The sequence below is a fragment of the Methylorubrum thiocyanatum genome (assembly GCA_014138645.1).
GTDB lineage: Bacteria > Pseudomonadota > Alphaproteobacteria > Rhizobiales > Beijerinckiaceae > Methylobacterium > Methylobacterium thiocyanatum.
In genome coordinates this window covers 391,797-808,660 of record JACJIB010000001.1, presented here as the reverse complement: position 1 = coordinate 808,660, position 416,864 = coordinate 391,797, and the positions used below count along the sequence as shown (strand labels likewise).

General features: G+C 69.6%; 393 protein-coding genes, 2 tRNA genes, 1 other RNA gene and 1 pseudogene (1 of these 397 only partly in view). 195 read left to right on the top strand and 202 right to left on the bottom strand.

What is annotated here, in order from left to right; all coding sequences use genetic code 11:
- Nucleotides 1–187: 187 nt before the first annotated feature.
- Nucleotides 188–739 (bottom strand): dTDP-4-dehydrorhamnose 3,5-epimerase, encoded by a 552-nt coding sequence (gene rfbC / locus HNR51_RS03815; RefSeq protein WP_182553999.1) that lies wholly within the window; start codon nucleotides 737–739, stop codon nucleotides 188–190.
- 185 nt (nucleotides 740–924) lie between these two features.
- Nucleotides 925–1,617, bottom strand: coding sequence for an FkbM family methyltransferase (locus HNR51_RS03810; RefSeq protein WP_182553998.1), 693 nt, complete (start codon nucleotides 1,615–1,617; stop codon nucleotides 925–927).
- Nucleotides 1,618–2,522: 905 nt separating this feature from the next.
- Between HNR51_RS03810 and HNR51_RS03805 the strand changes: the two genes are divergently transcribed.
- Nucleotides 2,523–2,966: a DUF2147 domain-containing protein gene (locus HNR51_RS03805; RefSeq protein WP_182553997.1), complete on the top strand. Its 444-nt coding sequence runs from the start codon at nucleotides 2,523–2,525 to the stop codon at nucleotides 2,964–2,966.
- Nucleotides 2,967–2,986: 20 nt separating this feature from the next.
- Here HNR51_RS03805 and HNR51_RS03800 read toward each other — a convergent pair whose 3' ends face one another.
- The 4 genes from HNR51_RS03800 to HNR51_RS03785 form a co-directional block, all read right to left on the bottom strand.
- On the bottom strand, nucleotides 2,987–3,454 hold the full coding sequence (locus tag HNR51_RS03800; protein ID WP_063986964.1) for a hypothetical protein: 468 nt from the start codon (nucleotides 3,452–3,454) through the stop codon (nucleotides 2,987–2,989).
- Between the two features lie 177 nt (nucleotides 3,455–3,631).
- On the bottom strand, nucleotides 3,632–4,024 hold the full coding sequence (locus tag HNR51_RS03795) for a hypothetical protein (protein ID WP_141951438.1): 393 nt from the start codon (nucleotides 4,022–4,024) through the stop codon (nucleotides 3,632–3,634).
- A 113-nt stretch (nucleotides 4,025–4,137) separates the two neighbouring features.
- Nucleotides 4,138–5,955 carry a methylmalonyl-CoA mutase subunit beta gene (locus tag HNR51_RS03790; RefSeq protein ID WP_182553996.1) on the bottom strand — a complete coding sequence of 606 codons (1,818 nt, stop codon included), beginning with the start codon at nucleotides 5,953–5,955 and terminating at the stop codon, nucleotides 4,138–4,140.
- Between the two features lie 148 nt (nucleotides 5,956–6,103).
- On the bottom strand, nucleotides 6,104–6,955 hold the full coding sequence (locus HNR51_RS03785; RefSeq protein ID WP_182553995.1) for an undecaprenyl-diphosphate phosphatase: 852 nt from the start codon (nucleotides 6,953–6,955) through the stop codon (nucleotides 6,104–6,106).
- Here HNR51_RS03785 and HNR51_RS03780 point away from each other — a divergent pair.
- The 4 genes from HNR51_RS03780 (at nucleotide 6,954) to HNR51_RS03765 (ending at nucleotide 9,926) form a co-directional block, all read left to right on the top strand.
- Nucleotides 6,954–7,100 carry a hypothetical protein gene (locus tag HNR51_RS03780; protein WP_158022279.1) on the top strand — a complete coding sequence of 49 codons (147 nt, stop codon included), beginning with the start codon at nucleotides 6,954–6,956 and terminating at the stop codon, nucleotides 7,098–7,100. The genes HNR51_RS03785 and HNR51_RS03780 overlap by 2 nt on opposite strands.
- Nucleotides 7,101–7,182: 82 nt before the next feature.
- Nucleotides 7,183–7,875 carry a glutathione S-transferase family protein gene (locus HNR51_RS03775; protein ID WP_012454237.1) on the top strand — a complete coding sequence of 231 codons (693 nt, stop codon included), beginning with the start codon at nucleotides 7,183–7,185 and terminating at the stop codon, nucleotides 7,873–7,875.
- Nucleotides 7,872–9,050 carry a tRNA epoxyqueuosine(34) reductase QueG gene (gene queG / locus HNR51_RS03770; RefSeq protein ID WP_182554025.1) on the top strand — a complete coding sequence of 393 codons (1,179 nt, stop codon included), beginning with the start codon at nucleotides 7,872–7,874 and terminating at the stop codon, nucleotides 9,048–9,050. Before HNR51_RS03775 ends, queG begins: the two co-directional genes overlap by 4 nt.
- 6 nt (nucleotides 9,051–9,056) lie before the next feature.
- On the top strand, nucleotides 9,057–9,926 hold the full coding sequence (locus HNR51_RS03765) for an SDR family oxidoreductase (protein ID WP_182553994.1): 870 nt from the start codon (nucleotides 9,057–9,059) through the stop codon (nucleotides 9,924–9,926).
- A 12-nt stretch (nucleotides 9,927–9,938) separates the two neighbouring features.
- Here the strand turns inward: HNR51_RS03765 and HNR51_RS03760 are convergent, their stop codons facing one another.
- From HNR51_RS03760 to glnA, 8 genes are all read right to left on the bottom strand, one after another.
- Nucleotides 9,939–11,903, bottom strand: a complete 1,965-nt coding sequence (locus tag HNR51_RS03760) for a methyl-accepting chemotaxis protein (protein ID WP_182553993.1) — start codon at nucleotides 11,901–11,903, stop codon at nucleotides 9,939–9,941.
- A 133-nt stretch (nucleotides 11,904–12,036) separates the two neighbouring features.
- Nucleotides 12,037–12,825, bottom strand: coding sequence for an NUDIX hydrolase (locus HNR51_RS03755; RefSeq protein ID WP_182553992.1), 789 nt, complete (start codon nucleotides 12,823–12,825; stop codon nucleotides 12,037–12,039).
- Nucleotides 12,776–13,267: a DUF983 domain-containing protein gene (locus tag HNR51_RS03750; protein WP_063986965.1), complete on the bottom strand. Its 492-nt coding sequence runs from the start codon at nucleotides 13,265–13,267 to the stop codon at nucleotides 12,776–12,778. Before HNR51_RS03750 ends, HNR51_RS03755 begins: the two co-directional genes overlap by 50 nt.
- Before the next feature lie 24 nt (nucleotides 13,268–13,291).
- Nucleotides 13,292–15,655 (bottom strand): ribonuclease R, encoded by a 2,364-nt coding sequence (gene rnr, locus HNR51_RS03745; protein ID WP_182553991.1) that lies wholly within the window; start codon nucleotides 15,653–15,655, stop codon nucleotides 13,292–13,294.
- A 155-nt stretch (nucleotides 15,656–15,810) separates the two neighbouring features.
- Nucleotides 15,811–16,149, bottom strand: coding sequence for a hypothetical protein (locus HNR51_RS03740; RefSeq protein WP_182553990.1), 339 nt, complete (start codon nucleotides 16,147–16,149; stop codon nucleotides 15,811–15,813).
- Between the two features lie 73 nt (nucleotides 16,150–16,222).
- Entirely contained in the window at nucleotides 16,223–16,801 is a 579-nt protein-coding gene (locus tag HNR51_RS03735) for an NADPH-dependent FMN reductase (RefSeq protein WP_141951430.1), read from the bottom strand.
- A 64-nt stretch (nucleotides 16,802–16,865) separates the two neighbouring features.
- Nucleotides 16,866–18,773, bottom strand: a complete 1,908-nt coding sequence (locus HNR51_RS03730) for a putative bifunctional diguanylate cyclase/phosphodiesterase (protein ID WP_182553989.1) — start codon at nucleotides 18,771–18,773, stop codon at nucleotides 16,866–16,868.
- A gap of 155 nt (nucleotides 18,774–18,928) precedes the next feature.
- Entirely contained in the window at nucleotides 18,929–20,338 is a 1,410-nt protein-coding gene (glnA, locus tag HNR51_RS03725) for a type I glutamate--ammonia ligase (protein WP_012454227.1), read from the bottom strand.
- Nucleotides 20,339–20,925: 587 nt separating this feature from the next.
- Here glnA and HNR51_RS03720 point away from each other — a divergent pair.
- Nucleotides 20,926–21,972 (top strand): glutamine synthetase beta-grasp domain-containing protein, encoded by a 1,047-nt coding sequence (locus HNR51_RS03720; RefSeq protein ID WP_012454226.1) that lies wholly within the window; start codon nucleotides 20,926–20,928, stop codon nucleotides 21,970–21,972.
- A 322-nt stretch (nucleotides 21,973–22,294) separates the two neighbouring features.
- Here HNR51_RS03720 and HNR51_RS03715 read toward each other — a convergent pair whose 3' ends face one another.
- Both HNR51_RS03715 and HNR51_RS03710 read right to left on the bottom strand, forming a co-directional pair.
- Nucleotides 22,295–23,224 carry a glutaminase gene (locus HNR51_RS03715; RefSeq protein ID WP_182553988.1) on the bottom strand — a complete coding sequence of 310 codons (930 nt, stop codon included), beginning with the start codon at nucleotides 23,222–23,224 and terminating at the stop codon, nucleotides 22,295–22,297.
- Between the two features lie 99 nt (nucleotides 23,225–23,323).
- Entirely contained in the window at nucleotides 23,324–23,662 is a 339-nt protein-coding gene (locus HNR51_RS03710) for a P-II family nitrogen regulator (protein WP_009866062.1), read from the bottom strand.
- Here HNR51_RS03710 and HNR51_RS03705 point away from each other — a divergent pair.
- Nucleotides 23,640–23,837, top strand: coding sequence for a hypothetical protein (locus HNR51_RS03705; protein ID WP_182553987.1), 198 nt, complete (start codon nucleotides 23,640–23,642; stop codon nucleotides 23,835–23,837). The two genes, HNR51_RS03710 and HNR51_RS03705, sit on opposite strands and share 23 nt — an antisense overlap.
- Before the next feature lie 9 nt (nucleotides 23,838–23,846).
- On the top strand, nucleotides 23,847–25,370 hold the full coding sequence (locus tag HNR51_RS03700; RefSeq protein ID WP_182553986.1) for an NAD(P)H-hydrate dehydratase: 1,524 nt from the start codon (nucleotides 23,847–23,849) through the stop codon (nucleotides 25,368–25,370).
- On the opposite strand, the gene HNR51_RS03695 is transcribed toward HNR51_RS03700, so the two are convergent.
- The 7 genes from HNR51_RS03695 to gap all read right to left on the bottom strand — a co-directional run bounded on the left by HNR51_RS03695 (nucleotide 25,371) and on the right by gap (nucleotide 32,814).
- Nucleotides 25,371–26,774 (bottom strand): amino acid permease, encoded by a 1,404-nt coding sequence (locus HNR51_RS03695; RefSeq protein ID WP_182553985.1) that lies wholly within the window; start codon nucleotides 26,772–26,774, stop codon nucleotides 25,371–25,373.
- Between the two features lie 138 nt (nucleotides 26,775–26,912).
- Entirely contained in the window at nucleotides 26,913–28,061 is a 1,149-nt protein-coding gene (locus tag HNR51_RS03690; protein ID WP_239681409.1) for a tetratricopeptide repeat protein, read from the bottom strand.
- Nucleotides 28,058–28,726, bottom strand: a complete 669-nt coding sequence (locus HNR51_RS03685) for a thiamine phosphate synthase (RefSeq protein ID WP_182553983.1) — start codon at nucleotides 28,724–28,726, stop codon at nucleotides 28,058–28,060. Before HNR51_RS03685 ends, HNR51_RS03690 begins: the two co-directional genes overlap by 4 nt.
- Nucleotides 28,727–28,732: 6 nt before the next feature.
- The gene (fba, locus tag HNR51_RS03680) at nucleotides 28,733–29,800 is read right to left on the bottom strand and encodes a class II fructose-bisphosphate aldolase (protein WP_012454220.1); all 1,068 of its coding nucleotides are present in this window, start codon (nucleotides 29,798–29,800) and stop codon (nucleotides 28,733–28,735) included.
- A gap of 155 nt (nucleotides 29,801–29,955) precedes the next feature.
- Complete coding sequence (locus HNR51_RS03675) at nucleotides 29,956–31,158, bottom strand: phosphoglycerate kinase (protein ID WP_182553982.1); 1,203 nt, start codon at nucleotides 31,156–31,158, stop codon at nucleotides 29,956–29,958.
- Between the two features lie 19 nt (nucleotides 31,159–31,177).
- The gene (locus HNR51_RS03670; RefSeq protein ID WP_012454218.1) at nucleotides 31,178–31,696 is read right to left on the bottom strand and encodes a hypothetical protein; all 519 of its coding nucleotides are present in this window, start codon (nucleotides 31,694–31,696) and stop codon (nucleotides 31,178–31,180) included.
- A gap of 110 nt (nucleotides 31,697–31,806) precedes the next feature.
- On the bottom strand, nucleotides 31,807–32,814 hold the full coding sequence (gene gap / locus HNR51_RS03665; protein WP_012454217.1) for a type I glyceraldehyde-3-phosphate dehydrogenase: 1,008 nt from the start codon (nucleotides 32,812–32,814) through the stop codon (nucleotides 31,807–31,809).
- Nucleotides 32,815–33,273: 459 nt separating this feature from the next.
- Here gap and HNR51_RS03660 point away from each other — a divergent pair, with 459 nt between their 5' ends.
- The 8 genes from HNR51_RS03660 to HNR51_RS03625 all read left to right on the top strand — a co-directional run bounded on the left by HNR51_RS03660 (nucleotide 33,274) and on the right by HNR51_RS03625 (nucleotide 38,648).
- Nucleotides 33,274–33,594, top strand: a complete 321-nt coding sequence (locus HNR51_RS03660) for a DUF4164 family protein (protein ID WP_182553981.1) — start codon at nucleotides 33,274–33,276, stop codon at nucleotides 33,592–33,594.
- Nucleotides 33,595–33,617: 23 nt separating this feature from the next.
- On the top strand, nucleotides 33,618–33,989 hold the full coding sequence (locus tag HNR51_RS03655; RefSeq protein ID WP_152277058.1) for a cell division protein ZapA: 372 nt from the start codon (nucleotides 33,618–33,620) through the stop codon (nucleotides 33,987–33,989).
- Between the two features lie 116 nt (nucleotides 33,990–34,105).
- A non-coding RNA gene (gene ssrS, locus HNR51_RS03650) (6S RNA) lies at nucleotides 34,106–34,262 on the top strand.
- Nucleotides 34,252–34,842, top strand: coding sequence for a 5-formyltetrahydrofolate cyclo-ligase (locus HNR51_RS03645; protein WP_182553980.1), 591 nt, complete (start codon nucleotides 34,252–34,254; stop codon nucleotides 34,840–34,842). The genes ssrS and HNR51_RS03645 overlap by 11 nt, the downstream gene beginning before the upstream one ends.
- An 11-nt stretch (nucleotides 34,843–34,853) precedes the next feature.
- A complete protein-coding gene (locus HNR51_RS03640; protein ID WP_182553979.1) occupies nucleotides 34,854–35,675 on the top strand; it encodes a TIGR00282 family metallophosphoesterase in 822 nt (273 codons plus the stop codon).
- Nucleotides 35,676–35,808: 133 nt separating this feature from the next.
- Nucleotides 35,809–36,801, top strand: a complete 993-nt coding sequence (locus HNR51_RS03635; RefSeq protein ID WP_012454212.1) for a MotA/TolQ/ExbB proton channel family protein — start codon at nucleotides 35,809–35,811, stop codon at nucleotides 36,799–36,801.
- Between the two features lie 4 nt (nucleotides 36,802–36,805).
- Nucleotides 36,806–37,819 (top strand): peptidoglycan -binding protein, encoded by a 1,014-nt coding sequence (locus tag HNR51_RS03630; protein ID WP_182553978.1) that lies wholly within the window; start codon nucleotides 36,806–36,808, stop codon nucleotides 37,817–37,819.
- Between the two features lie 175 nt (nucleotides 37,820–37,994).
- On the top strand, nucleotides 37,995–38,648 hold the full coding sequence (locus HNR51_RS03625) for a hypothetical protein (RefSeq protein ID WP_182553977.1): 654 nt from the start codon (nucleotides 37,995–37,997) through the stop codon (nucleotides 38,646–38,648).
- A 13-nt stretch (nucleotides 38,649–38,661) separates the two neighbouring features.
- On the opposite strand, the gene HNR51_RS03620 is transcribed toward HNR51_RS03625, so the two are convergent.
- Together HNR51_RS03620 and HNR51_RS03615 are read right to left on the bottom strand one after the other, a co-directional pair.
- The gene (locus tag HNR51_RS03620) at nucleotides 38,662–39,669 is read right to left on the bottom strand and encodes a D-cysteine desulfhydrase family protein (protein WP_182553976.1); all 1,008 of its coding nucleotides are present in this window, start codon (nucleotides 39,667–39,669) and stop codon (nucleotides 38,662–38,664) included.
- Nucleotides 39,670–39,742: 73 nt separating this feature from the next.
- Entirely contained in the window at nucleotides 39,743–41,611 is a 1,869-nt protein-coding gene (locus HNR51_RS03615) for an ABC transporter transmembrane domain-containing protein (protein WP_182554024.1), read from the bottom strand.
- Between the two features lie 299 nt (nucleotides 41,612–41,910).
- Between HNR51_RS03615 and rpmE the strand changes: the two genes are divergently transcribed.
- On the top strand, nucleotides 41,911–42,165 hold the full coding sequence (gene rpmE, locus HNR51_RS03610) for a 50S ribosomal protein L31 (RefSeq protein ID WP_012454207.1): 255 nt from the start codon (nucleotides 41,911–41,913) through the stop codon (nucleotides 42,163–42,165).
- 266 nt (nucleotides 42,166–42,431) lie between these two features.
- On the opposite strand, the gene rcdA is transcribed toward rpmE, so the two are convergent.
- Nucleotides 42,432–42,965 carry a protease adaptor protein RcdA gene (gene rcdA, locus HNR51_RS03605; protein WP_182553975.1) on the bottom strand — a complete coding sequence of 178 codons (534 nt, stop codon included), beginning with the start codon at nucleotides 42,963–42,965 and terminating at the stop codon, nucleotides 42,432–42,434.
- A 645-nt stretch (nucleotides 42,966–43,610) separates the two neighbouring features.
- On the opposite strand from rcdA, the gene rpmH reads away from it, so the two are divergent.
- The 5 genes from rpmH to HNR51_RS03580 all read left to right on the top strand — a co-directional run bounded on the left by rpmH (nucleotide 43,611) and on the right by HNR51_RS03580 (nucleotide 47,394).
- Nucleotides 43,611–43,745 (top strand): 50S ribosomal protein L34, encoded by a 135-nt coding sequence (rpmH, locus tag HNR51_RS03600; protein WP_012253788.1) that lies wholly within the window; start codon nucleotides 43,611–43,613, stop codon nucleotides 43,743–43,745.
- Between the two features lie 72 nt (nucleotides 43,746–43,817).
- Nucleotides 43,818–44,327: a ribonuclease P protein component gene (gene rnpA, locus HNR51_RS03595; RefSeq protein ID WP_012454205.1), complete on the top strand. Its 510-nt coding sequence runs from the start codon at nucleotides 43,818–43,820 to the stop codon at nucleotides 44,325–44,327.
- Nucleotides 44,320–46,164 (top strand): membrane protein insertase YidC, encoded by a 1,845-nt coding sequence (yidC, locus tag HNR51_RS03590; RefSeq protein ID WP_182553974.1) that lies wholly within the window; start codon nucleotides 44,320–44,322, stop codon nucleotides 46,162–46,164. Before rnpA ends, yidC begins: the two co-directional genes overlap by 8 nt.
- 205 nt (nucleotides 46,165–46,369) lie before the next feature.
- Nucleotides 46,370–47,026 (top strand): ribosome biogenesis GTP-binding protein YihA/YsxC, encoded by a 657-nt coding sequence (gene yihA, locus HNR51_RS03585; protein WP_012454203.1) that lies wholly within the window; start codon nucleotides 46,370–46,372, stop codon nucleotides 47,024–47,026.
- Entirely contained in the window at nucleotides 47,023–47,394 is a 372-nt protein-coding gene (locus HNR51_RS03580; protein WP_182553973.1) for a DUF423 domain-containing protein, read from the top strand. Before yihA ends, HNR51_RS03580 begins: the two co-directional genes overlap by 4 nt.
- Before the next feature lie 20 nt (nucleotides 47,395–47,414).
- Here HNR51_RS03580 and HNR51_RS03575 read toward each other — a convergent pair whose 3' ends face one another.
- From HNR51_RS03575 to HNR51_RS03555, 5 genes are all read right to left on the bottom strand, one after another.
- Nucleotides 47,415–48,116 carry an OmpW/AlkL family protein gene (locus tag HNR51_RS03575; protein WP_182553972.1) on the bottom strand — a complete coding sequence of 234 codons (702 nt, stop codon included), beginning with the start codon at nucleotides 48,114–48,116 and terminating at the stop codon, nucleotides 47,415–47,417.
- 301 nt (nucleotides 48,117–48,417) lie between these two features.
- On the bottom strand, nucleotides 48,418–49,857 hold the full coding sequence (locus tag HNR51_RS03570; RefSeq protein ID WP_012454200.1) for a short-chain fatty acid transporter: 1,440 nt from the start codon (nucleotides 49,855–49,857) through the stop codon (nucleotides 48,418–48,420).
- Between the two features lie 140 nt (nucleotides 49,858–49,997).
- The gene (locus HNR51_RS03565; RefSeq protein ID WP_182553971.1) at nucleotides 49,998–50,672 is read right to left on the bottom strand and encodes a metallophosphoesterase family protein; all 675 of its coding nucleotides are present in this window, start codon (nucleotides 50,670–50,672) and stop codon (nucleotides 49,998–50,000) included.
- Between the two features lie 164 nt (nucleotides 50,673–50,836).
- Entirely contained in the window at nucleotides 50,837–53,461 is a 2,625-nt protein-coding gene (gene clpB, locus HNR51_RS03560; protein WP_012454198.1) for an ATP-dependent chaperone ClpB, read from the bottom strand.
- Nucleotides 53,462–53,682: 221 nt separating this feature from the next.
- Nucleotides 53,683–54,477 carry an MOSC domain-containing protein gene (locus tag HNR51_RS03555; protein ID WP_182553970.1) on the bottom strand — a complete coding sequence of 265 codons (795 nt, stop codon included), beginning with the start codon at nucleotides 54,475–54,477 and terminating at the stop codon, nucleotides 53,683–53,685.
- Nucleotides 54,478–54,637: 160 nt separating this feature from the next.
- Between HNR51_RS03555 and HNR51_RS03550 the strand changes: the two genes are divergently transcribed.
- Nucleotides 54,638–55,417, top strand: coding sequence for an MOSC domain-containing protein (locus HNR51_RS03550; RefSeq protein ID WP_182553969.1), 780 nt, complete (start codon nucleotides 54,638–54,640; stop codon nucleotides 55,415–55,417).
- Between the two features lie 7 nt (nucleotides 55,418–55,424).
- Here HNR51_RS03550 and HNR51_RS03545 read toward each other — a convergent pair whose 3' ends face one another.
- On the bottom strand, nucleotides 55,425–55,664 hold the full coding sequence (locus HNR51_RS03545; RefSeq protein ID WP_012454195.1) for a hypothetical protein: 240 nt from the start codon (nucleotides 55,662–55,664) through the stop codon (nucleotides 55,425–55,427).
- 173 nt (nucleotides 55,665–55,837) lie between these two features.
- Nucleotides 55,838–57,214, bottom strand: coding sequence for a Fic family protein (locus HNR51_RS03540; RefSeq protein ID WP_239681408.1), 1,377 nt, complete (start codon nucleotides 57,212–57,214; stop codon nucleotides 55,838–55,840).
- 218 nt (nucleotides 57,215–57,432) lie between these two features.
- On the opposite strand from HNR51_RS03540, the gene argB reads away from it, so the two are divergent.
- The 3 genes from argB (at nucleotide 57,433) to HNR51_RS03525 (ending at nucleotide 59,581) form a co-directional block, all read left to right on the top strand.
- A complete protein-coding gene (argB, locus tag HNR51_RS03535) occupies nucleotides 57,433–58,329 on the top strand; it encodes an acetylglutamate kinase (protein WP_152277043.1) in 897 nt (298 codons plus the stop codon).
- An 89-nt stretch (nucleotides 58,330–58,418) separates the two neighbouring features.
- Complete coding sequence (locus tag HNR51_RS03530; protein ID WP_012454192.1) at nucleotides 58,419–59,150, top strand: pyrimidine 5'-nucleotidase; 732 nt, start codon at nucleotides 58,419–58,421, stop codon at nucleotides 59,148–59,150.
- On the top strand, nucleotides 59,147–59,581 hold the full coding sequence (locus HNR51_RS03525; protein WP_141951405.1) for a metallopeptidase family protein: 435 nt from the start codon (nucleotides 59,147–59,149) through the stop codon (nucleotides 59,579–59,581). Before HNR51_RS03530 ends, HNR51_RS03525 begins: the two co-directional genes overlap by 4 nt.
- A gap of 10 nt (nucleotides 59,582–59,591) precedes the next feature.
- On the opposite strand, the gene HNR51_RS03520 is transcribed toward HNR51_RS03525, so the two are convergent.
- The 5 genes from HNR51_RS03520 to HNR51_RS03500 all read right to left on the bottom strand — a co-directional run bounded on the left by HNR51_RS03520 (nucleotide 59,592) and on the right by HNR51_RS03500 (nucleotide 63,621).
- Nucleotides 59,592–60,824 (bottom strand): peptide ABC transporter permease, encoded by a 1,233-nt coding sequence (locus HNR51_RS03520; protein WP_152277040.1) that lies wholly within the window; start codon nucleotides 60,822–60,824, stop codon nucleotides 59,592–59,594.
- Between the two features lie 129 nt (nucleotides 60,825–60,953).
- A complete protein-coding gene (locus HNR51_RS03515; RefSeq protein ID WP_182553968.1) occupies nucleotides 60,954–61,484 on the bottom strand; it encodes a DUF2937 family protein in 531 nt (176 codons plus the stop codon).
- Nucleotides 61,485–61,644: 160 nt separating this feature from the next.
- Nucleotides 61,645–61,911 carry a hypothetical protein gene (locus HNR51_RS03510; RefSeq protein WP_182553967.1) on the bottom strand — a complete coding sequence of 89 codons (267 nt, stop codon included), beginning with the start codon at nucleotides 61,909–61,911 and terminating at the stop codon, nucleotides 61,645–61,647.
- Nucleotides 61,912–61,921: 10 nt separating this feature from the next.
- On the bottom strand, nucleotides 61,922–62,929 hold the full coding sequence (locus HNR51_RS03505) for a WD40 repeat domain-containing protein (protein WP_012454187.1): 1,008 nt from the start codon (nucleotides 62,927–62,929) through the stop codon (nucleotides 61,922–61,924).
- Between the two features lie 17 nt (nucleotides 62,930–62,946).
- On the bottom strand, nucleotides 62,947–63,621 hold the full coding sequence (locus HNR51_RS03500; RefSeq protein ID WP_041371976.1) for a YoaK family protein: 675 nt from the start codon (nucleotides 63,619–63,621) through the stop codon (nucleotides 62,947–62,949).
- 267 nt (nucleotides 63,622–63,888) lie between these two features.
- Between HNR51_RS03500 and HNR51_RS03495 the strand changes: the two genes are divergently transcribed.
- Nucleotides 63,889–64,308, top strand: coding sequence for a response regulator (locus tag HNR51_RS03495; protein ID WP_012454185.1), 420 nt, complete (start codon nucleotides 63,889–63,891; stop codon nucleotides 64,306–64,308).
- 34 nt (nucleotides 64,309–64,342) lie between these two features.
- The gene (locus HNR51_RS03490; protein ID WP_141951400.1) at nucleotides 64,343–64,702 is read left to right on the top strand and encodes a photosystem reaction center subunit H; all 360 of its coding nucleotides are present in this window, start codon (nucleotides 64,343–64,345) and stop codon (nucleotides 64,700–64,702) included.
- Nucleotides 64,703–64,708: 6 nt separating this feature from the next.
- Here HNR51_RS03490 and bioD read toward each other — a convergent pair whose 3' ends face one another.
- The 10 genes from bioD to ileS form a co-directional block, all read right to left on the bottom strand.
- Nucleotides 64,709–65,386 carry a dethiobiotin synthase gene (gene bioD / locus HNR51_RS03485; RefSeq protein ID WP_182553966.1) on the bottom strand — a complete coding sequence of 226 codons (678 nt, stop codon included), beginning with the start codon at nucleotides 65,384–65,386 and terminating at the stop codon, nucleotides 64,709–64,711.
- A gap of 47 nt (nucleotides 65,387–65,433) precedes the next feature.
- Nucleotides 65,434–66,207, bottom strand: coding sequence for a ferredoxin--NADP reductase (locus tag HNR51_RS03480; RefSeq protein WP_152277035.1), 774 nt, complete (start codon nucleotides 66,205–66,207; stop codon nucleotides 65,434–65,436).
- 170 nt (nucleotides 66,208–66,377) lie between these two features.
- Nucleotides 66,378–67,310 (bottom strand): ring-cleaving dioxygenase, encoded by a 933-nt coding sequence (locus HNR51_RS03475; protein WP_182553965.1) that lies wholly within the window; start codon nucleotides 67,308–67,310, stop codon nucleotides 66,378–66,380.
- Nucleotides 67,311–67,391: 81 nt separating this feature from the next.
- Nucleotides 67,392–67,799 (bottom strand): type II toxin-antitoxin system HicB family antitoxin, encoded by a 408-nt coding sequence (locus HNR51_RS03470; RefSeq protein WP_141951398.1) that lies wholly within the window; start codon nucleotides 67,797–67,799, stop codon nucleotides 67,392–67,394.
- Between the two features lie 37 nt (nucleotides 67,800–67,836).
- Entirely contained in the window at nucleotides 67,837–68,040 is a 204-nt protein-coding gene (locus HNR51_RS03465; RefSeq protein WP_141951397.1) for a type II toxin-antitoxin system HicA family toxin, read from the bottom strand.
- 219 nt (nucleotides 68,041–68,259) lie between these two features.
- Nucleotides 68,260–69,543: a M16 family metallopeptidase gene (locus HNR51_RS03460; protein ID WP_141951396.1), complete on the bottom strand. Its 1,284-nt coding sequence runs from the start codon at nucleotides 69,541–69,543 to the stop codon at nucleotides 68,260–68,262.
- A gap of 70 nt (nucleotides 69,544–69,613) precedes the next feature.
- Nucleotides 69,614–70,996, bottom strand: a complete 1,383-nt coding sequence (locus HNR51_RS03455; protein WP_141951395.1) for a M16 family metallopeptidase — start codon at nucleotides 70,994–70,996, stop codon at nucleotides 69,614–69,616.
- Between the two features lie 147 nt (nucleotides 70,997–71,143).
- Nucleotides 71,144–71,836 (bottom strand): hypothetical protein, encoded by a 693-nt coding sequence (locus tag HNR51_RS03450; RefSeq protein ID WP_141951394.1) that lies wholly within the window; start codon nucleotides 71,834–71,836, stop codon nucleotides 71,144–71,146.
- Between the two features lie 168 nt (nucleotides 71,837–72,004).
- The gene (lspA, locus tag HNR51_RS03445; RefSeq protein WP_012454177.1) at nucleotides 72,005–72,520 is read right to left on the bottom strand and encodes a signal peptidase II; all 516 of its coding nucleotides are present in this window, start codon (nucleotides 72,518–72,520) and stop codon (nucleotides 72,005–72,007) included.
- Nucleotides 72,517–75,498: an isoleucine--tRNA ligase gene (gene ileS / locus HNR51_RS03440; RefSeq protein ID WP_182553964.1), complete on the bottom strand. Its 2,982-nt coding sequence runs from the start codon at nucleotides 75,496–75,498 to the stop codon at nucleotides 72,517–72,519. Before ileS ends, lspA begins: the two co-directional genes overlap by 4 nt.
- A gap of 504 nt (nucleotides 75,499–76,002) precedes the next feature.
- Here ileS and HNR51_RS03435 point away from each other — a divergent pair.
- From HNR51_RS03435 to thrS, 4 genes are all read left to right on the top strand, one after another.
- The gene (locus HNR51_RS03435; protein WP_012454175.1) at nucleotides 76,003–77,391 is read left to right on the top strand and encodes a dicarboxylate/amino acid:cation symporter; all 1,389 of its coding nucleotides are present in this window, start codon (nucleotides 76,003–76,005) and stop codon (nucleotides 77,389–77,391) included.
- Nucleotides 77,351–78,316 carry an ROK family protein gene (locus tag HNR51_RS03430; RefSeq protein ID WP_373325198.1) on the top strand — a complete coding sequence of 322 codons (966 nt, stop codon included), beginning with the start codon at nucleotides 77,351–77,353 and terminating at the stop codon, nucleotides 78,314–78,316. The genes HNR51_RS03435 and HNR51_RS03430 overlap by 41 nt, the downstream gene beginning before the upstream one ends.
- Nucleotides 78,295–79,083, top strand: coding sequence for a hypothetical protein (locus HNR51_RS03425; RefSeq protein WP_182553962.1), 789 nt, complete (start codon nucleotides 78,295–78,297; stop codon nucleotides 79,081–79,083). Before HNR51_RS03430 ends, HNR51_RS03425 begins: the two co-directional genes overlap by 22 nt.
- A 320-nt stretch (nucleotides 79,084–79,403) precedes the next feature.
- A complete protein-coding gene (thrS, locus tag HNR51_RS03420) occupies nucleotides 79,404–81,431 on the top strand; it encodes a threonine--tRNA ligase (protein ID WP_012454172.1) in 2,028 nt (675 codons plus the stop codon).
- Nucleotides 81,432–81,453: 22 nt separating this feature from the next.
- Here thrS and HNR51_RS03415 read toward each other — a convergent pair whose 3' ends face one another.
- Nucleotides 81,454–82,848 carry an aminotransferase-like domain-containing protein gene (locus tag HNR51_RS03415; protein ID WP_182553961.1) on the bottom strand — a complete coding sequence of 465 codons (1,395 nt, stop codon included), beginning with the start codon at nucleotides 82,846–82,848 and terminating at the stop codon, nucleotides 81,454–81,456.
- A 125-nt stretch (nucleotides 82,849–82,973) separates the two neighbouring features.
- Between HNR51_RS03415 and HNR51_RS03410 the strand changes: the two genes are divergently transcribed.
- The gene (locus HNR51_RS03410) at nucleotides 82,974–83,120 is read left to right on the top strand and encodes a hypothetical protein (RefSeq protein WP_182553960.1); all 147 of its coding nucleotides are present in this window, start codon (nucleotides 82,974–82,976) and stop codon (nucleotides 83,118–83,120) included.
- A 161-nt stretch (nucleotides 83,121–83,281) separates the two neighbouring features.
- Here the strand turns inward: HNR51_RS03410 and HNR51_RS03405 are convergent, their stop codons facing one another.
- Both HNR51_RS03405 and HNR51_RS03400 read right to left on the bottom strand, forming a co-directional pair.
- A complete protein-coding gene (locus HNR51_RS03405; RefSeq protein ID WP_182553959.1) occupies nucleotides 83,282–83,674 on the bottom strand; it encodes a hypothetical protein in 393 nt (130 codons plus the stop codon).
- A gap of 17 nt (nucleotides 83,675–83,691) precedes the next feature.
- The gene (locus tag HNR51_RS03400; protein WP_141951387.1) at nucleotides 83,692–84,612 is read right to left on the bottom strand and encodes an RgsD C-terminal domain-containing protein; all 921 of its coding nucleotides are present in this window, start codon (nucleotides 84,610–84,612) and stop codon (nucleotides 83,692–83,694) included.
- 114 nt (nucleotides 84,613–84,726) lie between these two features.
- Between HNR51_RS03400 and HNR51_RS03395 the strand changes: the two genes are divergently transcribed.
- Both HNR51_RS03395 and HNR51_RS03390 read left to right on the top strand, forming a co-directional pair.
- Nucleotides 84,727–85,311 carry a nitroreductase family protein gene (locus HNR51_RS03395; RefSeq protein ID WP_012454167.1) on the top strand — a complete coding sequence of 195 codons (585 nt, stop codon included), beginning with the start codon at nucleotides 84,727–84,729 and terminating at the stop codon, nucleotides 85,309–85,311.
- 10 nt (nucleotides 85,312–85,321) lie between these two features.
- Nucleotides 85,322–85,927 (top strand): flavin reductase family protein, encoded by a 606-nt coding sequence (locus tag HNR51_RS03390; RefSeq protein WP_012454166.1) that lies wholly within the window; start codon nucleotides 85,322–85,324, stop codon nucleotides 85,925–85,927.
- Between the two features lie 77 nt (nucleotides 85,928–86,004).
- Here the strand turns inward: HNR51_RS03390 and HNR51_RS03385 are convergent, their stop codons facing one another.
- The 4 genes from HNR51_RS03385 to HNR51_RS03370 all read right to left on the bottom strand — a co-directional run bounded on the left by HNR51_RS03385 (nucleotide 86,005) and on the right by HNR51_RS03370 (nucleotide 87,893).
- Nucleotides 86,005–86,298, bottom strand: coding sequence for a type II toxin-antitoxin system RelE/ParE family toxin (locus HNR51_RS03385; RefSeq protein WP_182553958.1), 294 nt, complete (start codon nucleotides 86,296–86,298; stop codon nucleotides 86,005–86,007).
- The gene (locus tag HNR51_RS03380) at nucleotides 86,295–86,522 is read right to left on the bottom strand and encodes a hypothetical protein (protein ID WP_141951385.1); all 228 of its coding nucleotides are present in this window, start codon (nucleotides 86,520–86,522) and stop codon (nucleotides 86,295–86,297) included. Before HNR51_RS03380 ends, HNR51_RS03385 begins: the two co-directional genes overlap by 4 nt.
- Before the next feature lie 62 nt (nucleotides 86,523–86,584).
- Nucleotides 86,585–87,196, bottom strand: coding sequence for a glutathione S-transferase family protein (locus tag HNR51_RS03375; protein WP_182553957.1), 612 nt, complete (start codon nucleotides 87,194–87,196; stop codon nucleotides 86,585–86,587).
- Between the two features lie 37 nt (nucleotides 87,197–87,233).
- Nucleotides 87,234–87,893, bottom strand: coding sequence for an aldolase (locus HNR51_RS03370; RefSeq protein WP_182553956.1), 660 nt, complete (start codon nucleotides 87,891–87,893; stop codon nucleotides 87,234–87,236).
- 145 nt (nucleotides 87,894–88,038) lie between these two features.
- On the opposite strand from HNR51_RS03370, the gene HNR51_RS03365 reads away from it, so the two are divergent.
- Both HNR51_RS03365 and HNR51_RS03360 read left to right on the top strand, forming a co-directional pair.
- A complete protein-coding gene (locus HNR51_RS03365) occupies nucleotides 88,039–89,151 on the top strand; it encodes a transglycosylase SLT domain-containing protein (protein WP_182553955.1) in 1,113 nt (370 codons plus the stop codon).
- Nucleotides 89,148–90,809: a DUF2336 domain-containing protein gene (locus tag HNR51_RS03360; protein WP_182553954.1), complete on the top strand. Its 1,662-nt coding sequence runs from the start codon at nucleotides 89,148–89,150 to the stop codon at nucleotides 90,807–90,809. Before HNR51_RS03365 ends, HNR51_RS03360 begins: the two co-directional genes overlap by 4 nt.
- A gap of 127 nt (nucleotides 90,810–90,936) precedes the next feature.
- Here HNR51_RS03360 and HNR51_RS03355 read toward each other — a convergent pair whose 3' ends face one another.
- The 6 genes from HNR51_RS03355 to HNR51_RS03330 form a co-directional block, all read right to left on the bottom strand.
- On the bottom strand, nucleotides 90,937–91,515 hold the full coding sequence (locus HNR51_RS03355) for a cyclase dehydrase (RefSeq protein WP_182553953.1): 579 nt from the start codon (nucleotides 91,513–91,515) through the stop codon (nucleotides 90,937–90,939).
- Between the two features lie 32 nt (nucleotides 91,516–91,547).
- Complete coding sequence (locus tag HNR51_RS03350) at nucleotides 91,548–92,720, bottom strand: zinc-dependent alcohol dehydrogenase (protein ID WP_012454160.1); 1,173 nt, start codon at nucleotides 92,718–92,720, stop codon at nucleotides 91,548–91,550.
- A 170-nt stretch (nucleotides 92,721–92,890) separates the two neighbouring features.
- A complete protein-coding gene (locus HNR51_RS03345; protein ID WP_182553952.1) occupies nucleotides 92,891–94,348 on the bottom strand; it encodes a UdgX family uracil-DNA binding protein in 1,458 nt (485 codons plus the stop codon).
- Nucleotides 94,348–95,559, bottom strand: a complete 1,212-nt coding sequence (locus tag HNR51_RS03340; RefSeq protein ID WP_012454158.1) for a putative DNA modification/repair radical SAM protein — start codon at nucleotides 95,557–95,559, stop codon at nucleotides 94,348–94,350. The genes HNR51_RS03345 and HNR51_RS03340 overlap by 1 nt, the downstream gene beginning before the upstream one ends.
- A gap of 103 nt (nucleotides 95,560–95,662) precedes the next feature.
- Nucleotides 95,663–96,094, bottom strand: a complete 432-nt coding sequence (locus HNR51_RS03335) for an OsmC family protein (RefSeq protein ID WP_141954826.1) — start codon at nucleotides 96,092–96,094, stop codon at nucleotides 95,663–95,665.
- A gap of 85 nt (nucleotides 96,095–96,179) precedes the next feature.
- Nucleotides 96,180–96,782, bottom strand: a complete 603-nt coding sequence (locus tag HNR51_RS03330; RefSeq protein WP_239681405.1) for a RecX family transcriptional regulator — start codon at nucleotides 96,780–96,782, stop codon at nucleotides 96,180–96,182.
- Nucleotides 96,783–96,877: 95 nt separating this feature from the next.
- Here HNR51_RS03330 and HNR51_RS03325 point away from each other — a divergent pair, with 95 nt between their 5' ends.
- The gene (locus HNR51_RS03325; protein WP_182554022.1) at nucleotides 96,878–98,287 is read left to right on the top strand and encodes a TAXI family TRAP transporter solute-binding subunit; all 1,410 of its coding nucleotides are present in this window, start codon (nucleotides 96,878–96,880) and stop codon (nucleotides 98,285–98,287) included.
- A 350-nt stretch (nucleotides 98,288–98,637) separates the two neighbouring features.
- The gene (locus tag HNR51_RS03320) at nucleotides 98,638–99,438 is read left to right on the top strand and encodes a YfdX family protein (RefSeq protein ID WP_182553951.1); all 801 of its coding nucleotides are present in this window, start codon (nucleotides 98,638–98,640) and stop codon (nucleotides 99,436–99,438) included.
- A gap of 180 nt (nucleotides 99,439–99,618) precedes the next feature.
- On the opposite strand, the gene gorA is transcribed toward HNR51_RS03320, so the two are convergent.
- The 5 genes from gorA to HNR51_RS03295 form a co-directional block, all read right to left on the bottom strand.
- Nucleotides 99,619–101,019 carry a glutathione-disulfide reductase gene (gorA, locus tag HNR51_RS03315; protein ID WP_012454153.1) on the bottom strand — a complete coding sequence of 467 codons (1,401 nt, stop codon included), beginning with the start codon at nucleotides 101,017–101,019 and terminating at the stop codon, nucleotides 99,619–99,621.
- Complete coding sequence (locus HNR51_RS03310) at nucleotides 101,016–102,170, bottom strand: O-antigen ligase family protein (RefSeq protein ID WP_210279842.1); 1,155 nt, start codon at nucleotides 102,168–102,170, stop codon at nucleotides 101,016–101,018. The genes gorA and HNR51_RS03310 overlap by 4 nt, the downstream gene beginning before the upstream one ends.
- 71 nt (nucleotides 102,171–102,241) lie before the next feature.
- Nucleotides 102,242–102,838 carry a DUF2059 domain-containing protein gene (locus HNR51_RS03305; protein WP_141951375.1) on the bottom strand — a complete coding sequence of 199 codons (597 nt, stop codon included), beginning with the start codon at nucleotides 102,836–102,838 and terminating at the stop codon, nucleotides 102,242–102,244.
- 42 nt (nucleotides 102,839–102,880) lie between these two features.
- Nucleotides 102,881–103,591: a ribose-5-phosphate isomerase RpiA gene (rpiA, locus tag HNR51_RS03300; protein WP_141951374.1), complete on the bottom strand. Its 711-nt coding sequence runs from the start codon at nucleotides 103,589–103,591 to the stop codon at nucleotides 102,881–102,883.
- Between the two features lie 166 nt (nucleotides 103,592–103,757).
- Complete coding sequence (locus HNR51_RS03295; RefSeq protein ID WP_182553949.1) at nucleotides 103,758–104,264, bottom strand: hypothetical protein; 507 nt, start codon at nucleotides 104,262–104,264, stop codon at nucleotides 103,758–103,760.
- Between the two features lie 196 nt (nucleotides 104,265–104,460).
- Between HNR51_RS03295 and gph the strand changes: the two genes are divergently transcribed.
- Entirely contained in the window at nucleotides 104,461–105,162 is a 702-nt protein-coding gene (gene gph / locus HNR51_RS03290; RefSeq protein ID WP_182553948.1) for a phosphoglycolate phosphatase, read from the top strand.
- Nucleotides 105,163–105,259: 97 nt separating this feature from the next.
- Entirely contained in the window at nucleotides 105,260–105,925 is a 666-nt protein-coding gene (locus tag HNR51_RS03285) for a hypothetical protein (RefSeq protein WP_182553947.1), read from the top strand.
- 250 nt (nucleotides 105,926–106,175) lie between these two features.
- Here the strand turns inward: HNR51_RS03285 and HNR51_RS03280 are convergent, their stop codons facing one another.
- Nucleotides 106,176–107,417, bottom strand: a complete 1,242-nt coding sequence (locus tag HNR51_RS03280) for an argininosuccinate synthase (RefSeq protein ID WP_141951370.1) — start codon at nucleotides 107,415–107,417, stop codon at nucleotides 106,176–106,178.
- Nucleotides 107,418–107,587: 170 nt separating this feature from the next.
- Between HNR51_RS03280 and HNR51_RS03275 the strand changes: the two genes are divergently transcribed.
- Nucleotides 107,588–108,214, top strand: a complete 627-nt coding sequence (locus tag HNR51_RS03275) for a 2-hydroxychromene-2-carboxylate isomerase (RefSeq protein ID WP_182553946.1) — start codon at nucleotides 107,588–107,590, stop codon at nucleotides 108,212–108,214.
- Nucleotides 108,215–108,265: 51 nt separating this feature from the next.
- Here HNR51_RS03275 and HNR51_RS03270 read toward each other — a convergent pair whose 3' ends face one another.
- Nucleotides 108,266–110,260: a putative bifunctional diguanylate cyclase/phosphodiesterase gene (locus HNR51_RS03270; protein ID WP_182553945.1), complete on the bottom strand. Its 1,995-nt coding sequence runs from the start codon at nucleotides 110,258–110,260 to the stop codon at nucleotides 108,266–108,268.
- Nucleotides 110,261–110,567: 307 nt separating this feature from the next.
- Nucleotides 110,568–111,878: an MFS transporter gene (locus tag HNR51_RS03265; RefSeq protein ID WP_182553944.1), complete on the bottom strand. Its 1,311-nt coding sequence runs from the start codon at nucleotides 111,876–111,878 to the stop codon at nucleotides 110,568–110,570.
- A 243-nt stretch (nucleotides 111,879–112,121) separates the two neighbouring features.
- Between HNR51_RS03265 and rlmH the strand changes: the two genes are divergently transcribed.
- The 8 genes from rlmH to HNR51_RS03225 all read left to right on the top strand — a co-directional run bounded on the left by rlmH (nucleotide 112,122) and on the right by HNR51_RS03225 (nucleotide 122,145).
- Nucleotides 112,122–112,619, top strand: coding sequence for a 23S rRNA (pseudouridine(1915)-N(3))-methyltransferase RlmH (rlmH, locus tag HNR51_RS03260; protein ID WP_012454142.1), 498 nt, complete (start codon nucleotides 112,122–112,124; stop codon nucleotides 112,617–112,619).
- Complete coding sequence (locus HNR51_RS03255) at nucleotides 112,616–113,992, top strand: murein hydrolase activator EnvC family protein (protein WP_182553943.1); 1,377 nt, start codon at nucleotides 112,616–112,618, stop codon at nucleotides 113,990–113,992. The genes rlmH and HNR51_RS03255 overlap by 4 nt, the downstream gene beginning before the upstream one ends.
- Entirely contained in the window at nucleotides 113,992–115,314 is a 1,323-nt protein-coding gene (locus HNR51_RS03250; protein ID WP_012454140.1) for a S41 family peptidase, read from the top strand. The genes HNR51_RS03255 and HNR51_RS03250 overlap by 1 nt, the downstream gene beginning before the upstream one ends.
- Before the next feature lie 152 nt (nucleotides 115,315–115,466).
- Nucleotides 115,467–116,666, top strand: coding sequence for a divergent polysaccharide deacetylase family protein (locus tag HNR51_RS03245; protein WP_182553942.1), 1,200 nt, complete (start codon nucleotides 115,467–115,469; stop codon nucleotides 116,664–116,666).
- 308 nt (nucleotides 116,667–116,974) lie between these two features.
- Nucleotides 116,975–118,663, top strand: a complete 1,689-nt coding sequence (locus HNR51_RS03240; protein WP_182553941.1) for a methyl-accepting chemotaxis protein — start codon at nucleotides 116,975–116,977, stop codon at nucleotides 118,661–118,663.
- Nucleotides 118,664–118,816: 153 nt separating this feature from the next.
- Entirely contained in the window at nucleotides 118,817–119,425 is a 609-nt protein-coding gene (locus HNR51_RS03235; protein ID WP_182553940.1) for an RNA pyrophosphohydrolase, read from the top strand.
- Nucleotides 119,426–119,452: 27 nt separating this feature from the next.
- The gene (locus tag HNR51_RS03230; RefSeq protein WP_182553939.1) at nucleotides 119,453–120,103 is read left to right on the top strand and encodes a DUF2939 domain-containing protein; all 651 of its coding nucleotides are present in this window, start codon (nucleotides 119,453–119,455) and stop codon (nucleotides 120,101–120,103) included.
- Between the two features lie 101 nt (nucleotides 120,104–120,204).
- A complete protein-coding gene (locus HNR51_RS03225) occupies nucleotides 120,205–122,145 on the top strand; it encodes a potassium transporter Kup (RefSeq protein WP_182553938.1) in 1,941 nt (646 codons plus the stop codon).
- A 113-nt stretch (nucleotides 122,146–122,258) separates the two neighbouring features.
- On the opposite strand, the gene HNR51_RS03220 is transcribed toward HNR51_RS03225, so the two are convergent.
- Both HNR51_RS03220 and HNR51_RS03215 read right to left on the bottom strand, forming a co-directional pair.
- Nucleotides 122,259–122,564 (bottom strand): hypothetical protein, encoded by a 306-nt coding sequence (locus tag HNR51_RS03220; protein WP_182553937.1) that lies wholly within the window; start codon nucleotides 122,562–122,564, stop codon nucleotides 122,259–122,261.
- A gap of 210 nt (nucleotides 122,565–122,774) precedes the next feature.
- Nucleotides 122,775–123,566: a hypothetical protein gene (locus tag HNR51_RS03215; RefSeq protein ID WP_182553936.1), complete on the bottom strand. Its 792-nt coding sequence runs from the start codon at nucleotides 123,564–123,566 to the stop codon at nucleotides 122,775–122,777.
- A 111-nt stretch (nucleotides 123,567–123,677) separates the two neighbouring features.
- Between HNR51_RS03215 and HNR51_RS03210 the strand changes: the two genes are divergently transcribed.
- Nucleotides 123,678–124,301, top strand: a complete 624-nt coding sequence (locus HNR51_RS03210; RefSeq protein WP_182553935.1) for a Pr6Pr family membrane protein — start codon at nucleotides 123,678–123,680, stop codon at nucleotides 124,299–124,301.
- Between the two features lie 4 nt (nucleotides 124,302–124,305).
- Here the strand turns inward: HNR51_RS03210 and HNR51_RS03205 are convergent, their stop codons facing one another.
- The 7 genes from HNR51_RS03205 to HNR51_RS03175 all read right to left on the bottom strand — a co-directional run bounded on the left by HNR51_RS03205 (nucleotide 124,306) and on the right by HNR51_RS03175 (nucleotide 130,088).
- A complete protein-coding gene (locus HNR51_RS03205) occupies nucleotides 124,306–125,034 on the bottom strand; it encodes a pseudouridine synthase (protein ID WP_012454131.1) in 729 nt (242 codons plus the stop codon).
- 30 nt (nucleotides 125,035–125,064) lie between these two features.
- Nucleotides 125,065–125,991, bottom strand: coding sequence for a class I SAM-dependent methyltransferase (locus HNR51_RS03200; RefSeq protein WP_182553934.1), 927 nt, complete (start codon nucleotides 125,989–125,991; stop codon nucleotides 125,065–125,067).
- A gap of 206 nt (nucleotides 125,992–126,197) precedes the next feature.
- A complete protein-coding gene (gene era / locus HNR51_RS03195) occupies nucleotides 126,198–127,157 on the bottom strand; it encodes a GTPase Era (RefSeq protein WP_012454129.1) in 960 nt (319 codons plus the stop codon).
- A 5-nt stretch (nucleotides 127,158–127,162) separates the two neighbouring features.
- A complete protein-coding gene (gene rnc, locus HNR51_RS03190; protein WP_012454128.1) occupies nucleotides 127,163–127,933 on the bottom strand; it encodes a ribonuclease III in 771 nt (256 codons plus the stop codon).
- Between the two features lie 61 nt (nucleotides 127,934–127,994).
- Nucleotides 127,995–128,801 carry a signal peptidase I gene (gene lepB / locus HNR51_RS03185; RefSeq protein WP_012454127.1) on the bottom strand — a complete coding sequence of 269 codons (807 nt, stop codon included), beginning with the start codon at nucleotides 128,799–128,801 and terminating at the stop codon, nucleotides 127,995–127,997.
- Between the two features lie 130 nt (nucleotides 128,802–128,931).
- On the bottom strand, nucleotides 128,932–129,342 hold the full coding sequence (acpS, locus tag HNR51_RS03180) for a holo-ACP synthase (RefSeq protein WP_182553933.1): 411 nt from the start codon (nucleotides 129,340–129,342) through the stop codon (nucleotides 128,932–128,934).
- The gene (locus tag HNR51_RS03175; protein WP_182553932.1) at nucleotides 129,339–130,088 is read right to left on the bottom strand and encodes a pyridoxine 5'-phosphate synthase; all 750 of its coding nucleotides are present in this window, start codon (nucleotides 130,086–130,088) and stop codon (nucleotides 129,339–129,341) included. The genes acpS and HNR51_RS03175 overlap by 4 nt, the downstream gene beginning before the upstream one ends.
- A gap of 255 nt (nucleotides 130,089–130,343) precedes the next feature.
- Here HNR51_RS03175 and HNR51_RS03170 point away from each other — a divergent pair, with 255 nt between their 5' ends.
- Complete coding sequence (locus tag HNR51_RS03170) at nucleotides 130,344–132,944, top strand: ABC transporter permease (RefSeq protein WP_182553931.1); 2,601 nt, start codon at nucleotides 130,344–130,346, stop codon at nucleotides 132,942–132,944.
- A gap of 218 nt (nucleotides 132,945–133,162) precedes the next feature.
- Nucleotides 133,163–133,930 carry a Bax inhibitor-1/YccA family protein gene (locus tag HNR51_RS03165; protein WP_012454121.1) on the top strand — a complete coding sequence of 256 codons (768 nt, stop codon included), beginning with the start codon at nucleotides 133,163–133,165 and terminating at the stop codon, nucleotides 133,928–133,930.
- A gap of 119 nt (nucleotides 133,931–134,049) precedes the next feature.
- On the opposite strand, the gene yidD is transcribed toward HNR51_RS03165, so the two are convergent.
- Nucleotides 134,050–134,367, bottom strand: coding sequence for a membrane protein insertion efficiency factor YidD (gene yidD, locus HNR51_RS03160; protein ID WP_012454120.1), 318 nt, complete (start codon nucleotides 134,365–134,367; stop codon nucleotides 134,050–134,052).
- Between the two features lie 5 nt (nucleotides 134,368–134,372).
- Nucleotides 134,373–134,834 (bottom strand): iron-sulfur cluster assembly scaffold protein, encoded by a 462-nt coding sequence (locus HNR51_RS03155; RefSeq protein WP_182553930.1) that lies wholly within the window; start codon nucleotides 134,832–134,834, stop codon nucleotides 134,373–134,375.
- Nucleotides 134,835–135,116: 282 nt separating this feature from the next.
- Between HNR51_RS03155 and folE the strand changes: the two genes are divergently transcribed.
- From folE to HNR51_RS03140, 3 genes are read left to right on the top strand one after another with little or no spacing between them, the layout of a single operon-like run.
- Nucleotides 135,117–135,866: a GTP cyclohydrolase I FolE gene (gene folE / locus HNR51_RS03150; protein ID WP_487047360.1), complete on the top strand. Its 750-nt coding sequence runs from the start codon at nucleotides 135,117–135,119 to the stop codon at nucleotides 135,864–135,866.
- Nucleotides 135,867–135,886: 20 nt separating this feature from the next.
- Nucleotides 135,887–136,309: a phosphoribosyl-AMP cyclohydrolase gene (gene hisI / locus HNR51_RS03145; RefSeq protein ID WP_182553929.1), complete on the top strand. Its 423-nt coding sequence runs from the start codon at nucleotides 135,887–135,889 to the stop codon at nucleotides 136,307–136,309.
- On the top strand, nucleotides 136,306–137,364 hold the full coding sequence (locus HNR51_RS03140; RefSeq protein ID WP_182553928.1) for a patatin-like phospholipase family protein: 1,059 nt from the start codon (nucleotides 136,306–136,308) through the stop codon (nucleotides 137,362–137,364). The genes hisI and HNR51_RS03140 overlap by 4 nt, the downstream gene beginning before the upstream one ends.
- 37 nt (nucleotides 137,365–137,401) lie before the next feature.
- On the opposite strand, the gene HNR51_RS03135 is transcribed toward HNR51_RS03140, so the two are convergent.
- The 3 genes from HNR51_RS03135 to HNR51_RS03125 all read right to left on the bottom strand — a co-directional run bounded on the left by HNR51_RS03135 (nucleotide 137,402) and on the right by HNR51_RS03125 (nucleotide 140,128).
- Complete coding sequence (locus tag HNR51_RS03135; RefSeq protein WP_141951349.1) at nucleotides 137,402–137,833, bottom strand: CBS domain-containing protein; 432 nt, start codon at nucleotides 137,831–137,833, stop codon at nucleotides 137,402–137,404.
- Between the two features lie 341 nt (nucleotides 137,834–138,174).
- Nucleotides 138,175–139,059, bottom strand: a complete 885-nt coding sequence (locus HNR51_RS03130; protein WP_141951348.1) for a transporter — start codon at nucleotides 139,057–139,059, stop codon at nucleotides 138,175–138,177.
- A gap of 244 nt (nucleotides 139,060–139,303) precedes the next feature.
- Nucleotides 139,304–140,128: a rhomboid family intramembrane serine protease gene (locus tag HNR51_RS03125; RefSeq protein WP_182553927.1), complete on the bottom strand. Its 825-nt coding sequence runs from the start codon at nucleotides 140,126–140,128 to the stop codon at nucleotides 139,304–139,306.
- A 242-nt stretch (nucleotides 140,129–140,370) separates the two neighbouring features.
- On the opposite strand from HNR51_RS03125, the gene HNR51_RS03120 reads away from it, so the two are divergent.
- The 6 genes from HNR51_RS03120 to HNR51_RS03095 all read left to right on the top strand — a co-directional run bounded on the left by HNR51_RS03120 (nucleotide 140,371) and on the right by HNR51_RS03095 (nucleotide 146,320).
- Entirely contained in the window at nucleotides 140,371–140,991 is a 621-nt protein-coding gene (locus HNR51_RS03120; protein WP_141951346.1) for a PAS domain-containing protein, read from the top strand.
- A gap of 331 nt (nucleotides 140,992–141,322) precedes the next feature.
- Complete coding sequence (locus HNR51_RS03115; RefSeq protein ID WP_012454111.1) at nucleotides 141,323–141,946, top strand: PilZ domain-containing protein; 624 nt, start codon at nucleotides 141,323–141,325, stop codon at nucleotides 141,944–141,946.
- Nucleotides 141,947–142,399: 453 nt separating this feature from the next.
- Complete coding sequence (locus HNR51_RS03110) at nucleotides 142,400–143,053, top strand: transglutaminase-like cysteine peptidase (RefSeq protein WP_012454110.1); 654 nt, start codon at nucleotides 142,400–142,402, stop codon at nucleotides 143,051–143,053.
- A gap of 205 nt (nucleotides 143,054–143,258) precedes the next feature.
- Nucleotides 143,259–143,960: a transglutaminase-like cysteine peptidase gene (locus tag HNR51_RS03105; RefSeq protein ID WP_182553926.1), complete on the top strand. Its 702-nt coding sequence runs from the start codon at nucleotides 143,259–143,261 to the stop codon at nucleotides 143,958–143,960.
- A 127-nt stretch (nucleotides 143,961–144,087) separates the two neighbouring features.
- The gene (locus tag HNR51_RS03100; RefSeq protein ID WP_182553925.1) at nucleotides 144,088–145,200 is read left to right on the top strand and encodes an ATP-binding protein; all 1,113 of its coding nucleotides are present in this window, start codon (nucleotides 144,088–144,090) and stop codon (nucleotides 145,198–145,200) included.
- Between the two features lie 163 nt (nucleotides 145,201–145,363).
- Nucleotides 145,364–146,320 (top strand): Tim44 domain-containing protein, encoded by a 957-nt coding sequence (locus HNR51_RS03095; RefSeq protein ID WP_182553924.1) that lies wholly within the window; start codon nucleotides 145,364–145,366, stop codon nucleotides 146,318–146,320.
- 131 nt (nucleotides 146,321–146,451) lie between these two features.
- Here the strand turns inward: HNR51_RS03095 and HNR51_RS03090 are convergent, their stop codons facing one another.
- The 5 genes from HNR51_RS03090 to HNR51_RS03070 all read right to left on the bottom strand — a co-directional run bounded on the left by HNR51_RS03090 (nucleotide 146,452) and on the right by HNR51_RS03070 (nucleotide 150,140).
- Complete coding sequence (locus HNR51_RS03090) at nucleotides 146,452–146,658, bottom strand: Trm112 family protein (RefSeq protein WP_012454106.1); 207 nt, start codon at nucleotides 146,656–146,658, stop codon at nucleotides 146,452–146,454.
- A gap of 68 nt (nucleotides 146,659–146,726) precedes the next feature.
- Nucleotides 146,727–147,395, bottom strand: coding sequence for an LON peptidase substrate-binding domain-containing protein (locus HNR51_RS03085; RefSeq protein WP_012454105.1), 669 nt, complete (start codon nucleotides 147,393–147,395; stop codon nucleotides 146,727–146,729).
- An 85-nt stretch (nucleotides 147,396–147,480) separates the two neighbouring features.
- Nucleotides 147,481–148,383, bottom strand: a complete 903-nt coding sequence (locus HNR51_RS03080) for a thioredoxin family protein (RefSeq protein WP_012454104.1) — start codon at nucleotides 148,381–148,383, stop codon at nucleotides 147,481–147,483.
- Between the two features lie 130 nt (nucleotides 148,384–148,513).
- Nucleotides 148,514–149,074, bottom strand: a complete 561-nt coding sequence (locus HNR51_RS03075) for a hypothetical protein (protein ID WP_012454103.1) — start codon at nucleotides 149,072–149,074, stop codon at nucleotides 148,514–148,516.
- Nucleotides 149,075–149,147: 73 nt separating this feature from the next.
- The gene (locus HNR51_RS03070; RefSeq protein ID WP_182553923.1) at nucleotides 149,148–150,140 is read right to left on the bottom strand and encodes a glutathione S-transferase family protein; all 993 of its coding nucleotides are present in this window, start codon (nucleotides 150,138–150,140) and stop codon (nucleotides 149,148–149,150) included.
- Between the two features lie 179 nt (nucleotides 150,141–150,319).
- On the opposite strand from HNR51_RS03070, the gene HNR51_RS03065 reads away from it, so the two are divergent.
- Nucleotides 150,320–151,438 carry an NADH:flavin oxidoreductase/NADH oxidase gene (locus HNR51_RS03065; RefSeq protein WP_182553922.1) on the top strand — a complete coding sequence of 373 codons (1,119 nt, stop codon included), beginning with the start codon at nucleotides 150,320–150,322 and terminating at the stop codon, nucleotides 151,436–151,438.
- Nucleotides 151,439–151,520: 82 nt separating this feature from the next.
- Here the strand turns inward: HNR51_RS03065 and HNR51_RS03060 are convergent, their stop codons facing one another.
- Nucleotides 151,521–152,288, bottom strand: coding sequence for a phosphodiester glycosidase family protein (locus tag HNR51_RS03060; RefSeq protein WP_182553921.1), 768 nt, complete (start codon nucleotides 152,286–152,288; stop codon nucleotides 151,521–151,523).
- Nucleotides 152,289–152,530: 242 nt separating this feature from the next.
- Between HNR51_RS03060 and HNR51_RS03055 the strand changes: the two genes are divergently transcribed.
- Nucleotides 152,531–153,076, top strand: coding sequence for a hypothetical protein (locus tag HNR51_RS03055; RefSeq protein WP_012454099.1), 546 nt, complete (start codon nucleotides 152,531–152,533; stop codon nucleotides 153,074–153,076).
- 58 nt (nucleotides 153,077–153,134) lie between these two features.
- Here the strand turns inward: HNR51_RS03055 and HNR51_RS03050 are convergent, their stop codons facing one another.
- Nucleotides 153,135–153,542 carry a DUF4174 domain-containing protein gene (locus HNR51_RS03050; protein WP_182553920.1) on the bottom strand — a complete coding sequence of 136 codons (408 nt, stop codon included), beginning with the start codon at nucleotides 153,540–153,542 and terminating at the stop codon, nucleotides 153,135–153,137.
- Between the two features lie 122 nt (nucleotides 153,543–153,664).
- Between HNR51_RS03050 and curA the strand changes: the two genes are divergently transcribed.
- The 6 genes from curA (at nucleotide 153,665) to panC (ending at nucleotide 159,018) form a co-directional block, all read left to right on the top strand.
- Nucleotides 153,665–154,681, top strand: a complete 1,017-nt coding sequence (gene curA / locus HNR51_RS03045) for an NADPH-dependent curcumin/dihydrocurcumin reductase (RefSeq protein WP_152276984.1) — start codon at nucleotides 153,665–153,667, stop codon at nucleotides 154,679–154,681.
- Nucleotides 154,682–154,884: 203 nt separating this feature from the next.
- On the top strand, nucleotides 154,885–155,436 hold the full coding sequence (gene ssb, locus HNR51_RS03040) for a single-stranded DNA-binding protein (RefSeq protein WP_141951337.1): 552 nt from the start codon (nucleotides 154,885–154,887) through the stop codon (nucleotides 155,434–155,436).
- A 454-nt stretch (nucleotides 155,437–155,890) separates the two neighbouring features.
- Nucleotides 155,891–156,949, top strand: coding sequence for a GSU2403 family nucleotidyltransferase fold protein (locus tag HNR51_RS03035; protein WP_182553919.1), 1,059 nt, complete (start codon nucleotides 155,891–155,893; stop codon nucleotides 156,947–156,949).
- A gap of 107 nt (nucleotides 156,950–157,056) precedes the next feature.
- Nucleotides 157,057–157,662: a helix-turn-helix domain-containing protein gene (locus HNR51_RS03030; RefSeq protein ID WP_012454094.1), complete on the top strand. Its 606-nt coding sequence runs from the start codon at nucleotides 157,057–157,059 to the stop codon at nucleotides 157,660–157,662.
- A gap of 63 nt (nucleotides 157,663–157,725) precedes the next feature.
- Entirely contained in the window at nucleotides 157,726–158,082 is a 357-nt protein-coding gene (locus HNR51_RS03025) for a hypothetical protein (RefSeq protein WP_182553918.1), read from the top strand.
- Nucleotides 158,083–158,160: 78 nt separating this feature from the next.
- Nucleotides 158,161–159,018 (top strand): pantoate--beta-alanine ligase, encoded by an 858-nt coding sequence (panC, locus tag HNR51_RS03020; protein WP_182553917.1) that lies wholly within the window; start codon nucleotides 158,161–158,163, stop codon nucleotides 159,016–159,018.
- 71 nt (nucleotides 159,019–159,089) lie between these two features.
- Here panC and HNR51_RS03015 read toward each other — a convergent pair whose 3' ends face one another.
- The 3 genes from HNR51_RS03015 to HNR51_RS03005 form a co-directional block, all read right to left on the bottom strand.
- Entirely contained in the window at nucleotides 159,090–160,928 is a 1,839-nt protein-coding gene (locus HNR51_RS03015; protein WP_182553916.1) for an NADPH-dependent assimilatory sulfite reductase hemoprotein subunit, read from the bottom strand.
- 193 nt (nucleotides 160,929–161,121) lie between these two features.
- The gene (locus HNR51_RS03010; protein ID WP_182553915.1) at nucleotides 161,122–162,897 is read right to left on the bottom strand and encodes a diflavin oxidoreductase; all 1,776 of its coding nucleotides are present in this window, start codon (nucleotides 162,895–162,897) and stop codon (nucleotides 161,122–161,124) included.
- Between the two features lie 112 nt (nucleotides 162,898–163,009).
- Nucleotides 163,010–163,513, bottom strand: coding sequence for an Lrp/AsnC family transcriptional regulator (locus tag HNR51_RS03005; protein ID WP_133089335.1), 504 nt, complete (start codon nucleotides 163,511–163,513; stop codon nucleotides 163,010–163,012).
- A 253-nt stretch (nucleotides 163,514–163,766) separates the two neighbouring features.
- Here HNR51_RS03005 and HNR51_RS03000 point away from each other — a divergent pair, with 253 nt between their 5' ends.
- The 4 genes from HNR51_RS03000 to HNR51_RS02985 all read left to right on the top strand — a co-directional run bounded on the left by HNR51_RS03000 (nucleotide 163,767) and on the right by HNR51_RS02985 (nucleotide 168,045).
- Nucleotides 163,767–164,576 (top strand): phosphoadenylyl-sulfate reductase, encoded by an 810-nt coding sequence (locus tag HNR51_RS03000; protein ID WP_182553914.1) that lies wholly within the window; start codon nucleotides 163,767–163,769, stop codon nucleotides 164,574–164,576.
- Nucleotides 164,576–165,505: a sulfate adenylyltransferase subunit CysD gene (gene cysD / locus HNR51_RS02995; RefSeq protein ID WP_141951331.1), complete on the top strand. Its 930-nt coding sequence runs from the start codon at nucleotides 164,576–164,578 to the stop codon at nucleotides 165,503–165,505. The genes HNR51_RS03000 and cysD overlap by 1 nt, the downstream gene beginning before the upstream one ends.
- The gene (gene cysN, locus HNR51_RS02990; RefSeq protein WP_182553913.1) at nucleotides 165,505–166,917 is read left to right on the top strand and encodes a sulfate adenylyltransferase subunit CysN; all 1,413 of its coding nucleotides are present in this window, start codon (nucleotides 165,505–165,507) and stop codon (nucleotides 166,915–166,917) included. Before cysD ends, cysN begins: the two co-directional genes overlap by 1 nt.
- A 78-nt stretch (nucleotides 166,918–166,995) precedes the next feature.
- A complete protein-coding gene (locus HNR51_RS02985) occupies nucleotides 166,996–168,045 on the top strand; it encodes an alginate O-acetyltransferase AlgX-related protein (RefSeq protein WP_182553912.1) in 1,050 nt (349 codons plus the stop codon).
- Here HNR51_RS02985 and HNR51_RS02980 read toward each other — a convergent pair.
- Nucleotides 167,960–168,904 (bottom strand): YihY/virulence factor BrkB family protein, encoded by a 945-nt coding sequence (locus HNR51_RS02980; RefSeq protein WP_041371299.1) that lies wholly within the window; start codon nucleotides 168,902–168,904, stop codon nucleotides 167,960–167,962. The genes HNR51_RS02985 and HNR51_RS02980 overlap by 86 nt on opposite strands.
- Nucleotides 168,905–169,011: 107 nt before the next feature.
- Here HNR51_RS02980 and HNR51_RS02975 point away from each other — a divergent pair, with 107 nt between their 5' ends.
- From HNR51_RS02975 to HNR51_RS02965, 3 genes are all read left to right on the top strand, one after another.
- Nucleotides 169,012–169,902 (top strand): DMT family transporter, encoded by an 891-nt coding sequence (locus HNR51_RS02975; RefSeq protein ID WP_012454083.1) that lies wholly within the window; start codon nucleotides 169,012–169,014, stop codon nucleotides 169,900–169,902.
- 171 nt (nucleotides 169,903–170,073) lie between these two features.
- Nucleotides 170,074–171,762 carry an acyl-CoA dehydrogenase family protein gene (locus tag HNR51_RS02970; RefSeq protein WP_182553911.1) on the top strand — a complete coding sequence of 563 codons (1,689 nt, stop codon included), beginning with the start codon at nucleotides 170,074–170,076 and terminating at the stop codon, nucleotides 171,760–171,762.
- Between the two features lie 145 nt (nucleotides 171,763–171,907).
- Nucleotides 171,908–174,319 carry a putative bifunctional diguanylate cyclase/phosphodiesterase gene (locus tag HNR51_RS02965; RefSeq protein ID WP_182553910.1) on the top strand — a complete coding sequence of 804 codons (2,412 nt, stop codon included), beginning with the start codon at nucleotides 171,908–171,910 and terminating at the stop codon, nucleotides 174,317–174,319.
- Nucleotides 174,320–174,335: 16 nt separating this feature from the next.
- Here the strand turns inward: HNR51_RS02965 and HNR51_RS02960 are convergent, their stop codons facing one another.
- A complete protein-coding gene (locus HNR51_RS02960; RefSeq protein ID WP_012454080.1) occupies nucleotides 174,336–174,512 on the bottom strand; it encodes a hypothetical protein in 177 nt (58 codons plus the stop codon).
- An 87-nt stretch (nucleotides 174,513–174,599) separates the two neighbouring features.
- The gene (locus HNR51_RS02955; protein WP_182553909.1) at nucleotides 174,600–175,874 is read right to left on the bottom strand and encodes a glycosyltransferase family 4 protein; all 1,275 of its coding nucleotides are present in this window, start codon (nucleotides 175,872–175,874) and stop codon (nucleotides 174,600–174,602) included.
- A gap of 225 nt (nucleotides 175,875–176,099) precedes the next feature.
- Here HNR51_RS02955 and HNR51_RS02950 point away from each other — a divergent pair, with 225 nt between their 5' ends.
- The 4 genes from HNR51_RS02950 (at nucleotide 176,100) to HNR51_RS02935 (ending at nucleotide 180,672) form a co-directional block, all read left to right on the top strand.
- The gene (locus HNR51_RS02950) at nucleotides 176,100–177,317 is read left to right on the top strand and encodes a glycosyltransferase (RefSeq protein WP_182554021.1); all 1,218 of its coding nucleotides are present in this window, start codon (nucleotides 176,100–176,102) and stop codon (nucleotides 177,315–177,317) included.
- 315 nt (nucleotides 177,318–177,632) lie between these two features.
- A complete protein-coding gene (locus HNR51_RS02945; protein ID WP_012454077.1) occupies nucleotides 177,633–177,986 on the top strand; it encodes a phasin in 354 nt (117 codons plus the stop codon).
- Nucleotides 177,987–178,168: 182 nt separating this feature from the next.
- A complete protein-coding gene (locus HNR51_RS02940) occupies nucleotides 178,169–178,957 on the top strand; it encodes a phasin family protein (RefSeq protein ID WP_182553908.1) in 789 nt (262 codons plus the stop codon).
- A 230-nt stretch (nucleotides 178,958–179,187) separates the two neighbouring features.
- On the top strand, nucleotides 179,188–180,672 hold the full coding sequence (locus HNR51_RS02935) for a DegQ family serine endoprotease (RefSeq protein ID WP_141951324.1): 1,485 nt from the start codon (nucleotides 179,188–179,190) through the stop codon (nucleotides 180,670–180,672).
- 99 nt (nucleotides 180,673–180,771) lie between these two features.
- On the opposite strand, the gene HNR51_RS26915 is transcribed toward HNR51_RS02935, so the two are convergent.
- Nucleotides 180,772–182,163 carry a sensor domain-containing diguanylate cyclase gene (locus HNR51_RS26915; RefSeq protein WP_182553907.1) on the bottom strand — a complete coding sequence of 464 codons (1,392 nt, stop codon included), beginning with the start codon at nucleotides 182,161–182,163 and terminating at the stop codon, nucleotides 180,772–180,774.
- A 346-nt stretch (nucleotides 182,164–182,509) separates the two neighbouring features.
- On the opposite strand from HNR51_RS26915, the gene HNR51_RS02925 reads away from it, so the two are divergent.
- Complete coding sequence (locus tag HNR51_RS02925) at nucleotides 182,510–182,761, top strand: hypothetical protein (RefSeq protein WP_141951322.1); 252 nt, start codon at nucleotides 182,510–182,512, stop codon at nucleotides 182,759–182,761.
- 119 nt (nucleotides 182,762–182,880) lie between these two features.
- On the opposite strand, the gene HNR51_RS02920 is transcribed toward HNR51_RS02925, so the two are convergent.
- Both HNR51_RS02920 and HNR51_RS02915 read right to left on the bottom strand, forming a co-directional pair.
- A complete protein-coding gene (locus HNR51_RS02920; RefSeq protein ID WP_012454072.1) occupies nucleotides 182,881–183,111 on the bottom strand; it encodes a hypothetical protein in 231 nt (76 codons plus the stop codon).
- A 162-nt stretch (nucleotides 183,112–183,273) separates the two neighbouring features.
- Complete coding sequence (locus HNR51_RS02915) at nucleotides 183,274–186,279, bottom strand: glycosyltransferase family 2 protein (RefSeq protein ID WP_239681404.1); 3,006 nt, start codon at nucleotides 186,277–186,279, stop codon at nucleotides 183,274–183,276.
- Between the two features lie 288 nt (nucleotides 186,280–186,567).
- Here HNR51_RS02915 and HNR51_RS02910 point away from each other — a divergent pair, with 288 nt between their 5' ends.
- Together HNR51_RS02910 and HNR51_RS02905 are read left to right on the top strand one after the other, a co-directional pair.
- On the top strand, nucleotides 186,568–187,839 hold the full coding sequence (locus HNR51_RS02910) for a hemolysin family protein (protein WP_239681411.1): 1,272 nt from the start codon (nucleotides 186,568–186,570) through the stop codon (nucleotides 187,837–187,839).
- Nucleotides 187,840–187,847: 8 nt separating this feature from the next.
- Nucleotides 187,848–188,567, top strand: a complete 720-nt coding sequence (locus HNR51_RS02905) for an SIR2 family NAD-dependent protein deacylase (protein WP_182553906.1) — start codon at nucleotides 187,848–187,850, stop codon at nucleotides 188,565–188,567.
- A gap of 7 nt (nucleotides 188,568–188,574) precedes the next feature.
- On the opposite strand, the gene HNR51_RS02900 is transcribed toward HNR51_RS02905, so the two are convergent.
- The 3 genes from HNR51_RS02900 to HNR51_RS02890 form a co-directional block, all read right to left on the bottom strand.
- On the bottom strand, nucleotides 188,575–189,321 hold the full coding sequence (locus tag HNR51_RS02900) for a proteasome-type protease (RefSeq protein WP_182553905.1): 747 nt from the start codon (nucleotides 189,319–189,321) through the stop codon (nucleotides 188,575–188,577).
- Nucleotides 189,322–189,435: 114 nt separating this feature from the next.
- Nucleotides 189,436–190,299 (bottom strand): transglutaminase family protein, encoded by an 864-nt coding sequence (locus HNR51_RS02895; protein ID WP_141951319.1) that lies wholly within the window; start codon nucleotides 190,297–190,299, stop codon nucleotides 189,436–189,438.
- A 564-nt stretch (nucleotides 190,300–190,863) separates the two neighbouring features.
- On the bottom strand, nucleotides 190,864–191,247 hold the full coding sequence (locus HNR51_RS02890; RefSeq protein ID WP_182553904.1) for a hypothetical protein: 384 nt from the start codon (nucleotides 191,245–191,247) through the stop codon (nucleotides 190,864–190,866).
- 96 nt (nucleotides 191,248–191,343) lie between these two features.
- Between HNR51_RS02890 and HNR51_RS02885 the strand changes: the two genes are divergently transcribed.
- The 3 genes from HNR51_RS02885 to HNR51_RS02875 are packed head-to-tail and all read left to right on the top strand — an operon-like array spanning nucleotide 191,344 to nucleotide 192,465.
- A complete protein-coding gene (locus tag HNR51_RS02885) occupies nucleotides 191,344–191,727 on the top strand; it encodes a glycosyl hydrolase (RefSeq protein WP_182553903.1) in 384 nt (127 codons plus the stop codon).
- A 7-nt stretch (nucleotides 191,728–191,734) separates the two neighbouring features.
- Entirely contained in the window at nucleotides 191,735–192,172 is a 438-nt protein-coding gene (locus tag HNR51_RS02880; protein WP_141951317.1) for a hypothetical protein, read from the top strand.
- Between the two features lie 41 nt (nucleotides 192,173–192,213).
- Nucleotides 192,214–192,465, top strand: coding sequence for a hypothetical protein (locus HNR51_RS02875; RefSeq protein WP_012454063.1), 252 nt, complete (start codon nucleotides 192,214–192,216; stop codon nucleotides 192,463–192,465).
- Between the two features lie 208 nt (nucleotides 192,466–192,673).
- On the opposite strand, the gene HNR51_RS02870 is transcribed toward HNR51_RS02875, so the two are convergent.
- From HNR51_RS02870 to map, 5 genes are all read right to left on the bottom strand, one after another.
- The gene (locus HNR51_RS02870) at nucleotides 192,674–194,107 is read right to left on the bottom strand and encodes an MFS transporter (RefSeq protein ID WP_366932628.1); all 1,434 of its coding nucleotides are present in this window, start codon (nucleotides 194,105–194,107) and stop codon (nucleotides 192,674–192,676) included.
- A 681-nt stretch (nucleotides 194,108–194,788) separates the two neighbouring features.
- Nucleotides 194,789–195,733: an alpha-E domain-containing protein gene (locus HNR51_RS02865; protein WP_012454061.1), complete on the bottom strand. Its 945-nt coding sequence runs from the start codon at nucleotides 195,731–195,733 to the stop codon at nucleotides 194,789–194,791.
- A 107-nt stretch (nucleotides 195,734–195,840) separates the two neighbouring features.
- Nucleotides 195,841–197,280, bottom strand: a complete 1,440-nt coding sequence (locus tag HNR51_RS02860; protein WP_141951315.1) for a circularly permuted type 2 ATP-grasp protein — start codon at nucleotides 197,278–197,280, stop codon at nucleotides 195,841–195,843.
- A gap of 257 nt (nucleotides 197,281–197,537) precedes the next feature.
- Nucleotides 197,538–198,278 (bottom strand): RadC family protein, encoded by a 741-nt coding sequence (radC, locus tag HNR51_RS02855; RefSeq protein WP_012454059.1) that lies wholly within the window; start codon nucleotides 198,276–198,278, stop codon nucleotides 197,538–197,540.
- An 11-nt stretch (nucleotides 198,279–198,289) separates the two neighbouring features.
- Entirely contained in the window at nucleotides 198,290–199,129 is an 840-nt protein-coding gene (gene map / locus HNR51_RS02850; protein WP_012454058.1) for a type I methionyl aminopeptidase, read from the bottom strand.
- Nucleotides 199,130–199,257: 128 nt separating this feature from the next.
- Between map and HNR51_RS02845 the strand changes: the two genes are divergently transcribed.
- The 3 genes from HNR51_RS02845 (at nucleotide 199,258) to HNR51_RS02835 (ending at nucleotide 200,836) form a co-directional block, all read left to right on the top strand.
- Nucleotides 199,258–199,512 carry a zinc-finger domain-containing protein gene (locus HNR51_RS02845; protein WP_182553901.1) on the top strand — a complete coding sequence of 85 codons (255 nt, stop codon included), beginning with the start codon at nucleotides 199,258–199,260 and terminating at the stop codon, nucleotides 199,510–199,512.
- Nucleotides 199,513–199,527: 15 nt separating this feature from the next.
- A complete protein-coding gene (locus HNR51_RS02840) occupies nucleotides 199,528–200,715 on the top strand; it encodes an FAD-dependent oxidoreductase (protein WP_182553900.1) in 1,188 nt (395 codons plus the stop codon).
- 34 nt (nucleotides 200,716–200,749) lie between these two features.
- Nucleotides 200,750–200,836, top strand: a tRNA-Leu gene (locus tag HNR51_RS02835).
- A 64-nt stretch (nucleotides 200,837–200,900) separates the two neighbouring features.
- Here HNR51_RS02835 and HNR51_RS02830 read toward each other — a convergent pair.
- The 3 genes from HNR51_RS02830 to HNR51_RS02820 all read right to left on the bottom strand — a co-directional run bounded on the left by HNR51_RS02830 (nucleotide 200,901) and on the right by HNR51_RS02820 (nucleotide 203,804).
- Entirely contained in the window at nucleotides 200,901–201,983 is a 1,083-nt protein-coding gene (locus HNR51_RS02830; RefSeq protein ID WP_182553899.1) for a phosphatase PAP2 family protein, read from the bottom strand.
- 91 nt (nucleotides 201,984–202,074) lie between these two features.
- Nucleotides 202,075–203,328: a GGDEF domain-containing protein gene (locus tag HNR51_RS02825; RefSeq protein WP_012454054.1), complete on the bottom strand. Its 1,254-nt coding sequence runs from the start codon at nucleotides 203,326–203,328 to the stop codon at nucleotides 202,075–202,077.
- Nucleotides 203,329–203,423: 95 nt separating this feature from the next.
- Nucleotides 203,424–203,804 (bottom strand): hypothetical protein, encoded by a 381-nt coding sequence (locus HNR51_RS02820; protein WP_012454053.1) that lies wholly within the window; start codon nucleotides 203,802–203,804, stop codon nucleotides 203,424–203,426.
- 933 nt (nucleotides 203,805–204,737) lie between these two features.
- Between HNR51_RS02820 and HNR51_RS02815 the strand changes: the two genes are divergently transcribed.
- From HNR51_RS02815 to HNR51_RS02705, 23 genes are all read left to right on the top strand, one after another.
- Nucleotides 204,738–205,271, top strand: a complete 534-nt coding sequence (locus HNR51_RS02815) for a thermonuclease family protein (protein ID WP_152276962.1) — start codon at nucleotides 204,738–204,740, stop codon at nucleotides 205,269–205,271.
- Nucleotides 205,272–205,548: 277 nt separating this feature from the next.
- Nucleotides 205,549–205,845 carry a hypothetical protein gene (locus HNR51_RS02810; RefSeq protein WP_012454051.1) on the top strand — a complete coding sequence of 99 codons (297 nt, stop codon included), beginning with the start codon at nucleotides 205,549–205,551 and terminating at the stop codon, nucleotides 205,843–205,845.
- A gap of 402 nt (nucleotides 205,846–206,247) precedes the next feature.
- Entirely contained in the window at nucleotides 206,248–206,616 is a 369-nt protein-coding gene (rplN, locus tag HNR51_RS02805; protein WP_012253654.1) for a 50S ribosomal protein L14, read from the top strand.
- Entirely contained in the window at nucleotides 206,616–206,930 is a 315-nt protein-coding gene (rplX, locus tag HNR51_RS02800; RefSeq protein WP_012454050.1) for a 50S ribosomal protein L24, read from the top strand. Before rplN ends, rplX begins: the two co-directional genes overlap by 1 nt.
- The gene (gene rplE / locus HNR51_RS02795) at nucleotides 206,923–207,489 is read left to right on the top strand and encodes a 50S ribosomal protein L5 (protein WP_012454049.1); all 567 of its coding nucleotides are present in this window, start codon (nucleotides 206,923–206,925) and stop codon (nucleotides 207,487–207,489) included. Before rplX ends, rplE begins: the two co-directional genes overlap by 8 nt.
- A 42-nt stretch (nucleotides 207,490–207,531) precedes the next feature.
- Nucleotides 207,532–207,837 carry a 30S ribosomal protein S14 gene (rpsN, locus tag HNR51_RS02790; protein ID WP_012454048.1) on the top strand — a complete coding sequence of 102 codons (306 nt, stop codon included), beginning with the start codon at nucleotides 207,532–207,534 and terminating at the stop codon, nucleotides 207,835–207,837.
- A gap of 12 nt (nucleotides 207,838–207,849) precedes the next feature.
- Nucleotides 207,850–208,245 (top strand): 30S ribosomal protein S8, encoded by a 396-nt coding sequence (gene rpsH / locus HNR51_RS02785; RefSeq protein ID WP_012454047.1) that lies wholly within the window; start codon nucleotides 207,850–207,852, stop codon nucleotides 208,243–208,245.
- Between the two features lie 16 nt (nucleotides 208,246–208,261).
- Nucleotides 208,262–208,795: a 50S ribosomal protein L6 gene (gene rplF, locus HNR51_RS02780; protein WP_012454046.1), complete on the top strand. Its 534-nt coding sequence runs from the start codon at nucleotides 208,262–208,264 to the stop codon at nucleotides 208,793–208,795.
- A 12-nt stretch (nucleotides 208,796–208,807) separates the two neighbouring features.
- The gene (rplR, locus tag HNR51_RS02775) at nucleotides 208,808–209,170 is read left to right on the top strand and encodes a 50S ribosomal protein L18 (RefSeq protein ID WP_012454045.1); all 363 of its coding nucleotides are present in this window, start codon (nucleotides 208,808–208,810) and stop codon (nucleotides 209,168–209,170) included.
- A 90-nt stretch (nucleotides 209,171–209,260) separates the two neighbouring features.
- Nucleotides 209,261–209,839 carry a 30S ribosomal protein S5 gene (gene rpsE / locus HNR51_RS02770; RefSeq protein ID WP_003597131.1) on the top strand — a complete coding sequence of 193 codons (579 nt, stop codon included), beginning with the start codon at nucleotides 209,261–209,263 and terminating at the stop codon, nucleotides 209,837–209,839.
- A gap of 11 nt (nucleotides 209,840–209,850) precedes the next feature.
- Entirely contained in the window at nucleotides 209,851–210,045 is a 195-nt protein-coding gene (gene rpmD, locus HNR51_RS02765; protein WP_012454044.1) for a 50S ribosomal protein L30, read from the top strand.
- Nucleotides 210,046–210,058: 13 nt separating this feature from the next.
- On the top strand, nucleotides 210,059–210,568 hold the full coding sequence (gene rplO / locus HNR51_RS02760) for a 50S ribosomal protein L15 (RefSeq protein ID WP_012454043.1): 510 nt from the start codon (nucleotides 210,059–210,061) through the stop codon (nucleotides 210,566–210,568).
- Between the two features lie 114 nt (nucleotides 210,569–210,682).
- Nucleotides 210,683–212,026, top strand: coding sequence for a preprotein translocase subunit SecY (gene secY, locus HNR51_RS02755; protein WP_012454042.1), 1,344 nt, complete (start codon nucleotides 210,683–210,685; stop codon nucleotides 212,024–212,026).
- A gap of 142 nt (nucleotides 212,027–212,168) precedes the next feature.
- On the top strand, nucleotides 212,169–212,771 hold the full coding sequence (locus HNR51_RS02750; protein WP_012454041.1) for an adenylate kinase: 603 nt from the start codon (nucleotides 212,169–212,171) through the stop codon (nucleotides 212,769–212,771).
- Nucleotides 212,772–213,120: 349 nt separating this feature from the next.
- Nucleotides 213,121–213,489 (top strand): 30S ribosomal protein S13, encoded by a 369-nt coding sequence (gene rpsM, locus HNR51_RS02745; protein ID WP_012454040.1) that lies wholly within the window; start codon nucleotides 213,121–213,123, stop codon nucleotides 213,487–213,489.
- 169 nt (nucleotides 213,490–213,658) lie between these two features.
- Nucleotides 213,659–214,048 carry a 30S ribosomal protein S11 gene (rpsK, locus tag HNR51_RS02740; protein ID WP_009866710.1) on the top strand — a complete coding sequence of 130 codons (390 nt, stop codon included), beginning with the start codon at nucleotides 213,659–213,661 and terminating at the stop codon, nucleotides 214,046–214,048.
- A 38-nt stretch (nucleotides 214,049–214,086) separates the two neighbouring features.
- A complete protein-coding gene (locus HNR51_RS02735) occupies nucleotides 214,087–214,968 on the top strand; it encodes an MBL fold metallo-hydrolase (protein ID WP_182553898.1) in 882 nt (293 codons plus the stop codon).
- Between the two features lie 78 nt (nucleotides 214,969–215,046).
- Entirely contained in the window at nucleotides 215,047–216,084 is a 1,038-nt protein-coding gene (locus HNR51_RS02730; RefSeq protein WP_182553897.1) for a DNA-directed RNA polymerase subunit alpha, read from the top strand.
- Between the two features lie 242 nt (nucleotides 216,085–216,326).
- Nucleotides 216,327–216,743 carry a 50S ribosomal protein L17 gene (rplQ, locus tag HNR51_RS02725; RefSeq protein WP_012454037.1) on the top strand — a complete coding sequence of 139 codons (417 nt, stop codon included), beginning with the start codon at nucleotides 216,327–216,329 and terminating at the stop codon, nucleotides 216,741–216,743.
- Nucleotides 216,744–217,036: 293 nt separating this feature from the next.
- A complete protein-coding gene (locus HNR51_RS02720; protein WP_141951306.1) occupies nucleotides 217,037–217,501 on the top strand; it encodes a MarR family winged helix-turn-helix transcriptional regulator in 465 nt (154 codons plus the stop codon).
- Between the two features lie 243 nt (nucleotides 217,502–217,744).
- A complete protein-coding gene (locus tag HNR51_RS02715; protein ID WP_012454035.1) occupies nucleotides 217,745–218,203 on the top strand; it encodes an NUDIX hydrolase in 459 nt (152 codons plus the stop codon).
- A gap of 577 nt (nucleotides 218,204–218,780) precedes the next feature.
- Entirely contained in the window at nucleotides 218,781–219,245 is a 465-nt protein-coding gene (locus tag HNR51_RS02710) for a TadE/TadG family type IV pilus assembly protein (RefSeq protein WP_182553896.1), read from the top strand.
- Nucleotides 219,245–220,876 (top strand): TadG family pilus assembly protein, encoded by a 1,632-nt coding sequence (locus tag HNR51_RS02705; protein ID WP_182553895.1) that lies wholly within the window; start codon nucleotides 219,245–219,247, stop codon nucleotides 220,874–220,876. Before HNR51_RS02710 ends, HNR51_RS02705 begins: the two co-directional genes overlap by 1 nt.
- 134 nt (nucleotides 220,877–221,010) lie before the next feature.
- Here the strand turns inward: HNR51_RS02705 and HNR51_RS02700 are convergent, their stop codons facing one another.
- From HNR51_RS02700 to HNR51_RS02615, 18 genes are all read right to left on the bottom strand, one after another.
- Nucleotides 221,011–222,399 (bottom strand): AAA family ATPase, encoded by a 1,389-nt coding sequence (locus tag HNR51_RS02700; RefSeq protein WP_182553894.1) that lies wholly within the window; start codon nucleotides 222,397–222,399, stop codon nucleotides 221,011–221,013.
- A gap of 467 nt (nucleotides 222,400–222,866) precedes the next feature.
- Nucleotides 222,867–223,133 carry a 30S ribosomal protein S17 gene (gene rpsQ / locus HNR51_RS02695; RefSeq protein ID WP_012454031.1) on the bottom strand — a complete coding sequence of 89 codons (267 nt, stop codon included), beginning with the start codon at nucleotides 223,131–223,133 and terminating at the stop codon, nucleotides 222,867–222,869.
- Between the two features lie 11 nt (nucleotides 223,134–223,144).
- Complete coding sequence (rpmC, locus tag HNR51_RS02690) at nucleotides 223,145–223,360, bottom strand: 50S ribosomal protein L29 (RefSeq protein WP_003597107.1); 216 nt, start codon at nucleotides 223,358–223,360, stop codon at nucleotides 223,145–223,147.
- Nucleotides 223,361–223,372: 12 nt separating this feature from the next.
- Nucleotides 223,373–223,786, bottom strand: a complete 414-nt coding sequence (gene rplP / locus HNR51_RS02685; RefSeq protein ID WP_003597105.1) for a 50S ribosomal protein L16 — start codon at nucleotides 223,784–223,786, stop codon at nucleotides 223,373–223,375.
- 33 nt (nucleotides 223,787–223,819) lie between these two features.
- Nucleotides 223,820–224,566, bottom strand: coding sequence for a 30S ribosomal protein S3 (gene rpsC, locus HNR51_RS02680; protein WP_012454030.1), 747 nt, complete (start codon nucleotides 224,564–224,566; stop codon nucleotides 223,820–223,822).
- 10 nt (nucleotides 224,567–224,576) lie between these two features.
- Nucleotides 224,577–224,960 carry a 50S ribosomal protein L22 gene (rplV, locus tag HNR51_RS02675; RefSeq protein ID WP_009865531.1) on the bottom strand — a complete coding sequence of 128 codons (384 nt, stop codon included), beginning with the start codon at nucleotides 224,958–224,960 and terminating at the stop codon, nucleotides 224,577–224,579.
- Between the two features lies 1 nt (nucleotide 224,961).
- The gene (gene rpsS / locus HNR51_RS02670; RefSeq protein WP_003597098.1) at nucleotides 224,962–225,240 is read right to left on the bottom strand and encodes a 30S ribosomal protein S19; all 279 of its coding nucleotides are present in this window, start codon (nucleotides 225,238–225,240) and stop codon (nucleotides 224,962–224,964) included.
- Between the two features lie 5 nt (nucleotides 225,241–225,245).
- Nucleotides 225,246–226,082 (bottom strand): 50S ribosomal protein L2, encoded by an 837-nt coding sequence (rplB, locus tag HNR51_RS02665; protein ID WP_012454029.1) that lies wholly within the window; start codon nucleotides 226,080–226,082, stop codon nucleotides 225,246–225,248.
- A gap of 25 nt (nucleotides 226,083–226,107) precedes the next feature.
- Nucleotides 226,108–226,404: a 50S ribosomal protein L23 gene (locus HNR51_RS02660; protein WP_012454028.1), complete on the bottom strand. Its 297-nt coding sequence runs from the start codon at nucleotides 226,402–226,404 to the stop codon at nucleotides 226,108–226,110.
- Complete coding sequence (rplD, locus tag HNR51_RS02655; RefSeq protein WP_012454027.1) at nucleotides 226,401–227,021, bottom strand: 50S ribosomal protein L4; 621 nt, start codon at nucleotides 227,019–227,021, stop codon at nucleotides 226,401–226,403. Before rplD ends, HNR51_RS02660 begins: the two co-directional genes overlap by 4 nt.
- Nucleotides 227,021–227,761: a 50S ribosomal protein L3 gene (rplC, locus tag HNR51_RS02650; protein ID WP_012454026.1), complete on the bottom strand. Its 741-nt coding sequence runs from the start codon at nucleotides 227,759–227,761 to the stop codon at nucleotides 227,021–227,023. The genes rplD and rplC overlap by 1 nt, the downstream gene beginning before the upstream one ends.
- A 50-nt stretch (nucleotides 227,762–227,811) precedes the next feature.
- Nucleotides 227,812–228,120: a 30S ribosomal protein S10 gene (gene rpsJ / locus HNR51_RS02645; RefSeq protein ID WP_003597088.1), complete on the bottom strand. Its 309-nt coding sequence runs from the start codon at nucleotides 228,118–228,120 to the stop codon at nucleotides 227,812–227,814.
- An 87-nt stretch (nucleotides 228,121–228,207) separates the two neighbouring features.
- The gene (tuf, locus tag HNR51_RS02640) at nucleotides 228,208–229,398 is read right to left on the bottom strand and encodes an elongation factor Tu (protein WP_012454025.1); all 1,191 of its coding nucleotides are present in this window, start codon (nucleotides 229,396–229,398) and stop codon (nucleotides 228,208–228,210) included.
- Between the two features lie 52 nt (nucleotides 229,399–229,450).
- Nucleotides 229,451–231,526, bottom strand: a complete 2,076-nt coding sequence (gene fusA, locus HNR51_RS02635; protein WP_012454024.1) for an elongation factor G — start codon at nucleotides 231,524–231,526, stop codon at nucleotides 229,451–229,453.
- Nucleotides 231,527–231,601: 75 nt separating this feature from the next.
- A complete protein-coding gene (rpsG, locus tag HNR51_RS02630; RefSeq protein WP_012454023.1) occupies nucleotides 231,602–232,072 on the bottom strand; it encodes a 30S ribosomal protein S7 in 471 nt (156 codons plus the stop codon).
- Between the two features lie 124 nt (nucleotides 232,073–232,196).
- Nucleotides 232,197–232,568 carry a 30S ribosomal protein S12 gene (gene rpsL, locus HNR51_RS02625; protein ID WP_004447775.1) on the bottom strand — a complete coding sequence of 124 codons (372 nt, stop codon included), beginning with the start codon at nucleotides 232,566–232,568 and terminating at the stop codon, nucleotides 232,197–232,199.
- A gap of 389 nt (nucleotides 232,569–232,957) precedes the next feature.
- Nucleotides 232,958–236,437 (bottom strand): SbcC/MukB-like Walker B domain-containing protein, encoded by a 3,480-nt coding sequence (locus HNR51_RS02620; RefSeq protein ID WP_182553893.1) that lies wholly within the window; start codon nucleotides 236,435–236,437, stop codon nucleotides 232,958–232,960.
- Nucleotides 236,438–236,985: 548 nt separating this feature from the next.
- The gene (locus tag HNR51_RS02615) at nucleotides 236,986–237,168 is read right to left on the bottom strand and encodes a hypothetical protein (RefSeq protein ID WP_301549687.1); all 183 of its coding nucleotides are present in this window, start codon (nucleotides 237,166–237,168) and stop codon (nucleotides 236,986–236,988) included.
- Between the two features lie 423 nt (nucleotides 237,169–237,591).
- Here HNR51_RS02615 and HNR51_RS02610 point away from each other — a divergent pair, with 423 nt between their 5' ends.
- Nucleotides 237,592–238,545, top strand: a complete 954-nt coding sequence (locus tag HNR51_RS02610; protein WP_182553891.1) for a bifunctional helix-turn-helix transcriptional regulator/GNAT family N-acetyltransferase — start codon at nucleotides 237,592–237,594, stop codon at nucleotides 238,543–238,545.
- A 27-nt stretch (nucleotides 238,546–238,572) separates the two neighbouring features.
- Here the strand turns inward: HNR51_RS02610 and HNR51_RS02605 are convergent, their stop codons facing one another.
- Together HNR51_RS02605 and HNR51_RS02600 are read right to left on the bottom strand one after the other, a co-directional pair.
- Nucleotides 238,573–239,247, bottom strand: a complete 675-nt coding sequence (locus HNR51_RS02605; protein ID WP_182553890.1) for an alpha/beta hydrolase — start codon at nucleotides 239,245–239,247, stop codon at nucleotides 238,573–238,575.
- A 79-nt stretch (nucleotides 239,248–239,326) separates the two neighbouring features.
- Complete coding sequence (locus tag HNR51_RS02600; protein WP_182553889.1) at nucleotides 239,327–240,256, bottom strand: ring-cleaving dioxygenase; 930 nt, start codon at nucleotides 240,254–240,256, stop codon at nucleotides 239,327–239,329.
- 140 nt (nucleotides 240,257–240,396) lie between these two features.
- On the opposite strand from HNR51_RS02600, the gene HNR51_RS02595 reads away from it, so the two are divergent.
- Nucleotides 240,397–241,338, top strand: coding sequence for a LysR family transcriptional regulator (locus tag HNR51_RS02595; RefSeq protein ID WP_012454017.1), 942 nt, complete (start codon nucleotides 240,397–240,399; stop codon nucleotides 241,336–241,338).
- Nucleotides 241,339–241,436: 98 nt separating this feature from the next.
- Here the strand turns inward: HNR51_RS02595 and HNR51_RS02590 are convergent, their stop codons facing one another.
- Entirely contained in the window at nucleotides 241,437–242,072 is a 636-nt protein-coding gene (locus tag HNR51_RS02590; protein ID WP_182553888.1) for a DUF4194 domain-containing protein, read from the bottom strand.
- Between the two features lie 11 nt (nucleotides 242,073–242,083).
- The gene (locus HNR51_RS02585) at nucleotides 242,084–243,511 is read right to left on the bottom strand and encodes a Wadjet anti-phage system protein JetA family protein (protein ID WP_182553887.1); all 1,428 of its coding nucleotides are present in this window, start codon (nucleotides 243,509–243,511) and stop codon (nucleotides 242,084–242,086) included.
- A gap of 143 nt (nucleotides 243,512–243,654) precedes the next feature.
- On the opposite strand from HNR51_RS02585, the gene HNR51_RS02580 reads away from it, so the two are divergent.
- Both HNR51_RS02580 and HNR51_RS02575 read left to right on the top strand, forming a co-directional pair.
- Nucleotides 243,655–244,329, top strand: coding sequence for an HAD family hydrolase (locus HNR51_RS02580; protein ID WP_012454014.1), 675 nt, complete (start codon nucleotides 243,655–243,657; stop codon nucleotides 244,327–244,329).
- A 235-nt stretch (nucleotides 244,330–244,564) separates the two neighbouring features.
- Nucleotides 244,565–244,945, top strand: a complete 381-nt coding sequence (locus HNR51_RS02575; RefSeq protein WP_012454013.1) for a hypothetical protein — start codon at nucleotides 244,565–244,567, stop codon at nucleotides 244,943–244,945.
- Between the two features lie 69 nt (nucleotides 244,946–245,014).
- Here the strand turns inward: HNR51_RS02575 and HNR51_RS02570 are convergent, their stop codons facing one another.
- Nucleotides 245,015–245,905: an HpcH/HpaI aldolase/citrate lyase family protein gene (locus tag HNR51_RS02570; protein ID WP_012454012.1), complete on the bottom strand. Its 891-nt coding sequence runs from the start codon at nucleotides 245,903–245,905 to the stop codon at nucleotides 245,015–245,017.
- 177 nt (nucleotides 245,906–246,082) lie between these two features.
- On the opposite strand from HNR51_RS02570, the gene HNR51_RS02565 reads away from it, so the two are divergent.
- Nucleotides 246,083–246,472, top strand: a complete 390-nt coding sequence (locus HNR51_RS02565) for a tautomerase family protein (protein WP_182553886.1) — start codon at nucleotides 246,083–246,085, stop codon at nucleotides 246,470–246,472.
- Here the strand turns inward: HNR51_RS02565 and HNR51_RS02560 are convergent.
- Nucleotides 246,456–247,358, bottom strand: a complete 903-nt coding sequence (locus tag HNR51_RS02560; protein ID WP_182553885.1) for a LysR substrate-binding domain-containing protein — start codon at nucleotides 247,356–247,358, stop codon at nucleotides 246,456–246,458. The two genes, HNR51_RS02565 and HNR51_RS02560, sit on opposite strands and share 17 nt — an antisense overlap.
- A 108-nt stretch (nucleotides 247,359–247,466) precedes the next feature.
- Here HNR51_RS02560 and HNR51_RS02555 point away from each other — a divergent pair, with 108 nt between their 5' ends.
- The 4 genes from HNR51_RS02555 (at nucleotide 247,467) to HNR51_RS02540 (ending at nucleotide 249,843) form a co-directional block, all read left to right on the top strand.
- The gene (locus tag HNR51_RS02555; RefSeq protein ID WP_182553884.1) at nucleotides 247,467–248,681 is read left to right on the top strand and encodes an MFS transporter; all 1,215 of its coding nucleotides are present in this window, start codon (nucleotides 247,467–247,469) and stop codon (nucleotides 248,679–248,681) included.
- A 142-nt stretch (nucleotides 248,682–248,823) separates the two neighbouring features.
- Nucleotides 248,824–249,189, top strand: coding sequence for a hypothetical protein (locus tag HNR51_RS02550; RefSeq protein WP_152276935.1), 366 nt, complete (start codon nucleotides 248,824–248,826; stop codon nucleotides 249,187–249,189).
- A 144-nt stretch (nucleotides 249,190–249,333) separates the two neighbouring features.
- The gene (locus tag HNR51_RS02545; RefSeq protein WP_141951293.1) at nucleotides 249,334–249,561 is read left to right on the top strand and encodes a hypothetical protein; all 228 of its coding nucleotides are present in this window, start codon (nucleotides 249,334–249,336) and stop codon (nucleotides 249,559–249,561) included.
- On the top strand, nucleotides 249,562–249,843 hold the full coding sequence (locus HNR51_RS02540; RefSeq protein ID WP_012454006.1) for a hypothetical protein: 282 nt from the start codon (nucleotides 249,562–249,564) through the stop codon (nucleotides 249,841–249,843).
- 267 nt (nucleotides 249,844–250,110) lie between these two features.
- Here HNR51_RS02540 and HNR51_RS02535 read toward each other — a convergent pair whose 3' ends face one another.
- From HNR51_RS02535 to oxlT, 4 genes are all read right to left on the bottom strand, one after another.
- The gene (locus HNR51_RS02535; protein WP_182553882.1) at nucleotides 250,111–251,691 is read right to left on the bottom strand and encodes an acyl--CoA ligase; all 1,581 of its coding nucleotides are present in this window, start codon (nucleotides 251,689–251,691) and stop codon (nucleotides 250,111–250,113) included.
- Between the two features lie 2 nt (nucleotides 251,692–251,693).
- Nucleotides 251,694–252,701 (bottom strand): 2-dehydropantoate 2-reductase, encoded by a 1,008-nt coding sequence (locus HNR51_RS02530; RefSeq protein ID WP_141951292.1) that lies wholly within the window; start codon nucleotides 252,699–252,701, stop codon nucleotides 251,694–251,696.
- A gap of 118 nt (nucleotides 252,702–252,819) precedes the next feature.
- Entirely contained in the window at nucleotides 252,820–253,584 is a 765-nt protein-coding gene (locus tag HNR51_RS02525) for a fumarylacetoacetate hydrolase family protein (protein ID WP_182553881.1), read from the bottom strand.
- Nucleotides 253,585–253,595: 11 nt separating this feature from the next.
- Entirely contained in the window at nucleotides 253,596–254,906 is a 1,311-nt protein-coding gene (gene oxlT, locus HNR51_RS02520; RefSeq protein WP_141951290.1) for an oxalate/formate MFS antiporter, read from the bottom strand.
- 304 nt (nucleotides 254,907–255,210) lie between these two features.
- Here oxlT and HNR51_RS02515 point away from each other — a divergent pair, with 304 nt between their 5' ends.
- Entirely contained in the window at nucleotides 255,211–255,414 is a 204-nt protein-coding gene (locus tag HNR51_RS02515) for a CsbD family protein (protein WP_012454001.1), read from the top strand.
- Nucleotides 255,415–255,563: 149 nt separating this feature from the next.
- Entirely contained in the window at nucleotides 255,564–255,947 is a 384-nt protein-coding gene (locus HNR51_RS02510) for a CsbD family protein (RefSeq protein ID WP_182553880.1), read from the top strand.
- Here HNR51_RS02510 and HNR51_RS02505 read toward each other — a convergent pair.
- The gene (locus HNR51_RS02505) at nucleotides 255,931–256,884 is read right to left on the bottom strand and encodes a sensor domain-containing diguanylate cyclase (RefSeq protein WP_239681627.1); all 954 of its coding nucleotides are present in this window, start codon (nucleotides 256,882–256,884) and stop codon (nucleotides 255,931–255,933) included. The two genes, HNR51_RS02510 and HNR51_RS02505, sit on opposite strands and share 17 nt — an antisense overlap.
- A gap of 108 nt (nucleotides 256,885–256,992) precedes the next feature.
- On the opposite strand from HNR51_RS02505, the gene HNR51_RS02500 reads away from it, so the two are divergent.
- Nucleotides 256,993–257,769: a creatininase family protein gene (locus tag HNR51_RS02500; protein ID WP_182553879.1), complete on the top strand. Its 777-nt coding sequence runs from the start codon at nucleotides 256,993–256,995 to the stop codon at nucleotides 257,767–257,769.
- Nucleotides 257,770–257,808: 39 nt separating this feature from the next.
- Here the strand turns inward: HNR51_RS02500 and HNR51_RS02495 are convergent, their stop codons facing one another.
- From HNR51_RS02495 to HNR51_RS02480, 4 genes are all read right to left on the bottom strand, one after another.
- Nucleotides 257,809–259,074 (bottom strand): glycosyltransferase, encoded by a 1,266-nt coding sequence (locus HNR51_RS02495; protein ID WP_182553878.1) that lies wholly within the window; start codon nucleotides 259,072–259,074, stop codon nucleotides 257,809–257,811.
- Nucleotides 259,075–259,133: 59 nt separating this feature from the next.
- Nucleotides 259,134–260,417, bottom strand: coding sequence for a hypothetical protein (locus HNR51_RS02490; protein WP_012453994.1), 1,284 nt, complete (start codon nucleotides 260,415–260,417; stop codon nucleotides 259,134–259,136).
- A gap of 260 nt (nucleotides 260,418–260,677) precedes the next feature.
- Nucleotides 260,678–260,753 (bottom strand) — tRNA-Thr (locus HNR51_RS02485).
- Nucleotides 260,754–261,084: 331 nt separating this feature from the next.
- Nucleotides 261,085–263,151: a putative bifunctional diguanylate cyclase/phosphodiesterase gene (locus tag HNR51_RS02480; protein WP_182553877.1), complete on the bottom strand. Its 2,067-nt coding sequence runs from the start codon at nucleotides 263,149–263,151 to the stop codon at nucleotides 261,085–261,087.
- 520 nt (nucleotides 263,152–263,671) lie between these two features.
- Between HNR51_RS02480 and HNR51_RS02475 the strand changes: the two genes are divergently transcribed.
- On the top strand, nucleotides 263,672–264,004 hold the full coding sequence (locus HNR51_RS02475; protein WP_182553876.1) for a DUF167 domain-containing protein: 333 nt from the start codon (nucleotides 263,672–263,674) through the stop codon (nucleotides 264,002–264,004).
- A gap of 104 nt (nucleotides 264,005–264,108) precedes the next feature.
- Here HNR51_RS02475 and cmk read toward each other — a convergent pair whose 3' ends face one another.
- Both cmk and aroA read right to left on the bottom strand, forming a co-directional pair.
- Entirely contained in the window at nucleotides 264,109–264,777 is a 669-nt protein-coding gene (cmk, locus tag HNR51_RS02470) for a (d)CMP kinase (RefSeq protein WP_182553875.1), read from the bottom strand.
- Entirely contained in the window at nucleotides 264,774–266,135 is a 1,362-nt protein-coding gene (gene aroA / locus HNR51_RS02465; RefSeq protein ID WP_182553874.1) for a 3-phosphoshikimate 1-carboxyvinyltransferase, read from the bottom strand. Before aroA ends, cmk begins: the two co-directional genes overlap by 4 nt.
- Before the next feature lie 365 nt (nucleotides 266,136–266,500).
- Here aroA and HNR51_RS02460 point away from each other — a divergent pair, with 365 nt between their 5' ends.
- Together HNR51_RS02460 and HNR51_RS02455 are read left to right on the top strand one after the other, a co-directional pair.
- Nucleotides 266,501–266,767 carry a hypothetical protein gene (locus HNR51_RS02460; protein WP_182554017.1) on the top strand — a complete coding sequence of 89 codons (267 nt, stop codon included), beginning with the start codon at nucleotides 266,501–266,503 and terminating at the stop codon, nucleotides 266,765–266,767.
- Nucleotides 266,768–266,936: 169 nt separating this feature from the next.
- Nucleotides 266,937–267,311 carry a TIGR02300 family protein gene (locus HNR51_RS02455; protein WP_182553873.1) on the top strand — a complete coding sequence of 125 codons (375 nt, stop codon included), beginning with the start codon at nucleotides 266,937–266,939 and terminating at the stop codon, nucleotides 267,309–267,311.
- 32 nt (nucleotides 267,312–267,343) lie between these two features.
- On the opposite strand, the gene HNR51_RS02450 is transcribed toward HNR51_RS02455, so the two are convergent.
- The 4 genes from HNR51_RS02450 to HNR51_RS02435 form a co-directional block, all read right to left on the bottom strand.
- Nucleotides 267,344–268,063, bottom strand: coding sequence for a ferredoxin reductase (locus HNR51_RS02450; RefSeq protein ID WP_182553872.1), 720 nt, complete (start codon nucleotides 268,061–268,063; stop codon nucleotides 267,344–267,346).
- 13 nt (nucleotides 268,064–268,076) lie between these two features.
- Nucleotides 268,077–268,682 (bottom strand): sulfite oxidase-like oxidoreductase, encoded by a 606-nt coding sequence (locus HNR51_RS02445; RefSeq protein ID WP_182553871.1) that lies wholly within the window; start codon nucleotides 268,680–268,682, stop codon nucleotides 268,077–268,079.
- A gap of 154 nt (nucleotides 268,683–268,836) precedes the next feature.
- Complete coding sequence (locus HNR51_RS02440; protein ID WP_182553870.1) at nucleotides 268,837–269,337, bottom strand: hypothetical protein; 501 nt, start codon at nucleotides 269,335–269,337, stop codon at nucleotides 268,837–268,839.
- A 246-nt stretch (nucleotides 269,338–269,583) separates the two neighbouring features.
- Nucleotides 269,584–270,591, bottom strand: a complete 1,008-nt coding sequence (locus HNR51_RS02435; RefSeq protein WP_182553869.1) for a DUF2336 domain-containing protein — start codon at nucleotides 270,589–270,591, stop codon at nucleotides 269,584–269,586.
- 778 nt (nucleotides 270,592–271,369) lie between these two features.
- On the opposite strand from HNR51_RS02435, the gene HNR51_RS02430 reads away from it, so the two are divergent.
- From HNR51_RS02430 to HNR51_RS02405, 6 genes are all read left to right on the top strand, one after another.
- Nucleotides 271,370–273,577 carry a TonB-dependent siderophore receptor gene (locus HNR51_RS02430; RefSeq protein ID WP_182553868.1) on the top strand — a complete coding sequence of 736 codons (2,208 nt, stop codon included), beginning with the start codon at nucleotides 271,370–271,372 and terminating at the stop codon, nucleotides 273,575–273,577.
- Nucleotides 273,578–273,619: 42 nt separating this feature from the next.
- Nucleotides 273,620–274,855, top strand: a complete 1,236-nt coding sequence (locus HNR51_RS02425) for a PepSY-associated TM helix domain-containing protein (RefSeq protein WP_182553867.1) — start codon at nucleotides 273,620–273,622, stop codon at nucleotides 274,853–274,855.
- A gap of 78 nt (nucleotides 274,856–274,933) precedes the next feature.
- On the top strand, nucleotides 274,934–275,674 hold the full coding sequence (locus HNR51_RS02420; RefSeq protein WP_182553866.1) for a Crp/Fnr family transcriptional regulator: 741 nt from the start codon (nucleotides 274,934–274,936) through the stop codon (nucleotides 275,672–275,674).
- Complete coding sequence (locus HNR51_RS26910) at nucleotides 275,674–276,018, top strand: CobW C-terminal domain-containing protein (RefSeq protein ID WP_182553865.1); 345 nt, start codon at nucleotides 275,674–275,676, stop codon at nucleotides 276,016–276,018. Before HNR51_RS02420 ends, HNR51_RS26910 begins: the two co-directional genes overlap by 1 nt.
- Before the next feature lie 361 nt (nucleotides 276,019–276,379).
- Complete coding sequence (locus HNR51_RS02410; protein WP_239681625.1) at nucleotides 276,380–278,860, top strand: GAF domain-containing protein; 2,481 nt, start codon at nucleotides 276,380–276,382, stop codon at nucleotides 278,858–278,860.
- Nucleotides 278,861–278,865: 5 nt separating this feature from the next.
- A complete protein-coding gene (locus HNR51_RS02405; RefSeq protein ID WP_012453977.1) occupies nucleotides 278,866–279,240 on the top strand; it encodes a response regulator in 375 nt (124 codons plus the stop codon).
- 154 nt (nucleotides 279,241–279,394) lie between these two features.
- Here the strand turns inward: HNR51_RS02405 and HNR51_RS02400 are convergent, their stop codons facing one another.
- Complete coding sequence (locus HNR51_RS02400; protein WP_182553863.1) at nucleotides 279,395–281,236, bottom strand: ATP-binding response regulator; 1,842 nt, start codon at nucleotides 281,234–281,236, stop codon at nucleotides 279,395–279,397.
- 427 nt (nucleotides 281,237–281,663) lie between these two features.
- Between HNR51_RS02400 and HNR51_RS02395 the strand changes: the two genes are divergently transcribed.
- The 9 genes from HNR51_RS02395 (at nucleotide 281,664) to HNR51_RS02355 (ending at nucleotide 290,303) form a co-directional block, all read left to right on the top strand.
- Complete coding sequence (locus tag HNR51_RS02395; protein WP_182553862.1) at nucleotides 281,664–282,407, top strand: response regulator; 744 nt, start codon at nucleotides 281,664–281,666, stop codon at nucleotides 282,405–282,407.
- A 199-nt stretch (nucleotides 282,408–282,606) separates the two neighbouring features.
- The gene (locus HNR51_RS02390; RefSeq protein ID WP_182553861.1) at nucleotides 282,607–282,882 is read left to right on the top strand and encodes a hypothetical protein; all 276 of its coding nucleotides are present in this window, start codon (nucleotides 282,607–282,609) and stop codon (nucleotides 282,880–282,882) included.
- Between the two features lie 11 nt (nucleotides 282,883–282,893).
- Nucleotides 282,894–283,097 (top strand): hypothetical protein, encoded by a 204-nt coding sequence (locus tag HNR51_RS02385; protein ID WP_182553860.1) that lies wholly within the window; start codon nucleotides 282,894–282,896, stop codon nucleotides 283,095–283,097.
- Nucleotides 283,098–283,213: 116 nt separating this feature from the next.
- On the top strand, nucleotides 283,214–285,502 hold the full coding sequence (locus HNR51_RS02380) for a sensor histidine kinase (protein WP_182553859.1): 2,289 nt from the start codon (nucleotides 283,214–283,216) through the stop codon (nucleotides 285,500–285,502).
- Entirely contained in the window at nucleotides 285,499–287,130 is a 1,632-nt protein-coding gene (locus HNR51_RS02375) for an ABC transporter substrate-binding protein (RefSeq protein ID WP_182553858.1), read from the top strand. Before HNR51_RS02380 ends, HNR51_RS02375 begins: the two co-directional genes overlap by 4 nt.
- A 270-nt stretch (nucleotides 287,131–287,400) precedes the next feature.
- Nucleotides 287,401–288,312 (top strand): helix-turn-helix transcriptional regulator, encoded by a 912-nt coding sequence (locus HNR51_RS02370; protein ID WP_273289594.1) that lies wholly within the window; start codon nucleotides 287,401–287,403, stop codon nucleotides 288,310–288,312.
- 300 nt (nucleotides 288,313–288,612) lie between these two features.
- Nucleotides 288,613–289,473 carry a serine O-acetyltransferase gene (gene cysE, locus HNR51_RS02365; protein WP_012453969.1) on the top strand — a complete coding sequence of 287 codons (861 nt, stop codon included), beginning with the start codon at nucleotides 288,613–288,615 and terminating at the stop codon, nucleotides 289,471–289,473.
- A gap of 135 nt (nucleotides 289,474–289,608) precedes the next feature.
- Nucleotides 289,609–289,824, top strand: coding sequence for a DUF3126 family protein (locus HNR51_RS02360; RefSeq protein ID WP_003604163.1), 216 nt, complete (start codon nucleotides 289,609–289,611; stop codon nucleotides 289,822–289,824).
- A 149-nt stretch (nucleotides 289,825–289,973) separates the two neighbouring features.
- Nucleotides 289,974–290,303 (top strand): DUF6949 family protein, encoded by a 330-nt coding sequence (locus tag HNR51_RS02355; RefSeq protein ID WP_012453968.1) that lies wholly within the window; start codon nucleotides 289,974–289,976, stop codon nucleotides 290,301–290,303.
- A gap of 18 nt (nucleotides 290,304–290,321) precedes the next feature.
- Here the strand turns inward: HNR51_RS02355 and HNR51_RS02350 are convergent, their stop codons facing one another.
- Nucleotides 290,322–290,954, bottom strand: a complete 633-nt coding sequence (locus tag HNR51_RS02350) for a S24 family peptidase (RefSeq protein WP_182553857.1) — start codon at nucleotides 290,952–290,954, stop codon at nucleotides 290,322–290,324.
- Between the two features lie 222 nt (nucleotides 290,955–291,176).
- Here HNR51_RS02350 and HNR51_RS02345 point away from each other — a divergent pair, with 222 nt between their 5' ends.
- The 4 genes from HNR51_RS02345 (at nucleotide 291,177) to HNR51_RS02330 (ending at nucleotide 295,560) form a co-directional block, all read left to right on the top strand.
- A complete protein-coding gene (locus HNR51_RS02345; RefSeq protein ID WP_012453966.1) occupies nucleotides 291,177–291,527 on the top strand; it encodes a DUF952 domain-containing protein in 351 nt (116 codons plus the stop codon).
- Entirely contained in the window at nucleotides 291,524–292,600 is a 1,077-nt protein-coding gene (locus tag HNR51_RS02340) for a quinone-dependent dihydroorotate dehydrogenase (protein ID WP_182553856.1), read from the top strand. The genes HNR51_RS02345 and HNR51_RS02340 overlap by 4 nt, the downstream gene beginning before the upstream one ends.
- Nucleotides 292,601–292,942: 342 nt before the next feature.
- Complete coding sequence (locus tag HNR51_RS02335; protein WP_182553855.1) at nucleotides 292,943–295,261, top strand: FdhF/YdeP family oxidoreductase; 2,319 nt, start codon at nucleotides 292,943–292,945, stop codon at nucleotides 295,259–295,261.
- Nucleotides 295,258–295,560: a hypothetical protein gene (locus HNR51_RS02330; protein WP_041371958.1), complete on the top strand. Its 303-nt coding sequence runs from the start codon at nucleotides 295,258–295,260 to the stop codon at nucleotides 295,558–295,560. The genes HNR51_RS02335 and HNR51_RS02330 overlap by 4 nt, the downstream gene beginning before the upstream one ends.
- A gap of 15 nt (nucleotides 295,561–295,575) precedes the next feature.
- Here the strand turns inward: HNR51_RS02330 and HNR51_RS02325 are convergent, their stop codons facing one another.
- The 7 genes from HNR51_RS02325 to tesB all read right to left on the bottom strand — a co-directional run bounded on the left by HNR51_RS02325 (nucleotide 295,576) and on the right by tesB (nucleotide 307,798).
- A complete protein-coding gene (locus tag HNR51_RS02325) occupies nucleotides 295,576–297,543 on the bottom strand; it encodes a PAS domain-containing HWE histidine kinase family protein (protein ID WP_182553854.1) in 1,968 nt (655 codons plus the stop codon).
- 355 nt (nucleotides 297,544–297,898) lie between these two features.
- Nucleotides 297,899–300,043, bottom strand: coding sequence for a TonB-dependent receptor (locus HNR51_RS02320; RefSeq protein ID WP_182553853.1), 2,145 nt, complete (start codon nucleotides 300,041–300,043; stop codon nucleotides 297,899–297,901).
- Between the two features lie 178 nt (nucleotides 300,044–300,221).
- Complete coding sequence (locus tag HNR51_RS02315; RefSeq protein WP_182553852.1) at nucleotides 300,222–302,840, bottom strand: DNA translocase FtsK; 2,619 nt, start codon at nucleotides 302,838–302,840, stop codon at nucleotides 300,222–300,224.
- A gap of 242 nt (nucleotides 302,841–303,082) precedes the next feature.
- Nucleotides 303,083–304,336 (bottom strand): outer membrane beta-barrel protein, encoded by a 1,254-nt coding sequence (locus HNR51_RS02310; RefSeq protein ID WP_182553851.1) that lies wholly within the window; start codon nucleotides 304,334–304,336, stop codon nucleotides 303,083–303,085.
- 354 nt (nucleotides 304,337–304,690) lie between these two features.
- Nucleotides 304,691–306,187: an ammonium transporter gene (locus HNR51_RS02305; protein ID WP_152276901.1), complete on the bottom strand. Its 1,497-nt coding sequence runs from the start codon at nucleotides 306,185–306,187 to the stop codon at nucleotides 304,691–304,693.
- Between the two features lie 132 nt (nucleotides 306,188–306,319).
- Entirely contained in the window at nucleotides 306,320–306,658 is a 339-nt protein-coding gene (locus tag HNR51_RS02300) for a P-II family nitrogen regulator (RefSeq protein WP_012453957.1), read from the bottom strand.
- A 261-nt stretch (nucleotides 306,659–306,919) separates the two neighbouring features.
- A complete protein-coding gene (gene tesB / locus HNR51_RS02295; protein WP_182553850.1) occupies nucleotides 306,920–307,798 on the bottom strand; it encodes an acyl-CoA thioesterase II in 879 nt (292 codons plus the stop codon).
- 195 nt (nucleotides 307,799–307,993) lie between these two features.
- Here tesB and HNR51_RS02290 point away from each other — a divergent pair, with 195 nt between their 5' ends.
- Complete coding sequence (locus tag HNR51_RS02290; protein ID WP_182553849.1) at nucleotides 307,994–309,295, top strand: FAD-dependent monooxygenase; 1,302 nt, start codon at nucleotides 307,994–307,996, stop codon at nucleotides 309,293–309,295.
- 37 nt (nucleotides 309,296–309,332) lie between these two features.
- Here the strand turns inward: HNR51_RS02290 and HNR51_RS02285 are convergent, their stop codons facing one another.
- On the bottom strand, nucleotides 309,333–311,021 hold the full coding sequence (locus tag HNR51_RS02285; protein WP_182553848.1) for a methyl-accepting chemotaxis protein: 1,689 nt from the start codon (nucleotides 311,019–311,021) through the stop codon (nucleotides 309,333–309,335).
- A gap of 412 nt (nucleotides 311,022–311,433) precedes the next feature.
- Here HNR51_RS02285 and frr point away from each other — a divergent pair, with 412 nt between their 5' ends.
- From frr to lpxD, 7 genes are all read left to right on the top strand, one after another.
- Nucleotides 311,434–311,997, top strand: a complete 564-nt coding sequence (gene frr, locus HNR51_RS02280; protein WP_012453953.1) for a ribosome recycling factor — start codon at nucleotides 311,434–311,436, stop codon at nucleotides 311,995–311,997.
- Nucleotides 311,998–312,094: 97 nt separating this feature from the next.
- Nucleotides 312,095–312,874 carry an isoprenyl transferase gene (locus tag HNR51_RS02275; RefSeq protein WP_182553847.1) on the top strand — a complete coding sequence of 260 codons (780 nt, stop codon included), beginning with the start codon at nucleotides 312,095–312,097 and terminating at the stop codon, nucleotides 312,872–312,874.
- The gene (locus HNR51_RS02270; RefSeq protein ID WP_152276896.1) at nucleotides 312,874–313,734 is read left to right on the top strand and encodes a phosphatidate cytidylyltransferase; all 861 of its coding nucleotides are present in this window, start codon (nucleotides 312,874–312,876) and stop codon (nucleotides 313,732–313,734) included. The genes HNR51_RS02275 and HNR51_RS02270 overlap by 1 nt, the downstream gene beginning before the upstream one ends.
- Before the next feature lie 14 nt (nucleotides 313,735–313,748).
- Nucleotides 313,749–314,927, top strand: a complete 1,179-nt coding sequence (gene dxr, locus HNR51_RS02265; RefSeq protein ID WP_141951253.1) for a 1-deoxy-D-xylulose-5-phosphate reductoisomerase — start codon at nucleotides 313,749–313,751, stop codon at nucleotides 314,925–314,927.
- Nucleotides 314,928–315,142: 215 nt separating this feature from the next.
- Nucleotides 315,143–316,303, top strand: a complete 1,161-nt coding sequence (gene rseP / locus HNR51_RS02260) for an RIP metalloprotease RseP (protein ID WP_012453949.1) — start codon at nucleotides 315,143–315,145, stop codon at nucleotides 316,301–316,303.
- A gap of 349 nt (nucleotides 316,304–316,652) precedes the next feature.
- Complete coding sequence (gene bamA / locus HNR51_RS02255) at nucleotides 316,653–319,217, top strand: outer membrane protein assembly factor BamA (RefSeq protein ID WP_182553846.1); 2,565 nt, start codon at nucleotides 316,653–316,655, stop codon at nucleotides 319,215–319,217.
- A gap of 156 nt (nucleotides 319,218–319,373) precedes the next feature.
- A complete protein-coding gene (lpxD, locus tag HNR51_RS02250; RefSeq protein WP_182553845.1) occupies nucleotides 319,374–320,429 on the top strand; it encodes a UDP-3-O-(3-hydroxymyristoyl)glucosamine N-acyltransferase in 1,056 nt (351 codons plus the stop codon).
- A gap of 71 nt (nucleotides 320,430–320,500) precedes the next feature.
- Here the strand turns inward: lpxD and HNR51_RS02245 are convergent, their stop codons facing one another.
- Nucleotides 320,501–321,499, bottom strand: a complete 999-nt coding sequence (locus tag HNR51_RS02245) for a WcbI family polysaccharide biosynthesis putative acetyltransferase (RefSeq protein ID WP_182553844.1) — start codon at nucleotides 321,497–321,499, stop codon at nucleotides 320,501–320,503.
- Nucleotides 321,500–321,509: 10 nt separating this feature from the next.
- On the bottom strand, nucleotides 321,510–322,235 hold the full coding sequence (locus tag HNR51_RS02240; RefSeq protein WP_012453945.1) for a fused DSP-PTPase phosphatase/NAD kinase-like protein: 726 nt from the start codon (nucleotides 322,233–322,235) through the stop codon (nucleotides 321,510–321,512).
- 194 nt (nucleotides 322,236–322,429) lie between these two features.
- Between HNR51_RS02240 and HNR51_RS02235 the strand changes: the two genes are divergently transcribed.
- On the top strand, nucleotides 322,430–322,936 hold the full coding sequence (locus tag HNR51_RS02235; RefSeq protein ID WP_012453944.1) for a GNAT family N-acetyltransferase: 507 nt from the start codon (nucleotides 322,430–322,432) through the stop codon (nucleotides 322,934–322,936).
- A 181-nt stretch (nucleotides 322,937–323,117) separates the two neighbouring features.
- Nucleotides 323,118–323,663, top strand: a complete 546-nt coding sequence (gene ppa / locus HNR51_RS02230; protein WP_012453943.1) for an inorganic diphosphatase — start codon at nucleotides 323,118–323,120, stop codon at nucleotides 323,661–323,663.
- 124 nt (nucleotides 323,664–323,787) lie between these two features.
- On the opposite strand, the gene pyrH is transcribed toward ppa, so the two are convergent.
- The 5 genes from pyrH to HNR51_RS02205 all read right to left on the bottom strand — a co-directional run bounded on the left by pyrH (nucleotide 323,788) and on the right by HNR51_RS02205 (nucleotide 331,068).
- Nucleotides 323,788–324,510, bottom strand: coding sequence for a UMP kinase (pyrH, locus tag HNR51_RS02225; RefSeq protein ID WP_141951248.1), 723 nt, complete (start codon nucleotides 324,508–324,510; stop codon nucleotides 323,788–323,790).
- 126 nt (nucleotides 324,511–324,636) lie between these two features.
- Nucleotides 324,637–325,557, bottom strand: a complete 921-nt coding sequence (gene tsf / locus HNR51_RS02220; RefSeq protein WP_012453941.1) for a translation elongation factor Ts — start codon at nucleotides 325,555–325,557, stop codon at nucleotides 324,637–324,639.
- A 141-nt stretch (nucleotides 325,558–325,698) separates the two neighbouring features.
- Nucleotides 325,699–326,763: a 30S ribosomal protein S2 gene (locus tag HNR51_RS02215; protein WP_182553843.1), complete on the bottom strand. Its 1,065-nt coding sequence runs from the start codon at nucleotides 326,761–326,763 to the stop codon at nucleotides 325,699–325,701.
- Nucleotides 326,764–326,975: 212 nt separating this feature from the next.
- Nucleotides 326,976–328,652: a methyl-accepting chemotaxis protein gene (locus tag HNR51_RS02210; RefSeq protein WP_012453939.1), complete on the bottom strand. Its 1,677-nt coding sequence runs from the start codon at nucleotides 328,650–328,652 to the stop codon at nucleotides 326,976–326,978.
- 433 nt (nucleotides 328,653–329,085) lie between these two features.
- Nucleotides 329,086–331,068, bottom strand: a complete 1,983-nt coding sequence (locus tag HNR51_RS02205; protein ID WP_141951245.1) for an acyl CoA:acetate/3-ketoacid CoA transferase — start codon at nucleotides 331,066–331,068, stop codon at nucleotides 329,086–329,088.
- 443 nt (nucleotides 331,069–331,511) lie between these two features.
- Between HNR51_RS02205 and HNR51_RS02200 the strand changes: the two genes are divergently transcribed.
- Together HNR51_RS02200 and HNR51_RS02195 are read left to right on the top strand one after the other, a co-directional pair.
- Nucleotides 331,512–332,714 carry a pyridoxal phosphate-dependent aminotransferase gene (locus tag HNR51_RS02200; RefSeq protein WP_141951244.1) on the top strand — a complete coding sequence of 401 codons (1,203 nt, stop codon included), beginning with the start codon at nucleotides 331,512–331,514 and terminating at the stop codon, nucleotides 332,712–332,714.
- A 419-nt stretch (nucleotides 332,715–333,133) separates the two neighbouring features.
- A complete protein-coding gene (locus HNR51_RS02195; protein ID WP_012453936.1) occupies nucleotides 333,134–333,433 on the top strand; it encodes a hypothetical protein in 300 nt (99 codons plus the stop codon).
- Nucleotides 333,434–333,556: 123 nt separating this feature from the next.
- Here HNR51_RS02195 and ppx read toward each other — a convergent pair whose 3' ends face one another.
- The 4 genes from ppx to HNR51_RS02175 all read right to left on the bottom strand — a co-directional run bounded on the left by ppx (nucleotide 333,557) and on the right by HNR51_RS02175 (nucleotide 339,682).
- The gene (gene ppx / locus HNR51_RS02190) at nucleotides 333,557–335,110 is read right to left on the bottom strand and encodes an exopolyphosphatase (RefSeq protein WP_182553842.1); all 1,554 of its coding nucleotides are present in this window, start codon (nucleotides 335,108–335,110) and stop codon (nucleotides 333,557–333,559) included.
- A 91-nt stretch (nucleotides 335,111–335,201) separates the two neighbouring features.
- A complete protein-coding gene (locus tag HNR51_RS02185; RefSeq protein ID WP_141951243.1) occupies nucleotides 335,202–337,568 on the bottom strand; it encodes an RNA degradosome polyphosphate kinase in 2,367 nt (788 codons plus the stop codon).
- 192 nt (nucleotides 337,569–337,760) lie between these two features.
- Nucleotides 337,761–338,531, bottom strand: a complete 771-nt coding sequence (locus HNR51_RS02180; protein WP_182553841.1) for a P-loop NTPase family protein — start codon at nucleotides 338,529–338,531, stop codon at nucleotides 337,761–337,763.
- A gap of 38 nt (nucleotides 338,532–338,569) precedes the next feature.
- On the bottom strand, nucleotides 338,570–339,682 hold the full coding sequence (locus HNR51_RS02175; protein WP_182553840.1) for an AI-2E family transporter: 1,113 nt from the start codon (nucleotides 339,680–339,682) through the stop codon (nucleotides 338,570–338,572).
- Between the two features lie 216 nt (nucleotides 339,683–339,898).
- Between HNR51_RS02175 and purM the strand changes: the two genes are divergently transcribed.
- A complete protein-coding gene (gene purM, locus HNR51_RS02170) occupies nucleotides 339,899–340,966 on the top strand; it encodes a phosphoribosylformylglycinamidine cyclo-ligase (protein ID WP_152276886.1) in 1,068 nt (355 codons plus the stop codon).
- Entirely contained in the window at nucleotides 340,963–341,622 is a 660-nt protein-coding gene (gene purN, locus HNR51_RS02165) for a phosphoribosylglycinamide formyltransferase (RefSeq protein ID WP_182553839.1), read from the top strand. The genes purM and purN overlap by 4 nt, the downstream gene beginning before the upstream one ends.
- Nucleotides 341,623–341,628: 6 nt before the next feature.
- On the opposite strand, the gene HNR51_RS02160 is transcribed toward purN, so the two are convergent.
- From HNR51_RS02160 to HNR51_RS02110, 11 genes are all read right to left on the bottom strand, one after another.
- Nucleotides 341,629–343,200, bottom strand: coding sequence for a SpoVR family protein (locus tag HNR51_RS02160; RefSeq protein ID WP_182553838.1), 1,572 nt, complete (start codon nucleotides 343,198–343,200; stop codon nucleotides 341,629–341,631).
- A gap of 55 nt (nucleotides 343,201–343,255) precedes the next feature.
- Complete coding sequence (locus HNR51_RS02155; protein ID WP_012453928.1) at nucleotides 343,256–344,554, bottom strand: YeaH/YhbH family protein; 1,299 nt, start codon at nucleotides 344,552–344,554, stop codon at nucleotides 343,256–343,258.
- Between the two features lie 90 nt (nucleotides 344,555–344,644).
- A complete protein-coding gene (locus HNR51_RS02150; protein WP_012453927.1) occupies nucleotides 344,645–346,597 on the bottom strand; it encodes a PrkA family serine protein kinase in 1,953 nt (650 codons plus the stop codon).
- A gap of 249 nt (nucleotides 346,598–346,846) precedes the next feature.
- A complete protein-coding gene (locus HNR51_RS02145) occupies nucleotides 346,847–347,347 on the bottom strand; it encodes a 4-aminobutyrate aminotransferase (protein WP_152276884.1) in 501 nt (166 codons plus the stop codon).
- Between the two features lie 173 nt (nucleotides 347,348–347,520).
- Complete coding sequence (locus HNR51_RS02140) at nucleotides 347,521–347,940, bottom strand: hypothetical protein (RefSeq protein ID WP_012453925.1); 420 nt, start codon at nucleotides 347,938–347,940, stop codon at nucleotides 347,521–347,523.
- Between the two features lie 169 nt (nucleotides 347,941–348,109).
- On the bottom strand, nucleotides 348,110–348,607 hold the full coding sequence (locus HNR51_RS02135) for a MerR family transcriptional regulator (RefSeq protein WP_152276883.1): 498 nt from the start codon (nucleotides 348,605–348,607) through the stop codon (nucleotides 348,110–348,112).
- A 53-nt stretch (nucleotides 348,608–348,660) separates the two neighbouring features.
- Entirely contained in the window at nucleotides 348,661–348,987 is a 327-nt protein-coding gene (locus tag HNR51_RS02130) for an integration host factor subunit alpha (RefSeq protein WP_141951237.1), read from the bottom strand.
- 209 nt (nucleotides 348,988–349,196) lie between these two features.
- The gene (locus tag HNR51_RS02125) at nucleotides 349,197–350,177 is read right to left on the bottom strand and encodes a beta-ketoacyl-ACP synthase III (RefSeq protein ID WP_141951236.1); all 981 of its coding nucleotides are present in this window, start codon (nucleotides 350,175–350,177) and stop codon (nucleotides 349,197–349,199) included.
- A 46-nt stretch (nucleotides 350,178–350,223) separates the two neighbouring features.
- Nucleotides 350,224–351,294: a phosphate acyltransferase PlsX gene (plsX, locus tag HNR51_RS02120; protein ID WP_182553837.1), complete on the bottom strand. Its 1,071-nt coding sequence runs from the start codon at nucleotides 351,292–351,294 to the stop codon at nucleotides 350,224–350,226.
- Between the two features lie 189 nt (nucleotides 351,295–351,483).
- A complete protein-coding gene (locus tag HNR51_RS02115; protein WP_182553836.1) occupies nucleotides 351,484–352,002 on the bottom strand; it encodes a YceD family protein in 519 nt (172 codons plus the stop codon).
- The gene (locus HNR51_RS02110) at nucleotides 351,999–352,559 is read right to left on the bottom strand and encodes a ubiquinol-cytochrome C chaperone family protein (protein ID WP_182554016.1); all 561 of its coding nucleotides are present in this window, start codon (nucleotides 352,557–352,559) and stop codon (nucleotides 351,999–352,001) included. Before HNR51_RS02110 ends, HNR51_RS02115 begins: the two co-directional genes overlap by 4 nt.
- A gap of 157 nt (nucleotides 352,560–352,716) precedes the next feature.
- Here HNR51_RS02110 and HNR51_RS02105 point away from each other — a divergent pair, with 157 nt between their 5' ends.
- Nucleotides 352,717–353,214 carry an outer membrane protein assembly factor BamE gene (locus HNR51_RS02105; protein ID WP_012453918.1) on the top strand — a complete coding sequence of 166 codons (498 nt, stop codon included), beginning with the start codon at nucleotides 352,717–352,719 and terminating at the stop codon, nucleotides 353,212–353,214.
- On the opposite strand, the gene HNR51_RS02100 is transcribed toward HNR51_RS02105, so the two are convergent.
- The 4 genes from HNR51_RS02100 to HNR51_RS02085 all read right to left on the bottom strand — a co-directional run bounded on the left by HNR51_RS02100 (nucleotide 353,208) and on the right by HNR51_RS02085 (nucleotide 357,480).
- Nucleotides 353,208–353,876, bottom strand: coding sequence for an HAD hydrolase-like protein (locus tag HNR51_RS02100; protein WP_239681619.1), 669 nt, complete (start codon nucleotides 353,874–353,876; stop codon nucleotides 353,208–353,210). The genes HNR51_RS02105 and HNR51_RS02100 overlap by 7 nt on opposite strands.
- Before the next feature lie 200 nt (nucleotides 353,877–354,076).
- Nucleotides 354,077–355,165, bottom strand: coding sequence for an alkene reductase (locus HNR51_RS02095; RefSeq protein WP_012453916.1), 1,089 nt, complete (start codon nucleotides 355,163–355,165; stop codon nucleotides 354,077–354,079).
- Nucleotides 355,166–355,330: 165 nt separating this feature from the next.
- Nucleotides 355,331–355,846, bottom strand: a complete 516-nt coding sequence (locus tag HNR51_RS02090) for a GNAT family N-acetyltransferase (RefSeq protein WP_182553835.1) — start codon at nucleotides 355,844–355,846, stop codon at nucleotides 355,331–355,333.
- A complete protein-coding gene (locus tag HNR51_RS02085) occupies nucleotides 355,843–357,480 on the bottom strand; it encodes a glucan biosynthesis protein G (RefSeq protein WP_182553834.1) in 1,638 nt (545 codons plus the stop codon). Before HNR51_RS02085 ends, HNR51_RS02090 begins: the two co-directional genes overlap by 4 nt.
- Nucleotides 357,481–358,154: 674 nt before the next feature.
- Between HNR51_RS02085 and HNR51_RS02080 the strand changes: the two genes are divergently transcribed.
- Both HNR51_RS02080 and HNR51_RS02075 read left to right on the top strand, forming a co-directional pair.
- Nucleotides 358,155–359,321, top strand: a complete 1,167-nt coding sequence (locus tag HNR51_RS02080) for a type III PLP-dependent enzyme (RefSeq protein WP_182553833.1) — start codon at nucleotides 358,155–358,157, stop codon at nucleotides 359,319–359,321.
- A 194-nt stretch (nucleotides 359,322–359,515) separates the two neighbouring features.
- Nucleotides 359,516–360,073 carry a GNAT family N-acetyltransferase gene (locus HNR51_RS02075; protein WP_182553832.1) on the top strand — a complete coding sequence of 186 codons (558 nt, stop codon included), beginning with the start codon at nucleotides 359,516–359,518 and terminating at the stop codon, nucleotides 360,071–360,073.
- A gap of 140 nt (nucleotides 360,074–360,213) precedes the next feature.
- On the opposite strand, the gene HNR51_RS02070 is transcribed toward HNR51_RS02075, so the two are convergent.
- The gene (locus HNR51_RS02070) at nucleotides 360,214–360,402 is read right to left on the bottom strand and encodes a hypothetical protein (RefSeq protein ID WP_012453911.1); all 189 of its coding nucleotides are present in this window, start codon (nucleotides 360,400–360,402) and stop codon (nucleotides 360,214–360,216) included.
- Nucleotides 360,403–360,679: 277 nt separating this feature from the next.
- Between HNR51_RS02070 and HNR51_RS02065 the strand changes: the two genes are divergently transcribed.
- The 6 genes from HNR51_RS02065 to HNR51_RS02040 all read left to right on the top strand — a co-directional run bounded on the left by HNR51_RS02065 (nucleotide 360,680) and on the right by HNR51_RS02040 (nucleotide 366,725).
- A complete protein-coding gene (locus tag HNR51_RS02065) occupies nucleotides 360,680–362,128 on the top strand; it encodes a homospermidine synthase (protein WP_182553831.1) in 1,449 nt (482 codons plus the stop codon).
- A 98-nt stretch (nucleotides 362,129–362,226) separates the two neighbouring features.
- A complete protein-coding gene (locus tag HNR51_RS02060; protein WP_182553830.1) occupies nucleotides 362,227–362,787 on the top strand; it encodes a Uma2 family endonuclease in 561 nt (186 codons plus the stop codon).
- Between the two features lie 71 nt (nucleotides 362,788–362,858).
- Nucleotides 362,859–363,425 (top strand): Uma2 family endonuclease, encoded by a 567-nt coding sequence (locus tag HNR51_RS02055; protein ID WP_182553829.1) that lies wholly within the window; start codon nucleotides 362,859–362,861, stop codon nucleotides 363,423–363,425.
- Nucleotides 363,426–363,449: 24 nt separating this feature from the next.
- The gene (locus HNR51_RS02050) at nucleotides 363,450–363,791 is read left to right on the top strand and encodes a hypothetical protein (RefSeq protein ID WP_141951228.1); all 342 of its coding nucleotides are present in this window, start codon (nucleotides 363,450–363,452) and stop codon (nucleotides 363,789–363,791) included.
- Between the two features lie 6 nt (nucleotides 363,792–363,797).
- Nucleotides 363,798–364,649: a DUF1206 domain-containing protein gene (locus tag HNR51_RS02045; RefSeq protein ID WP_012453906.1), complete on the top strand. Its 852-nt coding sequence runs from the start codon at nucleotides 363,798–363,800 to the stop codon at nucleotides 364,647–364,649.
- A 102-nt stretch (nucleotides 364,650–364,751) separates the two neighbouring features.
- Nucleotides 364,752–366,725: a polysaccharide biosynthesis protein gene (locus tag HNR51_RS02040; RefSeq protein WP_182553828.1), complete on the top strand. Its 1,974-nt coding sequence runs from the start codon at nucleotides 364,752–364,754 to the stop codon at nucleotides 366,723–366,725.
- A gap of 19 nt (nucleotides 366,726–366,744) precedes the next feature.
- Here HNR51_RS02040 and HNR51_RS02035 read toward each other — a convergent pair whose 3' ends face one another.
- On the bottom strand, nucleotides 366,745–367,152 hold the full coding sequence (locus tag HNR51_RS02035) for a winged helix-turn-helix transcriptional regulator (RefSeq protein WP_012453904.1): 408 nt from the start codon (nucleotides 367,150–367,152) through the stop codon (nucleotides 366,745–366,747).
- Between the two features lie 76 nt (nucleotides 367,153–367,228).
- On the opposite strand from HNR51_RS02035, the gene HNR51_RS02030 reads away from it, so the two are divergent.
- Nucleotides 367,229–367,840, top strand: coding sequence for an FMN-dependent NADH-azoreductase (locus HNR51_RS02030; RefSeq protein WP_182553827.1), 612 nt, complete (start codon nucleotides 367,229–367,231; stop codon nucleotides 367,838–367,840).
- 4 nt (nucleotides 367,841–367,844) lie between these two features.
- On the opposite strand, the gene HNR51_RS02025 is transcribed toward HNR51_RS02030, so the two are convergent.
- The gene (locus HNR51_RS02025; RefSeq protein WP_182553826.1) at nucleotides 367,845–368,768 is read right to left on the bottom strand and encodes an NAD-dependent epimerase/dehydratase family protein; all 924 of its coding nucleotides are present in this window, start codon (nucleotides 368,766–368,768) and stop codon (nucleotides 367,845–367,847) included.
- A 12-nt stretch (nucleotides 368,769–368,780) separates the two neighbouring features.
- Nucleotides 368,781–369,788: an MraY family glycosyltransferase gene (locus tag HNR51_RS02020; protein WP_182553825.1), complete on the bottom strand. Its 1,008-nt coding sequence runs from the start codon at nucleotides 369,786–369,788 to the stop codon at nucleotides 368,781–368,783.
- A 300-nt stretch (nucleotides 369,789–370,088) separates the two neighbouring features.
- Here HNR51_RS02020 and HNR51_RS02015 point away from each other — a divergent pair, with 300 nt between their 5' ends.
- The 3 genes from HNR51_RS02015 to HNR51_RS02005 all read left to right on the top strand — a co-directional run bounded on the left by HNR51_RS02015 (nucleotide 370,089) and on the right by HNR51_RS02005 (nucleotide 374,539).
- Nucleotides 370,089–373,001 (top strand): EAL domain-containing protein, encoded by a 2,913-nt coding sequence (locus HNR51_RS02015; RefSeq protein ID WP_012453900.1) that lies wholly within the window; start codon nucleotides 370,089–370,091, stop codon nucleotides 372,999–373,001.
- A gap of 136 nt (nucleotides 373,002–373,137) precedes the next feature.
- Nucleotides 373,138–373,554, top strand: coding sequence for a hypothetical protein (locus tag HNR51_RS02010; protein WP_182553824.1), 417 nt, complete (start codon nucleotides 373,138–373,140; stop codon nucleotides 373,552–373,554).
- Nucleotides 373,555–373,597: 43 nt separating this feature from the next.
- Nucleotides 373,598–374,539 (top strand): ferredoxin reductase domain-containing protein, encoded by a 942-nt coding sequence (locus tag HNR51_RS02005; RefSeq protein WP_182553823.1) that lies wholly within the window; start codon nucleotides 373,598–373,600, stop codon nucleotides 374,537–374,539.
- A 22-nt stretch (nucleotides 374,540–374,561) separates the two neighbouring features.
- Here the strand turns inward: HNR51_RS02005 and HNR51_RS02000 are convergent, their stop codons facing one another.
- Both HNR51_RS02000 and HNR51_RS01995 read right to left on the bottom strand, forming a co-directional pair.
- Nucleotides 374,562–374,909, bottom strand: coding sequence for a DUF1648 domain-containing protein (locus tag HNR51_RS02000; RefSeq protein ID WP_182553822.1), 348 nt, complete (start codon nucleotides 374,907–374,909; stop codon nucleotides 374,562–374,564).
- Nucleotides 374,910–375,140: 231 nt separating this feature from the next.
- Nucleotides 375,141–377,687, bottom strand: coding sequence for a glycogen/starch/alpha-glucan phosphorylase (locus tag HNR51_RS01995; protein ID WP_182553821.1), 2,547 nt, complete (start codon nucleotides 377,685–377,687; stop codon nucleotides 375,141–375,143).
- Between the two features lie 325 nt (nucleotides 377,688–378,012).
- Here HNR51_RS01995 and HNR51_RS01990 point away from each other — a divergent pair, with 325 nt between their 5' ends.
- The 4 genes from HNR51_RS01990 to HNR51_RS01975 all read left to right on the top strand — a co-directional run bounded on the left by HNR51_RS01990 (nucleotide 378,013) and on the right by HNR51_RS01975 (nucleotide 383,297).
- A complete protein-coding gene (locus tag HNR51_RS01990) occupies nucleotides 378,013–379,653 on the top strand; it encodes an alpha-amylase family glycosyl hydrolase (protein WP_182553820.1) in 1,641 nt (546 codons plus the stop codon).
- Between the two features lie 269 nt (nucleotides 379,654–379,922).
- Nucleotides 379,923–381,455, top strand: coding sequence for a glycogen synthase GlgA (gene glgA, locus HNR51_RS01985; protein WP_012453894.1), 1,533 nt, complete (start codon nucleotides 379,923–379,925; stop codon nucleotides 381,453–381,455).
- Nucleotides 381,456–381,565: 110 nt separating this feature from the next.
- On the top strand, nucleotides 381,566–382,345 hold the full coding sequence (locus HNR51_RS01980; RefSeq protein ID WP_182553819.1) for a Crp/Fnr family transcriptional regulator: 780 nt from the start codon (nucleotides 381,566–381,568) through the stop codon (nucleotides 382,343–382,345).
- 115 nt (nucleotides 382,346–382,460) lie between these two features.
- The gene (locus HNR51_RS01975; protein ID WP_141951217.1) at nucleotides 382,461–383,297 is read left to right on the top strand and encodes an aldo/keto reductase; all 837 of its coding nucleotides are present in this window, start codon (nucleotides 382,461–382,463) and stop codon (nucleotides 383,295–383,297) included.
- Between the two features lie 10 nt (nucleotides 383,298–383,307).
- Here the strand turns inward: HNR51_RS01975 and HNR51_RS01970 are convergent, their stop codons facing one another.
- Entirely contained in the window at nucleotides 383,308–385,449 is a 2,142-nt protein-coding gene (locus HNR51_RS01970) for a sensor histidine kinase (RefSeq protein ID WP_182553818.1), read from the bottom strand.
- A gap of 99 nt (nucleotides 385,450–385,548) precedes the next feature.
- Nucleotides 385,549–385,863: an Rdx family protein gene (locus tag HNR51_RS01965; protein WP_012453890.1), complete on the bottom strand. Its 315-nt coding sequence runs from the start codon at nucleotides 385,861–385,863 to the stop codon at nucleotides 385,549–385,551.
- Nucleotides 385,864–386,311: 448 nt separating this feature from the next.
- Between HNR51_RS01965 and HNR51_RS01960 the strand changes: the two genes are divergently transcribed.
- From HNR51_RS01960 to HNR51_RS01930, 7 genes are all read left to right on the top strand, one after another.
- Nucleotides 386,312–386,947, top strand: coding sequence for a LemA family protein (locus HNR51_RS01960; protein WP_141951215.1), 636 nt, complete (start codon nucleotides 386,312–386,314; stop codon nucleotides 386,945–386,947).
- 39 nt (nucleotides 386,948–386,986) lie between these two features.
- Nucleotides 386,987–387,775: a TPM domain-containing protein gene (locus HNR51_RS01955; protein ID WP_182553817.1), complete on the top strand. Its 789-nt coding sequence runs from the start codon at nucleotides 386,987–386,989 to the stop codon at nucleotides 387,773–387,775.
- A complete protein-coding gene (locus HNR51_RS01950; RefSeq protein ID WP_182553816.1) occupies nucleotides 387,765–388,391 on the top strand; it encodes a TPM domain-containing protein in 627 nt (208 codons plus the stop codon). Before HNR51_RS01955 ends, HNR51_RS01950 begins: the two co-directional genes overlap by 11 nt.
- Before the next feature lie 296 nt (nucleotides 388,392–388,687).
- Nucleotides 388,688–390,745, top strand: coding sequence for a carbon starvation CstA family protein (locus HNR51_RS01945; protein ID WP_141951213.1), 2,058 nt, complete (start codon nucleotides 388,688–388,690; stop codon nucleotides 390,743–390,745).
- 7 nt (nucleotides 390,746–390,752) lie between these two features.
- A complete protein-coding gene (locus tag HNR51_RS01940; RefSeq protein ID WP_012453885.1) occupies nucleotides 390,753–390,986 on the top strand; it encodes a YbdD/YjiX family protein in 234 nt (77 codons plus the stop codon).
- A gap of 641 nt (nucleotides 390,987–391,627) precedes the next feature.
- A complete protein-coding gene (locus HNR51_RS01935; RefSeq protein ID WP_182553815.1) occupies nucleotides 391,628–392,917 on the top strand; it encodes a YjgN family protein in 1,290 nt (429 codons plus the stop codon).
- Nucleotides 392,918–392,924: 7 nt separating this feature from the next.
- The gene (locus HNR51_RS01930; RefSeq protein WP_182553814.1) at nucleotides 392,925–394,046 is read left to right on the top strand and encodes a M48 family metallopeptidase; all 1,122 of its coding nucleotides are present in this window, start codon (nucleotides 392,925–392,927) and stop codon (nucleotides 394,044–394,046) included.
- A gap of 97 nt (nucleotides 394,047–394,143) precedes the next feature.
- Here the strand turns inward: HNR51_RS01930 and HNR51_RS01925 are convergent, their stop codons facing one another.
- Nucleotides 394,144–394,527 (bottom strand): hypothetical protein, encoded by a 384-nt coding sequence (locus HNR51_RS01925; RefSeq protein WP_012453882.1) that lies wholly within the window; start codon nucleotides 394,525–394,527, stop codon nucleotides 394,144–394,146.
- A 182-nt stretch (nucleotides 394,528–394,709) separates the two neighbouring features.
- A complete protein-coding gene (ndk, locus tag HNR51_RS01920) occupies nucleotides 394,710–395,132 on the bottom strand; it encodes a nucleoside-diphosphate kinase (RefSeq protein ID WP_012453881.1) in 423 nt (140 codons plus the stop codon).
- Nucleotides 395,133–395,468: 336 nt separating this feature from the next.
- Here ndk and HNR51_RS01915 point away from each other — a divergent pair, with 336 nt between their 5' ends.
- The 3 genes from HNR51_RS01915 to HNR51_RS01905 all read left to right on the top strand — a co-directional run bounded on the left by HNR51_RS01915 (nucleotide 395,469) and on the right by HNR51_RS01905 (nucleotide 399,769).
- Nucleotides 395,469–396,008, top strand: coding sequence for a DUF2147 domain-containing protein (locus HNR51_RS01915; RefSeq protein WP_182553813.1), 540 nt, complete (start codon nucleotides 395,469–395,471; stop codon nucleotides 396,006–396,008).
- A 397-nt stretch (nucleotides 396,009–396,405) separates the two neighbouring features.
- A complete protein-coding gene (locus tag HNR51_RS01910; RefSeq protein WP_182554014.1) occupies nucleotides 396,406–398,517 on the top strand; it encodes a carbohydrate porin in 2,112 nt (703 codons plus the stop codon).
- A gap of 244 nt (nucleotides 398,518–398,761) precedes the next feature.
- Nucleotides 398,762–399,769, top strand: coding sequence for an Hsp33 family molecular chaperone (locus HNR51_RS01905; RefSeq protein ID WP_152276857.1), 1,008 nt, complete (start codon nucleotides 398,762–398,764; stop codon nucleotides 399,767–399,769).
- Nucleotides 399,770–399,802: 33 nt separating this feature from the next.
- On the opposite strand, the gene ggt is transcribed toward HNR51_RS01905, so the two are convergent.
- The 5 genes and pseudogenes from ggt to HNR51_RS01880 form a co-directional block, all read right to left on the bottom strand.
- The gene (ggt, locus tag HNR51_RS01900; RefSeq protein WP_182553812.1) at nucleotides 399,803–401,512 is read right to left on the bottom strand and encodes a gamma-glutamyltransferase; all 1,710 of its coding nucleotides are present in this window, start codon (nucleotides 401,510–401,512) and stop codon (nucleotides 399,803–399,805) included.
- A gap of 81 nt (nucleotides 401,513–401,593) precedes the next feature.
- Nucleotides 401,594–402,466, bottom strand: coding sequence for a polysaccharide deacetylase family protein (locus tag HNR51_RS01895; RefSeq protein ID WP_182554013.1), 873 nt, complete (start codon nucleotides 402,464–402,466; stop codon nucleotides 401,594–401,596).
- A gap of 62 nt (nucleotides 402,467–402,528) precedes the next feature.
- Nucleotides 402,529–405,012 (bottom strand): branched-chain amino acid ABC transporter ATP-binding protein/permease, encoded by a 2,484-nt coding sequence (locus HNR51_RS01890; RefSeq protein WP_182553811.1) that lies wholly within the window; start codon nucleotides 405,010–405,012, stop codon nucleotides 402,529–402,531.
- A gap of 2 nt (nucleotides 405,013–405,014) precedes the next feature.
- Complete coding sequence (locus tag HNR51_RS01885; RefSeq protein ID WP_141951203.1) at nucleotides 405,015–405,884, bottom strand: branched-chain amino acid ABC transporter permease; 870 nt, start codon at nucleotides 405,882–405,884, stop codon at nucleotides 405,015–405,017.
- A 163-nt stretch (nucleotides 405,885–406,047) separates the two neighbouring features.
- Nucleotides 406,048–407,238 (bottom strand): annotated as a pseudogene (locus HNR51_RS01880) (ABC transporter substrate-binding protein).
- A 226-nt stretch (nucleotides 407,239–407,464) separates the two neighbouring features.
- Between HNR51_RS01880 and HNR51_RS01875 the strand changes: the two are divergent.
- Nucleotides 407,465–407,875 (top strand): nuclear transport factor 2 family protein, encoded by a 411-nt coding sequence (locus HNR51_RS01875; protein WP_182553810.1) that lies wholly within the window; start codon nucleotides 407,465–407,467, stop codon nucleotides 407,873–407,875.
- 66 nt (nucleotides 407,876–407,941) lie between these two features.
- Here the strand turns inward: HNR51_RS01875 and HNR51_RS01870 are convergent, their stop codons facing one another.
- Nucleotides 407,942–408,643, bottom strand: coding sequence for a GntR family transcriptional regulator (locus HNR51_RS01870; RefSeq protein WP_012453871.1), 702 nt, complete (start codon nucleotides 408,641–408,643; stop codon nucleotides 407,942–407,944).
- Between the two features lie 405 nt (nucleotides 408,644–409,048).
- Between HNR51_RS01870 and edd the strand changes: the two genes are divergently transcribed.
- From edd to HNR51_RS01855, 3 genes are all read left to right on the top strand, one after another.
- Complete coding sequence (gene edd, locus HNR51_RS01865; protein ID WP_182553809.1) at nucleotides 409,049–410,878, top strand: phosphogluconate dehydratase; 1,830 nt, start codon at nucleotides 409,049–409,051, stop codon at nucleotides 410,876–410,878.
- Between the two features lie 176 nt (nucleotides 410,879–411,054).
- Entirely contained in the window at nucleotides 411,055–411,675 is a 621-nt protein-coding gene (gene eda / locus HNR51_RS01860) for a bifunctional 4-hydroxy-2-oxoglutarate aldolase/2-dehydro-3-deoxy-phosphogluconate aldolase (RefSeq protein ID WP_182553808.1), read from the top strand.
- 471 nt (nucleotides 411,676–412,146) lie between these two features.
- Nucleotides 412,147–414,258, top strand: a complete 2,112-nt coding sequence (locus HNR51_RS01855) for a TonB-dependent receptor (protein ID WP_182553807.1) — start codon at nucleotides 412,147–412,149, stop codon at nucleotides 414,256–414,258.
- Nucleotides 414,259–414,302: 44 nt separating this feature from the next.
- Here the strand turns inward: HNR51_RS01855 and HNR51_RS01850 are convergent, their stop codons facing one another.
- On the bottom strand, nucleotides 414,303–414,689 hold the full coding sequence (locus HNR51_RS01850; RefSeq protein ID WP_141951197.1) for a DUF2794 domain-containing protein: 387 nt from the start codon (nucleotides 414,687–414,689) through the stop codon (nucleotides 414,303–414,305).
- 494 nt (nucleotides 414,690–415,183) lie between these two features.
- Between HNR51_RS01850 and bluB the strand changes: the two genes are divergently transcribed.
- The 3 genes from bluB to HNR51_RS01835 all read left to right on the top strand — a co-directional run.
- On the top strand, nucleotides 415,184–415,849 hold the full coding sequence (gene bluB / locus HNR51_RS01845) for a 5,6-dimethylbenzimidazole synthase (protein ID WP_182553806.1): 666 nt from the start codon (nucleotides 415,184–415,186) through the stop codon (nucleotides 415,847–415,849).
- Nucleotides 415,850–416,142: 293 nt separating this feature from the next.
- A complete protein-coding gene (locus HNR51_RS01840; RefSeq protein ID WP_182553805.1) occupies nucleotides 416,143–416,658 on the top strand; it encodes a L,D-transpeptidase in 516 nt (171 codons plus the stop codon).
- A 64-nt stretch (nucleotides 416,659–416,722) separates the two neighbouring features.
- Nucleotides 416,723–416,864, top strand: partial view of a response regulator gene (locus HNR51_RS01835; RefSeq protein WP_012453864.1) — the start only. It continues 677 nt past the right edge of the window; only the first 142 of its 819 coding nucleotides appear in the window; it begins with the start codon at nucleotides 416,723–416,725; its stop codon lies beyond the right edge, outside the window.

Genomic DNA, 416,864 nt, shown 5'->3' with positions numbered 1-416,864 from the left:
GAGATCCTGCACCAGATGCAGCACGAGCGCCGAGCCGATGAAGCCGCAGCCGCCCGTCACCAGAATGCGCATCGCTCTCAACTCCGTCGATTCATGTCCGCGAGGCCGATGAGGGGAGCCTCAGTGTCAGTCCGGCCGACCCGGATCGGGTTCGATCCTTCCGGCACCACCACTCCGAAGGCTCGGATCAGAACACCCGCCCGAGATCGGCCAGCAGGGGCGCGCCCTTGTCCTTGCCCGAGAGGATCGCGTCGGCCTCCGCCACCGGCCATTCGATGCCGATGGCCGGATCGTTCCAGCGCAGGTTCCGGTCGTCGGCGGGGCTGTAATAGGCATCGACCTTGTAGGCGACCATGGTGTTCGGCTCCAGGGTGCAGAAGCCATGGGCGAAGCCGGCGGGCACGAACAGCTGCTCGCCGCCGGCTGCATCGAGCCGCACGGCGACGTGCCGACCGTAGGTCGCTGAGTCGGCGCGGATGTCGACGGCGACGTCGAGGATCGCGCCCGCGAGCACCCGGATCAGCTTGGCTTGCGCGTTGGGCGCGACCTGAAAGTGCAGCCCGCGGATCGTGCCGGCGGGCGCGGAGAAGGACTGGTTGTCCTGCACGAACGCGTTGGCGATCCCGTGCTCGGCCAGCACGTCCGCGCGATAGACCTCCGAGAACCAGCCTCGGTCGTCCCCGTGCCGCTTCGGGATCACGCGCTTGACCGCTGAGATCTCGGTTTCGATCACCTGCATCCGCCGCTCCTTCCTTGCCGACTGCAGGCCTGCTTAGTGCATCATGCTGGAAACCGCATCACGCCGTTGCGCCAGGATTCCGACAGCGCATCAATCTCGTCTGAGGGGTGCAACCCTTTCCCAGACAATCTCCTGCGCATCGTCCCAATAACGGGTAAAGGACGATGCGCCAGAAATTGAAACGATTAATTCGGAACCGCAAGAATATTGACGTACTGCGTTACGGCCTGTCGATCGAATGGAACCGTTGCATTATTATGATCGTCGATAAGCAAAATTTTATACCCGCCAAGATGCTTCAACACACCATCGACGGTCTCCGGCAAAACCTCAATCAAGAAAGTTGCCCTTTTCAGCGCAATCAAATCTTGAGCGCCTTCAAGGGCCATCTCTTCGGCACCCTCAACGTCAATTTTTAGAAGGTCAGGCACGAGTCCGCTACTTTTGATATAGTCGTCAATTCTGATCGTAGACGCTCGCTCACGACGCCTGACTTCATAATTCTTACCGGTGCCAACAAAACTCGAGCCAGTACCGATTTGATACTCATCAACGTAAATCATGAACTCAACTTCACCCGCAGCATTAGATACAGCCTGCGTTTCAACTTTGACACGACCGACGAGAGAATTAACAATCAGGTTTTCGAGGATACGAGACGAAGCTCTCGCAGTGGGTTCGAATGCCACAACTTGCTGGATTTGCTGATTTGAGCGGCAAGCGAGAAGCGAGAAAAGCCCAGTATGAGCCCCGATATCAAATACTATATTAGCCTTTTTTGCGCGCATGATCCATTCTCGGACGCTTGCCACTTCATAGCCGTTCTTTCCGTACCAAAAATAATGCGAAGCGACCAAATCATCATTGTTAGAAAACATGTAGAAAGGCGCGCACGCGTCGTTTTTTACTTCAACATATCCAAAGTACGGGTTTTCGAATCGATATTTATAGAAAATGGCGTCGAACGTGTCCGGGAGTCGATCGTGAGTGAGGTCCCGGAATTCGGGGATTAGCGAGATCGCTCTTGCATTTGCATTGGACACAAAGTTTAAAGGCATAACAGGCTCCATATCCTTCGCTACACAAGCCTCACTCGTAATCGTGAGGAACAGGCGATCTTTTGCAGAGCACGCGCAACTTATTATCACGCCCGCCCATCCATTTTGCCGCTCAAACCCTCATCAACATGAGACGAGAATCAAAGCTGAGCAATTAAGCTCGGGCGCATCACACATGCACGAGTTTGCACGACAGCTTTCAAAATGATGATCAGTATTTTTGTAGAAATCATTGCAAATGATACCCCTAGAAGTTCTTAAATGGCACGCGGCGTTTCACGGGAGCATACATCCAACACGGGGCACCGAGAGCACTTTCAGCTGCCGCTTCTCACACATACCTATTTTATCGAAGGGTCATTTAGGCCATCCAGTGCCCCGGCGCAATCAACCGTAGACAGACCGAGAACCTCGATTTTTCCCGCCAATGGTAAAATTCAATCCCACCAAATACACAATGCATGTCACGAATTCAAGAATTATTGCCTGCTCAAGTAGAATAGAGAAAGCGTACTCAAACGAAGGCCATATCGAAGGCATTCTCGCTCCGCCTCTGACGAGTTGACCATCATTCATGACTGAGAGTTTCCGCGACCTGCCTGCTAGCGCTGGTAAGTTCAACGCACGGCACAAATCAACCCCGCTGCCAAGTCTTGCGAAGCTTGAGCCTTCCGCATACCCGTGATGCGAGCTGGCCGACACGGTCGGTGAAGAGAGACAACCGAATGACGATGCCCCGTTCGATCCTGCCACGCCATCTCGCCCGTCACATGGTCGCCGCCGCACTTCTCTCCGCGGCCTCCGGCACGGGCGCTGTTGCGCAGAAGACCGCCGACCTCTCCGGCGTCTGGCAGACCGAGACGGCAGGCTCGACCGTGCGCATCGCCCGCTGCGGCGGCGGCTATTGCGGGACGATCGCGGCGACCGCCGGGTCCGGGGTCGATGCGCAGAACCCCGATCCCGCCCTGCGCTCGCGCAAGCTCGTCGGCGTGCAGATCATGCAGGCCGGCACCCCGAGCGGCGCCGGTTTCGAGGGCAGCCTCTACAACCCGAACGACGGCAAGACCTATGCGGGCAGCCTGACCCCGAAGGGTCCCGATACCGTCGAGGTCGCGGGATGCGTGCTCAGCGTGCTGTGCAAGCGGCAGACGTGGCGCCGGATCCGGTAATCGGATCCGGCCTCGCCCGTTCAGTGATCCGCGCCTTCGAGCGCGGACTCCGCCGGGCCGTCGGCGAGGGCAGCCTTCTCGGCCGGGGGTTCGGCACTGGCCACCGCCTTCGTCTCCAGCAACGGCTGCAGGCGGGCTGCGAGTTGTTTGTCGAGGTGGCGGGCATAGGCGCCCTTGAAGTAGCGGGCGCCCGTGCCGCGGCCGTAGATGCGGTCATGGGCCACCGCCATGCGGTCGACCTCGGGCCGGCACAGGAAGCCGGTGACCCCGGCGGCCTCGTACCAGCGCCCGTCCCGCGCGAGCCGCATCGCCTTGGGGTTGGAGACCACCGTTTCGACGAAGCAGGCCGTCGCCGCCTCTTCGAGCGGCGCCAGCACCGTGTGCTCGGAGCCGGGCACGTGCTGCCGCGCCGGGCGTGCCTCGGCCACGGGATTGAGCAGAACGAAGGCGAGACCGACGAACGGCAGAGCTCTCATCACGGCTGTCATGGGGCGCCTCGAACGCGTGTCGAACGCCGCCAGTGTTCGCCGGAGAAGCCGCCGGATCTAGGGCGAAAGCCGGCTCATTCTGCCGCAGCGCGGAACAAATCGCGGCATTGTCGCGGAACCGACACAGCGCGAAGGGCGTAGTGCGCCCCGCGACACCGCTTCGGGCGGGCAGCTTGGTCAGCCGCGCCGCATCGCGTTCCAGCTTCCGCTGCAGCTGATCGGGCCGTCGCCCAGCGTCGACCAGCGGCCGGCGCCGGTCCCATTCGCGGACAGCCGCCCGTAGACCTGCGCCGCATTGCCGCTGCGGGAGATGGTGCCGCGCACCGTGCCGTTCGCCGCAACGCGGCCGTTGATGTCGACCTCGCCGCCGCCATAGACCGCCTCGCCGTGCTGGATCTGGACTCCGTAGCGGTAGGCGCGGTCGCAGGGACCGTCGAGGGTGACCACTTCGATGCTCCAGCGGCCGTCGTAGCGGTGGGGCACCTGCACCTTGCGCTTGGCCGCCTCCGCTGTCCCGACGCCCACCACGGCGACGGCGAAGGTGGCAGCGGCGAAGATCGGCAGACGCATGGGTGAGTTCCGGCTGAGGGTGATGGGCTCACGCGGCCCGCATCAGCCGGAAGATTGTCCCGCGCCCCGCAGTGTCAAGGTTGCTCACGCCGCCTTGACCGTCCGGGCGGGCGTCAGCCCTGCGCGCGCTCGGCCGCCTCCCGCAGGAGCGCGAGCAGGTCGCAGCCGGCGAACAGGAAGCCGTGAACGCCCGCTTGGCGCAGGGCCTCCGCCTCGGCGGGCTTGCCGGCGAGATAGATCGTGCCGGCGCCGGCCGCCTTCAGAGCCTCGGCCGCAGGCACGGCCTCGGTCTGGTAGACGGCATCGGAGGAACACAGGCAGGCGAGCGAGGCGCCCGACGCCGTGAAGGCTTCGGCCAGGGCGTTCGCGTCCGAGAAGCCGTCATTGCCGATGGCCTCGATGCCGCCCGCAGCGAAGGCGTTGGCCGCGAAGGTCGAGCGGGCGTTGTGGATCGCCACCGGGCCGAGATTGGCCAGGAACACGGTCGGGCGCTTGCCCGTCCGCGCCAGCGCCGCATCGGACGCGTCGCGCAGGACCTCGTAAGGCTCGGCGAGGCGCTGCGACGGCAGGGCCCCCTCCCCCCGTACGGCCGGTCGGGCCGCGACGTCGAGCACCGCCACCGGCTTCTCGGCGAGGAAGGGGAACTCGCTGGCGCCGGTCAGCGGCTCCTTGCGGGTCGCCACGGCTCGGGCCCGTGCCTCGGCCACCGCCGCGATCCGGCCCGCGAAGGCACCGGATTCGAGGCTTTTCGCGATCCCGCCCTCGCGCTCGATCTCCTGGAACGCCGCCCAGGCTTTCTCGGTCAGTTCGGCGGTGAGCGCCTCGAAGCCGCCCGCGCCCGCGGCCGGATCGGAGACCTTGGCGAGGTTCGATTCCTCGATCAGCACGATCTGGCTGTTGCGCACCACGCGCCGGGCGAAGGCATCGGGCAGGCCGAGCGCCTGGGTGTAGGGCAGAGCGGTCACAGAATCCGCCCCGCCGAGCCCCGCCGAGGCGGACGCCATGGCCGTGCGCAGGATGTTCACGAAGGGGTCGCGGCGGGTCATCATCCGCCACGCGGTCTCGGCCAGGACGCGCAGCGGCTTCGGCGCGAGGCCGCAGGCCTGCTCGACCCGGGCCCAGAGCCGCCGGATCGCCCGGAATTTGGCGATGGTGAGGAACTCGTCGGCATCCGCGACGAGGAGAACCGCGATGGCGTCGCGGGCGCGCTCCAGATCATGGCCGCCGGCCTCCAGCGCCCGCAGATAGGCGACCGCCGTGGCGAGCACGGCGGCCAGCTCCTGCACCTCGCTCGCACCCGCCTCGTGGTAGGGCCGGGCATCGGCCAGGGCCACACGCCCGCGATATCCGGCGAAGGCGGTGACGGTCTCGGAGAGACGCGTCTCCCAACCCTGTTCGAGCCGGCCGGTGGCGGCGCGGGTGCCGAGCGGATCGAGGCCGAGATCGAGATCGAGGGTGGACGGGTCGTCGCCGCGGCGCTCGACCAGCTGCTTGAGCAGGGCTGCCGTCTCGAAGCCCGCCGCTCCGGCATCGAGCCGCAGGGCGATCAGCGGCAGCATCACGCCCTCGAGCGCGGCGTCGAGCGCATCGACGGAGGCGGGATCGAGGCCGTATCCGCGGGCGGCGGGGGCGTCGCGATGAACGAGGACCAGCGCGTCGGCGCCGCCTTCGAGATCGGTGAGCGCCTGCGCGGCGGCCTTCTCCGCGTCGGGATGGTCGATGCGCTGCGCCAGGCGCCAGGGGCCGGGAGCCCGCACCGGCTGCACCACCGGCGAAGCCGGCGCGTAGAGCGGCTCGATGCGCAGGCCGTCGGCGGTCTTCGAGACGAGGCGCTTCTCGAAATCGGCCCCCTTCAGCGCGGCTTCCACGGCACTGCGCCAGCGCTCGCGGGTCGCGGGCTCGAACACATCGGCGAGCGGACGATCTTCCATCGTGGGCGAGACCTTAGACGTTCGGCGTTTCCCGACCGCTTCTTGAGAGAGCGGCGACTTGGCCGCAAGCCCTCGCACGGGGCGTGGGTGGGCGACAACCGACTTTAGTCCGGGTTGCCGCCGCCGCCTCGTTCAAAATCCTGAAGGTTCAGCCAAAAATAATCAGTCCAGCAAAGCCCAGCGAGCCGACGATGATGCGCCACCACGCGAACAGCCAGAAGCCGTGGCGGGAGACGTAGTCGAGCACCGTGCGCACCACGATCAGCGCCGAGATGAAGGCGGCGACGAATCCGATGACGATCAGCAGGGCGTCGTTGGAGGACAGATTCTTGTAGTTGTCGAGCAGGTCCTTGGCGAAGGCGCCGGCCATGGTCGGCATGGCGAGGTAGAACGAGAATTCGGTGGCCGAGCGCTTGCTCGCGCCCATCAGCATCGCCCCGACGATGGTGGCGCCGGAGCGCGACACGCCGGGAATCATCGCCACGCATTGGAACAGGCCGATCTTCAGCGCCATCGGCAGGCTGAACTCGAACACGTCGGTCTTGCGCGGATGCTCGGTCGGCCCGTCGCCGGTCCCCTCATTCTGCGCCGCCTTCGGCTCGCCGACCGTGTCGTCGATGACGAGGAGCACGAGGCCGCCGGCCACCAGCGTGGCGCAGACGATCCACGGGTTGAACAGGTAGAACTTGATGTATTTCGAGAACAGACCGCCGATGATCGCCGCGGGCAGGAAGGCAAGGAGCACGGCGAGCACGAAGCGGCGCGCCCGCGGATCGTTCGGCAGCGCGGTGGCGATGCTCCAGAGCTTCCCGAAATAGGCGAAGAGGATCGCCAGGATCGCGCCCAGTTGGATCAGCACCTCGAAGGTGTTGTTGGGCGAGTGGAAACCGATGAAGTGGCCGATGAGGAGCTGATGCCCGGTCGAGGAGACCGGGATGAATTCGGTGGCACCCTCCACCACGGCGAGCACGATTGCCTTCGCGATCAGGACGAGATCCATGAGCCTGCTGTTCCCCACGCCGATGTCCGGCACTGCCGAGGTGCGGCAGACGATGGCGATGCGGCAGCTTTGCGGCGGCAGGGTTGACGGGCGGTTACCGTGTTGCGGTGCGTTTGTTAATGAGGTGGCAACGATGGAGAAATAATCCTGGCGCGCCGCCCCATTTTCGCCGGTGCGGCACGGTCTGCCCCTGGGCTCTGCCTTCTTTCCGCTGAACCACGGCCTCGATGGCGACGCTCTATCACTCCCCGTTCTGCCCGAACTCGCGCTTCATCCGCCTCGTCCTGGCCGAGATGGGGATGGAGCCGACCCTCGTCGAGGAGAGGGCCTGGGAGCGCCGCCGCGACTTCCTCATCGTCAACCCGGCGGGCACCACGCCCGTGCTGGTGGAGCAGACCGGGCTCGCCGTGCCCGGCGCGGGAGTCATTGCGGAGTATCTCGACGAGACCCGGGGCCTCGGGCTCGCCGGGCGACGGCTTCTACCCGACACCACCGTCGCCCGGGTGGAAGTGCGGCGCCTGCTCGACTGGTTCCTCGTCAAGTTCAACAGCGAGGTGACCGAGTATCTCGTCACCGAGAAGATCGATAAGCGCTTCATGTCGTCCGCCGCCGGGGGCGGCCCCCCGGACATGAATGCCATCCGTGCGGCGCGCACCAACGTGCGCTATCACCTCCAATATGTCGGTTACCTGATCGGGCAGCGCCGCTGGCTCGCGGGCAACGACCTGACCTATGCCGACCTCGCGGCGGCGGCCCATCTTTCCTGCGTGGACTATCTCGGCGACGTGCCATGGGACGAGGACGAGATGGCGAAGGACTGGTACGCGCGGGTGAAATCCCGCCCGTCCTTCCGCGCGCTCCTGGCCGACCGGGCGCCGGGGATGCCGCCGGCCGCCCACTACGCGGATCTGGATTTCTGAAGCCCGAGAAGGCCGTCCTCACCGGCCGATCCTTACGCGAGACGGTCGAGGCGCGCGCCCGTCGTCTCGGCTTCGATGCGTTTCGCGTCACCCGGCCCGACGCCGTGCCCGCCTTGCGCGAGCGGTTGCCCGCCTGGCTCGCGGACGGGCATCACGGGACGATGGACTGGATGGAGGAGCGCGCCGAGCAGCGCGCCGCGCCCTCCGCCCTGTGGGCCGAGACCCGCAGCATCGTCATGCTCGGCATGAACGCGGGGCCGCAGCGCGATCCCCTCGATCTCGTGCGGCTGACGGATCGCGGTGCCATCGCCACCTACGCGCAGCGGCGCGACTACCACGACGTCATCAAAGGCAAGCTCAAGGAACTCGGCGGCTTCCTCTCCGCTCGCTCCGGCGAGCCGGTGAAGGTGTTCGTCGACACCGCCCCCGTGATGGAGAAGCCGCTCGCCCAGGCGGCCGGGATCGGCTGGCAGGGCAAGCACACGGTGCTGATCTCGCGCGAGCACGGCAACTGGCTGATGCTCGGCGCGATCTTCGCCCGCGCCGAGCTCGAACCCGACGCGCCGGAGACCGACCATTGCGGCTCCTGCCGCCGCTGCCTCGACATCTGCCCGACGAACGCCTTCCCAGCCCCCTACCGGCTCGATGCGCGCCGTTGCATCGCCTACCTCACCATTGAGCATCACGGCCCGATCCCGGCCGCGTATCGCGAACAGATCGGCAACCGGGTGTTCGGCTGCGACGACTGCCTCGCGGTCTGCCCCTGGAACAAGTTCGCGGGCGCGGCGCGGGAGGCGCGCATGGCCGCCCGCGACGATCTCGCCGCGCCGCCGCTCGCCGAACTCGCCCGCCTCGACGATGCGGGCTTCCGCGCGCGCTTTGCCGGCACGCCGATCAAGCGCACGGGGCGCGACCGCTTCCTGCGCAACGTGCTGATCGCCATCGGCAATTCGGGCGAAGCCGCGCTTGCCGACGAGGCGGTGGCGCGCCTAAGCGAGCCGGATCCGGTGGTGCGGGGGGCCGCCGTCTGGGCCTGCGGACGGCTGCTGCCCCGGGAGCGGCTGCACGATCTGTTCGCCGCCCATGGACGCGGGGAGACGGAGGCGCATGTGAGGGAGGAATGGCGCGCCGCCGCCGGCCTTCCTATGGAAGCGGACGGCCCACGGGAGAGCTGACACCGCATGAACCTGTTCGTCTTCGGCCTCGGCTTCTCCGCCCGGCACTTCGCCGAGCGCGAGCGGGCCCGCTTCCAAGCCGTGCGGGCGACGGTGACAGAGCCCGAGCGGGCCAAAAGCCTTGCCGCCGAGACCGGGTTCGTCCTGCGCGCCTTCGGGCCCGACGCGGACGATCCCCGCATCGCCGGGGAGCTTGCCGAGACCGATGTGCTGCTGATCTCCGCGCCGCCGGGCCGGGACGGCGACACGGTCCTCGCCCATTATCGCGACGCGATCGCGGGGAGCCGGATCCGCTGGATCGGCTATCTCTCGACCATCGGCGTCTACGGCGATCACGGCGGCGCCTGGATCGACGAGACGACGCCCGCGACGCCGAAGAGCGCGCGCTCCCGTGGCCGTCTCGAGGTCGAGAATGCTTGGCTCGCGCTCGGCGCCGAGACCGGCAAGGCGGTGCAGGTGTTTCGTCTGTCGGGGATCTACGGCCCGGGCCGCAATCCGATCGTGAAGCTGCGCGACGGCCGCACCCAGCGCATCGTCAAGCCGGGTCAGGTGTTCAACCGCATCCACGTGGACGACATTGCCACGACGCTCGCTGCCTCGATCGAGCGCCCAAGGGGCGGTGCCGTCTACAACGTCACCGACGACGAGCCGGCCCCGCCGCAGACCGTGACCGAGCACGCCGCGGCGCTCACCGGGTTGCCCCTGCCGCCGGAGATCGACTTCGAGACCGCCGAACTCAGCCCGATGGCCCGCAGCTTCTACGGCGAGAACAAGCGGGTGCGAAACCGCCTGATCCGCGAGGAGTTGGGCGTGCGGCTCACCTACCCGACCTACCGCGAAGGCTTGGCTGCCCTGGTCGCCGACGCCCGCTCGTAGCACCGGCGGCGATCAGAGGAACTGGACGCCGATCCCATCCTCTGTCCGGCGCATGAGACGGCAGCGCCGGGGCGGTTCGCCGTCGACATGGAGGGTGAAGACCTCCGGCAGGCCCGCGGCCTCGACCGCCAGCTTGGCCCCGCCCTCGGAAAGGTTGAGCACCGTGCAGGGCCGTCGTTGCGGCTCTCCGGCCCTCGGACCGCCCTGCGGCACGAAGGCGACAGAGCCGGACATCGCGGTGCGCAGGCGCTCTTCGCCCCGCCGCTCCTCCAGCCCGACATTCCAGGCGTCGAGGCTGTTTGCGAACTCCGCCACGCTCGCGGCCGTGGCCTGCATGTCGGCGTTGACCTGGCCGGTGGTCGCCCGCTGGCGCGTGCTGTCGGCGGTCGTCTGCGCGATGAAGCCCTGCACCGTATCGACCACGGCCGCGGTCGACGTGAGTGCCGCGCCGACGTCCCGCGAGACCGCCTGCATGGCGCCGATCTCGCCGGTGATGCGGGCGGTGGCCGAGCGCGCCTGCTCGGCGAGGCTCTTCACCTCGGTGGCGACGACGGCGAAGCCGCGGCCGGCGGCGCCCGCGCGGGCCGCCTCGATCGTGGCATTGAGGGCGAGCAGGTTGATCTGATCGGCGATCCCCGTGATCGCCTCGACCACACCGGTCATCGCCGCAGCCGCGTCGTCGAGCTTCGCCGACAGCGCCCCGGCGGCGCTCATGCGCGCCTGGATGTCGCCGACAGCCTCGTGCGAGCGGTTCATCTGTTCGGCGATGGCCGTCGAGATGTGGTGCATCTCCTCGGAGGCACGCGCCACCCCCCGCACCCGGTCCAGCGTCTGTTCGGCCATGGCCAGCGCGCTGGTGCGCACCGCCATGCTCTGGCTGATGTCGAAGGCATATTTCACGATCCGGACGGGGCGCCCGCCCGCATCGAGGACCGGGTTGTAGGACGCCTGGATCCAGACCTCCCGGCCACCTTTGCCGATCCGCTGGTAGACGGCGGAGGTGAACTGCCCCGCCCGCAGCGTCGCCCAGAAGGCGGCGTAGGCCGGACTCGCCGCCTGGGCGGGCGTGACGAACATCCGGTGATGCCGGCCCTGCACCTCGGCGAGGCGGTAGCCCATCGCGTCCAGGAAGTTGTCGTTGGCATCGAGGACGGTGCCGTCCATGTCGAACTCGATCACCGCCTGCGAGCGGCGGGCGGCTTCGACCTTGCCCGCCAGGTCGGCCGCGATGCACTTGGCCTCCGTGATGTCGGAGGCATATTTGACGACCTTGAACGGTCGGCCGGACAGATCGAGGATTGGGTTGTAGGTCGCTTGGATCCAGACCTCGCGCCCGTCCTTGGCGATGCGCCGGAACTCGCCGGCCCGGAACTCGCCGCGGGCGAGCGACTCCCAGAAGGCGCGGTACTCTGCGGAGGCCGCATCCTCCGGCCTCACGAACAGGCTGTGATGGCGCCCCTCCACCTCGTGCGGGGCGTAGCCGAGGGCGTCCAGGAAGTTGCCGTTGGCGCTCCGCACCGTCCCGTCGAGATCGAACTGGATCACCGCCTGCGAGCGGCCGATCGCGGCGATCTGCCCGGCCGTCTCGGCGGAGGAGAGCCGCTCGGCGGTGACGTCGAGGGCGAATTTCACGATCTTGCGGACCTGTCCGGCCCGGTCGAGGATCGGGTTGTAACTTGCGCGGATCCAGACCCTGTGCCCGTCCTTGGCGACGCGGCCATACTCTGCCGATCGATAGGTGCCGCGCCGCAGATCCTGCCAGAACGCCTCGTATTCGGCGCCCTGCGCCTCCTGCGGGTCCACGAACAGGCGGTGATGACGCCCTCGCACTTCGGCAAGGGTGTAGCCCATCAGCGCGAGGAAGTTGTCATTGGCGTCGAGCACCGTCCCGTCGACGGCGAAGGTGATAACGGCTTGCGAGCGGTTCAGCGCCTCGAGCATGGACGCCGCATCGGAGCGGCGGAGAGCAGAGAGCATCGGGTATCCTGGCTGCGAGACCCGCCGGAGGATATCCCCCACATTTTAAGAAACTCCTTTTGAATTGCGCACAACTCAGCAACGTATCGCGGCCCGCGACGCCGCGATGAAGGCCACAAGGCCCTGTCCCGCCTTAGATTTCCTCCCGCAGCCCCTTGCCGTGGCGCTCGAAATAGAACGGGATCGGCCGGTAGGGCGGAAAGCCGGCAGCGGCCGCCGCCTCCAGATCGTCGAGGATCACCCGGGTGATGCGCGGCAGGTCGAGCTTTCGCGCAGCGTCGAGATCGACCCAGGCCAGTTCGGTCAGTTCCGAATCCGGCCCGACGATGCCGGGTCGCTCGGCGGCCACCGCCTTGCGGTCGACCACGAAGAAGCGGGTGTCGAAGCGGCGGGGCCGCTTCGGCGGCGTGATCGCCCGCGCCACCAGATGCAGCGCTTCGAGGTCGGGCATCACACCCTCCTCGGCGAAGGCCTGCCACGCGCCCTCCGGCACGGTGTCGGGCGCGCCGTAATCGCGGGTGCCGATGAGAAGGCCGGTCTCCTCGTAGGTCTCGCGGATCGCGGCGAGCGCCAGCGAGCGGCCGAGATGATGCGGCGCACGGGGCAGCTTGGCCCGAAGCGCGTCGTCGGCCCGCTGCGACAGGGCGCCGGCCACCGGCATCTGCCGGTCGGACAGCTCGATGCGGCCGCCGGGAAACACGAACTTGCCGCCCATGAAGGCGAGGCCGGCATGGCGCCGGCCCATCAGCACCTTCAGCCGCTTCCGGGACCGATCGAGGACGATCAGCGTCGCGGCATCGCGCGGACGAAGCAGCGCCGGGCGGGACGGGGCCGCAGGCGGATCAGGCCGATCCGGGTCAGACCGAACCAAGTCAGACCGAACCAAGTCCTGGGGCGTCGCCTGCTCGTCGTCCTGCCTCACCGCCGCGTCTCTCCCCCGTGCCGGTCCCGCCGCGCGCAGGGGGCGCCTTGCCGAAGCCGTGCATGCCGAACGTGTATTGCAGGCCGATCACCGCGCCCTTGACCGGCTGCAGCAGCCCCAGCGCCAGGACGAGCGTGAGCAGCGGCCAAACGGTCAGCGATATCCAGAGCGGCACGTCGTAGCCCATCTCGATCTCGAGCACGAGATAGCCGACGATGTGGCCCACGAGGAAGATCACGAGATAGGGCGGCAGGTCGTCGGCCCGGTGGCCCTCCATCTCCAGGCCGCAGGCCTCGCAGGCCGGACGCACCTTGAGGAAGCGCCCGAACACATGGCCCTCCCCGCAATGCGGGCAGCGGTTGAGGAAGCCGCGAGCCATGGCCGGCATCAGCCGGGTCCGGTCCTGGGGAGAAGGGGCCGGAGGGGAAGCGTAGGTCTCCATGGGCGCCAGTCTAGCCCCTTCCGCTCAGCGGCGCGAGCCGCGATGGCGCCGCGCGGACTCGCCCTCGGACGCCGATCCGTTGCCCGGCCCTTTGCCTGCCCCCTTGCCCGCACCTTTGCCGATGCGCGCCTTGGCCTTCGCTTTCACGCCGGCCTTGAATCCGGTCCGCTTGAGCCCGCCGCCCTTCGCCCCGGAACGGCTGCGCCCCTCCGACAGGATCTCGAAGCGCAGCGCCCCGGCCACCGCCGCCGCCTCGACGAGGCGGACCTCGACCGTATCGCCGAGGCGGTAGGTCTCGCCGCTGCGGTCGCCGACGAGCGCGTGCAGGGCCTCGTCGTGGCGGTAATATTCGTGGCCGATGGTCGAGACCGGCACGAAGCCGTCGGCGCCGGTCTCGTCGAGCTTCACGAACAGCCCAGATCGCGTCACCCCGGAGATCCGCCCCGAGAAGGTGGCGCCGACCCGGTCAGCGAGGTAGCCGGCGATGAGCCGGTCGATGGTCTCGCGCTCCGCCGCCATCGCCCGGCGCTCGGCCGCGGAAATCTGCTCGGACACAGCGTCGAGGGCGCCCGGCGTGGTGTCGCCGGCCAAGCCGTCCTTGCCCAATCCGCAGGCACGCACCAGGGCGCGGTGAACGATCAGGTCCGCGTAGCGGCGGATGGGAGAGGTGAAGTGGGCGTAGCGGCGCAGGTTCAGGCCGAAATGGCCTAAATTCTGTGCAGCATAGATCGCCTGTGCCTGCGAACGCAGCACCACCTCGTTGATGAAGGGAGCGTGCTCGGTCTCGGCCACCTGGGCCAGGATGCGGTTGAACAGGTCGGGTCGCAGCGCCCCGGCCTTGGTCATCTTGACGCCGACCGAGGCCAGCACCTCTCCGAGCGCGCGCATCTTCTCCAGTGCCGGCTCGTCGTGGACCCGGTAGATTAGCGGCGAGCCCGCCTTCTCCAGGGTCTCCGCCGCCGCGACGTTGGCCTGGATCATGAATTCCTCGATCAGCCGATGCGCCTCCAGACGCTCCGGCACGATCACCCGATCGACGCCGCCTTCCGCGTTGAGCAGCACCTTGCGCTCGGGCAGGTCGAGGGCGAGCGGACCGCGGGCGTCGCGGGCCCGCTTCATCGCCTCGTAGGCGGCGTAGAGCGGGCGCAGCGCCGTCTCCAGGACGGGGCCCGACGTCTCGTCCGGCCGACCGTCGATGGCGGCCTGCGCCTGAGCGTAGGCAAGCTTGGCGTGCGAGCGCATCAGGATGCGGTGGAAGCTGTGGCTCCGCTTCACCCCGTCGGCGCCGATGGTCATCCGCACGGCGAGCGCCGGGCGGTCCTCGCCCTCGCGCAGGGAGCAGAGGTCGTTCGAGATGCGCTCGGGCAGCATCGGCACCACCCGGTCCGGGAAGTAGACCGAGTTGCCGCGCAGCAGCGCCTCCCGGTCGAGAGCCGAGTCCGGGCGCACATAGGCCGCCACGTCGGCGATCGCGACGGTGACGATGAAGCCGCCCGCATTGGCCGGATCGGGATCGGGTTGCGCCATCACCGCGTCGTCGTGGTCCTTGGCGTCGGGCGGGTCGATGGTGACCAGCGGCGCCTCACGCCAATCCTCGCGACCGCGCTTGGTCGCGGGCTTGGCCGCATCCGCCTCCGCCAGCACCGCCGGAGGGAAGACGTGGGGGATGTTATGGAGGTGCAGCGCGATCAGGCTCACCGCCTTCTCGGAGCCGAGGGTGCCGAGGCGCTCGGTCACGCGCCCGCGGGGCAGGCCGAAACGGGTCTCACGCTCGACCGCGACGCTGACGAGGTCACCGTCCCGGGCCTCGCCCTCCTCGCCCGCAGGGATCGCGATCTCCTTGCCCTGCGACTTCTTCTCGACGGGAAGCAGGCGTCCGCCGTCGCGGCCGGCGCGGTAGACGCCGATCACGTCCGTGCGGTTCTTGCCGATCACCTTGATGACGCGGCCGGTATAGCGGCCCGGCGCCTCGGGGTCGGGCGCGACGCGGATCAGCGCCCGGTCGCCGAGGCCGGGCGCCGGGCGGTTGCCCTTACGGCCGGCACGCGGCACCTCGACGGCGATCTTCGGCGCCTCGCCCTCGCCGTCCCACTGGGCCGGACGGGCGATCAGGTCGCCGTCGCGATCGCGGGAGACGATGTCGGCGAGGACGACGTCGGGCAGGCTGCCGCTTTTGCGGAAGCCGCCGCGGTCGCGGTCGAGCAGGCCGTCGGCCTCGATCGCCTTCAGGATCGCCTTGAGGCCGATCTTGTCGGCGCCCGAGATGCCGAAGGCTTTGGCGATCTCGCGCTTGCCGACCTTTCCGGGCGTCTCGGCGATGAAGGCGAGGATCTGCTCGCGGGAGGGAAGAGCGGGGGCAACCGCCTTCGGATTGATGCGTCTGGCCAAGGAGTCAGGCTCGCCGCGCCGGCCTGGAGAGGCCCGGCGCGCAGAAATAATGATCGGAGAGACCGCGACGGGTCCCCATGTCCGTCAAAGATGGGCGCTCAAAGGCCCCAGGACAACGTTCCGGCGTCGCCCGTGAACAGGTTCGGCCCCGCGGCTCAGCCGGTCGACGCGGATTTCCGGATCGTTTCGACGGCCGCATCCACATCGAATCCTTCGCTCGTTAGGTCTTCGAGGCTGAAGAGCGCGGCCCGCGGCAGGGTGAGGTTCACCTGCCCCTCCTCCGGCTGAAGCTCGGGCGCCTCCGCCGCGCGGACCGCCAGGGTCCAGGCACCGTCGATCCGCACCGCATCCGCCTGCGGCGGGTCGGCGGCCAGCGCGGCGAGCTTTTCCGCCGCCGCCTGCCGGAAGGCGAGGCTCCGGCCGTCATCGGAGACGAGCGCCGCCTTGATCAGCTCGGCCAGCGCGTCCCTGACCTTGTCCACACTCGCGTTCATGCGCTCATCGTCCTCAGGCTATGCGTATCGAGGAGAGCAAACGGAGTGCCGCGCGCGAGGTTCAGTCGCGAGGTCAGTACGGCGTGCCCCCGGCCCGCTTCGCCTTCAGTGCCTCGGCGTACCACGTCAGCTCGTCGAGAAACTTCCCCGCGGCCCGGCCGAGCCAGTCCTCGGCAGGCTCGCCCGCCTCGCTCAGCGCCTTCTGGATGCGCGGGATCGGCAGGAGCGAGGGGATGCTCGGCGTGCCGAGTTCGGCCAGCATCGCCCGCAACTGCATCGCCGCGCGCACACCGCCATACTGCCCGGCCGAGTAGCAGCAGATGGCGGAGGGCCGCCAGAAATACTCCTCCAGGAAATGGTCGAGGGTGTTCGAGAGGGCGGGCGGGATCGAGTGGTTGTACTCGGCCGAGACCACAACGAAGGCATCCGCTCCGCGAAACAGCGTCGCCAGCCGCTCCAGCGGCTCGGGCGCCTCGCCCTTGGGATATTCCTTGTACATCCGGTCGAGGAGCGGGAGCTTCGACTCGGCGGGATCGACCAGCGGCGCCGTGTGGCCGCGGGCTTCGAGTTGCGCGGTCAGGAAGCGGGCGGCGCGGATGCCGGCGCGATCCGCGCGCACGGAACCGAGGATCACGGGAACGGTGAGGGTCATGGGGCAGGCTCCCTTCGTGCCGGATACTCCGGCAAGATAGGGCGCCGGCGCGACGACGGTCGCGTCAGGAGGCCAGAACCTCGGCGTGTTCGGGCACGACGAGGCCGAAGCCGGAGACGGCCTCCTCCGGCATCGGCTTGCTGAACAGGTAACCCTGCATCGAGCGGCAGCCGGCCGAGCGCAGCAGCAGCATCTGGTCGAAGGTCTCGACCCCTTCGACGACGCAGTGAAGCCCGAGATTGCGGCTCATATCGACGATCGAGCGGATGATGCTGAGCGAGGTCGCGTCGTCGCCGAGCGAGATGACGAAGCTGCGGTCGATCTTCAGCCGATCGAGCGGCAGCCGGTGGACGTAGCTGAAGCTCGAATAGCCGGTGCCGAAATCGTCCAGCGCGATGCCGATGCCCAACTCCTTCAGCGTGGCGAGCGAGCAATGGGCCTCGACGAGATCGCGCATCAAACCGGTCTCCGTCACCTCGAAGACGATGCGGCCCGGGTCGAGGCCGCTCGCGACGACGAGTTCGGCGAGCCGGGCGACGCTCGCGGGCGAGGCGATGTCCTGCGCCGACAGGTTGAAGGAGAGCCGGACATCCTCCGGCCAGGTCCGCAGCGCCGCCAGCGCCTTGCCGAACAAGATCGGGGTCAGGTCACGGATCAGACCGGTCTGCTCGGCCACGAGGATGAATTCGGCCGGCGAGACGCGGCCGATGATCGGGCTGTTCCAGCGCGCCAGCGCCTCGTAGGCCTCGATCCGGTGGTCTATGGTATCAATGATCGGCTGGTAGTGCAGGTCGAACTCCGCCGCGAGGTCGGCCCGGCGCAGGGCCTGCTCGATCATCGCGATGTCGCGCAGCCGCTCCTCGTGTTCCGGCGCGAAAGAGACGGCGGTGCCGCGTTGATGGATCTTGGCGTGGTAGAGCGCGAAATCCGCCCGCTCCAGGAGCATCTCCGGTGACGTGGCGGCATCCGGATAGCGCGCGAAGCCGATCGAAGCGCCGATCTGGGCCGTCCCCTCGCGTAGGGGAAAGGGTCTCGCCAAACCGCCGCAGATGCGTCGCCCGATCTGGGCGAGGTCGGCCCCGCCCTCGACGATGAGGCCGAACTCGTCGCCGCCGAGCCGGCCGATCCAGCCGATCTCCTTAGCCTTCAGGCGATGCGCGACCTCGCGCAGCACGGCATCGCCGGCGCGGTGACCGAAACTGTCGTTGACCGGCTTGAAGCCGTCGAGATCGATCAGTCCGACGTGGAACGGCTCGCCGCTGCGGCGCCGGGCCCTCCGCTCGATCTCGGCGAAGAAGGCGCGGCGGTTGGGCAGGTCGGTCAGGTAATCGGTGAAGGCGAGGCGCCGGTTCTCCTCGCTGAGGCCGACGAACCGGCGGAAATCGCAGTAGGAGAAGTACTGGACGACCACCATTCCGCCGACGAGAAGGACGTAGTTGACCGCCATGACATGCAGGAGCGTGTCGCCGCGAATGATCAGGTAGACGGCCGGCACGAGGGTGATGATGAAGATGCTTACCGCCGCGGACGGGTGCTGAAGCAGGCACTGGACGCTGACGGTCATGATGATCGTCAGCGAGAACACGACGATCATGCTCTCCGGCAAGCCGCCATAAGGGACCAACGAGAAAGCCCAGACCGGGAGGATGATCGACAGGACGATCGCGAGGTGAGTCGTCGCGTTCAGCCGCTTGGCCATGGTGTCGAGGGGGGGCAGCGAGACGAGCGACTTGACCCAGAGGCTGCTTCGCACGATGCAGAGCCCGAGCAGGATCGCCAGCGGCCAGACGATCATCCAGTCCGGCGCCGCTCCGTAATACGTATGGGCGAGCCCGAGCGCGTTGCTGCCGATGGTCGTGTACAGAACCAGCACCTGCCGGTTGAGCACCCGGTAGCGCGCAATCGTGTAGGCTGCACCATCCGGGCGGGCCGAGAATGTATCGATGAGCGAGTGGAACCGGGTCAGGGCCATTTCGGCCTCTCGGAAAAGACGATCACTAACTTATGATACAATCTCTGCGTTAAGGAATTTCACTGCTGCGGATTCGCGGGCGTCGCACGGGCGACGGCGGCCACAAAAAAGGGGCCGGATCGCTCCGGCCCCTCGGTCGCCCGCGGGCGATGCCCTTAGAGCGAGTAGTACTGCACGAACTCGATCGGGTGCGGCGTCATCTCGTAGCGCAGGACTTCGGTCATCTTCAGTTCGATGAACGAGTCGATCTGGTCATCCGAGAACACACCGCCGGCCTTGAGGAAGGCGCGGTCCTTATCGAGGTTCTGCAACGCCTCACGCAGCGAGCCGCAGACGGTCGGGATCTTCTTCAGCTCGCGCGGCGGCAGGTCGTAGAGATCCTTGTCCATGGCCGGACCCGGATCGATCTTGTTGATGATGCCGTCGAGGCCGGCCATCAGCAGCGCCGAGAAGGCCAGGTAGGGGTTGGCCATCGGATCGGGGAAGCGGACCTCGACGCGCTTGGCCTTCGGGTTCGTCGTCCACGGAATCCGGCAGGAGGCCGAACGGTTGCGGGCCGAGTAGGCCAGCAGCACGGGAGCCTCGTAGCCCGGCACCAGACGCTTGTAGGAGTTGGTGGACGGGTTAGTGAAGGCGTTGAGCGCCTTGGCGTGCTTGATGATGCCGCCGATGTACCAGAGGCATTCCTGGCTGAGGTCGGCGTACTTGTCGCCGGCGAACAGCGGCTTGCCGTCCTTCCAGATCGACTGGTGCACGTGCATGCCGGAGCCGTTGTCGCCGTAGACGGGCTTGGGCATGAAGGTGGCGGACTTGCCGTAGCTCTGCGCGACGTTGTGGATGCAGTACTTGTAGATCTGCATGTGGTCGGCAAGCGTGGTGAGCTTGTCGAATTTCATGCCGAGCTCGTGCTGGGCCGAGGCCACCTCGTGGTGGTGCTTCTCGACCTTCACGCCCATCGACTGCATCGCGGCCAGCATCTCGCCGCGCATGTCCTGGGCCGAATCCTGCGGCGGGACGGGGAAGTAGCCGCCCTTGGTCTGGACGCGGTGGCCGAGGTTGCCGCCCTCGTAGTCGGTGAAGCCGTTGGTCGGCAGCTCGGTGGAGTCGAGTTGGAAACCCGTGTGGTAGGGGTCGGCGCCGAACTTCACGTCGTCGAACACGAAGAACTCGGCCTCGGGGCCGACGAAGATGTCGTCGCCGATACCGGTCGAGCGCAGATACGCCTCGGCGAGCTTGGCGGTCGAGCGCGGGTCGCGGGCATAGGGCTCGCCGGTCGAGGGCTCCAGCACGTCGCAGACGATCGACATGGTGGAGGCAGAGAAGAACGGGTCCATGCAGGCGGTCGCCGGGTCCGGCATCAGCAGCATGTCGGATTCGTTGATCGCCTTCCAGCCGGCGATCGACGAGCCGTCGAACATCGTGCCGTCCTGGAAGATCTCGTCGTCGACCAGGGAGACGTCGAAGGTCACGTGCTGCCACTTCCCGCGCGGGTCGGTGAAGCGGAAGTCGACGTACTTCACGTCGTTGTCCTTGATGGCCTTCAGCACATCTGCGGCCGTAGTCATGCTGTGCGTCTCCTCGGCAATGTCTGGAAGCGGGGCGGCGAGCCATCCACCGGGTCCGGGCGCGGGGTGAGCCGATCCGGTCCTGCGGCGCGATGGGCTGATCGGGAAGGCGGCAGGAACGCAAGACGTTTCGAAGGGGCGGCGCGGCGTCCGCGGCTTCGTTCCTGATCCGGGTACCGGCCCCCTCTCGCACCCCCGGCCGGTCGAGCCGGCCGGCGCGGACGATATCGCCCGCGCTCCGCCGTTGCCACCCGTCGGAAGGCAAAAAATCCACGCGAGGGCGGGACGTTCGGGGTGTTTCGTTTCCTTTCGCGGTGCCCCGGCAGTCGCTTTTGCCGCACCGAAAACGGCCGCGGATCCATTGAGGCTGGCACGCGACATGCTTAGGGGCAGACCGTAGCGTCCGCGCGCACAGCGGGCGCTCGGGGGTCGGGCTGGCGCCCTGCCCGCCGATGGAACGGCGTCTCGGATGCGGCGGGGAAACACCCGCCGGACGCTGCGGTTCAACGGCGGGTCAGGCTCTCAAAGGCGCCGGTTCGGAAAAGGTTTCGTCAGGACACGGATCCTCAAGGTACGAGAGACTCGGAATGACCAAGTTTAAGCTCGAGTACATCTGGCTCGACGGCTATACGCCCACTCCGAACCTGCGCGGCAAGACGCAGATCAAGGAGTACGACAGCTTCCCGACCTTCGAGCAGCTCCCGCTCTGGGGCTTCGACGGCAGCTCGACCCAGCAGGCCGAGGGCTCCTCGTCCGACTGCGTGCTGAAGCCCGTGCGCCACTTCCCCGACCCGGCCCGCACCAACGGCGTGCTCGTGCTGTGCGAAGTGATGATGCCGGACGGCAAGACCCCGCACCCGTCGAACAAGCGCGCGACCGTGCTCGACGATGCCGGCGCGTGGTTCGGCTTCGAGCAGGAGTACTTCCTCTACAAGAACGGCCGCCCGCTCGGCTTCCCCGAGACCGGCTACCCCGCCCCGCAGGGCCCGTACTATTGCGGCGTCGGCGCCTCGAATGCCGGCCCCGTCGCGCGCAAGATCGTCGAGGAGCATCTCGACCTCTGCCTCGCCGCCGGCATCAACCACGAGGGCATCAACGCCGAAGTGGCCAAGGGCCAGTGGGAATTCCAGATCTTCGGCAAGGGCTCCAAGAAGGCCGCCGACGAGATGTGGATGGCCCGCTACCTGCTGCAGCGCCTGTGCGAGACCTACGAGATCGACATCGAGTACCACTGCAAGCCGCTCGGCGACACCGACTGGAACGGCTCGGGCATGCACTGCAACTTCTCGACGACGTTCATGCGCGAGACCGGCGGCAAGGAGTATTTCGAGGCCATGATGGCCCAGTTCGAGAAGAACCTCGACGACCACATCGCCGTCTACGGCCCCGACAACCACATGCGCCTGACCGGCAAGCACGAGACGGCGCCGTGGAACAAGTTCTCCTACGGCGTGGCCGATCGCGGCGCCTCGGTGCGCGTGCCGCACTCCTTCGTCAACAACGGCTACAAGGGCTACCTTGAGGACCGCCGTCCGAACTCCATGGGCGACCCCTACCAGATCGCCTCGCAGGTTCTGAAGACGATCTCCGAGGTTCCGCTTCCCGCCGAAGCGGCTCAGAAGGCCGTCGCGTAAGACCTCTCGAGGCCGAATATCGAGGCTTGAGACAAGCCGCTCCCGCCGCAAGGCGGGGGCGGTTTTTTGTCGAGCATCACGATACCGCCTTCTATCCCTCTCCCCGCACGCGGGGAGAGGGCCGCGACGACCCCGTCGTCGGCGCGGCGAGCCCGCAGGGCGATGGTGAGGGGGCGGCTCAGGGAGAGGCACTTTCTGCCAAGCCCCCTCACCTTCGGCTGCCGCCTCGCTTCATGCCCCAGCAGGGGGACATGAAGCCCTCTCCCCGCAAGCGGGGAGAGGGGCGCACAATAGGGAGCGGTGGCTCGGAAGCAGCCGGTGCCTACACCCCGAAGATCGACCAACCGGTCCGTTTCACCAGCATCTCCAGGGCGATACGTCCGAGATGGGAATTGCCGGCGGCATCCAGCCCCGGCGACCAGACGCAGATCGAGGCACGCCCCGGCGCGACGGCCAGAATGCCGCCGCCGACGCCGCTCTTACCCGGCAAGCCGACGCGATAGGCGAAATCGCCCGAGCCGTCATAGTGGCCGCAGGTGAGCATGATGGCGTTGATGCGCCGCGCCCGCTCGGCTGAGATCACCGAGTGCCCCGCGAGCGGATGATGCCCCGAATAGGCCAGGAACAGCCCGGCGGTGGCGAGCTGACGGCAGGTCATCGCGATGGCGCAGTGATGGAAGTAGACGCCGAGCGTGTAATCGACCGGATTCTCGATCACGTCGAAGGAGCGCATGTAGTTGGCCAGCGCCGCATTGCGGAAGCCGGTGCGCTTCTCGGACGCCGCCACCCGGTCGTCGATGGCGATGCTGTCGTCCTGCGCCAGGAACTGCATGAAGCGCAGGATCTCGCCCAATGCCTCCCGCGGCTGGTGGCCCGACAGGATCACGTCGGTGACGGCGATGGCGCCCGCATTGATGAAGGGATTGCGCGGGATGCCGTTCTCCCGCTCCAACTGGACGATCGAGTTGAACGGGCTGCCCGAGGGCTCGCGCCCGACCCGGCGCCAGAGCCGGTCGCCCACCATGCCGAGCGCCAGGGTCAGGGTGAAGACCTTGGAGATGCTCTGGATCGAGAAGGGGATATCAGCGTCGCCCCCGGCCGCGACCCGGCCGTCGCCGTCGATGACGACGAGGCCGAAGGCCTGCGGATCGGCGCGGGCCAGTTCGGGGATGTAGCTCGCCACCGCGCCGCGGTCGGGCCGCGCCCGCATTTCCTCGGCGATGTCTTTGACGATGCGGTCGAGATCGGGCACGGCGTCGCTCGGCTACGGCGCTCTCACGGCAAGCGCGGACGCGGCCGGCCCTTCACGAAGCGGGCCAGGACCCGGCGTCCGCGGCAGGCAGGATCGGGATCAGATCGCGTCGGATCCGGTCTCGCCGGTACGGATGCGGATGGCTTCCTCGATCGTCGAGACGAAGATCTTGCCGTCGCCGATGCGGCCGGTCTGGGCCGACTTGCGGATCGCCTCCACGGCGCCCTCGACCAGGGCGTCCGACAGGACGATCTCGAGCTTCACCTTGGGCAGGAAGTCCACGACATACTCGGCGCCGCGGTAGAGTTCGGTATGGCCCTTCTGCCGGCCGAAACCCTTCGCCTCGATCACGGTGATGCCCTGAAGGCCGACCTCCTGCAGGGCTTCCTTCACCTCGTCGAGCTTGAACGGCTTGATGATCGCCTCGATCTTCTTCATCCGGAAAAGCCCGATCCGTCTGGTCCCTCAGTCAGCCAATTATGTACCATCGCCGCCGCGCGACCGCCACGGCGATTTGGAAGATCGGGCCGGGAAGCTGCGTACGAAGTATGCAAAGAAAGCGGAATATGTAGGCAAATCCGCTAAAAACGATGAATTTTCGGGCATAGGTTGAGCCAGTTGCATGCATGAGCCGGTGAAATCCCCGAAGGCCGCCGAACGGCTGCTCAGCGTTGAGGCGATCCGCCGGGTCGATGCGGCAGCGATCGCGGCCGGCACCCCCGGCCTGACGCTGATGCAGGCGGCGGGCGCCGCAGTGGCCGGTCGCGCCCGAGCCCTGGCGCCGGAGGGCGGACGGGTGCTCGTCCTGTGCGGCCCCGGCAACAATGGCGGCGACGGCTTCGTCGCCGCCCGCCTGCTGGCAGAGGCCGGCTACCGGGTCGATCTGCGCCTGCTCGGCGAGCGCGCCGCGCTGAAAGGCGATGCGGCGCTGGCCGCAGAGGCCTGGACCGGCCCGGTCGGCCCTGCGGAGGCGGAGATCGCGGCCACCGACCTCATCATCGACGCGCTGTTCGGCGCCGGCCTCTGCCGCGACCTCGAGGGCATGGCGCGCGCCCTGGTGCAGGCGGTGAACTGCTCCGGCGTGCCCGTGCTCGCGGTCGATGTGCCGAGCGGCATCGACGGCGACAGCGGCGCGGTGCGGGGCCTCGCGGTCGAGGCGACCGAGACGGTGACCTTTGTGACGCTCAAACCCGGCCATCTGCTCCAGCCCGGCCGCACGCATTGCGGCGTGCTGCACGTCGCCGACATCGGCACCGGCGAGGCCGCCTTCGCCGCCGGCGTCGCCGGGGAGGCGCGCGCGATGGTCCGCAACGCGCCCGGGCTCTGGGCGCTGCCGCAACTCACCGCGGGGAGCCACAAATACACCCGCGGCCACGCGTTGGTCCTGTCTGGCCCGGCCCACCGGACCGGCGCGGCCCGGCTCGCCGCGCGTGGGGCGCTGCGGATTGGGGCGGGCCTCGTCACCGTGGCCTCGCCCGCCGCGGCGCTGGCGGAGAACGCCGCCCATCTCACCGCGATCATGCTGCATCGTTGCGAGAACGCCGACGATCTCGACGACCTGCTCGCCGACGAACGGCTGAACGCGCTGCTCCTCGGCCCCGGCCTCGGCACCGGCCCGGCCACCTGCGACCTCGTCGCGGTGGCCGCGAGCGTCGGCCGGGCCCTGGTGCTCGATGCCGACGCGCTCACGAGCTTCCGCAGCGAGGTGCGCACGCTGGCCCGCCACATCCGCGACGGCGAGGCGCGGGCCGTGCTCACGCCGCATGAGGGCGAGTTCGCGCGGCTGTTCTCCGGCACGGAGGCCGTGGCCGAGGGGCTGAGCAAAGCCGAGCGCACGGCGCGCGCTGCGCAGATCGCCGGGGCGGTCGTGGTGCTCAAGGGGGCTGATACGGTGATCGCCGCCCCCGACGGGCGCGTGGCGATCAACGATCACGGCACGCCGCATCTCGGCACCGCCGGCTCCGGCGACGTGCTCGGGGGCCTTGTCGCCGGGTTGCTGGCGCAGGGTCTGGCGCCGTTCGAGGCAGCTTGCGCCGCGGTCTGGCTGCACGGCGATGCAGGGCTGCGGTTCGGCCCGGGGCTGATCTCGGAGGATCTTCCGGAGCTGATCCCGGCGGTGCTGCGCGACCTCGCCGGACGTGCCTGACTATCCGGCCGCGACCACCGCGTGCTTCCGCCCGTAGAGGGCGTAGAGCACCAGCCCGAACACGTTCCAGACCACGAACCAGAGTTGGGTCGTCGCGGGCAGGCTGAGGAACAGGTAGCCGCAGCCCAGGATCGTGATCGCCCCGATCAGCCAGGGGGCCGGGGCGCGGAAGGCGCGCGGCGCATCGGGCGCGCGCACGCGCATCACCAGCATGCAGGCCGCGACCGCGATGAACGCCGCGAGCGTGCCGGCATTGGCGAGCGCCGCGAGTTCTCCCAGCGGGACGAGCCCGGCGAGCACGGTCACCACAGCCGCGGTGAAGAGCGTGATCCGCACCGGCGTGCCGGCGGAGGACAGCTTCGCCAGGCTCTGCGGCAGCATCCCGTCGCGGGCCATGGTGAAGAAGATGCGGCTCTGCCCGTAGAAGAAGGCGAGGATGACGGTCGGCAGCGCGATGACCGCCGAGGCGGCGAGGTACTGCGCCACCAGCGGCCGGCCGAGTTCGCGCAGGATCAGCGCCAGCGGCTCGGGGCTGTCGGCGAACCGGGTGTAGGACACGGCCCCCACCGCCGCGACGGCGACGGCGACGTAGATCAGGACGCAGGCCGCCATCGACCCGACGATGCCGATGATCAGGTCGCGGCCGGGATTGCGCGTTTCCTCCGCGGCGGTGGCGATGGCATCGAAACCGTAGAAGGCGAAGAAGATGATCGCCGCCGCCGCCATGATGCCGCGCTCGACGCCATCGGCGCCCACGCTCTTGGCGAAACCGTAGGGGTTGAACGGTTCGAGATGAGCGGCGTCGAAGGCCGGCAGGGCGAAGGCCACGAAGACGGCGAGCGCGGCGATCTTCACCAGCACCAGGGCGGCGTTGACCGTGGCGCTCTCCCGCGTGCCGCGCAGGAGCAGCACCGCCACCACGACGATGATCGCGACCGCCGGCAGGTTGACGATGCCGCCGGCATCCGGCCCCTGCATCAGGACTTTCGGAACCCCGAGATAGCTCTGCAGCAACGGCGCCGCGTAGCCGGACCAGCCGACGGCGACCGCACTGACGACGAGGGAGTATTCGAGGATCAGGCTCCAGCCGATGATCCAGGCCAGCCCTTCGCCGAGCACCACGTAGCTGTAGGTGTAGGCGCTGCCCGAAACCGGGATCATCGTCGCCATCTCGGCATAGGCCAGCGCCGCGCAGGCGCAGATCACCCCGGCGATGGCGAAGGACAGGATCACCGCCGGCCCGGCCTTGGCCGCCCCGACGCCGATCAGCGTCAGGATGCCGGTGCCGACGATGGCGCCGACCCCGAGCGCCACGAGGTGCGGCCAGCCGAGCGTGCGGGCCAGCCGCCGCTCTCCGCCGGATTCCGGTTGCAGGGGCTTGCGGCGGAAAAGGCTGGACGTCATTCGCTCTCCTGTCACGCGGTTGTACGGGAGCACCGACAAGCGTGACAGTCACATCCTCGCGCAGCCATCCCGGAGGCGCCAGCCCTTTGAAAGGCTTCGCCGTTTCAAACGCAGCGGGCGCGCGACAACGGTCTTGGGCTATTGCGACAGGTTCGCCCGATCCGCCGCCAGCGCCTCCGCGCGCCGGCGCTCGTCAGGGTTGAGTCCGGCGGTCGCCTGATCGAGCCCGGCATCGGCCCGGCCCTGCGAGGCCGCGGCGAGGTTCCAGGCCGCCGCCTCGACGAGGTTCTTCGACACACCACGGCCGGCGACGTAGAGCTTGGCGATCCGGTTCTGGGCGATGGCGTTGCCGCGCTGGGCCGCGTGCAGGAAGTAGCGGGCGGCGCGGGCCTCGTCCTTGGGCACGCCGTCGCCGTTGAACAGCCGGATCGCGAACTCGACCTCGGCCCCGAGATCGCCGTTGTCGGCGGCGCGGCGGAACCATTGCGCCGCCTGGGTCGTGTCCCTGGGAACCCCCTTGCCCTGGAGGTAGAGCACGCCGAGGGCGTATTGCGCGGCCGGAACCTCGGCCTCGGCCGCCGTCCGGAAATTGGCGACGGCGGCGGCGAGATCCTCCGGCTTGCTGCCGGCGAGCTGGATCAGCGCGAGATTGTAGCTCGCACTGGGCTGCCCCTTGCGCGCCGCTTGTTCGAGCCAGGCGCGGCCCGCCTTCTCGTCCTTGGGCTGCCCGCGCCCGTCCATCGCCATCAGGCCGAGGGAGGCCATGGCGTTGGCGTCGTTCTGCGCGGCGGCGAGCCGGTACCACTCGTGGGCGCGCTTGGGATCCTGCTTGACCCCGAGGCCCTGGTTGTAGAGTTCGCCGAGCAGCGTCATCGCCGCGGCGTCCTTCGGGTTCGCCTCGATGCGCTTGGTCGCCTCGCGGAAGGCGGTGACGTAGCGGCCGCGCTGATAGGCGCCGTAGGCGGCATCCGCGTCGGGGTTGGCGGTCGCCGGTCTCGCCCCCTCGGCGTTCGCCGAGTAGGGCGAGGGCAGCTCGCGCTTCAGATCGAGCGGGTTCGGTTTCGCCGTCGCCGGCGCAGGGGGCTCCTTCGCCGTCGGCTGTTTCGGCGCGGCGCGCAGCCCCCCGACATCAAACGCGAGGATGGCGCAGGCGCTCAGCACCGCAAGGGAGAGATCACGGACTCGGCCAACGCCCCTTCCTTTGAAGGCACACGCCTTCCCCTCCCCCCTTTGCGGGGCGAGGGTTTCGAGGGCCGTCGTCAGATGCCGATTACCGAAAAACGTCATCGCGCCTTGTCGAGCTGCGCCTGCGCGGTCCGCACGCCTTCGGGATCATCGCGCCACAGGACGCTTTCGAGCCCGACGAACTCGGCGCCCGTCCCCGCGAGCGCCGCCACGTCCTCGGCAGCCGTCGCGACCGCGATACAGGGCGTCTCGAAGATCTCGGCCCACCACGTGGCGCGCTCGCGCACCTCCTCGGCGTCGGGGGCGACCCCGTCGGGGAAGAGCCCGCCGAACATCAGGTAATCGACGCCGGTCTCGCCCGCGACCATCGCCGCATCCCGCGAGCCGAGCACGCCGCCCGTCCCGAGGATGCGCCCGTCGCGCAGGCGCCGGCGCAGATCGCGCAGGGTTTCCTCGTCGGCACGGTCGAGATGCACGCCGTCGGCTCCGCCGCGGGCGGCAACGGAGACGACGTCGCCGGTGAAGCCCGGCACGGAGACGAGCACCGCCGCGCCGCGTTCCTGCGCCGACGGTGCCAAACGCTTGACGAGGGTGACGAGGCTGCGCTCGTCGGCGACCGCCAACCGCAGGATCACCGCCGCCACGTCGCCCGCGGCGCAGGCCGCATCGAGCGCCGCAGCGGTCGCCTCGGCCTCGGAGGGCCCGAGGCCGTAGGGTGTGAGGAGGGCGAGGCGGGGCCGCGGCGCCGCCGCGTCAGAAGCGGGCATCGGGGATCAGGCGTCGATCTTCGGGTCGAGGGAGCCGCTGGCGTAGCGCTTGGCCATGTCGGCCACCGAAATAGGGCGGATCTTCGAGCCGTTCCCAGCGGTGCCGAACTCCTCGAAGCGCTGCTTGCAGAGCTTGGTCATCGCCTCCATGGCGGGCTTGAGATACTTGCGCGGGTCGAACTCGGCCGGGCTCTCGGAGAGCACCTTCCGGATCTGGCCGGTCATCGCCATGCGGTTGTCGGTGTCGATGTTGATCTTGCGCACGCCGTGCTTGATGCCGCGCTGGATCTCCTCGACCGGCACACCCCAGGTCGGCTTCATCTGGCCGCCGTACTGGTTGATGATGTCCTGCAGGTCCTGCGGCACCGAGGAGGAGCCGTGCATGACGAGGTGGGTCGTCGGCAGGCGGCGGTGGATCTCCTCGATCACGCCCATCGCCAGCACGTCGCCGTCGGGCTGCCTCGTGAACTTGTAGGCGCCGTGGCTGGTGCCCATGGCGACGGCCAGCGCATCGACCTTGGTCGCGGCCACGAACTTCACCGCCTCGTCCGGGTCGGTCAGGAGCTGATCGTGGGAGAGGACGCCCTCGGCGCCGTGGCCGTCCTCGGCCTCGCCCTGGCCGCTCTCCAGCGAGCCCAGCACGCCGAGTTCGCCCTCGACCGAGACGCCGGCCCAATGGGCCATCTTGGTGACGTTCCGAGTGATCTCGACATTGTAGTTGTAATCGGCCGGGGTCTTGCCGTCGGCTTTCAGCGAGCCGTCCATCATCACCGAGGTGAAGCCGTACTGGATCGCCGTGGCGCAGGTGGCTTCGTTGTTGCCGTGGTCGAGATGCATGCAGACGGGGATGTGCGGGTAGATCTCGACGAGGCCGTCGATGAGCTTGGCCAGCACCACGTCGTTGGCGTAGGCGCGGGCGCCGCGGCTCGCCTGGAGGATCACCGGCGAGTCGGTGGCATCGGCCGCCGCCATGATGGCCAGCCCCTGCTCCATGTTGTTCAGGTTGAACGCGGGCACGCCGTAGCCGTACTCGGCGGCGTGGTCGAGAAGCTGCCGAAGGGTGATGCGTGCCATGGTGCGATCCTCGTACGATGCGGCCTCAGCCGGGCCTGTCCCGTGCTGACGCCCATATAGGTCCTGCCGCGGCGCGAGCCGGGGCCGCGGCGTGAAAAACTAGCGATGACGTCACGCCCGGCTCCCTGCGGGAGGGGCGTGCTCGAATGCGCGCCTCAGGCCTTCGCCCGCAACGCCTCGACGCCCGGCAATTCCTTGCCCTCCAGCCATTCGAGGAAGGCGCCGCCGGCCGTGGAGACGTAGGAAAAATCCTCGCCGACGCCGGCATGGTTGAGGGCCGCCACCGTGTCGCCGCCCCCGGCCACGCTGACGAGCTGGCCGGCCCTGGTCCGCCGGGCGGCGTGCTGAGCCACCGCCACCGTGCCGGTATCGAACGGGGTCAGCTCGAAGGCGCCCAGCGGGCCGTTCCAGACGAGGGTGCGCGCCTCGTCGATGGCGCCGTCGATCGTGGCGATCGAGGACGCGCCGACATCGAGGATCATCGCGTCGGAGGGCACGGCGTCCACCGTCACCGTCTCGTTCTCGGCATTGGCCTTGAACTCGCGAGCGACGAGCGCGTCCGCCGGGAGGATGATGGTGCAGTTCTTCTCCTTGGCAGCCGTCAGGATGCGCTGCGCGGTCTCGGCGAGATCCTTCTCGCACAGCGACTTGCCGACATCCTTGCCCTGCGCGTGCAGGAAGGTGTTGGCCATGCCGCCGCCGATCACCAGCATGTCGACCTTGGCGACGAGGTTTTCGAGGAGGTCGATCTTGGTCGAGACCTTGGCGCCGCCGACGATGGCGATCACCGGCCGGGCCGGCGCTTCGAGGCCCTTGGTCAGGGCATCGAGTTCGGCCTGCATCAGCCGGCCGGCATAGGCCGGCAGCAGGCGGGCGAGCCCCTCGGTCGAGGCGTGCGCCCGGTGGGCGGCGGAGAAGGCCTCGTTGACGTAGAGGTCGCCGTTGGCCGCGAGCGCCTGCGCGAACTCGGGAGCATTCTTCTCCTCGCCCGCGTGGTAACGGGTGTTTTCGAGAAGCAGCACGTCGCCGTCCTTGAGCGCCGCGACCGCCTTGGCGGCGGCCTCGCCGACACAATCCTCGCCGAAGGCCACCGGCCGCCCGAGCTTCTCGGACAGCGTCGGCAGGATCGGCTTCAGCGAATCCTTCGGCTCCGGCTTGCCCTTGGGGCGGCCGAAATGCGCCAGCAGGATCACGCGCCCGCCCGCCTCCGCGATCTCGCGGATCGTCGGCACCACGCGCTCGATCCGGGTCGCGTCGGTGACGCGGCCGCCCTCCATCGGCACGTTGAGATCGACGCGCAGCAGCACGCGCTTGCCCTGGAGCGGGCCGGCATCGTCGAGGGTGCGGAAATCCGTCATGGCGGCGTCGGGTCGCTTCTTAAGGGTTGGAGGCGGGGGGATTGGACGTCGGATTGGCGGAGTTCGTCTGGCCCTGACCACTGAGGCTGTGCGGCAGCATCCGATCGAGGTTCAGCCGCTGCACGGCGACCATCAGGGCGACGGTCAGCACGGCGGTGATGATGGCGGTCAGCACCAGGGCACCGGTGCCCGGCAGGCGTCCGACCCGGTCGGAAAGGGTGCGGACCTCGCTGCGCAGGGACGAGAGGTCGGCCTGGCGGGCGGCGTCGTTCATGCGGGCCGACGAGGACTCGACCTTCTCCTCGACGCGCGAGAGCAGCGCTTCGGAGCGGGCGTACTTGTCCTCGATCCGCGCCGTCTTGTCCTCGATGCGGGCGAGCTGGTCGGCGTGGTTGATCGCGCCGGAGGCGGGCAGTTCGGCCCGGCCGACGGAAGGCTGCGCGGGCACGGCGGCCGGCGCCGCGGAGGCGGGAGCCGGGCTCGAGGACGGGGGAATGAAGTCGGTCCCGGAAGACCGGGTCGGCGAAGTCTCACTCATCGCATACGCACCTTGGCTTCGGGCGAGGCAGGCTCGCCTCAGGGCACTCGAAGGCATCGGGGGCGGCCGGCGCTCAGACCGGCCGCCCCGTCCGAGGTGAAGCTAGAGCGTCAGATCAGCTTGGCCATGGCCACGGCGGTGTCGGCCATGCGGTTCGAGAAGCCCCACTCGTTGTCGTACCAGGACAGGATGCGGACAAACGTGCCGTCCATGACCTTGGTCTGGTCGAGGTGGAAGGTGGACGAGTGCGGGTCGTGGTTGAAGTCGATCGACACGTTCGGCCGGTCGGTCACGCCGAGCACGCCTTTGAGCGGGCCGGCAGCCGCCGCCTTGATCGCGTCGTTGATCTCCTGGACCGAGGTCTGGCGCTTGGCGGTGAAGACGAGATCGACCGCCGAGACGTTCGGGGTCGGCACGCGGATCGCGGTGCCGTCGAGCTTGCCCTTCAGCTCCGGCAGGACGAGGCCGACGGCCTTGGCCGCACCGGTCGAGGTCGGGATCATCGAGAGCGCCGCGGCGCGGGCCCGGTAGAGATCCTTGTGCATCTGATCCAGCGAGGGCTGGTCGTTGGTGTAGGAGTGGATCGTGGTCATGAAGCCGCGCTCGATCCCCACCGTCTCGTCGAGCACCTTGGCGACCGGCGCGAGGCAATTCGTGGTGCAGGAGGCGTTGGAAACGACGAGGTGCTCGCCCGTGAGCTTCTCGTGGTTCACGCCGTAGACCACCGTGAGGTCGGCGCCGTCGGCGGGCGCCGAGACGAGGACGCGCTTGGCGCCCGCATCGAGATGGGCCTTGGCCTTGTCCTTCGAGGTGAAGATGCCGGTGCATTCGAGCGCGATATCGACGCCCAGATCGCGGTGGGGCAGCTCGGCCGGATTGCGCACGGCGGTGACGCGGATGCGCTTTCCGTTGATGACGATGTCGTCGCCCTCGACCGCGACCTCGGCCGGGAAGCGGCCGTGCACGGAATCGTAGCGGAGCAGGTGGGCGTTGGTCTCGACCGGGCCGAGATCGTTGATCGCGACGACCTCGATATCGGTGCGGCCGGCCTCGACGATGGCGCGCAGCACGTTGCGGCCGATGCGCCCGAACCCGTTGATGGCAACCTTGACGGTCACGGCGTGACTCCTTCGTGATGGGGCGCACCCGCGCGCCGATGGAAAACGGATCGGGCCGGCCGGCGGCTCGCGCGCGCGGCGCCCGGTGACATCGGGACCGCTCCAAGCGGGGCGGCACTGAACGGGGGATGAACCGTGACGCGGCCCGCACCCGTCCGATCGGCGGACGGTCTGAGCGGGGAGCCGGGGAGGGTCACGGGTCTGGAATCCGTAGGGCGGCCCCGCGCCGGGGGATCGGGGCCGGGCGCGGGCTCTCTAACATGGCGACCGGGGCTGTCAAAGATCGTGGGCAGGCCTGTGAATTGGCTGGAATTTCGAATGCTCTTGGCTGAAACCTGTTCGGAGCGAGGGTTCGGAGTACCGCGAAAGTCCTTCCGCCGTCCGCCCTTTGCTTCCTGGCCGCGACGGCGCGGGGCGCGTTCCGTGGCGACTCTCCGAGGTGGCAGACGACAGGTGGATATGGCGCGAGCAGATTCGAAGGCGGGGCAGACGAGGGCGCAGGAGGCCGGCAACCTGGAAGAGGCGCTGCACCGGCTCGACACGGCGCTGGCGCTGCTCGAGACGGCGGTGGCGCGCAAGCTCGAGGCCGAGCGCAGCCGCGGCGACCGCGAGACGGAATTCGCCCTGCTCGAGGAAGACCGTGTGCGGCTCGCCGCCGAACTCGATGCGGCCGGCGCGCGGCTCGCCCGGATGACGAGCACCACCGGCGAGGTGAACCGCCGCCTCGATCGCGCCATCGAGACCGTGGAAGACGTCCTGTCCGGCCCCGCCGGGCGCTGAGTTCGAGTCAGGTTCAAACGCGGATGCCGCACGTCAACGTCACCATCGCGGGCAAGAGCTACCGGATGGCCTGCGGCCCCGGCGAGGAGGACCATCTCGCGGCCCTGGCCAAGAGCTTCGACGACCGCGTCACCGAGATGCGCGGCACCTTCGGCGAGATCGGCGACATGCGCCTGCACGTCATGGCCTCGCTGACGCTCGCCGACGAGCTGCACGAGGCCCGCCGCCGTATCGCCGAGCTGGAGCGGAACGCGGCCCACGGCGCCGCCGAACAGGCGCGGCTCGCCGGCGGCGTCGGCATCGCCGCCGAGCGCATCGACCGCCTCGCCCGCGCCCTGTCGGGGCAGCCTGTCGGGTCTTCCGGCGGCAAGGGCGAGGCCGAGCGCGGCGGCTGATCGAGGCCGGCGCGAAGCAGGGGGCCGCCGGGGAATCAGCGCGCCGGCTTCGAATTTCTGGGGCGCGACGCGTTCGCCCCCTGGCGCCCGAGCCCCGGCGCGTCTATCTCTGGCGGGCGGGGCTGCAGAGTTCGTCAGGAGAACTTTCCCCGGGGCCTTATCGACTCCCTAGGGAGCTGTCACTGGCCTCGTCCGTGGACTTGGCCAACACGGCGCCCACCTACTCTGTAGGTTTCCCGGGATCGACACTCCAACGGCTCAAGTGGCTCCGCACTCTTCCCCCGAACGCTCGCTCAAGGCGAGTCTCCGCGCCGAGGCGCTCAAGCGTCGCGACGCGCTCTCGCCCGAGGCCCGCGCCGCCGGCTCACTGCGCGCCGCCGAGATCATCGCCGGGCTTCCCGAGTTGGCGGAAGCGCCGCTGGTCGGCGCCTTCTGGCCGATCCGCTCCGAGATCGACCCGCGCCCGCTGATCGAGCGCTTTTTCGCCCGCGGCCAGCGTGTCGCATTACCGAAGGTCACCAAGCAGGGCCTCGTCTTCCGCGAATGGCGCGCGGGCGAGGCGCTGGTGACCGGCGGCTTCGGCCTCAGCGAGCCGCACGACGACCTGCCCCCGCTCGACCCCAGCGCCCTGATCGTGCCGCTCGCCGCCTTCGACCGCGCGGGCCAGCGCATCGGCTACGGCGCCGGCTACTACGATCAGGCGATCGAGCGGCTCTCGAAGAACGGCCCCGTGCTGACGGTCGGCATCGCCTTCTCCGTGCAGGAGATCGAGCGCGTCCCGGCGGAGCCGCACGACCGCCCCCTCGACCATCTCGTGACCGAGACCGGACCCGTGCCGCTCCGGCAAAGCTAGATCTTCTCACGATGCGTATCCTCTTCCTCGGCGACATCGTCGGGCGCCCCGGCCGCCACGCCGTCACCGAGCGGCTCCCCGGCCTGCGTGAGCGCTGGCGCCTCGACTGCGTGGTGATCAACGGCGAGAACGCGGCCGGCGGCTTCGGCATCACCGAGTCGATCTGCGACGAGATCCTTCAGGCCGGCGCCGACGCGGTGACGCTCGGCAACCACTCCTTCGACCAGCGCGAGGCGCTCGTCTTCATTGCTCGCCAGCCGCGGCTGATCCGGCCGGCGAACTACCCGCCCGGCACGCCGGGCCGGGGTGCGACGGTGATCGAGACGGCCCGCGGCGCCCGCGTGCTCGTGGTCAACGTGATGGGCCGCATCTATCTCGACCCCCTCGACGATCCCTTCACCGCCGCCGACCGGGAACTCGACGCCTGCCCGCTCGGCGCGGCGGCCGATGCCGTCATCGTCGACATGCATGCCGAGGCCACCAGCGAGAAGCAGGCCATGGCGCATTTCCTCGACGGCCGCGCCAGCCTCGTCGTCGGCACCCATACCCATGCGCCGACCGGCGACCACCGCATCCTGCCCCACGGCACCGCCTACCTCTCGGATGCCGGGATGTGCGGCGACTACGATTCGATCCTCGGGATGCAGAAGGACGAACCGGTGCGCCGCTTCCTGCAGAAGACGCCGGGCTCGCGGCTCGAGGCGGCCACCGGCGAGGGCACCCTGTGCGGCATCGCGGTCGAGACCGACGACGCGACGGGACTGGCCCGGCGCGTCTGGGCGGTCCGGCTCGGGCCGCATCTGGAAGAGACTTGGCCGCGCGAATGGGATTGAGGCCGCCTCGGCGCTCGTCGGACGCTGCCGCACTGTGACTTGATCGCGGCAGGCCGAGCCGCCAGAGTGCCGCCGGTTTTGTCGCAGCGGTGCCGCCGGTCCCGGCGTCAGGCCCAACACGAGTATGGACCCGATGGCGGCCCGTTCCGCGTCCCTCGACACGCCCCCCCTCGCCCGGCCCGGCATGACGCTGGTGCGGATGCTGGTGTTCCTGGCGCTCGCAGGCTTCCTCGCCTTCGTCCTCTACAAGCAGATCACCCCGGCCTTCCTCGCCAACCCCGGTCTGAACGGGCTCATCCTCGGCGTGCTGCTGATCGCGGTGCTCCTCGCCTTCGGGCAGGTGACGCGGCTGTTTCGCGAGGTCCGCTACGTCAATGCGGTCGCCGCCGGGCAGAACCCGAAGGACCGGCCGGCCCTGCTCGCCCCCCTGCTGCCCGCCATCGCGGCCCGGCGCGAGGGCCTGACGCTGTCGAGCACCCGCGCGCATCTCGACACCACCGCCGTGCGGCTGGACGAAGGCCGGGAGATCCTGCGCTACATCGCCGGCATCCTGATCCTGCTCGGCCTGCTCGGCACCTTCTGGGGCCTGATCGAGACGCTCTCGGCGGTGGGCTCGGTGATCGGCGGCATGCGCGGCGGCGGCGATGCGGCCGTGATGTTCGACGAACTCAAGAGCGGGCTCGCGGTGCCCCTCTCCGGCATCGGCCTCGCCTTCTCGGCCTCGCTGTTCGGCCTCGCCTCCTCGCTGATCGTCGGCTTCCTCGACCTTCAGGCGGGGCAGGCCCATTCGCGCTTCCACAACGAGTTGGAGGACTGGCTTGTCTCCGGCGAGGAGCAGGCGGTCGCCCCCACGGCCATCGCCGCCCGCCCCGCGCCGGAATACGATCCAACCGTCGCCCGCGAGCTGCAGGCGGCGGTGGACCGTTTGAGCGGCGTCATCGCCGAGGGCGCCGGGGGCCGGGGTGCGACCCAGGCCATGACCAACCTCGCCGAGGGCATCCAGGGGCTCGTGCAGCACATGCGCGCCGAGCAGCAGATGATCCGCGATTGGGTCGAGGCGCAGGCGGCCCGCGAGCGCGAGCTGAAGCAGGTTCTCGAACGGCTGGCGCGCGAGAAGGTGAACTAGGAGCATGGCCTCGATCCGCGCGCGCTCGCAGCGCAGCCTGAACGTCTGGCCGGGCTACGTCGATGCGCTCGCGACGCTCCTGCTCGCGGTCGTGTTCCTGCTCACCGTCTTCGTGGTGGGGCAGTTCTTCCTCTCTCAGGAATTGACCGGGCGCGACGCGGTCCTCAACCGCCTCAACCGCCAGATCGCCGACCTCACCGACCTGCTGGCGCTGGAGCGCTCCGGCCGCCGCGCCCAGGAAGAGGCGGCCGCGGGCCTGCGCAACACTCTGACCGCCACCGAGGCCGAGCGCGACCGGCTCCGGGCGCTCGCCGATGCCAGCGAGGCGGCGCAGGGCAAGAGCGCCGACGTCGATGCGCAGCTCGCCGCAGAGCGCGGCGCGACGCAGCGGGCGCAGAATCAGGTCGAGCTACTCAACGAGCAGATCAGGGCGCTACGCCGCCAGCTCGCGGCCCTTGAGGATGCGCTGGCGGCCTCCGAAGCCCGCGACCGCGAGAGTCAGGCCCGCATCGCCGAACTCGGCAGCCGCCTCAACGTGGCGCTCGCCCAGCGGGTGCAGGAACTCGCCCGCTACCGCTCGGACTTCTTCGGGCGCCTGCGCCAGATCATCGGCAGCCGCACCGATGTGCGCATCGTCGGCGACCGCTTCGTGCTGCAATCCGAGGTGCTGTTCGCGGCGGGCTCCGCCGCCCTGAAGCCCGAAGCCGGCCCGGAACTCGACCGGATCGCCGGGGCGATCCTCGACATCGCCAAGGAGATCCCCGCCGACATCCCGTGGGTGCTGCGCGTCGACGGCCACACCGATGCGCGACCGATCCAGTCGGCGCAGTTCCCCTCGAACTGGGCGCTCTCGGCGGCGCGCGCCATCGCGGTGGTGCAGTACCTGCGGACCAAGGGCATCCCGCCGCAGCGCCTCCTGGCCGGCGCCTTCGGCGAGTTCCAGCCGCTCGATTCGGGAACGAGCGAGGACGCCTATGCGCGCAACCGCCGGATCGAGATGAAGCTGACGGAGCGGTAACCGTTGTAAGCCTGCGCCCTGCTTTCCGCACGCAGCCTCATTCCAGAAAAACCTTCGGACTCACCTCACTATAAATCTCGCCTGTGCGCAGCCGGTCATCGGAAAGCTTGATCGGAACTTGATATTCCGATGGTGTTTTTCTAGTATCGCCGGCATCTTTTTGCAGGCAACGATCATGTTTGAGTTCAATGGATTTCAAACGTTGGGGCAGATCCTCGCCGCACTCGGCGCGGTATTAATCGTATTTAATGTTGCTATCTCAGCAACCGGCTCCCGTACCGGACTGAGATTTGCAGGCGCTAAGATCAACGGATCGAAATCGACGGTGATATTCCTGATTGGCATTGGTTTGCTTGCCTATCACGTGTATTCGACACAGCCCAACGACAAACCCGTGCCGCTCTCCGGCACCCCATTACAGACGGAGAGGCCAGTTTCCGGGACCAGTAGCCAAGCCCAGAACACATCGGCGCCTAGTGTCACCGACCATGACGTCGCGCAGGCAAACGAGAATAAAAACGACACTCCGTCCGAAGGCAAGACTACCATAACCGGATGGTCATATTACGGCCATCTGACGAGCGACGGGGCATGGAAGGAAAAGAACTTCACAGACGGCTCAGGCCTCGATCTCAAACCACAGGCCGGCGACCTTCTTCATGCCACCGGCAACGTGTCCTTCCGGGAGGGACCGGCTCAATACTCGATCCTGTCCGGATGGACCAACCAGCCCAGGATCGACATCCTAAAAATCGGGAGCCCGGCGAAAGTCATCAAGACGCTTGTTATCCAACGAAGCTATTATTGGATTCAGACCGAAATGAAGTGATCGCCGGGCTCGATCAGAATTCACTCCGATACGCGAACAATCCCGGCACCCCGCCGGTCATCACGAACAGGACCGCATCCCCGCGGGCATAGGCCCCCGCGCGCACGTCGTGCAGCAGGCCGGCAAACGCCTTGCCGCTGTAGACGGGATCGAGCAGCAGCCCTTCCGTCCGCGCCATCAGCCGTACCGCCTCGCGCATCCCCTCGGTCGGGACGCCGTAGCCCGGCCCGCGATGGGCGCCGTCCACGCGGATGGCATCATCGGAGAGCGCCGCGTGGCCGTCGATCAGGGCGAGGGTGTCGCGGGCCTTCGCCAGCGTCGCCGCCCGCGCCTCGGGCTCGGGGGCGAGGACGGTGTAGGAATGGGTCAGATGCGGGTCGCGGCCGAGGGCGGCGAGGCCCGCCGCCAGCCCCGCATGGGTGCCGGAACTGCCGTTCGGCACGACGATGCGGGCAAACGCGAGGCCGAGATTGCCCGACTGTTCCAGGATTTCGGCGGCGCAGGCGGCGTAGCCCAGGCAGCCGAGCGGGCTCGACCCACCCGACGGGAAGACGAAGACGCGCCGCCCCTCCGCGCGCAATTCCTCCGCCCGCGCCTCGGCCAGCGCCAGCGAATCGGCCTCGCCCGGCAGCAGGTGGACGCGGGCGCCGAACAGATCCTGCAGCAGCCGGTTGCCGTTGCCGGTGTAGTCGGCATCCTCCCGCGGAACGCTGCGGGTGAGGAACAGCTCGCAGGCCAGCCCCATCCGCGCGGCCGCGGCGGCGGTGAGCCGGGCGTGGTTCGATTGCAGCGCGCCGACGGTGATCACCGTATCGGCCCATTCCGCCAGCGCTTGGCCGAGCAGGAATTCGAGCTTGCGCAGCTTGTTGCCGCCCAGGCCGACCGGGCCGACATCGTCGCGCTTCACGAACAGGCGCACGCCGTTCAGCTCGTGCCCGAGATGGGTCGAGAGCCGGTCGAGGGAGCGGATCGGCGTCGGCCCGTCGGTGAGTGCCACGCGGGGAAAGCGGGTGAGGTCCATGGATCTCCCTTGCCTGCGTCCGAGCCTCGTCTTGCCCCGAGGGCCGGAAAACCACCCTCCGGGACGATGCGCCTTATTCCGCCGCGTGCTTGGCGCGCGGATCGCGGGCGCGGGCGCTCTCGTCGAAGCTGTCGGCGAATTGCAGGCTCGCCAGTTGCGCGTAGAGGGCGCCGCGGGCGAGCAGGCTCTCGTGCGTGCCTTCCTCGACGATCTTGCCGCCGTCGAAGACGAGGATCCGGTCGGCGGCGCGGATGGTGGCGAGCCGGTGGGCGATCACCAGGGTGGTGCGGCCCTGCATCAGCCGGTCGAGGGCGTTCTGCACCGCGCGCTCGCTCTCGGCGTCAAGCGCCGAGGTCGCCTCGTCGAGGAGCAGGACCGGCGCGTCCTTGAGGATGGCGCGGGCGATGGCGATGCGCTGGCGCTGCCCGCCCGAGAGCGTGGTGCCCCGCTCGCCGAGCAGGGTCGCGTAGCCCTGCGGCAGGGCGCGGATGAAGCCGTCGGCATTGGCGAGCCGGGCCGCCTCCTCGACCTCCGCCTCGCTGGCGCCGGGGCGGCCGTAGCGGATATTCTCCAGGACCGTGCCGGAGAACACCACCGGATCCTGCGGCACGAGGGAGAGGCGCGCGCGCAGGGCGTCGAGATCGGCCTGCGGCAGGGGCACCCCGTCGATGGTCACGCGGCCCTCGTCGGGATCGTAGAAGCGCAGGAGCAGTTGCAGCACCGTGGTCTTGCCGGCGCCCGAGGGGCCGACCAGGGCGATGCGTTCGCCCGGCGCGGCCGTGAAGGAGATGCCGTCGAGCGCCGCGTGTTCGGGCCGGGTCGGGTAGCGGAAGCGCACCGATTCGAACGCGACCGCGCCGCGGGCCGGGCTCGGCAAGGCGACCGGGTGCTCGGGCGAGCGGATCGCCGGCTCGGCGGCCAGGATCTCGCCGAGGCGCTCGGCGGCGCCCGCGGCCTGGGCGAGTTCGCCGTAGACCTCGGAGAGTTGGCCGAGCGCGCTGGCGCCGAACACGGCGTAGAGGACGAATTGCGAGAGCAGGCCGGCGCTCATGCTGCCCGCGAGCACGCCCTTGGCGCCGTACCATAGGACGCCGACCACCGAGGCCGAGATCAGGAAGATCGCCACACCCGTGAGCAGGGCGCGCGCGGTGATCGAGGCGCGCGCCGCCCGGTAGGCGTTCTCGGAGGCGCCCGCGAAGCGCTCGGCGGTGGCGCGGCCCATGCCGAAGGCCTGCATGGTGCGCACGGCGCCCACGGCCTCCGCCGCGTAGGCGGAGGCATCGGCGAGCCGGTCCTGCGCCGCCCGCGAGCGGCGGCGCACGCCGCGGCCCGACAGGATCAGCGGGAAGACGATGAGCGGAATCGCCGCGAGCACGAGGATCGACAGGCCGGGGCTCGTCCAGACCATCATCACGACGGCACCGACGAACAGGAACAGGTTGCGCAGCAGGATCGAGATCGAGACGCCGAACACCGCCTTGACCTGGGTCGCGTCCGCCGTCAGCCGCGAGACGATCTCGCCCGACTGCGACTTGTCGAAAAAGGTCGGATCGAGGCTCGTCAGCCGCGCGAACACCGCCGAGCGCAGATCCGCCACGACGCGCTCGCCCAGCGTCACCACCGAATAGTAGCGGCCGGCACTCGACACCGCGAGCACCGCCACGACCCCGAGCAGCGCCACGAAGTACGAGTTGATGAGCGCCTGCCCCTCCGGCGAGAAGCCATGGTCGATCACCCGGCGAATCGCGATCGGCACGACCAGCGTCGCGCCCGATGCCGCGATCAGCGAGATCAGCGCCGCGAGGATGCGGCCGCGATAGCGGCTCGCGAAGGGGATCAGGGGTTTGAGCGCCCCGAGCGGCGCCCGCCCCCGGAGAGCCGCCCGCGGGTCGTCCCGCAGGTCGCCCGTTGCGCCGGACGACGCGTCACGCCTGCGGGCCATCATTCCTCGACATCGTTTCGTCCCGTTCCGTGCCGTTTCCGTCCCGGCCGCTTCTGTCTTGTACGCCACCGCATAAGCAGCGCCCGCCCGGATTTCCAGTTCGCGCCGGATCTGCGCGCCCATCATGGCCGACGGCCGGGCCATCCTTCGGCGGGATCACACCGATCCGCCCGCCCTCTCTTGTCCGTCGTCCGAGGCTGAGGTATAGGCGCGCCTTCATCGGAATGCGCGCGATGTTTTGCCCCTGGCTCTTCCCCTGAGTGGCGGGGTCGGCCGGCGTGCTACCTCAGGAATTCGTCATGGCAAAGAACGAGGCCGGCAAGGCCAAGGGGACCGAGCACCCCGACTACCACTTCATCAAGGTCGTGATGACCGATGGCACCGAGTACAAGACCCGGTCGACCTACGGCAAGGAAGGCGACGTCCTCAACCTGGACATCGACCCGACCACGCACCCGGCCTGGACCGGCGGCGAGCAGAAGATGCTCGATCGCGGCGGTCGCGTCTCGCGCTTCAACTCGCGCTTCGGTGGCCTCGGCTTCGGCAAGAAGTGATTTTTGGATTCGGGCGAGAGCCCGACCTGTCGAAACGGCGCCGCTTGCGGCGCCGTTTTCGTATGTGGGCACCATCGTGAAGTCGCGCACCGTTCCCGACGACTGACTTTGGGGTTGTCCCCGACACCGTCATTCCGGCGCCGCGTAGCGCAACCCGGACGCCATCGGTGATGCGAGAGCGTGCCGTCGCGTCCAGACCGGTCGTGGATTCCGGGTTCGCCGATCGGCGCCCCGGAATGGTGCACGATGAAACGGTCGCTCGCGTCTCACTTCCCGCCGAAGGCCGCCTGGAGGCGACCGAACTGCGCCGTCACCGGGCTCTCCCGCGGCACCGGCGCCGGACGGTCCTCGCTGATCAGCGCATCGAGATGAAGGATGCGGGTGTGCAGCCGGCGCGAGCGGCGCACGAGATCCTGAAGCCGCAGCGGCAACTCGGCGAAGGTGTCGCCGGTCTCCGGCAGGGTCCGCTCCGATTCGGCGAGCTTGACGCGGGTCTTCTCCTCCTGCGCCTGGCTCAGCGAGATCTCGCCTTCGGAGACCGCCCGTTGCACCAGCAGCCACGAGGCGATCTGCATCAGCCGCGTGGTGAGGCGCATGCTCTCGCTGGCATAGGCCAGCGTCGCATCGCGGGAGATCAGCCGTGATTCGGCCCTCCCCTCCCCGTCGAGATAGGCCGCGGTCTCCTCGACCAGCAGCATGCCCTCGCGGAACAGGGTCTTGAAGGCTTCCGACGACACGTAGGACTCGCCGAAGCTCACCCACTCGCGGTCGTCCCGGAACGTGACATCGAACTCGGTCATCCTGCCTCCTGTACCGCCGGCGAACCATCTGCCCCGGATCGGGACGATTTCGGTGCGAATGCGGCCAGTGGGGCAAGTGTAGCGCCGAACGCGAGCCGAAAGGCGGTTCACGTCTTTTTAACGTTAACGGCGCCGCCGGGGTCGAGGGACCTCCGCGGGTGAGAGCGGACCAGCGCCAAAAAAGAAGCCGCCCCGGAGGAGCGGCTGTCAGGAGTCTTACAGGGAGGCATCAAACAGACTGGACGGAGATCCCTATCGGGATCCAGACAATCTGGATGTGCCTCTTTGTGAACCGGAAAGGTTAACACGCCGTTAATCGGACGCCGGATTCCCTGGAACGGGGCGATTTTCTCGAAGGAAAACACAAGATCCGGCACTGGAAACGCGACAACCTTGGCCGTTTCCGGCCCAATACAGGCGGCCCCACTCGGGGGTGGCCAGGGATGCGGCCGGCGCGGTGCAGGTGCGTCGGGCTGCCGTCATTGACTTGCGGCGCCCCCTCCGCCATAAGCCGCGCCATTGCGAAGCGGCGCCCCGTTCCGGGCGCCCTTCGCGTTTGCAGATCCCATTTCGAGGCTCACGCCACGGTCCGCGCGCTGTTCACGAGCGCCGCCGGGTCGACACCTCGACCGCCGGAGACCGACCATGAAGAGAACCTACCAGCCGAGCAAGCTCGTCCGTAAGCGCCGTCACGGCTTCCGTGCCCGCATGGCCACCGCCGGCGGCCGCAAGGTCATCGCCGCCCGCCGCGCGCACGGCCGCAAGCGCCTCTCGGCCTGACCTACCCGTGGCGCCGCCGCCGCGCGGCGCCGCCTTCGCAACACGAGCCCGCGAATCGGGATCGGAGCGCCCGTGTCGACGATCGGCCGTCTCCGGCGGCGCCCGGACTTCCTGGCAGCTGCCCAGGGCCGGCGCTTCCATACCGAGCGCATGAGCGCCCAGGGGCGCCTGCGCGATCCGGGCGAGACCCGCGACGGCGGGCCTGCCGAGGGTGTCTTCCTCGGCTTCACCATCACCAAGCGCGTGGGGCATGCGACCGAACGCAACCGGATCCGCCGACGCCTGCGCAGCGCCGTCGCCGCTGTGGCGGCGGAAGCCCCCTCGATCGAAGCGGATGTCGTGGTGATCGCCCGGCGTCCTGCCCTCGACGCGCCCTTCGAGAGCCTCGTCGCCGATCTGCGCCGCGCGCTCCACACGGTGACGCGCCCGGCCCCGCCTCGCTCCGGCGACGCCTCCCGACCGTCCTCGCAGCCCTCGCGCCGGGGCGGCTCCCGCTCCGGGCGGGGCAAGGGGCCGGAAAAGGGCGGCATGCCTTCACTTCCCCCCACATCGAAAGCGCCTGACGGATCGACCGATGGGTAACGACAAGACGAACATGTTCGTCGCCATCGCCTTGTCGCTGGTGGTCCTGCTTGGCTGGCATTACTTCGTCACCGGGCCGGCCAGCGAGCGGCAACGGCAGGCGGTACAGAGCCAGACCGCGCAGAACACCGCGCCGCAATCGGCGGACGGCATCCCTTCCCCGAGCCCGCGGGAAGGCAGCCCCAACGCGCCCGTGCCCGGCACCGTGCCGGGCGCCGCCGCGCAGGGGCCGATCTCCCGCGAGGACGCGCTGGCCCGCTCCGCGCGCGTGCGCATCGATACGCCGGCCCTCTACGGCTCGATCGGCCTCAAGGGCGCGCGCATCGATGACGTGAGCCTGAAGAACTACCATGAGACCGTCAGCGACGAGAGCCCGCGCATCGTGCTGCTCTCGCCCGCCGGCAGCGCCAACCCGTACTACGCCGAGTTCGGCTGGGTCGGTGCCAATGCCGGTCCGCTGCCCAACGGCGACACGCTCTGGAAGGCGGACGGCGACCTGCTGGCCCCCGGCAAGCCGCTGACGCTGACCTGGGACAACGGTCAGGGCCTGCTGTTCAAGCGCATCGTCGCCGTGGACGACAAGTTCATGTTCACGGTGCGCGACGAGGTCGAGAACAGCTCGGCCAACCCGGTGACGCTCTATCCCTACAGCCTCGTCTCGCGCTGGGGTAAGCCGCAGACCCAGGGCTACTACGTGCTGCACGAGGGCCTGATCGGCGTGCTCGGCAGCGACGGCCTGCAGGAATACACCTACGACAAGGTCGGCAAGGAGCCGGCCTACGGCGGGGCCGCCACGCAGGGCAAGGCGTGGTCGAACGTGACCGGCGGCTGGGTCGGCATCACCGACAAGTACTGGGCCGCCGCCGCGATCCCGGATCAGGACAAGCCCTTCACCGGCGCCTTCACCGAGCGCACCGACGGCGCGACCAAGATCTACCAGACCTCGGTGCGGGGCGACGCCGTCACCGTGGCGCCGAGCGCCTCGTCGGCCACGACCCAGCACCTGTTCGCGGGCGCCAAGGAGGTCAACCAGATCAACGCCTACGAGCGCGATCTCGGCATCAAGCAGTTCGATCTGATGATCGACTGGGGCTGGTTCTGGTTCCTGACCAAGCCGATGTTCCGGGCGCTGGACTTCTTCTACCACCTGCTGGGCAATTTCGGCGTCTCGATCCTGCTCGTGACCCTGATCCTGAAGATCTTCTTCCTGCCGATCGCCAACCGGTCCTACGTCTCCATGGCCAAGATGAAGGCCGTGCAGCCCGAGATGACCTCCATCCGGGAGCGCTACAAGGACGACCGGACGAAGCAGCAGCAGGCGATGATGGAGCTGTACAAGAAGGAGAAGATCAATCCGGTCGCCGGGTGCTGGCCGGTTCTGATCCAGATCCCGGTCTTCTTCGCGCTCTACAAGGTGCTGTTCATCACCATCGAGATGCGGCACGCGCCGTTCTTCGGCTGGATCCATGACCTCGCCGCGCCCGATCCGACGAGCATCATGAACCTGTTCGGCCTGCTGCCGTTCGCTGCGCCCGACTTCATCCATCTGGGCGTGTGGCCGATCATCATGGGCATCACGATGTTCATCCAGATGAAGATGAACCCCGCGCCGCCCGACCCGGTCCAGGCGCAGGTCTTCGCCTTCATGCCGATCGTGTTCACCTTCATGCTCGGCTCGTTCCCGGCCGGCCTCGTGATCTACTGGGCCTGGAACAACACCCTCTCGGTGATCCAGCAATACATCATCATGCGCCGCAACGGCGTGAAGGTGGAGTTGTGGGACAACCTCAGGGGCATGTTCAAACGCGGCAACAAGAGCGCCGCGGCCAAGGGCTGAACCGGCGGCCGAACCACAGGTCGCCCGTTGCGGATCCCGGGATCTCCCGGGATCCGCTTCGCGTTTGCCACCGCCGGCGGCGAGCACGGCTGCGATCGCGACGAGCAGGCGGTTGGGGCCGGTCCCGGCGAGTTGCCGCGATGCCGTCGCGGCGGCCCCATCCCGACCCCGGACCGCGTGAGGACGGGGGAGAGCGCACATCCTCATGACCGACACCACGACAGAACCCACCCCCGAACTGCTGGAGGCCGGCCGCCTGCTCTTCGCCGGCGCCGCCGACTTCACCGCGGCCGCCCCGGCGCTGGGCGCCCTGCCGCCGATGGAGGGCGTCGAGATCGCCTTCGCCGGCCGCTCGAATGTCGGCAAGTCGAGCCTCATCAACGCGCTGACCGGGCGAAACACGCTCGCCCGCACCTCGCACACGCCGGGGCGCACGCAGCAGCTCAACTTCTTCCGCATCGGCGGGCGGCTGATGCTGGTCGACATGCCGGGCTACGGCTACGCGGCGGTGGAGAAGGCCAAGGTCGAGGCCTGGACCAAACTGATCCACGCCTACCTCAAGGGCCGCTCCAACCTCGCCCGCGTCTACCTGCTGATCGATTCCCGCCACGGCCTCAAGGAGATCGACACCGACCTCCTCGACGGGCTCGACAAGGCGGCGGTCTCGTATCAGGTCGTGCTGACCAAGGGCGACGCGCTGAAGAAGTCCGAGATCGAGAAGCGCATCGCCGGAATCCAGGCGGCGCTCGCCAAGCGTCCGGCGGCCTATCCTGAAGTGCTGCTGACTTCGAGCCGCGACGACCGCGGCGTGGCGGAGCTGCGCGCCAGCATCGCCCGGCTGCTGCAGGACCGCGGCGCGTGACTGGTCTCGACCGTCTCCTCGCCGCGGTCGCGGCCATCGCTGGCGGGCTCGGCGTCGCGGCGAGCGCGGCGGCGGCGCATACCAGCGGCGGCGAGACGCTGAAGACCGCCGCACAGTTCCTCCTCTTCCACGCGCCCGCAGTCCTGGCCCTGACCGGATTTTCCGCCGCCGGCCTCGTCCGTGGCGCTCTCGCCCGCCTTGCGGCGGCAGCACTGCTTCTCGGCCTCGCGCTGTTCTCGGGCGACCTTGCCCTGCGGGCGCTCGCCGGCACGCCGCTCTTCCCGATGGCGGCGCCGAGCGGCGGCGTGGTGCTGATGGCCGGTTGGCTTCTCGCGGCCATCACGGTGCTCGTGCCGGCGCGGCGCTGACTCCGCCCCGGCGGTGCGGCTCAGAACTTGTAGGTGATGCCGCCGCCGAAGATCCACGGATCGAGATCGACCCGGCCGCGAACCGCGCCCGCATTCAGCTTCACCTTCGTGTCGAGGAAGAGCTTCTTCACGTCGAGGTTGAGGCCCCAATGCGCGTCGAGCATGTAGTCGAAACCGGCCTGTAGCGCGGGCGCGACGCTGTTCGACAGGCGCAGGCTGGTGAAGCCGCCCCGCGCCTGCTCGTGGAAGAAGATCGAGTAGTTCACGCCCGCGCCGAGATAGGGCTTGAACGGTCCGAATCCGTCGAAATGGTATTGCAGGGTGAGCGTCGGCGGCAGGAGCCAGGTGTTGCCGATGCGGGCGCCGGAGAGGCTGCCGTCGCCCTTGATGCCGTGCCGGGTCACACCGAGGATGAGCTCGGCGGCGATGTTCTTCGTGAAGAAGTACGAGATGTCGAGTTCGGGGACCACCGTATCGGAGATGTCGACGCGGGCGCCCGCGAGCGGCGCACCGCCCGCCGACAGGCGCGCCCCCTCATCGGGCATCACGCCGAGCACGCGCAGACGCACCATCCAGGGCGACCACTGTACCGGAACGTAGGCGGACGCCTCGGGCCCCTCGGGTCGAACGGGCAGGTCGGCGGCGCGGGCGATGGACAGGGGAGCGCAAAGGGCGGCGGCCACAGCGAGGGCGGCGATCCCCTTGGATGCGAAGATGGACATGGAAGGCGTCGATCCGGACATTCGTGATGCGGGCGCCGGCAGGCCGGCCCGCCCATCAACCGATCGTGCCCCCGAGCGTCCTTGATCCGAATCAAACGGCTAAGCTTGCCTCGGCGGGCAGGCCGTCGCATCGAGCGGTGTCGCTTTCCGCCACGGACCCCGTTCGCCGGCCTCTCGACCCAGCCCGCGGCGGCTGAGGCGATCGATCTCATTCCGAAGCCTGCGCCGGACCGCGAGAAGGCCGCGGCCCCCGGCCTCGCCGCCCTGGGCGGCCCAGTACCGGGCCGCCCCTCGGGTCACGTCACCCCGGCAGGACCGGCGGGTGATATTCGAGCGTGAAGGCCAGCGCCCAGAGCAGGAACAGCACCACCGGCAGGTGGACGATGAGCTGGAGGAAGCTGAAGCCGACGATGTCGCGCGCCTTCAACCCCAAAATGCCGAGCAGCGGCAGCATGAAGAACGGGTTGATGAGGTTCGGGAGCGCCTCGGCCGCGTTGTAGACCTGCACCGCCCAGCCGAGATGCACCTTCAGCTCGTTGGCCGCCTGCATCACGTAGGGCGCCTCCAGCAGCCACTTGCCGCCGCCCGAGGGAATGAAGAAGCCGAGCAGCGCCGAGTAGACGCCCATGGCGAGCGGGAAGGACCCTTGCGTGTTCAGGGCCACGAAAGCGTGGGCGATCACGTCCGACAGGCTGTGCCCGGCGGCGTTCTTGGCGCCGGTCAGGATCGCGGCGATGGCGGCGTAGAACGGGAACTGGATCAGGATGCCGGCGGTGGCCGGCACCGCCTTGGCCAGCGCGTTGAGAAAGCGCTTCGGCCGCCAGTGCAGCACGAAGCCCGCCATCAGGAACAGGAAGTTGTAGGTGTTGAGGTTGGAGATCGCGATCATCCAGTCCTGGCGCGCGAATTCCTGGATCAGCCAGCCGGCGGCGAGCAGGCCGATGAGGATCGTCAGAACCGGGGCGTGCTCCAGCCACTCGCCGGGCTGCTTGGGCGGGGCGACGCTGTCCTCCGCCTTCGCGACATCGACGCCGAGATCCTGCGCCGTCACCGCCGTGTCGCGCCCCGGCGCGGAGGCGAGCGCGATCAGCGCCGACATCACCACGAGGATGGCGGCGATCAGGATCGACTGCCACAGGAAGATCGTCTCGCTGAACGGAATCACGCCGGTGATCGGCAACAGGCCCGGCGGCAGGCTTTTCGGGTTCGCCTGAAGCTGCGCGGCGGAGGAGGACAGGCCCATCGCCCAGGTGGCGCCGAGGCCGAGATAGGCGGCGGCACCGGCCGCGCGATAGTCCATCCGCAGCTCGGTTCGGCGGGCCAGCGCGCGGGCGAGCAGGCCGCCGAAGATCAGGCTCAGGCCCCAGCTCAGGAGCGAGGAGATCATGGTGGCGAGCGCCACGAAGCCGATGGCGCCGCGCCCGGTCTTGGGCACCAGGGCCATCCGGTCGATCAGCGCCTGGACCGGCCCGGAGGTCGCCACCACGTAGCCGCCGATGGTGACGAAGACCATCTGCATGGTGAACGGGATCAGGCTCCAGAAGCCATCGCCAAAGCTCTTCGTCACGGCCTGGACCGGCGCGCCGTTGATGAGGGCGGCGGCGGCCACGATCACGACGGCGATGGCCACGAAGACGAAGGCGTCGGGAAACCACTTCTCCGCCCAGTCGGTGAAGCGGAGCGCGAGGCGGGCCATCGCCCGCTCCTCGGTCCGGTTGCGGGGCTCTGCGGGCGCATCCATGGACGTCGTCTCCTGATCCGCAGCGCGAGCGGCCGCGGTTATCCCCGTTAGACGGGGAGCCGCGGCCGGGTTCAAGCGGCTCCGGTGACGAAACCTTCGCGCTCACAGAAATCGGGCGCGGCCCTCGCGGCCAGCGCCGTTCAGCCGGCCGTCTCCCGCAGGAACTCCAGGGCCGGCCCCTGCGCGTCCGAAAACACGCCCGCGGTCAGCGCGTTGCCGTAGACCGCCCCCGTGTCGAGATTGGTGCGGAAGCGTCGGCAATCCGGGCCGCCGCGGGTCTGCGGGGTGTGGCCGTGGACGACGTGGCGGCCGAAATCGCAGTCTTCGGACAGGAACGGCTCGCGGATCCAGAGCCGGTTGTGCGGATCCGGATCCGGCACCTCCGCCTCCGGGCGGAAGCCGGCATGGACGTACCAGCGCTGCGCGTCCTCGTGCAGGGTCGGCAGGGCCTCGATCCAGTCGAGCACCTCGCCGGGTAGTTCCTCCGGCCCCGAAACGCCGAAGGACGCCAGCGTTTCGGCCCCGCCGTTATAGACCCAATGGTCGAGGGCACCGGGTTCGCGCAGGCTCTTGAGCAGCATCTCCTCGTGATTGCCCATCAGGCAGACCACGTCCTCGGGCGCGCGCCATTGCAGGCGGCGCAGGATTTCGATCACCCGCGCGCTGTCGGGTCCGCGGTCGATATAGTCGCCGAGGAACACGAGCCTTTTCGCGCGCCCGGCGGCGTGGCTTTCGATGCGCTCCAGCAGGCGGTCGAGCAGGTCGGCGCAGCCGTGGATGTCGCCGATGGCGTAGGTGATCGTCTCGGCGCTCATCCGCCCGTTGTCGGCGGGATCTTGATGCGACGCAAGGCGAAGCGGGAAACCGTCTCGTCAGCGTTGAAACACGTCCGAATAAGACTTCCGCAGCAGCGGCTCCGAACACGAGATGCGAAAAACCCCGGCGCGGTCTCCCGCGCCGGGGCTCGTTCGTTGACGGATCAGTTCAGCAGCACCCCCGCCGGCCGGCGCTCGGCGGCGACGTCGCCGATCATCAGCCCCGCGGGGCCGACCCGAACCGGCACCGTCTCGCCGTCGTGGATCACCCCGGAGAGGATCGCCTCGGCGAGGGGATCCTGCACGTTCTTCTGGATCACCCGCTTCAGCGGCCGCGCCCCGTAGGCCGGGTCGTAGCCCTTGTCGGCGAGCCAGGTGCGGGCCTCGTCGTCCACGTCGAGGGAGATCTTGCGATCTTCCAGGAGCTTGGCGAGACGCCCGAGCTGGATGTCGACGATCGCGCCCATCTCCGACCGCGCGAGGCGGTGGAACAGGATGATCTCGTCGACCCGGTTCAGGAACTCGGGCCGGAAGTGGCTCCGCACCACGCCCATCACCTCGTCGCGCACCGCATCGGTGTCCTGGCCGGCCGGCTGGTTCACCAGATATTCGGCGCCCAGGTTCGAGGTCATGATGAGCAGCGTGTTGCGGAAATCGACCGTCCGCCCCTGCCCGTCCGTCAGCCGCCCGTCGTCGAGCACCTGCAGCAGGACGTTGAACACGTCCGGATGCGCCTTCTCGACCTCGTCGAACAGCACGACCTGATAGGGCCGGCGCCGCACCGCCTCGGTCAGCGCCCCGCCCTCCTCGTAGCCGACATAGCCCGGAGGCGCGCCGATGAGACGGGCCACCGCGTGCTTCTCCATGTACTCGGACATGTCGATGCGCACGAGCGCCGTGTCATCGTCGAACAGGAAGCCGGCGAGCGCCTTGGTCAGCTCGGTCTTGCCGACGCCCGTCGGCCCGAGGAACATGAACGAGCCGATCGGCCGGTTCGGGTCCTGCAGGCCGGCCCGCGCCCGGCGGACCGCGGTCGAGACCGCCTCCACCGCCTCGCGCTGGCCGACGACGCGCTTTCCGAGCGCCTCCTCCATCGCGAGCAGCTTCTCGCGCTCACCCTCCAGCATCTTGTCCACCGGCACGCCGGTCCAGCGGGAGACGACGCCCGCGATATGGGCCGGCGTAACCGCCTCCTCGACCATGCCGTCGCGGGCCACCGCGCTCTCGGCCGCAGCCTCGATCTCGGCGAGCTGCTTCTCCAGACCCGGGATGACGCCGTAGGCGAGTTCGCCCGCGCGCTGATACTGGCCCTGGCGCTGCGCCGAGGCGAGTTCGTTGCGCGCCTCGTCGAGCTTCTTCTTCAGCTCGGCGGCGGCGCCCAGCTTGTCCTTCTCGGCCTTCCAGCGGGCCGTGATGGTGGCGGACTGCTCCTCGAGATCGGCGAGTTCCTTCTCCAGGCGCTGGAGCCGGTCGCGGGAGGCGGAATCCGTCTCCTTCTTCAGCGCCTCGCCCTCGATCTTCAGCCGCACGATCTCGCGGTCGACGTTGTCGAGTTCCTCGGGCTTCGAATCGACCTGCATGCGCAGGCGCGAGCCCGCCTCGTCGACGAGGTCGATCGCCTTGTCGGGCAGGAAGCGGTCGGTGATGTAGCGGTTCGACAGGGTCGCCGCCGCGACGAGCGCGCTGTCCTGGATGCGCACGCCGTGGTGCTGCTCGTACTTCTCCTTGATGCCGCGCAGGATCGAGACCGTGTCCTCGACGGTGGGCTCGGACACGAAGACGGGCTGGAAGCGGCGGGCGAGCGCCGCATCCTTCTCGACATGCTTGCGGTACTCGTCGAGCGTGGTCGCGCCGACGCAGTGCAGCTCGCCGCGGGCGAGCGCGGGCTTGAGGAGGTTCGAGGCGTCCATGGCGCCATCCGCCTTGCCGGCGCCGACCAGCGTGTGCATCTCGTCGATGAACAGGATGATCTGGCCTTCCGCCGCGGTCACCTCGGAGAGCACGCCCTTCAGCCGCTCCTCGAACTCGCCGCGGTACTTCGCGCCGGCGATCAGCGCGCCCATGTCGAGCGCCAGGAGGTTCTTCTCCTTGAGGGATTCCGGCACGTCGCCGTTGACGATGCGCAGGGCCAGCCCCTCGACGATGGCGGTCTTGCCGACGCCGGGCTCGCCGATCAGCACCGGGTTGTTCTTGGTGCGCCGCGACAGCACCTGGATCGTGCGACGGATCTCCTCGTCGCGGCCGATCACCGGATCGAGCTTGCCCTCGCGGGCCGCCTCGGTGAGGTCGCGGGCATATTTCTTCAGCGCGTCGTAGGCGTTCTCGGCCGATGCGTTGTCGGCGGTGCGGCCCTTGCGCAGCGCGTTGATCGCCGCGTTGAGCGAGGCCGCGGTGACGCCCGCCGCGGTCAGAATGCGGCCGCCCTCCGAATCCTTCTCGACGGCGAAGGCGAGCAGCAGGCGCTCGACGGTGACGTAGGAATCGCCCGCCTTCTCGGCGGCCTGCTCCGCGGTGTCGAACAGACGCACGAGTTCGCGCGTCGCCTGCGGCTGCGCGGCGTTGCCCGAGACCTTCGGCTGCTTGGCGAGCCACTGCTCGACCTGCGCATGCGCGACCCGCGACTGGCCGCCGGCCCGGTCGATGAGACCGGCGCAGAGCCCCTCGGGATCGTCGAGCAGGACTTTCAGAAGATGGCCGGGCGCGAGCTGCGGGTTGCCCTCGCGGACGGCGAGATTCTGCGCGGCCTGGACGAAGCCCCTGGCGCGCTCTGTGTATTTTTCAAAATTCATGCGTGTTGCCCTTCCCCGGACCGGATGGGTCATCCGCCCGCTCGCGCGGCACGAAGCCCCCGATGCGTTGCCCCGCGGGGTCTGCCCCGCCGGGACACCGGCGCTGTCTCGAGAGCCGCCGGCAGGGCTGAATTGGGTGTTGCGTTTACGTAACACAAGGGGTGAGGGCGGCCGAAACGCGCGCAGGGCGAGCCCGCGGATCGGCCCGAGCGGGCCGGCGGTCAGGCGGCATCTTCGGTCCCCGTCGGCACCGCCATCCGGTCGCCGACGGCGATGGCGCCGTCGGCGAGCACTTCGAGGTAGATGCCGAGATCGACATGGCCGAAATTGCGCTTGAGCGCCTTCGGCAGGTTGGTGTCCCGCGCGGCCGTCTCCGGGTTCACGTCAACAGCGGCGCAGCGGGGCGTGCGGGCGAGGCCCCGAAGCCGCAGGGATCCGATCGTCACCTCCCGATCCACCCAATCCATTTCCGCCCACGGCTCCAGCCCGTCGATGTAGATGTTGGCGCGGAAGCGCAGCGGGTGGATCGGTTGGCCCGTCCGTTCCTCCAGGGCGCGGACTGAGGCGAGATTGATGAGCGAGACCGCCCGCATGAAGGCCGGCGAGATCACGCTGCCGTCGGTGAACTTGTGGCCGGCGGCCCGCACGAGGCGCGGCCGCCCCTTGGCCGCCGGGCCGACATAGCTCTCGAAGAAATCCTCGACCGCCTCGCGCCCCGTCTCGCTCGTCAGATCCTCGGTCAGCACGGCCTCCCCGTCTTGGATCACCGTGAGCTGCCCGCTTTCGGGGTCGAACCGCGTCGAGAGTGCCGCCAGCACCTCGTTGCTGCGCAGCATCAGGAAGAAGCCCTTGTCGAGGGGTTCCGGGTTCTGCGGATCGAACTCCGTCGTTCCGAGCGCGAGGGCGTATTCCCGGTCGAAGGCGAGACCGGACGCGCGGGCCAGCGTCAGTGCCGGAAGCGGCTCGGCCGAGAGGCCCTTGACCGGATATCTGTAGAGCGCGGTGACCTCGGCCATCTGTCCTCATCCTCTCGCTCGAGCCGTTGCCCGAGCCTTTGCCCGAGGCGGCAGGCTGACCGAGACCCTGCCGGAGGACCATGCGGAATTCTCCGTAGATGCGGCGCGTCGCCGGCCGGCCCGGTTGCAAACCCCGCGGGGCCGGGCATAGCGGTGAGGGATGAGCCAGAGCCCCGCCCTCCGCATCGCCGCCCTCTACCGCTATCCCGTGAAGGGGCTCTCGCCCGAGGCGCTGGAGACGGCGGAGCTGGACACCAGCGGCTACTTCCCCGGCGACCGGCTCTACGCCATCGAGAACGGCCCCTCCGGCTTCAACGAGACCGTGCCGCGCCACCTGCCCAAGGTCGCCTACCTGATGCTGATGCGCAACGAGGCGCTTGCGCGGCTGCGCACCCGGTTCGACGACGCCACGCACCGCCTGACCGTGGAGGAGAACGGCGCGCTCGCCGTGGAGGCGGATCTGAGCACGGCCGAGGGGCGCGACGCGCTCGCCGGCTTCATGAAGGAATTCTTGCCGCACGAGCTGCGCGGCGCGCCGCGCGTGCTCACGGCGCCGCCCGGCTACCGTTTCACCGACTCGCGCACCGGCTACGTCTCGCTGATCAACCGGGCGAGCGTGGCGGCGACCGAGGATCTCGTCGGCGCTCCCGTCGATCCCCTGCGCTTTCGCGGCAACCTCTATCTCGACGGGCTGGAGCCCTGGGCCGAGCTCGGCATGGTCGGCCGCGTCTTGGAGGCGGAGGGCGGCGTCCGGCTGAAGATCACCAGCCGGACCGTGCGGTGCGCCGCCACGAATGTCGACCCGCGGACGGGCCAGCGCGACCTTTCGATCCCGAAAGCCCTGATGGACGGCCTCGGCCACGCCGATTGCGGCGTCTACGCCGAGGTTCTGGCCGGCGGCCCCCTGCGGGCCGGCGACGGCCTGCGGGTGATCGGCTGAGGCCGATTCAGCGCGCCCGGGATCCGCGCTGGCGGGACTGGGCGCGGGCGGTGAGCCAGAGCGGCTCGGGCTCGGCGCAGGGCAGGAGCGCGGCCACCGCATCGAGATCGACGGCGTAGGTCTCGGTGAGCCGCCGCCAGACCTCCGCCGAGGAGTCCGCCCCCTGGCCCAGGCGCTCGACCACGCGGGCGAGGAGACCGGGATGAGTGAGACTCGGTCGCGGAGTCACCAGATCGGCATTCAGCATGGTCGGCCCCCTCGGTTCACCCTGGGGATGATTGGTCGTAATGGTTAATGGCCGCTTAAACGGCAACTCGAAGACTTGGATGAAAAGCCACGGCGATCATCGGCGGGATATCACGTCGGGTCCTTCGGGACCGAAGTAAGTCCCCGCCGAACCGGATCACTTGCCCAACCGGATCACTTGCCGAACCGGAACGCGGGAGGCTCCGGCGCCTCGATCCAGTGATCCGCGAACAGGTTCGGGAAAAGTCTGTCCCGATAGTCGAGCGGAAAGGCCACGCGCACCGCCGATTTGGGAGTACGGGATTTCAGGAACCCTTCAGCGACCAATCGCGATACGGTCGTTCGAGCCGTCCGTTCCGAGGTCTGCAAGACGAGGGCCGCCTGTCCTCGCTCGATCTCTCCGAATCGCAACACCGTGGAAATGAGTTCGCCGGACCGCGCGTCATGGCCAAGATCCGCGAGCAATCTGCGGTAGCGTTCCGCCAAGGCATCGAAACGAAAGGCGGCAGAGGTGAAACGGATTTGATCTAGGACCACCGACAGGAACCAGTTGCAGAAGTCGCGGAGGGCCGCCTCCGACAGGTTGCCGCGGCCATCACGTGATCCCTGACGCGGCATGTCTGCATGATCCATCATGCGCTTGTACTCGCCTCTGTCTCTCAAGCCGCGGGCGAGACCCCGGGACACCGACCAGAGACCGCCGCCTCCGATGCCGGCTCTCAGCGCCATCGCGTGGGAGACCAGACGGCTGACGCGTCCATTGCCGTCGATGAAGGGATGGATGAAGTTCAGCCGGTGATGGGCCGAGGCCATGGCGATCACGCGGATGCTCGGCCAGCCTTCCGCCATCTCAAACCGCTTGGCGAAATGCGCCATGAAGTTCGAGACGAGCGCCGACGAGGGCGGATGATGGCGCCCGACGGCCACGTCCTCCTCGTTTCGAGTTCGAAAACGGCCGGGCACGATCTCGATGGTCCGTCCGCCGGGCAGATCGGCCCGCCGAAACTCCGGCGGCATCGCCTCGTAGAAGCGCCGATGAACCCACAGGATGAACTCGGCCGATGTCGGCGACGGCAATGCACCGGCACGATGCAGTCCGTCGATTTCGCGCTGGACCTGAACATGGGCGCGGGCCTCCAGGGCCAGCGGACGCCGCGCTTCGTCGACTTCCGCTCCGGCAAGGGCACGTTCGATGTCCTTGGGCCTCGTGTCGTGTCCCTCGATGAGATTCGAATAGTAGCAGTTCATGACCCGGACGAACTCGGCGAGCTCCGCCACCGAATCGGGATGCAGCGTCCGTCCGAGTTCAGACGCCGCCGAGTGAATCTCCACCGTCAGATCGGAGAGAGGCCGCGGGACGGCATCCTCGAAAAAGCAGGGCTCAATGCGAAACGGCGTCTCCAGAGCCTCAGTCATCCTGCCGATCCAAATGATCGCAAAACGTATTTCAGAGCTGTAACTTAACGCAAGAATCGCGGCAATCGTGCCGATCCTTGTTGCCGATCTGCGATGCCTGCGGTCGCCCACGACCGGACCGGCACCGATGGGCAAGCGCCAGACCCTCCCCGCACAGCAATCCCGTGAAGCACCCCGCACCGGAAGCCTCAGCATTCGCGCGCGGATCCCCGCGCTCACATGGCCGTCGGATGACGGATCCATGCAGACCATCGCGGGATCGCGCGTGCGCGGACTCTTCGCTCCGCACGAAGCCTGCGCTAGAAGCCCTGCCGAAGCCGCCTCCGACTCGAGAGAGAGCCAGGACGACCGCGATGACCGATCCGTTGCCGAACGTGCATGTGCGCGCCGAGATCCTGACCCAGGCCCTGCCGCACATGCAGCGCTACGACCAGGAGATCGTGGTCATCAAGTACGGCGGCCACGCCATGGGCGACCCGGCGGCGGCGGAGGATTTCGCCGAGGACATCGTGCTGCTCGAACAATCCGGTCTGAAACCGATCGTCGTGCACGGCGGCGGGCCGCAGATCGGCAAGATGCTGGCCCGGCTCGGCATCGAGTCGGAGTTCCGCGGCGGCCTGCGCGTCACCGACGAGGCCACCGTCGAGGTGGTCGAGATGGTGCTGGCCGGCTCGATCAACAAACAGATCGTCGGCTGGATCGCCGCCGAGGGCGGCCGTGCCATCGGCCTGTGCGGCAAGGACGGCAACATGGTCCGCGCCAAGCGCGCCCTGCGCACGGTCAAGGACCCCGACAGCAACATCGAGCAGGCGATCGACCTCGGCCTCGTCGGCGAGCCGGAGCATGTCGAGCGCGGCGTGCTCGATGCGGTGCTGAAGGCCGAGCTGATCCCGGTGCTCGCTCCCGTCGCCTACGGCGCGGACGGCAAGACCTACAACGTCAACGCCGACACCTTCGCCGGGGCCATCGCCGGGGCACTCCGGGCCAAGCGCCTCTTGCTGCTCACCGACGTGCCGGGCGTGCTCGACAAGGACAAGAACCTGATCCAGGAACTGTCCGTCGAGGATTGCCGGCGGCTGATCGCCGACGGCACCATCACGGGCGGCATGATCCCGAAGGTCGAGACCTGCATCTATGCCATCGAGCAGGGCGTGGAGGCGGTGGTCATCCTCAACGGCAAGGTGGCGCACGCCGCGCTGCTCGAGCTGTTCACCGATTTCGGTGCGGGCACGCTGATCCGTCGCACCTGACGGCGGCGCTTCCCTCACGCGCGCGAACACCTACATACGGGACAGGGCATCCCCGTCCCGTTTCTCCTGATCCAAGCGTCACCCTTCCCTTGCTGCTTCCCGGCGAGAGCCACTTCACCACCCCCGATTCCCGCGGATTCTCCGCCGTCGACACCTGGGTGTTCGACCTCGACAACACGCTCTATCCGAGCGACGCGCGGGTCTGGCCGCAGGTGGACGAGCGCATCACGCTCTACGTGATGCGGCTCTACGGGCTCGACGCGATCTCGGCCCGCGCCCTGCAGAAGCATTTCTACCACCGCTACGGCACCACGCTGAAGGCGCTGATGGTGGAGGAAGGGGTCGATCCGCACGACTTCCTCGATTTCGCCCACGACATCGACCATTCGACGATCAAGCTCGACGAATCCCTCGGCACCGCGATCGAGCACCTGCCGGGGCGCAAGCTGATCCTGACGAACGGCTCGCGCCGCCACGCCGAGCGGGTCGCGGACAAGCTCGGCATCCTCAACCATTTCGAGGACGTGTTCGACATCGCGGCGGCCGATTTCGTGCCGAAGCCCGACCGTGGCACCTACGAGCGCTTTCTCCTGCGCCACGGCGTCGATCCGCGGCGCTCGGCCCTGTTCGAGGACATCGCCCGCAACCTCGTGGTGCCGCACGACCTCGGCATGGCGACCGTGCTGGTGGTGCCGCAGACGCCCGACCCGTTCCGCGAATCCTTCGAGCAGGAGGCGGTGAAGGAGGCGCATATCGACCACATCACCAGCGACCTGGCCGCCTTCCTGAAGCGTTGCGTGCTGCCGGTCGCCGCGCCGTGAGCGCTCCGGCCGAGACGATCTGGGCCGGAACCAAGGCCCCGAGCCTCGCCGAGATCGAGGCGCTGGCCGATGCCGCCTTCGCAGCCCTGCCCGAGGAATTCCGCACCCTCTGCGCCGGCCTGCGCATCCACGTCGACGACTTCCCCGACGAGGAGACCCTGACGGAGATGGGCTGCGAGTCGGAATTCGACCTGCTCGGCCTGTTTCGCGGCGTCGGGCTGGCGCAGTCCGGCGAGGTCGTCTCGGGGCAGATGCCCAACGCCGTCTGGCTCTACCGCCGGCCGCTGCTCGACTACTGGGCCGAGCACGACGAGACGCTGGGCCATCTCGTCACCCATGTTCTCGTCCACGAGATCGGCCACCATTTCGGCCTCTCCGACGACGACATGGCCGGCATCGAGGCGGCGGCCGACCCCCTCGAGACGCCGTAGGCCTGAGGCTTCAGCCCCGGGCGGGCAGGCGCGGGATCAGTCCGACCTTGGGCCGGCGGGAGCGGAACTGTCCGCGCTCGATCGCCACGAAGGTGAGGATCGCCATGGAGAGGGTGGTGAGCCACCAGATCGTGACGAGACCGACGCCGACGCAGCCGATGGCGAAGGCGGTGGCGAAAGCCGCCATGGCGCAGGGCGCCAGCACCGTGGCATCGCGGCCGGCGCGGTGGATCGCGCCGTAGAGGGCGAAGGCCGCGGCGAAGGCACCGACGACGCCGAGCTCGTACCACAACTCGAACAGCATCGTGGTCGGCGCATTGATCGGCAGGATGCCGAAGATCCGTCCGCGCAGGGCGGTTTCGAGGCCGTGGCCGGTCACGAGGCGCACCGGCTCCAGGGTGACGACCTTCTGCCACGCCTTGAGGGCCAGCACGCCGGGCGCCACCGGCCCGAACAGGGCGACACCGATGGGACGCGCCAGGAACGGCAGCAGCGGAGCGACCACGAGCAGGCCCGCGGCGGCGATCGCCGTGACCCGCACGCCGAGCGACAGGCGCCAATGGGTCAGGGCGAAGGCGAGCGCCCCGACGGCCAGCGCGAACAGGGCGGTGACGCCCGGCGCCAGCAGCAGCGCGCCTGCAACGAGCACGACCACGACGAGGGATCCGATGTCGCGGCGGCGCGAGCGCAGCCACGCCACGGCGGGCCAAGCGAGCAGCGCCAGCAGCACGGCCCCGCGCTCCAGGGCGCTGTCGCCGTCGGGGTTGTCCTTGAGCATCGCGTCGCCGACGAGGTTGATCAGGATCGCGACGATGGCGGCGGCGGCGACGCCCAGCGGCAGCAGGTAGAGGTTGGCCGAACGCATCCGGTCGGGCAGCGCGAGATAGGCCAGCAGCGTCATCACCACGGTGGCGATGAGGTTGGCCAGCCGCTCGCTGGCCGGACCGGGGAACGGCGTCCAGACCAGGGACAGGGCCGACCAGAACACCACCAGCATGCCCGCCAGGAAGGACGGAGCCGTCAGCAGCCGCCGGACGGCCGGCCAGACGGCGCGCTGGTGCTGATCGATGGCGCTCGCGGTGATCAGCAGGACGACGGCGATGGGCGCGAGCACCACGGTGGCGCGGCGCGAGACCTGCGCGGCCACCGGGAGCACCACGAACAGGCCGAAGAAGCCGATGCGGCGCAGCAGGGCTGCCGCGTCGAGGGCGGGATCGACCGTCGTGGTGGGGGGACGCGGCATGATCGAGGGGGAGACCGGATCCGGCGCCCCTGCGGGTTGCGGGCGCGTGCCTACACCTAGTGCAGGCGGGAGGGCCGGGCTGTAGAGGCGCTGCAACACCTCAGCCCGCGCAGCAACGCGAAATTTGCATCAAACTGGCGTGGTCTCGGGCTGCGCACGCCGACGGCGGCGGGCGAGATGGCGGCCGACATCGCTGGTGACGCGCCAGCCGCCCCAGGCGGCGAGGAAGCCGAGCAGGCCGGCGACGAGGCCGTCCGCGGTGGTCGGCACCGCCGGCTGGTAGTCGCGGTAGGTGGCGCGGGCGATGCCCATATCAGGATCGCGGACGATCACGCTGAGGCGCCCGAGCGGGCTCGCGGCGGTGTCGAGTGCGAGCTTCTGCGCCTCCAGCCGCTTCAGCCGCTCGACGTCGGTTCGGGCCGATTCACCGCGCCGGGCGATGAAGGCGTCCGGATTGGTGCGCAGCAGCGTCAGCGCCTCCTCCCGGCTGCGGCCGGTGGCCTGGGCGTCGGCATCGAGGGAGGCGATGGAGCGGCGCAGCTCGTCCAGCGCCCCGCCGAGGCGCTGCGTGTATTGCTGCGCGAATTCCGGCGCCTGTGCGGCGATGACCGCCGCGAACAGTCCGAAGGCGAGGCCGAGTGTGCGGACGACACGGAACACCAAGCGTTCTCCTTCGATGGCGCCTCCCGGTTTGTAGGGCGGTCCGCGCGCGCTGCGAGGGCTTCAGGGCATCATCCCGGACGGTGGGGCGTTCGGAAGAAGATGGCGCAGAAACAAAAGCCCGGACCATCGTGCTGGATCCGATATCCCGCACGATGGTCTAGGGCCGATCCCGCTCGAAAGCCGCCGCCACATCCGCCTCGCTCAAGGCGTCGAGCGCCCCGGCAATCTTCACCGCCTGCGTCTTCTCGCCGGGCGGGAAGAGCAGGACCACCGTCTCGGTGCCGGGACAGGACGGGTCGGTGCAGACGATCTCGCTCACCGTCATCGCCGTGTCCGGCCCGTAGCCGCCCGCCTCCCGGATCCACGTCTCGACGCGCCGCCGGGCGGCGGCGTCGGGTTTTCTCGCGCGTCCGAACAGGGCCATCGCGCGACGGTCAGGCCGGCAGGGTGAGCAGCCCGGCCTGACCGTCGGCGCAGCCGAAGGCGAGGCGCCCGCCGGTGGCGTCCCAGGCCAGCGCCGAGATCGCGCTGCCCTTGACCGCCGGACGCACCAGCAGCTCGGAGGCGTCGGTGAAGCGCACCAGCAGCACGCAGCCGTCCTCGTAGCCGATCGCCAGGACCGGCGCCTTGGGGTGGAACGCCACCCGCGAGACTCGCGCCGGCCGCACGCCGCATTCCCGCGGCGCCTTGCCGGTGGGGCCCTCCTTCGAGTCGAACGGCCAGACGATGGCGGCCTCGGCGCCGCTGGTGGCGAGCCACTTGCCGTCCGCCGACCACGAGAGGGAGCGCACCTTGGCGGGATAACCCGACATCCGCATATGGCCGCGGTCGGGCTGGAGGCGCCAGCCGTGGAGCGCGTTCTCCTGCATGGTCGAGACGACGAAGCGGCCGTCGGGCGACCACGTCACGTCGAGATGCGAGCCCTTCCACTCGATGAATTCAGGCGGCGTCTCGAGGTTCGGATACCAGAGGCTGACGCCGTTATAGTGGGCCACCGCCAGCCGGTAGCCCTTCGGCGCGAAGGCCAGCCCCCGGCCGGTGGAGGGCGCCGCAAACGTCTTCTCCCGGCCCTTGGCGTCGCGGGCGACGACAGTCCGGCCGGAGGCGAAGGCAACCGAGCCGTCGGCGTGGAGCGCGAGGGCATCGATCCAGCCGCCGCCCTTAGCCCGGGCCAGCTCGCTCGACCGGCCGTCCGCCTCGGTCGCAACGATGCGGCCGTCATCGCCCCCGCTCACCAGCCGGGTGCCGTCGCCGGCCGCGACGAGGATGCCGCTATCGGGATGGGCCGCCACGGTCTCGGTTGCACCGTCGCGGGCGAGGAGCACGCCGCCGTCGGCGAGCGCCAGGGCCAGCGTCCCCTTCAGCCAATGGGCGGCGGTGACATGGGCGCCGGCCGCGATGGCGGCGACGTGGTCGGTGAGGGAGGGAGCGGAGACGCTCATGCCGGAGGGGACTTCCTTCAGATCTTGGTCAGCGTCACCGGCGCGTGCCGGGTGACCAGGGTGTACAGGCTCGCGGCCACACATAGCCCGGCCGTGACGCCAGCGGGAATCGCCAGGGCCGCGATCCCGAGATGTGCGTGGGCGAGCGTGCCCGCAACCGCCCCGACGAGGAGCGCGAGCCAGACCGAGCCGTCGCCGACCCAGCCGAACCGCGGCCCCCGCCCCGCGAGCGCCAGCGCCGCCTTCTGCCCGAACGCGAACAGCGCCCCGGTGACGAAGGTGGTGCCGGCGCGAAAGCCCTGGACATGGGCGAGCACCGCGTTCTGCCCGCCCATGGCGAGCGCCAGGAACAGCGAGGCCACGCCGACATGGGCGTGCTCGGCCGCCAGGGCGACGGCGGCGGTGAGGGCGACGGCCTCCAGGCCGAGCACGCTGGGGGTGACCCAGCGGGGCGGGCACAGGGCCGCGATGGCGCCGCCCGAGACCGCGCCGATGAGGAAGGCTCCGATCAGGAGCGCCGGCAGGACGGCGCCGAGCGGCTCGCCGTGGCCGAGGGCGACCGCGAGCTGGGTCGTGTTCCCGCTCATGAGCGAGGTGTAGAGGCCGCCGAGCCGGATGAAGCCGAGCGCGTCCACGAATCCGGCGAGCGCCGTGAGCACGACGCCGAAGCCGATCTGCCAAGGTCGGGTCACAGGGTAGGCACGGTCGTTAAGGCGCTCTTCGAAGGGCGGGCCGGGGCCTGCGCGAAAGACGGCCTCGTCCGACAAGACTTGAGAGGCGTCACCGCCTCCTGCCCGGCGGAAAGCAGTTCCCGCACCATACCGTCAAGGTTAACCAATCGGTTACCAAATACGCGCAAATCGAAGCAATCACGGTGAACGCGGCCCTTCACGGCCCCGTTGGTCCGGCGATCCGCAAGCTCGACTGTTGTTCGAGCACGGGTGAGTTGGAGTTCTGCCATGATCCCCTTCGCTTGCGCCCCCGCCGCCCTGCCCCCGTTCTCCCTGGCGCCCCACGCCGACACGATCCTCGTGGTCGAGGACGAGTCCTTCGTCTGCGAGCTGGCCGCCGAGGCCCTGCTCGACGAGGGCTACCGGGTGCTGACCGCGGCCGATGCGGAGGAGGCGGAGGCGATCCTGTCGAGCGAGCAGGTCGACCTGCTCTTCACCGATATCGATCTGGCCCGCAACACGAACGGCATCGCGCTCGCCCGCAGCGCCCGGCGCAGCCTGCCGCGCCTGCCGGTGGTCTACACCTCCGGCGGCCGCGACGGCCTCTCGCCCGCCGAGGCGGTGAACGAGTCGGTGTTCATGCCCAAGCCCTACCGCGCCGCGCAGCTCGTGGCCGTCACCAACGACCTGCTGCGCCACCGCGGCTGACCTTCCACCAGCCCCAAACCGACGAGACGTGACGATGCGTCGCCTGATCGCCTGCGCCTTCCTGATGCTCGCCGCGATGCCGGCAGCCCGAGCCGAATGCGATGTCGAGGATACCGGGCTCGAACCGGCCATCGCGGCGAAGAAAGAGCTTCAAGAGCCCAAGAACGCGCAGATCGTCCGCGACCTGCGCAACCTGCGCGACGCCGCGATCGTGCTCGATTCCTACGGCTTCCCGGACGAGTGCAAGCGCCTCGTTTCGATCGTGAAGGGGCTGGCCGCCAAGCCCGACGACACGATCAAGCGCAGCAGCGACACCGACGAGGAGAAGGCCGAGGAGATTCAGGAATCCCGCGAGCCGAAGGCGCCGAAGGAGCGCGGCGGCTCCGGGCGGTAAGCGGCCTCAGCCGAGAACGGGGAGGTTTTCCGGAAACGCCCCTCCCCGCGTCAGGCAGCCGACCGGCACGCCGGCATGCCGCGCGATCTGCCCGGCCACCGTCTCGACGGAGGTCGGCGCCTCCGGGCTTTCGCTGACCACGATGCCGGTGAGCGGGACGTCATGCGCCCGCAACGTCTCGACCGCCGTCAGCGCGTGGCTGATGGCGCCGAGATAGCTGCCGGAGACGAGCAGCGCCGGGATCTTTTGAGATTTGAGCCAGTCGAGGCCGGTGGCCGCCTCGGTGATCGGGCTCATCAGACCGCCCACGCCTTCGATCACCACGGTCTCGCCCGCATCGGCCTCGGCCAGACGCGCCCGGCACCAGTCCACGAGCTCGGTGAGGGAGAGGCTGCGTCCCTCGCGGGCGGCGGCGAGGTCGGGCGCCAGCGGCGCGGCGAAGCGCCAGGGCGAGCAGGCCGCCACCGTCTCCGGCGTCACAGCGAGGCCCTGCGCGGCCAGCAGCCGGCCGGTGTCGCTCTCGGCGAAATCGGGATGGTCGAGGGGGGGAACGCCGCTCGCGAGCGGCTTGAGGGCCCGCACCCGCCGGCCCTGCGCGCGCAGCCGGCGGACGAGGGCGGCGGTGGTGTAGGTCTTGCCGATCTCGGTGCCGGCGCCGACGACGAACAGGGCGGGCAGGGACATGGTGTGCGAGCCGGGCAGGGCCGAAGGGCGGGCGACCGCCCCTCGCCTCACTTCTCGACGAAGGCCTTCTCAATCACGTAGTGGGCCGCCTCGCCGTGGTTGCCCTCCTCGTAGCCGAGGCCGGTGAGCATCTCGCGGGTGTCCTTGATCATCTCCGGCGAGCCGCACAGCATGAAGCGGTCGTTCTCGATCGACATGGAGGGAAGGCCGATATCCTCGAACAGCTTGCCCGAGACCATCAGGTCGGTGATCCGGCCGCGGTTGCGGAACGGCTCGCGGGTGACGGTCGGGTAGTAGATGAGCTGGTTGGCGATCATCTCGCCCAGGAACTCGTGCTTCGGCAGTGTCTCGGTGATGGTCTCGCCATAAGCCAGCTCCTGCACTTGGCGGCAGCCGTGGACCAGCACGACCTTCTCGAACCGGTCGTAGGTCTCCGGATCCTTGATGATCGACAGGAAGGGCGCGAGCCCCGTGCCGGTCCCGAGCAGGTAGAGGTGACGGCCCGGCAGGAGGTTGTCGAGCACCAGCGTCCCGGTCGGCTTCTTGCCGATCATGATCGGGTCGCCGACCTTGAGGTGCTGCAGCTTCGAGGTGAGCGGGCCGTTCGGCACCTTGATCGAGAAGAACTCCAGCTCCTCCTCGTAATTGGCCGAGACGACCGAGTAGGCGCGCAGGAGCGGCCGGCCCTCGACCTCGATGCCGATCATCGTGAACTCGCCGTTGCGGAAGCGGAACGAGGGGTCGCGGGTCGTGCGGAAGGAGAAGAGCGTGTCGGTCCAGTGGTGGACGGAGAGAACGCGCTCCTCGTTGTACTTGCTCATCGGCCGCAGGTTTCCCGATTCTCGAAAGCGTCGAAACGGCGCTCTTCTCGCAGTCGCAGCATCCGCGTCAAGACGCAGAGCTGCCACAGCGCACGGAATGTGACTTTGTCTGGAACTGTTCTTGAAGCCGGTGCATGCCTGCCCCGGCAAGAGCGCATCCCCGGACGAACCTAGAGCGGCTTCAGTCCCGCCTCGATCTCGGCCCGGCGCGGTTCGAGGAAGGGCGGCAGGGCGAGGCGATCGCCGAGCGTTTCCATCGGTTCGTCGGTGGCGAAGCCCGGCCCGTCGGTGGCGATCTCGAACAGGATCCCGTTGGGCTCACGGAAATACAGGCTGCGGAAATAGTAGCGGTCCACCGGTCCGCTGGAGGGAACGCGCCGCTGCTTGAGCCGGTCGGCCCAGGCCTCGTAATCGGCATCCGGGATACGGAAGGCGACGTGGTGGACGGCGCCCGCGCCCTGACGCGCCTGCGGTCCCGTCCCCTTGAGAAGCTGGACTTCCGCGGCAGGACCGCCCGCCCCGGTCTCGAAGACGCTCACCTCGCCCTCCGGCAGCTCGAAGGTCCGGGCGCGGCGGAAGCCGAGGATCTGCGTCAGCACGGCCTCGGTCCGCTCGGGCTGCGAGACCGTGAGGCGGATCGGGCCGAGGCCGCGGATCTGGTGCTCGGGCGGCACGGGGCTGCCGTCCCAGGGATGCGCTTCTCCGGCCCCGCCGTCATCGACGAGGCTGAGGCGCTGGCCCTCGCCGTCCTCGAAATCGAGGGTGAGGCGGCCGTCCCGCTCGATCGCCGGATGGTGGTTCACCCCCTGGCGGCCGAAATGCTCGCGCCACCAATCGAAGCTCGCCGCCCCGCCCACACGCAGCAGCGTGCGCGAGATGCTGTCCGTGCCGCGCCGCTCGGCCGGCGCCGGCCAGTCGAAGAAGGTGATGTCGGTGCCGGGCGAGGCGCGGCCGTCGGCGTAGAACAGGTGGTAGGCCGAGACGTCGTCCTGATTGACGGTCTTCTTGACGAGCCGGAGCCCCAGCACGCGGGTGTAGAAGGCGAGGTTGTCGGCCGCCTGCGCCGTGATGGCGGTGACGTGGTGGAGTCCGGTGAGCTGCATCGCTTGAGGCCTCGCGCGGAAAGCGGGTTCGGCCTCCAGATAGGAGTTCCGGGCGCGAGCCCAAGGCGTCGGCGGCGCAGGTCAGGCCACTGAGGAGGTCAGCCGTGCCTTGGCGGCCTGGGCCAGGAAACCGGATCGGCTCTCGCCCGCGGCCTCGGCCGCGCGGTCGATGCGCTTGAGCAGACTTTCCTCCACCGAAATGTTCACCCGCACGGCGCGCCCCGGCAGATCGACCTCGATCAGGCCGACCATCGCGTCCCGGCTGTCCTCGACGAAGACCGGATCGACGCGCAGCTCGTCGAGGGAACGCGCCCGCGGCACCGGCTCACCGTCCTCGACTAAGCCGCCGACATGGAAGGCCAGCATCTCGGCAGCCTTGCGGTAGAGTTCATCGAGATCGTCGGCGCCTGTCGTCGCGCCGGGAAAGTCCGGGAAGGACGCACCGTAATTGCCGGCCCCGCCGTGTATCAGCATGACGACCCGCGTCATCGGCTTCTCTCTCGCGCTCTTCTGAAAAGCCCCGCTCTCACCATTCCCAGCCCGCCTGCCGGTAGATGCTGCGGAGCGTGCCCAGAGCCTGCTCCCGACGCCCCGTGTCCAGCGTCACCCGTCCCGGCTTCGTCGGATGCTTGTACTGGACATGGTCACCCGGCCCCTTGCGGGCAACGATCCAACCCTCTTGACGCAGTCGGGCTATGAGACCGCGCGTTTCCTTGTTGCGATATGACACGAGAGGGCTCCGACAGCCGGCTGTCCCGCCGCCCCGAAACAGCGTCCCTCCCAATGTCGATCTCTCCGGATCGTGTCGCAGGGATATCAGCCCCCGAAACAACCCGCAATCGAAAGATACACAACCATACACACCACCGGGAGCCCGACCTCATGAAAAAGGCCGGCAATGCGTTTCCGCGTGCCGGCCTCGATCGTTCCCGCTTCGGAAAAGACCCGCTTACAGCCCCGTCGGCCGTCCGGCGGCCACCACCAGCATCTTGCCGTCGCCCAGTGTCCGCGCGCCGGCCCTGCGGATGTCGGCCTGGGTCACGCTCGCCACGAGGTCGTTGCGGCGGGCGATGTAGTCCATGCCGAGCCCCTCGAAGGCGATCTGCACGAGCTGGTTGGCGATCTTGGTCGAGGTGTCGAAGCCCAGGGCGTAGGAGCCGGTGAGGTAGTCCTTGGCCTTCTGCAGCTCCTCGTCGGAGGGGCCGTCGGTGATGAGGCGGTGGATTTCGTCGCCGATCACGTCGAGAGCCTCGACCACGCGTTCGTTCTTGGTGGCGGTGTAGCCCCAGGTCATGGCCACGCCCCGGTGCGAGGTGAGCGAGGTGCCGACCGAGTAGGCCAGCCCGCGCTTCTCGCGCACCTCCTGGAACAGGCGCGAGGTGAAGGCGCCGCCGCCCAGGATGTGGTTCAGCACGTAGGCCGGGATGAAGTCGGGATCGCGCCACGCCACGCCCGGCATGCCAAAGCGGATCACCGATTGCGGCACGTCGAGATCCACCACGATGCGACGGCCAAGTTCGTTGATCGCGGTCGGCGGCACCGGCTTGAGCGGACCGGCCTCGGGCAGGCCGCCGAAGGCGCGCGCCACCATGCCGGTGATCGCCGCCTCGTCGAAGGCGCCGACGGCGGCGACCTTCAGGCCGCCGCGGCCGATCACGGCCCGGTGGAGGGCGACGAGATCGTCGCGGGTGATGGCCGAGAGCGTCTCGACGGTGCCGGCGGAGGGCCGGCCGTAGGCATGGCCCGGAAACGCCTCGCGGAAATAGCGGCGGGAGGCGAGCACGCCGGGATCGTTCTGCTGGTAGCGCAGGCTCGCGATCATCTGCGCCCGCACCCGCTCGATCGCGGGCTGGTCGAAGCGGGGCTCGGCCAGCGCGAGGCTGAGCAGGCGGATCGCCTCGTCGGCATGCGTGAGCAGCGTCTTGAGCGAGCCGCCGATGGAATCGGGGCCGGTATGGAAGCTCAGCTCGATCGCGCGGGCCGCCAGCGCCTCCTGGAAGGCGTCGGAATCGAGGTCGCCCGCGCCCTCGTCGAGCAGCCGCGCCATCATCTGCGCGGTGCCCGCCTTGCCCTCCGCGTCCTGCGCCGCGCCGCCCTCGAAGGTGAAGGAGAGCGCGATCATCGGCACCACCGGCGAGGCGACGTGCCAGGCCTCGATGCCGGGGGCGGCCGCGAGCGGCAGCGCCTGGGTCGGCGAGGTCGCGGTGCGGGTGCCGGTCTCGGCGAGATTCATCGGAAGTTCCTTAAAGCGTCTTTTCGCAAACGGCGCCGGCCTTCGGGCGGCGCGAAGAATCAGGTCGGCCTCAGGCGATCGCCACGTCCGTGTCGCGCGCCTTGGTCAGGTAGCCGGTCACCGAGCGGGCGGGCACGAGGTAGCGGGCGGCGACCTCCAACAGCCGGTCGCGGGTCACCGCCTCGATCTCCGTCGGCCAGGCGCGCACCTCCTCGACGGTCTCGCCGATGGCGAGCGCCGAGCCGTAGATGCGGGCCAGCGAGGACTGCGAGTCGGAGGAATAGACCGTCTCGGCCACGAGCCGGATCTTGGCCCGCTCGATCGCCTCCGGGTCCAGCGCCTCGGGGGCGCGGCGCAGCACGCGGTCGACGTGCTCCTCCAGGGCCTCCAGGCTCACGCCCTCCGCCGGCACGGCGTAGACGGCGAAGCGCGTGTCGTCGATGGCCGAGCCCATGTACCAGGCGCCGGCATTCACCGCGACGCCCATCTCCAGCACCAGCTTGCGGTAGAGGAACGAGGTCGCGCCGCCGCCGATCACCTCGGCGAGCAGTTCGAGCGCGTGGCCCTCGCCGTCGCGGGCGGTCATGCAGGAGGGAGTGAGGTAGAGGCGCTGCAGGGTCGGCTGCTCGACCTTCGGGTCGGCCACCGCGATGCGCCGCATCGCCCGGGGCTCCGGCTCGCGCGGGCGGGTCCGAAGCGGCCGCGCGCCCTGCGGCGCGACCCGGCCATAGGTGTCCTCGGCGAGCCTCCGCACCTCGTCGGGCGTGACGTCGCCGGCGACGACCAGGATCGCGTTCTCCGGGGTGTAGAAGCGCTTGTAATAGTCGATGGCGTGGGTGCGGTTCAGTTCCTCGATCTCGTGCATCCAGCCGATGATCGGAATGCCGTAGGGATGGTGCACGAACAGCGAGGCGGCCATCGCCTCGGAAAGCTGCGCCGACGGGTCGGTCTCGACCCGCATGCGGCGCTCCTCCAGCACCACGTCGCGCTCGGGCGCCACCACGGCGTCGTCGAGGACGAGGCCGCTCATGCGGTCGGCCTCGAACGACATCATCGTCGAGAGGTGGTCGCGGGCGACGCGCTGGAAATAGGCGGTGTAGTCGTAGCTGGTGAAGGCGTTCTCCTGGCCGCCCAGGGACGAGACAGCCTTCGAGAAGGCGCCGGCCGGGTGCTTCTCGGTGCCCTTGAACATCAGGTGTTCGAGGAAGTGGGCGATGCCGGACTGGCCGATCGGATCATCGGCCGAGCCGTTGCGGTACCAGATCATGTGGGTCGCCACCGGCGCCCGGTGGTCGGGCACCACCACCACGTCGAGCCCGTTGTCGAGCACGAAGGCGGAGACCTCCGGGCCGCCGGCCTCGGAGCGCCCGAACGGGGCGGCGTCCACGCGGCCGGCGTGATTCAGGCCTCGCTGCGGTCCCACGGGAGCGATGGCCTTCCGGTAGAGGTGCATCCTACTTTCCTTATGCGGGGGCTCTTCCGCCCTCCGCGCTTTCCGTCCCAAAACGCCCGGCATTGTCCCGAGATCGGGAGCCGGTGGCAAATCCCATACCGCGCGGCGTGTCCGCGCGGTCACGGCTCGTCCGAATGCGCGATGGTCTCAGCGCGCGGACTGGCTTCTCATATAGGCACGCGGATCGGCTTCGTCCCGGTCGCTGATCGGACCGCCGACCGGACCGCCCTGGGGCTTGGCGACCTTGACGGGGGCCTTGCGGTAGCCGGTGGGCGGATCGGTGAGCGTGTCGCGGTCGGGCTCGACCAGGGACGGCTCGGTCTTGTCGGGGGTGCCCTTGAGCAGCTCGAACGGGTTGAGCCAGGTCGAGCTGCGCGTGTCGCCCTCGCCCGGAGCGTTCGCCGGCCCGGTCAGGGCGCCGGCACCGGCGCGGCGGCCCGCATCCATCTCGTAGACCGAGAGCGTCTCGTTGTTGTCGTTCATGCGCCCCTGCGCGCCGCGCACGATGGGCTTCTTCGCCTCGACGGCGGCGCGCTCGCGCTGGATCACCTCCGGATCCTTCGGCCAGGCCGGATCGGCCTGGCGGGCGCGGGGCGGGGGCAGGCCGGCGGTCAGGTCTTCCTTGCCGCCGAGCTTGGGCGGCATGGCGAGCGGGGCCCGCTCGCGATAAGTGATGGCGGGCCGGTCGGGCTCGATCAGGCCGAGATTGCTCAGGGTGTCGCGCATGAACTCGCCCTCGGCGCGGGCCGTGCCGACGGCGAGGGCGGGCAGCAAGGCCGCCCCCAAAGCGAGAGGACGGATCGATCCGAAAGCCCGCGAGACGCTGCGCCGTCCGTTCATGCCGTTTTCCCCAAGGCGCGAGACCGGTTGCCGCCCGCTTTTCATCCGGGGCGGTCAGCGGAACAGCGATTCATGATGAATCGCGTACCGAGCCTGTCCGAACCGAGGTGAGCCGGGTTTCGGGCGAAGGTATGGCGCCTTGACGCGGGTGGGGAGACGGGGAGCCCCTCAAGCCTGGGGATGGCCGCCGTTCCCGGCGATATCCGTCCGCGGGGCGCGCCCGGTCGGGCGCAGGCTGTCGATGAGCAGGCCGACGACGCCCGCGACGATGGCCGCGTCCGCCACGTTGAACACGTACCAGGACCACCCGCCCGCATGCAGGTGGACGAAATCGAACACCGCGCCGTAGGCCGCCCGGTCGATGGCGTTGCCGAGCGCGCCGCCGACGATGAGGCCGAGGGCGACGGCCAGCAGCCGCGAGCCGGCCCGGCGCATCCAGAGCGAGAGGCCGAGGGCGGCGGCGAGCGAGACCGCCACCAGCAGCCATCGGCCGAGCCCGCCCTCCTGCTGGAACATCCCGTAGGACACCCCGCGATTCCAGACGACGACGAAATCCGCGAACGGCGCCAGCCGCCAGGGCTGCGTCATCACGAGGTCGGTGCCGAAATAGAGCCCGAGCTTGGAGGCCTGATCGAGGACCAGCGTGGCCAGCGCCGCGATCAGGCCGGAGCGGAACGGGCTCACGCCGCCCCCGCACCCGGATGCGCCGCGTCCCACTCGCGCAGGGCTCGCGCGTCGCGGGGCGTCACCTCGGGATAGTCGGGATCGCTCCCGACCTCCGGCGTGACTCGCCAGGAGCGGGCGCATTTGGTGCCCGTCGCACGCTCGGGCACCACCGCCACGCCCTTCACCTCGTCGAGGCGGAACGCCTCGACCGGTCCCTCGCCGTCCCGCACCGTGATCGCCGAGGTGATGCAGATATCGGCGAAGTCCACGCCGTCGAGGGCGCCGAGCAGGTCGGTATCGGAGACGTAGACGGTCGGCGCCGCCTCCAGGCTCGCGCCGATGCGCTTGGCCGCGCGCTCGATCTCGAGCGCGCCGGTGACGACGCGGCGGACCTTGCGCACCTTCTGCCAGCGCGCCGCGAGCCTGTCGTCCCGCCATTCGGCCGGCGTCTCCGGCAGGGTCTGGAGATGCACCGAACCGTCCTCAGACGGGTAGCGGTCGAGCCACGCTTCCTCCGCCGTGAAGGCGAGGACGGGGGCGAGCCAGATCGTGACCCGGCGGAACGCCTCGTCGATCACCTGCAGCGCGGCGCGGCGCGTCACCGAGGAGATCGGGTCGCAGTAGAGCGCGTCCTTGCGCACGTCGAAGTAGAAGGCCGAGAGATCGCCGGTCATGAAGCCGTTGAGCAAGGCCACGATCCGCTTGGTGTCGAAGGCCGCGTAGGCCTCGCGGATCTCGCCGTCGAGCTGGGCGAGGCGATGCAGGATGAAGCGCTCCAGCTCCGGCATCTCGGCGAAGGGCACGTCGTCGCCGGGCACGCGGTGGGCCAGCGAGCCCAGCATCCAGCGCAGCGAATTGCGCAGCTTGCGGTAGGTCTCGGCGAAGGTCTTCACGATCTCCGGACCGATGCGCAGGTCGTCCGAGTAATCGGCGGCGGCGACCCACAGGCGCAGGATGTCGGCGCCCGATTCCTTGATGACGTTCTGCGGCGCGACGACGTTGCCGCGCGACTTCGACATCTTCTCGCCCTTGGCGTCGAGGACGAAGCCGTGGGTGAGCACCACGTCGTAGGGCGCATGCCCCCGGGTGCCGCAGGATTCGAGCAGCGAGGACTGGAACCAGCCGCGGTGCTGGTCGGAGCCTTCCAGATACATCACCGTGTCCGGCCCGCCATCGACGGCGCGGCGGATGCCGGCAAGGCCGGGGAAGGCCGAGGCGTCGTCCAGCACGAAGGCGTGGGTCGAGCCGGAATCGAACCAGACGTCGAGGACGTCGGTCACCTTGTCATACCGGGCCGGATCGTGGTCCGGCTCGAGGAACCGCGCGGCGGCGCCCTCCGTGAACCATGCATCCGCACCCTCGGCGGCGAAGGCCTCGGCGATGCGGGCATTCACCCTCTCGTCGCGCAGCACGGTCCCGGTCTCGCGCTCGACGAAGACGGTGATCGGCACGCCCCAGGCGCGCTGGCGCGAGACCACCCAGTCGGGCCGGCCCGCGACCATGCCGTTGATGCGGTTCTTGCCCTGCGGCGGCACCCATTGCGTCTGTTCGATGGCGTGGAGCGCCGTCTCGCGCAGGGTGCGGTTGCCGAGCGCATCCACCGGCCGGTCCATGGCGATGAACCATTGCGGCGTGTTGCGGAACAGCACCGGCTTCTTCGAGCGCCAGGAATGCGGGTACTGGTGGCGCAGCACCCCGCGGGCGACCAGCGCGCCGACCTCGCTCAGCGCGGCGATGAGCGCCTTGTTTGCGTCGCCCTTCTCGCCCTTGGCCGTGAAGACGAAGCGGCCGGTGAAGCCCGGCGCCTCCTCGGTCAGCATGCCGTCGGCATCGACGGTGTAGGGGATGCGGGTGTCGATGCCGGCTTCCGTGAGGCGGCGGCCATTGGCCATCCACACCTCGAAGTCCTCGCGGCCGTGGCTCGGCGCAGTATGGACGAAACCGGTACCGGCCTCGTCGGTGACGTGCTCGCCGTCCAGCATCGGCACGGGGAAGCCGTAGCCGAAATCGAAGGCGCTGAGCGGATGCGACAGGGTTAGCCCGGCGAGGTGAGAGGCCGGCACGTCGGCCACGCGCTCGAACGCCTCGACGCGGGCGGCCTTGAACACGCCCTCGGCCAGCGCGTCGGCGAGCAGATAGGTGTCGCCGACCTTGGCCCAGTTGTCCTCCGCCGCTTGCGTGACGCGGTAGAGCCCGTAGGCGACGCGCTTCGAATAGGCGACGGCGCGGTTGGCCGGCAGCGTCCAGGGCGTGGTCGTCCAGATCACGACGCGGGCGTTCGCCAGTTCGGCCGGGGCGCCCTCGCGGATCGGGAACGCCACGAACACCGTGTCGCTGACATGCTCCTCGTACTCGACCTCGGCCTCGGCGAGCGCGGTCTTCTCCACCACCGACCACATCACCGGCTTCGAGCCGCGATAGAGCTGGCCGGAGGCGGCGAACTTCATCAGCTCGGCGGCGATGCGCGCCTCGGCGGGGTAGGCCATGGTCGAGTAGGGATGATCCCAATCACCCGTGACGCCGAGGCGCTTGAACTCCTCGCGCTGGATGTCGAGCCACTGCGCGGCAAACGCCCGGCATTGCTGGCGGAATTCCAGCACCGGCACCTCGTCCTTGTTCTTGCCCTTGGCGCGGTACTGCTCCTCGATCTTCCACTCGATCGGCAGTCCGTGGCAGTCCCAGCCCGGCACGTAATCCGCGTCGCGGCCGAGCGCGCCCTGGGAGCGCACCACCACGTCCTTCAGGATCTTGTTGAGCGCATGCCCGATATGGATGTTGCCGTTGGCGTAGGGCGGGCCGTCGTGCAGCACGAAGCGCGGGCGGCCCTTCGCGGCGGCGCGGATCCTTTCGTACAGGCCGATGCTCTTCCAGCGCTCCAGCAGGAGCGGCTCGCGGGTCGGCAGGCCCGCACGCATGGGGAAGTCGGTCTTCGGCAGGAACAGGGTCCGCGAATAGTCGCGGGCGGCCGCGGGCGCGGCATTGGTCTGATCGCTCATGGCGGGTTCGGCGCTGGCTCTCGTCGCGGGGACGGTCGGTTCGGGTCGGGAAACGGGCGGACGGGCTTCACCCGGCATCCGGCGCAGCCGCTGAACGCGGCGCCTACACGGAGGCCGGGCCCGTAATTCGCGACAGGTGGGGGATCGGGCCGAACATGGAGCGCTTCTAGAGCGGTCCCCCGCCAAGGGAAAGGGCAAACGGAGGCATGCCGGAAGGGACGCGACCGGGCGCCTCTCACGTTCGACACGCGCGCGTCATCCGCGAGACAGCTGTGACATCGGACCGCTGACGACTTGCACCGGCCGCGCTTCCTTGCCATCAGCCGAACCCGAGCGTCGCCGTCCGCAGACGACGAAGACCGTGCCCGGCCTTCTCGACAGCCTCGCTGGTTACAAATGTTGCGGCGACTACAGGCGTGCAATTGAGCACCGCGATCAAAGAGAATAGCGTCCGCGAAAAGCCGCCCGGGCGAGCGCCGCGCGACACGGTATCGGTGAGGAAACATGGCCCATTCCGCAACGCATGATGCGGGCGCGACCGGCGCGCACGTGCCCTGGTACCGGGTTCTCTACATCCAGGTGCTGATCGCCATCGTGCTGGGCGTGCTGCTCGGCTGGTACAGCCCGAAGACGGGCGTGTCGCTCAAATGGCTCGGCGACGCCTTCATCGCGCTGATCAAGATGCTGATCGCGCCGATCATCTTCTGCACCATCGTCCACGGCATCGCCTCGATCGGCGACCTGAAGAAGGTCGGCCGCGTCGGCCTCAAGGCCCTGATCTACTTCGAGGTGGTCTCGTCCATCGCGCTGCTCATCGGCATCATCGTCGGCGAGGTGATCCAGCCCGGCGCCGGCTTCGGCGCCGACGTGTCGAAGCTCGATGCCAAGGCGGTCGAGGGTTACGCCAGCAAGGCGGCGGCGGATTCGACGGTCGCCCACATCCTGGCGATTATCCCGAAAAGCTTCTTCGACGCCTTCGCCACCGGCGACCTGCTTCAGGTCCTGCTGATCGCGATCCTGACCGGCGTGGTGCTCACCGGCATGGGCGAGAAGGGCGCCAGCATCACCCGCGGCATCGACGCGGCGGGGCAGGTGTTCTTCCGCATCATCGGCCTCGTGGTGAAGCTCGCCCCGATCGGCGCCTTCGGCGCCATGGCCTTCACGGTGGGCCAGTACGGCATCGGCAAGGTCATCGACCTCGCATGGCTGGTGGGCACCTTCTACACCACCTCGCTGCTGTTCATCTTCGTCGTGCTCGGCGGCATCGCGGCGTTCGCCGGCTTCTCGATCGTCAAGTTCCTCGCCTACATCAAGGACGAGCTGCTGATCGTGCTCGGCACCTCCTCCTCCGAGACCGTGCTGCCGCACATGATGACCAAGATGAAGCGGCTGGGCGCCTCGGATTCGGTCGTCGGCCTCGTGATCCCGACGGGCTACTCGTTCAACCTCGACGGCACCAACATCTACATGACGCTCACCACCCTGTTCCTGGCGCAGGCGGTGGGCGCCGACCTCTCGGTCGGGCAGTACGCGACGATCTTCCTCGTTGCGATGCTGACCTCGAAGGGCGCCTCGGGCGTCACCGGCGCCGGCTTCATCACGCTGGCCGCGACGCTGGCCGCGATCCCCGGCAACCCGGTGCCGGTGGCGGCGATGACCCTGGTGCTCGGCGTCGACAAGTTCATGTCCGAGTGCCGCGCGCTCACGAACCTCATCGGCAACGGCGTGGCCACCATCGTCGTCTCCCGCTGGGAGGGCGAACTCGACAAGAAGAAGCTCGCCGAGGTGATGGCGCATCCGGTCGCGATCGGCACCGAGATCTCGGACGAGGCGCCGGAAGGCCCCGGCGAGGATGCGCCGCCTCCCGCCCCGAAGGCCGTGGCGGCGCAGTAAGCCCGCCTTGGCCTCCGACCGGTTGCGGATCGGGATCGATCTCGGCGGCACCAAGATCGCCGGGATCGTCCTCGATGCCGACGGGACCACGCGGGCGGAGATGCGCGTCCCGACCCCGCGGGGCGATTATGCCGGAACCCTCGACGCCATCGCCGGCCTCGTGGCCACGCTGGAGCGGCAGGCCGGCACGACGGGGGCGAGCGTCGGCGTCGGCATGCCCGGCGCGGTCTCCCGCGCCACCGGTCTCATCAAGAATGCCAACTCCGTCTGGCTGAACGGCCGCCCGTTCCCGCAGGATCTCGCCGCCCGTCTCGGCCGCCCGGTGCGGGTCGAGAACGACGCCAACTGCCTCGCCGTGTCGGAGGCGGTGGATGGGGCCGGCGCGGGTGCGGACCTTGTCTGGGCGATCATCCTCGGCACCGGCGTCGGCTCCGGGATCGCCCTGCGGGGGCAGGCGCTGACGGGCCGCAACGCCATCGCCGGGGAATGGGGGCACAACCCGCTGCCCCGGCCCGGCGACGACGAGCGCCCCGGCCCTGCCTGCTATTGCGGCCGCCACGGCTGCATCGAGACTTGGCTTTCCGGCCCCGGCCTCGCCGCGGATTTCCTTCGGCAGACGGGCGAGGCGCGATCCGGCGAAGACATCGTCGCCCTGGCGCGAGCCGGGCACGCGGGCGCCGCGGCGGCGATGGCGCGCTATCACGACCGGCTCGGGCGCAGCATCGCCCACGTCGTCAATCTCCTCGATCCCGACGTGATCGTGCTCGGCGGCGGTCTCTCGCGGGTCGAGGGGCTGGCCGCGGCGTTGCCGGGGGCGATTGCACCGCACGTCTTCTCCGACGCCTTCGACACGCCGGTGCGGGCGAGCCGGCACGGCGACGCGTCGGGCGTGCGCGGCGCGGCATGGCTCTGGGGGACGGCATGATCGGCTGGCTCCGCCGCCTGCTCGGCCAGGACCGTCCGCATCCTCCGCTCCCTCCGCCCTTACCGGCCTGGGAGCCGGAACCGCCTCCGCCCCCCGTGCCGGCCTGGGAGCCGACACCGCAGCCGCCGCGCCAGCGCAGCGAGGCGGAGATCGACGCCGTCGAGGCGGCCCTGAACGGCCTGATCGCGGCCGGCCTTCGGCTCGGGCCCCACTACGACGGGATGGATCGGCGCGCGGTCGCGCGCGCGATGGCGGAGCATCCCGAATTCGCCGTCGGCGACGGCAACGAGACCCTGCCGCTGACCGAACGCAGCTCCGAGGCGCTGTCGATCGACATCCTGTGGAGCTATCGCGCGCTGGCCGACGCGATCGAGGACGAATACGCCAACGCGGCGATCTTCGAGGACCATTGCTACGACGGCGCCGACGCGGAGACCTATCGCGCCCTGTTCGCCCGGCTGATCGATCTCGCCGGAATATGGACCGGCCGCAGCGTCGCCGTCGCCCCTGTGCCGGGACTCGGACCCTACGGGCACGGCTTCCGCGTCGCCTTCGAGACGCAGCCGCCGATCCCGCCCCTCACCTTTCCGGCCGACAAGAACTTCGACTGGACCCTGCTCGAACGGCTCGATGCGGGCCGGCCGGCGGGTGAAACGCGGCGCTTCCGGGTCGCCGCCGATGGCGGGGCGGGGCTGGTGCTGTTCCTCGACGACGCCGAGGCGCGGGCGATCGCGGCGCTTCTCGGCTGGGGGCCGGACGATCTCTAGGAAGCGGCAGGATCGATCGGCTGTGGCATCCTCAGCCGTCCTCATGCTGAGGGTCTGCGCCAGCAGCCTCGAAGCACGCCGCGACGCCACTCCGGGCAGACCGGCGCGTGGGATCGACCATCGGAGCGGGGTTCGAGGGCGAGTTGACGCTCGGCACCTCGGCATGAGGCGCGGGGGGCCGTGCCAGAGCCTCTGTCAGACGGGCTGCGTGGGCGACTGACGCCTTCGGCATGGTCAATCAGGATTGACTTCAACCGTCCGCCTTCCGAAAACCCGCCGTCCCCATTGCGGGGCGCATCTTCCGAAAAAACGGTTCCATCATGCCCATCCTGACCTTCCCCGACGGCAACACCCGCGCCTTTGAGGCCGCGGTGACCGGCCGGACCGTGGTGGAGGGCATCGCCAAGTCGCTCGCCAAGCGCACGGTCGCCATGGCGCTCGACGGCACGGTCCGCGACCTCGACGACACGATCGAACGGGATGCGGCGATCGAGTTCATTTCGCGCGACGACCCGCGGGCGCTGGAGCTGATCCGCCACGACTGCGCGCACGTGCTGGCGGAAGCGGTGCAGGCGCTGTGGCCCGGCACGCAGGTGACGATCGGCCCGGTGATCGAGAACGGCTTCTACTACGATTTCGCCAAGGACGAGCCGTTCACGCCCGAGGACTTCCCGAAGATCGAGGCGAAGATGCGCGAGATCATCTCGCGCGACGCGCCCTTCACCAAGGAGGTCTGGACGCGCGACGACGTGAAGGCGCTCTTCGCCGAGAAGGGCGAGCGCTACAAGGTCGAGCTGGTGGATGCGATTCCGGCCGGCGAGGATCTCAAGATCTACCGCCAGGGCGAGTGGTTCGACCTCTGCCGCGGCCCGCACATGACCTCGACGGGCAAGGTCGGCACTGCCTTCAAGCTGATGAAGGTCGCCGGCGCCTATTGGCGGGGTGATGCCAACAACCCGATGCTGACGCGCATCTACGGCACCGCCTGGGCCTCCCAAGCCGATCTCGATGCCTACCTGCACCGGCTGGAGGAAGCCGAGCGCCGCGACCACCGGCGGCTGGGCAAGGAGATGGACCTCTTCCACTTCCAGGAGGAGGGGCCGGGCGTCGTGTTCTGGCACGCCAAGGGCTGGACGATCTTCCAAGAACTCATCGCCTACATGCGCCGCCGCCTGAAGGGCGACTACGCCGAGGTGAACGCACCGCAGATCCTCGACAAGTCGCTGTGGGAGACCTCCGGCCACTGGGGCTGGTACCGCGAGAACATGTTCGCGGCCCAATCCGCGGGCGAGGAGGCCGAGGACAAGCGCTGGTTCGCCCTCAAGCCGATGAACTGCCCCGGCCATGTGCAGATCTTCAAGCACGGGCTCAAATCCTACCGCGACCTGCCCCTGCGCATGGCCGAGTTCGGCGTGGTCCACCGCTACGAGCCGTCCGGCGCCATGCACGGCCTGATGCGCGTGCGCGGCTTCACCCAGGACGACGCGCACATCTTCTGCACCGAGGACCAGCTCGCCGCCGAGTGCCTGAAGATCAACGACCTGATCCTCTCGACCTATGCTGATTTCGGCTTCGACCAGATCCTGGTGAAGCTCTCGACGCGGCCTGAGAAGCGCGTCGGCTCGGACGCCCTGTGGGATCACGCCGAAGCCGTGATGACGCGGGTCTTGGCTCAGATCGAGGAGCAGTCCGGCGGGCGGATCAAGACCGCGGTCAATCCCGGCGAGGGCGCGTTCTACGGGCCGAAATTCGAGTACGTGCTGCGCGACGCCATCGGCCGCGACTGGCAGTGCGGCACGACGCAGGTGGACTTCAACCTGCCGGAGCGGTTCGATGCGAGCTACATCGACGCCGACAGCCAGAAGAAGCCGCCGGTGATGATCCACCGCGCCATCTGCGGCTCGATGGAGCGCTTCACCGGCATCCTGATCGAGCACTTCGCCGGGCATTTCCCGCTCTGGCTCGCGCCGGTGCAGGTGGTGGTGGCCACCATCACCAGCGACGCCGACCCCTACGCCCGCGAGGTGGTTCGCGTCCTGGAGCGCGCCGGGCTGCGGGTCGAGGCCGACCTGCGCAACGAAAAGATCAACTATAAGGTCCGCGAGCACTCGCTGGCCAAGGTGCCGGTGCTGCTGGCGCTCGGCCGCCGCGAGGCGGAGGAGCGCACGGTCTCGGTGCGGCGGCTGGGCAGCCAGAAGACCACGACGCTCACCCTCGACGCGGCCGTGGCCGCCTTCATCGAGGAGGCGACCTCCCCGGACCGCCGCCGGGCGGAGGCCGCCGCCGACAGCCTGCCGAGCACGGATGCGGTGCTGGACGGGCAGCACGTCGAGCTTCCGGCGCCATAAGTCGCGGGAGGGGTGGAACGCCTCACCCCTCCATCGCCCGTGACAATTCCGAAAAGACCCGTGGGTCGGCGCATTGCGCCACGTTGAAGCGCATGGCGTCGGCGGCGCCCTGGCTCAGCGAGAAGACATTGCCCGGCGCCAGCACGACGCCGCGCGCCAGCGCCCGGCGGGACACCGCGGCGGCGTCGAGCCCGTCCGGCAGGCGGGCCCAGAGGAACATCCCCGCCTTGGGCACGAACGGCACGGTGACGCCGACCTCGGCGAGGCGCCGCACCACGGTGCCGCGGGCCTCCGCCAGCCGGGTGCGCATGGCGTCGACGTGGTGGCGGTAGCTGCCGTCACCGAGGAAGCGGTGGAGGGTCGCCGCGGTGAGGTGGTTGTCGCTCAGGGACACCGCGAGCTTGAGATCGACGAGCCGTTCGACCCAGTCGTCGCGGATCGCGATCGCGCCGAGGCGGGCGCCGGTCGAGATCGTCTTCGAGAAGCCCCCGACATGGATCACCCGGTCGAGCCCGTCGAAGCCGGCGAGCCGCGGACCCGGCTCTGCTTCGAAATCGGCATAGGCGTCGTCCTCGACGATGAGCGTGCCGTGCATCTCGGCGAGCCGCAGGATGCGGTGGACGACGACCGGGCTCAAGCTCGCGCCGGTCGGGTTCTGGAGGCCCGAATTGGTGATGTAGAACCGGGGGCGATGCTCGATCAGCGCCTGCTCGAACGCGGCGAGGTCCGGCCCCTCGGGTCCGAACGGCACGCCGACCATGTGCAGGCGGTGGGCGCGGGCCAGCGCCTGGAACGAGAAGTAGCAGGGGTCATCCAGGAGCACCGTGTCGCCGGGCTCGGCGAGGAAGCGGATGATCAGGTCGAGGGCGTGGGTGACCGAATCGGTCAGCACGAGCTGGTCGGGATGGGCGCGGATGCCGCGCTCGGTCAGCCGCAGCGCCATGTGCTGGCGTAAGGGGGCGTGGCCCTGCGGCGTGTCGTAGAACATCACCGCATCGCTCTGGCGGGCGATCTGGCGGAGCGCCCGGCGCAGCTCCGCCTGCGGCAGCCAGTCCGGTGGGAGCCAGCCGCAGCCGGGTCGCAGCGAGTCCGGCCGCGCCTCCAGCGATTGCCGGGTGATCCAGACCGGATCGACCGCCCGGTCGAGCCGCGGCCCGATCGCGGTGAGGCTGAGCGGCTCCGGACGGGCAGAGACGAAGAAGCCCGACCCCGGCCGGGAGACGATGGCGCCGCGCGCCGCCAACCGGTCATAGGCCTCGACCACGGTCGATTTCGAGACCTGCATGCTTTCGGCGAGGCCCCGCACCGAGGGCAGCCGGGCGCCGGGGCCGAGCGCCCGGCCTTCGATCCGCGCCTCGATGGCGCGCATCACCGTCTCGACCCGCGAGAGGGCCGGTTCCGCGACCATCACCGTCATGACTGTCTCTCCGAACTGTACCGAACCATGTCCCGGACAGTTCCTTGAAATCGTACCGCAACCGTCCCTGTCGGGAAAGCGGTGCCGCCGTCATATCGGGAGCACCGAGAGAGGGGAGACGGATCATGACGCGTTCAGAAGACACCCAAGCAGAAGACGCCCCTGCATGCCGGCCCGGTGCCCGCGCCTGGATCGGCCGTCGCCTGCGCGATGCCATCGTCCTGGCCGCCGGCGCCGCGCTGGCCCTGCCGCTGATCGTGCCGTTCGCTTGAGGGACGATCAGCCGGCTTGTCCCAGGACCTCATGGTTCCTGAGGTGCCGCGGAGCGGCCTCGAAGGAGGGCTCCGCTTCGCTCCGTCACCTCAGGTGAGGGATTGGCTGAACGAGTGGATCTGAGCCACGCTCTGGCTGAGCCGAGTCGCCAAGGAGGCCGTCAGCCGGCGGTACAATTCGCCTCGAACAGCGCTTTCGCCCGCTCCATGGCGCGGAACGCCGCCATCGAACCCGGGCTGCGCAGCTCCGGCCCCTCGGGCAGCCGCCCGAGAAACTTCTCCGGGAGGTTGGCGACGAAGGGCCGGGGGCCGGTATAGGCGCCCATGCGGTTCCTAACATCGACGGTTCCGCACAGCGCGCCGGCCCGGCCGATCCGAAGGTCGGCGACCTTGGCCTCGGGATCGCGCATCTGCTGCCCGATCAGGCTCAGCGCGGTGCGCGCGGCTTCCGCTCCGACGCCCGCATCCGAGCCGTCGATGACGGTCTGGGCCTCCGCCGCGCCGGAACCGGACAGGATCAGGAGGGCCGCGAGGGCGGATTTGGGCAGGCGCATCGCTGAAGCTCCCTCGATCAGCTTCCCTTGGCCACGACTTCGATGTCGCGGTCCATGCCGCTCTCCACCTTGAATTCGCGGGTGAAGACCTGCCCGTCGTGGCGGGCGATGAGCACGTAGTCGCCCTCCGCCAGCGTGACGGACGGGAAGGCGCCGATCGCCTCGCGGATCGTGTCGCCGCCGGGCGTCAGCACGCTGAAGGCCGTGCCGGCGAAGGCCTCGGAGCCGGGAGCAGCCACGAGCTTCAGGGTCACGGTCGCGGCGCGGTGGTTCATCGTCGCGTCGGTGACCTTGCCGTTCTCGACCCGGAGATCGGCGCGCTGGATCGCGTTCGAATCGCCGTAGCTCGACACGACGTGATAGGTGCCCTCGGGCAGGCGCACGATCTCGCCGGCCTTGATGCCGCTGCGCACGAGGCGCCCTTCCGAGTTCGTCCCGATCGGCACGTAGACCGAGAAGCTGAGCTGATTGCCCGGGATCTTCTGGTCGCCGACCGCCCCCGACAGCTTGAGCGCCCCCGCGGCGACGCGGAGCTGCTCCGTGTTGGCGGTGCCCGCCATGGTGATCCGCTTCGAGGCGCTTGCATAGCCGTAGGTGACGGTGACGACGTAGGCGCCGGCGGCGAGCTTGAAGGTCGGCGCGGGATCGTTCGAGCGGGCGACGATGGCCGGGCGGGCACCGTCGCCGTTCTCGCCGTAGACGCGCCATGTCAGCCCGGAGCGGACCGGCCCGTTCGAGCCGGCGAAGACGGCCGAGAGCGACAGGTCCGCCTCGCCCTCCGCCGCGGGCGGGGGCAGGATCGGCCCGGTCACGCCCGGCGAGGGCAGGCCCGGCCCGAACGGCGTCGGCGCCTGGGCACGGGCAGGCGGCGCGGCGAACATCAGCACCGCGAGGGCGACCGGGATTGCGGTCTTGCCGCCGGCTGACCCGCGTCCCATCGTCCCGTCATCCTCCCGTTCGCCGGCGCGGCCCTCGCCGCGCTCTTGAAACCCGACCGTGGCGGCGGCATGGCGGTCGTGACCCGAGCTTCACCCTCTCCACGCGGATTGTCCATGACCGAGATTCGAGACGCCGACGCGGGCACCCTCGACCTGCTGCGCACCCGCCGCTCGGTGCCGCCGATGCTGCTCGACGGGCCCGGCCCCTCGCCCGAGGAACTCGACCGCTGGCTCGGCATCGCCGCACGCGTGCCCGACCACGGCAAGCTCGCCCCCTGGCGCTTCCTCGTGATCGAGGGCGAGGGGCGCGAGCGCGTCGGCGCGATCATCGAGCGGACCTTCCTGGCCGACGTCCCGCAAGCCGACGAGAAGCGCCGCGCGCAGGAGCGGCAGCGCCTCGCCCACGCGCCGGTGGTGGTCGGGGTCGTCTCCCGCGCCGGTCCGCACGCCAAGATCCCCGAATGGGAGCAGGTGCTCTCGGCGGGCGCCGTGTGCATGAACCTCGTGGTGGCGGCCAACGCCGCGGGCTACGCCACCGCCTGGCTTACGGAGTGGTTCGCCTACGACCGTCGCGTCCTCGACGCGCTCGGTCTCGATCCGGCCGAGCGCATCGCCGGCTTCATCCATATCGGCCGCGCGCGGGAAGTGCCCTCCGACCGGCCCCGGCCGGATCTCGCCCAGATCGTCACGCGAGTCTGAGGGACGCGCCATGCACTACGAGGCCGAGGCCCCCAGCCTGCCGCACAACCCGCTCAAGGCCATCGTCGCCCCGCGCCCGATCGGCTGGATCAGCGCCATGGACCGGGCGGGGCGGGTGAATCTCGCGCCCTACTCGTTCTTCAACGCGGTCGGCGGCGAGCCCGACATGGTGATGTTCTCCTCCTCCGGCCGCAAGGACGCGATGACCTTCGCGGAAGAGGGCGGGGAGTTCGTGTGCAGCCTCGCCACCTTCGACCTGCGCGAGGCGGTCAACGCCACCTCGGCGCCCCTGGCGCGGGGGACCAGCGAGTTCGGCTTCGCCGGGCTCACCCCCGCGCCCTCGCGCCGGGTCCGCCCGCCCCGCGTCGCGGAATCGCCCGCGGCGATCGAGTGCAAGTGGCTCCAGACGGTGCCGCTGGTGCCGCTGGGCGGCGGTGAACCGGCGAATTTCATGGTGATCGGGCAGGTGGTCTCGATCTACGTGGACGACCGCTTCGTGCGCGACGGCCGGGTCGATACGGGGGCGATGCGCCCGATCCTGCGCGGCGGCTACTTCGACTACTTCACGGTCGAATCCGAAAACCGGTTCGAGCTGCGACGGCCGAAAGGGGGCTGAGAACGCTAAGCGTCAAGTTTTCAACCAAGCCATAGCGCCGGAAATAACGTCGTGGAGGCGGGAGCAGCCGTAAGTCGTCAAGGCGCGTCCGGCATCGAATCAGGATCGCGGGCACCGTGCCGGACAGCATGGACGATGATGTCCGTGCCCGTCGCCTCGTAGAAGATCAGGTAGGGATAGGGAGCCGTGGTCAGACGGCGGATCGTGGGATCATCCGTCTGCCTGCCGAGCGAGGGATGATCCACAAGTCGCTCCAACGATGCCTTGATCCTTTGCCGGACACGCTGCGCCCCTCGGGGTGAACGATCGGCGATATACTCCGTCAGCGTCTTCAAATCGGTCAGCGCCGGACGGGTGAAGCGGATCCTCAAAGGCCGTGCTTCGCCCAAACAGCACGCACTTCCTCGTCGCTGGCGAATTCGCCCCGTTCCGCTGCCGCCTTGGACACGGCGATCGCGGCGCGCTCCTCCTGCGACAGGACCACAGGTTCGGCCGCGTCGTCGGCAAGGCTCATCAAAACGCGGGCATATTCGTCCTGCGTTTCAGGAGGAAGGGCGCGGACCCGCGCAACGGCTCTGTCCAGAAGCTCGGTCATGCTTTCATTATGCATCCGATTTGTTCTCGAAAAAGAGGAAATCAGTACACTCCCTCGCGTCATCACGCTGCGCCGGAACTCCACTCCCCCCTCGCGATCCCGAGACCGTCTTCGACCCGCTTGATCCATGCCCGCAGCGCGGGATAGGGCGCGAGGTCGAAGCCGCCCTCGTGGGCGAGGCGGGTATAGGCCACGAGGGCCACGTCGGCGAGGCTCAGGTCGGCGCCGACGAGGAACGGCCGCGCCACCAGGGCGCCCTCCATCAGAGCGAGTGCGGCGTGGCCCCGCTCGAACAGCTTCGGTTCCAGCTCGGAGTCCGGCCGGCCGAGATAGAGGCGCTGGAAGCGGCGCACGGCGATATAGGGCTCGTGGCTGTACTGCTCCCAGAACAGCCATTGCCGCATCTTCGCCTGCGCGAAGGCGTCCGTCGGAATCAGCGCGGAATCGCGGGCGAGATAGCCGATGATCGCGTTCGATTCCGAGAGGCTGCGCCCGTCCTCCAGGACCAGGGTCGGCACCCGCCCGTCCGGGTTGAGGGCGAGGAAGTCGGGGGTGCGCGTCTCTCCCTTCAGGATGTCGACCGCGCGCCAGTCGAGGTCGATCCCGAGATGGGCCGCGACCCAGGCCACCTTCAGGCAATTGCCCGACTTGCGGTCGCCGTAGACGGTGAACATGGCAACGTCTCCTGCCTGGGATGCGGTCCGCGGCGCCTCATCCGGCCGCGTCGCGGGGCCGGCGCAGGAGGAGCGCCGGATCACCGATCACCACCGAGCCGAAGCCGTCTTCCCGCACCGCCGCAAGCCCCTCGGATAACGAGGCCTCGTCCGCTGTCAGCAGAGCGAAGGCCGTCGCGCCGGCCGCCGCCGCCGCGAGGCGGACGAGGCCGCGGGCCTGCGCCAGGGCGCTCCCCTCCCCCAAAGCTCCGGCGAGGGCCGGCCCATCGACGCCGATGCCGGCGAGCCGCGGGCTCGCCCCGGCAAAGCTTCGCCCTTCGAGCACGCCGTGGGGGTGGCCGATCGCGGCGAGGATCGCCGTCGCGCCGTCCGGGAGACCGGCGACAGCCTCGCAGACGGCGAGCCGGCCTCCGAGGGCGGCCACGTCGCGGCCGGAGCGCGCATCGCGCAGCAGCACACCGTCCGGCCTCTGGAGCACGATGCCGTCGAGCCTCGGATCGTCGACGCCGTCGAGGGCGGCGTAGACCGCGAGGTCCGGCCGGCGCGCCCGCAACTCGGCGACGAGGCCCGACCGCGGCACGGCGCCGAAGACCACCGCATCCGCCTCCGCCGGCACATGCCCGGAGGATGCCCCGTCGGCGACGATGACGGCGCGGCGGAACCCGGCGGGCAGTCGTGTCGGGGGTCGGAGGCTCATGCCGCCCTTCGGCTCCGCTCGCTCAGACCTGCCTCCCCTCTGCCGACGCCGCTTCCGGAAAGCCGCCTTCTTCAAGCTTCCTTTACCATATGCGCAGGAAAGTCAGGTTTCGCGGGGCCGAACGACGGTCCCGGCGGGACGCGTCATGTTCCTGTTCACCAATGCTCCCATCGGCACCCGCGAGACGGCGCCCCCGGCGCGCGCCGCCGCGGCGAACGGCGAGGTCGTCGAGGCGATCCGCGAGGGGGCGCAGACGAGCGGCGTCGGCTTCGACTACCTGCTCGCCACGGCCCAGCGCGAATCGAGCCTCAACCCCTCGGCCAAGGCGAGCACCTCCACGGCGACCGGCCTGTTCCAGTTCATCGAGCAGACCTGGCTCGGGGTGATGAAGAATGCCGGGCCCAGGCTCGGCCTCTCCTCCTACGCCGACGCGATCACCGCGGGCGCGGATGGCCGCTACAGCGTGGCCGACCCGGCGGCCCGGCAGGCGATCCTCGACCTGCGCCGCGACCCGAAAGTGTCGGCGGCGATGGCCGGCGCGCTGACGCAGCGCAACGGCGAGGCGCTGGCGTCGGCCCTCGGCCGCGAACCGAATGCGGGCGACCTCTACGCGGCCCATGTCCTCGGCGCCAAGGGCGCGAGCGCATTGATCGCCGCCGCGCAGGCGACCCCGTCGCGCCCCGCCGCCCTCGACCTGCCGGAGGCCGCCGCCGCCAACCGCAGCCTGTTCTACGACCGCGCCGGGCGCCCGCGCAGCGCCTCGGAACTCTACGGGGTACTGAGCCAGACCACGTCGGGCGTCGCGACCCCGGTGGCGACCGCCGCGGCGGAGTCGCAGCCGCCGACCGCCTACGCCTCGCTCGAGGGCGGCCTGCGCTCGCTGTTCCAGAACGACCGGCGCCAGGGCGCGGTGTCGGAAGGGGTGGCCAAGCTCTGGCAGAACCGCGCCGCCGCGGGCGCGGCGCCCCGCACCGGCCCGACCTATTTCCCGCGCTCCGATGCCTGGAGCGAGGCGGAGGCCACGGCCGCGCCGGCCGCCGCGACAACGGCAACGACGACAGCGACGACGGCGGAAACCGCGGTCGCCTCGGCGCCGATCCTGGTGCCCCTGCCGCCGCGCCGACCCGCCGGCCTGACGCTGGCAGCCGCGCCGTCCAGCACCCTCATGGCCGGCCCGGCGCCGGACGGACCGGCCGTGACCCCTGCGAAAAACTCGCTGTTCGATCCCTCCGCCTTCCGGCTCAGGAGCGGCTCATGATCCTTCGCCAGTTCCTCACCCTCACCCAGAACGCCTCGCCCGAGCGCCGCGCCGAGGCCGCCGGCACGCTGACCCGGAGCTATCTCGAGGGCGCCCTCGCGCCGGAAGCGGCCTGGGAGGCCAAGACGGCGCTCCTCGCCCTGCTCGACGACCCCGCCGCGGCGGTGCGCCGCGCGTTGGCGCAGGCCTGCGCCGGATCCGAGCAGGCGCCGCGGCCGCTGATCGTGGCCTTGGCCTCCGACCAGCCGGACATCGCCTGCCTCGTGCTGGCGCGCTCGCCCGTGCTGATGGATGCCGACCTCGTCGATTGCGTCGCCATGGGCTGCGAGGAGACCCGCGCCGCGGTGGCCGGCCGGTGCGACCTGTCGAAGCCGGTCGCCGCCGCCCTGGCGGAGGTGGGCGGCGCGCCCTCGCTCGTCGCGCTGGCACGCAATCCGCTCGCCGCGATCGGCACCACCGCCCTGCTGCGAATGGTCGAACGGCACGGCGACGACGCGGAACTGCGGCAAGCCCTGCTCGCGCGCACCGATCTGCCCATCGAGGTGCGCCACGCCATCGTCACCCTGATCGCCGAGCAGCTCTCGCGCCTCGGCCAGGATGCCGGCTGGATCAGCTCCGAGCGCGGCGCCCGCACCGCCCGCGAGGCCCGCGACGCCGCCGCCCTGGCTCTCAGCGACGAGGCCGGGGATGCCGGGCTCGCCCGCCTCGTCGCGCATCTCCGGGTGCAGGAGCAGCTCACCGCCGGGCTGATCCTGCGGGCGGTTCTCTCCCTGCGCCTTCCCTTCGCCGAGGTGGCGCTCGCCGAGTTGAGCGGGCTCAGCCGTGCCCGGGTCGCCGGGCTGATCCTGGAACCGCACGGAGCGGGCTTCGCCGCCCTGCACCGCCGCGCCGGGTTGCCCGACCTGCTCCTGCCGGCGGTCCGGGCAGCGCTCACCGTCTGGCGCGACGCCAACCACGGCCGCAACGGCATGGACGGGCCGCGCCTCGCCCGCTCGATGATCGAGGCCGCGCTGACCGCCTGCGAGACCCTGCCCTTCGCCGAGGCCCGCGGCTTGATGGCTCTGCTCGCGCGGTTCGAGGCCGAGGCGGCCCGTGACGAGGCCCGCATCCTGGCGCACGAGCAGGCCGAGGTTCAGGCGCGGGAAGTGGCCGAGGCGGCCACACGGCTCGCGGCGCCGCAGACGATCGAGGCCGGCCTCACGGCCGCGCCATCCGAAATCCTGATCCTGTCCGCCGACCCCGTGGCGCCGGAACCGAGCCTGCCCGACGCCGCCGCGGCGTGGCCGCTGGCCGCCCGGCCGGAGGACCGCATCGGCGCCGTTGTCGCCGGGCCGGACGCCGAAGCCGCGCCGGAGACGGCGGAGACCGTGCTCGCCGGCCTCGCCGACGAGATCATGGCCCATTTCCTGGCCGACCGTGCCGCCGCGATGGCGCAGGGGCCGTCCGCCGGTCAGGCCGAGACACTGAGACTGCGTGCGCTTCCGATCCCGGCGCCGCTGCCCGAGGCTTCATCCGTGATCATTCCCGAGATCGTGGTCGAGCCGAAGCGGGCTGCGCGGCCGCGGGCGATCGCCGTGGCGGTCGCCGCCGGAATGATCCCTCAGGATCTGGTCCTCAGCTACCGGGCGGATCGGGAGCGCCAGCGCCTCGCGGCGTGAGACGAAAGCAGCGTCGGCCGGCTCCCCGACGGTCTCCAGCCGATCGTTTCGGCAGGGGTAAATCCCCCTCGCCCCGCTTGCGGGGCAAGGGACTCGCGGCTCCCGACGTCATCACCCGGAAACCGGATCAGGCCGCCGTCCAGGCCCGCATCGCTTCCGGCCCGACGATGTCGAGCGGCGGTTTGAAGTCCTTCGCCCGGCCGCGCATCGCCTTCGGCGGCTCCGGGAAGCCGCTGCGGCGCCCGTAATCGATGCGGATCCGGCGCGGCGGGGTGAGCGGCGCCTGCGTCAGGTTGCGGGCGCAGACCACGTCGAGGGCAGTGACACCGGCGAGCGCCATGAGGGCGACCATCGCGTTGCCCCGCTGCGGATTGCGCTCCTCCAGGGCTGGCAGCACCGTGGCGATATCGACGGCGTCCCCTCCGATCCGCCCCCAGATCCAGGGCGTGGCATCCTTCGAGCCGAGGATGCCGACGCCGGTGACGATCTCCCGCACGCCGTAGGCGCGGATCACGGGCGTCAGTTCCGGCTTGCCGAGCCAGCGGGCGATCGCCGCCCCGGCGACGATCTCGGCGGCCCCGAGGCCGAGAGAGAACCAGCCGAGCCCCTGGGCGAGCCCTTCTGTGGCCGGATCGGGCCTTCGTCGGGACTGCGGCGCGATCCGCGCGAGCGTTCCGCCTGTCCGTCCATCGCTGTCGCGGGCCATGATACCTCCGCCTCTGGGATGGGCCGCGCCGGTCAGGGCCGCAGCACGACCTTGATGCAGTTGTCCTGCTTGTCGCGGAACGTCCGGTACATCTCCGGGCCCTGCTCCAGGCCGACCCGGTGGGTGATGACGAAGGAGGGGTCGATCTGGCCCTCCTCGATCCGCCGCAGCAGGTCGTCGCTCCAGCGGTTCACGTGGGTCTGCCCGGTGCGGATGGTCAGGCCCTTGTTCATCACCGCGCCCATCGGCATCTTGTCGACGAGGCCGCCATAGACGCCGGGGATCGAGAGGATGCCGGCGGGGCGGCAGACATAGATCATCTCCCGCAGCACCGAGGCGCGGTCGCTCTCCAGCATCATCGCCTGCTTCACCCGGTCGAAGACCTGCTCGACGGCGCGCGGCGAATGCGCCTCCATGCCGACGGCGTCGATGCACTTCTCCGGGCCCTTGCCGTGGGTCAGCTCGTTCAGGCGCTCGACCACGCTCTCGCGGCTGTTGTCGATGACGATGGCGCCGCCCGCCCGCGCCATGTCGAGCCGCTCCGGCACGCTGTCGATGCAGACGACTTGTTTCGCGCCGAGCAGGATCGCCGAGCGGATCGTCATCTGCCCGACCGGGCCCGCGCCCCAGATCGCCACGGTGTCATGCGGCTGGATGTCGGCCTGCACGGCCGCCTGCCAGCCGGTGGGGAAGATGTCGCCGAGGAACAGCACCTGCTCGTCGGTGAGCGAATCCGGCACCTTGATATGCGTCTTGTCGGCGAACGGCACCCGCACGTATTCCGCCTGCCCGCCGGGATAGCCGCCCGTGAGGTGCGAGTAGCCGAACAGGCCCGCCGTGCCGTGGCCGAACACCTTGGCGGCAAGATCCCGGTTGCGGTTCGAACGCTCGCAGACCGAGAAGAAGCCGCGCTTGCACTGGTCGCACTCGCCGCAGATGATCGTGAACGGGATGACGACCCGCTCGCCCTTCTTCAGCGTGCCGTTCAGGCCGCGGCCGGTCTCGACCACCTCCCCCATGAACTCGTGGCCCATGATGTCGCCCTTCTTCATCGCCGGGATGAAGTGGTCGTAGAGGTGGAGGTCCGAGCCGCAGATGGCGCAGGAGGTGACCCGGATGATGGCGTCGCGGTCGTCCTCGATCTCGGGATCGGGAACCGTGTCGCAGCGGATGTCCTGGGTGCCGTGCCAGACGAGAGCTCTCATCGGTTCTCTCCCGAGGATATATTCTCAACGTGAGCGGCGGATGCTTGCGCACGTTGCCGATATATCCGCGGGAGGGAGAGTTTTGTTTCAGCCTCGATCGATGAAGTTCGGGGTTGCTTTCAATTGATCGTTTTGCACGGCAGGACGGGAGCCCGACGCACGCCGCCCGTTCACGCTGCGAGCGCCTGCGCCCGCCGCAGATCCTCGACGAAGGCCTGATAGGCCGCCGCCTTCGCCGCCTCGTCGGGCAGGCGCAGCAGGTAGGAGGGGTGGACCGTGATGAACCCTTCGAAGGGCCGGCCGAAATCGGCGGGGCCGCGGGCACGGGTGATCGGGATCTGCTTGCCGGTGAGCGCCAGCACCGCCGTCGCGCCGAGCGCCACGACGAGCTTGGGCGCGACGAAGTCGAGTTCGCGGTCGAGCCACCAGCGGTAATGGCTCACCTCGCCCGCGGTCGGCTTCTCGTGGATGCGGCGCTTGCCCCGCAGCGTGAACTTGAAGTGCTTGACCGCATTCGTAAGGTAGGCCTCGCGCCGGTCGATCCCCGCTTCCTCCAGCGCCCGGGAAAGAAGCTGGCCCGCCGGCCCGACGAAGGGCCGGCCCTGGCGGTCCTCCTGATCGCCCGGCTGCTCGCCGACGAAGGCGATCCGCGCACCGACCGGCCCCTCGCCGAGCACGGCCTGCGTCGCGCCGGGCACCAGCGGCTCGGAGCGGGCGATGATCGCGTTCAGCGCGTCCAGCGTCTCCGGCTCGTCCTGGCTCATCTTCGCGACGGCGCGGACGGGGTCGCGTTTGGCCGGCATGGTCGGCTCCTTCTCGATCATCGCCTGCGCGCGGGCGCTCGCGGCCCGCACCAGGGCGGGAATCGCCGCCGTTTCCGGCATGTTCCGCCAGTACTTGCGGGGCATCTCGGCGCGCATGGCGTCGAGGTTGAGCCGCGCCGGGTTGAAGGTGCTCTCGTAGTAGTCGCGCCAGCCGGCCTCGAAGCCGTCGCCGTCGGGCACGTCCTCGCGCCGTCCGGGCGGGCCGTAGCGGAGCGTGCCATCCCAATGCGCCGAGCCTTCCGGCGTCAGGATCGACCATGTCAGCGCGCGGAAGCGGTCGACGAAGAAGGGGGCCGCCGCCTCCAGGATGTGATGGTCGGGCTCGAACCACGCCGCGAAGCGCTCCCGCCCCTCCCCCGGCACCCGGCGGAAGCGCAGGAAGGCGTGCATCTTGTGCAGGTCGCGGGCAATCGCCTTCCGCATGCGGTGGAGACGATGGACGAGGGGATCGCTCGCCACCTCCATCAGCGCCCGCTCGCCGTGAACCACGCGCCAGAGCAGTGCGTAGAGCAGGCCGTAGCGCTCGGGGTCGCGGTGGGGCACCACCATCGGGATCAACTCGGTGACCGCCCGGGGGAGCCGGAGCGGCGGGCCGTCCGCGGCGGCACTGTCGGCGCCGAACAGGCTGGGGGCCTCGGTCTGCCAGACGATGTTCTCCGGAGCGACGTCCGCCGCGATCAGGCGGCGGGCCGCGGCGCGAAAGCCGGCCAGATCCGCGCCGGGGGCGAGGCCGACGACGTGGATGCCGCCGCCAAGATGCCCTCTCCCCTCGGCGGGGGGAGGGTTTTCAAGGGACCCACGCATCAGAACAGGCTCAACTGCTCGGCCGGCTCGGCGAGCTTCACCCGCAGATCGAGCCGGTCGGTCAGCGTCGTCGGCCTGAAATCCTCGGCGATCAGGAACGGCCGGGCGCGCTTCAGCCCCGAGGTCAGCCGGGCCACGTCGTCGAGGCGCAGGCGCCCGTGGCGGCGGGCCTTGATGATGGCATCGACCGCCCGCGCCCCCAGCCCCGGCACCCGCAGCAGCATCTCCCGGTCGGCGCGGTTCACGTCCACGGGGAAACGGTGGCGGTTCTTCAGCGCCCAGGCGAGCTTCGGGTCGATGTCGAGGGCGAGCATTCCATCATCGGCCGCGCCCGCGACATCGTCGGGTGAGAACTCGTAATACCGGATCAGCCAGTCCGCCTGATACAGCCGGTGCTCGCGCCGGAGCGGCGGCGCCTGGGGCGGCAGGGCGGAGGAGGCGTCGGGGATCGGGCTGAAGGCCGAGTAGTAGACGCGCTTGAGCCCGTAGGTGCCGTAGAGCAGCGCCGATTTGCGGATCATCGCCTCGTCGGTGGTGGCGTCCGCGCCGACGATCACCTGCGTCGATTGCCCGGCCGGCGAGAAGCGCCGGCGTTCCTCCTTGGCTTGGACGATGCGCTCGCCGATCTGGCCCATCGCCCCCTCGATCGCCGCGCCGTCCTTCTCCGGCGCGAGACGGTTGAGGCTCGCCTCCGTCGGCAGTTCGAGGTTGATCGAGAGCCGGTCGGCGTAGAGCCCCGCCTCCTCGATCAGCCATGGGCTCGCCTCGGGGATCGACTTCAGGTGGATGTAGCCGCGGAAGCCGTGATCGCGCCGCAGCTTCTTGGCGACGCGGGTCAGCATCTCCATCGTGTAGTCGGGCGAGCGGATGATGCCCGACGACAGGAACAGCCCCTCGATGTAGTTGCGCTTGTAGAACTCGACCGTGAGCGTCACGACCTCCTCGACCGAGAAGCGCGCGCGGGCGACGTTCGAGGAGCGCCGGTTCACGCAATAGGCGCAGTCGAACAGGCAGTAATTGGTCAGCAGGATCTTGAGCAGCGAGACGCAGCGCCCGTCCGGCGTGTAGGCGTGGCAGATGCCGGCGCCCGTGGTCGAGCCGAGCCCGTCCGCGCCGGCCTTGCGCTTGGGCGCGCCGGAGGACGCGCAGGAGGCGTCGTATTTGGCGGCATCCGCGAGGATGCGCAGTTTGCGCGCGAGCTTTTCGTCCATCGAACGGAAGATGAACAGACCGGCCGCCGGATCAATGCGGCGCGTTGGCCTGCGCACCGTAAAAAGCGCCCTCCCGCCGTGGCACGGGAGGGCGCGGCAGGCCTCAGCCCGGGCTGAGCGTCTTGTCGAGGGTGATCTCGGCGTTGAGGAGCTTCGAGATCGGGCAGCCCTTCTCGGCATTGCCGGCGAGCTCGTCGAACTTCGCCGGGTCGATGCCGGGGATCACCGCCTTGAGGGTGAGGGCCGACTTGGTGACCTTGAAGCCGTCGCCATCCTGGACCAGCGTGACGACCGCCTTGGTGTCGAGGGAGGTCGCCTTCAGCCCGGCGGACTGGAGCTGGAAGGCCAGCGCCATGGTGAAGCAGCCGGCATGCGCGGCGGCGATCAGCTCCTCCGGGTTGGTGCCCGGCTCGTTCTCGAAGCGGGTGTTGAAGCCGTAGGGATTGTCCGAGAGCACGCCGGACTGCGTCGTGATCTTGCCCTTGCCGGTCTTGCCGTCGCCTTCCCAGTGGGCGCTCGCGTGGCGGTCGGTCATGCTGTCGTCCTCGTCGTCGTGAGCGGAAGTGCTCCGCATGGCCTCCGACGTGGAGCGGTGGGCGGGCATGTCGAGGGGGACGCCCTCACTCTTCCCCGAAGGAGGGGTCGTCCTCCTCCGCCTCGCCGCCGATCACGCTCTTGGCAAGTCCGTAGGAAAAGCCCGCCCGCGCCATGGCGGCGAGGTCGCGCTCGCGGTTGGCCTCACGGGTACCCGGCCGGCGATAGGGGCCGAGGCGGCGGCGGCGGGCATAGGCGCGGGCCGCCCGCTCCTCGGTGTCGGGCTCGCCCGCCTCGGCTCCTTCCGCCCCCTCCCGCTCCTCGGCGAGGGTCGCGGCGATGGTCTCCGCGTCGATGCCCTTGGCGGCGAGCCGGGCCTGGGCCTGCCGGGTCGAGGTGCCGCGCCGCCTCAGGCCCCGCAGGCGCGCGGCGGCGAAGCGCGCGTCGTCCACCAGTCCGGCGCGCTGCGCCCGGGCCACCGTCTCGTCGATCAGCCCGGCCTGCGCGCCCGGATCCTCGTCGCGGGAGCGGCAGCGCCGCTCGACCCGGCGCAGGAGCACCCGGCGCAGCATCTCGGAGGAGGCGCCGTAGCGGTCGAGATAGTGCGTCGCCACCCGTTCCAGCCACGCGGCGGTGACCGGCGGCTCGGGCCTTGCTTCGCGTCGGGTTGAAACGGTTCGCGTGATCATCCGTTCTTCACGATCCGGACAGGTTTTCGATTCATGAATCTCGGATGGATCGCACGCGATTTCGAGGGCTACGCCGCCGCATGGCGGCCACGCTCATGAGGCGCGAATGGCTCTACGTGCTGCTGGCCCTCGGGTTCGCGGCCGTGGCGGGCCTCGTCGTCTATTTTTCCCGGCCCACGCTGCTCACCGTGGCGGTGGGACCGCGCGACGGTGTCGAGGCGGGTCTGATCGAGACCTATGCCCGGGCGCTGAACCGCAATCACGAAGATGTGCGGCTTCAGGTGCTGCCCTTCGGCGACGTGCGCGACAGCGCCGCCGCGCTGGAGCAGGGCCGGGCCGACCTCGCCGTGGTGCGGCCCGACGTGAAGCTGCCGGATAACGGCCTGACGCTCGCCATCCTGCACGACGAGGCGCTGATCATCGCCGCGCCCGAGGCCAACGAGATCGAGAGCTTCTCGGATCTCTCGACCCGGCGCCTCGGCGTCGTCACGCGCCACGAGGCCGACCTGCCGGTGCTGACGAGCCTGCTCGACTTCTACGACTTCAAGGCGGCTTTGGAGGACGAGGTGCTCGGCAGCGATCCGCTGGCGGCCGGCCGCATCGGCCTCGTGCCGATCAAGGCGAACGACATCACCCAGGCGCTGGAATCGAAACGGGTCGATGCGGTGGCGATCATCGCCTCCCCCACGGCCAAGCCGGCGCAGGCCATGCTGCGGGCGGTCGAGGCGGCCTCGCCGGAGCGCAAGGTCACGTTGGTCAGCGTGCCGGACGGCAAGGCGATCGTGCAGCGCGTGCCCGCGCTCCAGCCGGTCACCCTGTCGGCGGGCACCTTCGGCGGACGGCCCAAGCGCCCGGAGGAGGATGTCGAGACGGTCGGCGTGTCATACCGGCTGATGGCCCGCGGCGCGGTGAGCCGCGTCGCCGTCGCCTCGGTGGTGCAGCACCTGTTCGAGTGGCGCTCGCGGCTCGCCGCCTCCGCCCCGATCGCCCAGCAGATGAAGCCGCCGGACTACGACACCACCGTCACCGCCACGAGCGCGCAGCTGCCCAATCACCCCGGCGCGGTGGACTATTTCGAGCGCGAGCAGCAGACCTTCCTCGACCGCTACGAGGACTGGATCTACCTGTTCGCCTTCTTCGGCGGCACGCTCGGCTCGGGCGTGGCGTGGCTCGGCCAGCGGCTCGCCCGCAAGCGGCGCGAGCGCATCGACGTCATCCTCGACCGCCTGCTCGACATCCTGGCCGAAGCCCGCGAGGCGCAATCGGCCGCCGCCCTCGACGCGCTGACGCGCGAGACCGACGCGCTGATCTCGGACGTGGTGCGCCAAGCCCGCGAGCGGAGCATCGATTCGCGGATGATCAGCGCGCTGATCCTCGCCATCGACGCGGTGAACGGCGCCCTCGACGATGGACGTCGCGCCTTCGAGCCCGGCGCCGATCCGAGCAACGGCAGCCGGTCCCGCACCGCGCGGCTGCTTTCGTTGAGCCTGCCGGCGGCCGAATAGCGGGCTCCGAGCGTCGCGGCGTCCGCGACCTCCTCCGCGACATCGGACATCGGCGGTTCGGATCACGAAGGCCACGGCGCAGGTGCCGTACCGGCCGGGCTGAACGTCGCCCTGATCGCCCATCGCCGATCGTGCCCCGGGCCTGCCGACAGGGCGAACCGTCTCCGCTCGAACCGGCGCACACGCCCGTGGACGCGGCCCACCAAGCGGTCGCCGCAGGTGAAATCAGATTAATTTTTTTTAATACGGCAATGACGCAACTCCACACCATGGCGCGACTTGTACAGAGGTCGAGCGGCTTTGCTCGATACTGACATTGCCAAGCAAGACAAGTGTAGATTGGACACGCCATGAACTACCGGAAATCACTTGCAACCGCCCTCGTGGCGACGACTGTCCTGAGCGGTGCAGCCTTCGCCGCCGATCAGGCCACCAAGCCGGCCGTCACGCAGGAAGCGGCGGCGCAGCAGGCCGTCGACAAGGATGTCGGCAAGCTGTCGAAGGACGGCGCCCAGGCCTTCCGCGACCTGCATCTCGCCCGGGTCGCCATCTACGATGCCGCCCCGAACCAGGCGAAGGACTTCATCGGCAGGGCCAAGGCGGCCTTGTCGAAGGCCAAGACGGACGACGCGGTGTTCAACAAGGCGGAGGCCGACCTCAAGTCCCCGGCCGACATGGCCAAGGCCGGCCACGCGACCGCGGCTTCGGCCGACAAGGGGTCTTCGGACAAGGCGTCCTCCGCAGCGGAGCAGACCGCGTGGCTTCCCGTCGATGCGCAGCTGACGCTCGGTGAGGACTTCCAGGCGACCCCGGCGAAGGCCTCGGCCGTGACGGAGGCGAACAAGAGCCTGATGAAGGGGGACAAGAAGGCCGCCCTGGAAAAGCTCAAGCTCGCCGACGTCGACGTCAACTTCGTCATGGCGGTGCTGCCGCTGAACAAGACGACGGCGGACGTGGATCAGGCCGCGACCCTGATCGACCAAGGCAAGTACTACGAGGCGAACGCCGTCCTGAAGAAGGCCGAGGACCGGATGCGCTTCGACGTGATCGACGCGGTCGGCGTCCCGCAGAAGGCGGCCGCCCACGCCACCGACGCGAAGACGGCCTCGCACAAGGCCAACGCGTCGCAGGAGACGCGAAGCACGAACTGAGGATGTCGGGGCCGCCCCTGGGGGACATCACCCGATCCGATCGGATCGGGGGTGCCCCCTGGGCGCTCGGCTTCCGCCGCTCTGCCCTCGTCCCGATCCGGCGGGTCTTCCGACGCGACGGATACGGGTCTGTTGCGGGGAGCCGGCCTCGAGCCGCTCCCCCGACGCAGCCCCCCTGCCCTACCCCACGCCGACGGGATGCTTCACCACGAACGGCGTGCGCATCGTGACCAGTTCCTCGCCGAGGGTCGGGTGCACGGCGATGGTGCGGTCGAAATCGGCCTTGGTCGCGCCCATGGTGACGGCGATGCCGACCGCCTGGATGATCTCGCCGGCATCCGGCCCCATCACGTGGACGCCGACCACCCGGTCGCTGGCGCGGTCCACCAGCACCTTCATGATCACCCGCTCGTCGCGGCCCGAGAGCGTCGCCTTCATCGGGCGGAAGCTCGCCTTGTAGACGTCGATCGCGTCGTAGCAGCGGCGGGCCACGTCCTCGTTGTGGCCGATCACGCCGATCTCCGGCGTCGAGAACACGGCCGTGGCGATCAGGCGGTGATCAACGCACCAGGGCTTGCGGCCGAACACCGTGTCGGCAAAGGCGTGCCCCTCGCGGATCGCGACGGGGGTGAGCGCCGCGCGGCCGTTCACGTCGCCGACCGCGTAGATCGAGGGCACCTTGGTGCGCGAATCGGCCTCGACGGGGATCGCGCCGCGCGCGTCCAACGCGATGCCGACCCGCTCCAGCCCGAGCCCGGCGACGTTGGGGCGCCGGCCGGTCGCCACCAGCACGCAATCGACGGTCAGGCTCTCGCCCCCGTTCAGGGTGGCGCGGATCGCCGAACCGTCGCGCTCAAGGCGTTCGACGGTGCGCTCCAGACGCAGGTCCATGCGCTTGGCATAGGCCTCGCCGAGCGCATCCGCGATCTCGGGATCGAAGCCGCGCAGCAGGCTCTTGCCGCGGTGGAGCAGCGTGGTCTTCGAGCCGAGGCCGGCGAAGACGCCGGCGAATTCCACGGCGATGTAGCCGCCGCCGACCACGAGGATGCGCTCGGGCTGGCGCTCCAGCTCGAACACGCCGTTCGAGTCGATGGCGAGGTCGGCGCCGGGGATCAGCGGCTCGCGCACCGGCGTCGCGCCGGTGGCGATCAGGATGAAGCGGGCGCGGACGGTGCGGTCCGCCTTCACGAGGCGCACCGTGTGCGGGTCCTCGATCACCGCGCGGTCGGCCACGACCTCGACGCCGGCCCCCGCGAGGTTGCGGCCGTAGATGGCCTCCAATCGGGCGACCTCCGCGTCGCGCGAGCGCTTGAGGACCGCCCAGTCGAAGCGCGGCGTCTCCAGGTGCCAGCCGAAGCCGGCGGCGTCCTCGAACTCGTCGGTGAAGCGGCTGGCATAGACCATCAGCTTCTTCGGCACGCAGCCGCGGATCACGCAGGTGCCGCCGACGCGGTACTCCTCCGCCAGCATCACTTTCGCGCCGTGGCCGGCGGCGATGCGGGCCGCCCGCACGCCCCCCGAACCGCCGCCGATCACGAACAGGTCGACGTCGAAGGAGTGGCTCATCTCGGTCTCGCTCATACGCGTTCGCCCACGCTCTCGCCTGCGGGCCGCGCGCACGCCGCCGCCCGCAGCCATGTGATGGCCGCCCCGCAGCCCGCCGTCCACCATCCCTGCCACGCGCCGTGCTCGACGAACATCACCGCCACCGCCGCGCCGGTCAGCCCGAGGGCGGTGGCGAACAGGAGCCGCGGCAGCGCCGCCGCCGCCCGCAGGGCCAGGAAGGCGACCAGAGCCGCGAGCCCCGCGCCGACGACGCCGAGTTCGGACCAGATCTGGAGAAAGGTGTTGTGCGGATGGCCCACCGCCAGCATCGCCCGCATCTCCGGTTCAAGCGCCTGCGCCGCCGGCACTTCGGCGAAGCGCAGGCCCATGCCGTAGCCGGAGCCGATCCAGGGCGCCTGCGCCACCGCCGCGCCGAAGCTCTGGGCGATGGCGACCCGCGCCCGCGACGAGGATTGCGTCAGCCGCTCATGCGCCGCCTCCGGCATCAGCCGGTGCAGGAGGTCGCCCTCGACCGGAGCCAGGGCGAAGGCGAGGCCGAGAATCAGCGCCGCCAGCGCCAGGGCGGCGGCCCTGGGGGCGAAGCGCCCGATCCCGAACATCACACCGCCCGCGAGCAGGCCGAGGGTGGCCGCGCCGCTGATCGAGCGCAGGATCGCCAGGGCAGCGAGCGCGAGCAGGAGCAAGGCTGCGAGGCGCCGGCCGCGCAAGGCGAGGAAGGCGGCGAGCGGCCCGGCGAGCAGCAGCACCGTCAGCAGCGGGCGGTTGAACATGAACAGGGCCACGCGCTGCCCGAGCCAGGCCTGCGGCGCGAGGCCGAGGGCGAGGCTTCCCGCCATATAGAGGCAGGCGGCGGCGAGCAGACCCGCCCCGAGCGGCGGCGCCCAGGATGGCAGCCGGCCCGGCGCGAGCCGGGCGAGGATCGCCGCGGCGACGAGCGTCGGCAGAAATTCCGACAGCACCCGACCCCAGAGGGCGGGAAACGGGCTCCAGGCCAGCGAGACGAGGCACCAGCCGAGGAAGGCGAGCGCGGCGAGGCCGAGGGGGGCGCGCAGTGGGCCGATCAGGAGGGAGGCCGCCCGCCCGCCCTGCTCGGCGACGGCGCCGGCGAGGAACAGCAGCGCCGCGATGCCGATAACGAGCGGGCTCGACCGGTTGGCCAGCGCCATCGCCGGCGCCACGAGCGCCAGCGCGACGGCACCCGCGTCGTAGAGGCGCGGCGCCGCGGCGGGGCCGGCGATCACTGGAGCTGGTGGCCGCGCTTGCCCATCTCGGCGCGGGTGCGGACCATGATGTATTCCGAGACCTCCTGGGTCCAGTCCTGCATGGCGCCGACCATGTCATCGAGGATCTGGGGCTGGGTCTCGACGTAGCGCTTGCCCGCGGGCGAGCGGAAGAAGGCGACGATGTCCTTCAGCTCGGCCTCGTTCAGGCGCTTGGCGTAGATGCGCGCGGCGATGGTGATCAGCCGCTGCTTCTGCAGCTCCATCTCCGGGTCGAGCCCCTTCAGCACCTCGTCGAGATCCTTGGCGAGGTCGGGGCGGGTCACCGCGTTCTTGCGGATCTGCTCGGCCATGGTCGGGATGATCGAGTCGAAGGAGCGGGCGATGCCGGAACTCAGCATCACCTCGCGAGCGAGCGCGAGATGGGAGGGGCTGACGTCGGGCTCCGGGGCGGGCGCGGGCGGCGGGACCGCACCGGGCTTCGCCGTCGGCTTGGCGGAGGCGGCCGGGGGCTTGGCGCTCGGCTGCTGCGCGAGCGCCGCCGGCACGAGAACGGCCTGCGACAGCAGGGCCGCGAGGAAGGGGCCGGCCAGGGCGGCGAGACGGAGGACCATGCTGGGAGAAGCTCCGGAAAGGATAAGGCCGCGACCGGACGGTCAGAGGCGGCCGAGAACGCTGACCACGGCCTGATCGCCCTCGGCAGCGGCCAGGATGGCCGCGTCGGCGATGCCGAGGAACAGGCCGTGCTCGACCACGCCGGGCACCGCCCAGAGCCGGGCGGACAGCGCCTCCGGATCGGGGATGCGGCCGAGCCGCAGGTCGAGGAGGGCGTGGCCCCCATCGGTGAGGACGGGCTGGCCCGCCTTGTCGAGCCGGCGCACGATCTCGCCGGTGCAGCCGGCCGCCGCCACCGCCGCCTCGACGGCGCGGGTGGTGGCGCCGATGCCGAACAGGTTGACCTCGACCGGCAGCGGGAAGGCGCCGAGCGTCTCGACCCGCTTCGAGGCGTCGGCGATCACCACCATGCGGCGGCTCGCCACCGCGACGATCTTCTCGCGAAGCAGCGCGGCGCCGCCGCCCTTGATGAGCCGCAAGTTGCCGTCGACCTCGTCGGCGCCATCGATGGTGAGGTCGAGTTCGGGCAGCTCTTCCAGCGTCGCCAGCGGGATGCCCTCGCGCTCGCAGGCGATTCGGGTCGCCTCCGAGGTCGGCACGCCGGTCACGGTGAGGCCCGCGCGCACGCGCTCGCCCAGCAAGGCGATGAAGGCCGCTGCGGTGCTGCCCGTGCCGATGCCGAGGCGCATCCCGTCCTCGACCAGGGGGATCGCGCGCTCGGCCGCCGCCCGCTTCAGATCCGGCGCACTCACGACACGACCTCGGGAATCGAATTCATCGGATGCACTCGGACCGTCGGATCGGGGCAGTGGGGAGGCAGGCCCTAGCACGCCTCCCCATTGCCGCAAAAGCCGGATGCGACGTGAGTCCGGTGCCGCCGCACGGCGGTCCGTCACAGGGCTGGGGGACGCTCCGGCCTCAGGGCCGCGTGCCCTGCGGCGGGGTGGCGCTCGGCCCGGCGCGGCCGGGGGCCGGACCGGTGGCGGCGGCGCCCGCCCCGCTCGCGGTGCCGGCGGGCGGCGGGCCGGCCTGCTCGGTGCAGACCACGAGTTCCTGACGGATCTGCACGTAGCAGGCGCTGGTCTCGCCGGTGCGGTAGTTGACCCGGTAGATTCCCGACTCGCGGGCATGACGCGAGGCGATCAGGCCGTATTCCCCCGGCGTCTGCGGGCCGGCGCCTTCGCCTGCGGCGAAGCAGAGGGTGACGCCGACGCTGTCGTCGCGCAGGCCGTACTGGCAGGAGGTGACCTCGCCGTTGGCGCGGTCGATCCGGTAGATCCGGTTCAGATCGACCGCGGGCGCGGCCACGAACTCGTAGGGTCCGGCGGCTCTGGCGGCCATCGGCAGACCGGCCAGGGCGGCGGCGAGCAGGCCGCAGGACAGGCGCGGAAGGGAACGAGAATGGGAACGCATGGAGCGGGACATCGTATCTCTTGCGGGGCCTCGAGGGCGGACCTTGAGCGGCGAATCGGCGGCGGCGCGATCAAGCACCCGCTCCGTGGCGGAGCTTGGGCAGAGAGGCAACACCCAGGGCCCGCGCTAACCGGCCATCAACCGCTAGGGTTGATCGTAGGAGAGACGACCGCTAGCCAGCTTGACAATGGAACGCACCGGGACGCCGATGAACGCGCACAGCTCCCCGATCGTCGTGTTCGATCTCGACGGCACCCTCGCCGAGACCGCGGGCGACCTGATCGGCACCCTCAACGTCATCCTCGCCCGGGAGGGCCACGCGCCGCTTCCCCTCGAACAGGCCCGCGACCTGCTGGGTGCCGGCGCCCGCGCCCTGATCCAGCGCGGCTTCACGGTGGCCGGCGCGAGCCTGACGCCGGAGCGGCTGGAGGCGCTGTTCCACGACTTCCTCGACTATTACGGCGACCACCTCACCGACGATTCCTACCTCTTCCCCGGCGTGGTCGCGGCGCTCGACCGGCTGGAGGCAGCGGGCCTGCGCCTCGCGGTCTGCACCAACAAGGTCGAGTCGCACGCGGTGGCGCTGCTCGATGCGCTCGGCATCGGCGGTCGCTTCCGCACGATCGTCGGCAAGGACACCTTCGCCTTCTCGAAGCCGGACCCGCGCCACATCACCGCGACGATCGAGCGCGCCGGGGGCGATCCGATGCGCGCGGTGATGGTCGGCGATTCCAAGGCCGACGTCGCCGCGGCCAAGGCCGCCGGCATCCCGGTCGTCGGCGTGACCTTCGGCTATACCCCCGTGCCGATGCGCGAGCTGGCGCCCGACTGGGTCATCGAGCATTTCGACGCCCTGCCCGAGGCGGTCGATGCCCTGCTGGCCCGTGAGAGCGTGAAGCCGGCCGCCTGACGCGCTGCACGGCTTGCACCCGCGCGGACGCTGGGCCACTGAGCGTTGCGACGGGGCCTCCGACGGCCCCGCAGGGCGCGAGAGGCAGACCGGCGAGATGAACGACACGGACACCTTCGACCTGACGCTGGAGCGCATCGCGCTGATCCGGCGGATGGTCGTGGCCTGGAACGGGGCGGAAGCCGGCGCGCCGATGATCCATCCGGACGCCCCCTACGGCAGCACCGACCGCGACGGCGACATCTTCAACGTCACCGGCGATGACGAGGGCGCCGACGAGGAGCACCGGGCGATGGGCGACGCGCTCGCCGTGTTCCTGCAGAACGCCGTGTTGAAGCCCGGCCGCTACCAGTACCACAACCCGCTGGCCAAGCTCGATTCGTCCGACGTCTTCGACGTGTTCCGCGACGAGGCCACCGGCGAGACGCCCGAGCACATCACCTTCGAGGTGACCGACGAGCACCTGCGGCTGCTGTCGCAACTCAGCCTCGAATGGGACGAGGAATACGACGTGCCGAGCGTCGATCCGAAGCGGCCCTACGGCGACATGACGTGGTACACCGTGGAGATGGCGGTCCATCTCGGCGAGCCGCCCGAGAAGGACGCCGACGACCGCGCGATCCTGACGGACGAGCAGGAGAACCGCCTGGAGCGCCTGCACCGCGAGATGCAGCCGGCGATGCAGATTTTTCTGCGCTACGGCGATCTCGGTCCCGGGCCGTTCCGGCAGCCCGAGGGCACGGTCGGCTGGGAGCCGGCCTGAACACCTTCGATCACGTCCGCTACGGAGGCCGCCGAACGCGCTCCGGGCCGCTCATCGGTTCTTCGGACTCCGACGTCGCAGCCGGGTAAAACCCTTCGACGCGACGAGGGAGCGGGCGCGTCCCCTCCCCGCAACGGGGAGGAGAGCGCCGCATTCGGCCGATGCAGCGCTCGTGCCTCTGTTGCGGAGAACCGATTGCGGTTTGCCGGGAGAAGCGGAATTCCCCTCTCCCGACGTCGCGAAGCGGGTCTCAGCCCTCGCGCTTCTTGCGCTGCGCCAGCGTCCGCAGACGCAGGGCGTTGAGCTTGATGAAGCCGGCCGCGTCGCGGTGGTCGTAGGCGACGGCGCCCTCCTCGAAGGTGACGAGGTCCTGATCGTAGAGCGAGTGCGGGCTCGTGCGGCCGATGACGTGGACGCCGCCCTTGTAGAGCTTGAGCCGGACCTCGCCGGTCACCTTCTCCTGGCTCTTGTCGATCAGCGCCTGGAGCATCTCGCGCTCCGGCGAGAACCAGAAGCCGTTGTAGATCAGCTCCGCATATTGCGGCATCAGCTGATCCTTGAGATGCGCCGCGCCCCGATCCAGGGTGATCGACTCGATGGCGCGATGGGCCGGCAGCAGGATGGTGCCGCCGGGCGTCTCGTACATGCCGCGGCTCTTCATGCCGACGAAGCGGTTCTCGACGAGATCGAGCCGGCCGATGCCGTTGGCGCGGCCGAGTTCGTTCAGCTTCGCCAGCAGGGTCGCGGGCGAGAGGCGCTCGCCGTCGATGGAGACCGCATCGCCCCGCTCGAAGCCGATGGTGACCACGGTCGGCTGGTCGGGCGCCTCCTCGGGGGACAGCGTGCGCGAATAGACGTAGTCGGGCACCTCGACGGCGGGATCCTCCAGCACCTTGCCCTCGGACGAGGCGTGCAGGAGGTTGGCATCGACCGAGAACGGGCTCTCGCCGCGCTTGTCCTTGGCGATCGGGATCTGGTGCTGCTCGGCGAAGGCGATGAGCTGCTCGCGCGAGCGCAGGTCCCACTCGCGCCAGGGGGCGATCACCGTGACGTCGGGCTTGAGGGCGTAGTAGCCGAGTTCGAACCGGACCTGATCGTTGCCCTTGCCGGTGGCGCCGTGGCAGACCGCGTCGGCACCGACCCGTTCGGCGATCTCGATCTGCTTCTTGGCGATGAGCGGCCGCGCGATCGAGGTGCCCAGCAGATAGACGCCCTCATAGACGGCGTTGGCGCGGAACATCGGGAAGACGTAGTCGCGGACGAATTCCTCGCGCAGGTCCTCGATAAAGATGTTTTCCGGCTTGATGCCGAGCAGCTCCGCCTTGCGGCGCGCCGGCTCCAGCTCCTCGCCCTGGCCGAGATCGGCGGTGAAGGTCACGACCTCGCAGCCGTAGGTGGTCTGAAGCCACTTCAGGATGATCGAGGTGTCGAGTCCGCCCGAATAGGCGAGAACGACCTTCTTGACGGATTTGTTCGGGCTGGCGTCGGACATGGTGTTGGGCTCGGGCAACAGGGTGCAGGCGGATTAACAGCGGAGGCGCGCAGCGCGCAACCGGCGGGGCGGCATGCCGGTTGCTCCGTTTCCGATCCGGCCTGCTTCGGAGCGCCCGCAGACGCGACGCGGGTCCGGCAGAATGGACCTGACGACCGGAGACTCCACTCATGGCGCGGCGCGCGACCCTGGAATTCTGGTACGAGTTCGCCTCAACCTATTCCTACCTCTCGGCCATGCGCATCGAGAGGCTGGCCGAGGCGGCCGGCGTCGAACTGCGCTGGCGGCCGTTCCTGCTCGGGCCGATCTTCGCGACGCAGGGCTGGACCAACTCGCCCTTCAACCTCTTCCCGGCCAAGGGCCGCAACATGTGGCGCGACCTCGACCGCGAGGCCGCCCGGCTCGGGCTGCCGCCGGTGACGCGCCCGAACCCCTTCCCGCAGAATTCCCTGAGCGCCGCCCGCGTGGCGACCTACGGCATCGACCAGGGCTGGCTGGTGCCGTTCTCCAAGGCGGTGTTCGAGACGAGCTACGCCAAGGGCGGCTCCATCGCCGAGCCGGCGGCGGTGGGGCGCATCCTCGACGGGCTCGGGCTCGACGGCACCCAGATCCTCAAGGCGGCCGCCTCCGAGGCGAACAAGAGCCGCCTCAAGGTCGCGGGCGAGGAGGCCCGCTCCCGCGGCATCTACGGTGCGCCGAGCTTCCTCACCGAGGACGGCGAGCTGTTCTGGGGCAACGACCGCCTGGAACAGGCGCTGGCCTGGGCCGCCGGGGACCGGCCCGACGGGCTCCGGTGACGGCAGGGTCGCGAGGCGGCGCCTGCATCCCAGGCCGCGCCTCCTCCCTTCTCAGGATGCCGCCGGGCGCAAAACGGCTGCGATCGCTTCCCCCGACAGCGCGGACACGCGCTCGGCCGGGGCCGTCATCCTGAGGTCGTCCAGCAGCTCCGTCATCGGCCGCGGCATGCCGATCAGGTAGCCCTGCACGTAGCGGCAGCCGTGGCGGCGCACGGCGCTCAACTGCTCCGCCGTCTCGATGCCCTCGGCGATGCCGTCCACCCCGAGATTCCGGCACAGGCCGAGGATGGTGATGACGACGCTGCGGCCGAGATCCGATTCGACGTCGGCCATGAAGCCGCGGTCGATCTTGATCCGGTCCAGCGGCAGGCGGTGGACATAGCTGAGGCTCGAATAGCCGGTTCCGAAATCGTCGAGCGCGATCTTGATGCCGAGCGCGCGCAGGAGCGTGATCGCCTGCTGCGCCCCCTCGAAGTCGCGCATCAAGGCCGTCTCCGTCAGTTCGAGGGTGATCCGCCGGGGATCGAGCCCGCTCTGCCGCACGGCGGCGAGGATTGCGAGGACGGTCTCCGGCGAGGCGAGGTCGTGCGAGGAGAGGTTGAACGACAACCCGACTCCGGCCGGGAGCCGGACGGCGTCGGCGAGCGCCTTGCGCAGGAGGAGGAGCGTCAACGAGTGGATCATGCCGCAGCGCTCCGCCACGGCGATGAAGCGGTCGGGCGGCACGCGCCCGAGCTTCGGGCTGGTCCAGCGCGCCAGTGCCTCGACCGTCGTGATCCGGTCCGTCGCCGTATCGAGGATCGGCTGGTAGTGCATCTCCATCTCGGCGGCGAGATCCGCGCTCTGCAGCGCCGTCTCCACCGCGCGCTCGGCCCGGATCGCGTCCTCGTGTTCCTGCGAGAACAGCGTCGTCGTTCCGCGCTTGCGCTCCTTGGAATGGTAGAGCGCGTAGTCGGCCCGGTCGAACAGCGCGTCCGCGGCGCGTCCGGCGCAGGGATACAGCGCCAGACCGCCGGAGCAGCCCGGCACGACCTGCGTCTCGCCCAGCGCGATCGGCGCGTGCAGCGCCGCGCAGATGCGGTTGCACAGCTCCACCGCCGCGTCCGGGCCGGCGATTGCGGGGATCAGCACGCCGAACTCGTCACCGCCCAGGCGCGCGATCGTCACGCCGCCGCCGGCAAAGGCTTCGAGCCGGCGCCCCGTCTCCTCCAGCACCCGGTCCCCCGCGGTGTGGCCGAAGGTGTCGTTGATCGGCTTGAAACGGTCGAGGTCGAAGATCGCCAGGGCGAAGGCGGCGGGCCGGCCGGACGCGGCGGCGATCAGCGCATCGAGCCGCTGGAAGAAATAGCGCCGGTTGGGCAGCCCGGTGAGGCTGTCGGTATGCGCCAGACGCTCGTTCTCCGCGCTGAGCCGCTGCGCCTCGGCCTTCGACGCGATCAGTTGGAGGAAGGCCAGGAAGTTGTTGACGAGGATGCGCACCATCACCACGGCGACGAAGGCCGTGTTGAGCGCGATCGCGATGAAGACGTCGTTTCCGGTGGCGAAGCAGTGGACCGAGAAGCCGCCGATGACGATGACGGTCACCAGAAGGGCCGCCGCTGGCAGGTGCGTCAGGCAGAAGATGCAGGCGATGACGGTGATCGCGACGAAGATCGCGACGTGCCCCTGCTCGAACGGGCCGCCATATCCGTTCAGCATCATCGCCCAAACAACGAAGAAGGCCGAGAACAGAACGGTGAGGATGGTCGTGCCGCGCAGCCGCTTCAGGGCCTCGGGTCCGGAGATGTCCCCCGGACGCAGGCGCCACCAGTGCACCGCGCGCAACGCGCAAAGACCGATCATCCCGCCGGGCAAAGCGACCGTCAGCCAGGCCGGAGCGAGCGCGTAATGGGTGAGGGCGAGCGCGCAGGCGTTGACGGAGAGCAGCGCGTACAATGACGGGACTTGCTTCTGCAACTCGACAAGCTGGCAGGTACAAGCGTCGGGATCGGTGTATTTCGATAGAATTCCACTCAACAGCTCCCGGCGGCCTCGGATCAATTGCATTGCCTTTTACCGCACAGGCCGCCGAGGCACCGACACACTTTGCGTGTACCTCTCCCGTAGTGATGTACTTGGTCCGACATCTCCTAAGAATTCATTGCATCAAGACCGGCGCCCTCGGGCGGGCTGCCCTTAGCCGATGCCCAATCGACGAAGAAAGCTGTCCATTCCCACCCGCATCACGCGGCGGCGACTTGGCTTGAAACCCTTATCCTGAATTTCGAGCCGCGCCCCGATCCTGCGCTCCCGATTGGGCGTCGCCTTCGAGGGGCCAGCGGCGACGGTCCGGAACGCGGGGCGTCGGCACGGCTCAGCCGCGCGTTGCCGTGTCGACATGGATGTCCCGGCCTCGGGTCTCCGGCAGCAGCAGCGCGGCGACGGTGCCGACGAGGCTGAAGGCGGCGAGATAGTAGGCCGGGGCCATCCGGTCGCCGGTGGCGGCGATGAGCCAGTTCACGACGTAGTTGGTGCTGCCGCCGAAGATCGAGACCGAGAGGGCGTAGACGATGGAGAGCCCGGCGCTGCGCACCGCCCGCGGCAACGCCTCCGGGATGCCGACGATGACCGCCGCGGCGTTGATCGAGGACAGGGCCGAGAGCAGGAAGGTCACGGCGTAGACGCTGAATGCGCTCGGGTTGCCCAGCATCCACAGGAAGGCCGGCACGGCGAGCACGAGGATCAGCGCGCGCGGCCAAATCATCACCGGCCGACGCCCGAACCGGTCGGCGAGCCAGCCGCCGAGCAGCGGGAAGATCACCGAGGCCAGCCCCAGCGCGATCGGCACGGCGTTGGCCGCCATCTCCGAGAGGCCGAGGGTCGCACCGGCATAGACCGGCATGTTGGTGCCGACCGCGTTCGAGACGGTGGAGGCGGCGATGACGAGGAAGGTCAGTCCGAGCATCCGTCCGTGCCGGCGCAGCAGCCGGCCCAGCACCGCGGCCGTCGAATCGGCGGCCGCGGGGTCGTGGCCCTCGCCGGCCGTCTCCGGCAGGTGGCTGCGGATCACGAGCCCGACCGGGACGACGAGGAGGCCGAGGCCGAACATCAGGCGCCAGCCCCAATCGGCCATGGCCGCATCCCCCAGGATCAGCGTCAGCACGGTGGCGAAGAGGCCGGCGAACAGCGCGGCGCAGCCCTGGCTCGCGATCTGCCAGCTCGCGACGAAGCCGCGGTGGCGGGCCGGGGCCGCCTCGATCAGGTAGGCGGTGGACGGCCCGACCTCGCCGCCGAGCGCCAGCCCCTGGATCAGCCGTCCGGCGATGACGATCACCTGGGCCCAGCCGCCGATCACCGCCGTGCCGGGGCAGGCCGCGAGCATCAGCATGCCCACCGCCATCAGCGCGATGGTGATGAGCATGGCCGGCTTGCGCCCGGCCCGGTCGGCGAAGGCGCCGATCAGCACCCCGCCCACCGGGCGCATCACGTAGCCGATCCCGAACAGGGCGAGCGAGGCGAGCAGGCTGTCGGTCGGGCTGTCCGAGGGGAAGAAGGTCGCGCCGATCGACGTGGCGAAGAAGGCGTAGATCGTGAAATCGTAGAATTCCAGGGCGTTGCCGAGCACGACGGCTCCCACGGCCTTGCGGTCGAGGCGCGGCGGCGCGGCGCTGGCGGGCGAGTGCATCGGCATTCCTGTCGTGAGGTCCCGGACGGTGGCGGCGCGGGAAGGCCGGCTCCGGACAGAGGTCGTCGGTTGCGGGCGGCAGGTAGGTCGCCGCCGCCGGGCCGCCACCCCCGCGAGGATCGCGTGCTCGACCGGTCGCCTCACGTTGCCGGTGACGTTTTCTTGAGCCGGCCGGCTCCCTGTCCCCGGCTCGATCATGCTATCGCGCCGGGACACATCGTCCGCCGGAACTGTCCACGCCCCTTGCGCCTGCTCGTCGTCGCCATCGGACGCCTGAAGAACGGGCCGGAGCGGGATCTCGCCGCCCGCTACCGCGAGCGCGCGGTCGCGCTCGGCAAAAGTCTCGGCGTCACCGCCTGCGATCTCACCGAGATCCCCGAATCCCGCGCCCGCCGCGCCGCCGACCGGGTCGCCGAGGAGGCGGCGGCGATCCTCGCCCTCGTGCCGGCGGATGCGGCGGTGATCGCCTGCGACGAGCGCGGCCGCTCGGACTGGCCGAGCGAGCGGATCGCGGAGAAGATCGGCGGCTGGCGCGATGCGGGGCGCGGCAGCCTCGTCCTCGTCATCGGCGGGGCCGACGGCCTTCACGAGAGCGTGCGCGGGCGCGCCGACCATATTCTCGCCTTCGGAGCGGCGACACTGCCGCACGGTCTGGTGCGCGTGCTCGCCCTCGAGCAGGTCTACCGGGCTCTGACCATTCTGGCCGGACACCCCTATCATCGGGGCGATCCCGAGGCATGAGACCACGTGTGACCGCCGCCCCGAGGCCTGCTCTCTTCCGGATGGCCCTCGCCTGCCTCGCGGGCGGCCTCGCGCTGCCCGTGCTGGCGCAGACGGTGCCGGATCCGGAGACGATGCGGCGCACGCAGGAGGAGCGGGACCGGCGCGCCCAGAACCTCAGGCAGATCGAGGAGGCGCTGGCGGCCAGCACCGGCAACCGGACGGCGCTCGAAACCGAGATCGCCGCCATCGGCTCCGACCGGACCAAGCTCAGCGCCGCCCTGCTCGATGCCGGGCGCCAAGCCCAGGCGACCGAGGACCGGATGAACCGGCTGGAGGAGCGCCTGCGCGCGCTCACCGACAGCGACGCGGCGATCCGCAAGTCGCTGGAGGCGCGCCGTGCGGTCATCGCCGAGATCCTGGCCGCGCTCCAGCGGATGGGCCGTCGCCCGCCGCCCGCCGTGCTGGTGCGCCCCGAGGACGTGCTCGCGGCGATCCGCACCTCGATGATGCTCGGCGCCGTGGTGCCGGAGTTGCGCGGCGAGGCGGACACGCTGGCCGGCGATCTCACGGAACTGGTCCGGGTGCGCGGCCTCATCGCCGCCGACCGCGAGGCGCTGAAGAAGGATCTCGCCGGCTGGGCGGCCGAGCGCCAGCGCCTCGACGCGCTGATCGCCGCCCGCCGCAGCCGGCAGGCGGAGGTCGAGTCGAGCCTCACCGCCGAGCGGCAGAAGAGCGCCGAACTCGGAGCCCAGGCGAAATCCCTCAAGGATCTCGTCGACCGGATGGAGGGCGAATTGTCGAGCGCCCGCCGGGCCGCCGACGCCGTCCGCGCCGCCGCCGAGCGCGAGCAGCGGGCGATCCAGGAGAAGTTCGCGGCCGCCGGCGCCCGCGATCCGGCGCGGCTCGCGCCCAAGGTGAAGTTCGCCGAGGCCCGCGGCGATCTGCCCAGGCCGGTGAGCGGCGCCCTGCTGCGCGGCTTCAACCAGCCCGACGGCCAGGGCGGGACCACCCGCGGCATCTCGCTGCGGGCGCGGCCGAAGGCGGTCGTGTCCTCCCCTGCGGACGGCTGGGTGTCCTTCGCCGGGCCGTTCCGCTCCTACGGCCGACTCTTGATCATCAATGCGGGCGACGGCTACTATCTGTTGCTCGCCGGGATGGATCAGATCAACGTCGAGGTCGGCCAGTTCGTACTGGCGGGCGAACCGGTGGCCGTGATGGGCGAGGGCAGCGGCACCCCGGCAAGCGCGCCGTCGAACGTGACGCAGGCTGCGTCACAGAAGGACGATGATCGCAGTGATCCCGTCCTGTACGTCGAGTTCAGGAAAGACGGCGGCTCCATCGATCCGGAGCCGTGGTGGGCGAGAAGTTCCAGCGAGAAGGTTCGCGGATAATGCGCAAAGTGTCCCTCGTGTTACTCGGCGCGGCCCTCGGCATCGGCGCCTCGGCCCTGTCGACCCAGACCCAGCTCCTCTCCGGCACGAGCGCCATCGCGGCCTCGGCGGAAACCTACCGGCAGCTGAGCCTGTTCGGCGACGTGTTCGAGAAGGTTCGCACCGACTACGTCGAGAAGCCCGAGGAATCGAAGCTGATCGAGTCGGCGGTCAACGGCATGCTGACCTCGCTCGACCCGCATTCGAGCTACATGGACGCGAAGGCCTTCCGCGACATGCAGACGACGACGAAGGGCGAGTTCGGCGGCCTCGGCATCGAGGTCACGATGGAGGACGGCCTGATCAAGGTCGTCTCGCCGATCGACGACACGCCCGCCTCGAAGGCCGGCCTGCTCGCCAACGACATCATCACCCAGATCGACGAGGATCAGGTTCAGGGCCTGACCCTGAACCAGGCCGTCGACAAGATGCGCGGCCCCGTGAACTCCACGGTGAAGCTGAAGATCTCCCGCAAGGAGGCCAAGGATCCGATCGACGTCTCGCTGACTCGCGACATCATCAAGATCCGTCCCGTGCGCTCGAAGGTCGAGAGCGGCGATGTCGGCTACGTGCGCCTGACCCAGTTCAACGAGCAGACCTATGACGGCCTGAAGACCGCGATCGACAAGCTGCAGAGCGAGATCGGCGGCGACAAGATCAAGGGCTACGTGATCGACCTGCGCAACAATCCCGGCGGCCTGCTCGATCAGGCGGTCATGGTCTCCGACGCCTTCCTCGACCGCGGCGAGATCGTCTCGACCCGCGGCCGCAACCCGGACGAGACGCAGCGCTTCTCGGCGAAGGCCGGGGATCTCGCCAAGGGCAAGCCGATCGTCGTGCTGGTGAACGGCGGCGCGGCCTCGGCCTCGGAGATCGTGGCCGGCGCCCTGCAGGATCACAAGCGCGCGACCATCATGGGCACGCGCTCCTTCGGCAAAGGCTCGGTGCAGTCGATCATCCCGCTCGGCGGCCAGGGCGCCCTGCGGCTGACCACCGCGCGCTACTACACGCCGTCCGGCCGCTCGATCCAGGCGAAGGGCATCGAGCCGGATCAGGAGGTGCTGCAGGAGGTGCCCGACGATCTGAAGGGCAAGGACGAGACCAAGGGCGAGGCCGGCCTGAAGGGCCACCTCAAGCAGAAGGACACCGAGGAGCGCGGCGGTTCCTCGGCCTACATCCCGCCGGATCCGGCCAAGGACAAGCAGCTCATCGCCGCGGTCGATTTCCTGCACGGCATCCAGAAGGGTGCGGCCAACGTGACGAAGCCGGCCACGCAGAACTAATCGCGGCCTCCGCGGTGGGTCTCCGCCGCGCGAGTTAGCGAAAGATTAACCATGACGGCCCGCAATACCGGTTCAGACCGGGGTTGCGGGCCGTTTCACGTTGAAGGCTGTGCCCGGTCGTCCGAACATGCGCCAACAGGGCGGGACGGCGGGTGAGCGACGCGGCCGACGACATCCTGACGAAGCCCCTCGGGGTTGCGGCGACGGCGGCCCGGCCGCGCCCGGCTCTGCGCCCCTCGGCGGGCGTGGCGGCCGCCGCCGCAGCCCTGACGCTCGTGCTCCTCGCCGGAGGCATCGCGCTCACCGGCGATCCCCGCGGCGGCGAACCGCGCGCCAGCGCGACCATCGAGATCCGCGAGACCCCCGCGCCGCGCGTCGCCGAAGCCGCACCGCCGGCCCCGAAGGGCCCGGTTCAATCCGCGGGCGAGGTCGAGCAGGCCTCCGGCGTCAGCGTCTACCGCCCCGACGGATCCACGGCGCCCGACGCGCCGGTCATCATCCGCGTGCCGAACGCCGCCCAGGTGAAGCTCGCGCCCGCGCCCGACCCGCGCCTGACCGAGCGCGGGCGCCACGGCCCCCTGCCCCGGCTCGGCGAGGGCCGGCTGCGGCCGCTCGACGTCTACGCCCGGCCGGACGAACCCGGCACCGGGCCGCGCATCGCCGTCCTCGTCTCCGGTCTCGGGATCGGCGAGAACGCCACTCTCGGCGCCATCGCCCGGCTTCCGGCCGCGGTGAGCCTCGCGCTCTCGCCCTACGGCAGCGACCTGGAGAAGACCGCCGCCCGCGCCCGCGAGGCCGGTCACGAGGTCCTGCTCCAGCTGCCGATGGAGCCGTTCGACTATCCCGACAGCGATCCCGGACCGCAGACGCTGCTGGCCTCCTCCCGCCCCGGCGAGAACCTCGACCGGACCGCCTGGGCGATGAGTCGGTTTCCCGGCTTCGTCGGCGCCGTGAACTTCATGGGCGCCAAGCTGATGAGCGATCCCACGGCCCTCGAGCCGGTGCTGAAGGATCTGGCCGCCCGCGGGCTCGGCTTCGTCGATGACGGCGCGGCGTCCGCTTCCCAGGTCGCCGGCGTCGCGGCGAAGACCAAGCTGCCCACCGCCCGCGCCGACATCGTCGTCGACGCCGTCGCCCGGCCCGACGCCATCGACGCGGAACTCGCACGCCTCGAGACGCTGGCCCGGCGCAACGGCCTCGTGCTCGCCTCCGCCAGCGCCTCGCCGCTCAGCATCGACCGCCTGTCGCGCTGGTCGCGCGATTTGGAGGCGCGCGGCATCCGGCTCGTGCCGGTGAGCGCCGTCCTGCGCCGCCCGGGCGGGGTCGCCAAGCTGTCGAGCGCGGCACCCTAAGCAATCGAGCCCGAGCGGAGGGGCGCCGGAAGACTCAGCAGGGGCTTCGGGCGGCCAGCTCTGCTTTCGCGCGCACGCCGCATGGAAGGCGACATCCTTCCCGTGCCTCTCATTGGATTCGACACGGGAAGAGAGCGGCCTTCCTGCGTCTTTTCCTGTTTTCGCGCCAACATCGCAGTTCGTTCGATTTTTATCCGTGCGCCGCTGGCGGAATCTAATGAGCGATTTGTGATCCGGTAAGTGTTTACAGGCAAATTTGCGCGACTCTCCCGAGGGATCGGGGATGAGCCGTCCTGTCGGGGTTGTCCGTGTCGCTCCAGAATCTTCCCATCCGCAGCAAGCTGATCGCTTCATTCGCTCTGCTGACTGTTCTTCTCGTCGGCCTGGGCGTGCTCGGTCTGGCCGGAACCCAGACGATGCGCGATCAGGCGCTCGACATCGAGCGCAACTGGCTCCCGAGCGTCCGGCTGCTCGGCGAGATCGACACCGCGGCGGCGCGAATGAACGGCGTCATGCTGCGGCACACGCAGGCGGCCGACCCGCAGACGATCCCGCAGTTGGACCGGGATTTCGAGCGTTTCGGCAAGCTGGTCGCCGACAAGCGAGCGGCCTACGAACCCCTCATCGCCAATGCCGAGGAGCGGGCACTCTATGAAATCTACACGCGGGAAGCCGCCACCTTCGAGGCGGAGCGGCGGATCGTGATGGATCTTTCGCACCAAGGAAGGAAAGCGGAGGCCTTCGCCTACTACGAAACGAAGGGTCTCGCCCCGCGCCGGGCGATGTCGAACGCCCTCGAGAAGCTGATCGCCTTCAACAACGAGGGCGCCGCCCGGGCGATGGCAGAGGGCGAGGTCATGTTCCAACGGGTGCGTGCCATCGGCCTCGCCGTCCTTGCCCTTGGGCTCGCCCTGGCTGTTCTGCTCGCCGTGCTGATCACCCGCGGCGTGACGCGCGGCATCGCTTCCGTCGTCGGCCCGATGCAGGCCTTGGCCGCCGGCGACCTCTCGGTCACGATCCCGCACCAGGGCCGGCGCACTGAGATCGGGACGATCGCCGACGCGGTGCAGATCTTCAAGGACGGACTGATCCGCATGCGCAGCCTCGAAGAGGAGAGCGCAGCGGCCCGCGCCGGTGCGGAGGCGCAGCGCAAGGCGGCGATGCGCGAGATGGCCGACCGGTTCGAGGGCGCGGTCGGCGGTGTCGTCAGCCTCGTCTCATCCGCTGCGGCCCAGTTGCAGGCCTCGGCCCATGGCATGACCGGTGCCGCGACCCGCACCGCCGGCCAGTCGGTCAGCGTGGCCAGCGCCGCCGAGGAGGCCGCGACCAACGTCAACACGGTGGCGGCGGCGGCCGAGGAACTCGGCGCCTCGGTGCAGGAGATCAGCCGGCAGGTCAGCGGCTCGTCGAACCTCGCCCAGGCCGCGGTGGGAGAGGCAACGCAGACGGAGGCCCATGTCCGGGCTCTGAGCGCAGCCGTCTCCAAGATCGGCGACGTCGTCACCATGATCACGACCATTGCCGGCCAGACCAACCTGCTGGCGCTCAACGCCACGATCGAGGCGGCCCGCGCCGGCGAGGCCGGTCGGGGCTTCGCGGTGGTGGCCGCCGAGGTCAAGGAACTCGCCAACCAGACGGCGCGCGCGACCGAGGAGATCTCGAGTCAGATCGGCCGCATCCAGGAAACCACGGGTCACGCCGTCACGGCCATCGGCAGCATCACCGGACGGATCGAGGAGATCAGCGCGGTGGCGGCCTCGATCGCGGCAGCCGTGGAGCAGCAGGGCGCGGCGACGCAGGAAATCGTGCGCAACGTCGCCCAGGCGGCCCTGGGCGCGGGAGAGGTGACGAGCAACATCGCCGGCGTGGCGCAGGCCGCCGAGGAGGCGGGGGCGACCGCCGCCGAGGTGCTCGCCGCCTCCTCCGCGCTGTCGCGCCAGTCCGAGCATCTCAACAGCGAAGTGGGCCGCTTCCTGGCGAATGTGCGCGCCGCCTGACGGCGAGCGGGAACGGCGGAGGAGAACGCGGGCGCGGCCGGGGCCGCGCCCGCGCGCGTTTTGCGGCCTCAGATAGGAGGCAGGTCGGCGTTGCCCGCACCGGTTCGGCCTCCTATGGTCGCGCCGCCAGCACAAGGCCGCCCAAAGCCCGCGATGACCCGCCCCGAAGACGACCTTCTGCGCCTGCCCGAGGGCAGCGCGCTGCCCTACCGCCCCTGCGTGGGCGTGGCCCTGTTCAACCGCGACGGCCAAGTGTTCATCGGCCGGCGCAAGCGCGAGGCCGGGCCCGAGCACGTGGAGGGTGATCGCGCGTGGCAGATGCCGCAGGGCGGGATCGACGAGGGGGAAGAGCCCCTCGCCGCGGCCCTGCGCGAACTCCACGAGGAAACCAACGTGCCGGCGGAGGCCGTCACGTGGCTCGGCGAGACCCGCGACTGGCTCGCTTACGACCTGCCGCCGGCGGTCATGAAGCAGGCCTGGAAGGGCCGCTACCGCGGCCAGCGCCAGAAGTGGTTCGCCTTCGGGCTCACCGGCAGCGAGACGGTCATCGACGTGGACGCCCCCGGCGGCGGCCGGCACAAGCCCGAATTCGAGGCGTGGCGCTGGGAGCGGCTGGACGCGCTGCCCGACCTCATCATCCCCTTTAAGCGCCCGGTCTACGAGGGCGTCGTCGCGGCGTTCTCCGGGCTCACCGGCTGGCACGGCGCCGAGGGCGATCCGGCGGAGGGTCCGGCAGCCGGTCGGGCGGATGGTCCGGTATGACGCACCCGCGCATTCGCGGCTGATCCGATGCGGTGGTGGCTCGCTCCCCTTCTCGCGGTGGCGGCTTGGTTCGCCTACACGCTGACGCCGTTCTGGTCGCTCTACGAGTTCGCCGCGGCGGTGCAGGCGGGTGATGCCGCGGCGATCGAGCAGCGGGTCAATTTCCGCACCCTGCGCCTGTCGCTCGCGCGGCAGATCAGCGCCGCGGTCAAGGCCGACAGCACCTCCCTCGATCCGCGCGAGCGGCAGCGCATCGCCGACGCCGCCGGCGCCTTCGCCTTGCCGATCATGGAATCGGCGCTCACGCCGAAGGCCGTGATCGACCTCCTCGACGACGGCTGGCCGCAGGGCGCCGACCTCGCCGCGCCGGCCAACCGGCACGAGCGGCGCGACGGGCTGCGCATCCCCGACCTCAAGCGGCTGCTGCGCTACTATCTCGCCTCCGACATGCGCGGCTTCCGCTCCGTGGTGGTGGCGGTGCCGCCGGACCGGCCCCGCCACGAGCAGTTCCGCATCCGCCTGCGCCTGCGCGACTGGGGCTGGCGCCTCGTCGATATCGAGCTGTCGGACGACCTGCGCCGCCGCATCGGCGAGAAGGCCGCCGCCGGGGCCGCCCGGCTGCGCGAGGGGCGTTCCGCCTCGGACAAGGCCGCACCGGACGCCGCCCCTCCCCCGTGAGCGTGACGTCCGCCAAAGTCTGCAAATGAGAGGCTCTGGTCTTTCCTGCTCCGCTCCATAGGTGAGCCGCCACGATCGGCCCCGCTTGTCGGAGCGTACCCTTGAGCCAGCCCAGCGCCTCAGCCTCCGAAGCGGACGAATCGGCGTCCGGGCAGGAGACCGGACCCGGCCGGCGCCTCGGTGCCGGGCTGCTCATCGCCACCCTCGGCGTCGTCTACGGCGATATCGGCACGAGCCCGCTCTACGCGCTCAAGGAGGCGGTGCGCGCCGCGAGCCCGGGCGGCCACCCGCCTCCGGTGGCGGTGACCGGGGCGGTCTCGCTCATCCTGTGGGCGCTGATCCTCGTCGTCTCGCTCAAATACGCGGTGCTGATCCTGCGCGCCGACAACCGCGGCGAGGGCGGCATCGTCGCGATGCTGGCGCTGCTCGGCGCCCGCCACGCGAAAGCCGGCTCGCGGCAGGCGCTGCTGCTGATCGTCGGCCTTGTCGGCGCCGCCCTGCTCTACGGCGACGGAGCGATCACCCCGGCGATCTCCGTGCTCTCGGCCGTCGAGGGCCTGCGGGTCGATGCGCCGGCGCTCGACCGCTTCATCGTGCCGATCGCGCTGGTCATCCTCATCGGGCTGTTTCTCGTCCAGCGCCGGGGCGCGGCCTTCATCGGAAAGATCTTCGGGCCGGTGATGCTGGTCTGGTTCCTCGTCCTGGCCGCGCTCGGCCTCGGCGGCATCGTCCAGGCGCCGCAAATCCTGAGCGCGATCAATCCGCTGCGCGCCGTCGAGTTCACGGCGCATGCCGGCCTGCATGTCGGCTTCGCCATGCTGGGCGCCGCCTTCCTCGCGGTCACCGGCGGCGAGGCGATGTATGCCGATCTCGGGCATTTCGGTGCGCGGGCGATCCGCGTCGCGTGGTTCGCCCTCGTGCTCCCGGCGCTGGTGATCCACTATTTCGGCCAGGGCGCGATCCTGCTCGTCGATCCGTCCGCCGCCGAGAACCCGTTCTACCGCCTGGCGCCGGGCCTCCTGCACTATCCGCTGATCGGGCTGGCGACGCTCGCCGCCGTCATCGCGTCGCAGGCGGTGATCTCGGGCGTGTTCTCGCTGACCCGGCAATCGATCCAGCTCGGCTTCCTGCCGCCGCTGCGCATCGTCCACACTGCCCCGGACGAGAGCGGCCAGATCTACGTGCCGCTGGTGAACTGGCTGCTCGCCGCCGCGACGCTCGCAGCGGTTCTGATCTTCCGTTCCTCCGACGCGCTGGCCGGCGCCTACGGCATCGCCGTTTCGCTGCTGATGGCGATCACGACCCTGCTCGCCGGCCTGATCGCCCGCAAATGGGGCTTCGGCTGGCCGATCGTGCTCGCGGTCAACGGCTTCTTCCTCGTGATCGACCTGATCTTCCTCTCGGCCAACAGCGTGAAGCTGTTGGAGGGCGGCTGGTTTCCGCTGCTGCTGGCCGGCATCATCGCCTTCCTGATGCTGACATGGCTCAAGGGCAATGCCTGCCTGGAACAGGCGCGCATGGGCCTGCGCCCGCCGGAGGCACGGTTCCTGGACGATTTGCGCCGGGATGCGCCGACGACCCTGCCGGGCTCGGCCGCCTTCCTGTCCTCGGCGACGGAGGGCATCCCGCTGCCGATGATGCGCTTCGTCGAGCGCCTGCGCGCCCTGCACGCCCGCGTCGTGATCGTCACCGCCTTGTTCGAGGAGACGCCGACCGTGCCGCGCGCGGAGCGGGCCCGCGTCACCGAGATCACCCCCGATATCCGCCGCGTGGTGCTGCGTTACGGCTTCATGCAATCGGCCTCGATCCCCGAAGGGCTCGACTGCGCCGTCCATGCCGGGCTGCTGCCGAAGGAATTCACCGAGGATCTCACCGTCTTCGTCGGCCACGAGACGATCATCCCCGTCTCCGACCGGCGCGGCATGTCGGACTGGCGCGAGGCGGTCTTCGCGGTGATGCAGAACAACGCCGAGCGCACCGGCGCCCATTTCTGCGTGCCGGCCCGTCAGGTGATCGAGATCGGCACCGAGATCGAGATCTGAGTGGTCGCGCCCGAACGCATCATCCCGAAAGGCGGCTTCCGGCCTTCGGAAAAAGGTGATGCAAACACAAAAGCTTAGAGCTTCGTGCCGGTCCCGCTATCCAGCACGAAGCGCTAATCGTCCGCCTGCCCCTTGCCGGTCATCCGGAGCTGCGAGGCGACGCATTCGCGCATCGCATCCTCAATCTTGGCCTTCTGCGCGTTGGGGTAGCCCGCCACGTCGTCGATGCATTTGACGAAGTAACCTGCGGTGAAGCTCTCGTTGACCGACACGAACGACTTGCCGAAGCGCGTCGCGAGCTGAAGGCGATCCATGGCCGAGCTTTGCTTCCAGGCCTCCAGCGTGTCCGTCATCGACAGGGCGCTGGCAGCGCCGGGCACGAGAGCCATGGCGAGGAGCAGGGCGGAGAAGCGTCGCATCGTGCAAAATCCTCCCGGATGTTTTTCTGTTTTTCCCGCGCAATCTTCCTGAAGATCCCGAACCCTAAACTCGGTCGATACGGTCGCTCAGGATGATGTTGCCGGATAAACCCTTCCAGCTGGCCAGACACCCGGCTTGCCGGAGCCTTCTTCTTATTTTGCTCTGAGACTTCCGTGGGCTGACGCAGCGATGTGAGACGGTCGAACCCGTCACCGACGCCAATCCGCGAAGCCGGCGACGCGATGCGTCAGGCGCCGGTTAACGGCCGTTTCGCCGAAAGGCGCGAGTTCCCAGGTCCAGGCCCGGTCCGGCGTTCCGAGCCGGACGCCGTAGAGGAGATCGTGCCGGGCGTGGACGCGGCCTTGCCGGTCCTCTTCGGTCTCGTCGAGGTCGGTGACGAGGCAGACCCGCGCCCTGAGGGCAGCGAGGGCAGCGAGATGCGCCTCGACAATCCGCCGCCCGAAGGCGTCGCCGTCCTCCCGTGTCCAAGCTCCGAGGGGACGGCGCGAGGCCTCCAGCCGATCGACCGGGCGGATCGGGAGTTGCGAGAGAAGGTTGGCGGAGATGACGAGGCCGGTCCCCGGCTCGGCGCAGACCGGCGGCAGGCGCGGATCGAGATCGCGCGCCGCGCCCGTCATCAGCGCCATCGCACCGCTCAGATCCGCGGTCAGCATCTCGACATTGGCAAAGGCCCGGATCGCGCGCCGCGCGGGCGCAAGATGCACGGCATCGACCAGCACCACCCGCCGGAAGGCGCCAGTGAGATCCGCCAGCGGCACGTCGAGCAGGAGCCCCGAGCCGAGCACCACCGCGGTGTCGCGTCGCTCCGCCCCCGCGATGGCTGCGCGCATCACGGCGCGGCTGGCCTCGAGATGCGGTGCCCAGGCCCGGCGGCAGCGGCGGGCACGCGACATCAGCCAGATGCTGTCGCGCAGGTAGCCGAGCCGGCGCTGGGCCGACGGCGCGGGCGTGGTCAGGAGATGAAGGAGATCGAGCAGCACGGGTGCGCGACGTCCGGCACGGGGCGGGACCTGTCAAGCCGGCCGCGTCATGCCATGGTCGCGATGGGACGCCAGAACGCGTCTCCCTTCCCGGCTCCGCCCCGACCGACCATGAACTCCCGAAGCGCCCGCCTCGCCGCCGCCCTGATCGCGCTCTGTGCCGTGGTCGGCGTCGGGTTCGGCTTCGCCGCCGTGTTCGGCCGGACGGGCTCGGTGCCGGTCGCGGCCTGGATCATGGCCGCCTATTTCACGAACCTGACCGGGCTCCTCGTCTTCGCGGTGTTCGGCGGGATCGCCCTGCGGGTGCCGGCCCTGGCCCAGCCCCGGCTCGTCGCTACGACGGTGCTCGCGACCCTGCTCGTCGGCCTCGTCCAGCGTCTTCTGCTCTACGGACTCAGGACGCTTCGCGGCGGCGACCTCATCGGCGACATCCTGCTTCACCAAGCGTTGCCGGTGCTGGTGCCGCTGTTCTGGCTCGTCTTTGTGCCGAAGGGACGCCTCGCGCTGCGCGACCTCCTGCTGTTTGCGAGCTATCCGCTGGTCTATCTCGGCTACACGCTCCTGCGCGGCGCCTACGACGCGCGCTATCCCTATCCGTTCCTCGATATCGGGAAGATCGGCTGGGGTCCGGTCGCCGCCTATGCCGGGGCGATCGCGGCGGCTTTCCTCGGCGTCGGCTGGGCGCTGGTGCGCCTCGACCGCCGCCTCGCCCGGCGCAGCCTCGCTGCCGGCTGAAACCCTATCCCCCGAACACCGCGGCAATCTCGCCCGGCCCCAGAATCCGGAACTCCCCCGCCGGCAGGTCGGCGGGGAGCGCCAGACCGCCGACGCGGTCGCGGTGGAGCGCATCGACGTGGTTGCCCAGCGCGGCGAACATGCGTCGGACCTGATGGTAGCGGCCCTCGTGCAGGGTCACGGTGCAGTGGGTCGCGTCCTCGCCCTCCATCTCGACGGGCAGAAGCGGCTTGTCCTCGCCCTCCAGCATCAATTCGCCCGAGGCGAGGATCGCGGCCTCGTCGCCCTGGAGCGGACGGGCCAGCGTCACCCGGTAGCGCTTGGCCACCTTGGCCTTCGGCGCGATGATCCGGTGCAGCAGCGCGCCGTCATCGGTCATGAGCAGCAGGCCCGAGGTCTCCTTGTCGAGACGCCCGACCGTGGAGAGCGCCGGATCGCGCCGCCGCCAGCGCTCCGGCAGCAGGCTGTAGATCAGCGGCCCCGCCTCCTTGTGCGAGCAGGTGACGCCGAGGGGCTTGTGCAGCATCAGGCAGACGCCGGGCAGCGGATCGAGAGGCGCACCCTGCACCGTCATCCGGGCGGAAAGGTCGGGTTCGAGCGCAATGCGCTGCGAGGCATCCCGCAGCGCCTCCCCGTCGCGGCGGACGAGGCCGGCGCGAGCCAGCCCCTCGACCTCCCGGCGCGAGCCGTAGCCGAGATTGGCCAGCAGCCGGTCGAGGCGCACGGCCTTCACTTGCACGCCTCCATCACTTGCACACCTCCATCACTTGCGCGCCTCGAACAGCTTGTAGCCGCCCTCCGTCACCACCGGCGTGACCGTGCGGAAGGCGGCGCGCAGGGGCGCTTCGTAGGGCAGATGGGCGTTGGCGACGAGGTGGAGCGTCCCGCCCGGCCGCAGGGCCGCGGCCGCACGGGCGATGAAGACCTGCCCCAGCGCCTGATCCTCGGCGCCGCCATCGTGGAAGGGGGGATTGGTGACGACGAAGTCGAGGCCCGTCAGGGCCGGTTCCGATCCGCGCAGGTCGGCCCAGTGCAGGCTGGCGCGCGCGTCGGCGACATTGCGCCGGGCCATCTCGATCGCGCGGCGGTCGAGGTCGATCAGCGCCAACGCGGCGACCTTTTCCGATTTCAGTGCTGCCCGCGCCAGGATGCCGAGGCCGCAGCCGAAATCGGCGCCGCGTCCCGCGAGCGGCGGCAGGTGGCGCAGCAGCAGGGCGCTTCCGGGATCGAGCCGGTCCCAGGAGAAGATGCCCGGCTGGGTGCAGAGCGCGAGGTTGTCGATGTGGCGCGGGGCGCCGCCCGCGACCGCGGCCTCGATGCCCGAGGGCGCCTCGGGCCGCGCCGCGGTGCAGATGCGGTGGTGGCGCCGCGGCTCGTCGGTCACCGCGCAGCCGAAGCCGCGCAGCTCCTTGGCGAGCCGCGTGCCGCCCTTGTCCTTGGGCGCCAGCGCCACCAGCCGGCCGCCGGGCCGCAGCGCCCGGAGCGCCAGCGCCAGAGCGTAGCGCCGTTCGACCGTGCCCGGCGGCGCCAGCAGCACGGCGGTTTCGAGGCTCGCCTCGGCCACGTCCTCCAGCCGCGCCGATCCGGGGATCAGCGGCGAGACCTGCGCGGCCCCCTCGGGCAGAGCCGCGAGCTCGGCGGGCGGGAGGCCGTAGAGGACGGCGCGGAGGTCAGGATCGGTCTGGGGCATGGGGGCTGGGGTTGGGGCTTGGTGTTCAGGCCGTAGCCGTCGCCGCAGGAGGTTATCCCATCCCGATCCTCATCCTGAGGTGCCCGCGCGAGCGGGCCTCGAAGGGTGTTCCAGCGACCGCGCGGGATCTGGAGCCTCCTTCGAGGCCGCCGCTTCGCGCCGGCACCTCAGGATGAGGTCGGAGATCGGATGGAAAGGAATAGAGGTCAGCCGGTCGGGAATTCGAGGCCCATCTCGCGATAGCGCGCGGGATCGTCGGCCCAGTTCTCGCGGACCTTCACGTGCAGGAACAGGTGCACCTTGGCCTCGGCCACCTCGGCGATCTCGATCCGGGCCGCCTGCCCGATCGCCTTGATGGTCTGGCCGCCCTTGCCGAGCACGATCGAGCGCTGGCTCTCACGCTCGACGAAGATCGTCTGCTCGATGCGCACCGAGCCGTCGGGCCGCACCTGCCACTGGTCGGTCTCGACGGTGGAGCGGTAGGGCAGCTCCTCGTGCAGCCGGTCGTAGATCTTCTCCCGGGTGATCTCGGCGGCGAGCATGCGCAGCGGCGCGTCCGAGATCTGATCCTCCGGGTAGAGCCAGGGGCCCGGCGGCATCCGGGCGGCGAGCGCCTTGCGCAGGTCGGCGACGCCGTCGCCGTTGAGCGCCGAGATCAGGAAGGTGTCCTCGAACGGCACCATCGCGTTGAGCTTGGCCACCAGCTCCAGCAGGCGCTCGCGGGCGATCAGGTCGATCTTGTTGAGGATCAGGATCTTGGGCCGCTTCACCTCGGGCAGGCGGCGCAGGATGGTCTCGACCTCGTCGTCGGCGCCCTTGCGGGCATCGATCAGCAGGCAGACCGCGTCGGCATCGGCCGCTCCGCTCCAGGCGGAATGCACCATCGCCCGGTCGAGGCGGCGCTTCGGGGCGAAGATGCCGGGCGTGTCCACCAGCACCACCTGCGCATCGCCCTCCATGACGATGCCGCGCACCAGCGCCCGCGTCGTCTGGACCTTGCGCGAGACGATCGAGACCTTGGCGCCGACGAGCGCGTTGAGCAGGGTCGACTTGCCGGCATTCGGCACGCCGATCAGCGCCACGAAGCCCGCACGGGTCTCCTGCGGCGTCGTCTCCTGGGAGCGCGCATCTTCGCCGTCCCTATCGTCCGGCTCGTGCTCAGACATCCGACCTAACCACCTGATCCATCCTTCCCTTGCGTCCCGCCGATATTCTCGCGGTCGAGCACGGCCCGGGCCGCCTCCTGCTCCGCCACGCGCTTTGAGGCGCCCTCGCCGTATCCCGGTTCAATGCTCTCGACCCGCACCGCGATCCGGAAGACCGGGGCATGATCGGGGCCCGAGCGCTCCACCACCTCGTAGACCGGGATCGCGAGGCTGCGCGCCATCGCCCATTCCTGCAAGGCCGATTTTGCGTCGCGCCCGCGCGGTGCTCCCGTGTCCTCGCCGGGACGGAAGCTGCGCTGCACGATGGCCCGCGTCGCCTCGTAGCCGGCATCGAGGAACACGGCGCCGAGGATCGCCTCGCAGACATCGGCCAGGATGGTCTGGTTGCGCCGCCCGCCGGTCTGGATCTCGCCGGGGCCGAGATTGAGATGCGGCCCGACCTCCCAGGCCTCGGCCACCGCGGCGCAGGTCTCGCGCCGCACGAGCCCGGCCAGTCGCCGCGACAGCTCACCCTCCTCCGCGTCCGGCAGCGCCCGATACAGCGTCTCGGCGACGGCCAGCCCCAGCACCCGGTCGCCCAGGAATTCCAGGCGCTGGTAGCTGCCGACCCGGCCGGACGGGCCGGCCTTGCTCACATGGGTGAGCGCCAGGGGAAGCAGCGTGGGGTCGGTGAAGACGTGACCGATGCGGGCCTCCAGAACGGCGAGGCTCGGCCGGGGCCGGTGCGCGCGCCGGGCGCGGCTGGAGCGTCCGGCGCCTTCGCCAGCCTCGCTCATCGCCGTCCGCCCCGGGGGAGACCGGCGGATCGTTCCGTCGCTGTCACGTCCGTTCGAGAAATCAGTGGATCGTCGAGAAGATGCGGCTCCAGCGCACATCCGCCGGCCAGCGCCAGATCTGCCAGGCGGGGGTGCGCTCGTCGATGGAGAAGAAGATCATCTCGGCCCGGCCGACGAAATTTTCGAACGGCACGTAGCCGACGCTGGCGAGGTCGCGCGAATCGGTCGAGTTGTCGCGGTTGTCGCCCATCATGAAGAAGTGGCCGGGCGGCACCGTGTAGACTTCGGTGTTGTCCCAGAAGCCGCGGTCGCCGTCGCGCTCGATCACCCGGTGGGTCACGCCGCCGGGCAGCGTCTCATTGTACTGCGCCACCTTGACGGTCTGGTCGAACGCGTCGAGCGTCTCGTAATCGGCGATGCGCTCGCGCTTGACCGGCTTGCCGTTGATGTTGAGCACGCCCTCGATCACCTGGATCTTGTCGCCGGGCAGGCCGATCACCCGCTTGATGTAGTCGGTGGCGTTGTCCTTCGGCAGCTTGAACACGGCGATGTCGCCGCGCTTCGGCTCGGCGGCCCAGACGCGGCCGTTGGCCTGGAACGGCAGGTACTCGGAGAGCGGCAGCGAGTACTTCGAGTAGCCGTAGGTATATTTCGAGACGAACAGGTAGTCGCCGATCAGCAGCGTCGGGATCAGCGAGCCCGAGGGAATGTTGAACGGCTGGAACAGCAGCGTGCGCACCACGAGCGCGATCAGCAGCGCCTGCACGCCGACCTTCACGGTTTCCCGGATGCTCGCCCAGGTTCCGGGCTCGGCCGTCCGGATCTCCGTCTTGCCCTCGCGATCCACGCGCGCGCGTCCTATGCTCATGAGTGATGCAGCCTCCGGCCCCGCCGTCTCGTCGGCAGCCGCGTCCCGGTTGGCGGTGGCTGTCCTGCTGGGCGGCGGGTCTAGACTATGCCGCGCCGCCCCGCAACGCGGAGCGCAAGTGAATACAAACCTATGATGCGCCCGCGACCGGAACGGCTTCGATGATGACGAAGGCCTGCGCCAGGGGCGGTTCGTCCGTGAGGGTCACGTGCAGCCGCGCCTCGTAGCCCGGCGGCACCATGCGGGCGAGGTGCTCCCGCGCACCTCCGGTGAGGCGCAGGGTCGGCTGGCCGCTGGCCGCGTTGACCACCTCCATGTCGCGCCAGAACACGCCCTGGCTCATCCCGGTGCCCAGCGCCTTGGCGCAGGCCTCCTTGGCGGCGAAGCGCCGCGCGTAGGAGGGGCCGCGGGCCGCGCGGCGGTCGCATTTTTCTCGCTCGCCGTCGGTGAAGACGCGGTGGGTGAAGCGCTCGCCGAAGCGCTCCAGCGAGTTCTCGATGCGCCGGATGTCGCAGAGATCGGTGCCGATGCCGAGGATCACGGTTCGGCCTGCCGCCGCGCCCGGTCCATCGCCGCGCGCATATCGTGGACCGCCTGCCGCAGGCCGACGAAGATCGCCTCGGCGATCAGCGCATGGCCGATGTTCAGCTCGCGGATCTGCGGCAGCGCCGCCACCGGGCCGACGCTCTCGACGGTGAGGCCGTGGCCGGCATGGATCTCCAGGCCGAGCCCGGCGCCGTGGGCGGCGGCGCGCACGATGCGGCCGAGCTCATGCGCGATCCTGTCCGGATCGCCCGCGATCACCGCCTCGCAGTAGCTCCCCGTATGCAGCTCGACGACGGGCGCGCGCAGGGCGTGGGCCGCCTCCATCACCGCCTCGTCGGGCTCGACGAAGAGCGAGACGCGGATGCCCGCCGCTGACAGGTCCGCGATGCGCGGCGCCAGATGCGCGCGGCCGGCGATGATGTCGAGCCCGCCTTCGGTGGTGCGCTCCTCGCGCTTCTCCGGCACCAGACAGGCGGCATGCGGCCGGGTGGCGAGCGCGATGCCGACCATCTCGTCGGTCGCCGCCATCTCGAGGTTGAGCGGCACCGGCAGCGCCTTGAGCGCCGCGATGTCGGCATCGCGGATATGGCGGCGATCCTCGCGCAAATGCGCGGTGATGCCGTCGGCACCCGCCGCCACGGCCTCGCGGGCGGCCCGCACCGGATCGGGCGAGACCCCGCCCCGGGCGTTGCGGACAGTGGCGACGTGATCGATGTTCACGCCAAGGCGCAAGGACGACACAGAATTTCTTCCGACGCTTCGCTGAGTGCGGGAGAGTGGGTTTAGCCGCTGCGGCCGGGGGTTGGAAGCACCTCCGGCGCGGCGCCGAAACACCCGTTCACCGTTCGGGCCAAGCCCGCCCGACAGGATCGGCGCCTTTCCCGGACGTGCCGCAGCCGTCGAAGCATCCCGCGGCGGTGGCGACAGTTGCGTGCGCCGCGTCAATGCCCAGATTGGCCGGGCCGGTCGGACCGGCCACGAACAGATTGAGCGCGCATGCACGGCACCCTGTCCCGGCCGGAAGCCTCCCGCCCCGGCCCGCCCTCACCCGCGGGTCTCGCCGCCCGGTTGCCGCTCACCCTCAGACTCGCCTTGCGCGAACTGCGCGGCGGGCTCTCCGGCTTCCGGGTGTTCATCGCCTGTATCGCGCTCGGCGTCGCGGCGATCAGCGGCGTCACCTCGATCGCCGCCTCGCTCTCCGGCGGGCTCGGGCGCGAGGGGCGGCGGATCCTGGGCGGCGACATCACCTACAGCCTGATCAACCGCGAGGCGACGCCGGCCGAGCGCGCCGTGCTCGATGGGCAGGCGCCGGTCTCGGAGGTCGCGAGCCTGCGCGCCATGGCGGTGGCGGGCGATGGCGGCGCGGCCCTGGTCGAGCTGAAGGCGGTCGATCCGAGCTATCCGGCGGTCGGCACGGTCGAGACCGACCCGCAAGGCCCGGTGCAGGATCTCATCGCCGAGCGGAACGGCGTCTACGGCGCCGTGGCCGACCCGGCCCTGCTGACCCGACTCGGTCTCAAACCCGGCGACCGGGTGACGCTCGGCGGCTTTCCGATCGAGATCCGCGCCGCCCTCGTCTCGGAGCCCGACCGGATCGGCTCCGGCATCGGCTTCGGCCCGCGCCTGCTGATCTCGCTGCCCGCCCTGCGCGCCACCGGCCTGATCCAGCCGGGCAGCCTCAACCGCTTCACCTACCGCCTGCAACTGCCGCAATCCGACGACGCGCGCCTGACCGCCGTCAACGCCGCGGTGCAGAAGGCCCTGCCCGAGGCGGGGTTCGAGATGCGCGCGCGCGACAACGCCGATCCGCGCTTCGCCAAGGGGATCGAGCGCTTCACCCAGTTCCTCACGCTCGTCGGCCTCACCGCCCTCATCGTCGGCGGGGTCGGCGTGGCGAATGCCGTGCGCGCCTTCGTCGATGGCAAGCAGAGCTCGATCGCGACCCTCAAGAGCGTCGGCGCGCCGGGCTCGCAGGTCGTCGGGCTCTACCTGATCCAGGTGATGCTGATCGCCGCGATCAGCACCGCGCTCGGCCTCGCCGTCGGCGCGGCCCTGCCCTTCCTGCTCGACGTCGCGCTCCGTGACCAGCTTCCGCTGCCGCTCAACCCCGAGATCGCCCCGGCCCGCCTCGCGCTCGCGGCCGCCTACGGCCTGCTGACGGCGCTGGCCTTTGCGATCCTGCCGCTGGGGCGCGCCCACGACGTCTCCGTCGCGGGGCTGTTCCGCGATGCCGTGGATCCGGCCGCGCGCCGGCCGCGCTGGCGCTACCTCGCGGTGCTCGCCGCCGCCCTGCTCGCGCTTGCGGGCCTCGCGCTCTTCACCGCCTTCGACCGCAAGGTAGCGCTGATCTTCATGGCCGCCGCCGCCCTCGCCTTCGGGGCGCTGCGCCTCGTCGCGGCCGGGCTGATGGCCGGGGCCGCGCGCCTGCCGCGGCCGAAGGGCATGGTGCCGCGCATGGCGCTGGCCAACCTCCACCGCCCCGGTGCGCTGACGCCGGCCGTGGTGCTCTCGCTCGGTCTCGGCACGACCCTGCTGGTGACGCTCAGCGCCATCGACAGCAACATCACCCGCGCCCTCGAAAGCTCGCTGCCGGGCCGCGCCCCGAGCCTGTTCTTCCTCGACGTGCCCTCGCGGGAGGCGGACAGCTTCTCCGCCTTCCTCGGAGCGCATGCGCCCAACGCCAAGATCGAGCGGGTGCCGATGATGCGCGGCCGGATCACGGCGCTGGACGGCGTGCCGGCCGGACAGATCAAGCCGCCGGAGGACGCCGCCTGGGTCCTCGACGGCGACCGGGGCATCACCTACGCCGAAACCCCGCCCGACGGTTCGAGCATCGTCGAAGGCACGTGGTGGAACACGGAGGAGGCGCGCCAGCCGCTCGTCTCCTTCGATGTCGAACTGGCCCGCGCCCTGGGGCTGAAGGTCGGCAGCACGGTCACGGTCAACGTGCTCGGCCGCGCGATCACCGCGCGGGTCGCCAACCTGCGCAAGATCGAGTGGCGCTCGCTCGGCATCAACTTCGTGATGGTGTTCTCCCCCGGCACCTTCCGCGGCGCGCCGCATGCCGATCTCGCGACCCTGACCCTGCCCGACGGCCCGGACCCGAAGCTGGAGGCGGAGGTGGTGCGCGACGCGGCCAAGGCCTTCCCCTCGGTGACCTCCGTGCGGGTGAAGGATGCGCTGGAGGCGGTCAACGACCTCGTCCACAAGCTGGTCCTGGCGATCCGCGGCGCCAGCGTCGTCGCGGTGCTGGCAAGCCTGCTGGTGCTGGCCGGGGCGCTCGCCGCCGGCCACCGCGCCCGGCTCTACGACGCGGTGGTGCTGAAGGTGCTCGGCGCCACGCGGATGCGGCTGCTCTCGGCCTACGCCCTCGAATACGGCGCGCTGGGGCTCATCACGGCTCTCTTCGGCATCCTCGCCGGCTCGGTCGCGGGCTGGGTGATCGTCGCCAGGGTGATGCGCCTGGACTTCGCGCCCGACCCGGTCGGCGCCCTGGCGGTGGCCGCCTTCGCGGTCGTCTTCGCCGTCGTGGTGGGGCTGGCGGGGACGTGGCGCATCCTGGGACAGCGGCCGGCGCCGTATCTCCGCCAGTTCTGAAAAATACCCCGTTACGTTTGATCGCGGTTTTTCATCCGCGTTCGATCGTGAAAATCTTCGTCATCTGTGAGGGTTGAAAACGCGGCCGTTGCCTCGAGGGCCACTTGTTTATGGATCTTCCAGCGAACATATTCGGCCACGAGGCGCGCTCGACGCGCCAGGGGTCGCGCGTGGGCCCCGACACAAGTCCGCGCCGGGAGCTTCCAAGGGAAACTTTCATGGCATTCGACAACAGCCCGTTCCGTGCCGGCGCCCAGCCGCAGGGGTACGCCGGCTCTCAGGTCGAGGTCGACCAGGGCCTGCGCAGCTTCATGCTGGGCGTCTACAACAACATGGTCGTCGGCCTCGGGATCTCGGGTCTCGTGGCGCTGGCCCTCAACATGGCCGCCGTCGCGCAGACCGGCGCCGGCCGCCTCGCCCTGACCCCGTTCGGGCAGTTCCTCTACACCAGCCCCTTCAAGTGGGTGCTGATGCTGGCGCCGCTGGCCTTCATCTTCGTGTTCTCGTTCCGGATGGACCGCATGTCGGCCTCTTCGGCACGCATGATGTTCTGGGCCTTCGCGGCGGTGATGGGCGCCTCGATGTCCACCCTGCTGCTCGTGTTCACGGGCGCCAGCGTGGTGCGGGTGTTCTTCATCACGGCGGCGACCTTCGGCGGCCTGAGCCTCTACGGCTACACCACGAAGCGCAGCCTGTCGGGCATGGGCTCGTTCCTGATCATGGGCCTGATCGGCCTGATCATCGCCTCGCTGGTGAACATCTTCCTGGCTTCGTCCGCGCTCCAGTTCGCGATCTCGGTGATCGGCGTGCTCATCTTCGCCGGCCTGACCGCCTACGACACGCAGAAGCTCAAGGAGATGTACCTCTACAGCGGCCTCGACGCCGAGGGCGCGGCCAAGATGTCCGTCAACGGCGCCCTGACGCTGTACCTGGACTTCATCAACATGTTCCAGTTCCTGCTCTCGCTGATGGGCGACCGCCGCTAAGCGACGAAGCAGGATCCGAGACGAGGAAAGCCCCGGCCGAAAGGCCGGGGCTTTTTTCATGCGCGGCGAAACGAAGGACCGCCCTTTCGCCGGAGGGGCGGAGGTGCCGACGCGTTCGATCAGCCGTCCTCCACCGCCTCGCAGGTCAGGGGCGGCGGCGCCTCGACGCCGCGCCAGCGGCCGTAGGACCACGGGCGGTGCCACGCGGACCGCTCCGGCAGGCGCTCGGGGACGAGGTCGATGCCGTGGGTGCCGAACGGGCCGCAGCGGCAGATGCGGGCAACACCGATCCAGCCGCCGGCCCAGAGACCGTGCCGCTGGATCGCCTCGTCGGTATAGGCCGAACAGGACGGCCAGTGCCGGCACTGGCGTCCGATCAGCCCGGACAGCGTGAGCTGGTAGGCGCGGATCGCCCCGTGCGCGGCCCGGCGGACCATGACGCTCAGGCCGCTTCGGGCGCGCCGGAATTCGTCCGCGCGGCGATCTGATCGAGGGCGTCCACCACCGCGTCGAAGGTCAGAAGCGTCGAGGCGTGCCGGGCGCGGAAGTCCCGCACCGGCTCCAATACGGCGAGGTCGGCCCATTTCCCGTCCGGGACCGGCCCGCTCTCCTTCAGCATCGCCCGCATCCGGGCGCGGACCGCGCGCAATTCGTCCGCGCTCGCGCCGACGACATGGCGGGCCATGAGCGAGGAGGAGGCCTGACCGAGCGCGCAGGCTTTCACGTCATGGGCGAAATCGGCAACCGTGACGCCGTCCGCGTCGAGCTTGAGATCGACGGTCACGGTCGAGCCGCAGAGCTTGGAATGGGCGGTGGCGGTGGCGTCCGGCGCCTCCAGCCGGCCGAGGCGGGGGATGTCGGCGGCGAGTTCCAGGATGCGGCGGTTGTAGATGTCGTCGATCATCGCTGACACGCCTCTCGCGGGCGCCCTCGGGTGAGCGTCAAGGAATCGTTGAGCCAGATACGCATGCCACGCATTGCGCGGCGACGCGATTGCGACGATATAGGCGCGACACCGCCGTTCCGCGAGAATGGCGCCGTCGGCCCCGGTCACGCCCTGGCCCAGGATTCGGATCGTTCGAGGGCGTCGGCACTTAAAGGTTTAAGACGCCGGGACGGATCGACGATGTACGCCAAGCCTGACAGCACGACCATGAAGGCGCGTGTGGCGAAGGCCGGAGATGCCATGGATGCCGCCCTCAAATCCCTGTCCTACGGCATGAGCGACGACGAACGCCGCATGAGCGCGGTCGGCTTGCAGGGGATGCGCGGCGCCAACGATCCCGGCCGCCCCGAGAGCGCCCCCGATATCGCGCCCCTGCCCGATTCGGCCCAGCGGGTGCCGAACGAGGTCGCGCTCGGCCGTCCGAGCCGGCAGGAGGCGGAGGCCGCCGTGCGCACGCTGCTGCGCTGGGCCGGCGACGACCCGACCCGCGAGGGGCTGCTCGACACGCCCGCCCGCGTGGTGAAGGCCTACGAGCAGATCTTCGGCGGCTACCGCGCCGACGCGGACGCTTTGCTGGAGCGCGTCTTCGAGGAAGTCGAGGGCTATTCGGACGCCGTGCTGGTGCGCGACATCCCATTCTACTCGCATTGCGAGCACCACATGGTGCCGTTCATGGGGCTCGCCCACATCGCCTACTATCCCACCAAGGGCGTGGTCGGCCTCTCCAAGCTCGCCCGCGTGGTCGATGCCTTCGCCCGCCGCCTGCAGACGCAGGAGACGATGACGGCGCAGATCGCCGACACCATCGAAAGCATCCTTCAGCCCCGCGGCTGCGCCGTGATGGTCGAGGCGGAGCACCTCTGCATGGCGATGCGCGGCGTGCAGAAGGCCGGTGTGTCCACCATCACCACCCAGTTCCGCGGCGTCTACAGGACCGATCCGTCCGAGCAGGTCCGCTTCCTGACCTTCGTGCGGAACCAGAAGGGCTGAGGCGGCCGGGCTTGCCCATCATGACCGAGCGTTTCGCGTCCCCCGGCACCCGCGCCGAGGTCGAGGAGGGAGCGGCCCTGACGCCGCGCTTCGGCCCGGACGGGCTCGTGGCCTGCATCGCCGTCGATGCGCAGGACGGCCGCGTGCTGATGCTCGCCCACATGAACGCCGAATCGCTCGGGCGCACCCTGGAGACCGGGGAGGCGTGGTACTGGTCGCGCTCCCGCGGCGAACTCTGGCACAAGGGCGCGACCTCCGGGCAGGTCCAGCGCGTCGTGGAGATGCGGGTCGATTGCGATCAGGACGCGATCCTGATCCGCGTCGACGTCGGGGGCGATGGCGGCTGCTGTCATACCGGCCGCCGCTCCTGCTTCTACCGCGCGGTCCGACGCGATCCCGCGACCGGCACCATCGCCCTCGTGCCCGCCGATCCGGAGCGATGATGTTCGAGGCGTCCCGTTCCGCCGTGCCCCGCTTTCCGGATGGGGCCGTGGAACCGGTGGCGCCCCGTTTCCGCTCCCCCCGCATCGGTCTCGCCCTCGGCGGCGGCTCGGCCCGCGGCTGGTCGCATATCGGCGTGATCGAAGGTCTGGAGGAGGCCGGGATCTATCCGGAGGTGGTGGCCGGCTGCTCCATCGGCGCCGTCGTGGGCGGGGCCTACGCCGCCGGGCACATCGGCAGTCTCAAGGACTTCGCGCTCTCCCTCACCCGCCGCCGGGTCGTCGGCCTGCTCGACCCGCGCATCACCGGCTCGGGTTTGATCGCAGGCGAGCGCCTGCGCCGCCGGCTCGCCCGCGAACTCGAAGGCCTGCGCATCGAGGATCTGCGCCTCGGCTTTGCCAGCGTGGCGACCGAACTCGGCACCGGCCACGAGGTCTGGCTCTCTCGCGGCTCGCTGGTCGAGGCGGTGCGGGCCTCCTACGCCATCCCCGGCATCTTTCCTCCGGTCGCCTTCGAGGGACGCCTGCTGATGGACGGAACGCTGGTGAACCCGGTGCCCGTGCGCTTGGCCCGCGAACTCGGCGCCGACCTCGTGATCTGCGTGAACCTCGCCTGCGAGACCCGCGCACCCGCCCGGGTGATCCGGCCGGAACGGGACGATCCCGGGCTCGACGAGGCCGACGTGCCGGTCGAGCGGGCGATCGAGCAGACCCTGGAGGCGACCGTGCGCCGCCGGGGCCGCTGGGGCCTGCTGAGCGGGGCGAGCCGGCGCCTCATGGGCCGCCGCCGCAGACCGGCACCGGACCTGTCCGCCGGCCGGCCCAGCCCCGGCGTGGCCCGCGTGATGCTCGACGCCTTCAACATCACCCAGGACCGGATCTCCCGGGCGCGACTCGCGAGCGACCCGCCGGACGTGGCGATCCGGCCGCTCCTCGCCGAGTTCGGACAGTTCGAGTTCCATCGCGCGGCCGACGGAATCACCCTCGGCCGTCAGGCGGTACGGGCGGCGTTGCCGGAGATCCGGCGCATGATCGAGGGCGCGGCGGCGCGCAGTTGAGGCCGCCGCGCCCTCGGGCCCAGGACGAAGTCCAGGATCAGGCCATCGTGATGTAGTCGCGCATCGCCCGGTGCTCGGCCTCGACCGTGGCGATCCGGCGCTTCACCACGTCGCCGATCGAGACGACGCCGACGAGGTGCCCGTCCTCGACCACCGGCAGGTGGCGGAAGCGGCCCTCCGTCATCGTCTCCATCACGTCCTCGATGCTGGCGCGCCGGGTGCAGGTGACGACCTTCGCGGTCATGTAATGTGAGATCGGCCGGTCGAGGGCCGAGGCGCCTTCGCTCGCCAAGGCCCGCATCACGTCACGCTCGGACAGGATGCCGATCACGCGCCCTCCGGCGTCGCCGACCACGAGGGCGCCGATCTGCTTCTCGGCCAGCAGGTGGATCGCCTCGTCGATGGTGCGATGCGGCGGCACCGTGACGACGGAACTGCCCTTCTCTGCCAGGATACGCGCAACGGTCATGAAGTCTCCTCCCTGATGGACCGCACCGTCAGCCCGCGGTGCGGGAGCGGACTCGACCGGGTTGGCCCCGGCTCTCTGCGGCGATTGTGTGGCGCCTTGGCCGCTCTGGCAAGCACCGGAGGCGGCACCATTGTTCATGAAAGAACAAAACTGGAAGAAAAGTTCAGTTCCGCCAGGTAGCGGGTGGCGCTGGGATCGGGATCGCGCGGCCGGCGGCTCCTCTCGCGGACATCGCCGCATCCGGACCGGTACGGGGGCATACGGCAACGAAAAAAGCCGACCCCGACGGCAGCACCGTCGGAATCGGCTTGGATCGGATCACTGATGGAGGAGAGAGGCGCTTACCTGCCCTCGGCCTGACGCCGGGTGATCAGGGTGCGGTTCGGCTGAACCTCGCTCTTGTCCTGCAGGAACGGGACGACGATGCGCAGCCAGCCGCGGGTCTCCTTGCCGCCGTAGTTGCGCTCGGCCACGTCACGGGTGACGTAGCCCTGAACGTTCATGAAGCCGAAATTGTAGCCGACGAGGCCGCCGACCGCGATCTGGCCCTGCTGCCGGTAGCCGACGACGTTGGTCTTGAGATCGGTCGAGCCGAAGGCGACCGGGCCGACCTGCCACTTGCCGAACTTCTTCGTCAGGGTGACGTCGAGGTTGAGGTAGTCGGGATAGAGCACGCCGTTGGGCGAGCGCGGCTCGAGGATGTGGCCGTAGAGAAGGTTGGCGGTGATCGCCCAATCGTTGGCGGCATAGGTGATCGCGAAGCGGTGACTCAGCGAGGGCGACTGCGTCAGGAAGCGCGTGTCCCAGGGAAGGTAGCCGCCGAGGAGATAGCTGACGCCGACGCCCTCGCCGAGATCCCAGGCGAGCTGACCCGCCAGCAGGGGCTGGCCCCAGCCGCTGTTATAGGGGTTGCCCCGCACGCTGGAGGCGGCGATGGGCGCAACGAAGACGAACTGCACCTGTCCGCCGAGGACGGAGAAGGGCGTCGCCCACAGCAGGGTCGGCAGGTTGACGTTGCTCTCGGAATCGAGCGGCGCGGTCTCGCGCACGCCGAAACTCGACAGGTTCACGGCGTAGAAGCCCTTGGGGAACGGCGCACCGAACGGCACGCCGATGGTCTGGCCGGGCTGCGCGGCGGAGGCGGCATGGGCGGTTGTGCCGCCGAGGCCCCACGCGGCGGATAGGGCGAGCCCGAGACGGGCGATGACGGCTGCGCGATGTTTCACCGGGATCCACTCTCCATCAGGAACGAAGCAAACATTTGATAGTTTGGTTTTAATCCGGCTTCGTTCGTTTTATCGACGGGCGAGTGGCACGTTTTATTGCCGCCTCAATTCCAAATAATCCCAACGTGGCAGTGGCGACACACAGACCGGTGTCAGGCTTTTCCTAAGCTCTTGATGCAACTCTAGTTTGCCTGCTCCCTTCAGGCTGGCCGCGAATGCGCGGGGCGTACTCCGCGACGATCTTTTATCCGTGCGGACGGATAGAACCCCGTTCCATCAGCGGCAGCAGGAAGAAGCCGGCGGCAAAGCCGCCGAGATGCGCGTCCCAGGCGATCGGCCCCTCATTGCCTCCGAGCGGGAGCGCGAGGACGCCGAACAGCAGGTTGGTGACGAACCAGACGGCGAGGAACAGCACCGCCGGGCGGTTGCGCATCAGTTCGGGAATCGTCTGCAGCCTCGGCCGCGGCGGGAGCTGCCAGGGCGCCCCGGCGACGAAGGCCGGCGGAGGCTGGAACACGAAGCGGGCCGCCGCCGCCATCAGGGCCGAGATGCCGGCCGAGGCGCCGACCAGGGGCATGAGGCTGTAGGGATCGACGAGGAGGTGGACGACGGCGCCCGCGACGATGCCGGCGAGCGCCAGCAAGCCGTAGCGCAGGACGCCGTAGCGGCGCGCCACCGGGGTGCCGAAGACGGCGAGCCACACCGCGTTGAAGATCAGGTGGACCCAGGAGCCGTGCAGCAGGGCATAGGTCGCGCCGGTCCAGGGCATCGCCGACGGATCGGCGACGAGATAGCGGGCGAAGTCCTGCCGTGCCGAGGCGATCTCGGGCCCGCCCGCCCCCTCCCCCGCCGCCCGGATGATCTCGGCCGCCGATCCGGGATCGAACGCGGCGGTCCAGCGGGCGGGGATGAAGGCGAGGTTCAGGAGCACCGACAGGTCGGTCTCGTCCGGCAGGACGCTGCGGAGACCGTGGATCGCGGCCAGGACCGCGATCGAGATCGTGACGATCCCCGGCAGGTTGAAGACGGGAACGCGGCCCTGGCGCGGCAGATCGGGAGAGGCATCCATGCCGCACCATGTCGGCGGGAGGGGCGGCCCCGCAAGGTCCAATCGGGCACAGAACCCGTCAAATGCCGGCGAACCGGTCCACCGCTCGTTAAGGTTAAGGATGGGTTGCGCGAGCGTGCCGGGACGGGACGGCATAGGGTGTGCGGACGATGACAGGAAGCGGCGCGCCGAGAGGCTTTTCGTGCCGTGACGACCAGACACCGAGCCCCTTTCAGACCCGGGCCGTACCGATGCGGAACATCATGAAGCATCCGACCAGCCGTCAGCTTCACGCCTATTGGGACCGGCTGCGCGGGGAGCGGGCCGCGCCGGAGCGGGGCGAGATCGAGCCCGGCGAGATCCGCAACCTGCTCGCCGACAGCTTCATCCTGGAAACCGATCCGTCCCGGCGGTCGAGCGCGGTGCGTCTCGCCGGGACCCGTCTCTGCGCCCTGTTCGGGCGCGAGTTGCGCGGCAGCTCCTTCGTCGATCTCTGGGGCGGGCCGCCGCAGCCCTTCCCCAATCCGTGGCAATTCGTCGAGACCGTCACCGACGACACCGTCGGCATGGTGGCGGGACTGACCGGCTTCACCGCCCGGGACGAAGCCCTCGACCTCGAACTGCTGCTCCTGCCCCTGCGCCACCGAGGCAAGACCCAGGCGCGCATCCTCGGCGCTCTGAGCCCCCACTGCATCCCGACCTGGCTCGGAAGCCGCCCGATCCTGCGGGTCGAGACCGTGTCCCTGCGGGTGCTCGACACGGTCGCGCCGGAGCCTGCGGCGATGCGGAGCTTCGTCGAGACCCTGCCCGAGCCCGCCAACGACGCCCGGCCCGTCCGGTTCGGTCACCTGCTGGTCCACGAGGGCGGGCGCGGCAACGCCTGATCCCACGCGGCCTCGTCTCGTCTTGCGCGCTGATTGCGGTCGACGGTCCTCGTCGAGAACCGTATCGGACCGGATGGCATCAGCTTGGCATCGCACGGCTCATGCTTCGATTCGCCGGAATGCGCTCCGCGCCGTTGCGCTGCGACGACGGATAGCCTCCGACGGTCCAGCCGGTTGTCCGGAATGCTGTCACCGAGGCGGATCGGCGGCGGCGGCCGTCGCCGCATCGCGCCATCGTGACCCGCAAGACAGGGCTCTGGTTGGAAATAAGTCTTTTGTAACCGCAGCGCGAGTAGTGATTCGGTCGGGACATCGAGACCGCCGAGCTGACATGACCGAGCTTTCCCGATCCGGGATGGCCCCCCTCCTGCCTGACTATGCCGCCGAGCAGCGTCGGCATCAGCGGGTGCGCGCGACTCTGCTCGGCCGCTACATGCTGGCCGACCGGCGCGAATATCCGTGTCAGACCGTGGATATGTCGCCCGGCGGCGTCCGGCTGACCTGCGCGGTGATCGGTGCCCTCGGCGAACGTGTCGTGCTCTATCTCGAACAGATCGGCCGGCTCGAGGGCGTCATCGTGCGCCACCCGCCGGGGGGCTTCGCGATGCGGATCAACGCGACGCCGCGCAAGCGCGACAAGATCGCCTCGCAGCTTATGTGGCTCGCCAACCGCGAGAGTCTCGGCCTGCCGGAGGGCCGCACCAACGAGCGCCTCGTGCCGAACCAGCCCGGCGTGACCCTGCGTCTGGAGAACGGCCGCTTCATCGCCGCCCGGATCATCGACATCTCGATGTCGGGCGTGGCGCTCGCGACCGCCTCCGCGCCGCCCATCGGCACGCATCTCCTGGTCGGCTCCACGCCGGGGCGCGTGGTGCGCTACTTCGAGGGCGGCATCGGCGCCCAGTTCATGCTGCCGATCTCGCCCGACCGCTTCCACGAGGGCATCACCCTCTGACGGCGATGCGGGCTTAAGCCCCGCATCGAAGCGGCTGCCGGACTCCGCCGCGCGCCGTCGAGCGGGCAGAGCCCCCTTCGAGCGACGCTACTGTGCAGGCTCGCCGATCCCCGACGGCCGTCGTTCCGTCTTTGCAAAGCACGACCCGGCCTCCATCCGCGATGTCGCGCCGGATCGGGCATCGAATCTCGTCGGGAATGGCCTGCCTCCGGCCCGCGCCTCCGGCGCCGGGTTCGCCGGCCGTCGCCCCGGACCGCCGCTCGTCCGCCCCTCCTCAGGGTTTCCCGGTGCCTAACGCGATCCCCGGCATTTGCCGCGGATCCGTGAGCCGCAATTCGCCCTTGCGCAGGAGCGGATCGTGGCGCGGGCGAATCGATAAAATTGCGCGGATCGGCTTCAGCGCGGCGGAGGGGGTGCGGCGACATCCTGGCCGCGTTCGAAGGAAACGCCGCGATGCGCACCACCGGGACGGATCATCTCAAGACGGGGCTGCTGGCGATGCTCGCCCTCTGCCTCGGCTTCCTCTGCGACGCCGCCGCGACCCAGGCCACCGCGCAGACGATGGCCGCGCTCCCCGCGGCCGGCGCCGGCCTCACCCCCGGCGCCGAGGCCCGGCCGATCCTGGCCTGGACCGAGTTCTGCCAGTCCTACCCGGCCGAATGCGCCTTCGACCGGAATGAGCCGGCCCGCATCACGCTGACCCCCGCGATCTGGTCGACCATCGTCTCGGTCAACCGCCGGGTGAACCGGACCATCGAGCCCGTCACCGATCAGGAGCATTGGGGCCGCCCCGACCGCTGGGATCTCGCCGAGGACGGCCGCGGCGACTGCGAGGATTATCAGCTCCTCAAGCGCCGGATGCTGGCCGCGGCGGGCCTGCCGCGCCGGGCGATGCGGATGACCGTGGTGATCGACGAGAAGGGCGAGGGCCATGCCGTGCTCACCCTCGTCACCGACCGCGGGGACTACATCCTCGACAACAAGACCAACGCCGTGATGGCCTGGCACGAGACCGGCTACGTCTTCATCAAGCGCGAGGGGCAGGACGCCCTGGCATGGGTTTCGCTGGGCGGGGCAAGCTCTCCCGTCACCACGGCGAACCGCTGATCCGCGGCCCGCTTCGTGGGCCGCTCCCGCTCGGCCAGCGGGGACCGGGCCGCCGGTGTGGCCGGTTTGCCAGCCCGAGCGAGGTTGTCCCGCCATGACCCGCGAAAGCGGCAATCCGCCTTCACCCTTCCTTCATTTTCGTATTGAGCCGGGCCTCGGCCCGTGCAAGCTTTGCCGGGATACAGGGGCTGCAGGACGGTCGGCCATGCGGTACGCGGTGCTTCGGAGCGTCGGCGACGGATCGGCGTTCCCCCGCGGGAACGTGGGGCGGCGCCTTCGCCGGGCGGCCCATCTGTCCCTCGTCGGCGCCACGCTGCTGATCGGCGGCGCCGCGGCACCGGTCCAGCCGAGCCAAGCCCGCACCGCCGGTTTGCCCGAGGCGGGGACTGCCGCCGATCCCGGTGCGCCGGCCCGGCCCGTCGCCGCCTGGAACGATTTCTGCGCCCGCTACCCGTCCGAATGCACCGTCGACCTCGGCGAGCCGGCGCTCGTCGTTCTGACGCCCGCGCTCTGGCACACGCTCACCACCGTGAACCGCCGGGTCAATGCCCGCATCAAGCCGATCACCGACATGGCCCATTGGGGGGTCGTCGATCGCTGGGACTTCCCCGATGACGGCTTCGGCGATTGCGAGGACATCCAGCTCCTCAAGCGCCGGATGCTGGTGGAGCGGCGCCTGCCGCGCCGGGCACTGCGCATGACGGTGGTGATCGACGAGATCGGCGAGGGGCATGCGGTGTTGATGGTCCGCACCGACCGCGGCGACCTGATCCTCGACAACAAGACCAACGCGGTGCTGCCCTGGCAGCGCACCGGCTACAGCTTCGTCAAGCGCGAGGGACAGGACGGCAAGGCCTGGGTGAGTCTCAACGGCGACACCTCGCCCGTCACCACCGCCAACCGCTGATCCGGATCGCCGTTCGGGCGTTGAAGGGCATGTTCGCGCCGCGCCTTGAAACGATCTCCACCCGCTCGCCGTCCCGACGGGCGCCCCCGCGCCCGGCCGGCCCCGCCTTGCCTGACGGCGCCGCCGCATGATGCCCTCCGACGCCATCCGACCTCCCACCCCGGACGCGGGGGCCGAGGCCGGCCTTCTCGCCCTGCTCCCGCTGCCCGCGCTCATCCTGGAGGCGGCGGAGGCCGGGCCGGCGATCGCGGGCGTCAACGCCGCCCTGCTGGCGCTGACCGGCCTCGACGAGGCCGCGTTGGTCGGCCACGGGATCGAGGCCCTCGCCTGCCGCCACGGCGATCATGCCGGCTGGCTCCCCTTGCGCGAGGCGCTGGTCCGCGGCGAGACGGGTTGCTTCGAGCTGCTGTTCGCCCGCGGCACCGGCGCCTCGTTCTGGGGCGAGATCCACCTCGCCGCCCTGCCCGGCCCCACCCCGCGCCTCCTCGGCCAGATCGTGGACGTGACGCGGCGGCGCGACGCGGAGGACGCCCTGGCCCTGTCGCGGCAGCGGGAGGCGCTCGGGCTGCTGACCAACAGCGTCGCGCACGAGTTCAACAACTTCCTGCAGATCCTGATCGGCTACATCGACGGGCTGAAGCGGCGCCTCGGTGACCGGCCAGAGCCGTTCATCCAGCGGGCCATCACCCGCTCCACCGAAGCCTCCGAGCGGGCCGCGGTGCTCACCCGCCAGCTCCTCGCCCATTCCCGGCGGATCGCTCCGGACGTGCGCCCGGTCGATCTCGGCGCGGCGGTGCAGGCGGGCCTCGACCGGCTCCGCCCTACCCTGCCGCCGGGAATCGCGCTCGACCTGTCGATCCCGGAGGATCTTCCGCCGGCCCTGTGCCACCCGATCCAGCTCGAACTGGCGCTCGGCCACCTCCTCGCCAATGCCTGCGAGGCCATGGCGGGACAGGGCCGCATCCGCGTGGCGCTGTTCGCCGTGGAACCGGGGGACCGCTCGCTGCAGCGGCCGGAGGCCGGAGCGGTCGGCCTCACGGTGTCGGATACCGGGCACGGCCTGTCGCCGGAGATGCTGTCGCGGGCGCTCGCCCCCTTCGCCACCACCCGCGAATCCGGCCGCGGCGCCGGGCTCGCCATCGTCCACGGACTGATGAAGCGCCAGAACGGCACGATCTCCATCGAGAGCCGTCCCGGCGAGGGCGCCAGCGTGCGGCTGGTCTTCCCGGCCGCACGCTGACGCCGCTCCGGTGCGGGGTCGCACGCGCCGCGTCCCGGCGAAGCGTGAGACAGTCTTAACCGTTCGAAATGCAGGCGCCGATCGGGACTAAAAATCCCGTTCGGACGCCCCCATCTACAAGGGGCTGTCCCTTCCCTCCACGCTGAACCCGAGGTTTTGACCCATGACATCCTCCCCCGCGCGCCGTCGGCGCGTCGTGACCCTCCTTGCGCTTGCGGCCTCGCTCGCTCTGGCAGCGCCCGCCGTCGATGCGCGGCCGGGCGGCGGTGGCGGCATGGGCTCGCGCGGCTCGAAGACCTTCAGCGCGCCGCCCTCCACCGCGACCTCGCCGGGCGCGATGGGCCCGATCCAGCGCTCGCAGACGAGCCCGAGCCCCGGCTTCAACAATCCCGGCATGGCGGCGCAGAACCGCGGCTCGCGCTTCGGCGGCGGCTTCCTCGGCGGCATGCTCGGCGCGGGCCTGATCGGCGCGCTGCTCGGCGCCGGCCTGTCCGGCGGCCTCGGCGGCATCGGCTCGTTCATCGGCCTGATCTTCCAGATCGGCCTGATCGCGCTCCTCGTGATGCTGGCGGTGCGCTTCTTCCGCCGTCGTCAGGAGGGCCAGCCCGCCATGGCCGCCAACAGCGCCTACGCCCGCTCCGGGCCGCCGCCGCAGGGCGGCGCCAATCCCGGGATGAACCCGATGGGCGGCGGCTATGGCGGCGGCGCTGCCCGTCCGCAGCCGGTGCAGGTCCAGCCGGACGACTTCCAGGCCTTCGAGCGCTCGCTCAACGAGATCCAGGCCGCCTATGGCCGCGAGGACGTCGCCGCCCTGCGCCGCCTCGCGACGCCGGAGATGGTCGGCTATTTCGAGGAAGACCTGCGCGCCAACGCCGCTCGCGGCGTGGTCAACCGCATCTCGGATGTGAAGCTGCTCCAGGGCGACCTGTCCGAGGCGTGGCGCGAGGGCCGGGTGGAGTTCGCCACCGTCGCCATGCGCTTCTCCCTGCGCGATGAGGTGTTCGAGCGCGCCACCAACCGCCATGTCGAGAACGGTCCGCAGGAGGCCAAGGAGTTCTGGACCTTCGTGCGCGAGCCCGGCGGCCCCTGGCTGCTCTCGGCGATCCAGCAGGGACGCTAACCGTCCCCACCCGCAAAACGAAAGGGCGCCCGGCGAGAGCCGGGCGCCCTTTTTGCGTGGCCGGACTTGGCCGGACCTGGCCGGACCGTCCCCTCTCCATCCTGCCAACGGAGAGGGGAGAAGTCGGGGTCTTACTCCGTGAGCGAGCGCGCCTCTTCCGGCAGCATGATCGGGATGCCGTCGCGGATCGGGTAGGCCAGCTTCGCGGATCGGCTGATCAGCTCCTCGCGGGCCGAATCGTATTCCAGCGGTTCCTTGGTCAGCGGACAGACCAGGAGTTCGAGCAGGCGGGGATCGACCCGGGTCGCCTCGACGGGCGGAGTGGAGGTATCGGCCATGATGTTCGTCGCTTCTCTGGGGCGGGCTTCCAGCCGGCGAAACGGCGGGACGCCTCAATGACAAAAGACTATTGCAGCGTCGGCTCGGAGCCGCTGGCGCGGACCAGTTCCATCTCGGTCACGGCGATCAGAACCTCGGCCCGGGTCTTGAGGTCGGGCGCTTCCAGCATCGCCTGCTTCTCGCGCACGCCGAACGGGCTCATCATACAGAGCGCGTTGACCAGCGCCTCGTTCGGCGCCTCCTCGATGCCGGCCCAATCGACCTGAAGCTCGTTGGCCTCGATGAAGTTGCGCAGGGTCCGCAGCACCCCCTCGCGATCGACCGCCTCCTCCCCGGCCCGCGCCTCGAAATCCTGGGCGAAGGCGTCGTAGGAGACCTGACAGCGGCGGTAGGCGGTGGTGACGGCGAGTTCGCTCTCGACGCGGAAGCGGCTGACTCCGGTGAGCGAGATCAGGTAGCGCCCGTCACCGGTTTCGGCGAACTGGCTGATCCGCCCGGCGCAGCCCACCCGGTACAGCCGGGGCGAGAGCGGCGAGCCGCCCCCGTCCAGGTCCGGCTGGATCATGCCGATGATCCGCTCGGAGCGCAGGGCGTCGTCGACCATGGCGAGATAGCGCGGCTCGAAGATGTTGAGCGGCATCTGCCCCCGCGGCAGGAGCAGCGCCCCCGGCAGCGGGAAGACCGGAATGATGGCGGGGCAATCCGCCGGCGATTTGAACCCCGGCTGCGTGCTCATGCGCGGCTCTCCTGCTGAGGGCGGGCGCGCAGGGCGCGCTCTCCGGGGGCGGTGATCGCCTTGCTGACCGTGCGGCGATCCCGGTTCACGAGAACAGCAGCGTCGAGAGTTGGCGCCGCCCGCGGATCGCGGCCGGATCCATCAGGCCCCAGGCCTCGAAGAACTGGAGCAGCTGCTTGCGCGCGGCGTCCTCGTTCCAGTTCCGGTCGGCCCGGGCGATGGCGACGAGCTGATCGACCGCCTCGTCGCGCTTGCCGGCCCCGTTGAGGCCCAGCGCCAGGTCGAAGCGGGCCTGGAAGTCGTTGGGATCGGCCTCAATGCGCCGCTGCAGCCCGGCGAGATCGCCCAGGCTCCCGGCCTGCTCGGCGAGTTCGAGGGCGGCGCGCACGCCCGCGAGCAGCGGGTCGTCGGCCTTGGCCTCGGGCACCATGGCGAGAACCTGCTTGGCGTTCTCGGTCTCGCCGAGTTCGAGCTGGGTCTTGGCGAGCCCGGCGATGGCCTTGAGGTTCTCCGGCTCCTCACGCAGCACCGCGGCGTAGAGTTCGGACGCCGCGGCGAGATCCCCGGCGGAGGCGACGGCGGCGGCTTCCTCGAGCACCTGATCGATCTCGGACGGGCCGGCGAGGCGATCGACGAAGGCGCGCACCTCGGATTCCGGCACGGCCCCCATGAAGGCGTCCACCGGACGGCCGCGGTCGATCGCGATCACCGCGGGGATCGATTGCAGGCCGAGCTGCTGGCCGATCTGCTGCCAGACGCCCGGATGCTCGTCGATGTTCAGCTTGGCGAGCTTCACCCGGCCGCCGGCGGCCCGCACCACCTTCTCGAGCACCGGCGTGAGCTGCTTGCACGGCCCGCACCACGGTGCCCAGAAATCGACGATCACCGGCTGATTCATCGACTCGGCGATGACGTCCTGCCGGAACCCCGCCGTGGTGGTGTCCTTGATGAGGCCGTCGGCGGGGGCGGCGGCGTTGGCTTCGAGCATGGAGCCCTCGGAAATCGTGAAACGCACTGCGATGCGTGCGCCGCAATTGTGCTGCGCACCGGCCCGTTACATGGGGCTTCGCGACGCACCTGACCAGACGTTTTCGGAGATCCCCGCGCGGGCTCCCGGCTCAAGGCTTGGGCGAGGCGGACCCATCCTTGGCGGCGTCGGGCGCGGCATCCTGACCGGGCTTCGCATCCGTCTTCGCGCCGGATTTGGCATCCGACTTGGTATCGGTCACGAACACGCCCGCATAGGTCTTCCCCTGCGAGGTGGCCTCGCAGGCGATCCGGGTCTTGCCGGGCTCCGGGCTGGAGAACTTGCAGGAGCCGACCGCGGGGGCGGGGCTGCGCACGATGCCCTCCGCATTCTTCATACCCGGCACCACGAGGCTGATCGGCTGGAGCTGCTCGGTCTCCTCGGTCTGCTCGTGCTGCGCGCCGGCCCCGCTGAAGCTCAGGGACTGGCCGTCCCAGGCGGCGAAGTCGAAGGTCGTGCGCCCGCGCGAGACCGTGTTGACGAGCTGCTCCTTGCAGTTCTGGGTGATGTCGAGGCCGCCGATCACCAGCCGCTCGCACTGGCCGGACATCTTCACCTCGGCCTGCTGGGCCGAGGCCGGGCCGGCGGCGAGCAGGCCCGAAAACGCGAGAGCGAAATGCGCGAGAAGCGGAGCGCGCGAGCGGATCGTCATGGCGTGGTGTTCCTCCTGATCGGCATCCGGTGCCGTTCTTTCGCGATGGGTATTCCTCGGGACGCTGGGCGGTTCAACCGCCGAAGCGCAGGGCGCGATCGTTGGGCGCAGCGAAATGGAGTTCGGGGCCCAGCGGTACGATGCCCGTCGGATTGATGCCCGCGTGGCTGCCGTAATAGTGGCGCTTGATGTGGTCGAGGTTCACCGTCCCGGCCACGCCCGGCAGGGCGTAGAGGTCGCGCAGATAGTTCGAGAGATTGGGGTAGTCGGCGACCCGGCGCAGATTGCACTTGAAGTGCCCAACATAGACCGCATCGAACCGCACCAGCGTGGTGAACAGGCGGATATCGGCCTCCGTCAGCGAGGCTCCGCAGAGGTAGCGCTGCCGGTCGAGGCGGTCTTCGAGCCCGTCGAGTTCGGCGAACAGGGCGGAAAAAGCGTCCTCGTAGGCCTCCTGCGTGGTGGCGAAGCCCGCCTTGTAGACGCCGTTGTTGACCCGGTCGTAGACGCGCCCGTTGATCGCGTCGATGTCCGCGCGAAGGGCCTCCGGGTAGAGGTCCGGCCCGCCCGCGCCGAAGGCGCCGTTCAGCATGCGGATGATCTCGGCCGATTCGTTCGAGACGATGGTCGTGCGTTGCTTGTCCCACAGCACCGGGACCGTGACCCGGCCGGAATAATCGGACTTCGCCCGGACGTAGATCTCGTAGAGGCGCTTGGCGCCGAACAGCGGATCGGCGGTCGCGCCCGGCACGCCGCCCTCGTCCTCGGGCTGGAACACCCAGCCTTCCTCGCGCATGTAGGGCGAGACCACCGAGACGGAGATCGCCGCCTCCAGCCCTTTCAGTCGGCGCACGATCAGGGTGCGGTGCGCCCAGGGGCAGGCGAGCGCGACGATCAGGTGATAGCGCCCCGCCTCCCCCTTGAACCCGCCCTCGCCCGAGGGGCCGGGGCTGCCGTCCGGCGTCACCCAGTTGCGGAAGGCGGCGGCCGAGCGCTCGAAGCGCCCGCCGGACTTGGCGGTGTCGTAGCCCTTGTCGTGCCACGCGCCCTCGACCAGCAATCCCATCCCGAACGATCCTTCCGCTGCGCGCAGGGGGTGAGCGCAGGGGGTGAGATGGAGACCTCGGGCGCCGGGGGAAGGGTGCGCGGATCCGGGATGGCTCATGCGCGGTTCCGGGCTGGTGGCCGGGACGCGCATATCCCAGATAGGCCGCCGATTGCCGCCACCGCTCCCGGAGCCCGCCGATGTCCGCCCGCCTGTTCGAGCCCCTGCGCCTGGATGACCTGGAGCTCGAGAACCGCATCATCATCGCGCCGATGTGCCAGTACTCGGCGCTGGCGGGTGCGGCGACCGACTGGCACCTGATGCATCTCGGACAGCTCGCGCAATCGGGCGCCGGGCTCCTCACCCTGGAGGCGACGGCGGTCTCGCCGGAGGCGCGGATCTCGCCCGGCGATCTCGGCCTCTACGACGATGCCACCGAGCGTGCGCTGGCCCGCGTGCTCGGCGCGGTGCGCGGCACCGCGCCGATCCCGGTGGCGATCCAGATCAACCATGCCGGCCGCAAGGCGTCGAGCCGCGCCCCCTGGGAGGGCGGCGCGCAGATCGCCCCGGACGCCGCCGACGGCTGGCAGACCGAGGCGCCCTCGGCGATCCCCCATGCGGAGAGCGAGGCGCCGCCCCACGCCCTCGACGCGGAGGGTCTGCGGCGGGTGCGCGAGGGCTTCGTCGCCACGGCCAAGCGGGCCATGCGGCTCGGCATCGACGCCGTCGAACTACACGGCGCCCACGGCTACCTGCTGCACCAGTTCCTGTCGCCGCTCTCCAACCGCCGCGAGGACCAGTACGGCGGTAGCCTGGAGAACCGGATGCGGTTCCCGCTCGAATGTTTCGAGGCGGTGCGCGAGGCCGTGCCCGCGGGCAAGCCGGTCTGGATGCGCGTCTCGGCGACCGACTGGGTCGAGGAGGGCTGGGATCTCGACCAGACGCTGGAACTCGCCCGCGCCCTCAAAAGCCGCGGCGCGGCGGCCATCCACGTCTCGACCGGCGGCCTCTCGACGGCGCAGAAGATCCCCGTGGGACCGGGCTATCAGGTGCCCTTCGCCGATCGGATCAAGGCGGAGACCGGGCTCACCACCATCGCCGTCGGCCTCATCACCGAGCCGCAGCAGGCGGAAGCCATTCTCGCCGAGGGCAAGGCCGACGCGGTCTCGCTCGCCCGCGCGATGCTCTACGATCCCCGCTGGCCCTGGCACGCCGCGGCCGAACTCGGGGCGCAGGTGCGGGCGCCGAAGCAGTACTGGCGCAGCCAGCCGCACCAGTACAAGGACCTGTTCAAGAGCGCCGCCTTCGGCCAGCGATAGCGCCCCTCTCCCAGCCTCGAACCTCATCCTCCGGTGCGGAGCGACAGCGGCACCTCGGGATGAGGGCGTGGTTCGGAAGGCGCTACTTCGCCACCGCGCCCACCAGCGGCCCGAGCGGCCGGCTGAGATCCGAGCGGCCGAGGCCGGGCGCGTAGAGGCTCGATACGCTGCCATCGAGGAACAGCGCGTTGCGGCAGCTGAGGTTGTCCTTGAACAGGCGGGCGAAGGCGCCGAAGGTCACCGGCCGCTCCGAGATCGCGAACACCGCCACGCGCCCGCCGTCGCGCACGCCGACGCCGTTGCGGATCTTCTGGCTCGGGCCGTCCGTCGAGATCTTCGGATGGATCTTGCCCTCGATCACCAGCATCGGCCCCGATTGCGTGGCGAAGTCGGGCGCCGGCTTGGCGCGCAGGTAGCGGGGAGTGTCGAGCACCCCGGCGCGGTCGCCCTTCACGTAGAAAACGCCGTTCGGTTTGAGGTGGAAGTTGCCCGGCCCGTTGGCGGTGGAGACGCCCTTCAGCTCGCGCCCGTCCTCGACATAGAGCCCGACCGGGGCCTGCCCCTTGTCGTACATGCCGGCATTCATCGCGAAGCCGAGGCGCCCCCCTTGCCGCTCAGCGAGGCTGGACAGCGAGCCGTAGGGCAGCCCGTCCGTCCCGAGCCAGAACAGCCGAACCCGCTCGCGCCGCAGATCGACGGTGCAGACGGTGTAAGGCTGCCCCTCGAACTCCACCGGCTGGCACGGCCCCTTCGCAGCGGCCGGCTGTGCCTGGGCCGACACGGCGGCGAGCGGGCCAAGGAGAAGGCAGGGTAGGAGGGCGAGGACGAGAACGGCGAGGCGGCGCGTCACGGGCGGGCGGTTCCTGTGTGGCGGCGGCCCGACGAGGACAGGCTCGGCCGTATGCGCCCTCCTCGCGCGAAAGCATGGCAGCATTCAAGCGGCCGATGCAGGTTTCACGATCGCCGGGATCGCCGCCGCCGAAAGCGCGAGCCGGCCTTCAGGACCACAGGTCGCAGGGACCGATTTTTCCCGTCGGACGTTCAAAGCGAACGGGGGGATGGCATGGTTCTCTCTCGGGTGGAGACGATCTGATGAAAAGGGTTGTTCTGGCATCGGCGGTGATGGCAAGCGCGCTGATGATGATCCCGGCAACGGCCGATGCCCGCCCGGGCTTCGGCGGCTTCCGTGGCGGCGGATTCGGCGGCGGGTTTGGCGGCGGCGGCTTCCGCGGCGGTGGTTTCGGTGGTCCGCGCTTCGGTGGCGGGTTCGGCGGGTTCCGGGGCGGCGGCTTCGGCGGCCCGCGTTTCGGCGGCGGATTTGCCGGCCGCGGCGGCTTCTATCGCGGTGCCGGATTCGGCGGCTGGCGCGGCGGCTACGGCGGTTGGCGCGGCGGCGGCTGGGGCTACCGGCGCGGCATCGGCCTCGGTGGCGTCGGTCTCGGCCTCGGCCTGGGTCTCGCCGCGGGCGGCCTCTACGGCGGCTACGGTGGATGGGGCGGTTACGGCGGCTGGGGCGGTCCCTACGGCTACACCACCGTCGGATACGACCCGTACTACGCCGGCGGCTGCTACACCGTCCCGCGCCTGGCCTGGACGCCCTACGGCTACCGCCGCGTCCTGGTCGAGCGCTGCTACTGACGGCACGATCATCGGGAATCACGAAGGGGCCGCTGACGGCCCCTTCTCTTTGGGCGGCTCAGCGCCGCTTCGCCTCGTCCTGCCGCATCGGCATGGCGTCGATGGTCGAGAACAGGCGCTGCGGCGGGATCGGCTCCTCCGAGGTGATCTTGGCGCCGCCGTCCTTGCCGACGAGCACCGCCCGGAAGGCATCGTTCGGCAGACCGAGATGCCGGCGCAGGGCGGCGGCCTCCGCCCCCTTCCCCACCGCTTCGACGGTGACGAGGTCACGCTCGGACGCGCCCGTCTGCGCCGAGGCGAGGGCTTGGCGCTGCGCGGCGAGCCGGGCATCGCCCGCATCCCCCGCGGCCACCACAAGGACCCGCGACTTCCAGCGATAGCCCGCGAGCGGATCGTCCCCCGCCGCCCCGGCCGGGCCGCCCGCCGCCAGCATCGCCGCCGCCAGGGCAGCCGTCTTCCACGCCATCACCGACCTCCACGCCATCACCGACCTCCACGCCATTGCCGGTCTGCATTCCGCAATGCATTGCCGGAACCAGCGCGCGACCCATCTGCCGGGTTCCCTCTCGAACAATGCCGGAGCGCTCCATGGCAGTCGTCAACCGTCGGATCGTGCTGGCCGCGCGCCCGCACGGCGAGCCGAAGCCCGAACATTTCCGCCTGGAGGAGGGCCGCACCCCCGCGCCGCAACCCGGCGAGGTGCTGCTGCGGACCCGCTGGCTCTCCCTCGATCCCTACATGCGCGGGCGCATGAGTGCGGCGAAGTCCTACGCCAAGCCGGTCGAGATCGGCGAGGTCATGGTCGGCCAGACGGTGAGCGAGGTGGTCGCCTCCGAGAACCCAGCCTTCGCCGAGGGCGACCTCGTGCTGGCCAATGCGGGCTGGCAGGAATTCGCGGTCTCGGATGGAAGCGGCCTGCGCCGCCTCGATCCCGCCGACGGCGCTCCGAGCCAGTTCCTCGGCATCCTCGGCATGCCCGGCATGACCGCCTATACGGGCCTCCTGGAGATCGGCCGGCCGCAGCCGAAGGAGACCGTCGTGGTGGCGGCTGCTGCCGGGCCTGTCGGCTCTCTCGTCGGCCAGATCGCCCGCATCAAGGGCGCGCGCGCCGTCGGCATCGCCGGGGGCGCGGAGAAATGCGCCTATCTCACCGAGACCCTCGGCTTCGACGCGGCGGTCGATCACCGCGCCAACGACTTCCCCGATGCGCTTGCCCGCGCCTGCCCGGACGGGATCGACGTGTATTTCGAGAATGTCGGCGGCGCGGTGTTCGACGCGGTGCTGCCGCTCCTCAACGATTTCGCGCGGGTGCCGGTCTGCGGCCTCGTCGCCGGCTACAATCTGAGCGAACTGCCCTCCGGCCCCGACCGCTCCCCCGTGCTGATGCGTGCCATCCTCACCAAGCGCCTGACGTTGCGCGGCTTCATCGTCTGGGATTTCGCCGCGATGCAGGACGACTTCCTGAGGGATGTCGGCGGCTGGCTCCGGGCCGGACGGGTCAAGGCGCGCGAGGACGTGGTGGAGGGCCTGGAGAACGCGCCGGCCGCCTTCGCCGGGATGCTCAAGGGCGCCAATTTCGGCAAGCTCGTCGTGAAGGTGGCGTGACAAGATCCAGGCTCCGGCGGGCGCGACCGCGCTTGCCGGGCGGGCGGAACATAGATAGAACATTCACGATGGCCGCGGCACCCGGTGGTTAGCGTGCACAAGCCCTGCGGATGGCTTGCCGAGATGGGGCGGCACGCTCAAGAGTCGCCGCCATCGCGGGCGTCTCGAAAGCCCTGTGAGATCGGATCGGATGGAGAGATGAGATGGCGGGCAGCGTCAATAAGGTGATTCTGGTCGGCAATCTCGGGCGCGATCCCGAGACCCGGCGGCTGGCCTCGGGCGATCCCGTGGTGAACCTGCGCATCGCGACGTCGGAGTCCTGGAAGGACAAGATGTCCGGCGAGCGCAAGGAGAAGACCGAGTGGCACTCGGTCGTGATCTACAACGAGAACCTCGCCCGCGTGGCGGAGCAGTACCTGCGCAAGGGCTCGAAGGTCTACATCGAGGGCCAGCTCCAGACCCGCAAGTGGACCGACCAGTCGGGCGCGGAGAAGTACACCACCGAGGTGGTGCTGCAGCGCTTCCGCGGCGAGATGACGATTCTCGACGGGCGCGGCGGCGGCGGCGAGTTCGCGGGTGACGACGAGGGCGGCGGCCAGATCAGCCGCGGCGGCGACCGGGGTAGCGACCGCGGCGGCGGGCGCGACGATTACGGCTCGAGCCGCGGCGGTGGCGACCGTCGGCCCTCCTCGGGCGGTGGCGGTGGTGGCGGCGGCAAGCCGAACTACGACCTCGACGACGACATCCCGTTCTAGAGCAGCGTCCCGAAAGGTGGCTGCCGGCTTTCGGAAAAAGACGCTGCCAAAACAAGAGCCTAGCGTATCGTCCCGGATCCGATATCCGGGACGATACGCTAGGATTTTTTGAATCGAGGACGGCTCGGCGAAGGGACCGGCGCGGACAGCGCCGGTCCCTTCGCCATTTCGCTCGCCGCTCTCTGGGAAGAAGAGTACCTCTCCCGACCTCTCGATCAGGCTCGCTCGAAACGGCGCGATCACGAAACCTTTCGTCCGAGAGGCGACTACAAAGGCGGGAGCAACGCCATCGACCACTCTGCGAAGCAGGGCTGCCCCCGAGAGACCGGATGATCGGCGGTCAGGGTCAAGCCCCCCGCGACAGCCGTTTCGATCCGGTCTCTTCCGCTTTTCGCAGCCGCGGGCCATATTTAACCCTCGTCGGCACGCCTTCGCGGTCGATGGGGTTAAATCCATGTTTTTCAGCGACTTGCGGAACGATCAAATCCGTCAGATGATCGATGTCGAGCAGGTCTTCAGCGGCTACCGTGTTGCGCGTGGCCAACTCGACGCTCGCTTTGCCGGGTCGATGTCGTGGAAGACCGTCGCGGGCAGGACCTACCTGTATCGGAAGCTTCGCGGCGCCAATCGCTCACTCGGTCCGAAATCGCCCGAAACCGAGCGTATCTACGAGAGCTTTCAGAGCGGACGCACGCGCCAGCGTGATCTCGTGCGCGGTCTCGCGGACCGGCTCGATGAGATGTCCCCGGTGAACCGGGCGCTCGGGATCGGTCGCATCCCGATGGTCGGAGCGCGCCTGCTGCGTCAACTCGATGGATCGGGACTGCTCGGGCGGGCAATCCATGTCGTCGGCACCCATGCGCTCTACGCCTATGAGCGCATGGCCGGAGTTCGGATCGACAGTGGTCTGGTCGCAACCGGCGACGTCGATTTGCTCCTCGACGCACGCCGAAAACTCAAGATCGCCGCCCCCGGCCTCTCGAACGAAGGTCTACTTGGCCTCCTGCGGAAGGCCGACAATTCGTTCACGCTCATGGGCCGGCGAAGCTTTCGTGCCGTGAACCGGGACGGCTTCATGGTCGATCTGATCAAGCCGGTCTCCAAGAACCCGTTCGCGGATATTGGCCACTCCTGCTTGGGGGGTGACGACGATCTTCACGCGGTCGAGATCGACGGACTGTCCTGGCTCGTGAACAGCCCGAAGGACCGGGTCGTCGTGATCGACGATCGCGGATATCCGCTGGAGATGTCGGTGCCCGATCCACGCGCCTTCGCCCTGCACAAGGCTTGGCTGGCGACCAGGGAAGACCGGGAACCGGCCAAGCGCCAGCGCGACGAGGCTCAGGCCAAGCTCGTCGCCGGGATGGTGGCGGAGAGGCTCCCGAACCGACGCTTCGATGCGGATGATTTGTCCGCGCTTCCCGTGAGGATACGGCGGGCAGCCGCGAGCCTCCTGCCGGAGATGACCAATACGGAAAAAGTGGGCTCGGACGCGCTCGATCCCAAATGGTAGTCTCCACTCACGGCCAGTCCTCACCCGACCATGCCCGGTGGCGTCCTCGAAATCCTGCGCCATAATGATTTTCGCGCCGCAGCGGCGTGAGGAGTTGCCAGGGATCCATGCTGAACACAGCGTCGAACGCGCCGGTCGTCGAGGAGCGCCCCCTGGAAAAGGCGCTGGGCCATCAGGTCCGCGTGCTGCGGCGCGAGCGCGACCTGTCGGTGGCCGATCTCGGGAGCGCCGCCGGCATCTCGCCGGGCATGATCTCCAAGATCGAGAACGGCGCGATCTCGCCCTCCCTGGCCTCGATCAACGCCATCGCCTCGGCCCTCAACGTGCCGATCACCGCCCTCTTCGCCGCCTTCGAGGAGACCCGCGACTGCAGCCACGTGAAGCGCGGCCAGGGCGTGCCGATCGAGCGGCGCGGCACCAAGGTCGGGCATCTCTACGAACTGCTCGGCGCCGGCATCCGCGGCGACGTGGTGGTCGAGCCCTACTTCATCACCCTGCAGGACGAGGCCGAGGCCTATACGAGCTTCCGCCACATCGGCACGGAGTTCATCTACATGCTGACCGGCGAGGTGATCTATCACCACTCGGGCCAGGACTATCACCTCGAGCCCGGCGACGCGCTGATGTTCGATTCGAACGGCCTTCACGGCCCGGCCAAACTGCTCAAGACGCCGATGACCTACCTCTCGGTCATCGTCTATCCGCGGGCGTGAGCGGTAACGATCCGTTCACCATGACCTGCGAGGCATCGTGCGTGGGAGCGGGAGAGCGATGCGATGACGGGCGGTTGGCAGCAGGCCCTCGGCGCCCTTCTCGCCGTCGGCCTCCTTGGCGCGTCCGCCGCCGCCGCCGACCTGCCGCCGTTCGAGCCGGGTCCATCCGCCGGGCCGCTCCCGGCGCCGCGCTTCTTCCCCCGCGGTGACGGGGATGCCTTGAGCGACGGTCCGCCCCGGCTCCGGCCGCGACGTCTTGCGGCTTGCGCGCCGCGCATCGCCCCGGTGCCGACCAACGCGCCGGACGATCCGAGCTATGTCGGCTCGGAATACGGTCTCGGCAAACCGAGCTATTACGGCTTCCGCCCCGGCCTCGGATACGACGACCCGTTCGACCGGCCCCTGCGCTACTGCCCATGAGCGGCGGGTGAAACGCTGGCGTCCCGCGACCGGGGGGCTTACCTGTGCCGCGCGTGTATCCCCATGCCGAGCCGCCCGATGTCCGACACCACCCTCCGCTTCGACACCCTTGAGGCCCTGCGCGCGCGGGTCGACGCGTGGCGTCAGGGCGGCGACCGGATCGTGCTGGTACCGACCATGGGCGCGCTGCATGCGGGCCACCTCGCGCTCGTGGCGCATGCCAAGGCGATCGGCCGGCGGGCGGTCGTCAGCATCTTCGTGAACCCGACCCAGTTCGGCCCGAACGAGGATTTTGCGCGCTACCCCCGCGATACGGAAACCGACCTCGGCCTGCTCTCGCGGGCTGGCGCCGATGCGGCGTGGCTCCCCTCCGTCGAGACCATGTACCCGTCAGGTTTCTCGACGCGCATCGAGCCCGGCCCGGCGGCGGAGGGTCTGTGCGGCGCGGTCCGACCCGGACATTTCTCCGGCGTCGCCACTGTGGTGACCAAGCTCATCAACCAAGTCCGACCCGATGTGGCCCTGTTCGGCGAGAAGGACTTTCAGCAGTTGCAGGTGATCCGCTCGGTCGTCCGCGACCTCGATCTGGCGGTGACCATCGAGGGAGTGCCGACGCTCCGCGAGACGGACGGCCTCGCCCTGTCCTCGCGCAACCGCTACCTCACGCCGCGCGAGCGCGAAACCGCGCCGCGCCTGCACGCGGTGCTCGCCGACATGGCCGGGCGCCTCGCCCGCGGCGCCGAGGCCGCCCCGCTCGTGGCCGAGGGTATCGCCGCGCTGGAAGCGGCAGGGTTCGGGCCGGTGCAGTATCTGGAGGTGCGCGACGCGCAGACGCTCGCGCCCGTGGCCCGGGCCGAGCGCGAGGCGCGGGTGCTGGTGGCGGCCTATCTCGGCCGGACACGGCTCATCGACAACGTCGCGGTGGTGCCGGTCTGAAGCGACCCCACCACCGCGACGGCCGCGCAGGGCCGGAGAATCCACCCCGGCCGTCCGCCTGAGAAAAGCCGTCAGGCCGCTCGCAGCGGACCCGTCCGCTCGTGGAAGTCCGGCCCGTTGCTGGTCTTGGCCACGAAGCCGGCCCGGATCACGAAATCCCCGAAATGCTCGCCCGGCTGCCGGTCTTTGGCATAGGCGGCGAACAGCGGATCCAGCGTGTCCTTGATCTCGCTGGCGAGCACGTCTTCGCGGTAGAGCTTGCTCAGACGGGAGCCGTCGAAGGCGGCGCCGAGATAGAGGTGGTAGCGCTCGGGGCCGCGGCCGACGAGGCCGATTTCCGAGATGAACGGCCGGGCGCAGCCGTTGGGGCAGCCGGTCGAGCGGATCGTGATGGGCTCGTCCTGCAACCCGTGGCGGGCGAGGCTCTCCTCCAGCTCGGTGAGCAGGTCGGGCAGGTAGCGCTCGCTCTCGGCGAGCGCGAGGCCGCAGGTCGGCAGCGCGACGCAGGCGATCGAGTTGCGGCGGATCGCCGAGGCGCCCCGAGTCAGGCCGTACTCGTCGACCAGGGCATCGATCTCGGCGCGCTTGGCCGCCGGCACGTTGGCGATGATGACGTTCTGGTTGCCGGTGAGGCGGAAATCGCCCTCGTGCACCTCGGCGATACGGCGCAGGCCCGACAGAAATTGCGGTCCGCCGTCGATGTCCTTGATCCGGCCCGACGGCACGTAGAGCGTCAGGTGGTGGCGCCCGTCCTCGCCCTCGACCCAGCCGTAGCGGTCGCCGTTGTTCTCGAAGGTGAAGGGCTTCGGAGCCTCCAGCTTCTTTCCGATCCGCTTCTCGACCTCTGCCCGGAACGCGTCGAGGCCGAAGCGCTCGATCGTGTACTTGAGCCGCGCGTTCTTGCGGTTCTTCCGGTTGCCCCAGTCGCGCTGGACCGTCATCACCGCTTCGGCCGCCTTCAGGGCATCCTCGGGCTTCACGAAGCCGAGGACGTCGGCGGTGCGCGGGAAGGTGTCGGTCTCGCCATGGGTCATGCCCATGCCGCCGCCGACGGTCACGTTCCAGCCCGTCACCCGGTTCTTCTTGTCGAGGATCGCGATGAAGCCGAGGTCGTGGGCGAAGATGTCGACCTCGTTCGAGGGCGGCACCGCCACCACGGTCTTGAACTTCCGCGGCAGGTAGGTCTTGCCGTAGACCGGCTCGACCTCGGCCTCGTCCTCCCCGCCGACCACGCGCTCGCCGTCGAGCCAGATCTCGCGCCACGCGCCGGTCTTCGGCAGCAGGGTGTCGGAGATGTCCTTGGCGAGCTGCAGCGCGGCCTTGTGCGCCCCGGCCTGGGCCGGGTTCGTCGCCGCCATGACGTTGCGGTTGACGTCGCCGCAGGCGGCGATGGTGTCGAGCAGCGCCGAGTCGATCGCCGCCATGGTGCGCTTGAGGTTCGACTTGATCACGCCGTGATACTGGAACGTCTGGCGCGTGGTCGCGCGCAGCGCGTTGCCGGCATAGGTCGTGGCGATGTCGTCGAGGATCAGCCACTGCTTCGGCGTCACGACGCCGCCCGCGATGCGCAGGCGGATCATGAAGCTGAAGGCCTTCTCGAGCTTCTTCTTGGTGCGCTCCGCCCGGATGTCCCGGTCGTCCTGCATGTACATGCCGTGGAACTTGACGAGCTGGCCGTCATCCTCGGAGATCGCGCCGGTGGCGTGCTTGAGGAGCCCGTCGGCCAAGCCCCCGCGCAGGTAGCGGCTGGCGATCTTCAGGTGCTCGTTATGCGCGAGCCCGGCGGCCCGCGCGGCCTCGGCCTCGGTGATCGGACGGTCGGTCGGCGGCGCCTCGTAGCGGTGCGCGCCGATGCCGGGCGTGTCCACGGCGGGGCCGTCAGGCGTGTCGATCGGCTTGTGGTCGTCCATGGCGGTGATCCGATACCTTCGACCCTCCCCCCTCTGCGGGGGAGAGTGCCTCGCGGATGCGAGGCGGGAGAGGGGAGCGACGGAGCAGCTTGGCCGCGCCCGCCGCGAAATCTCCGGAAGCCGGGTTCCCCTCACCCGGCCCCCTCCGGGGGCCACCCTCCCCCGCAGAGGGGAGAGGGCTTACGGCGTGCGCTCAGTAAACGTCCTGCTGGTAGCGCTTCGCCCGTTCCAGCGACGCGACATGCGCCTCGGCATCGGCGCTGCTGAGGCCCTTCACGCTCTCGAAGGCCCGCACCACCGCGGCGCGCACGTCCTTGGCCATGTTCTTGGCATCGCCGCAGACGTAGAAATGGGCACCGCCATCGAGCCACGCCACCACCTCGGCGGCGTTCTGGTCGATCCGGTCCTGCACGTAGATCTTCTCCGGCTGGTCGCGGGAGAAGGCCACGTCGATCTTGGCGAGCGAGCCGTCCTCCAGCGCGTCCTGCCATTCGAGCTGGTACAGGAAGTCGTGGGTGAAGTGGCGGTCGCCGAAGAACAGCCAGGAGCGGCCGGGGGCCTCGGTGGCGCGGCGCTCCTGCACGAAGGCGCGGAACGGGGCGACGCCGGTGCCGGGGCCGACCATGATGATGTCGGTCGCGGGGTCGGACGGCAGGCGGAAATGCTTGTTGGGCTTCACCCGCACCCGCAGCTTGGCGCCGTTCTTGATGCGGTCGGCGACATGCACGGAGGCGACACCGGAGCGGGCGCGGCCGTGGGTCTCGTAGCGCACGGCGGCGATGGTGAGATGGACCTCGTCGCCGACTTCCTTGCGCGAGGAGGCGATGGAATAGGCCCGCGGCGGCAGCGGCCGGGTCACGGTGTTGAGGTGCTCGGCGGTCAGCTCGGCGGGGAAGCGCTCGATCAGGTCGATCAGGTGCCGGCCCTCGATCCAGGCCTTCACCTCGCCGCTCTCTACGAACTTTTGCGCGTCGGCATGGCCCGTGGCCTTGGCGAAGCGCTCGACCGTGGTCGGCGAGAGCGTGGTGATGTCCCGCTCGGCCAGCAGCGCCTTGCGCAGACCCTCGTCGCCGCTGAGGCCGGTCGCGCGCAGGATCTCGTCCACGAGCTGCGGATCGTTCTCCGGGAAGATCTCCAGCGAATCGCCCGGCTCGTAGGCTGGCGCTCCGTCCTCGAATTCGAGGGCGAGGTGGATCGTCTCCTTGTCGGAGCGCGAGGAGTTGAGGTTCACGTGGTCGATCACCTCGACCACCACCGGGTCGCGGCTGACCTCGGCGTCCTCGTCCTCGCTGCCGGCGCGGAAATCGACCGCCACGACATTGCCGCTCGGAGCCTCGGCCGGGGCCAGCGCCTTCAGCGCGCCCTTGATCCAGTCGGCGGCCGGCTTGTCGAAATCGAGGTCGAGGTCGGCGCGGTCGTAGGCGCGCTGGGCGCCGAGCGCCTCGAAGCGGGCATCGAGCGCCTTCCCGATCGCGCAGAACTCCGCGTAGCTGGTATCGCCGAGCGCCAGGACGCCGAACTGCACACCGTCCAACCGCGGCGCCGCATCGCTCATCAGCTCGCCATAGGCCCGCACCGCGCGGGCGGGCGGCTCGCCCTCGCCCCAGGTCGCGGCGATGGCGATGACCTTGCCGGCCTTGGGCAGCGTGGCGAGGTCGAGGTCGGCGAAGTCCACGACCTTCGGCTTGAAGCCCTGCTTGCGCGCGATCTTGCTCACGTCGCCCGCGAGCTTTTCGGAATTGCCCGATTCGGAGGCGAACAGGATCGTCAGCGGCTCGGCCGCCTTCGGGGGCGCGGCGGGGGCCGGAGCCGCCGCGGCCGGCTGGCCGGAAGCCGCGTCGAGACCGGCGAGGAAGCCGGTCAGCCACGCGCGCTGGATCGGCGTCGCCGCGCCGAGCGCCGCGTCGAGATGGGCCCGTTCCTGGTCTCCGAACGGAGCCGTGCGGGGGAGGAGTGCTTGCCTGGACATCGTGGGTGCCATGTCGTCCGCCGGAGCGCCGCTGTCAACGTCGAAACGTCCGTTTTAAAGAACGCCCCGCAGAGAGAAGAGATTATTCGTTGTTGCGCCGCAAAAAGGAAGATTATTCTCCAACCACCGCGAGGCGCGGCTCGGCGCGCCCCCGCGGCGGCGGGGCCGGCAGCGGCAGGGCGGTGGTCGACTTCACCTTTTCCATGGCGAAGCGCGAGGTCACGTTCTTGAGGGGAAGGGTGGCGATCAGGTTCTTGTAGAAGGTGTCGTAGGCGGCCATGTCGGCCACCACGACGCGCAGCATGTAATCGACGTCGCCGGCCATGCGGTAGAATTCCAGCACCTCCGGCATCGCCGAGATGCGGCCGGCGAACTGCTCCAGCCAGTCCTTCGAGTGGTCCGCCGTCTCGATGGAGACGAAGACGGTGAGGCCGAGCCCGAGCTTCACCGGGTCGAGCACGGCGACCCGCCGGTCGATCACGCCGTCGGCCTCAAGGCGCTGGATCCGCTTCCAGCAGGGCGTCTGCGACAGCCCGACCTGCTCGCCGATGGCGGCGATGGAGAGCGTGGCATCCTTCTGCAGGAGCGCGAGGATCTTCAGGTCGATCGAGTCCAAGGGCGGCCTCTCCGAAGTGGGTGGCGAGGAGGGTCTCTCGAAGGCGGCTCCCGCGTGCGGGGCCACCGGCCCGCTCACAGGCTGTGTCGAGAAGAATCTTTTCTAAGCAGGCAACGATTCGTGGGGCAGGCCGTTGCCGGTTCATTCGCGCCGCAGCGGTGGATTGCGTGTGCGGCAGCCCCGACGCCTTGACAGCGTTCGTTATAGCGAACATTTCAGAACTCCGACAAGCAGGCAATCCGATTTTACGCACATGACCGCTGCCCTCGTCCGGGCGGCCGGGGACCTCGCCAGCGAGATGGCGGGGCTGGACCTCCGGGGGCGCATCCGCCTCGTCGAGGACCGCATCCCGGGCCGGCTCGTCTTCACCACCAGCCTCGGCATCGAGGATCAGGCGCTCACGCACGCGCTCGCCCTGAACAAGGGCCGCACGGAGATCGTGACGCTGGATACCGGCCGGCTCTTCCCCGAGACCTACGACGTCTGGGTCGAGACGGAGGCCGCCTACGGCATCCGCATCCGCGCCTACGCGCCGGAGCGCGTCGCGGAGGAAGAGTTCGTCGCGCGCGAGGGCATCAACGGCTTCCGCCATTCGGTGGCCGCGCGGCAGGCCTGCTGCGGCTTCCGCAAGGTCGAGCCGCTGGGCCGGGCGCTCGCCGGCGCGGCGGCGTGGTTCACCGGGCTTCGCGCCGGGCAATCCGCGAATCGGGCCGACACGCCGCTCGCCGAGGCCGACGAGGGCCGCGGGCTGATCAAGGTCAATCCGCTCGCCGATTGGTCGCGCGCCGACGTCGATCGCTTCGTGCGCGACAATTTCATCCCCTACAACGCGCTGCACGATCGCGGCTTCCCGTCGATCGGCTGCGCGCCCTGCACCCGCGCCGTGAAGATCGGCGAGGACGAGCGCGCCGGCCGCTGGTGGTGGGAGCAGGAATCCAAGAAGGAATGCGGCCTGCACCTGCACGGGCCGGAGGGTGACGTGGCGCCGGGGCAGGAAGCCGCCGCCTTCGAGGAGCCGGCGAGCGCCGCGACCTCACGCGAACACAGAAGGGAACTGGTCTGATGAGCGCCGCCGTCGCCGCGCCCGCGCGCACCCGCCTGACGCATCTCCAGCGTCTGGAGGCCGAGAGCATCCACATCTTCCGCGAGGCGGTCGCCGAGGCCGAGAACCCGGTGATGCTCTACTCGATCGGCAAGGACTCGTCCGTCCTGCTGCATCTGGCGCTGAAGGCCTTCGCGCCCGGGCGCCTGCCGTTCCCCCTGCTGCACATCGACACGACCTGGAAGTTCCGCGAGATGATCGCCTTCCGCGACCGGCGCGCGAAGGAACTCGGCCTCGAACTCATCGTGCACACGAATCAGGACGGGCTCGCCAAGGGCATCGGCCCGGTGAGCCACGGCTCCGAAGTGCATACCGACGTGATGAAGACCCAGGCCCTGCGTCAGGCCCTCGACAAGTACAAGTACGACGTGGCCTTCGGCGGCGCCCGCCGCGACGAGGAGGCCTCTCGCGCCAAGGAGCGCATCGTCAGCTTGCGCAACGCGCAGCACCGCTGGGATCCGAAGCGCCAGCGCGCCGAGCCGTGGCACCTCTATAATTTCAAGAAGCGGCGCGGCGAGTCCTTCCGCGTGTTCCCGCTCTCGAACTGGACCGAACTCGATATCTGGCTCTATATCGAGCAGGAAAACATTCCGATCGTCCCGCTCTACTTCGCCGCCGAGCGTCCGGTGGTCGAGCGCGACGGCCAGCTCATCATGGTCGATGACGACCGCTTTCCCCTGGAGCCGGGCGAGACCCCGCAGCAGCGGCAGGTCCGGTTCCGCACGCTCGGCTGCTACCCGCTGACCGGCGCGGTCGAGAGCCCGGCCGCGACGCTGCCCGAGATCATCGGCGAGACGCTCGCCGCCCGCACGTCCGAGCGCCAGGGCCGGGTCATCGACAAGGACGGCGCCGGCGCCATGGAGCGCAAGAAGCAGGAGGGCTATTTCTGATGACGATCCATCAGTCTCCGGAAGCGTTCGGCTACGACGCCTTCCTGCGCACGCACCAGTCCAAGGAAGTCCTGCGCTTCATCACCTGCGGCTCGGTCGATGACGGCAAGTCCACCCTGATCGGGCGGCTCCTGCACGACACCAAGCAGATCTTCGACGATCAGGTGACGGCACTGCAGCGCGATTCGCGCAAGCACGGCACGCAGGGCGCCGAGGTCGATCTCGCGCTGCTGGTGGACGGCCTCCAGGCCGAGCGCGAGCAGGGCATCACCATCGATGTGGCCTACCGCTTCTTCTCGACCGACCGGCGCTCCTTCATCGTCGCCGACACCCCCGGCCACGAGCAGTACACCCGCAACATGGCCACCGGCGCCTCGACCGCCGACGTCGCCGTGATCCTGGTCGATGCCCGCCACGGCCTCACCCGCCAGACCCGCCGCCACGCGCTGCTGGTCTCGCTGCTCGGCATCCACCGGGTCGCGCTCGCCATCAACAAGATGGACCTCGTCGGCTGGTCGCAGGACAAGTTCGACGCGATCCTCTCCGGCTTCCAGGCCTTCGCCGCGCCGCTGAACTTTTCCGAGGTGCGGGCGATCCCGCTCTCGGCCAAGAACGGCGACAACGTCGTGCTGCCGGGCACCGCCGCGACGTGGTACGATGGCGTTCCACTGCTGCGCTATCTCGAAGAGGTGCCAGTGAAGTCGGAGGAGCGCGCCGCCGCCTTCCGCATGCCGGTGCAGTGGGTGAACCGTCCGAATTCGGATTTCCGCGGGTTTTCGGGGCTGATCGCCTCGGGCTCGGTTGCGCCGGGCGATGCCGTCACCGTCGCGCCTTCGGGAAAGACCTCGACGGTCGCCCGGATCTTCACCGCCGACGGCGATCTGGAGCGGGCGAGCGAGGGCCAGTCGGTGACGCTGGTGCTCGCCGACGAGGTCGATGCCTCCCGCGGCGCGGTGATCGCGACCTCGGACGCCCCGCTGACGCTGACCGACAGCCTCGACGTGCGCCTGTTCTGGGCGGCCGAGACCGATCTCGCGCCGGGTGCCAGCCTATGGGCGAAGGTCGGCACGCAGACGGTCAACGCCGTGGTCAAGGCGGTCCACCGCCGGATCGATCCCGAGACCGGACAGGCCGGCCCGGCCGACAAGCTCGCGGTCAACGACATCGGCGACGTGACCCTGACCCTCGACCGTCAGATCGCAGTCGACCCGTATGTCGAGAACCGCGACACCGGCAGCCTGATCCTGATCGACCGCGAGACCACGGACACGGCCGCCCTCGGCCTGGTCCAGACCGTCGTTGCGGCGACCAAGGCCTCCGCCCCGGCGCCGGCCGCGTCCGAGTCGAAGCCGCAGGAAGCCGCCCGCAGCGGCGGTCTGCTCGCCGGCATCAAGCGGCTGTTCGGCGGCTGACCTTATCTCTGCCCCTCTCCCGTGAAGCGGGAGAGAGTTTTTCTGGCCGGGTGTCCGACCACCCGCTAGAACCGGCGGATGACCTCCGCCCCCGACCCGGCCGCCGACGTGTACGAGGGCCGGGACGGCTGGCTGTTCCTGATCCGCGGCAACAACTGGGTGCTGGAGCAGTACGGCCGGCCGGGCGTCTCCCGGGTCGCGCTCTGGCGCTGGCGGCGGATGATCGAGAGTCGCGTTCGGCGCTGCGCCCGGCTCGGCGCGACCTACCTCCACGCCCTCGCCCCGGAAAAGCTCACCGTCTATCCCGAACGGGCCGAGGGGCTCGTCTTCGATCCCACCCGCGCCCCGGCCCTGCGGCTCGCCCGCTGGCTCACGGCCTCGCCGGGCGCCCGCGCCTGGGTCGATCTCGCGGGGGCGTTCCGGGCCGCAAGGGACGGCCCGCCGCTCTATCTGCGCACCGACACCCACTGGACCCATCACGGCTGTGTGCTGGCCTACCGCACGATCCTGTCGCGGATGGGCGTGCCCCCGCGCGACGACATCGAGCCCAGACGCGCGCACACCGCCCTTCCCTTCTCGGGGGATCTCGGCCGCAAGTTCGCGCCCCACCGCACGGAGGTGGCGGAGGGCAGCGCGTTCGCGAGCGCGGCCCGGCGCATCCACGCCAACGATCTGCTGTTGCAGATGGAGGCACTCGGGCGCGGCGGCGACGCCCATCTCGGCACGCACGCGGTGTTCCGCAACGACGATCCCCGCGCCGATCCGCGCTGCCTCGTGATCTTCGGCGATTCCTACGCGCAGCACACCCCGCACAGCCCGATCGCGACGCTCACCGCGCTCTTCGCCGACACGTTCCGCGAGGTGCATTTCCTGTGGTCGACGGGAATCGACTGGCGCTATCTCGAAGCGGTCCGGCCCGATTTCGTCCTCGGCGAGATGGCCGAGCGCTTCGTGATCGACCTGCCGCCGCACGGCATCCGGATTGAGCGGCTCGCGGAACTCGCCCGCGAGCGCAAGCTGATGGGCGAGATCGCGGAAAACATCATGGCAGCGGATTCGCCGCCCGCGCCGCCTCCGCCTGACGCGCCCGCATCCGCGCCTGAAGCCGCTGGCGCCGCGCCGCGATGACGGTGCCGTTCACCTCGCCGCCGAACAGGAACATCGCCGCGAGCCAGTAGAGGAACACGAGGAAGATCATCGCGGTCGCGAGACCGCCATAGGTCGAGGCGTAGGCGTTCGAGAACCGGTCGAGATAGTAGCCGAAGCCGAGGCCGGCGAGGAACCACAGGCCGAGCGTCACGGCGATGCCCGGAAGCACCGACAGGACCGGGCGCCGCCCGGCGGCCACGAATTTGTGGGCGATCACCAGCACCAGCGCGATCAGGAAGGCGGTGACGCCGATGCGCCCGATGGCGACGGTGAGGGCCAGCGGCTCCAGCCCCGGTGCCACGAAGACGAGCTGGCGCCAGATCAGCGGCCCGAGCACGACGAGGAGCGCGAAGGCCAACATCGCGAAGGCGCCGCAGACGACGTAGCCGATCGATTCGAGCCGGGTGAGCCACCAGGGCCGCATCTCGCGGATGCCGTAGGCGCGGTTGAGCCCGACCCGCAGCGATTCGACGCCCGAGGAGGAGAAGTAGAGCGCGAGCAGGGCGCCCAGCGTCAGGACACCGCCGCGCTGCTCGGTGAGCAGGCGATGCACTTCGCCGACGATGGGCTTGGCCACCTCCCGCGGCACGGCGTCGAAGATCAGCGTACCGGCCTCGTCCGCGAGCGACTTGGTGCCGATCAGGCCGGCGAGCGCCGCGAGCAGGATCAGGAACGGGAACAGCGAGGTCAGCATCGACAGCGCGATGTGGCTGGCGATCGCCCAGCCGTCATGGGCGACGAAGCGCTGCGCGGCCAGCCCCATCACGTCGAGGATCTTTCTGAGGCGGCTCAAGGGTCGCTGCGGCTTCTGCGGCTGAGTCGAGGCGGGCCGCTCCATACGGGCCATCGCATGCGGCACGTCAATCTCGGGTGCGGGCGGAGCATGGCCGCCCTCAGGTTTCTCCGATTGCAACAGGGTCGGTGGCGTGCTGCCTGCCGGACGCCATGTCGCGCTTTCTCTCGAGCCTCATCCCCGCCGCCTTCGTGCTGATCTGGGCGAGCGGCTTTGCCGCCGCGCGCTACGTCGCCCCCTATGCCGAACCGCTGGCCTTCGTCGCGGTTCGTCTCGCCCTGGTGGCGCTCGTCCTGGCGGGTCTCGCGCTGGTCTTGCGCGCCCGCTGGCCGCGAAGCGCCGCGGGTTGGGGCGACGGCATGGTCGCGGGCGTGCTGATGCAGGGCATCTACGTGGCCGGGGTGTTCTGGTCGGTACATCGGGGCCTGCCCTCGGGCATCGCCGCGCTGGTCGGCAGCCTCCAGCCGCTGCTGACGGCGGCGGTCTCGCAGCCGCTGCTCGGGGAGCGGGTCACGCCGCGGCGCTGGGCCGGGATCGGGCTCGGCTTCCTTGGGGCGGGGCTGGTGCTCGGGCCGAAGCTCGGGGCGGTCGATGGCGCCGGCATCCCGCCGGACGCGCTCGCCGTCTCGCTCGCCGCCATGCTGGCGATGACCGCCGGCACGCTGTGGCAGAAGCGACGGGGGGCCGGCGCCGATCTCGTCGCCAATGCCTGCCTGCAATTCGTCGGCGGCACCGCCTTCGCGATTCCGCTCGCGCTCGTCGCGGGCGAGACGCATCTGACCCTGAGCCTGCCGCTCGGCCTCGGCATGGCGTGGTCGGTCCTCGTCAACTCGGTCGGCGGCATCCTGCTGCTGCTGGCGCTGATCCGGCGCGGCGCGGTGGCCGGCGTCGCCTCGCTGCTCTTCCTCGTGCCGCCCGTCTCGGCAGTGATCGCCTACCTCATGTTCGGCGAAACCCTGACCCCGGTGCAGATCGCCGGCATGGCGGTGGCCGCGGCCGGCGTCGGCCTCGCGAGCGGACCTCAGACAGGTGCAAGACGGTGAACCGTATGATGAATTCAGCCTAAAGACGGGGGATGCGGCGATGAGAAACCACTATTGTGCCGGCGATCCTGCCTATAAAGAAACCAACAGACCGCTTTCCTGAGAACCGCGCTCGTTCTCGCCGAACCGGCCTCCGATTCGGCTCCGAGCGCATTGAGAAGAGAGTCCCACATGGCCGCATCCCCCGCCGTCCAGCCCGCCAACGATCCGACCGATTTCGTCGCCCTGGCCAAGGACGCCGCCGCGGGCGCCAAGGCTCTCGTCGCCGAGGCGACCGCCCGCGTGAAGGCGCGGGTGACGGGGTCTGAGGGCAAGCTCGACGCGGGTGCGCTGGAGCGTGAGCAGCACGCCGCCCACGGCCTGTCCTGGCTCGCCACCTACGGCGAGGCGGTGCGCGAACTCGCCGACTACGCCGAGCGGCTGCAGGGCGAGGGCACGTTCGGCGAGACCGAGGCGCTGCTCGTGAAGATCGGCGTCGGCGAATATCTCGACCAGATGTTCGGCGGCATCCCGATGAGCCAGGGCGAGATCGTACGCCCGACCGCGCTCGGCTTCACCGCGGCGGAACTCGCCTCCCTGCGCACGCCGGCCATCGACGCGGCGATCGCCGAGGGCAACACCCCGGCCAACCGCGCGGCGCTGGTGGCCAAGATCCGCGAGGCCGCGACCTCGGGTGCGGCCACCATCGGCGTCTCGGGCCTCGACGAGGACATGGAGGCGATCCGCACCGAGATGCGCCGCTTCGGCAAGGCCGAGGTGGTGGAGCAAGCCCACGAGTGGCACCTCGAGAACGCCTACATCCCGATGTCGATCGTCGAGAAGATGGCCGAACTCGGCGTGTTCGGCCTCACCATCCCCGAGGAATACGGCGGCATGGGCATGCCCAAGGCCGCGATGTGCGTGGTCTCGGAGGAGCTGTCGCGCGCCTATATCGGCGTCGGCTCGCTCGGCACCCGCTCGGAGATCGCCGCCGAACTGATCCTGTGCGGCGGCACCGAGGAGCAGAAGCAGCGCTTCCTGCCGCGCATCGCCTCCGGCGACATCCTGCCGACCGCCGTCTTCACCGAGCCGAACACCGGCTCCGACCTCGCCTCGCTCCGCACCAAGGCGGTGAAGGAGGGCGACGTCTGGAAGATCACGGGCAACAAGACCTGGATCACCCACCCCGTGCGCGCCGACATCATGACCGTGCTCGTGCGCACCAAGCCGGAGGAGAAGGGCCATCGCGGCCTCTCCATGCTGATCGCCGAGAAGCCCCGCGGCGACGATGAGAACCCCTTCCCGGTGGAGGGCCTGTCCGGCGGCGAGATCGAGGTGCTCGGCTATCGCGGCATGAAGGAGTACGAACTCTCCTTCGAGGGGTTCGAAGTGCCCGCCGGCAACCTGCTCGGCGAGATCGAGGGCAAGGGCTTCGCCCAGCTCATGCAGACCTTCGAGTCGGCCCGCATCCAGACGGCGGCGCGCGCCATCGGCGTGGCCCAGTCGGCGCTCGATATCGGCCTGCGCTACGCCGAGGAGCGGGTGCAGTTCGGCAAGGCGCTGGTGGAGTTCCCCCGCGTCGCCGACAAGCTCGCGATGATGGCGGTGGAGATCAACATCGCCCGCCAGCTCACCTACTTCTCCGCCCGCGAGAAGGACGAGGGCAAGCGCTGCGATCTCGAGGCCGGCATGGCCAAGCTGCTGGGCGCCCGCGTCGCCTGGGCAGCCGCCGACAACGCCCTGCAGATCCACGGCGGCAACGGCTTCGCGCTGGAATATCCGATCAGCCGCGTGCTGTGCGACGCGCGCATCCTCTCGATCTTCGAGGGTGCCGCCGAGATCCAGGCGCAGGTGATCGCCCGGCGCCTGCTGGAACAATAAGCCCGACAGATCCCGCGACCGGCCGGTTTCTACTGACCGGGAGCGGGACGCGTCTTCGATCCGGCCCGAATAGCCGGCTCATATACTTCCCTTCAACGAACGCCACTTATGCCGTGCCTCGGTCTTCCCGGAGCACGGCCTTCGCTTGTCCATCCCGACATCAGGCGCGCAAGCCGCCGCGCTGATCCAGCACTGGCGCAGCAGCCGCACCCGGCCCGGAGCGATGCCCGGCTACAGCGACGTCGTCCTGGGCAGGCTCGGCCGCCTGGCCGACCGCTGCGCCCTCGTCACCACCCGGGACGGCCGGGCCGAGCGCATCCTCTGGGGCGGCCCGGGATTCCGTGACTGGTTCGAGGACGAGATCCACGACCGGCCCCTCGCCGGCCTGCCCGAGGAGATCCGCCGTCCGGTCGAGGAGATCGCCGTCAGGGCCCTGCGCAGCGGCGAGCCGGCGAGCGCGCGCTGCGACCGCATCACCGACGGCATCGTCACCACCTGGGGTCTGGTCGGGGTTCCCCTCGCCGATGGCGGCGGTACCCCCCTTCTCCTCATCCATGTGGACAGCGACGCGGTCCGCACCGAGCTGATGCAGGCGATGTTCGGCGCGACCGGCCAGGGCCTGATGGCGGTCGGCGCCATCCGCGACGCCGAGGGCGCGGTCGTCGACTTCAAGATCGTCGCCGCGAATCAGGGCGCCGCCGAGATCTTCGGGCGGGCGATCGCAACCCTGCAATGGCAGCGCCTCGGCGCGCTCGTCCCGGCGCGGCTCGGCGTGACGGGGCTCCTGGCCGGGATTCTCGGTCGCTCCGATCGGGCGGTCTTCGAACTCGCCTCCCCGCGCTCCGACGGGACGGTCCTGCACCTGAAGGTCGAAGCGCGGGCGATCGGCGACCTCATCGCCGTCGCCATGACCGATATCGGGGACATCAAGGCGCGGGAGGCCTCGTTCCGGTTCCTGTTCGAGAACAATCCCCTGCCGATGTGGCTCGTCGATGGGGAGACGGCCCGGTTCGTCGCGGTGAACGAGGCGGCCATCACCCATTACGGGTTCGACCGTGAGGCGTTCCTGGCCCGGCGCCTGCCCGACCTGTCGGAGGCCGGCGCCCCCGGCCTCTCCCGCGACGGAGGCCTGCACCGCCATCTCAGGGCCGACGGATCGATGATCGAGGTGACGCTGTTCGAGCGCTCCCTCGCCTTCGAGGGCCGGCCGGCCGTGCTCGGGGCGGCCATCGACGTGACCGAGCAGCGCCGCGCCGAGGCGCGCATCACCCATATGGCCCACCACGACGCGCTGACGGGCCTGCCGAACCGTGCCTTGTTCGCCGTCCGTCTCGCCGAGGCGATCGCCGAGCACGCCCGCACCGGCGTCGCGGCCGCTCTGCTGTGCCTCGACCTCGACAAGTTCAAGTTCGTCAACGACACCCTCGGCCATCCCGCGGGCGATGCGCTGCTCCGGCAGGTGGCGGAGCGGATCACGGCCTGCCTGCGCCGGGAGGATCTGGTCGCCCGGCTCGGCGGCGACGAATTCGCCGTGCTGCTGCGCAATCCCGACGCGGCGACCGTGGACACCATCGCCGGCCGGATCATCGAGGCGCTGTCGCGCCCCATCCGGCTCGGCGACCGGGAGTGCCAGATCGGGGTAAGCGTCGGTTTCGCCCGCCTGCCCGAGCACGGAACGGAATCCGATATCCTGCTGCGCAACGCCGACCTCGCCCTGTATCGGGCCAAGGCGGAGGGCGGTAGCGTCGCCCATGGCTTCGAGGCGGCGATGGACAGCTGGGCCCGGTCCCGGCGCCGAAGGGAGACCGACCTGCACGAGGCTTTCGCCCGGGGCGAACTAACCCTCGCCTATCAGCCCGTCCTCGGCGTCCGCTCACGGGAGATCCTGGGCTTCGAGGCATTGCTGCGGTGGCAGCATTCCGTCGAGGGCGCGATTCCCCCGTCCGACTTCGTGCCCCTGGCCGAGGAGACCGGATTGATCGTGCCGATCGGCGCCTGGGTCCTACGGCAGGCCTGCGCCGAGGCCAGCCTCTGGGCCGATCCGATCCGCGTCGCGGTCAACCTCTCGCCGGTGCAGTTTCGCGATCCCGGGCTCGTGGCGACGGTGCGCGAAGCGCTCGCCCTCTCGGGGCTGGCGCCGCAGCGGCTCGAACTGGAGGTCACGGAATCGGTGCTGCTGGCCGCGAGCGAGGCCAATGTGGCGACGCTCCACGCCCTGCGTCAACTCGGCGTGCGGATCGCAATGGACGATTTCGGCACCGGCTACTGCTCGCTGAGCTACCTGCAGCGGTTCCCCTTCGACACGATCAAGATCGACCGTTCCTTCGTGAACCGGCTCGGCGACGATCCGCACTCGACGGCGATCGTGCGGGCGGTGATCGGCCTCGGCGCGAGCCTCGGCATCGTCACCGTGGCCGAAGGCGTCGAGACCGAAGCCCAGTTCGCGCACCTGCGGGCCGAGGGCTGCGGCGAGGTTCAGGGCTACCTGTTCGGCCGCCCGGCTCCCGCCGCGGAGGCCCGCCGGCTGATCCGGAGGGAGCCGGACCTCGCGGCGTGAGCCCCGGCGCCTCGTTTTACTTCGTGATCTTCACGGAAACCGGGTCGCTCGAGGGGAAGGTCTCCTCCAGCGCCTCGTCGAGGCGCTCGTCCTTCTCGTCCTTCCGGTTCTCCGCGAGCGACGTGTCGCCCTTGCCGTCCTGCTGGAAGCCCTTGGGCTTGGTCTCGTCGGTCGGTTGCGTCTTATCGGACACGGGGGGCCTCGCTGTCTGTCGTCCTGCGCCGCGATGCGGCTTCCGATACGGACCAACGCGAGCGAGCCTTCCTGGTTCGTGTCACCGTCAGGGTCCCGCGGGCGCGGTGCCGCGTAAGGTCGGACGCTCCGTCGCTCGCGGAGCGGGCCGCGCCTCGCGCATCACGAGGCCGTAGACCTGCTCCAGCCGGTCGAGATGCGCCGCGACGCTGAGCGGGGCCGACCAGTAGCGCTCGTAGGCGCGCTCGGCCATGCGGGCGGCGAGCGCGTCGTCCGAGAGCCGGGTCAGGTGGGCGGCGAGCGCACCGGCATCGCCCGAGCGGAACCAGAAGCCGTTCTCGCCGTCCTCCACCGCCTCGCGGCCGGCGCAGGCATCGGAGACGATCACGGGGCAGCCGCAGGCGAGCGCCTCGTAGACCGTGAGCGGCTGGCCCTCGTACCAGATGCTCGGGAAGACCAGCGCCCGGGCTCGCCGCATCAGCGCCTGCACTTCGGGTCCGGACTTCCAGCCGAGCATCACCGCCTCGGGATAGCGGGCCTTCAGATCCGCCGCGCTCGGTCCGTCGCCGACGAAGACCGGGCGGATTCCGGCCCGCCGGGCTGCCTCGGCGAAGATCGGCGCGCCCTTCTCCGTCGAGATGCGTCCGACGAACAGGAAATCGTTGCGGCCCTCGTGGTGCGGTGGCGGCCGCTCCACCGAGATCGGGTTGTCGATCCGGTGGAACACCGTGCGCGGCGGCAGGAGCGGAGCGATCACCCGCTCCTGCAGCGCGCTGATCGTGACCACGTGGCGGAACAGGCCGGGCAGGCCGGCGACGTGCTCCAGGCCGAGATGGCGCACCACCCGCAGGAGCTTGCGGGGATAGGAGCGCGCGTCACAGTTCGTGGTCAGGCAGGCCGCGGACATCGGCGTGCGGTGGCAGATCCGGTCGGCCGGATACTCGTAGAAGCCCCCGTTGGGGCAGACGAGGAAGAACTCGTGCATCGTGTAGAGGCACGGCAGCCCGGAGCGACGGATCGCGGTGCCGATCGCGGGCGAGAGCGCTTTGGCGAAGGCGTGGACATGGACCAGCGTGTCGCGGGGGTCGCACAACGTCAGCTCCGAAAAGAGGCGGGCGGACGCTGTGGTGTTCCAGATCGCCTGGGCGGCGAAGGCGAGCTTGTTGGTGGTGGAGGCGATGTCGTCCTGCCCGAGGCAGACGACCCGCACCCCGCTCTCTTCGAGACGCGGATCGACCGGGCCGACCGCGGCGAAGACCGTGACCCGGTGGCCGCGCTGGCGCAGGCCCACCGCCGAATCGAGGGCGACCTTGGCCTGGCCGCCGTTGATATGGGCATGGTCGAGAACGAGGACGACGTGCACGGCGGCTCCCGGTTCTTCCCGGCGGATCGTCCCGCGAGCCGGTTGCCGGCTCGCGGGACGATCCGCAAACAATCCGCCCATGTTTACCGACCGGCAGTTGATCGCCCGTAAACCTTGAGCGGATGTTCGCCGCACGGGAGCGGCCTCGTCTGCGGAGCGTCGTTCTTGTCCGAGAATCGGATCCCCCGTCGGAACGGCGTGCCCGCCTCCGAGCGAGGCGCATCGCTGCACGTGGCGATCCTGGCCGAATTCGCCGCCGCGAGCGGCGGTGCCGAGAAGGTCGCGGTCGAATCCGCCCGAGCGCTGGCGGAGGCCGGGGCAGCGGTGACCTACATCCAGGCGATTCCCGGCCCCGTCGATCCGCTGCTCGATCATCCGCGGGTGCATCGCCTCGACCTCGGCTTGCCGGATGTGTGGTCCCTGCCGGCATGGCGCGGCGCGGCCTCGGGGATCTGGAACGGCGAGGCCGCCGCGCGCCTCGCCGCCGCTCTCGACGGCCTTCCGAGCCCGCCCGATTGCCTCCACCTGCACCAGTGGACCCGCGCGCTCTCGCCCGCCGTGCTGCCGGTGCTGCTCGGCCGCGGCACGCCGCTGGTGCTGACGCTGCACGACTACGCCCTCACCTGCCCGAACGGCGTCGATTACCGCTTCGACCGGGCCGAGCCCTGCACCGTCGCCCCGCTCTCGGGCGCCTGCCTCGCCGCCCCCTGCGACCCGAAGAGCCGGCTGCACAAGGGGGTGCGGGTCGGCCGTGCCGCCGCCCTGCGCGTGGCGTTGAGAGGGGCCGACCTCGACGTGGTCCATGTCTGCGACGGCAGCCGCGCGCGGATGGAGGGGCGGTCGGGGGCTTTACGCCTGCGCCATCACCGCATCGACAACCCCGTGCGGGTGGAGCGGCGCGAGCCGGCGGCCCCGGAAGCGGGCGAGGCGGTGGCCTATGTCGGGCGCCTCACCCCGGAAAAGGGGGCGGATCTCGTCGCCGAGGCCGCGCGCCGGGCCGGGTTGCCCGCGCTCTTCATCGGGGCCGGCCCGCTGGAGGCGCACCTCCGGGCTCAGGGCGCGGAGGTGCTCGGCTGGATGAGCCCGGAGGCCGTCGAGACGATCCTGCGCCGCCGGGCTCGGGCGGTCTGCGCGCCCTCGCGCTGGGTCGAGACCGGGCCGCTCACCGTCTACGAGGCTCTGGCCCAGGGCATTCCCATCGTGGCTTCCCGCCGCTCCGGCGCCGCGGAGAAGGTTGCGGATGGTGAGACCGGTTTCGTCGTCGAGCCGGAGGTCGAGGCGCTGGCCGGTGCCTTCCGTGCTCTCAGGGACGATCGCCTGGTCGCCCGCTTCGGACGCGCGGCCTACGACCGGTACTGGCAGGCGCCGCTGACGCTCGCCGCGCATGCGCGCGCTCTCCTGGCGCTCTACAGCCGGCTCGCGGAAGAATCTTTTATGCGGTAGTGCGGCATGAGTGAACCGATCCCCTCGCCCGCCGCCATGCGCCGAACGGCCTGAACCCTTGGCATTGACCACTTTTTGTCACTATAATGCAGACGTTCCGCAGACCGCCTGGGCAAATGCGAAGACGAAACTCCATTTATAACAAAAGCATACTCTCAGCCGGCCGCCGGTTGGACATTGTTCGGCACGGGCTCGAAACTGTCCTTGACTTTCATGTTGCACCGCAACATACGAGGTGCGGGCCGGTTCGCCGCAGGGAGGCCTTCGAGGCGCCCTGAAACCGCATTCTCCCGGTCCGTCTGACAGGAGAGACAGATGAGCACCCAGAGCTTCGAGATCCCCGCCGAGTTTCGTGACTTCGCCGAGAAGAGCGTGGACCAAGCCCGCAACGCTTTCGGCACGTTCTTGAACGGTGCGGTGAAGACCTCCGAGCAGCTCCGGAGCTCGGCTTCCACCGTCCAGTCCACGCTGCACGCGGCGGTTCTCAAGAGCCTCGACCACGCCAAGGCCAACGCCGAGACCACCTTCGACTACGCGCAGCGCGTCGTGCGCGCGAAGGACCCGCGCGAGGCCTTCGAAATCCAGTCCGAGTTCCTCAAGACCCAGTTCGCCGCTCTCCAGGCCCAGGCCAAGGAGTACGGTGCCCTCGCTCAGAGCGCCGCCCGCTAATATCGGCCCGGCTTCGGGCCGCGGTGCCTGAGGCATCGGGGCCCGTCGCGCGAGCTCGGCTGCCGAATCCGCGATCGTCGGACTCGGCAGGTCCCGTGCTCCGACGCTATGCTCTGCCGCAGCACTCCAGGCTCGGCCCGGAAACGTGCTGAGGCAGAGGGTTTCGAACGAGGAGAAGATCCATGTCGACGAGCCGCCGCAGGGGACGCTCACCGGGAGCGCCCGCCCGACCCCAGCCGCCGACCGTCACCACGACGCAAGCCGGGGTCGCCGACGCGCTTTTGGCGGAAACGCCCGTCGGCAAGGATCAGGAAGAGAGCCCGCAGGAGACCAGCGCGGAGCCCGTGAAGGGCGAGGCGGAGGCTCCCGCCGTGGAGGCCGCTGCCGAGCAGCCCGCCACGGATGGCCCAGCCGCAGATGCGGTCAAGGACGAGGAGGTTGCGGTCGAGACCGGCGCATCCTCAGAGACGGCTCCGGCCGAGACGCAAGCCACCGAGACGCAGGCCACCGAGACACAGGCCGCGCCGGCCGAGGCTCCGTCGGAGGAGCCGACGGAAGCGGTCGCTGCCGCGGCGGAAGCCGTGGCGACCGAGACCGGCGACCTCATCAAAACGCAGGCTGAAGTGCTCGCTGTGGCCGCGCCGCCGGTCCCGGCCGCGTTGACGCCGTCCGAGAACGCCGGTTCCGACGCCAAATCCAGAACGCACAGCGTGCGCATCGGTGCGGACTTCGCGTTCGTCCCCCCGTTCGCGCCGCTGACCGAGATCAACGCCAAGCTGTTTGCCTTCGCCCGCGGCGAGAGCGAGGCGGCCCTCGCCCATTTCCAGGCACTGGTCCGGGCCAAGTCCCCGGCGGAGGCGATCCGCCTCCAAGTCACGGAGATGCAGCGTGCCGCCGACGCCTCGCTGACCTGCTTCAGCGAGATCGTGCGCAGCGCCAACCGCCTGACCGACATCGCTCGCCGGCACTGAGCCCGCGCGCAGCGGAACCGACGATCGGGGCAGTCGCCTGACGGGCGGCTGCCCCTTTTGCATCCGGCGCCCCGCCGGCCGTTCGGCCCCTGCGCGACGATCGGGCGCCGGAGGCAACGGCTTCTCCGGACATGCCCCCTCCTCTCGGAGCGAGGCTCCGGCCCCTCGCCCGCCGCGGCCGCCGGGTCTACATAGCCCGCACCGCTCCAGCGACCTCCGGGAGATCCCGCATGCCCTCCTCGCCGCTTCTGCCGGCCTGCCTCGTATCCGCGCTGCTCCTCGCCGCCGCACCCGCCGGCGCACAGATGGCGAACACGCCCGGAAAGCCCGCGCCGGAGAAGGGCTCATCGGAGAAGAGTTCGCCGGATAAGGCGGTGCCTCTGTCGAAGGGCGAGATCCAGCTCTCCTTCGCCCCCGTGGTGAAGCGGGCCGCGCCCTCGGTCGTCAACGTCTACGCCTCGCATGTCGAGAAGCGCTCCGCGCGCTCCAACGCCATGGAGGAGTTCATGCGCCGCTTCTTCGGCGAGGACCGTCCGGGCCGCGGCCCCGGCGGGATGCCCGGCGAGCGGGCGCAGCGCTCCCTCGGCTCGGGCGTGATCGTCGATGCCTCGGGCCTCGTCATCACCAACAACCACGTCATCGAGAACATGAACGAGGTGAAGGTGGCGCTCGCCGACAAACGCGAGTTCGAGGCGCAGTTCGTGCTGCGCGATCCCCGCACCGACCTCGCCGTGCTCAAGATCAAGAGCCCGGCCGACATCGCGCCGATGCCGATCGGCGATTCGGACCATCTGGAGGTCGGTGACTTCGTGATGGCGATCGGCAACCCGTTCGGCGTCGGGCAGACGGTGACGCAGGGCATCGTCTCGGCGCTCGCCCGCACCCAGGTCGGCTCATCGGACTACCAGTTCTTCATTCAGACCGACGCGGCGATTAATCCGGGCAATTCCGGCGGCGCGCTCGTGGACCTCAAGGGCCACCTCGTCGGCATCAACACCGCGATCTACTCGCAATCCGGCGGCAGCCACGGCATCGGCTTCGCCATCCCCGCCAGCATGGTCCGCGCGGTGGTCGAGACGGCCAAGAGCGGTGGCAGCCTCGTGCGCCGGCCCTGGCTCGGGGCGCGGGTGCAGACCGTGACGCCCGACATCGCCGAGAGCGTCGGGCTCGACCGGCCGACCGGCGTGCTGGTGGCGAGCATGCAGGCGAAGAGCCCGGCCGAGGAAGCGGGGCTCAAGCGCGGCGACGTCATTCTCTCGGTCGACGGACAGACCGTCGACGATCCGGAAGCCTTCGGCTACCGCTACGCCCTCAAGGGCATCTCCGGCACCGCCGATCTCGCCATCCTGCGCGGCAGCAAGCGGCAGACGATCGCCGTCAAGCTCGGGCCGGCCCCGGAGACGCGTCCGCGCGACAGCCTCAAGGTCCGCACCCGCACGCCGTTCGCGGGCGCGACCTTCGTCAACACCTCGCCGGCCGTGAGCGAAGAGCTGCAGGCCGACCTGCCGGACGAGGGCGTGGCGGTGACCGCCGTCGACGAGGGCTCGCTCGCGGGCCGGGCAGGCTTCCGCAAGGGCGACGTGATCGTGGCGGTCAACGGCGTGCCGGTCGCCTCGACCAAGGATCTGGAGCGGCTGACGCAGCGCAATCCCGGCCTGTGGGAGGTTGCGATCAACCGCGGTGGCGAAGTGCTGACCTCGGTGTTCGGCGGGTAGGGCGTCGTCGCGCATGGATGAAGCCGGGGCCGCCTCGGCAGGGCAAGGACTTCGAAACGGCGGCCCGGACTCAGCGCGGCTAGGTGCGGATCGAGGAGCCTAGCCCGCCAGGCTCACCATGGGCGGAGGATCGTAGACGACGGCGCGGTTTCGGCCGCTCTGCTTCGCCATGTACAGCGCCCTGTCCGCCATCGTGACGAGTGCGGCTTTCGGATCCGCCCGAAAGCCGGCCCCTGCCGGCTCGGTCGAGGCGACGCCGATGCTGGCTGTGACGATGCGGTACATGTCGCGGCGGCCGGGATGGCGCAGACCGAGCGCCGCGACGGCGCGGACGAGGTCGTCGGCGAGGCGCGCGGCCTCGGCCCGCCCAGCCTCCTTCAGGACCACCGCGAATTCCTCTCCGCCATAGCGGGCGCAAAGGCAGTCCTCGCGAGCGAAGGTCGAGGCAGCCAGCGTTTCGGCCACGCGGCGCAAGCAGATATCCCCCTCCGGATGACCGAGGCTATCGTTGAAGCGCTTGAAGTGGTCGATGTCGATCATCAGCATCGCCACCGAACCGCCGTTCGACAGCCACGCGTCGAGACACAGATCCAGTGCGCGCCGGTTCGGCAGGCCGGTCAGCGCGTCGGTCTGCGACAGGTCCTGAAAGCGCTGGCGTGCCTGCTCGGCCATGTCCCGCAGCATGCGGACGCGCAGGCCCACGAGGTAGTCGCGGCAGCGCCGCGCCTCCATCTGGTGATTGGCGTAGAGGCTGCACCCGCACGCTGTCGCGAGTTGGAGCAGCAGCGCGAGGCGCAGCCCGTCTTCGAGCCCGACTTTCGTGATGATGGCGAGCAGCCCGACGACGAAGCTGATCGCCGTCATGATGATCGCATGCGTGAAGCGGAGCGTGAGAACGATGTTTCCGAAAAGGACCGCGAGGAGGATCTCCGCGACGGAATAGGCGCCCAGGGGTGCCTGCGTGAGCCAGAACAGCATCGCAGGCGGCACGATCGCGCCGGTCATCCCGGTCAGCATCAGGCGCTCGCGCCAGACGGCCCCGACCCGACCGATCGACCAGACCAGCAGCAGCGCCACGGGCGTGAAGAACAGGAGACGCACGGCGAGGGCGAGGGCCGTGATGTCCGGCATCAGGAACGAGCCGGTCACATTGTAGATATTGAAGATGCAGATCCCGACCAGAGCATTGCGGCGCAGATCGGCCTCGCGCCTGCGACCGTGCTCGTCCTCGTACTGCTCCGCCACCGACGGGCTGAAGCGTAACAAGGAGTCCAGATGGGTGGCGTCGATCGTCTCCCGGTTCGCAGGGGTCGGGTCCATGAGGTTCAAGATCTCGGATCGTACGATCGGTATGACTGCACCCGAGCGGTGAAGGCGGCCGGCGTCCGACCCGGATAGTGCGACTATCATACGTAATTTTTCGTTGAACGCGGACGGGGCGCTGCAGACTTGAATGCGCGCATGAGCGCGCGGAATCCGGTCGTCCGGCACCGATCCGCTCGTCCTCGACGGAATCCGACGGCTCTCCTTCGCAACAACGCCCTCGTTTCGAACGCCTGGGTTCGAACGCATTGTTTGAATGCCTGGGTTCGCCGCGCCGGCGTCTTGCCTGACGGAGAGGGGGCACCGTCATGAGGTGCGCTGGCGCTCATCCCCAGGCCCGCTAGGGCACTAGGCTGCCTCTCGGGCTGCCAGCGAGAACGGCCGGATTGCGAATGTTTCGTCGCTCGCACGCGACGCAATCCGGTAACCGTACGAGGAAATCCGCTGGCAACCAGGGGCCGGTAGAACGGCCCCATACGAGAGCCGAAGGCTCCGGTCGGGAGGGGCGGACATCATGCGGGACCTGATCAAGATCGCGGCGGCCGGAACGGTGATGGCGGCCTATGCCCTGCTCGCGCCGTCCCTGGTGGAAGCGGTGCCGAGCCCGGCGGGCTCGGCCAAGACCTTCACCCAACGCCTTCCCCAGGCGGGCGGCGCGGTTCCGGTGAGCGCCCGGATCGACGACGCGGCGCCGGTTCCGGGGCAGATCGTCGTCACCCGCCGGCCGCTTCTGGTCGGCATCTCGACGGGTGAAGCCTCCCGATGACCACCGCGGACACATCCTGGCTCGCGGCAGCGTTCCTGCTCGGCCTCGGGGCGGCCGTGCTGCTCAACACGCTCCTGACCTGACGCCTCTCCGGCCACGGTCAGCCGCGCGAGGGCTCTTCAGGCCGCCGCGACCGCCAAGGCATGGCGGTTGCCGTGCAGGCCGGCGCACAGATCGTCGATCTCGGTGACGTCGAGCGCCTCGCCGCTGCTGGCGGCGATGGTGTCGATCAGGTCGTCCTTCCGGGGATCGAACGGGTGACCCTGCATCCGGTAGAACTGATAGTAGCGCAACGCCGCCAGAAGCGTGTCACGCTCGCGGGCGGTGACGGTGAGGTTCTGCGTGGTCATGGGCTTCCCCTTGGCTTGCAACGAACGCTCAGGCGAGACCGCGCGCGACTCGCCTAGCTTGACCGTTGTACCCGCGGTCGCGCAGCCCCGTCTATGTCATGTGGGGAGTTCTCGCGGAGCATCGTCCGCCATTCGGGGCTCAACCGGACGGCGCCGCCGCCCTCAGGCGGCGGAGGGGGGCCGGTGGGCCGAAGGGGCGGCTTCGCCAAGCCCGTAATAATCCGCCAGGATCCGCGGATAGACCGTCGGCCGGAACGGTTTGCGGGCGGCCCAGAGCGCGTCGATGGGAAGCGCGAGCAGGGCCGCATTCAGCCGCTGCGGATCCTCGGCCAGCGCCGGATCGAGGCAATGGCCCGCTCCGAGCGCGCGCAGCCGCTCGGCCTGGGCACCGAGATCGAAGACCACGGGGGGCACGCCTGCCGCCAGGGCGAGCGAGAGCGTGTAGCAGTAGGTCTCCGGCGAGATCGAGGGAAACAGAACGAGGTCGGGATCGAGACGGGCGATCTCGGCCATCGCCGCCGCGTCGCTGCCGTAGCGGCCGGTCTCGTGCGCACCCGCGGCTTCCATCGGCCGGGGCTCAACCGAGTGGCCGATGATCGTGAACCCGATCGGCAGTTTCCGCAGCCGCGCGTCGAGGGCGAGGTTGTGGACGACGTCGTAGCCCTTCTGCTGGCTGATCGATCCGATCACCGCGACCCGCAGCGCCCCCTCCCTCCGCTGCCGTGGACGCGGCTCGATCACGGGAAGCGTCTCCTCGTGCGGGCGCAGCACGAAGCGGTCGAGGCCGAGGGTGTCGCCGATGCGGCCGGCGAGGTCGGACGAGGGCGCGAACACCGTTCGGGCACGGCCGAGGAAACCGGCCCAGACCCGCCGCCGCTCGGCGGGGTCGGGCAGCAGGAACCCGTCGGCCTCGCGGTCGAGGCGGATGCAGTCGCGGCAGGCGGCGGGAGCGGCCAGCCCGCAATAGGTGCCGTCCGGCCGGACGAGATTGTTGCGGTGACAGACCGAGGCGTAATCGTGCAGCGTCACGTCGTAGCCGATGCCGATACCCTCGATCAGCCGCATCGCCGCGTCGGTCGAGGGCGCGTCCAGCCCCGCCAGCGAGTGGACGTGCACCATCGTCGGGTCGAGCCAGCCGATCAGTTCGGCGATCAGATCCGCGTCCCGGTCGAGGGAGAGCGGATCGAGGATCGAGACGGGGAAGTCGATCCCGGTCGCTTCGGGCAGGCCGAGCTTGATCCCGCCGGGTTCGTCGGTGCGCAGATAGACGACGCGGAGCCCGGCCTCGGCGAGGCGGACGCTGAGCGCCTCGATATGGGTCTCGACGCCGCCACCGAAATCGTGGGTCACGATCAGGGCGAGGCCGCCTTGCGCCTGTTCCGTCGCGCACCGGGCGAAGCGGTAGAAATCGAGGCGGCGCCGGGCGAAGCGGGCGGGATCGACCTGGATGTGGTTGTGGACCCGGCGCTGGTAGTCCGGATGCTTGGTCAGGAGGGCGCGCAGGATCTCCGCGCCCTTCGTCGCGAGCACCGTTCCGAACGAGACGCTGCCCGAGTGGAACACGAAGACGTCGTGGGCCAACACGTTGGTGAAGCCCGCCTTGAGGGCGCGCATGCAGAAGTCGTTCTCCTCGCCGTAGCCGCGCCCGAAGGTCTCGGCATCGAGGAGCCCCACCGCCGCGATCGCCTCGCGGCGCATCGCCATGCAGAAGCCCACCCCCGTCGGCACCGGCGAACGGGTGCGGGCGTTGCAGAGGCGGGTGAAGGCGTCGATCTCGGCGGGCGTGATCTCGAGCCGGGCCTGATTGTCGACGTTCGGCCGCGGATAGCTGCAGATCGTGGCATTGTTGGAGAACGGCGTGACCGTCGCGATGCGGGGGTCGGCGTCGATGTGCCAGAGCAGGCGGTCGAGCCAGTCGCCGTAGACGACGATGTCGGCGTTCAGAAGCACCACGTCCTTGCCGGCCGCGCGCTCCAGGCCGCGGTTGCAGGTCCGCACGAAGCCGAGATTCTCCGCGTTGACGCTGTGGGCGAACAGGCCGCGTGCGGCGAGCTCGGCGAGCGCCGCGCTCAGGCGCGGCTCGGGGCTGCAATCGTCGATGACGAGGAGAGCGAAGGAGGCGGCTTGCGGCGCGCTCAACACCGCGTGGATCGCCCGGAGCGTGTCGTCGTAGCCCTTGTAGACGGGCATGATGAGCACGACCCGCGCCGCCGCGATGTCGGCGGCGGGGATCGCCTGCGCCCATTCGTCCGGCGTCGGCGCGACCTGCGCCGGCCAGGTGCCGAGGCCGAAGGGCGTCGGGCGGAAACCGCGCGCCCGGCCCACGGCGAGATAGTGGAAGAACGGGTTGACCCCGGGGCCGACCTCCCGCCGGTAGTGCTTGCGGTAGAAGCGCACCGAGAAGTCGGGGCTCGGGTCACGGTCCTCGCGGGCGCCGAAATCGAGGAAGTGGCGAACCGGATCGACGCCGGAACGGCGGATATCGGGGTTGGTCTCGAGATAGTGCTCGGGGTCGAACGCCGCCGCGACCGTCTCGTAGATCTGCGCGTCGGAGGCCTCGGCGGGGTCGGCGGGGAGCGGCGCGGCCTGGGGCTTGGCGCGTCGCGCAGGCGTGCCGTCGGCCTCCGTCGCCTGGAGGCGGCGCGTCGCGGCGAAATGGTAGAGCGGGCTGACGCCGAGGCGCCGCATATGGGCGTGGCGCTGCAGGTAGGCATCGCCCGAGAAGGCGTCGTTCGGATCGAGCCCCCGCCGCCAGCCCTTGGTCAGGTAATGGCTGAGCGGATCCTCGCCGCCCTCCAGTCGGGCGAGGCGGGCGTAGAACGGCGCGTCGAAATAGGGCTCGGCGATAGCGGCTTGGAGCACCGGGAAATCCGGGCCGGGCTGGGTCGCGACCCGCAGCCTCTCGGCCGGCGAAAGTCCGGCGTAGTGCAGGAGCGGGTTGACCGGCGCACGGTCGGCGAGGTGGCGATCGATGTAGAACAGGGTCGAGAACACCGCGGACGGATCCCGGCCCTCCAGCCAGCCGTGATCGAGGTAATGCACCAGCGGATCGCCGCCGCCCGCCGCCACGTCGGGATAGGCATCGCGATAGAAAGCGGGATCGAAGAAGGGCGCAGCGGTCGCGGCATCGCGGCGTGTGGGCCGAAACAGCCTCGGCAGCTTGATCACGACCCCATCCTTCGAAAACGCAGATACTGGGCCCCGTCGTCGGGATCAGCCCCTCGAAAAGGCATGGGAACGAAGTGTGGCACGGCCGGGGCGACGGCGCTTCCAAAGCCGATCCCGTGACGCGAGCGAGTTGGCTGGTGTGAGAATGAGGCCGAACCCCTTTCCCCGTGACGGGGTTCGGCTCTAAGCATCTCTGCCGCCTCGGTTGCGGTCAGCAGTGCGGCTTGGCCCCGGGAGGGCACGATTTCGGACGGTCTCTGGTCTTCGGCGCTCGGCCTCGTCGCGGTCATCGCGCTCGTCTTCGCCAACGGCTTCTTCGTCGCGGCGGAATTCTCCCTCGTCGCGGTGCGGCGCAGCCGGGTCGCCGAACTGGTCAACGAGGGGCGGCTCAACGCCAGGGCCCTCCAGCGCGCCACCGACCGGCTCGACGCCCATCTCGCCGCGACGCAGCTCGGCATCACCCTGTCCTCGCTGGCGCTGGGATGGGTCGGCGAGCCGGCCCTGGCCCATCTGATCGAACCGCTGTTCCACTGGCTGCCGGCGACGGCCGCCGGCCTCACCGCGCATACGCTGGCCGTGGCCCTGGCATTCGCCGTCATCACCACGCTGCACATCGTGCTGGGCGAGTTGGCTCCGAAGAGCCTCGCACTCCAGCGCAGCGAGCGCACGGCGCTGGTGATCGTGCGGCCGCTGACCCTGTTCCTGCTGATCTTCGGTCCGGCGATCCACCTCCTCAACGGGCTGGGCAACGGCGTGCTGCGGCTGCTCGGCCTGCGGCCCGGCGAGGGCGAGGGCAATCTCCCCTCCCCGAAGGAGCTCAGTCTGCTCGTCACCGCGAGCCATGAGGCGGGCCTGCTTCACGAGGCGCAGGAAGACGCGGTGGCGCGCATCCTCGCCATCGGCGAGCGGCGCATCCGCGAGATCATGACGCCGCGCAACGAGGTCGACTGGGTCGATCTCGACGACAGCCAGGAGGAGATCATCGAGGCGGTCCGCACCTGCCGCCACGAGCAGATCGTGGTGAGCCGGGGGCAGATCGACGACGTGGTCGGCGTGCTGCGCAAGCAGGACCTGCTCGATCAGTTCCTCGACGGCAAGACCCTCGACGTCCAGGCGGCGACCCGCGAACCGATCGTCGTCCACGAGGGGCTGGCGATCCTCAAGGTGCTGGAGATGTTCCAGACCAAGCCCGTCCGCATGGCCATCGTCGTGGACGAGTACGGGAGCCTGGAGGGCATCGTCACCCAGACCGACCTGCTGGAGGCGATGGCGGGCGAGATCCCCGAGCCCGGCGAGGAGCGGATGGTGACCGAGCGCGAGGACGGCTCGCTGCTCATCGACGGGATGATGGCGGCGGGCGACGCATTCGACCGCCTCGGCCTGCCCGAGCGCCCGCGCTCGGACGATTTCTCGACGCTCGCCGGGTTCGTCATCGTCCAGCTCGGCCGCATTCCGACGGAGGGCGACGCGATCGAGACCCAGGGCTGGCGGATCGAGGTTGTCGACATGGACGGGCGGCGCATCGACAAGGTGCTCGCCACGCGCCTGGCGGAGACCTGAGCCCATCGATGCCCACACCCAATACCATCTTCGTGCTGACCGGCGCCGGCATTTCCGCCGAGAGCGGGCTCGGCACCTTCCGCGATACCGACGGTGTCTGGGCGCGGTCCGACCCGATGCGGCTCGCCACGCCCGAGGGCTTTGCCGCCGATCCGGTGCTGGTCCACGACTTCTACAATCATCGCCGCCGCGACACCCGCGCCGCATCCCCGAACCCCGCGCATGCGGCTTTGGCCCGGCTGGAGGCGGGGCTGGCCGAGCGCGGCGGCCAGCTATTCCTGTGCACGCAGAACATCGACGACCTGCACGAGCGGGCGGGCTCGCGCCATGTCGTGCACATGCACGGCGAGCTTCTGCGCGCCCGCTGCACCGCCTGCGGCACCGAGCCGGTCTGGCACGAGGATCTGACCGTCGCGACGGCCTGTCCGCAGTGCGGTCATGGCGGCGGGATGCGGCCGGACGTGGTGTGGTTCGGCGAGATGCCCAAGCATCTCGAGACCATCGACGAGGCGCTTGCCGAAGCCGACCTGTTCGTGGCGATCGGCACCTCCGGTGCGGTCTACCCGGCGGCGGGCTACGTGGCGCAGGCCCGCGCCTTCGGCATCCCGACGCTCGCCCTCACCCTGGACGCCGCCGACAATGCCGGGATGTTCGAGGCCACCCGGCTCGGGCCGGCGAGCGCGACGGTGCCGGCCTTCGTGGACGAGATCTTGAGCGGACGGGCGTGACCCCCGCCTAACGCTGCGGCCCGTAGGGCGGCCGCGGGATCGCACGATGCGCCGCCCGCAACGCCGCCGACCAGCGCTCGCGCAGATCGTGGAAATAGCTCTCGCCGGCCTCGATGCGGTGGTTCACCTCGAGGTCGAGGGCGCCGCGGCGCTGCACCGCGATGTCGATCGGCAGGCCGACGCCGAGATTCGAGCGCATGGTCGAGTCCATCGAGACGAGCCCGACCTTGAGCGCGTCGTAGAGATCGGTCTCGTAGGTCACCGCCCGGTCGAGGATCGGCTTGCCGTATTTGTGCTCGCCGATCTGAAGGAAGGGCGCTTCGCGGCTGCACTCGATGAAGTTGCCGGCCGAGTAGATCATGAACAGCCGCATCGGCTCGTCGCCGATCTGGCCGCCGAACAGGAACGAGACCTCCATGCGCAGGTTCGCCGCTTCGAACCCGGCCTGCTCGATCTCGCGCACCCGGCGGATCGCCCGGCCAACGAGCTGGGCCGCCTTGAACATGGTGGCCGCATCCTCGAGCTTCGGCGGCGTCTCGCCCTCGATGTCGTCCACGCCCTCGCGCAGCATGCTCAGGACCGACTGCGTCATGGAGAGGTTGCCGGCCGAGGCCAGCATCATCACGCGCTCGCCGGGCGTGTTGAACATGTGAAGCTTGCGGTAGGTCGAGATGTTGTCGAGCCCCGCATTGGTGCGGGTGTCGGCGATCATCACGAGCCCGTCCTCGACGAGCACTCCGACGCAGTAGGTCATGGCGGCAGCCGCCTCAGGCAAGGCCCGTGCGCCGGGCAGGATCGGGCCGACCGCATCGCACGCACCGGCCCGACGCGGCAAGACACCTTTTATCAAAGCCGGGCCTTCTCAGGCTCAGCCCTGGCTCTGACTCTGCTGGCCACCGGCCTGATGCTGCGATGGAAACTTCACCTGCTCGACCCGCAGGGCCACGCCGAGGGTCTCGGTGCCGCCGCCCACGCGGCTGCCGCGGATCGGCGCGGCGCCGAGATAATCGAGGCCGACGGCAACGCGCACATGCGCCTCGGTCGCCGAGAGGCCGTTGGCAGGATCGAAACCGATCCAGCCGAGATCCGGCACCAGCGCCTCCGCCCAGGCATGCGCCGCCTCCTGATCGTCGCTGCCGTCGGCACGGCGGAAATAGCCGGAGACGTAGCGTGAGGGGATCTCGAGGTGCCGGGCGGCGGCGAGGAAGATGTGGGTGAGATCCTGGCACACGCCCTTGCCGGCCTCGAAGGATTGCGCGGCGCTGGTGCTGGCGCTGGTCGGACCCGGCTCGAAGGTCACGGCGTCGTGCACGGCGGCGAGCAGGCGGTGCAGGACCGAGAGCGGATCGCGCTCCCCCTTCCCCGCCGCGACCTTCTCAGCGAAGGCCTTCAGCTCCGGGCTCGCCTCGGTGAGGGGTGTGTCGCGCAGGTAGAACAGGTCGGGCAGCCGCTCCACGGCGCCGCGGACGATGCCGCTCGTCTCGAAGGTCTCGATCTCGCCGGTCACCCGCACGGTGAGCGCGTCGGTGGGATCGTCGGCGGTGAACCAGTGGACGAGATTGCCGAACCCGTCCTCACGGGCGGTCAGCCGGCCGTTGACGGAAGGCTCGATGCGCCATTCGCGCACGTGCTGCCCGTCATGGTCGCGCGGCGTCAACCGCAGGATCTGGATCAGGCCGCGGGCCGGCTGTTCGTAGGTGTAGACCGTATCGTGGACGATCCGGATGCGCATGCCTTGATCCTGCCGGGACGAGTCGCGGCAAGCTAGGGCAGGCGGGCCGATTTGGAAATCGGGAGGCTTGCCCAAAGCGTTGGCACGACGGGTTTTCTCCATCGCCCTCATCGACGGCGTCCTCGACGATGCCGCATCTCGGCCTGTTCGTCACGCCGTCGGCCGCGCACGAAGGGCCGGCCGCCCGACGGTCCGAGAGAGGCCCGGAACGGTCTTGCCGGGAGCGTCGTTCCTGCCCCCCGAGACGCCGGTTCACAGCAAGGACGAACGACCACCCACACGCACGCACCCGTTTCGTTCAGACATCGGCGCCCAACTCCGCCCGAGGGACAGGATCCCTCCGGGCCAATATTGCTTTTTTGACATCAAACACAAAAAAACCGCGCCACTTTCTTCGGCGGAATGTCGTTTCTCTAAGCAAATTCTTTGGAACGCTATCGCACACCTCCCAGTTTTTGACCTCGCAACAGCCGAAAAACTCTGGAGGAACTCCATGCTCAAGCACATTCGCATTGCGGCTCTCGCGGGCACCTTCGTCCTCGGCGGCGCCGCGATGGCGCTGGCTCAGTCGTCCTCGACGGTCGGCACCGGCGGCTCTTCGGCCGGTGGCGGCACCAGCTCGTCCACGGTCGGAACCGGCGGCTCCTCGGCCGGGTCGGGCAGCGGCTCGGGCTCGTCCTCGACGCTCGGCACCGGCGGCTCCTCCGCGGGCGGCGGCAGCAGCTCGTCCACGGTCGGGACCGGCGGCTCCTCCGCGGGCTCGGGCAGCGGCTCCGGCTCGTCGGTGGGCACCGGCGGCTCCTCGGCGGGCAAGAGCGGCAGCGGCTCGTCGATGGGTTCGGGCGGCTCCTCGTCGGGGATGTCCGACAGCTCGGGCAAATCGGGCAGCGCGCCGGGCCACGACAAGAGCGGCCCCGGCAATTCCGAGAACGCTCCGGGCCACAACAAGCGCTGAGGTTCATCGGGAGTGAACGACGCGGGCGCGGTTCGGACGAGCTGCGCCCGTCCTGCCTCTCAGTCCTGTCTCCCAGGGAGAGTCGCACCATGGCACGCGTGATCCTGCCGCTTCTCGGCGGCGCACTCGCTCTCGCGGGCGTTGCCGCGAGCCTGACCCAAGCCACCGGCCAGACCAGCACCGTGCAGACGGGCCCGAACGGTGTCTCCGGCAGCACCACCGTCACCACCGGCCCGAACGGCAAGCCCTGCCGGGTGATCCACTCGGACGCGGCGAAGAACAGCGGCACGCTGTCGAGTTCGGTCACGGCCGGCCCCGACGGCGTGAAGAGCTCCAGCACCGGCGGCCCCTCGGTGACGACCCGGTCGGGCGACGGCACCAGCAGCAGCTCGGCATCGAGCACGGGCACCGGCACCAGCATGACGACGACGGGCGACGGGGACTGCGTGGTCACCGTGCCCGGCAAGAAGTGAGGCGACGATGCGACGAACACAGACGATCCCGGCCCTCGCGGCCTTCGGCCTGCTCCTTCTCCCGGCCCTGGCTCAGGCGCAGGGCAGCGCGACCGCCGGCAGCGCCGGCTCGGCGGCGTCCGGCGGCACCTCCGCCTCCACCGTCGGCACCGGCGGCACCTCGACGGACGCGAAGGGCGGCACCGGCTCCTCGCTCGCGACCGGCGGCGCGGCCGCCGGCGGCAAGACCATGGACCGCTCCCACGTGAACGAAACCGGCAATGGCGGCCTCAATGGCCAGTCCAAGGCCATGGCCCATGACGGCGGCACGTTCTCCAAATCGCAGACCAAGACCAAAGTCCGCGACGGCGAGAGCGTGGAGTCGCGCACCAAGACGATGTCGCACGAGCCCGGCTCGAAGCCGGTGAAATCCACGACCACCACCGGCTCGACCACCGGCCAGTGAGGCCGAGCCGCCCTTCTCCGACACGGACCGCGGGAGGCCCGATGCTGCGCAAACCCACCCTGACCCTTCTCTCCGTCCTGGCCTTTGCCGGCGGCATCCTCGGCACCAGCTCGGCCGCCCTGGCCGACCCGCCCTGGGCGCGCGGCGGACGCGGCTTCCATCACGGCGGCCCGCCGCCCTGGGCCCCCGCCCACGGATGGCGGCGCAAGCACGAGTACGGCGGCGGGTACGGCCGGTCCTACGGCCGATCCCGGTACGACGCGGGCCCGCGCTACGGCCGATACGGCTACTGACCCGGTTGCGACGCGCGGTGTCGCGGCCACCGGCGGACGGCCGGGCCGTCGTTGCGGCGCCGGGGCCCCGTGACCGGTGAGGGAGCCGGACCGAGACGAGGGTCCGAAAAACCATGAAGGCCGATCCCGACGTCACGAGCGGGATCGGCCTTCATGCGTCGGCGTCGATCAGGCGATCCGCCGACTCGGTGCTCAGACGACCCGATCCTCAGATGATCTGCCGCGGCGTCGGAACGACCGGCAGCGCGATCCCGAGCCCGGTGCTCGCATGGCTCGCGCCGGGGCTTTGCACGAGATCGTGCGCCTCCGCCTCGCTCGCAGCGGCCGGCGGTGATCCCCACATGCTCGTGCCGTTGGGCTCGCGGATGACGAGAAGCGAGACGGCGCCGATCACGCCGGCGATCATCAGGTAATAGGCCGGCCAGTTGAGGTCGCCGGTATAGGCCACGAGCGATCCGACGACCACGGACGTCGTTCCGGCAAACAGCGACACCGAGACGTTGAACGAGATCGAGAGGCCGCTCGCCCGGATGTTGGTGGGGAAGAGCGCCGGCAGGGTCGAGGGCATGGTCGCGCTGAAGCAGATCAGCAGCAGACCCATGATGAGCAGACCGGAGAAGACGGCGACTTCGCTCTGGCTGCGGATCAGCAGGATCATCGGCAGGGCCAGCACGACGAGGCCGACCGACCCGATCAGTCCGAAGGGCTTGCGCCCGAAGCGGTCGGACAGGCGGCCGATGAGCGGGATCGCCAGGAGCGCGAGCACCATCACGACGATCTGAAGGACCTGCGACGCGGTCGGCGAGATGCCGCCGGAATGCTGCATCATCGGCAGCGTCTGCGTCACGTAGGTCGGCATGTAGGAGGTCAACATGTAGTTCGGCACGTTCCAGGCGAGCGCCAGGCCCATGCAGACGAGGACGTAGGGCCAGAGGCCGAGGATGTCCTTCGCCGTCTGGCTCGCGCGGTGCTGCTTCTCGCGATCCTCCGCCTCCTGCTCGAGCGCGGCGAAGGCCGGCGTTTCGGCAAGCTGCGAGCGCAGGTAGACGCCGACGAGCCCGAGCGGCAGCGCCAGGAAGAACGGCAGCCGCCAGCCCCAGTCGAGCAGCTGCTGCTCGGACAGGGCGACGCCCGCCACGGTCACGACGATGGCGCCCAGCAGGTAGCCGGTGAAGGTGCCGAATTCCAGCCAGCTGCCGAGATAGCCGCGCCGCCGGTCGGGCGCGTATTCGGCGATGAAGGTCATGGCGCTGCCGTACTCGCCGCCGGTCGAGAAGCCCTGGACCAGCCGGGCGAGCAGAAGAAGGAGAGGGGCCAGGATGCCGATGCTCTCCTGGCTCGGGATGCAGCCGATGGCGAAGGTGCCCAGAGCCATCAGGATCATGGTCGCCGCGAGAACCCGGTTGCGGCCGATCCGGTCGGCCAGCGGACCGAAGAACATGCCGCCGAGCGGTCGGATCAGGAAGGCGACGGCGAACGGGCCGAAGGTGGCGATCTCACCCATCGTGTGGGAGAGATTCGAGAAGAACACCTTCTGGATCGTCGGCTCGAAGAAGGCGTAGACGCCGAAATCATACCATTCGGCGACATTCCCGATCGACGCCGCCGAGATCGCCCGCCGGATCGTCGACGGCTCGGTCACGGTACATTCCGAAGCCTTCCAGTTCTTCTCGTCATCGACATGCATTGACAGCATTGCTTGCAGATCTCCACAGAGTCAGCCGAGAAGAACGGATTTCAGACAACATCTTCAGTATGTGCAGACACCATACGCTCTGACGGCGAATCGGCGACCGAACGGCAACAAAGTCCAGTCGGAAAGCGGCTGACGATCCTCTCCCTAGGAGGCATGATTTCTTATTGTGACCGTTGGCGGCCATGCCGGACGTCGGCTCAGGCTATGACCGGCGACTACTTTGATGAAGTGCCGGAGCCGGACTTGTCGCGGAGCGACGCTTTTTTGCGCTTCCGTGCACGATCCCGGCCCTTTGCCGCCACAAGCAGCGGCTGCAGCGCGGCAAGGCCAGTCATCCGGCAAAGCGAAGTGAGGCCGGGTCATGACGGATCGCCGAGGGCGCGCGGGCGGCGCCGCACGGACGGCTTGATCCGTCCGGACAGGGGCGAAGAGGGCACGAAGTGGGCGCGGACAGGGTTTGGCGATCACCGCGCCGGCAGGCTGCGCGGCCTGACCGCAAGAGCGGCCCCGCGCGCTCGAAGCCGTCAGGCCTCGGGCGTCGCGGGCATCCCGGCCCTCATCCGTCGAGCGACCTGCGACGGAGGCCTTGGCGGATGCGACGCCGAAACGCGTCTCATCCGGCGCCGATCACACGAGATATTGCTCGCTGATCGCCGCACCGAGCCCGTTATTCTCGACGATGAAGTCCTGGATGAATTCGTGCAGGCCGGAGGCGAAGATCCGCTCGATATCGGCGCCGCGCAGCTTCGCCCGCAGGTTGCTCGCGAGCCGCTGGCTCTCGCCGCGGCGGCCATAGGCGTCGGCGATCAGGTCGAGATGCTCCACCAGCATCCGGTAGCAGCTCGCCAGCGAGCGCGGCATTTCGGGATTGAGGATCAGCAGGTCGGCGACCAGCACCGGCTTGATGCTCTCGCGGTAGACCCAGTGGTAGGCGTTGAAGGCTGAGACTTCGCGCAGGATCGTGGTCCACTGGAAGTAATCGAGCGAGCCGCCGACCCGCTCGGAGGCCGGCAGCAGGATCTGGTACTTCACGTCGAGGATGCGCGCGGTGTTGTCCGCCCGCTCGATGGCGGTCCCGGCCCGGGTGAACCAGTAGGCGTCGTTGCGCAGCATCGTCCGGTAGGCCGAGCCGTCGAAGGTGAGCGAGACGCGCTTCACCCAGTCGAGGAACTGCGTGAATTCCTCCCGGCTGAGGTCGCGGCCCTCGTACGAGCGCAGCTCCAGCCACGCGCCGTTGATCGTGTCCCACATCTCGGTGGTGAGCGCCGTGCGGATCGAGCGGGCATTCTCCCGCGCCGTGGCGATGCAGGAGCGGATCGAGGACGGGTTGTGGGGCGAGAAGGCGAGGAAGTTGCAGACGGTGTGCTCGTTGACCGAATCGTAGAGCGTCTTGAACAGCTCGGGATCGCCCGCCGAGGACAGGGCCGAGGCCCACTCGTTCGAGGTGCGCCCGCCATAGCTCGACGGCAGGGCCGCGAGGCGATGGGCGGCATCGAGGATGCGGGCGAGGAAATCGGCGCGCTCGGCGTAGCGCGAGAGCCAGTAGAGGTTGTCGGCGGTCCGGGACAGCATGGGCTCAGCTCGCGGGCACGGTGGCGACCGGAACGGCAGATGCACGGTGTGTCATCACCGATGCCGCCCAGCCCACCGAGGAAATGCAAAACGATCGGGCGAAATGCTCAGGCATCAAGCACCCAGGTGTCCTTGGTGCCGCCGCCCTGGCTCGAATTGACCACGAGCGAGCCCTCCTTCAGGGCGACGCGGGTCAGGCCCCCCGGCACGATGCGGATCTCGTCGGCGCCCGCCAGCACGAAGGGGCGCAGATCGACGTGGCGCGGGGCCACACCCGAGGCGACGAAGGTCGGGCAGGTGGAGAGCGAGAGGGTCGGCTGGGCGATGAAGTTGTCGGGCGCGTGCCGGAGCTTCTTGGCGAACTCGTCGATCTCGCGCCGCGTCGCGTGCGGCCCCACCAGCATGCCGTAGCCGCCCGAACCGTTGACCTCCTTGACCACGAGGTCCTTCAGGTTGTCGATGACGTAGGAGAAGGCCTCCTTCTCCCGGCAGCGATAGGTCGGCACGTTGTGCAGGATCGGCTCCTCGCCGGTGAAGAACTTCACGATCTCCGGCATGTAGCTGTAGACCGCCTTGTCGTCCGAGATGCCGGTTCCGACTGCGTTCGAGAGGGTGACGTTGCCCCGCTCGTAGGCGTTCATCAGGCCGGGCACGCCGAGCACCGAGTCCGGACGGAAGACGAGCGGGTCCAGGAAATCGTCGTCGAGGCGGCGGTAGATCACGTCGACGCGGCGCGGCCCCTCGGTCGTGCGCATGTAGACGACCTCGTCCTTGGTGAAGAGGTCGCCCGCCTCCACCAGTTCCACGCCGAGTTTATCGGCCAGGAACGAGTGTTCGTAGAAGGCGGAGTTGTAGCGGCCGGGCGTCAGCAGCACGACGGTCGGGTCGCGGGTCGCGGAAGCGGGGGCGAGGCTGCGCAGGGTCGCGAGCAGGGCGTCGGGATAGTTCTCGACCGGAGCCACGCGATGGCGGGAGAACAGCTCGGGAAAGAGCCGCATCATCACCTCGCGGTTCTCCAGCATGTAGGAGACGCCGGACGGGGTACGGGCGTTGTCCTCCAGCACGAAGAAGTCGTTCGCGCCGGTCCGGACGATGTCGATGCCGGCGATGTGGACGTAGAGGTCGTGCGGCACGTCGAAGGCGCGCATCTCCATGCGGTAATGCGGGTTGCGGTAGACGAGATCGGGCGGGATGATCCCGGCCTTGATGCATTCCTCGGCGCCGTAGATGTCGTTGATGAAGGCGTTGAGCGCGGTGACGCGCTGCTTGAGGCCGCGCTCGAGGAAATCCCATTCCGGCTTCGTCAGCACCCGCGGGATGATGTCGAAGGGGATCAGCCGCTCGGTCGATTCGTTGGCGCCGTAGACGGCGAAGGTGATGCCGATGCGCCGGAACAGCATCTCGGCCTGGCTGCGGCGGGTGTTGAAATGCTCCGGCGGCGTCTTGTCGAGCCAGGCCTTGAGGATGTCGTAGGCCTCCCGCACGGCGGCCGGCTCGGGCTGGCCCGCCCCGCCCCCATTCATCTCGTCGAATGCCGTGAGCGCCATCCGCGCCGATCCCCCTTCATGTTTCGTCCCGACCGGAGCAAGAGGCAGGCCACCCGGACGGCTGTCGGTGCGCCTCGATCCCCGCGCCTCTTCAACCTGCCGTGGCGGACCGCCCCGCGACCGCCCGTCCCCCCGCTCGGGGCCAGCTTTGCCGGACAACCTGCCAGCGATGTAGCGGACGAAGCGCGCGTGCCCATCCCTGGCGGGCCGCCGCACGTTGCAGGATCGTGCCGCCTGAAAGTCCCTGGACCGGACCGTCAGATCAGCTTGAGCCCTTTCAGGCTCGCATGCCCGTCGCGGCCGAGGATGACGTGGTCGTGCACGACGATGCCGAGGGGATCGAGCACCGAGACGATCTCCCGCGTCATGCGGATGTCGGCGCCCGACGGCGTCGGGTCGCCGGAGGGATGGTTGTGGGCGAGGATGATCGCGGTGGCCGCGAGTTCGAGTGCCCGGCGCGCCACCTCGCGGGGATAGACCGGCGTGTGATCGACGGTGCCGCGGCCCTGCACCTCGTCGGCGATGAGGTGGTTGCGCCGGTCGAGGAACAGAACCCGGAACTCCTCGCGGCCCGAGAAGGCCATGGTGGCGCGCAGATATTCGAGGAGCGCACTCCACGACGAGAGCAGCGGGCGGGCCGCGATGGCACCGCGGGCCAGGCGCCGACCGGCGGCCTCGATCAGCTTGAGGTCGGCGGCGACGCCGGCGCTCACGCCCTCCACTTCGGCGAGCCGGGCGGGCTCGGCGCTGACCACTTCGGCGAAGGAGCCGAACCGGCGGATCAGCGCCTTGGCGAGCGGCTTCACGTCCCGCCGCGGGATCGACCGGAACAGGGCGAGTTCGAGCAGTTCGTAATCGGCGAGCGCGTCGGCGCCGGCCTCGGCGAAGCGGGTGCGCAGGCGTTCGCGATGGCCGTGATAATGCGGCGTCTCGTCGGCGGCGGCCGGCGCTTCGGCAAGGCCCGGCGGGGCGGGCGGATCGGCCGTCCGGCGGGCCATCCCCAGGGCCGTCAGTCGGCCTCGGTCCCATGGGGCTTGGGCTGGTCGAGCCCCTTGGGCGAGAGCGTGAAGATCTCGTAGCCGTCCTCCGTCACCGCCACCGTATGCTCGAACTGCGCCGAGAGCGAGCGGTCGCGGGTCACGGCGGTCCAGCCATCGGAGAGCACCTTCACCGCCGGCCGGCCGAGATTGATCATCGGCTCGATGGTGAAGAACTGGCCGGCCTTCAGCGGCACGTCGTAGCTCGGCTCGACGTAGTGCAGGATGGTCGGCGCGTCGTGGTAGACGCGGCCCAGCCCATGGCCACAGAAGTCGCGCACCACCGAGCAGCGCTCGGATTCGGCGTAAGACTGGATCGCCCGGCCGATATCGTTGGTGGAGCCGCCCGGCCGCACCGCGCGGATGCCGCGCATCAGCGCCTCGTAGGTGATCTCGCACAGGCGCTGCGCCTTGCGCGGCACCTCGCCGATATAGGCCATGCGGCTCGAATCCCCATGCCAGCCGTCGAGGATCAGGCAGCAATCGAGGTTGACGATGTCGCCCTCGCGCAGGGGCTTGTCGTTGGGGATGCCGTGGCAGACGACGTGGTTGATCGAGGTGCAGATCGACTTGCGGTAGCCGCGATAGAACAGCGAGGCCGGGTACGCGCCGTGATCCATGCCGAACTCGAAGGCGAGCTTGTCGAGATGCTCGGTCGTCACGCCGGGCTGGGCGGCCTCGACGAGGAGATCCAGCGCCTCCGCGGTGAGGCGGCCGGCGCGGCGCATGCCTTCGAACCCTTCCGGCCCATGGATCGGCGGCTCCGGGGCGCGGCGCCCGCCTTCGGCGACGGCTTGCTCTTCACGGCTCATGGGAGTTCGGACGCTTGAGAGGGAGAAGTTCGAGGCGGTCCCTGCCGTCTTACGCCGCCGACGGCGTTGCCGTCTAGGATTGCGGCGGCGAACGCGCTAGACCACGGCCTCCGTTTCAGGGACGTGCGATGGCTGACAAGGCGGTTCCCCACTTCCACAATCAGGCCGGCGTGAGCGTGATCGCGGTGGGCTCGAAGGAGTTCATGTGCATCGGGGCGCTGCCGCCCTTCGATCACCCGCACGTCTTCCTCGACATGGGCAGCGAGACCGAGATCATCTGCCAGTACTGCTCGACCCTGTTCCGCTACGATCCGAAGCTGAAGCCGGGCACGGCGGAGCCGGCGGGCTGCGTCTGGCACGACGAGGCCTCCAAAGCGGCCTGATGGATTGATCTGCGCGTGCCGGCGCTCTCCATCGCCATCGTCGGCGCCGGGATCGGCGGCCTCACCGCCGCGCTGACGCTGTCGGCGGCCGGCCATTCCGTCACGCTGATCGAGCGCCGCACCGGATTTTCCGAGGTCGGCGCCGGGCTTCAGCTCTCGCCCAACGCCAGCGCGGTGCTGATCGGCCTCGGCCTCGGCGCCGCCCTGCGCCGGGCCGCGGACGAGCCGCCGGGCGTGACCGTGCGGTCTCTGACCACCGGCGGCGTCATCGGCGGCATCCGCCTCGGCGCGAGCATCCGCGAGCGCCACGGCGCGCCCTACTACGTGCTGCACCGGGCCGACCTCCAGACGATCCTGCTCGATGCCGTCCGCGGGCGCCCCGGCATCCGTCTCTGCGTCGGGCGCGAGGTCTCGGACCTGACGGAGACCGAGGCCGGCATCAGCCTGACGATGAGAAGCGTCGACGGCGACCGCAGCGAGACCGTGAGCGCGGACCTCGTCGTGGCGGCCGACGGGGTCCGCTCAAGCCTGCGCCAGCGCTTCGACAGCCGGCCCCTGCGGCTCCACCGGCAGGCGGCGTGGCGGGCGGTGATCCCACGGGAGGCGGCGCCCGAGGCGCTCCAGGGCAACGAGACCGGCCTGTGGCTGGGGCCGAAGCGCCACGTCGTCCACTACCCGATCAACGGCGGCAAGCGGCTCAACGTCGTGGCGATCGTCCCCGAGCGCGAGGGCGACGAGGATTGGGGCCGCCTCGGCGATCCGGCGGTCCTGCGCGACCATTTTCCGGATGCGGCGCCCGCGCTGACGGAACTGCTGAGCCTGCCCGACACCTGGGTGGTGTGGTCGCTGGTGGACCGCCCGGTGGCGCGGCCGATGGCGCGGGGCCGGATCGCGCTCCTGGGCGACGCCGCCCATCCGGTGCTGCCCTTCCTCGCCCAGGGCGCGGCGCTCGCCATCGAGGATGCGGCGGTGCTGGCCGCAAGCGTGTCGGGCGCCGCGAGCGTGCCGGAGGCGCTGGCGGCCTATGCCGAGGCGCGCCAGCCCCGCGCCCGGTCGGTGCAGCGCGCGGCACGGCGCAACGGGCGCTTCTACCACGCCGGCCGCCTGATCGGCTTCGCCCGGAATCTGGTGATGCGCCGTTCAGGACCGGAGGGGATGAGCGCCCGCTACGCCTGGGTCTACGGCTGGCAGCCGCCGGCTTGATCTGGCCTCGCGAGGCGGCTACCGCTGCGCCGATGCGGACGTGGCGAAACCGGTAGACGCACGAGACTTAAAATCTTGCGGCCGCAAGGCTGTGCGGGTTCGAGTCCCGCCGTCCGCACCAGCCTTATCGATCCTTATCGATCCTTGGCGAGACCCGACGACCCCTGCGATGATGTCCCGGGCGCTCAGCCCGTCGTCGACGGGGCGGTGACCGGTCGGATCTCTCTTGTCGGCAGTGCGGGCAGCGAAAGCCGCCTGCCACCGAGCGAGCGCCGGCGCCGGATGCCGTGAAAGGCCACCAAAACCATTCCCATCACCGTCCCGGCCACCACGTCCGGCAGGTAATGCCCTCCCGCCCCGAGCGTCGCCACGATGATCGCGGCGTTGAGGAGGAGCGCCAGCGGGCCGATCACCGGCACCGGGGCGAGCGCCCAGGCGGTGAGGACCGCGAGGCAGGCGTGGAAGGAGGGGAAGGTGACGAGGCCGCGGATCTCGGACAGGGCGAGGGTCGACATTGTGCCGTCGCGCAAGGCGTGGAGCGCGTCGAGGTGCCAGAGAGCGCCCACGGTTTCGATATGGCCCTGCGGATAGGCCTGCGGCGCGTAGTAGGCGTAGGGCCCGATCGCGGGGAACACCGCCGAGACGGCGATCGCGGCGAGCAGCGCCAGCGTGAACAGGCGGGCATAGGCCCAGAGGCGGGCGACCCGCGACATCGCGCTCAGGGCGATGACGACGAGCCCGACCTGAGGGCCGCTCGTATGGTAGGCGAGCGCCAGCGGCCAGGACAGGTCGGGATGGTCGGCGAGGAAGCCGACCCAGCCGCGCCAGTCGAAGGCCAGGGCCGCCTCGAAGCGCGCGAGCGCCGGATCGGCGAACGGCAGCGCCAGGGTGGCGGAGAGGTAATGCAGGACCGCGGCGGCGGTGGTGAAGGCGGCGAGATAAGCACTCGACAGAGCCATGGCCCGCAGCTTCGGTTCCGGCTTCACGGCGCTGAACAGGAGAGCCAGCCCGAGCAGGACGGCCACCGCGCCGGACATTGCGAGGAGTCCGGTCGGGGCGAGGCGGATCCCCGCGGCGGCGAGCCAGAGCGCATCGAAGACGATCAGGACGGCGACAAGCGCCCAGAATTCCCCCCCCGGCGAGGCGAGACCCGCGCTCATCCTCCGCAGATGCGAGCCCGCCGATGCGTCGGCCGTCGACCCGGCCGATGGACCTGCCGCCGGATCGGCCTCGCGCGCGCCGGCCCAGCGTTCCTCGTCGAGCAGCATCCTTCGGTCGCTCCTTCCGGCCCGCAACCGTGCGGCCGCCCCGGACAGGAAGACGCGGCAGCGACGGTTTTGTTCGGCAGAGGCGGCCTTTTCAGCCGGGCGGCGCGGCCGTCAGAACCCGGTCCGCGCTGCCCGTGGGCCGGTTCGCGTTCGCGGCGGGCAGGAAGCTCTCGACCCGGTTCCGGCCCTCGTTCTTGGCCGCGTAGAGCGCGAAATCGGCGGCCTTGAGCAGATCGGAGACTTGGATTCCGAAATCCCGCGTCCGCCCCCGCGCGGCGGTGACGCCGACGCTCACGGTCACTGGCCTGTTCGCCACAAGGCCGGGATGGCGGATGGCGAGATCGGCGACGGCGGCACGAACCACCTCGCCCACCGCCCGCGCCTGCACGGGATCGGCACCCGGCAACAGGACCGCGAATTCCTCGCCGCCGTAGCGCGCGGCGAGCCCGCCCCAGGCCTCGACCGAGGTCTGGAGCGCCGCCGCCACCGCCACGAGGCAGCGATCCCCCTCGGCATGGCCGGCGGTGTCGTTCAGCCGCTTGAAGTGATCGATGTCGATGAGAATGACGCCGAGCCAGCCGTCCTGCTCGCCGGCGAGGCCCCAGGCCGCCCCCAGGCGCTCGGTGAAATGGCGGCGGTTGGACAGGGCCGTCAGCGAATCGGTCTCCGAGAGCACCGTGAGGCGCGCATTGGCGCGGGCGAGCGCCTCGGCCTGGAGCTTCACCCGCAGACCGATCAGGAAGGTGTTCCGGGCGTCCCATTCCCGTGAGTAGCAGAGCTTCAGCGGCACCAGGATCAGGCCGGAGACCAGCAGCGGCAGTCCGCTGCGCTCGGCGCTGAACAGCCCGAGCCCGACGACGAGGCCGACATAAAGGGCGAACGAGGCGCCGCAGAACCACAGGCAATGCCGGAACGGCAGGGGCGCGATCAGCCCGACCACCAACGGAACGATGGTGGCGATGATGATGTAGACGTCCGTATGCGAGGCCGGCGCGAGGCGGGCGCTGTTGAGGACGACGACGATGTCGACGAGCGCGGTGGCGAGGACGGCGACGGAGACCCGTACCATCGTCGGCCTCCCGCGCAGGGAGATGATGGAGGCGAGGGCGACCGGGCAGAAGACACCGAGCGTCATCGCCAGCGGCACCGCGAAGTCCTGCGGGCCGAACACCTCGCGGTCCATGACGAGGGAGAGGATATTGAACAGCGTGAAGACGGCGAGCCAGGACTGGACGTAAAACCCGCTCAGCCGGGCCGTCTCGGCGCGGTATTGCGCTTCGAGCGCATCCGGCAATCGGAGCCGGTACCACGGACGGCTCAGGCCGGATTCGATCCGCTTCAGCATCGATGCGCCAGGTCAAGCCTCGTCAGCCAAGCGTTATCTTAACCGGCAGACTTTGCTCAATGCCTAATGTCAACGGCGCTGCACGGCGTCCGGTGTCAGCCGCGCCGCAATGCCGAGACCGGATCCCCCGCCGCCCCGTGGCCGCGCTTGGCCGCGAGGCGGTTGACGATGCCGAAGCGAAGCACCGTCTCCTCCAGATAGTCGACCGCCCTGACGAGATGACGGCGGGCTCGGTCCCACTCCTCCGCCTCGGCCTCCGCGGGCGTCTCGGCCAATGTCACGGAGGCGATCAGCACCCGGTCGCGCTCATCCTCGATCCGCCGGTCACGCTCCACATGACCGCGCACGTCGGCATCGAAGGCCGCGATCACCGCCCAGGGCAGGTCGTCCTTCCGGCCGGCCGCCGGAAAGGCGGCCGCGAGCCGCCGGGCCTCCGCGGCCGCGCCGCGGACCAGATCTTCCAAGCTCATCGCCACCGCGCGACTCCTCCTCGTCCCGGGGGCGCACGACGCCCCCCTGCCCTTCCGCCAACCCCCGCCGCCCCGGTCCCGTTCGGAGGCGCGGATCGTTTCGGCGGCGCCCTCTTCGATGATTCCGGTCGGGGACGGCCACGGAACGCTCGATTCGGCCGGCCCGTCCGGGATCCGCCCACGGAGGCGCCGCCACGATCCTGCACGAAACCTTGTCAGATCGCCCTTCGTTGCGCCTTGATGCCTTCACACTCGCCACCGATCTGCTCTTGCGCCCCGGATCGCGAGGCGAAGGTCAGTAACGGCAGCGGCCATGATTGATTTCGAACACCTGCCCTCTTGGGCCCGTCGACGCCTGACCCGGCATTTCGCCAAGGGCGGCACGGGACGGGTGGTGCGCTAGATGACGGTGTCAGTCGGGCGAGGTGGCCATTCCGGCGCCGCGGAGCCCGGCCAGGGACAGGAGGTCTCCGCGGAAGCGGCCGGCACGCGGGATGACGGCTTGCTACGCTCGCGCCCGCCGAACGGTTTGGGGGCATCGCCGTCCGGTGGGCGCGGGCGACCGGCGGACGAACCAACCGGCGCGGCAGAGGATAGGGCTCGCCCATGGTCCCGCCAGGGGTGGCCGGCACGATTCCGAGCCCGGGGCTCCGCGACGGCCGCGCTCCGCTGAAACGCCGGCCGGCGCGGGCGGGACGCGCACCGGCCTGCGGCGGAGGGTGCGGCTCCGGCATGACGCCGCGGCATGCGGCCGGCCACGAAAAGGGCATAAGCCATGCTTTAGGGTTTTCGACAGACGCTCGTTGCCCCGACGGCGCCCGTTCGGGCGCGGGGATCGGGTACGGCGTCAGCACGTGAGAGACACGACACGTGGGCGTCCTTGGCCGAGCGATCGGCCGGTGCCTCCACGGGTCAGCGTCGAAAACCCATGGTGTTTGGATGAGACGAACGGGATTTCTCGGCCTCAGCCTCATCGTCCTTGCCGCGACCGGGGCCGTCGGACCAGCCCAGGCCGGCGAGAGCGTGAGTGGACGGCCACGCGTCCTGAGCGGCGACACGCTGGTGGTAAGCGGTCGCGTCGTGGGCCTCTACGGGGTGGCAGCGCCGGGCCTCAAGCAGACCTGCCTGAACGCCAAGGGCCAGAGCTACGCCTGCGGCGCCCACTCGGCCCAGGCGCTCGCCGCCCATCTGCGGGACGCGAGCGTCACCTGTCAGATCCGCGAGACCGACGCCTACGGCCGCGCCCTCTCCGTCTGCCACCGGGACAAGGAAGACCTGAGCGCCTGGATGGCGGAGAAGGGCCTCGTCATGGCCGAACGCGGCGAGAAGGCGACCTATGTCGGCGCCGAGACCGTCGCCTGGGGCAAGCGCCTCGGCCTGTGGGCGGGTTCCTTCGAGGACCCGACTGGGCGGCCGCGGACGAGCTACTCGAAGGCCAGCACCGTAGCCGACGCCCAGCCCGAGACGCGCTGAGACGAGGCCGCGACCGGCTCGCGTCTTCACCTCAGACCGTCGTCGCCCTCGCCCGAGGACCGGGCCCCGCCTGCTTGTTTGCACGGGAGCCGGCGGCACGCCGCCGCTCCGCTTGCGGTCGGCCCGGTCCGGTGCCACCTATGCCGATCAGGCGCGCGGGTAGGCAGGCGCGGGCAGTGGGGGCCGCGATGGCGCCTCGCGATACGCCCTCGGAATGCCCTTCCCCGCGCCAGCGGTCCGCATCGGGGACTGCGCGCCAGGGAGTGACAGGGAAGTCATGCGTCGTCCGATCGCCGTCTCCACCCCCCTCTTCGCCGGCCTCCTGCTGATCGGGTCCGTTGCCGCCATTCCGGCCCGCGCCCAGGACACCGGTGACAGCCGGCTCACCCCGACCGGGCGCACCGTCACCGCGACGGGCCAGACCAAGCCACCGGCACCCGGCCTCCCGCAGGGAGAGGTCGCGCCGGTCTCCCAGGATCAGATGCTCAAGGCCCAGCGGGCCGCCCAGGCCCGCGACAAGGCCTGGGACGCGAAGATGAACAAGACCATGGGCTCGATCTGCCGGGGCTGCTGACCCCGTCAGGCGATCCGCTTCCGCAAGGCGACGCGGATCGCCCCGCCCCTCGCACCACTGCCTTCGCACCACTGCCTTCGCGCCCCTGCGCCTGCCGTCCGCGCGCGGCCTGATCCTGCGCCGTTATTCTGCGACGTCGCCGTGCCGCCGGACCGCGCCGTCCCGGCACGAATTGCCGCTCAAAGGCTTGCACACCGGCCGCGTCCGTAGTATCGGGCACGCCTTCGCGACAGTCCTTGGGATGTTCGCATCCCTTCGTACGCGGTGACCGCGCCGGCGTTCCCACGCCGATAGCGCGGTCTCTCACATGAGCCGGGGACATCAGATCCCCATCAGGCGTCGTCCGCCGGGCAATACCGTCCGTGTGCGGAAACCCGCCTGAAACAAGGAAAGGTCACTCCCGTGATCCAGATGCAGACGAATCTGGACGTCGCCGACAATTCGGGTGCGCGCCGTGTGATGTGCATCAAGGTGCTCGGCGGGTCGAAGCGCAAGTATGCCGGCGTCGGCGACATCATCGTCGTCTCCGTCAAGGAGGCGATCCCGCGCGGCCGCGTGAAGAAGGGCGACGTCATGAAGGCGGTCGTCGTGCGCACGGCCAAGGACGTGAAGCGCGCCGACGGTTCGGTGATCCGCTTCGACAAGAACGCCGCCGTTCTGATCAACAATCAGAAGGAGCCGGTCGGCACCCGTATCTTCGGGCCGGTGCCGCGCGAGCTGCGCGCCCGCAACCACATGAAGATCATCTCGCTCGCTCCTGAGGTGCTGTGATGGCCGCCAAGATCAAGAAGGGCGACACGGTCGTCGTCCTCACCGGTCGCGACGCGGGTCGCTCCGGCGAGGTCATCCAAGTCCTGCCGAAGGACGGCAAGGCCTTCGTGCGCGGCGTCAACCTGGTCAAGAAGCACCAGAAGCAGACGCAGAACGCCGAGGGCGGGATCATCTCGAAGGAGGCTGCGATCCAGCTCTCCAACCTCGCGTTCCAGGACGTGAACGGCAAGCCGACCCGCGTGGGTTTCCGCATCCTCGAAGACGGACGCAAGGTCCGGTTCGCCAAGACCACGGGGGATCAGATCGATGGCTGAGGCCGACAAGAACGCCTACGTCCCGCGTCTGCGCAAGCACTACGACGAGGTCGTCCGGCAGAAGCTGATCGAGCAGTTCGGGTACAAGAACCCGATGCAGGTCCCGCAGATCGAGAAGATCGTCATCAACATGGGCGTCGGCGAGTCCACCGCGGACTCGAAGAAGGCCACCGTTGCGGCGGGCGACCTCGCGCTCATCGCCGGCCAGAAGCCGGTCATCACCCGCGCCCGCAAGGCGATCGCGACCTTCAAGGTCCGCGAGGGCATGCCGATCGGCTGCAAGGTGACCCTGCGCAAGGCCCGCATGTACGAGTTCATGGACCGCCTGATCACGATCGCGCTGCCGCGCGTTCGCGACTTCCGCGGCCTGAACCCGCGTTCCTTCGACGGCCGCGGCAACTACGCCATGGGCCTCAAGGAGCACCTCGTGTTCCCGGAGATCTCCTACGACAAGGCGGAGCAGACCTGGGGCATGGACATCGTCGTCCAGACGAGCGCCACCACGGACGAAGAGGCCAAGGCTCTCCTCGCCCACTTCAAGTTCCCGTTCCGGCAGTAAGCGGCGGCTTTCGTCGCTTAGACGCGGACACTGGAGAAAGACATGGCTAAGAAAAGCTCAGTCGAGAAGAACAACCACCGCAAGGAGCTGGTGAAGCGCTTCGCCGAGAAGCGTAAGGCCCTCCTCGCCATCGCCAACGATGAGTCCCGCGAGATGGAGGAGCGCTTCGAGGCGCGCCTGAAGCTCGCGGAACTGCCGCGCAACTCGTCGGCCACCCGCATCCGCAACCGCTGCGAGATGACCGGCCGTCCGCGGGCCTACTACCGTAAGCTCGGCATCTCGCGCGTCGCTCTGCGCGAGCTCGGCAACCGGGGCCTCATCCCCGGTCTCGTGAAGTCCAGCTGGTAAGGGGAGGCATCCATGGTGAACGATCCCGTGGGTGATATGCTCACCCGCATCCGCAACGGCCAGAGCCGTCGCCGCAACGTCGTCCAGACCCCCGGCTCGCGCCTGCGCGCCTCGGTCCTCGACGTGCTGAAGTCCGAGGGCTACATCCGCGACTACGCGGTGCAGGACCTCGGCAACGGCCGCACCGAGTTCGCGATCGAGCTCAAGTACTACGACGGTCGCCCGGTCATCCGGGAGATCAAGCGCGTGTCGAAGCCCGGCCGCCGCGTCTACTCGTCGGTTGGCGAGCTGCCGCGAGTCGCCGACGGCCTCGGCGTCACCATCATCTCGACCCCGCAGGGCGTCATGGCCGATCACGAGGCGCGCGAGCGCAACGTCGGCGGTGAAGTGCTCTGCAAGGTGTTCTGATCCGGAGGACAGCGACATGTCTCGCGTAGGCAAGAAGCCCGTCCCCGTCCCGTCCGGCGTCACCGCCACGGTTACGGGTCAGACGGTGAAGATGAAGGGCTCGAAGGGCGAACTCCAGTTCGTCGTCCCGCCCCAGGTCATCGTGGAGTTCAAGGACGGCGCCGTCTCGGTGCAGCCCAAGGACCAGTCGAAGCAGGCCCGCTCCCTGTGGGGCACCTCGCGCGCCCAGGTGGCGAACCTCGTCGAGGGCGTCTCCAAGGGCTTCGAGAAGAAGCTGGAGATCACCGGCGTCGGCTACCGCGCTGCGATGGCCGGCAAGGCGCTCAAGCTCTCGCTCGGCTACAGCCACGACATCGAGTACGAGATCCCGGCCGGCATCACCATCGTGACGCCCAAGCCCACGGAGATCGTGGTGTCGGGCATCGACCGGCAGCGCGTCGGTCAGGTCGCGGCGGAGATTCGCGAGTACCGCGGTCCCGAGCCCTATAAGGGCAAGGGCGTGAAGTACGCTGGCGAGTTCATCTTCCGCAAGGAAGGCAAGAAGAAGTAAGGAGGGCGATTCATGTCGAACAAGAACGAAGCCCTCCTGCGCCGCAAGGCGCGGGTCCGTCGGGCCCTCAAAGCCACCGCCAACGGCCGTCCGCGGCTGTCGGTGTTCCGCTCGTCCAAGCAGATCTACGTCCAGGTCATCGACGACGCCGTGGGCCGCACGCTCGCGGCCGCGTCCAGCCTCGACAAGGATCTCAAGGCCAGCCTCAAGACCGGTGCCGACAAGGCGGCGGCCGAGGCGGTGGGCAAGCTCGTCGCCGAGCGCGCCAAGGCCGCGGGCGTCACCAAGGTCGTCTTCGACCGCTCGGGCTACATCTTCCACGGCCGCGTCAAGGCTCTCGCCGACGCCGCCCGTGAGGGTGGTCTCGACTTCTAAGACGCCATGGTCCCTCCCCTCGCGGGGAGGGACGCACATCGAGCGAGCGGGCCGTTCCGGCCCGCGTCAGTGAGATAACGGGAAAAGAATATGGCACGTGAACGCGAGGGTCGTCGCCGCGACGACCGCGAGGAGCGCGACAGCGAGTTCGTGGACAAGCTCGTCCACATCAACCGCGTCGCCAAGGTTGTGAAGGGTGGCCGCCGCTTCGGCTTCGCCGCCCTCGTCGTCGTCGGCGACCAGAAGGGCCGCGTCGGCTTCGGCCACGGCAAGGCCCGTGAGGTGCCGGAGGCGATCCGCAAGGCGACGGAAGCCGCCAAGCGCGGTCTGATCCGTGTGTCGCTCCGCGAGGGCCGCACCCTGCACCACGACGTCAACGGACGTCACGGCGCCGGCAAGGTCATTCTCCGCGCGGCGCCGCAGGGTACCGGCATCATCGCCGGCGGCCCGATGCGCGCCGTCTTCGAGACGCTCGGCATGCAGGACGTCGTCGCCAAGTCGCTCGGCTCCTCCAACCCCTACAACCTCGTGCGCGCCACCTTCGACGCGCTCAAGAACGAGGACAGCCCGCGCTCGGTCGCGGCCCGTCGCGGTCTCAAGGTGTCGGCCCTCCAGGCCCGTCGCCGTGACGCCGACCCGGCCGACACCTCCGACGCGGCCGTCGCGTAAGGGAGGGCAGCATGGCAACCAAGACTGTCCGCATCGAGCAGATCGGCTCGCCGATCCGCCGCGAGGCCTCCCAGCGCGCGACGCTGATCGGCCTCAAGCTGAACAAGCTGCACCGCGTCTCCGAGCTGGAGGACACTCCCTCGGTTCGCGGCATGATCCGCAAGGTCGCGCACCTCGTGCGCGTCCTCGACGACGCCGCGGCGTGAGGAGGGCTCCACCATGAAGCTCAACGAGATCCGCGACAACGAAGGCGCGACCAAGAACCGGATGCGCGTCGGCCGAGGCATCGGCTCCGGCAAGGGCAAGACCGGTGGACGCGGCGTGAAGGGTCAGAAGGCCCGCACCGGCGTGTCCATCAAGGGCTTCGAGGGCGGCCAGATGCCGCTGCATCGTCGCCTGCCGAAGCGTGGCTTCAACAACATCCACGCCCACGACCTGAACGAGGTGAACCTCGGTCGCGTCCAGGCGGCGGTGGATGCCGGCAAGCTCGACGCCAACGCCCCCGTGACGGTCGATGCGCTGGTCAAGGCCGGCATCATCGCCCGCGCCCGTGACGGCGTGAAGCTGCTCGGCGTCGGCGAGCTGACCGCGAAGCTCAGCTTCGAGGTCACCCGCGCCTCCAAGTCGGCCGTCGAGGCCGTCGAGAAGGCCGGCGGCTCGGTGACCACGACCTTCGCCGCCGGCGTCGCCCATCGCGGCGCGTCGGAAGGCGCGGTTGCGTCCGCCTGACACCACGATTAAGTCGAACGCCGAAGCGGCGGCCCGTGCTCGCACGCGGCCGCCGCTTCCGCTTTCAGGGACCGCTCGAGACGCGTCCCGACGGCATTTTCCGGGATCAATGACATGGCCTCAGCCGCCGAGCAGCTTGCCGCCAACCTGAATTTCGGCGCCATCGCCAAGGCCGACGAGCTCAAGAAGCGCATCTGGTTCACCCTGGGCGCGCTCATCGTCTTCCGGCTGGGCACCTACATCCCGATCCCCGGCATCGATCCCGAGCAGTTCGCGCGGAACTTCCAGAACCAGGCCGGCGGCGTGCTGGGCATGTTCAACATGTTCTCGGGCGGCGCGGTCGAGCGCATGGCGGTCTTCGCGCTCAACATCATGCCCTACATCTCAGCCTCGATCATCGTTCAGCTCCTCACCTCGGTGGTGCCGAGCCTGGAGGCGCTGAAGAAGGAGGGCGAGTCGGGCCGCAAGGTCATCAACCAGTACACCCGCTACCTCACGGTGGTGCTGGCGCTGGTCCAGTCCTGGGGCATCGCCTTCGGCCTGCAGGGCTCGAACGCGGTCATCAACCCGGGCCCGTTCTTCATCCTCTCGACCGTCGTGACGCTGACCGGCGGCACGCTGTTCCTGATGTGGATCGGCGAGCAGATCACCTCGCGCGGCATCGGCAACGGCTCCTCGCTCATCATCTTCGCGGGCATCGTCGCCCATCTGCCGGCTTCGATCTTCGGCGCCCTGGAGCTGACCCGCACCGGCGCGCTCTCGCCCGCCATCCTGCTCGGCGCCGCCGTCGCGGCGGTCGCGCTGATCTACTTCATCGTGTTCATGGAGCGCGCCCAGCGCCGGCTCCTGATCAACTACCCCAAGCGTCAGGTCGGCAACCGCATGTACGAGGGCCAGTCCTCGTTCCTGCCGCTCAAGCTCAACACCTCGGGCGTGATCCCGCCGATCTTCGCCTCCTCGCTGCTGCTGCTGCCGACCACGGTGGCGAGCTTCTCGGCGAACCAGGGCTCGACCGGCATCCTCGGGACGCTCACGGCCTATCTCGGCCACGGCCGGCCGCTCTACATGGTCGCCTATGCCGGCCTGATCATCTTCTTCACGTTCTTCTACACAGCGATCGTCTTCAATCCGCAGGAGACCGCCGACAACCTGAAGAAGCAGGGCGGCTTCATCCCCGGCATCCGCCCCGGCGAGCGCACCGCCGCCTTCATCGACAAGGTGCTGACCCGCATCACGGTGATCGGCGCGGCCTACCTCACCTTCGTCTGCCTCGTGCCGGAGATCGTAGCCTCCTACACCTCGGCGGCGCTCGGCTTCGGCGGTACCTCGCTCCTGATCGTCGTCTCCGTCACCATGGACACCGTGGCACAGATCCACGGGCACCTGATGGCCCACCAGTACGAGGGCCTCGTGAAGAAGGCGAAGCTGCGGGGCGCCTCGACAACCCGGCGCCGTTGAACGGCGTTCGACAAAGGTTCGGTGGACGCGCGCCCTGGAATTGCGCATCACAGCGGTGTGACGATGGCGCGTCCTTGAGAGGACAGGCGCGCCGCCCATGAAGAACGAGCCCGACGCCGGGCCTTGAGGACGGGGAGACGCAATGCGGATCATTCTGCTCGGACCGCCGGGAGCGGGGAAGGGCACGCAGTCCGAGCGTATCGTGGAGCGCTACCGCGTTCCGCAATTGTCGACGGGCGACATGCTGCGCGCTGCGGTCGCCGCCGGGACGCCGGTCGGACTGGAAGCGAAGTCGATCATGGAGAGCGGCGGCCTCGTGCCGGACGCCGTCGTGGTCGGGATCGTCGCCGACCGCATCGAGGAGGCGGATGCCAGGGACGGCTTCATCCTCGACGGCTTCCCGCGCACGGTCGAGCAGGCCAAGGCCCTCGACGCCATGCTGGCGGAGAAGGGCATCGCCCTCGACGCGGTGGTCGAGTTCGTCGTCGATGAGAACGCCCTCGTCGGCCGCATCGCCAAGCGCGCCGAGGAGACCGCTGCCCGCGGACAGCCGGTGCGCAAGGACGACACGCCGGAGGTCTTCAAGACCCGCCTCGACGCCTACAAGCGGCAGACGGCGCCGCTCTCCGACTACTATGCCGGCACCGGCCTCCTGCGGAAGATCGACGGCATGAAGCCGATCGACGAGGTGACCGGCGACGTGACCGGCCTCCTCGACGGGTTCCGGGAGAAGGCGACGTCCTGAGACGTCTCTCTCCGGTGATGTCCGCGAAGCCCGCTGCCGTTCCGACGGGGCGGGCTTTGTCATGCCGGGCGTCCTCATGCCCGGCCGCGTCATGCCAGGCCCCGTAATGCCTTGCCGACGGCGCGGCGAAGCGTCGATCGCAATTCCGTTTGCAAAGCGTTGACAACGGGGGCGGCTCGCGCTAGGCGGACCCCCTTCGTCCAAGCGGGATGTGGTTCGGGGCACCTCTGAGAGGCTGCTTGCGGACCGATTTGTCGTTTCGGGCGGGCGCGCAGGGGCCGGCCTCCACCGGACGCGCGTCTTCCTTGTGTGCTGACGGGCGGATGGCCCGTCCCATGGAGAGATCATCTTGGCCCGTATCGCAGGCGTCAACATCCCGACCGCCAAGCGCGTCGTCATCGCGCTCCAGTACATCCACGGCATCGGCCCGAAGAAGGCCGAGGAGATCACCGAGAAGGTCGGTATCCCGGCCGAGCGCCGCGTGAACCAGCTCACCGACGCCGAGGTGCTCCAGATCCGCGAGACCATCGACCGCGATTACCTCGTCGAGGGCGATCTGCGCCGCGAAGTCTCGATGAACATCAAGCGCCTGATGGATCTCGGCTGCTACCGCGGCCTGCGTCACCGCAAGCAGCTGCCGGTCCGCGGCCAGCGCACCCACACCAACGCCCGCACCCGCAAGGGCAAGGCGAAGCCGATCGCCGGCAAGAAGAAGTAATTTTGGCATTGGAAGGCCGTGCTTCGCTCGGCCTTCCTTCCGTCGCGCCGGGTGTCCCTCGGCGTCGGCGGGTGATCGGGACGGCTCTGCACGGCAGCCGCGCCCAAGTGACAAAAGAATCCCGAGCGCCTGGAAGTACGGGCGTGACTGAAGGACGAAAGCGAAAAGAATGGCCAAGGAACCGACCCGCGTCCGCCGCCGCGAACGCAAGAACATCGTCTCCGGCGTGGCGCATGTGAACGCCTCGTTCAACAACACGATGATCACCATCACCGACGCGCAGGGCAACACGATCTCGTGGTCGTCCGCCGGCGCCATGGGCTTCAAGGGTTCGCGCAAGTCGACCCCGTACGCCGCCCAGGTCGCCGCCGAGGATGCCGGCCGCAAGGCTGCCGAGCACGGCATGCGCACCCTCGAGGTCGAGGTCTCCGGCCCCGGTTCCGGCCGTGAGTCGGCGCTGCGCGCGCTCCAGGCCGCGGGCTTCACCGTGACCTCGATCCGCGACGTCACCTCGATCCCGCACAACGGCTGCCGCCCGCGCAAGCGCCGTCGCGTCTGATCGAACGACACCGGAGCCCCCCTCGAACGGAGACGCCCATGGCGGACGGATCGAAGCCCCTTCCCGGCGCGCTGCGTTGGAATCTCGGAGACCTCACGGTCACCGCGCTCAACGACGGCTGGTTTCAGGGCTCGCTCGATCTCGTCACGGGCATCTCCAAGGAGGAAGCCGGCGCGCTCCAGCGCGCGGGCTTCCGCTCCGAGGCTCCGGTCGTCACGCTCAACGCCTTCCTCGTCACCGGCGCCGGCCGCAAGCCGGTGCTGATCGATTCGGGCTACGGCCATTTCGGTCCCGCCACCATGGGCCGGGTGCCCGCGGCGCTCGCGCTGGCCGGCGTCAAGCCGGAGGAGATCGAGACCGTGCTCCTGACCCATCTCCATCCCGACCATGCGGGCGGGCTGGTGAAGGAGGATGGCAGCGCAGCCTATCCGAACGCGGAACTCGTCGTGCATGCGACGGAAGCCGCGCACTGGCTTCCCGACGAGGCGCTGTCGCGGGCCCCGGACGCGGCGAAGCCGTATTTCGAGAACGCCCGCAAGGCGGTCGCGCCCTACGGCGCGCGGCTGCGCAAACACGAGGGCGGCGAGCTGGTGCCCGGCATCACCGCCGTTCCGCTGCCCGGCCACACGCCGGGCCATTGCGGCATGCGGATCGTATCGGGGGACAAGTCCCTGCTGATGTGGACCGACGTGGTGCATATGCCGGCGATCCAGTTCAAGCAGCCGGAGGCGGGCGTCGCCTTCGACGTGGACGGGGAACAGGCGCGCGCCACCCGCAAGCGGGTGCTCGACGAGGTGGCGACGGAGAAGACCTTCATCGCCGGCTCGCATCTGGAGTTCCCGGCGCTCGGCACCGTCGCCCGCGACGGCGCCGGTTACAGCTTCGTTCCCGCCCTTTGGGTGGCAGGCGAGCAACCGTGATTTTTGGGACCGGTCCGGAGGCTCTCAGAGCCATCCAGGGCCGGCCGAAGCGCTTTCCGGGACGCCGGCGGCGCGGGTTTGGCAAGAGGTAGGACCGTGGTCATTCAGAAGAACTGGCAAGAGCTCATCAAGCCGAACAAGCTGCAGGTCTCCGCCGGCGACGATCCCAAGCGGGTCGCCACCGTCGTGGCCGAGCCGCTCGAGCGCGGCTTCGGCACGACGCTGGGCAACTCGCTCCGCCGCGTGCTGCTCTCCTCGCTCCAGGGCGCCGCGGTCACCTCGGTGCAGATCGACGGCGTGCTGCACGAGTTCTCGTCGATCCCCGGCGTGCGCGAGGACGTGACCGACATCGTCCTCAACATCAAGACCATCGCCATCCGCTCGCAGACCGACCAGCCCAAGCGCATGACCCTGCGCAAGACGGGCCCCGGCCTCGTCACCGCCGGTGACATCGGCGCCGTCGGCGACATCCAGATCCTGAACCCCGACCTCGTGATCTGCACCCTGGACGACGGGGCCGAGATCCGCATGGAGTTCACGGTCGCCACCGGCAAGGGCTACGTCCCGGCCGACCGCAATCGTCCCGAGGATGCGCCGATCGGCCTGATCCCGGTCGATGCGCTGTTCTCCCCGGTGACCAAGGTCAGCTACCGCGTCGAGACCACCCGCGAGGGCCAGGATCTCGACAAGGACAAGCTGACCATGACGGTCGAGACCAACGGCGCCGTGTCGCCGGAGGATGCTCTGGCTTACGCCGCCCGCATCATCCAGGACCAGCTCCAGGTCTTCGTGAACTTCGAGGAGCCCCGCAAGGAAGAGGCCGCGCCGCTCGCGCCGCAGCTCCCCTTCAACCCGGCTTTGCTCAAGAAGGTCGACGAGCTCGAGCTGTCGGTCCGTTCGGCGAACTGCCTGAAGAACGACAACATCGTCTATATCGGCGACCTGATCCAGAAGTCGGAGGGCGAGATGCTGCGCACCCCGAACTTCGGCCGCAAGTCGCTCAACGAGATCAAGGAAGTGCTCGCCGGTATGGGCCTGCACCTCGGCATGGACGTTCCCGGCTGGCCGCCGGAGAACATCGAGGATCTCGCCAAGCGCTTCGAAGAGCACTACTGAGGGGCGAAGCCGCCCTGGCCTGATCTGGCGGCGCTGCGCGGCGCCGCTTGTTTGGCCGCCTGACCCGGTGCTGAGCCGCTGGGTCGGCACTCCCTCCCGCCCCAGCAAAGCCGGGGCGGGCGCTCCCAAAAGGAATCCCGCCGCTGGGTTACGCGGAGTTCGATGAAAACAGCCCAAGGGCATTCCGAGGGCACTCGGCCGTACCGTGGCACGGCGGCCGTGACTGAGAAGGACCAGCCACCATGCGTCACTCCTACCGCGGTCGCCGCTTCAACCGCACGGCCGAGCACCGCAAGGCGATGTTCGCCAACATGTCCGCCGCGCTGATCAAGCACGAGCAGATCGTCACCACTCTGCCGAAGGCCAAGGATCTGCGCCCGGTCGTTGAGAAGCTGATCTCGCTCGGCCGCACCGACAGCATCCATGCCCGCCGCCTCGCCATGGCCCAGATCCGCGACGCGGACATGGTGAAGAAGCTCTTCACGGTCCTGGGCCCGCGCTATCAGTCGCGTCCGGGCGGCTACTGCCGCATCATGAAGGCCGGCTTCCGCTACGGCGACAATGCGCCGATGGCCGTCATCGAGTTCGTGGACCGCGACGTCGATGCCCGCGGCAAGGATTCCGGCCCGACCGCGGTCGAGACCGCCGACGCCGCCTGAGACCGTCGCCCGCCGCATCGAGCGGCGGAACGCGTGACACTGTGATCGATGCGAGAAGGCGGCCGCACGGCCGCCTTTTTGCTTGTTCGACCAAGAGCGGTAAGAACGGCAGACCGAACCGGCGGTGGAGAAATCCCCGGCCGAAGGACACTGGGACAATTGTGCATATGCCTTGCCGTCTCCCATCCGTTATCGTGGCGGACTGCGGCAGGGTTGAAAATCACCGGTCCGCAAGCGCCCGGTTCCCTGGTGCGGCCGGCCGGAAGGCGTTGTCGAACGGCAGGATGTGAACCGTGAATGCTCCCAACGAGAGCGCAGAGGTGCTGAAGGATCCGCTGCTGCTCGACAATCAGCTCTGCTACGCGCTCTATGCCGCCGCCCATCGGATGACGAAATCCTATCGGCCGATGCTGGAGCGGATGGGGCTGACCTACCCGCAATATCTCGTGCTGCTGGTGCTGTGGGAGAGTGACGGCATCACCGTCTCCGAGATCGGACGGCGCCTGCGTCTCGATTCCGGCACGCTCACGCCGGTGCTCAAGCGCCTGGAGAGCAGTGGCCTTCTGAACCGCAGCCGGCGGCAATCCGACGAGCGCGAGGTCGAGATCGCCCTGACCGATCAGGGCCGGTCACTCCGCTCCGAGGCGGTGGCCGTGCGCCAGTCCGTCATGTGCCAGCTCAACATGTCGGAGCCGGAGATCCAGGCGATGCGCGCCGACCTCAACGCGCTCATCGAGAACCTCTCGACCACGAGTTGACTGCCCGTTCCAGCCTGTCCCCGGACCCTTTGCCGGTTAAATTTCTGTTGAGTTGCTCATCGCGGTTCCGCTAGTGAACCTCCGTCGCTCAATGCTGAGGTGCGACGGCAGCTTCGATCGCGGCGACGTGCTTTCCCGTCATCAATCCTTCAAGGAAGTTTGGCCCTGTCTCTGCCCGTCTGGGGAACGCCCGGCGGCCAACCCTGAGCGCGAACCGCGCCAGCCCCGGGGCGTTTCTGCAGCATGACGGCCGGCCCGATCGAGAGCAGCCGCGAAGCGCGGCCCCAGGTCGGCGTATTGCCGATGCGCCGGACGCCGGAGGGCGGGACGGAGGTCCTGCTCGTCACCTCCCGGGAGACGCGGCGCTGGATCATCCCGAAGGGCTGGCCGATGAAGGGGCGCAAGCCCTTCGAGGCGGCCGCCCGCGAAGCCTACGAGGAAGCCGGCATCGTCGGCCGCGTCGGCAAGCGTCCGCTCGGCTTCTATCTCTACGAGAAGCGCCTGAAGAACCGCGACGCGGTGCTCTGCCAAGTGACGGTGTTTCCCCTCGAGGTGCGCAAGCAGCTCAAGAAGTTCCCCGAGCGCGGCCAGCGCGAGGCCCAGTGGTTCTCCCCCTCCGAGGCCGCCGACATGGTCATCGAGGCGGGTCTCGCCGGCCTGATCCGGGCGGCGGGCAACCGCGACCCGAAGAAGAAGGGCTGAGCGTCCAAGCCCCCATGCCGCAGCGCGCCTCGTTGGCGCCTGGCTGCGCCTGCAGCGGCATGCACCTGGCCACCTCACCTCAAACGGATCTCCCGGTTTTCGCGCGCGCCCGGCGCGCTGACGGCTCCACGCGCACGGTTGGACGGATCGGCAGGACTGCGAGCGGCAGCAGCACGGGAACCGCAACCATGACGATCCGCTGGCCCGCCGGCATCCACAACGGGGCCGACTTCGTCATGCCGAGGACGCCGTGACGACCTGATCGTCCAGAAAGATCGCATGCGCCGCCTGCGCCTCGCCGACGGGGCAAGACGGCGATACCCGAGCGGCAGGCAGACCATTGCGGGATCCTGATCCGTGTGCGGAAGCGTCCGTCCGGGCGGATGCCATCGCCTTCGGAAGAGGAACAGGACGGATCGAAGCCATATCGGAAGGCGACAGCCGAAAATCATTATTCCAGCGGCTGCACGGCAAGACGGCCGGAAACCGCAAACCACCCGCATTAAAACAATAAATCATCAACCTATCGAGCCAAGATTTGAGTGACATAAAATAATCGAATGAGCCCGCTGGCGCCATGATTGCGATCACTCGTCATTACGCCCTTGGCTTCCAACTCCCCTCGATGCGCAAATTCGGCAGCGATACGAGGGCGTCCGTTGTGATTGAATTTGCCTTTGTCGGCCCGCTGCTGATCTATCTGATGCTCAACATCTTCGTGGGCGCGATCTACTTCGGCGCCTTCCATAAGCTACAGCACATCGCGGCTCAGGCGGCACGCGCTTCGATTGCAGGAGCCGACGAGGACGAGCGTTCAAACCTCGTCCGCCAAAGCCTCGCTCGGTCTCTGGAGGACGGAACGCTGCTTCCGGCCTCCGCAATCAGCGTGACGGTCGCCTCGCTCTCGGCGGACCGGCGCCATTACCGCGTGAGTCTGAGCTTCGAGACGCAGGCGCTCGGGTTGAGGCGCTTTCCCGGCCTCGCGACCGTGCTGCCGGCCACGCTCATCAGTTCCTACGATGTGCGATCCGGAGGGCTGTGATGCGCTTCCGCTCCGATCAGCGCGGCGCCGTCAGCATCGTCACCGCCCTCGGCCTCACGACCCTGCTCGGGGCCGCCGCGTTCGGCCTCGATCTCAGCCGCCTCTACGGCACCCAGAGGCGCGTGCAGGGGGCGGCCGACCTCGCGGCCCTCAGCGCCGCCAGCGACCTCTCGACCGCCGATGCAGCCGCCCGCCGCGCGCTCGCCGATAACGGTTTCGGCGACGGCGCGCGTATCGGCGTCCAGGCCGGCACCTATCTGCGCAGTGCCGCGGTCGCGAACGGCAGCCGCTTCACCCCCGGTGCAACCGCGCCCAACGCGGTACGGGTGAGCCTGGCCGCTCCGGTCCCGCTGACCTTCGGACGCTATCTCGGCCTTCCGGCCCACTATGACGTCTCCGCTGTCGGCACGGCGGCGAACACGCGGTTTGCCGCCTTCAGCGTCGGCTCGGGTGTCGCCGCGCTCGATGCCGGCCTCGCCAACGCGGTGCTCGGCGCGCTGCTCGGCACCAGCCTCTCGCTCAACCTGATGGATTACGAGGCCCTCCTCTCGACCCGGATCGACGTATTCCGCTTCCTCGACGCGCTTGCCCTCGACCTCGGGCTTCAGGCCGTGTCCTACAACGACATCGTCACCGCCGGCGTGACGCCCGCCCAAGTGATGCGGGCGCTGGCCGCCTCGACCGTCTCGGCGGCGGCGGGCGCTGCGCTCGGGCGCCTGGGCCAGGCGCTGCCCCGCGGCGCGAACCGCCTGCCGCTGCGCGACCTCGTGGATCTCGGCGATGCGGCGGTTCTGTCGCCCGAGCGCGGCAGCCGAGGCCCGGCAATCCGCCTGTTCGACCTCGTGGCGGGCACGGCGGCGCTCGCCAACGGGGAGCGGCCGGTCGCGATCGATCTCGCCGCCACGGTGCCCGGCCTGCTCGCCACGCGGCTCACCCTCGCCATCGGCGAGCGGCGCCAAGCCTCCGGCTGGGTCGCACCCGGCAGCGCGAAGGCGACGCTCCGCACCGGGCAGGTCCGCCTCCTGATCGAGACGCAGGTGAAGGCACCGCTCAACCTCGGCACGCTCTCGCTGCCACTCTATGTCGAGGCCGGGATCGGGCAGGCCTCGCTGCGGGCCGTGAGCTGCTCAGGGGCGGCCGGCGGACGGCAGATCGATCTCGACGTCCAGCCCGGACTCGCCACCCTGGCGATCGGCGCCATCCAGTCCGCCGGAATCAACGCCCGGTCTCCGCCGGCCAATCTTGCCGATCCCGCCGACCTCCTCCGGCTGCCCCTGCTCTCCCTCACCGTCCGGGCGCGGGCACAGACGACGGTCGGATCGAATTACGCCCGCCGCATCAGCTTCTCGGGCGACGACATCGCCCGGCACCGGGAGCGCGTGGTGTCGAGCACCGGCCTGCTCGGTTCGGCCACCGGCAGCCTGCTGGAGACGCTGACCATCGACATCGACGGCAGCGGCGGGCTTCTCCTGCCGACCCTGCGCCCGCTCCTCGTCACGACCCTCTCGGCCGCGGCGCCGGCGCTCGACGCGATCCTCGACGGAACCCTGCGGACGCTCGGCCTGCAGGTCGGGACGGCGACCGTCGCGGCCGAGGACATACACTGCGAGCAGGCAGTGCTCGTCCAGTAGGATCGGCCGTCGCAAAAGCATCCCTTCTTCGGCAAACCGCTAGAGCATCGTCCCGAAAGGTGGCTACCGGCTTTCGGGACGACCAAAACAAGAGTGTAGAGGATCGTCTCGAATCCGGTATCTGTCACGATCCTCTAGAGATCCTCGCCGCATCCGTCGAAGGGAGGGGCCTGCTTGCCCGCACGCCCGGACGCGGCCTCTCCGAGTCCGACGATCCGGCGGCCGATACGATTCCGACTGCCGACCGCTTCGCCGAGGATCGCTTCGACCGTCGCAACCGTGACCCGGTTGTCCGATCCCGAGTCGATGGCGGCCTGCGCGAGACGCCGGATCATCTCCTTGATGAAGGCCGCGCTCGCCCCCTCCGATTGATCGACGATCGCCTCGATCGCACCATCCTCGAAGGCAAGGGCTCGTCCGTAGAGGGTGACGAGCCGGCTGCGGCAGGCCGTGTCAGGATTCGCAATCTCGATCGCCTCGTCCACCCGGCCGGGACGGGAGGCCAACGCCTCCTCGATCTCGTCGGGCCGATTGGTGGTGAGGATGAACAGCACCTCGGCATCATCGCGCAGGCCGTCCATCTCGTTGAGCAGACGGTTGAGGAGAACCTCGGTCTTCGGACTGTTCATGCCCTCACGGGAGCGGCCGACCAAATCGACATCCTCCAGCACGACGATGCTGGGTTGAAGGGTGCGCGCAAGCAGCATGTAGCGATCGAGTTGGGCAACCTGCTCGGCGGTGATGAGCACCGTCGTACGCTCGGGAAGGTTTGAGGCGATGTAGCGGATGACGTGGGTCTTGCCGGTGCCGGGCGGCCCGTAGAGCAGAAGCCCCTTGCGCGTCGATTGCCCGAGCCGCTTCAGCGACGCACGATGCCGGTCGAACTCGAAGACGTGCCGGTCGAGCCGGGCCATCGTACCGGCGTCGAGGATGACGGCCTCGCGCGGAACGATGGGAAGCCTGTGCACCTGCATGGCCGCCTTCATCCCGGAATAGTCCGACCCGGATTCGAAGGAGAGAACCTTGCCGCGATAGAGGGTCGAATTCGCACCGGCCGACTGAACCGCCGTGAGGAAGCCGCGCGCGAAGGCGAGCGAAGCGGGATCTGACAGTGTCGCGATTTCGACCTGAGTGAACGTCCCCTCGGGGAATTTGAAATATTGCGAGAGGAGCACCGCGATGGGACGCTCCGCGACATGGAAGAGCCACAGACCGTTGTTCAGCGCCGCGAAAGGCTCCGCCTCGCCGACATCCACGTCCCGGTACTGAAGCGGTGTCACGGCGATCATGTGCTCACCCTGACGGACCAGCAGACCCGAGATCGTCAGCGCCAGTTGATCGTAGGTTTGATGCACACCCAGCAGCACCGAGGCGAACGGGTCGATCTCAGCGACCACAGTCGCCTGAAGGTCAGGCAGCAGATGGGCGCCGAATTGCCGGCGAGAACTCGTGATGCCGTTGACTCGCTCCGCCCCGAAATGCGCGACGAGCGCTTCCCAGGCTTGGTTGAAGTTGCCGGACATTCCTGCCCTCCCTCACGGGCCTCCGCACCTCCGCGGGGCCCCCGAAGACCTTGTCGAACGAGGCGCAAAAACAGCCAGCCGAACAGCTTCTACAAATTTTTGATGCACGGCCGCTTCCTGATCACCCCCGATTTCCGAGGCTTTCCGGCCCGCAGGCGGGAGCGCCACAGCTGACCCGGCACGAGGGCCCGTCAAACGGCTCACAGCCGCGAGCGTGACGCTCGCAGGGGGTTCCAGCGGGCAGGTGCTACGGGCCCGCCTATGAGGCGTTGGTCAAAGCTGGAAGAGCCTGCTGGCCCCCCGGCGGGCCTAACCCCGTTCGCTGCCGAAGCCGGCGCAACCCAGCCGGCGACGACACCTTCGGTGAAGCGGAAAAGAAGCGTGTCAGACCGGCTTCGAGCAGACGAACGAAAACGGGCGCGGAACTCTCGCTCCGCGCCCGTTTCAAACTCGTGCTGAGGAAAGCCTCAGGCCGCCGTGCCGGCCGCCTCGGCCGCCGCCGCCTGATCCTCGACCAGCTTCCAGGTCTTGGTCTTGGAGTAGGGGCGGGACTCCTCGATGAACACCGTCTGCCCGACCTTGGCCGTGTTGGCCTCGTCGTGCGCATGGTAGTTCTTCGAGCGGCGAACCGTCTTCTTCATCACCGGGTGCGTGAAGCGACGCTCCACCTTCACGACGATGGTCTTATCGGTCTTGTCGCTGACGACGACGCCTTGAAGGACGCGCTTGGGCATGTGGAATCTCCTCAGGCCTTGGCCGCGTCCAGCGTCTTCTGACGCTGCAGCGTGCGGACACGGGCGATGTCGCGGCGGACCTCACGGACCCGGGCGACGTTCTCGAGCTGGCCCGTCGCGCCCTGGAAGCGCAGGTTGAACTGCTCCTTCTTCAGGCTGATGAGCTCGTCGGAAAGCTGATCCGCCGACAGAGCGCGCAGATCAGACAGTCTCTGGTCGGACTTCATGATCTCTTCCTATCAATCAGCGATGCGCTGGATGACGCGGGTGCGCACCGGCAGCTTCGCGGCACCGAGGCGCAGGGCCTCGCGGGCGATGTCCTCGGCCACGCCATCGACCTCGAACATGATGCGGCCCGGGTGAACGCGGGCCGCCCAGTATTCGGGGGCACCCTTACCGGAGCCCATGCGGACCTCGGTGGGCTTGGCGGTGACGGGCAGATCCGGGAACACCCGGATCCACACCCGGCCCTGGCGCTTCATCTCGCGGGTGATCGCGCGGCGGGCCGCCTCGATCTGCCGCGCGGTGATGCGCTCGGGCTCCAGGCACTTGAGGCCGAATTGGCCAAAGTTCAGCTCGAAGCCGCCCTTGGCCGCGCCACTGATGCGACCCTTGAACTGCTTACGAAACTTGGTCTTCTTGGGTTGCAGCATGGCAGCCTCTCAAGATTTCTGCTTGATCGAGCGTCAGGCGTGCGACGGCTCGCGGCGGCCGCGGCCACCCCGGTCGTCACCGTCACGCTCGCGGCGCCCGCCGGAACGGCCACCCTCTTCCTGGGCCTTCTTGTCCTGCGCCATCGGGTCGTGCTCGAGGATCTCGCCCTTGAACACCCAAACCTTGATGCCGCACGTCCCGTAGGTCGTGAAGGCGGTGGCGGTGCCGTAATCCACGTCCGCGCGCAGGGTGTGCAGCGGAACGCGGCCCTCACGGTACCACTCGGTGCGGGCGATCTCCGCGCCGCCGAGACGGCCGGCGCAGTTGATGCGGATGCCCTCGGCGCCCAGACGCATCGCCGACTGCACGGCGCGCTTCATGGCGCGACGGAAGGCGACGCGGCGCTCGAGCTGCTGCGCGATGGATTCAGCGACGAGCGTCGCATCCACCTCGGGCTTGCGCACCTCGACGATGTTGATCGTCACGTCGGCCTTGGTCATCGTGCCGACGAGCTTGCGCAGCTTCTCGATGTCCGCGCCCTTCTTGCCGATCACCACCCCCGGACGACCCGAGTGGATGGTGACGCGGCACTTCCGGTGCGGGCGCTCGATGACGATCTTCGAGACGGCGGCCTGCTTCAGCTGCTTCATGAGGGCGGCGCGGATGGCCACGTCCTCGTGCATCAGCTTGGCGTACTCGCCCTTCTCGGCGAACCAGCGGGAATCCCAGGTCCGGTTGATGCCGAGACGCAGGCCGATCGGATTGATCTTCTGACCCATGGTGGACTCCTCAGGCCGCTTCAGCGCGCACTTCGCGAACCACGATGGTGAGGTTCGAGAAGGGCTTCAGGATGCGCGCGCCGCGACCGCGGGCACGGGCGTGGAAGCGCTTGAGTACCAGCGCCTTGCCGACGAAGGCCTGGGACACGACGAGATCGTCCACGTCGAGATCGTGGTTGTTCTCGGCGTTGGCGATCGCGCTCTCCAGGCACTTCTTCACATCGCGGGCGATGCGCTTGCGGGAGAACTCGAGGTCGGCAAGGGCCGTATCGACCTTCTTGCCGCGGATCAGCGCCGCCACGAGGTTGAGCTTCTGGGGCGACACGCGGAGCATCCGCGCGACGGCCTTCGCTTCGTTCTCGGGGAGCGCGCGGGGGGTGGCAGGCTTGCCCATCTCAGCGCCTCTTCGCCTTCTTGTCGGCCGCGTGACCGGGGAAGGTGCGGGTCGGCGAGAACTCGCCGAACTTGTGACCGACCATCTCCTCGGTGACGTAGACCGGGATATGCTTGTGTCCGTTGTGCACACCGAAGGTGATGCCGACGAACTGCGGGAGAATCGTGGAGCGGCGGCTCCAGATCTTGACGACCTCGTTGCGGCTGCCGCCGCGGGCGGCGTCGGCCTTCTTGAGGAGGTAGCCGTCGACGAACGGCCCTTTCCAGAGGGAACGTGCCATGGCTGTTACTTCTTGCGGTTATGGCGGCTGGACAGGATGAAGGTGTCGGTCCGCTTGTTGGACCGGGTCTTCTTCCCCTTGGTGGGCACGCCCCAGGGCGTGACCGGGTTCCGGCCGCCCGAGGTGCGACCCTCGCCACCGCCGTGCGGGTGATCCACCGGGTTCATGGCGACACCGCGGTTGTGCGGGCGCTTGCCGAGCCAGCGGTTGCGGCCGGCCTTACCCAGCGAGATGTTCATGTGGTCCGGGTTCGAGACCGCACCCACGCTCGCGAAGCACTGGCCGTGCACGAGGCGCTGCTCGCCCGAGTTCAGGCGCAGCGTCACGTAGCCCTGGTCGCGTCCGACGATCTGAGCGTAGTTGCCGGCGGAGCGGGCGATCGCGCCGCCCTTGCCGATCTTCAGCTCGACGTTGTGGACGATGGTGCCCACCGGCATCGAGCCGATCGGACCGGCATTGCCCGGCTTCACGTCGACGCTCTCACCGGCCACCACCTTGTCGCCCGGCGACAGGCGCTGGGGGGCGAGGATGTAGCTCTGCTTCCCGTCGGGGAAGGTGATGAGCGCGATGAAGGCGGTGCGGTTGGGATCGTACTCGATCCGCTCCACCGTCGCGGGAACGTTGAGGTTCTCGCGACGCTTGAAGTCGACGTTGCGCAGGACCCGCTTGTGGCCACCGCCGCGGAAGCGGACGGTGATGCGGCCCAGGTTGTTGCGTCCGCCCGAGGAGCTCTTGCCCTCGGTCAGCGCCTTTACCGGCTTGCCCTTGTAGAGCTCACGGCGGTCGACGAGCACGAGCTGGCGCAGGCTCGGCGTGACCGGTTTGAATGTCTTCAAGGCCATCGGCTTGATCCTAACGCTTCAAGTCTCAGAGGCCGGTCGTGACGTCGATCGTATCACCCTCGGCGAGGGTCACGATCGCCTTCTTCACGTCCGAACGCTGCCCGCGCTGCCCGCGGAAGAACTTCTTCTTGCCCTTGGTCGTGAGCGTGTTCACGCCCGTGACCTTGACGTCGAACAGCTTCTCGACCGCATCCTTGATCTGCGGCTTGGTGGCCTTCGGGGCAACCCGGAAGACGACCTTGTTCTGCTCGGTGAGGTTGGTCGCCTTCTCCGTGATGACGGGGGAGACGATCACATCGTAGTGGCGCGGATCGGCACTCATTTGAAACGCTCCTCCAGCGCATCGACGGCGGCGCGCGTCAGCACGAGCGTGTCGCGACGCAGGATGTCGTAGACGTTGATGCCCTGCACGGGCAGCACGTCGATCTTCGGAATGGCGCGGGCGGCGCGGCCGAAGTTCTCGTCGACCTCCGAGCCGCCGATGATCAGCGCGCTCGACAGGCCGAGCTTCTCGAAGCGCTCGATCATCGCCTTGGTCTTGTGGCTGTCGACCTTGATGTCGTCCACGACGATCAGGGTCGAGGTCTTGGCCTTCGACGACAGGGCGTGCTTGAGGGCCAGCGCACGGACCTTCTTGGGCAGGTCGTGGCTGTGGTCGCGCACCACCGGACCGAAGGCCCGGCCGCCGCCGCGGAACTGCGGGGCGGAGGCGGCGCCGTGACGGGCGTTGCCGGTGCCCTTCTGCTTGTACAGCTTCTTCGTGGTGCGATCGACATCCGAGCGGTTCTTGACCGCGTGGGTGCCGGCGCGCCGCTTGGCGAGCTGGTAGCGCACCATGCGCTGCAGGATGTCGGCGCGCGGCTCAAGGCCGAAGATCGCCTCGTTGAGCTCGAGCGAGCCGGCGGAGCCGCCGTCGAGCGTGGTGATATCGAGTTTCATCACGCGTTCTCCTCGGACGCCGGAGCCTCGGGGGCCGCCTCGACCTGGGACGCGCCGGCGGAACCGTTCTCACGGAACTTGCCCGGCAGCGGCACGTCGGCCGGCAGCTTGCGCTTGACCGAGTCGCGAACCTGGATCCAGCCGCCGGCGACGCCGGGGACCGCACCCTCGACCAGGATCAGACCGCGCTCCGGATCGGTGCGGACGACCTTGAGGTTCTGCGTGGTGACGCGCTCGACGCCCAGATGGCCCGGCATCTTCTTGTTCTTGAAGGTCTTGCCCGGATCCTGGCGGCCACCGGTCGAACCGATCGAGCGGTGGGAGATCGACACGCCGTGGGTGGCGCGCAGACCGCCGAAGTTCCAGCGCTTCATACCGCCGGCGAAACCCTTACCCGTGGTGGTGCCCGTCACGTCGACGAACTGACCCGGGATGAAGTGATCGGCCGTGATCTCGGCACCGACCGGGATCAGCGCGTCTTCGGACACGCGGAACTCGGCGAGCTTCTTCTTGGGCTCGACCTTGGCGACCGCGAAGCGGCCACGCTCGGCCTGCGACACGTTCTTGACCTTGGCCTTGCCGACGCCGACCTGGAGGGCGACGTAGCCGTCCTTCTCGGTCGTGCGGTGTGCCACAACCTGGCACTGATCGATTTGAAGCACGGTGACGGGCACATGCTCGCCTGCGTCGGTGAAGACGCGGGTCATGCCGACCTTCCGTGCGATGACGCCTGAGCGCATAGGTCTCTCCCTCGCGCGATGAAACGGTAAGCTCTAAATCCAGCGCGGACTTAGAGCTTGATCTCCACGTCCACGCCAGCGGCGAGGTCGAGCTTCATCAGCGCGTCCACGGTCTGCGGCGTCGGGTCGACGATATCGAGCACCCGCTTGTGCGTGCGCATCTCGAATTGTTCGCGCGACTTCTTGTCGATATGCGGCGAGCGGTTCACCGTGAACTTCTCGATATGCGTCGGCAGCGGGATCGGGCCCCGGATCTGCGCGCCGGTGCGGCGCGCGGTCGAGACGATCTCCTTGGTGGACGCATCGAGGATGCGGTGATCGAACGCCTTGAGGCGAATGCGGATGTTCTGACCGTTCATGACCTGACCTCGGCGGAAACGTTGGAAGGGCGGGCGCGAGGGCCCGCCCCTCTTACGTCCCCTGTCGATGATGCTTCGCGGTGGCGGTTAGTCGTTGATGGCGGCGACGACGCCGGCACCGACGGTGCGGCCACCCTCGCGGATGGCGAAGCGCAGCTTCTCTTCCATGGCCACCGGCACGATCAGCACCACGTCCATGGTCACGTTGTCGCCCGGCATCACCATCTCGGTGCCCTCGGGCAGCGTGCACACGCCGGTCACGTCCGTCGTGCGGAAGTAGAACTGCGGGCGGTAGTTGGTGAAGAACGGCGTGTGGCGGCCGCCCTCTTCCTTCGTCAGGATGTAGGCCTCGGCCTTGAACTTCGAGTGCGGCTTCACCGAACCCGGCTTGCACACGACCTGGCCGCGCTCCACGTCCTCGCGCTTGGTGCCGCGCAGCAGCACGCCGACGTTGTCGCCCGCCTGGCCCTGGTCGAGCAGCTTGCGGAACATCTCGACGCCGGTCACCGTCGTCTTCGTCGTCGGGCGGATGCCGACGATCTCGACTTCCTCACCGACCTTGATGATGCCGCGCTCGACGCGACCCGTCACCACCGTTCCGCGGCCCGAGATCGAGAACACGTCCTCGATCGGCATCAGGAACGGCATGTCGATCGGACGCTCCGGCTGCGGGATGTAGGCGTCGACCGTCTCCATCAGCTTCAGAACGGCGTCGCGGCCGATCTTCGGCTCCTTGTCCTCGAGCGCCATCAGGGCCGAGCCCTTGGTGATCGGGATGTCGTCGCCGGGGAAGTCGTACTTGGAGAGGAGCTCGCGCACCTCCAGCTCGACGAGCTCCAGGAGCTCCTCGTCGTCGACCATGTCGACCTTGTTGAGGAACACCACCAGCGCCGGCACGCCGACCTGGCGGGCCAGCAGGATGTGCTCGCGGGTCTGCGGCATCGGGCCGTCGGCGGCGGACACGACCAGGATCGCGCCGTCCATCTGGGCGGCACCGGTGATCATGTTCTTCACGTAGTCGGCGTGGCCGGGGCAGTCGACGTGGGCGTAGTGGCGGTTGGTGGTCTCGTACTCGACGTGGGCGGTCGAGATCGTGATGCCGCGCGCCTTCTCCTCGGGAGCCTTGTCGATCTGGTCGTAGGCCGTGAAGGTCGCGCCGCCCGACTCCGCCAGAACCTTCGTGATCGCCGCCGTCAGCGACGTCTTGCCGTGATCGACGTGTCCGATCGTGCCGATGTTGCAGTGCGGCTTGTTACGGGAGAACTTTTCCTTACCCATCTGGGCCTCCTAATCGTCAGTGTCGTGGTTCGAAGACGCTTCGCGCTCGCCGTTAGGCGTACTTGGCGATGACCTTGTCGGCCTCGCCGCGCGGCACTTCCTCGTAATGGTCGAACTGCATCGTGAAGTTGGCGCGGCCCTGCGAGAAGGAGCGCAGCTGGTTCACGTAGCCGAACATGTTGGCCAGCGGCACCATCGCGTTGATGACGTTGGCGTTGCCCCGCATGTCCTGGCCCTGGATCTGGCCGCGGCGGGAGTTGAGGTCGCCGATGACCGAGCCGGTATACTCTTCCGGCGAGACGACCTCGACCTTCATCACCGGCTCGAGCAGGACCGAGCCGCCCTTCTGCAGCGCCTCGCGGAAGGCGGCGCGGGAGGCGATCTCGAAGGCGAGCGCCGAGGAGTCGACGTCGTGGTAGGCGCCGTCGACCAGCTCGACCTTCACGTCGACCACCGGGAAGCCGGCGAGCACGCCCGCGCCGAGGACCGAGTTGAGGCCCTTCTCGACGCCGGGGATGTACTCCTTCGGCACCGCGCCGCCGACGATCTTCGACTCGAACGAGAAGCCGGCGCCCGGCTCGTTCGGCTCGACGACGAACTTCACCCGGGCGAACTGACCGGTACCGCCGGTCTGCTTCTTGTGGGTGTAGTCTATCTCCTGACGGCGGGTCAGCTTCTCGCGGTACGCCACCTGCGGCTGGCCGATATTCGCGTCGACCTTGTAGGTGCGGCGCAGGATGTCGACCTTGATGTCGAGGTGGAGCTCGCCCATCCCCTTGAGGATGGTCTGGCCCGATTCCTGGTCCGTCGAGACGCGGAAGGACGGATCCTCGGCCGCGAGCTTCGAGAGCGCGATACCGAGCTTCTCCTGGTCGGCCTTCGACTTCGGCTCGACGGCGATCTCGATGACGGGCTCGGGGAACTCCATCTTCTCGAGGATCACGGCCTTGTTGGCGTCGCACAGGGTGTCGCCGGTGCGGGTGTCCTTGAGGCCGGCCAGGGCGACGATGTCGCCGGCATAGGCCTCCTTGATGTCCTCGCGGTTGTTGGCGTGCATCAGCAGCATGCGGCCGACGCGCTCCTTCTTGTCGCGCGAGGAGTTCAGGACGCTGGTGCCCGACTCGACCTTGCCCGAGTAGACGCGGCAGAAGGTGATCGTGCCGACGTGGGGATCGTCCATGATCTTGAAGGCGAGCATGGAGAAGGGATCTTCGTCGGTCGGCTCACGCTTGACCGGCTCCTCGGTCTTGAAGTCGAGGCCGTCGACGGCACCGCGATCCACCGGGGACGGCAGGTAATCGACGACGGCGTCGAGGAGCGGCTGCACGCCCTTGTTCTTGAAGGCCGAGCCGCACAGGACCGGGTGGAAGGCGCGAAGCTGCACGGCGCGGCGCACGAGGCGGCGCAGACCGTCCTCGTCCGGCTCGACGCCGTCGAGATAGGCGGTCATGGCGTCGTCATCGAGCTCGACGCAGGCCTCGACGAGCTTGGTGCGGTACTCGACCGCCTGATCCTTGAGCTCGGCCGGGATCTCCTCCTCGGCGAAGTTGGCGCCGAGCGCCTCGCCCGACCAGACGATCGCCTTCATCTTGATGAGGTCGATCACGCCCTTGAAGCTCGACTCGGCACCGATCGGCAGCTGGAGGCAGACCGGCTTGCCGGCGACGCGGCCGATGATGTCGGCGACGCACTTGAAGAAGTCGGCGCCGATCTTGTCCATCTTGTTGACGAACACGACGCGCGGCACGTCGTACTTGTCGGCCTGACGCCACACGGTCTCGGTCTGGGGCTCGACGCCCTGGTTGCCGTCGAGCACGCAGACGGCGCCGTCGAGCACGCGGAGCGAGCGCTCCACCTCGATGGTGAAGTCGACGTGGCCGGGGGTGTCGATGATGTTCAGGCGCTTGTCGCGCCAGAAGCAGGTGGTCGCAGCCGAGGTGATCGTGATGCCACGCTCCTGCTCCTGCTCCATCCAGTCCATCGTGGCGGCGCCCTCATGGACCTCGCCGATCTTATGGGACTTGCCGGTGTAGTACAGGATCCGCTCGGTCGTCGTGGTCTTGCCGGCATCGATGTGGGCCATGATGCCGAAGTTGCGGTAGTCCTCGATCGCATGCGTGCGGGGCATCGGGGTCTCTCCGGGAGAAAGCGGGCACGAAGCGCGGCCCCTTGGCCGCGCTCGGAGGTCTCAGGACCGGGTGAATTACCAGCGGTAGTGCGAGAAGGCGCGGTTGGCCTCGGCCATCCGGTGGGTGTCTTCGCGCTTCTTGACGGCGTTGCCGCGGTTGTTGGCGGCGTCGAGCAGCTCGGCGGAGAGACGCTCGACCATGGTCCGGTCGTTGCGGCCGCGGGCGGCCTGGATCAGCCAGCGGATGGCCAGAGCCTGGCGGCGCTCGGTGCGCACCTCGACAGGGACCTGGTAGGTCGCGCCGCCGACGCGGCGGGAGCGGACCTCGATCGCCGGGGCGACGTTGTCGAGGGCGGCGCGGAACACCTCGATCGGGTTGGCGCGGGCGCGGCTCTCGACGAGGTCGAAGGCGCCGTAGACGATCCGCTCGGCGGTCGACTTCTTGCCCTCGTACATGATGGAATTCATGAACTTGGTGAGGACGACGTCGCCGTACTTGGCGTCCGGGATGATCTCGCGCTTCTCGGCAGAGTGACGACGGGACATGGCTCAGACTCTCGAAAAACTGGCTTTAAGCACCTCACGCAGGCCGCCTTGAGCGAAGAGCCGGCGACATCCTTGTGAGGCGGTGGAAATAGACGCCCGAAGAAAACCCTCCGGACGCTTGTTCTTACTTCGGACGCTTGGCGCCGTACTTCGAGCGGCGCTGCTTGCGGTTCTTGACGCCCTGCGTGTCGAGCACGCCGCGCAGGATGTGGTAGCGCACGCCCGGAAGGTCCTTCACGCGGCCGCCGCGGATCATGACCACGGAGTGCTCCTGAAGGTTGTGGCCCTCGCCGGGGATGTAGCCGATCACCTCGAAGCCGTTGGTCAGGCGCACCTTGGCGACCTTACGAAGCGCCGAGTTCGGCTTCTTCGGGGTCGTGGTGTAGACGCGCGTGCAGACGCCGCGCTTCTGCGGGCAGGCGTTGAGCGCCGGCACCTTGTTGCGCGCCTTCTGCGCCTTGCGCGGCTGGGCGATCAGCTGGTTGATCGTCGGCATCCTGTGCCCTCTTCATCCGGCCGCGCAGGGCGGCCACCGTCTGAAACCTGTCGAAGCCCCTTGCGGAGCGGTCGGTCCGCAGGCGAACCTGCGGCAAAACGAATAGCGCCAGAGGCCGATCAGGGCCTTTGGCGATGGTGAGGCAGAGGATCACGCCGTTGAGCGGCGCGGTCTTACCCGCTGATCTGACGAGTACGTCAGGGTGTGGTGCCGGTATCGGTCTGACGACGGTCGCCGAAGCCCCTGGCTTCGACCCGAAAGCGACTCTCGATCCACCGGAGTGGCGCGCTTCTACGCGGGAGGGTCGGCTCCGTCAATGCCCGGAGAGGATAAAGTTCGGTGAACGGCCCTCTCTTCTGCGGCCAAGCTAATCGCCGGCCGTGAAACCGCTATTCGGCCGCATCCGAGAGGCGAAACGCCTCGATTCCGCGCCGCTCCGGGTTGATTTCGGCCAGCGCTCGCTTGGCCGTCTCCAGGGGATGCTCCGCCTCGATTCGGACGGAGCCGAGATCCGGGCTCTTGTAGACGGTGACGACGGTGTCCATCACCTCGGTCAGCGTCGTGCGCTTGTCCTCGGGCGCAGCGATCAGGAGCTGCAGCCCCCAGGCGCGGAAGAGGTCGACCAGCGACTGGCTGTTGCGCACGTCGAGCTTCGAGAAGGCCTCGTCGAGGAGGCAGAGGCCGAGGCCCGGCGTCTCGTCGCCGGGGCGGTCGCCGGGATAGTAGGCGGAGGCCATCGAGGCGGCGATCGCCACATAGAACGGCGCCTGCGCCTCGCCGCCGGACCCGCGCAGCGCCCGGCTCGACAGGGTGGTGCGGTTGCCCGCCCGGTCGCGCATGCCGATCTCGTAGACGAAGTAGTTGCGGTAATCAGCCAGCCGCGCCGCGCTCTCCTCGCCCTCGATCAGCGCCGTGATCTCGGCCAGCGCCGCCGCGATCGGGCTCTTGTCCGCCCCCGCCTCAGGCGAATGGTCGAGACTTGGCAGGACCGCCTGCGCCGCGTCGGGCGAGCGGGCGACCTCGGTGGCGAGCGCGTGGACGGCGGCGTAGCGCCGGTCCACCTCGGCCTCGAAGGCGTAGGTCTGGCCGGTGAAGGTCTGCGAGGCGAGGCGCTCGTTGAGGGCGTCGAGGCGCGCCCGCATCCGCTCGAACTTGTCGGCGAGCCGGGTCAGCAGATCCTCGGTCATCAGGCGGCGCATCTCGGCCTCCGCCCGAAGCGACTGGTCGCGGTAGCGGCGCAGCTCGTGCCCGGCCACCTCGTCACGCTCGCGCACGGCCCAGGCATAGCCGAAGGAGGCCGGCTGCTCGCCCGAGCCCAGCGGGTTCTCGACCCGCCACGCGGCGCAGTACTCGGCGAGGTCGCGCTCGGCGGCGCGGCCCTGGTTGCGCACGCTGTCGGCCGCTTCGCGGGCGGAGGCGCGGGCCTGCGAGGCCATAGACGCCAGCGCCTTGGTGTCGAGCGCGGCCCGGTCGGCCCGTGCCCCGGCGATTCCCGCGATCGTGCCCGGCACGTCGGCCGGGACGGTGCCGGTGAGACGGATGCGCACCGTGTCGCCCGTGGTCCAGCGCCGGAGCGCCGTGCGGTAGGCGACGAACGCGGCGCGCGCCGCCTCCTTCCCTTGCGCGACCCGCGCCTTCAGCCCCGCCTCTTCGGCGAGCAGGGCGTCGCGCTTGGGCTCCAGCACCTGCACCAGTTCGGTGAGATAGGCGGAGCGCTCCTTCTGAAGCTCCTTGAGTTCCGCCTCGATCACGCCGGCATCGGCGCGGGCGACCGTCTCCTGCTCGGTGGCGAGGCTGCGGCGGCGGCCCTCGATGGCGTCGGCCTCGGCGCGGAGCGCATCGAGATCGACCGGCGCCTCGGCGAGGCGGCTGCGCAGCAGGCTCGCGATGCGGGCGGCCTCGCGCATCACGGTCGCCTCCGCGCGCAGAACCCGCGCCTCCTCGCGCGCCTCGTCGAGGCGGCGGCGGGTCTCGGCGGTGGGCCCGCGCTGGCCGCGGGTCATCATCAGCGGCACGGGCCGCACCACCGAATAGGCCATGCCCGAGGTCGAGCGCCCGCTCGGCGCCACGGCGCGGCTCATGTGCCGGAGCGCCGCATCGTCCGGGGCGAGGTCGTAGCCGCCGAGCCGGGCAGCCAGGAAGGCTCCGGCGTGGTCGCTGTCGGTCTCGATCAGGCCCATCGGCCCGTCGTCGAAGCGGCGCGCCGAACGGCGGGCGGTGTCGGTGGTCTTCACCAGCAGGCAGCGGAAGAACTGGTTCTTTCGCGATTCGAGGAGGGCGAAGGCGCGATCGAGACGGTCGGGCTCGACCACCAGCGCCTCGCGGGCGCGGCCGAGAAGACCTTCGAGCGCCGGGCCCCATTTCGGATCGACGATCTCGGCGAGTTCGCAGATCGGCGCCGCCTCGATCCCGAGCCGTCCCAGCTCCTCGCGGAACGCCTCGGTGTCCGAGGACAGGCGCGCCGCCGAGGAGCGGCCGGCATTGACCTGCGCGTCGAGGCCGCGGACCTCGTTCTCGCGCTCGCGGGCCTTGAGGGCGAGGTCTTCCGCTTCCTCTTCCAGGGCGCCGGACACGTCCGGCATCTGCGCCAGCCCGTCGAGCAAGCCCTTCAGCGGACCGTCGCCGCGCAAAATGTCCTCCGGCGGCGCCTCGCGGCGGAGCCCTGAGCGGGCACAGGCCTCGACGAGGCGCGCCGCCTGAAGGTCGATCCGGCGCAAGGGGCCGCTGATCGCGCTGAGCCGGCCGGCATCCTGCACGAGGCCGACGAGGGCGGCGAGGCGGTTCGTCAGGTCGCGCCGGTCGCGGGCGACCATGGCAAGACCGGCATGCGATGCGGCGAGCCGCGCCTCCGCCGCGCTGCCGACGATCAGCGCCTTACGGGCGGCGATCTCGGTGTCGATCTCGCGCACGAAGCCCTGGCTCGTCGCCACGCTCTCGCGGGCGATGCGCAGGCGCTCCGACGTCTCGGCGAGCAGGCGGCGGGCCTCGGCGTGGTCGAGGATGCGGCGGCGCAGATCGGCGCTGCCGGCACGCATCTCGTCCAGCGCGGCAGTGAGGCTGGCCCGCGCCCAGGATTCATAGCGCTCGCAGATGCGCGAGAGGTGGGCGAGGCGCTTCTCCAGTTCCTCGATGGTCTCGAGGAGCCGCCGCCAGGTTTCGATCGACTGGCGGATGCGGGCCACGTCGAGCGGCTCGGCTTCCAGCACGAAGCTGCGCACGAAGGCGCTGGTGTCGAAAATCGGCTTGAACGCCACCGCGTTGGAAAAGGTGCGCAGGAACTGGCGCGGATCGGGCACCGCCGCGCCCTCGCGCAGGGTGGCCAGCACGGCGGCGGTAAAGCGCTCGCCGGAGGTGCGGAACTCTTCGAAGCTGTCGGCCCGGCGGCGCAGATCCGCGGCGACCTCGGCCCAGGGGGCGACGAAGCTGCCCTCCGCCGTCTCGCGCACGTAATCGGCGATCTCGAAGCGGTGGCCGATGGCGACGAAGCGCGAGAGCGTCTCTTCCTTCGGCTCCTCGGAGCGGGCGGCGAGCGCCAACCCGACCGTGACGACGCGCCCGCTCTGCGGGTTTTCGAAAACGAGGGCGATGAGGGTCTCGCAGGCCTCCCGCGTCGGGCGCCCGCCCTCGGCCGGATCGCTGATCCAGCCGAGGCAGTAGTCGCGCACGGTGCGGGCGCTGCGGCCGGAGGCGGAGGCGTTGAGCGCCAGTCGACTCGCGTTGTTGCCGGCGAGCACGGTGCCGACCGCGTCGAAGATCGTGGACTTGCCCGCCCCCGTGGGACCGACGAGCGCCGCCGCGCCCCGAATCCGGATCTGCTCGCGCCGGATGAGGTACCAATTCGAGATCGCGATGTCGGTGAGGCGATACACCGGCCCGGCCGCTTGTCCCCGCGGTTGAACGAGAGACAGGGCAATGGACGCTCCGCTCCGCACACGCAAGGGCGGGATCGCCCGGCCGTCACCGGCGCGTCATCCGGCACAAGTTACGGCAGGAACGACAGCAGAGCACGACCCCGATGCCGGCATGCCCGGCGGGGAACCAGCAATCACCGATGCGTGATTTGACCTGACGGCGCCGATCCGAGAACAGCACCGGCCGGTCGTCGTTCAACGATTGACGCCCCGGCAACGGCCCCGGCCCGATTTCAACGACAGGTTTACGAGGTCGGACCGATTACTGTCCGCCTTCGGCAACATGCGTAGTCCAACACGCCCATCGCCCATTGAATTTGACACAGAATCAACCCGATCCGTGTCATAGGACGCAACTTCGCCCTCGATCGCTCCGCAATTGATTATCCCGATGCCCGCCCGCCGTCCCCGTCCGAGTCACGGGATCATGTTTATTGTCGTTTCTCTGTTGCTGTGGGGCACCGCATCTTGGTTGGCAGGCACCATAATCTGGGTCTGAGACCCGTTCAGGTGCCTCTTTTGTAAGCGACGTAGCCTCCAAGAACATAGCCGCCCTGCAAGGCACAGAGAGAGGCTGCGATCATCAGCAGATCGACGGTGATGAACTGCCCGCTGTGGAAGTGATAGGCGACCCGCACGATCACAACAACGAAACTCGCAACGGCTAGCATTCCCCACTGATAGAACAAGCCGATCAGCATCCCGGCGATAATGAGAAATATAATCGCTAGCACTGGATCATGATCCTATTCTGCCGGACCCTTGCCTGACAGCCTTATCGTAAAAAACGTCCTCAGGTTATCACTTCATCGGAATGCACGCACAGGCACATAGAGCGTAAAACTAGGCAGACTCTGCAAGTTCCCGGTTATCGAACGACATCGTTAACGGACCCGTCACCCTAAGGCTGGGCCGATCGAGGCAGGACGCGCCGCCGCCGCCGGGCGAAGTCTTCACGTGCTCACCATCGTATCCGATGGACAGGCAACGACAATCCGGCTCGCCTCCCCTCTCGCACGACATCGTCGTCCGCTCCTCCCGAATCGCCGCGCATGCCAGGCGGGTCGCGCGACTTCATTGACTCCGTCAACCTTAGCAGTCACGATCGGCGCATGCAGGACTGCGCCGCGGAAAACACCATTGCCGCCCTCCGTCGCTTCAACCGCTTCTATACCGGGCTGATCGGCGCGCTCGACGACCGCTTTCTCGGCTGCGATGTGACGCTGCCCGAGGCACGCCTGCTCTACGAGATCGCCTCGCAGGAACCCGCCACCGCCAGTGCGATCCAGGCGGCCTTGGGCATGGATGCGGGCTATGTCAGCCGGATCGTCGCCCGTTTCGAGAAGCGGGGCTGGATCATCCGCGCCCGCGGCGCCGACGCGCGCGCCCGGGTGATCCGTCTGACCGAGGCGGGACGCAGCGCCTTCGCGAGCGTCGACGGGCGGCAGCGCGGGGCGGTGGCGGATCTCGTCGGCGGGCTCGATCCCGTCCAGCAGGCGGATCTGGCGGAGGCGCTGGCACGGGTGCGCCTGCTGCTGCGCCCCGAGAGCATGCCGGGCTTCGCGATCCGGCCGTTCCGTACCGGCGATATGGGCCTGATCGCCGCCCGCCAATCGAAGCTCTACGCCGAGAGCCACGGCTGGGGCCGCGGGCTCGAAATCGTCGAGGGCGAGTCGACCACCAATTTCCTGCGCGGCTTCAAGCCGGGGCGCGAGCAGTGCTGGGTGGCGGAGATCGACGGCGTGATGGCGGGCTCGGTCCTCCTGACCGACGAGGGCGACGGCGTCGCGCGGCTGCGTCTGCTCTATGTCGAGCCCTTCGCCCGTTGCCGCGGCATCGGCGACGCACTGGTCGCGACCTGCGTCGGCTTCGCCCGCGTGACGGGCTATGCCCGGCTCGACCTGTGGACCCACACGGCGCTGGCGGCCGCCCGGCGCCTCTATGCCCGCCACGGCTTCACCTGCATCGAGACCGCGACCCACACCACCTTCGGCACGCCGGTCGAGGGAGAAACCTGGCGGCTGGACCTGCGCGGACCGGCGCAGGCACCGGATCGGGCGGCGTGAGCGGGGCGAACCCCGCCCCGCTCACGCTCAGGCGTTCTTGCCTGTGTTCTTGCCGGCATTCTCGCTGGCGTTCTTGGCGAGCCATGCCCCGGCCGCGGCGAGGTCGGCCTGCGACAGGCCGTGCCCGGCCGGGTTGACCGTGTGGGTCACCGAGGCGCCCGCCCGCCGCAGGCTCGCGGCGAGCCGCTCGGCGTTGTCGGCGGGCACGATCGGATCGAGGGCGCCGGAGAGCAGCAGAACCGGACGCCCGGCGAGGTCGGCAAGCGGGCTCTCCGAAAGCGGCGTCTCGGCGAGCGGCACCATCGCCCGCAGCAGCACGGCGCCTGCCAGCACCTCCGGGTGCAGCAGCAGCGTCGCGGCGGCGATGTTGGCCCCGTTCGAGAAGCCGACGGCGATCGGCGCAGCGAGCCCGTAGACGTCGCGCGCCTGTCCCACGAACGCGGCGAGGTCGCCGGCGCGGCGGCGCACATCCGCCTCGTCGAACACACCCTCCGCGAGGCGGCGGAAGAAGCGCGGCATGCCGTTCTCCAGAACCGGACCACGGGGCGAGAGCAGCGCCGAGCCGGGGGAGAGGGCGCGGCCGAGGGGAAGCAGGTCGGTCTCGTCGCCGCCGGTGCCGTGCAGCAGCAGGAGCGGCGGAGCGCTCCCGCCGGTGCCGGGCTCGAAGCGGTGGACGAAATCGAAGGTGACGCCGTTCGTCATGGCTGTCTCCGTTCTCCGTGAAGGGGGATGCGGCCGCCCGGACGGATGTCCGGGCGGCCAGACCGAGCGTGCGGTCGTGTCAGGCGACCTTCGGCAGCACCGCCTCGATGCTCCCGCGATGCGGCTCGAGGAAGGGCGGCAGTTTCAGCCCCTTCCCGAGTTCCGCCGCCGGCTCGTCGATGGCGAAGCCCGGCGCGTCGGTGGCGATCTCGAACAGCACGCCGCCCGGCTCCCGGAAATAGACCGAGCGGAAATACTGCCGGTCGCGCTGCTCGGTCACGCTCATGCCGTGGGCCGCGCTCAGCCGCTCCGTCATCGCCGCCTGCACCGCATCGTCGGCGGCGCGGAAGGCGATGTGGTGGACCGAGCCCGCCCCCTGCCGGCCGGGCAGGAAGTCGCCGACCGCCCGCAGCGTCACGAACCCGCCCAGAGCCGCCCCGCTCGTCAGCCGGATCTGGCTGCCCTCGCGGGCGGCTTCCGCGAAGCCGAGCACGTCGGTGAGGATCGCCGCGGTCGCCTCCGCCCCACGCAGGAGCAGGGTGACGCCGTGGAAGCCGCGGATCGCGGTCTCCGGGGCGATGCCCTCGGCGTTCCAGGCCGGCTCGGCCTCCGCCCCCTCGACGCCGACGAGCGCAAGCGGCATCCCGTCGGGATCGCGGAAGCGCAGCACCGTCTCGCCGAAGACGCTCACCGGCGCCTCGTGGGCGACGTTCAGCGACACGAAGCGATGCGTCCAGGCGCCGATGGCGGCCCGTGGCACGCGGAAGGCGGTCTCCGAGACCTGACCGATCCCGACCCGGCCGGGCGCGGCCTGGGCGATGGGGAAGAAGGTCAGGATCGTGCCGGGCACGCCCGCCTCGTCACCGAAATACAGGTGGTAGGTGCCCGGATCGTCGAAGTTGACGGTCTTCTTCACCAAGCGCAGGCCGAGCACGCGGGTGTAGAAGTCGATGGTGCGGGCGCTGTCGCTGGCGAAGGCCGTGACGTGGTGGATGCCGTGCGGGCTCATGGTGCGGGTCTCCTGATCGAAGGGATCGCCGCGGGGGAGCCGTTCCGGCCCGGGCTGCGATCGGTGTGAGCCCAATCTGGCCCTTGCCTGCGCCTGTGAAAACGGAAACGATTGAAACGTATCGTTTCCGGATTTGATCGATGGCGAAGCTTCCTGATTTCGAAGCCTGGGCCGTGTTCGCGGTGGTGGCCGACGCGCTCTCCTTCGCCCGCGCGGCGGAGGAACTCGGGCTGTCGAAGGCCACCGTCTCGAAGGCTGTCGCGCGGCTGGAGACCCGGCTCGGGGCGCGGCTGTTCCACCGCACCTCCCGCCGCCTCGCCCTGACGGAGGCCGGGCGCCTCGCGCGGGAGGATGCGGCGGGGCTGCTCGCCGCGGGCGAGGCGGCGGAGGCGAGGGCGCTCGACGCTAACGGCGTGCCGCGGGGCCGGGTGCGGCTCGCCGCGCCGATGTCGTTCGGGGTCGCCCATCTCGCGCCGGTGCTGCCGGAATTCCTGGCCGCGCACCGGGAAGTGTCGGTCGACCTGCACTTGTCCGACGCGCTGGTCGATCTCGTCGGCGGCGGGTTCGACCTCGGCCTGCGCATCGCCGCCCTGCCCGATTCCTCGCTCAGGGTGCGGCGGCTCTGCGGGGTGCGCCGCTCGCTCGTGGCGACGCCGGCCTATCTCGAACGATACGGGGCGCCGCAGCATCCTGAGGATCTGAAGAGCCGTGCCTGCCTCGGCTACGCCTACCTGCCGACGCCCGACCGCTGGCCCTTCACCAACGCCGCCGGCGAAACCGTCGCGATCATTCCCGAAGGCCCCCTGCGGGCCAACAACGCCGACGCCCTGGCGCCGGCGCTCCGCGCCGGGCTCGGGCTGGCGGTGCAGCCGGACTTCACGATCTGGGAGGACCTGAAATCAGGCCGCCTGGAACGGGTGATGCCGGACTGGCAGCCGCCGCCGATCGCCCTCAACCTCGTGATGCCGCCGGGCCTGCCGCGCCCGGCGCGGGTCTCGGCACTGATCGCCTTCCTGGAGAGGGCCTTCTCGACCGCGCCCTGGGCGCAGGAAGAGGTTTCGCCTCCGATCGATGTGCGTTGATCCCGCCCTTCGGTCGGGATCAACGCGCCCGGCGGACGGCCGCCGCCACGCATTCGCGTGGGCGAACGGCCATGAGACGGGCTCATCGCCGTTCGGGTTCAGGCCCCCCTCCCCTCCCCGGCGGAGGCCCAGGCGCGGACCTGATCCATCCAGGCATCCGGCGAGAGCACGGTGATGCCCGGCATCACCATCAGCGGCGTCACCCGCTCGGCCCGGTCGCGCTCGCCCAGCCGCAGAGCCCCCTTGCGGGCGAACAGGCGCAGGATCTCGATCAGGCGCGCCTCGTCCGGCGGCTCGGTGCGGGCGGCGGAGCGGATCGCGTCGGCGATGTTGTCGGTGGTGCATTCCACCGTGCCGTCGGTGGAGACGCGGTGGTCGCGCAGACCCTCCTCGTAGGCGAGGCGGAGCGCCAGCAGCACCAGGGTCTCGTCCTTGCGCAGGCGCTCCCCCTGCGCATCGTGGCGCACGCCGTCCGGCGGCAGGGCGAGGAACACCATCTGGTCGCGGTGGGCGACCTCGAAGCGGTAGCCGAGGCAGGCGAAGTAGTCGCGGAAGAACGGCGCGTAGTGCCGGGCGAGCTCGTAGGAGCGACCGATGCCGCTGGTGGCGGCGTAGATGCACTGGCTCTTCAGCATCACCTGAAGCGCGCGGATCAGTTCCTCCTCGCTCGGGGCCGAGCTGCCGGGCGGGGGCGTCTCCTCACCGTCGAGGATGGCGCGGAAGGGTTCGAGCATGTCTTGTCCGTTCAGCCTGCTTTGCCGGCTCCGCGTCGGGTGGGGACTGCCGGAACGCGCTCGATCACGAAATCCGGGCAGTCGAGCCAGCCGTTGGAGACCCGGCCCTCGGTCCGGGCGACGCGGTAGCGCTCACGCAGCACGCCGTCGAACAGCACGTCGATCTCACGTAGGCGCTGGAACACGACGAAGGCATCGACATCGTCCACCTGGATCTCGGAGCCGCGCAAAGCCTTCACCTGTTGCAGCCGGGCGTCGAGATAGGCGACGATCCGCTCCGGCGTCACCGTGATGCGGCGGCGGAATTCGTCCTTGGCCGCGATGAACGCCTCGATCGCCGGATCGACGTCGATCTCGGGCAGCGGCTCGTACTCGATGATCCGGCGCGGCATGCGCGGATTGGTGAGCTGCGGCGGGCCGATCGGCGGGCGCAGCAGCGAGACCTGCGGCAGGGGCAGGCCGGCCACGTCGTCCACCACCACGTCGTCCTCGCCCGCGCCGACGGCGCGCAAGGCTGCGGCGGCCCGCTCGATCCGGGCGGAATCGCGCGGGTCGCGGTAGCGCAAGGCCGCCGAGATGCGCCGCTCCAGCCGTGCCACCACATCCGCCACCGCGTCGAGATGCGGATCGAGGCCCTCGAAAATCGAGAGGATCTCGACGAGATCGGTGCGCACCATCCGCTCGGCCGCGGTGATGTCGGCCGCGCGTCCCTCGCGCAGGTTGCCGTCCGCCAGCGCCCTGAGCGTCAGCGGATCGCGCAAGGCGCGCCCCGCCTCGCGCACGATGCCGGAGCGGAAGCGGAACGGATTGAAGCGGGTGTGCAGCGTCCGGTAGTCGGAGACGAGGTGGCGCTCGACGAATTCCTCGAAATAGAGCCGGAAGGCCGCGCTGAGGTCGGGCTCGCGCAGGATCCGCTCTTCGAGCTTGCGCATGGCGCCGGCCAGCCCGCGCAGATGGCCGAGGAAGGTGCGCGAGGCTTTCGCCGCGTTGCGCAGAGCCTCCGAACGGTCGGCGGGGCTGGCGATGGCGCTCTCCAGGGCGCTCAGCACTTCGAGCACCGCGCCGCCATAGGAGCGGGTCTCGCCGCGCTCGATCCGGGCCAGTTCCTCGATCAGCAACCGCGCGTCGGGATCGAAATCGACAACCGGCACGTAGCGCTCGCGCCGCTCCACCAGCCAACCGGCCTCGATCAGCCGCCGGAACACCGCCGAGCGCCGCTCGATCGGATCGACCGGAGTCGCCTCGTCGTCAGCGATCTCGGCTTGACTCCAGCCGACGGAGAAATCGCCGATGGCCGCCAGAAGCTCGCTCTTGCGCAGGGGCTCGGCGGCATCGCCGAACACGCGGGCATGCAGGTGCAGCAGCAGGGCCGCATTGAAGGCGCGGCTCGGCGAGGCGAGCGGGCGAAAGAGATCGTCGGCGAGGTGGGTGAACAGCATGATGGGACGGGCGTGACCACAACCCGCTCGGACGCCCCCGGTCAATGCTCATGCCGATCTGTCCCCTTATGCATCGACCGGGTGCATCGACCGGGGCTTGGACCGGTTGTCTCTCCGGGCGCCGTCCGTTGGAGTTCCAAGCCATGCGCATCGAAACCGTCTTCCTGTTCGACCTCGACGGCACGCTGGTCGACAGCGTCTACCAGCACGTGCTCGCCTGGAAGGAGGCGCTCGATGCCGAGGGGATCCCGCTCTCGGTCTGGCGCATCCATCGCAAGATCGGGATGAGCGGCGGCCTGTTCACCAACCAGCTCCTGCGCGAGACCGGACTCGATATCGACCCGGAGCGGATTGACCGGCTGCGGCGGCTGCATGCGGAGGCCTATGGCCGGCTCTCGAAGGGGGTCGTGCCGCTGCCCGGTGCGAAGGAACTGCTCACGACGCTGACCGAGAACCGCATCCCCTGGGCCATCGCCACCAGCGGACGGATGGAGACCGCCGGCCACAACCTCGTGGCGCTCGGCGTCGATCCCGGACAGGTGCCGGTGGTGACCCGCGACCTCGTGAAATACGCCAAGCCCGATCCCGACTTGTTCCTCGCCGCCGCCGAGCGGCTGAATGCGCCGATTGAGCATGCGGTAATCGTCGGCGATTCGATCTGGGACATGCTGGCGGCGCGCCGCTGCCGCGGGCTGGGGGTCGGCCTGCTCTCGGGCGGGTACGGTACGGAGGAGCTGGAGCGCTCCGGCGCCGTGAGGGTCTACGACGACCCGGCGATGCTACTGGAGCATCTCGACGAGGTCGGCGGTCGGCGCTGAGCCCGCGGCCGCGATACGGCCAAGTTCAGCGCCGCACGCGTTCCGATTGAATCCGGCTTGAGTCCGACTCGAGGCGCTGTGGAGCGATCCTGACAACTGGATGAACGCGTGCGTGCACTGTCATTCATGCGACAGGACGTAGCGTGAGCTTCACCACATTGAAAGTGAACCGAATCCGGGGCGTGCCCGTTGGGGTGCCAATGGATCGGCGATCTGCCGACTTCGGAGAGACTTGATGAAGAAGCTTGCGATTCTGTCCGCCGTGGCCGTTCTCGGCGTGGGCGCCCTGTCCTCGACCGATGCCGAGGCCCGCTGGCGCGGCCGGGGTGGCGGCGGCGCGGTGGCGGCCGGTGTCATCGGCGGCCTCGCGGCTGGCGCGCTCGTCGGCGCGGCCGCCTCGAACGCCTACGGCTACGGTGGTTATGGCTACGGTGGCGGCTACGGCTACGATTACGGCTATGCCCGCCCGGTCGCCGGCTACGGTTACGGCTATGCCCGTCCGGCCTACGGCTACCGCAGCGTCGGTTACTACGACGGCGGCTACTACGCCCCGCGCCGCGCCTATGGCGGCTATTCCTGGGGTGGCCCGGCCTACGATTACGGCTACGGCTGGTAAGTCTTCCCGCCGTCATCGCCTTTCATGACGGCACGGCCGCGCCCCCCCCGGGCGCGGCCGTTTCGCGTTTCAGGCCGCGGCGTCGCGGGCGGCGATGGTCTCGGACCAGACCACGGCGCGCCGCGCCATGCCGATATGCTGGCGCTCGTACATGCGGCCCTCGACCTTGATCGCTGCGCGCTTTTCGTTCTCGGGCAGGTTGAAGGCCTCGATCACGAGGCGGGCGCGGCGCACCTCCTCCTCCGTCGGCGCGAACGAGGTGTTGGCCGGCTCGATCTGGTTCGGATGGATCAGCGTCTTGCCGTCGAAGCCGAGGTCGCGCGCCTGACGACACTCCTCGCGGCAGCCTTCCGGGTCGGCGATGTCGTTCCACACGCCGTCGAGGATGATGAGGCCCTCGGCACGGGCGGCGGCCAGGGTCAGCATCATCCAGGGCAGCATCGGCACCCGTCCGCGTACGAGCTGCGCCCAGGTGTCCTTCGCCAGATCGTTGGTGCCGAGCACGAAGCCGGTGAGCCGGTTGCGGCGGTCGCGGCGGGCCTTGGCGATCTCGTGGATGTTGAGGATCGCCGCCGGGGTCTCGATCATCGCCCAGACGGCGATGGAATCCGGTGCGTCGAGCGCCTCCAGTGCGTCGGCCACGCTCTCCAGCACCGCCGGGGACGACACCTTCGGCATCAGGATCGCGTCGGGCTTGGCCTGGATCGCCGCCCGCAGGTCGCCGTCGCCCCAGGGGGTCTGCGGTGCGTTCACCCGGATCACGAGTTCGCGATGCCCGTAGCCGCCGCCCTTCACCGCGGCGCAGACCTGCTCGCGCGCCCGCTCCTTCTCCTCGTTCGCAACGGCATCCTCGAGATCGAGGATCAGCGAGTCGGCGGGCAGCGTCTTCGCCTTCTCGAGGGCGCGCTGGTTCGATCCCGGCATGTACAGGACGCTGCGGCGCAACCGCAAATCGGACATGTCTCGTCTCCTCCTAGGGGCCGGTAAGGGACGCCATATGCCGACCTCAGCCCTCGTTTGAATGCATAATACGAAGGATCCCGATCGGTTGGAAGCGGTCGGAAGCGAGGCTACTTAACCGCGAGCGCCCCGTGACCGCCAGGGGGCGCGTCTGTGGCCAAGCCTTGGGAGTGTCAGATGCCCTTGATGCGTTTCGACTTGATCGAGGGCCGCAGCGATGCGGAATTGAAGACGCTGCTCGACGCCGCGCACGAGGCGATGCTCGAAGCGTTCCAGGTGCCTCCCGGCGACCGCTACCAGATCGTGACCGAGCACAAGCCCTCTCGGATGATCGTGGAGGATACCGGCCTCGACATTCCCCGCACCCGCGACGTGGTGGTGGTGCAGATGATCACCCGGCCGCGCGGGCGCGAGAAGAAGGAGCTGTTCTACCGGCTGCTCACGGAGAAGCTGCAGGCCGCCTGCGGCATCGCTCCCGCCGACGTCATGATCTCGACGGTGGAGAACACCGACGAGGATTGGTCGTTCGGCCACGGCCGGGCGCAGTTCCTCACCGGCGAATTGTGAGCCCCGGCTCCGCCCCCTCCGCCACCAGCCAGTCGATGAGGGCGGTGAGCGCGGGCGACTTGTCGGCGTCGAACGGCGTGAGGGCGAAGTAGGCGGCGCGGTCGACCCGGATCTCCGGAAAGGGTGCGGCGAGCCGGCCCGCGGCGACCATCCGGTCGAGCACCGGGAACGGGCCGATGCCGAGGCCGGCGCCGTCCTCCAGGGCCTGGAGCGTCACGAAGAAGTGGTCGAACACCCGGCGGCGCACGCCGCCGGGCAGGGCCGCGCCCGCCGCCGCGAGCCAGTCGCTCCAATCCCCCGGCCGCGTCTCGGTGCCGAGGAGGACGTGGCCTTCGAGGTCGTCCAAGGTCGTGAGCGGCCTGTCCCGCAACAGGGCGGGGCTCGCCACCAGCGTGTCGGCCTCGGTCAGGAACGGCACGGCGCGGTGCTGCGGCCAGGGCTCGGGGCCGCGCCGGATCGCAAGGTCGAACCCGCCGCGCAGCGCGTCCTGCAGGGTCGTGGTGGTGGTGACCCGGACCTCCGTGCCGGGACGAGCCGCGTGGAAGCTGTCGAGGCGCGGGATCAGCCAACGCATGGCGAAGGTCGCGGGCGCGCTGATCCGGAGAACCCGCGGCGCCTGCGGCCGGCCACAGGCCTCCGCCGCCGTGGTGAGCCGGTCGAAGGACAGGCTGACTTCCTCGGCGAAGGCGCGGGCCGCCGGGGTCGCCACCATCCGCCGCCCGACCCGTACGAACAGCCGCTGGCCGAGCCACGTTTCGAGCGCGGCGATCTGCCGGCTCACCGCCCCGTGCGTCAGCCCGAGTTCGAGCCCCGCCTGCGCATAGCTGCCGGCCCGGGCCGCGACCTCGAACACTTGTAGCGCGTGAAGCGGCGGAAGCCGTCGCATCGATCAAACCCGTGAGTTGCTCGCACATGATCCGTGAGTCGAGCGGATCTCATCGCGTCAAACTCACGGATCTACACTCATCCTGCAAGGACAGCCGGGGAGTTGAGCGTGACGGAAGCCGTTCGAGCCGACGGGTCGCGATGGGGTGCGGCGTCGCGCGATGACGTGAGGCGGCGCAGTCTCGGCGGGGCCTGCCTCGCCCACGCCCTGCACGACGGCTACACCGACCTGCTCTACGTGCTGCTGCCGGTCTGGCAGGCGGAGTTCGGCCTCGGTTATGCCGGGCTCGCGGTGCTGCGCAGCCTCTACTACGCGACCATGGGCGGGCTGCAGGTGCCCGCCGATCGGCTGGCGGCGCGATGGCCGATCCGCGCGAGTCTCGCCGTCTCCACCCTCGTCGCCGCTGCGGGTTTTGTCGTCATGGCGCTGAGCGGCAGCCTGTTCGGGCTCTGCGCCGGGCTGGTCCTCGCCGGGATCGGCGCGAGCCTCCAGCATCCCCGCGCCTCGCTCCTCGTCGCCCAGGCCTATGGCGATGCCGCCCGCGGACCGCTCGGGATCTACAACTTCGCCGGCGATCTCGGGAAAGCGCTTTTCCCGGTCGTCGTCGCGCTGCTGCTCGGGGTGCTGGCGTGGCGGCCGGTGGCCGGACTGATGGCGGGGATCGGCGTCGTCGCGGCGCTGGCGCTCGTCCTCGTCCTGCCGCGGGGAACGCTGGCCGCGGCGCCCGCGCGGGCCGGCCGCGGCCACGGCGAACGTCCGGGCTTCCCGCTGCTGATGACGGTCGGCGCCCTCGATACCGCCACGCGGATGGGCACCCTGCTGTTCCTGCCCTTCCTGCTGGAGGCGAAGGGCGGCACGGGTGCGACGACAGGCTTGGCCCTGGCGCTGGTGTTTATCGGCGGTGCCTTCGGCAAGGCCGTGTGCGGCTGGCTCGGCGAGCGGCTCGGCATCGTGCCCTGCGTGGTCGCGACCGAGACGGCCACCGCCCTGGGGATCGCCGCACTCCTCGTCCTGCCGCTCGGCCCGACGCTGGTCGTTCTGCCACTCCTCGGACTCGTCCTCAACGGCACCTCCTCCGTGCTCTACGGGACGGTGCCGGATCTCGCGCCGCGGGGCGATGTCGGCCGGGCCTTCGCATTGTTCTACACCGCGGTGATCGGCTCGGGCGGTCTCGCGCCGATCGCCTACGGGGCCCTGGGTGACCGGGCCGGCGCGGGCGTCGGCCTGCTGTCGGCCGCCGCCACCGCCCTCGTGATCGTCCCGCTGGTGCTGCGGTTGCGGCGGCCGCTCGCGGCCTGTGATCAGGATCGCGTGCAGGATTGAGGCAGGATTGGACAAGAACACGCGCGACTTCGACGGCCGGTTTTCTCTTTATGGCCAAGTCACGCCGGCGAACGAGGTCAACCTTTCGTCAAGATCGAAGGCCAAGGGCGTCCCCGAATTGCTTTTCGAAGGGACGAACCGGATGCGAACAACCTGCCTCGGCGCCTGCACCGGCCTCGCGCTGCTCGCTGGGCTGTCCGCGCCCGCCCAGGCCGAGAACCGGACTGCGATGGGCGTCGGCGCGGGCGCCGTGGCCGGCGCGCTCGTGGCCGGGCCGGTCGGCGCCGTCGTGGGCGCGGTGGCCGGCGGCGTCCTCAGTTCGAACAGCGCGGCCCGCCCCCGCTCCACCCGCAAGCGCCGCGCCGCCCTGCGCCGGCCGGTGCGTGCTCCGCGCCGCGCTGCCATGGCCGAGCCAGCGCCGGCCCGTGCCGAGGCGCCCCGCGCCATGACCACCGGCGGCACGGGCAGTGCCGCGCCGGTCCGCTCCGGCTGGCAGGATCCGCGCTGAACCGCGCCCGGCCCGGCCGCCGGAACTGTCGCTTTCACGTCACAGCCGTGGAAATGCGCAATCGTGGCAGGCCCAGCGCCATTTTCATGACGCGATGCGGCGCGCAGGATCACCCTCGTGCAATCGTCCGAGAGCGAGGAAGCCATGGCTGATCCGAGCGCCGACCCGAACCGAACGGACCGACTGCAGACGGTGCTGCGCCTCGAGCGGCCCGTCGTCAGCCGGGTGACCAAAGGTGTCGCCTCCGCGATCGGCAAGCGCCTGTCCGTCGACAAGGACAGCGCCCTGCCCGACCGCCTCGCCTTCCTCGTGGATCGTCTCCAGGCCGGACCCCTCGGCCGCACCTCCCTCAAGCATCGTCGAGTTGCCTGAATGTCCAAGTTCGATCGCGCCCTCAACGACGCCACCGTGGTCCCCTTCCCCGCCGCCGCCACCGAGGCGGTCGCCGACGAGAACGTCGCCTCGATCATCGAGGTGCTTCAGGATCAGCTGAAGCTGGCCCGCGAGGGCAAGCTGCGCTCGGTCGCCGTGGTCTCGGTCTCGAACGACGGCAGCGCCATCGGCACGCAGTGGTCCTGCGCCCACGGCGACGTGGCGAGCCTGATCGGCAAGCTCACCGTGCTGTCCCACGATATGATGGCCGCGCGGAACTGAGTCTCTCCGGAGCGATCCCGAAAAACAAAGGGCGGCGCTCGCGGCGCCGCCCTTTGTTTTGTCGGTCGCTGATCGGTGTTCGTCCAATGCGTCGTGCCGCGTGCGACCGCGGACGACACATCTGACTTGCCCCAATAAGAGGGCCCGCAGGTCGTCGCCTGCGGGCCCTTACTCGTCTCACGGCGGCGCGGTTGCAGAGAAAGCCGGACCGCACCGTGAGCAGGAGCGATCCGGCGACCTGGGGGGCGGCCGGACCGCGGAAAGGGCTCAGGCCAGCCCGAGCTTCTGCGCCAGTCCGATGCGCTGGAGCTTGCCGGTGGCGCCCTTGGGGATCTCGTCGAGGATCAGGATCTTGGCGGGCACCTTGAAGGCGGCGAGCCGCTCCGAGGCGAAGCTGCGGATGTCCTTCTCCACCGCCTCGACGCCCTCGCGCAGGACGATCGCGGCAGCGACGTCCTCGCCGAGCTTGTCGTGCGGCACCGCGAAGGTGACGCATTGCGACACCGCCGGGTGGTCCATCAGGATCTCGTCCACCTCGCGCGGCGAGATCTTCTCGCCGCCGCGGTTGATGATCTCCTTCAGGCGCCCGGTGATCGAGAGGTAGCCCTCAGGGCTCAGCACGCCCTGGTCGCCGGTGCGGAACCAGCCCTGCCGGGTGAAGGCCTCGGCATTGGCCTTCTCGTTGTTCTCGTAGCCCTTCATCACGTTGTCGCCGCGGATGACGATCTCGCCGGTCTCGCCCGCGGGCAGCGGCTCGCCGTCGATGTCGACCACCGCGATCTCGGGACCCGCCGCGAGGCCGACCGAACCGGCGTAATGCGGCTTGGGCGGCAGCGGGTTCGACGCCATCTGGTGCGCGGCCTCGGTCATGCCGTAGGCCTCGATGACGGGCGCCCCGAACGTCTCCTCCAACTCCTTCATCACCTGCGGCGGCAGCGACGAGGAGGAGGAGCGGATGAAGCGCAGCGGGTTGTTGGCGATGATCTCCCTGTTCCGGGCGGCCCGGCCCAGGATCGCCTGATGCATCGTCGGCACGCCGGTGTACCAAGTGGGGTGCACCTCCTCCATCCAGCCGAAGAACTTCAGCGCGTTGAAGCCCGGCGTGCAGGAGACCTGGCCGCCCGCCGAGAGCGGGGCGAGGATGCCGGCGATCAGGCCGTGGATGTGGAACAGCGGCATGATGTTGAGGCCGCGATCCTCGGCGGTGAAGGCGAGCGCGGTGCGGATGTTGCGCGCCGAGGCGCAGACATTGCCCTGCGTCAGCGGCACGATCTTGGGCCGCGAGGTCGTGCCGGAGGTGTGCAGCACGAGCGCGATGTCGTCCGTTTCGGCCCGGCCGCCGCGGGCGGGCTCGCCCGTCGCGTCGTCGGCGAAGTGCAGCGTGAAGCTGCCGGCGCCTTCCTCCGGCGTCGGGCGCAGGCGCGCCACCGAGACGCCGAGCTTCTCCGCGACGGCGATCGCGGGCGATTCCGAGCCCTCGGCCACCAGCAGCAGCTTGGCGCCGAGATCGCTCATGTAGAACTCGAACTCGTCGGCCTTGTAGCTCGGGTTGAGCGGCGCCGAGGTGGTGCCGGCGGCGACCGCGATGAAGGCCGCCGCCATCTCCGGGCCGTTCGGCAGCACGATCGCCACGCGGTCGCCGCGGCCGATGCCGCGGGCGTTGAGGTCGGCGACCGTGCGCTCGGTCAGCGCGCGCAGGGCCTGGAACGTCAGCGGCACGCCGCCGGGGCTCGACAGGGCGGGAGCCGCATCGGCGCCGGCCTGGATCAGCTCGTGAAGAGTCGTCGCGGCCACGCTGGCCTCCTTGGAGTCGGTGGGGGGAAAGGCGGACGTCTCGGGCAGGAGCATCGTTAGGCTCCCTGGATCGCGAGACGGCCCTGGGCACGCTCCAGGCTCTGCGCCAGGAGCCGCATCAGGGCGAAGACGGTGTCGATATGCGGGGTCGGCGTGCCGGTGAGGCGGCCGAGCTCGATCACCGAGCCGACGAGCGCCTCCAGCTCGATCGGCCGGCCGGCCTCGACGTCCTGAAGCATCGAGGTCTTGTGTGGGCCGACCTTCTCGGCGCCGGCGATGCGCTTGTCGATGCCGAGGCGGAAGGTGACGCCGAGCTTATTCGCGATGACTTCCGCCTCCCGCATCATCTCGGCGGCGATCGCCCGGGTGTCGGGGAAGCGGCAGATGTCCTCCAGCGTCGCGTGGGTCAGCGCGGAGATCGGGTTGAAGCTGAGATTGCCCCACAGCTTGAGCCAGATCTCGGCGCGGATGTCGCTGGTCACCGGCGCGCGGAAGCCCGCCTTGGCCAGACGCTGCGACAGGGCGAGCACCCGCTCCGACTTCGAGCCGTCGAGTTCGCCCAGCCCGAAGCGGTTGCCCTCGATCACCTTCACGGTGCCGGGATCGGACAGCACGGTCGCCGGATAGACCACCGAGCCGATGACGTGCTTGGGGTCGAGGTTGTCGGCGATCAGCCCGCCGGGATCGGCGCTCTCCAGCCGCGTGCCGGCATACTCGCCGCCATGGCCGCCCATGAAGTACCACCACGGGATCCCGTTCTGCATCGTCACCACGACGGTGTCGGGGCCGATCAGGTGCTTGAGATCGGCAGCGATCGGGCCGACCTGATGCGCCTTCACGGTCAGCAGGACGACCTCGTGGACGCCCGCCTCCTGCATGGAGCGGGTCGCCTTGACCGACTTCGAATGGATCTCGGTGCCGTCCTCCTCGATCAGGCGCATGCCGTCCGCCTGGATCGCCGCCGCGTTCGAGCGGGCGATGAAGGTCACGTCCTCGCCGGCCTCCGCCAGCCTGACCCCGAGATATCCGCCGATGGCGCCGGCGCCGACGATCGCGATGCTCATGTCTCTTACCCGTGCTGCCGTTCGTACTGTCGTTCTCGGCTCCGCCGGCTCATCCTTGAAACGCCGTTCGAGGCCGTTTCCGTCCGGCCGCGGAGACCACTTTTGCTTGAGCCTGCCTCTAATCGAACCGGTTCGAGAGCGTTCCGATACCCTCGATCACGACCTCGACCGTGGCGCCCTTGGGGATCGGACCCGAGCCGACCGAGGTGCCGCAGGCGATGACGTCGCCCGGCTCCAGCGTCAGCCCCTGCGAGAGCTGCGCCACGAGCCGGGGCACCGGGATCAGCATGTCGCTGATGGGGAAGCTCTGCCGCTCGCGCCCGTTCACCAGGGTCCGCACGGTCAGCGTCTCCGGATCGAGCCCGGTGGCGATGACGGGGCCGAACGGGCCGAAGCCGTCGAGGCCCTTGGCACGGGTCCACTGCGTGAAGCTCGCATCCGCCTTGAGGATCGCGGCGGAGGTGACGTCGTTCACGCAGGTGAAGCCGAAGACGTGGCCGGCGGCCTCCGCCTCGGTGAGGTCCCGGGCCGCCTTGCCGATCACGATGCCGAGTTCGCCCTCGTAGAGCGCCCGGCCGGACGCCTCCGGCACCGCCACCACCGCGCCCGAGGGGCGGAAGGTGTTGGCGGGCTTGATCAGGAACAGCGGCGCCTCGGGCCGGGCAAGGCCCTGCTTCTCCATGAGCGCCCCGAAATTGTTCCACAGGGCGATCATTTTGGAGGGCCGGCAGGGCAGGCCGACGCTCACCTCCGCGAGCGGCAGAACCTGCCCCGTCGGACGGTTCTCGCCGAACACGTCGCCCTCGCAGACCTCGATCCGCTCGCCGTCGAGCCGGCCGAAGCCGGGCTCGCCGTTATGGATGAAGCCGATCCAGCGGGTCACGGCCTCACTCCTCACTGGTTGCGGGCGACGAAGCGGGCGCGCATCGGCTTCAGGACGAAGAGCGCGAGGAAGCCGGCGATGAAGGCCATGCCGGAGGCGAGATAGAACACGTTCTGCCAGGAGCCGGTCGCGGTCTGGATCGCCAGGAAGGCGGGCAGCATCAGCGAGGCTGTGCCCTTGGCGGTGTAGAGCAGGCCGGCATTGGCCGTGGCGTTCTTGTCGCCGTAGGTGTCGGCGCAGGTGGAGGGGAACAGCGAGTAGATCTCGCCCCAGGCGAAGAACACGAGGCCGGTGAGCAGCACGAAGGCCATCGGCGAATGGGCGAACATGCCGAGCGCCAGGATGCCCGCACCCTCGACCATGAAGGCGAGGAACATGGTGTTCTCACGCCCGATCCGGTCGGAGATCCAGCCGAAGACCGGCCGCGTCACGCCGTTGAGCACCCGGTCGATGGTGAGCGCGAAGGTCAGCGCCGGCAGGGTCAGGCCCATGAGCGAGACCGGGATCGAATCGACCTGGAAGTCCTTGGCGATGGGCGCGAGCGAGGCGGTCGCCATCAGGCCGCCGGCGGCCATCATCACGAACATCGCGTACATCAGCCAGAAGACCGGCGTGCGGACCATCTCGGCCGAGGAGTACTGGCGGCGGCTGGTCGCGTTGGGGCTGACACGGCCGGCGAGCATCCGCTCCTTGTAGGCGGCGCTCGGCGAGGACAGCAGCAGGGCGGCGACCATGACCACGATGCCCTGGCCGAGGCCGAAGGCGAGGAAGGTCTGCTCGTAGCCGCTGTCGCGGATCATCGCGGCGATCGGGATGACGGTGAGCGCCGAGCCCGCACCGAAGCCCGCGGCGGTGAGGCCGGCGGCGAGGCCACGGCGATCGGGGAACCACTTGAGGGCGTTGCCGACGCAGGTGCCGTAGACCGCGCCCGCACCGATGCCGCTGATGGCGGCGGCGAGATAGAGGAACCACAGCGAGTCGGCGACCGAGTTCATCGCCCAGCCGATGGCGCAGAGCGCGCCGCCGAACAGGGTGACGACCTTCGGGCCGTACTTGTCGACGAACCAGCCCTCGATCGGAACGAGCCAGGTCTCGGTCAGCACGAAGATCGTGAAGGCGACCTGGATCGCCGGCTTGCCCCACTGGTACTTGTCGTTGATCGGGTTGACGAACAGCGTCCAGCCGTACTGCAGGTTGGCGATCATCGACATGCACAGCACGCCGAGGATGAGCTGCCCCCAGCGCCCGCCCACCGGCGAGTCGGCACGAGAGGCGGAATAGGCGGGTGTGCCGGGCAATGGATCGGCGGCTTCAACGGCCATGGAGCGGTCCCTCGATCTCACATCTTCTTGGCAGACCGGAACGTGCGCCCGGCTTAGCCATAGTGGAATTTTGGATACCGCATACGTAACCGCTCGTGAGCCGGGCGCTGACAGGAAAATATTTGGCCGCCGCGCAGATATTTTTTGAACGCCGCTGCGGAGTAGCGGGAAATTGAATGCAATCGGCAGCAGGCGTGCGGCGAGACACACCCCATCATAGGAGTGGAACCAAGCGCCTGTGGATCCCGTTCAGCTTGCCGAGAGCGCCGAGACGCGGTGCGAAAACAATGAACGGAGAAACCCGATGAGCAGCACGACCGATAAGATCAAGGGTGCCGCCAACGAGGCCGCTGGCAACATCAAGCAGAGCGTCGGCAAGGTGACCGGCAACGAGAAGCTGCAGGCCGAGGGCAAGGCTCAGGAGGTCGAAGGCAAGACCCAGCGCGCCGTCGGCGGTGCCAAGGACGGCGTCAAGAACGCCGCGGATGCGGTCAAGAGCAAGCTCTGAGGCGCGAGGGCCGGCGGTCTTCCCCATCAGTGACCCGACGGCCGGAGCCGCACCCGACCGGGTGCGGCTTCTTCGTTTGAAACGGCGCCTTTGGGCGGGGCTCGACACGACGAGTTCGACACGACGAATTTGATCAAAAGGAATTCATCATGAACAGGGACCAGATCGAGGGCGGATTCCGCAACCTCAAGGGCCGCGGCCGTACCGCGCTCGGCGCCGTGGCGGGTCGCGCCCGTCCGCAGGTCGAGGGCGCCTACGAGCAGGTCGCCGGCGTGGCGCAGGCGGCCTATGGCCGGACCCGCGAGCGCGCCGAGGACCTCTACGAGGACGGTTACCGCCTCGCCGACGAAGTGGCCTCCCGCGGCCGGCATCTGCGCGACGAGGCCCGCACCCGCGGGCGTCACCTCCATGATGAGGCGCATCGGCGCGGCCGTGCGCTCGCCGTGCGGGCCGAGGAGAACCGCGGCACGACGCTGGCTCTCGTCGCTGCGACGGCCTTCGGCCTCGGCTGGCTCCTCAGCCGCCGCCGCTGACGCCGGCCCCCTCGCCGCCTTTCCCTGCCAGCGCCTTGGACGCGTAAAGGGCACGGTCCGCCCGCGCGAGCAGGGCATCAACGGTATCCTCGGGTCCTGCTGCCCGGGCGGCACCGAAGCTGGCACAGACCCGCACCGTCTCGGCCGCGATCGCGATGGGTGCGGCGATGACGGCGCGCACGGTCTCGATAGAGACCGTCGCGCCGTCCGGCACGATCAGGACGAATTCGTCGCCCCCGGGCCGGGCCGCGAACAAGCCCTGAAGCATGGCCAGCTCGGCCAGACGGCGACCGATCTCGGTCAGGACAAGGTCGCCCGCGGCGTGGCCGAGGCGGTCATTGACCGGTTTGAAGCCGTCGAGATCGAGGCAGAGCACCCCGGGCCGGCGTCCGATGGAGAGCCGCCCGGCGAGATGCTCGCGCAGGTACATCCGATTGGGCAAACCGGTCAGATCGTCGTGGCGGGCGGTATGGCGAAGACGCTCGTTCTCCGCCTCTCGCTCGGTCACGTCCCGGTCGATGCCGCGATAGCCGCGCAACTCTCCCTCCGGACCGAACAGCGGCACGCCGCTCGTCTCCAGCACGACGAGGCGGCCGTCCTTGCGCAGATTGCGGTTGAGGAGCTGAGCGAACGGCCGGCGTTCCGCAGCGATGGCGGCGAAGATCCGGCCGATTCGCTCGGCCTCGTCCGGGGGCATGAAGTCGAAGGGCGTGCACCCCACCACCTCCTCGGGCTCGCGGCCGAGCAGGGCGACGCATTGGCGCGACGCGTAGGTGTAGCGCCCCTGGGCATCGACCTCCCAGATCCAGTCGGAATTCTGCTCCAGCATCTCCCGCAGACGGGCCAATTCCCGCCGCATCGCCTCGGCGGCGAAGCTATCTTCCGCGGCCGTCTCGGGCGGGGGCGCGGTAGACGGGTTCGGAGGGAGCGTCTTCACGGGTGTCGGGAGCCGGCAACAGGGATGATCCGGCAAATTATCTGGCATCTTGACTAAGGACCCGTTGAGGCCGGAAGCGTCCAGGTCTGCGGCAACGGAGACGAGAGCATGCCGGCGCGATCCTGGCTCGACCTGACGACGGAGGAGATCCGCACCCGCGACATGAGCCGGGCCATCGCCGTGCTTCCGGTCGCCGCGGTGGAGCAGCACGGCCCTCACCTGCCGCTCGGCACCGATACCCTGATCGCGGAGGGCTATCTGGAGCGGGTGGCGCGGCTGGTCCCGGATGGGCTCGACGTGCTGCTCCTGCCGGTCCAGGCGGTCGGCAAGTCGGACGAGCACGATTCCTTTCCCGGCACCCTGACCCTGACCGCCGCCACGGCGCTCGCCGCCTGGACCGAAATCGGCGCGAGCCTGCACCGGGCGGGCTGCACGCGGCTCGTCATTGTCTCCTCGCATGGCGGCAACAGCGCGCTCATCGACCTCGTGGCGGGTGAGTTGCGCGGCCAGTTCGGCATGGTCGCGGTCACGACCTCGTGGAGCCGGCTCGGTTTGCCCGAGGGGTTGTTTCCGGCCGAGGAGATCCGCCACGGCATCCATGCCGGCGGCATCGAGACCGCGCTGATGCTGGCGCTGAGGCCCGATCTCGTGCGGCGGGAGCACGTCGCGGCGTTCGCGCCCCGCACGGTGGCGATGGCGCGCGACTTCACCCTGCTGCGTGCCGGCCGCCCGGCGGCCTTCGCCTGGAAGACGGAAGACCTGCACCCGTCCGGCGCGCTGGGCGACGCCCGCCTCGGCACGGCGGAGGCCGGCGAGGCCGCCCTCGATCACGGCGCGCGCACCTTCGTGCGGCTGCTGGAGGAAGTGGACCGCTTCACGCTGTAGAGACGCCCCTTCACGAGGATCGAGGGCCGGCGGTGAGGCTCAGCCGGCCGGCGGGCGGATCGTTCGCGCGAAGGCCTCCACAGCGTCGCACGCTTCCGCGACGCCGTCCTCCTGCGCCATCCGGGCCTTGGCCGCCGTGCAGGCCTGGGCGACACGCGGATCGGTCAGCAGGTGGCGCAGCGTCGGCGCGGCGCGCCCGGGCGTGAAGCGGCGGCGGCTCAAGGCGGCGCCGACGCCGAGCCGCCGCAGCCAGCGTGCCTCATCGAAGTGATCGAAGGCGACAGGCACCACCAGCTGCGGGATGCCGGCGGCGAGCGCCTGCGCGACCGTGCCGATTCCGCCGTGATGGACGAGAGCGGCGCAGCGGGGCAGCACGCGGCTGAACGGGGCGTAGGGCACGTGCAGCACGCCGTCCGGCAGACGGGCCGGAACCTGCCCGCTCTGGGGCGCCAGGAGGATGCCGCGACGGCCGAGCTCGGCGCAGATCCGCAGGGCGGTGCGGAAGAAGGTTTGGCTGCGGGACATGGCCGAGCCGTATGTGAAGGCGAGCGGCGGGGGGCCCGCTTCGAGGAAGCGCGCGACGGCGGGTTCCGGCTCGGCGATGTCGCCGAAGCGGTCCGCGAGGGGGAAACCGACCTGCAGCGATTGCGGCATCCGGTGGGGCTGCGGCGCGGCGTACCATTTGGGGAAGGTGAGGAGGACGCGCTGCGGACTGCTCCACCACCGGCGGAGCCGCTGCACCGGCGGCAGGTCGAGCCGCGCCCGGAATTCGTTCAGGGCCGGCAGGGCGGCGGGACCGATGACGAAGCGGTCCGCGCCGCGCCCGATCCAATGGCGGAAGCGGGCCGGCAGCCGCTCGGGGAGCGGCAGGCCGGGGAGTACCGGCGGATCGGCGCGGCTCCCGGCGAGCAGGGGCATGAGATGCACCGTGACCACATCCAGCCCGAGCTTTTCCTGCGCGACCCGGGCGCCGAGCGCCAGCGTCGAGGCGACCACGACGCTCTCGCCCGGCTGGGCATTCGCAGCCAGCCAGCGATAGACCGGCTCGGTCGCGGCCGAGACGTGGCGGAACATCGCCCCGACGCCGCGCCAGGGGCGCCAGAGTTCGGCCTCGGCCGCGGCGAGACGGTAATCCTCCTCCGTCCCGATGGCGAAGAACGGAAGGTCCGCCCGCGCGGCCATCGCGGCGAAGGGTGCGGGCGCCGCCAGGGTGACCGCGTGCTCCCGCCGCCGCAGCTCGGCCGCGATGGCGAGGAGCGGAAGGACATCGCCGTGACTGCCGACGGCAACGATGAAAACTCGCATCAGCCTCAAGGCCGACTTTCACCCGCCATGCGCGGGCACGGGCGCGCGGCGACGCCGGATCAGAGCGGAAGGGCGGGCTCACGTTCGGGGCACGCAGCGGGAGCGAGCACCTGCTCGCGCAGCCGTTGCGGGCCCAGGGTCATCGCGAAGAAGTCGTAGGCGCCGGGCCGCTCGTTCGCGAGAAGGAACTGGAAGTGCATCCGGAAGGGCCGGAAGCGCACCCGGCGATAGGTCTCCGGACAGAGCAAGTCGCGGAAGCGCGCCGAACGGATCAGGGGATTGGCAACCGGGGCGCCGCCCAGGCCGAGATCGAGGTCGTGCAGCGGATTGAAGCCGGGGAAGTTCATCCAGTCCTGGGGAGCGTGGAAATCGCACCAGACGAGGCGCCGCTCCGTGACGAGGCGGGCGATCTCCGATCGCAGGCGCACGGCCGCGGGCTGCATCGCCACCAGCGGCAATCCCGACCCCAGCGTCGCGAGGGACAGGCTTGCCCCCGAGGTGCCGATCTCCGCATCGCGGGCGAGCACCCGGGCCGCGACCTCCACCGCCGTCAGCCCACCGGAGGAATGACCGACGATCATCACCTCGTCGGCCGTCTCCCCCGCCGCGCTCCGCGCCGCGAGACGGGACAGGATGTGTCCGGCGAAGGCATCGAGGCGCCGCTCGTAATCGGGCCGCCAGCCCTGACCGTGCTGCCAATTGAACACCCAGTCGTTGAGGAGCTGCCAGAAGAAGACGCGGTTCAGGAAGGCCTCGATGGCCTTGATCCAGACGAGGCCCGCGGCCACGCCCAGCGGCAACGAGACCCAAAGCGGCAGGCCGAGGCTGTGGCCGAACGCATTGCCGAGATGGGCATGCACCACCACCGCGATGACGGCCGACAGAGCGGTGAGGAGGATCACCATCACGAAGGGGTAGAGGATGACGTTCCCGTATTTCCAGTTCAGCCGGTAGAAGCGGAACAGCAGGCCGAGCAGGATCGCATGCAGGGTGCCCGCGACGAGGAGCGCCACGCTGAGGAAGCGGGAGCGGGCGAAGTCGGCGGCGACGATGTCGTCCCACAGGAGAACGTCGTAGCGGGTCTCGGCCCCCTCGCCCTGCTCGGGCGCCGTCACGGTCCAGCTCTGAACCAGCCCGTCCTCGCTCAGGTCGGCGCGGGAGATCGCGCGCCCGCCGCCGCCGAACCGCTTGGCGTAGCGGGCCCATTCGCGCACGAAGAGCAGCCGGTAGCGGGTCCGGGCCTCGGGATCGTAACCGGGAACGTAGAAGACGAAGCGGCGGCGCACCGTGTCGAGCCGCGCCTCCTGCAGATCGGGCGGCGTGAAGCTCAACGCGCTGCGCATTTCTCCGAACGCCCCATCCGGATCTGTGCCCTCCCCCCGTGGTCGAGCGCATTCGCCGCCACCGGACAGAGCCTCAAAGCACGCGCAGGCGCACCATCCTTGGTTATAACTCTTGGAGTTGTGAAATGGATGCTCCCGCCGCGCGCTCGAAGGCGGTCTCCGGCGCTTGAGGCGCGGATCGTTCCAGGATAGCGGGCGCCCGACACGACAGCGTCATGGGACGGAATCAGCCCGCCCCTCGGCAAGATCAGAAGCGGGAATGGTGCCGGTTGCGGGACTCGAACTCGCGACCTACCGCTTACAAGGCGGTTGCTCTACCAACTGAGCTAAACCGGCAACGGACAACCCGCTACCAGTCTGACCCGGACGGCGCAAGCGCATCCGGGCCCTTCATCTGCGCTGACCTCGGCCTCAATCTGCCTCTTGTGCACAATTGAGCTTCGTCTGTGCGGACAAGTTCAAGCATTGCACTGGACCGGAGGCACGGGATTGGCAGGAAATCCGTCAAAGCCGCGGCTCGCGGTGCCGCGTCCCCGACCTCTATCACCGACCCGGCCGAGGGCGATGCGTCGGCGCTCGCGGACATCGCCAGCGTGATTCTGGCCGGCGCGGATCTGGCCGGAAGCGGTCAGGCCGCGATCAGGCGGCTCGCGAGGATCGCGGTTCCTCAGATGGATCGTGCTTCGGCGCGGCGCAGCGGCTTGCGCGGCGCGCCGACGGTATCGAAGCGGGCCGGCAACTCCGGGCGACCCAGCAGATAGCCCTGCAGGTCGAGACCGCGCTCCCGCGCCAGGAGCCGGTGCTGCTCCTCCGTTTCCACGCCCTCGGCCGTCACCGCCAGGCGGAGGCTGCGCGACAGGCCGATGATGGCCCGCACGATCGCCGTCGATTGCGGATCTTGACCGAGCCCCTGGACGAAGCTCCGGTCGATCTTGAGGCGCGTGAGCGGGAAGGTGTGGACGAAGCTCAGCGACGAGTAGCCGGTGCCGAAATCGTCGAGCGCGATCATCACCCCCATGGTCCGCAGCCGCTGGAGCAGGCTGAGGGCGAGTTCGCGGTTCTGGAGCACCGCCGTCTCGGTGATCTCGACCTCCAGCCGGTGCGGCGCCAGACCGCTCGCGGCCAGCGCCTGCTCGACGGCGTCGATGAACAGGGCGCTGCGCAGTTGCGTCGCCGAGACGTTGACCGCCACGGTGAGATGGGCGGGCCAGGCCGCCGCCTCGCGGCACGCCTCGGCCAGGATCCAGGCACCGATCTCGGGCATCAGCCCCGCCTCCTCGGCCGCCGGCACGAAGTCCGCGGGCGAGATCGCCACCCCGTCCGGCCGCCGCCAGCGCAGCAGCGCCTCGAAGCCGATGGTCGCACCGGTGCGGGCGCGCACGATCGGCTGGTAGTGCAGGACGAATTCGCGCCGCTCCACGGCCCGGTTCAGGTCGGCTTCCAGGCTCGCCCGGGCCGCGGCGATGTCGCCCATCGACGGGTTGTAGAAGCTGTAGCGGTTCCGACCCTCCTTCTTGGCCTCGTAGAGGGCGAGGTCGGCATTGCGCAGGAGCAGGTCGGGATCGCGCCCGGCCAGCGGCGCGGCGGCGATGCCGATACTGGCGCCGATCCGGATCGGGAGCCTCCGGACAGCGTAGGGCTGATTGAGGACTTCGAGGATCTGCTGCGCGGTGCCCGCCAGTTGCCGCGGATCGGAGGGCCTGAGGATCACCGCGAATTCGTCGCCGCCCAGGCGCGCGATAACATCCTGTGCCCGCACCGTCCGCCGCAGGCGCCGGGCAACCTCCTGGAGGAGTTGGTCGCCGGCGGCGTGGCCGAACGTGTCGTTGATCGGCTTGAAGCGGTCGAGATCGATGTAGAGGACGGCGCAGCTCTCCCACGTCTCGGAGGCCAGGGTCTCGGTCAGGGCCTGATGCAGCGTCGCGCGGTTGGCCAGATCCGTCAGGGGATCGTGCTGGGCCAAGTGCTGGATCTGCTGCTCGAACTGGCGCCGCTCGGTCACATCGACGAAGGTCGAGACCCAGCCCCCTGCGGCAAGGCGTCGGGTCGTGACCGACAGGATCCGCTCCCGATGAACGATCTCGGAGACCGCGGAGCTGTCGAGGCCGAGGTCGGGGCGCAAGTGGTCCGTCACGAAGACGAGAGCGGCGGTCTCGCTCAGTGCGTCGGACAGCACCGTTCCGATCGTCGCGCCCACGAGCGGATCGCAGCCCGGCCCCGCGAGGATCTCGTGCATCTGCTCGTTGGCGAGCACCACGCGCCCCTCGCCGTTGATGAGGCACAGACCCTGGACCATGTTGGACATAGCAAGGTCGAGATTGCCGAGGGCGGCATCGAGCTTGACGGCACTGGCGCGCTTCTCGGTGTTGTCGCGGGTGATCTTGGCAAAGCCGATGAAGCGGCCATCGTCGTCGTGGATCGCATCGATGACGACATGGGCCCAGAAGCGTGAGCCGTCCTTGCGCAGGCGCCAGCCCTCAGCCTCGAACCGGCCCTCCTGACGCGCTGTCTCGAGATTCCGCCCGGGCAATCCCGCGGCGCGATCCTCCCGCGTGTAGAAGCGGGCGAAGTGATTCCCGATGATCTCTTCGGCCGTGTAGCCGTTGGCGCGCTGCGCCCCAGCATTCCAGTTCACGACGGTGCCGTCCGGGGACAGCATGTAGATCGCGTAGTCCGTTACCCCCTGGACCAGGAGACGGTACATGATGTCGGCGTCGTCCGGGCGGTTCGGCATCATCGAGTCTTGCGGCCTGCGTCGGGCAAGAAGAAACCCACAAAGGTTAAATCTTGCTGCGCTGCGGCTCGACATCTCGTGGCTACGACAGCTGCAATAACCTGTGGTAGTGCGCGATCCCATGCGCTCAGGTTGCCGCGACCGGGGATGAGGCAACCTCGACGCTGCCGGGATACGCGGGACAAGCCAAACAGGCTCCATCTTGGGCGAGCTTCACGAAGGCGTGAGGCTCTCACGACGCTTCGGGCCGGCGCTTCGCACAGATTTCGCCGCCACGCCCCTGTTGCCCGCTGCCCTCTCGCGACCCGCCTCGGGCGACGACGCTGAGGGGTGGCTCGGGCACAGGTCCGCCACTCTTCGTCACGTGATCGACGGAGCGGCTCTTGCGGCAACCAAAGCCTCGTCTTTCGAAAGGGGGCGATCCTCGTCCGGGGCGATGCTTGACAGGGCTCGACCGGGACTGGGACCTGCCGATGCAGGATCGCCTCCACGGTCGGGAAACGGCGCCAGAGTGACCTTCGTGACGCAATGCCCTTTCACCGCCTGCGCGGACGGCCTCATCCTCGCGGTGCGGCTGACGCCGCGGGCCGGCCGCACCGGCCTCGACGGGATTCGCGCGGAGCCGGACGGGCGGCCGGTCCTCTGTCTGCGGGTCGCGGCCCCGCCGGTCGAGGGCGCTGCCAATGCGGCCCTCACCGCCTTCGTCGCCAAGAGCCTCGGGCTGCGGAAGTCGGAGGTGACGCTCGTCTCCGGCGAGACTTCGCGCACCAAGCGGCTGCACCTCTCGGGCGATCCGCAGGCCCTGGCTGCGCGAGCGACGGCTTGGCTCGGCGGAGACGGACCGGGGGGCTAACGCCGCCGGTGAGCCGAGCCGACATCCGCCGGGTCGAAGGGGCCGGACGGATGTCGCACGAGATCCGACAAGATCCTCAGGCGGCCATCCTCAGGCGGCCATCCTCAGGCGGCCTTGAGGCGCTCGACGATGGCGACCGCCTCGGCGAAGGCGGCCTCGGCATCGAGTTCGGTGGTGTCGAGCACCACCGCATCCTCGGCGGCCTTCAGCGGCGCGGCGGCGCGGCTCGAATCGCGGGCGTCGCGGGCGCGGATGTCGGCGAGGATCGCGGCGAGCGTCGTCTCCTCGCCGCGGCCGAGCAGCTCGCGGTGGCGCCGCCGCGCCCGCTCCTCCGGGGCGGCGATGATGAACAGCTTCACCCGCGCCTGCGGGCAGACCACCGTGCCGATGTCGCGCCCGTCGAGCACCGCGCCCTCGGCGTTCTCGGCGAAGCGCCGCTGCCAGGACAGCAGCGCGGCGCGCACCTCCGGCACGGAGGAGACCCGCGAGGCCGCCTCGCCCATCGCCCGCTCCCGCAGGCGCGGATCGGAGAGTCGCTCGGCCGAGAGGGCGGAGGCGGCCCGCGCCGCCGCCCCGGTATCGTCGAGGTCGCTCCCCTCGTCGATCAGGGTCAGCGCCACGGCGCGGTAGAGCAGGCCGGTATCGAGATGCGGCAGGCCGTAATGCAGGGCGAGGCGCTTGGCGAGCGTCCCCTTGCCCGAGGCGGCCGGTCCGTCGATGGCGATCAAGAGGGGCGCGGCCCGGCCGTGCGCGCCGAGGCTGTCCGTGATCATGCGGCGGCCCCGTCCTCGATCCGGGCGCCGAGCGCCAGCATGGTCGGGCGGAAGCTCGGGAAGCTCGTGGCGATCATCGCGCCGTCGTCCACGGTGACGGGTTTCCTCGTAGCGAGCCCCATGACGAGGAACGCCATGGCGATGCGGTGATCGAGATGGGTCGCGACCGTGCCGCCGCCCACGGGCGGCTCGCCCTTGCCGGTCACGATCAGGTCGTCGCCCTCGATGTCGTAGCCGACGCCGTTGGCGGCGAGCCCGGCGGCGACCGCTGCGAGCCGGTCGGATTCCTTGACGCGCAATTCGTGCAGGCCGTTCATCCGGGTCGTGCCCTCGGCGAAGGCCGCCGCGACCGCGAGGATCGGGTACTCGTCGATCATCGACGGCGCCCGCTCGGCGGGCACTTCGACGCCGTGCAGGCGGCTCGCGCGCACCCGCAGGTCGGCCACCGTCTCGCCCCCCTCCTCGCGCTCGTCGAGGCGCTCGATGTCAGCGCCCATCTCGATCAGCGTGGTGATGAGCCCGGTGCGCAGCGGATTCATCATCACGCCGCGCAGGGTCACCTCGGAGCCCGGAACGATCAGCGCCGCCACCAGGGGAAAGGCGGCCGACGACGGATCGGCCGGCACGATCACGTCGGTGCCGCGCAGGGTCGGCTGTCCGGTTAGCGTCACGGTGCGGCCGTGGCCGCCCTCTCCCGACGGCGTCACGGACACGTCCGCGCCGAACAGGCGCAGCATCCGCTCGGTGTGGTCGCGGGAGGCGGCCTTCTCGATGACGGTGGTGGTGCCCGGCGCGTTGAGCCCGGCGAGCAGCACCGCCGATTTGATCTGCGCCGAAGCGACCGGCAGCTCGTAGCGGATCGGAATCGCCTCGCGCGGGCCCCTGAGCGTCAGCGGCACACGTCCGCCCTCGGCCTCGGACACGACCTCGGCCCCCATCTTCAGGATCGGATCGAGGATGCGCCGCATCGGCCGCTTGCGGAGGCTCGCATCGCCGTCGAAGGTCGCGGTGACGGGCTGGCCGCCGACCACGCCCATCATCAGCCGCGAACCGGTGCCGGCATTGCCGAAATCGAGCACGCCATCCGGATCCTGCATCCCGCCGATGCCGACGCCGACGATCCGCCAGCGGCCCTCACCCTCGCGGGTCACCTGTGCGCCCAGGGCCTTCACGGCGGCGGCGGTGCGCAGCACGTCGTCGCCCTCCAGCAATCCCTCGACCCGCGTCTCGCCGACGGAGAGCAGGCCGAAGATCATCGCCCGGTGGGAGATCGACTTGTCGCCCGGCGGCTTCAGGGCCCCGGTCAGGGGGCCTGCGGGATGCGCGGTGACGGGCTGCGGTTCGGAATCGTGCGACACGGGAACTTACGTCTTGCTCGAGCGCTGAGGCGTATCGGCACCCGAGAGGGCACCGAGGGCCGCCCGCCGGGAAGGGCCCGGCGCGACGGGCGCCCCTACCATGCGGGCCGGCCCGCGTCATCCGGAAGGCCGCCAGCGGAGCGCACCCGGCCGCTTTCGCCGATCCGGAGCGAGCTGCATCGCGGTAGGATGATGCCGATCCCCTCAGCCCCTCTGCCGAAAAACGCTCGCAGGAGAACAGCCTGCTACCGCTGATCGCTTGCCGGAGGACGCTCTACTTGCCACTGCGCATTCGTTCTGTGGGGAATGCGCGGAAAGGAGGCGTGGAACAGCCTCGAAGCCTCGACAAAGCTGAACATAGGTTTATGTTGAGCGCCATGACGCCCGTGAGCCAGTGCCTGCGCAAGGTCGATCACGCCTCCACCGCCGCCGATTCGGCGGCCGGACAACGCGTCCTCGATGCCTTGAACGAGCTGGAGAGCGCCTATCGCCGCCCCAGCGAACGCATCGTCGCCCTCGAAGCCGTCCTGCACGGGTTCGATCGCAGCGGACGCGTGGGCGGTACGCCGTTCGGTCGTTTCCTGCGCGTCACCGTCGAGCGGCGGCAGAGCAAGTGGTCGCGCCGGGCCTGACGCCCCCGCTTCTCCCGCCCTGCGCGTTCCGGCCAAGCCCACGGCTCCGCACATCGGCGCGCCGCCCCGCACACGACGCCACATGACGTTTGACATGGGCGGAGGCTGCGACTAACGGGGCCGCTCTCCCGGATCCTTTCCCCCTATCCGTCCCCAGAGGTTTGCAGCCGTGGCTAGACCGGAACTCGGCGTCAAACGCCAGTGCATGAATTGCGGTGCCAAGTTCTACGATCTCGACCGTGATCCGGCGACCTGCCCGAAATGCGGCACGATCTACCAAGTCGCGACGTCGCGCGTGGCCCCGCCCGTCGCCAGCCGCTCGGATGACGACGAGGACGAGGACGAGAAGGGCGGTCCGGAGATCGTCTCCCTCGACGAGGCGGAGGCCAGCGAGGACGATACCGATATCAGCGTCGACGACGAAGAGAGCGGCGACGACGCCAGCGGGGGTGCGGACGACGACACCTTCCTGGAGGAAGAGGACGGCGACGACGACGTCTCCGACCTGATCGACAACGATACGGACGGCGACGAGGAGGGCTGACACCCGCCGCTCCGGCGGCGGATCGGGGACGATCAGCCGCCGAAGCGCTCCGTGCGGACCACGCCCGGCTTGACGCCGGCATCCACCAGCAGGTCCGCCACAGTCCCGACGAAGCCGTTGCCGCCGCAGACGAAGGCGTGGCGCGGCATCCCGAGGCATTCGATCGCCGTGTCGATCATCACCCGGTCGATGCGCCGGCCCGCGGTCGGGCCCTCGCGGGTGAGCAGCAGCGTCAGGTCGAAGCCGGTCTCGTCGCGGGAGCGCGCGGCGAGTTCCGCCCGGGCGATGGCCTCGGCGGCGTTGCGCACCGAGTAGATCAGAAGCATCGGCACCTCCGGCGCGCGCAGGGCGCGCTCGCGCACCATGGCGAGCAGCGGCACGACGCCGGAGCCGCCGCCAATCAGCAGCACCGGTCCGCCCTCCTCCGGGCTCCAGGCAAAGGCGCCGAGGGGGCCGCGCAGCTCGATCGCGTCGCCGACTTCGGCGACCGTGTCGAAGAAGCCCGAGACCTCGCCCGCCTCCAGCCCCTCGATCATCAGTTCGATGCCCGCCGGGTCACCCGGTGCCGAGGCGATGGAGTAGCTGCGCTGCGCCTGATAGCCGTCGGGTGCGGTGAGGCGCACATCGACGTGCTGCCCGGCCCGGTGCGGCCGGTCCAGGGGATCGAAGCGGAAGCTCTTCACCCGCGGCGTCACGGGCGTGATCGCCCGGATCGTCGCGGCCCGCCAGGGAGAGGGCGCTGAGCCGTTCACGTCGGGCCATCCTTCAGTCGCCGCTGAAACGCTGCTCACGCCAGGGGTCGCCGTACATGTGGTAGCCGCGCAGTTCCCAGAAGCCCGCCTCGTCCCTTTCCGTGAAGCGCAGGCCCTTCACCCATTTGGCGCTCTTCCAGAAATAGAGGTGCGGCACGAGGAGACGGGCCGGGCCGCCGTGGTCGGGCGGGATCGGCTTGCCGTCGTAGAGGGTCGCCACCATCGCCCGTCCGCCGGTGAGATCCGCCACCGGCACGTTGGTGGTGTAGTCGTCGTGGCTCTCCGCCAGGAGGAAGCCCGTCGGCGCCTCGAGGCCGGCCGCCGCCAGGATGTCGTCGAAGCTCACCCCCTCCCAGGCGGTGTCGAACTTCGACCATTTGGTCACGCAGTGGATGTCGCCGCCCCAGCGGGTGCGGGGCAGTTGCGCGAACTCGTCCCAGCTCCAGCTCGCCAGCGGCCGCGAGCCGTGGCGCAGGGTGAAACGCCAGCCCTCGGTCGAAACGCGCGGCGTCGGTCCGAGCTGGAGCACGGGGAAGTCGTCGGTAAGGTATTGGCCCGGTGGAAGCCGCTCGCGGATCGAAGCGGCGGGGGGCCGCCCGGTAAAGCCTCGCGTCGCCATCGCGCTCCTCCGCCGTCCTGCGATCCGTCTCGTCCGTCCTGCCTGCGGCAAGCCGTGCGGACGCACCCCTTGTATCCGACACGTCCCCGGGGGCCGCAACGAGACTTCGCCGGAAACCGTTCCCCTCGAAGACGCTCAGGGCAGGCGCAATCCGTCAGGCCGGCCGCGACAGGTCGGGGCGGGGAAGCCGCAGGATGCGCGGCCGCCAGATGCCGAGCACGACGTTGAGCACCGCGACGGCGAGAATCACCCAGAGCGTGTTGCGCTCGGCCGCCAGGGCGCCGGTGAGGGTGGCGGGATCGATCTCGCCGCGGAGCGCGGCGGCGCTGCGCCGGGCCTCCTCCTGCATCGGCCCCTGGATGCCGACGAAGCCGCCCTCGAACACCAGCACGCCGGTGGCGAGCTTGACCCAGGCCCAGCCCGCCTCGCGGAAACCCGGATGCAGCGCGACCGCCAGGAGCCCGGCGACCAGCGTCAGGGCGAGGGAGGGCAGGAAGATCCAGGTGGCGACGGCGCCCATCGCCCCGCGCATCAGGGCGTAGCCGGCGAGCGAATCGGGCGGCGGGGTGAGGCTCAGCAGGACGATGAGGCAGGCCATCGCCCCCATCAGCCCGACCGCCCCCATCGTGTGCAGGAACTTGAGAAGGCGTCGCATGTCGGTGCGCCCCGCGGCGGCAATCGCGCTCCTGGAGCGTCGTCCCGACAGCCGGGGACCGCCCTTCGGAACGACCGTCTCGATCGTAGACCCAAGAGGACGGCCAAGGCGAGGGCTCGCGGCCCGGCACGGTTGCCGGACGCCTCGAACCGCACCCGATCTGATTGCATCAGGTCGGCGCCTCTAGGGCTCTGATTTGACGCGCATTCCTTCGGCGAAGCGGCTTCCACTTCGTCAAAATGCGCTCTAGGCCTCGCCGATGAGGGCCTCCTGTTCGAGGGCGGCGCGCGCCTGTTCGACGGAGAGGGCCCTGAACGCGGACAGGATCCTGCCGAGGTCTCCCCGCGCCTCCGGTCGCTCCACGGTGCAGAGAAGGCGAGCCAGCGTCGCCGTTCCGAGCCCTGCGCAGCGAACGAACAACGTCAGGCGCCGAAGATCCGCGGAAGCGTGGGCGGCGAAGACGTGGTCGGCGGGAATGCGGGCCAGATGGGCAAGGGCGAGCAGCGCTTCGGTCGTACGACCATTGCTCAGCCAATGCTGGACGTCGCCGTCATCCAGGCCGATCTTGATTCGCAGGGCGACCGCCGCTTCGGCTTTGGAGCCCTTCCAGGCCTGCGGCGCGCCGCCATTCATGCGCGCCCGCGCCCGTTCGTAGCGACGCTCGCGCAGAAGCTCCGCCCGCTGTCGCGGCAAAAGATCCATTCGCTGTGCCAACCCTGCGGTCAGCGTGGCTTCGTCCTCGAAGCGCGTCGCCATGAGGAACAGGGTCCTGTTCGAGAGCTGCGCGCCGGCATTGGCGAGCAAGATGCGAAGAACGGCGTCGTTCCCCTTGGCGGCCACGGCCTCGCAGACCGGCTCGCTGAGCACGGTCCGCTGGGCGATGGCGGCCAGATGGTCCTGACTGCGGCTCTGCGCCACGTGAATCAGGACGGCATCGGACAATGCGATCCGGCTGCGGAGGATCGGCCCGGCAACGAGGCCGGCCTTGTCCGCGACAAGCTGGCGGACGAGGCCGGGTGGCGCCTGCGCCAACGTGCCGACATGTTCGGCCACCGCCTGCCGCGCATCGACCTCCGCCGCACTGACGAGTCGTCCGAGCACTTCATCGAACGTCTCCCAATGGACGTTCGAGAGCGAGGCGGACAGGCCGACGAGCAGGTCGGTCACGCCGAGAAGCATCCGCCGATGATGCGACGCGTCGACCGTCCTGAGGGTTTGCTCGACCGTGTCGACCAGTTCGGCGAGGCTGCTCAAGGGAGGATGGCTCTTCGAGACGATAGGATTTTGGGGAGACGCCGATGTCAGCTTCGGACTGGAGCGGCTCCCGATGACCTCGTGATCGGGAGGGGCTCCAAGCCGTTGCTTCGATGCGTTCTCTCGCGTCGAACCGGCACCCGGTCCGGAAGAGAGCGCTCCTGCGCCGCAAGGGCCTCTTCTTCGAGGGCGAAAGCACCGGCACACGGGTTCGGCCGTGCGGCAAACGAGAGCGTGGTCCTCGGTGACATGCGGCCACTCGGATTGAGGCAGGCGCTCACCGCGCCAACGAAGCCATCATCAACAGGCAGCCGACTTTCCCGTCCCCTAAATACTCAGAACAAGTTCAATCAGAGACCCCTCATATCGTCCCATATTCTCGCAAAATCGTCTCATGATTACAATTTGGATCTTTTTGTCTGATTAAGCACGCATTTCGTCTCACAATGCTGTCTCTGGATCGGGGTTGTCGGCGGTCGCGGTCAAACGTCGTGGCGGCCTCTCGCGCCGAGGAGTCGGAGCAGCCGAGGCGCCCGGCTTCGCGACGCTCCCGTGATCAACGGAGGCAATCGGTCCTGGCGCGGCGTGTCGAGATCGCAGCCCGGTACGCAGCAAGGCGCAGTTTAGACCTGAAATAATTTGTTGTTACTTGGCAACAAGTTATCTTTTACCGGGAGCCGTTGGCAGAACGCCGGATCCAATCCTTGCAGCTCGCGAGGCAACCTATGTAAACGCGCCGTATCGGCTTCGAGGAGCCGGCTCTCGAAACGGAACGGCGATGGGCACCGAAGCGCAGGGAAGAACAGGTCGCGACACAGGTCGGCCGCTCAATCCGCTCGCCGGTTCAAGCCTCCTGCCCGGTCTCACCCTGTCCTGCTCCCTCGCCTGCTCCCTCGCCTTCCCCCTCGGCGCCCGCGCGCAGACGGTGCCGCCGGAAGCCGGCGAAGCGGTGCTGGCCGAACTCTCGGTCACGGGCAGCGGCGAGCGGGCGGGCGGCCCCGTCGTCGGCTACCGCGCCGCCCGCTCGGCCACCGCGACGCGGACGGACACAGCGTTGCGCGACACGCCGCAATCGATCCAGGTCGTCCCGCGCGAGGTGCTGGTCGATCAGCAGAGCGTCCGCCTCACCGACGCGCTCACCAATGTCAGCAACGTCCAGCCGGGAGGCACGATCCAGGGCCGCTCCGACACCTACATCCTGCGCGGCTTCCGCACCCAGACCTACGCCATCGACGGGCTGGTGCAGAGCCCGGCCAATTCCTTCCAGCCGACCCAGCGCGATCTCGCCAATGTCGAGCGGGTGGAGGTGCTGAAGGGACCGGCCTCGGTGCTCTACGGCCAGGGCGATCCCGGCGGCCTGATCAACATCGTCACGCGCCAGCCGACCCTCACCCCCTCCGCCGACCTGACCCTCCAGGGCGGCTCCTTCGGTTTCCGCCGCGCGCAAGGGTCGGTGTCGGGGGCGATCCCGAGCGTCGAGGGGCTCGCCGCCCGCTTCAGCTTCGGCACCCAGAACGAGGACACGTTCCGCGACTATGGCGGCCCGGAGAATTCCCGCCACTTCTTCGCGCCGGCCTTCTTCTGGAATCCCGATCCGTCGACCCGCGTCTACCTCAACGCCGAATTCACCCGTCAGCACAGCCAGTACGACGAGGGCCTGATCGCCTTCCGCGGCCGGGTGCCGCTCGACAACGTCCGCCGCTACTACGGCGAGCCGTGGTCGCGCTACTACGGCGAATCGAACGCGATCACCCTGCTCGCCGAGCACGACGTCAACGAGACTCTGACCCTGCGGCAGGCGATCAACGGCCAGTGGGGCGCCTTCGACGTGTTCGCGACCCGGGCCACGGGCGTCAACGCCGCCGGCACCTCGGTGACGCGGCGCCTGACGGAGGTGGAATCGATCTACCACTCGATCGACAGCCGCACCGAGGCGCTGGTGCGGTTCGAGGATCCGTTCGGCTTCCGCCATACGGGGCTCGCCGGGTTCGAGATCGTCGACGGCTACCGCCATCCCTTCACGACGCAAGGGGCGGCGACCTCGGTCTCCTTCCTCAACCCGATCCGGGGCTCGGTGCCGCAGGTCGGCACGCTGAGCCTCCAGAGCGACCTGCGGCAGAAGCTCAGCCTGTTCGGCCTCTACCTGCAGGACCAGATCGAGTTCTTCCCCGGTCTGCAACTCGTACTGGGCGTGCGGTTCGATACGGCCAACCAGCTCTACTTCCAGCGCACGCCCACCAACGCGGCCCGCCCCCCGGAGCAGAACCTGACCGGCGTCTCGCCGCGGGTCGGGATCGTCTGGCGACCGGTGGAGCCGCTGACGCTCTACGGCAGCTACACCACCTCCTTCGTCCCGCAGAGCGCCAACATCCTCAACGTGGCGAGCCCACCTCCGGAGACCGGCGAGCAGGTCGAGGTCGGCGCCCGCTTCGACCTGATTCCCGACCGGCTCACGCTGAGCGGCGCCGCCTTCCGCATCCTGCGGGCCAATGTCGCCGCTTCCGATCCGGTCAATACCGGCTTCTCGATCATCACCGGCGAGCAGCGTGCGCAGGGCTTCGAGGGCGACATCGCCGGCGAGATCCTGCCGGGCTGGAAGATCATCGGCGGCATCGGCTATCTCGATGCGGAGGTCACGAAGGACCGCTTCATCCCCGTCGGCAACCGCCTGCCCGCGGCGCCGGTCTTCAGCACCAGCGTCTGGTCCACCTACCAGTTCCAGGGCGGCCCCCTGCGGGGCTTCGGCTTCGGCGGTGGCGTCACCTATGTCGGCGAGCGCTTCGGCGACATCACCAACACCTACAAGGTCGGCGCCTATGCCCGTCTCGATGCGACGGTGTTCTACGAGATCGATCCGACTTGGCGCTTCGCCGTGAACGGCCGCAACCTCACCGACCGGCGCTACATCGAGCAGCCGTTCAACACCTTCAACAACCTGCCCGGTGCCCCCCTGACGGTGCTCGCCAGCCTGACGGCCCGCTACTGAGGGCGATGCCGACCGAGACCCGCCCGATCCTTCCGGAGCCGCATGCCCGCAGCCCTCTCCCCCGTCCGCACCGTTCTGTTTCGCCTGCACTGGGCACTCGGCCTCACCGCCGGGCTCGTGCTCGCGCTGATGGGCTTCACGGGCGCGCTGATGAGCTACGAGGAGGCGATCACCGCGCTCGCCAACCGCGACCGGGTGCAGGTCGCGGCACCGCAGGACCGGCCGGCGCTCACTCCCTCGGCCCTCGCGGCGCGGATCGAGGCGCAGCTTTCGGGGCGGCGGGTCGCCGCGCTGACCCTGTCGGAGCCGTCCGGTCACGGCGTGGTTCCGAGCGCCGTGGCGCGCTTCGCCCGGGACCGGGCCGGCGGTGAACGGCCACCTTCCGTCTATGCCGACCCGACGGACGGAACCGTGCTCGGCCCCGTGCGGCTGGAGGCGTTCTTCGCCACCGTGCGGGCGCTGCACCGCTGGCTGCTGATCCCCGGCGACGGTAAGGGATGGGGCCGCACGATCACCGGCCTGTGCGCCATTGCCCTCCTCGTCTTTCTCGGCAGCGGGCTGTATCTGCGCTGGCCCGGACGGCACGGCTGGCGGGTCTGGCTCCGGCCGAGCCTCGCCCGGCCCGGCCGGGCGCGCTGGTGGTCGCTTCACGCCGTCGCCGGGACGTGGCTGCTGCCGGTCTACGCGGTCATCGCCCTCTCGGGCCTGTGGTGGTCCTACGACGGGTATCGCGCGGCCGCGACATGGCTCCTCACGGGACAGGCGCCCCCGGATCGGGCCGAGACGCGCCCCGCCGAGGGCGGATCCGGCCGCAAATCCGCTGATCACACGTCATCCGATCACACGTCGTCCGATCGAAAGCCACCCGACGGAATCCCGGCGGTCGACAAGGCCTGGGCGGATTTTTCGGCGACGCATACGGCCGCTCTCGCGACCCTGACGCTGCCGGGCCCCGAGGCGGGGACGATCCGCATCCGCTGGCACGCCCCGCATGCGACGCTGCGCAACGAGGCCACCTACGACGCCCGCACCGGCGCTGGGCTCGACGACCGGCGCGCCGCCGAGGCGGGTCTCGGCCCGCGCATGGCCGACAACATGCTGGAGGTGCATCGCGGCCGCTTCTTCGGCGCGCCGATGGCCCTGCTGTTCTGCCTCGCGGCGCTCGCCCTCCCCGGCTTCTTCGCCACCGGTCTGACGCTCTATGTCCTGCGCCGCCGCGCCGGGCGGCGCGCGCTCGGCCGCGCGCCGCGGCCGGTCGCGGCCTCGGGGCGGGGCTGACGGCACGCCGCCTCACGCGATCGAACTCCCTGTCCATGCTTGGCGTTTCTGCAGGGAAACGAGAGGGGCCGGGCCGAAATGGGCGTGTCGTCACCGCAGAACCGCCTGCTTCAGGCCCTGCCGCCGGGCGAGCTGGACGCGCTCCTGCCGCAGTTCGAGCGGGTGGAGACCCGCAAGGGCGAGCGCCTCTGGGCCGTCGGCGACCCGCTGGACTTCGTCTACTTCCCGGAAGCCGGGCTGTCGTCGAACGTCGCCGTCACCAGCGAGGGGCGGCGGATCGAAGTCGGCTGCTTCGGCCACGAGGGCATGGTCAGCACGGCCAGCGTGCTGGGCGTGGACCGTGCCCCGCACGAGCTTCTGGTCCAGGTCGGGGGCCCCTGGCTGCGGATCGGGGCCGCGGCGTTCCGCGAGGCCCTCCGGGCCAGCCCCGCCCTGCACGATCTGCTGCTGCGCTACGCCCACACGGTCATGATGACGGTGAGCCAGACGGCGATGTCGAACGGCGCCTACTCCGTCGAGGAGCGGCTGGCCCGCTGGATCCTCATGGCGCATGACCGGCTGGAGGGCGACGAACTCTCGCTCACCCACGACTTCCTGTCGATCATGCTGGCGACCCAGCGGTCGACCGTGACGCTCGCGATCCAGGCGCTCGAAGGCTACGGCGCGATCCATGCCCGGCGCGCCCTGATCATCGTCCGCGACCGCGGGATGCTGTGCGACCTCGCAGGCAACAGCTACGGCCCCGCCGAGGCCGAGTACGAGCGTCTGATCGGGCCGTTCCGGAAGCCATCGGCGCGTCCCGCGAACGAGAGATCCTGATGCCCCGCGCTCGCCAGCGTGTGCGCGCGCCTTTGCGCACCGGGAGCGCCGCTCGGCCTCGGGCGGAGGGGCGAGCGGCCGATCGACGGGACCGGCTTCGGGATCCGGCTGTCGATGCTGCGCACCCGTCACGGCCCCCCATCCTGAGGGTCAAGGGCATCCTTGATCTCGCCGGCGCGGCGCGACCGGTCGCCGTCCACGGCGTGCAGCACCGCGTCCACCCGTCGATGCACAGGGCGGCGTGGCCCGAGGGTCGGCGCCCCTCCCGCCTCGCCCTCATCGTGGACGGAAGCGAGGAGGCCCGCATCCGCACCTCGTTCGCGGTCTCGGTCCGACTTCGCTGAGGCGGAGCGCCCACGCCCAGCCAGCTCGCGCGGAGCGGTAGGGTGCCTTTCCCCAAGTCAAAGCGCGCGCCGCTTGGATAGTCGAAGGATTGTTAAGGGCGGGACACGGTCCTTCGCGGATCGCAAGGCATCCGTCCGGAGTGCAGGCCAAAGCAGGCGAACCGGTCACTTGGCTGCCCTCGCGAGAACACGATGATCTGACGATGCGCCGCCATCGTTCCGTACCGGCTGTATCCACCGGATCGCTCGACCTCTTCGCGCAGGGAAATGACGTCTTGCTCCCTCTTGCACTTCTGCCTGCTGACGCAGCGCGGCCGTTGTCGTATGCCAGTCCGGTAACGCGCTCCTGCCGATGCCGCCTGTGACCCTTCCCCCCGTCGTCAGCGATCCTGCGCGCCTTGAGGCGCTGGAAAGCTACGCGATCCTCGATACCCCGGCCGAGCCAGGATACGACGACATCGTCGCGTTGGCCTGCCGGCTGTGCGCTGTTCCGGTCGCCCTGGTGAGCCTGGTGACCGGCGATCGGCAGTGGTTCAAGGCGCGGGCCGGGTTCCCGGCTTGCGAAACCGACCTCAACAGCTCGGTTTGCGCCTACGCGCTGGAGCAGCCCGACGAGCTGCTGATCATCCCCGACCTGACCGCCGACCCCCGCACGAGCGCCAACCCGCTGGTCGTTGGCGAACCGTTCATCCGCTTCTATGCCGGCGCGCCGCTGGTCACGCCCGAGGGCCAGGTGCTCGGCAGCTTGTGCGTGATCGACCATCAGCCCCGGCCGGAGGGGCTGACCGACACCCAGGCCGACGACCTGCGCGCGCTGGCGCGCCAAGTCATGACCCAGCTGGAGCTGCGCCGCGCCCTGCTCGCCCGGGATCTGACCCGTGCCAAGGAACGGCGGGCCTACCTGGCCCGCGAGGCCCTGCGCGACACTCAGGCCGCGCTGACAGCCCTCGGCGACGACCTCGATGCCGTCCTGCGCACGATCATCGACGGCGCCATGCGCGCCGTGCCCGCGGCCGAAGGCGGTGCCGTCCAGTTGATCGACGGCGATGCCCTTGAGTTCCGCACCGTGCGCGGCACCCTCGTCCCGTATCAGGGCCTGCGCATCGGGATGCAGGGCACCCTGGCCGGCCATTGCGCAACCACGCGCATGCCGCAGCGCATGGCGGATGCGTTCACGGCTCCTTACGTCAACCGCGACCTGATCGCGCCGCTGAACCTGCGTTCGGCCGTGACGGTGCCGCTGCTGCGCGGCGACACGCTGCTCGGCGTGCTGCAGTTGCAGTCCGGCAAGCCGGAGGCGTTCTCCGCCTACGATCTGGAACTGTTGCGGCTGTTTGCCGGCGTCACGACCAGTGGCCTTGGCGAGGTCACCGCCCATGCCGGCATGCGCGCCAGCGATACCTTCTGGCGCGGGCTGTTCCACCGCCTCAACGAAGGCTTCGTTGTGGGCGAGGTCGTCCGCGACGAGGCCGGCCGGGTCACCGATTGGCGCTATGTCGAGGTCAATCCGGCCTGGGGCGAGTTGCTTGGTGTCGACCCATCGACCGTGGTCGGCCGCACGATTCGCGCGGTGTTCCCAGGCATCGAAGATGAGTGGGTCAGCGAGTTCGCCCAGGTCGTCGAAACAGGCCATGCGACGACGTTTACCCGTCAGGTCGGCAGCCTGCGTCGCTGGTACGAGGGCCGGGCGTTCAAGCTCGACGGTGAACGTTTCGCGGTCATCTTCCTGGAGATCACGGCGCGCATCGAGGCCGATGCCCGGCGCAACGCTCTGCTGAGCTTGGTCGATCGCCTGCGCGACCTGACCACCATTCCGGCGATGACCCAGGCGGCATCCGAGATCGTCGGCCGGACCCTCGGTGCGACCCGCGCCGGGTTCGGCCTGATCGTCGGCGATGTGGAATTCATCGACATCGAACTGGACTGGACCGCCCCTGGCCAGGGCAGCGTGGCTGGCCGGCACCGTTACGACGACTTCGGCAACATCCGCGCGCCCCTGCAGCGTGGCGAGGCGCTGGTCGTCAACGACGTGGCCAGTGACCCGCGCACGCGGGATGACGCATCCACTTGGCAGGGTTTCGACATTGCCGCCTTCGTCCACATGCCGGTGCGCGAGCGCGGTCGCACGGTCGCGGTGTTTATCGTGCACGACGTCACCTCACGGGTTTGGACCCCTGACGAGCTGGCGTTCCTGCGCAACGTGGCCGACCGCGTCGAGGTCAGCGTAGCCCGGGTGCGCGCCCAGGAGTTGCAGACCGTACTGAATGCAGAGCTGGCGCACCGGCTCAAGAACACGCTGGCCATCGTCCAGTCGATCGCCGCCTCGACGCTGCGGGGCGTCACGGAACGCGAGCCCGTGGAGGCGTTTGAGCGGCGCGTGCTCGCCCTGTCGCGCGCCCACGACGTCCTGATGCAGAAGAGCTGGTCGGCGGCCCGCATGCGCGCGGTCATGGAGAGCGTGCTCTGTATGCAGACGGACATGGACCGGTTCGCGCTCGATGGACCGGACATGGACATCTCGCCCCAGGCCGCCCTGTCGCTGTCGCTTCTGCTGCACGAATTGGCCACCAATGCCCTCAAGTACGGTGCGCTGTCGGCGGATGCCGGCCGTGTTCGCATCGGCTGGCGCACGGAGGGAAGCCAGGTGCCGACGCTGGTGCTCGACTGGAGCGAGCATGGCGGCCCGGCTGTGACGCCACCGAGCAACCGGGGCGGGTTCGGCTCGAAGCTGATCCGCATGGGGCTGATGGGAACCCGATCGGCAACCCTCGATTTTGACCCTGTCGGCCTGCGGGCCGAGTTCCGCGCCCCGCTCGCCGAAGTTCAGGTCCTGGTCCACTAACCCCGATGGCGCAGTTCCAAGCCTCCGCTCCAACCTACGTGCTCGTGGTCGAGGATGACCCGATCCTGATGATGTCACTCGTCGACTTCGTCGAGCAGGCGGGCTGCGAGCCGGTTGAGGCCAACAGCGTGCGCGAGGCGATCCAGATCCTGGAAACCCGGACCGACATCCGCACGGTGTTCACCGACCTCGACATGCGCGGCTCGACCGCAGGCATGCAGCTCGCTCTGTCGATCCGTGACCGCTGGCCGCCGATCGAGCTGCTGATGGTCTCCTCGCAGCCGTGGGACGCCAGCCAGATCCCGTCGCGCGGCGTGGTGCTCGGAAAGCCGTTCGATCGGCGCCGGATCGTCGCCGCGATCCGCGCCTTCGCGGCGTAACCGGTCCGAGACCCGCTTACGCTGGAACCGTGCGACGCCGTGTTCGGGTGGGTGTCCGCCGTCCGTCGAGGCCGGTGGCTCCCACAGGCCGGTGTAGAGGCCCGAGCCGGGGCGCAAGCGGCCCCTTGCCGGATCACCCCGCCCGGTTTCGATCCTAAGGCACCCCCACCGCCTCCTTCGGGAAGCGCATCGAGAACACGGCGCCCTGCCCCGGCCCGTCGGACAACGCCTCGGCGCGGCCGCCGTGGAGTTCGGCGATGCGCTTGACGATGGAGAGGCCGAGCCCCGTCGAGCCCTCGCCGCCGGTGGGCTTGGCCGAGAGGCGCTGGTAGCGGCCGAACAGGCGGCCGGCATCCTCCGGCGACAGGCCGGGGCCCTGGTCGGCCACGGCGCAGACGTAGTCGCCCGCTTCCGCCCGCACGCGCACCGTGATCGTGCCGCCCGGATAGGAATACTTGATCGCGTTCGAGACGAGGTTATCGAGCGCCTCGCGCAGCCGCTCGGCGTCGCCGCAGAGCTGGAGCGGACCGGCGAGGTCCGTGATCAGGCGCTGCCCCTTCGATTCGGCCAGCGGCCGGTTGGCCTCGCAGACCTCGCGGGCGAGGCCGGCGAGGTCGACGGGCTCGCGGCGCAGGGTGATGTCGAGGGCGTCGTTCATGGCGTCGGCCATGAGGCTGTCGATCATGTCGATCAGGCGGGTCGCCGAGGTGCGGATGTGATCCACCTGGGTCCGCATGGCCGCCCGCGCGTCGTCGGATCCGGGGGCCGCCCCCTGATCCAGGCCGATCAGGTCGGCGAGCATCTCGGAGCGGCCGAGGATCACCGAGAGCGGGTTCTTCAAGTCGTGGGCGATGGTGCCCAGGATCTCGGTCTTGAGGCTGTTGGCCCGGCGCAGGTCCGAGCGCTGCATGTCGAGGCGGCGGTTGGCGCGGATCAGCTCGGCGGTGCGCTCGACGACGCGCTGCTCCAGGGTGACGTTGGCGCGCTGCAGCCGCTCGTAGAGGATGACGTTGTCGAAGGCGACCGAGAGGCGCCCCGCCAGCAGGGTGATCAGCGCGCGGTCGGTGTCGGAGAGCGGGCGGTCGGTGTCGATCAGCGCGACGATCTCGCTGCCGCTCGCGGTCTGGACGTAGAGCGTGGAGAGACCGTCGCCGAAGCTGTGGCGGCGCGCGGCGAAGGCCTGCTCGACCAGGGGCTGGATGCCGGGATCGAGCGGCCAGCCGGGATCGCGGCCGACATAGCCGCCATAGAGCCCGGAGCCCGCCAGCACGCAGAAGCCGCCTTGCGCTCCACCTTTGGAGCCGCCTTCGAATCCACTTTGGGACGCCCCATCGGCTCCCGCAGGCGCCCGGTTGCCGTCCTCCCGCTCGTCCTCGCGCAGGACGAGGATGCCGGCGCAATCGACATTGAGGAGCGAGGCGACCTGGGTCAGCACCCCTTCGGCGAGCCGCTGCATCGACTTGTGGTCGAGCAGCATCGGCGCGGCGTCGATGATGATCTCCAGGCCCCGCCGGGTCTCGTCGAGCCGCCGGAGCTGCTGGTAGGCCCGCAAAGCCGCGGTGAGGCTGGTGAAAAGCTTGTCGGCGGTGAGTTCGGTCTTCGCCTTGTAGTCGTTGATGTCGTAATCGACGATGACGCGCCGCTCCGGTGCCTGACCCGGCTGGCCGGTGCGCAGGATGATCCGAACGGTCTCCTCCTTCAGCTCCCGGCGGATGTAATCGACGAGTTGGAGGCCGGCATCGTCGGTCTCCATCACCACGTCGAGCAGCACGATGGCGACGTCGCGCCGCTCGGCCAGCAGCGCCCGGGCCTCCTGGCCCGAATGGGCCGAGAGGATGTCGAGCCCACGCCCGTCGAGGCTGTAGCCGGCGAGCGCGTAGCGGGTGCCCTCGTGGACGGCCGGATCGTCGTCGATCACGGCAATCGTCCAGGTGCCGGCGCGGCCCGGCGCCTCCGCGGCCTCGTCGGGAATCAGTTCGAGCCAGTCGTCGTCCATCGCGTGAAGGCCTTTCCGAGGTCTTCGAGCTCATCCGCACGCATTCGCCGATCGCTTCAGCGTAACGGGCGCCCACCTGCCGCCCTTGGTGCGGCGGCAGGCGCGGCCGTGCGGTTTGAAAGCACACACCGCGATGCTTAGCGAAACCGTGCGAAGAAATCTTATCGAAAGGCGCGTGGTCTCAACACATGTCCCACCGCCGCCTGTCGGATGGCTTCAATGCTCGCGCATGAACGCGTCTTCGTCCACCCACCGAGATCCGTTGATCGCTGCCCCTATGGCGTCGCCAAGTCGGACGGGATCGGGCATGGTGCGGGCGAAAGCTGTCGAGGCCGGCCGGGCGTGCCTTTTCGATTCGAGGGAAGATCGAGGTGACGACACAATCCTCTTTTCCTGCCTCTTCTCCGGTCAGGGCGGGGACAGCCCGATGACTGCGACCGGCCCCCATATCGCCGTCGTGGACGACGAGGCGGATGCCCGCGCCATGGTCGGCGACTATCTGCGCCTGCACGGATTCGACGTGGCCCTGTGCGAGGGCGGGCGGGCGCTGCGGGCGCATCTCCAGATCCGCACGCCGGACCTGATCGTGCTCGACCTCAACATGCCCGAGGAGGACGGCCTCTCGATCGTGCGGGACATGAAGGCGAGAAGCCCGATCCCGATCATCATGCTGACGGCGACCGCGAGCCCGATCGACCGGGTGGTGGGGCTCGAACTCGGCGCCGACGACTACCTGCCCAAGCCCTGCGAGCTGCGCGAACTCGTCGCCCGGGTGCGCTCGGTGCTGCGGCGGGCGCAGGGCGCTCCGCCACCGCCGCCGGCTCAGCCGACCCCGGCGCCCGAACCCGCGGCCTGCGCGCGAACCGTTCGATTCGGCACGAAGTGGCTCGAACTCGATGCCCTGCGCCTGCGCGACGATTCCGGCGTGGAGCAGCCGCTCACCCGCTCGGAATTCGATCTCCTCAAGGCCTTCGCCGACCATCCGAAGCGGGCCCTGTCGCGGGAGCGGCTGCTCGACCTCGCCGATGCCCGCGACCCCGACGCGTTCGACCGGGCGATCGACGTGCGAATCAACCGCATCCGCAAGAAGGTGGAGCCGGACCCGGCCAATCCGCGCTTCATCCGCACCGTGCGCGGCCTCGGCTACATCTTCCGGCCCGACGGCGACTGAAGGCGCCGGCAAGGGTGCCGCCCCGGCAAGGGTGCTGCGCCGGCGAATGTTTCGTCGCGCGAGGCCCCGACGCAACAATTGCCCCGGATCCCGTGATCCTGTGATCGGCGACGCAAAACGCCGGACATGGCCTTCCCCTAAAAGCATCCCCATCACGACGGCGAAGCCGCGGGGGGGTGTCATGAAGGGATTGGTATCGATGATCGCCGCGAGCGCGGTGCTGTCCGCGGGCCTCGTCACCGGCCTGGCTGCAACGGATGCCGCCGCCCGTCCGGAGCCGGCGGTGGCCGCTGCCCCGAATGCGCCGCCGGTCGCCACGCCGGTCGCGCCCGCCTCTCCCGCCGGGATCGGGACGTCGGCGCACGAGACGCCGAAGACGGCCCCCGCCTGCACCGCCGCCGCGTGGCCCTACCGGCCGGCGGGCTGCGCCGGGGAGGGGCGCAAGGTGCGCATCATCGCGCTCACCGGGCGCTGAGGGGAGCCGCCATGCCGCACTTCTCGAAGGAGTTCCTGGAGACCGCGCCGGAGACGCTGGAGAACCTGCGGGAGATCCTGCACGGGCGCCAGACCGGCGGCCGCACCGGCCGGAGCGCCGAGACGGCGCCGACCAAGGAGGAACGCTTCGGCCTCTCCGGCGGACGGGGGGTGGCGACCCGCAAGCGGCGCCACACCACGTCGGCGGGCGCTTAAGCGTCGGCGCGCCATCCCCACCCGGAGCGGAGCGGGCCCTTGTCCGGCGCGGTTTTTCCGGCGACGATCCCGCCCCGACGAAGGACGCTCCCGAGGGAGCCCGCTGCGGGGCGAAGATGCGGGTCGGGCGGAAGATTGCCCTGGTCGGCGGGGTCCCGATCCTCGTCGCCGCCGCCATCGCGGCGGCGGGATGGATCCTGCTCACCCAGGGCGAACGGGCCCGGGCCGGCGCCCTGCTCGCCGCCCGCGCCTATCACGATCTTACCCTGGCGCGGATGGTTCGCGACGACGCCGTCGCCGCCCGGGCCGAGGAGCGCGCCGCCTTCGAGACGCGCTTCTTCGACCTGACAAGCAGGGCCGGACGCGGCCTGGAGACCCTGCAGAATCAGGCCCGCACCCGCGGTCAGGCCGAGCGCGCCGGCGCGGCGCGCCAATCCCTCGACCGCTACGTGGCGCGGATGCGGGATTTCTCGGCGGTCGCCCGCGAGAACGACGGGCTGATTGCGGAGATGGGCCGGCGCGCCAACCGCCTGACCGATCTCGCCGAGCAGGCCCGGCAGCGGCAGCAGGCCTCCAACGTCGATCTCGCCCGGACGATCACGGGCAAGGTGAACCGGCTGCGCGCCACCCGCGACGTGGTCATGGGGCTCAACGGCCTGATGGCCGCCGCATGGCCGCTCGTCCTCGCGCGGCAGCGCGGCGAGGAGGCCGATGCCGCGCGCATCGATCGCGGCCGTCTCGTCCAGGCCGGGCGCGACCTCGCGGCGGCCCTGCGCGCGACCTCCCACGAGCCGGCGGCGGCCGAGGTCGCGGCTCTGACGGCGCCCCAGCCGTTCGACGGGGCCGCGGGCGACCGGCTGACCGAATGGGGCGAGCGCCTGCTCAAGATCGTCACCTCGGAGCAGCGGACGCTCGACGACGAGGTGGCCCAGCTCCTCGCCTACGCGGTGGAGGCGAATGCGACCGAGCAGGCCACGCAGAATATCGGCATCGCCACGCTCAGGCTCGGCCAGCGCACCGCCGAGGCCCTGGCGCGGCGGGATACGGAGGCCGCGTCCGCCATGCTCGGCGAGGGCGACCGGCTCTCGGCGAGCGCGTCGGCCCTGCCGATCTCGCCGCTGATCCAATCCGACATGATCGAGGCCATCGACGGCTGGCGCACGCGGCTCGCCACCACGATGGACGGGCTCAAGCGCCAGAATGCGATGATCGCCGAGATGGACGGGCTCGCCGCGAGCCTGAGCGAGGCCGCCCGCGCCCTCAACGACGACGCGCTCGAGGATGCCGACCGGTTCGGCACCTTCCTCGGCCGGCTCCTCCTCGCCGGAGCGGCAGTCGGCCTGTTGCTCGGGGCGCTCGTCGCCCTGTTGGTGGCCCGCTCGATCCTCGTGCCGCTGCGCCAGCTCCAGGGCGACATGATCGCGCTCGCCGCCGACCCGAAGGCGGAAGGTCTGTCGGGCACGCAGCGCACCGACGAACTGGGCGACATCGCACGCGCCACCAACTTCTTCGTGACCGAGATCGGCCGGCGCGAGCGGGCGCTGCGGCGCGCCAAGGATCAGGCGGACCACGCCCTCGAGGACCTGCATCAGGCCCAGGACGACCTGATCCGCGCGGAAAAGCTCGCCTCGCTGGGTCAGCTCGTGGCCGGCGTCGCCCACGAGATCAACACGCCGCTCGGCATCGCCCTCACCACCGCGACGCTGGTGCGCGACGAGACGCGCGCCTTCCAGGGGCTGGTCGCCGCGGGCACGCTCTCCCGCTCGCGCCTGACCCATTTCGTCGACCGGGTCGGCGAGGGGACGCAGCTGCTCTGCGCCAACCTGACCCGCGCCGCCGACCTCGTCCACGGCTTCAAGCAGGTGGCGGTGGATCGCGCCAGCGACGAGCGCCGCAGCTTCGACCTCGACGTCTGGCTCGGCGAACTGCTCGCGAGCCTGCAGCCGATGCTGCGGAAGGGCGGCCACCGGATCCGGCGGGAATGTCCGCCCGGCATCGTCGTGGACACCTATCCCGGCGTGCTGGCGCAGATCGTCACCAACCTCGTCGCCAACGCCGTCGTGCACGGCTTCGCGGGCGCGGAGACGCCTGGGACCATCACGGTGCGGGTCGCAAGCACGGGGGCGCTGGTGCGGCTGGAGGTGGGCGACGACGGCAGCGGCATCGCGCCGGAGAATCTCGGACGGATCTTCGATCCGTTCTTCACCACCGCCCGCTCGCGCGGCAGCACCGGTCTGGGCATGCACATCGTGCACAACCTCGTGACGGCCAAGCTCCAGGGCCGCATCGCCGTCGAAAGCGAGCCGGGCCAAGGCACCCAGGTCCGGCTGGACTTTCCGCGGGCGCCCGCCGGCGCCGAGCGGCCGGGCACGGCCCGCCGGCCCGCCGGGGCGGAGGCGCCATGACCGGGATCATGACACGCATCGCGGCCGTCGCGCTGGCAGCCATCGCCGTCCTGGGGGACGCGGTGCCGGGGCAGGCGCGGACCTTGGTCTACTGCTCCGAGGGCGATCCGGAGGCCCTCGATCCCGGTCTCGTCACCACGACGACGGCCATGAGCGTGACGTGGCAGATGTTCAACAGCCTCGTCGAGTTCGCCCCCGGTACCACCGACCTGCGCCCGGCGCTGGCCGAATCCTGGGCCGTCTCCGACGGCGGCCGGACCTACGACTTCCTCCTGCGGGAGGGGGTGCGCTTCCACGCCAACGCGCGCTTCACGCCGAGCCGGCCGCTCGAGGCCGAGGACGTGCTGTTCAGCTTCCTCCGCCAGTGGCAGCCGGACCACCCGTATCACCGGGTCGGCGGCGATTTCGCCTACTTCCGCGATCTCGGGCTCGCCGGCCTGATCGAGGGCATCGAACGGCTGGACGCGCGCCGGGTCCGCTTCCGGCTCAAGGAGCCGGACCCGACCTTCCTGCCCAATCTCGCTCAGGCCTTCGGCGGCATCCTGTCCGCGGAATATGCCGATCATCTCATGCGCCAGGGGACGCCGGAGGAACTGGCCCGCGCGCCGATCGGCACCGGCCCGTTCCGCTTCGTCGATTACCGCCCCGGCGTGGCCGTGCGCTATCGGAGCTTCCCGCAGTACTGGCGCAGACCACGGGAGGCCGGAACACAGGTCGGGACGGACGCCGTCGAGGGGCTCGTCTTCTCGATCACCCCGAACACCGCGGTGCGCCTGACCAAGCTCAAGGCGGGCGAGTGCCATGTCATGGCCTTCCCCGGCACGGCGGATCTCGACGCGGTGCGGGCCGACCACGACCTCGCGCTGCTGTCGGGAGAGGCGCTCAACGTCGCCTACCTCGCCCTCAACACCACCCGCCCGCCGATGAACGACCTCAGGGTGCGGCGCGCCATCAGCCTCGCCATCGACCGCCGGGCCATCGTCGAGGCCGTCTACGGTCCGGCCGGCACGGTGGCGCGCAACCCGCTGCCGCCGTCGAGCTGGGCCTTCGACCCGGATCTGCCCGAGCCCGCCTTCGACCGCGAGGCCGCCGCGCGCCTGCTCGCGCAGGCCGGCCTCTCCGACGGCTTCGAGACCGATCTCTGGTACCTGCCCGTGAGTCGGCCCTACAACCCCGACGGGCGGCGCGTGGCGGACATGATCCGCGCCGACCTCGCCCGGATCGGCATCCGCGCCCGCCTCACCACCCGCGACTGGAACGCGTACCGGGCCGCGCTCTACAGCGGCGCGCCGACGATGATGCTCTACGGCTGGACCAGCGACAACGGCGACCCGGACAACTTCCTGAACGTGCTGCTCGGCTGCCGGGCCGCGGAACCGGGCGGCGCCAACCTCGCCCGCTGGTGCGATCCGGGATACGATGCGGCGGTCAAATCGGCCCGCGGCACCGACGACCGGGAGACCCGCACCCGGCTCTACCGGGAGGCGCAGAACCGCTTCCGCGAGGCCGCGCCCTGGGTGCCGCTCGCCCACACGGTCGTCCACATGGGGGTTCGCCGCACTGTGGAAGGCTTCCGGGCCGATCCGCTCGGCAGGGCCCTTTTCGAGGGCGTGACAGCGAGGGAGTAGTGTTTTGCAGTGCAATATCTCTCGCAATGCGGCATAGCATATATTATCCACCGGTGAGTTCGCATGGATGCTACGCTCGCGCGGCGGGTTGCGCCGCCGCCTACCAGTCTCCAGATGTGCGCCTTCCTCGCCATCCGCGTGCCGTGGCCCGTGGGTTGCAGCGGGGCTCGGGCAACGGGACGGAGGGTGAGCTGGGCACGGCGCCACGGCCCCGTCCGGGGTATCCCGGCGTGACGATGGATCGAGGCGGGCGTCGGAAAGGACGATGAGGTGAGTGAGGCCATGACCGACGCGGCCGAGCAAGAAGCGAGCTTCCTGAACGAACTCGGCCGACGGGTGCGCCACGCCCGGACAGTGCGGGGATTGTCGCGCAAACTGCTCTCGCAGGCCTCGGGCCTGTCCGAACGCTACATCGCCCAGCTCGAGAGCGGCCAGGGCAACGTGTCGATCATTCTGCTGCGGCGTGTCGCCAACGCGATGGGGATGCGGCTCGACGACCTCGTTTCGAGCCAGGAAGCTTCTTCCGACTGGCGCGTCATCCGCGACCTGCTCGATCAGGCGAGCCCGGACCAGATCGCCCTGGCGAAGTCGGCCCTTGCGGGCTCGACGGCCGCGGAAGCGCGCACGGTCCGGCGGCGCGTGGCGCTGGTGGGCCTGCGCGGCGCTGGCAAATCGACGCTGGGCCGCATGGCCGCGGCGCATCTCGGCTGGCGCTTCGTCGAGCTCAACACCGAGATCGAGCGCGAGAACGGCCTGTCGGTGCGGGAGATTTTCGCGATCTACGGCCAGGAGGGCTACCGCCGTTTGGAGCAGAAGGCCCTGCGCGGCCTTGCCGAGCAGCCGGGGCCGATGGTGCTGGCCACCGGCGGCAGTATCGTCGCCGAGCCGCTGACCTACGACCTGCTCCTGTCCTCCTTCTACACGATCTGGCTTCAGGCGCGGCCCGAGGAGCATCTGCAGCGGGTGCGCGACCAGGGCCATGTCGAGGGCAAGGGCGATCCGACCTCGGTGCTGGAAGATCTGCGCGCCGTGCTGCTCAGCCGCGAGCCGCTCTATGCCCGTGCATCGGCCGTGGTGGATACCTCGGACGTTCCGGTCGAGGTCATGGCCGAGCGCCTGATCGAGGTGATCGAGGCCCGCTTCAGCGGCAACGACAATGGCGGCAAGCGTCCGGCCGCCTGACGGCGGCCGCGCGGCGTCGCCATCCGCCGCAGGGTGTCACCTCACCCCTTGATGCAGCGCGCCATCGCCCCAAGCTGTAGGGCCTGAACCCCGCGCGGGCGAAAACGCTTCTCTCCCGCGCCGTTCTCGCGATACTCGTTGTGTCCGCGTGCACCGCTTGGCGATGCAACCCGTCTCGCGGGCCGCATCGACAGGGCCAGCCCGGCGAGGGTGACGGCGCGGCTCGAACACTCTGCCCGCCGGGATTGTGCGTCGCGGCGGTGAGGCCCGATGACAGCCCGCGCTGTCGAGGAGGAATGCATGTCCGCCAGTCCGTCGCTGAGCCCGGCTTCCGGGCGCGAAGGGATCGCCGGAATCGTCGATCCGCTCTGGACGCGCGTGCGCACCGAGGCGGAAACGGTGGTGCGCGACGAGCCGCAGCTCGCCTCGTTCTTCGTGGCGACCATCCTGAACCATCCGAGCCTCGAGGCGGCGGTGGCCCACCGCGTCGCCACCCGCCTCGGCCACGCCTCGCTCTCGACCGAACTCGTGGCCCACGGCTTCCATGAGGCGCTCCAGGACGATGCCCGCATCGGCCAGAGCATGCGCGCCGACATCGTGGCGGTGATGGACCGCGACCCGGCCACCACCCGAGCGATCGAGCCGCTGCTCTACTTCAAGGGTTTCCACGCGATCCAGGCGCACCGGCTGGCCCACTGGTACTGGGGCCAGGGCCGGCGCGACCTCGCCCTCTACCTCCAGAGCCGATCCTCGGAGGTGTTCCAGACCGACATCCACCCCGCTGCCCGGATCGGGCGGGGCGTGTTCTTCGACCACGCCACCGGCCTCGTGGTCGGCTCCACCGCGGTGATCGAGGACGACGTCTCCATCCTGCACGCGGTGACGCTCGGCGGCACGGGCAAGCATGGCGGGGACCGCCACCCGAAGATCCGCCGCGGCGTGATGATCGGCGCGGGCGCCAAGATCCTCGGCAACATCGAAGTCGGGGCCTGCGCCCGGGTCGCGGCAGGCTCCGTCGTGCTCCGCTCGGTGCCGCCCCACACCACGGTCGTCGGCGTGCCGGCCCGCGTCGTGGGTGCGGCCGGCTGCGCCGAGCCCGCCCGCTCGATGGACCAGCTCGTGGCGATGAGCGAGTTCATCGATATCGCCGGCGGGATCTGAAGCGGCTCCCATCCTCCGGCGGGTTGCCTGCCCTCCCCCGACGTGGCAAGCCGCCGACCACCATCACAAGCCCCTCAGCGCTGCCGCCGGGACCGCACGTCCTGGCACGCACCGCCTCGCAAGAAGGTTGACGGCGTGACCAAGACCGAAGTCGCCAAGCTGCAGGATTACCTGCGCCGCAAGTTCGCCAACGCCAGCATCCGCGTCGTCGCGATGAAGACCGGCGATTCCGCCGAGGTGTTCATCGGCGACGAGTCGATCGGTGTGCTCGCCGACGACAAGGAGGACGGCGACGACTCCTTCACCTTCCGGATGGCGATCCTAGACATCGACCTCGAAGAAGACGCCTGAGGCGGGACGCCTCCCCGCGATCGCTCCAGCGCCGCTCCGGGCCTCGCACCTGTGGGCGGCGTTAGCGTTAACGAAACGTCTTTCTTAACAAGACGTAAACGATCGGTCAGACTGCGCGTTACATCCTGAGAAGGAGCGTTGCGCGCGTCATGAGCCTGAGCCCCTCTTCCCTTGAATCGATCCAGGCGCTCATCGTCGGCCTCGCGCTGGCGGGGCTGCTCGCCAGCGCCTTCGAGTACGCCACGAACCGGCGGGCGAGCTTCCGCCTGCTGGAGGCCGGCGGCGTGACCGCGCTCGCCGCACTGCCGATGATCGCGGTGGTCGCGCCCTTCATCATCCTGCGCAACACCCTGCGGGGCCGCCGCTTCGAGCACCGGCCGATCCCCTTCGTGATGATCGCGACGATGATCGCCTGCGGCTGGAGCCTGCTATCGGGCCAGATCGCCCTCGGCATGGCCCACCGGCTGGCCGGGCTGTAGGATTACCGGGAGCGCCCCTTACTGGCGCACCCACATCACCCGGGCCATCCACGCGACGTCGGCGAGCGGCACCGCCCGGTCCTCGTGGTCGGGATTGAGCGAGGCCAGCTCGATGGTGCGGGCCGTGCGGCGGCGCAGTTCCTTGGCCACCACCTCGCCGTTGGTGAGCCGGGCGACGATCCGGTCCCCCTTGCGGATACTGGCATTGGGGGCGACGATCAGCACATCGCCGTCGCGGTAGAGCGGCAGCATCGAATCGCCCTGCACCTCCAGGGCGAAGGCATGGTCACCGCCGAGATCGGGGAACTCGATCTCGTCCCAGCCGGGACCGCCCGTCGGAATCCCTTCCTCGGTGAACAGGCGGCCCGATCCGGCCTGGGTCAGGCCGATCAGCGGCACCATCGTCCGGGCCGAAGCCTGGCCGGAATCGACGAGGTGGAGGAAGTCGTCGAGGCTGGCGCCGGTGGCTGAGAGCACCTTCGCGATCGACTCGGTGGACGGCCAGCGCTTGCGCCCATCGGGCCCGACCCGCTTCGAGCGGTTGAAGCTCGTGGCGTCGAGGCCCGCACGCCGGGCCAGCCCCGAGGCGGAGAAGCCGTGGCGCTCGGCCAACCGGTCGATCGCAGTCCAGATCTGCTCGTGCGACAGCATAGCGGCCTCAAACCGGCGCGTGTGCCGTTGAGACATACGGCCTAAAGTTAGGAAACTAGAACCCGCCGAACCGGGACGCAATCGGTGCATCCGGACAGGGCAGTGTCGCATCTGCGCGGCCTGCGGTGAAGGCGTCGCACCCCGTATCCGGTATCACATCAGCCCGGTTGCCGCGCCGGGGCACCCGTTCTATCGCTCCGAAGGATTGACCCCGGAGAGCGGATGGCCCTCGTCTACAAAATCTGCCCGCGCGACCTGTGGCGGGAGGCCGAGTCGCTGGGCCGCTTCACCGGCGCGCCGGTCGACCGCGCCGACGGCTTCATCCACTTTTCGACGGCCGAGCAGGTGGCCGAGACCGCCGCCCGCCACTTTGCCGGGCAGGACGACCTGCTGCTGGTTGCCGTCGCGGCCGACGCCCTCGGGCCGGCTTTGCGGTTCGAGCCGTCGCGGGGCGGCGCCCTGTTCCCGCACCTCTACGGCGACCTGCCCTTGAGCGCCGTGCGCGCGGTGGCCGACCTGCCCCTCGGGGCGGACGGGCGGCACGTCTTCCCGGCCGGGATCCTGCAGGCATGATCGACGCGCTCTTCCCCCTCGCCCGGCCGCTGCTGCACGGACTCGACGCCGAGACGGCACACGACCTGACGATCCGCGGCCTCGCGCTGCTGCCGCCGCGCCGGCCGCCGGCCGACGACGCCGCACTCGCCGTCGAGGCGTTCGGGCAGCGCTTTCCCAACCCGGTCGGCCTGGCTGCCGGCTTCGACAAGGGCGCGCGGGTGGCCGACGCGCTGCTCGGCCTCGGCTTCGGCTTCGTCGAGGTCGGCGGGGTGGTGCCGCGGCCGCAGCCCGGCAATCCGCGCCCGCGGGTGTTCCGCCTCGCGCGCGACCGGGCGGTGATCAACCGCTTCGGCCTCAACAGCGAGGGGCTCGACGTGGTCGCCGGCCGGCTCCAGGCCCGCGCCGGGCGCGCGGGCATCGTCGGCGTCAATATCGGCGCCAACAAGGAATCGCAGGACCGGCTCGCCGACTACGTCGCCTGCACCCAACGGCTCGCGCCGCACGTCGCCTTCATCACCGTCAACGTCTCCTCGCCCAATACGCCGGGCCTGCGCGACCTTCAGGGCGAAGCCTTCCTCGACGACCTGCTGGCCCGCGTCGTCGCCGCCCGCGACGCCAGCGGATCGAGCGCCGCGGTGATCCTCAAGATCGCCCCCGACATCGCGCTCGAAGGGCTCGATGCCATGACGGCGACGGCGCTCCGGCGCGGCATCCAGGGGCTCGTCGTCTCGAACACGACGATCGCTCGGCCCGCGACGCTGGCCGAATCGGCACTCGCCAAGGAGACCGGCGGCCTGTCCGGCCGGCCGCTGTTCGGTCCGGCGACGCGGCTGTTGGCCGAGACCTATCTGCGCGTCGGCGATCGGATCCCGCTGGTCGGCGTCGGCGGCATCGACTCGGCCGAGACCGCCTGGACCAAGATCCGCGCCGGCGCGCGCTTGGTCCAGCTCTACTCCGCCCTCGTCTACGAGGGGCCGGGACTGGTCGGCGCGATCAAGCGCGGCCTGAGCCAGCGGCTGCGGGCGGAGGGGCTGACGAGCCTCGCGCCCGTCGTCGGCCGGGACGCCGCGGAGATCGCCCGGAGCGCCTGACACGGTTTCCGTTTCAGGCCGCGCGCAGCCGCATGCACCCGGCCGCCAGGTGATTTCCTGCACCCTGAACTTTGATGCATCGCATCAAAGTTCGCACTCCGACTTTCGCGAGACTGGTCGAAAACACCCTTCAGCCATTCCAGGAACGGGCATCTTCTGGAATCATCTTAAATTGCCCTGCGCGGTACGAATGCCTCCCCCAGCATCGGCCGCTCATCAACTCGCATCTGCGAGATGTTATTTCCCGGTCATGGCATCCGAGACCGCTCACCCGCCAGGGGGCGTAGCGGCGGGCGCGGATCGTCGACGACATCTCCCACATCGCGAAGACCGGGCGCTCAGATGGATCGTTCGCAAGGCTTACCCAAGCGCTCTTCCGCCGCGGGCGGTTGGGGCGCCCTGAAGAGCTGCGGCAAATTCCTGCTGGGCAGCCGCGCTCCGCTCTCCGGCGCGCGCGCCCTGCTCAGCGCCAACCAGCCGGACGGCTTCGATTGTCCCGGCTGCGCCTGGGGCGACCCGGCCCACGGCTCGTCCTTCGAATTCTGCGAGAACGGCGTGAAGGCCGTCTCCTGGGAGGCCACCGACAAGCGCGTGACGCCGCGCTTCTTCTCCAAGCACCCGGTCTCGGAGCTGCGCGGCTGGACCGACTACGCCCTGGAGAGCGAGGGCCGTCTCACCCATCCGATGCGCTACGACGCGGAGACGGACACCTACCGCGCCGTGGAGTGGGACGAGGCCTTCGCCGAGATCGGCGCGACCCTGCGCGGCCTCGACCATCCCGACCGGGTCGAGTTCTACACCTCCGGCCGCGCCTCCAACGAGGCGGCCTATCTCTACCAGCTCTTCGCCCGGGCCTACGGCACCAACAATTTCCCCGATTGCTCGAACATGTGCCACGAGGCGAGCGGCATCGCCCTCGTCCAGGCCATCGGCATCGGCAAGGGCACGGTGCTGCTCGAAGATTTCGAGAAGGCGGACGCGATCTTCGTCGTCGGTCAGAATCCCGGCACCAACCATCCGCGCATGCTGGGCGACCTGCGCCGGGCCGCCGAGCGCGGCGCGCGGGTCGTGGTGCTCAACCCCGTGCGCGAGCGCGGGCTGGAGCGCTTCGCCGACCCGCAGAACAGCGTCGAGATGCTGCGCGGGGCGAGCCGCCCGATCGCCAGCCATTACTTCCAGCCGAAGCCCGGCGGCGACATGGCCGCCTTCCGCGGCATCGCCAAAGTCGTCTTCGCCCGCGACGCGGCGGCGCTCGCGGCCGGAAAGCCCTCGCTCCTCGACCACGCCTTCATCGCCGCGCATACCAGCGCCTTCGCCGATTACCGCGCGGCGGTCGAGGCGACCGCGTGGGACGCGATCCTCGACCAGTCCGGCCTGACCCGTGAGGAGATCGAGACCGCGGCGGACGTCTATCTCGGCGCCGACAAGGTGATCGCGACCTGGGCGATGGGCGTGACCCAGCACCGCCACTCGGTGGCGACGATCCGCGAGATCGCCAACCTGCTGTTCCTGCGCGGCCATATCGGCCGGCCGGGTGCGGGCCTGTGCCCGGTGCGCGGCCATTCCAACGTGCAGGGCGACCGCACGGTCGGCATCAACGAGAAGCCGCCGGTGGCACTGCTCGAAGCGCTCGACCGCGAATTCGGCCTCAACGCACCGCGCAAGCACGGCCACAACGTGCTCGGCGCCATCGGCGCGATGCTCGACGGCTCGTCCAAGGCCTTCATCGGGCTGGGCGGCAACTTCGTGCGCGCCACGCCCGACACCAAGCTGGTGGAGAAGGCGCTCGCCGGTTGCGAACTCACCGTCCACATCGCGACGAAGCTCAACCACTCGCACCTCGTGCCGGGCCGGGTCGCATACCTGCTGCCCTGCCTCGGCCGCACCGAGATCGACCGCAACAGTAAGGGCAAGGTGCAGATCGTGACCGTCGAGGATTCGATGAGCATGGTCCACGGCTCCGGCGGCATCAACAAACCGGCCTCCCCGCATCTGCGCTCGGAAATCGGCATCATCGCCGGCATGGCCGCCGCCACCGTCGGCTCGGAGCGCATCGACTGGGCCGCACTCGCCGACGATTACGACCTGATCCGCGACCTGATCGAGCGGACGATCCCGGGGTTTGCCGGCTTCAACACCCGTGTGCGGCGGCCCCGCGGCTTCATGCTGCGCAACCTCGCCGCCGAGCGGGTGTTCGAGACGGCAACGGGCCGGGCGGGCTTCTCCAGCGGGCCGCTCCCCGTCGCCACGGAGCATCAGCGCGCGAGCACGCAAGGGGACACCTTCGTGCTGCAGACCTTCCGCAGCCACGACCAGTACAACACCACGATCTACGGCCTCGACGACCGCTACCGCGGCGTCTACGGCGAGCGCCGCGTCGTGTTCGCCCACCCGGACGACCTCGCGGAGCTGAAGGCGCGGGCGGGCGAGCGGGTCGATCTCGTCTGCGTCCACGCCGAGGACGGTGTCGTGCGGGTGGCGGAGGATTTCCGCCTCGTGCCCTTCGACATGCCGCGCGGCTCGCTCGCCGGGTACTATCCGGAACTCAACGTGCTGGTGCCGCTCTCGGCCTTCGGCGAGTTCTCGGATACGCCGACCTCCAAATCGGTGCTGGTTCAGGTGCGAGCGCGCGCTGCGAACGCCGTGGGCAAGGCTGCGTGAGCGAGCCCGCCGCCGACGCCGAGACGTTCCTGGCCGCGACCGACACGATCGCGGCCCTGCGGCCGGACTTGAGCCTGCTGGAGGCCGGCATCCTCGCCGGCCTGCATCTCGGCCTTGCCGCGGACAGCCGGAGCTTCGCCCGCATCTTCGGCGTCGAGCACGCCCTGGTGCTGCGCGCGGTGGAGGGTCTCACCGGCGCGACCCTCCTGACCGTGACCGCCCGCGACGGGCGGACCCAGCGCACCCGTTACGCGGCGAGTGCGGCGGGAAGCGCGATGCTGACGGCGCTTGCCGCCTGAACCCGAGGAGCGCCGTCAGGCGGTGCTCATCTCCCCGGACCGCTCGCCCAGCGGCAGTTCGATCGCGCAGAGCAGCCGCGTCTCGCTGAGTTCGTAGCGGGTCTTGGCGTTGAGCGCGTAGGGCATCGCCTGCTCGATCAGCTCGCGTCCGTAGCCGCGCCGCATCGGGTTCTGCGGGTCGCGCGGCCGGCTGATGCCCTCCTCAAGCCACTCGACCAGAAGGCGCCCGCCGTCCCGCGCGCTCCCGTCGGCCCGCCACGTCACCGAGAGGCGGCCGTGATCGGTCGTCAGCGCGCCGTACTTGCGGGCGTTGGTGGCCAGTTCGTGCACGGCGAGCGCGAGGGTCTGCACCGACGCCTTGCGCAGGCGTACCGGCGGCCCGCCGACATGGATCCGGTCGGCGAACTCACCGCCGCCGAGGGCGTCCAGCTCGGTCTGGATCAGGGTGCGCAGGGTGATCGGCTCCTGGTCCGAGCGCGACAGCAGGCCCTGGACCCGCGAGAGGGCGGCGAGCCGGTCGCTGAATTGCTCCCGGAAGCGCTCGGTCGGCCCCGTCTGCACCATGGTCTGGTGGGCGATGGAGCGCACGACGCCGAGCAGGTTGCGGGTGCGGTGCTGCAGTTCGGCGACGAGGACGGACTGGCGCTCCTGCAGGTCGTGCAGATCGTGGATGTCCATGGCGGCGCCGATCCACTGCGTCACCTGCCCCTCGGCATCGATGATCGGGGCCTCCCGCACGAGGAACCAGCGGTACTGGCCGTCGTGCCGGCGGATGCGCTGCTGTACCTCGATCAGCCGCCGCGCCGCGCGCCCGGCGCCGAAGGCCTCGTACGCCGCCTCGCGGTCGTCCGGGTGGAGCGCGTCGAGCCAGCCGTGGACCTGCGATTGCTGCGGGGTCTGGCCGGTATAGGTGAGCCACGCTTCGTTGAACGCGTTGTTCTCTCCGCTGACGTCGGAGCGCCACAGCAGGACGGGGATGAGACTCGCCAGGGTGCGGAAGCGATCCTCGCTCTCGCGCAGGGCCGTCTGCGCCATCGCGTCGCGAAGCCGCAGCACCTCGTCCTGCGCCGCCTTCCAGGCCGAGATCTCCTTGGTGGTCGTGGCGACCCCGTCGCCGAGCTTCACCGCGCACTGGAAGAACCAGCCGTCGAACTGCTCGTGAACATAGCGGCGCTCCGCGGTCGCGGGCTGGCCGGTCTCCGTCACGCGCTTGAAGGTGTCGAAGATGCCCTCCTGCACAACGCCCGGATTGCGTTCGAGCAGGCTCTGCCCGCACACCTTGCCGTAGCGGCTCTCCGAGGTGTGGTTGTTGAAAAGCCACTGGAAATCGACGATCTCACCCGAGGCGTCGCGCACCGCCTTGAACACCTGGATCATGTCCATGGAGCTGTCCATGGTCGCCTTGAGCAGGTCGCGGCTCGCCTGAAGCTCCGCCGTCCGCTCCTGGACCTGCCGCTCCAGTTCGGCCCGGAAGCGTGCTTCGCTCTCGCGCAGGGCGCGGTCCGCCAGCACCCGGGCCGTGGTCTCGACCAGGGTGACCAGGATGCCCGTGATCGCACTCGTCTCGTCCCGCAGCGGGCTGTAGGTCAGCGTGAACCACGCGTCTTCAAGGCGGCCCGACCGCGTCAGGGGGTAGAGCGCGTCCTCGAAGGTGAAGGTCTCGCCCTCCCAGACCCGCTCGTAGATCGGCCCGGTGATGTGCAGAATTTCGGGCCAGCACTCGCGGCTCGGCTGACCGAGCCCGGCCGGATGCTTGACCCCCATCAGGTCGCGGAAGCCGTCGTTGTAAATCTGGATCAGGTCGCGGCCCCACAGCGCGATCATCGGAAAGCCGCAACCGAGCAGGAGGCTGACCGTGGCCCTCAGGCTGGACGTCCACGTCTCGGCTGCGCCGAGCGGCGTCGAAGCCCAGTCATGCGCGCGGATCCGCTCGGCCATCTCGCCGCGGACCGGTTGCGCAGGTGGACTGCCGCTCCCATCCATCCCGCATCCTTGCCCATACGCCGAAACCGTATTCGGCATGCAGATCGAGCGATTTCTCCCCCGGTCCCGACAGGATCACTATGTCAGTCCACCACCTTACAATAGGTGTAACATAATCGCACAGGCGAGCGCTCGCGCATCACCCTCAAGAGCAGCCGGATCAGGCGCGCTTTTGGCTGCACCCGGCAAGAACAATTCAGCGTCGCTCGCCGCCAGAGGGCATTTATCGGAATTTCCGGCTCTGGAAACGCTTCCGTTCAGATCGCAACCCCTCCATCTCCGACGCGCCCGCACGGGCGACCGGAGCGCTCGATACGGCGGAGACCGCACGACAGGAGCCCGTGAACCGTCCCCGTCAGAACCGTGCCGTGAGGAAGAGCCGCAGGTTGCGGCCCGGCAGAACCACCTCGTCCTTGCGGAAGGAGGCGGCGTTGCGGATCACGTCGTCGAGCAGGTTCGTGCCGCGCAGACCCAGCGTCACCTCGCTCAGGCCGTGGACCGCCGGATCGAGGGGGCGGCTATAGGCGATCTCCGCCTTCAGGTCGTTGTAGCCCGGCGTCGGCGTCTCCAGCGCTCCGGTCTGGGTCTGGGCGAAGGCGTGGAGAAGGCTGATCTGCGCGAACCAACCGTCCGCCCGCAGGAAGACGCCGCCGCCGACCCTGTGGGGCGGGATGCGCGGCACGAAGCGGCCGTCGTCGAACTGGGCCCGCACGAAATCATACTGTGCGCTGATGCCCGCAAATCCGTCGCCGACCGGTACGAGGTCGATCTGGCTGGCAATCTCGGCCCCGGCGAAGGTGGCACCGGCCTGGGAATAGGCGACCTGCCGCAGATCGCCGCCGCCGATCCCGCAGCTGCCGAAGGTGTCGCCGCAGGTGAAGCCGGTCAGGCGCTTGTAGACGAAGCCGGTATAGCGCGTGACGTAGCCGGTGGCGTCGAGGCGGAACGGCCCGTCCGCCCTCCGGATCGCGACCTCGACGGTCCGCGCCCGCTCCGGCCTGAGATTGGGATCGCCGATCTCGAAGGTGGCGGAGGCCTCGTGCGGCCCGCGCGAGAACAGTTCGGGTGAGGTCGGGGCGCGCTCGACATACGAGCCGGTCAGGCTTCCCACGAAGCCGTAGGGCAGGTCCTGAAGCGCGCCGAAGCTCGCGCTCTTCGGGGCGAAGCGGCGGATGCGGCGCGATTCCACCGGTTCGTCGCCGGGCCCGTCCGGCAGGAAGTCGGCCGGGAACAAGGCCTGGGTGCCGGCGACGCGGTTGCCCTCGATCCGGCCCGCCGCCTGGAACCGCAGGCCGCCGCCGAGCGCCAGTTCCTCGAACAGGTAGGCCGCCTGCACCCGCGTGTCGGTGGGGCGCAACAGGCCGCCTTCCGCGCCGGAAATCCGGAGCTTGCGCCGGTCGGCCTGGAATCCGAGCTGCCCGCTCAAGGTGCCGAGAGCTGTCTCGACCGGCACGTGGTCGAACTCGATCCGCCCTTCCGCCGCCCGGTTCTTGAACACCGCCTCGATGCCCTCGACGCCGTTCGCGTCGGTGCCGAACTCGTTGTGCCGGTAGTTCGAGCCGCCCGCCCAGAACCGGATCGCCGCGAACGGCCCGTCGAGCGGCCGGACCTCGCCCCGTGCCTGGAGCTTGTCCTGCACCGGATCGAGGCGGGTGCGCTGCGCTGCGGAGCCGAGTCCGGGAATGCCGTAGACGGAAGCGAAGTGGCTGAAGGACAGGCCGACAAAGCCGCGATCGAACAGGTAGGAGGCGCCGAAGGCCCCGCCCTGGGACTCGTTGAAGGAGTTGCGCTGGATGCCGAGCGGCGTGTTGTAGTCGTCCGCCGCACTCCGGAAGGCGTCCGCATGGACGGCGACGTTGTCGCTGCCGGCATCGACCGTGGCGGCGACGTTGCGCCCGTTATCAACGGCGGAATAGCCGGTGGTCACGCGGCCTGCGACGCCGCCGGGCGGCAGGCTCGTCGGAATCCGGTTGTTCTCGACCGAGACCACGCCGCCGACCGCCTGCGAGCCGTAGCGCAGGCCCGCGGGACCTCGGATCACCTCGATGCGGTCGTTGATCAGCGGGTTGATCGGGACGGCGTGATCCTCGCCGAGATCCGACATGTCCTGCACCCCCGTGCCGTTCTCGAGGATGCGGACGCGGTGGTTGTCGAGGCCGCGGATGATCGGCCGCGAGGCGGAGCCCGGCGCGAAGGTCGTCGCCGACAGGCCGGGCTTGTCGAACAGGGCCTCGCCGAGGGAGGTCGGCTGCGAGCGGGCCAGCTCGGCGCCGGAAACGACGGTGACCGTCGAGAAACGATCGCTCACCACCGGCAGGACGCCGACGGAACCGGGGGGATTCGGACCCGTGGCGGCGCCCTCCCCGGCCCGCCGTGCCGGCCTATCGGAGGTGACGCTGATCTCCTCCAGCGCGACCTCTTCCGCTTGGAGCGGCGGTGCGACGAGCCCGGCAAAGCCGATCCCAGCGCAGCGCGCGATCACATAGCGCTTCCTCGACATACAACAGGATCCTCTGAGTTATAGCTGATGCTATAATTTCAAGCGTAGCCGTTGTCGAGCGGGAAGCGGCCCCCGAAATGCGAAAACGCGCCGCCCTCGAGGAGGACGACGCGTCGGTCGATCGAGCGGCCCGCGGCGGTGCGCGGCGCCTCGGTCGTTCTGGGTCAGGACTGCCCGGTCAGTAATCCTGCGGCTCGGGCTCCACCAGGATCTCGCGCTTGCCTGCGTGGTTGGCCGGACCGACCAGCCCCTCGGTCTCCATCCGCTCCATCAGCGAGGCGGCGCGGTTGTAACCGATCTGAAGGCGGCGCTGGATGTAGGAGGTGGAGGCCTTCTTGTCCCGCAGCACCACGGCCACCGCCTGCTCGTAGAGATCGCCGCCCTCCCCGCCGCCGAACTGGCCGGCATCGAAGACCGGGCCGTCCTCGGAAGCGGCGGCGCCGGCCGGGATCTCACCCTCCTCCGCCGTGACCGCCTCGAGATAGGAGGGCCGGCCCTGGCGCTTGAGGTGAGCGACCACGCTCTCGACTTCCGAGTCCGAGCAGAAGGGTCCGTGCACGCGGGTCGTGCGCCCGCCGCCGGCCATGAACAGCATGTCGCCCTGGCCCAGCAGCTGCTCCGCGCCCATCTCGCCCAGGATCGTGCGCGAGTCGATCTTGCTCGTCACCTGGAAGGAGATCCGGGTCGGGAAGTTCGCCTTGATCGTGCCGGTGATTACATCGACCGAGGGACGCTGCGTGGCCATGATCAGGTGGATGCCGGCCGCACGCGCCATCTGGGCCAGACGCTGGATCGCCCCCTCGATGTCCTTGCCCGCCACCATCATCAGGTCGGCCATCTCGTCGACCACAATGACGATGTAGGGGAGCGGGTTGAGGTCCATGACCTCGTCCTCGTAGACCGCCTCTCCGGTCGAGCGGTCGAACCCGGTCTGGACCGTGCGGGTCAGGGTCTCGCCGCGGGAGCGGGCCTCCTCGAGGCGCGCGTTGAAGCCGTCGATGTTGCGCACACCGACCTTGGACATCTTCTTGTAGCGCTCCTCCATCTCGCGCACGGCCCATTTGAGGGCGATGACCGCCTTCTTCGGGTCGGTGACGACGGGGGAGAGCAGGTGCGGGATGCCGTCATAGACCGACAGCTCCAGCATCTTGGGATCGACCATGATCAGGCGGCACTCCTCCGGCTTCAGCCGGTAGAGCAGCGACAGGATCATGGTGTTGATGGCCACCGACTTGCCCGAGCCGGTGGTGCCGGCCACCAACAGGTGGGGCATGCGGGCCAGATCGGCGATGATCGGTTCGCCGCCGATGTTCTTGCCGAGGCACAGGGCGAGCTTGTGCTTGGTCTCGACGAAATCGACCGAGGCCAGGAGTTCGCGCAAGAAGACGGTCTCGCGCTTGGTGTTCGGCAGCTCGATGCCGATGGCATTGCGGCCCGGCACCACGGCGACGCGGGCGGAGACGGCGGACATCGAGCGGGCGATGTCGTCGGCGAGCGCGATCACGCGGCTCGACTTGGTGCCGGGGGCCGGCTCCAATTCGTAGAGGGTGACGACGGGACCGGGGCGCACGGCGAGGATGTCGCCGCGCACACCGAAATCCTGAAGCGTGGCCTCCAGCATGGTGGCATTCTGCTCCAGAGCCTCGGCCGAGACCTCGGAGCCGGGCGCGGCGTCGCGCGGGCGGGCGAGAAGCTCCAGGGCGGGCAGCCGGTACTCACCGGGCTCCGGGCGGGGCTCGACCGGCCGCGGGCGCGCCGCGGGCGCCTGGGGCAGCGGGCGCGAGACGCGGGAGGGCGGCTCGTCGTCGGCCGCGTCCGCCTCGGGAATCGCGGCGGCGCGCGGCGGAACCGGGCGGCCCGGCGCCGGCTCCTCGTCGTCGTCCTCCGGTTCGAACCGCGGCTCGCGGCGGCCCGACGGGTCCGATGCGGTGGCACGCTCCCGGGCCTGCGGCGCCCAGGGCGCCTCCTCCGGCTCGGCGAAGGCGCGGCGCGCGGCAAGGGCGGGGGAGGCGCCGGCATAGGCCAGCCCCTCCCCCTCGTCGGACGGGGCCTGCCAGGATTCGAGCCGCGTGCGCAGAGAGGCGCGGCTGCGCATCACGGCCTGGGCGAGCGCCCCCAGCGAGAGGATGCCAAGGCTCGGCTCGTCGGAATCGTGGCGCTCCTCGTGGGGCGAGGCGCGGCCGGAGCGGGGCGCCGGGCGCGCGGCGCCGTAGGGCCCCTCCTCGTCCTCCTCGAAGTCCGGCCGGGTCACGCGGCAGGCAGCGGTGAGGCTGAGGATGGCGATCGCCGCGAACAGGAAGCCGGCGAAGCTCGCCAGCGGCCCGACCAGCATCCGCGTGCCGGCGAGCAGGGCATCGCCCGCCACCCCCCCCATGCCGGTGGGCAGCGGCCAGCGGGCGGTGGGCGGCAGGGCACTGGCGACCGCGCTCGCGCTGAGCACGCCGACGAACCACAGCGCCATGCGCACCCCCCCATGCGGCAGGTCGCGCTCGCGCATCAGCCGCATGCCCCACAGGACGGGCGGCAGCGCAAGCATGATCGAGCCGAGCCCGAGGAGCTGCATGGCGAGGTCGGCCACCACGGCGCCGGGGCGCCCGAGCACGTTGTGCGCCCGCTGGTCGGTGGCGTGGTTGAGGCTGGGGTCGTCGATCGACCACGTCGCCAGGGCGACGGTCAGCGCGACCGCGCCGGTGAAGAGAATCAGGCCGCCGCACTCCGTCAGCCGCTTGGCCAGAAAGGGCCGAAGGCTATCGACGAAGGTGTCGTAGGGCGAAGCGGAACGGCGAAGGGAACGCATGCGCAGACCGGTCCGGTGTCAACGATCCGGTAAGGCTAATGCCGGGCGGTTAACGGCGGGCTAAGTGTCTTCGACAAAGCGCCTGCGGCCTCGCCCCGCCCGCAATCGAGGCGGCCGGCAGACCGATCCGGTCCGGAGATCCCGAGGCCTGGCCCCTCTCGCGTCCCACTCGAAATGCAGGAAGCCCCGGATCTCTCCGGGGCTTCCCAAGGCTGTTCTCCGCCGGCGAACCGGCGCGGCTCTCAGAAGGTGAAGCCGGTCTCGACGAGGTAGCGCTCCTGCGACCGCTTGGTGCCGTCGCGGCCGAAGCCGAAGCCGGGGGTAACGTCGTAGGCCTGCACCGTCGCGAACTCGCCGCGGACGAAGTAGCGGTCCCAGGTGAAGGTCGGCGTGATCGTGAACGAGAAGGCCGAGCTGCCCGGGCCGTAGAGGAGGCTGGTCGCGCTCAGGGTGTCGAAGCGGGTGCCCGACTGCGCGATGTACTCGACGCGGCCCGCCAGCGCGAAGTTGTCGGTGAAGGAGTAGCCGGCCAGCAGGGCGCCGCCCCAGGTCTCACCGCCGATGATCGGGCTGAAGTAGTTATCCTTGCGATCGACGGTGGTGTACTGGAAGTAGGGCGTGATGATCCACGGGCCGTTGGCGTAGGTGTAGTTCACGCTGATGATGCTGCTGTTCTGCAGCGAGTTGATCGTCGCGAACTGGAAGCGCGGGCTGCGGGTCGAGGCGTCGAAATCGCTGAAATGCGTGCCGCCGTTGATGCCGATCGTGTTGGAATCGTCGAGCTTGTAGGTGGCGAAGCCCGTCACCCAGTTCAGCTCACCCGAGTAGAAGCCGTCGACCACCGCGACCGAGGCCGCGACCGGACCGCTGGCGTAGTTCACCTGAACGCCCTGGTTGATGAAGTTCTCCTGGTTGAAGAGGAGACCGCGGGAGATGTTCAGGTTCTGGTACGAGAACAGCAGCTCGGAGCCGATGTTGGTGAACATCCGGCCGGCCTGGATCGACCACTCGTCGTTGATCTGCCACTTGCCGAAAGCGACCGGGATCGGGCCGAACAGCGATTCGGTCTGCTCGAATGAGGAGTAGAGCGGCAGGCCGAGAGCCGGGATCGAGTACAGGCCGGCATGGACGTAGAACTGCAGCGGGCCGTCGGCCTTCTGGACCCAACCCTGAAGGTTCGTGAAGTCGACGCGGCCGTAGCGATCCTGCTCGGCGCTCGGCGAGAGGATGCCGAAGGCGTTGGTCTGGGAATAGGCGAACCCGGTGATCGCGCCGCCGACATAGATGTCGCCGATGCCGGTCACGATGCAGGCCGGGTTCGGATTCGCCTTGATGAGGCCGCCGAAGGTCGGGGTCGAGATCGCGGCCTTGCAGTGCTCCTCGACGATAACCGGCGCCTTCGCGGCGGGCATGTCCGCGGCGAGAACCGGCAGCGCGCCGCCGCTCAGCACGGGAAGCGCCGCGACCGCGGCAAGAAGCTTTGTTTTGATCGTCATTGCAGTCAGCCCCACATTCGATACGGCCAAGGTGCCGAACTCGCCCCGGCGCCGCAAAATGAAGTTTTGCGCAAGTGCCCAATTTTTAGCCATTTTTGACCCAGAGCAACCTGTGCGTGGAAACCGTTGCAGAATGGCAACGTTTTCGACCGCCTCCGTTTCGCGCATTTTCCCGAAATCCGGGCTCCGTCTTTACGATTTGTTCACCAATCCGGCATTCGCGGCGGGCGGCGCCGCGATGGAAGCGACGTCGGCCGCGGTTCGGCACCGGGCGCGAACACGCATGAAAAAGGCCCCGGCGCGGTGCGCCGAGGCCCTGGTCTCCGGGTGCCCGCCGGACGGGTGGGCGACCGATCAGTAGTTGTAGGCGCGCTCGCCGTGATCGGCGATGTCGAGGCCCTCGCGCTCCTCTTCCTGCGTCACGCGCAGGCCGATCGTGAGATCGACGAGCTTGTAGAGGATCGCCGAGCCGATGCCCGACCACAGGATGGTGAAGCCGACCGCCTTCGCCTGCGTGATGACCTGGGCGGCCATGTCGTAGGTGCCGAGGACGAGTTCACCGGGCTTGGTGGTGTAGTCGGGGATGCCGGCGCCGCCGAGATCGGGCGAGACCAGGATGCCGGTGGCGATGGCGCCGATGATGCCGCCGACGCAGTGCACGCCGAAGACGTCGAGGGAGTCGTCGTAGCCGAGCGCGTTCTTCACGGTGGAGCACATCACGAAGCAGACGGCACCCGCGACGAGGCCGAGAACGATCGAGCCCATCGGGCCGGCGAAGCCAGCGGCCGGGGTGACGGCGACGAGGCCGGCGATGGCGCCCGAGAGCATGCCGAGCAGCGACGGCTTGCCCTTGGCGGCCCATTCCACGAACAGCCAGGCGACGGCGGCGGCGGCGGTGGCGACGAAGGTGTTGATCATCGCGACACCGGTGGTGCCGTTGGCTTCGAGGTTGGAACCGGCATTGAAGCCGAACCAGCCGACCCAGAGCAGCGAGGCGCCGATCGTGGTCATGGTCAGCGAATGCGGGGCGAGCAGGTCACGGCCGTAGCCGATGCGCTTGCCGAGCATCAGGCAGCCGACGAGGCCGGCGATACCCGCGTTGATGTGCACGACGGTGCCGCCGGCGAAGTCGAGGGCGCCCCACTTGAACAGCATGCCGGCATCGCCCAGCACGGCGTCGTACTCGGCCTTGGCGGCGGCATTGGCCTCGCCACCGGCGGCGGCGAGCTTGCGGGCGGCGTCGGCGAAGACGTCGGGACCGCCCCAGTACCAGACCATGTGGGCCATCGGGAAATAGATCAGCGTGACCCAGAGGATCGTGAACACGATCAGCGCCGAGAACTTCATCCGCTCGGCGAAGGCGCCGACGATGAGGCCGGGGGTGATCATCGCGAACGTCATCTGGAAGCAGATGTAGACGTATTCGGGAATCACGACGCCGTTGGAGAAGGTCGCCGCCACCGAATTGGCGTCGACGCCCTTGAGGAAGGCCTTGGAGAAGCCGCCGACGAAGTCGTTGAGGCCGCCGCCATTGGTGAAGGCGAGGCTGTAGCCGTAGGTGACCCAGAGGAGGCAGACGATCGAGGCGATGGCGAAGACCTGGGTCAGCACCGAGAGCATGTTCTTGGTGCGGACGAGGCCGCCGTAGAACAGGGCAAGGCCGGGCACCGTCATCAACAGCACGAGGATCGCCGAGAGCAGCATCCAGGCCGTGTCACCCTTGTTGGGTACGGGCGTGGCGGCAGCGGCGGTGGCCTCGGGCGCGGGCGACTGCGCGAGCGACGGCTCGATCAGGAGGAGGCCGATCGCGGCTCCTCCCAATCCGAGCGCGAGAAGGTGACGAAGTTTCATGGACAGGAAGCTCCTGATCGCAGTGCGTCGAGCGTTGAGGAGAAGGGATGGGCGGCGCGGCCGGGCGCGTTCCGCCGGAACGGGTGCGAAACGGTCAGAGCATCGGGGAAAGAGCCGATGCGGGACAGAATCCTAGAGTGCGTCGGCGTCGGTCTCGCCGGTGCGGATGCGAACCGCCTTCTCCAGCGGCATCACGAAGATCTTGCCGTCGCCGATCTGACCGGTGCGGGCGGCGCCCGCGATCGTATCGATCACGCTCGTCACGAGATCGGCCGCGATGGCCACCTCGATCTTGAGCTTGGGCAGGAAGCTCACGGCATACTCGGCCCCACGATAGATCTCCGTGTGCCCCTTCTGCCGGCCGTAGCCCTTGACCTCCGTCACGGTCAGGCCGTGAACGCCGATGCCGGTCAGGGCGTCGCGGACTTCCTCCAACTTGAACGGCTTGATGATCGCCATCACGATTTTCATGGGCGGCGCCCCCTTTGTTCTGCCTTCCCACCGCCGGCTGCGCACCGGCCGAGACCCAGCGGTTGCGCAAGGATCGGAATGATCCTGCGACCGCGCGCCTTCATTCAAGGACCGTGCCAAGCGGAACCTTTTCCGCTCGCGCTCTTCTGCCCAGAACGTGAGCGAGGGCTGGCGCCATGTCGAGCAGGACGCGGGCGAAAAATGCCTTTCTAATAGGCAATCAGGCTGCTTCCGCGGCAGAATGCGCCTTAGCGAGTCGGCTCAGCCGCGACGGTGGCGGATCAGCCCCTCCTGGGCGACGGAGGCGACGAGGCGCCCTTCCTCGTCGTGGAAGGTGCCGCGGGCAAAGCCCAGGGCACCCGAGGCGCTGGGGCTGTCCTGCGCGTAGAGCAGCCAGGAATCGGCCCGGAACGGACGGTGGAACCACAGGGCATGATCGAGGCTCGCCGACTGGATGTCGGCGTCGAACACCGTGCGGCCATGGGGGATGAGCGTCGAGTCGAGGAGCGTCATGTCGGAGGCATAGGCCAGCACCGCCCGGTGCACGGCCGGATCCTCCGGCAGGGGCTTCGTCGCGCGCATCCAGACATGGTAGCGGGCCGGCCTGGGCGTGCGGTCGCGGTAGCGCTCGGTCTCCACCGGCCGCAGCTCGATCGGCCAAGCCTGCGTGAAATAGGCGAGCATCGGCTCGGGCACGATGCTACCACCTTCGCGGGCGATGGTTCGCGCATCCGCCAGAGCCTCGGGACGTGGCACATCGGGCAGAGTGTCCGCGTGATCGACGCCTTCCTCGGTGACGTGGAACGAGACCGACATGGCGAAGATCGCCCGGCCCTTCTGGATCGCCTTGACCCGGCGGGTGGTGAAGCTGCCGCCGTCGCGGATGCGCTCGACCTCGTAGACGATCGGGATCGCCGGATCGCCGCCGAGTAGGAAGTAGGCGTGCAGCGAGTGCGGCGGGCGGGCGGGCTCCACCGTACGCGAGGCCGCGACCAGCGCCTGGGCCACCACCTGCCCGCCGAACACCCGCGGCCAGCCGATCCGCGGGCTGATCCCGCGAAACAGATCGGTCTCCAGGCGTTCCAGATCGAGGATCGACAGGAGCCCGTCGACGGGATCGGACCTGAAGGATTCGGACATGGCGGCTTCGCGGCTCGGGGGCGGATAAGGGAAGACGGAGGACGGGCGCGGCCGGGGCCGCGCTCGACGCACATAGCGGCTCGGCCCGAGGATGCCACGCGCGACACCGTCTCCCGTCCGCGTGGGGGTGCGTGCGCCGCTCGCGCGGATGATCTAGGAGAGGGCCGGTACGGAGCCGGAGGGAGAGGAAGGCCGATGAGCGCAACGGAACGCCGCCCCGGACACCATCCTGACCATCAGACCGGACATCAGTCCGGACGCCGCGGCCTGCTCGTCGCCGGTGCAGGCTTCGCCAGCCTCACCCTGGCGGTCGCCCTGAAGCGGGCGCACGGGCCGGCGCTCGACGTGGCGGTCTGCGATCCGGGCCTCGAGGCCGGCGCCGCGCGCCATCGCGGACGCGCCTACGCCGTGGCAGCGGGGCCGCGGCGGATGTTCGAACAGCTCGGGTTATGGCCCCGGATCGCGCCGGCGGCGGAGCCGATGCGCCGGCTCGTCATCAGCGACAGCCGGGTCGGCGACCCGGTGCGGCCGGTCTTCCTCACCTTCGGCGACGGGACGGAAGCGCGCGAGGCGGGGGAGCCCTTCGCCCACATGGTCGAAGCGGAGCCGCTGGCGGCGGTGCTGCTCGACGCCGCGCGGGAGGCGGGCGTCCGGCTCGTCGCCACGGGCGTGCGCGCCGCCGTGCCGGGTCCTCGGGCGATGCGGGTGACCCTGGATGACGGCGCCGCGGAGGAGGTCGCGCTCGTGGTCGCCGCCGACGGGGCACGCTCGGCCCTGCGCGAGGCGGCCGGCATCGGCTGGGTCGGCTGGTCCTATCCCCAGTCGGGCATCGTCGCGACGATCCAGCATGCCCGCGACCACGAGGGCCGTGCCTTCGAGCATTTCCTGCCCAGCGGCCCCTTCGCGATCCTGCCGCTCAGGGCCGGAGGCGATCTCGGCCACCGCTCCTCCATCGTCTGGACCGAGCGCAGCGCCGACGTGCCGGCCCTGCTCGGTGGAGACGCCGCCGAGACGCTGGCCGAGATCGAGCGCCGGTTCGGGCACGAACTCGGCCGCATTGCCCTGGAGCATGGGCCCAGCGCCCATCCGCTGCATCTCGGGATCGCCCGCAGCTTCCGCGCGCTCCGCCTCGCGCTCCTGGGCGATGCAGCCCACGTCATCCATCCGCTGGCGGGCCAGGGGCTCAATCTCGGGCTCGCCGGGGCGGCGGCGCTCGCGGAGGCGGTGACCGGCGCCCTGCGGCTCGGGCTCGATCCCGGCACGGACGCGGTCCTGCGCGCCTACGAGCAGGCGCGCCGCTTCGACACCGTGGCGATGGCGGCGGCGACCGACGGGCTCAACCGCCTGTTCTCCAACGACAGCCTAGCGCTGCGGCTCACCCGCGACTTCGGCCTCGGCCTCGTGGACCGGATGCCGGGCCTGAAGCGCTTCTTCATCGGCCAGGCCTCCGCCCTGCGGGGCGGGACGCCGCGCCTGCTGCGCGGCGAGGCCCTGTGAGGCAACCGCCGCCCGCCTCGCCGCGGGCGCACGGCTCTCAGGCGGCGCGCACGGAGGCCAGGAAGCGCGCGACCTCGGCGGAGAGATGCTCGGACTGGCGCGAGAGTTCGGAGGCCGACGACAGCACCTGCGAGGCCGCCGCCCCGGTGTTTTCCGAGGCGCGTGCGAGGCCAACCATGTTGCTCGTCACCTCCGTCGTGCCGGCCGAGGCCTGGCCGACATTCGAGACGATCTCCTGCGTGGCCGCACCCTGCTGCTCGACCGCCGCCGCGATGGCGCTGGCCACGGCGTTGATCTCGCGGACGCGCTCGGTGACCGAGCCGATCGCGCCCACCGCCTGACGGGTCGCGCCCTGGATCTGATGGATCTGGCTCGAGATCTCCTCGGTGGCGCGCGCCGTCTGGCTGGCCAGCTCCTTCACCTCCGCCGCCACGACCGCGAAGCCGCGGCCGGCCTCGCCGGCGCGGGCCGCCTCAATGGTGGCGTTGAGCGCCAGAAGGTTCGTCTGGCTGGCGATGTTCGAGATCAGGCTCACGACGTCGCCGATCTCCGACACGGCGCCGCTGAGTTCCTGCACGAGCGAGACCGTCTGATCCGCCTCGGTCGCCGCCCGCTGCGCCAGATCCGCCGAGCCCGAGACCTGCCGGCTGATCTCCTGCACCGAGGCGCCGAGTTCCTCGGAGGCGGCCGCCACCGTGTTGACGTTGACGGCGGCTTCCTCGGCCGCCGCGGCGACCGTGCTGGATTGCGTGGCGGTCTCGATCGCCGTGGCCGTCATGCTCTCGGCGGTCGCCTGCAGTTCGGTGGCCGAGGCGGAGACCATGCCGACGATGCCGCCCACGGCCTGCTCGAAGCTCTCGGCCATCTGCCGCATGCCGGCCTTGCGCTGCGCCTCGGCCGAGGCGCGCGCGAGCGCGGTCTCTTCCTCCAGGGCCCGCGCGCGGATCAGACCGGCCTTGAAGACCTGGACGGCATCGGCGATGCGGCCGATCTCGGTGGCCTCGCCCTGATGCGCGACGATGACGCTCAGGTCGCCCCCGGCCAGCGCCTGCATCGGCCGCACCACGGAGTTGATCCCGCGCGAGACGCCGCGCACGATGATCAGGGCGAGCCCGGCCGAGAGCAGGATGGCGGCGGCGATCGCCGCCAGAACCTGGATCCTGGTCGCGTCGTAGGCATCGGTGGCGGCGGTCTCGGCCGCTGCGGCGCCGTCGTTGTTGAGCTTGATCAGGGTCTCGAGCGCCTGTGACGCGCGCCGCCGCGGAGGCACCGCCTCGGCCTCGTACAGGGCGAGCGCCTGCGCCTTCTCACCCTGGCGCGACAGGCCGATGATCCGTTCGCCGACGCCGACGAAGGCGCGCCACTCCTGGCGAAACGCCGCGTAGAGCCTGCGCTCCTCGGGCGAGGCGATGAGGGGCTCGTAGGCCGCCGCGGTCGCATCGAGCTTCTGGCCGCGCTGGAGGACATCGCCCTCGACCGCAGAGAGGCTCTTGGCATCGATCGTCAGGACATGTCGCAGGAGGCTGGTGTTGTAGCGGCCCGTGAGCGCATCGATCTCACCCACGGTGCGGACGCTGGGCAGCCAGTTCCGCTCGATCGTCTGAAGATGTCCATTGATGCGAGACAGCCCACCGAGGCTAAGCAACCCCAATCCGAGCACCACAGCGGTGAGGATTGAGAAGCTTCCAATCAGTTTCGAACGGATAGAGAGGTTTCCGAAAGCCACGACCCAGCTCCCAACGTGGCCGCTTTTACATATGTTTGTTGGCCACACGGAATTTTTTACCGTCAAATTCCTAATCTGAAGTCACTGAGAGCGATCGTGGGATTAAAGCATGACCGACCTTCGTGATCGCTCGGGCCCTCTCCTTCCCGCAGCGGGAGCCTTGTTCGAACCGCGATACTTCCTCGCCCCGGCGGCGCCGGATCGGGCGTCCCGCGCCGGGCGGGCCGCCTGCTGCCGAAGCCGACCGGCGGCGAGGACGGCGGCGGCGCGGGGCGCGCCTCGGCGCCCGATGTCGGCCCGGACGCAACCGTATTTGCGGCCACCCGGTTTTTCGTCCATGTAGCGGCACCGCGTGCCGGGCGCGTCTCCGGCGCGCCGATCTGCCACCCGAACGCATCGGGACTTTGAACCTATGGCCACACCGGAATTCGACCTCGGCGACATCAAGCGCCGCATGCAGGGCGCCGTCTCTTCCCTGAGCAAGGATCTGGGATCGTTGCGCACGGGCCGCGCGACGCCGAGCCTGCTCGATCCGATCCAGGTCGAGGCCTACGGCGCGTCCATGCCGATGGCTCAGGTCGCCACCGTCAGCGTGCCGGAGCCGCGGCTCCTCTCGATCTCGGTCTGGGACCGCTCGATGGTCACCAATGTCGAGAAGGCGATCCGCGAATCCGACCTCGGCCTCAACCCGATGACGGAAGGGCAGACCATCCGCCTGCGCATCCCCGAGATGAACGAGCAGCGCCGCAAGGAGATGGTCAAGGTCGCCCACAAGTACACGGAGGAGGCCCGCGTCGCCGTCCGCCATGTCCGCCGCGACGGTCTCGACATCCTCAAGAAGCTCGAGAAGGACGGCGCCATCAGCGAGGACGACGAGAAGCGCCAGGCCGGCGAGGTGCAGAAGGCCACCGACGACGCCATCGCCGAGATCGACGGCGTGCTGGCCTCGAAGGAAAAGGAAATCATGCAGGTCTGAGCGCCCCGGCCTGCATCGACGGGAACGGATGGCGGGGCCGCGCCGGGCTGCGGCGGCGCGGAGGGCGGCAAGAGGGCCGCAAGAGGGGGAGGCTGCGTTGGTTCGCTCGGAAGGCGCGCGGCAGATCGGGGACGCGGCGGGTGCCGCCCCCGAGGGAGCGGCGCGGCCTGCGCCGCGGCACGTCGCCATCATCATGGACGGCAACGGCCGCTGGGCCGCGAGCCGGGGCCTGCCCCGCTTCGAGGGGCACCGCCGCGGCGTCGAGGCGGTGCGCCGCGCCGTGCGCTCCGCCATCACGCTCGGCATCCACTATCTCACCATCTACAGCTTCTCCTCGGAGAACTGGCGCCGGCCGCCCTCGGAAATCTCCGAGCTGATGGGCCTGCTCAAGCTGTTCGTGCGCAGCGACCTCGCCGACCTGCACGCCAACAACGTCCGCGTCCGGGTGATCGGCGACCGGGCCGACCTCTCGGGGGATATCGCCGGCCTGCTCGACGAGGCGGAGGCGCGCACCCGCGCCAATACCGGCCTGACCCTGGTCGTCGCCTTCAACTACGGCGGCCGCCAGGAAATCCTGCGCGCCGTGCGGCGCATCGCGGCGGCCGTCGCGGAGGGTCGTCTGCGACCTGAGGAAATCGATCTGCCGACCATCACGGAGGCGCTCGACACCGCCGGTATCCCCGATCCGGACCTCGTGATCCGGACCTCGGGCGAGCATCGCCTCTCGAACTTCCTGACGTGGCAGACGGCTTATGCCGAGTACGTGATCGAGCCGGGCTTCTGGCCGGATTTCGACCACGCCGCCTTCCTCGCCGCGCTCGACGAGTATCACCGCCGCGACCGCCGCTTCGGCGGCCTCAGCGCGGGGGCCGGTTGATGGCAGGCGAGAAGGCGGCCTCCCCGGCCCCGCGCGCGCCCTTCGCCAACCGCGAGTTCGGCCTGCGCGTCGCCTCGGCGCTGGTGCTCGGCGCTGCCGTCCTCGGCACCCTGATCCTCGGCGGCTGGGCCTTCGCCGCGGTCTGGCTGATCGCCGGGATCGTCGGCGCCGCCGAGTGGCTCGCCATGACCCGCTCCGAGCCGCTCGCGCCGCTGCTCGGCCTCACCGGTGCGACGCTGTTCGCGCTGCTCGCCGCCGTGCTCGTCGGCGCCCCCCTCTGGGTGCCGGTTCTCGTCCTGCTCGCCGGCAGCCTCGGCCTGTTCGCCCTCGGGCACGGGCCGGGCCGGCGCAAGCCGGTCTGGGGCCTTCTCGGCGGCGCCGTGGTCGCCCTGGTGCCGACGCTGCTGCGGCTCGATCCCGAGATCGGCATCGTCGGGCCGGCCTGGATGTTCGCCGTGGTCTGGTCGACGGACAGCGTCGCCTACTTCACCGGGCGCCTGATCGGCGGGCCGAAGCTGATGCCGCGGGTGAGCCCGAAGAAGACGTGGTCCGGCGCGCTGGGCGGACTATTCGCCGGGATCGTCGGCGGCACCCTCACCGTGCTCGTCGCCCGCGACCACGGCTGGGACGCGCTGCCCGCCATCTCGCTGCCCCTCGTCGCGGCGGTGAGCGGCCTCGCCTCGATCCTGTCGATGGCCGGCGATCTGGTTGAGTCCGCCCTCAAGCGCCGCTACGGCGTCAAGGATTCCGGCCGCTCGATCCCCGGCCATGGCGGCGTCATGGACCGGCTCGACGGCTTCTTCGCCGTGGCTGGGCTCGCCGGCCTGTGCTTCGCCGCCCTGCGGCTCCTGCCTGCTTGAACGGAACTGATCCCGTGAGCCTCACCGTCACCGTCCTCGGCGCCACCGGCTCGATCGGCCGCTCGACCACGGATCTCCTCGCCCAGCATGCGGGCCGCTTCCGCGTCGGCGCCCTCGTCGGCGGCCGGGACGCCGCGGCCCTGGCCAAGCTCGCCCTCGAAATGAAGCCGGATTTCGCCGCGCTCGCCGACGAGAGCGCCGGCCCGGCGCTGGCCGAGGCGCTGTCGGGCTCCGGCATCCCGAACGGTGCGGGCGAGAGCGCGGTGCTGGAGGCGGTCGCCCGCGAGGCCGACATCGTCGTTGCCGCGGTCAGCGGCGCGGCGGGGCTCAAGCCCACCCACGCGGCACTCCGGCTCGGGCGCACCATCGCGCTCGCCAACAAGGAGAGCCTCGTCTGCGCCGGCGACGCCTTCATGCGCGACGCCAAGCGCTACGGCGCCCGCATCCTGCCGGTGGATTCCGAGCACAACGCCCTCGCCCAGGCCATGGGCGACGGCCGCGTCGCCGACATCGCCAAGATGACGCTCACCGCCTCCGGCGGCCCGTTCCGCACCTGGACCCGCGAGCGCATCGCCGCCGCGAGCCCGGCCGAGGCCGCCGCCCACCCGACCTGGTCGATGGGCATGAAGATCAACATCGATTCCGCCTCGCTGATGAACAAGGGCCTGGAGCTGATCGAGGCCCACCACCTCTTCGCCATCGACGCGGCGCGGCTCGACGTGATCGTCCACCCGCAATCGATCGTGCACGGGCTGATCGCGTGGCGCGACGGCGCGGTGACGGCGGGGCTCGCCATGCCCGACATGCGCGTGCCGATCGCCCACTGCCTCGGCCTCGGCGATCGCCTCGAGATTGCCCGCGGCCGCCCGCTCGATCTCGCCGCCACCGGCAGCCTCACCTTCGAGCCGGCGGACGAGGCCCGCTTCCCCTGCCTGCGCGTCGCCCGCGCGGCGCTGGCCGAGGGCGGCGCAGCGCCGACCGTGATGAACGCCGCCAACGAGATCGCCGTCGCCGCCTTCATCCGCGGCGCCATCCCCTTCTACGGCATCGCCGAACTGGTGGAGCAGGCGGTCGAGCGCTTCGCCGCCGAGTTCCGCCGCGCGCCCGAGGATGTGGAAGAGGCGCTGGCCATCGATGCGCGCGTGCGCGCCTGGAGCCTGGAGGCGGTGCCCGCCGCCCGCGCCGCCGGCTGAGCCGACGATTAACCTTTACGAAATCTTGTCGGGGGCAGGCGACCCGGTCCATGGAGTGCGCGCGCGATTAGACCTCGCCCTCGAACGTGAGGCATGCGACGATCCGCGACTTGCCGGCTGCGCTCCTGCTCTGTCAGGGCGAGTGGTCAAGACCGGATTCGCGCGTGACGTGCGCGGATCTCCTAACGAGTGTCGCGGCCTGAAGGATGATGGCCATGGAATTCCTGAGCGGCATGGGCGGTAACGCTGCCGGCTTCTTCGGCGCGGTGATCCCGTTCCTGTTCGTGCTGACCATCGTCGTGTTCGTGCACGAGATGGGCCACTTTCTGGTTGGTCGCTGGTGCGGGGTCGGCGTCACCGCCTTCTCCATCGGCTTCGGCCCGGAGATCGTCGGCTTCAACGATCGGCGCGGCACCCGCTGGAAGCTCTCGGCGATCCCGCTGGGTGGCTACGTGAAGTTCGTGGGCGATGCCAACGGCGCCAGCGTGCCGGATCCGGAGGCGGTCGCCCGCATGAGCCCGCACGAGCGGGCGGTGAGCTTCCCGACCCAGCCGGTGGCCAAGCGCGCGGCCATCGTCGCCGCCGGCCCGATCGCCAACTTCCTCCTGGCCATCGCCGTCTTCGCGGGCGCGATCTACTTCAGCGGCCGCTACGAGACGCCGGCCCGCGTCGAGGCGGTGCAGCCCAACAGCGCCGCCGCGCGGGCGGGTTTCCAGCCCGGCGACGTGATCCGCACGATCGACGGTCAGACGGTCAACACCTTCAACGACATGCAGCGCGTCGTCTCGGCCGCCGCCGGCGCCTCGCTGGCGGTGACCGTGGATCGCGGCGGGCAGGTCCAGACGCTGACCGCCGTGCCCGACATGATCGAGGAGCGCACGCCCTTCGGCCGCCACCGCTTCGGCCGCCTCGGCATCAACGGGCCGAACGCCAGCGCGGCCAAGCTGGTGCATTACGGCCCCTTGGAGTCGCTGAAGCTCGGCGTCCACGAGACCGCCTTCGTGGTGGAGCGCACCTTCGACTACATCGGCAAGCTCGTCACCGGACGGGAATCCGCCGACCAGCTCTCCGGCCCGATCGGCATCGCCCGGGTCTCGGGCGAGGTCGCCCGCGTCGGCGGCGTCGGCGGCCTGATCGGGCTGATCGCGCTGCTGTCGGTCTCGATCGGGCTCCTCAACCTGTTCCCGATCCCGCTCCTCGACGGCGGGCATCTGCTCTTCTACGCCTTCGAGGCGGTGCGCGGCCGCCCCTTGAGCGAACGGGCGCAGGAGATCGGCTTCCGCATCGGCCTGGCCTTCGTGCTGATGCTGATGCTGTTCGCTGCCTGGAACGACATCCTCAATCTGGGCGCCTCGCTGAGCCAGCGCGGCACCTGACGCGGCCCGCTTCTCCCCTGCCCGAATCGACGGCCCGGCACCCCGCCGGGCCGTTCGCTTTTGTGGTCAACGCCGGCTTTCCGGGTTCCGTGCACGAACCGGAAAGTCGTGTTCGCGACCATATTTACGCCCTATTCACGCTAATCTGAGATCCTTCGTAAAGGTGCTTCGTCGTTAAGTGGCGCGAAGGCCACGACCCCCCAAAATCCCGGTCTATCGGACTGCCCCCGCGTTTGCTTCGTAGGGGAATCCCGATACAAGCGTGGCTGGGACCAGAGGGCGGCGAGCCTTAAGGGCGGCTGCCTGCGGGTGCGAACCCGTGCTGAGATAAAAAGAGACGGGCGATTACATGATGTCGATGACGGGAAAGCGCCGGCGAAAGTCGGCGGAGCGTGCCATCGTTCTGGTCGCCACCGCCGCCAGCGTGATCCTCGGCGGCGCGGCCGCGCAGGCGCAGCAGATCGTTGTCGAAGGCAACCGCCGTGTCGATTCCGACACGATCCGCTCTTACGTCACCGGCACCGCCTCCGGTTCGCCCGAGGAGGCCCGGCGCAACCTCCTCTCCACCGGCCTCTTCTCCGACGTGCAGGTCTCGGCGCGCGGCGGCACCACCGTGGTGCGCGTGCGTGAGAACAGCGTGGTCGGCCGCGTCTTCTTCGAAGGCAACAAGAAGGTCGAGAAGGCCACCCTCGAGAGCGTGGTCGAGACCAAGGACCGCGGCGCCCTGAGCCCGGCGGTGATCGCCGCCGACGTCGAGCGCATCCGCGACGTCTACAAGCGCTCGGGCCGCGGCACCGCCAAGGTCAGCTATCGCCTCGTCGACCTGCCCACCGGCCGCTCCGACGTCATCTTCGCCATCGACGAGGGCGACAAGACCGGCATCCGCGCGATCAACTTCGTCGGCAACAACGTCTACTCGGAATCGACCCTCAAGGGTCTGATGTCCTCCTCCGAGATGAACTTCCTCTCGTTCATCAAGACCTCCGACGTCTACGATCCCGACCGCATCTCCGCCGATCTCGACATCGTCCGCCGCTACTACCTCAAGAACGGCTACGCCGACTTCCGCGTCGTGAACGCCGATGCCCGCTACGTCGAGTCCGGCGACGAGACCGGCTGGGTCATCACCGTCACCGTCGAGGAAGGCGAGCAGTACACCGTCGGCGCGGTGGCGGTGGATCCGCGCATCGCCGGCATCGACCGCGAGGCCCTCGACGGGCAGATCCGCGCCCAGGTCGGCGACGTTTACAACGCCGAGGACGTCGAGAAGACGCTGGTCGGCGTGACCAACGAGGTCAACCGCCAGGGTTATCCCTTCGCCCAGGTGCGCCCCACCGGCCAGCGCGACCGCGCCACGCACCAGGTCGCCCTCGGCTTCGTGGTCGAGGACGGCCCGCGCGTCTACGTCGAGCGCATCAACATCCGCGGCAACACCCGCACCCGCGACTACGTCATCCGCCGCGAGCTCGATCTGGCGGAGGGCGACGCCTATAACCGCGTGCTGGTCGACCGCGCCGAGCGCCGGCTGAACGGTCTCGGCTTCTTCAAGAAGGTGCGCTTCTCCAACGAGCCGGGCTCGGCACCGGACCGGGTGGTCGTGAACATCGATGTCGAGGATCAACCCACGGGTTCGTTCTCGGTGGCGGGCGGCTACTCCACCCAGGACGGCATCATCGGCGAAGTCTCGGTCTCCGAGTCGAACTTCCTCGGCCGCGGCCAGTACGTGCGCCTCGCGGTGCAGGGCGGCCAGTACGCCCGCGGCATCGACTTCTCCTTCACCGAGCCGTACTTCCTCGGCTACCGCCTCGCGGCCGGCTTCGACGCCTTCTACAAGTACTCCGACCTGACCCGCTGGTCGCGTTACGAGACCACCGTCTACGGCGGTCAGCTGCGCCTCGGCCTGCCGATCACCGAGGAGTTCGGCGTCACCTTCCGCTACTCGATCTACAACACCGAGCTGCGGGTCCCGAACACGATCAAGCGGCCCTACAACGACTGCTCGGTCGCGATTCCCGGCTACACCGCCGTCAACCCGGCCGGAACGATCGATCCGGCGAGCGGTCGTGACGTGGGCGGCCTCCCGGCCTACCCGAACTGCGCCTTCGACGGCGAGGCCTCGATCGCCCTCAAGGGCCAGCAGGGCAACGTCCTGACCTCGCTGGCGGGCGTCACCCTGGCCTACTCGACCCTCGACAACCTGCAGCGGCCGACCAACGGCTTCTACGGCGAGCTGAAGCCCGACGTCGCCGGCATCGGCGGCGACTCCAAGTTCTTCCGCGTGACGGGCGACGCCCGCTACTACAAGGAACTGTGGGAGGACGTGGTCGGCTTCGTGCGCCTCCAGGGCGGTCATATCTCCGCTCTCGACAACCAGCCGCTGCGCATCACCGACCAGTTCTTCCTCGGCCCGTCGCTCGTGCGCGGCTTCGCCCCGAACGGCCTCGGCCCGCGCGACGTCGGCATCGCCGATGCCCGCTCCAACGCCATCGGCGGCACGACCTACTTCGGCGCCACGGTCGAGGTTCAGTTCCCGATCTGGGGTCTGCCGAAGGATCTCGGCCTGAAGGGCGCGGTCTTCGCCGATGCCGGTACGCTGTTCGGCTATGACGGCCGCCGCAACTTCGACGTGAACCGCGACGGCTTCATCAACGGCTTCGCGCCGGGATCGGGCTGCAACTACACGAACTTCGGCGCCGGTGCGATCACGGTCGAGCCCGAATGCGTGAACGTCCGCGACAAGCCGACGATCCGCTCCTCGGTCGGTGCCTCGATCCTGTGGAACTCGCCGCTTGGCCCGATCCGCTTCGACTACGCCTACGCGCTGTCCAAGGACGAGGGTGTCCAGACGGCTCTCGGCAAGGTCGGCAAGGACCAGCTCCAGGCGTTCCGCTTCTCCGGCGGCTCGCGCTTCTGATCCCCGACCCGCGTACTTGAAAGAGCCGTGCCCGACCGCATCAAGGTCGGGCACGGCTCTTTTGCTTTGTGACGGCCCGTCCCCCGGACGGATGCCCCCTCCGGCGAAGAGCGCTATAGCGGCGCTCGGACCCCTCCCCTGCCGGCTTCGCAGCTCATGTCAGATCCCGTCTTCATCGTGCCGAAAGCCGGCCTGACCCTCGGCGCCGTCGCCGAGGCCTGCGGCGTGCCGCTGCCCGAAGGCGCCGACCCGTCGCAGCCGGTGACCGGAGCCGCCCCCTTGGAGACCGCGGGGCCGAGCGACCTCGCCTATATGGACAATGCCCGCTACGGCGATGCGCTGGGCACGACCCGGGCGCTCGCCTGCCTCGTCTCGCCGCGCTTCGCCCCCCGCGTGCCCGCCGGCACCATCGCCCTCGTCACCCGCGATCCCTACCGCGCCTATGCCGGGCTGCTGGCCCGCCTCTACGAGGAGGCGATGCGGCCGGGCTCGCTCTTTGCCGCGAGCGGGGTCTCGCCCGGCGCCCATGTCCACCCGCAGGCGCGGCTGGAGGACGGGGTGCGGGTCGATCCCGGCGCCGTCGTCGGCCCCGGCGCCGAGATCGGCTCCGGCACGGTGCTCGGCCCCAATGCCGTAATCGGGCCGAATGTCAGGATCGGCCGCGACTGCTCCATCGGCGCGGGCGCGACGCTGACCCACGCGCTGGTCGGCAACCGCGTCATCGTCCATCCCGGCGCCCGGATCGGCCAGGACGGCTTCGGCTTCGCCATGGGCGCGGGCGGCCACATCAAGGTGCCGCAGGTCGGCCGCGTCATCATTCAGGACGATGTCGAGATCGGCGCCAACACCACCATCGACCGGGGCGCCTCGCGCGATACGGTCGTCGGCGAGGGCACCAAGATCGATAACCTCGTGCAGATCGCCCATAACGTGGTGATCGGCCGCCACTGCGTGATCGTCTCCGGCGTCGGCATCTCCGGCTCGACCACGCTGGAGGATTACGTGGTGCTCGGCGGCCAGGTCGGCGTCGTCGGCCATCTGCGCATCGGCATGGGCTCGCAGATCGCCGGCTCCTCCAACGTCAACCGCGACGTGCCGCCGGGTTCGCGCTGGGGCGGTACGCCGGCCAAGCCCGTGCGGACGTGGTTCCGCGAGATGACGACCCTGGCCCGCCTCGCCGAGCGCGGGGGCAAGGACGACGGCGAGGGGTAGCCTTCAGGGCTCCGCCCTGGAACCCGCCAAAGGGCTTGCCCTTTGGGAACCCCTGACTGGGCGCGGCGCTCTCAGGCGGCGTCGAACAGATGCCGGATCTCGGGCGAGGCGGCCCAGTGCTCGATCCGGTGGCAGGTCAGGCTCTCCCGCGGCTGCTCGCGATAGATCGCGAGGCTTTCCGCGACGAAGGCGTCGAGGCCGAGCGTCTCGGGCGGCATGCCCCGGCGCTGGCGGCGCTTGAACACCGTGGAGCCCGGGACGCCGTAGAGCGTCGCCACCGGCGGGTAGACCGGCCAGATCGCGTCATCTAAGAGCACGTCCGGGGCGTAGGCCTCCACCGCGACCGGCCGCGGCGACAGCCCCGCCTCGCGCAGCAGCCGGGCGGCGATGTCGCCCAGCACGCTCAGGCGCGGATGGTTGATGTTGTGCATGAACAGGCCATCGCGCGACCAGCGCAGCAGCTCGCCCGAGAGGTCGAAGCCGATCGCCCGGCTCGACGCGATCAGGTCCGCGGCGGCCAGCCCCCAGGCATCGAGATAGCCGAGCCGCGAAAACACCTCCTCGCGGAACAGGGCAAGGATCTGCGCCTGCGACAGACCCCGGAGGAAGCCGAACAGGGTGATCGCCGAGTGGTAGGTGCCGAGCGGCGACGGCACCAGCTTCATCCGCGCCACCGAGGCGAGATCGCCGACATAGACCGCGTCCGGATGGAAGGCGGTGAAGACGATCGAGGGAAACAGCCGCATCCGCGGCAGCCGCTCGCGCAAGGCCTCCGAGCCACCCCCGGCAAAGAAGCCCGCAGGAAAGGGCTGGGAGAAGACGTGGTCGCACGCGCCGAGCGTGGCCGCGAAGGCGTCGAGGTCCTGGCCGCGCTTGCCCAGCGTGCTCATCGGGATCAGCCGCACCCGCGCCCCCGGCGCCAGGATGCGCACGGCCTCGGCCACGCCCCTCGCCTGGCAATTGCCGATCACCGCGATCCGGGGACCGTGCCCGCCGCCCTCCTCGGGCGCGCGCCGGCCGGTCCACGATCGCGGGACGGCCTCGATCAGCCGCGAGAGCCTGAGGGCCAAGGCGGCGCGCCTATTCGCGCCGCAGCAGGCGGTCGACGACGAGGTCGGACCAGAAGCCGGCGCGGAAGCTCTGCGTGACCGCCTGCGGATCGTAGCTGTGCTCGACCCAATCGAGGAAGCTCTGGCCCCGCGCCTCGCCCTCGCGGAGATAGGTGGCGAAGAACGCGTCGAGGATGCCGGTCTTGGCGAAGCGGAAATGGCCGTAGCGCGGCGAGAGCTGGCGCAGCGCCTCGCGCACCGGCCGGCCCTCGTGCAGGATCAGGAACAGGGTGGCGGCGAGCCCGGCCCGGTCCGCCCCCGACTTGCAGTGCATCACCGCCGGGTATTCGAGGCCGGCGAAGAAGTCGCGCGCCGCGAGCAGGGTCTCGCGGGAGGGCGCCTCGCGGGAGCGCAGGACGAACTCGACGAGGGTCAGCCCCTGCCGCTCGCAGGCTTCGCGCTGCAGCGGCCAGGAGCCGTGCTCGCGCCCGCCGCGCAGCGACACGATCGTGCGCACGCCCTGGCGCTTGAACCATGCGAGCTGGTGCGGCGTCGGCTGGGCCGAGCGCCAGACGAGCCCGGTGCCGATCCGGTGCCGGTTGAGATAGGCGAGGCGGAAGATCCCGTGATCGACGAGCAGCATGTTCGCCCAGGCCTTGGCCCGGGAGACGGAGCCGTCGATCGGCCGCTCGAACTTCGCGATGCGGGCCATGCGCCGCGCGTAGCGCGTCTCGGGAGGAAGGAAGCGGTTGAACACGGATCGCTGGGGGAAGCCTGTCGGAGCGTCCCTCTAACAGCCCGCGATTCGGGCGACAACGCGGGCGGCCAAGCCGGCGACAGTGCCGGTCTGGCGCGGGCGCGGCGCGGACAGGCGCCGGCCGAATCTGCGGCATTGCCGAAGCGCGCGCTTTGCCAGCATCATGCGGCGTCCGTTGCCCATCGGAGCACGCCATGACGACGAATACGGTGAGCATCCGCCGCGCCCGTAGCGCGGACGCTGCCGGCCTCTCGGCGGTGTTCGACGCGGCGTGGCGCGAGGCCTATCAGGGCGTGATCCCGGGCGTCGCCCTGGAGCGCTTCCTGGCCCGGCGCGGGCCGGAGACGTGGCGCGGCATGATCGAGGGCGGGCGGGGCCTCGCCGTCGTCGCCTTCGGCGAGCGGATCGCGGGCTACGCCGCCTACGGCCGGGCGCGCGACCGGACGATGCGGGCGGAGGGCGAGATCGACGAACTCTACATCGCCCCGGAATTCCAGGGTCTCGGCCTCGGCACCCGCCTGTTTCGGGCGGTGCGCAACGACCTGATCGACCGCGGCCTCACCCGCATCGGGGTCTGGGCGCTCGCCGACAATCCCCGCGCCCGCGGCTTCTACGAGGGACTGGGCGGGGTGGCGGGGCCGGAAGCGGCCGAGCGCGTCTCCGGCATCTGCCTGCCGAAGATCGGTTACCTGTTCGCGTGATCTGACTTTTCCGATGCTGAGTTGCGTCGGGCCGGGAACTTGGCCGAAGGAGCGATTTCAATTCCGCCCGGCGCATTCTAAGACAGCCGTCGATGGGTGCGGCGTCGTGAGCCGCCCCGCACGGTGCATCCGCCGGACGGGGCGACGCGTCCGGCGGCCGGATTTCAGAGAGCACAGGCCCATGGACATCAACGCCATCTCGATCGGCAAGAATCCGCCGGAAGACGTCAACGTCATCATCGAAGTTCCGCTCGGCGGCGAACCGATCAAGTACGAGATGGACAAGGATGCCGGCACGCTGGTCGTCGACCGGTTCCTCTACACGCCGATGTTCTATCCGGGGAATTACGGCTTCATCCCGCACACCCTCTCGGGCGACGGCGACCCCTGCGATGTGCTGGTGGCCAACACCCGCGCCATCATCCCGGGCGCGATCATCTCCGTGCGCCCGGTCGGCGTGCTGGTGATGGAGGATGACGGCGGCGAGGACGAGAAGATCATCGCCGTGCCCTCGCGCAAGCTGACCCAGCGCTACAACCGGATCGAGAACTACACCGACCTGCCCGACATCACGGTCAGCCAGATCCAGCACTTCTTCGAGCACTACAAGGACCTGGAGCCCGGCAAGTGGGTGAAGGTGGTGCGCTGGGGCGACAAGGCGGAGGCCCAGCGCCTCATCCTCGAAGGCATCGAGCGCGAGAAGGCCCAGAAGGCCAAGGGCCGCTAAGCCCTTGTTTCGATGACATGGTGAGCCGCGGCGGTCTCGCCGCGGCGATCGTTTCCCCCGCCCGCTCGCGCCGCCGCCTCTCGCCGCACGGAGGAAGAGGGAGGCCGAGCCGGGACAGCGCCGCTTACGGCACCACGCGGGTCGAGACCGAGGCGCCGGTCAGGATGGCGTCGATCGAGCTCGGCGCGTGCACCGACCCCACCACGATGGTGAGCCGGCTCTCGCGGGCCAGCGCGAAGGCCGCCGTATCCATCACCTTGAGGTCGCGGGCGATGGCCTCGTCGTGGGTGATGCGGTCGTAGCGGATGGCGTCGGGATTGTTCTTCGGATCGGCCGAGTAGACGCCGTCCACCTGGGTCGCCTTCAGCACCGCGTCGCAGCGCAGCTCCGCCGCCCGCAGGACCGCCGCCGTGTCGGTGGTGAAGTACGGGTTGCCGGTGCCGCCCGCGAGCACCACGACCTGCCCCTTGTCGAGGTGGTGCAGCGCCGGCTGGCGGGCATAGGTCTCGCAGATCGTCGGCATCGACACCGCCGACATCGTCCGCGCCTGCACGCCCGCGGCGTTCAGTGCCGTCTCGATGGCGAGCGAGTTCATCACCGTAGCCATCATGCCGAGGGAGTCCCCGGTCGCCCGGTCGATCCAGCCGGCCTGGGAGATGCGCGCGCCGCGGATCAGGTTGCCGCCGCCGACCACCACCGCGATCTGGACCCCGCGGGCGACCGTGGCGGCGATGTCCTCGGCCAAAGCCGCCAGCATCGGCGGGTGCAGCCAGTAGCCGTCGGGGGCGGCGAGCGCCTCGCCGGACAGCTTTACGAGGACTCGGCGGTAGGGTGTCGTCTCCGACATCGATGATCCTCGTCGTCTCGGGCCGCGTGCGAGGCGGCTTCTACCAACACGCCCCCCCGAACGTCGAGGGGCGGCGGCATCGCTGCCGCCGCCCCCGAGAAGACGACCTGTGAGGATCGGTGATGATCAGCGCGACATGCTCGCCACTTCGGCGGCGAAATCCGGGCCCTCTTCCTTCTCGATGCCCTCGCCGAGCGCGTAGCGGATGAAGCCCTTGATCGCGACCTCGGCGCCGGCCTTGCCCGCGGCCTCCTTCAGCACCTGGGTGATGGTCTTGGAGCCGTCGTGGACGAAGGGCTGCTCCAGAAGGGTGACCTCCTTGTAGTAGCTCTTCAGGCCGCTCTCGACGATCTTGGCCATCACGTGGTCCGGCTTGCCGGCGTTCTTCTCGCGCAGGATGTTCGACTCGCGCTCGACCACGGCCGGATCGACGCCGGAGGCGTCCAGGGCCACCGGGCTGGTCGCGGCGATGTGCATCGCGATCTGGCGGCCGAGCGTGGAGAGGACCTCGACATCGCCCTCGGATTCGAGCGCGACGAGCACGCCGATCTTGCCGAGGCCTTCGCTGATCTGGCCGTGGACGTAGGAGGCGATCACGCCCTTGCTCACTTCGAGCTTGGCGACGCGGCGCAGGGTCATGTTCTCGCCGATGGTGGCGATGAGGTTCGAGAGCTTCTCCTGGACCGTCTCGGACGAGCCGGGGAAGGTCGCGGCCTGGAGGCCCTCAAGGGTGCCGTCGGTGTTGAGCGCGAGCTTGGCGGCCTCGCGGGCGAAGGCCTGGAAGCCGTCGTTGCGGGCGACGAAGTCGGTCTCGGAGTTCACTTCGACGATGGCGGCGTGGTGACCGGCGGACTCGACGGCGACGAGACCCTCGGCGGCGACGCGGCCGGCCTTCTTGGCGGCCTTGGCGAGGCCCTTCTTGCGCAGCCAGTCCACCGCCGCTTCGAGGTCGCCGTTGGTCTCGTTGAGCGCGCCCTTGCAATCCATCATGCCGGCGCCGGTCTTTTCGCGAAGCTCCTTCACGAGTGCGGCGGTGATGTTGGCCATGGCGATCCTCTCGGGGTCTGGAAGTGCAGGTGGAGTGCAGGTCTGGAAGTGAATGAGCCCGGCGCTCGTTGAAAGCACCGGGCTTTGCAGAAAGATGACGATCCGGCCGCCGGGCGTGAACCCGGCGGCGAGCGTTGCAACTTACGCCGCGGCGGCCTCGACGAAGGCGCGGGACTGCTCGACCCAGCCGTCGCGGGCGATGCGGCCGTTGAGCTTCAGGTCGGCGTCGAGCTTGGCCACGTCGTCGGCCTGCATGGCGGCGATCTGCCAGTAGTGCCACACGCCGGCATCGTTGAGCTTCTGCACGAGCTGCGGGCCGACGCCGGTGAGCTTGGTCAGGTCGTCGGGCGCGCCGCGGGGAGCGGCGAGCTGCTCGAAATGCTCGGTCGACTCGGCGAGCGCGGCGACGTCGGCCGGAGCGATCGCGTCGGAGGCCACGGAGGCCACGACGTCGTCGTTGGCCGGCAGCTCCTCGGCGGTGGGCTCCTCGGAGGCGCCGACATCGATGCCGAGCGCGCCCTGGCCGCGGCCGATGCCCTCGATCGCCGCGCGGGCGATCAGGTCGCAGTACAGCGCGATGGCGCGGCCGGCGTCGTCATTGGCCGGGACGATGTAGGAGATGCCGTCCGGGTTGCAGTTGGTGTCGACCATGGCGGCGACCGGGATGCCGAGGCGCTGGGCCTCCTTGATCGCCAGCTGCTCCTTGTTGGTGTCGATCACGAACAGCAGGTCGGGCACGCCGCCCATGTCCTTGATGCCGCCGAGCGCCTTCTCGAGCTTCTCCTTCTCGCGGGTCAGCATGAGGCGCTCCTTCTTGGTGAGGCCGACGGCCCCGCCCTCGAGCGTCTCGTCGACCTTGCGCAGGCGCTGGATCGAGCCGGAGATGGTCTTCCAGTTGGTCAGCATGCCGCCGAGCCAGCGGGAATTGACGTAGTACTGGGCCGAGCGCTTGGCGGCCTCGGCGATGGCATCCGCCGCCTGGCGCTTGGTGCCGACGAACAGCACGCGGCCGCCGCGGGCGACCGTGTCGCTCACCGCCTGGAGGGCGGCGTGCAGGGCCGGCACGGTCTGGGCGAGGTCGATGATGTGGATGTTGTTGCGGGTACCGAAGATGTAGGGCTGCATCTTCGGGTTCCAGCGGTGCGACTGGTGCCCGAAATGGGCGCCGGCCTCGAGGAGCTGGCGCATAGAGAAATCGACGGCCATGATTCTTTGTTCTCTCCGGTTGATACCGCCGCGGAGGAAGTAGCCGGCTTGGTCGCCAGCCACCGGAAACGCCTCATTCAGGCATGAGGCCGGCTCCGCGTGTGGAATGGGCGGGGCGTTAGCAGAGACGGGGCGGGATGGCAAGGCGGCGCCCGCCGGCCTCGCCATCCCGCCCCGTTCCGCGTTCTCACGGAAGAGGCGGTTGTCCCGTCTCAGGCGGCCCGCACCGTCGCGAGGAAGCGGGCGACCTCCGATCCGAGATGGTCGGCCTGCTGCGACAGCGCCGAGGCCGAGGCGAGCATCTGGCTCGCCGCCGCGCCGGTCTCCTCGGCTGCGCCCGCCACGCTGGCGATGGTGCTCGTCACCTCGCCGGTGCCCGTGGCCGCCTGGCCGACATTGAGCACGATCTCCCGGGTCGCCGCGCCCTGCTGTTCGACCGCCGAGGCAATCGCAGTGGCGACCGAGCTGATCTCGCGGATGCGCCCGGCGATGCCGCCGATCGCCGAGACCGCCTGATCCGTCGAGCCCTGGATCTGGGTGATCTGGCTGGAGATCTCGGCGGTGGCCTGGGCGGTCTGGCTCGCCAACTCCTTCACCTCGGCGGCGACGACGGCAAAACCCCGGCCCGCCGGGCCCGCCCGTGCCGCCTCGATCGTGGCGTTGAGCGCCAGCAGGTTGGTCTGCGCGGCGATCGACGAGATCAGGTTGACCACATCGCCGATCCGGCTCGCGGCCTGGGCGAGATCCTGAACCAGGGCGCCGGTGCCGTTCGCCTCGCCGACGGCGGATTGGGCGAGATCGGCGGAGCCTGCGACCTGCCGGCCGATCTCGTTGACGGAGGCGCCGAGTTCCTCGGCGGCCACGGCCACGGTCTGAACGTTGGCGGAAGCCTGCTCGGCGGCCGCCGCGACGCTGACGGACTGGGCCGCGGTCTCCTCGGCATTGGCGCTCATCGACTGGGCCGTCGTGCGCAACTCGGCAGCCGAGGCCGAGACCGTGGCGACGATGCCGCCCACCGCCGCCTCGAAGCTGTCGGCCATCTGCCGCATGCCGGCCTTGCGCTGCTCCTCGGCCGAAGCACGGGCGAGCGCGGTCTCCTCCTCCAGAGCGCGGGTGCGGATCATGGAGTCGCGGAAGACGCCGACGGCGGCCGCCATCTCGCCGATCTCGTCGCCGCGCCGGCCGTAGGGAATCGGCGAGGCGGTGTCGCCCCCGGCGAGGCGGCGCATGGCGGCGCTCATCCGCCCGATCGGCCGCGACACGCCCAGGAAGGAGAAGGCTGTCGCTCCCACCGCGGTGAGAAGGCTGACCGTGAGCATGATCAGCGTCATGCGGCTCGCGTCCCCCTGCGCCTGCCGGAGCGCGGCGTCGGCGGCGCGGGTCGCGGCGAGGTTGACGTCGATGAGCGCGCGCACCGAAGCCGAGGCGGCGAGATAGTTCGTGTTCATCGGCCCGCGGAAGGCCGTCATCGCCTCCTCGTAGCGATCCGCCGGATAGGCGCGCAGACGCTCCCAGTCGGAGAGCACGACATCCAGCTTGCCCCGGAGCGCGTCGTAGGCCGCCTGCTCCGCGGGCGAGGCGACGAGAGCCCGGTAGGCCTCGACCTTGGCGGCGCGGTCCCGCATGAACTCGGCGACCTTGCCGGCGCTCTCCGTCTTCGCCGCCTCGCTCTCAGCGGTCATGTAGCGGAACTGCCAGAGCCGCGTGCGGATGACGAGGGCGTTGATGACGTTCGCCTCGTTCATCGACGGAATGGCGTTGTCGAGCAGGGCCGAGGTCTTGCCGTCGATGGCGTCGAGCTTGGTGAGGGTCACGATCCCCTGCGCAACGGACAGGGCGAGCATAAGCCCAAACAGTCCCATGAGGCTGTTTCTAAGGGTGAACTTCATCGGTCGCGTCCTGGGGAGTGGCGACACCCTATATCGCGACGAAATTAACAAATGACTCGATGCGCGGGTCGCGAATAAGAATAATTTCTTGCGCCACAACTTGCGCCTTCGACCCTTGCGGGCTCCGCAATCGAACGGAATGCGCTTGCTTCTGTGGCTGGCCAACTCGATTTGGCTGTGTCGTGGGCTGACCGGCTCCGCACACAAAAGGTGGCGCCTGTCCGTTGCCTGCCACGGCGACGGTTCGCAGGAGACGTGCGTCGCCTGGCCGCGGCTGCGGGCCGCGTATGGCAGGGCTCAGGCAGCCGAAACGGTTCCGTGTGGCACCGGCAGCCGGCCCGCAAGGGCCGGCCAGGCGTCAGGCCCGCAACCAACCGGCCTGCACGATCCGGAAGCGACCGACCGTGGCGGCTGCCCCCGGAGCCCACCGCGCTCAGGCGGCCGAGGCCACCGCCGGCGAGATCATCTTGCGGGCCTTCTTGTCCTCGGTGGTGCCGAGGAAGGCCTGCGCCTCCTCCTTGCGCTCGAAGACGTGGGGGGCGACGCCGCGCTTGGTCAGCGCCTCCTCCATCTTCAGGCGCAGGAAGGCGCTGGTCGCGTACCGGGTCGTCGTGGCGTAGTAGTTCGCCTGGAGATACTGAATCATCCCGGCATAGTCGTCGTAGAGATTTTCGTTGAGCCGGAATCCGTCGTGGTTGATCACGGCGTTGACCCGCTGGCCGGCCTTGCGGCAGGCCTCGACGATGGTCATGCGCAGCTCGTCCATGTCGCTCTTCACCCGGCAGTACCAGCCCTCCAGGTTGATGAAGAGGATGTTGCGCTCGGCATCCAGGCTGACGCGGGACTTCAGATCGAGGTTGAGCAGGTCCGAGATCAGGTCCATCGGCTCGTCGCGGAAGATGCGCGCGTCCATCGGCACCGGATTGCGCACGATCGGCGCGAAATCCATGTGGGCGAGGATGTCGCGCTCGATGTCGATGCCGGGGGCGACCTCGATCAGTTCGAGCCCGTCCTTGGTCAGCTGGAACACGCAGCGCTCGGTGACGTAGATGACGGGCTGCGAGCGCTCGACGGCGTAGGGGCCGGAGAAGGTGTTCTGCTGCACCTCGGTGACGAATTTCCGGGCGCGGCCCTCGGTGACGATCTTCACCTGACCGTCCTGAACGGCGATCTCCAGCCCGCCCGCGGTGAAGGTGCCGGCGAAGACCACCGAGCGCGCGTTCTGCGAGATGTTGATGAAGCCGCCGCAGCCGTTGAGCTTGCCCCCGAATTTCGAGGTGTTGACGTTGCCGGCACCGTCGCACTCGGCCATGCCGAGGCAGGTCATGTCGAGGCCGCCGCCGTCGTAGAAATCGAACATCTGGTTCTGGTCGATGATGCAGTCGGCATTGGTCGCCGCGCCGAAGCTCGAACCCGAGGCCAGCACCCCGCCGACCGCGCCGGCTTCCGTGGTCAGCGTGATGTAGGGGGTGATCTTCTCCTCGTTCGCGACGGAAGAGATCCCCTCGGGCGCGCCGACGCCGAGATTGACCACGCCGTTGGGGGGCAGTTCGAAGGCGGCGCGCCGGGCGATGATCTTGCGCTCGTTGAGCGCCATCCGCTTGATGCCGGTGACGGGCACGCGGATCTCGCCGGCCAGCGCGGCGTCGTACATCACGCCGTAATTCATGCGGTGCATCTCGGGCTCGGCCACGACGACGCAATCGACGAGGATGCCCGGTACGCGCACATCCTTGGGCAGCAGATAGCCGTCATCGACGATGCGTTCGACCTGGGCGATGACGATGCCGCCGTTGTTGCGCGCGGCCATGGCCTGGGCGAGGCAGTCGAGGGTCAGCGCCTCCTTCTCGAAGGAGAGGTTGCCCGACGGGTCGGCGGAGGTGGCGCGGATGAAGGCCACGTCGATCTTGGTGGCGGTGTAGAACAGCCATTCCTCGCCATCGACCTCGACGAGCTTGACGATGTCCTCGGTGGTCAGTTCGTTGACTTTGGCGCCACCGTGGCGCGGATCGACATAGGTCTTCAATCCCACCTTCGAGAACAGGCCCGGCTGACCGGCGGCGCAGGCGCGGTAGAGCTGGGAAATGACGCCCTGGGGCAGGTTGTAGCCGCGGATCAGGTTGGCCTGGGCCGCCTGCGCCACCTTCGGCATGCGCCCGAAATTGGCGGCGATGACCCGCGACAGCAGCCCGTCATGGTGCAGGCGGCCGGTGCCGAGCCCCTTCGAATCGCCCGCGCCCGCGGTCATGATCAGGGTCAGGCCCCGGGGCGAGCCGGTCTCGACGAAACGCTTCTCCAGCGCGGCGTGCAGGGCCTCCGGGATGCAGCTCTGGACGAAGCCGGTCGTGGTCAGGACGTCGTTCTCGCGAATCAGCGCGATCGCCTCGTCGGCCGTGATGACCTTGTTCTTCTTCATGGACGCCGCCGCCCTCCGCTTGCCTGGCCGGCCGGGCGGTGCCCCCCGCCTCTCGCCGTCTTCCACCCGAAATGTTCCCGGCCGGCCCCGCGGGTTCGGACAGTCTCCGCCCCCGCGTGGTCGGCCGAATTCTGCATGCATTTATCATTGCAGTGCACCGATATGCTGTCGCACTGCAAGAAACTGCACGTCTCGTCTGTGACAATACCCGAAAACCTGGACAGCGTACGCCTGAAAAACTCTTCGTTCCAGCTTGAGAAAAATTGCAGGCAGCCGGGTGGCGGCCCCCGGATCCGGCGCACCCGCCGCGGCGCGCCGTGACCGGAACCCAGCCTCCCGCCTGCCACGCTTGCTCGTGCCGCAGCGCATGATTACGAGAGCCCGCGATGCCCGGAACATCCTTCGGGCGGCTCGAACACTCGAAGACTTTTCGGAGACCTCCCATGGGCTTTCTCGCCGACGCCCTCTCGCGGGTGAAGCCGTCCGCGACCATCGCGATGACCCAGAAGGCCCGTGAGCTGAAAGCCTCCGGCGTCGACGTCATCAGCCTCTCGGTCGGCGAGCCGGATTTCGACACGCCCGACCACATCAAGGAGGCGGCGATCGACGCGATCCGCCGCGGCGAGACCAAGTACCCGCCCGTCTCCGGCATCAACCCGCTGCGCGAGGCGATCGTCAAGAAGTTCAAGCGCGAGAACGGGCTCGACTACAAGGTCTCGCAGACCATCGTCGGCACCGGCGGCAAGCACGTGATCTACAACGCGCTGCTCGCGACCCTGAACCCCGGCGACGAGGTGGTGATCCCGCGTCCCTACTGGGTCTCCTATCCGGAGATGGTGATCCTGTGCGGCGGCACCCCGGTCTTCGCCGACACCGACATGGCGCACGACTTCAAGCTCCAGCCGGAGGATCTCGAGCGCGTCATCACGCCCAAGACCAAGTGGATCATCCTCAACTCGCCGTCGAACCCCTCGGGTGCCGCCTACACCCGCGACGAGATGAAGAAGATCACCGACGTGCTGATGCGCCATCCCCACGTCTGGGTGCTCACCGACGACATGTACGAGCACCTGACCTACGGCGACTTCGAGTTCGTCACGCCGGCCCAGGTCGAGCCCGGCCTCTACGAGCGCACGCTCACCATGAACGGCGTCTCGAAAGCCTACGCCATGACCGGCTGGCGCATCGGCTACGCCGCGGGCCCCGAGCCGCTCATCAAGGCGATGGACTTCGTGCAGGGCCAGCAGACGTCCGGCGCCTCCTCGATCTCGCAATGGGCGGCGGTGGCCGCGCTCGACGGGACGCAGGAGCACCTCGCCCGCTTCAAGGCGGCCTTCCAGGAGCGGCGCGACCTCGTCGTGTCGATGCTGAACCAGTCGAAGGGCCTCAAGTGCCCGGTGCCGGAAGGCGCCTTCTACGTCTACCCGTCCTGCGCCGAGCTGATCGGCAAGACCACCGAGACCGGCAAGACCCTCGCCACGGACGAGGACTTCGTCACCGAACTGCTTCAGGCGGAGGGCGTCGCCGCGGTCCACGGCTCGGCCTTCGGCCTCGGGCCCAACCTGCGCATCTCCTACGCGACCTCCAACAAGACGCTGGAAGAGGCCTGCCGCCGCATCCAGCGCTTCTGCGGTTCGCTGCGGTAGGCGGCGCCACGGGGCAAAGCGTCGCCGATGGGGCAGCGGCGTCACGGCGCGGTTGCCCGCGGCGGCACGGACCTCTACATCGGCCCTCCCCGCGGCCGATGCGCCTGACGGTTTCGCGAGCCCTCTCGGGCCTGCGTGGCGGCGGGGCCGGCAGTGACGGGGCGGTGCGGACCAGTTCTCTGCGCCGTTCCTGTGACGCTCAGTGGGCCGAGCGGCTGCAGGTGCGTCGGGAGCGCGGGGAACAGGAACCGCGACCCCGGCGCAAGGCCCACACGATTCCTTCGCTCTCCGATCCGGCCTCGAGCCCGGATCGGGGGCTGCCTTCCGGGCGCCGCGCGAGAACCGTTAAGGGTCTTTCGCAAGGGAAAACAAACCGGCTCCATGCAACCTTTCGCACGTTGTCTCGAAAAGGTTGCACAATGTCTCAATCCGGCAGAGCCCGCGCATCCGCCCGCCAATACCTGCCGGAATCGAAGCTCGAAGACCTCGCCAGCAGCCTGAGGCGGCTCGCCAACCATCGCGGCCTCGTGCGCAGTGAGATCGCCAGCCCGATGCTGCTGCGCCTGCTGCCGCCGCCCCGGCGCATCGAAGAGAAGAAGTACGAGGCGGATCTGCGTCAGCGCCTGACCGATGCCAAGCTCGACGGGCCGCGGATCGCCTACCTGATGGCCGATGCCGAGCGGGAGATCGCCATCGCCCACACCCGCCTGTCGGGCTGAGGACGAGACTTCGGCGCCGTCCCGCCCCGCGCGAGGCTGACCGAGCCCGTCGATCCTTCGCGCGCGAAGGTCGCCGGGGACCCGGATCGAAAGCCGGGTTGAACCTGCCTTCTCAGCAGACCCTCAGACGACCTCGACCCGTCCGTCGAGGCCGACCACGCGGCCGAGCCCCCGCACGCGGCTGAGCAGGCGCTCGCCGTTGAGTTCGGCCCATTCGGTGGGCAGGCGCAGCACCACCCGGCCCGCCTCCACCGCGACCGGCATCCGCTTGAGCGGTCCCGCCATGCCGGCCGAGACCGGGAAGGCGACGCGCATGAGCGCGCCGACGAGGCGGGCGCGCTCGAACAGGCGCGGGCCGGCGAGCGTCCGCAGCGTCGGGCTCGCCTTTTCCGGCGCGACGCCCTCGTGGCGGAAATAGCCCGACAGGGCGAGGTAGGCGCGGCCGGGATGGTCGATGCCGGCGAAGGCGGCGTTGGCGAGCACGTTCAGGCTCTGCTCGCCGCGATAATCGGGATGGGCCCGCCAGCCGATATCCGAGAGCAGGCAGGCGGCGTGGCGCAGGCGGCGCTCGCCCGCCGTCTCGGGGCCGTCGAGACTGGCGATGAAATGGTCGGTCCAGTCGCGCAGCTCCTCGCCGTGGACGGGAGAGCGGGCACGCTGCACGTTCAGCTCCTGCGCCGCGACGATCAGCGGGTCGGCGAGGCGGGTCTCGCGGTCGAGCTGCTCGAACAAGAGGCCCTCGCGCACGCCGAAGGCGGAGATGGCGATCTCGCGGGGCCGGCCGAGCCGGATGATCTCCTCGAGCACCACGGCGCCGAAGGCCAGCAGCGGGCGGCGCGCCTCGGAGATGCTCTCGACCTCCTGCAGGGTCGCGGCATCGGTCTGCTCGACCATTTCGAGGAAGCTCAGCTCGTCGGACGGCTTGACCGCGTAGCCGTGCATGACATGGAGCGGGTATTGCCGGGCGGCCTGGTGCAGCCGGGCGAGCGCCCGCCACGTGCCGCCGACGGCGTAAAAGGTGCGCCCGCGCAGGGTGTCGAGCTGCGGCTCGGCCTTCTTGAGGTGCTCGCGGGCGATCTTGCGCGCCTTCTTGAGTGAGCCCTCGGAGAGATCCTGGAGCGCCAGCCCGCCGAGCGGCATGGTCACGCCCTGGCCGACGGTGGTGCCGTTGACGTCGACGAGTTCGAGCGAGCCGCCGCCGAGATCGCCGACCACGCCGTCGGGGGCGTAGAATCCGGAGACGACACCGAGCGCCGAGAGTTCGGCCTCGCGCCGGCCCGACAGGAGCTGGATCTCCTGGCCCAGCGCCTCGCGCGCCGCCTCGAGGAAGGCCGGGCCGTTGGCGGCATCCCGCGCGGCGGCGGTGGCCAGGACGAAGATGCGCGAGACCCGCATCGTGTCGCACAGGACACGGAAGCGGCGCAGGGCGGTCAGCGCCCGCTGGACCGAATCCTCGTTGAGGCGGCCGGTGGAGAACACGCTGCGGCCGAGGCCGCACAGCACCTTCTCATTGTAGAGCGGCGTCGAGGCGCGCTGGAGCCCGTCATAGGCCACGAGCCGCACGGAGTTCGAGCCGATATCGATGATCGCGACGGGTTCGAACGTCATGCCAGTCATCATCGGGGCCGGCCGTTCGGTGGAGTGGGCGAGCGTCAGGTGAGGACGTGTCGGACCCATGCAGCCCCCGTGTCAGGGAGGCGCCCCGCGGACGGGGCGCTCACGATGGTTCGGGGCCGTAAGGCCGGCCCGCCTGCGAAGCGACCCGGGATCAGGATCGCTGCGAGCGGCGGCTGAGGGCCCGCGGGCTCGACTTCTTCGACGACTTGCCGCGCCCGGACAGACTCGGATTCGTCATGAAATACTTGTGCGCATTGAACGGTTCCTCCCCTTCCGCGGGGCTGATCCGCTCGCTGGCACCCGATGCCAGTACACGCCAGCTCTGCCGGTTGTCGAGGAGGTTGGCCAGCATGATCTGGTCGAGCACCTGCTGATGCACAGTCGGGTTCGTGATCGGCAGGAGCGCCTCGACGCGCCGGTCGAGGTTGCGCTGCATCAGGTCGGCCGAGGAGATGTAGACGGTCGCCTTGGGATGCGGCAGCCCGGCGCCGTTGCCGAAGGCGTAGACGCGCTCGTGCTCGAGGAAGCGCCCGACGATCGACTTGACCCGGATCGTATCGGAGAGCCCCGGAATACCCGGCCGCAGGCAGCAGATGCCGCGCACGATGCAGTCGATCTGCACACCCTCCTGGCTCGCATCGTAGAGCGCATCGATGATCTGGCCATCGACCAGCGAGTTGCACTTGATCCAGATCGCCGCCGGGCGTCCGGCCTTGGCGTGGGCGATCTCCTCCTCGATGTGCTGGAGCAGGCGCGGCTTCAGGGTCAGCGGCGAGACCGCCATGCGCTCCAGCTCGGCCGGCTCGGCATAGCCGGTGATGAAGTTGAAGATGCGCGACACGTCCCGGGCGATGGCCGGGTCGGCGGTGAAGAAGGACAGGTCGGTGTAGATGCGGGCGGTGATCGGGTGATAGTTGCCAGTGCCGACATGGCAGTAGGTGACGAGGCGGTCGCCCTCGCGGCGCACCACCATCGACAGCTTGGCATGGGTCTTCAGCTCGACGAAGCCGAACACCACCTGCGCACCCGCCTTCTCGAGGTTGCGCGCCCAGCGAATATTGGCCTCCTCGTCGAAGCGGGCCTTCAGTTCGACGAGGGCGGTGACCGACTTGCCGGCTTCCGCGGCTTCCGCGAGCGCGGCGACGATCGGTGAGTTCGAGGAGGTGCGGTAGAGCGTCTGCTTGATCGCCACCACGTTGGGGTCGCGGGCGGCTTGGCCGAGGAACTGCACCACCGAGTCGAACGACTCGTAGGGGTGGTGGACGATGAAGTCCTTCTGCCGGATCGCCGCGAAGACGTCGCCGCCCGACTCGCGGATCCGCTCGGGGAAGCGCGGATTGTAGGGCTTGAATTTCAGGTCCGGCCGGTCGATCCCGACGATCTGCGACAGCTCGTTGAGGGCCAGCATCCCCTCGACCACGAATACGGAATCGGGGGCGATCTCAAGCTCGTCGGCGACGAAGGCGCGCAGGTCCTCCGTCATGCCCGCTTCGATCTCCAGGCGGATGACGACGCCGCGGCGGCGGCGCTTGATCGCCGATTCGAAGTGCAGGACGAGGTCTTCCGCCTCCTCCTCGATCTCGAGATCGGAATCGCGCACGACCCGGAAGGCACCCTGGCCTTTCAGCGTGTAGCCGGGGAAGAGCCGGCTCGCATATTTCGCGATCACCTGTTCGATGGCCACGAACCGGGCGGTTCCGTCGCCGGCGACATCAGGCAGGCGCACGAAGCGGTCGAGCAGCGACGGCAGGCGGATCAGGGCGCGCAGGGTGCGCCCGTCGCGGGGCCGCACCATCATCAGCGCGACGGTGAAGCCGAGATTGGGGATGAACGGGAAGGGGTGGGCCGGATCGATGGCGAGCGGCGTCAGCACCGGGAAGACGTAGGTGAGGAAATACTCGTCGAGCCAAGCGAGATGGGCGTCCGACAGCTCGGCCGGATCGGCCAGATGGATGCCGTTGGCGTTCAGCTCCTCGCGCAGCGCCCGCCAACGCTCCTGCTGGTCGAGGGCGAGGCGCGAGACCTCGTTGCCGATCCGCGCAAGCTGCTCGGACGGCGTCAGTCCGTCCTGCGACGGCACGACGAGGCCGGCGCGGACCTGATCGTGCAGGCCGGCCACGCGGACCATGAAGAACTCGTCGAGATTGTTCGCCGAGATCGAGAGGAAGCGGAGCTGCTCCAGGAGCGGGTGGTTCGGGTTGGCGGATTCCTCGAGAACCCGGCGGTTGAACTGGAGCCAGGACAGCTCACGGTTCACGAAGCGCTCAGGCGAATGGCGGAGCGAGCGGCCAGCTTCCAGCACCGGCTCGCGGGCAGCCTCGGCCGCGGCGCCCTCCCGCTCCGCATCGGGCTCGGCCGGCTTCTCGGCGGCCTTCTCCGCAGCGAGGATGCGCGCGGCGCGGGCAGTGCGGGCGCGGGCGGATTCGCTGCGCACGCCCCGCTCGGTGGCGAGACTGGTCTCCTCGGCCTCGGTCGCCTCCGCGTCCCGGGCGACGACATCCGACTCCACTTCCGACAACGCCCTGGCTCCTTCCACTCCGAAGCGATCCCCGATCATGATGCGGCTGGGGACGATTCCGATCCCCGCCGTGCGGCGCGCCCGTCTCCCGGCGCGGCCCCGCCTCGGCCCGAGAACGCTTCGATCCGGCGCGGCTCCGTACCATAGGACGGCCGCACGGGTTTGACGGTTTCGTGACAACGAAGGGAGGGTTCAGGAGGCTCCCGATCCATCGCCATCGACGCCCTCCTGCGCGTCCTCTTGCCCGTCCTCCTCCTGCCCCGCTTCCTGCCCCTCGGCGGCCGCCATGCGATCGAGGACGGCGAGCGCCAGCGGCCGGGTGATGCGGCGGCGGCGGCCGAGCGCGTCGCGGTCGAGCTCGGCCACGACCTCGCGGACGCGGGCGAGCGACCGGTCGATGCGCAGGGCCAGCGCATCGACCACGGAGGTGTCGATGCCGAGTTGCCGGTCGGCGAACAGCTTGACGATCACCGCCTTCAGCAGCGCGTCGTCCGGCGGCCCGATCTCGGCGCCGGGGGCGAGGCGCAGCCGCGAGCGCAGATCGGCGACCTTGAGTCCGAAGCCGTCCACCGGTCCGCAGGCGGTGAGCAGCACCGGGAAGCGCCGCTCGCGGGCGAGGTTGAGCAGGTGGAACAGGGCCGCCTCGTCGCGGCCGGCCTCACGGTCTACGTCCTCGACCACGAGGGCGCCGTTGGAGATCAGGTGCGAAACATTGGTCCCGGCGACGTCGGCGGCCGAGACCGTCCAGGCCTGCGCCCGCGTCGCCCAGATCGAGGCGAGATGGCTCTTGCCGCTGCCGGGCGGGCCGCGGAGCAGAAACACGGTGTCCGGCCAGTCGGGCCATGCCTCGATCAGGGCATAGGCCTCCTCGTTGGAGGGGCTGACGAGGAAATCCTCGGCGCCGTAGCGCGGATCGAGCGGCAGGTCGAAGGTGAGCTGCTGCGGGGGGGCGTTGTCGCGCATCCTCTCACCCTATACCGCCTCGATGTCCCCTGGCGCGATCAATCGCGGGCGGGCAGCGTCGGGTTCCCGGAATCCCCGATCAGCACCGGCCCGTCGCCGCGGTAGATCTTGCTCTCCAGGTAGCGCTCGATGCCGAAGCGGACGACGACGCCGATGGAGGCGGCGACCGGCACCGCGAGCAGCAGCCCGAGGAAGCCGAACAGCGAGCCGAAGGCCAGCAGCGCGAACATCAGCCAGACCGGGTGAAGGCCGACCGAGTCGCCCACGAGCTTGGGCGAGATCACGTTGCCCTCCAGGAACTGTCCGACGAGGAACACGCCGACGGTGAGCCCGATATGCAGCCAGTCCCCGGTGGGCCACCATTGCACCAGGGCGACGCCGACGGAGAGCATGAAGCCGGTGAGCGTGCCGACATAGGGGATGAAGGTGAGGAACCCCGAGATCATCCCGATCAAGACGCCGAAGTTCAGCCCGACGAGGAACAAGCCGACCGCGTAGAACGAGCCGAGGATGAGGCAGACGAGGCTCTGGCCGCGCACGAAGCCCGTGACCGCCCCGTCGATCTCGCCCGCGAGCCGCCGCGCGGTGGGACGGTGGCGCGGCGGCACCCAGCCGTCGAGGGTGGCGATCATCCGGTCCCAGTCGTGCAGCACGTAGAAGGCGACCACCGGCGTGACGACGAGGAGCGAGGCGATGGAGACGAGGGCTTGGCTCCCGGTCCAGAGCGACTTGAGGAAGGCCAGGAACCACGCCCCGCCCTGCCCCACCAGGGTGCCGACGGAGGATTGCAGCTCGTTGACGACCTCCGCCCCGCCGATCCGCTGGAGCAACGGCCCGGCGCGCTCGACGAGGATGCTCTGCAGCTTTCCGACCATGGTCGGCAGGGAATTGACGAGGGAGGCGATCTGCCCGGCGGCCAGCGGCACGACGATGATGAGCACCACCACGAGCCCGACGACGAAGCCGGCCAGGATCAGCAGGGTCGCGGCGAGCCGGCCGAGACCGAGGCGCTCCAGCCGGTCGGCCAGGGGATCGAGCAGGTAGGCGAGCGCCAGCCCGGCGACGAAGGGCAGCATCACCTCGCGCAGCTCGTAGAGCAGGAAGACGAGAACCGCGAGGATCGAGAGCCCGATGATTGCCCGCCCGCGCATCGAGGCCCCCTCTGTCGTCTTTTCGCGTCGTCTTTTCCGCAAGCCGGAGAGTGGGAAGCGTGGCCTTCGCGGTCAAGGCGACCCGCGTTTTCTGACGATGGAACGTATGATGCTGTGCCTGAACAGGTCGCCTTGCACCGGTGACAGTGGCCAATCGCGCCGCGATGTGGCAGCGGGTTTCCGTATGACCAACGAAGACCGGACGACGGGGCGGCGATGACGGCGCAGGACGGGAACGGGCTAACCTACGCGCAGGCCGGTGTCGACATCGACGCGGGCAACGCGCTCGTCGAGACGATCAAGCCGCTGGTGCGGTCCACGCGCCGGCCGGGGGCGGATGCGGAGATCGGCGGCTTCGGCGGGCTGTTCGACCTCAAGGCCGCGGGCTTCAAGGACGCCATCCTAGTGGCCGCCAATGACGGCGTCGGCACCAAGGTGAAGATCGCGATCGAGACCGGGCGCCACGACACGATCGGCATCGACCTCGTGGCGATGTGCGTCAACGACATCATCGTCCAGGGCGCCGAGCCGCTGTTCTTCCTCGACTACTACGCTACCGGAAAGCTGGTGCCCGGCGTCGGTGCCGATATCGTCCGCGGCATCGCCGAGGGCTGCCGGCAGGCGGGCTGCGCCTTGATCGGCGGAGAGACCGCCGAGATGCCGGGCCTCTATGACGGCGCCGACTACGATCTGGCCGGCTTCTCGGTGGGCGCGGCCGAGCGCGGCACGCTGCTGCCGCGCCCCGGCATCCTGCCCGGCGACGTCGTGCTCGGCCTGCCCTCCTCGGGCGTGCACTCGAACGGCTTCTCGCTGGTGCGCCGCATCGTGGCCAAGACCGGGCTCGGTTGGGATGCCGACGCGCCGTTCGCCCCCGGCCGCAGCCTCGGCGAGGCGCTGCTGGAACCGACCCGAATCTACGTGAAGCCGCTGCTCGCCGCGTTGAAGCGGGCCGGCGGCATCAAGGCGCTCGCCCACATCACCGGCGGCGGCTTCCCCGACAACCTCCCCCGCGTCCTGCCCGAGGGCGTCGGCATCGACATCGACCTCTCGGCGATTGCCGTGCCGCCGGTCTTCGGCTGGCTGGCGCGTGAGGGCGGGGTCGCGGAGTCCGAGATGCTGCGCACCTTCAACTGCGGCATCGGCATGGTGGTGGTCGCCGCCGCCGACGCCGCCGACGCCGTGGCCGACGCACTGACGGAGGCCGGCGAGGCGCCGGTCCGGCTCGGGCAGATCACCGAGCGGGGTGCGGAGCCGGTGACGTTCACGGGGCAGCTCGCCCTGTGAGCGCAAAGGTCGAGAAAAAACGCGTCGCGATCCTGATTTCGGGCCGCGGCTCGAACATGGTCTCGCTGATCGAGGCGGCGCGCGCCCCCGATTATCCGGCCGAGATCGTGCTCGTGCTCTCGAACCGCCCCGACGCCGCCGGCCTCGACCGCGCGCGGGCGGCGGGCATCCCGGCGCGCGCCATCGACCACAAGGCGTTCCCCGACCGCGCCGGCTTCGACGCCGCGCTCCAGGCGGAACTGGAGGGGGCTGGGATCGAGCTGATCGTGCTCGCCGGCTTCATGCGCATCCTCACCGACGCCTTCGTCGAGGCTTGGGCGGGGCGGATGATCAACATCCATCCCTCGCTGCTGCCGCTGTTCAAGGGGACGCACACCCATGAGCGCGCCCTGGAGGCCGGGGTGCGGCTGCACGGCTGCACCGTGCATTACGTCGTGCCGGAACTCGATGCCGGGCCGATCGTGGCGCAGGCCGCGGTGCCCGTCCTGCCGGGCGACGACGCCGACACGCTGAGCGCCCGGGTCATCGTGCAGGAGCACCGGCTCTACCCGGCCGCGCTCGCCCTGATCGCGGGCGGCGGCGCCGTGCTGGAAGAGGGCCGCGTGCGCTTCACCGCGCAGGCGCGCGACGCCGGGGCCGCGATCCTCTCGCTGTAAGAAGATTCAGAAAAAAATCGGGCGCGCGCTCGCCGAGTGCTCGACCAGCACCGCGCCGGTCGCCGGATCGACCTCCTTGAGCACTGCGTCATAGCCCCAGAGGTCGGCGAGGTGCTGGAGCACCCGCCGGGCATCCTCCCGCTGCAGGGTGATGCGGTTGAGCGCCTTGTGGTGGAGGATGAGCCGGCGGTCGCCCTCCAGATCGACATCCACCACCTCGATATCGGGGTCGAGCCACGCCACGTCGTATTGCCGGGCGAAGGAGCGGCGCATCTTGCGGTAGCCGCGCTCGTCGTGGATCGCCTCGACCCGCATCTCCGGCTCGTCGGGATCGTCCACCACGTGGAACAGGCGCATGTCGCGCATCAGCTTCGGGCTGAGAAACTGGGCGATGAAGCTCTCGTCGCGATAATTTTCCCAGCAGTCGCGCAGCACCGCCATGGCATCGCCGGTGCCGGCGATGTCGGGGAACCACTCGCGGTCCTCTTGGCTCGGCTGCTCCACGATGCGGGCGATGTCCTGCATCATGGCAAAGCCCAGCGCGTACGGGTTGTGGCCGCCGAAGGAGCGGTCGTCGTAGTTCGGCTGGCGGATGACGTTGGTGTGCGAGGTCAGGAACTCGAGATAGGCCGCTTCGCTGAGCTGCCCCTTCTGCGAGAGCGCGTTCATGATCCGGTAGTGGCAGTAGGTGGCGCAGCCCTCGTTCATCACCTTGGTCTGGCGCTGCGGGTAGAAGTACTGCGCCACCAGCCGGACGATCCGAAGAATCTCGCGCTGCCAGGGCCGCAGGCGCGGGGCCACCTTCTCCAGGAAGTAGAGGATGTTCTCCTGCGGCAGTTCGAGCAGCGCCTTGCGCCGCTCCAGCGCCGGATCGCCCTTGGCCGCGCCGGCCTTGGCCGGCAGGGTGCGCCAGAGGTCGTTGTAGATCTGCTCGCCGTGCTCCTCGCGCTCGCGCTCGCGCCGCTGCTCGGACGCCAGATCCGGCCGCTTCTTGCGGGGATAGCGGTGGACGCCCTGGCTCATCAGGGCATGGGCGGCGTCGAGGACGTGCTCGACCGCCTGATGCCCGTAGCGCTCCTCGCAGCGGGCGATGTAGCCCTTGGCGAAGTCGAGATAGTCGAGGATGCCCTCCGCGTCGGTCCACTGGCGGAACAGATAGTTGTTCTTGAAGAAGTGGTTGTGGCCGAAGGCGGCGTGGGCGATCACCAGCGTCTGCATCGTCGCCGTGTTCTCCTCCATCACGTAGGAGATGCACGGGTCGGAGTTGATGACGATCTCGTAGGCGAGCCCCATCAGGCCGCGGCGGTAGCTCGCCTCCTGCTGGGCGAAGTGCTTGCCGAAGGACCAGTGCTTGTAGAACAGCGGCATGCCGATCGAGGCATAGGCGTCGAGCATCTGCTCGGCGGTGATGATCTCGATCTGGTTCGGATACCACGACAGACCGAGTTCCGGCCCGGCCACGGCCTCGCAGGCATCGTGGATGCACCGGATCGTCTCGAAATCCCAGTCGTTGCCGGAAAACAGCAACTCGCCCGGTTTGGGGGCGGTGGACTTCGTGCGGCTCAGGCTCGCGACCATGCGAGGATCCTTCTCGACCTAACCTCCCCTCCCCTTTGCGGAGAGGGAAATCACCTCACGCCTCCGCCCGTGCGTCCTTGCGGCCGAACAGTTCGCGGAACACGGGGTAGATGTCGCGGCGGTGGTTGACCTTGCGCATGGCGAGCGGCTCGCCGGCCTTGGCCAGGGCCTCGTAGGTCCGCCACAGGGTGGTGCGGTGCTCGACGAAGCCGGCGCGCGGGCCGTTCTCGTCGCCGACCTCCAGATAGGCGAAGTGCTGGCAGGCGGGCAGGATGTGCGCGCGCAGCAATTCCGTCGAGGTCGGCCCGTCGGAGGAGACGTTGTCGCCGTCCGAGGCCTGCGCCGCGTAGATGTTCCAGTCGTCCGGCGAGTAGCGCTCGGTGACGATGCGCTTCATCTCGACCAGCGCCGAGGACACCAGCGTGCCGCCGGTCTCGCGGGAGCCGAAGAAGGTCTCCTCGTCCACCTCCGTCGCCTTGTCGGTGTGGCGGATGAAGACGATCTCGACGTGCTTGTAGCGGCGCGTCAGGAAGATGTGCAGCAGGATGTAGAACCGCTTGGCCAGATCCTTCATGTGCTCGGTCATCGAGCCCGAGACGTCCATCAGGCAGAACATCACGGCTTGCGCGATCGGCTTCGGATAGGGCTCGAAGCGGCGGAAGCGCAGGTCGATCGGATCGACGTAGGGGATGCGCTTGGAGCGCTCGCGCAGGGCCGTGAGCTTGAGCTGCAGGTCGGGGAGGCGCGGATCGTTGCCCGCTTCGGCCGCGGCGATCTCGGCCTCCAGCGCCGCCACCTCCTCCAGCTTCGGCCGCTTGAGGGCGATGCGCCGGGACATGGAATTGCGCAGCGTGCGCGACAAAGCGAGGTTGGCCGGCGAGCCCGAGACCGTGTAGCCGGCCCGGCGCAACCCTTCCGTCTCGACCACCGCGAGGCGGCGCTTGGCGAGATCGGGCAGTTCGAGGTCTTCGAGGAAGAGATCGAGGAATTCCTCGCGCGTCAGGACGAAGTGGAAGGCGTCCTCGCTGTTCTCGCCGCCCTCGCCGCCTTCCCCGGAACCGCCGCCGCCCCCGCCGCCCGGCGGGCGCTCGATGCGGTCGCCCTCCACGTAGGTCTTGTTACCGGGCAGGATGTAGTCTTGATGCCCGGTGCCGGGCTGACGGGAGAAGCGCGGCTCGCGCACCCCGTCGCCGGGCACGGAGATGCGCCCGTCCTTGCCGAGGTTCTTGATATCCTTCTCGCGGGCGGATTCCCGAACCGCGCGCTGCGCGACGTCCTTGACCCGGCGCAGGAAGCGCTGGCGGTTCGGGAGGCTCTTCCCACCTGGATTGAGCCGACGGTCGACGATGTGCATCCGGGGTCGCTCAGCGCCTAGTCTCACGTCCCTGGTCGAGGGACAAAGGTGCGGGAGTTGCGGCGGATGCCGGAGGGCCGAAAGCCCGCCTCAGCCCGCCTGCTTCACACGCATGTACCATTCCACGAGTCGCCGGACCTGCCGCTCGGTGTAGCCCCGGTCGGTCATCCGGTCGACGAACTCGCCGTGCTTCTTCTCGGTCTCGCTGTCCTTCTTTGAGCCAAACGAGATCACGGGCAGCAGTTCCTCGACTTGAGAGAACATCCGCCGTTCGATCACTTCGCGCAACTTCTCGTAGGATGTCCACGAGGGGTTGCGCCCCCCGTGCTGCGCCCGCGAGCGCAGGGCGAACTTCACCACCTCGTTGCGAAAGTCCTTCGGGTTGGCGATGCCCGCCGGCTTCTCGATCTTGGTCAGCTCCTGGTTCAGGAGTTCGCGGTTGAGGAGCTGGCCGGTCTCGGCATCCTTGAAGTCCTGATCCTCGATCCAGGCGTCGGCGTAGTCGATATAGCGATCGAACAGGTTCTGGCCGTAATCGTGATAGGATTCGAGATAGGCCTTCTGGATCTCGTGACCGATGAACTCGGCGTAACGCGGCGCGAGTTCGGTCTTGATGAACTCCATGTAGCGCTTCTCGGTTTCCGGCGGCAGCTGCTCGCGCCGGATCGCCTGCTCCAGCACGTACATCAGGTGGACCGGATCGGCCGAGACCTCGGTGGTGTCGTGGTTGAAGGTCGCGGCCAGCACCTTGAAGGCGAAGCGGGTCGAGATCCCGTCCATGCCCTCATCGACACCGGCGGTGTCCTTGTATTCCTGCATCGAGCGGGCGCGGGGATCGACCTCGCGGAGGCTCTCGCCGTCATAGACCCGCATCTTCGAGAACAGGTTCGAGTTGGCGTGCTCGCGCAGGCGCGAGAGCACCGAGAAGCGGGCCAGCATCTCCAGCGTGCCGGGGGCGCAGGCGGCCTGCGACAGTTCGGAGCTCGAGATCAGCTTGTCGTAGATGCGCTGCTCCTCCGTGACGCGGAGGCAGTAGGGCACCTTGATGACGTAGATACGGTCGATGAAGGCTTCGTTGTTCTTGTTGGTCTTGAACGACTGCCACTCGGCCTCGTTCGAGTGCGCCAGGATCACGCCGGTGAAGGGGATCGCGCCGATATTCTCGGTGCCGACGTAATTGCCCTCCTGCGTCGCCGTGAGCAGGGGATGCAGCATCTTGATCGGCGCCTTGAACATCTCGACGAATTCGAGAACGCCCTGGTTCGCCCGGTTGAGGCCGCCCGAATAGGAGTAGGCGTCCGGGTCGGCCTGGGACAGCGTCTCGAGCCGGCGGATGTCGACCTTGCCGACGAGCGAGGAGATGTCCTGGTTGTTCTCGTCGCCCGGCTCGGTCTTGGCGATGGCGATCTGGCGCAGGCGCGAGGGCCGCACCTTGATCACCTTGAAGCGGGAGATGTCGCCGTCGAACTCGTCGAGGCGCTTCAGGGCCCAGGGGCTCATCAGGCCGGTGAGGCGGCGGCGCGGGATGCCGAAGCGCTCCTCGATCTCCCGGCCCATCGCCTCCGGATCGAACAGGCCGAGCGGGCTCTCGAAGACCGGGGAGACCTCGTCGCCGGCCTTGAGCACGTAGACGGGATGGACCTCCATCAGCGCCTTGAGGCGCTCGGCGAGCGACGACTTGCCGCCGCCGACGGGGCCGAGCAGGTAGAGGATCTGCTTGCGCTCCTCCAACCCTTGCGCGGCGTGGCGGAAGAACGAGACGATCCGCTCGATCGTCTCCTCCATGCCGTAGAACTCGGCGAAGGCCGGGTAGACCCGGATCGTCCGGTTCATGAACACCCGGCCGAGGCGGGAATCGCGGGCGGTGTCCACCATCTCCGGCTGGCCGATCGCATCGAGGATGCGCTCGGCGGCGGAGGCGTACATCAGCGGATTGTCGCGGCAGGCCTCGAGATACTCGGAGAGCGTCATCTCCGTATCGCGGCGCGCTTCATAACCGCGAGCGAAGCTCTGGAACAGGTCGTTCGTCGAGTGCAGCGGCATTCGAACACCCCCTTCAGGCTGATGACAGCTTCATCCTGTCTCGGGCGGAACGCAACTGACATTGCGGGTTTTGTCGCACCGCCCACAGGAGGGCCGACTTGCGTGTGAAACGGGACACACCCAGAGCTGGCCGGGATTTAGCGCGCGCTTAACCGGCTTCGGATAAGTGACCGCAGCTTCCGACCTGAGGCCGGAAGCGCCCGAGATTGCTGCGACGCAATATAGGCCGCGCCGTGACGGTCTTCCGGATCAGAGATCGGTGCCGTTCTTCTTCTCGTCCTTGGCCTTATCGCCGGCCTTGTCGACGGTGATGCGGATGTCGCGCTTCTCGACCTCTCCGTCGGAATTCTTGATCTCGACCACGACGCCATCCGAACCGGTATAGCCGCTGTTGGGCTGATAGAAGATCGCCTGGACCTCGGCGTCCTTGTTCGGGCACCGGTACTTGGCCGGCGTCTTCAGCTTGCCGGCCTTGGTGATGAGGGAGCCGGATTTCGGCGGCGTCACCACCTTGATCTCCGGCATCGGGCCGCTGGAGCAATCCTTCTTCAGGTTCGGCACGATCACGAGGCGGGCCTGCTTGCCGGCCGGCACCGTCTCGCTGCGGGTGACGGTGGTCTGCGCGAGGGCCGGCCCGGCGAGGCAGAGCCAGGAGGCTGCAACGGCGGCCGCAAGGGGACCGGCAACGGAAGCGGAACGGGCGGCAGGCAGAGCCGCGATCGGTTTCGCGGCGGAGGTCGGCAGATCCATCGGCGTTTCCTTGAGCGTCGTCGTGCGCCCCGCCGGCGATCGGCCGGGCGATCCGACCGCGGCGCCGCAGGGCGCAAGCCGGGATGTGGGGAGGGTGCGCGTCCACGTCGAGGCTTGCGTGCCGCGAATCTCGCCCCGAACCCGCCCGGCCACCTGCGTCGCATGGCCTCCGGTCAGTGCTGAAGCGCCGCAGCCACCGTTCCGGCCACGCGGGCAATCTGGGCCTCGTCGAGCTGACCGGCGAGCGCCTGGGTCAACGCCTTCTCGACCCGTTCGCGCTCACCGAGATCGGCGAAGGGGGCGGGCGGGATGTCCCCGTCGGCGAGGTCGCAGACCCGGCGGATGGTGTCGGCCGCCTTGAGTAGAGTCTCGCGATCGGCCGGCCCCATGTCCCAGAGCGGCGCCCGCAACCGGCTGATGACCCGCCGGGCATCGCGATATTCCCGGTCCACGGTGGTCGCGGCCTCGATCTGGCTGACGAGGAACATTAATTCCAGAACCTCATTGGCCGCCTCCGGGCAGGCGCGCACGATCCGCATCACGCGGGCGATGAGTTCCTGGGTCGGAGACATCCGGGAGCGAGGGGGGGCCATGGCGCCTCAACGCCGATCCGCCGGTAAAGTTCAGGTCGCCCGTGCATGTCACGGCACGGAAGCGAACGGAAATCCGTGAGGCAGTCCAATACCTTGCGCGCAAGCCAGTTGCGGTCGAGCTCGGCGCCAGGCTTGGAGACAGGCCGCGGGCGCCGCGGCCGACCGGGCTTCAGGCCGTCTCGTGATCGGCTTCGTCGAGGCCCGCGAGCAGGGCCCGGCAGGCGCGCAGTTCGGCAAGGGCTCCTTCGAGGGCCCGGCGGTCCGCGGCGGCGGCCTCGAGGCTGTCCTCGTCCCGGTCGGCCCCGATCGGCGCGCCGACCTCGGCCTCGCCCCGGCCAAGCGCCTGGACGAAGCGCACGCCGTTCTCCTTGAGGACGCGCTGCGCCCCGCGGATCGTGTAGCCTTTTCCGCGCAGCAGGCAGCTCACGCCCCGGATGAGATCGACATCCTCCGGCCGATAGTAGCGCCGGCCGCCGGCCCGCTTCGTCGGCTTGATCTGGCTGAACCGGCTCTCCCAGAAGCGCAGGACGTGCTGGGGCACGCCGAGATCCTCGGACACTTCCGTGATGGTGCGGAAGGCGCCGGGACTCTTCTCACCGCGCTCGTCGGCGGCGGAGGCTTCGAGGGCGGGGGATGATTCCAGCGGCAGTCCCATCGGCAGTCCCATGGCAGCGCCTCAAACCGATCTGTGCGGGAGCGGGCCGGAACGGGCCGGCCGGATCACTCGTCGTCGTCCGCGTCGAGCCCGTTGACGTGGCCGCCGTTGATGCGGGCCTTGAGCACGTTCGAGGGCTTGAACACCATGACCTGCCGCGGCTCGATCTCGACCTCGACGCCGGTCTTCGGATTGCGGCCGATGCGCTTGCCCTTGGAGCGCACCACGAAGGAGCCGAACGAGGAGAGCTTCACCGTCTCGCCCGAGGACAGGCAGTTGCAGATCTCGCCGAGCACCGTCTCGACCAGGGCGGCCGATTCGGCCCGCGACAGGCCGACCTGCTGGTAAACGGCCTCGCTCAAATCGGCGCGTGTGACCGTCTTGCCTGCCATGCGCTCCCCCTTCGGGCCGAGTTTTCGGCATCCATGCCGCCCCTTCAGGACGTGAGGATGCCATCTCCGCTCAAATGCCGTGCGAGCCCCCCGGAAACAGGATCTCGCCGTGTATCTCTATGATCGAACACGCTAATCGGCAGAGGGACGACGGTCAACAGAACCTTGCGGTTGACACAAAACCAGAGCCGGCTCCGGCGCGCTTCGCGTTACCAGCGCAGCAGCGCCGCCCCCCAGGTGAAGCCGCCGCCGATCGCCTCGATCATCACGAGGTCGCCCTCGCGGATGCGCCCGTCGCGGCGGGCGGCGTCGAGCGCCAGGGGGATCGAGGCGGCCGAAGTGTTGCCGTGACGGTCGACGGTGAGCACCACCTTCTCGCGGGCGATGCCGAGCTTGTCGGCCGAGGCCTCGATGATCCGTCGGTTGGCCTGATGCGGCACGAACCAGGCGAGGTCGTCCGCCGTGGTGCCCGAAGCACGGAAGGCCTCCTCGATCACGTCGGTGACGGAGCCGACGGCGAAGCGGAACACCTCGCGGCCCTCCATCCGCAGCTTGCCAGTGGTGCCGGTCGAGCCGGGTCCGCCATCGACGTAGAGCTTGGCCCGGTGGCGCCCGTCCGAGCGCAGGCAGCTCGCGAGCACGCCGCGGTCGGCGTTGGTGCCCTCGCCGTCGCGGGCCTCCAGCACGATGGCGCCCGCGCCGTCGCCGAACAGGACGCAGGTGGTGCGGTCCTCCCAGTCGAGCAGGCGCGAGAAGGTCTCGGCGCCGATCACCAGGGCGCGCTTGGCGCCGCCCGTGGCGAGGAAACGGTCGGCGGTCGCGACCGCGTAGACGAAGCCGGCACAGACGGCCTGAAGGTCGAAGGCAAAGCCCCCCTCGATGCCGAGCGCCGCCTGGATCTGGGTGGCGGTGGAGGGAAAGGTGTGGTCGGGCGTCGAGGTCGCGCAGATCACGAGGTCGATGTCGGCGGGCGAGAGCCCGGCCTCGTCGAGCGCCGCGCGCGCCGCGCGGGTGCCGAGCACCGAGGTCGTCTCGTCGGGACGCGCGATGTGACGCTGGCGGATTCCGGTGCGCTGGACGATCCACTCGTCGGAAGTCTCGATCCCGCGCTCGGCGAGATCTGTGTTCGTGACGACGGTCTCGGGCAGGTACGCCCCGCAGCCGACCACGACGGAGCGCCGATGCGCCATCAGATCCGTCCCTTTCTCAACTTCTCGGCCGGACTCACGTCCGGGCTCACTTCTGGGCCAAGCTGGCATCGAGCCCGGCGCTCACCCCGGCGGCGACCGCCGGCGTCTGCTCCAGCATGTCGCGAATCGTCCGCATCAGGTCGTGGCGGGCCATGTCGTGGGCAAGATCGACGGCGGCCGCAAACCCTTGCGCGTTCTCGGAGCCGTGGCTCTTGATGACGATGCCCTCGAGCCCGAGGAACACACCGCCATTGGCCCGGCTCGGATTCATCTTCTCGCGCAGGGCGGCGAAGGCCTGACGCGCGAACAGGTAGCCGATCTTGGCCGACAGCGTCCGGCCCATCGCCGCCTTGAGATAGGAGGCGATCTGCTTGGCCGTGCCTTCCGCCGTCTTGAGGGCGATGTTGCCGGTGAAGCCCTCCGTCACCACGACATCGGTGGTGCCGCGGCCGAGATCGGTGCCCTCGACGAAGCCGTGATAGGTGAAGTTCGCCGGCTTCGACTCGCGCAGGAGGCGGGCGGCCTCCTTGACGGCCTCGTTGCCCTTCATCTCCTCGGTGCCGACATTGAGCAGGCCGACCGTCGGCCGCTCGACGTCGAGGACGATCCGGGCCATGGCCGAGCCCATCACCGCCATCTCGACCAGATGCTCGGCATCGGTGCCGATGGTGGCGCCGACATCGAGCACCACGCTCTCGCCGCGCACGGTCGGCCAGAGACAGGCGATGGCCGGGCGCTCGATCCCGGCCATGGTCTTCAGGCAGATCTTCGACATCGCCATCAAGGCGCCGGTATTGCCGGCGGAGACCGCGGCCTGGGCTTCGCCGTCGCGCACGGCCTGGATCGCCCGCCACATCGAGGACTTGCCCCGCCCCTGACGCACCGCCTGGCTCGGCTTGTCGTCCATGGCGACCGCGACCGTGGTGTGGCGGATCTCGACGGCGCCCTTGAGGCGCGGCTCGGCCTCGACGAGGGGGCGCACCACCGCCTCGTCGCCGAACAGGATGAAATGGAGCTCGGGGTGCCGCTCGCGGGCGATCGCCGCGCCCGGCACGACGGTCGTGGGGCCGTGATCGCCGCCCATGGCGTCGAGCGAGATGCAAACGCGGTTCGACATGGTTCCTTCGGGACGCCGCGGGGAGAGCCGGCGGGCAGCGAGCGTGAAGGGGCGTCGGAGGCCCCGGAATCGGCGGCGCAAAATAGCGGCAGCGCCCCGCCGGGCAAACGAAAACTCAACTTTTTGTCACGCGGGTGTCGGCGAGAGGTCCGGCAGGCCCGCCGCCCCCTGCCCGTCCCCTCTTGTCCGTCAGCTCTTGTCCTGGCCGAGCTTGGCCCGCAGCGCCGCGAGATCGGAGAACGGCAGCGGCTCCTCGCCGACCGTCACCGGCTCGAAGGCAACGCCGGGCTTGCGCGGATAGGGGTCGATTCCGAGAGCCAGGAACTCCGCGGTCAGCACGCCGAAATCGACACGCCCGTTCACGATCGGATCGGGCAGGTCGATGTCCTCGGCATCCGTGCCCTCCAGGATGTCGGCATTGGTGAACTCGACCTCGACCGGCTCGGACACCTTCGCCTCGAACGGCTCCAGCGTCACGGTGCAGACCTGCGTCACCACTGCCTCGACCCGGCCCTCGGCCCGCAGCCGCGTCAGCGAACCGCTCAAGGTGAAGCGGCCGACGAGGTCGCGGATCGCCGGGATCTTGAAGTCGCGGGCCAGCGCCTCGCACTCGGCCGGGCTCGCCTCGACGACGATCTCGGCGCGGTCCTTCGGCAGGCGCTCGACATTGACGGAGCGGGAGAGCGGCCCCTCGGGCTTCGGCGTCATCGATGGTCTCCTGACGTGACGGTCGCGGGCGCTGGATCGGGAAAGCGCGGCCCTTGCTCCAGCAGGCCGTCGAGATCCTGCGCCGCCAGCGCCGCGGCGGCGGCCTCCACATAGGATGCGAGCGGGCGGGCGGCCTCGGTATCGGCGCCGTCGAGCACGTTGCGGGCGAGCGCGGTCGCCAGCGCGGTCCGGTCGCCCGCATCGAGCGCCGCGCCATAGGCGCCGGCCCGGGCGTAGAACGAGGCGCCGAGCTTCTTGATGCGCTTCGGCACGCCCATGTCGCCGATGCCGAGTTCGCGCAGCGAGGCGTCGAGCTGCATGAAGACCGAATCGACCAGATCCTGCGCCACGTCCGCGGCCGGCGGCGGCAATTGGCCGAGGCGGCGCAGCACGAGGATGACGTGCAGGCTCAAAGCCTCGAACCGGCCCTCCACGGTGTCGGGCACGCCGAGCCCCGTGTAGAGGCCGGGCCGGCGCGCGGCCTCGCCGATCCTTTGATGCAGCGTCCGGATGGTGCGGCGGCGCCGGTCGGCGCGGCGGAACAGCCCCGCTAACATGCGATCCACCGGATGGGCCGGCGCTGTGGCCGAGCTTGCCTTGTCAAAGCCATAACCCCGCGGTACGGCAACCGCGGACCAGGGTGCAAGTCCGAAGACGCGCGAGTTCAAACGCGCCGCGGATGCAGGCCCTATTGGCAGCAAATCAGGGGGGCCGATGTCGCGCCGTCTCGTCTCGTCGCTTGCCCGCGCGGCCGTTCTCGGCTCCGTCGCGATCGGCGTATCAGGCTGCATCGGCGAAGAGATCCGCCACGGCTATCAGATCGATCAGGCGGCTCTGGCCACGGTGAAGCCGGGCATGGGCGCCGAGCAGGTGCTGCAGATCCTCGGCACTCCGTCCACCGTCTCCACGGTCGGCAACAAGTCCTGGTACTACATCAGCCAGAACACCCGCCGCACGGTGATGTTCCTCGGCGAGCAGGTCGAGGACCAGAAGGTCACGGCCGTCTACTTCAACGCCGGCATGAAGGTGGAGCGCGTCGCGCTCTACGGCCTGCAGGACGGGCGCGTGTTCGACTTCATCGAGCGCACGACGCCGGCGAGCGGCGCCGACCGTGCCTTCATCAGCCAGCTCTTCCGCGGCCTGACCCGCTACGAGCCGTTCGGCAGCGGCGCCGGCGCCTCGGTCGTCCCCGGCGCCCGCGCGGGTCAGTAAGCGCGCTCGGGCGGGCCCGCCAGGGTCCGCGCCACCGCCTCCGGCGCATCGAAGAGATGGGCCGGCCGCGCACCGGCCAGGGCCTCGGCGCTGTTGTAGCCCCAGGCCACCGCGGCGAAGGCGCAAGGAGCCTGCGCCGCGGCCTCCGCATCGCGGATCTCGTCTCCCACCGCCAGCATCGCGCCGGGCTCGACGCCCGCCGCCCGCGCCACCGCACGCAGGTGGCGCGCCTTGCCGAACAGCGAGGCGCCGCAGGCAAAGTGGCGGATCAGCCCGGCCGACGGTCCGAGCGCCCGGCGCACATTCGCCTCGCTGTTGGAACTGACGACCGCCAGCACACAACCCGCCGCATCGAGGCGGGCCAGCATCTCCGGCACCCCGGAAAACAGCCGCACCTGCCCGGCTTCGCGGGTCGCGAGCCCGCGCATGTGGCGGGCGATCAGCGGCACCTTCCAGGCCGGAATGCCGAGATCCTTCAGGATGGCACGGGCGCTCAGGCCCCGCAGCCGCCCGGTCTCCTCCGGCCTGACGGCCCGGAAGCGGTAGCGCGCGGCCACATCGTTGAGGTTGGCGCAGAACCAGGGGAAGGTGTCGGCGAGCGTCCCGTCGAAGTCGAAGGCGACGAGGCGATAGGGAACGGTCTCCGGCGTCGGGCCAGTCACGGGATCGGGTCTCCGGATGAACGAAGGCGGCCCCGCTTCCGCGAGACCGCCTCCTCAATTCGACGATGCCGGGCTAGAGCCATATCCGGCCTGATTGCATCAGGCCGGTGTCTCTAAGCGTTCGATGCGACGCGCATTTTCGACGAGCCGATGACCACGTCGTCGGAATGCGCTCTCGCCCGAAGGCCGGCTCCCGCGCCTCACGCCGCCTTCTGCGACGCGGTCGGGTAATCGACGTAGCCTTCCGGTCCTTGGCTGTACCAGGTCTTCATGTCGTCCTTGGCGAACGGCAGGCCCTTGGCGATGCGCTCCACCAGATCGGGGTTGGCGATGTAGGGCCGGCCGAAGGCGATGGCGTCGGCCTCGCCCGAGGCGACCGCCTGCTTGGCGCGCTCGCCGTCATAGTCGCAGTTGAGGATGACCGGGCCGCCGAAGCGCTCCTTGATCACGGGCGCCACCGGCGGCACCGTCGCCTTGCCGAAGGTGCCGTCCGGACCGGGCTCGCGCATCTCGATGAAGGCGAGGCCGACGCGCTCCATCATCTCGGCGGCCAACCCGAAGACCTCGTGCGGGTTGGAATCGTCCACGCCCTGGATCGGGCCGTTGGGCGAGAAGCGGATGCCGGTGCGGTCGGCGCCGACGACGCCGGCCACCGCCTGCGCCACCTTGGTCACCAGCCGAACCCGGTTCTCGGGCGAGCCGCCGTAACGGTCGCTGCGCTTGTTGCTGCCGTCGCGGATGAACTCGTCGAGCAGGTAGCCGTTCGCCGCGTGGATCTGCACGCCGTCGAAACCCGCCGCCACGGCGTTCCGGGCGGCCCGCTCGTAATCGGCGATGAGGCGCGGGATCTCGTCCTCGCGCAGCGCGCGGGCCTGGCTGTAGGGCTTCTTGCCGTCATAGGTATGCGCCTGGTCCGGCGCCGTGGCGACCGAGGGGGCGACCGGCGGCTCGCCGCCGAGGAAGTCGGAATGGACGAGGTAGCCCATGTGCCAGAGCTGGCAGACGATGCGCCCGCCCGCGTCGTGCACCGCCTTCACCACCGGCTTCCAGGCCTCGGTCTGCTCGTCGGACCAGATGCCCGGCGCGTAGGGCCAGCCGAGCCCCTCCTGGCTGATGCCGGTGGCCTCGGAGATGATGAGGCCGGCACCGGCGCGCTGGGCGTAATACTCGGCCATGACCGGCGTCGGGACGTGGGTCCGAGTGCCGCGGGCGCGGGTCAGCGGGGCCATGAGGATGCGGTTCGGCAGCTTCAGCGCGCCGAGGGTGATCGGGTCGAACAGAGTAGGCATTCAACACTCTATGACAGGGGAAAGGAGGTCTCCGGACGCTCGGTCGCCGCTGCGCGAGCCGCCCTTCGGTGACCCGAACCTTGTGTCCGCCCGGCCAATTCGCCAGTGCGCTGGCGCACCTGCGCTGCGACGCACAAGAGGACGTGACCCCGGCCCGTCAGCCCCTCACCGGCCTTCGATGAGCGCTTTCTCGTAGCACCACGCCTCCATCCCATCCTCGTAGTAGTCCGGCTTGGTCCCGGTGCGCGCATAGCCGCCCCGCTCGTAGAGCCGGATGCCGCTGCCGTTGTCGGCCCGCACCTCCAGGCGCAGCCGGGCGCAGCCGTGGCTGCGGGCATCAGCCTCCGCCGCCTCCAGAAGCCGGCGCCCGAGCCCGAGCCCGGCGCGGGCGGGCGCTACGGCGAGCGAGGAGAGCCGGGCGATGCGGCTGGTGCGCCGCCGCTCGATGGTGGCGGCGCCGACGAGGATCTCGGCCCCGCCCACTTCCGACTCCTCCCTCACGACCGCGACGAGAAGGGTCATGCTGGCCGAGCGGATCGCGTGGCGGATCGCCCGCCGTTCGGCCCGGTCGGTGGCGAAGGCGGCGTGTTCGAGGGCCACCAGCGCGTCGAGGTCGGCAAGCCGGGCCGGACGGATCGCCACGGGCAGACGGGCGGCGGCACGCTCGCTGCGGGTGCTCACGCCGCGCTCCAGGGAAACGACCACGTCTCGGTCAGCGCCTGGTCTCCCTTGCGCAGATAGGCCCTCAGCTCGGTCGCGCCCGGCCCGTCGAGCCGGACGTCGAGGGCGGCGCGAAAGCCGCCGACATGCGGGTTGGCCACGATCGAGGTCGCGACGATCCGGCCCGCGCTCGCGCTGGCGACGATCTCGGGCAGCGACGGGTCGTCGAGCAGCGTCTTCAGCGTGCCGCCGCCGAAATCGATCAGGAAGCGCCGGCTGCGCAGGGCGGTGGCGTCGGCGGCCCGGCGCGCGGCCCCGCTCGCGGCGGGCTCGGCGATGAAGGTGTTCACCACCTTGCCGTTCGGGTGGAGATCCTCCCCCGTATGGGCGCGGATGCGGTAGGCGAGCCGCACCGGCGCGCCCGCCCGATAGGGCTGCTTCGGGCGCCAGAAGGCGACGATGTTGTCGGCCGTCTCGTTGTCGGTCGGCAACTCCATCAGCACGACGCTGCCCTCGCCCCAGGCGCCCTCGGGTTCGACGAAGTAGCCCGGGCGACGCTCGTAGCCGGCTTCCAGATCCTGGTAGCTGGCGAAGGCGCGGTCGCGCTGCATCAGCCCGAACCCCTTCGGGTCGCGATCGAGGAAGGTCGAGATCCGCCGGTTCTGCGGGTTGTCGAGCGGCCGCCACAGCCACTCGCCGGAGCCGGTGGCGATCTGGAGGCCGTCCGAATCGTGCAGCTCCGGCCGGTAATCGTCGCTGTGGCCGCGGTCGGTCTCGCCGATGAAGTACATCGAGGTCAGCGGCGCGAGGCCGACGGAGGACAGATCCTGCCGCGGATAGAGCGTCGCACTCACCCGCACCGTGGTGTTTCGCCCGGGTTCGACGATGAAGCGGTAGGCGCCTGCGACCGAGGGACTGTCGAGCAGGGCGTGGATCGTCAGGGTCTTGGCGTTCGCCGGCGGCACCTCGATGGAGAAGGCGCGGAAGAACGGGAACTCCTCCTTCTCGGCATCCGTGCCGATCGCGAGCGCGCGGGCGGAGAGACCGTAGAGCTGGTCCTGCCCGAGGAAGCGGAAATAGCTGGCGCCGACGAAGACGATCAGCTCGTCGAGCCGGTCGGGCCGGTTGAGCGGCGCATGGATGCGGATGCCGGCGAAGTTCAGGTCGCGCGGCAGCGTGCCCTCGATCCGCGTCCGGCCGAAATCGAACAGCGCCGGATCGTAGGTGATCGGCGTGCTGACACCGTCGCGCACGAGGCTCACCGCCACGGGGCGCTCATAGAGAAAGCCGCGGTGGAACAGCTGGAGCCGGAACGGCCCGCCGGCCTCGCCCAGGAACGCGCGCTCCTTCCGGAAGCGGATGTCGCGGTAGGCGTCGTAATCGAGGCGCGCGAGCGGCGCCGGCAGGGGCGGAAAGCCGCCGTCGAAAGGCTGAGCGGCGAGCGCCTGCGCCTGTCGTTCGAGGGCGGACGGATCGAAGGGAACGCCCGCGGCCTCGCCTTGAGCAACGGCCGCAGCCGGGAGTGCCGCGGTCAAACCGGCGGCCGCCAAGCCCGACATCACGGCCCGGCGCGAGGGCGCATCCGGAGGTGCCGCCTCGGGCACCGTCGCCTCGGCACGGTCTTCGGTGTCGTTCTGGCCCCTGACGCGGATCATGACCCCATCCCGAAATGCCACGGTTCAATGGCCGCTTCGGTCGGGCTTGGGAAGGGGTGAGCCGGGGCGGGGCGGCGCGCGGGTGCGTCTTTCGCGCCACAATCCCGCTTGTCCCCCGATCCGGCCTGAAATCCGGTGCGGGAAACGCCTTTTTCCCTTGTGGTCGGGGACGCTCGGCCGTATATCGCGCCTGCCCAATTTCGCACGTGCCTGTGGCCGCGTGTCGGTTGGTGGGCATCCGGTCAACTGCCGGACAGCCGCCAGGGGTCTTAAAGGATCGATGGTCGCAAGGGTGGATCCCTACGGCCGGCATCCGGGTGGCGACACCAGACCCTAACAACAACCGGCAGCCGGAGGCGAAACCGGCGAACCCCGCTCTCCACGGGGGACGCAGCTTAAAGCAACGACGAACGGGCTTTTTTGGTCTCGCCGGCTCCTCCAAAGGCCGGCACCGAAGAGGCTTGTTTATCCTTGCCCGGCGTGCGGTTGGGGTTCCCCCATCCAATCCACGGCAGCTTCCGGGGTGCTTCCTGCGCCCGCTGATCGTTTCGCGTCTCCAAAGCGCGAAGCGGAAGCGACGCATCGCCCCAGACGCCGACGGCTCGTTTCCGGGCCGTCTCGATTCGATCTCGCGCCCGAGAGATGGCGCCTCGAACCTGTGGTGGGGACGACCAATGACCGATCGCATCCGCGATTACCTGCGCGCGCGCCGTGACCTCGGCCGGGACGAAGGTCCGGTGATGGTGCTCGACCTCGATGTCGTGCGCGACAACTATACGGCGTTCGCCCGTGCGCTCCCCGACACCCGCGTGTTCTACGCCGTGAAGGCGAACCCGGCGCCGGAGGTGCTGCGCCTGCTCGCCGAGATGGGCTCCTGCTTCGACACCGCCTCGGTCGCCGAGATCGAGATGGCGCTCGCCGCCGGCGCCACGGCGGAGCGCGTCTCCTTCGGCAACACCATCAAGAAGGAGCGCGACATCGTCCGCGCGCTCAAGCTCGGCATCCGCCTCTTCGCCGTCGATTGCCAGGCCGAAGTCGAGAAGATTCTTTCCGCGACGACGCAGGCCGGCGTGGCGGCGGCCGATTTGCAGGTCTTCTGCCGCATCCTCTGCGACGGCGCCGGGGCCGACTGGCCGCTCTCGCGTAAGTTCGGTTGCGAGCCGGAGATGGCGGTGAACGTGCTGGAGCACGCCCACCGGCACGGCCTCAACGCCTACGGCGTGTCGTTCCACGTCGGCTCGCAGCAGGCCAACACGGAAGCCTGGGACGGGGCGCTCGCCTCCGCATCCCAGATCTTCCAGGAATGCGCGCTTCGCGGCATCGGCCTGTCGATGGTCAATCTCGGCGGCGGCTTCCCGACCAAGTACCTCAAGCAGGTGCCGGGCGTGGAGAGCTACGGCGATGCGATCTTCCGCGCGCTCACCAAGCACTTCGGCAACCGCATCCCGGAGACGATCATCGAGCCGGGCCGCGGCATGGTCGGCAATGCCGGCATGATCGAGGCCGAGGTCGTGCTCGTCTCCAAGAAATCGGAGGCCGAGGACGAGGTGCGCTGGGTCTATCTCGACATCGGCAAGTTCGGCGGTCTCGCCGAGACCATGGACGAATCGATCCGCTACGCGATCAAGACCGACCACGACGAGGACCGCATGGCCCCCTGCGTCGTCGCCGGCCCGACCTGCGACTCGGTCGACGTGCTCTACGAGAAGAACCACTACCCGCTGCCGGTCTCCCTCTCGATCGGCGACAAGGTGTGGATCGAGGGCGCGGGCGCCTACACCACGACCTACGCGGCGGTGGCCTTCAACGGCTTCCCGCCCCTCGAGCAGATCGTGATCTGATCGGCCGACCCGTGATCTGCGGCCCCGCCTGTTCCAGCGGGGTCGCCCCGGTCAGGCTTTATTCACGCACATCGCGCCAGAAGAGCCCGCGCGTCTCACGAGACGTGCTTGTCGAGGTGTCCCGGACGGCCCGCTTCCGCGCGGGTGCGAGGGCTGTTTCTTCCCGCTTGTCAGCGACCTGGGAGGGTACGGCCGTGATCCAGATCCGCGATGAAATCGCTTCCGACGTCGCAGCCCGCGAGCACTTGCTCGACGCCTGCTTCGGCCCGGGCCGTTTCCTGAAGACCTCGCAGCGCCTGCGCGAGGGCCGTCGGCCTGCGCGCGGCCTCGCCCTCTCGGCCGTGCGGGACGAAACGCTCGTCGGCACCGTGCGGCTGTGGGATGTCGAGACCGGCTGCGGCCGTCCGGCCCTGTTGCTCGGCCCGCTCGCGGTCGATCCGGCGCTCCAGGGCGCCGGGCTCGGCGGGATGCTGATGCGCACCGCCCTCGCCGAGGCCAAGGACCGCGGCCACGGTGCGGTGCTGCTGGTGGGCGATGCGCCCTACTACGCCCGGTTCGGTTTCGAGCGGGCGAAGGCCGATGCCCTCTACATGCCCGGCCCGTTCGAGCGCGAGCGTTTCCTCGGCCTGGAACTCAAGGCCGGCGCCCTGACGGAAGCGGAGGGTGTGCTGCGGGCGACCGGCGCATTGGACGCGCTGCCGGAGGTTGCGGCCGAAGCCGCTGCGACGGCTGCGCGACGACGCGCCGCCTGAGCCGGGATTGGGCCGAAGCGCCCCTCTCACATGCTTCGATTGAGTACGAACCGAGACGCCGACGCGTGCGCGCTCAGGCCCTCGGTTCGGTTGGCTGTGTCGTGTTCGCACGTCGGTCGGAACGGCACTCCGTCCCCGCCTCAGCGGCGATAGGGCCAGGCCGTCGCGGAGAAGGACAGGCGGCTGGCGCTCTCATGGAAGGCGCGGGCCTGACCAGCGGCCGTGCGGCCGGCGCGGAGAAGAACGGTAAGGAGTGTGATGATGCCCGGATCGCGGTCGATCGCTTCGACTTCCGGATGGATGGACGGTGCGGTGAGGACGGTCAGCATGGCTCAGATCCCTTGTGCGTGCTGTCTGCCCTTGGGTGTCTCCCCCTTGTTGCACCGCAATATAGACCTTGCCGCCGTGGCTGGCCTCCGATCCAACTCGGCCTCAGCTCTGCACCAGATTCATAGCTGAAGCCTGGGACCTTCACGATTCCGCAACATTCGCGTGACCGGGCCGGTTGACCGCAGGGCACCGAACCGTCATCCGCTCGTCATTTCCAAGCATCAAAGCACGCCGCTCGCGTTTCGAGCGCAAGCCCTGAGAAGGAGTGTCCGCGCCATGTCCGATGGTCCGCAGAAGGATTGGCCTGTCCACGGCCGCATCACCGGCCCGATCGTCATGATCGGTTTCGGTTCGATCGGGCGGGGCACCCTGCCCCTGATCGAGCGGCATTTCGAGTACGACAAGAGCCGCTTCACGGTCATCGACCCCGTCGACACCCATAAGGATCTCGCCGACAAGCACGGCCTGCGCTTCGAGAAGGTCGCGCTCACCAAGGAGAACTACCGCGACGTCCTCACGCCGCTGCTCACCGAGGGCGGCGGCCAGGGCTTCTGCGTGAACCTGTCGGTCGACACCTCCTCGCGCGACATCCTCGAACTCTGCCGCGAACTCGGTGCGCTCTACATCGACACGGTGGCCGAGCCCTGGGCCGGCTTCTACTTCGACAAGGACCTGAGCCAGGCCGACCGGACCAACTACGCGCTGCGCGAAAACATCCTCGCCGCCCGCCGCGCCGCACCTGGCGGCCCGACGGCCGTGTCGTGCTGCGGCGCCAATCCCGGCATGGTCTCGTGGTTCGTCAAGCAGGCGCTCCTGAACATCGCGGGGGATACCGGCTCGACCACGCCCGAGCCGAAGACCCGCGAGGACTGGGCCGCGCTGATGCGTGAGCTCGGCGTCAAGGGCGTCCACATCGCCGAGCGCGACACCCAGCGCGCCAAGTCCCCCAAGCCCCAGGGCGTGTTCGTCAACACCTGGTCGGTCGAGGGCTTCGTCTCCGAGGGCAACCAGCCGGCCGAACTCGGCTGGGGCACGCACGAGACCTGGAAGCCGGCCAATGCCGAGGAGCAGACCAAGGGCTCGCGCTGCGCGATCTTCCTGCTCCAGCCCGGCGCCGACACCCGCGTGCGCTCGTGGACCCCGACCGCGCAGGCGCAGTTCGGCTTTCTCGTGACCCACAACGAGGCGATCTCGATTTCGGACTACTACACGGTGCGTGAGAACGGCGAGGCGGTCTACCGCCCGACCTGCCACTACGCCTACCACCCGGCCAACGACGCCGTGCTCTCGCTGCACGAGATGTGGGGCAATGCCGGCAAGGTGCAGGAGCGCCAGCACATTCTCGACGAGAACGAGATCGTCGACGGCATCGACGAACTCGGCGTGCTGCTCTACGGTCACAAGAAGAACGCCTACTGGTACGGCTCGCAGCTCTCCATCGAGGAGACCCGCCGCGTCGCCCCCTACCAGAACGCCACCGGCCTTCAGGTGACCTCGGCCGTGCTTGCCGGCATGGTCTGGGCGCTGGAGAACCCGGAGGCGGGCATCGTCGAGGCCGACGAGATCGACTTCCGCCGCTGCCTCGAAGTGCAGACGCCGTATCTCGGCCCGGTCGTGGGCGTGTACACCGACTGGACCCCGCTCACGGACCGGCCCGGGCTGTTCCCGGAGGACATCGACCCGAGCGATCCTTGGCAGTTCCGCAACGTGCTCGTCCACGGCTGAAGGTTCTTGGTCTGATAGCCTGAAGGTCTTCGAGGGCCGCCCTGTCCGGGGCGGCCCTTTTTTGTTACGGTTCGGACCTTCGCACAGGAGGCTGAGCGATGGCCGTGCCAGCGCGCCGCGACACCCGCATGCGGGTCAGCGAGTATCGAGAGTGGGCTGCAGCACGGCCGGACGACGAGCGCTGGGAACTGATCGAAGGCGTGCCGATGATGATGTCGCCGGCAAAAGGCCGGCATCAGCGCATCGTCACCAATCTCGTCAAATATCTCGACGACCTCGCCGAACGCCGGGGCTGCGGCGCCTATCCGGGCCTCGCGATCCTGAGCGAGGCGATGGACGATTACGCGCCGATTCCCGATGTGGTGGTGCAATGCGGCGCGCCGCCGGAAGACGGCTACACCAGCGATCCCCTGCTCGTCGCGGAAGTCCTCTCCCCCTCGACGCTCGTGCTCGACCGCGGCCGTAAGACCGAGTTCTACCAGACCGTTCCCTCGCTTGCCGTGCTCCTGCTCGTGCATCAGAACGAGGCGCGCGTTGAGGTCTGGCGCCGCGCCCCGGACTGGACGGTCGAGGTCGCCGGCCCCGGCACGGTCATCGATCTGCCCGAACTCGGCGGCGGGTTGTCCGTGGCGGAGATCTATGCGCGCCTCACCCTCTGACCCCGCACTGCGCGCCGCTTGCCTACCCGGAGGGCGGTGCTAGCATCGCCTCCGTTCTCGGAGGCTCCTCGATGGCGCTCGCTCTTCGGTGCGACCCCGGCATGCGGGTGGCGGAGTATCAGGTCTGGGTGGCCGACCGCCCCGACGAGGAGCGCTGGGAGCTGATCGACGGCGAGCCCGTGCTGAGGGCGCCGCAGAGCGAGCGGCATCAACAGATCGTGCTGAACCTCGCCCGCAAGCTCTCCGACATCGCCCGCGACCGCGGCGGCCGTGCCATCCCCGGCATTGCAGTGCTGAGCGACAGCTTGGACACCTTCGCGCCGATCCCCGACGTGGTGGTGCGTTGCGGCCCCCCGCTGAACGACGGCTACGCCCGCGATCCCATTCTCGTCGCGGAAGTCCTCTCGCCCTCGACCATGAGCCGGGACCGCGGCCGAAAGACCGACTTCTATCGCAGCATCGCCTCGCTCAAACTCTTCCTCATCGTCTATCAGGACGAGCCGCGGGTCGAGGTGTGGCGGCGCGGCGCTGATGGCGGTTGGGCGTTCGAGGCCCGCGGCCTCGACAGCGCGATCGGCCTGCCCGAACTCGGCGACGACTTGGCCGTTGCCGAGATCTACGACGACATCGCCTTCTGACGACGAACCCGCGCGGAACCGGCCTTGCCCCACTTCGAAGACTACTACGCCAACAAGCTGCGCGGCTCGCTCGGGGTCACCGATGCGGAATCGGTGCTCGACCTGCGCGGGGCCAACCGCCCGACCGCGGAAGCGTCGCTGACCGACATGCTGGAGCGCAGCCGTTTCGCCAAGGGCAAGACGGTGGCGATCCGCCTCGATCCGCCGCCGGAGGGCGGGGGCGAGACCCTGTTCCAGCCGATCGGGCGCCAGCTCCTCGATGCCAAGCGCCGCGGCTGGATCGACCGGCTCCAGACGCTGCCCGCGGGCGACGGGCTCGGCTTCTACGTGGCGCTTGCCGGCAAGCCCGATCGCGAGCGCGACTGACCCGCGATGGCCTGGAGCAGGAACGACAACGCGCTGGAGCACCTCGCGCGCTTCGGCTACGGGGCCCGTGGCTTCGTCTATTGCGTCGTGGGCGCGCTCGCCGTGCTCGCAGCCCTCGGACAGGGCGGATCGGCCGGCGACAGCAAGAGCGCGATCCGCGCCGTGCTCGGCGGGCCGTTCGGCGCGGTCATCGTCGGGCTGATCGCCCTCGGTCTCGCCGGCTTTGCCCTGTGGCGTCTGGTCGAAGGGGTGACCGATGCCGACCGGCGCGGGCGCTCGCCGAAGGCGCTCGCCGTGCGCGGGGCGCACCTGATCAGCGCCGTGATCTATGCCGGCCTCAGTCTCACCGCCGCCCGCCTCGCCTTCGGCATCGGCCGTGCGTCGGCCGGCGGCGACGGGGTGCAGGATTGGACCAAATGGCTGCTCAACCAGCCTCTCGGACCGTGGCTCGTCGGGATCGTCGGCCTCGGCATCGCCGCCGCCGGAATCGGCTACCTCGCCAAGGCCTGGAAGGGCAACGTCACCGAACGGCTCTCCCTCCCCACGGGTTCGGAGGCCTGGATCGATCGGCTCGGCCGGTTCGGCTACGCCGCGCGCGGTCTCGTCTTCCTGATGATCGGCGGCTTCGTGCTCACCGCCGCCTGGACGCAAGCCTCCTCCGACGCCTCGGGTCTCTCGGGCGCCTTCTCGGCGCTGCGCGCGCAGCCCTACGGCTGGGTGCTGCTCGCCATCGTCGCCGCCGGCCACTTCGCCTTCGGGGCCTTCGGCCTGATCCAGGCGCGCTACCGCCACATCGAGGCCCCGGATCTCGGCGATGCCGACGAGGCGGTGGCCAGGGCGATCCGCCCCGCGCGTTGACATCCCCCCGGCCGACGCCGATACCGCGCTCCGCCTGGAGCGTCGGCCTTCGGCCGGAAACCGGTGTCCACATTACGGGCCGATGCTCTGACACGAAGCACCATGCAGAAGCGCACCCTCAAGACGGCGGTGATGGTCGTCCACGATCTCGCCGCGACCGCGGCGGCCGTGGTGCTGACCTTCGTCTTCCGCTTCCAGGACGGAGCGCTCGCCGAGCGCCTGCAGGCGCTGCCGCTGCTGCTGCCGCCGTTCCTGGCCTATGCCGGGCTGATCTACGCGTGGTTCCGGCTCTACCGCACCAAGTGGCGCTTCGCCTCGCTGCCGGACCTCGCCGGCATCGTGCGCGCGGCGAGCGTCACCGCGTTGACGCTGCTCGTGCTCGATTACGTGCTGGTCTCCTCGAACCTCTACGGCTTCTACTTCTTCGGCAAGGTCGCCATCGCCCTCTACTGGGTCCTGCAGATCTTCCTGCTCGGCGGCCCGCGGCTGGCCTTCCGCTACCTGAAATACGCCCGCTCCCGGCAGAGCCAGGCACGGGCCGCCACCACGCCGACCCTGCTGCTCGGCCGCGGCACCGATATCGAGATCGTGCTGCGGGCGATCGAATCCGGCTCGGTCAAGCGGCTGTCGCCCAAGGGCATCCTTTCGCCGCGGGCGGACGAGGCGGGCCAGATGATGCGCGGCGTGCCCGTGCTCGGCGGGTTTCGCGACCTGGAGCAGGTCGTGGCGGATCTCGCCAATCGCGGCCTGCCGGTGCGCCGGCTCGTGGCGACGCCGAGCGCGTTGGCGCCCGAATCCGAGCCCGACGACCTCATCGCCCGCGCCCGCCGCCTCGGCCTGCCGCTCGCCCGCGTCACCAGTCTCGGCGAGGGGATGCGCGACGCCGAACTCGCGCCTCTCGAGATCGAGGATCTGCTCCTACGCCCCACCGTCGCCATCGATCGGCCGCGACTGGAAAACTTCCTGACCGGCGCCCGCGTGGTCGTGACCGGCGGCGGCGGCTCGATCGGCTCGGAGATCTGCGCCCGGGCGATCGCCTTCGGCGCCGCGGCGCTGCTCGTGATCGAGAATTCGGAGCCGGCGCTCCACGCCGTCCTCAACGGCCCGGCCCTGCTCCACGCGGAGGCGGAGGTGCAGGGCGCGCTGGCCGACATCCGCGACCGCGAGCGGCTGCACGCGATCATCCGCGATTTCCGGCCCACTTACGTCTTCCATGCCGCCGCGCTGAAGCAGGTGCCCTATCTCGAGCGCGACTGGGCCGAGGGCATCAAGACCAACGTCTTCGGCTCGATCAACGTCGCCGAAGCGACCGTCGCGGCGGGCGCCCGCGCCCTGGTGATGATCTCCACCGACAAGGCGATCGAGCCGGTCTCGCAGCTCGGCGTCACCAAGCGCTTCGCCGAGATGGTGGCGCAATCCCTCGATGCGGAGCGCTCCGGCCCGGAGGCGACCCGGCTCATCGCCGTGCGCTTCGGCAACGTTCTCGGCTCGGCCGGCTCCGTGGTGCCGGTGTTCAAGGCGCAGATCGCCCGCGGCGGACCGGTCACGGTCACCCACGCCGAGATGGTGCGCTACTTCATGACCGTGCGCGAGGCCTCCGACCTCGTGCTCACCGCCGCCTCTCACGCCGACGCGGAAGGCCGCGGCGATACCGGCGACCAGCGCGCGGCGGTCTACGTGCTGAAGATGGGCCAGCCGGTGCGCATCCGCGATCTGGCCGAGCGGATGATCCGGCTCGCGGGCTTCGAGCCCGGCGAGGACATCGAGATCCAGGTCACCGGCGCGCGGCCGGGCGAGCGCCTCAACGAGATCCTCTTCGCCAAGGAAGAGCCGCGGGTGACGCTCGCCGGCATCGACGGCGTCATGGCGGCCAAGCCCGTCTTCGCCGACCGCGCCGTGCTGGAGACTTGGATTCTTCGCCTGCGCGACGCGGTGGCCGCCGGGGATCGGGCCGCGGCGGACGCGGTGTTCGAGGAGGCGATCCCGGATTTCCGCAACCGGGCCGGGGCCGTTCCGAACGCGCAGCCCGGGAGCATCGCGCCGCCGACCCAAGCCGCTGTGGCGGCGACCGCCTGACGCCTCGCCCTGCCGGAGTTCAGGGTTTCTCACCCTCGCGGCGGTCGAACCGGGCACGGGCCTCCTGAATCTCCGGCAGGTGGGCGAAGGCCCAGGCACCGAGCGCCTGGATCGGCTCCCGCAGCGACCGCCCGAGTTCGGTCAGCTCGTAATCGACCCGCGGCGGGATCGTCGGGAAGATCGTGCGGGTCACGAGGCCGTCGCGCTCAAGCCCGCGCAGGGTGAAGGTGAGCATCCGCTGCGAGATGCCGCCGATCATCCGCTTCAGCTCGTTGAAGCGCCGCGGGCCGTCCGCCAGCATCATGACGACGAGGACGCTCCACTTGTCGCCGATCCGCGCGAGCACCGTGCCGACGAGCCGGCAATCCTGCCCGGAATGCGCGTGCTTCGGCGCCGCCTCGGTTCCCTCGATGTGCCCGGGTTCCAAGAATGTGCCTCCTTGCGCGGGGATGATGGTGGTTATCTATAGCGCCTCGGTTCAATTCTGATACCGAGGATCAAACATGAAGCTCCTTCACGTCGACGGCAGCATCCTGGGGCCGCATTCCGTCAGCCGGACCGTCTCGGCGGCCATCGTGGACCGCCTGCGGGCGCAGCATCCCGATCTCGACGTCGCCTACCGCGATCTCGCCCAGACGCCGCTGCCGCATCTCTCCGGCGCGGTCCTCGCCGGGGCGCAGCCCAACGCGACGAACGCGCCCGACGTGCAGCACGACGTCGATCTCGGCCGGCAGGCGCTGGACGAATTCCTCGCGGCCGATGTCGTGGTGATCGGCGCGCCGCTCTACAATTTCACCCTGTCGAGCCAGCTCAAGGCCTGGATCGACCGCATCCTCGTGGCGGGCGTCACCTTCCGCTACGGGCCGGCCGGGGCCGAGGGCCTCGCGGGCGACAAGCGCGTCATCGCCGTCGTCTCGCGCGGCGGCCTTTACGGGCCGGGCACGCCCGCCGCTGCGGCCGAGCACGCGGAAACGTACTTGCGTACGGTGCTCGCCTTCATCGGCATCACCGCGCCGGAGATCATCGTCGCCGAGGGCATCGCCCTTGGCCCAGAGGCCCGCGAGCGGGCTCTGGCCGGTGCCCTCGACGCCGCGGCGGCGCTGAAGGCCGCCTGAGACCTTACCCCCCGGCTCGCGCCAGCGCCGCGAGCCCGTCGCGCGAGCTGTGCGCCGGCCGCCAGCCCAGGGCCTCGAGCCCTGAAGCGCGGGCGACGAGCGAGCCGGACAGCCGGTCGAAGGCCGCCTCGCGGCCGGCAGCGCGGCAGGCGAGCCCGATCAGCGGAACGGGACAGGGCAGCAGGCCGGGGCCTCGCCCGAGACCGGCGCGCAGTGCGGCGAGCATCTCCGGCAGGGTCAGCGGATCGGGATCGGCCACGACCAGGGGGCGGTTCAGGGGACCGGGAGCCTCAAGGGCGGTGATGACCGCGCCGGCAAGGCTCTCGACCGAGACCAGCGAGCGGCGCCCGGTCAGGCTCGCGAGCGGCAGCGGATAGGGCGTGCGGGCGAGCGTCAGGAGCGCCGCCATGTTGCCCTTCACGCCTTCGCCGTAGACGAGCACCGGGCGCAGCGCCACCCAGTCGAGCCCGGTCCCGGCCAGGGCTTCCTCGGCGGCGAGCTTCGAGCGGCCATAGGCGTCGGTCGGCGCCGCGGCATCCGCCTCGGACAGGGGTGCCGGGGCGCTCGCCCCCACCTGCGCCCGGATCGAGGACAGGAACACGAAGCGGCTCACCTTGGCCCGCTGCGCGGCCTCGGCGAGGTGCCGCGTCGCCTCGGTGTTCGAATTGCGGAAATCGTCCTCGGGGGCGCCGGACATGGCGTGGGCGAGGCCGGCGGAATGGACCACCGCATCGACCCCGCTGAGGGCGGCGGCCATGTTCATCGGCCGGGCCAGATCCCCCACCACGGCACCGCTCGCGCCCTCGGGCACCGCGACGGGCCGGCGCAGCAGCACCCGCACCCGGTAGCCCCGCTCGGAGAGCGCCCGCAGCAGGTGGCGCCCGATGAAGCCGGTGGCCCCCGTCAGCGCGATCAGCTTCCCGCTCAACCCGTCGCTCCCTCAACCGCCGACGCGCCGCGGCGTCGCGAACCGGCGCAGCAGCCACCCGACCAGCCCCGCCGCGAGGGCGAGGCAGGCGAGCGTGACGGCCGGCTGCGGCCAAAGCAAGGTCGCGCCGGCGAGCGCGGCCAAAGCCGCCTGAACGGCGAAGACCGAGCCGACCACCTCCCGCACAGGGAAACCGTGGACGGTGGCGACCTGATAGTAGTGACTGCGGTGCGCCTGCCAGACGGCCTCTCCCCGCCGCAGCCGCCACAACAGGGTGAGGGTCGCATCGGCCAGGGGATAGAGCGGCAGGATCAGCGCGGCGGCGAGCCCCCCCTCCCCGGCGAGGCGGAACAGCAGCCATGCCACGATCAACCCGACCGGCAGCGAGCCGACATCGCCCATGAACAGCCGCGCCACCGGCCGGTTGAACGGCGCGAAGCCGAGAAGGCCGCCGAGCAGGGCGCCGGCGACCAGCATCGGCTCGGGTGCGTAGCGGCCGGCGAGACCGAGCGCGAACAGGAAGGCCAAGGGCGGTACGAACTCGGCCAAAGTCATCCAGTCGAGCCCGTCCATGAAGTTGACGAGGTTCACGAACCAGAGCCCGGCGAGGATCGCGAAGGCGCGCTCCCATCCCAGCGGCAGGCCAGGGAACAGGCGGCCCTCGGCGGTGAGCACGACGGCGGCGACGGCGCCGGCCTGGATCACGAGGCGGAGCGAGGCCGGCAGCGGCCGGATGTCGTCGACGGCGCCGACCACGGCCAGGGCGAACACGGAGAGCGCCAGCACCGGCAGTTCAAGGCCGCCGAGCGCGATCCCGGCCGGCGCGGCCAGAACGGCCGAAGTGAGCAGCGCGGCTGCGATGATGGCGATGCCGCCACCCTGGGGCGTCGGCACCCGGTGGCTGGAGCGGGCGTTGGGCCGCGCGAGGGCATAGCGCTGCAGGAGGGGCTTCAGCAGCAGGATGAGGCCGGCGCAGAGGAGCGCCGCCAGCAACACGACGAGGAGCGGAGCGAGAATCATCGCGCCACCGGAAGCCGAAAGGCCCTCCTGCCCCGTTCGCGGGGAAGAGATTCCAGACGGCGTGGTCCGATCATTCGCATATCGTCCGCTCTACCCGCCCGCCCCCGGCCAAGCGAGGCCATTGCGGCCGATCCCAACTTGTTTTGGCCGCAAAGCCACGCGATCCGCGTGGCGCGGTCCCCCGAAAGAGCGGTGGGCGGTCCGTGCGCCCCGGCCGGCTCGCCTTGCGGGGGCGGGGAGCCGCCGATACGACTTGGCCGCTCGCCCCCACCGCTCAAGCCGGTTGTCAAGAATCGCCCGTTGCGCACGCTTTCTCTGGTCCTTGCGATCCTGACGGCCGTGGCGGGCGCTCTCGCCGGCCTCCTCGGGACCACCGCCCCCGCCCACGCGGTCGAAGCCGTGCGCGTCACCCTCGACGCGCCCGCGATCGACCTGACGCCGACGATCGAACGCTACCGCTCCGACGGCGACCTGATCCAGATCTCCACCGCCCCGGGCAAGGACGGCATCGTACGGCGCATCGCGGTGAAGGCGCGCGAGGCCGGCGCGCGCCCCGACTGGATGGTGTTCGCGCTCACCAACGACACCGACGAGCAGATCGACCGCCTGCTGGTCGCCCCCCATTTCCGCCTCGTCGGTTCCGGGGTGATCTGGCCCGATCTCGGCGGCTCGCGCATCGCCGCGATCACCGCGAGCGAGGGCATCCGCCCCGAGCGCGACGAGAGCCTCGACGCCGACCAGTTCCTGATCACCATCGATCCCGGCACGACGGTCACCTACGTCGCCGAGCTGAAGGGCCCCAACATCCCGCAGGTCTACCTCTGGGATCAGGACGCCTACCGCAAGAAGACCTCGGGGCTGACCCTCTACAAGGGCATCATCATCGGCATCGCCGGGCTGCTCGCGCTGTTCCTCACGATCATCTTCGTGGTGAAGGGCGCGATCATCTTTCCCGCGGCGGCCGCCCTCTCCTGGGCGGTGCTGGCCTATGCCTGCATCGATTTCGGCTTCCTCCAGCGGGTGTTTCCGGTGACGGAGCTGGCGGAGCGGATCTACCGCGCCTCGGCCGAGGCCGTGCTCGGCGCCACCCTGCTCGTGTTCCTGTTCGCCTACCTGAACCTGTCGCGCTGGCACGTGCGCTACAGCCACGTCGCCTTCTTCTGGCTGACCTTCCTTGCCGGCCTCGTGGCGCTCGCGGTGTTCGATCCGCCGGTGGCGGCGGGCGTGGCGCGCATCTCCATCGCCGCGGTGGCCGGCGTCGGCCTCCTGCTGATCCTGTATCTGGCCGTTCATAACGGCTACGACCGCGCCATCCTGCTGGTACCGACCTGGCTGCTGCTGCTGGTCTGGGTGGTGGCGGCGGGCTTCGCCATCACCGGTCAGATCGGCTCCGACCTCGTGCAGCCGGCGCTCATCGGCGGCCTCGTGCTCATCGTGATGCTGATTGGCTTCACCGTGATGCAGCACGCCTTCGCCGGCGGGGGGCTGAGCCACAGCCTCGTCTCCGACACCGAGCGCCGGGCGCTGGCGCTGACGGGGGCGGGCGACATCGTGTTCGACTGGGACGTCCCCGGCGACCGCGTCTTCGCCGGACCCGAGATCGAGGCGCAGCTCGGGCTCAAGCGCGGCGCCCTCGAAGGGCCGGCGGCGAACTGGCTCGGCCTGCTCCATCCCTTCGACGTGGAACGCTACTCGGCGGCCCTCGACACGGTGATCGAGGAGCGGCGCGGGCGCATCATCCACGATTTCCGCCTGCGCTCCGCCGACGGCCCCTACGCGTGGTACCGGCTCAAGGCCCGGCCGGTGATCGGCACCGACGGCGAGGTGATCCGCATCGTCGGCACCATCAGCGACGTCACCGAGGCGAAGACCGCCGAGGAGCGGCTGCTGCACGACGCGGTGCATGACAGCCTCACCGGCCTGCCCAACCGCGAGCTGTTCCACGACCGGCTGGAAGCCGCGCTGGCGCTGGCCAGCCAGGATCCGCGCCTCAAGCCGGCGGTGATCGCGCTCGACATCGACCGGTTCAAGGCGATCAACGACGCCATCGGCCTCTCGGCGGGCGATTCGATCCTGCTCACGCTCTCGCGCCGGCTCGGGCGCCTGCTGCGGCCGCAGGACACCCTGGCCCGGGTCGCGGGCGACGAATTCGCGGTGATCCTGCTCTCCGAGCGCGAGCCCGACCGCATCCTCTCGTTTGCCGAGATGATCCGGCGCGCCATCGCCACCCCCGTCACCTATGCCGACCGCGAGGTGTTCCTCACCGTCTCCATCGGCATCGCGCTGCACGAGGCCGCGCCGGGCGCGGGTCAAGGTGCCCAGCCGCGGCGGGAAGAGGTGTTCAAGAACGCCGAAATGGCGATGATCCAGGCCAAGCGCGGCGGCGGCGACCGCATCGAGGTGTTTCGCGCCAACATGCGGCTGGAGCGCTCCGACCGGCTCATGCTGGAGGCGGACCTGCGCAAGGCGCTGGAGCGCAACGAGATCAAGGTGCTGTTCCAGCCGATCGTCCGGCTGGAGGACCGCACGGTGGCGGGCTTCGAGACGCTCCTGCGCTGGGACCACCCGAAGCTCGGACGCATCCCGCCCTCGACCTTCCTGCCGGTGGCGGAGGAAACGGGCGTCATCGTTCCGCTCGGCAATTTCGCCATCGAACGGACGGCGCTGGAACTCGCCGCCTGGCAGCGCTCGCTCGACGTCGAGCCGCCGATCTTCGCCTCGGTCAACGTCTCCTCGCGCCAGCTCCTGCGCCACGACCTCCTGCACGACGTCAAGACGGTGATCGCCCGCACCGGTGTGCTGCCCGGCTCGCTCAAGCTGGAAATGGCCGAGGGGCTGGTGATGGAGAACCCGGAATACGCCGCGCAGATGCTCACCCGCATCCACGACCTCGGCGCCGGCCTGATCCTCGACGATTTCGGCACCGGCTACTCGGCGATCTCCTATCTCCAGCGCTTCCCCTTCGACACGATCAAGATCGACCAGAGCTTCGTGCGCCAGCTCGGCCAGGGCCGCACCGCCATGCTGCGCTCGGTGCTGCGGATGGGGCAGGAGCTCGGTCTCGCCACCATCGCCGAGGGCGCCGAGTCGGAGGAGGATGCGCAGGGGCTGCAAGAACTCGGCTGCGACTACGCGCAAGGCGCAGCCTTCGGCGAGCCGATGACCGTGCTCCAGGCCCGCCAGCTCGTCGGCGCCGCGCCCGAGGCGGCCTGACCCAGCCGACCCCGATCCTACCGTGAGGCAGCGGTCTCGACGATCGGCTTAAACCTCCCTTAACCATGTTGAAGGAAGGTCCATCCCAATTACCCGGGACGCCTCGTGAGCGATCCCGCCGGCCTGAGGATGGACGATGATCGAGGCGACGAAACGCAGGAGCCCGGCCCCCTCCGGCAGCGCGATGCGCCGCCTCATGACGCGGCCGATCCATGCGCATCTCGCCGTCGTGGCGCAGCCACGGACAATCCCCGCAGAACCGGCAGCGGACATGGCGCCGGAGGCCGCGGCTCAGGTCACGGCGGACGCGCCGGGGGAACACCCTGCTTCCCCCTCCTCTGAGGCCGGAACGGCGACGGGCGAGGCTGACCTCACGCGCCTTCGCCTCGAAGTGGCGATGATGAAGGCGGCGCTCGCCGCCGAGCGCCGGGAGAGCGAAGCCCTGCGGGCCAGCCTCGGCCTCGCGGCGTCTGAGTCGCTGGGCGACGAGGCGCGGGCCGTGCGCGAGCGCTGGGCCGCCCTGGTCGAGCGCCTGATCCACGATTCGCTCTGATCCCCGACCAACACCTCACATCCGATCGGAGCGGGTTGCCGCCATGCGTGCTCCCACGAGCGCCCGTTGCTCGCTAGTCGTCAACGGACAGCCCCTGCGGGTCTCCCCCGGCGACACATCCCTCGAAACTGCCCTGGCCGACGGGGTGATCGCCCCGATGTCCGGCCTGCTCGGTCAGGGTGCCGGCCCCGCCTCGCGGCGGTTGCCGGTCCGCGCCCGGCGGGCGGAGGCGGTGACGCTGTCCGTCCCCGATCCGGACGCGGCGATCCGGCCGATCAAGGCTCAAGCCCGAACCACGGCCCGCCGCGCCGGCAGCATCGATACGATCACGGCGCTGGCGCCGCGGGTCCTGCAGGTGGTCGCCACTCTGGAGCGGCGGCTCGCCTTCGAGCCGGGCGATCAGGTCGTCGTCACGCTCGAGGGCGGCAACCCGGTGACCCTGACACCGACGCTCGGCGTCGAGGGCGGAGCGGAGTTGAACGAACTCGTCTTCCATCTGCGCGGCGAATGCGCGGACGACCTCACCGCCCTGTTCGGCTGCGCCGTCGAGCCCGGCCGCACGGTGAAGGTGAAGGGCCCCGTCGGCAACGGCACCTATCGCCCCGGCGGCGGCCGCCTCGTGCTGGTGGCGGCGGAGACGGGGTTTGCCGGCATCTGGGCCATTGCCCGCGCCGCGCGCTACGTCGAGCCGGCCCGCGAGATCTGCCTCATCGTCGGCGCACGCGATCCCCTCGATCTCTACATGCGCCCGTCGCTCGAATGGCTGCGCGCCACCGGCGTGACCCGCATCACGCTGGCCGCCGACCGCCACCGCCAGCGGGCCCCCGACGTGCGCCCCGGGCCGCTCACCGCCCACATCCCGACCTTACGGGCGACCGACGTGGTGCACGCCTCCGGCTGCCCCTCGACGCTGGGCGCGGTGGAGGTTCTGGCAGCGGCGGCGGGGGCACGGTTCTATCCGATCCCGCTCGAGCCGGGGGCCTGAGGGGAGCCGACCCGGCCGAGGGTCACCGCTGCGCTTCTGCCCAGGCGATGACCGCCTGGATGTGCCAAGCATACATGGCAGCCACGAAGCAGAAGACGGCGATCATCCCGATCCAGTACCAAGGACCGGCCGATGCCGCATTCTGTTTGATATTCATGAAAAACGCGGGCGCCGTGACGGCGAGGATCCCCACGATCATCCAGAGGCCGATCAACTTCGGCGCAAACCAAGTGGGCTGCCCGCCGAGGTTCCATTGCATCGGGATTTTCTCAGTCCTGACGTGTGCTGCACAATACAGGTTCAGCAGCGACACCACGACCATCATCGCGAGGTAAGAGAACCAAGCGAAGGTCGGCAATCCTGAAACCACGGTATCGAAGTCCCGTTCACGTTTGATCGGGTACCACGTTACGACCGGCGGCAGGATATCTCAACCTTGGATTGCATGTCCGGGCTCAGTTGGCTGTGGGCGTATCCACCGCAAACCCGGCATCGGCCCTTGCAGGCAGCCGCGCCGGCTTCCCGAAGCCCGGCCCGAAAACCGAAGGGCGGGAGGGGCCTCCGCCCCTCCCGCCCTTCGCCATCTGCGTCAGCCGAGCGCTCAGGCCACCTTCACCCGCCAGATCTCCTCGGCATATTCCCGCATGGAGCGGTCGGAGGAGAACCACGCCATCCGCGCGGTGTTGAGGATGGCCGTGCGCCACCACGTCTCCGGACGCTTCCAGGCCGCGTCGATCTCGCGCTGGACGCGCCAGTAATCCTCGAAATCGACCGTGGTCAGGTAGCGGTCGCCGTGGCGCAACTCGTCCACGAGCGGCGCGAAGCGGCCGGGATCGTCCGGCGAGAACGTGCCGTTGCCGATGGCATCGAGCGCCGCGGCCAGCCGCGGCGAGGCCGCGATCGCCTTGGCGGCGTAGTCGGGTTCCTTGACGCGGGCGAGCACCCCTTCGGCGTCGAGGCCGAAGATGAAGATGTTGTCCGCGCCGACATGGTCCTTGATCTCGATGTTGGCGCCGTCGAGCGTGCCGACGGTCAGCGCGCCGTTGAGGGCGAGCTTCATGTTGCCGGTGCCCGAGGCCTCCATGCCGGCGGTCGAGATCTGCTCGGAGAGGTCGGCGGCCGGGATGATCACCTCGGCCAGACTCACCGAGTAGTTCGGCAGGAACACCACCTTCAGCCGGTCGCCGATCTCGGGATCGTTGTTGACGATGGTGGCGATGTCGCCCGCCAGCTTGATGATGAGCTTGGCCTGGACGTAGCTCGGCGCCGCCTTGCCGGCGAAGATTTTGACCCGCGGCGTCCAGTCCTTGTTCGGCGCCTGCTTGATCGCCTGATAGAGCGCCACGGTCTCGATCAGGTTCAGCAGCTGGCGCTTGTACTCGTGGATGCGCTTGATCTGCACATCGAACAGTGCCGAGGGATCGACGGCGACGCCGGTGCGCTCGGCGATGACCTGGGCGAGGCGCTTCTTGCGGGTTTTCCGCATCGCCGCGTAGCGCTTGCGGAAGTCCGGGTCGTCGGCGAACGGCACCAGACGCTCGAGCAGGGTCGGATCGTCGAGCACGTCCTTGCCGGCCGCCTCGACGGCGAGCGCCGTCAGTTCCGGGTTGGCGTTGTGCAGCCAGCGGCGGAAGGTGATGCCGTTGGTCTTGTTGACGATCTTCTCCGGCTCGATCGTGTGGAGATCCTTGAACACGGTCGATTTCAGCAGCTCGCTGTGGAGCGCCGAGACGCCGTTGACCCGGCGCGAGCCGTGGAAGGCGAGCGGTCCCATGCGCACGCGCCGCCCGTGCGACTCGTCGATCAGCGAGACGGCGGAGATGTCGAACGCCTCATCGGGTCTGCGGCCCTTGGCGTTCTTGTTCTGCTCCTCAAGGTGCAGCCAGTTGATCAGGTAGATGATCTGCATGTGGCGCGGCAGCAGCCGCTCCATCAGCTCCACCGGCCAGGTCTCCAGCGCCTCGGGCAGCAGGGTGTGGTTGGTGTAGTGCAGCGTATTGGTGGTGATCTGCCACGCATCCTCCCAGGTGAGGTCGTGGTCCTCCATCAGGATGCGCATCAGCTCCGGCACGGCGATGGCCGGATGGGTGTCGTTGAGCTGAATCGCGGCGTGGTCGGGCAGGGAGCGGAGCGAGCCGCGCTCGGCCACGTGCCGACGCACGAGATCCTGCAGCGAGGCGGAGGTGAAGAAGAACTCCTGGCGCAGGCGCAGCTCCTGGCCCTCGGCGGAGGAATCGCTCGGGTAGAGCACCCGCGAGATCGCCTCGGCCCGGGCCCGGCCGGCCACCGCGCCGACATGGTCGCCGGCGTTGAAGCGGGCGAGCTCGACCGGCGCGTCGGCCTCCGCCTTCCACAGGCGCAGGACATTGACGTGCTTGGCCCGCCAGCCGACGATCGGCACGTCGTAGGCCACCGCGTTCACGGTCTCAGCCGGGTGCCAGTGGCGGCGGATGTGGTGGTCGCCCTGACTCGTCATGGTGACGGTGCCGCCGAAGCCGATCTTGTAGGTCGCCTCCGGGCGCGGGAACTCCCAAGGGTTGCCCTCCGCGAGCCAGGTCTCCGGCGCCTCGCGCTGCCACCCGTCCTCCAGCGACTGGCGGAAGATGCCGTGGTCGTAGCGGATGCCGTAGCCGATCGCGGGGATCGACAGGCTCGCCATGCTCTCCATGAAGCAGGCGGCGAGCCGCCCCAGGCCGCCATTGCCGAGCGCCGCGTCGGGCTCGGCCCCCTCGACCGCGGCGAGGTCGACGCCGAGATCGCCGAGCGCCGCCTTGGTGGCCTCGACGAGGCCGAGATTGTTCATCGCATCCGACAGGAGCCGGCCGATCAGGAATTCGAGCGAGAGATAGTAGACGCGCTTGTCGGGCACGCTGCCGGTCTCGGCGCCGTAGCAGGCGTCGACGATCCGGTCGCGCAGCGCCAGCGCCGTGGCGGCGAACCAGTCGCGCTCGCGGGCGGCCTCCGGCGTCTTGCCGAGCACGTAGATGAGCTTGGCCTTGATGGCCTCGCGCAGTTCCACGACGGCCTCGCTGCCGGTCGCCGCATGCGGTTTAACATAGGTGGCGGCGGCCTTCGCCGGCTTCGCCGATGAAGCGGATGTGTCCGCTTCGCCGTTCCTGACGAGAACGGACAGAGCTTCGTTCAGCACCTGTGGATCCCCCTTCGTTGCAGCCGAGGATTTCGGTTGACGCGGAGCCCGACCGCTTCTGGCGGCGGCACGATGATCCGCGACGTGGTCTGTCGCCCTGCCACACCATGGTGTTGCGGGTGACCGGACTTGTCGAGACACATGCGTACGAACGTGTCATTCGCAAGTCGTGTGCCCGCCCGCCTGTGTCACCTCGGACACAACGTTCGCGCATCGGCCGACGACGCGCACAGGAAATGGCGCAGGGCGCTTGAAGGCTTGCTGAACGACCCTACGCCCTCCTGACGTGGCGCGCGGCGCCGGCGACCGCATCGCGGGAGGTCCGATGGAAGCTCCGATCAAGGCTCCGACGCCGGGGGCAGGCGGCTGCGGCACGGTCTGGTGGCAGAGCGGGACAGTCTATCAAATCTATCCGCGCTCGTTCCAGGACTCGGATGGCGATGGCGTCGGCGACCTTCGGGGGATCACGGCGCGTCTGGACTACCTCGCCTGGCTCGGCGTCGATGCCGTGTGGATCTCACCGTTCTATCGCTCACCAATGGCCGATTTCGGCTACGACGTGGCCGATTACTGCGCGGTCGATCCGCTGTTCGGCACGCTGGCGGACTTCGATGCCCTGATCAGCGAGGCGCACCGGCGCAAGCTCAAGGTGATCCTCGACTTCGTGCCCAACCACAGCTCGATCGCGCATCCGTGGTTCACCGAGAGCCGGGCGAGCCGCATGTCGGCCAAGCGCGACTGGTACATCTGGCGCGACCCAGGCCCCGATGGCGGACCGCCCAACAACTGGCTCTCGAATTTCGGCGGCCCGGCCTGGACGCGGGACGAGGCCACCGGCCAGTACTACTACCACGCCTTCCTGCCCGAGCAGCCGGACCTGAACTGGCGCAATCCGGAGGTCCGGGCGGCGATGCACGACGCCCTGCGCTTCTGGCTGGCCCGCGGCGTGGACGGCTTCCGCGTCGATGTGATCTGGCACCTGATCAAGGACGAGGGCTTCCGCGACAATCCGCAGAACCCCGATTTCCAACCGCATCAGGCGGGGATCAACCGCTTCCATCAGGTCTATTCCTGCGATCGGCCGGAGGTGCTCGACATCATCGCCGGGATGCGCGCGGTGCTGCGCGCGTATGGCGAGCGGGTGCTGATCGGCGAGATCTACCTCCCGATCGAGCGGCTGGTGACCTATTACGGGCCGGGCCTGACGGGGGCCGACCTGCCCTTCAACTTCCAGCTCATCCAGACGCCGTGGCGGGCCGAGGCGGTGGCGGCCCTGGTGGCGGAATACGAGGCCGCACTGCCCGAGGGCGGCTGGCCGAACTGGGTGCTCGGCAACCACGACCAGCCCCGCATCGCCGCCCGCGTCGGCGAGGCGCAGGCCCGCATCGCCGCGATGCTGCTGCTCACCTTACGCGGGACGCCGACGCTCTATTACGGCGACGAGATCGGCCTCGGCCACGTTCCGGTGCCGCCGGAGCGGGCACAGGATCCGTGGGGGCGCAACGAGCCCGGCCATGGCCGCGATCCCGAGCGCACGCCGATGCAGTGGGAGGACGCGCCGAACGCCGGCTTCACGGCCGGCACGCCCTGGTTGCCGCTCACCGGGGACGCGAACCGGCGCAACGTCGATGAACTGCGCGACGATTCCCGCTCGATCCTGACGCTCTATCGCCGGCTCCTGTCGCTGCGCCGCGACCATTCGGCCCTGTCCGTCGGCGCTTGGCGCGGACTCGCGCTGCCGTCGGATCTCGCCGCCGAGGTCTTCGCCTACGAGCGCATCGCGGATGGCGAGACTTTGCGCATCCTGCTCAATTTCAGCAACCAAGGGTGGTCCGTGCCGTTGGACGAGGGCGGCCCATGGCAGATCCTGCTCTCGACGCATTCCGGGCGGGCCGGCGACCGTGTCGAGCGCCAGCTCCGGCTCGAACCGGACGAGGGTGTGATCCTCGGCCCGCCCGGCCGGTAGCGGTTTCCGCAGTGCCGTCGTGGCCCATCGCGTCCGACGAATCCCGCCCGATCGCAGGCGGGTACGAAGCGCGGCAGGAGGCACATATGCCCGCAGCGCAGACAACCCATGATGGCGGCGCAGGCGCCCACTCAAAGATATTGGTCTGAACGTGGCCTGAATTGTGCGATGCAACGGAACGGATTGCCTTCCGGAGCATTGCAATGCCGAGCGCAGCAGCGGCGGTTCCCGCGTTTCCAGAGCGGCGCGCGTGGGTTGGGGGCGGGTCGATGGCTTACGTGGATCTCGGTGCGCGCCCGGTCGCCGAGCCGCCGTCACCGATATCCGCCTTCGAGCCCGACCCGAGGCTCGGCAACGCCCTCCTCCCCCGCATCCTCTACGCCACCCCGGAGATGGCGGATTTCGTGAAGACCGGCGGTCTCGGCGAGGTCGCGGGCGCCCTGCCCCGGGCGCTGCGCCGCCACTACGATGTCCGCGTCCTCATCCCCGGCTACGCGCGCGTGCTCGCCGGCCTCGAAAACCTGACGATGATCGCCCGGTTCGGCGCCTTCGCCAGCGTACCGGGCTGCGAACTCGGCTTCGGCACCACGCCGGATGGCCTCGGCGTCTACGTTCTGGTCGCCCCCGACCTCTATGAGCGCGACGGCACGCCCTACGGCGATGCGCGGGGCGATTTCGGCGACAACGACCTCCGGTTCGCCCGCCTCAGCCGGGCGGCGGCGGAACTCGCCGCCGGCGTCGATCCGCTCTGGTCGGCCGACCTCCTGCACCTCAACGACTGGCAGACCGCGCTGGCGCCGGCCTATCTCTCCTGGCTCGGCATCCGCCGCCCGAGCGTGCTGACGATCCACAACCTCGCCTATCAGGGGCTGTTCCACCGCGACAACCTGGGCCGCATCGGCGTGCCGGACTATGCCTTCCAGATGGACGGCGTGGAGTTCTACGGGCAGCTCTCCTTCCTCAAGGCCGGCATCTACCACGCCTCGCACGTCACCACGGTGAGCGATACCTATGCCCGCGAGATCACCACGCCCGAGGGCGGCTGCGGCCTCGACGGGCTGCTGCGCACCCGGGCCGCGCAGGGACGACTGACCGGCATCCTCAACGGCATCGACGAGAGCTGGGACCCGCGCACCGACCCGCACCTCGCCACCCGCTTCGAGCCCGACGACTGGAAGGGCAAGCGGGCGAATGCCGACGAGGTGCGCAAGCAGTTTGGCATGGCGGTCTCCCGCGGACCGCTCTTCGCCATCGTTTCGCGCCTCGTGCACCAGAAGGGCATCGATCTCAGCATCGGTGCCGCCGAATCGATCGTCGCCGAGGGCGGCCAGCTCGTGGTGATCGGCCAGGGCGAAGGCCGGTTCGAGGAGGCGCTGCGCGACCTCGCCGGGCGCCACCCCGAAAATGTCGGCGTCCATGTCGGCTTCCGCGAGACGGAAGCGCGCCGCATCTTCGCCGGCAGCGACTTCCTGCTGATGCCCTCCCGCTTCGAGCCCTGCGGCCTGGCGCAGATGTACGCGCAGCGCTTCGGCTCCCTGCCGATCGTGCGCCGCACCGGCGGCCTCAACGACACCGTGGAGGACGGGGTCACGGGCTTCACCTTCGGGGAGGCCTCGCCCAAGGGACTGACCTCGGCGATCCGCCGCGCCTTCGAGACCTTCGGCCAGAAGAAGCGCCTCAACACCATGCGGCGCAGCGCGATGTCCCGCTCCTTCGGCTGGGACGGGGCGGCGCTGAACTACTGCAACCTCTACGCCCGCGCCTTCGGCAACCACACCGCCCGGCGTTGGAAGGCGGCCTGAGACCGGCCCAGGGCCTTTCCCGCGGGAACACCGCCCTTCCAAGGGCGGTTTCGGCCAAAAGTCCGTGCGTCTTCGATGGCACGGAATGGAGCGTTCCGCGTTAGGCGTCCATGGACGCGACAGTCACGCTCCCGCGCAGCAATCCCCTCATCCTCCGGCTCCGCTTCGGTGCGGATCTCGATGCCGGGGACAAGGCCCTGCTCGCCGACCTGTCCCGGTCCAGCCGCGGCCTGGAGCCCCAGCAGGACATCGTCCGGGCCGGCGACCGGGCCTCGGGCGTCCACCTCGTCCTCGAAGGCTATGCCTTCCGCTACAAGATCGTCGATGACGGGCAGCGCCAGATCCTCGGGTTGCTCCTGCCGGGCGACTTCTGCGACCTGCAATCGATCGTGCTCGGCCCGTCCGACCACTACATCGCCGCCCTGACGGCCTGCACCATCGCCGACATCCCGCAGGATCGCGTGGATGCGCTGGTCTTCCGCGATTCACGCCTCGCGCGGGCGCTGTGGTGGGCCACCCTCGTCGATGAGAGCATCCTGCGGGAATGGCTCGCCAGCATGGGCCAGCGCGCCGCCGACAAGCGCATCGCCCACCTGTTCTGCGAATTGCTGCTGCGCCAGCAACTCGTCGGCGCCGCCGGGGCGTGCGACTGCCCGCTGCCCCTGACGCAGCCGATGCTCGCCGACATCCTCGGCATCACCACGATCCATGTCAGCCGCATCCTGCGCGACCTGCGCACGGCCGGGCTGATCCGGCTGAAGGATCGCCGGCTGCACGTCCCGGACGTCGCACGCCTGCAGGCGTTCTGCGACTTCGATCCCACTTACCTGCACCTCGTCAGACAGCCCGAGCGCGCCCCCGCCAGGGACGCGGCGCAGGCCGGGCCCTGACGCGCGCGCAGCCCTGCCCCCCGGAAGGACGCCTGTACGGCCGGCAAGATCGTGCCGATTCTCCGCGCCCCGCCCCCGGCCTGTCGCTCGGGCAGCGCATGAGAACAACGACGCCATGACAGCCCCCGATCCCGTCCCGCAGATCCCCCTCAACGACGGGCGGTCCATCCCTCAGCTCGGCTTCGGCGTCTGGCGCCTGCAGGAGGCGGAGACGCCCGCCCTCGTCGGCACGGCACTGGGCAGCGGCTACCGCTCGATCGACACCGCCGCGGCCTACGGCAACGAGGGCGGGGTCGGGCGCGGCCTGCGGGAAACGGTGGTGCCCCGCTCCGATGTGTTCGTGACGACGAAGCTGTGGAACGACAGCCACGGCTACGACGCGACGCTGCGCGCCTTCGACGAGAGCCTCGCGCGGCTCGGTCTGGAGCAGACCGACCTCTACCTGATTCACTGGCCCTGCCCCGGCCGGGGGCTCTATCTCGACACGTGGCGCGCGCTGATCCGCCTGCGGGAGGAAGGCCGCGCCGCCTCGATCGGTGTCTCGAACTTCACCGAGGATCAGCTCGACCGGCTCGTGAGCGAGACCGGCGTCACTCCGGCCCTCAATCAGATCGAGCTGCATCCCCGCTTCCAGCAGCACGCCTTGCGCGCGGCGCATGCCCGGCTCGGGATCGTCACCGAGGCCTGGAGCCCGCTGGGTCAGGCCCAGGTGCTCGATGACCCCGCCCTCACCCGGATCGCCGACCGCCTCGGCCGCACGCCGGCCCAGGTGGTGCTGCGCTGGCACATCGAGAACGGCTTCGTGGCGATCCCGAAATCCGCCACGCCTGCCCGGATGCACGAGAACATCGACGTGTTCGGCTTCGCGCTGACGCCGGACGACCACGCGGCCATCGCCGGCCTCGACCGGGCCGACGGGCGGATCGGGCCGGACCCGATGACGTTCCAGTAGGGATTCGCGCTCAGCCCGCCAGCGGCAGCGGCTTCGTCGCGGCGAGCTGCGTGCCGCCCTTGCGCTCCAGGAGGCCCGGCGGCGGCACCGGCGCCTCGATGATGCAGACCACCCCGTCCGGCTCGTAGAGCAGCTCGACCCGCCCCGCGAGTTCGCGGGCGAGGCTGCGCTCGATCAGGCGGGAGCCGAAGCCGCGGCGGGTCGGCGGCGTGACCGGCGGACCGCCGCTCTCGCTCCAGCGCAGGGAGAGGGACAGTTCCGGCCGGCGCTGCACGGTCCAGGTGATCGTCACCCGCCCGCCTTCCTTGGACAGGGCGCCGTACTTCACGGCGTTGGTGCCGAGTTCGTGCAGCGCCATGGCGATGGACAGCGCCAGCCGCGGCGCGAGCCGCAGGCGCGGGCCGGACACGGCGAAGCGCGATTCCTGGCCCTCGCCCGCCTCCAGGGGACGGATCGCATCGGCCACCACGGTCTTCAGCTCGGCGCCTTCCCAGCTCTCGCGGGTGAGCACGTCATGGGCGCGGGCGAGCGCCAGCAGCCGCGCCTCGAACGCGGCCTTGGCCGACTGCGCCTCCTCTCCCTCGAGGCCGCGCAGCGATTGCATCGCGATCGACTGGACGGTGGCGAGCGTGTTCTTCACCCGGTGGTTCAGCTCGTTGATGAGGAGGCGCAGGTGCTCCTCGGCGCGCTTGGCATCGGTGACGTCGACGTTGCATCCGGTGAAGCCGAGGAAGGTGCCGTGGTCGTCGAGCCGCGGCACGCCTTCGCAGCGCAGCCAGCGGATCTCGCCGTTGCGATCGACCACCCGCATCTCCGCCCGGAACGGACGCCGGTGCTCGAACGCCTCCCGGAACGTCGCCTGGAAGGCCGGCAGGTCCGGCGGGTGCACGATCGACTCCCACCCGCCGCCGGCCATCTCCGCGGCGGGGCGCCCGAACAGGTGGTCGAAATGCATGTTGGCGAAGACCACCTCGGCGGTCTCGTCGGTCATCCAGATCAGGGCCGGCGCCGAATCGGCCATGTGGCGGAAGCGTGCCTCGCTCTCGCTGAGCGCCGCGAGGCCGCGCTGGGTCTCGGCGAGCGCGCGGTCGCGCTCCTCGCTGCGGGTGCGCAGCCGCAGGGAGGCCTCTGAGAGCACGTCGGCGAGGCGGCGGATCTCGTGGATCGGCGAGGCGACCCGCGGGATCGCCTGCCCCCGGGCGAGCGCCGGCCCCGAGGCGGCGAGCTGGCGCAGCGGCTTCGAAACCCGCGACCACAGATGCACCGCGAGCACCGAGGAGGTGGCGAGCACGAGAAGTCCGAAGCCGCCGAAGGCCCAGATCCAGCGCCGCAGCCGCGCCTCGACCAGTTCGCGCGGGATGCTCGCCGCCACGGTCCAGCCGTTGAGCCGCGAGCGCGCCTCCACCACGGTGACGTGCTTGAAGTCGCGGTCGCGCCCTTCCCAGACGCCGGGGGTGCCCGTTGCCGTCTGGCGCAGGGTCGCGAGCCGCGGCTGCCCGACCACGCCCGGCAGATCGGGCAGCCGCGCGAGCACGATGCCGTCCCGGTCCGAGACGCCGGTGACCCAGCCCCGGACCTGCTCGCGGCCGAGGATGCCGCCGATGCGGTTCAGGGGCACCGAGAAGCTGAGGATGAAGGCGGTCGCGTCGTCGATCCGCACCGGCACCGCCACGGCGTAATGCGCCTGATCCGGCATGGCGCCCGCGAGATAGCCGGTGACCATGGAGCGCTGGCCGCTGTCGATGAGCTCGCGGTCGATGGGCAGCGTGCTGACCGGCAGGGGCGCCCCCGGCTTGAGGGCGGTGTTGACGATCTGCTGGCCGTCCGGTCGGCGCAACAGGAGATCGAGCCCGACCGCCTCGCGCACGAGGCGGGCTTGGTTCTCGAAATTGGCGAACTCGCCGTCCTTGAGCCGCGGCGAGGTGGCGAGCGTCTGCAGCACCGAGACGAGCCCGGCGGTGTCGCGGTCGATCGACAGGGCGATGCCGCGCACGTTCTCCCGCGCATCCTGCTCGAAGCGGGCGCGCTCGGTGGCGGCATAGCGGGTCAGCAGGATCGCGGTGAAGATCAGGCCGGGGCCGATCAGGGCGATCACGAGCATGATCAGGTAGAACTGCGTGGAGAAGCCACGCTGGCCGAGCCGGGAAAGCATGCGTCGGATCAAGGCGTCCCGCGGCTTCGCGCGCCGAAGGGTTTGCGTTGGCGCGCGCCCATCATGCCCCAACGCGGGCATGCGTGCCAACTGCCTGGCTCAGCCCTCCCGCCCGGCCCGATCGACATGGCCGAGATCCCGCCCCGGATCGAGCCGGTCCCGGACCCGTTGCTTGAGCGCCTTCACATCGGGAAAGCCGCCGTCGCGCACCCGTTCCCAGATCACCTCTCCCTCGACCTCGATCACGAACACCCCGCCGGTGCCGGGCCGAAGGGCGACCTCGCCGAGATCGTCGCGGAAGGTGGAGAGCAGTTCCTGTGCCATCCAGGCGGCCCGCAGGAGCCACTGGCACTGGGTGCAGTAGGTGATGGCGATGCGGGGGCGGATGGGTGGCGGATCGGGAGCATCGCTCATGAGGGGATAGCGCTTTCCACGAAGGCGGGCCCGCGAGGGCAAGTCCAAGAAGGCAAGCCTGCGAAGGCAGGTGTTCTCACGTGCTTCGGTCGTCCGGCGGACCTCGATCAAACCGCCGGAACATCCGCACGATCAGACAACACCACCATCGCCGTGTGGCAGCAAGGCCGTGACCGCTCCCGCAACCGGTTGCCGCTCCATCGGAGGCCGGCCCTGTCCGGCACGATCGAACGACGCCTCGATCGCCGACGCTCCGGTGCATGCCCCGGCCGGAACCGCCTCGCGGCCATGGGTCCGGCCCGTGCGGTCGGCACGGCTACGATTGGCCTGCGCCCGGCCCTTCCCGCAGCGGCGGGCCGCCCCTATCTCCGAACCAAGCCCTGCCGCCAAGCTCATTCGAGCTCATTCAAGCTCGTTTCGGACAAGCTCGTCCCGGAGATCGCCCGCCATGTCCCTCTCCCTCAGCCCCACGGCACCGGCCCGAACCTCCGTCCTCGGCCGGATCGTCTCCGCGCTCGCGGCGCTCTGGCTGGCGACCTGTCTGTCGGGGTGCGGGGCGATCAACCGGGTGCCGACCCTGGAGGAACAGGCGAAATCGGCCTGGAGCGAGGTGCAGAACCAGTACCAGCGCCGGGCCGACCTGATCCCGAACCTCGTCGAGACCGTGAAGGGCTACGCCAAGCAGGAGCAGGAGACCCTGACCCGGGTGACGGAGGCCCGGGCCAAGGCGACCAGCATCCAGGTCGACGCCTCGACGGTCAGCGATCCGGAGAAGTTCAAGCAGTTCCAGGACGCGCAGAACCAGCTCTCGGGGGCGCTCGGGCGGCTGCTCGCCTCGGTCGAGGCCTATCCGGATCTCAAGTCCAACCAGAACTTCCTGGCGCTGCAATCGCAGCTCGAAGGGACGGAGAACCGCATCGCCGTGGCGCGGCGCGACTACATCCAAACGGTTCAGGCCTACAACACCGAGATCCGCACCATCCCCGGCCGCTGGATCGCCTCGTGGTTCTATCCCGAGGCCAAGCCGATGGAGACCTTCACCTCGACGCCGGGCGCCGAGCGGGCGCCGAATGTGAAGTTTTAGCGCCCGCCCGCCGGGACAGGCTCAAGACAGGCTTCGGTGATGGCGCCGTCTCAGCGGATCCTTGGGTCTTCCGCCCGCGGCCTGTGGCCGGCCCTGTCGCTCGCGCTGCTGCTCCTGGCTGTCCTCACCGGACTCGCCGCCGCGGCCGAGCCCGACTTCCCCAAGCTCACCGGGCGGGTGGTGGATGCCGCCGGCATCCTGTCGCCGGAGGCGCGGACGCGGATCGACGGCAAGATCAAGGCGCACGAGGACCGAACCGGCGACCAGCTTGTGGTCGCCACCGTGCCGAGTCTTCAGGATCTCACCGTCGAGGACTACGCCAACCGCCTCGCCCGAGCCTGGGGCATCGGCCAGAAGAAGACCAATAACGGCGTGCTGCTGCTCGTCGCCCCCAAGGAGCGCAAGGTCCGCATCGAGGTCGGCTACGGGCTCGAAGGCGCGCTGACCGATGCGCTGTCGAAGACCATCATCACCACGGCGATCACGCCGCGCTTCCGCCAGGGCGACTTTTCCGGCGGGGTCGAGGCGGGCGTGGACGCGATCCTGCCGATCCTCGCGGGCGATGCCGACGAGTGGCAGCGCCGGGCGCCGGTGCGGGAGGATACGGTCGATCCCGTCACGGTGATCTTCTGGATTGTCGTCATCATCGCCCTCGTCATCGTGCTGTCGCGGATGAACGGCGGCGGGCGGCGCGGACGCGGCGGCGGCTTCGTCGTGATCCCGGGGCCGTCCGGCGGATGGAGCGGCGGCTTCTCCGACGGCGGCGGCGGAGGCTTCTCCGGTGGGGGCGGCTCGTTCGGTGGCGGAGGAGCGTCCGGTGACTGGTAGCGCGACGATCCTGAGCGCCGCTGAGCGGGAGCGGATCGCCGCCGCCATCGGCCGGGCGGAGGCCGGAACCTCGGGCGAGATCGTGGTGCTGGTGGCGGCCAGCGCCGGCCTCTACCGCTCCCCCGGTCTCGCCCTGGCGCTGGCCGTCGCCCTCGCGCTTCCCTGGCCCCTGATCCTGCTCACCGATCTCGGCGCCGGTGAGATTGCGCTGACCCAGGCGCTCGCCGTCCTCGCCACCCTCCTGCTGACCTTGAACGAGCGCCTGCGCGTTGCGCTCACCCCGCGGCACTGGCAGCGCGAGCGTGCCCACGCCGCCGCCCGCCGCGAGTTCTTCGCCCACGGCCTGACCGGCACGCGGGGGCGCACGGGCGTCCTCGTCTACGTCTCACGCGCCGAACGCTACGCTGAGATCGTCGCCGACAAGGGCGTGCGTGTCCGCATCGCGGACGCGCAGTGGCGCACGATCGTGGCCGATCTGCTCGGCGCGGCCGGGCGCGATGCCTTGGGGGACGGTCTCGTCGCCGCGGTGGAGCAGGTCGGGACGGTTCTCAAGGCCGAGTTGCCCGGCACGCGCGGCGACAACCAGCTTCCCAACCGCGTGATCGTCCTCGATTAGGGCAGGAGGCGCCGGAGCGCGCACTCACGCCTCACGTAGCGCAAACCAGCGTCTCCCGACTGCGTCAAGAATGCGCGCGACCGAAATCAACCAGAAGTCGCCGCGAGCGGTGCCGTCGTCGCAAAGGTCTAATCCTGCGGCCCATGTAACGTGAAGTGGCAGATGTCACTGCAGAGGTTGATGGATCCTGGGCCTGTGTGGTCTCCGCAACTGGCATCACGGAGAAAATTGCGCCAAACAGAGCCACGAAGGCCGCCTGCATCAAGAATGCGGCCGATGACGGAGTGAGGCGTCACATGGGCGCGATACAGAAACACGGGCCTTGGGCCCTGGTCGGGGCATTGGGTGCCGCGGCACTGGCGGTGGTGGCCACCGAGCGTGGCGAGTCGATCAACGCGCTGTGGGTCGTCGTGGCCGCGGTCTGCGTCTACCTGATCGGCTACCGCTACTACTCCCTCTTCATCGCCGACAAGGTGATGCGCCTCGATCCGAAGCGGGAGACCCCGGCCCACCGTCACAATGACGGCCTCGACTACGTCCCCACCAACAAGACCGTGCTGTTCGGCCACCACTTCGCGGCGATCGCGGGCGCGGGCCCGCTCGTCGGCCCGGTGCTCGCGGCCCAGATGGGCTACCTGCCCGGCATGCTCTGGATCCTTGCCGGCGTCGTGCTCGCGGGCGCGGTGCAGGATTTCATGATCCTGTTCATCTCGATGCGCCGCGACGGGCGCTCGCTCGGCGAACTGATCCGGGCCGAACTCGGCGTGATCCCCGGCGTGATCGCCCTGTTCGGCACCTTCATGATCATGGTGATCCTGCTGGCCGTGCTGGCGATGATCGTGGTCAAGGCCCTGGCCGAGAGCCCCTGGGGCACTTTCACGGTCGCGGCCACGATCCCGATCGCGATCTTGATGGGCCTCTACGCCCGCTACATCCGGCCGGGTAAGATCGGCGAGGTCTCGATCCTCGGCTTCGTCCTGCTGATGGCCGCGATCATCGGCGGCGGCCAGATCAACGAGCACCCGACCTGGGGCCCGGCCTTCACCTTCACCGGCACCCAGCTCACCTGGATGCTGATCGGCTACGGCTTCGTCGCCTCGATCCTGCCGGTGTGGCTGCTGCTCGCCCCGCGCGACTACCTCTCGACCTTCCTCAAGATCGGCACCATCGTCGGCCTCGCGCTCGGCATCGTCGTCGTCGCCCCGCACATGCAGATGCCGGCGATGACGAAGTTCGTGGACGGCACCGGCCCGGTCTGGGCGGGCTCCCTGTTCCCGTTCCTGTTCATCACCATCGCCTGCGGCGCGGTATCGGGCTTCCATGCCCTGATCTCGTCGGGCACGACCCCGAAGCTCGTCAACAACGAGATGGACACCCGCTTCATCGGCTACGGCGGCATGCTGATGGAGAGCTTCGTCGCGATCATGGCGCTGGTCGCCGCGAGCGTGATCGATCCGGGCGTCTACTTCACCATGAACTCGCCCGGCGCCCTGCTCGGCGCCACGCCGGAGACCGCGGCGGCGGCGGTGACGAAGCTCGGCTTCCCCATCGCGCCGGAGGTGATCGCCCAGACCGCCAAGGACGTGGGTGAGCACTCGATCATCTCCCGCACCGGCGGCGCGCCGACCCTGGCGGTGGGCATGGCCCACATCATCTCCTCCGCCATCGGCGGCAAGACGATGATGGCCTTCTGGTACCACTTCGCCATCCTGTTCGAGGCGCTCTTCATCCTCACCGCGGTGGATGCGGGCACGCGCGCCGGCCGCTTCATGCTGCAGGATCTGCTCGGCCTGATCTCGCCACGCTTCAAGGATACCGCGTCCTGGGGGCCGAGCGTGGTCGCGACGGCCCTCTGCGTCGCGGCCTGGGGCTACTTCCTCTACCAGGGCGTCACCGATCCCCTCGGCGGCATCTACACCCTCTGGCCGCTGTTCGGCATCTCCAATCAGATGCTGGCGGCCGTGGCGCTGACGCTCGCCACGGTGGTCATCTTCAAGATGAAGCGCGAGCGCTACGCCTTCGTCACGATCATCCCGACGGTCTGGCTCTGCATCTGCACCCTGACCGCCGGCTGGCAGAAGATCTTCTCGCCCGACCCGAAGATCGGCTTCCTCAGCCACGCCGACCGCTTCTCGGCGGCGATCGCCGAGGGGAAGGTGCTCGGACCGGCCAAGAACATGAACGACATGCACAAGATCGTCTTCAACGACCGGATCGACGCGGCCCTTGCCGTGTTCTTCGTCGGCCTCGTCGTGGCGATCGTCGTCTTCGGCGTAATGGCCTGCATCAAGGCCTATCGCGCCGACCGCTGGACGGCGCTGGAAGCCGATCCCAAACTCGCCCCGGCAGAGTGAGGCCGACATGACCAGCCCCGCCGCGTCGCCGCAGAACTTTCGTGATCGCCTCCGGGCCTTCAACAAGTGCGTCTGCGACGGCGCGCGGCTGATGGTGGGTCAGGGCGATTACGGGACCTACGTCGCGCACATCACCAAGACCCATCCCGACCAAGCGCCGATGACCGAGCGCGAGTTCTTCCGCAATCGCGAGAACGCCCGCTTCGGCGTCGGCAACACCTCCGGCTTCCGCTGCTGCTGAAGTCGGGGCAGGCCGCCGAAGGGGACGGTCAGCCGGCCGACCATGACCACGATCGAGAACGCCGGGCGCCTTGAACAGGCCCCGGTGTTTTTCGTTTGCGCACTCCGTCTGCCGTTCAGTTCCGCGCGTCAGCGAGGCGGCCGAGTTTCGAAGCCAGCCATCTCTCGGTCCGGCAACCATGACAGGGCTCATGCCGAGCCGCTGTGCCTGCGGCCTCGATACAGGCCGCTCCGGCTCTCGCCCGGCAGACGTCGTGGGATTGTCCGTTCAGGCATGGTTCGAGACCGAACGATCACGTGGCGCCTCGGCATGAGGAGCGGGGTGCCACACTGAGGATACGCCTTCGGGCGGGCTGTCACATCGCCCCCCCAGCGTTTCGGCGTCCGAACCGAGCCCCTCGGCGCCACCGAACGTTCGGCGTGCGGAAGGGCCTTCCGTGCAGATCGGCAACCTGCTCGGTTCCGGCACAACGCGGACGGAGCGGTTTTCACGTGAAATTAACGATGAACATCGCTGAAGCCGGCCGGTGGTCTTCGGCTCGTCTTGTTGATCGCATTTCGCGACGCGGCGATTGTGCGCGCCACCCCGTTGCAACGCCTATGAGGCAGCTTCTAGTCTCCCCGCGACGAGGGGGACTGACAATGAACCAATTCGACGGTGTGCCGAGCCCGGCTCCGGCACGAACGGGTGACATCGCGTTCGACCGGCGGACACAGGGGCTGACCGGCATCGTGGTCAAGGGCTTCCTGCTCTCGCTGGTGACCTTCTCGATCTACCGGTTCTGGTACATTACCAACCTGCGGCGCTACTTCTGGAGCCGCACCGTCGTGGCCGGCAGCCCGGCCGAGTATCTCGGCACCGGCAAGGAGCTCTTTCTCGGCTTCCTCGTCGCGCTCGCTGTTCTGGTGCCGGTCTACATCGTCCTGTTCGTCGTCGGATTGCTGAGCCCGATCCTGGCCACGCTCGCCGCGCCGATCTCCTTCATTGGCCTGTTCGTGCTCGGGCAATACGCGCTGTTCCGGGGCCGGCGATACCGGGCCTCGCGCACGCGCTGGCGCGGCATCCGCCTGGGTCAGGACGGGTCGGGCTTCGCCTATGCGGGCCTCGCCAGCCTGTGGTGGCTCGGGACGATCCTCAGCCTCGGCCTGGCCTTCCCCTTCATGCGTGCGGCGCTGGAGCGCTACCGCATCGACCACACCCTGGTCGGCCAGAGCCGGATGCGCTCGACCGCGACGGGGCGTTCGATCCTGCTGCCCTGGATGATGTTCTACATCGTCGCGCTGCTGCCGACCCTGCTGAGCATCCTGGCGCTGCTGGCGGCAACCGGCTTCGACATCCCCAGCGACCTGCTGATCCAGGATCCGGCGAACGAGAAGAGCAATCTCATCTTCAACCCGGCCTACGAGGACACCCCGTTCGCCTCCTACGGCGCCGCCGTCGTGATCGCCGCCTCCGTCTCGATCCCGCTGGCGCTGCTGCTGATCCCCTATTACCGGGCCCGCGAGACCCGCGCCTTTTTCAACGCGGCCCATCTCGGCGAGGCGCGGCTGACCTCCTCGCTCAAGGCCCGTCGGTTCTACGTCCCCTACCTCGTCTACATGCTGGCGGTGATCGGCTTCATCCTTGTGCTGGGCATCATCTTCGCCCTGCTCGTGCCGCTGATCGCCACGGACGGGCAGAATCCCGGCATCCACGCCTTCGTCATCGCTTCGACCGTGCTGCTCTATCTCGGCGCGATCCTCGGCACGAACGTGCTCTACGTCCGCATCGTCACCGTGCGCCTGTGGCACGCGGTGGCGGCGACGACGCAGATCGAGAACCTGCCGGCGCTGGAAGCGGTGCTCGCCTCGACCCGCGCCCCGGCCAGCGGCCTTAACGAGGGACTGGCCGACGCGCTCGATGTCGGCGGCGCCCTCGAGATCGGGTTCTAGGATCGCGATGGAGGCCATCACCACTGCGGGCACGTTCTTCGACGGAATCAGCGCCCGGCCCAGACCGGTGACGCTGCGGCTGACCTTCCGGCTCGAAATCCTCGGCGAAGACGTCACCCGCGACTGGAGCCTGCTCGACCTGCGCGCCACGGATGCCGCCTCGCCCGTGATGCGGATCAGCCACGCGCAGGGGGCGGAGAGCGCCGAGTTCACCGACGCCGCCTTCGCGGAGGCGCTGAAGGCGCGCTGCCCCGACCTGGGCCGGGCCGAGCGTGAAGGCGGCCTGACCCGCCTCGTGCTCTGGTCGATCGCGGCGGGGGTGTCCGTGCTGCTGACGGCGATCTACGGCGTACCGGCGGCCTCGAACCTGATCGCGCCGCTGGTGCCGCGGGCAATCGAGGCACAGCTCGGACGCAGCGTCGAGACGCAGATCGTGAGCCTGCTCGGCGATCCGCCGCTCTGCGACGAGAACGCCGCGCGGGCGGTGCTCGACCGGCTGGCGGCTCGGCTCGCGGAGGGCATGGCCTTGCCGGAGAGGCCGCAGGTGAGCGTGCGCCGTCACACGGTCGCGAACGCCCTCGCCCTGCCCGGCGGCCGGGTGATCCTGCTTTCCGACATCATCGCCAAGGCGCGGACCGGTGACGAACTCGCCGGCATCCTCGCCCACGAATTCGGTCATGTCGCCGCCCGCGACCCGATGCGCTCGGTGATCACGGCGGGCGGCACCTCGTTCCTGCTGAGCCTGGTGCTCGGCGACCTCACCGGCTCAACGGTGCTGGTGACGATCGGGCAGGCGGCGATCTCGGCCGGCTATTCCCGCGACGCGGAACGGGCGGCGGATGCCTATGCGGTGACGGCGGTGAAGCGGGCAGGCGGCGACGGGGCGGCGCTGGCGGCGATCCTGGAACGCATCACCAAGGCGGATGACGAGAAGCCGGATGCGATCGCGTTCCTGCGCTCCCACCCGTTCACGGCGGAGCGGGCGGCGCGGATCCGTTCGCTGGCGGGAGAGAAGCCGGCTGGATCAGGCATCCTGTCGGAAGCCGAGTGGCAGAGCGTCCAGGGCGTCTGCCCGAAGCCGGCCAAGCCGGATGACGGCAAGAAGGCTGCGCCGACCGAAAAGCTGTAAATCGTGGTTTCGAAAGGTCGAGACCTTGTCAAAGGTGCAGGGCAGAGCCCCGCCAATCATGCAGCGGGACGGCGCGTTGCGCCGCCCCGTCACCGGATCAGACGATCGGACGCGGCAGCTTGCAGCTGTCGAGCGCACCCAGCGCCTTCGCGCGGGCCGTGTCGTTGAAGTAGCCGGTGGTGCGGTAGGAGGCGATCTCGTCCTTGTCGAGGGCGGAGAGCGTGCGCTCGGCGTAGCAGCCGCAGGGGGCCGCGAGCGTCTCTTCGGCGACCTTCTGGAACTTGGCCTGGGTGACGGTGCAGGCGTGGCGCACGCGGCCCGTGAGGTTGCTCTTCGAGGCGGTCTTCAGTGCCGGATCGGGCACGTAGCCTTCCAGCGAGGTGTACTGCGTCGAGCGCCCGGCGGAGTTGCAGGCGGCGAGCAGGGAGACGAGGCCGGCCGCGACGAGCAGGCGGCCGGTGCGCGAAAACGTGGGGCGCATGGAGCGAAAATCCGGAGAGAGACGGGAAATCGTCGATCGTCTGCGTTCTTCGGTCCGCCCGCCCCGCGCCGCTAGGGCAGGAGAGTCACACTCGGCCGGATTGCAGCGCGCGGGTCAGCCTCGCGCAAGCTTGAGCGTGTTTCTCGCCGGCCCCGCGAGCCGGGACCGGCGAGCGTCGGGCCTTACGCGGCGATGTCGGCGTCGGTGAAGAACTGCGCGATCTCGATCTTGGCGTTGTCGGCGCTGTCCGAGCCGTGGACAGTGTTCTCGCCGACCGATTCCGCGAACTGCTTGCGGATGGTGCCGTCGGCGGCCTGGGCCGGGTTCGTGGCGCCCATCACCTCACGGTACTTGGCGACGGCGTTCTCGCCCTCGAGCACCTGCACGACCACGGGGCCGGAGGTCATGAACTCGACGAGTTCGCCGAAGAACGGGCGCTCCTTGTGCACCTCGTAGAACTTCTCCGCCTGCGCGCGGGTCATCCGGATGCGGCGCTGGCCGACGATGCGCAGGCCGGCGGCCTCGATCACGGCGTTGACCGCGCCGGTGATGTTACGGCGGGTCGCGTCGGGCTTGAGGATGGAGAAGGTGCGCTCGTTGGCCATGGGTCCGGTCCGGTTCGTTGGAGAAAGGGGTCGCGCGACGCGCTGGATTGAGGCGGCTCGGATGCCGCTCGGAGGGCTGCCGGCGCGCCGGGCTTATAGCGGCGGAGCGGTAGCCCCTCAACCGACCGGCGAACCGGCATCGCCGCGGCGGGCCGGCGCGGGGCAAGCGCGGCCTTTTTCCGGCCCGGCCATGGCTTCAGCGCAACACTGCCGAAAAATCGCCGGAATGCGAGGGCTGAGTCGGGGGACGGTTCGCCTGCCCCGGCTCGCCGCCGGGGCGATCCCCTCTCCGCAAGCCTCAAGCCCCTCATCGGGCCCAGCCTCAGGAGCCATCGCATGCGTATCGCCTTCGGCCTTGCCGCTCTTCTCGCCTCCAACCTCCTGGCCGCGAACACGGCCTTCGCAGCCCCCAAGGATCTCTCCGGAACCTGGCTGACCGGCGATGGCCGCGCCAAGATCCGCATCGATCGCTGCGGCCCGAACGGCGGCAACGCCTGCGGCAAGGTGGTCTGGCTGAAAGCCCCGGTCGACGAGGCCGGCGCGCCGCGCACCGACGTGAAGAATCCCGACCCGAAGAAGCGGGCGCGCCCGATCATCGGTCTGTCGCTCCTCGACAACCTCAAGCCGGAGGACGATGGCTTCGCTGGCGAAATCTACAACGCCGACGAGGGCAAGATCTATCAGGTCAGCCTCGCCCGTGAGAGCGAGGGCGAGCTGAACGTGCAGGGCTGCATGCTCAAGGTGCTGTGCGGCTCGCAGACCTGGACCCGCGTGCCGGACGTGAACCAGCAGGCTGCCGCGGCCCCGGTGGAGGCGCCGACCAAGAAGACCGTCAAGGCCGCTCCGGCCAAGGCGCCCGCCGCCCCGGCCCAGTGACGCGCCGGGCCCTTGGATGGCCCCTAGGGAAAGCACATGGAAAAAGGGCGCGCCGTTTTCGGGCGCGCCCAGAAGTTGACCTAACCTGATGGGGGTCCAGGTCCACGAAAGCTAGCGCCAAGCTTCACCGCGGCAAGAGGGGCATTCAGGGGCTGATCCCACTCTTCCGGGGGACTTGCGGGGGACTCGACCGGTTCAGAGCCCTGCCTCGTCGCCGGCGTCCTTCGGCCGGTGCTCCGGCGTCTGTCATCGTGCTGTCGGCGATTTTCGGTTTCTCCCTGTCATCGTGGCGTCCGTGCCACCATCCGACGCCTCGTGCTTCGGCGGCGCGCGGGCGCATTGCGGCGGCACCGGCATCTGCTAGGCCGCTCACGGAGTGGCGGCGGGGGCTGGCGCGGTGTTCGAGGCGCGGAAGCGGGCGATCGGGGAACGGCGAGCGGTCTCGGTGGGACTTGCCGCGCTCCTCGGCTTTCATGCCGGCGCCGCAGCCGCCGCCGACCTCGCCGAGCGCGCCCGTCCCCGCTTCCTCGACTGGTCCGGCCTCTATGCCGGCGTGCAGGGCAGCGCGGGCGCCTCGTTCGGCAATTACGACATCGGACCGACCACGATCGGAACGCGGCGCGTCCGGACGATCGCGACGGGCGACGCCACCGGCAGCCGCGACCTCGGCGGCGACGCCACCACGGTCGCGGCCGGCGCCTTCGCCGGCTGGAACTGGCAGGACGGCGCCATCGTCTACGGCCTTGAGGCCGACCTCGCCGGCACCAACCTCAAGCGCGGCGCGCGCTCCGACGCGTCGGGCTTCGGCTACGAGGCGGTCGATCCGCCCTTCGCCCTGGTCCGCGAGAAGACCGACCTGTTCGGAGCCGCCCGCGCGCGGCTCGGCTACGCCTTCGGCAACAACCTGATCTACGCGACCTTCGGGCTCACCGGCGCCAACGGACGGGTGCTCGCGACCTACCCGGATCTGTCCGGCGGCCCGGCCGCCACCGCTGCCCGCAACGTCTCCTATCTCGGATACACCCTCGGGGCGGGCGTGCAGTTCGCCGTCGATCCGCACCTCTCGCTCGGGATCGATTACCGCTACAGCGATCTCGGCGAGAGCGCCCGCTTCGGTCTCGGCACCCTGCCGGGGGCCGACGGCGGACCGGTGACGACCCGCACCGGCTTCGTCTCCAATAAGATGATGGCGCGGCTGATCTGGCACCCTGAGGCGCTGGCCCTGGTGCCGGACGAGGAGGACGAGCCCCCGAAGGATGCCCGCTTCTCGCTGCACGGCCAGACCACCTTCGTGAACCAGGGCGTGACGGGCTTTCGCGCGCCGTATCGCGGGCCGCAGAGCCTCGTGCCGGACCAGGCGCAGGCGACGACGACCGCGACGCTGTTCCTCGGCCTCAAGCTCTTCGAGGGCACCGAACTCTACTACAACCCGGAATTCAGCCAGGGCTTCGGCCTGTCGCGGACGCTGGGCGTTGCGGGCTTCGTCAACGGCGAGGCGCAGAAGGCCGGCGCCCCGTTCCCGAAGCTGCGCTCGAACCGCTACTTCGTGCGCCAGACCTTCGGCCTCGGCGGCGAGACCGAAGCGGTGCCCGACGGGCCGAACTCCATCGCCGGCACCCGCGACGTCGAGCGCATCACCGTGATCGCCGGCAAGTTCGCGCTCGGCGACTTCTTCGACGGCAACGCCTACGCCCACGACCCCCGGGTCGATTTCATGAACTGGGGCCTGTGGGCCTCCGCGGCCTGGGATTTCCCGGCCAACCTTCCCGGCTTCACCCAGGGCGTGATGGTCGAGTACAACCGCGCGGACTTCGCGGTGCGCGCCGCCTACACGCAGGTGCCGAAGGAGCCCTCCTCCGACGTGCTCGACCCGCGGGTGTTCGAGCGGGCCGGCGCCGTCATCGAGTTCGAGGAACGCCACATCCTGCCGCTGCTCGACCAGCCGGGGCGCCTACGTCTCGGCCTGTTCTCGAATGTCGGCAACACCGCGAACTTCCGGCAGGTGGTGGCGCTGACGCAGTCCGGCGCCTTCGCCGACATCAACACGGCGGCGGCAGCGACCCGCGAGCCCCGGCGCAAGAGCGGCGCCTACCTCAATCTCGAACAGGCGCTGACCGCCGATCTCGGCCTGTTCGCCCGGGCGAGCGTCAACGACGGGCGCAACGAGAGCCTGTCCTTCACCGATATCGACGGCTCGGTCTCGGGCGGCCTGTCGCTCAAGGGCACGGCCTGGGGCCGGCCGCAGGACACGATCGGCCTCGGCGCCGCGGCCAACCGCATCTCGCCCTCGCACCGCGCCTACTTCGCCAACGGGGGCCTCGGCCTTCTGATCGGCGACGGGCGGCTCGACCGCTACGCCCCGGAGCGGGCGGTGGAGGTCTACTACGCCCTGAACCTGACGAAGGCGGTGACGATGTCCTTCGACTACCAGCACGTCGAGAACCCGGCCTATAACCGCGACCGCGGCCCGGCCGACTTCTTCGGCACGCGGCTGCACACGGATTTCTGAGGCGTCCCGTCCTTTCGGCGGCTCGGTGGGTGCCCCAAGCCACGCGGCCTCGGACCACAGCCCGGGATTTGCGTGACGATCCCGACCAGGGGCATCGTGCGCCGCTCTCGCGCCACGGCACGGCGCTCCCCATATGAGGATCTGTCGAGGACGTGCGCCGCCCTTGCGCTTCCGCCGGTTTGGCGTGATGCCGCCGGACCGGCCGCCCTCCCCCCCTTTTCTCCCAGCCCGACACGGAGAGCCCATGAGCTCCGGACACGCCCCGACTTCCCTTCCCGCGCTCGAAGGCGGCGACGACGCCGTGCTTCCCTTCGCCGTCGAGGCTCTGGACCTGCGCGGCCGCGCGGTGCGGCTCGGCCCGTCGATCGACACCATCCTGCGCCGCCACGGCTATCCCGACGCGGTCGCCCGCCTGATCGGCGAGGCAGCGGCGCTCACCGTGCTGCTCGGCGCCTCGCTGAAGCTCGAAGGCCGTTTCCAGCTCCAGACCAAGACCGACGGGCCGGTGAACATGCTGGTGGTCGATTTCGAGGCGCCCGACCGGGTGCGCGCCACCGCCCGCTTCGAGGCGGAGCCGGTGGCGGCCCTCGGGCCGAAGGCGCGCGCCGCCGATCTGATGGGCCGCGGGCACCTCGCCATGACCATCGACCAGGGCCCGACCCAGAGCCGCTACCAGGGCGTCGTCGCCCTCGAAGGCCAGAGCCTGGAGGAGGCGGCGCACCAGTATTTCCGCCAGTCCGAGCAGATCCCGACGCTGGTGCGCCTCGCCGTGGCCGAGCAGATGGAGAGCGGGGAGAGCCGCTGGCGGGCCGGCGGCCTCTTGGTGCAGTTCCTGCCGACCTCGCCCGACCGGATGCGCCAGGCCGACCTGCCGCCGGGCGACGCGCCGGAGGGCCACGAGATCCTCACCGGCGCCCCCGCCGAGGACGACGCCTGGACCGAGGCCCGCAGCCTCGTGGGCACCGTCGAGGATCACGAACTGATCGATCCGGCGGTGTCGAGCGAGCGGCTGCTCTACCGGCTGTTCCACGAGCGCGGCGTGCGGGTGTTCGACGCGCAGACCGTGGTCGAACGCTGCCGCTGCTCGCAGGAGCGGGTGATGGGCATGATCCGCTCGTTCTCGGCCGAGGAGCGCCGGGACATGGTGGCGGATGACGGCACCATCGCCATCACCTGCGAGTTCTGCTCGCGCCGCTACGTGCTCGACCCGGCCGAGGTCGAGCGCGAGATTGCCGCCGCGCCGGGGGCGTGAGGCGGATGTGAACGGGTCGGCGACGGCGGAGTGCTACAGCCCGAGTGCCACGCCGTCGCTGCGCGGATCGTGGGCGCCGACGAAGCGCCCGTCATCCTCGATTCGGATCGCGCCCGGATGTCCGGCGAGTGGGCTCTGCGCCGGGATGGGGCTGATCGCGTGGCCCCGCGCGGTGAGGTCTTCGAACACGGCCTGACCCGCATCAAGTTCGAGCTTCAGGCTGTCGCGGCTGTCGGAGAAGGTCTTGCCGAGTAAGAACCGGGGCCGCGCGAGCGCCGTGAGCGGGTCCATGCCGTAATCGATCAGCCGCGTCAGCACCGCCGCGAGGGTCTGCGGCTGCCCGTCCGCGCCCTGCGTGCCGTAGAGCAGCCGCGGGCGGCCGTCCTTGAGGTACATTCCGGGATTGAGGGTGTGGAACGGGCGCTTCCCGGGACGCAGCACGTTGATGCTCCCGGGCTCCACGCTGAAGGCCGCACCGCGATTGTGCCAGAGGATGCCGGTATCGCCCGCGACGACGCCGCTGCCCCAGTCGAAATAGACCGTCTGGAGCAGGCTGACGCAGTTGCCGTCCCGGTCGGCCGCGCCGATGAAGACCGTATCGCCGGTCTTGAAGACGTGCGGCCAGGGGGCCGCCCTGCGCGGATCGATGCTCCGGGCCAGCCCATCGAGGTGAGCGGGCGACAGCAACCGATCAACGGGAACCTCGGCGAAATCCGGATCGGCGACGAAGCGGTTGCGGTCGATGAAGGCCCGCTTCACCGCCTCGACGAGGAGATGGTAGTAGTCGGCGCTGCCCTCACGGATTGCGGCCACGTCGAAGCGGTCGAGAACGCCCATGATCTCAAGGGTGGTGATCCCTTGCGTCGGCGGGCGCAGGCTGATGAGTTCCCCGCCCCGGTAGGGCACGCGCAGCGCGCTCTCGTTCCGGGCGCGGCAGCGGGCGAGATCGTCCGCGGTCAGGGGCGAGCCCGCCTGCTCCAGCCCCCGCGCGATCCGCCGGGCCAGCTCGCCCTCGTAGAAGTCGCGGCCGCCATTCTCCGCAAGCATCGTCAGCGTGCGGGCGAGGTCGGGCTGGCGAAACGTCTCCCCGACATCCGGGATCCGGCCCTCGGCGGTGAAGACGCGCACGACATCGGGCCAGTCGCCGATCTCCTTGCCGCGGAAATCCGCCCAGAAGCGTTGCGACGGCGTCAGGGGAAAGCCGTCCGTTGCATAGGCAATGGCGCGCTGGAACAGCTCCTTCCAGGATTTTCGCCCGCCCCAGGCCCGCTGGCTGAAGGTGAAGGCCTGCTCCCAGGTATCGACGGCCGCCGCCGCGGTGATCGCCGAGCCGGGTCCGCGGACCGGAATCGGCCGCCCGTCGTTCGGCAGCTTCGCCGCCGCCTGACCGATGCCGGACAGGGTGATGGTGGCGCCCTGGGGGTCGCTGACGATCATGAACGCATCGCCGCCCAGTCCGCAGAAATGCGGATAGGTGACGCAGAGCGTCGCGTTGATGGCGATCGCCGCCTCGATGGCGTTGCCGCCCGCCCGCAGCACCTCCCGCCCGGCCTCGCTTGCGAGTTCGTGCGGGCTCGTGACCATGCCCTGGCTGGATCGGGCCAGCGCGCCGCGGGCGGCGCTCGCTTCGGCGAAAAGTCGGGTCGGCATGGTCGTCGCCCCCAGGGCAGAAGCGGAGGTCAGGAGAAGCGTGCGCCGCGAAACGTCCGGCGCGTTACGTCGACGGTCTTCGCTCCGATCCATCACGGCATCTCCGGATTGTCGTTCGGGGCCGAGCGGGAGGCCGCCGCCCGGGCGATGCGGGAGGCCGGCCGCAGGGGCCCGCTACGGCGCCCGTTCGGCGGCGTGCGCCGCGATCGCACCCGCCGTGGTGAGCCAGACCGTGTCCCGATGACCGGCGATCCGTTCGAGTGCCTGCCGCAGGGGACGCAAGCGGTGCGGCTGGCCGACGATGTAAGGGTGCAGGGCGATGCCCATCACGAGCGGCGCGCGGCGCGACTGCTCCAGCATCTCCTCGAAGGCATCCGTGATCGCCTCGGCGAACGCCCGCCCCGTCTCCTTGCGGGCGACGATGGCCGGGATGTCGTTGAGTTCCTGCGGATAGGGCACCGAGAGGATGCGCCCGCCGTTGCGCGTCGCGAACCAGGTCGGCTGGTCGTCGTGGCACCAATCGAGCAGGTAGCGGTAGCCCGCCTCCGCCAGCAGATCCGGCGTGATCCGCGATTGCGAGATCCAGGGGCCGAGCCATCCGGCCGGCGCCCTGCCCTCCTCCCGCGTCAGCACCGCGGTCGCCTCGGCGATCAGGGCGCGCTCCTCGGCTTCCGAGAGGGTGCCCTGCCGCTCGGCATTGGTGCGACCGTGCCCGACGATCTCATCGCCGCGGGCCCGGAACGCCTCGATCAGGCCCGGACAGTCACGGTAGATCCGGCTGTTGACGAGGATGCTCGCGGGCATCCGCAGGTCGTCGAGCATGTCGCGCAGGCGCCACGCGCCGACCCGGTTGCCCCAGTCGCGCCACGCGTAGTTCAGCACGTCCGGCTGCGGCCCGCCCGGCGCCAGCTCGGCGCCCAGGCCGGCGCCGAAATCGAAGGTTTCGAGATTGAGGGCGAGGTAGACCGCAAGGCGCTTGCCCTCCGGCCAGTCGTAGACCGGCCGCTCCGGCAGGGCGGAATAGGCGTAGCGGCCATGGCCGGCCATTGTCGGCTCCGAACTCGTCACGGGGATGGACTCGATCCTGGGGTTGAGGGAAAGGCGCGGCCTCACGCCGCCCCGAGATAGGCCGCCTCGAGCGCGGCGTCCGCCTTGAGCTCCGCCGCGGTGCCGGAGGCGGCGACGCGCCCCTGCTCCAGGACGTAGCCGCGGTCCGCCACGGTCAGCGCCAGCGCGGCCATCTGATCGACGATGAGGATCGTGATGCCCTGGTCGCGCAGTTCGGCGACGGTGGCGTAGAGGCTGTTGATGATCGCGGGGGCGAGGCCGAGGGAAGGCTCGTCGAGCAGGAGGATGCGCGGGCGCGCCATCATCCCGCGGGCGATCGCGAGCATCTGCTGCTCTCCGCCCGAGAGCAGGCCGGCGCGGCTGTCCGCCCGCTCGCGCAGGCGCGGGAATCGGTCGAGCAAAGCCTCGACCTCCGCCGGATCGACCCGTCCGCTGCGGCTCCCGGACCGGCTCCAGGCGCCGAGGCGGATGTTCTCGACGACGGTGAGTTCGGGAAAGACCTGCCGGCCTTCCGGCACCAGAGCGAGGCCGAGGCGCGCGATCCGATGCGCCGGCAGCGCCGCGATCGGGGCATCGGCCAGCACCACCGAGCCCTCGACCGGGCGCAGCAGGCCCGCGAGCGCCCGCATCGCCGTCGATTTGCCGGCGCCGTTGGAACCGAGCAGCGCCACGGTCTCGCCGGGCCGCACCGTGAGTGCAAGGCGATCGAGCACGGGCGCGGCGCCGTAGCCCGCACTGAGGCCGTGGGCGGCCAGAACCGCGTCGGCTGGGCCGCTCCAGGGGGCGGAGCGCGGCCGGGCCGGGGTCTCGGCGGCGCCGAGATAAGCCCGCAGCACGGCCGGGTCGCGGCGTACCTCGGCGGGGGTGCCGCGGGCGATCGGGCGGCCGGCATCCATGACGAGGATGCGGTCGGACACGCCCATCACCAGGGGCATGTCGTGCTCGACGAGGATCACCGCGATGCCGCAGGCCGCGATCCGGCGCAGCAGCACGCCGAGGCGGTCGGTCTCGGCGCGGGCGAGGCCGGCGGCCGGCTCGTCGAGGAGCAGCACCTGCGGGGACCCGGCCAGCGCCCGGGCGATCTCCACCAGCCTCCGGTCGACATGGGGCAGTTCGGCGGCCAGCCGATCGAGGGCGCCGGCATAGCCGACGAAGGCGAGCAGGGCCGCGGCCGCCTCGCGGTCCCGCGCCTGCGCCCGGCGCAGCAGGCGGCCGGGGGCGCGGGCGAGGATCACGTTCTCCACGACGCTGAGCGAGCCGAACAGCCGCGTCGTCTGGTAGGTGCGGGCGATGCCGGCGCGGGCGATGGCATGGGCGGGCCGGCCGCCCAGTTCACGCTCCCCCAGGCGGATCGTGCCGGCGCTCGGCCGGTAGAAGCCGGAGATCATGTTGAGGACGGTGGTCTTGCCGGCCCCGTTCGGGCCGATCACGCTGGTGATCGCGCCGGGTCGCGCCTCGAAGGCGACGCCCTCCGCCGCCTTGATGCCGCCGAAGGCGATGCCGAGCCCCTCGACGGCGAGCGGCGCGCCCTCGCTCCGCCGCAGGAAGTCCGGGGCCTCGCCTTGCGCCTCGGAACGAGCCGCAGCGCTCCGCGGCAGCAGGCGAGCGAGGCTGCCGACGAGACCCGCCGGCACGAGCCAGAGCACCACCAGGGTGGTCAGGCCGAAGAACAGCAGCCGGTATTCGGCCAGCCCCGCCAACGCCTCGGGCAGCAGCACCGTCACCAGCGCGCCGAACAGCGGCCCGAGCACGGTTCCGGCCCCGCCGACCACCACCGCGAGGACGAACAGGATCGACTGCGTGAACGGGAACGAACTCGGTGCGATGAACAGCATCAGCGGCGGCAGCACCGCGCCGGCGAGCCCGGTCAGCGCCGCCGAGATCGCGAAGGCGGCGGTCTTCACCCGGACCGGATCGAAGCCGAGCGAGGCGGCGGCGACATCCGCGTCGCGCACCGCGCGCAGGGCTTGACCGAGACGGGCATGGCGCAGCCGGTGGAAGCCGTAGAGGCTGAGGCCCGCCCCGATCACCGCGAGCCAGGCGAGATCGCGCTCGGCCAGCGGGAGCCCGAACAGGCTCGGGCCGGTGGCGACCACGAGGCCGTTCTGGCCGCCGGTGAGTTCCCCGCCCTCGATCAGCGCGTGCTCGACCAGGAAGCCGAAGGCGATCGTCACCATGGCGAGGTAGGGTCCGCGCACCCGCATCGCCGGCACGGCGAGCGCCGCGCCGACGAGGGCGGAGAGCCCGGAAGCGGCCGGCAGCGCCAGCCAGAAGCTCACGCCCTTCAGCGTCAGGATCGCGCTCGTATAGGCGCCGATCGCGTAGAACCCGGCATGGCCGAAGGAGATCAGTCCGCCGAGCCCGAGCAGGACGTTGAGGCCGGTGCCGGCCACCACCGTCAGCGCCACGAGCGCGATGACGAAGTGGCTGTAGCCGCTCGTCCCTGCGACGAGGCCGAGGCCCGCGAGCGTCAGGGCCAGGATGGCGAGCGGCATCGCGGCCGGCGCCCGGAGTAGCGAGCCCATGGTCAAACCTTGTTGACGGCGGCGCGGCCGAGAAGGCCGTTTGGCCTGAGGGCAAGGGCCAGGATGATGACCGAGAAGACGACGATCTGGGTCGCGCCGGAGCCGAGCGTGGCGGTGACGCCGGCCTCGACGAGGCCGTAGAGCAGGCCCGCCAGCACCACGCCGGTGGCCGAGCCGATCCCGCCGAGGATCGCCACCGCGAAGGCCTTGATCCCGAACAGCGCGCCCATCTCGGCCGAGACGGAGAAGAGTGGCGCGATCAGCAGCCCCGCCGCGCCCGCGAGTACGGCCGAGAGCGCGAAGGCGCAGGCCACGGTGCGGGCGACGTCGATGCCCATCAGCCGCGCGGCTTCGGAATTCTGCGCCACCGCCAGCAGCACCCGGCCGAGTTCCGTCCCGCGGAACACCGCGCGGATCGCGAGCGCCGCAGCGATGCCGACCACCGGGATCAGGAGCTGGAGCGGGTAGATGCCCGCGCCCAGAACCTGCACCGGCGCCGCGACCAGCGCCGAGGGCAGGCTGCGCGGCTCCTTGCCGAAGGTGAACAGGAGGACGTTGTCGAGGATGATGCCGCCGGCCACCGTGGCGAGGAGCCACGCATCGGAGCCGCGGGTCACGAAGGGGCGCACCAGCAGGCGCTCGACCACGAGGCCGAGCCCTGCGCAGCCGGCGAGCGCCGCGGCGATGGCCAGCGGCATCGGCCAGCCGAGCTGCACCGCGAAGGTGTAGCCCAGCACCGCCCCGAGGGTGACGGCGCTGCCCTGCGCGAAGTTCACGGTGCCGGAGACCGCGAAGGTGATGTGGAAGCCGAGCGCCACCAGCCCGTACATGCTGCCGAGGCCGAGCCCGCTGACGAGGGTGCCGGTCAGCATGGGCGCGCCCCCCGGCGGCGCGCGAGGGATGCATCCGCGATCCCTCGCGCCACGGTCGTCCCGGGGCCGCGCAGCGGAACCCGGGATCCACCCGCGATGCGTGGCGCGAGAAGGTCGATCATGCCGTGCGATCGCTCGGGCCGGCGTCGTGCAACGGGACGACTCACTTCGACACCGCGACGATCTCGCCGTTGCGGAAGCTGGCGAAGATGTAGTCGTCGGGCTTCAAGGCATCGTGCCGGTCTGGCGCGAACGGCGCCTCGTAGGTCTTGATCAGGCCGGCATAGGCCGGGATCTTGTAGAAGCCGTCGCGGAGCTTCGGCCCCTCGGTGGCCCCAGCGGCCTGGATCGCCAGGGCGATCAGGTGCGTGGCGTCGTAGGCGTTGGCGATGCCGACGGCGGGCGTGACATCGGCCATGGACTTGATCGCCGGGTACTTCGCCTTGAGCGCGTCGAGCACCGCCTTCGCCTTCGGGCTGTCGTTGCCGGCGAAGGTGAAGGTCTGGACGAAGTGGACCCGCGCCGCGCCGGGGCCGGCGAGTTCGTCGAAGCGCCCGCCGGCCGGCCCCCAATGCGAGATCACCGGCACGGTCCAGCCCATCCGGTCGAGGGACTTCACCACCTGGGCCGAGGGGCCGACATTACCGACGAGGAACAGCGCATCGGCCCCCGCCTCCCGCAGACGGGACAGTTGCGGGACCATGTCGATGTCGTTGGCCTCGTACTTCTCGATGCCGGCGCTGGGGAGACCCGCCGCCTTCAGCGCCGCCACGATCCCCTGCTGGTTCGACTCGCCCCAGGCGTTGTTGACGAGGATCGCGCCGGGCTTCTTGGCGCCGTAGGTCTTCACCGCGTAGGCGACGAGGGCCTCGTCCACGAGCGCGTCGACCGCCGAGACCCGGAACACGTAGTTGTCGGCCGCGCCGTTGCGGGTGATGCCGGTGCCGGCCGCCCAGGGTCCGACGAAGGGCACCTTCATCTAATTGGCGATGGGCACGATCGCCATCGAGACCGGCGTGTCGAGGCCGCCAATCAGCGCCACGACCCCGGCGCGCTGGATCAGTTCGCGGGCGGCGAGCACGCCCTTCGACGGGTTGGCCTCGTCGTCGCGGGCGACGAGTTCCAGGGGACGGCCGAGGACGCCGCCGCCGCGGTTGATCTCCTCGATCGCCAGCCCGATCCCGCGCGAGATCGCCTCGCCCGACTTCGCCGACTGGCCGCTGAGCGCGGTGACGAGCCCGATCCGGATCGGTTCGGCCGCCCGGACCGGCGTGAGGCTCGTGATCCCTGCCAACAGGGTACCGAGGACGAGTCGCCGCGTGAGGGAGCCGGCGGCATTGAGGCGGTGAAGCATGGCGATCCGTTCCCGTATGTGGTCGACCGGCATCCGCAACGGCCGTGCCAGCCGATGTGCCTTTGATTTTTCTCGCTTTTTTCGAATCGTCGACGCGTTGCCCGTAAAGTGTGCACAAAGCCTCGGCAAAGTGCATACACTTTCTGCATGCACGCATCGGGCGGCTCCGCCATGTTCGGCCGGTGATTCTGAACAGGATGGGGCTAGCCCCCAGGGAGAGGACGGCATGGACGTGACGGAAGCAGGGGCCGCGCGGGATGCGGCGGCGGTGACGGCCTATCTCGAAGCCTCGATGGTGCCCGACCCGGAGACCGCGGCGCGCTACATGGCGCCCGGCATCGCCATCGTCTTCACCGGGGGCCGGGTGTTCCACCATCCGCGCGAGGTCACGGCCTTCAATGCCGGCCGCTACGCCTGGGTGAAGAAGCGGATGGAGCGGCTCGACGTGGTGCCGGGCGAGGGCGTCACCACCGTCTACAGCCTCGGTACGCTCTACGGCGCGTGGCCGGACGGCACCGCCTTCGAGGGCAACCGCTACGTCGACCGCTTCACCGTGCGGGACGGGCTGATCGTCTCCATGGAGGTGTGGAACGACAGCGCCGAACGCCTCCTCGAACGGCAGGGCGCCTCGGTCTGATCCGTCCTACGGGTTTCGACCGTTCGCGTCGCGATTTGGGTTTCGTGCTTCGCTCGAGGGGCCGCATCACCCCTCGACGTAGGGGGCGAGCAGGCGGATGAGGTCGTGCTCGCGCTGGGGCTCGTTGAGGATGCGCGCCCGCTCGGCCACCGCGTCGAGGTGGTGATCCATCAGGGCGACCGCGCGCCCGGCATCGCCGGAAACGAGGGCCGCCACGATCTCCCTGTGCTCGCTCACCGCACAATCCGACGAGTGCGGCCGGCTGTAGAGCGACAGGATCAGGGCGCAGCGGTAGCCCAGTTCGGCGACGTAGCGGCGCAGCACCGGACTTCCGGTCATCTCGGCGAGCAGCAGGTGGAACTCCGTGGCGAGCCGGATCGAGCCCGCCTCCGGGCCGCCGCTCGCCCGCTCCTCCCCGGCGATATGTGCTTCGAGCGCGGCCCGCTGCTCGGCGCTGAGGCGGCCGGCGAGCCGCTGGACCACGAGACGCTCCAGGCTGATGCGCACGTCGAAGGTGTCGCGCGCCTCCTCCCAGCTCGGGCTCGCGACCACGGCGATGCGATTGCGGCGCAACTCGACCAACCCCTCGCCCGCCAGCTGGCCGAGCGCCTGCCGCGCAATGGTGCGGCTGACGCTGAAGCGCTCGCCGAGCGCGTCCTCTGGCAGCCGGTCACCCGGGGCCAGAGCCCGCTCCACGATGGCCCTGCGCAGGGACCGGCAGATCATTCCGACACGATCGGTCGGGGGGCTCCTCTCGCCCTGTCTCATGGTTGACGCGCATCCTGTTGCCGAACGGACGAACACCCGACCCGAACCGGAAGCCCGGTCCGGTGAAGTGCGCCCGCTTCCGGCGGGTCTGTTGCCGGTTCGCGCCCGATGCACAATCGGCGCCGACCTGCTGCGGCCTCCCGCGGCGCGATCGTGAAGCCGCCGAACGTGCGGGACAGCGGCCGGAATGCTTGCACCGCCGGCCGCGGCCGAACACGGCCGTTCCTGAGCAGGGCCGGGATCATCTCAAGCAGGAGATTCCCTCGAATTTTCAAACCGCCCCGGCTGATGAAAACGTTCCCACAAGCGTGATGCCGTTTGGAGTCTCTCCATGTTAAGGGAGACGCGGGCCTCGATCTTGCGGGCCTGTCCGTGCCGTCGAAATCCGAACGAGGCGAACGAGCCATGCCGGAGCTTCACCCCGAGGTCGCCGCGGTCACCGAGCGCGTCATCGCGCGCTCCCGCGAGAGCCGCCGCGCCTATCTCGACCTGATCGAACGCGAGCGCGAGGCGGGCGTGCATCGCCCCAAGCTCGCCTGCGGCAACCTTGCCCACGGTTTTGCGGCCTCGGGCGAGGACAAGCCGGCGATCATCGCCGGCCGCGCCATGAACATCGGCATCGTCACCGCCTACAACGACATGCTCTCGGCGCATCAGCCCTACGGGCGCTATCCCGAGCAGATCAAGATTTTCGCCCGCGAAGTCGGGGCGACGGCCCAGGTCGCCGGCGGCACGCCCGCCATGTGCGACGGCGTCACCCAGGGGCAGCGCGGCATGGAGCTGTCTCTGTTCTCCCGCGACACCATCGCGCTCTCCGCCGCGGTGGGCCTGAGCCACGGCATGTTCGAGGGCGCGGCGCTGCTGGGCATCTGCGACAAGATCGTGCCGGGCCTGATCATCGGGGCGCTGCGCTTCGGCCACCTGCCGGTGATCCTGATCCCGGCCGGCCCCATGCCCTCGGGGCTCGCCAACAAGGAGAAGCAGCGCATCCGCCAGCTCTACGCGGAGGGCAAGGTCGGCCGCAAAGAACTCCTGGAGAGCGAGTCCGCCTCCTATCACGGCGCCGGCACCTGCACCTTCTACGGCACGGCCAATTCCAACCAGATGATGATGGACGTGATGGGCCTGCACATGCCCGGCGCCTCCTTCATCAATCCCGGCACCCGGCTGCGGCAGGCGGTGACGCGCGCGGCGATCCACCGCCTCACCGAGATCGGCTGGAACGGCAACGACTACCGCCCGCTCGGGCGCTGCATCGACGAGAAAGCGATCGTCAACGCCATCGTCGGCCTGCTCGCCACCGGCGGCTCGACCAACCACGCGATCCACCTGCCGGCCATGGCGCGCGCCGCCGGCATCGTCATCGACTGGGAGGATTTCGACCGGCTCTCCGGCGTGGTGCCGCTGGTCGCGCGGGTCTACCCGAACGGCGCGGGCGACGTGAACCACTTCCACGCCGCCGGCGGCATGTCCTACGTCATCGCCTCACTGATCGACGCCGGCCTGCTGCACGACGACATCCTTACGGTGGCCGGCCACAGCCTGCGCGACCACGCCCGCGACCCGAAGCTCCTGGGAGAGGGCGACGCGCTGACCTTCGAGGATGCGCCGGCCGAACCGCTGGACGAGACGATGCTGCGCCCGCCCTCCAACCCGTTCCAGCCGGATGGCGGGATGCGGCTGGTGAAGGGCAATCTCGGCCGGGCCACCTTCAAGACCAGCGCCGTGGACCCTGAGCGCCGCACCATCGAGGCCCCGGCCCGCGTCTTCTCCGATCAGGACGAAGTCATCGCCGCCTTCAAGGCGGGCGAACTGGAGCGGGACGTGGTGGTCGTCGTGCGCTTCCAGGGCCCGAGGGCCAACGGCATGCCGGAGCTGCACAAGCTCACCCCGCCGCTCGGCGTGTTGCAGGACCGCGGCCACAAGGTCGCGCTCGTCACCGACGGGCGGATGTCGGGCGCCTCCGGCAAGGTGCCGGCGGCGATCCATCTCAGCCCGGAGGCGGTCGGCGGCGGCCCGATCGGCCGCATCCGCGACGGCGACATCATCCGCCTCTCCGCGGCGGAGGGATTGCTCGAAGTGCTGGTCGATCCCGCCGAGTGGGAGAGCCGCGCGGATGCGGTGCGGCCGCCGGACGGCCTCGGTACCGGCCGCGAGCTGTTCGCCTTCATGCGCCAGGGCGCCGACGACGCCGAGCGCGGCGGTTCGGCGATGCTGGCGGCGGCCGGGCTCTAGCGCCTCGTGCTGGATATCGGATCCAGCACGAGGCGCTCAACTTCTGTTTTTGCATCATCTTTTTCCGAGAGCCGCACACCGCCTTTCGGGATGATGATCGAGCCGGCCCTCGCTGCGGATCACGGGTTCTCCTCCCCGCAGGCGGGAGGGGATCGGCGTCTTGTTCGGAGAAAAACATGAGCCCCATCGACGCGCTGATGCGCTCCGTTCCCGTCATTCCGGTTCTGGTGGTGGAGGATGCCGCGGACGCGGTGCCGATCGCCGAGGCGCTGGTCGGCGGCGGACTCACCGCCCTCGAAGTCACGCTCCGCACCCCGGCGGCGCTCGATGTGATCCGGGCAATGGCGAGCGTCGAGGGCGCGGTGGTGGGCGCCGGGACGGTGCTGAACGCGCGCGATCTCGATGCCGCCATCGGCGCGGGCGCGAAGTTCATCGTCAGCCCCGGCCTCACCGCGCCGCTGACGGAGGCCGCCATCGCCTCCGGCGTGCCCTACCTGCCGGGCGTGGCGACCTCCGCCGACATCATGCGCGGCCTCGACCACGGGCTCGACCGCTTCAAGTTCTTCCCGGCCGAGGCCGCGGGCGGGCTGAAGGCGCTGAAGGCGCTGTCCGCGCCCTTCGGGCCGGTACGCTTCTGCCCGACGGGCGGCATCACCGAGGCCACCGCCGGCGACTGGCTCGCCCATCCCGCCGTGCTCTGCGTCGGCGGAAGCTGGGTGGTGCCCGCGGGCAAGCCCGACCCGGCCGCAATCCGCCGGCTCGCCGAGGCCGCCGCGCGCCTGCGGCCCGGCCGGTAGGGCGCGGCGCCGTTCCCGATCCCGATGCGGTCGGGAGCGGTTGCGGGCGCCCTGCCCCGAAAATCCCGGGCGGACAGCGGAGGTGCATCGCAAGGGAGACGCGGGGCTTCGACCGAGGCGCCCCCTTCGCTGTACTGAAGAGGCGAGCAGTTTACAGCAGTTCTGATCGGCGCCGTTGCCGTTTGGCAACAATGTTTCCGCGTGATGCAGCTTTTAAAGGCTCCAAGCTGGAGAAGATGCGTTAAACGACAGGACCTTGGCCGCCTCACACGAATTATTCTAAACAAAATCCCTGTTTTTGTCGTTTGTTACAGTGACTCGGCCGCTTGATCCCCGTCGAGCGATGCCGTCATGAGCGCCGAGGTGACGGAACGGCGTCACCGAATATTACCAAGAAGACGGGGGTCGAACTTGAGACGTCGCGCAGCGAACGAGGTCGCGCTTTTCCTTTTGGCCGGGACGGCGGTGGCCATGACAAGTCCTGCGCAGGCCCAGCCGGACCTTCCGGTGACGACACCGGTGGCGGTCGCCCTGGACGAACTGGCCGTCGAGGGTCTCGGCCGCGGCGTGCCGCGTCTCGAACCGCAGGGCGGCGTCACGGTCGGCTATCTCGGCAAGGCGACGCGCTCGGCCACCAAGACGCCGACGCCCCTGCTCGATACGCCGCAATCCGTCTCGATCGTCACCCGCGAGCAGATCCTCGATCAGGGCTTCCAGTCGATCGGCGAGGCGACGCGCTACGTGCCGGGCGTGATTCAGGCGCAGGGCGAGGGCAACCGCGACGAGTTGATCATCCGCGGCCAGCGCTCGAACGCCGACTTCTTCGTCAACGGCGTCCGCGACGACGTGCAGTACTACCGCGACCTCTACAACACCCAGCGCATCGAGGTGCTCAAGGGCCCCAACGCAATGATCTTCGGCCGTGGCGGCGGCGGCGGCGTCATCAACCGGGTGCTCAAGGAGGCCGACGGTGTGCCGGTCCGCGAGATCGTGGCCCAGGGCGGCCAGTTCGCGAACAAGCGCGTGGCGCTCGATGTCGGCGACCGCGTCTCCGACAGCGTGTTCTTCCGCATGAACGGCGTGTTCGAGGACACCGCGACCTACCGCGACTTCGTCGATATCCGCCGCTACGGCGTGAACCCGACGATGACCTTCCTGCTCGGGCCGCAGACGACGCTTCGTCTGTCCTACGAGTATTTCCACGACGACCGCACCACCGATCGCGGCCTGCCCTCGCAGTTCGGTCGGCCTTACCGCTACCGCGAGAACACTTCGACCTATTTCGGCAACCCGTTCCTGTCGCCGACCTACGTCAACGCCCACATCGCCACGGCGCAGCTTGACCACGTCTTCGAGAGCGGCGTCGTGATGCGCAGCCAGTCGCGCATCGCCGATTACGAGAAGTTCTATCAGAACGTCTTCCCGGGCGGCGCGGTGAATGCGGCCGGCACGGCCGTCAACATCTCGGCCTATAACAGCCAGACGGACCGGACGAACTACTTCAACCAGACCGACTTCACCTACCAGTTCTTGACAGGTCCGCTCAAGCACACCCTGCTGGGCGGGTTCGAACTGGGCTATCAGGAAGGCCTGAGCCTGCGCCAGGACGGATTCTTCGCGACCACCGGCACGCAGACCCTCGTCGTCAACCCGCTCGCGCCGCTGACCCGCGTCGGCGTCAACTTCCGCAACATCGCCAGCGGCGCCAACAGCACCTACGATCTCGGTCTGGCCGCGGCCTACGTCCAGGATCAGATCGAGCTGAACGAGTACGTGCAGTTCATCGGCGGCCTGCGCTACGACCATTTCGACTTCGCGGCGACCGACCGGCGCACCAACATCACCAATGCCCGCGTGGACGACCTGATCTCGCCGCGCGCGGGCGTCGTGGTGAAGCCGCTGCCGAACCTCGCCTTCTACACGAGCTACAGCGTCTCCTACCTGCCCTCGTCGGGCGATCAGTTCAGCACGCTGAGCCCCGGCCTCGTCATCGCCGAACCGGAGAAGTTCGAGAACACGGAAGTCGGCGTGAAGTACGACGTCTCGCCGGTGCTTCAGCTCACCGGTGCGCTGTTCAACCTCGACCGCACCAACCAGCGCATCGCCGATCCGAACCGGCCCGGCTTCTTCCTGACCTCGGGCCAGACCAACACGCAGGGCGCGGAGATCGGCGCCAACGGCTACGTCACCGACTGGTGGTCGATCGCGGGCGGCTACGCCTTCACCGATGCGCGCATCACCAACCGCCTCTCGGACACGATCGTGGCCGGCAACTTCGTCGGCCTCGTGCCGCTCAATTCCTTCACGCTGTGGAACAAGTTCGACATCGACCCGAGTTTCTCGGTGGGTGTCGGCTTCATCAACCAGTCGCATTCCTTCGCGACCTCGGACAACACGGTCCGGCTGCCGAGCTACTCCCGCTTCGACCTGGGCCTGTTCTACCGGATCAGCGAGAATGCGCGCGCGCAGGTGAACATCGAGAACCTGTTCGACCGCAGCTACATCGTCTCGGCGCACAACAACAACAACATCCTGCCTGGCGCTCCCCGCACGGTCCGGGCGCAGATCATCGTGCGCTGGTAACCGCCGGGCACCGATTCCGCCTCGGGAGGTCGTCCCGGGGCGGATCACACCGCCTGCAATGGCTTGTCCAGCACACCGATGACGCGGGCGAGATCGTTGCCGCGCTTCATCACGAGCCCGCTCGCCGCGATCACCGCGTAGGCGCCCTGGCGCCGGGCGAGCTTCGGATCCTTCTCGATCCGGTAGAGCGGCATCTCGGAGGTGCGGCGATAGATCGAGAACACCGCCTTGTCGCGGCGGAAGTCGAGGGCGTAGTCGCGCCACTCGCCCTCGGCGACGCGCCGTCCGTAGAGATTGAAGATGGTCCGCAATTCGTCGCGCTGGAAGGCGACCTGCGGTGTGGTGGCGGGTGACGGAAACGGGATGACTTGCGGAGCCCCTTGGCTGTCCCGGTCGTTCGAGCGGTGATCGATGCCCTGCCCCTCGCTCATCGGTACTCCCGTATCGCTGCCGTCGGTCTCGCGGCGTCGGGAGATGATGGGCCTCGCGGCGAGCGCCCGCAAGGTGCTTCGCCGGCCATGCTTGGCCCCGCGCCTGCCCTCTTGCTGGCGGCCTTGCCTGCCCGCACGCCCGGAAGGCGGGGCGTGCGAATCATGTGCGTCGCCGCACGGTGAGGGGGCAAACATCACCGTCTTGCCGCGATAACGCCTTGCCATCGCCACCGCGAAACGGTTTCACTGTGACCTGAAACCTCGTCGGCCTGTCCATCACGGCGGCGCCCGAACCCGAGCTCCCCAGCCCTCGGGCAAGGCTGTGAAACCCGGTCAGCCGACATCCGGAGGTTTCGAGACCCAAGGACTTCAGGCGGCCTCCTCGGAGCGCCGCCCTTTTTTCGTGTCGCGGCCGGGTTCGGTGCCGCGGCCGGAATGACCATCTTGAATGCCCATCTTGGCAGCCGCGTCCGCGGGCGCGAGAAGCGGCGACGATGTCCGAGTCCCCTTCCTCCGCGGCGCCCCTCCCGCCCGCCTTCGATGACGCCTTCCGGGCGCGCCTCGCCGACCTATTCGCGTGGCGGCGGGACGTGCGACGCTTCCGCACCGACCCGGTCGACGAGGCCGTGCTGCGGACCTGCCTCGATTGGGCGGCGCTGGCGCCCTCCGTCGGCAACAGCCAGCCCTGGCGGTTCGTGCGGGTGTCCGAGCCCCGGCGGCGCGCATCGGTCGCCGCGAGCTTCGAGCGCTGCAACGCCGCCGCCCGTGCGACCTATGCCGACGAGCGGCAGGGGCTCTACGCGCGCCTGAAGCTCGCGGGCCTGCGCGAGGCGCCGGTCCATCTCGCGGTGTTCTGCGATTCCGGGACGGAAGCCGGCCACGGCCTCGGCCGGGCGACCATGCCCGAGATGCTGCGCTACTCGGTGGCGGCCTGCATCCACGCCTTCTGGCTCGCCGCCCGCGCCCACGGCCTCGGCGTCGGCTGGGTGTCGATCCTCGAACCCGCGATCGTGACGCAGGCTCTCGACGTGCCGGAGGGCTGGGATCTCATCGCCTATCTCTGCGTCGGGCACCCGGTCGAGGAGCATGCCGACCCCGAGCTCGTCCGCCACGGCTGGCAGGAGCGGCATCCGGAGACCGCCCGCCTCCTCGAACGCTAGTGCATCGTCCCGAAAGGCGGTGTTCCGGCTTTCAGGAAAAAGACGATGCAAAACAAAACGTTGAGAGCATCGTGCTGGAGGCCGACCATCTTCGAGCGTCCCTGCGGCCTGACGTGCAGCCCAGCAAAGGCGCCGTTACTTAAAATTTGTCGGAATTTCTGAGTTCTGGATTCGCCCTTTCGCCAGGAGGCGGTGCATGAGGCCGGCATTCTTGCGCGCGTAAAGCAGATCGGCAAGCTGGAACGGTGGATCGTCTTCGCCAGTTACGCTCCAGCTCGGAAAGGCGATCTTCGATGTTCGGAACAGGCAAGTACAGGGCGCGTCTCGCGGGCGCGCTCATCGGTATGCTGTGCGCGGCAGGCACCGCCCAGGCCCGCGAGATCGTTCCCTTCGCCGAGGGCGTCGGGGCGGGGACCATCGTGGTGCGCACCACCGAGCGCCGGCTCTATCTCGTCAACGGCGACGGCACGGCGATCCGCTACCCCGTCGCGGTCGGCAAGCCGGGCAAGCAGTGGAGCGGCGCCACCCATATCGACGGCAAGTATTACCAGCCCGACTGGTCGCCCCCGGCCGAGGTGAAGCGCGACCATCCGCGCCTGCCCAACCTCATCCGCGGCGGCTCGCCGAGCAACCCGATGGGCGTGGCGGCGATGACCCTGCGCGGCGGCGAATACGCCATCCACGGCACCAACCGGCCGAGTTCGATCGGCACCTTCGCCTCGTACGGCTGCATCCGCATGTACAATCAGGACATCGCCGACCTGTTCGAGCGTGTCTCCGTCGGCACGCAGGTGTATGTGATGCGCTGAAGCCGGGCATAGTGCGTCGCAGGCTGCGTCGGGCCCTCGCGCCCGACGACCACGGGGACCGTCGGTGACCGCATCGCCCACCATCCTGATCGCCGATCCGGACGAGGAAACCCGTCTTGCCCTCGCGGAGGCGGTGGTCCGGATCGATCCGGGGGCGAGGGTGATCGAGGCGGCCGACGGGAGCGCGCTGAACCGCGCGCTTGCCG

Coding starts and splice junctions, on each gene's coding strand:
- rfbC (WP_182553999.1), bottom strand. CDS start 739: ATGCAGGTGATCGAAACCGAGATCTCAGCGGTCAAGCGCGTGATCCCG.
- HNR51_RS03810 (WP_182553998.1), bottom strand. CDS start 1,617: ATGTTTTCTAACAATGATGATTTGGTCGCTTCGCATTATTTTTGGTAC.
- HNR51_RS03805 (WP_182553997.1), top strand. CDS start 2,523: ATGACGATGCCCCGTTCGATCCTGCCACGCCATCTCGCCCGTCACATG.
- HNR51_RS03800 (WP_063986964.1), bottom strand. CDS start 3,454: ATGACAGCCGTGATGAGAGCTCTGCCGTTCGTCGGTCTCGCCTTCGTT.
- HNR51_RS03795 (WP_141951438.1), bottom strand. CDS start 4,024: ATGCGTCTGCCGATCTTCGCCGCTGCCACCTTCGCCGTCGCCGTGGTG.
- HNR51_RS03790 (WP_182553996.1), bottom strand. CDS start 5,955: ATGGAAGATCGTCCGCTCGCCGATGTGTTCGAGCCCGCGACCCGCGAG.
- HNR51_RS03780 (WP_158022279.1), top strand. CDS start 6,954: ATGAGCCTGCTGTTCCCCACGCCGATGTCCGGCACTGCCGAGGTGCGG.
- HNR51_RS03785 (WP_182553995.1), bottom strand. CDS start 6,955: ATGGATCTCGTCCTGATCGCGAAGGCAATCGTGCTCGCCGTGGTGGAG.
- HNR51_RS03775 (WP_012454237.1), top strand. CDS start 7,183: ATGGCGACGCTCTATCACTCCCCGTTCTGCCCGAACTCGCGCTTCATC.
- HNR51_RS03765 (WP_182553994.1), top strand. CDS start 9,057: ATGAACCTGTTCGTCTTCGGCCTCGGCTTCTCCGCCCGGCACTTCGCC.
- HNR51_RS03760 (WP_182553993.1), bottom strand. CDS start 11,903: ATGCTCTCTGCTCTCCGCCGCTCCGATGCGGCGTCCATGCTCGAGGCG.
- HNR51_RS03750 (WP_063986965.1), bottom strand. CDS start 13,267: ATGGAGACCTACGCTTCCCCTCCGGCCCCTTCTCCCCAGGACCGGACC.
- HNR51_RS03740 (WP_182553990.1), bottom strand. CDS start 16,149: ATGAACGCGAGTGTGGACAAGGTCAGGGACGCGCTGGCCGAGCTGATC.
- HNR51_RS03735 (WP_141951430.1), bottom strand. CDS start 16,801: ATGACCCTCACCGTTCCCGTGATCCTCGGTTCCGTGCGCGCGGATCGC.
- HNR51_RS03730 (WP_182553989.1), bottom strand. CDS start 18,773: ATGGCCCTGACCCGGTTCCACTCGCTCATCGATACATTCTCGGCCCGC.
- glnA (WP_012454227.1), bottom strand. CDS start 20,338: ATGACTACGGCCGCAGATGTGCTGAAGGCCATCAAGGACAACGACGTG.
- HNR51_RS03720 (WP_012454226.1), top strand. CDS start 20,926: ATGACCAAGTTTAAGCTCGAGTACATCTGGCTCGACGGCTATACGCCC.
- HNR51_RS03705 (WP_182553987.1), top strand. CDS start 23,640: ATGATCGCCTCGATCTTCTTCATCCGGAAAAGCCCGATCCGTCTGGTC.
- HNR51_RS03710 (WP_009866062.1), bottom strand. CDS start 23,662: ATGAAGAAGATCGAGGCGATCATCAAGCCGTTCAAGCTCGACGAGGTG.
- HNR51_RS03700 (WP_182553986.1), top strand. CDS start 23,847: ATGCATGAGCCGGTGAAATCCCCGAAGGCCGCCGAACGGCTGCTCAGC.
- HNR51_RS03695 (WP_182553985.1), bottom strand. CDS start 26,774: ATGACGTCCAGCCTTTTCCGCCGCAAGCCCCTGCAACCGGAATCCGGC.
- HNR51_RS03690 (WP_239681409.1), bottom strand. CDS start 28,061: ATGACGTTTTTCGGTAATCGGCATCTGACGACGGCCCTCGAAACCCTC.
- HNR51_RS03685 (WP_182553983.1), bottom strand. CDS start 28,726: ATGCCCGCTTCTGACGCGGCGGCGCCGCGGCCCCGCCTCGCCCTCCTC.
- fba (WP_012454220.1), bottom strand. CDS start 29,800: ATGGCACGCATCACCCTTCGGCAGCTTCTCGACCACGCCGCCGAGTAC.
- HNR51_RS03675 (WP_182553982.1), bottom strand. CDS start 31,158: ATGACGGATTTCCGCACCCTCGACGATGCCGGCCCGCTCCAGGGCAAG.
- HNR51_RS03670 (WP_012454218.1), bottom strand. CDS start 31,696: ATGAGTGAGACTTCGCCGACCCGGTCTTCCGGGACCGACTTCATTCCC.
- HNR51_RS03660 (WP_182553981.1), top strand. CDS start 33,274: ATGGCGCGAGCAGATTCGAAGGCGGGGCAGACGAGGGCGCAGGAGGCC.
- HNR51_RS03655 (WP_152277058.1), top strand. CDS start 33,618: ATGCCGCACGTCAACGTCACCATCGCGGGCAAGAGCTACCGGATGGCC.
- HNR51_RS03640 (WP_182553979.1), top strand. CDS start 34,854: ATGCGTATCCTCTTCCTCGGCGACATCGTCGGGCGCCCCGGCCGCCAC.
- HNR51_RS03635 (WP_012454212.1), top strand. CDS start 35,809: ATGGCGGCCCGTTCCGCGTCCCTCGACACGCCCCCCCTCGCCCGGCCC.
- HNR51_RS03630 (WP_182553978.1), top strand. CDS start 36,806: ATGGCCTCGATCCGCGCGCGCTCGCAGCGCAGCCTGAACGTCTGGCCG.
- HNR51_RS03625 (WP_182553977.1), top strand. CDS start 37,995: ATGTTTGAGTTCAATGGATTTCAAACGTTGGGGCAGATCCTCGCCGCA.
- HNR51_RS03620 (WP_182553976.1), bottom strand. CDS start 39,669: ATGGACCTCACCCGCTTTCCCCGCGTGGCACTCACCGACGGGCCGACG.
- HNR51_RS03615 (WP_182554024.1), bottom strand. CDS start 41,611: ATGGCCCGCAGGCGTGACGCGTCGTCCGGCGCAACGGGCGACCTGCGG.
- rpmE (WP_012454207.1), top strand. CDS start 41,911: ATGGCAAAGAACGAGGCCGGCAAGGCCAAGGGGACCGAGCACCCCGAC.
- rcdA (WP_182553975.1), bottom strand. CDS start 42,965: ATGACCGAGTTCGATGTCACGTTCCGGGACGACCGCGAGTGGGTGAGC.
- rpmH (WP_012253788.1), top strand. CDS start 43,611: ATGAAGAGAACCTACCAGCCGAGCAAGCTCGTCCGTAAGCGCCGTCAC.
- yidC (WP_182553974.1), top strand. CDS start 44,320: ATGGGTAACGACAAGACGAACATGTTCGTCGCCATCGCCTTGTCGCTG.
- yihA (WP_012454203.1), top strand. CDS start 46,370: ATGACCGACACCACGACAGAACCCACCCCCGAACTGCTGGAGGCCGGC.
- HNR51_RS03575 (WP_182553972.1), bottom strand. CDS start 48,116: ATGTCCATCTTCGCATCCAAGGGGATCGCCGCCCTCGCTGTGGCCGCC.
- HNR51_RS03570 (WP_012454200.1), bottom strand. CDS start 49,857: ATGGATGCGCCCGCAGAGCCCCGCAACCGGACCGAGGAGCGGGCGATG.
- HNR51_RS03565 (WP_182553971.1), bottom strand. CDS start 50,672: ATGAGCGCCGAGACGATCACCTACGCCATCGGCGACATCCACGGCTGC.
- clpB (WP_012454198.1), bottom strand. CDS start 53,461: ATGAATTTTGAAAAATACACAGAGCGCGCCAGGGGCTTCGTCCAGGCC.
- HNR51_RS03555 (WP_182553970.1), bottom strand. CDS start 54,477: ATGGCCGAGGTCACCGCGCTCTACAGATATCCGGTCAAGGGCCTCTCG.
- HNR51_RS03550 (WP_182553969.1), top strand. CDS start 54,638: ATGAGCCAGAGCCCCGCCCTCCGCATCGCCGCCCTCTACCGCTATCCC.
- HNR51_RS03545 (WP_012454195.1), bottom strand. CDS start 55,664: ATGCTGAATGCCGATCTGGTGACTCCGCGACCGAGTCTCACTCATCCC.
- argB (WP_152277043.1), top strand. CDS start 57,433: ATGACCGATCCGTTGCCGAACGTGCATGTGCGCGCCGAGATCCTGACC.
- HNR51_RS03520 (WP_152277040.1), bottom strand. CDS start 60,824: ATGCCGCGTCCCCCCACCACGACGGTCGATCCCGCCCTCGACGCGGCA.
- HNR51_RS03510 (WP_182553967.1), bottom strand. CDS start 61,911: ATGGCCCTGTTCGGACGCGCGAGAAAACCCGACGCCGCCGCCCGGCGG.
- HNR51_RS03505 (WP_012454187.1), bottom strand. CDS start 62,929: ATGAGCGTCTCCGCTCCCTCCCTCACCGACCACGTCGCCGCCATCGCG.
- HNR51_RS03495 (WP_012454185.1), top strand. CDS start 63,889: ATGATCCCCTTCGCTTGCGCCCCCGCCGCCCTGCCCCCGTTCTCCCTG.
- HNR51_RS03490 (WP_141951400.1), top strand. CDS start 64,343: ATGCGTCGCCTGATCGCCTGCGCCTTCCTGATGCTCGCCGCGATGCCG.
- bioD (WP_182553966.1), bottom strand. CDS start 65,386: ATGTCCCTGCCCGCCCTGTTCGTCGTCGGCGCCGGCACCGAGATCGGC.
- HNR51_RS03480 (WP_152277035.1), bottom strand. CDS start 66,207: ATGAGCAAGTACAACGAGGAGCGCGTTCTCTCCGTCCACCACTGGACC.
- HNR51_RS03475 (WP_182553965.1), bottom strand. CDS start 67,310: ATGCAGCTCACCGGACTCCACCACGTCACCGCCATCACGGCGCAGGCG.
- HNR51_RS03470 (WP_141951398.1), bottom strand. CDS start 67,799: ATGACGCGGGTCGTCATGCTGATACACGGCGGGGCCGGCAATTACGGT.
- HNR51_RS03460 (WP_141951396.1), bottom strand. CDS start 69,543: ATGAATCTCGCCGAGACCGGCACCCGCACCGCGACCTCGCCGACCCAG.
- HNR51_RS03455 (WP_141951395.1), bottom strand. CDS start 70,996: ATGCACCTCTACCGGAAGGCCATCGCTCCCGTGGGACCGCAGCGAGGC.
- HNR51_RS03450 (WP_141951394.1), bottom strand. CDS start 71,836: ATGAACGGACGGCGCAGCGTCTCGCGGGCTTTCGGATCGATCCGTCCT.
- ileS (WP_182553964.1), bottom strand. CDS start 75,498: ATGAGCGATCAGACCAATGCCGCGCCCGCGGCCGCCCGCGACTATTCG.
- HNR51_RS03435 (WP_012454175.1), top strand. CDS start 76,003: ATGGCCCATTCCGCAACGCATGATGCGGGCGCGACCGGCGCGCACGTG.
- HNR51_RS03430 (WP_373325198.1), top strand. CDS start 77,351: ATGCGCCGCCTCCCGCCCCGAAGGCCGTGGCGGCGCAGTAAGCCCGCC.
- HNR51_RS03425 (WP_182553962.1), top strand. CDS start 78,295: ATGGCTCTGGGGGACGGCATGATCGGCTGGCTCCGCCGCCTGCTCGGC.
- thrS (WP_012454172.1), top strand. CDS start 79,404: ATGCCCATCCTGACCTTCCCCGACGGCAACACCCGCGCCTTTGAGGCC.
- HNR51_RS03415 (WP_182553961.1), bottom strand. CDS start 82,848: ATGACGGTGATGGTCGCGGAACCGGCCCTCTCGCGGGTCGAGACGGTG.
- HNR51_RS03410 (WP_182553960.1), top strand. CDS start 82,974: ATGACGCGTTCAGAAGACACCCAAGCAGAAGACGCCCCTGCATGCCGG.
- HNR51_RS03405 (WP_182553959.1), bottom strand. CDS start 83,674: ATGCGCCTGCCCAAATCCGCCCTCGCGGCCCTCCTGATCCTGTCCGGT.
- HNR51_RS03400 (WP_141951387.1), bottom strand. CDS start 84,612: ATGGGACGCGGGTCAGCCGGCGGCAAGACCGCAATCCCGGTCGCCCTC.
- HNR51_RS03395 (WP_012454167.1), top strand. CDS start 84,727: ATGACCGAGATTCGAGACGCCGACGCGGGCACCCTCGACCTGCTGCGC.
- HNR51_RS03390 (WP_012454166.1), top strand. CDS start 85,322: ATGCACTACGAGGCCGAGGCCCCCAGCCTGCCGCACAACCCGCTCAAG.
- HNR51_RS03380 (WP_141951385.1), bottom strand. CDS start 86,522: ATGACCGAGCTTCTGGACAGAGCCGTTGCGCGGGTCCGCGCCCTTCCT.
- HNR51_RS03375 (WP_182553957.1), bottom strand. CDS start 87,196: ATGTTCACCGTCTACGGCGACCGCAAGTCGGGCAATTGCCTGAAGGTG.
- HNR51_RS03370 (WP_182553956.1), bottom strand. CDS start 87,893: ATGAGCCTCCGACCCCCGACACGACTGCCCGCCGGGTTCCGCCGCGCC.
- HNR51_RS03365 (WP_182553955.1), top strand. CDS start 88,039: ATGTTCCTGTTCACCAATGCTCCCATCGGCACCCGCGAGACGGCGCCC.
- HNR51_RS03360 (WP_182553954.1), top strand. CDS start 89,148: ATGATCCTTCGCCAGTTCCTCACCCTCACCCAGAACGCCTCGCCCGAG.
- HNR51_RS03355 (WP_182553953.1), bottom strand. CDS start 91,515: ATGGCCCGCGACAGCGATGGACGGACAGGCGGAACGCTCGCGCGGATC.
- HNR51_RS03350 (WP_012454160.1), bottom strand. CDS start 92,720: ATGAGAGCTCTCGTCTGGCACGGCACCCAGGACATCCGCTGCGACACG.
- HNR51_RS03345 (WP_182553952.1), bottom strand. CDS start 94,348: ATGCGTGGGTCCCTTGAAAACCCTCCCCCCGCCGAGGGGAGAGGGCAT.
- HNR51_RS03340 (WP_012454158.1), bottom strand. CDS start 95,559: ATGGACGAAAAGCTCGCGCGCAAACTGCGCATCCTCGCGGATGCCGCC.
- HNR51_RS03335 (WP_141954826.1), bottom strand. CDS start 96,094: ATGACCGACCGCCACGCGAGCGCCCACTGGGAAGGCGACGGCAAGACC.
- HNR51_RS03330 (WP_239681405.1), bottom strand. CDS start 96,782: ATGATCACGCGAACCGTTTCAACCCGACGCGAAGCAAGGCCCGAGCCG.
- HNR51_RS03325 (WP_182554022.1), top strand. CDS start 96,878: ATGAGGCGCGAATGGCTCTACGTGCTGCTGGCCCTCGGGTTCGCGGCC.
- HNR51_RS03320 (WP_182553951.1), top strand. CDS start 98,638: ATGAACTACCGGAAATCACTTGCAACCGCCCTCGTGGCGACGACTGTC.
- gorA (WP_012454153.1), bottom strand. CDS start 101,019: ATGAGCGAGACCGAGATGAGCCACTCCTTCGACGTCGACCTGTTCGTG.
- HNR51_RS03310 (WP_210279842.1), bottom strand. CDS start 102,170: ATGGCGCTGGCCAACCGGTCGAGCCCGCTCGTTATCGGCATCGCGGCG.
- HNR51_RS03305 (WP_141951375.1), bottom strand. CDS start 102,838: ATGGTCCTCCGTCTCGCCGCCCTGGCCGGCCCCTTCCTCGCGGCCCTG.
- HNR51_RS03295 (WP_182553949.1), bottom strand. CDS start 104,264: ATGTCCCGCTCCATGCGTTCCCATTCTCGTTCCCTTCCGCGCCTGTCC.
- gph (WP_182553948.1), top strand. CDS start 104,461: ATGAACGCGCACAGCTCCCCGATCGTCGTGTTCGATCTCGACGGCACC.
- HNR51_RS03285 (WP_182553947.1), top strand. CDS start 105,260: ATGAACGACACGGACACCTTCGACCTGACGCTGGAGCGCATCGCGCTG.
- HNR51_RS03280 (WP_141951370.1), bottom strand. CDS start 107,417: ATGTCCGACGCCAGCCCGAACAAATCCGTCAAGAAGGTCGTTCTCGCC.
- HNR51_RS03275 (WP_182553946.1), top strand. CDS start 107,588: ATGGCGCGGCGCGCGACCCTGGAATTCTGGTACGAGTTCGCCTCAACC.
- HNR51_RS03270 (WP_182553945.1), bottom strand. CDS start 110,260: ATGCAATTGATCCGAGGCCGCCGGGAGCTGTTGAGTGGAATTCTATCG.
- HNR51_RS03265 (WP_182553944.1), bottom strand. CDS start 111,878: ATGCACTCGCCCGCCAGCGCCGCGCCGCCGCGCCTCGACCGCAAGGCC.
- HNR51_RS03255 (WP_182553943.1), top strand. CDS start 112,616: ATGAGACCACGTGTGACCGCCGCCCCGAGGCCTGCTCTCTTCCGGATG.
- HNR51_RS03250 (WP_012454140.1), top strand. CDS start 113,992: ATGCGCAAAGTGTCCCTCGTGTTACTCGGCGCGGCCCTCGGCATCGGC.
- HNR51_RS03235 (WP_182553940.1), top strand. CDS start 118,817: ATGACCCGCCCCGAAGACGACCTTCTGCGCCTGCCCGAGGGCAGCGCG.
- HNR51_RS03230 (WP_182553939.1), top strand. CDS start 119,453: ATGCGGTGGTGGCTCGCTCCCCTTCTCGCGGTGGCGGCTTGGTTCGCC.
- HNR51_RS03220 (WP_182553937.1), bottom strand. CDS start 122,564: ATGCGACGCTTCTCCGCCCTGCTCCTCGCCATGGCTCTCGTGCCCGGC.
- HNR51_RS03210 (WP_182553935.1), top strand. CDS start 123,678: ATGAACTCCCGAAGCGCCCGCCTCGCCGCCGCCCTGATCGCGCTCTGT.
- HNR51_RS03200 (WP_182553934.1), bottom strand. CDS start 125,991: ATGCCCCAGACCGATCCTGACCTCCGCGCCGTCCTCTACGGCCTCCCG.
- era (WP_012454129.1), bottom strand. CDS start 127,157: ATGTCTGAGCACGAGCCGGACGATAGGGACGGCGAAGATGCGCGCTCC.
- rnc (WP_012454128.1), bottom strand. CDS start 127,933: ATGAGCGAGGCTGGCGAAGGCGCCGGACGCTCCAGCCGCGCCCGGCGC.
- lepB (WP_012454127.1), bottom strand. CDS start 128,801: ATGAGCATAGGACGCGCGCGCGTGGATCGCGAGGGCAAGACGGAGATC.
- HNR51_RS03170 (WP_182553931.1), top strand. CDS start 130,344: ATGCACGGCACCCTGTCCCGGCCGGAAGCCTCCCGCCCCGGCCCGCCC.
- HNR51_RS03165 (WP_012454121.1), top strand. CDS start 133,163: ATGGCATTCGACAACAGCCCGTTCCGTGCCGGCGCCCAGCCGCAGGGG.
- yidD (WP_012454120.1), bottom strand. CDS start 134,367: ATGGTCCGCCGGGCCGCGCACGGGGCGATCCGCGCCTACCAGCTCACG.
- HNR51_RS03155 (WP_182553930.1), bottom strand. CDS start 134,834: ATGATCGACGACATCTACAACCGCCGCATCCTGGAACTCGCCGCCGAC.
- folE (WP_487047360.1), top strand. CDS start 135,117: ATGGATGCCGCCCTCAAATCCCTGTCCTACGGCATGAGCGACGACGAA.
- hisI (WP_182553929.1), top strand. CDS start 135,887: ATGACCGAGCGTTTCGCGTCCCCCGGCACCCGCGCCGAGGTCGAGGAG.
- HNR51_RS03140 (WP_182553928.1), top strand. CDS start 136,306: ATGATGTTCGAGGCGTCCCGTTCCGCCGTGCCCCGCTTTCCGGATGGG.
- HNR51_RS03135 (WP_141951349.1), bottom strand. CDS start 137,833: ATGACCGTTGCGCGTATCCTGGCAGAGAAGGGCAGTTCCGTCGTCACG.
- HNR51_RS03125 (WP_182553927.1), bottom strand. CDS start 140,128: ATGGATGCCTCTCCCGATCTGCCGCGCCAGGGCCGCGTTCCCGTCTTC.
- HNR51_RS03120 (WP_141951346.1), top strand. CDS start 140,371: ATGAAGCATCCGACCAGCCGTCAGCTTCACGCCTATTGGGACCGGCTG.
- HNR51_RS03115 (WP_012454111.1), top strand. CDS start 141,323: ATGACCGAGCTTTCCCGATCCGGGATGGCCCCCCTCCTGCCTGACTAT.
- HNR51_RS03110 (WP_012454110.1), top strand. CDS start 142,400: ATGCGCACCACCGGGACGGATCATCTCAAGACGGGGCTGCTGGCGATG.
- HNR51_RS03105 (WP_182553926.1), top strand. CDS start 143,259: ATGCGGTACGCGGTGCTTCGGAGCGTCGGCGACGGATCGGCGTTCCCC.
- HNR51_RS03100 (WP_182553925.1), top strand. CDS start 144,088: ATGATGCCCTCCGACGCCATCCGACCTCCCACCCCGGACGCGGGGGCC.
- HNR51_RS03095 (WP_182553924.1), top strand. CDS start 145,364: ATGACATCCTCCCCCGCGCGCCGTCGGCGCGTCGTGACCCTCCTTGCG.
- HNR51_RS03090 (WP_012454106.1), bottom strand. CDS start 146,658: ATGGCCGATACCTCCACTCCGCCCGTCGAGGCGACCCGGGTCGATCCC.
- HNR51_RS03085 (WP_012454105.1), bottom strand. CDS start 147,395: ATGAGCACGCAGCCGGGGTTCAAATCGCCGGCGGATTGCCCCGCCATC.
- HNR51_RS03080 (WP_012454104.1), bottom strand. CDS start 148,383: ATGCTCGAAGCCAACGCCGCCGCCCCCGCCGACGGCCTCATCAAGGAC.
- HNR51_RS03075 (WP_012454103.1), bottom strand. CDS start 149,074: ATGACGATCCGCTCGCGCGCTCCGCTTCTCGCGCATTTCGCTCTCGCG.
- HNR51_RS03070 (WP_182553923.1), bottom strand. CDS start 150,140: ATGGGATTGCTGGTCGAGGGCGCGTGGCACGACAAGGGCTACGACACC.
- HNR51_RS03065 (WP_182553922.1), top strand. CDS start 150,320: ATGTCCGCCCGCCTGTTCGAGCCCCTGCGCCTGGATGACCTGGAGCTC.
- HNR51_RS03055 (WP_012454099.1), top strand. CDS start 152,531: ATGAAAAGGGTTGTTCTGGCATCGGCGGTGATGGCAAGCGCGCTGATG.
- HNR51_RS03050 (WP_182553920.1), bottom strand. CDS start 153,542: ATGGCGTGGAAGACGGCTGCCCTGGCGGCGGCGATGCTGGCGGCGGGC.
- curA (WP_152276984.1), top strand. CDS start 153,665: ATGGCAGTCGTCAACCGTCGGATCGTGCTGGCCGCGCGCCCGCACGGC.
- ssb (WP_141951337.1), top strand. CDS start 154,885: ATGGCGGGCAGCGTCAATAAGGTGATTCTGGTCGGCAATCTCGGGCGC.
- HNR51_RS03035 (WP_182553919.1), top strand. CDS start 155,891: ATGTTTTTCAGCGACTTGCGGAACGATCAAATCCGTCAGATGATCGAT.
- HNR51_RS03030 (WP_012454094.1), top strand. CDS start 157,057: ATGCTGAACACAGCGTCGAACGCGCCGGTCGTCGAGGAGCGCCCCCTG.
- HNR51_RS03025 (WP_182553918.1), top strand. CDS start 157,726: ATGACGGGCGGTTGGCAGCAGGCCCTCGGCGCCCTTCTCGCCGTCGGC.
- panC (WP_182553917.1), top strand. CDS start 158,161: ATGTCCGACACCACCCTCCGCTTCGACACCCTTGAGGCCCTGCGCGCG.
- HNR51_RS03015 (WP_182553916.1), bottom strand. CDS start 160,928: ATGGACGACCACAAGCCGATCGACACGCCTGACGGCCCCGCCGTGGAC.
- HNR51_RS03010 (WP_182553915.1), bottom strand. CDS start 162,897: ATGTCCAGGCAAGCACTCCTCCCCCGCACGGCTCCGTTCGGAGACCAG.
- HNR51_RS03000 (WP_182553914.1), top strand. CDS start 163,767: ATGACCGCTGCCCTCGTCCGGGCGGCCGGGGACCTCGCCAGCGAGATG.
- cysD (WP_141951331.1), top strand. CDS start 164,576: ATGAGCGCCGCCGTCGCCGCGCCCGCGCGCACCCGCCTGACGCATCTC.
- cysN (WP_182553913.1), top strand. CDS start 165,505: ATGACGATCCATCAGTCTCCGGAAGCGTTCGGCTACGACGCCTTCCTG.
- HNR51_RS02985 (WP_182553912.1), top strand. CDS start 166,996: ATGACCTCCGCCCCCGACCCGGCCGCCGACGTGTACGAGGGCCGGGAC.
- HNR51_RS02980 (WP_041371299.1), bottom strand. CDS start 168,904: ATGGAGCGGCCCGCCTCGACTCAGCCGCAGAAGCCGCAGCGACCCTTG.
- HNR51_RS02975 (WP_012454083.1), top strand. CDS start 169,012: ATGTCGCGCTTTCTCTCGAGCCTCATCCCCGCCGCCTTCGTGCTGATC.
- HNR51_RS02970 (WP_182553911.1), top strand. CDS start 170,074: ATGGCCGCATCCCCCGCCGTCCAGCCCGCCAACGATCCGACCGATTTC.
- HNR51_RS02945 (WP_012454077.1), top strand. CDS start 177,633: ATGAGCACCCAGAGCTTCGAGATCCCCGCCGAGTTTCGTGACTTCGCC.
- HNR51_RS02940 (WP_182553908.1), top strand. CDS start 178,169: ATGTCGACGAGCCGCCGCAGGGGACGCTCACCGGGAGCGCCCGCCCGA.
- HNR51_RS02935 (WP_141951324.1), top strand. CDS start 179,188: ATGCCCTCCTCGCCGCTTCTGCCGGCCTGCCTCGTATCCGCGCTGCTC.
- HNR51_RS02925 (WP_141951322.1), top strand. CDS start 182,510: ATGCGGGACCTGATCAAGATCGCGGCGGCCGGAACGGTGATGGCGGCC.
- HNR51_RS02920 (WP_012454072.1), bottom strand. CDS start 183,111: ATGACCACGCAGAACCTCACCGTCACCGCCCGCGAGCGTGACACGCTT.
- HNR51_RS02905 (WP_182553906.1), top strand. CDS start 187,848: ATGCCCACACCCAATACCATCTTCGTGCTGACCGGCGCCGGCATTTCC.
- HNR51_RS02900 (WP_182553905.1), bottom strand. CDS start 189,321: ATGACCTACTGCGTCGGAGTGCTCGTCGAGGACGGGCTCGTGATGATC.
- HNR51_RS02895 (WP_141951319.1), bottom strand. CDS start 190,299: ATGCGCATCCGGATCGTCCACGATACGGTCTACACCTACGAACAGCCG.
- HNR51_RS02885 (WP_182553903.1), top strand. CDS start 191,344: ATGGCACGCGTGATCCTGCCGCTTCTCGGCGGCGCACTCGCTCTCGCG.
- HNR51_RS02880 (WP_141951317.1), top strand. CDS start 191,735: ATGCGACGAACACAGACGATCCCGGCCCTCGCGGCCTTCGGCCTGCTC.
- HNR51_RS02875 (WP_012454063.1), top strand. CDS start 192,214: ATGCTGCGCAAACCCACCCTGACCCTTCTCTCCGTCCTGGCCTTTGCC.
- HNR51_RS02865 (WP_012454061.1), bottom strand. CDS start 195,733: ATGCTGTCCCGGACCGCCGACAACCTCTACTGGCTCTCGCGCTACGCC.
- HNR51_RS02860 (WP_141951315.1), bottom strand. CDS start 197,280: ATGGCGCTCACGGCATTCGACGAGATGAATGGGGGCGGGGCGGGCCAG.
- radC (WP_012454059.1), bottom strand. CDS start 198,278: ATGGCCCGCCGGACGGCCGATCCGCCCGCCCCGCCGGGCCTTGCCGAA.
- map (WP_012454058.1), bottom strand. CDS start 199,129: ATGAGCCGTGAAGAGCAAGCCGTCGCCGAAGGCGGGCGCCGCGCCCCG.
- HNR51_RS02845 (WP_182553901.1), top strand. CDS start 199,258: ATGGCTGACAAGGCGGTTCCCCACTTCCACAATCAGGCCGGCGTGAGC.
- HNR51_RS02830 (WP_182553899.1), bottom strand. CDS start 201,983: ATGCTGCTCGACGAGGAACGCTGGGCCGGCGCGCGCGAGGCCGATCCG.
- HNR51_RS02825 (WP_012454054.1), bottom strand. CDS start 203,328: ATGCTGAAGCGGATCGAATCCGGCCTGAGCCGTCCGTGGTACCGGCTC.
- HNR51_RS02815 (WP_152276962.1), top strand. CDS start 204,738: ATGAGACGAACGGGATTTCTCGGCCTCAGCCTCATCGTCCTTGCCGCG.
- HNR51_RS02810 (WP_012454051.1), top strand. CDS start 205,549: ATGCGTCGTCCGATCGCCGTCTCCACCCCCCTCTTCGCCGGCCTCCTG.
- rplX (WP_012454050.1), top strand. CDS start 206,616: ATGGCCGCCAAGATCAAGAAGGGCGACACGGTCGTCGTCCTCACCGGT.
- rplE (WP_012454049.1), top strand. CDS start 206,923: ATGGCTGAGGCCGACAAGAACGCCTACGTCCCGCGTCTGCGCAAGCAC.
- rpsN (WP_012454048.1), top strand. CDS start 207,532: ATGGCTAAGAAAAGCTCAGTCGAGAAGAACAACCACCGCAAGGAGCTG.
- rpsH (WP_012454047.1), top strand. CDS start 207,850: ATGGTGAACGATCCCGTGGGTGATATGCTCACCCGCATCCGCAACGGC.
- rplF (WP_012454046.1), top strand. CDS start 208,262: ATGTCTCGCGTAGGCAAGAAGCCCGTCCCCGTCCCGTCCGGCGTCACC.
- rplR (WP_012454045.1), top strand. CDS start 208,808: ATGTCGAACAAGAACGAAGCCCTCCTGCGCCGCAAGGCGCGGGTCCGT.
- rpsE (WP_003597131.1), top strand. CDS start 209,261: ATGGCACGTGAACGCGAGGGTCGTCGCCGCGACGACCGCGAGGAGCGC.
- rpmD (WP_012454044.1), top strand. CDS start 209,851: ATGGCAACCAAGACTGTCCGCATCGAGCAGATCGGCTCGCCGATCCGC.
- rplO (WP_012454043.1), top strand. CDS start 210,059: ATGAAGCTCAACGAGATCCGCGACAACGAAGGCGCGACCAAGAACCGG.
- secY (WP_012454042.1), top strand. CDS start 210,683: ATGGCCTCAGCCGCCGAGCAGCTTGCCGCCAACCTGAATTTCGGCGCC.
- HNR51_RS02750 (WP_012454041.1), top strand. CDS start 212,169: ATGCGGATCATTCTGCTCGGACCGCCGGGAGCGGGGAAGGGCACGCAG.
- rpsK (WP_009866710.1), top strand. CDS start 213,659: ATGGCCAAGGAACCGACCCGCGTCCGCCGCCGCGAACGCAAGAACATC.
- HNR51_RS02735 (WP_182553898.1), top strand. CDS start 214,087: ATGGCGGACGGATCGAAGCCCCTTCCCGGCGCGCTGCGTTGGAATCTC.
- rplQ (WP_012454037.1), top strand. CDS start 216,327: ATGCGTCACTCCTACCGCGGTCGCCGCTTCAACCGCACGGCCGAGCAC.
- HNR51_RS02715 (WP_012454035.1), top strand. CDS start 217,745: ATGACGGCCGGCCCGATCGAGAGCAGCCGCGAAGCGCGGCCCCAGGTC.
- HNR51_RS02710 (WP_182553896.1), top strand. CDS start 218,781: ATGATTGCGATCACTCGTCATTACGCCCTTGGCTTCCAACTCCCCTCG.
- HNR51_RS02705 (WP_182553895.1), top strand. CDS start 219,245: ATGCGCTTCCGCTCCGATCAGCGCGGCGCCGTCAGCATCGTCACCGCC.
- HNR51_RS02700 (WP_182553894.1), bottom strand. CDS start 222,399: ATGTCCGGCAACTTCAACCAAGCCTGGGAAGCGCTCGTCGCGCATTTC.
- rpsQ (WP_012454031.1), bottom strand. CDS start 223,133: ATGCCCAAGCGCGTCCTTCAAGGCGTCGTCGTCAGCGACAAGACCGAT.
- rpmC (WP_003597107.1), bottom strand. CDS start 223,360: ATGAAGTCCGACCAGAGACTGTCTGATCTGCGCGCTCTGTCGGCGGAT.
- rplP (WP_003597105.1), bottom strand. CDS start 223,786: ATGCTGCAACCCAAGAAGACCAAGTTTCGTAAGCAGTTCAAGGGTCGC.
- rpsC (WP_012454030.1), bottom strand. CDS start 224,566: ATGGGTCAGAAGATCAATCCGATCGGCCTGCGTCTCGGCATCAACCGG.
- rplV (WP_009865531.1), bottom strand. CDS start 224,960: ATGGGCAAGCCTGCCACCCCCCGCGCGCTCCCCGAGAACGAAGCGAAG.
- rpsS (WP_003597098.1), bottom strand. CDS start 225,240: ATGGCACGTTCCCTCTGGAAAGGGCCGTTCGTCGACGGCTACCTCCTC.
- rplB (WP_012454029.1), bottom strand. CDS start 226,082: ATGGCCTTGAAGACATTCAAACCGGTCACGCCGAGCCTGCGCCAGCTC.
- HNR51_RS02660 (WP_012454028.1), bottom strand. CDS start 226,404: ATGAGTGCCGATCCGCGCCACTACGATGTGATCGTCTCCCCCGTCATC.
- rplD (WP_012454027.1), bottom strand. CDS start 227,021: ATGAAACTCGATATCACCACGCTCGACGGCGGCTCCGCCGGCTCGCTC.
- rplC (WP_012454026.1), bottom strand. CDS start 227,761: ATGCGCTCAGGCGTCATCGCACGGAAGGTCGGCATGACCCGCGTCTTC.
- rpsJ (WP_003597088.1), bottom strand. CDS start 228,120: ATGAACGGTCAGAACATCCGCATTCGCCTCAAGGCGTTCGATCACCGC.
- tuf (WP_012454025.1), bottom strand. CDS start 229,398: ATGGGTAAGGAAAAGTTCTCCCGTAACAAGCCGCACTGCAACATCGGC.
- fusA (WP_012454024.1), bottom strand. CDS start 231,526: ATGCCCCGCACGCATGCGATCGAGGACTACCGCAACTTCGGCATCATG.
- rpsG (WP_012454023.1), bottom strand. CDS start 232,072: ATGTCCCGTCGTCACTCTGCCGAGAAGCGCGAGATCATCCCGGACGCC.
- rpsL (WP_004447775.1), bottom strand. CDS start 232,568: ATGCCGACGATCAACCAGCTGATCGCCCAGCCGCGCAAGGCGCAGAAG.
- HNR51_RS02610 (WP_182553891.1), top strand. CDS start 237,592: ATGCAGGACTGCGCCGCGGAAAACACCATTGCCGCCCTCCGTCGCTTC.
- HNR51_RS02605 (WP_182553890.1), bottom strand. CDS start 239,247: ATGACGAACGGCGTCACCTTCGATTTCGTCCACCGCTTCGAGCCCGGC.
- HNR51_RS02600 (WP_182553889.1), bottom strand. CDS start 240,256: ATGAGCCCGCACGGCATCCACCACGTCACGGCCTTCGCCAGCGACAGC.
- HNR51_RS02595 (WP_012454017.1), top strand. CDS start 240,397: ATGGCGAAGCTTCCTGATTTCGAAGCCTGGGCCGTGTTCGCGGTGGTG.
- HNR51_RS02590 (WP_182553888.1), bottom strand. CDS start 242,072: ATGCTCGAACCCTTCCGCGCCATCCTCGACGGTGAGGAGACGCCCCCG.
- HNR51_RS02585 (WP_182553887.1), bottom strand. CDS start 243,511: ATGCTGTTCACCCACCTCGCCGACGATCTCTTTCGCCCGCTCGCCTCG.
- HNR51_RS02580 (WP_012454014.1), top strand. CDS start 243,655: ATGCGCATCGAAACCGTCTTCCTGTTCGACCTCGACGGCACGCTGGTC.
- HNR51_RS02575 (WP_012454013.1), top strand. CDS start 244,565: ATGAAGAAGCTTGCGATTCTGTCCGCCGTGGCCGTTCTCGGCGTGGGC.
- HNR51_RS02570 (WP_012454012.1), bottom strand. CDS start 245,905: ATGTCCGATTTGCGGTTGCGCCGCAGCGTCCTGTACATGCCGGGATCG.
- HNR51_RS02565 (WP_182553886.1), top strand. CDS start 246,083: ATGCCCTTGATGCGTTTCGACTTGATCGAGGGCCGCAGCGATGCGGAA.
- HNR51_RS02560 (WP_182553885.1), bottom strand. CDS start 247,358: ATGCGACGGCTTCCGCCGCTTCACGCGCTACAAGTGTTCGAGGTCGCG.
- HNR51_RS02550 (WP_152276935.1), top strand. CDS start 248,824: ATGCGAACAACCTGCCTCGGCGCCTGCACCGGCCTCGCGCTGCTCGCT.
- HNR51_RS02545 (WP_141951293.1), top strand. CDS start 249,334: ATGGCTGATCCGAGCGCCGACCCGAACCGAACGGACCGACTGCAGACG.
- HNR51_RS02540 (WP_012454006.1), top strand. CDS start 249,562: ATGTCCAAGTTCGATCGCGCCCTCAACGACGCCACCGTGGTCCCCTTC.
- HNR51_RS02535 (WP_182553882.1), bottom strand. CDS start 251,691: ATGCTCCTGCCCGAGACGTCCGCCTTTCCCCCCACCGACTCCAAGGAG.
- HNR51_RS02530 (WP_141951292.1), bottom strand. CDS start 252,701: ATGAGCATCGCGATCGTCGGCGCCGGCGCCATCGGCGGATATCTCGGG.
- oxlT (WP_141951290.1), bottom strand. CDS start 254,906: ATGGCCGTTGAAGCCGCCGATCCATTGCCCGGCACACCCGCCTATTCC.
- HNR51_RS02515 (WP_012454001.1), top strand. CDS start 255,211: ATGAGCAGCACGACCGATAAGATCAAGGGTGCCGCCAACGAGGCCGCT.
- HNR51_RS02510 (WP_182553880.1), top strand. CDS start 255,564: ATGAACAGGGACCAGATCGAGGGCGGATTCCGCAACCTCAAGGGCCGC.
- HNR51_RS02500 (WP_182553879.1), top strand. CDS start 256,993: ATGCCGGCGCGATCCTGGCTCGACCTGACGACGGAGGAGATCCGCACC.
- HNR51_RS02495 (WP_182553878.1), bottom strand. CDS start 259,074: ATGCGAGTTTTCATCGTTGCCGTCGGCAGTCACGGCGATGTCCTTCCG.
- HNR51_RS02490 (WP_012453994.1), bottom strand. CDS start 260,417: ATGCGCAGCGCGTTGAGCTTCACGCCGCCCGATCTGCAGGAGGCGCGG.
- HNR51_RS02480 (WP_182553877.1), bottom strand. CDS start 263,151: ATGCCGAACCGCCCGGACGACGCCGACATCATGTACCGTCTCCTGGTC.
- cmk (WP_182553875.1), bottom strand. CDS start 264,777: ATGATCACGGACAGCCTCGGCGCGCACGGCCGGGCCGCGCCCCTCTTG.
- HNR51_RS02460 (WP_182554017.1), top strand. CDS start 266,501: ATGTTGAGCGCCATGACGCCCGTGAGCCAGTGCCTGCGCAAGGTCGAT.
- HNR51_RS02445 (WP_182553871.1), bottom strand. CDS start 268,682: ATGGCGACGCGAGGCTTTACCGGGCGGCCCCCCGCCGCTTCGATCCGC.
- HNR51_RS02440 (WP_182553870.1), bottom strand. CDS start 269,337: ATGCGACGCCTTCTCAAGTTCCTGCACACGATGGGGGCGGTCGGGCTG.
- HNR51_RS02430 (WP_182553868.1), top strand. CDS start 271,370: ATGGGCACCGAAGCGCAGGGAAGAACAGGTCGCGACACAGGTCGGCCG.
- HNR51_RS02425 (WP_182553867.1), top strand. CDS start 273,620: ATGCCCGCAGCCCTCTCCCCCGTCCGCACCGTTCTGTTTCGCCTGCAC.
- HNR51_RS02420 (WP_182553866.1), top strand. CDS start 274,934: ATGGGCGTGTCGTCACCGCAGAACCGCCTGCTTCAGGCCCTGCCGCCG.
- HNR51_RS26910 (WP_182553865.1), top strand. CDS start 275,674: ATGCCCCGCGCTCGCCAGCGTGTGCGCGCGCCTTTGCGCACCGGGAGC.
- HNR51_RS02405 (WP_012453977.1), top strand. CDS start 278,866: ATGGCGCAGTTCCAAGCCTCCGCTCCAACCTACGTGCTCGTGGTCGAG.
- HNR51_RS02400 (WP_182553863.1), bottom strand. CDS start 281,236: ATGGACGACGACTGGCTCGAACTGATTCCCGACGAGGCCGCGGAGGCG.
- HNR51_RS02395 (WP_182553862.1), top strand. CDS start 281,664: ATGACTGCGACCGGCCCCCATATCGCCGTCGTGGACGACGAGGCGGAT.
- HNR51_RS02390 (WP_182553861.1), top strand. CDS start 282,607: ATGATCGCCGCGAGCGCGGTGCTGTCCGCGGGCCTCGTCACCGGCCTG.
- HNR51_RS02385 (WP_182553860.1), top strand. CDS start 282,894: ATGCCGCACTTCTCGAAGGAGTTCCTGGAGACCGCGCCGGAGACGCTG.
- HNR51_RS02380 (WP_182553859.1), top strand. CDS start 283,214: ATGCGGGTCGGGCGGAAGATTGCCCTGGTCGGCGGGGTCCCGATCCTC.
- HNR51_RS02375 (WP_182553858.1), top strand. CDS start 285,499: ATGACCGGGATCATGACACGCATCGCGGCCGTCGCGCTGGCAGCCATC.
- cysE (WP_012453969.1), top strand. CDS start 288,613: ATGTCCGCCAGTCCGTCGCTGAGCCCGGCTTCCGGGCGCGAAGGGATC.
- HNR51_RS02355 (WP_012453968.1), top strand. CDS start 289,974: ATGAGCCTGAGCCCCTCTTCCCTTGAATCGATCCAGGCGCTCATCGTC.
- HNR51_RS02350 (WP_182553857.1), bottom strand. CDS start 290,954: ATGCTGTCGCACGAGCAGATCTGGACTGCGATCGACCGGTTGGCCGAG.
- HNR51_RS02345 (WP_012453966.1), top strand. CDS start 291,177: ATGGCCCTCGTCTACAAAATCTGCCCGCGCGACCTGTGGCGGGAGGCC.
- HNR51_RS02340 (WP_182553856.1), top strand. CDS start 291,524: ATGATCGACGCGCTCTTCCCCCTCGCCCGGCCGCTGCTGCACGGACTC.
- HNR51_RS02335 (WP_182553855.1), top strand. CDS start 292,943: ATGGATCGTTCGCAAGGCTTACCCAAGCGCTCTTCCGCCGCGGGCGGT.
- HNR51_RS02325 (WP_182553854.1), bottom strand. CDS start 297,543: ATGGATGGGAGCGGCAGTCCACCTGCGCAACCGGTCCGCGGCGAGATG.
- HNR51_RS02320 (WP_182553853.1), bottom strand. CDS start 300,043: ATGTCGAGGAAGCGCTATGTGATCGCGCGCTGCGCTGGGATCGGCTTT.
- HNR51_RS02315 (WP_182553852.1), bottom strand. CDS start 302,840: ATGCGTTCCCTTCGCCGTTCCGCTTCGCCCTACGACACCTTCGTCGAT.
- HNR51_RS02310 (WP_182553851.1), bottom strand. CDS start 304,336: ATGACGATCAAAACAAAGCTTCTTGCCGCGGTCGCGGCGCTTCCCGTG.
- HNR51_RS02305 (WP_152276901.1), bottom strand. CDS start 306,187: ATGAAACTTCGTCACCTTCTCGCGCTCGGATTGGGAGGAGCCGCGATC.
- HNR51_RS02300 (WP_012453957.1), bottom strand. CDS start 306,658: ATGAAAATCGTGATGGCGATCATCAAGCCGTTCAAGTTGGAGGAAGTC.
- tesB (WP_182553850.1), bottom strand. CDS start 307,798: ATGTCCGAATCCTTCAGGTCCGATCCCGTCGACGGGCTCCTGTCGATC.
- HNR51_RS02290 (WP_182553849.1), top strand. CDS start 307,994: ATGAGCGCAACGGAACGCCGCCCCGGACACCATCCTGACCATCAGACC.
- frr (WP_012453953.1), top strand. CDS start 311,434: ATGGCCACACCGGAATTCGACCTCGGCGACATCAAGCGCCGCATGCAG.
- HNR51_RS02270 (WP_152276896.1), top strand. CDS start 312,874: ATGGCAGGCGAGAAGGCGGCCTCCCCGGCCCCGCGCGCGCCCTTCGCC.
- rseP (WP_012453949.1), top strand. CDS start 315,143: ATGGAATTCCTGAGCGGCATGGGCGGTAACGCTGCCGGCTTCTTCGGC.
- bamA (WP_182553846.1), top strand. CDS start 316,653: ATGATGTCGATGACGGGAAAGCGCCGGCGAAAGTCGGCGGAGCGTGCC.
- lpxD (WP_182553845.1), top strand. CDS start 319,374: ATGTCAGATCCCGTCTTCATCGTGCCGAAAGCCGGCCTGACCCTCGGC.
- HNR51_RS02235 (WP_012453944.1), top strand. CDS start 322,430: ATGACGACGAATACGGTGAGCATCCGCCGCGCCCGTAGCGCGGACGCT.
- ppa (WP_012453943.1), top strand. CDS start 323,118: ATGGACATCAACGCCATCTCGATCGGCAAGAATCCGCCGGAAGACGTC.
- pyrH (WP_141951248.1), bottom strand. CDS start 324,510: ATGTCGGAGACGACACCCTACCGCCGAGTCCTCGTAAAGCTGTCCGGC.
- tsf (WP_012453941.1), bottom strand. CDS start 325,557: ATGGCCAACATCACCGCCGCACTCGTGAAGGAGCTTCGCGAAAAGACC.
- HNR51_RS02215 (WP_182553843.1), bottom strand. CDS start 326,763: ATGGCCGTCGATTTCTCTATGCGCCAGCTCCTCGAGGCCGGCGCCCAT.
- HNR51_RS02210 (WP_012453939.1), bottom strand. CDS start 328,652: ATGAAGTTCACCCTTAGAAACAGCCTCATGGGACTGTTTGGGCTTATG.
- HNR51_RS02205 (WP_141951245.1), bottom strand. CDS start 331,068: ATGAAGAAGAACAAGGTCATCACGGCCGACGAGGCGATCGCGCTGATT.
- HNR51_RS02200 (WP_141951244.1), top strand. CDS start 331,512: ATGGGCTTTCTCGCCGACGCCCTCTCGCGGGTGAAGCCGTCCGCGACC.
- HNR51_RS02195 (WP_012453936.1), top strand. CDS start 333,134: ATGTCTCAATCCGGCAGAGCCCGCGCATCCGCCCGCCAATACCTGCCG.
- ppx (WP_182553842.1), bottom strand. CDS start 335,110: ATGGGTCCGACACGTCCTCACCTGACGCTCGCCCACTCCACCGAACGG.
- HNR51_RS02180 (WP_182553841.1), bottom strand. CDS start 338,531: ATGCGCGACAACGCCCCCCCGCAGCAGCTCACCTTCGACCTGCCGCTC.
- HNR51_RS02175 (WP_182553840.1), bottom strand. CDS start 339,682: ATGCGCGGGCGGGCAATCATCGGGCTCTCGATCCTCGCGGTTCTCGTC.
- purM (WP_152276886.1), top strand. CDS start 339,899: ATGACGGCGCAGGACGGGAACGGGCTAACCTACGCGCAGGCCGGTGTC.
- HNR51_RS02160 (WP_182553838.1), bottom strand. CDS start 343,200: ATGGTCGCGAGCCTGAGCCGCACGAAGTCCACCGCCCCCAAACCGGGC.
- HNR51_RS02155 (WP_012453928.1), bottom strand. CDS start 344,554: ATGCACATCGTCGACCGTCGGCTCAATCCAGGTGGGAAGAGCCTCCCG.
- HNR51_RS02150 (WP_012453927.1), bottom strand. CDS start 346,597: ATGCCGCTGCACTCGACGAACGACCTGTTCCAGAGCTTCGCTCGCGGT.
- HNR51_RS02145 (WP_152276884.1), bottom strand. CDS start 347,347: ATGGATCTGCCGACCTCCGCCGCGAAACCGATCGCGGCTCTGCCTGCC.
- HNR51_RS02140 (WP_012453925.1), bottom strand. CDS start 347,940: ATGGCCCCCCCTCGCTCCCGGATGTCTCCGACCCAGGAACTCATCGCC.
- HNR51_RS02135 (WP_152276883.1), bottom strand. CDS start 348,607: ATGGGACTGCCGATGGGACTGCCGCTGGAATCATCCCCCGCCCTCGAA.
- HNR51_RS02130 (WP_141951237.1), bottom strand. CDS start 348,987: ATGGCAGGCAAGACGGTCACACGCGCCGATTTGAGCGAGGCCGTTTAC.
- HNR51_RS02125 (WP_141951236.1), bottom strand. CDS start 350,177: ATGGCGCATCGGCGCTCCGTCGTGGTCGGCTGCGGGGCGTACCTGCCC.
- plsX (WP_182553837.1), bottom strand. CDS start 351,294: ATGTCGAACCGCGTTTGCATCTCGCTCGACGCCATGGGCGGCGATCAC.
- HNR51_RS02115 (WP_182553836.1), bottom strand. CDS start 352,002: ATGACGCCGAAGCCCGAGGGGCCGCTCTCCCGCTCCGTCAATGTCGAG.
- HNR51_RS02110 (WP_182554016.1), bottom strand. CDS start 352,559: ATGTTAGCGGGGCTGTTCCGCCGCGCCGACCGGCGCCGCCGCACCATC.
- HNR51_RS02105 (WP_012453918.1), top strand. CDS start 352,717: ATGTCGCGCCGTCTCGTCTCGTCGCTTGCCCGCGCGGCCGTTCTCGGC.
- HNR51_RS02095 (WP_012453916.1), bottom strand. CDS start 355,165: ATGCCTACTCTGTTCGACCCGATCACCCTCGGCGCGCTGAAGCTGCCG.
- HNR51_RS02085 (WP_182553834.1), bottom strand. CDS start 357,480: ATGATCCGCGTCAGGGGCCAGAACGACACCGAAGACCGTGCCGAGGCG.
- HNR51_RS02080 (WP_182553833.1), top strand. CDS start 358,155: ATGACCGATCGCATCCGCGATTACCTGCGCGCGCGCCGTGACCTCGGC.
- HNR51_RS02070 (WP_012453911.1), bottom strand. CDS start 360,402: ATGCTGACCGTCCTCACCGCACCGTCCATCCATCCGGAAGTCGAAGCG.
- HNR51_RS02065 (WP_182553831.1), top strand. CDS start 360,680: ATGTCCGATGGTCCGCAGAAGGATTGGCCTGTCCACGGCCGCATCACC.
- HNR51_RS02060 (WP_182553830.1), top strand. CDS start 362,227: ATGGCCGTGCCAGCGCGCCGCGACACCCGCATGCGGGTCAGCGAGTAT.
- HNR51_RS02055 (WP_182553829.1), top strand. CDS start 362,859: ATGGCGCTCGCTCTTCGGTGCGACCCCGGCATGCGGGTGGCGGAGTAT.
- HNR51_RS02045 (WP_012453906.1), top strand. CDS start 363,798: ATGGCCTGGAGCAGGAACGACAACGCGCTGGAGCACCTCGCGCGCTTC.
- HNR51_RS02040 (WP_182553828.1), top strand. CDS start 364,752: ATGCAGAAGCGCACCCTCAAGACGGCGGTGATGGTCGTCCACGATCTC.
- HNR51_RS02030 (WP_182553827.1), top strand. CDS start 367,229: ATGAAGCTCCTTCACGTCGACGGCAGCATCCTGGGGCCGCATTCCGTC.
- HNR51_RS02020 (WP_182553825.1), bottom strand. CDS start 369,788: ATGATTCTCGCTCCGCTCCTCGTCGTGTTGCTGGCGGCGCTCCTCTGC.
- HNR51_RS02010 (WP_182553824.1), top strand. CDS start 373,138: ATGATCGAGGCGACGAAACGCAGGAGCCCGGCCCCCTCCGGCAGCGCG.
- HNR51_RS02005 (WP_182553823.1), top strand. CDS start 373,598: ATGCGTGCTCCCACGAGCGCCCGTTGCTCGCTAGTCGTCAACGGACAG.
- HNR51_RS01990 (WP_182553820.1), top strand. CDS start 378,013: ATGGAAGCTCCGATCAAGGCTCCGACGCCGGGGGCAGGCGGCTGCGGC.
- glgA (WP_012453894.1), top strand. CDS start 379,923: ATGGCTTACGTGGATCTCGGTGCGCGCCCGGTCGCCGAGCCGCCGTCA.
- HNR51_RS01980 (WP_182553819.1), top strand. CDS start 381,566: ATGGACGCGACAGTCACGCTCCCGCGCAGCAATCCCCTCATCCTCCGG.
- HNR51_RS01975 (WP_141951217.1), top strand. CDS start 382,461: ATGACAGCCCCCGATCCCGTCCCGCAGATCCCCCTCAACGACGGGCGG.
- HNR51_RS01970 (WP_182553818.1), bottom strand. CDS start 385,449: ATGCTTTCCCGGCTCGGCCAGCGTGGCTTCTCCACGCAGTTCTACCTG.
- HNR51_RS01965 (WP_012453890.1), bottom strand. CDS start 385,863: ATGAGCGATGCTCCCGATCCGCCACCCATCCGCCCCCGCATCGCCATC.
- HNR51_RS01960 (WP_141951215.1), top strand. CDS start 386,312: ATGTCCCTCTCCCTCAGCCCCACGGCACCGGCCCGAACCTCCGTCCTC.
- HNR51_RS01955 (WP_182553817.1), top strand. CDS start 386,987: ATGGCGCCGTCTCAGCGGATCCTTGGGTCTTCCGCCCGCGGCCTGTGG.
- HNR51_RS01945 (WP_141951213.1), top strand. CDS start 388,688: ATGGGCGCGATACAGAAACACGGGCCTTGGGCCCTGGTCGGGGCATTG.
- HNR51_RS01940 (WP_012453885.1), top strand. CDS start 390,753: ATGACCAGCCCCGCCGCGTCGCCGCAGAACTTTCGTGATCGCCTCCGG.
- HNR51_RS01935 (WP_182553815.1), top strand. CDS start 391,628: ATGAACCAATTCGACGGTGTGCCGAGCCCGGCTCCGGCACGAACGGGT.
- HNR51_RS01930 (WP_182553814.1), top strand. CDS start 392,925: ATGGAGGCCATCACCACTGCGGGCACGTTCTTCGACGGAATCAGCGCC.
- HNR51_RS01925 (WP_012453882.1), bottom strand. CDS start 394,527: ATGCGCCCCACGTTTTCGCGCACCGGCCGCCTGCTCGTCGCGGCCGGC.
- ndk (WP_012453881.1), bottom strand. CDS start 395,132: ATGGCCAACGAGCGCACCTTCTCCATCCTCAAGCCCGACGCGACCCGC.
- HNR51_RS01915 (WP_182553813.1), top strand. CDS start 395,469: ATGCGTATCGCCTTCGGCCTTGCCGCTCTTCTCGCCTCCAACCTCCTG.
- HNR51_RS01905 (WP_152276857.1), top strand. CDS start 398,762: ATGAGCTCCGGACACGCCCCGACTTCCCTTCCCGCGCTCGAAGGCGGC.
- ggt (WP_182553812.1), bottom strand. CDS start 401,512: ATGGATCGGAGCGAAGACCGTCGACGTAACGCGCCGGACGTTTCGCGG.
- HNR51_RS01895 (WP_182554013.1), bottom strand. CDS start 402,466: ATGGCCGGCCATGGCCGCTACGCCTATTCCGCCCTGCCGGAGCGGCCG.
- HNR51_RS01890 (WP_182553811.1), bottom strand. CDS start 405,012: ATGGGCTCGCTACTCCGGGCGCCGGCCGCGATGCCGCTCGCCATCCTG.
- HNR51_RS01885 (WP_141951203.1), bottom strand. CDS start 405,884: ATGCTGACCGGCACCCTCGTCAGCGGGCTCGGCCTCGGCAGCATGTAC.
- HNR51_RS01875 (WP_182553810.1), top strand. CDS start 407,465: ATGGACGTGACGGAAGCAGGGGCCGCGCGGGATGCGGCGGCGGTGACG.
- HNR51_RS01870 (WP_012453871.1), bottom strand. CDS start 408,643: ATGAGACAGGGCGAGAGGAGCCCCCCGACCGATCGTGTCGGAATGATC.
- edd (WP_182553809.1), top strand. CDS start 409,049: ATGCCGGAGCTTCACCCCGAGGTCGCCGCGGTCACCGAGCGCGTCATC.
- eda (WP_182553808.1), top strand. CDS start 411,055: ATGAGCCCCATCGACGCGCTGATGCGCTCCGTTCCCGTCATTCCGGTT.
- HNR51_RS01855 (WP_182553807.1), top strand. CDS start 412,147: ATGACAAGTCCTGCGCAGGCCCAGCCGGACCTTCCGGTGACGACACCG.
- HNR51_RS01850 (WP_141951197.1), bottom strand. CDS start 414,689: ATGAGCGAGGGGCAGGGCATCGATCACCGCTCGAACGACCGGGACAGC.
- bluB (WP_182553806.1), top strand. CDS start 415,184: ATGTCCGAGTCCCCTTCCTCCGCGGCGCCCCTCCCGCCCGCCTTCGAT.
- HNR51_RS01840 (WP_182553805.1), top strand. CDS start 416,143: ATGTTCGGAACAGGCAAGTACAGGGCGCGTCTCGCGGGCGCGCTCATC.